General features: G+C 56.0%; 421 protein-coding genes, 11 tRNA genes, 2 other RNA genes, 2 pseudogenes, 1 riboswitch and 1 other annotated feature (2 of these 438 only partly in view). Of the genes and pseudogenes, 248 read left to right on the top strand and 188 right to left on the bottom strand.

Translation table 11 applies throughout. From position 1 onward, the window contains the following. Together ACX8ZY_RS15430 and ACX8ZY_RS15425 are read left to right on the top strand one after the other, a co-directional pair. Positions 1-149, top strand: the 3' end of a protein-coding gene (locus tag ACX8ZY_RS15430; protein WP_033766621.1) for a DUF4810 domain-containing protein. The gene continues 211 nt to the left of window position 1, outside the view; 149 of the gene's 360 nt are visible here — the last part of the coding sequence; its start codon lies beyond the left edge, outside the window; the stop codon is at positions 147-149. After that, positions 146-802: a DUF799 domain-containing protein gene (locus ACX8ZY_RS15425; RefSeq protein WP_459260260.1), complete on the top strand. Its 657-nt coding sequence runs from the start codon at positions 146-148 to the stop codon at positions 800-802. Before ACX8ZY_RS15430 ends, ACX8ZY_RS15425 begins: the two co-directional genes overlap by 4 nt. A gap of 29 nt (positions 803-831) precedes the next feature. Here ACX8ZY_RS15425 and ACX8ZY_RS15420 read toward each other — a convergent pair whose 3' ends face one another. Then, entirely contained in the window at positions 832-4,506 is a 3,675-nt protein-coding gene (locus ACX8ZY_RS15420; protein WP_459260258.1) for an AAA family ATPase, read from the bottom strand. Continuing rightward, complete coding sequence (sbcD, locus tag ACX8ZY_RS15415) at positions 4,503-5,702, bottom strand: exonuclease subunit SbcD (RefSeq protein WP_425019018.1); 1,200 nt, start codon at positions 5,700-5,702, stop codon at positions 4,503-4,505. The genes ACX8ZY_RS15420 and sbcD overlap by 4 nt, the downstream gene beginning before the upstream one ends. A 197-nt stretch (positions 5,703-5,899) precedes the next feature. On the opposite strand from sbcD, the gene phoB reads away from it, so the two are divergent. The 6 genes from phoB (at position 5,900) to proY (ending at position 13,263) form a co-directional block, all read left to right on the top strand. Further along, entirely contained in the window at positions 5,900-6,589 is a 690-nt protein-coding gene (phoB, locus tag ACX8ZY_RS15410; RefSeq protein WP_003852491.1) for a phosphate response regulator transcription factor PhoB, read from the top strand. Between the two features lie 14 nt (positions 6,590-6,603). After that, positions 6,604-7,917: a phosphate regulon sensor histidine kinase PhoR gene (gene phoR / locus ACX8ZY_RS15405; protein ID WP_010255313.1), complete on the top strand. Its 1,314-nt coding sequence runs from the start codon at positions 6,604-6,606 to the stop codon at positions 7,915-7,917. 19 nt (positions 7,918-7,936) lie between these two features. After that, positions 7,937-8,857, top strand: a complete 921-nt coding sequence (locus tag ACX8ZY_RS15400) for a PstS family phosphate ABC transporter substrate-binding protein (RefSeq protein ID WP_421665073.1) — start codon at positions 7,937-7,939, stop codon at positions 8,855-8,857. Positions 8,858-9,022: 165 nt separating this feature from the next. Next, complete coding sequence (locus tag ACX8ZY_RS15395) at positions 9,023-10,129, top strand: cobalamin-independent methionine synthase II family protein (protein ID WP_421665072.1); 1,107 nt, start codon at positions 9,023-9,025, stop codon at positions 10,127-10,129. 391 nt (positions 10,130-10,520) lie between these two features. Continuing rightward, positions 10,521-11,840, top strand: coding sequence for a branched-chain amino acid transporter carrier protein BrnQ (brnQ, locus tag ACX8ZY_RS15390; protein WP_033771063.1), 1,320 nt, complete (start codon positions 10,521-10,523; stop codon positions 11,838-11,840). 70 nt (positions 11,841-11,910) lie between these two features. After that, entirely contained in the window at positions 11,911-13,263 is a 1,353-nt protein-coding gene (proY, locus tag ACX8ZY_RS15385) for a proline-specific permease ProY (RefSeq protein WP_031593969.1), read from the top strand. A 514-nt stretch (positions 13,264-13,777) separates the two neighbouring features. On the opposite strand, the gene ACX8ZY_RS15380 is transcribed toward proY, so the two are convergent. The 3 genes from ACX8ZY_RS15380 to ACX8ZY_RS15370 form a co-directional block, all read right to left on the bottom strand. After that, complete coding sequence (locus ACX8ZY_RS15380) at positions 13,778-15,034, bottom strand: histidine-type phosphatase (RefSeq protein ID WP_421665071.1); 1,257 nt, start codon at positions 15,032-15,034, stop codon at positions 13,778-13,780. Continuing rightward, positions 15,035-15,847, bottom strand: a complete 813-nt coding sequence (locus tag ACX8ZY_RS15375) for an inositol monophosphatase family protein (protein WP_010255344.1) — start codon at positions 15,845-15,847, stop codon at positions 15,035-15,037. It lies immediately after the preceding gene. A gap of 207 nt (positions 15,848-16,054) precedes the next feature. Next, positions 16,055-16,636: an ACP phosphodiesterase gene (locus tag ACX8ZY_RS15370; RefSeq protein WP_022626127.1), complete on the bottom strand. Its 582-nt coding sequence runs from the start codon at positions 16,634-16,636 to the stop codon at positions 16,055-16,057. A gap of 103 nt (positions 16,637-16,739) precedes the next feature. Here ACX8ZY_RS15370 and queA point away from each other — a divergent pair, with 103 nt between their 5' ends. From queA to secF, 5 genes are all read left to right on the top strand, one after another. Then, the gene (gene queA / locus ACX8ZY_RS15365) at positions 16,740-17,810 is read left to right on the top strand and encodes a tRNA preQ1(34) S-adenosylmethionine ribosyltransferase-isomerase QueA (protein ID WP_010671194.1); all 1,071 of its coding nucleotides are present in this window, start codon (positions 16,740-16,742) and stop codon (positions 17,808-17,810) included. Between the two features lie 78 nt (positions 17,811-17,888). After that, positions 17,889-19,037 (top strand): tRNA guanosine(34) transglycosylase Tgt, encoded by a 1,149-nt coding sequence (tgt, locus tag ACX8ZY_RS15360; RefSeq protein WP_010255351.1) that lies wholly within the window; start codon positions 17,889-17,891, stop codon positions 19,035-19,037. Then, positions 19,037-19,369 (top strand): preprotein translocase subunit YajC, encoded by a 333-nt coding sequence (gene yajC, locus ACX8ZY_RS15355; protein WP_010255353.1) that lies wholly within the window; start codon positions 19,037-19,039, stop codon positions 19,367-19,369. The genes tgt and yajC overlap by 1 nt, the downstream gene beginning before the upstream one ends. Before the next feature lie 25 nt (positions 19,370-19,394). After that, positions 19,395-21,242, top strand: a complete 1,848-nt coding sequence (gene secD / locus ACX8ZY_RS15350) for a protein translocase subunit SecD (protein ID WP_071997994.1) — start codon at positions 19,395-19,397, stop codon at positions 21,240-21,242. Positions 21,243-21,252: 10 nt separating this feature from the next. Continuing rightward, on the top strand, positions 21,253-22,221 hold the full coding sequence (secF, locus tag ACX8ZY_RS15345; protein ID WP_010255357.1) for a protein translocase subunit SecF: 969 nt from the start codon (positions 21,253-21,255) through the stop codon (positions 22,219-22,221). Between the two features lie 66 nt (positions 22,222-22,287). On the opposite strand, the gene ACX8ZY_RS15340 is transcribed toward secF, so the two are convergent. After that, positions 22,288-22,857, bottom strand: a complete 570-nt coding sequence (locus ACX8ZY_RS15340) for a SadB/YajI family lipoprotein (protein WP_421665070.1) — start codon at positions 22,855-22,857, stop codon at positions 22,288-22,290. Positions 22,858-22,873: 16 nt separating this feature from the next. Beyond that, on the bottom strand, positions 22,874-23,311 hold the full coding sequence (lysM, locus tag ACX8ZY_RS15335) for a peptidoglycan-binding protein LysM (RefSeq protein ID WP_010255362.1): 438 nt from the start codon (positions 23,309-23,311) through the stop codon (positions 22,874-22,876). Between the two features lie 188 nt (positions 23,312-23,499). On the opposite strand from lysM, the gene nrdR reads away from it, so the two are divergent. From nrdR to pgpA, 6 genes are all read left to right on the top strand, one after another. Then, positions 23,500-23,949 carry a transcriptional regulator NrdR gene (gene nrdR / locus ACX8ZY_RS15330; protein WP_009091750.1) on the top strand — a complete coding sequence of 150 codons (450 nt, stop codon included), beginning with the start codon at positions 23,500-23,502 and terminating at the stop codon, positions 23,947-23,949. Positions 23,950-23,952: 3 nt separating this feature from the next. Continuing rightward, positions 23,953-25,053 (top strand): bifunctional diaminohydroxyphosphoribosylaminopyrimidine deaminase/5-amino-6-(5-phosphoribosylamino)uracil reductase RibD, encoded by a 1,101-nt coding sequence (gene ribD / locus ACX8ZY_RS15325; RefSeq protein ID WP_050680160.1) that lies wholly within the window; start codon positions 23,953-23,955, stop codon positions 25,051-25,053. 90 nt (positions 25,054-25,143) lie between these two features. Then, the gene (gene ribH / locus ACX8ZY_RS15320) at positions 25,144-25,614 is read left to right on the top strand and encodes a 6,7-dimethyl-8-ribityllumazine synthase (protein ID WP_010255369.1); all 471 of its coding nucleotides are present in this window, start codon (positions 25,144-25,146) and stop codon (positions 25,612-25,614) included. Between the two features lie 19 nt (positions 25,615-25,633). After that, the gene (gene nusB / locus ACX8ZY_RS15315) at positions 25,634-26,053 is read left to right on the top strand and encodes a transcription antitermination factor NusB (RefSeq protein WP_010255372.1); all 420 of its coding nucleotides are present in this window, start codon (positions 25,634-25,636) and stop codon (positions 26,051-26,053) included. 55 nt (positions 26,054-26,108) lie between these two features. Continuing rightward, positions 26,109-27,086, top strand: coding sequence for a thiamine-phosphate kinase (gene thiL, locus ACX8ZY_RS15310; protein ID WP_263054312.1), 978 nt, complete (start codon positions 26,109-26,111; stop codon positions 27,084-27,086). Next, positions 27,076-27,570, top strand: a complete 495-nt coding sequence (gene pgpA, locus ACX8ZY_RS15305) for a phosphatidylglycerophosphatase A (protein ID WP_031293112.1) — start codon at positions 27,076-27,078, stop codon at positions 27,568-27,570. The genes thiL and pgpA overlap by 11 nt, the downstream gene beginning before the upstream one ends. A gap of 66 nt (positions 27,571-27,636) precedes the next feature. On the opposite strand, the gene ACX8ZY_RS15300 is transcribed toward pgpA, so the two are convergent. The 4 genes from ACX8ZY_RS15300 to xseB all read right to left on the bottom strand — a co-directional run bounded on the left by ACX8ZY_RS15300 (position 27,637) and on the right by xseB (position 31,720). Further along, complete coding sequence (locus ACX8ZY_RS15300) at positions 27,637-28,611, bottom strand: aldo/keto reductase (RefSeq protein WP_033756762.1); 975 nt, start codon at positions 28,609-28,611, stop codon at positions 27,637-27,639. A gap of 82 nt (positions 28,612-28,693) precedes the next feature. Then, positions 28,694-30,559, bottom strand: a complete 1,866-nt coding sequence (gene dxs, locus ACX8ZY_RS15295; RefSeq protein ID WP_010671199.1) for a 1-deoxy-D-xylulose-5-phosphate synthase — start codon at positions 30,557-30,559, stop codon at positions 28,694-28,696. A gap of 19 nt (positions 30,560-30,578) precedes the next feature. Further along, complete coding sequence (gene ispA, locus ACX8ZY_RS15290) at positions 30,579-31,478, bottom strand: (2E,6E)-farnesyl diphosphate synthase (protein ID WP_033771072.1); 900 nt, start codon at positions 31,476-31,478, stop codon at positions 30,579-30,581. After that, positions 31,478-31,720: an exodeoxyribonuclease VII small subunit gene (xseB, locus tag ACX8ZY_RS15285; protein ID WP_010255382.1), complete on the bottom strand. Its 243-nt coding sequence runs from the start codon at positions 31,718-31,720 to the stop codon at positions 31,478-31,480. Before xseB ends, ispA begins: the two co-directional genes overlap by 1 nt. Before the next feature lie 235 nt (positions 31,721-31,955). Between xseB and thiI the strand changes: the two genes are divergently transcribed. Continuing rightward, positions 31,956-33,404: a tRNA uracil 4-sulfurtransferase ThiI gene (thiI, locus tag ACX8ZY_RS15280; protein ID WP_022626121.1), complete on the top strand. Its 1,449-nt coding sequence runs from the start codon at positions 31,956-31,958 to the stop codon at positions 33,402-33,404. An 80-nt stretch (positions 33,405-33,484) separates the two neighbouring features. Here thiI and yajL read toward each other — a convergent pair whose 3' ends face one another. After that, positions 33,485-34,081 (bottom strand): protein deglycase YajL, encoded by a 597-nt coding sequence (gene yajL, locus ACX8ZY_RS15275; RefSeq protein ID WP_010671202.1) that lies wholly within the window; start codon positions 34,079-34,081, stop codon positions 33,485-33,487. Further along, the gene (gene panE / locus ACX8ZY_RS15270) at positions 34,035-34,955 is read right to left on the bottom strand and encodes a 2-dehydropantoate 2-reductase (protein ID WP_022626120.1); all 921 of its coding nucleotides are present in this window, start codon (positions 34,953-34,955) and stop codon (positions 34,035-34,037) included. Before panE ends, yajL begins: the two co-directional genes overlap by 47 nt. A gap of 135 nt (positions 34,956-35,090) precedes the next feature. On the opposite strand from panE, the gene ACX8ZY_RS15265 reads away from it, so the two are divergent. Next, a complete protein-coding gene (locus ACX8ZY_RS15265) occupies positions 35,091-35,582 on the top strand; it encodes a YajQ family cyclic di-GMP-binding protein (RefSeq protein WP_003852530.1) in 492 nt (163 codons plus the stop codon). Between the two features lie 749 nt (positions 35,583-36,331). Here the strand turns inward: ACX8ZY_RS15265 and ACX8ZY_RS15260 are convergent. The 8 genes from ACX8ZY_RS15260 to ACX8ZY_RS15225 all read right to left on the bottom strand — a co-directional run bounded on the left by ACX8ZY_RS15260 (position 36,332) and on the right by ACX8ZY_RS15225 (position 45,160). Further along, entirely contained in the window at positions 36,332-37,696 is a 1,365-nt protein-coding gene (locus tag ACX8ZY_RS15260; protein ID WP_010255391.1) for an MFS transporter, read from the bottom strand. A 132-nt stretch (positions 37,697-37,828) separates the two neighbouring features. Further along, entirely contained in the window at positions 37,829-38,716 is an 888-nt protein-coding gene (cyoE, locus tag ACX8ZY_RS15255; RefSeq protein WP_010255394.1) for a heme o synthase, read from the bottom strand. Between the two features lie 13 nt (positions 38,717-38,729). Then, positions 38,730-39,059 (bottom strand): cytochrome o ubiquinol oxidase subunit IV, encoded by a 330-nt coding sequence (locus ACX8ZY_RS15250; RefSeq protein WP_008924889.1) that lies wholly within the window; start codon positions 39,057-39,059, stop codon positions 38,730-38,732. Further along, positions 39,059-39,676, bottom strand: coding sequence for a cytochrome o ubiquinol oxidase subunit III (locus ACX8ZY_RS15245; protein ID WP_009091720.1), 618 nt, complete (start codon positions 39,674-39,676; stop codon positions 39,059-39,061). Before ACX8ZY_RS15245 ends, ACX8ZY_RS15250 begins: the two co-directional genes overlap by 1 nt. Next, positions 39,676-41,658: a cytochrome o ubiquinol oxidase subunit I gene (gene cyoB, locus ACX8ZY_RS15240; RefSeq protein WP_010255400.1), complete on the bottom strand. Its 1,983-nt coding sequence runs from the start codon at positions 41,656-41,658 to the stop codon at positions 39,676-39,678. The genes ACX8ZY_RS15245 and cyoB overlap by 1 nt, the downstream gene beginning before the upstream one ends. 4 nt (positions 41,659-41,662) lie before the next feature. Continuing rightward, positions 41,663-42,589 (bottom strand): cytochrome o ubiquinol oxidase subunit II, encoded by a 927-nt coding sequence (cyoA, locus tag ACX8ZY_RS15235; protein WP_010255402.1) that lies wholly within the window; start codon positions 42,587-42,589, stop codon positions 41,663-41,665. Between the two features lie 444 nt (positions 42,590-43,033). Further along, the gene (gene ampG, locus ACX8ZY_RS15230; RefSeq protein WP_010255404.1) at positions 43,034-44,524 is read right to left on the bottom strand and encodes a muropeptide MFS transporter AmpG; all 1,491 of its coding nucleotides are present in this window, start codon (positions 44,522-44,524) and stop codon (positions 43,034-43,036) included. 57 nt (positions 44,525-44,581) lie between these two features. Continuing rightward, a complete protein-coding gene (locus ACX8ZY_RS15225) occupies positions 44,582-45,160 on the bottom strand; it encodes a lipoprotein (RefSeq protein ID WP_010255406.1) in 579 nt (192 codons plus the stop codon). A gap of 286 nt (positions 45,161-45,446) precedes the next feature. Here ACX8ZY_RS15225 and bolA point away from each other — a divergent pair, with 286 nt between their 5' ends. The 9 genes from bolA to ACX8ZY_RS15180 all read left to right on the top strand — a co-directional run bounded on the left by bolA (position 45,447) and on the right by ACX8ZY_RS15180 (position 55,862). Beyond that, a complete protein-coding gene (gene bolA, locus ACX8ZY_RS15220; RefSeq protein WP_008924895.1) occupies positions 45,447-45,761 on the top strand; it encodes a transcriptional regulator BolA in 315 nt (104 codons plus the stop codon). 293 nt (positions 45,762-46,054) lie between these two features. Further along, positions 46,055-47,359, top strand: a complete 1,305-nt coding sequence (tig, locus tag ACX8ZY_RS15215; protein ID WP_010255408.1) for a trigger factor — start codon at positions 46,055-46,057, stop codon at positions 47,357-47,359. 336 nt (positions 47,360-47,695) lie between these two features. Then, the gene (gene clpP, locus ACX8ZY_RS15210; RefSeq protein ID WP_010255410.1) at positions 47,696-48,319 is read left to right on the top strand and encodes an ATP-dependent Clp endopeptidase proteolytic subunit ClpP; all 624 of its coding nucleotides are present in this window, start codon (positions 47,696-47,698) and stop codon (positions 48,317-48,319) included. Between the two features lie 134 nt (positions 48,320-48,453). Next, positions 48,454-49,725, top strand: a complete 1,272-nt coding sequence (gene clpX / locus ACX8ZY_RS15205) for an ATP-dependent protease ATP-binding subunit ClpX (protein ID WP_010671205.1) — start codon at positions 48,454-48,456, stop codon at positions 49,723-49,725. Positions 49,726-49,911: 186 nt separating this feature from the next. After that, positions 49,912-52,266 carry an endopeptidase La gene (lon, locus tag ACX8ZY_RS15200; RefSeq protein ID WP_010671206.1) on the top strand — a complete coding sequence of 785 codons (2,355 nt, stop codon included), beginning with the start codon at positions 49,912-49,914 and terminating at the stop codon, positions 52,264-52,266. Between the two features lie 214 nt (positions 52,267-52,480). Further along, a complete protein-coding gene (gene hupB / locus ACX8ZY_RS15195; RefSeq protein WP_009091701.1) occupies positions 52,481-52,753 on the top strand; it encodes a nucleoid-associated protein HU-beta in 273 nt (90 codons plus the stop codon). A 247-nt stretch (positions 52,754-53,000) separates the two neighbouring features. Next, a complete protein-coding gene (ppiD, locus tag ACX8ZY_RS15190; protein WP_033779659.1) occupies positions 53,001-54,869 on the top strand; it encodes a peptidylprolyl isomerase in 1,869 nt (622 codons plus the stop codon). A 140-nt stretch (positions 54,870-55,009) separates the two neighbouring features. Next, entirely contained in the window at positions 55,010-55,363 is a 354-nt protein-coding gene (locus ACX8ZY_RS15185; protein ID WP_191920911.1) for a ComEA family DNA-binding protein, read from the top strand. A 100-nt stretch (positions 55,364-55,463) separates the two neighbouring features. After that, on the top strand, positions 55,464-55,862 hold the full coding sequence (locus ACX8ZY_RS15180; protein WP_010671209.1) for a YbgC/FadM family acyl-CoA thioesterase: 399 nt from the start codon (positions 55,464-55,466) through the stop codon (positions 55,860-55,862). Between the two features lie 50 nt (positions 55,863-55,912). On the opposite strand, the gene queC is transcribed toward ACX8ZY_RS15180, so the two are convergent. Then, the gene (gene queC, locus ACX8ZY_RS15175) at positions 55,913-56,608 is read right to left on the bottom strand and encodes a 7-cyano-7-deazaguanine synthase QueC (RefSeq protein ID WP_421665069.1); all 696 of its coding nucleotides are present in this window, start codon (positions 56,606-56,608) and stop codon (positions 55,913-55,915) included. Between the two features lie 41 nt (positions 56,609-56,649). Then, on the bottom strand, positions 56,650-58,368 hold the full coding sequence (locus ACX8ZY_RS15170; protein ID WP_425021086.1) for an SgrR family transcriptional regulator: 1,719 nt from the start codon (positions 58,366-58,368) through the stop codon (positions 56,650-56,652). 92 nt (positions 58,369-58,460) lie between these two features. Between ACX8ZY_RS15170 and cof the strand changes: the two genes are divergently transcribed. After that, positions 58,461-59,282 carry an HMP-PP phosphatase gene (gene cof, locus ACX8ZY_RS15165; RefSeq protein WP_122889138.1) on the top strand — a complete coding sequence of 274 codons (822 nt, stop codon included), beginning with the start codon at positions 58,461-58,463 and terminating at the stop codon, positions 59,280-59,282. 34 nt (positions 59,283-59,316) lie between these two features. Here cof and ACX8ZY_RS15160 read toward each other — a convergent pair whose 3' ends face one another. Then, on the bottom strand, positions 59,317-60,351 hold the full coding sequence (locus tag ACX8ZY_RS15160) for a PLP-dependent cysteine synthase family protein (protein ID WP_223565601.1): 1,035 nt from the start codon (positions 60,349-60,351) through the stop codon (positions 59,317-59,319). Between the two features lie 117 nt (positions 60,352-60,468). Between ACX8ZY_RS15160 and ACX8ZY_RS15155 the strand changes: the two genes are divergently transcribed. The 5 genes from ACX8ZY_RS15155 (at position 60,469) to amtB (ending at position 66,409) form a co-directional block, all read left to right on the top strand. Further along, positions 60,469-60,930, top strand: a complete 462-nt coding sequence (locus ACX8ZY_RS15155; RefSeq protein ID WP_010671213.1) for an Lrp/AsnC family transcriptional regulator — start codon at positions 60,469-60,471, stop codon at positions 60,928-60,930. A gap of 24 nt (positions 60,931-60,954) precedes the next feature. After that, entirely contained in the window at positions 60,955-62,724 is a 1,770-nt protein-coding gene (locus ACX8ZY_RS15150; RefSeq protein WP_425021087.1) for a SmdA family multidrug ABC transporter permease/ATP-binding protein, read from the top strand. Continuing rightward, a complete protein-coding gene (locus ACX8ZY_RS15145) occupies positions 62,717-64,492 on the top strand; it encodes a SmdB family multidrug efflux ABC transporter permease/ATP-binding protein (protein ID WP_421665065.1) in 1,776 nt (591 codons plus the stop codon). Before ACX8ZY_RS15150 ends, ACX8ZY_RS15145 begins: the two co-directional genes overlap by 8 nt. Positions 64,493-64,749: 257 nt before the next feature. Then, positions 64,750-65,088 carry a P-II family nitrogen regulator gene (gene glnK, locus ACX8ZY_RS15140; protein ID WP_003850469.1) on the top strand — a complete coding sequence of 113 codons (339 nt, stop codon included), beginning with the start codon at positions 64,750-64,752 and terminating at the stop codon, positions 65,086-65,088. A 34-nt stretch (positions 65,089-65,122) separates the two neighbouring features. Then, positions 65,123-66,409: an ammonium transporter AmtB gene (gene amtB, locus ACX8ZY_RS15135; protein ID WP_010255877.1), complete on the top strand. Its 1,287-nt coding sequence runs from the start codon at positions 65,123-65,125 to the stop codon at positions 66,407-66,409. A gap of 49 nt (positions 66,410-66,458) precedes the next feature. Here the strand turns inward: amtB and tesB are convergent, their stop codons facing one another. Further along, on the bottom strand, positions 66,459-67,322 hold the full coding sequence (gene tesB / locus ACX8ZY_RS15130; RefSeq protein ID WP_459260233.1) for an acyl-CoA thioesterase II: 864 nt from the start codon (positions 67,320-67,322) through the stop codon (positions 66,459-66,461). A gap of 190 nt (positions 67,323-67,512) precedes the next feature. Between tesB and ACX8ZY_RS15125 the strand changes: the two genes are divergently transcribed. After that, positions 67,513-68,070 carry a YbaY family lipoprotein gene (locus ACX8ZY_RS15125; RefSeq protein WP_010255881.1) on the top strand — a complete coding sequence of 186 codons (558 nt, stop codon included), beginning with the start codon at positions 67,513-67,515 and terminating at the stop codon, positions 68,068-68,070. A 39-nt stretch (positions 68,071-68,109) separates the two neighbouring features. On the opposite strand, the gene ACX8ZY_RS15120 is transcribed toward ACX8ZY_RS15125, so the two are convergent. Beyond that, on the bottom strand, positions 68,110-68,421 hold the full coding sequence (locus tag ACX8ZY_RS15120) for an MGMT family protein (RefSeq protein ID WP_421665064.1): 312 nt from the start codon (positions 68,419-68,421) through the stop codon (positions 68,110-68,112). 175 nt (positions 68,422-68,596) lie between these two features. Between ACX8ZY_RS15120 and ffs the strand changes: the two genes are divergently transcribed. Beyond that, positions 68,597-68,693: signal recognition particle sRNA small type (ffs, locus tag ACX8ZY_RS15115), an RNA gene on the top strand. A 134-nt stretch (positions 68,694-68,827) separates the two neighbouring features. Here ffs and ACX8ZY_RS15110 read toward each other — a convergent pair. The 3 genes from ACX8ZY_RS15110 to ACX8ZY_RS15100 form a co-directional block, all read right to left on the bottom strand. Then, positions 68,828-69,043 carry an HHA domain-containing protein gene (locus ACX8ZY_RS15110; protein WP_003850458.1) on the bottom strand — a complete coding sequence of 72 codons (216 nt, stop codon included), beginning with the start codon at positions 69,041-69,043 and terminating at the stop codon, positions 68,828-68,830. Positions 69,044-69,067: 24 nt separating this feature from the next. Continuing rightward, entirely contained in the window at positions 69,068-69,445 is a 378-nt protein-coding gene (tomB, locus tag ACX8ZY_RS15105) for an Hha toxicity modulator TomB (protein WP_003850455.1), read from the bottom strand. Between the two features lie 147 nt (positions 69,446-69,592). Further along, entirely contained in the window at positions 69,593-69,946 is a 354-nt protein-coding gene (locus ACX8ZY_RS15100; protein WP_010255885.1) for a hypothetical protein, read from the bottom strand. Between the two features lie 341 nt (positions 69,947-70,287). Here ACX8ZY_RS15100 and ACX8ZY_RS15095 point away from each other — a divergent pair, with 341 nt between their 5' ends. The 3 genes from ACX8ZY_RS15095 to ACX8ZY_RS15085 are packed head-to-tail and all read left to right on the top strand — an operon-like array spanning position 70,288 to position 72,686. Further along, entirely contained in the window at positions 70,288-70,956 is a 669-nt protein-coding gene (locus ACX8ZY_RS15095; RefSeq protein ID WP_421665063.1) for a metal ABC transporter ATP-binding protein, read from the top strand. Continuing rightward, positions 70,953-71,792: a metal ABC transporter permease gene (locus tag ACX8ZY_RS15090; RefSeq protein ID WP_159227156.1), complete on the top strand. Its 840-nt coding sequence runs from the start codon at positions 70,953-70,955 to the stop codon at positions 71,790-71,792. The genes ACX8ZY_RS15095 and ACX8ZY_RS15090 overlap by 4 nt, the downstream gene beginning before the upstream one ends. Positions 71,793-71,807: 15 nt before the next feature. After that, entirely contained in the window at positions 71,808-72,686 is an 879-nt protein-coding gene (locus ACX8ZY_RS15085) for a metal ABC transporter substrate-binding protein (protein WP_010671218.1), read from the top strand. Between the two features lie 45 nt (positions 72,687-72,731). Here the strand turns inward: ACX8ZY_RS15085 and ykgO are convergent, their stop codons facing one another. The 4 genes from ykgO to ACX8ZY_RS15065 form a co-directional block, all read right to left on the bottom strand. After that, on the bottom strand, positions 72,732-72,872 hold the full coding sequence (gene ykgO, locus ACX8ZY_RS15080; protein WP_167422916.1) for a type B 50S ribosomal protein L36: 141 nt from the start codon (positions 72,870-72,872) through the stop codon (positions 72,732-72,734). A gap of 11 nt (positions 72,873-72,883) precedes the next feature. After that, on the bottom strand, positions 72,884-73,138 hold the full coding sequence (locus tag ACX8ZY_RS15075) for a type B 50S ribosomal protein L31 (protein ID WP_010671219.1): 255 nt from the start codon (positions 73,136-73,138) through the stop codon (positions 72,884-72,886). Between the two features lie 162 nt (positions 73,139-73,300). After that, a complete protein-coding gene (locus ACX8ZY_RS15070) occupies positions 73,301-76,456 on the bottom strand; it encodes a multidrug efflux RND transporter permease subunit AcrB (protein ID WP_010255902.1) in 3,156 nt (1,051 codons plus the stop codon). 16 nt (positions 76,457-76,472) lie between these two features. Further along, positions 76,473-77,666: an efflux RND transporter periplasmic adaptor subunit gene (locus tag ACX8ZY_RS15065; protein ID WP_010255904.1), complete on the bottom strand. Its 1,194-nt coding sequence runs from the start codon at positions 77,664-77,666 to the stop codon at positions 76,473-76,475. Between the two features lie 142 nt (positions 77,667-77,808). Here ACX8ZY_RS15065 and acrR point away from each other — a divergent pair, with 142 nt between their 5' ends. Beyond that, positions 77,809-78,447 (top strand): multidrug efflux transporter transcriptional repressor AcrR, encoded by a 639-nt coding sequence (gene acrR, locus ACX8ZY_RS15060; RefSeq protein WP_010255906.1) that lies wholly within the window; start codon positions 77,809-77,811, stop codon positions 78,445-78,447. On the opposite strand, the gene rsmS is transcribed toward acrR, so the two are convergent. The 3 genes from rsmS to priC are packed head-to-tail and all read right to left on the bottom strand — an operon-like array spanning position 78,444 to position 79,429. Further along, complete coding sequence (gene rsmS, locus ACX8ZY_RS15055) at positions 78,444-78,596, bottom strand: pleiotropic regulatory protein RsmS (protein WP_010255907.1); 153 nt, start codon at positions 78,594-78,596, stop codon at positions 78,444-78,446. The genes acrR and rsmS overlap by 4 nt on opposite strands. Before the next feature lie 8 nt (positions 78,597-78,604). Continuing rightward, positions 78,605-78,850 (bottom strand): GlsB/YeaQ/YmgE family stress response membrane protein, encoded by a 246-nt coding sequence (locus tag ACX8ZY_RS15050; protein WP_033779646.1) that lies wholly within the window; start codon positions 78,848-78,850, stop codon positions 78,605-78,607. A gap of 57 nt (positions 78,851-78,907) precedes the next feature. Continuing rightward, the gene (gene priC, locus ACX8ZY_RS15045; protein WP_010671220.1) at positions 78,908-79,429 is read right to left on the bottom strand and encodes a primosomal replication protein PriC; all 522 of its coding nucleotides are present in this window, start codon (positions 79,427-79,429) and stop codon (positions 78,908-78,910) included. A 57-nt stretch (positions 79,430-79,486) separates the two neighbouring features. Here priC and ACX8ZY_RS15040 point away from each other — a divergent pair, with 57 nt between their 5' ends. The 6 genes from ACX8ZY_RS15040 to htpG all read left to right on the top strand — a co-directional run bounded on the left by ACX8ZY_RS15040 (position 79,487) and on the right by htpG (position 85,795). Next, entirely contained in the window at positions 79,487-79,876 is a 390-nt protein-coding gene (locus ACX8ZY_RS15040) for a DUF454 family protein (RefSeq protein WP_010255914.1), read from the top strand. Positions 79,877-80,020: 144 nt separating this feature from the next. Then, positions 80,021-80,572 carry an adenine phosphoribosyltransferase gene (gene apt / locus ACX8ZY_RS15035; RefSeq protein WP_010671221.1) on the top strand — a complete coding sequence of 184 codons (552 nt, stop codon included), beginning with the start codon at positions 80,021-80,023 and terminating at the stop codon, positions 80,570-80,572. Positions 80,573-80,730: 158 nt separating this feature from the next. Further along, entirely contained in the window at positions 80,731-82,830 is a 2,100-nt protein-coding gene (gene dnaX / locus ACX8ZY_RS15030) for a DNA polymerase III subunit gamma/tau (RefSeq protein ID WP_158131943.1), read from the top strand. Next, positions 82,172-82,233, top strand: a sequence feature (DnaX frameshifting element). It overlaps the preceding gene by 62 nt. A 55-nt stretch (positions 82,831-82,885) precedes the next feature. Next, positions 82,886-83,218, top strand: a complete 333-nt coding sequence (locus ACX8ZY_RS15025; RefSeq protein WP_003850423.1) for a YbaB/EbfC family nucleoid-associated protein — start codon at positions 82,886-82,888, stop codon at positions 83,216-83,218. After that, entirely contained in the window at positions 83,218-83,823 is a 606-nt protein-coding gene (gene recR, locus ACX8ZY_RS15020; protein WP_003850420.1) for a recombination mediator RecR, read from the top strand. Before ACX8ZY_RS15025 ends, recR begins: the two co-directional genes overlap by 1 nt. A 97-nt stretch (positions 83,824-83,920) precedes the next feature. After that, the gene (htpG, locus tag ACX8ZY_RS15015) at positions 83,921-85,795 is read left to right on the top strand and encodes a molecular chaperone HtpG (RefSeq protein WP_421665062.1); all 1,875 of its coding nucleotides are present in this window, start codon (positions 83,921-83,923) and stop codon (positions 85,793-85,795) included. Positions 85,796-85,877: 82 nt separating this feature from the next. On the opposite strand, the gene ACX8ZY_RS15010 is transcribed toward htpG, so the two are convergent. Next, the gene (locus tag ACX8ZY_RS15010; RefSeq protein WP_022626103.1) at positions 85,878-86,747 is read right to left on the bottom strand and encodes a LysR substrate-binding domain-containing protein; all 870 of its coding nucleotides are present in this window, start codon (positions 86,745-86,747) and stop codon (positions 85,878-85,880) included. A gap of 186 nt (positions 86,748-86,933) precedes the next feature. Here ACX8ZY_RS15010 and ACX8ZY_RS15005 point away from each other — a divergent pair, with 186 nt between their 5' ends. The 4 genes from ACX8ZY_RS15005 to ACX8ZY_RS14990 all read left to right on the top strand — a co-directional run bounded on the left by ACX8ZY_RS15005 (position 86,934) and on the right by ACX8ZY_RS14990 (position 91,001). Then, positions 86,934-87,794, top strand: a complete 861-nt coding sequence (locus tag ACX8ZY_RS15005; protein ID WP_010255933.1) for a DUF6024 family protein — start codon at positions 86,934-86,936, stop codon at positions 87,792-87,794. Positions 87,795-87,923: 129 nt separating this feature from the next. Beyond that, positions 87,924-88,568 carry an adenylate kinase gene (gene adk, locus ACX8ZY_RS15000; RefSeq protein WP_010671225.1) on the top strand — a complete coding sequence of 215 codons (645 nt, stop codon included), beginning with the start codon at positions 87,924-87,926 and terminating at the stop codon, positions 88,566-88,568. 113 nt (positions 88,569-88,681) lie between these two features. After that, complete coding sequence (hemH, locus tag ACX8ZY_RS14995) at positions 88,682-89,641, top strand: ferrochelatase (RefSeq protein ID WP_406548668.1); 960 nt, start codon at positions 88,682-88,684, stop codon at positions 89,639-89,641. A gap of 58 nt (positions 89,642-89,699) precedes the next feature. Then, positions 89,700-91,001 (top strand): inosine/guanosine kinase, encoded by a 1,302-nt coding sequence (locus ACX8ZY_RS14990; RefSeq protein WP_158131941.1) that lies wholly within the window; start codon positions 89,700-89,702, stop codon positions 90,999-91,001. A 593-nt stretch (positions 91,002-91,594) separates the two neighbouring features. On the opposite strand, the gene ybaL is transcribed toward ACX8ZY_RS14990, so the two are convergent. Then, positions 91,595-93,289 carry a YbaL family putative K(+) efflux transporter gene (ybaL, locus tag ACX8ZY_RS14985; protein ID WP_187492920.1) on the bottom strand — a complete coding sequence of 565 codons (1,695 nt, stop codon included), beginning with the start codon at positions 93,287-93,289 and terminating at the stop codon, positions 91,595-91,597. 530 nt (positions 93,290-93,819) lie between these two features. Here ybaL and ushA point away from each other — a divergent pair. Next, positions 93,820-95,586, top strand: a complete 1,767-nt coding sequence (gene ushA / locus ACX8ZY_RS14980; protein ID WP_158131940.1) for a bifunctional UDP-sugar hydrolase/5'-nucleotidase UshA — start codon at positions 93,820-93,822, stop codon at positions 95,584-95,586. 34 nt (positions 95,587-95,620) lie between these two features. Here the strand turns inward: ushA and ACX8ZY_RS14975 are convergent, their stop codons facing one another. Continuing rightward, on the bottom strand, positions 95,621-96,052 hold the full coding sequence (locus tag ACX8ZY_RS14975) for a multidrug/biocide efflux PACE transporter (protein WP_010671229.1): 432 nt from the start codon (positions 96,050-96,052) through the stop codon (positions 95,621-95,623). A gap of 89 nt (positions 96,053-96,141) precedes the next feature. On the opposite strand from ACX8ZY_RS14975, the gene ACX8ZY_RS14970 reads away from it, so the two are divergent. After that, on the top strand, positions 96,142-97,011 hold the full coding sequence (locus ACX8ZY_RS14970; protein ID WP_158131939.1) for a LysR family transcriptional regulator: 870 nt from the start codon (positions 96,142-96,144) through the stop codon (positions 97,009-97,011). Here the strand turns inward: ACX8ZY_RS14970 and ybaK are convergent. The 3 genes from ybaK to copA form a co-directional block, all read right to left on the bottom strand. Further along, positions 97,008-97,487, bottom strand: coding sequence for a Cys-tRNA(Pro)/Cys-tRNA(Cys) deacylase YbaK (gene ybaK, locus ACX8ZY_RS14965; protein ID WP_158131938.1), 480 nt, complete (start codon positions 97,485-97,487; stop codon positions 97,008-97,010). The genes ACX8ZY_RS14970 and ybaK overlap by 4 nt on opposite strands. Positions 97,488-97,660: 173 nt before the next feature. Beyond that, positions 97,661-98,464: a TraB/GumN family protein gene (locus ACX8ZY_RS14960; RefSeq protein WP_064704609.1), complete on the bottom strand. Its 804-nt coding sequence runs from the start codon at positions 98,462-98,464 to the stop codon at positions 97,661-97,663. A gap of 71 nt (positions 98,465-98,535) precedes the next feature. Beyond that, the gene (gene copA / locus ACX8ZY_RS14955; protein ID WP_158131937.1) at positions 98,536-101,049 is read right to left on the bottom strand and encodes a copper-exporting P-type ATPase CopA; all 2,514 of its coding nucleotides are present in this window, start codon (positions 101,047-101,049) and stop codon (positions 98,536-98,538) included. 97 nt (positions 101,050-101,146) lie between these two features. Here copA and cueR point away from each other — a divergent pair, with 97 nt between their 5' ends. Further along, the gene (gene cueR, locus ACX8ZY_RS14950) at positions 101,147-101,551 is read left to right on the top strand and encodes a Cu(I)-responsive transcriptional regulator (RefSeq protein ID WP_010259067.1); all 405 of its coding nucleotides are present in this window, start codon (positions 101,147-101,149) and stop codon (positions 101,549-101,551) included. On the opposite strand, the gene ACX8ZY_RS14945 is transcribed toward cueR, so the two are convergent. From ACX8ZY_RS14945 to ACX8ZY_RS14930, 4 genes are all read right to left on the bottom strand, one after another. Then, positions 101,539-101,985, bottom strand: coding sequence for an NfeD family protein (locus tag ACX8ZY_RS14945; protein WP_421665061.1), 447 nt, complete (start codon positions 101,983-101,985; stop codon positions 101,539-101,541). The two genes, cueR and ACX8ZY_RS14945, sit on opposite strands and share 13 nt — an antisense overlap. After that, positions 101,985-102,899 (bottom strand): SPFH domain-containing protein, encoded by a 915-nt coding sequence (locus ACX8ZY_RS14940; RefSeq protein ID WP_010259065.1) that lies wholly within the window; start codon positions 102,897-102,899, stop codon positions 101,985-101,987. The genes ACX8ZY_RS14945 and ACX8ZY_RS14940 overlap by 1 nt, the downstream gene beginning before the upstream one ends. A gap of 58 nt (positions 102,900-102,957) precedes the next feature. Next, positions 102,958-103,815, bottom strand: coding sequence for a thioredoxin family protein (locus tag ACX8ZY_RS14935; protein WP_022626096.1), 858 nt, complete (start codon positions 103,813-103,815; stop codon positions 102,958-102,960). Positions 103,816-103,894: 79 nt separating this feature from the next. Then, positions 103,895-104,668 carry an SDR family oxidoreductase gene (locus tag ACX8ZY_RS14930; protein WP_022626095.1) on the bottom strand — a complete coding sequence of 258 codons (774 nt, stop codon included), beginning with the start codon at positions 104,666-104,668 and terminating at the stop codon, positions 103,895-103,897. A 362-nt stretch (positions 104,669-105,030) separates the two neighbouring features. On the opposite strand from ACX8ZY_RS14930, the gene ACX8ZY_RS14925 reads away from it, so the two are divergent. After that, a complete protein-coding gene (locus ACX8ZY_RS14925; protein WP_459260215.1) occupies positions 105,031-105,675 on the top strand; it encodes a hypothetical protein in 645 nt (214 codons plus the stop codon). Positions 105,676-106,162: 487 nt separating this feature from the next. Here the strand turns inward: ACX8ZY_RS14925 and tesA are convergent, their stop codons facing one another. Continuing rightward, positions 106,163-106,789 (bottom strand): multifunctional acyl-CoA thioesterase I/protease I/lysophospholipase L1, encoded by a 627-nt coding sequence (gene tesA / locus ACX8ZY_RS14920; RefSeq protein ID WP_010671236.1) that lies wholly within the window; start codon positions 106,787-106,789, stop codon positions 106,163-106,165. Here tesA and ybbA point away from each other — a divergent pair. Beyond that, on the top strand, positions 106,757-107,443 hold the full coding sequence (gene ybbA / locus ACX8ZY_RS14915) for a putative ABC transporter ATP-binding protein YbbA (RefSeq protein ID WP_010259059.1): 687 nt from the start codon (positions 106,757-106,759) through the stop codon (positions 107,441-107,443). The two genes, tesA and ybbA, sit on opposite strands and share 33 nt — an antisense overlap. Then, positions 107,440-109,857 carry a putative ABC transporter permease subunit YbbP gene (gene ybbP / locus ACX8ZY_RS14910; protein ID WP_031592139.1) on the top strand — a complete coding sequence of 806 codons (2,418 nt, stop codon included), beginning with the start codon at positions 107,440-107,442 and terminating at the stop codon, positions 109,855-109,857. The genes ybbA and ybbP overlap by 4 nt, the downstream gene beginning before the upstream one ends. 257 nt (positions 109,858-110,114) lie before the next feature. On the opposite strand, the gene purK is transcribed toward ybbP, so the two are convergent. The 4 genes from purK to ppiB all read right to left on the bottom strand — a co-directional run bounded on the left by purK (position 110,115) and on the right by ppiB (position 113,024). Next, on the bottom strand, positions 110,115-111,179 hold the full coding sequence (gene purK, locus ACX8ZY_RS14905; protein ID WP_421665059.1) for a 5-(carboxyamino)imidazole ribonucleotide synthase: 1,065 nt from the start codon (positions 111,177-111,179) through the stop codon (positions 110,115-110,117). Then, a complete protein-coding gene (purE, locus tag ACX8ZY_RS14900) occupies positions 111,176-111,682 on the bottom strand; it encodes a 5-(carboxyamino)imidazole ribonucleotide mutase (protein ID WP_010259054.1) in 507 nt (168 codons plus the stop codon). Before purE ends, purK begins: the two co-directional genes overlap by 4 nt. 131 nt (positions 111,683-111,813) lie before the next feature. Beyond that, on the bottom strand, positions 111,814-112,530 hold the full coding sequence (gene lpxH, locus ACX8ZY_RS14895; RefSeq protein ID WP_031592136.1) for a UDP-2,3-diacylglucosamine diphosphatase: 717 nt from the start codon (positions 112,528-112,530) through the stop codon (positions 111,814-111,816). Further along, positions 112,530-113,024 (bottom strand): peptidylprolyl isomerase B, encoded by a 495-nt coding sequence (ppiB, locus tag ACX8ZY_RS14890; RefSeq protein WP_033756818.1) that lies wholly within the window; start codon positions 113,022-113,024, stop codon positions 112,530-112,532. The genes lpxH and ppiB overlap by 1 nt, the downstream gene beginning before the upstream one ends. A 212-nt stretch (positions 113,025-113,236) precedes the next feature. Between ppiB and cysS the strand changes: the two genes are divergently transcribed. Together cysS and ACX8ZY_RS14880 are read left to right on the top strand one after the other, a co-directional pair. Then, on the top strand, positions 113,237-114,622 hold the full coding sequence (gene cysS / locus ACX8ZY_RS14885) for a cysteine--tRNA ligase (RefSeq protein WP_039388349.1): 1,386 nt from the start codon (positions 113,237-113,239) through the stop codon (positions 114,620-114,622). Positions 114,623-114,655: 33 nt separating this feature from the next. After that, positions 114,656-115,762, top strand: a complete 1,107-nt coding sequence (locus ACX8ZY_RS14880; RefSeq protein ID WP_158131934.1) for an AAA family ATPase — start codon at positions 114,656-114,658, stop codon at positions 115,760-115,762. A gap of 27 nt (positions 115,763-115,789) precedes the next feature. Here the strand turns inward: ACX8ZY_RS14880 and ybcJ are convergent, their stop codons facing one another. Both ybcJ and folD read right to left on the bottom strand, forming a co-directional pair. Next, a complete protein-coding gene (gene ybcJ, locus ACX8ZY_RS14875; RefSeq protein WP_003849455.1) occupies positions 115,790-116,002 on the bottom strand; it encodes a ribosome-associated protein YbcJ in 213 nt (70 codons plus the stop codon). After that, a complete protein-coding gene (gene folD, locus ACX8ZY_RS14870) occupies positions 116,003-116,869 on the bottom strand; it encodes a bifunctional methylenetetrahydrofolate dehydrogenase/methenyltetrahydrofolate cyclohydrolase FolD (protein ID WP_010671240.1) in 867 nt (288 codons plus the stop codon). Between the two features lie 173 nt (positions 116,870-117,042). On the opposite strand from folD, the gene ACX8ZY_RS14865 reads away from it, so the two are divergent. From ACX8ZY_RS14865 to ACX8ZY_RS14850, 4 genes and pseudogenes are all read left to right on the top strand, one after another. After that, positions 117,043-117,546 carry a DUF1198 family protein gene (locus ACX8ZY_RS14865; RefSeq protein WP_029519430.1) on the top strand — a complete coding sequence of 168 codons (504 nt, stop codon included), beginning with the start codon at positions 117,043-117,045 and terminating at the stop codon, positions 117,544-117,546. A 94-nt stretch (positions 117,547-117,640) separates the two neighbouring features. Beyond that, a tRNA-Arg gene (locus tag ACX8ZY_RS14860) sits at positions 117,641-117,717 on the top strand. Positions 117,718-117,881: 164 nt separating this feature from the next. Beyond that, positions 117,882-118,034 (top strand): annotated as a pseudogene (locus ACX8ZY_RS14855) (Arm DNA-binding domain-containing protein); the annotation flags it as partial. A 319-nt stretch (positions 118,035-118,353) separates the two neighbouring features. After that, positions 118,354-118,626, top strand: a complete 273-nt coding sequence (locus ACX8ZY_RS14850; protein ID WP_158131933.1) for a hypothetical protein — start codon at positions 118,354-118,356, stop codon at positions 118,624-118,626. 202 nt (positions 118,627-118,828) lie between these two features. On the opposite strand, the gene ACX8ZY_RS14845 is transcribed toward ACX8ZY_RS14850, so the two are convergent. The 7 genes and pseudogenes from ACX8ZY_RS14845 to ACX8ZY_RS14815 form a co-directional block, all read right to left on the bottom strand. Continuing rightward, positions 118,829-119,275, bottom strand: coding sequence for a DUF943 family protein (locus tag ACX8ZY_RS14845; protein ID WP_010259042.1), 447 nt, complete (start codon positions 119,273-119,275; stop codon positions 118,829-118,831). Continuing rightward, complete coding sequence (locus ACX8ZY_RS14840) at positions 119,268-120,071, bottom strand: DUF3289 family protein (RefSeq protein ID WP_459260207.1); 804 nt, start codon at positions 120,069-120,071, stop codon at positions 119,268-119,270. The genes ACX8ZY_RS14845 and ACX8ZY_RS14840 overlap by 8 nt, the downstream gene beginning before the upstream one ends. Positions 120,072-120,306: 235 nt before the next feature. After that, positions 120,307-120,420: pseudogene (locus tag ACX8ZY_RS14835) on the bottom strand (LexA family protein); the annotation flags it as partial. Beyond that, on the bottom strand, positions 120,395-120,607 hold the full coding sequence (locus ACX8ZY_RS14830; RefSeq protein ID WP_158131932.1) for a hypothetical protein: 213 nt from the start codon (positions 120,605-120,607) through the stop codon (positions 120,395-120,397). The pseudogene ACX8ZY_RS14835 and the gene ACX8ZY_RS14830, both read right to left, overlap by 26 nt. A gap of 129 nt (positions 120,608-120,736) precedes the next feature. Beyond that, entirely contained in the window at positions 120,737-120,964 is a 228-nt protein-coding gene (locus ACX8ZY_RS14825; RefSeq protein ID WP_158132184.1) for a putative hemolysin, read from the bottom strand. A 1,393-nt stretch (positions 120,965-122,357) separates the two neighbouring features. Further along, complete coding sequence (locus ACX8ZY_RS14820; protein ID WP_010671248.1) at positions 122,358-122,690, bottom strand: SymE family type I addiction module toxin; 333 nt, start codon at positions 122,688-122,690, stop codon at positions 122,358-122,360. 302 nt (positions 122,691-122,992) lie between these two features. Then, complete coding sequence (locus ACX8ZY_RS14815) at positions 122,993-123,892, bottom strand: LysR family transcriptional regulator (protein WP_010259037.1); 900 nt, start codon at positions 123,890-123,892, stop codon at positions 122,993-122,995. Between the two features lie 141 nt (positions 123,893-124,033). On the opposite strand from ACX8ZY_RS14815, the gene ACX8ZY_RS14810 reads away from it, so the two are divergent. The 4 genes from ACX8ZY_RS14810 (at position 124,034) to ACX8ZY_RS14795 (ending at position 126,772) form a co-directional block, all read left to right on the top strand. After that, positions 124,034-124,357, top strand: a complete 324-nt coding sequence (locus ACX8ZY_RS14810; RefSeq protein ID WP_421665058.1) for a YciI family protein — start codon at positions 124,034-124,036, stop codon at positions 124,355-124,357. 219 nt (positions 124,358-124,576) lie between these two features. Further along, positions 124,577-125,140 carry an NAD(P)H-dependent oxidoreductase gene (locus ACX8ZY_RS14805; RefSeq protein WP_010259033.1) on the top strand — a complete coding sequence of 188 codons (564 nt, stop codon included), beginning with the start codon at positions 124,577-124,579 and terminating at the stop codon, positions 125,138-125,140. A gap of 80 nt (positions 125,141-125,220) precedes the next feature. Continuing rightward, positions 125,221-125,943 carry a putative quinol monooxygenase gene (locus tag ACX8ZY_RS14800; RefSeq protein ID WP_010259031.1) on the top strand — a complete coding sequence of 241 codons (723 nt, stop codon included), beginning with the start codon at positions 125,221-125,223 and terminating at the stop codon, positions 125,941-125,943. 25 nt (positions 125,944-125,968) lie between these two features. Beyond that, positions 125,969-126,772, top strand: a complete 804-nt coding sequence (locus tag ACX8ZY_RS14795; RefSeq protein WP_163640632.1) for a carboxymuconolactone decarboxylase family protein — start codon at positions 125,969-125,971, stop codon at positions 126,770-126,772. 347 nt (positions 126,773-127,119) lie between these two features. On the opposite strand, the gene ACX8ZY_RS14790 is transcribed toward ACX8ZY_RS14795, so the two are convergent. Further along, complete coding sequence (locus tag ACX8ZY_RS14790) at positions 127,120-127,356, bottom strand: DUF2171 domain-containing protein (RefSeq protein WP_003854080.1); 237 nt, start codon at positions 127,354-127,356, stop codon at positions 127,120-127,122. A gap of 355 nt (positions 127,357-127,711) precedes the next feature. On the opposite strand from ACX8ZY_RS14790, the gene ACX8ZY_RS14785 reads away from it, so the two are divergent. The 6 genes from ACX8ZY_RS14785 (at position 127,712) to ACX8ZY_RS14760 (ending at position 132,099) form a co-directional block, all read left to right on the top strand. Next, positions 127,712-128,308 (top strand): DUF1349 domain-containing protein, encoded by a 597-nt coding sequence (locus tag ACX8ZY_RS14785; RefSeq protein ID WP_050498552.1) that lies wholly within the window; start codon positions 127,712-127,714, stop codon positions 128,306-128,308. 104 nt (positions 128,309-128,412) lie between these two features. Then, positions 128,413-129,432, top strand: coding sequence for a DUF481 domain-containing protein (locus ACX8ZY_RS14780; protein WP_421665057.1), 1,020 nt, complete (start codon positions 128,413-128,415; stop codon positions 129,430-129,432). Positions 129,433-129,535: 103 nt separating this feature from the next. Next, positions 129,536-130,501 carry a magnesium and cobalt transport protein CorA gene (locus ACX8ZY_RS14775; RefSeq protein ID WP_010259025.1) on the top strand — a complete coding sequence of 322 codons (966 nt, stop codon included), beginning with the start codon at positions 129,536-129,538 and terminating at the stop codon, positions 130,499-130,501. 116 nt (positions 130,502-130,617) lie between these two features. Further along, on the top strand, positions 130,618-131,142 hold the full coding sequence (locus ACX8ZY_RS14770) for a hypothetical protein (protein ID WP_010259024.1): 525 nt from the start codon (positions 130,618-130,620) through the stop codon (positions 131,140-131,142). Between the two features lie 12 nt (positions 131,143-131,154). Beyond that, positions 131,155-131,610, top strand: a complete 456-nt coding sequence (locus ACX8ZY_RS14765) for a DUF421 domain-containing protein (protein WP_052272104.1) — start codon at positions 131,155-131,157, stop codon at positions 131,608-131,610. A 255-nt stretch (positions 131,611-131,865) separates the two neighbouring features. After that, a complete protein-coding gene (locus ACX8ZY_RS14760) occupies positions 131,866-132,099 on the top strand; it encodes a hypothetical protein (RefSeq protein WP_010259022.1) in 234 nt (77 codons plus the stop codon). A gap of 37 nt (positions 132,100-132,136) precedes the next feature. On the opposite strand, the gene ACX8ZY_RS14755 is transcribed toward ACX8ZY_RS14760, so the two are convergent. Next, positions 132,137-133,033 (bottom strand): lipid kinase, encoded by an 897-nt coding sequence (locus ACX8ZY_RS14755; protein WP_154209643.1) that lies wholly within the window; start codon positions 133,031-133,033, stop codon positions 132,137-132,139. Between the two features lie 171 nt (positions 133,034-133,204). Here ACX8ZY_RS14755 and ACX8ZY_RS14750 point away from each other — a divergent pair, with 171 nt between their 5' ends. The 3 genes from ACX8ZY_RS14750 (at position 133,205) to ACX8ZY_RS14740 (ending at position 134,371) form a co-directional block, all read left to right on the top strand. Continuing rightward, the gene (locus ACX8ZY_RS14750) at positions 133,205-133,477 is read left to right on the top strand and encodes a cupin domain-containing protein (RefSeq protein WP_010259018.1); all 273 of its coding nucleotides are present in this window, start codon (positions 133,205-133,207) and stop codon (positions 133,475-133,477) included. Between the two features lie 12 nt (positions 133,478-133,489). Further along, complete coding sequence (locus ACX8ZY_RS14745; protein ID WP_064689938.1) at positions 133,490-133,915, top strand: DUF4186 domain-containing protein; 426 nt, start codon at positions 133,490-133,492, stop codon at positions 133,913-133,915. A gap of 138 nt (positions 133,916-134,053) precedes the next feature. After that, complete coding sequence (locus ACX8ZY_RS14740; protein WP_010259015.1) at positions 134,054-134,371, top strand: hypothetical protein; 318 nt, start codon at positions 134,054-134,056, stop codon at positions 134,369-134,371. Positions 134,372-134,677: 306 nt separating this feature from the next. On the opposite strand, the gene ACX8ZY_RS14735 is transcribed toward ACX8ZY_RS14740, so the two are convergent. Further along, positions 134,678-135,901, bottom strand: coding sequence for an AI-2E family transporter (locus ACX8ZY_RS14735; RefSeq protein ID WP_010671259.1), 1,224 nt, complete (start codon positions 135,899-135,901; stop codon positions 134,678-134,680). Positions 135,902-136,252: 351 nt separating this feature from the next. Here ACX8ZY_RS14735 and ACX8ZY_RS14730 point away from each other — a divergent pair, with 351 nt between their 5' ends. Further along, positions 136,253-136,582 (top strand): hypothetical protein, encoded by a 330-nt coding sequence (locus tag ACX8ZY_RS14730; protein WP_010259013.1) that lies wholly within the window; start codon positions 136,253-136,255, stop codon positions 136,580-136,582. Between the two features lie 13 nt (positions 136,583-136,595). On the opposite strand, the gene ACX8ZY_RS14725 is transcribed toward ACX8ZY_RS14730, so the two are convergent. After that, entirely contained in the window at positions 136,596-140,357 is a 3,762-nt protein-coding gene (locus tag ACX8ZY_RS14725) for an NAD(P)-binding protein (RefSeq protein ID WP_421665056.1), read from the bottom strand. 600 nt (positions 140,358-140,957) lie between these two features. On the opposite strand from ACX8ZY_RS14725, the gene ACX8ZY_RS14720 reads away from it, so the two are divergent. After that, the gene (locus ACX8ZY_RS14720) at positions 140,958-141,650 is read left to right on the top strand and encodes a DUF421 domain-containing protein (protein WP_010259010.1); all 693 of its coding nucleotides are present in this window, start codon (positions 140,958-140,960) and stop codon (positions 141,648-141,650) included. Here the strand turns inward: ACX8ZY_RS14720 and ACX8ZY_RS14715 are convergent. Beyond that, on the bottom strand, positions 141,647-142,399 hold the full coding sequence (locus ACX8ZY_RS14715; RefSeq protein WP_033771108.1) for a GNAT family N-acetyltransferase: 753 nt from the start codon (positions 142,397-142,399) through the stop codon (positions 141,647-141,649). The two genes, ACX8ZY_RS14720 and ACX8ZY_RS14715, sit on opposite strands and share 4 nt — an antisense overlap. A 188-nt stretch (positions 142,400-142,587) precedes the next feature. Here ACX8ZY_RS14715 and ACX8ZY_RS14710 point away from each other — a divergent pair, with 188 nt between their 5' ends. Then, positions 142,588-142,794 (top strand): hypothetical protein, encoded by a 207-nt coding sequence (locus ACX8ZY_RS14710; protein WP_010259007.1) that lies wholly within the window; start codon positions 142,588-142,590, stop codon positions 142,792-142,794. Between the two features lie 64 nt (positions 142,795-142,858). Here ACX8ZY_RS14710 and ACX8ZY_RS14705 read toward each other — a convergent pair whose 3' ends face one another. Then, positions 142,859-144,052 carry a zinc-dependent alcohol dehydrogenase gene (locus ACX8ZY_RS14705; protein WP_045140685.1) on the bottom strand — a complete coding sequence of 398 codons (1,194 nt, stop codon included), beginning with the start codon at positions 144,050-144,052 and terminating at the stop codon, positions 142,859-142,861. A 150-nt stretch (positions 144,053-144,202) separates the two neighbouring features. Continuing rightward, positions 144,203-144,793, bottom strand: coding sequence for a hypothetical protein (locus ACX8ZY_RS14700; RefSeq protein ID WP_033771112.1), 591 nt, complete (start codon positions 144,791-144,793; stop codon positions 144,203-144,205). Positions 144,794-145,157: 364 nt separating this feature from the next. Here ACX8ZY_RS14700 and ACX8ZY_RS14695 point away from each other — a divergent pair, with 364 nt between their 5' ends. From ACX8ZY_RS14695 to ACX8ZY_RS14680, 4 genes are all read left to right on the top strand, one after another. After that, positions 145,158-146,444, top strand: coding sequence for an HAAAP family serine/threonine permease (locus ACX8ZY_RS14695; RefSeq protein WP_010671264.1), 1,287 nt, complete (start codon positions 145,158-145,160; stop codon positions 146,442-146,444). 241 nt (positions 146,445-146,685) lie between these two features. Then, positions 146,686-147,783, top strand: a complete 1,098-nt coding sequence (locus ACX8ZY_RS14690; RefSeq protein ID WP_033766673.1) for an ABC transporter substrate-binding protein — start codon at positions 146,686-146,688, stop codon at positions 147,781-147,783. 278 nt (positions 147,784-148,061) lie between these two features. Continuing rightward, positions 148,062-148,526: an RcnB family protein gene (locus ACX8ZY_RS14685; protein WP_158149491.1), complete on the top strand. Its 465-nt coding sequence runs from the start codon at positions 148,062-148,064 to the stop codon at positions 148,524-148,526. A 102-nt stretch (positions 148,527-148,628) separates the two neighbouring features. Next, on the top strand, positions 148,629-149,465 hold the full coding sequence (locus ACX8ZY_RS14680) for a Cof-type HAD-IIB family hydrolase (protein WP_033756869.1): 837 nt from the start codon (positions 148,629-148,631) through the stop codon (positions 149,463-149,465). Between the two features lie 165 nt (positions 149,466-149,630). Here the strand turns inward: ACX8ZY_RS14680 and ACX8ZY_RS14675 are convergent, their stop codons facing one another. Continuing rightward, positions 149,631-150,779, bottom strand: coding sequence for an iron-containing alcohol dehydrogenase (locus tag ACX8ZY_RS14675; protein ID WP_033756949.1), 1,149 nt, complete (start codon positions 150,777-150,779; stop codon positions 149,631-149,633). A 291-nt stretch (positions 150,780-151,070) separates the two neighbouring features. Here ACX8ZY_RS14675 and gntT point away from each other — a divergent pair, with 291 nt between their 5' ends. Further along, positions 151,071-152,387, top strand: coding sequence for a gluconate transporter (gene gntT / locus ACX8ZY_RS14670; protein ID WP_010258995.1), 1,317 nt, complete (start codon positions 151,071-151,073; stop codon positions 152,385-152,387). Between the two features lie 190 nt (positions 152,388-152,577). On the opposite strand, the gene ACX8ZY_RS14665 is transcribed toward gntT, so the two are convergent. After that, on the bottom strand, positions 152,578-152,823 hold the full coding sequence (locus ACX8ZY_RS14665) for a hypothetical protein (RefSeq protein WP_010258994.1): 246 nt from the start codon (positions 152,821-152,823) through the stop codon (positions 152,578-152,580). A 256-nt stretch (positions 152,824-153,079) separates the two neighbouring features. Here ACX8ZY_RS14665 and ACX8ZY_RS14660 point away from each other — a divergent pair, with 256 nt between their 5' ends. The 3 genes from ACX8ZY_RS14660 (at position 153,080) to ACX8ZY_RS14650 (ending at position 154,988) form a co-directional block, all read left to right on the top strand. Beyond that, entirely contained in the window at positions 153,080-153,163 is an 84-nt protein-coding gene (locus ACX8ZY_RS14660) for a small membrane protein YohP (protein WP_019105993.1), read from the top strand. Positions 153,164-154,120: 957 nt separating this feature from the next. Further along, the gene (gene cspE, locus ACX8ZY_RS14655; protein WP_006118399.1) at positions 154,121-154,330 is read left to right on the top strand and encodes a transcription antiterminator/RNA stability regulator CspE; all 210 of its coding nucleotides are present in this window, start codon (positions 154,121-154,123) and stop codon (positions 154,328-154,330) included. A gap of 226 nt (positions 154,331-154,556) precedes the next feature. Then, the gene (locus ACX8ZY_RS14650; protein WP_010258992.1) at positions 154,557-154,988 is read left to right on the top strand and encodes a GNAT family N-acetyltransferase; all 432 of its coding nucleotides are present in this window, start codon (positions 154,557-154,559) and stop codon (positions 154,986-154,988) included. Here ACX8ZY_RS14650 and ACX8ZY_RS14645 read toward each other — a convergent pair. Then, complete coding sequence (locus ACX8ZY_RS14645; RefSeq protein WP_033771120.1) at positions 154,966-156,321, bottom strand: aminotransferase-like domain-containing protein; 1,356 nt, start codon at positions 156,319-156,321, stop codon at positions 154,966-154,968. The two genes, ACX8ZY_RS14650 and ACX8ZY_RS14645, sit on opposite strands and share 23 nt — an antisense overlap. Before the next feature lie 120 nt (positions 156,322-156,441). Here ACX8ZY_RS14645 and ACX8ZY_RS14640 point away from each other — a divergent pair, with 120 nt between their 5' ends. The 6 genes from ACX8ZY_RS14640 (at position 156,442) to tatE (ending at position 161,112) form a co-directional block, all read left to right on the top strand. Next, complete coding sequence (locus tag ACX8ZY_RS14640; protein WP_089414487.1) at positions 156,442-157,410, top strand: ABC transporter substrate-binding protein; 969 nt, start codon at positions 156,442-156,444, stop codon at positions 157,408-157,410. Next, positions 157,410-158,198 (top strand): deaminated glutathione amidase, encoded by a 789-nt coding sequence (locus ACX8ZY_RS14635; protein ID WP_061704242.1) that lies wholly within the window; start codon positions 157,410-157,412, stop codon positions 158,196-158,198. Before ACX8ZY_RS14640 ends, ACX8ZY_RS14635 begins: the two co-directional genes overlap by 1 nt. Before the next feature lie 22 nt (positions 158,199-158,220). Beyond that, positions 158,221-159,108, top strand: a complete 888-nt coding sequence (locus ACX8ZY_RS14630; protein ID WP_010671270.1) for an ABC transporter substrate-binding protein — start codon at positions 158,221-158,223, stop codon at positions 159,106-159,108. Further along, positions 159,105-160,049, top strand: coding sequence for an amino acid ABC transporter permease (locus ACX8ZY_RS14625; protein ID WP_158149490.1), 945 nt, complete (start codon positions 159,105-159,107; stop codon positions 160,047-160,049). Before ACX8ZY_RS14630 ends, ACX8ZY_RS14625 begins: the two co-directional genes overlap by 4 nt. Continuing rightward, positions 160,046-160,816 (top strand): amino acid ABC transporter ATP-binding protein, encoded by a 771-nt coding sequence (locus ACX8ZY_RS14620; RefSeq protein ID WP_045140679.1) that lies wholly within the window; start codon positions 160,046-160,048, stop codon positions 160,814-160,816. The genes ACX8ZY_RS14625 and ACX8ZY_RS14620 overlap by 4 nt, the downstream gene beginning before the upstream one ends. A gap of 92 nt (positions 160,817-160,908) precedes the next feature. Further along, a complete protein-coding gene (tatE, locus tag ACX8ZY_RS14615; protein WP_010671272.1) occupies positions 160,909-161,112 on the top strand; it encodes a twin-arginine translocase subunit TatE in 204 nt (67 codons plus the stop codon). Between the two features lie 112 nt (positions 161,113-161,224). Here tatE and lipA read toward each other — a convergent pair whose 3' ends face one another. The 13 genes from lipA to leuS all read right to left on the bottom strand — a co-directional run bounded on the left by lipA (position 161,225) and on the right by leuS (position 174,720). Next, positions 161,225-162,190 carry a lipoyl synthase gene (gene lipA / locus ACX8ZY_RS14610; RefSeq protein WP_010258979.1) on the bottom strand — a complete coding sequence of 322 codons (966 nt, stop codon included), beginning with the start codon at positions 162,188-162,190 and terminating at the stop codon, positions 161,225-161,227. A gap of 169 nt (positions 162,191-162,359) precedes the next feature. Next, on the bottom strand, positions 162,360-163,019 hold the full coding sequence (lipB, locus tag ACX8ZY_RS14605) for a lipoyl(octanoyl) transferase LipB (RefSeq protein ID WP_029519432.1): 660 nt from the start codon (positions 163,017-163,019) through the stop codon (positions 162,360-162,362). A gap of 80 nt (positions 163,020-163,099) precedes the next feature. Continuing rightward, positions 163,100-163,363, bottom strand: coding sequence for a DUF493 family protein YbeD (ybeD, locus tag ACX8ZY_RS14600; protein WP_003854030.1), 264 nt, complete (start codon positions 163,361-163,363; stop codon positions 163,100-163,102). Between the two features lie 100 nt (positions 163,364-163,463). Continuing rightward, positions 163,464-164,675: a D-alanyl-D-alanine carboxypeptidase DacA gene (dacA, locus tag ACX8ZY_RS14595; protein ID WP_010258977.1), complete on the bottom strand. Its 1,212-nt coding sequence runs from the start codon at positions 164,673-164,675 to the stop codon at positions 163,464-163,466. A gap of 131 nt (positions 164,676-164,806) precedes the next feature. Further along, on the bottom strand, positions 164,807-165,904 hold the full coding sequence (rlpA, locus tag ACX8ZY_RS14590; protein ID WP_033756879.1) for an endolytic peptidoglycan transglycosylase RlpA: 1,098 nt from the start codon (positions 165,902-165,904) through the stop codon (positions 164,807-164,809). A gap of 10 nt (positions 165,905-165,914) precedes the next feature. Next, positions 165,915-167,027 (bottom strand): peptidoglycan glycosyltransferase MrdB, encoded by a 1,113-nt coding sequence (mrdB, locus tag ACX8ZY_RS14585; RefSeq protein ID WP_010258973.1) that lies wholly within the window; start codon positions 167,025-167,027, stop codon positions 165,915-165,917. An 8-nt stretch (positions 167,028-167,035) separates the two neighbouring features. Then, entirely contained in the window at positions 167,036-168,940 is a 1,905-nt protein-coding gene (gene mrdA / locus ACX8ZY_RS14580) for a peptidoglycan DD-transpeptidase MrdA (protein WP_010258971.1), read from the bottom strand. 34 nt (positions 168,941-168,974) lie between these two features. After that, entirely contained in the window at positions 168,975-169,445 is a 471-nt protein-coding gene (gene rlmH, locus ACX8ZY_RS14575) for a 23S rRNA (pseudouridine(1915)-N(3))-methyltransferase RlmH (RefSeq protein ID WP_010258969.1), read from the bottom strand. 3 nt (positions 169,446-169,448) lie between these two features. Continuing rightward, the gene (rsfS, locus tag ACX8ZY_RS14570) at positions 169,449-169,766 is read right to left on the bottom strand and encodes a ribosome silencing factor (RefSeq protein ID WP_010258968.1); all 318 of its coding nucleotides are present in this window, start codon (positions 169,764-169,766) and stop codon (positions 169,449-169,451) included. A gap of 92 nt (positions 169,767-169,858) precedes the next feature. After that, a complete protein-coding gene (nadD, locus tag ACX8ZY_RS14565; protein ID WP_022626055.1) occupies positions 169,859-170,503 on the bottom strand; it encodes a nicotinate-nucleotide adenylyltransferase in 645 nt (214 codons plus the stop codon). Beyond that, positions 170,496-171,527 (bottom strand): DNA polymerase III subunit delta, encoded by a 1,032-nt coding sequence (gene holA, locus ACX8ZY_RS14560; protein ID WP_010258966.1) that lies wholly within the window; start codon positions 171,525-171,527, stop codon positions 170,496-170,498. Before holA ends, nadD begins: the two co-directional genes overlap by 8 nt. Then, on the bottom strand, positions 171,524-172,123 hold the full coding sequence (gene lptE, locus ACX8ZY_RS14555) for an LPS assembly lipoprotein LptE (protein WP_010258965.1): 600 nt from the start codon (positions 172,121-172,123) through the stop codon (positions 171,524-171,526). The genes holA and lptE overlap by 4 nt, the downstream gene beginning before the upstream one ends. 14 nt (positions 172,124-172,137) lie before the next feature. Beyond that, on the bottom strand, positions 172,138-174,720 hold the full coding sequence (gene leuS / locus ACX8ZY_RS14550; protein ID WP_060679660.1) for a leucine--tRNA ligase: 2,583 nt from the start codon (positions 174,718-174,720) through the stop codon (positions 172,138-172,140). Positions 174,721-174,942: 222 nt separating this feature from the next. Between leuS and ACX8ZY_RS14545 the strand changes: the two genes are divergently transcribed. Further along, positions 174,943-175,425 carry a zinc ribbon-containing protein gene (locus ACX8ZY_RS14545; protein ID WP_010258963.1) on the top strand — a complete coding sequence of 161 codons (483 nt, stop codon included), beginning with the start codon at positions 174,943-174,945 and terminating at the stop codon, positions 175,423-175,425. Positions 175,426-175,483: 58 nt separating this feature from the next. Here ACX8ZY_RS14545 and ACX8ZY_RS14540 read toward each other — a convergent pair whose 3' ends face one another. From ACX8ZY_RS14540 to miaB, 9 genes are all read right to left on the bottom strand, one after another. Then, the gene (locus ACX8ZY_RS14540) at positions 175,484-176,209 is read right to left on the bottom strand and encodes an amino acid ABC transporter ATP-binding protein (protein ID WP_010258962.1); all 726 of its coding nucleotides are present in this window, start codon (positions 176,207-176,209) and stop codon (positions 175,484-175,486) included. Beyond that, a complete protein-coding gene (gene gltK, locus ACX8ZY_RS14535) occupies positions 176,210-176,887 on the bottom strand; it encodes a glutamate/aspartate ABC transporter permease GltK (RefSeq protein ID WP_010258961.1) in 678 nt (225 codons plus the stop codon). Beyond that, positions 176,887-177,627, bottom strand: a complete 741-nt coding sequence (locus ACX8ZY_RS14530; protein WP_010258960.1) for an amino acid ABC transporter permease — start codon at positions 177,625-177,627, stop codon at positions 176,887-176,889. The genes gltK and ACX8ZY_RS14530 overlap by 1 nt, the downstream gene beginning before the upstream one ends. Positions 177,628-177,907: 280 nt before the next feature. After that, positions 177,908-178,804 (bottom strand): amino acid ABC transporter substrate-binding protein, encoded by an 897-nt coding sequence (locus tag ACX8ZY_RS14525; protein WP_010258958.1) that lies wholly within the window; start codon positions 178,802-178,804, stop codon positions 177,908-177,910. Positions 178,805-179,244: 440 nt separating this feature from the next. After that, complete coding sequence (gene lnt, locus ACX8ZY_RS14520; protein WP_010258955.1) at positions 179,245-180,768, bottom strand: apolipoprotein N-acyltransferase; 1,524 nt, start codon at positions 180,766-180,768, stop codon at positions 179,245-179,247. A 4-nt stretch (positions 180,769-180,772) separates the two neighbouring features. Beyond that, positions 180,773-181,654 (bottom strand): CNNM family magnesium/cobalt transport protein CorC, encoded by an 882-nt coding sequence (gene corC / locus ACX8ZY_RS14515; protein ID WP_008925004.1) that lies wholly within the window; start codon positions 181,652-181,654, stop codon positions 180,773-180,775. Positions 181,655-181,736: 82 nt separating this feature from the next. Further along, on the bottom strand, positions 181,737-182,210 hold the full coding sequence (gene ybeY, locus ACX8ZY_RS14510; RefSeq protein WP_010671280.1) for an rRNA maturation RNase YbeY: 474 nt from the start codon (positions 182,208-182,210) through the stop codon (positions 181,737-181,739). Beyond that, the gene (locus ACX8ZY_RS14505; protein ID WP_010258952.1) at positions 182,207-183,268 is read right to left on the bottom strand and encodes a PhoH family protein; all 1,062 of its coding nucleotides are present in this window, start codon (positions 183,266-183,268) and stop codon (positions 182,207-182,209) included. Before ACX8ZY_RS14505 ends, ybeY begins: the two co-directional genes overlap by 4 nt. A 209-nt stretch (positions 183,269-183,477) precedes the next feature. Further along, positions 183,478-184,902, bottom strand: coding sequence for a tRNA (N6-isopentenyl adenosine(37)-C2)-methylthiotransferase MiaB (miaB, locus tag ACX8ZY_RS14500; RefSeq protein ID WP_010671281.1), 1,425 nt, complete (start codon positions 184,900-184,902; stop codon positions 183,478-183,480). A 172-nt stretch (positions 184,903-185,074) separates the two neighbouring features. On the opposite strand from miaB, the gene ubiF reads away from it, so the two are divergent. Further along, the gene (gene ubiF, locus ACX8ZY_RS14495; RefSeq protein WP_022626049.1) at positions 185,075-186,247 is read left to right on the top strand and encodes a 3-demethoxyubiquinol 3-hydroxylase; all 1,173 of its coding nucleotides are present in this window, start codon (positions 185,075-185,077) and stop codon (positions 186,245-186,247) included. 99 nt (positions 186,248-186,346) lie between these two features. Here ubiF and ACX8ZY_RS14490 read toward each other — a convergent pair. From ACX8ZY_RS14490 to nagB, 12 genes are all read right to left on the bottom strand, one after another. Beyond that, positions 186,347-186,421: transfer RNA gene (locus ACX8ZY_RS14490), tRNA-Gln, on the bottom strand. A 30-nt stretch (positions 186,422-186,451) separates the two neighbouring features. Continuing rightward, positions 186,452-186,526 (bottom strand) — tRNA-Gln (locus ACX8ZY_RS14485). Between the two features lie 6 nt (positions 186,527-186,532). Continuing rightward, positions 186,533-186,609 (bottom strand) — tRNA-Met (locus tag ACX8ZY_RS14480). A gap of 22 nt (positions 186,610-186,631) precedes the next feature. Further along, positions 186,632-186,706, bottom strand: a tRNA-Gln gene (locus ACX8ZY_RS14475). Positions 186,707-186,740: 34 nt separating this feature from the next. Next, positions 186,741-186,815, bottom strand: a tRNA-Gln gene (locus ACX8ZY_RS14470). A gap of 22 nt (positions 186,816-186,837) precedes the next feature. After that, positions 186,838-186,922, bottom strand: a tRNA-Leu gene (locus ACX8ZY_RS14465). A gap of 9 nt (positions 186,923-186,931) precedes the next feature. Then, positions 186,932-187,008: transfer RNA gene (locus ACX8ZY_RS14460), tRNA-Met, on the bottom strand. 218 nt (positions 187,009-187,226) lie between these two features. Then, positions 187,227-188,894, bottom strand: a complete 1,668-nt coding sequence (asnB, locus tag ACX8ZY_RS14455) for an asparagine synthase B (RefSeq protein ID WP_264366996.1) — start codon at positions 188,892-188,894, stop codon at positions 187,227-187,229. A 307-nt stretch (positions 188,895-189,201) separates the two neighbouring features. Next, complete coding sequence (locus tag ACX8ZY_RS14450) at positions 189,202-189,954, bottom strand: HAD-IIA family hydrolase (RefSeq protein WP_010260664.1); 753 nt, start codon at positions 189,952-189,954, stop codon at positions 189,202-189,204. A gap of 39 nt (positions 189,955-189,993) precedes the next feature. After that, complete coding sequence (gene nagC, locus ACX8ZY_RS14445) at positions 189,994-191,214, bottom strand: DNA-binding transcriptional regulator NagC (RefSeq protein ID WP_010260667.1); 1,221 nt, start codon at positions 191,212-191,214, stop codon at positions 189,994-189,996. 7 nt (positions 191,215-191,221) lie between these two features. Further along, a complete protein-coding gene (gene nagA, locus ACX8ZY_RS14440) occupies positions 191,222-192,370 on the bottom strand; it encodes an N-acetylglucosamine-6-phosphate deacetylase (RefSeq protein ID WP_010671285.1) in 1,149 nt (382 codons plus the stop codon). A gap of 62 nt (positions 192,371-192,432) precedes the next feature. After that, positions 192,433-193,233, bottom strand: a complete 801-nt coding sequence (nagB, locus tag ACX8ZY_RS14435; RefSeq protein ID WP_010260676.1) for a glucosamine-6-phosphate deaminase — start codon at positions 193,231-193,233, stop codon at positions 192,433-192,435. Positions 193,234-193,561: 328 nt separating this feature from the next. On the opposite strand from nagB, the gene nagE reads away from it, so the two are divergent. The 3 genes from nagE to ACX8ZY_RS14420 all read left to right on the top strand — a co-directional run bounded on the left by nagE (position 193,562) and on the right by ACX8ZY_RS14420 (position 198,040). Then, positions 193,562-195,589: an N-acetylglucosamine-specific PTS transporter subunit IIBC gene (gene nagE, locus ACX8ZY_RS14430; protein ID WP_031293061.1), complete on the top strand. Its 2,028-nt coding sequence runs from the start codon at positions 193,562-193,564 to the stop codon at positions 195,587-195,589. Between the two features lie 152 nt (positions 195,590-195,741). Then, the gene (gene glnS, locus ACX8ZY_RS14425) at positions 195,742-197,409 is read left to right on the top strand and encodes a glutamine--tRNA ligase (RefSeq protein ID WP_010671287.1); all 1,668 of its coding nucleotides are present in this window, start codon (positions 195,742-195,744) and stop codon (positions 197,407-197,409) included. 235 nt (positions 197,410-197,644) lie between these two features. Next, positions 197,645-198,040, top strand: a complete 396-nt coding sequence (locus tag ACX8ZY_RS14420) for a hypothetical protein (RefSeq protein WP_010260686.1) — start codon at positions 197,645-197,647, stop codon at positions 198,038-198,040. A gap of 71 nt (positions 198,041-198,111) precedes the next feature. Here the strand turns inward: ACX8ZY_RS14420 and fur are convergent, their stop codons facing one another. From fur to ybfF, 4 genes are all read right to left on the bottom strand, one after another. Further along, entirely contained in the window at positions 198,112-198,555 is a 444-nt protein-coding gene (gene fur / locus ACX8ZY_RS14415) for a ferric iron uptake transcriptional regulator (RefSeq protein WP_009091454.1), read from the bottom strand. A gap of 348 nt (positions 198,556-198,903) precedes the next feature. Further along, positions 198,904-199,434, bottom strand: coding sequence for a flavodoxin FldA (gene fldA, locus ACX8ZY_RS14410; protein WP_010671288.1), 531 nt, complete (start codon positions 199,432-199,434; stop codon positions 198,904-198,906). A gap of 132 nt (positions 199,435-199,566) precedes the next feature. Then, positions 199,567-199,842 carry a LexA regulated protein gene (gene ybfE / locus ACX8ZY_RS14405; protein WP_010260688.1) on the bottom strand — a complete coding sequence of 92 codons (276 nt, stop codon included), beginning with the start codon at positions 199,840-199,842 and terminating at the stop codon, positions 199,567-199,569. A gap of 168 nt (positions 199,843-200,010) precedes the next feature. Continuing rightward, positions 200,011-200,775, bottom strand: coding sequence for an esterase (gene ybfF / locus ACX8ZY_RS14400; RefSeq protein ID WP_033766681.1), 765 nt, complete (start codon positions 200,773-200,775; stop codon positions 200,011-200,013). Positions 200,776-201,025: 250 nt separating this feature from the next. On the opposite strand from ybfF, the gene seqA reads away from it, so the two are divergent. Both seqA and pgm read left to right on the top strand, forming a co-directional pair. Continuing rightward, entirely contained in the window at positions 201,026-201,574 is a 549-nt protein-coding gene (gene seqA / locus ACX8ZY_RS14395) for a replication initiation negative regulator SeqA (RefSeq protein WP_010260690.1), read from the top strand. 26 nt (positions 201,575-201,600) lie between these two features. Beyond that, entirely contained in the window at positions 201,601-203,241 is a 1,641-nt protein-coding gene (gene pgm, locus ACX8ZY_RS14390; protein WP_010260692.1) for a phosphoglucomutase (alpha-D-glucose-1,6-bisphosphate-dependent), read from the top strand. Between the two features lie 272 nt (positions 203,242-203,513). Here pgm and kdpE read toward each other — a convergent pair whose 3' ends face one another. Next, on the bottom strand, positions 203,514-204,188 hold the full coding sequence (gene kdpE / locus ACX8ZY_RS14385) for a two-component system response regulator KdpE (protein WP_010260694.1): 675 nt from the start codon (positions 204,186-204,188) through the stop codon (positions 203,514-203,516). A 257-nt stretch (positions 204,189-204,445) separates the two neighbouring features. On the opposite strand from kdpE, the gene ACX8ZY_RS14380 reads away from it, so the two are divergent. From ACX8ZY_RS14380 to nei, 11 genes are all read left to right on the top strand, one after another. Next, positions 204,446-204,646 carry a DUF2517 family protein gene (locus ACX8ZY_RS14380; protein WP_064689947.1) on the top strand — a complete coding sequence of 67 codons (201 nt, stop codon included), beginning with the start codon at positions 204,446-204,448 and terminating at the stop codon, positions 204,644-204,646. 154 nt (positions 204,647-204,800) lie between these two features. Beyond that, positions 204,801-205,757: a YbgA family protein gene (locus ACX8ZY_RS14375; protein ID WP_022626045.1), complete on the top strand. Its 957-nt coding sequence runs from the start codon at positions 204,801-204,803 to the stop codon at positions 205,755-205,757. Positions 205,758-205,769: 12 nt separating this feature from the next. After that, positions 205,770-207,194 carry a deoxyribodipyrimidine photo-lyase gene (gene phrB / locus ACX8ZY_RS14370; protein WP_022626044.1) on the top strand — a complete coding sequence of 475 codons (1,425 nt, stop codon included), beginning with the start codon at positions 205,770-205,772 and terminating at the stop codon, positions 207,192-207,194. 18 nt (positions 207,195-207,212) lie between these two features. Then, positions 207,213-207,956: a type 2 GTP cyclohydrolase I gene (locus ACX8ZY_RS14365; RefSeq protein WP_010260703.1), complete on the top strand. Its 744-nt coding sequence runs from the start codon at positions 207,213-207,215 to the stop codon at positions 207,954-207,956. Between the two features lie 159 nt (positions 207,957-208,115). Further along, a complete protein-coding gene (pxpB, locus tag ACX8ZY_RS14360) occupies positions 208,116-208,772 on the top strand; it encodes a 5-oxoprolinase subunit PxpB (protein ID WP_052270803.1) in 657 nt (218 codons plus the stop codon). After that, positions 208,766-209,695 (top strand): 5-oxoprolinase subunit PxpC, encoded by a 930-nt coding sequence (gene pxpC, locus ACX8ZY_RS14355; protein ID WP_010260710.1) that lies wholly within the window; start codon positions 208,766-208,768, stop codon positions 209,693-209,695. Before pxpB ends, pxpC begins: the two co-directional genes overlap by 7 nt. Next, complete coding sequence (gene pxpA, locus ACX8ZY_RS14350) at positions 209,685-210,422, top strand: 5-oxoprolinase subunit PxpA (protein WP_045140672.1); 738 nt, start codon at positions 209,685-209,687, stop codon at positions 210,420-210,422. Before pxpC ends, pxpA begins: the two co-directional genes overlap by 11 nt. 53 nt (positions 210,423-210,475) lie before the next feature. Further along, positions 210,476-211,204 (top strand): DUF969 domain-containing protein, encoded by a 729-nt coding sequence (locus tag ACX8ZY_RS14345; RefSeq protein ID WP_010671295.1) that lies wholly within the window; start codon positions 210,476-210,478, stop codon positions 211,202-211,204. Beyond that, entirely contained in the window at positions 211,204-212,220 is a 1,017-nt protein-coding gene (locus ACX8ZY_RS14340) for a DUF979 domain-containing protein (protein ID WP_031592206.1), read from the top strand. Before ACX8ZY_RS14345 ends, ACX8ZY_RS14340 begins: the two co-directional genes overlap by 1 nt. Before the next feature lie 6 nt (positions 212,221-212,226). Next, the gene (gene pcp, locus ACX8ZY_RS14335; protein ID WP_421665053.1) at positions 212,227-212,874 is read left to right on the top strand and encodes a pyroglutamyl-peptidase I; all 648 of its coding nucleotides are present in this window, start codon (positions 212,227-212,229) and stop codon (positions 212,872-212,874) included. Positions 212,875-212,885: 11 nt separating this feature from the next. Next, a complete protein-coding gene (gene nei, locus ACX8ZY_RS14330) occupies positions 212,886-213,674 on the top strand; it encodes an endonuclease VIII (protein WP_033766694.1) in 789 nt (262 codons plus the stop codon). Positions 213,675-214,012: 338 nt separating this feature from the next. Here the strand turns inward: nei and ACX8ZY_RS14325 are convergent, their stop codons facing one another. Next, complete coding sequence (locus ACX8ZY_RS14325; protein ID WP_010260725.1) at positions 214,013-215,296, bottom strand: citrate synthase; 1,284 nt, start codon at positions 215,294-215,296, stop codon at positions 214,013-214,015. A gap of 633 nt (positions 215,297-215,929) precedes the next feature. Between ACX8ZY_RS14325 and sdhC the strand changes: the two genes are divergently transcribed. The 23 genes from sdhC (at position 215,930) to ACX8ZY_RS14210 (ending at position 235,745) form a co-directional block, all read left to right on the top strand. Next, entirely contained in the window at positions 215,930-216,319 is a 390-nt protein-coding gene (gene sdhC, locus ACX8ZY_RS14320) for a succinate dehydrogenase cytochrome b556 subunit (RefSeq protein WP_029519433.1), read from the top strand. Next, the gene (sdhD, locus tag ACX8ZY_RS14315) at positions 216,313-216,660 is read left to right on the top strand and encodes a succinate dehydrogenase membrane anchor subunit (protein WP_009091417.1); all 348 of its coding nucleotides are present in this window, start codon (positions 216,313-216,315) and stop codon (positions 216,658-216,660) included. The genes sdhC and sdhD overlap by 7 nt, the downstream gene beginning before the upstream one ends. Continuing rightward, positions 216,661-218,427, top strand: coding sequence for a succinate dehydrogenase flavoprotein subunit (gene sdhA / locus ACX8ZY_RS14310; RefSeq protein WP_022626042.1), 1,767 nt, complete (start codon positions 216,661-216,663; stop codon positions 218,425-218,427). Positions 218,428-218,441: 14 nt separating this feature from the next. After that, positions 218,442-219,158 carry a succinate dehydrogenase iron-sulfur subunit gene (locus ACX8ZY_RS14305; protein WP_010260736.1) on the top strand — a complete coding sequence of 239 codons (717 nt, stop codon included), beginning with the start codon at positions 218,442-218,444 and terminating at the stop codon, positions 219,156-219,158. A gap of 200 nt (positions 219,159-219,358) precedes the next feature. Continuing rightward, positions 219,359-222,166, top strand: coding sequence for a 2-oxoglutarate dehydrogenase E1 component (gene sucA / locus ACX8ZY_RS14300; RefSeq protein ID WP_010260738.1), 2,808 nt, complete (start codon positions 219,359-219,361; stop codon positions 222,164-222,166). Between the two features lie 15 nt (positions 222,167-222,181). After that, complete coding sequence (odhB, locus tag ACX8ZY_RS14295) at positions 222,182-223,405, top strand: 2-oxoglutarate dehydrogenase complex dihydrolipoyllysine-residue succinyltransferase (protein ID WP_010260740.1); 1,224 nt, start codon at positions 222,182-222,184, stop codon at positions 223,403-223,405. Between the two features lie 70 nt (positions 223,406-223,475). Next, positions 223,476-224,642, top strand: coding sequence for an ADP-forming succinate--CoA ligase subunit beta (gene sucC, locus ACX8ZY_RS14290; RefSeq protein ID WP_003853151.1), 1,167 nt, complete (start codon positions 223,476-223,478; stop codon positions 224,640-224,642). Then, a complete protein-coding gene (gene sucD, locus ACX8ZY_RS14285) occupies positions 224,642-225,517 on the top strand; it encodes a succinate--CoA ligase subunit alpha (protein ID WP_010260744.1) in 876 nt (291 codons plus the stop codon). Before sucC ends, sucD begins: the two co-directional genes overlap by 1 nt. Positions 225,518-226,091: 574 nt before the next feature. Then, a complete protein-coding gene (cydA, locus tag ACX8ZY_RS14280; RefSeq protein ID WP_010260749.1) occupies positions 226,092-227,663 on the top strand; it encodes a cytochrome ubiquinol oxidase subunit I in 1,572 nt (523 codons plus the stop codon). An 11-nt stretch (positions 227,664-227,674) separates the two neighbouring features. Next, positions 227,675-228,814, top strand: coding sequence for a cytochrome d ubiquinol oxidase subunit II (cydB, locus tag ACX8ZY_RS14275; protein WP_158131916.1), 1,140 nt, complete (start codon positions 227,675-227,677; stop codon positions 228,812-228,814). Between the two features lie 15 nt (positions 228,815-228,829). Then, positions 228,830-228,934 carry a cytochrome bd-I oxidase subunit CydX gene (gene cydX, locus ACX8ZY_RS14270; RefSeq protein WP_010260755.1) on the top strand — a complete coding sequence of 35 codons (105 nt, stop codon included), beginning with the start codon at positions 228,830-228,832 and terminating at the stop codon, positions 228,932-228,934. After that, positions 228,934-229,227 carry a cyd operon protein YbgE gene (gene ybgE, locus ACX8ZY_RS14265; RefSeq protein WP_022626040.1) on the top strand — a complete coding sequence of 98 codons (294 nt, stop codon included), beginning with the start codon at positions 228,934-228,936 and terminating at the stop codon, positions 229,225-229,227. Before cydX ends, ybgE begins: the two co-directional genes overlap by 1 nt. Before the next feature lie 178 nt (positions 229,228-229,405). Beyond that, positions 229,406-229,810: a tol-pal system-associated acyl-CoA thioesterase gene (gene ybgC, locus ACX8ZY_RS14260; protein WP_010260759.1), complete on the top strand. Its 405-nt coding sequence runs from the start codon at positions 229,406-229,408 to the stop codon at positions 229,808-229,810. Continuing rightward, positions 229,807-230,493: a Tol-Pal system protein TolQ gene (gene tolQ / locus ACX8ZY_RS14255; protein WP_010260762.1), complete on the top strand. Its 687-nt coding sequence runs from the start codon at positions 229,807-229,809 to the stop codon at positions 230,491-230,493. The genes ybgC and tolQ overlap by 4 nt, the downstream gene beginning before the upstream one ends. A gap of 13 nt (positions 230,494-230,506) precedes the next feature. Then, a complete protein-coding gene (gene tolR / locus ACX8ZY_RS14250) occupies positions 230,507-230,935 on the top strand; it encodes a colicin uptake protein TolR (protein WP_010260764.1) in 429 nt (142 codons plus the stop codon). 27 nt (positions 230,936-230,962) lie between these two features. Next, complete coding sequence (gene tolA, locus ACX8ZY_RS14245) at positions 230,963-232,264, top strand: cell envelope integrity protein TolA (RefSeq protein ID WP_022626037.1); 1,302 nt, start codon at positions 230,963-230,965, stop codon at positions 232,262-232,264. A gap of 115 nt (positions 232,265-232,379) precedes the next feature. Further along, positions 232,380-233,675 carry a Tol-Pal system beta propeller repeat protein TolB gene (gene tolB, locus ACX8ZY_RS14240; protein ID WP_010260769.1) on the top strand — a complete coding sequence of 432 codons (1,296 nt, stop codon included), beginning with the start codon at positions 232,380-232,382 and terminating at the stop codon, positions 233,673-233,675. 50 nt (positions 233,676-233,725) lie between these two features. Then, the gene (gene pal / locus ACX8ZY_RS14235) at positions 233,726-234,256 is read left to right on the top strand and encodes a peptidoglycan-associated lipoprotein Pal (RefSeq protein WP_010260771.1); all 531 of its coding nucleotides are present in this window, start codon (positions 233,726-233,728) and stop codon (positions 234,254-234,256) included. Positions 234,257-234,265: 9 nt separating this feature from the next. Further along, complete coding sequence (gene cpoB / locus ACX8ZY_RS14230) at positions 234,266-235,060, top strand: cell division protein CpoB (protein ID WP_010260773.1); 795 nt, start codon at positions 234,266-234,268, stop codon at positions 235,058-235,060. A 164-nt stretch (positions 235,061-235,224) separates the two neighbouring features. Beyond that, positions 235,225-235,300: transfer RNA gene (locus tag ACX8ZY_RS14225), tRNA-Lys, on the top strand. 70 nt (positions 235,301-235,370) lie between these two features. Beyond that, positions 235,371-235,446, top strand: a tRNA-Lys gene (locus tag ACX8ZY_RS14220). A gap of 46 nt (positions 235,447-235,492) precedes the next feature. Then, positions 235,493-235,568: transfer RNA gene (locus tag ACX8ZY_RS14215), tRNA-Lys, on the top strand. 43 nt (positions 235,569-235,611) lie between these two features. Beyond that, a non-coding RNA gene (locus tag ACX8ZY_RS14210) (RtT sRNA) lies at positions 235,612-235,745 on the top strand. Positions 235,746-236,316: 571 nt separating this feature from the next. Here ACX8ZY_RS14210 and ACX8ZY_RS14205 read toward each other — a convergent pair. Beyond that, positions 236,317-237,792, bottom strand: a complete 1,476-nt coding sequence (locus ACX8ZY_RS14205) for an AlkA N-terminal domain-containing protein (RefSeq protein ID WP_010260146.1) — start codon at positions 237,790-237,792, stop codon at positions 236,317-236,319. 158 nt (positions 237,793-237,950) lie between these two features. Between ACX8ZY_RS14205 and ACX8ZY_RS14200 the strand changes: the two genes are divergently transcribed. From ACX8ZY_RS14200 to pnuC, 3 genes are all read left to right on the top strand, one after another. Next, on the top strand, positions 237,951-238,493 hold the full coding sequence (locus tag ACX8ZY_RS14200; protein ID WP_010260149.1) for a methylated-DNA--[protein]-cysteine S-methyltransferase: 543 nt from the start codon (positions 237,951-237,953) through the stop codon (positions 238,491-238,493). A gap of 126 nt (positions 238,494-238,619) precedes the next feature. Continuing rightward, the gene (nadA, locus tag ACX8ZY_RS14195; RefSeq protein ID WP_022626034.1) at positions 238,620-239,681 is read left to right on the top strand and encodes a quinolinate synthase NadA; all 1,062 of its coding nucleotides are present in this window, start codon (positions 238,620-238,622) and stop codon (positions 239,679-239,681) included. 24 nt (positions 239,682-239,705) lie between these two features. Next, on the top strand, positions 239,706-240,428 hold the full coding sequence (gene pnuC, locus ACX8ZY_RS14190) for a nicotinamide riboside transporter PnuC (RefSeq protein WP_010260155.1): 723 nt from the start codon (positions 239,706-239,708) through the stop codon (positions 240,426-240,428). Here the strand turns inward: pnuC and zitB are convergent. The 4 genes from zitB to ACX8ZY_RS14170 form a co-directional block, all read right to left on the bottom strand. Continuing rightward, on the bottom strand, positions 240,422-241,405 hold the full coding sequence (gene zitB / locus ACX8ZY_RS14185) for a CDF family zinc transporter ZitB (RefSeq protein WP_010260158.1): 984 nt from the start codon (positions 241,403-241,405) through the stop codon (positions 240,422-240,424). The two genes, pnuC and zitB, sit on opposite strands and share 7 nt — an antisense overlap. Then, positions 241,383-244,427, bottom strand: coding sequence for a hybrid sensor histidine kinase/response regulator (locus tag ACX8ZY_RS14180; protein ID WP_199267453.1), 3,045 nt, complete (start codon positions 244,425-244,427; stop codon positions 241,383-241,385). Before ACX8ZY_RS14180 ends, zitB begins: the two co-directional genes overlap by 23 nt. A 14-nt stretch (positions 244,428-244,441) precedes the next feature. Beyond that, a complete protein-coding gene (locus tag ACX8ZY_RS14175; RefSeq protein WP_033756983.1) occupies positions 244,442-245,023 on the bottom strand; it encodes a response regulator transcription factor in 582 nt (193 codons plus the stop codon). A 98-nt stretch (positions 245,024-245,121) separates the two neighbouring features. Continuing rightward, the gene (locus tag ACX8ZY_RS14170) at positions 245,122-245,490 is read right to left on the bottom strand and encodes a YbgS-like family protein (RefSeq protein ID WP_022626030.1); all 369 of its coding nucleotides are present in this window, start codon (positions 245,488-245,490) and stop codon (positions 245,122-245,124) included. A gap of 287 nt (positions 245,491-245,777) precedes the next feature. Between ACX8ZY_RS14170 and aroG the strand changes: the two genes are divergently transcribed. Next, the gene (gene aroG / locus ACX8ZY_RS14165) at positions 245,778-246,830 is read left to right on the top strand and encodes a 3-deoxy-7-phosphoheptulonate synthase AroG (RefSeq protein ID WP_033785477.1); all 1,053 of its coding nucleotides are present in this window, start codon (positions 245,778-245,780) and stop codon (positions 246,828-246,830) included. Between the two features lie 203 nt (positions 246,831-247,033). On the opposite strand, the gene gpmA is transcribed toward aroG, so the two are convergent. The 6 genes from gpmA to modE form a co-directional block, all read right to left on the bottom strand. Continuing rightward, positions 247,034-247,786 carry a 2,3-diphosphoglycerate-dependent phosphoglycerate mutase gene (gene gpmA / locus ACX8ZY_RS14160; RefSeq protein WP_033756988.1) on the bottom strand — a complete coding sequence of 251 codons (753 nt, stop codon included), beginning with the start codon at positions 247,784-247,786 and terminating at the stop codon, positions 247,034-247,036. A gap of 151 nt (positions 247,787-247,937) precedes the next feature. After that, positions 247,938-248,972 carry a galactose-1-epimerase gene (gene galM, locus ACX8ZY_RS14155; RefSeq protein WP_158131913.1) on the bottom strand — a complete coding sequence of 345 codons (1,035 nt, stop codon included), beginning with the start codon at positions 248,970-248,972 and terminating at the stop codon, positions 247,938-247,940. Beyond that, the gene (gene galK, locus ACX8ZY_RS14150) at positions 248,966-250,114 is read right to left on the bottom strand and encodes a galactokinase (RefSeq protein WP_010669660.1); all 1,149 of its coding nucleotides are present in this window, start codon (positions 250,112-250,114) and stop codon (positions 248,966-248,968) included. Before galK ends, galM begins: the two co-directional genes overlap by 7 nt. Then, positions 250,111-251,157, bottom strand: a complete 1,047-nt coding sequence (galT, locus tag ACX8ZY_RS14145) for a galactose-1-phosphate uridylyltransferase (RefSeq protein ID WP_022626027.1) — start codon at positions 251,155-251,157, stop codon at positions 250,111-250,113. Before galT ends, galK begins: the two co-directional genes overlap by 4 nt. 237 nt (positions 251,158-251,394) lie before the next feature. Next, positions 251,395-252,867, bottom strand: coding sequence for a molybdate ABC transporter ATP-binding protein ModF (gene modF, locus ACX8ZY_RS14140; RefSeq protein ID WP_421665052.1), 1,473 nt, complete (start codon positions 252,865-252,867; stop codon positions 251,395-251,397). Positions 252,868-252,936: 69 nt separating this feature from the next. Beyond that, positions 252,937-253,719 carry a molybdenum-dependent transcriptional regulator gene (gene modE, locus ACX8ZY_RS14135; RefSeq protein WP_033756999.1) on the bottom strand — a complete coding sequence of 261 codons (783 nt, stop codon included), beginning with the start codon at positions 253,717-253,719 and terminating at the stop codon, positions 252,937-252,939. A 137-nt stretch (positions 253,720-253,856) separates the two neighbouring features. On the opposite strand from modE, the gene ACX8ZY_RS14130 reads away from it, so the two are divergent. The 4 genes from ACX8ZY_RS14130 to modC all read left to right on the top strand — a co-directional run bounded on the left by ACX8ZY_RS14130 (position 253,857) and on the right by modC (position 256,674). Then, a complete protein-coding gene (locus ACX8ZY_RS14130; protein ID WP_010260183.1) occupies positions 253,857-254,012 on the top strand; it encodes an AcrZ family multidrug efflux pump-associated protein in 156 nt (51 codons plus the stop codon). A gap of 144 nt (positions 254,013-254,156) precedes the next feature. Next, positions 254,157-254,930 carry a molybdate ABC transporter substrate-binding protein gene (modA, locus tag ACX8ZY_RS14125; protein ID WP_158131912.1) on the top strand — a complete coding sequence of 258 codons (774 nt, stop codon included), beginning with the start codon at positions 254,157-254,159 and terminating at the stop codon, positions 254,928-254,930. Then, positions 254,927-255,616: a molybdate ABC transporter permease subunit gene (modB, locus tag ACX8ZY_RS14120; protein ID WP_010669664.1), complete on the top strand. Its 690-nt coding sequence runs from the start codon at positions 254,927-254,929 to the stop codon at positions 255,614-255,616. The genes modA and modB overlap by 4 nt, the downstream gene beginning before the upstream one ends. Beyond that, entirely contained in the window at positions 255,616-256,674 is a 1,059-nt protein-coding gene (gene modC / locus ACX8ZY_RS14115; protein WP_258992492.1) for a molybdenum ABC transporter ATP-binding protein ModC, read from the top strand. Before modB ends, modC begins: the two co-directional genes overlap by 1 nt. On the opposite strand, the gene ACX8ZY_RS14110 is transcribed toward modC, so the two are convergent. After that, positions 256,675-257,493 (bottom strand): pyridoxal phosphatase, encoded by an 819-nt coding sequence (locus tag ACX8ZY_RS14110; protein ID WP_421665051.1) that lies wholly within the window; start codon positions 257,491-257,493, stop codon positions 256,675-256,677. Positions 257,494-257,648: 155 nt separating this feature from the next. Between ACX8ZY_RS14110 and pgl the strand changes: the two genes are divergently transcribed. Continuing rightward, the gene (pgl, locus tag ACX8ZY_RS14105) at positions 257,649-258,650 is read left to right on the top strand and encodes a 6-phosphogluconolactonase (protein WP_022626021.1); all 1,002 of its coding nucleotides are present in this window, start codon (positions 257,649-257,651) and stop codon (positions 258,648-258,650) included. 264 nt (positions 258,651-258,914) lie between these two features. On the opposite strand, the gene ACX8ZY_RS14100 is transcribed toward pgl, so the two are convergent. Next, complete coding sequence (locus tag ACX8ZY_RS14100) at positions 258,915-259,391, bottom strand: kinase inhibitor (RefSeq protein WP_013357177.1); 477 nt, start codon at positions 259,389-259,391, stop codon at positions 258,915-258,917. A gap of 75 nt (positions 259,392-259,466) precedes the next feature. After that, entirely contained in the window at positions 259,467-260,771 is a 1,305-nt protein-coding gene (gene bioA, locus ACX8ZY_RS14095) for an adenosylmethionine--8-amino-7-oxononanoate transaminase (RefSeq protein ID WP_061704217.1), read from the bottom strand. 85 nt (positions 260,772-260,856) lie between these two features. On the opposite strand from bioA, the gene bioB reads away from it, so the two are divergent. From bioB to bioD, 4 genes are read left to right on the top strand one after another with little or no spacing between them, the layout of a single operon-like run. Then, a complete protein-coding gene (gene bioB, locus ACX8ZY_RS14090; RefSeq protein WP_022626019.1) occupies positions 260,857-261,888 on the top strand; it encodes a biotin synthase BioB in 1,032 nt (343 codons plus the stop codon). After that, positions 261,888-263,039: an 8-amino-7-oxononanoate synthase gene (gene bioF, locus ACX8ZY_RS14085; protein WP_064689961.1), complete on the top strand. Its 1,152-nt coding sequence runs from the start codon at positions 261,888-261,890 to the stop codon at positions 263,037-263,039. Before bioB ends, bioF begins: the two co-directional genes overlap by 1 nt. Continuing rightward, the gene (gene bioC / locus ACX8ZY_RS14080; protein WP_400368389.1) at positions 263,023-263,778 is read left to right on the top strand and encodes a malonyl-ACP O-methyltransferase BioC; all 756 of its coding nucleotides are present in this window, start codon (positions 263,023-263,025) and stop codon (positions 263,776-263,778) included. The genes bioF and bioC overlap by 17 nt, the downstream gene beginning before the upstream one ends. Beyond that, on the top strand, positions 263,775-264,446 hold the full coding sequence (gene bioD, locus ACX8ZY_RS14075; protein WP_033785485.1) for a dethiobiotin synthase: 672 nt from the start codon (positions 263,775-263,777) through the stop codon (positions 264,444-264,446). Before bioC ends, bioD begins: the two co-directional genes overlap by 4 nt. Before the next feature lie 146 nt (positions 264,447-264,592). Here the strand turns inward: bioD and ACX8ZY_RS14070 are convergent, their stop codons facing one another. Next, on the bottom strand, positions 264,593-265,315 hold the full coding sequence (locus tag ACX8ZY_RS14070) for an ABC transporter ATP-binding protein (protein ID WP_010260222.1): 723 nt from the start codon (positions 265,313-265,315) through the stop codon (positions 264,593-264,595). A gap of 893 nt (positions 265,316-266,208) precedes the next feature. On the opposite strand from ACX8ZY_RS14070, the gene uvrB reads away from it, so the two are divergent. Continuing rightward, a complete protein-coding gene (gene uvrB, locus ACX8ZY_RS14065) occupies positions 266,209-268,230 on the top strand; it encodes an excinuclease ABC subunit UvrB (RefSeq protein WP_010260230.1) in 2,022 nt (673 codons plus the stop codon). Here uvrB and ACX8ZY_RS14060 read toward each other — a convergent pair. After that, positions 268,214-269,137 (bottom strand): gluconeogenesis factor YvcK family protein, encoded by a 924-nt coding sequence (locus tag ACX8ZY_RS14060; RefSeq protein WP_010260233.1) that lies wholly within the window; start codon positions 269,135-269,137, stop codon positions 268,214-268,216. The two genes, uvrB and ACX8ZY_RS14060, sit on opposite strands and share 17 nt — an antisense overlap. A 204-nt stretch (positions 269,138-269,341) precedes the next feature. Beyond that, a riboswitch (molybdenum cofactor riboswitch) is annotated at positions 269,342-269,475 on the top strand. Between ACX8ZY_RS14060 and moaA the strand changes: the two genes are divergently transcribed. The 5 genes from moaA (at position 269,465) to moaE (ending at position 272,161) form a co-directional block, all read left to right on the top strand. Next, a complete protein-coding gene (gene moaA, locus ACX8ZY_RS14055; RefSeq protein WP_022626014.1) occupies positions 269,465-270,451 on the top strand; it encodes a GTP 3',8-cyclase MoaA in 987 nt (328 codons plus the stop codon). (Overlaps the previous riboswitch by 11 nt.) Before the next feature lie 14 nt (positions 270,452-270,465). Further along, positions 270,466-270,981 carry a molybdenum cofactor biosynthesis protein B gene (gene moaB / locus ACX8ZY_RS14050; protein ID WP_022626013.1) on the top strand — a complete coding sequence of 172 codons (516 nt, stop codon included), beginning with the start codon at positions 270,466-270,468 and terminating at the stop codon, positions 270,979-270,981. Positions 270,982-270,983: 2 nt separating this feature from the next. Next, positions 270,984-271,469 carry a cyclic pyranopterin monophosphate synthase MoaC gene (gene moaC, locus ACX8ZY_RS14045; protein ID WP_256849406.1) on the top strand — a complete coding sequence of 162 codons (486 nt, stop codon included), beginning with the start codon at positions 270,984-270,986 and terminating at the stop codon, positions 271,467-271,469. Then, the gene (moaD, locus tag ACX8ZY_RS14040; protein ID WP_033766727.1) at positions 271,462-271,707 is read left to right on the top strand and encodes a molybdopterin synthase sulfur carrier subunit; all 246 of its coding nucleotides are present in this window, start codon (positions 271,462-271,464) and stop codon (positions 271,705-271,707) included. Before moaC ends, moaD begins: the two co-directional genes overlap by 8 nt. 1 nt (position 271,708) lies before the next feature. Next, the gene (gene moaE, locus ACX8ZY_RS14035) at positions 271,709-272,161 is read left to right on the top strand and encodes a molybdopterin synthase catalytic subunit MoaE (RefSeq protein WP_010260246.1); all 453 of its coding nucleotides are present in this window, start codon (positions 271,709-271,711) and stop codon (positions 272,159-272,161) included. Positions 272,162-272,266: 105 nt separating this feature from the next. Here the strand turns inward: moaE and ACX8ZY_RS14030 are convergent, their stop codons facing one another. Next, positions 272,267-273,052: an OBAP family protein gene (locus ACX8ZY_RS14030; RefSeq protein WP_228312233.1), complete on the bottom strand. Its 786-nt coding sequence runs from the start codon at positions 273,050-273,052 to the stop codon at positions 272,267-272,269. Between the two features lie 106 nt (positions 273,053-273,158). On the opposite strand from ACX8ZY_RS14030, the gene ACX8ZY_RS14025 reads away from it, so the two are divergent. Then, entirely contained in the window at positions 273,159-274,253 is a 1,095-nt protein-coding gene (locus ACX8ZY_RS14025) for a DUF1615 domain-containing protein (RefSeq protein WP_163640591.1), read from the top strand. Between the two features lie 246 nt (positions 274,254-274,499). Then, on the top strand, positions 274,500-275,207 hold the full coding sequence (locus ACX8ZY_RS14020; RefSeq protein WP_010260256.1) for a Bax inhibitor-1/YccA family protein: 708 nt from the start codon (positions 274,500-274,502) through the stop codon (positions 275,205-275,207). 50 nt (positions 275,208-275,257) lie between these two features. Here the strand turns inward: ACX8ZY_RS14020 and ACX8ZY_RS14015 are convergent, their stop codons facing one another. From ACX8ZY_RS14015 to ACX8ZY_RS14005, 3 genes are read right to left on the bottom strand one after another with little or no spacing between them, the layout of a single operon-like run. After that, positions 275,258-276,223 carry a lysylphosphatidylglycerol synthase domain-containing protein gene (locus ACX8ZY_RS14015; protein ID WP_060679786.1) on the bottom strand — a complete coding sequence of 322 codons (966 nt, stop codon included), beginning with the start codon at positions 276,221-276,223 and terminating at the stop codon, positions 275,258-275,260. Beyond that, complete coding sequence (gene clsB, locus ACX8ZY_RS14010) at positions 276,223-277,467, bottom strand: cardiolipin synthase ClsB (RefSeq protein ID WP_010260263.1); 1,245 nt, start codon at positions 277,465-277,467, stop codon at positions 276,223-276,225. Before clsB ends, ACX8ZY_RS14015 begins: the two co-directional genes overlap by 1 nt. After that, positions 277,464-278,225 (bottom strand): endonuclease/exonuclease/phosphatase family protein, encoded by a 762-nt coding sequence (locus tag ACX8ZY_RS14005; protein ID WP_022626009.1) that lies wholly within the window; start codon positions 278,223-278,225, stop codon positions 277,464-277,466. Before ACX8ZY_RS14005 ends, clsB begins: the two co-directional genes overlap by 4 nt. Positions 278,226-278,404: 179 nt before the next feature. Here ACX8ZY_RS14005 and ACX8ZY_RS14000 point away from each other — a divergent pair, with 179 nt between their 5' ends. The 4 genes from ACX8ZY_RS14000 (at position 278,405) to ACX8ZY_RS13985 (ending at position 282,599) form a co-directional block, all read left to right on the top strand. Next, complete coding sequence (locus tag ACX8ZY_RS14000) at positions 278,405-278,797, top strand: YbhQ family protein (protein ID WP_031594396.1); 393 nt, start codon at positions 278,405-278,407, stop codon at positions 278,795-278,797. 217 nt (positions 278,798-279,014) lie between these two features. Continuing rightward, a complete protein-coding gene (gene rhlE / locus ACX8ZY_RS13995; protein WP_191913734.1) occupies positions 279,015-280,388 on the top strand; it encodes an ATP-dependent RNA helicase RhlE in 1,374 nt (457 codons plus the stop codon). 2 nt (positions 280,389-280,390) lie between these two features. Next, positions 280,391-281,341, top strand: coding sequence for a tRNA dihydrouridine(16) synthase DusC (gene dusC, locus ACX8ZY_RS13990; protein WP_033766737.1), 951 nt, complete (start codon positions 280,391-280,393; stop codon positions 281,339-281,341). 70 nt (positions 281,342-281,411) lie between these two features. Beyond that, positions 281,412-282,599 (top strand): MFS transporter, encoded by a 1,188-nt coding sequence (locus tag ACX8ZY_RS13985; protein ID WP_459260147.1) that lies wholly within the window; start codon positions 281,412-281,414, stop codon positions 282,597-282,599. Positions 282,600-282,620: 21 nt separating this feature from the next. Here the strand turns inward: ACX8ZY_RS13985 and ACX8ZY_RS13980 are convergent, their stop codons facing one another. The 4 genes from ACX8ZY_RS13980 to ACX8ZY_RS13965 all read right to left on the bottom strand — a co-directional run bounded on the left by ACX8ZY_RS13980 (position 282,621) and on the right by ACX8ZY_RS13965 (position 288,373). Beyond that, positions 282,621-284,222: an inorganic phosphate transporter gene (locus tag ACX8ZY_RS13980; RefSeq protein WP_039387694.1), complete on the bottom strand. Its 1,602-nt coding sequence runs from the start codon at positions 284,220-284,222 to the stop codon at positions 282,621-282,623. 187 nt (positions 284,223-284,409) lie between these two features. Further along, positions 284,410-285,531 (bottom strand): L,D-transpeptidase family protein, encoded by a 1,122-nt coding sequence (locus ACX8ZY_RS13975; protein ID WP_122889076.1) that lies wholly within the window; start codon positions 285,529-285,531, stop codon positions 284,410-284,412. 214 nt (positions 285,532-285,745) lie between these two features. Next, positions 285,746-287,560 (bottom strand): glycoside hydrolase family 15 protein, encoded by a 1,815-nt coding sequence (locus ACX8ZY_RS13970; protein ID WP_010260291.1) that lies wholly within the window; start codon positions 287,558-287,560, stop codon positions 285,746-285,748. Between the two features lie 231 nt (positions 287,561-287,791). After that, on the bottom strand, positions 287,792-288,373 hold the full coding sequence (locus ACX8ZY_RS13965; RefSeq protein WP_033771195.1) for a DedA family protein: 582 nt from the start codon (positions 288,371-288,373) through the stop codon (positions 287,792-287,794). Positions 288,374-288,578: 205 nt separating this feature from the next. Here ACX8ZY_RS13965 and ACX8ZY_RS13960 point away from each other — a divergent pair, with 205 nt between their 5' ends. The 3 genes from ACX8ZY_RS13960 to ACX8ZY_RS13950 all read left to right on the top strand — a co-directional run bounded on the left by ACX8ZY_RS13960 (position 288,579) and on the right by ACX8ZY_RS13950 (position 292,966). Further along, positions 288,579-289,166, top strand: coding sequence for a Yip1 family protein (locus ACX8ZY_RS13960; protein WP_010260296.1), 588 nt, complete (start codon positions 288,579-288,581; stop codon positions 289,164-289,166). Positions 289,167-289,344: 178 nt separating this feature from the next. Beyond that, entirely contained in the window at positions 289,345-290,292 is a 948-nt protein-coding gene (pbpG, locus tag ACX8ZY_RS13955) for a D-alanyl-D-alanine endopeptidase (RefSeq protein ID WP_010669685.1), read from the top strand. Positions 290,293-290,518: 226 nt separating this feature from the next. After that, positions 290,519-292,966 carry a DUF3772 domain-containing protein gene (locus ACX8ZY_RS13950; protein WP_010260302.1) on the top strand — a complete coding sequence of 816 codons (2,448 nt, stop codon included), beginning with the start codon at positions 290,519-290,521 and terminating at the stop codon, positions 292,964-292,966. A 456-nt stretch (positions 292,967-293,422) separates the two neighbouring features. Here the strand turns inward: ACX8ZY_RS13950 and ACX8ZY_RS13945 are convergent, their stop codons facing one another. The 3 genes from ACX8ZY_RS13945 to dld all read right to left on the bottom strand — a co-directional run bounded on the left by ACX8ZY_RS13945 (position 293,423) and on the right by dld (position 299,517). Beyond that, positions 293,423-296,074, bottom strand: coding sequence for a beta-N-acetylhexosaminidase (locus tag ACX8ZY_RS13945; RefSeq protein WP_421665048.1), 2,652 nt, complete (start codon positions 296,072-296,074; stop codon positions 293,423-293,425). 48 nt (positions 296,075-296,122) lie between these two features. Then, positions 296,123-297,520 (bottom strand): chitoporin ChiP, encoded by a 1,398-nt coding sequence (chiP, locus tag ACX8ZY_RS13940; RefSeq protein ID WP_459260142.1) that lies wholly within the window; start codon positions 297,518-297,520, stop codon positions 296,123-296,125. 293 nt (positions 297,521-297,813) lie between these two features. Beyond that, complete coding sequence (gene dld, locus ACX8ZY_RS13935; RefSeq protein ID WP_010260312.1) at positions 297,814-299,517, bottom strand: D-lactate dehydrogenase; 1,704 nt, start codon at positions 299,515-299,517, stop codon at positions 297,814-297,816. 155 nt (positions 299,518-299,672) lie between these two features. Here dld and bglX point away from each other — a divergent pair, with 155 nt between their 5' ends. The 3 genes from bglX (at position 299,673) to ACX8ZY_RS13920 (ending at position 303,513) form a co-directional block, all read left to right on the top strand. Further along, complete coding sequence (gene bglX, locus ACX8ZY_RS13930) at positions 299,673-301,970, top strand: beta-glucosidase BglX (RefSeq protein WP_010669690.1); 2,298 nt, start codon at positions 299,673-299,675, stop codon at positions 301,968-301,970. A gap of 96 nt (positions 301,971-302,066) precedes the next feature. Then, on the top strand, positions 302,067-302,942 hold the full coding sequence (locus tag ACX8ZY_RS13925) for an oxygenase MpaB family protein (protein ID WP_335570041.1): 876 nt from the start codon (positions 302,067-302,069) through the stop codon (positions 302,940-302,942). Positions 302,943-303,192: 250 nt separating this feature from the next. Continuing rightward, the gene (locus ACX8ZY_RS13920) at positions 303,193-303,513 is read left to right on the top strand and encodes a hypothetical protein (protein WP_031591701.1); all 321 of its coding nucleotides are present in this window, start codon (positions 303,193-303,195) and stop codon (positions 303,511-303,513) included. Here ACX8ZY_RS13920 and ACX8ZY_RS13915 read toward each other — a convergent pair. Beyond that, a complete protein-coding gene (locus ACX8ZY_RS13915; protein WP_122889071.1) occupies positions 303,505-304,317 on the bottom strand; it encodes a DUF4225 domain-containing protein in 813 nt (270 codons plus the stop codon). The two genes, ACX8ZY_RS13920 and ACX8ZY_RS13915, sit on opposite strands and share 9 nt — an antisense overlap. Positions 304,318-304,839: 522 nt before the next feature. On the opposite strand from ACX8ZY_RS13915, the gene ACX8ZY_RS13910 reads away from it, so the two are divergent. The 3 genes from ACX8ZY_RS13910 to idi all read left to right on the top strand — a co-directional run bounded on the left by ACX8ZY_RS13910 (position 304,840) and on the right by idi (position 308,725). Then, positions 304,840-305,949 carry a suppressor of fused domain protein gene (locus ACX8ZY_RS13910; RefSeq protein ID WP_033766757.1) on the top strand — a complete coding sequence of 370 codons (1,110 nt, stop codon included), beginning with the start codon at positions 304,840-304,842 and terminating at the stop codon, positions 305,947-305,949. A gap of 191 nt (positions 305,950-306,140) precedes the next feature. After that, positions 306,141-308,036, top strand: a complete 1,896-nt coding sequence (locus tag ACX8ZY_RS13905; RefSeq protein WP_022625996.1) for a methyl-accepting chemotaxis protein — start codon at positions 306,141-306,143, stop codon at positions 308,034-308,036. Positions 308,037-308,182: 146 nt separating this feature from the next. Then, complete coding sequence (idi, locus tag ACX8ZY_RS13900) at positions 308,183-308,725, top strand: isopentenyl-diphosphate Delta-isomerase (RefSeq protein ID WP_050679469.1); 543 nt, start codon at positions 308,183-308,185, stop codon at positions 308,723-308,725. 124 nt (positions 308,726-308,849) lie between these two features. Here idi and ACX8ZY_RS13895 read toward each other — a convergent pair whose 3' ends face one another. After that, complete coding sequence (locus tag ACX8ZY_RS13895) at positions 308,850-310,325, bottom strand: MFS transporter (protein WP_022625995.1); 1,476 nt, start codon at positions 310,323-310,325, stop codon at positions 308,850-308,852. A gap of 306 nt (positions 310,326-310,631) precedes the next feature. Between ACX8ZY_RS13895 and osmF the strand changes: the two genes are divergently transcribed. The 4 genes from osmF to ACX8ZY_RS13875 are packed head-to-tail and all read left to right on the top strand — an operon-like array spanning position 310,632 to position 314,381. Then, positions 310,632-311,543 carry a glycine betaine ABC transporter substrate-binding protein OsmF gene (osmF, locus tag ACX8ZY_RS13890; RefSeq protein ID WP_031591709.1) on the top strand — a complete coding sequence of 304 codons (912 nt, stop codon included), beginning with the start codon at positions 310,632-310,634 and terminating at the stop codon, positions 311,541-311,543. 3 nt (positions 311,544-311,546) lie between these two features. Continuing rightward, positions 311,547-312,722, top strand: a complete 1,176-nt coding sequence (locus ACX8ZY_RS13885) for an ABC transporter permease (RefSeq protein WP_167429917.1) — start codon at positions 311,547-311,549, stop codon at positions 312,720-312,722. After that, positions 312,715-313,662 (top strand): ABC transporter ATP-binding protein, encoded by a 948-nt coding sequence (locus ACX8ZY_RS13880; protein WP_010254263.1) that lies wholly within the window; start codon positions 312,715-312,717, stop codon positions 313,660-313,662. Before ACX8ZY_RS13885 ends, ACX8ZY_RS13880 begins: the two co-directional genes overlap by 8 nt. Beyond that, positions 313,650-314,381 carry an ABC transporter permease gene (locus tag ACX8ZY_RS13875; RefSeq protein WP_033766765.1) on the top strand — a complete coding sequence of 244 codons (732 nt, stop codon included), beginning with the start codon at positions 313,650-313,652 and terminating at the stop codon, positions 314,379-314,381. The genes ACX8ZY_RS13880 and ACX8ZY_RS13875 overlap by 13 nt, the downstream gene beginning before the upstream one ends. A 175-nt stretch (positions 314,382-314,556) precedes the next feature. Here ACX8ZY_RS13875 and ACX8ZY_RS13870 read toward each other — a convergent pair whose 3' ends face one another. Further along, positions 314,557-315,291: a MerR family transcriptional regulator gene (locus tag ACX8ZY_RS13870; protein ID WP_010254274.1), complete on the bottom strand. Its 735-nt coding sequence runs from the start codon at positions 315,289-315,291 to the stop codon at positions 314,557-314,559. A 149-nt stretch (positions 315,292-315,440) separates the two neighbouring features. On the opposite strand from ACX8ZY_RS13870, the gene ACX8ZY_RS13865 reads away from it, so the two are divergent. The 4 genes from ACX8ZY_RS13865 to ybiB all read left to right on the top strand — a co-directional run bounded on the left by ACX8ZY_RS13865 (position 315,441) and on the right by ybiB (position 319,874). Then, positions 315,441-316,004 carry a helix-turn-helix domain-containing protein gene (locus ACX8ZY_RS13865; RefSeq protein WP_010254278.1) on the top strand — a complete coding sequence of 188 codons (564 nt, stop codon included), beginning with the start codon at positions 315,441-315,443 and terminating at the stop codon, positions 316,002-316,004. Continuing rightward, entirely contained in the window at positions 316,001-316,519 is a 519-nt protein-coding gene (locus ACX8ZY_RS13860) for a GNAT family N-acetyltransferase (RefSeq protein ID WP_421665046.1), read from the top strand. The genes ACX8ZY_RS13865 and ACX8ZY_RS13860 overlap by 4 nt, the downstream gene beginning before the upstream one ends. Before the next feature lie 191 nt (positions 316,520-316,710). Beyond that, complete coding sequence (dinG, locus tag ACX8ZY_RS13855; RefSeq protein WP_182500372.1) at positions 316,711-318,879, top strand: ATP-dependent DNA helicase DinG; 2,169 nt, start codon at positions 316,711-316,713, stop codon at positions 318,877-318,879. A gap of 26 nt (positions 318,880-318,905) precedes the next feature. Next, entirely contained in the window at positions 318,906-319,874 is a 969-nt protein-coding gene (gene ybiB / locus ACX8ZY_RS13850; RefSeq protein ID WP_122458992.1) for a DNA-binding protein YbiB, read from the top strand. Between the two features lies 1 nt (position 319,875). Here the strand turns inward: ybiB and ACX8ZY_RS13845 are convergent, their stop codons facing one another. From ACX8ZY_RS13845 to hutH, 3 genes are all read right to left on the bottom strand, one after another. Next, on the bottom strand, positions 319,876-321,033 hold the full coding sequence (locus ACX8ZY_RS13845) for a M20 aminoacylase family protein (RefSeq protein ID WP_421665045.1): 1,158 nt from the start codon (positions 321,031-321,033) through the stop codon (positions 319,876-319,878). Positions 321,034-321,233: 200 nt separating this feature from the next. Further along, positions 321,234-322,919: a urocanate hydratase gene (gene hutU, locus ACX8ZY_RS13840; protein ID WP_033757077.1), complete on the bottom strand. Its 1,686-nt coding sequence runs from the start codon at positions 322,917-322,919 to the stop codon at positions 321,234-321,236. Between the two features lie 15 nt (positions 322,920-322,934). Beyond that, complete coding sequence (gene hutH, locus ACX8ZY_RS13835; protein WP_346451301.1) at positions 322,935-324,485, bottom strand: histidine ammonia-lyase; 1,551 nt, start codon at positions 324,483-324,485, stop codon at positions 322,935-322,937. A 326-nt stretch (positions 324,486-324,811) separates the two neighbouring features. On the opposite strand from hutH, the gene hutC reads away from it, so the two are divergent. Next, a complete protein-coding gene (hutC, locus tag ACX8ZY_RS13830; RefSeq protein WP_010254300.1) occupies positions 324,812-325,567 on the top strand; it encodes a histidine utilization repressor in 756 nt (251 codons plus the stop codon). Here the strand turns inward: hutC and ACX8ZY_RS13825 are convergent. Together ACX8ZY_RS13825 and ACX8ZY_RS13820 are read right to left on the bottom strand one after the other, a co-directional pair. After that, entirely contained in the window at positions 325,551-326,093 is a 543-nt protein-coding gene (locus ACX8ZY_RS13825) for a HutD/Ves family protein (RefSeq protein WP_187496013.1), read from the bottom strand. The genes hutC and ACX8ZY_RS13825 overlap by 17 nt on opposite strands. Beyond that, entirely contained in the window at positions 326,090-327,445 is a 1,356-nt protein-coding gene (locus ACX8ZY_RS13820) for a formimidoylglutamate deiminase (protein ID WP_421665044.1), read from the bottom strand. The genes ACX8ZY_RS13825 and ACX8ZY_RS13820 overlap by 4 nt, the downstream gene beginning before the upstream one ends. Before the next feature lie 81 nt (positions 327,446-327,526). Between ACX8ZY_RS13820 and hutI the strand changes: the two genes are divergently transcribed. Together hutI and hutG are read left to right on the top strand one after the other, a co-directional pair. Beyond that, the gene (gene hutI / locus ACX8ZY_RS13815) at positions 327,527-328,744 is read left to right on the top strand and encodes an imidazolonepropionase (RefSeq protein ID WP_256849422.1); all 1,218 of its coding nucleotides are present in this window, start codon (positions 327,527-327,529) and stop codon (positions 328,742-328,744) included. Further along, a complete protein-coding gene (hutG, locus tag ACX8ZY_RS13810) occupies positions 328,741-329,532 on the top strand; it encodes an N-formylglutamate deformylase (protein ID WP_182504517.1) in 792 nt (263 codons plus the stop codon). The genes hutI and hutG overlap by 4 nt, the downstream gene beginning before the upstream one ends. Here hutG and ACX8ZY_RS13805 read toward each other — a convergent pair. Further along, positions 329,519-329,677: a hypothetical protein gene (locus tag ACX8ZY_RS13805; protein ID WP_459260130.1), complete on the bottom strand. Its 159-nt coding sequence runs from the start codon at positions 329,675-329,677 to the stop codon at positions 329,519-329,521. The genes hutG and ACX8ZY_RS13805 overlap by 14 nt on opposite strands. Before the next feature lie 169 nt (positions 329,678-329,846). On the opposite strand from ACX8ZY_RS13805, the gene ACX8ZY_RS13800 reads away from it, so the two are divergent. Genes ACX8ZY_RS13800 through ACX8ZY_RS13780 form a run of 5 tightly spaced genes read left to right on the top strand, consistent with a single transcriptional unit; the run spans position 329,847 to position 334,478 of the window. After that, positions 329,847-330,695 carry a transporter substrate-binding domain-containing protein gene (locus tag ACX8ZY_RS13800; protein ID WP_307515310.1) on the top strand — a complete coding sequence of 283 codons (849 nt, stop codon included), beginning with the start codon at positions 329,847-329,849 and terminating at the stop codon, positions 330,693-330,695. A gap of 12 nt (positions 330,696-330,707) precedes the next feature. Further along, on the top strand, positions 330,708-331,427 hold the full coding sequence (locus ACX8ZY_RS13795; protein ID WP_010254310.1) for an ABC transporter permease: 720 nt from the start codon (positions 330,708-330,710) through the stop codon (positions 331,425-331,427). 8 nt (positions 331,428-331,435) lie between these two features. Continuing rightward, complete coding sequence (locus tag ACX8ZY_RS13790) at positions 331,436-332,167, top strand: ABC transporter permease (RefSeq protein ID WP_010254311.1); 732 nt, start codon at positions 331,436-331,438, stop codon at positions 332,165-332,167. Positions 332,168-332,169: 2 nt separating this feature from the next. Beyond that, positions 332,170-332,964: an ABC transporter ATP-binding protein gene (locus ACX8ZY_RS13785; protein WP_022625980.1), complete on the top strand. Its 795-nt coding sequence runs from the start codon at positions 332,170-332,172 to the stop codon at positions 332,962-332,964. Next, positions 332,961-334,478 carry an HAL/PAL/TAL family ammonia-lyase gene (locus tag ACX8ZY_RS13780; RefSeq protein ID WP_158131891.1) on the top strand — a complete coding sequence of 506 codons (1,518 nt, stop codon included), beginning with the start codon at positions 332,961-332,963 and terminating at the stop codon, positions 334,476-334,478. The genes ACX8ZY_RS13785 and ACX8ZY_RS13780 overlap by 4 nt, the downstream gene beginning before the upstream one ends. 3 nt (positions 334,479-334,481) lie before the next feature. Here the strand turns inward: ACX8ZY_RS13780 and ACX8ZY_RS13775 are convergent, their stop codons facing one another. Further along, positions 334,482-335,114 carry a flavin reductase family protein gene (locus ACX8ZY_RS13775; RefSeq protein ID WP_022625978.1) on the bottom strand — a complete coding sequence of 211 codons (633 nt, stop codon included), beginning with the start codon at positions 335,112-335,114 and terminating at the stop codon, positions 334,482-334,484. A gap of 141 nt (positions 335,115-335,255) precedes the next feature. On the opposite strand from ACX8ZY_RS13775, the gene rlmF reads away from it, so the two are divergent. Continuing rightward, positions 335,256-336,188, top strand: a complete 933-nt coding sequence (rlmF, locus tag ACX8ZY_RS13770; RefSeq protein WP_010254323.1) for a 23S rRNA (adenine(1618)-N(6))-methyltransferase RlmF — start codon at positions 335,256-335,258, stop codon at positions 336,186-336,188. Positions 336,189-336,266: 78 nt separating this feature from the next. Here the strand turns inward: rlmF and glnQ are convergent, their stop codons facing one another. The 5 genes from glnQ to rhtA all read right to left on the bottom strand — a co-directional run bounded on the left by glnQ (position 336,267) and on the right by rhtA (position 340,534). After that, entirely contained in the window at positions 336,267-336,989 is a 723-nt protein-coding gene (gene glnQ / locus ACX8ZY_RS13765; RefSeq protein ID WP_010254327.1) for a glutamine ABC transporter ATP-binding protein GlnQ, read from the bottom strand. Continuing rightward, positions 336,986-337,645: a glutamine ABC transporter permease GlnP gene (glnP, locus tag ACX8ZY_RS13760; protein ID WP_022625976.1), complete on the bottom strand. Its 660-nt coding sequence runs from the start codon at positions 337,643-337,645 to the stop codon at positions 336,986-336,988. Before glnP ends, glnQ begins: the two co-directional genes overlap by 4 nt. A gap of 78 nt (positions 337,646-337,723) precedes the next feature. Beyond that, positions 337,724-338,470, bottom strand: a complete 747-nt coding sequence (gene glnH / locus ACX8ZY_RS13755; RefSeq protein ID WP_010254333.1) for a glutamine ABC transporter substrate-binding protein GlnH — start codon at positions 338,468-338,470, stop codon at positions 337,724-337,726. Positions 338,471-338,789: 319 nt separating this feature from the next. Next, positions 338,790-339,293 (bottom strand): DNA starvation/stationary phase protection protein Dps, encoded by a 504-nt coding sequence (gene dps / locus ACX8ZY_RS13750; RefSeq protein ID WP_010254336.1) that lies wholly within the window; start codon positions 339,291-339,293, stop codon positions 338,790-338,792. Between the two features lie 326 nt (positions 339,294-339,619). Continuing rightward, a complete protein-coding gene (gene rhtA / locus ACX8ZY_RS13745) occupies positions 339,620-340,534 on the bottom strand; it encodes a threonine/homoserine exporter RhtA (protein WP_010254339.1) in 915 nt (304 codons plus the stop codon). A gap of 368 nt (positions 340,535-340,902) precedes the next feature. Here rhtA and ompX point away from each other — a divergent pair, with 368 nt between their 5' ends. Beyond that, positions 340,903-341,415 carry an outer membrane protein OmpX gene (gene ompX, locus ACX8ZY_RS13740; RefSeq protein ID WP_010254344.1) on the top strand — a complete coding sequence of 171 codons (513 nt, stop codon included), beginning with the start codon at positions 340,903-340,905 and terminating at the stop codon, positions 341,413-341,415. A gap of 240 nt (positions 341,416-341,655) precedes the next feature. Here the strand turns inward: ompX and ACX8ZY_RS13735 are convergent, their stop codons facing one another. Next, complete coding sequence (locus ACX8ZY_RS13735; RefSeq protein ID WP_122458979.1) at positions 341,656-341,847, bottom strand: hypothetical protein; 192 nt, start codon at positions 341,845-341,847, stop codon at positions 341,656-341,658. Between the two features lie 253 nt (positions 341,848-342,100). On the opposite strand from ACX8ZY_RS13735, the gene mntR reads away from it, so the two are divergent. The 7 genes from mntR to ACX8ZY_RS13700 all read left to right on the top strand — a co-directional run bounded on the left by mntR (position 342,101) and on the right by ACX8ZY_RS13700 (position 351,119). Then, complete coding sequence (gene mntR / locus ACX8ZY_RS13730; protein ID WP_010254350.1) at positions 342,101-342,559, top strand: manganese-binding transcriptional regulator MntR; 459 nt, start codon at positions 342,101-342,103, stop codon at positions 342,557-342,559. A 20-nt stretch (positions 342,560-342,579) separates the two neighbouring features. Further along, positions 342,580-343,689, top strand: a complete 1,110-nt coding sequence (locus tag ACX8ZY_RS13725; RefSeq protein WP_421665042.1) for an SLC13 family permease — start codon at positions 342,580-342,582, stop codon at positions 343,687-343,689. A 150-nt stretch (positions 343,690-343,839) separates the two neighbouring features. Continuing rightward, entirely contained in the window at positions 343,840-344,985 is a 1,146-nt protein-coding gene (locus tag ACX8ZY_RS13720; RefSeq protein ID WP_421665041.1) for an HlyD family secretion protein, read from the top strand. Next, entirely contained in the window at positions 344,982-346,550 is a 1,569-nt protein-coding gene (locus ACX8ZY_RS13715) for a DHA2 family efflux MFS transporter permease subunit (RefSeq protein ID WP_010254360.1), read from the top strand. Before ACX8ZY_RS13720 ends, ACX8ZY_RS13715 begins: the two co-directional genes overlap by 4 nt. A gap of 1 nt (position 346,551) precedes the next feature. Further along, positions 346,552-348,081 (top strand): efflux transporter outer membrane subunit, encoded by a 1,530-nt coding sequence (locus ACX8ZY_RS13710; RefSeq protein ID WP_010669731.1) that lies wholly within the window; start codon positions 346,552-346,554, stop codon positions 348,079-348,081. A gap of 865 nt (positions 348,082-348,946) precedes the next feature. Next, the gene (locus ACX8ZY_RS13705; RefSeq protein ID WP_003850507.1) at positions 348,947-349,348 is read left to right on the top strand and encodes an H-NS family histone-like protein; all 402 of its coding nucleotides are present in this window, start codon (positions 348,947-348,949) and stop codon (positions 349,346-349,348) included. 178 nt (positions 349,349-349,526) lie between these two features. Beyond that, on the top strand, positions 349,527-351,119 hold the full coding sequence (locus tag ACX8ZY_RS13700) for an ABC-F family ATPase (protein ID WP_010254366.1): 1,593 nt from the start codon (positions 349,527-349,529) through the stop codon (positions 351,117-351,119). A 244-nt stretch (positions 351,120-351,363) separates the two neighbouring features. Here ACX8ZY_RS13700 and moeB read toward each other — a convergent pair whose 3' ends face one another. Continuing rightward, on the bottom strand, positions 351,364-352,122 hold the full coding sequence (moeB, locus tag ACX8ZY_RS13695) for a molybdopterin-synthase adenylyltransferase MoeB (protein WP_089414430.1): 759 nt from the start codon (positions 352,120-352,122) through the stop codon (positions 351,364-351,366). Then, the gene (gene moeA / locus ACX8ZY_RS13690) at positions 352,123-353,358 is read right to left on the bottom strand and encodes a molybdopterin molybdotransferase MoeA (protein WP_421665040.1); all 1,236 of its coding nucleotides are present in this window, start codon (positions 353,356-353,358) and stop codon (positions 352,123-352,125) included. 256 nt (positions 353,359-353,614) lie between these two features. Between moeA and ACX8ZY_RS13685 the strand changes: the two genes are divergently transcribed. The 9 genes from ACX8ZY_RS13685 (at position 353,615) to ACX8ZY_RS13645 (ending at position 363,559) form a co-directional block, all read left to right on the top strand. Further along, positions 353,615-354,574 (top strand): isoaspartyl peptidase/L-asparaginase family protein, encoded by a 960-nt coding sequence (locus ACX8ZY_RS13685; protein WP_010254371.1) that lies wholly within the window; start codon positions 353,615-353,617, stop codon positions 354,572-354,574. Between the two features lie 9 nt (positions 354,575-354,583). Then, positions 354,584-356,440, top strand: a complete 1,857-nt coding sequence (locus tag ACX8ZY_RS13680) for a dipeptide ABC transporter ATP-binding protein (protein ID WP_010254373.1) — start codon at positions 354,584-354,586, stop codon at positions 356,438-356,440. A gap of 54 nt (positions 356,441-356,494) precedes the next feature. Next, positions 356,495-358,030, top strand: a complete 1,536-nt coding sequence (gene gsiB, locus ACX8ZY_RS13675; RefSeq protein ID WP_010669736.1) for a glutathione ABC transporter substrate-binding protein GsiB — start codon at positions 356,495-356,497, stop codon at positions 358,028-358,030. A gap of 46 nt (positions 358,031-358,076) precedes the next feature. Further along, entirely contained in the window at positions 358,077-359,006 is a 930-nt protein-coding gene (gene gsiC, locus ACX8ZY_RS13670) for a glutathione ABC transporter permease GsiC (RefSeq protein ID WP_010254376.1), read from the top strand. Further along, positions 359,003-359,908 carry a glutathione ABC transporter permease GsiD gene (gene gsiD, locus ACX8ZY_RS13665; protein WP_010254377.1) on the top strand — a complete coding sequence of 302 codons (906 nt, stop codon included), beginning with the start codon at positions 359,003-359,005 and terminating at the stop codon, positions 359,906-359,908. Before gsiC ends, gsiD begins: the two co-directional genes overlap by 4 nt. Then, a complete protein-coding gene (locus ACX8ZY_RS13660; RefSeq protein WP_111533563.1) occupies positions 359,905-360,354 on the top strand; it encodes a DUF4385 domain-containing protein in 450 nt (149 codons plus the stop codon). The genes gsiD and ACX8ZY_RS13660 overlap by 4 nt, the downstream gene beginning before the upstream one ends. Positions 360,355-360,870: 516 nt before the next feature. Next, entirely contained in the window at positions 360,871-361,506 is a 636-nt protein-coding gene (locus ACX8ZY_RS13655) for a carbonic anhydrase (protein WP_010254395.1), read from the top strand. A gap of 141 nt (positions 361,507-361,647) precedes the next feature. After that, the gene (locus ACX8ZY_RS13650; protein ID WP_050679483.1) at positions 361,648-362,307 is read left to right on the top strand and encodes a DUF3313 domain-containing protein; all 660 of its coding nucleotides are present in this window, start codon (positions 361,648-361,650) and stop codon (positions 362,305-362,307) included. A 115-nt stretch (positions 362,308-362,422) separates the two neighbouring features. Beyond that, positions 362,423-363,559, top strand: a complete 1,137-nt coding sequence (locus ACX8ZY_RS13645; protein WP_010254401.1) for a PQQ-dependent sugar dehydrogenase — start codon at positions 362,423-362,425, stop codon at positions 363,557-363,559. A gap of 208 nt (positions 363,560-363,767) precedes the next feature. On the opposite strand, the gene ACX8ZY_RS13640 is transcribed toward ACX8ZY_RS13645, so the two are convergent. Next, positions 363,768-364,424: an HAD family hydrolase gene (locus ACX8ZY_RS13640; protein ID WP_022625965.1), complete on the bottom strand. Its 657-nt coding sequence runs from the start codon at positions 364,422-364,424 to the stop codon at positions 363,768-363,770. 272 nt (positions 364,425-364,696) lie between these two features. On the opposite strand from ACX8ZY_RS13640, the gene ACX8ZY_RS13635 reads away from it, so the two are divergent. Then, positions 364,697-365,899, top strand: coding sequence for a serine hydrolase (locus tag ACX8ZY_RS13635; RefSeq protein ID WP_010254406.1), 1,203 nt, complete (start codon positions 364,697-364,699; stop codon positions 365,897-365,899). A 222-nt stretch (positions 365,900-366,121) separates the two neighbouring features. Here the strand turns inward: ACX8ZY_RS13635 and ybjG are convergent, their stop codons facing one another. Then, positions 366,122-366,727 carry an undecaprenyl-diphosphate phosphatase gene (gene ybjG, locus ACX8ZY_RS13630; RefSeq protein ID WP_010254408.1) on the bottom strand — a complete coding sequence of 202 codons (606 nt, stop codon included), beginning with the start codon at positions 366,725-366,727 and terminating at the stop codon, positions 366,122-366,124. A 403-nt stretch (positions 366,728-367,130) separates the two neighbouring features. After that, complete coding sequence (locus ACX8ZY_RS13625) at positions 367,131-368,819, bottom strand: aspartate:alanine antiporter (RefSeq protein ID WP_010254410.1); 1,689 nt, start codon at positions 368,817-368,819, stop codon at positions 367,131-367,133. A 258-nt stretch (positions 368,820-369,077) separates the two neighbouring features. Here ACX8ZY_RS13625 and ybjM point away from each other — a divergent pair, with 258 nt between their 5' ends. Further along, positions 369,078-369,443 carry an inner membrane protein YbjM gene (ybjM, locus tag ACX8ZY_RS13620; RefSeq protein ID WP_158131884.1) on the top strand — a complete coding sequence of 122 codons (366 nt, stop codon included), beginning with the start codon at positions 369,078-369,080 and terminating at the stop codon, positions 369,441-369,443. Positions 369,444-369,532: 89 nt separating this feature from the next. On the opposite strand, the gene ACX8ZY_RS13615 is transcribed toward ybjM, so the two are convergent. Next, on the bottom strand, positions 369,533-369,796 hold the full coding sequence (locus ACX8ZY_RS13615; RefSeq protein ID WP_010254413.1) for a GrxA family glutaredoxin: 264 nt from the start codon (positions 369,794-369,796) through the stop codon (positions 369,533-369,535). 255 nt (positions 369,797-370,051) lie between these two features. Between ACX8ZY_RS13615 and ACX8ZY_RS13610 the strand changes: the two genes are divergently transcribed. The 10 genes from ACX8ZY_RS13610 (at position 370,052) to rlmC (ending at position 378,874) form a co-directional block, all read left to right on the top strand. After that, a complete protein-coding gene (locus ACX8ZY_RS13610) occupies positions 370,052-370,303 on the top strand; it encodes a DUF1418 family protein (protein WP_158131883.1) in 252 nt (83 codons plus the stop codon). A gap of 16 nt (positions 370,304-370,319) precedes the next feature. Next, positions 370,320-371,042 (top strand): oxygen-insensitive NADPH nitroreductase, encoded by a 723-nt coding sequence (gene nfsA / locus ACX8ZY_RS13605; RefSeq protein WP_158131882.1) that lies wholly within the window; start codon positions 370,320-370,322, stop codon positions 371,040-371,042. A 20-nt stretch (positions 371,043-371,062) separates the two neighbouring features. Beyond that, positions 371,063-371,965, top strand: coding sequence for a 30S ribosomal protein S6--L-glutamate ligase (gene rimK, locus ACX8ZY_RS13600; RefSeq protein ID WP_010254416.1), 903 nt, complete (start codon positions 371,063-371,065; stop codon positions 371,963-371,965). 87 nt (positions 371,966-372,052) lie between these two features. After that, positions 372,053-372,532 carry a YbjN domain-containing protein gene (locus tag ACX8ZY_RS13595; protein ID WP_022625960.1) on the top strand — a complete coding sequence of 160 codons (480 nt, stop codon included), beginning with the start codon at positions 372,053-372,055 and terminating at the stop codon, positions 372,530-372,532. A 387-nt stretch (positions 372,533-372,919) separates the two neighbouring features. Continuing rightward, complete coding sequence (gene potF / locus ACX8ZY_RS13590; protein WP_010254418.1) at positions 372,920-374,029, top strand: spermidine/putrescine ABC transporter substrate-binding protein PotF; 1,110 nt, start codon at positions 372,920-372,922, stop codon at positions 374,027-374,029. Positions 374,030-374,151: 122 nt separating this feature from the next. Then, positions 374,152-375,285: a putrescine ABC transporter ATP-binding subunit PotG gene (gene potG, locus ACX8ZY_RS13585; RefSeq protein WP_010254420.1), complete on the top strand. Its 1,134-nt coding sequence runs from the start codon at positions 374,152-374,154 to the stop codon at positions 375,283-375,285. Between the two features lie 9 nt (positions 375,286-375,294). Then, entirely contained in the window at positions 375,295-376,257 is a 963-nt protein-coding gene (potH, locus tag ACX8ZY_RS13580) for a putrescine ABC transporter permease PotH (RefSeq protein WP_010254421.1), read from the top strand. Next, positions 376,254-377,099 carry a putrescine ABC transporter permease PotI gene (gene potI, locus ACX8ZY_RS13575; RefSeq protein ID WP_010254422.1) on the top strand — a complete coding sequence of 282 codons (846 nt, stop codon included), beginning with the start codon at positions 376,254-376,256 and terminating at the stop codon, positions 377,097-377,099. The genes potH and potI overlap by 4 nt, the downstream gene beginning before the upstream one ends. A 75-nt stretch (positions 377,100-377,174) precedes the next feature. Continuing rightward, a complete protein-coding gene (locus ACX8ZY_RS13570; protein WP_010254423.1) occupies positions 377,175-377,642 on the top strand; it encodes a YbjO family protein in 468 nt (155 codons plus the stop codon). A 41-nt stretch (positions 377,643-377,683) separates the two neighbouring features. Continuing rightward, positions 377,684-378,874, top strand: a complete 1,191-nt coding sequence (gene rlmC, locus ACX8ZY_RS13565) for a 23S rRNA (uracil(747)-C(5))-methyltransferase RlmC (protein WP_421665039.1) — start codon at positions 377,684-377,686, stop codon at positions 378,872-378,874. Here the strand turns inward: rlmC and ACX8ZY_RS13560 are convergent. The 6 genes from ACX8ZY_RS13560 to ACX8ZY_RS13535 all read right to left on the bottom strand — a co-directional run bounded on the left by ACX8ZY_RS13560 (position 378,853) and on the right by ACX8ZY_RS13535 (position 383,330). Further along, entirely contained in the window at positions 378,853-379,584 is a 732-nt protein-coding gene (locus ACX8ZY_RS13560) for an arginine ABC transporter substrate-binding protein (RefSeq protein ID WP_010254425.1), read from the bottom strand. The two genes, rlmC and ACX8ZY_RS13560, sit on opposite strands and share 22 nt — an antisense overlap. A 115-nt stretch (positions 379,585-379,699) precedes the next feature. Then, positions 379,700-380,368: an arginine ABC transporter permease ArtM gene (gene artM / locus ACX8ZY_RS13555; RefSeq protein WP_031593159.1), complete on the bottom strand. Its 669-nt coding sequence runs from the start codon at positions 380,366-380,368 to the stop codon at positions 379,700-379,702. Beyond that, on the bottom strand, positions 380,368-381,084 hold the full coding sequence (artQ, locus tag ACX8ZY_RS13550) for an arginine ABC transporter permease ArtQ (protein WP_010254430.1): 717 nt from the start codon (positions 381,082-381,084) through the stop codon (positions 380,368-380,370). Before artQ ends, artM begins: the two co-directional genes overlap by 1 nt. Before the next feature lie 6 nt (positions 381,085-381,090). Then, complete coding sequence (gene artJ, locus ACX8ZY_RS13545; protein WP_010254432.1) at positions 381,091-381,822, bottom strand: arginine ABC transporter substrate-binding protein; 732 nt, start codon at positions 381,820-381,822, stop codon at positions 381,091-381,093. Positions 381,823-381,837: 15 nt separating this feature from the next. Further along, positions 381,838-382,566: an arginine ABC transporter ATP-binding protein ArtP gene (gene artP, locus ACX8ZY_RS13540; protein ID WP_010254433.1), complete on the bottom strand. Its 729-nt coding sequence runs from the start codon at positions 382,564-382,566 to the stop codon at positions 381,838-381,840. A gap of 224 nt (positions 382,567-382,790) precedes the next feature. Further along, positions 382,791-383,330: a lipoprotein gene (locus tag ACX8ZY_RS13535; protein WP_010254434.1), complete on the bottom strand. Its 540-nt coding sequence runs from the start codon at positions 383,328-383,330 to the stop codon at positions 382,791-382,793. Between the two features lie 106 nt (positions 383,331-383,436). Between ACX8ZY_RS13535 and ACX8ZY_RS13530 the strand changes: the two genes are divergently transcribed. Beyond that, positions 383,437-383,757: a heavy metal-binding domain-containing protein gene (locus tag ACX8ZY_RS13530; RefSeq protein ID WP_003849304.1), complete on the top strand. Its 321-nt coding sequence runs from the start codon at positions 383,437-383,439 to the stop codon at positions 383,755-383,757. Next, positions 383,754-384,578, top strand: a complete 825-nt coding sequence (locus ACX8ZY_RS13525; RefSeq protein ID WP_421665038.1) for an N-acetylmuramoyl-L-alanine amidase — start codon at positions 383,754-383,756, stop codon at positions 384,576-384,578. Before ACX8ZY_RS13530 ends, ACX8ZY_RS13525 begins: the two co-directional genes overlap by 4 nt. A gap of 4 nt (positions 384,579-384,582) precedes the next feature. Here the strand turns inward: ACX8ZY_RS13525 and ltaE are convergent, their stop codons facing one another. From ltaE to ACX8ZY_RS13510, 3 genes are all read right to left on the bottom strand, one after another. After that, positions 384,583-385,584 (bottom strand): low-specificity L-threonine aldolase, encoded by a 1,002-nt coding sequence (gene ltaE, locus ACX8ZY_RS13520; protein WP_010254443.1) that lies wholly within the window; start codon positions 385,582-385,584, stop codon positions 384,583-384,585. Between the two features lie 68 nt (positions 385,585-385,652). Then, complete coding sequence (gene poxB, locus ACX8ZY_RS13515) at positions 385,653-387,374, bottom strand: ubiquinone-dependent pyruvate dehydrogenase (RefSeq protein WP_022625954.1); 1,722 nt, start codon at positions 387,372-387,374, stop codon at positions 385,653-385,655. 130 nt (positions 387,375-387,504) lie between these two features. After that, complete coding sequence (locus ACX8ZY_RS13510; RefSeq protein ID WP_010254448.1) at positions 387,505-388,404, bottom strand: LysO family transporter; 900 nt, start codon at positions 388,402-388,404, stop codon at positions 387,505-387,507. A 132-nt stretch (positions 388,405-388,536) separates the two neighbouring features. Between ACX8ZY_RS13510 and ACX8ZY_RS13505 the strand changes: the two genes are divergently transcribed. Then, the gene (locus ACX8ZY_RS13505) at positions 388,537-390,174 is read left to right on the top strand and encodes an ATP-dependent nuclease (RefSeq protein WP_060679855.1); all 1,638 of its coding nucleotides are present in this window, start codon (positions 388,537-388,539) and stop codon (positions 390,172-390,174) included. A 73-nt stretch (positions 390,175-390,247) separates the two neighbouring features. On the opposite strand, the gene cspD is transcribed toward ACX8ZY_RS13505, so the two are convergent. Then, the gene (gene cspD, locus ACX8ZY_RS13500; RefSeq protein ID WP_010254451.1) at positions 390,248-390,469 is read right to left on the bottom strand and encodes a cold shock-like protein CspD; all 222 of its coding nucleotides are present in this window, start codon (positions 390,467-390,469) and stop codon (positions 390,248-390,250) included. A gap of 316 nt (positions 390,470-390,785) precedes the next feature. On the opposite strand from cspD, the gene clpS reads away from it, so the two are divergent. Next, positions 390,786-391,106, top strand: coding sequence for an ATP-dependent Clp protease adapter ClpS (gene clpS, locus ACX8ZY_RS13495; protein ID WP_010254453.1), 321 nt, complete (start codon positions 390,786-390,788; stop codon positions 391,104-391,106). A 52-nt stretch (positions 391,107-391,158) separates the two neighbouring features. Next, positions 391,159-393,435: an ATP-dependent Clp protease ATP-binding subunit ClpA gene (gene clpA, locus ACX8ZY_RS13490; RefSeq protein ID WP_010254457.1), complete on the top strand. Its 2,277-nt coding sequence runs from the start codon at positions 391,159-391,161 to the stop codon at positions 393,433-393,435. Between the two features lie 86 nt (positions 393,436-393,521). Here the strand turns inward: clpA and infA are convergent, their stop codons facing one another. From infA to trxB, 5 genes are all read right to left on the bottom strand, one after another. Continuing rightward, positions 393,522-393,740, bottom strand: coding sequence for a translation initiation factor IF-1 (gene infA / locus ACX8ZY_RS13485; protein WP_002211347.1), 219 nt, complete (start codon positions 393,738-393,740; stop codon positions 393,522-393,524). A 345-nt stretch (positions 393,741-394,085) separates the two neighbouring features. Next, positions 394,086-394,778 (bottom strand): leucyl/phenylalanyl-tRNA--protein transferase, encoded by a 693-nt coding sequence (aat, locus tag ACX8ZY_RS13480; RefSeq protein WP_010254921.1) that lies wholly within the window; start codon positions 394,776-394,778, stop codon positions 394,086-394,088. A 33-nt stretch (positions 394,779-394,811) separates the two neighbouring features. Beyond that, positions 394,812-396,542, bottom strand: coding sequence for a heme ABC transporter ATP-binding protein/permease CydC (cydC, locus tag ACX8ZY_RS13475; protein ID WP_459260098.1), 1,731 nt, complete (start codon positions 396,540-396,542; stop codon positions 394,812-394,814). Beyond that, positions 396,542-398,311: a heme ABC transporter permease/ATP-binding protein CydD gene (gene cydD, locus ACX8ZY_RS13470; RefSeq protein ID WP_421665036.1), complete on the bottom strand. Its 1,770-nt coding sequence runs from the start codon at positions 398,309-398,311 to the stop codon at positions 396,542-396,544. Before cydD ends, cydC begins: the two co-directional genes overlap by 1 nt. Before the next feature lie 143 nt (positions 398,312-398,454). Then, the gene (trxB, locus tag ACX8ZY_RS13465; RefSeq protein ID WP_003849329.1) at positions 398,455-399,423 is read right to left on the bottom strand and encodes a thioredoxin-disulfide reductase; all 969 of its coding nucleotides are present in this window, start codon (positions 399,421-399,423) and stop codon (positions 398,455-398,457) included. 520 nt (positions 399,424-399,943) lie between these two features. Here trxB and lrp point away from each other — a divergent pair. The 6 genes from lrp (at position 399,944) to ACX8ZY_RS13435 (ending at position 409,097) form a co-directional block, all read left to right on the top strand. Further along, positions 399,944-400,438: a leucine-responsive transcriptional regulator Lrp gene (gene lrp, locus ACX8ZY_RS13460; RefSeq protein WP_006118610.1), complete on the top strand. Its 495-nt coding sequence runs from the start codon at positions 399,944-399,946 to the stop codon at positions 400,436-400,438. A gap of 118 nt (positions 400,439-400,556) precedes the next feature. Then, on the top strand, positions 400,557-404,102 hold the full coding sequence (locus ACX8ZY_RS13455; protein WP_158131872.1) for a DNA translocase FtsK 4TM domain-containing protein: 3,546 nt from the start codon (positions 400,557-400,559) through the stop codon (positions 404,100-404,102). A 177-nt stretch (positions 404,103-404,279) separates the two neighbouring features. Further along, on the top strand, positions 404,280-404,891 hold the full coding sequence (gene lolA / locus ACX8ZY_RS13450) for an outer membrane lipoprotein chaperone LolA (protein ID WP_003849334.1): 612 nt from the start codon (positions 404,280-404,282) through the stop codon (positions 404,889-404,891). Between the two features lie 7 nt (positions 404,892-404,898). Further along, a complete protein-coding gene (locus tag ACX8ZY_RS13445) occupies positions 404,899-406,242 on the top strand; it encodes a replication-associated recombination protein A (RefSeq protein WP_033757131.1) in 1,344 nt (447 codons plus the stop codon). A gap of 92 nt (positions 406,243-406,334) precedes the next feature. After that, positions 406,335-407,627 (top strand): serine--tRNA ligase, encoded by a 1,293-nt coding sequence (serS, locus tag ACX8ZY_RS13440; protein WP_010254930.1) that lies wholly within the window; start codon positions 406,335-406,337, stop codon positions 407,625-407,627. A gap of 318 nt (positions 407,628-407,945) precedes the next feature. Then, the gene (locus ACX8ZY_RS13435) at positions 407,946-409,097 is read left to right on the top strand and encodes an MFS transporter (RefSeq protein ID WP_158131871.1); all 1,152 of its coding nucleotides are present in this window, start codon (positions 407,946-407,948) and stop codon (positions 409,095-409,097) included. Positions 409,098-409,150: 53 nt separating this feature from the next. On the opposite strand, the gene pflA is transcribed toward ACX8ZY_RS13435, so the two are convergent. The 4 genes from pflA to ycaO form a co-directional block, all read right to left on the bottom strand. Continuing rightward, the gene (gene pflA, locus ACX8ZY_RS13430) at positions 409,151-409,891 is read right to left on the bottom strand and encodes a pyruvate formate lyase 1-activating protein (RefSeq protein WP_010669755.1); all 741 of its coding nucleotides are present in this window, start codon (positions 409,889-409,891) and stop codon (positions 409,151-409,153) included. A gap of 164 nt (positions 409,892-410,055) precedes the next feature. After that, the gene (gene pflB / locus ACX8ZY_RS13425; RefSeq protein WP_010254936.1) at positions 410,056-412,338 is read right to left on the bottom strand and encodes a formate C-acetyltransferase; all 2,283 of its coding nucleotides are present in this window, start codon (positions 412,336-412,338) and stop codon (positions 410,056-410,058) included. Positions 412,339-412,409: 71 nt separating this feature from the next. After that, a complete protein-coding gene (gene focA / locus ACX8ZY_RS13420; RefSeq protein WP_010254939.1) occupies positions 412,410-413,270 on the bottom strand; it encodes a formate transporter FocA in 861 nt (286 codons plus the stop codon). Positions 413,271-413,643: 373 nt separating this feature from the next. Further along, positions 413,644-415,407, bottom strand: coding sequence for a 30S ribosomal protein S12 methylthiotransferase accessory factor YcaO (gene ycaO, locus ACX8ZY_RS13415; RefSeq protein WP_010669756.1), 1,764 nt, complete (start codon positions 415,405-415,407; stop codon positions 413,644-413,646). 326 nt (positions 415,408-415,733) lie between these two features. On the opposite strand from ycaO, the gene serC reads away from it, so the two are divergent. From serC to ACX8ZY_RS13355, 12 genes are all read left to right on the top strand, one after another. Beyond that, positions 415,734-416,819 (top strand): 3-phosphoserine/phosphohydroxythreonine transaminase, encoded by a 1,086-nt coding sequence (gene serC / locus ACX8ZY_RS13410; RefSeq protein WP_033757140.1) that lies wholly within the window; start codon positions 415,734-415,736, stop codon positions 416,817-416,819. 82 nt (positions 416,820-416,901) lie between these two features. Continuing rightward, complete coding sequence (aroA, locus tag ACX8ZY_RS13405) at positions 416,902-418,188, top strand: 3-phosphoshikimate 1-carboxyvinyltransferase (RefSeq protein WP_459260091.1); 1,287 nt, start codon at positions 416,902-416,904, stop codon at positions 418,186-418,188. A 198-nt stretch (positions 418,189-418,386) separates the two neighbouring features. After that, positions 418,387-419,073, top strand: a complete 687-nt coding sequence (gene cmk / locus ACX8ZY_RS13400; RefSeq protein WP_010254946.1) for a (d)CMP kinase — start codon at positions 418,387-418,389, stop codon at positions 419,071-419,073. 108 nt (positions 419,074-419,181) lie between these two features. Next, the gene (gene rpsA, locus ACX8ZY_RS13395) at positions 419,182-420,855 is read left to right on the top strand and encodes a 30S ribosomal protein S1 (protein ID WP_003849352.1); all 1,674 of its coding nucleotides are present in this window, start codon (positions 419,182-419,184) and stop codon (positions 420,853-420,855) included. Between the two features lie 82 nt (positions 420,856-420,937). Next, entirely contained in the window at positions 420,938-421,222 is a 285-nt protein-coding gene (gene ihfB, locus ACX8ZY_RS13390; RefSeq protein ID WP_003849360.1) for an integration host factor subunit beta, read from the top strand. Between the two features lie 204 nt (positions 421,223-421,426). Further along, positions 421,427-423,682, top strand: coding sequence for a DNA internalization-related competence protein ComEC/Rec2 (locus ACX8ZY_RS13385; RefSeq protein WP_421665035.1), 2,256 nt, complete (start codon positions 421,427-421,429; stop codon positions 423,680-423,682). Between the two features lie 34 nt (positions 423,683-423,716). Further along, positions 423,717-425,465, top strand: coding sequence for a lipid A ABC transporter ATP-binding protein/permease MsbA (msbA, locus tag ACX8ZY_RS13380; protein ID WP_010669759.1), 1,749 nt, complete (start codon positions 423,717-423,719; stop codon positions 425,463-425,465). Then, positions 425,462-426,448 (top strand): tetraacyldisaccharide 4'-kinase, encoded by a 987-nt coding sequence (gene lpxK / locus ACX8ZY_RS13375; RefSeq protein ID WP_010669760.1) that lies wholly within the window; start codon positions 425,462-425,464, stop codon positions 426,446-426,448. The genes msbA and lpxK overlap by 4 nt, the downstream gene beginning before the upstream one ends. Before the next feature lie 39 nt (positions 426,449-426,487). Then, the gene (locus tag ACX8ZY_RS13370; RefSeq protein ID WP_158131869.1) at positions 426,488-427,702 is read left to right on the top strand and encodes a winged helix-turn-helix domain-containing protein; all 1,215 of its coding nucleotides are present in this window, start codon (positions 426,488-426,490) and stop codon (positions 427,700-427,702) included. A 105-nt stretch (positions 427,703-427,807) separates the two neighbouring features. Then, positions 427,808-427,990 carry a Trm112 family protein gene (locus tag ACX8ZY_RS13365; RefSeq protein ID WP_003849374.1) on the top strand — a complete coding sequence of 61 codons (183 nt, stop codon included), beginning with the start codon at positions 427,808-427,810 and terminating at the stop codon, positions 427,988-427,990. Further along, complete coding sequence (gene kdsB / locus ACX8ZY_RS13360; RefSeq protein ID WP_010254955.1) at positions 427,987-428,736, top strand: 3-deoxy-manno-octulosonate cytidylyltransferase; 750 nt, start codon at positions 427,987-427,989, stop codon at positions 428,734-428,736. Before ACX8ZY_RS13365 ends, kdsB begins: the two co-directional genes overlap by 4 nt. 111 nt (positions 428,737-428,847) lie before the next feature. Next, positions 428,848-429,741 (top strand): fructosamine kinase family protein, encoded by an 894-nt coding sequence (locus ACX8ZY_RS13355; RefSeq protein WP_154209702.1) that lies wholly within the window; start codon positions 428,848-428,850, stop codon positions 429,739-429,741. Here the strand turns inward: ACX8ZY_RS13355 and elyC are convergent. Beyond that, positions 429,721-430,506, bottom strand: a complete 786-nt coding sequence (gene elyC, locus ACX8ZY_RS13350) for an envelope biogenesis factor ElyC (RefSeq protein WP_154209703.1) — start codon at positions 430,504-430,506, stop codon at positions 429,721-429,723. The two genes, ACX8ZY_RS13355 and elyC, sit on opposite strands and share 21 nt — an antisense overlap. A 125-nt stretch (positions 430,507-430,631) precedes the next feature. Here elyC and cmoM point away from each other — a divergent pair, with 125 nt between their 5' ends. The 7 genes from cmoM (at position 430,632) to ACX8ZY_RS13315 (ending at position 441,288) form a co-directional block, all read left to right on the top strand. Next, a complete protein-coding gene (cmoM, locus tag ACX8ZY_RS13345) occupies positions 430,632-431,417 on the top strand; it encodes a tRNA uridine 5-oxyacetic acid(34) methyltransferase CmoM (protein WP_010669764.1) in 786 nt (261 codons plus the stop codon). Continuing rightward, positions 431,414-432,736, top strand: a complete 1,323-nt coding sequence (gene mukF, locus ACX8ZY_RS13340) for a chromosome partition protein MukF (protein WP_010254963.1) — start codon at positions 431,414-431,416, stop codon at positions 432,734-432,736. The genes cmoM and mukF overlap by 4 nt, the downstream gene beginning before the upstream one ends. Next, entirely contained in the window at positions 432,717-433,442 is a 726-nt protein-coding gene (mukE, locus tag ACX8ZY_RS13335) for a chromosome partition protein MukE (protein WP_122889044.1), read from the top strand. Before mukF ends, mukE begins: the two co-directional genes overlap by 20 nt. After that, positions 433,439-437,926, top strand: a complete 4,488-nt coding sequence (gene mukB, locus ACX8ZY_RS13330) for a chromosome partition protein MukB (RefSeq protein WP_421665034.1) — start codon at positions 433,439-433,441, stop codon at positions 437,924-437,926. Before mukE ends, mukB begins: the two co-directional genes overlap by 4 nt. A 147-nt stretch (positions 437,927-438,073) precedes the next feature. Next, on the top strand, positions 438,074-439,885 hold the full coding sequence (gene ldtD / locus ACX8ZY_RS13325) for a L,D-transpeptidase (RefSeq protein ID WP_157351809.1): 1,812 nt from the start codon (positions 438,074-438,076) through the stop codon (positions 439,883-439,885). A 185-nt stretch (positions 439,886-440,070) separates the two neighbouring features. Further along, on the top strand, positions 440,071-440,619 hold the full coding sequence (locus ACX8ZY_RS13320) for a YcbK family protein (RefSeq protein WP_010254972.1): 549 nt from the start codon (positions 440,071-440,073) through the stop codon (positions 440,617-440,619). A gap of 39 nt (positions 440,620-440,658) precedes the next feature. After that, positions 440,659-441,288, top strand: a complete 630-nt coding sequence (locus ACX8ZY_RS13315) for an MBL fold metallo-hydrolase (protein WP_158149429.1) — start codon at positions 440,659-440,661, stop codon at positions 441,286-441,288. A gap of 42 nt (positions 441,289-441,330) precedes the next feature. Here ACX8ZY_RS13315 and ACX8ZY_RS13310 read toward each other — a convergent pair whose 3' ends face one another. From ACX8ZY_RS13310 to pncB, 4 genes are all read right to left on the bottom strand, one after another. Next, positions 441,331-442,521, bottom strand: a complete 1,191-nt coding sequence (locus ACX8ZY_RS13310) for an amino acid aminotransferase (RefSeq protein WP_346448758.1) — start codon at positions 442,519-442,521, stop codon at positions 441,331-441,333. Between the two features lie 234 nt (positions 442,522-442,755). Then, positions 442,756-443,901 (bottom strand): porin OmpF, encoded by a 1,146-nt coding sequence (gene ompF / locus ACX8ZY_RS13305; RefSeq protein ID WP_033779477.1) that lies wholly within the window; start codon positions 443,899-443,901, stop codon positions 442,756-442,758. Between the two features lie 300 nt (positions 443,902-444,201). Then, on the bottom strand, positions 444,202-445,602 hold the full coding sequence (gene asnS, locus ACX8ZY_RS13300; RefSeq protein ID WP_010254981.1) for an asparagine--tRNA ligase: 1,401 nt from the start codon (positions 445,600-445,602) through the stop codon (positions 444,202-444,204). A 157-nt stretch (positions 445,603-445,759) separates the two neighbouring features. After that, positions 445,760-446,965, bottom strand: a complete 1,206-nt coding sequence (gene pncB, locus ACX8ZY_RS13295; protein WP_187505349.1) for a nicotinate phosphoribosyltransferase — start codon at positions 446,963-446,965, stop codon at positions 445,760-445,762. A gap of 243 nt (positions 446,966-447,208) precedes the next feature. Between pncB and pepN the strand changes: the two genes are divergently transcribed. Then, on the top strand, positions 447,209-449,824 hold the full coding sequence (gene pepN, locus ACX8ZY_RS13290) for an aminopeptidase N (protein WP_421665033.1): 2,616 nt from the start codon (positions 447,209-447,211) through the stop codon (positions 449,822-449,824). A 37-nt stretch (positions 449,825-449,861) separates the two neighbouring features. Here the strand turns inward: pepN and ssuB are convergent, their stop codons facing one another. From ssuB to ssuE, 5 genes are read right to left on the bottom strand one after another with little or no spacing between them, the layout of a single operon-like run. Further along, positions 449,862-450,650, bottom strand: a complete 789-nt coding sequence (ssuB, locus tag ACX8ZY_RS13285; RefSeq protein WP_010254985.1) for an aliphatic sulfonates ABC transporter ATP-binding protein — start codon at positions 450,648-450,650, stop codon at positions 449,862-449,864. Further along, entirely contained in the window at positions 450,647-451,438 is a 792-nt protein-coding gene (ssuC, locus tag ACX8ZY_RS13280) for an aliphatic sulfonate ABC transporter permease SsuC (RefSeq protein ID WP_010254987.1), read from the bottom strand. The genes ssuB and ssuC overlap by 4 nt, the downstream gene beginning before the upstream one ends. Before the next feature lie 10 nt (positions 451,439-451,448). Beyond that, positions 451,449-452,597: an FMNH2-dependent alkanesulfonate monooxygenase gene (gene ssuD, locus ACX8ZY_RS13275; RefSeq protein WP_022625932.1), complete on the bottom strand. Its 1,149-nt coding sequence runs from the start codon at positions 452,595-452,597 to the stop codon at positions 451,449-451,451. 9 nt (positions 452,598-452,606) lie between these two features. After that, the gene (locus tag ACX8ZY_RS13270) at positions 452,607-453,560 is read right to left on the bottom strand and encodes a sulfonate ABC transporter substrate-binding protein (protein ID WP_421665032.1); all 954 of its coding nucleotides are present in this window, start codon (positions 453,558-453,560) and stop codon (positions 452,607-452,609) included. Between the two features lie 11 nt (positions 453,561-453,571). Continuing rightward, on the bottom strand, positions 453,572-454,123 hold the full coding sequence (gene ssuE, locus ACX8ZY_RS13265; protein ID WP_010254991.1) for an NADPH-dependent FMN reductase: 552 nt from the start codon (positions 454,121-454,123) through the stop codon (positions 453,572-453,574). 748 nt (positions 454,124-454,871) lie between these two features. Between ssuE and ACX8ZY_RS13260 the strand changes: the two genes are divergently transcribed. Together ACX8ZY_RS13260 and ACX8ZY_RS13255 are read left to right on the top strand one after the other, a co-directional pair. After that, on the top strand, positions 454,872-455,852 hold the full coding sequence (locus ACX8ZY_RS13260; protein ID WP_052270875.1) for a glycosyltransferase family 2 protein: 981 nt from the start codon (positions 454,872-454,874) through the stop codon (positions 455,850-455,852). Positions 455,853-455,935: 83 nt separating this feature from the next. Continuing rightward, a protein-coding gene (locus ACX8ZY_RS13255) for a flippase (RefSeq protein WP_187505351.1) crosses the window boundary here: on the top strand, positions 455,936-456,932 show its 5' portion. Its footprint extends 305 nt past the window's final position; the window shows 997 of its 1,302 coding nt (coding positions 1-997); the start codon lies at positions 455,936-455,938; its stop codon lies off the right edge, out of view.

Raw genomic sequence — 456,932 nt, 5'->3', positions numbered from 1 at the left:
GCCTGCACGCCCAGCTTGGTCTGCTCTATGCCAAAACCGGCGATACCAATAAAGCCTTTGGTCAGTTTGCCACCGAGAAGCAGCTGTTTCCCGAATCGGCACCTTACATGGATTTTCTGATGAGTAAAAAACAAGGAGTGGTACGGTGAAAAAACTGATTGCCCTCGGCGGCGTGCTGATGATGCTGCTGCTGCTGACCGGTTGTGCGACGAAAAAACCGTATGACTACAGTGCGTTCCGTGCCAGCAAGCCCGCCTCGATTCTGGTGCTGCCGGCCGATAACACCTCGCCGGATATCAATGCCGCGCACAGTCTGACCTCGCTGGTGACGCGCCCGCTGGCCGAAGCCGGTTACTACGTCTTCCCGGTGGCAGTGGTTGAAGAGACCTTTCAGCAGAATGGCCTGACCAGTGCCAGTGACGCCCAGGCCGTCAGCGCGAAGCGTCTGAATGAGATTTTCCACGCCGACAGCGCGCTCTATATCTCGATCAGCGAATATGGCAGCAGCTATCGGGTCATTGACAGCGTGACGATCGTGACCGCCAAAGCACGGCTGGTGGATCTGCGCAGCGGCAAAGAGATCTGGCAGGGTAAGGCCAGTGCCAGCGACAGTGAAGATGGCAACAACAACAACGGTGGACTGGTCGGCATGCTGGTCAGTGCGGCGATCAAACAGATTGCCAGCAACGTGACTGATAAAGCGCACACCGTGGCCGGACTGACCAGCAATCGTCTACTGGCACAGAACGAGCAGGGCGGGTTACTCACCGGCCCTCGCTACAAGCTCGTCAGCGCCCGCTGATTGCACGTAAACGGGCGCTGCGGCGCCCGTTATCCCTGCGGCAGTTCCAGCTGGCTGTAACCCAGCCCATTCATCTTACGTACTTTAATCTGTACCGGAATACGCTCCTTCATCGCTTCCACGTGACTGATGACCCCAATGGTTTTGCCGCTGGCATTAAGCGCGTCCAGGGCATCCAGCGCGGTGTCCAGCGTCTGCGCATCCAGCGTGCCAAATCCCTCATCCAGAAATAGCGATTCGATGCGCGTTTTGTGGCTGACCAGATCCGACAACGCCAGCGCCAGCGCCAGACTCACCAGGAAGCTCTCACCACCCGACAGCGTGCGGGTATCGCGCGCCGCATCGGCTTGCCAGGTATCGACCACATCCAGCTCCAGCAGATCCTGCGCCCGTCGCTGCAGCAGATAGCGGCCATGCAGCCGATCGAGCTGACGGTTAGCCAGGGCCACCAGGTGATCCAGCGTTAAGCCCTGGGCGAAGCGCCGGAATTTATCGCCGCTGGCGGAGCCAATCAGATCGTTGAGCAGGCTCCACTGCGCCAGCGTCACACCATCCTGTTCAATCTGCGTCATCAGGCTTTGCTGGCGCACACGAAGGCTGGCATCGCTGTGCAGCTGCTGCTGAATCTGACCCTGCTGGCTGGCGTTGTCGCGCAGTGCCAGCCGTAACTGCTCCAGCTGCTGCGCCAGCGCCTCGGCGGATTCCGGTATCGAAGCGGGTTTCGCCTGCTGATGGAGACTGAGCCGCTGACGCAGATCCGCCAGTCGCGCCTGCTGCTGCTGGCATTGCTGATCGAGCTGCTGCAACTGCTGACGCAGTTGCACTGCGGTCTGCTCATCCAGCAGCGCCGCGCGCAGGCTGGCTTCATCCGCGAATCCGGCGCTCTCGAGTGCCTGCTGCAGTGCGCTTTCCGCCTCTGCCAGTTTGCTATTGAGCGTCTGCCGCTGATTTTCCAATCCCGAAAGCTCACCCTGCAGGCGACTGACCTCGGCCTGCGCCTGTTGCAGGGCAGTAAGCTGCTGTGCCAGTTGTTCATCAGCCTGCTGAACGCGAGCCTGTATCTGCTGACGGGCGTGGGTGACCTCGCGGTCGCCAAACAGCGCCTGACGGGCACGGCGCATCTCGCTGAGCTGCGTCTGGCGCTGGTTTTGCTGCTGCTGACGAGTGGTGAGCTGCTGCTGCTCCAGTTCTGCCTGCTGTTGCAGGGCAGTGAGCTGGGTTTCCCCCTTTAACAGCTGCGGTTGCAGGTTAGCGAGCAACCGCTCACTTTCCTGCCAGCGCTCCCAGCGCCGCTGCTGTTCTGTCAGCCATGCATCGCGATGGGCGGCGTCGGGCAGGGCAAGGTTGTGTGCACTGAACTGCTGCTCCAGACGACTCTGCAATTGCGCCATGGCCTGCTGGTCCTGCTGCTGACGCTGTTGCAGCGCATCCAGCGCCTGTTGCAGGCTGGACAGCGACTGCTGCGCCAGCTGTTCTGCCTGCAAATGCTGCTGCCAGGCCTGTGACTGCTGAAGATGGTAATCCTTTGCGGCCTGACGCGCCTGTCCGGCGGCTTCCTGCGCCTGTCGCTGTTGCTCAAGCTGGCTTTCACGTTCGCTTTGCTGCTGCTCCCACGCGGTTAAGGCATCCCGATCGGCGAGCGGGAAGGTAAGTGCCAGCTCACTGCTCAGCGCCTGCCATTGCTGCTCAAGCCGATCGAGCTGTTGCTGCATCTCCGCGATTTCATCGCGCAGGGTCTGCTGCTGCACGGCTGACTGTTTCAGCTGTTCGCTTTTTGCCGTGCCCGCTTCGCGCAATGCCTCGGTTTGTTGTTGCAGTGCAGCCCGGCGCTGCTGGTTAGCACTTACTTCCAGCGTGCTGTAGGCCTCAACGGCGGGATGCGTGCAGGAGCCGCACAGCGGACAGGGCTGATCGGCGGCGAGCCGGGCGCGGTAATCGCTGAGATCGACAATCTGCTGCTCCAGCGCGCAGATTTTTTCGACATCATCCAGTTGCTGTTTTTCGCGTTTCCACGTCTCGCGCAGGGCCTGGAGTTCCGCTTCACTCTGCTGATGCGCTTTTGCGAGCGCGATAAGCCGCTGCTGGCGCTGGCCCAGCTGCTGGTGCAGCGGCTGCCACTGGGTTGAAAGCAGCAGCAGTTGCTGACGAGCCGGACGGCTGTTCTGCAACTGGCTTAATGCCTGACGCAGTGCGGCAGGCGGATGCTGTTCCTGTAGCGAAGTTAGTACTTGCTCCGCCTGCGAGAGCGCCTGGCGGGCCTGTTGCTCCGCCTGCTGGCGCGGGAGCGCCTGTTCTGCCTGCTGCTGCTGTTCCGCCTGCTGGGCAGCGATCTGTCGCTGCTGCTGCTCGCGCTGTTGCGCCAGTCCGGCCAGGGTCGCTTCACGCTGCGCCAGCAGGGCAAAGTTCTCCTGCCACACCGGCAGCGACGCGCCCCATTGGGCGAGATCGGCAAGCTGCTGGCGTAACTGATGCTGTTCGGCAATCGCCTGCTGCCATGTCTCAACCTGGCGCTTCTGCTCTGCCAGGCTGGCCTGTGTCTGATCAGCATGCTGCTGCTGTCGGGCGTTTTCCTGCTGCTGCTCCGCAAGCTGCTGCTGCAGTGCGCTGATCCGCTGATCCAGCGGCAGCACCTGTTCTGTCAGCAGACTTTCCTGCTGCTGCTGTTCCTGCAGCGCCTGCTGGCGGGCACTCTGGGTCGCCGCGTAGTGCTGCTGATGCTGTTGCTGTTGGGTCTGCGCCTGCTGCTGCGCTGCCGTGAGTTGCTGACAGCGGCTCACGACCTGCTGCTGTTCTGTGCGTAACGCGTCGCGCTGCTGCAGTTTTACCCGCAGCTTTTCAGCCGGTTCGCTGCGTGCAAGACGCTGACGATCGGCCTCTGCCGCCTGGGATGCAGCCTGGGCCTGCTGCAGCGCGACGTCAGCCTGCGCATTTTCCTGCTGTAACTGCTGCGCCTGCTGTTGCCACTGCTGCTGTTGCTGCGACTGCTGATAGTGCGCGCTGAGCCGCTGTTCCGCATCGGTCAGATCGGTGAGCTGCTGTTGCAGCGCGGCGCGTGCGTCGCTATCCAGCAGCGCCATCGCTCCCGCCTGGCTGCGCAGCAGATCCAGCTGGGTTTTTGCCTCTTTGTGGCGCTCGTAGATGGCGGCGGAAATCAGACCGTAAATTTCGGTGCCGGTCAGCTCCTCAAGCAGTTCTGCGCGCTCACTGGCTTTGGCATTGAGAAAGGCGGCGAACTGGCCTTGTGACAGCATCATCGAGCGGGTAAACCTTTCGAAATCGAGCCCGGAGAGGGTTTCGATCAGCTTCAGCTTGTCACCGACTTTATCGGCAACAATAGTGTTGTCAGCGCAGCGTGCCAGCTCAACGCGCGGTGCCTGAAGTTTGCCGTCGGCAGTGCCGCGCGCGCGGTTCTGGCTCCAGAAGGCGCGCCAGGCTTCTCCTTTGATCTCAAACTCCACCTCGGCCAGACATTCGGCACAGTCGCGGGTCATCAGCGCATTCTGGCTCTGTGAAATCGCGCCCAGGCGCGGTGTCTGGTGATAGAGCGCCAGGCAGATGGCGTCCAGCAGGGTGGTTTTACCGGCGCCGGTGGCACCGGTAATGGCGAACAGGCCGTTGCTGGCGAAAGGTTCGGCGCGAAAATCGATGAACCATTCACCGCGCAGGGCATTGAGGTTTTTGAACCGTAGCGTAAGGATCTTCATTGGGTCTCTTCCATGGCGGCCAGCGTCTGGCGGAACAGGGTGGTCATCTCGGCGATTTGCTCTGGTTGCAGCTCCTCATCCAGCGCCAGCCGGCGGGCAAAGACCTCCTCCACCTTCAGCTCACTCAGGGTTTCGTTGTCGAGCCGCGCCAGGTTCTGTTGCCGCTGTTCACGGCTGCGGCGGAGCAACAGGACTTCGACCGGCAGCGTGGCGGTCAGGGTTTCTACCTGACGCTGCAGATCGCTGAGGTACTCCTGGGTGGTGACTTCAATGTCGAGCCAGGTCGGCTTCTCCTGCTCTGCCGTGCTGAAGGCATTTAACTGTTCTGCAATCTGCGCCAGCGATCCTTTCAGCACCTGCATCGGCTGCGCCTGTGGCACCACCAGCGGCGTGACCGATTGCAGGCCGCTGGTGGTGAGTTCCAGCAGGAAGACGCTTTTTTCTGTGCCCAGCTCGTCAAAGCTCAGCGGAATCGGTGAGCCGCTGTAGCGGATATGCTCGCTGCCCGCGACGCGCTGGGCGCGATGAATATGCCCCAGTGCGATATAGTCAGCCGCGGGAAACGCGCTGGCCGGGAAGGCATCCAGCGTCCCGATATAGATGTCGCGCACCGAATCGCTCTGGCTGACGCCGACGGTGGTGAGATGGCCGGTGGCGATAATCGGCAGTGCATGGCCCAGCGCCTGGGCGGCGGTGAATCGCTGCTGATAGTGGTGGGCGATCGCTTCCAGCAGCGAGGTCTGCTTGTCGCGTCCCGACTGACCCGCCCGGCTGCGCAGGATATCGCGCGGCCGCAGATAGGGAATCGCACACAGCAGCGCGCCCGGCTCGCCCTGGCGGGTGTTGAGCAGCAGCACATCATCCTTCTCCTGCGGGGTGGCGATCACCCGGGTATTGAGACAGGCGAGCAGCTCACGCGACTCATTCAGCGTGGCAACGGAATCGTGGTTGCCCGCCAGCACAATCAGCTGACAGCCGCTGGGCTGCAGCGCCACCACAAAGCGGTTGAACATTTCGCGGGCGTAGCTGGGCGGTGTACCGGTATCAAACAGATCGCCTGCGATGATCAACGCATCCACCTGATGCTGTTCAATCTGGATCAACAGCCAGTCGAGAAATGCCTGATGTTCGGCTGCCCGACTTTTGTTGTAGAAGAACTGCCCCAGATGCCAGTCCGCAGTATGAATGATGCGCATGATGAGTCCCTGCCGTTGTGATTCGCCCGGCGATTATACTGGCTCTGCGGCCAAAGCAAAAAATTGTCGCTGCGCTGTCATAAATGATTACCAGTGAGGTTACAGGCAGGTTATGTTTTTCATAAAAGTGTCACAAATCTGACGCATAATGGCGCCGCGAATCTCAGTGACATCCGTCATAATCAGCAGGAGTAATAATGGCTAAGCGCATTTTGGTTGTGGAGGATGAAGCCCCCATCCGTGAAATGTTGTGTTTTGTTCTGGAGCAGAACGACTATCAGCCAATCGAGGCGGAAGATTATGACAGCGCCGTTGGCAAGCTGATTGAACCCTGGCCCGATCTGATTTTGCTGGACTGGATGTTACCCGGTGGCAGCGGTATTCAGTTTATCAAACATCTGAAACGCGAGGCGATGACACGCGATATCCCGGTGATGATGCTCACCGCGCGCGGCGAAGAGGAGGATCGGGTGCGCGGCCTGGAAGTGGGTGCCGATGATTACATTACCAAACCCTTTTCACCTAAAGAGCTGATGGCGAGGATCAAAGCGGTGATGCGCCGTATTTCGCCGATGGCCGTGGAAGAGGTGATTGAGATGCAGGGGCTGAGTCTGGATCCCTCCTCACATCGCGTGATGTCCGAAACCACGCCGCTGGAGATGGGTCCGACAGAATATAAGCTGCTGCACTTCTTTATGACCCACCCGGAACGCGTTTACAGCCGCGAACAGCTGCTGAACCACGTCTGGGGCACCAATGTGTATGTGGAAGATCGTACTGTCGATGTTCACATCCGCCGTTTACGTAAAGCGCTGGAAGTGTCCGGCCACGATCGCATGGTACAAACCGTTCGCGGAACAGGGTATCGTTTCTCTGCCCGCTACTAAACGGAGCCTTTACCGTGCTGGAACGCCTCTCCTGGAAGAGATTACTGACAGAACTGCTGCTGGTCTGTCTGCCCGCAGTGCTGCTGGGCCTGCTGTTCGGCGGTCTGCCCTGGTGGCTGCTACTGAGCGTGCTGACGGTGCTGTTGTGGCATTTTCACAATCTGATGCGGCTGTCGCACTGGCTGTGGCTCGACCGCACCATGACGCCACCAGCCGGGCGTGCCAGCTGGGAACCGCTGTTTTATGGTCTTTACCAGATGCAGCTCCGCAACCGGCGGCGACGGCGTGAACTGGGCAATCTGATTAAGCGTTTCCGCAGCGGTGCCGAGTCGCTGCCGGATGCGGTGATCCTGACCACCGAAGAGGGCACCATTTTCTGGTGTAACGGCCTGGCGCAGCAGCACCTGGGTCTGCGCTGGCCGGAAGATAATGGCCAGAATATCCTCAATCTGCTCCGTTATCCGGAGTTCTCGCGCTATCTTCGCCAGCGCGATTTCGACAAGCCGCTGACGCTGGTGCTGAACAACAAACTTCATATGGAGTTCCGCGTCATGCCCTACAGCGAAGGGCAGTGGCTGCTGGTGGCGCGTGATGTCACGCAGATGCATCAGTTGGAAGGGGCGCGCCGCAACTTCTTTGCCAACGTCAGCCATGAATTGCGCACACCGCTCACGGTGCTGCAGGGCTATCTGGAGATGATGAACGACTCGGTGATGAGCGAGCCTTCGCGCAGCAAAGCGCTGCACACCATGTCGGAGCAGACGCGCCGCATGGACAGCCTGGTCAAACAGCTGCTGACGCTATCGCGCATTGAAGCCGCGCCCGCAATCGATCTGAAAGAGAAGGTCGATGTGCCGGTGATGCTGAAACTGCTGCAGCATGAGGCGGCAACGCTGAGTGGTGGCCGTCACGACATCCATTTCCATACCGATCCCCATCTGAAAGTGTTCGGCAACGATGAACAGCTGCGCAGCGCCATCTCCAATCTGGTTTACAACGCGGTAAACCACACACCGGATGGCACGCGAATTGATATCAGCTGGCTGCGCGGCAAACAGGGGGCCATTTTCCGGGTGTGCGATAACGGGCCGGGCATCGCCTCAGAACATATTCCGCGTCTTACCGAGCGTTTCTACCGGGTCGATAAAGCGCGTTCGCGTGCGACCGGCGGCAGCGGGCTGGGGCTGGCGATAGTGAAACATGCTCTGAGCCACCATAACGCCCGGCTCGATATCACCAGCGTGCCGCACAAGGAGACCTGTTTTACCTTTACGCTGCCAGCGAGGTTGATTGTCAGCAGCGTGATGCAGGAGAATGCCGTTCATTAATCGCTGCCGGATCTCCCTGATGCGCATCCTTCTTTTGTTGATCGTTACTCTGCTGCCATGCCTGGCACTGGCCCAGCCCGGCGCGCTCTCCGGCAATCTCAGCAGCGTCGGATCCGATACGCTGGGTTATCTGATGACGCTGTGGGGCGAAGATTTCAGTCGCCAGGCGCCGGGCGTCAATGTCCAGGTTCAGGCCTCCGGCTCTTCTACTGCGCCGACCGCGCTGGCGGCGGGTGCAGCACAACTCGGTCCGATGAGCCGCCCGATGCAGGCAGATGAACGCCAGGCCTTTGAGGCGCGCTACGGCTATCCGCCGCTGGCGGTTCCGGTGGCTATGGATGCGCTGGTGGTAGTGGTGAATCAGCGCAATCCGCTACAGCAGATTGAACCGCGTCAGCTCGATGCCATCTTCTCGATTACCCGTCTGTGTGGCGCACACAGCGTGCCGCTGCGCTGGGGCGATCTCGGCTTAACTGGCGCGCAGTGGAGTAAACGGCCGATTCAGCGCTATGGACGTAACTCCGCCTCCGGCACCTGGGGTTTCTTCAAGCAGCAGGCGCTGTGCAAAGGTGATTTTCGCAGCGACGTGGCGGAGTTTCCCGGCTCGGCCGCAGTGGTGCAGGCGGTGGCCGGTAATTCTCGCAGCATCGGCTACGCCAGTTTTGGCTTTCATCTCAGCGGCGTAAAAATGCTGGCGGTGATGAATGATCAGGGGCAGGCGATTACCCCGGATGCCGAGGCCATCCGCAGTGGCCGTTATCCCTGGGCGCGCCCGCTCTATCTCTATGTGAATAAAGCGCCCGGCAAACCTTTGCCGCCGCTAGTGGCCGCGTTTCTGCAGCAGGTACTTTCAGCGCAGGGACAGCGGCGGGTCAGTGAAGCGGGCTATCTGCCGCTCTCTGACAGTCAGATGACGCAGGCGCGCGCCGCGCTGCGTTAATCCCCCGAACGTGAATTTTTTTCATCATCACTGAATTTTCTTCAGTTGCAGAAGCAAGCCGCTCATGCCACTCTGTGTTCAGACATGTAGCCATCCAGATGGCTATTTATATCAGGATGCAACTATTTCCTGCCGTCATTACCGGCAGGGGAGACAGGAGTGATCATGCAAAGAGAAACCGCCCCGTTCCGTGCCGATACCGTTGGCAGCTTTCTGCGTCCCGCCGCCATTAAGCAGGCGCGCGAACAGTTTGCAGCCGGAGAGATCGATGCGGCGGCCCTGCGTCAGGTTGAAGATGAGGCGATTCGCGATGTGGTGGCGAAACAGCGGGAAAACGGTCTGAAATTGGTCACTGATGGCGAGTTTCGTCGCGGCTGGTGGCACTTCGACTTCTTCTATGGCCTGAATGGCGTAGAGCGCTATGAAGCGGAGCAGGGCATTCAGTTTAATGGCGTGCAGACCAAAGCGCATGGCGTGAAAGTGGTGAGCAAACTCGGTTTCCCGGCGGATCATCCGATGCTGGCGCATTTCCGCTTCCTGCAGAGTATTGCCGGTGATACGGTGCCGAAGATGACCATTCCCAGCCCCAGCGTGCTGCACTTCCGTGGTGGCCGCAAGGTGATCGACGCGGAAGTCTATCCCGATCTGGCGGACTACTTCGACGATCTGGCGCAGACCTACAAAGCAGCTATTCAGGCGTTTTATGACGCGGGCTGCCGCTATCTGCAACTGGATGATACCGTCTGGGCTTACCTCTGTTCTGAGGATCAGAAGCGCGATATCCGGGCGCGTGGCGACGATCCTGACCAGCTGGCACAGACTTATGCTCAGGTGTTGAATAAAGCGCTGGAAGGTAAACCTGCCGATCTGACCGTGGGTCTGCATGTCTGTCGCGGCAACTTCCGCTCAACCTGGATCTCTGAAGGCGGCTATGGGCCGGTCGCAGAAATCCTGTTCGGCAGCGTCAACGTGGATGCCTTCTTCCTGGAGTATGACAACGCCCGTTCCGGCGGCTTTGAGCCACTGCGTTACATTAAGCCAGGTCATCAGCAGGTGGTTCTGGGTCTGATTACGACCAAAGTGGGAGAACTGGAAGATCCGGAGCAGGTGAAAACCCGGCTGGAAGAGGCGGCGCAGTATGTCAGTCTGGATCAGATCTGCCTCAGTCCGCAGTGTGGTTTTGCCTCAACCGAAGAGGGCAACAGCCTGACCGAGACGCAGCAGTGGCAGAAGATTCGCTTAGTGGTCGATATCGCAAATCAGGTCTGGTAGTGCTGTAACGTTGTGCAGACAGGCGCGTAAAACGCGCCTTTTGTGTATCTTCAGGCCCGTTTATGCGGGGATTTCTCGCGCTCTGTCTATTATTTAGGCACATCATCTTGTGTGCCTGCTGCAAAAATTAACGCTATCCACTGCCTTTTGAAAAAATGGCGGCATAACCTTCTGGTTTTCCGATCCCGTATTGCCTTTCACCGCTATAAACGTTTTACTTAGCGCCGTTGTCGATCCATCCCTCTGTGAACAGAATAAAAGCAGCTTAAATCACCTGCGCTTTACCCTGCGACGAGCATAATGCGCTGACATTGTCAGCCTGGTCGTGGTTTACACGCAGCGAGGGGACAACACTAACCCAACTTCCACCGCAACATCAGTGACAGGCCGTATGACACATCGTTTAACTTCGAAGGACATTCTCGCGCTGGGCTTTATGACATTCGCCCTGTTTGTTGGCGCGGGCAACATCATTTTCCCGCCCATGGTCGGTATTCAGTCTGGCGAACACGTCTGGACTGCCGCGATTGGTTTTCTGATTACCGCAGTCGGTCTGCCCGTGATGACCGTGATCGCGCTGGCCCGCGTCGGCGGCGGCGTGGATGCACTCAGCACCCCGATTGGCAAGGTCGCTGGCATCGTGCTGGCCACCGTTTGCTATCTGGCTGTCGGGCCGCTGTTTGCCACACCGCGTACGGCCACGGTCTCGTTTGAGATGGGTATTGCCCCGCTGACCGGTGATGGCGCGCTGCCGCTGTTTATCTATAGCCTGATTTACTTCACGCTGGTGATTGGCGTATCGCTCTATCCCGGCAAGCTACTCGACACGGTAGGGCACTTCCTTGCGCCATTAAAAATTATTGCGCTGACCGTGCTGGGCGTTGCTGCCCTGGTGTGGCCTGCCGGCGGCACGGTTCCGGCTACCGCTGATTATCAGCGTGCGGCCTTCTCCAGCGGTTTCGTCAATGGCTATCTGACCATGGATACGCTGGGCGCGCTGGTATTTGGCATCGTAATTGTCAACGCCGCCCGTTCGCGTGGCGTCGATAATGCCGCGCTGCTGACCCGTTATACCGTGCTGGCAGGGTTAATCGCCGGTCTGGGCCTGACGCTGGTCTACCTCTGCCTGTTTAAGCTGGGCGCGGGCAGCGGTGCGCTGGTGGATCAAAACGCTAACGGCGCAGCGATTCTGCACGCGTATGTTCAGCACACCTTTGGCAACATGGGCAGCTTCTTCCTTGCCGCGCTGATCTTTGTCGCCTGTATGGTGACCGCCGTAGGCCTGACCTGTGCCTGTGCGGAATTTTTTGCGCAATACCTGCCGTTATCGTATAAAACGCTGGTGTTTATTCTGGGTCTGTTCTCCATGGTGGTGTCGAATCTCGGCCTGAGCCACCTGATTCAGATCTCCATCCCGGTACTGACGGCGATTTATCCGCCCTGTATCGTGCTGGTGGTGCTGAGTTTCACCCTCAACTGGTGGAATAAGAGCAGCCGGATTATCGCGCCAGCCATGCTGATTAGCCTGCTGTTCGGTATTGTTGATGCGATTAAAACCACCGGGTTTAAAGATTTGCTGCCCGCTTTCAGTCAGCATCTGCCGCTGGCCGATCAGGGTCTCGCCTGGTTGCCGCCGTCGCTGGTGATGCTGCTGATTGCCGCTGTTGTTGATCGGGTGAAAGGGCCGGAACAGGTGACCGTTCACTCGTAGCAGAGAGCACTGATTTTTCTTTAACCACGGGCCTGCCCGTGGTTTTTTCATTTCACAGGTACAGGTTGTTATGCAAGAAACCAACAAGCTCAAACGCGGACTGAGCACGCGCCACATCCGCTTTATGGCGCTGGGATCGGCGATTGGCACCGGGCTGTTCTACGGTTCCGCTGACGCGATAAAAATGGCCGGACCGAGCGTGCTGCTCGCCTATATCATCGGCGGGGCAGTGGCTTACATCATCATGCGCGCACTGGGTGAGATGTCCGTTAATAATCCTCAGGCCAGCTCCTTCTCACGTTACGCGCAGGACTATCTTGGGCCGATGGCAGGCTACATCACCGGCTGGACGTACTGTTTTGAAATCCTGATCGTGGCGATTGCGGATGTCACCGCGTTCGGCATCTATATGGGCGTCTGGTTCCCTGAGGTGCCGCACTGGATTTGGGTGCTGAGCGTGGTGCTGATCATCGGTGCCGTCAATCTGATGAGCGTGAAGGTGTTCGGCGAAGTGGAGTTCTGGTTCTCCTTCTTCAAAGTCGCCACCATTATCGTGATGATTCTGGCCGGTTTCGGCATGATCATCTGGGGGCTCGGCAACGGCGGCCAGCCGACCGGCATCCACAATCTCTGGACTAACGGCGGCTTCTTTGCGCACGGCGTAGTCGGTATGCTGCTGTCGCTGCAGATGGTGATGTTTGCCTATGGCGGTATCGAAATCATCGGTATTACCGCCGGTGAAGCGAAAGATCCGGAGAAGTCGATTCCGCGCGCCATCAACTCGGTGCCGTGGCGCATTCTGGTGTTCTACGTCGGCACGCTGTTTGTGATTATGTCGATCTACCCGTGGAATCAGGTAGGCACCTCGGGCAGCCCGTTTGTGCTGACCTTCCAGCATCTGGGCATTGCGGCGGCCGCCTCTATCCTCAATTTCGTGGTGCTGACCGCGTCACTCTCGGCGATTAACAGCGATGTGTTTGGCGTGGGCCGCATGCTGCACGGGATGGCGCAGCAGGGACATGCGCCGAAGGTCTTTATGAAGGTCTCTTCGCGCGGGATTCCGTGGGTGACGGTGGTGGTGATGATGTTCGCCATGCTGATTGCGGTTTATCTCAACTACCTGATGCCGGAAAAAGTCTTCCTGGTGATCGCCTCGCTGGCGACCTTTGCAACGGTGTGGGTCTGGATCATGATTCTGCTGTCGCAGATCGCGTTCCGTCGCAAAATTGGTAAAGAGGCCGCCAGTAAGCTGCAGTTTGCGCTGCCAGGCGGCAGCTGGACTGCTGGTGTCGGCGTAGCCTTCCTCTGCTTTATTATCGGTCTGATTGGTTATTTCCCCGATACCCGCATTTCCCTCTATGTCGGTATGGTGTGGATAGTGGTGCTGCTGCTGGGCTATAAGCTGGTTCGTAAACCCCGCTAATCTCCTGTTCTGCTCTCTCATTCGTGGGGGAGCAGAACACGCTATTTCCCGCGCTTTTATATTCCTGCTCATCTGATTATTTATGTGACCCAATCCACAATATGAAATCCTGTTATCAGGAGCAAAACGCCTGCCTGCAAAATAAGTTTATGCCCCGGCTTATTTCCATGAATGCGTATTTTAATTGGCAGTGAATGTGGCGGATAGTGATAACCGGGCAGAAAGCGATAAGGGAGATTCAGAGAAGTGAGCGTGCAGTCACACAGGCGCTGGCGGGCAGCAGTAGCGGGGCGTGTAAGAAATAAAAAACGGCGAAACCAGTCGCCGAAATACTCAAGAATTACAGGAAAATAGTTAATAAAGGGATGATTGACGGGTCTATCGTAAAACAAAACGAGTGGCGCTGATAGTCAGGCGATTTAAATAAGAAAAGGTCGGAATGGCGTTAATTAACAGCGGTTAACATTATTCAGGCCGCGTTGATGCTGCGGCCTGAATTTGATTAGCCACAGACTCAGGGCAATATAACCGAAACCGGCAGCACAGCGCTGTTATCCAGCTTTTTTCGTAGCTGAGTCAGCGTGGATTGATAAGGGCAGAGCAGGCCGACATCGGTGATTCTGCAGTCATGCTGATGCCACTCCTGACGTAATAACGGATGTTTATCATCAATCGGTTGCAGCTGACGAATCCCATCCAGACTCTGCGCCTGGAAATAGAGCCGCAAAAAACGTTCGCCGCTGTGGGTGTCGCGCCAGCGCTCCAGCACCAGACTACTGCCCGGTGGAATGTTGCCGCGTGAATAGCCTGGCAACTGCCAGCTAAAGCCCATCAGGGTGCGCACCATCGCAATATTGGTGTCATGTGCCACCAGAATCAGCCAGCGGCCCGGCGCGCTATCGGAAGCAATCGCCTCCAGCAGGGCGTTGAGCAATATTGAGCCACGGCGCTGTGCCTGATAGAGCACGTCGTTGCTGAGATCGTAGTTTGCGGTCAGCAGCGGCAGCAGCGTGGTGATCTGCGCGGCCGAGGTGATGTGTCCCCAGGCGAGCTGGTCCAACGGCAGGTTTTCGCTGTAGCCCAGTCGCAGCGTCTCCACCATGCTTGCCATCACACTCAGCCCGTAAACGTATGTGTTGCCGTTACGGGTTTGCCGGAACGACCAGGGCGCATCAAAGAGGGGGCAGTCAGTCGCGGGCGGGCAGACGGCGGCTTTCAGCTGCTGAATGGCGGGTTGCAACTGCTGTTGCAGCCGCGCCAGATCGCCCGCTTTCTGCTGCTTAGCTGCCAGCTCCTGAGCAGGATCGGTGTGGGTGACCGTCAGCTTTTCACTCTGGAACAGGGGATCGACATCGCCCGCGACGTGATGCACCGGCACGCCGCAGCCGGGAAAGGCCCCGTCAGTCAGCGCTGCGGCCGTGGCACGGGTGCGCTGCAGCGGACTGGCGCGCACGTAGACCTGTGCTGCATCAGGACAGCCCGCGCCCAGCAGGCCGAGCTGGCGATAGTGCTCGCCTTGCCAGCGTCCTTTATTGACCACCGCGCTGTAGCCATGACCGGTCAGCTCGCCATCGGCGGTGGTCCACTGCGTCCAGGGTTGCTGGCTGGCGGCTTCAATCTCTTTACGATTGCCGGGGGTGGGCGGACGGACACCGTGACGGCTCAGTTCGACCACCTTCTCCAGCTGGTAATCCGCCGCCTGTGACGCCGGACTTAACAGCCAGAGAGAACAGAGGATCAGCGCGCAGCGGTACAGGCCTGGCAGCGTCATTTACTCCTCCAGCGCGCGATTACCGGTCAGCGCTTTGATTTTTGGATAAAGAGTCGCATTGGCCAGCAACACCGGGTTGCCGTTTTTTAGCCCCTCGTTGCGCAGATAATCATTAGTGACGCCGCCCGCTTCGCGCATCAGGACGATGCCCGGCAGACTATCCCAGGGATGCATATGCGCTTCATAGTAGCCAATCAGTCGCCCGGCGGCCGCCCAGGCGCTGGTCAGCGCGCCAGAACCGATGCGAATAAACATGCCACCCTGTTCAGTTAAGCCGCTAATCAGGCGCGAGACGCTTTCGGCAGGGGTGCGACTGGAGTTGCTGATGCCGAGCAAACCCTCGTTGAGATGCGTCGCGCTATGAACCTGCAAACGGCTCTCATTAACCCACGCACCCTGACCTGCTCGTGCGTGAAACAGCTCCTGATGATTGGGATCGCAGACCACGCCGATCACTGGTTCGCCGTCACAGACCACCGCCAGCGAGACGCACCAGTTAGGCAGGCCGTTGACGAAGCAGGCGGTGCCGTCGATGGGATCGACCACCCAGATAAAGGGCGCGCCCTGAACCTCACCGCCGCTCTCTTCGCCATAGACAGCATCGTCAGGAAAGCGCTCAGCGATTAATGTCTTAATCAATGCCTCAACGTTACGATCAGCCTCGCTGACCACGTCCTGCAAATCCCTTTTGTGTTCCACCACCAGTGTCTGACGCTGCTGATACCACGAATAAGCCCGGCTGGCCGCCGCACGGGCGATGTCGCAGGCGTAACGGTAACGCGCGTCAATTTCAGAATGCGAAGCGGATGACATCTTTTCCTCTTATGTCTTTTGGTCAAAACGAACGGAAGGCACGCCTGAACAGGCGGTCTGGCTGTGATATTTACTTAACTATTGTTAAGAAAGGCTTCATTAAGCCGCAGATAGGCAGCAATGGCAAGATGATGCGGGGGTCGGGTGAGGCGCTTTCCCGGCGGACGAAAGCTGGCGTCCGCCAGCCCGGCAGCAGAGGATCGGGTTTTACAGGGTTCTGCTGGTCGCCAGCGCCATTAAACGCGGATAAAAAACAAAAAACAGCGCTTCCAGCTGATCATAGTGTTGCGTGAAATCGTGGTAAGAGTCGCGCAGGGCCGCCAGGCGTGGACGGCGGCTGGCCATGCCGTGCAGCACCCGCTCCAGCCGCGCGGGCTGGGCATAATGCTCAAACCAGCGCTCGCGCCACATCACCGCGTTGAGTTCCTGAAACTCGATGGGGGTGTCTGCCAGTTGCGGCATGATCTCGCGCTCGGCGGCGGCAGAAAAGTGCACCAGCGTCTGGCCGGGCGTGAAGTGCTGCCAGTGCCGGGCCAGAAAATGGTCCCAGATGACGTCCAGCGTAATGGGTGCCACGCGATAGGTTTCGGCACGGAACAGCTGACGGGCGCTGCGCACTTCCGGCAGCGCATCGGTCATCACATCGAGACGACGGTGCATCAGAATGCCGTCCGCGACGGGCGCAGACCAGTGCTGGTGCGGGTTGCCACGCACAAAATCGGCCATTAAATTGCCGAGTAAGGAGCTGTCGGCCAGCTTAGCCAGATGGAGATGAGCAAGAAAGTTCATGCCGCATTATAGGCTGAACTGCCTTTGCGCAGCCAGTTGTTCAGAATTGGTCGATTTTCCGCTAAACTGTGCCGCCTGTTTTTGCCTGAGAAAGAACTCTTTCATGCGTGTCGCCGATTTTGCTTTTGAACTGCCCGAATCCCTGATTGCTCACTATCCCCAGGCGCAGCGCAGCGGCTGTCGTCTGCTGTCGCTCGATGGTCCCAGCGGGACGCTGTCGCACGGTGTGTTCACCGACGTGTTGGATAAGCTGAATCCGGGCGATCTGCTGGTGTTCAACAACACCCGTGTGATTCCGGCGCGCGTCTTTGGCCGCAAAGCCAGTGGCGGCAAAATCGAGATGCTGGTGGAGCGGATGCTCGACGACAAGCGTGTGCTGGCCCATGTGCGCGCCTCGAAAGCGCCGAAGCCGGGTGCAGAACTGCTGCTGGGCGAAGACGAGAGCGTCAAAGCGACGATGGTGGCGCGTCACGATGCGCTGTTTGAGATTGTGTTTGATGATGAGCGCGCGGTGCTCGACATCCTCAACAGCGTCGGCCATATGCCTCTGCCGCCTTATATCGACCGTCCGGATGAAGAGGCGGATCGCGAGCTCTATCAGACGGTTTACAGTGCCCGGCCGGGTGCCGTTGCGGCACCGACCGCCGGTCTGCATTTTGATGAACCGCTGCTGCAGGCGCTGAAAGAGAAGGGCATTGAGATGGCGTTTGTGACGCTGCATGTCGGTGCGGGAACCTTCCAGCCGGTGCGCGTCGACACCATCGAAGAGCATCACATGCATGCTGAATATGCCGAAGTGCCGCAGGAGGTTGTTGATGCGGTGCTGGCCTGTAAAGCACGCGGCAATAAGGTGGTCGCTGTCGGCACCACCTCTGTCCGTTCGCTGGAGAGCGCCGCCAAAGCGAGCCAGGATGCCCTGATTGCGCCGTTCTTCGATGATACCCAGATTTTTATCTATCCGGGCTATGAGTATCAGGTGATCGATGCGCTGATCACCAACTTCCATCTGCCCGAATCGACTCTGATTATGCTGGTCTCGGCGTTTGCCGGTTATCAGCACACCATGGCCGCGTACCGCGCAGCCGTGGCTGAGCAATATCGTTTCTTCAGTTATGGTGACGCGATGTTTATCAGCAAAAATCCGCAGGCGCCGCTGGAAAAAGTGGGCGACTGATTTATTAACCGATAGCCGGAATCGACTGAGAGCGACTGAAGGTTATCTGCATCGGACTGTTTCTCCGATGGAGGCTTTGTGAAATTTGAACTTGATACCACAGACGGGCGCGCACGCCGTGGCCGTCTGATTTTTGATCGCGGTGTGGTGGAAACCCCTGCATTTATGCCCGTTGGCACCTATGGCACCGTTAAAGGCATGACGCCGGAAGAAGTGCAGGAGACCGGCGCGCAGATCATTCTGGGCAATACCTTCCACCTCTGGCTGCGTCCGGGCCAGGAGATCATGAAACTGCATGGCGATCTGCATGACTTTATGCAGTGGAAAGGGCCGATCCTGACCGACTCCGGCGGCTTCCAGGTCTTCAGCCTGGGCGACATCCGTAAAATCACCGAAGCGGGCGTGCATTTCCGTAACCCGATCAACGGCGACCCGATCTTCCTCGATCCGGAAAAATCGATGGAGATTCAGTATGACCTCGGTTCCGACATCGTGATGATTTTCGATGAATGTACGCCCTATCCGGCGGACTGGGACTACGCCAAACGCTCGATGGAGATGTCGCTGCGCTGGGCGCAACGCAGTCGTGACCGTTTTGACAGCCTGGGCAATAAAAATGCGCTATTTGGCATTATTCAGGGCTCGGTTTACGAAGATTTACGAGATGTCTCGGTGAAAGGTCTGGTAGAGATTGGCTTTGATGGGTACGCTGTGGGCGGCCTGGCGGTGGGTGAGCCTAAGCAGGACATGCACCGTATTCTTGAGCACGTCTGTCCGCAGCTTCCGCAGGATAAACCGCGTTATCTGATGGGTGTCGGCAAGCCAGAAGATCTGGTTGAGGGCGTCCGTCGCGGCGTCGATATGTTTGACTGCGTGATGCCGACCCGTAATGCCCGAAATGGTCATCTGTTTGTGACCGAGGGTGTGGTGAAAATCCGCAACGCCAGATACAAAGATGACACTGCGCCACTGGATGCGGAGTGTGATTGTTACACCTGTCGCAATTATAGCCGCGCCTACTTGTATCATCTCGACCGTTGTAACGAAATACTGGGCGCGCGTCTGAACACTATCCACAATTTGCGCTATTACCAGCGCCTGATGGCAGGTTTACGCCAGGCCATCGAAGAGGGTAAATTAGAGCGCTTTGTAAACGAGTTCTACCAACGGACGGGCAAAGAAGTTCCGCCTTTAACGTCTGATAATTCATCAATGAGGGAAATTTAATGAGCTTTTTCATTTCTGACGCCGTGGCCGCAGCAGGCGCACCGTCTCAGGGAAGTCCGTATTCTCTGGTGATCATGCTGGTGGTGTTTGGTCTGATTTTCTATTTCATGATCCTGCGTCCGCAGCAGAAACGTGCGAAAGAGCACAAGAAGCTGATGGATTCTATCTCTAAGGGTGATGAAGTGCTGACCAGCGGTGGCCTTGTAGGCCGCGTAACAAAAGTCTCTGACACGGGCTACGTAGCTATCGCGCTGAATGACACCAATGAAGTCGTCATTAAACGTGATTTCGTCGCCGCCGTGCTGCCTAAAGGCACTATCAAGGCGCTGTAATTCTTTCTTCCCTAAGGGAACTGCCGTGTTAAATCGTTATCCTTTGTGGAAGTACGTGATGCTGGTCGTCGTGATTCTCGTCGGCCTGCTCTATGCGCTTCCCAACCTGTATGGTGAGGATCCGGCCGTTCAAATCACTGGTGCGCGCGGAAGCGCCGCCAGTGAGCAGACGTTGGATCAAATTCAGTCCGCATTAAAACAAGATAATATCCAGAGCAAATCTGTTGCGCTGGAAAATGGTGCGATTACCGCGCGCTTCAATAATACGGATGTGCAGTTACGCGCCCGTGAAGCGATCATGAAAGCGTTGGGTGAAGACTACGTTGTTGCGCTGAACCTCGCGCCAGCCACGCCTCGCTGGCTGAGTATGCTGTCAGCAGAACCGATGAAACTCGGTCTCGATCTGCGTGGTGGTGTGCACTTCCTGATGGAAGTGGACATGGACACCGCACTCGGCAAACTGCAGGAGCAGAATGCTGACTCGCTGCGTAGCGACCTGCGCACCAAAAGTATCCCTTACACCACCGTCAACAAAATCGCGAACTACGGCGTGGAAATTCGTTTCCGTGACGCAGCCAGCCGCGATGCGGCGATCTCCTGGCTGACCTCGCGTCATCAGGATCTGGTGATCAACAGCAGCGGCAGCGATGCCCTGCGTGCCACCATGAGCGATGCTCGTCTCAGCGAAGCGCGTGAATATGCGGTTCAGCAGAACATTACTATTCTGCGTAACCGTGTGAACCAGCTGGGCGTGGCTGAACCGCTGGTACAGCGTCAGGGTTCCGATCGCATCGTAGTTGAGTTGCCGGGTATTCAAGATACGGCACGCGCTAAAGAGATTCTGGGTGCAACGGCGACGCTGGAATTCCGTCTGGTAAACACCAGCGTGGATCCAACCGTAGCGGCCAGTGGTCGTGTACCGGGTGACTCTGAAGTTAAAGACATGCGTGATGGCCAGCCGGTGGTGCTCTACAAGCGGGTGATCCTGACCGGTGACCATATCACCGACTCGACTTCCAGCATGGATGAGTACAACCAGCCACAGGTGAACATTTCACTGGATGGCGCAGGTGGTAACATCATGTCGAACTTCACTAAGGACAACATCGGCAAGCCGATGGCGACCCTGTTTGTGGAGTACAAAGACAGTGGTAAAAAAGATGCCAACGGCCGTTCAATTCTGGTGAAACAGGAAGAGGTGATTAACGTCGCTAATATCCAGTCTCGTCTGGGGAACAGCTTCCGCATTACCGGTATCAATAACCCGAACGAAGCGCGTCAGCTCTCGCTGCTGCTACGTGCCGGTGCGTTGATTGCGCCCATCCAGATTGTGGAAGAGCGTACTATCGGGCCGACCATGGGTCAGCAGAACATTACTCAGGGTCTGGAAGCCTGCCTGTGGGGTCTGCTTGCGTCGATCCTGTTTATGGTGGTGTTCTACAAGAAGTTTGGTCTGATAGCGACCAGCGCGCTGCTGGTTAACCTGGTGCTGATTGTCGGCATTATGTCGCTGTTGCCGGGTGCGACCCTGACCATGCCGGGTATTGCCGGTATCGTGTTAACGCTGGCGGTGGCGGTGGATGCCAACGTGCTGATTAACGAACGTATTAAAGAAGAGCTGCGTAACGGGCGCTCGGTTCAGCAGGCAATTCATGAGGGCTATAAAGGCGCCTTCTCCAGTATTGTCGATGCGAACGTGACCACCCTGATCAAAGTTATCATTCTTTATGCAGTCGGCACCGGTTCGATCAAAGGCTTTGCTATTACCACCGCAATTGGTATCGCAACCTCAATGTTCACCGCGATTGTCGGTACCCGTGCCATTGTTAACCTGGTTTACGGTGGCAAACGCATCAACAAGCTGTCTATCTGAGGAGTGCGTTGTGGCACAGGAATATAACATTGAGCAGTTGAACCACGGGCGTAAAGTCGTCGACTTTATGCGCTGGGATAAGCTGGCCTTCATCATTTCGGGACTGCTGATTCTCGCCGCGATTGCTATCGTGGGTGTGCGTGGTTTTAACTGGGGCCTCGATTTCACCGGTGGTACGGTGATTGAGATCGCGCTGGAAAAACCGGCCGATCTTGAAGTCCTGCGTGGCGATCTGGTGAAAGCGGGCTTTGACGAGCCGCTGGTGCAGAACTTTGGCAGCAGCCGTGACGTCATGGTGCGTATGGCACCGGTTACCGGCCCGGCGGGCACCGAGTTAGGCAATAAAGTGGTGTCGGTAATTAACCAGACCACGCAGCAAAACGCCACCGTTAAGCGCATTGAGTTCGTGGGGCCGAGTGTGGGCAGCGACCTTGCGCAGGCGGGTGCGATGGCGCTGTTGTCCGCGCTGATTGCGATTCTGATCTACATCGGTTTTCGCTTTGAGTGGCGTCTGGCGCTGGGTACCGTGCTGGCGCTGGCGCATGACGTGATCATCACCTGCGGCCTGCTGGCGCTGTTCCGCATTGAAATCGACCTGACGATTGTTGCCTCACTGATGTCGGTGATTGGCTACTCGCTTAACGATAAAATCGTGGTGTCGGACCGTATTCGTGAAAACTTCCGCAAGATCCGTCGCGGCAGCTCTTACGATATTACTAACGTGTCACTGACCCAGACGTTAAGCCGTACGCTGATTACCTCGCTGACCACGCTGGCGATGATCCTCATCCTCTTCGTGTTTGGTGGTGCGCTGCTGAAAGGCTTCTCACTGACCATGCTGATTGGTGTGACGATTGGTACGATTTCATCAATTTATGTCTCTTCGGCGCTGGCGCTGAAGCTGGGCATGAAGCGTGAACATATGCTGGTGCAGAAAGTCGAGAAAGAGGGCGCCGATCAGCCTTCTATCCTGCCTTAATCGCCGCAGAGAAATAAAAACGGGCAGCCATGTGGCTGCCCGTTTTTTTTTGCACCTGTGATCAGATCAGGGTGCAGCAGGGGAGGTCTGGGCAGGTGCGTCGCCGGTGACGTTATGCATGCGGACATAACCTGATTGATCCGGTGTGAGGCCGCTGAGTCGCAGCGGTATGCTCACCGAATGCTGGCGCAGCAGCGAGGCAGGCACCGCTATCGTCTGACTCAGACTGCCGTTACTCAGTGGTTTACCGGTCGCCGGATCGAGTTCGCCCCAGTTCACCGTAGCGTGCAGGGCGGGCAAGGGGCGATCGTCCATTGAGCGTACCGTCAGGGTTGCCCGCGAGCCGCTGGCTTCAGCAGTGACAGGCGAGAGCGCGAGTCGCAGCGTGCCGAGCTGGGTTTGCAGTGCCACCGGCGTGTTCGCCTGCGGGATCAGCCACGCGCCTTGCTGCGAATGGCTGTTTAACTGCCCCTGAATCTCCAGCGCGCTGGCCTGCGTGGTCAGGTGCTGCATCTGCTGATTAAGCTGACTCACTTCCTGATGCAGCTCTCTGACCTGCGGGTTGCTGGCGCTACTGCTGCAACCGCTCAGCATCACCAGAGAGAGCGCCACCGGAACCCAAACCATCCTGCTCATAAGTTATCCTTGTCCGTTATTTTGGAATACGTAAAACCTGGCCAGGATAGATCTTATCAGGATGAGAGAGCATTGGCTTATTCGCTTCGAAAATCTTGTTGTATTCGTTGGCATTTCCATAAACCTGTTTGGAAATTGCGCTCAGCGTGTCGCCTTTTTTCACGGTGTAAAGTTCTGACTCGGTCGCGCTGTCTGTCACGGTCACCTTATCTTCCACTTTGGTGATGCCTGCAACGTTACCGGCTGCGATCAGAATCTTCTCTTTCAGCTCCTGGGAAAGGCCATCGCCCGTCACGGTCACGGTATCGCCATTGACCTTCACATCCACTTTGTCGCTGTCGGGTAAACCGAGCTTGTTGATGTGATCCTGCAGCTTTTTATTCTGGTCATCGCCGCCATTCACGGCATCCCATAATTTCTCACCGGCTTCTTTCACAAAATTAAACAGACCCATACAACCTCCAGTGTGTTAGTGGATATACGCCGTCTTTCGGCTCTATAAGCGTAGACCCTTTTGCCGTCGCTGATATTTAACATCATTTATGCTGTGCGTGGTGACACAGGAAAGGCACGGAAGAGATTTTGTTGATTCGCAGTTCGCGTTACACTGTCTGGCCCATCTCTCTCGCGTCAGGAAACGTCATGCATTGCCCATTCTGCTCCGCTGTGGACACCAAAGTGATTGATTCTCGTCTGGTTAGTGAAGGCTCTTCGGTGCGCCGCCGCCGCCAGTGTCTGATGTGTCATGAGCGTTTTACCACCTTCGAGGTGGCGGAACTGGTGATGCCACGCGTGGTGAAAAGCAATGACGTGCGCGAACCCTTTAATGAAGACAAAATGGCCAGCGGGATGATGAAAGCGCTTGAGAAGCGTCCGGTCAGCGCCGATGCGGTTGAAAGCGCCGTAAACCATATTAAAACCCAGCTGCGTGCCACCGGTGAACGTGAAATTCCCAGTAAGCTGATTGGCAATCTGGTGATGGATGAGCTGAAGAAGCTCGATAAAGTCGCCTACATCCGCTTTGCCTCGGTTTACCGCAGCTTTGAAGACATTCGTGATTTTGGCGAAGAGATCGCCCGGTTACAGGATTAAACCATGGATGAACTTTATATGGCGCGTGCGCTGGAACTGGCGCGACGCGGCCGCTTTACGACGATGCCGAACCCCAATGTGGGCTGCGTGATTGTGCGCGATGGCGAGGTGGTCGGTGAGGGCTGGCATCAGCGCGCCGGTGAACCGCATGCTGAAGTCCACGCCCTGCGCATGGCGGGTGAGAAAGCGCGTGGCGCAACCGCCTATGTCACGCTGGAGCCCTGCAGCCATCATGGCCGTACGCCACCCTGCTGTGATGCGCTGATCGCCGCTGGCGTTACCCGTGTCGTGGCCGCCATGCAGGATCCGAATCCGCAGGTGGCGGGGCGCGGACTGCACCGTCTGCATCAGGCGGGCATTGAGGTCAGCCACGGTCTGATGATGCCGGAAGCGGAGGCGCTGAATCGCGGTTTCCTCAAACGCATGCGCACTGGCTTCCCCTGGATCCAGCTCAAGCTGGGTGCCTCACTGGATGGCAGAACGGCAATGGCCAGCGGCGAAAGTCAGTGGATAACCTCGCCGGCTGCCCGTCGTGATGTGCAGCGCCTGCGTGCGCAGAGCGCCGCCATTCTCAGCAGCAGCGCCACGGTGCTGGCGGACGATCCTTCCCTGACGGTACGCTGGTCTGAACTCAATGCAGAGAGCCAGGCACTGCTTGATGAGCAGCAACTGCGTCAGCCGGTGCGGGTGGTTATCGACAGCCAGAATCGCGTGACGCCGCAGCATCGGCTCATTTCGCAGCCGGGTGAAACCTGGCTGATGCGTCATCAGCCCGATCAGCAGAGCTGGCCCGCTGATGTGACGCAAATCGCTGTTCCGCTGCGCGAACAGCAGCTTGATCTGGTGGCGATGATGATGCTGCTGGGACAGCGACAGATTAACAGCGTCTGGGTTGAAGCGGGCGCAACGCTGGCCGGTGCCCTGTTGCAGGCCGGACTGGTCGATGAACTGATTGTTTATCTGGCGCCTAAGCTGTTAGGTCATGAAGGACGCGGGCTGTGTCAGCTGCCGGGACTGAGCCAGCTGGCTGACGCACCTGCCTTCCGTTTCAGTGATGTCCGCCAGGTCGGTGACGATTTACGCCTGACCCTGACACCACAATAACACGGTCGGAAAAGCGAGAGCACGCCGCCCAAGAGTATGATAGAATCCGCCCCCCTGCGCGGGGCCAACCAAACCCCTGAAAGGATAAGTATGAAAGTTATCGAAGCTGCTGTTGCAACGCCTGAGGCCAATGTTGCCATCGTTATCGCGCGTTTTAACAACTTCATTAATGACAGCCTGCTGGATGGCGCAGTTGATGCCCTGAAACGTATCGGCCAGGTCAAAGATGACAATATCACCGTAGTCTGGGTGCCTGGTGCATACGAACTGCCTCTGGCAGCACGCGCGCTGGCCAACACCGGCAAATATGATGCGATTATCGCACTCGGTACGGTTATTCGTGGTGGCACTGCGCACTTCGAATATGTGGCGGGTGAAGCCAGCTCCGGTATCGCCAGCGTTGCCATGAACAGCGAGATTCCTGTCGCGTTTGGCGTGCTGACCACTGAAAGCATCGAGCAGGCCATTGAGCGTGCCGGCACCAAAGCGGGTAACAAAGGTGCTGAAGCGGCTCTGACTGCGCTCGAAATGATCAACGTATTGAAAGCCATTAAAGCCTGATTTTTGTAAGGGGAATTTTGTGAAACCTGCTGCTCGTCGTCGCGCCCGTGAGTGCGCTGTTCAGGCGCTTTACTCCTGGCAGTTGTCGAATAACGACATTGCCGATGTGGAATACCAGTTTCTGGCGGAACAGGACGTCAAAGACGTCGACATTACCTACTTCCGCGAACTGCTGTCCGGTGTGGCGACCAACAGTGCGTATCTGGATGGACTGATGAAGCCCTATCTGTCGCGTCAGCTCGAAGAGCTGGGCCAGGTAGAAAAAGCTATCCTGCGCATCTCGCTGTATGAGCTGAGCAAACGTAATGATGTGCCTTATAAAGTGGCCATCAACGAAGGGATTGAGCTGGCGAAAGTCTTCGGTGCCGAAGACAGTCATAAATTTGTTAACGGCGTGCTTGATAAAGCCGGTCCACAAATTCGACCCAATCGCAAATAAACAAAAAGGCCGGCTTGCCGGCCTTTTTTCATGAAGGGTTAAGCGGAACGCAATTATGTCTTGTGGTGAATTTGAACTCATCGCACGCTACTTCAACCGCAGAACACGCAGCCGCCGTGATGTCGAACTCGGCATCGGTGACGATTGTGCGTTACTTAGCGTGCCGGAAAAACAGACGCTGGCGATCAGCACCGATACCCTGGTCGCGGGTGTGCACTTCTTACGGGATATCCATCCTGCCGATCTGGGTTACAAAGCCCTGGCTGTGAATCTCAGCGACCTTGCTGCCATGGGTGCCGACCCTGCGTGGCTGACGCTGGCCTTAACGCTGCCGCAGGTCGATGAGAGCTGGCTCTCTGCTTTCAGCGAAAGCCTGTTTGAACTGCTGGAATATTACGACATGCAGCTGGTCGGCGGCGACACCACCCGTGGCCCGCTGAGCCTGACGCTGGCGATTCACGGTCTGGTGCCGCAGGGCCGCGCCCTGAAACGTTCAGGCGCGAAGCCGGGTGACTGGATTTACGTGACCGGAACGCTGGGTGACAGCGCGGCGGGCCTGGCGCTGCTGCAGCATCACTGCCGCATCAGCGATCCGGCGGTGCATGAAGCGCTGATTAAACGTCATCTGCGTCCGATGCCGCGCATTCTGCAGGGCCAGGCACTGCGTTCGCTGGCCTCCTCAGCGGTGGATCTTTCCGACGGCCTGATTTCCGATCTCGGCCACGTGCTGAAAGCCAGCGGCTGTGGCGCACGGCTTAATCTGGATGCGTTGCCCCTTTCGGCTGCGCTGCGCGACCATTTCGAGCCTGAGCAGGTCCTTCGCTGGGCGCTGAGTGGCGGAGAAGATTACGAACTCTGCTTTACGGTGCCCGAGGTCAATCGCGGCGCGCTCGATGTAGCGCTGGGTCACCTGGGCGTGCCCTATACCTGCATCGGGCAGATGGCACCGGAGTCGGAAGGCTTAACGCTGCTGGATAATGGCAAGCCCGCCACATTCCGTCATAAAGGGTTTGATCACTTTGATGCTAAATAACGACGTGGCGAAGAGTCGCCTGCGGATGAGCAATCCCTGGCATCTGCTGGCGACCGGTTTCGGCAGCGGATTAAGCCCGGTCGTGCCTGGCACCATGGGATCGCTGGCGGCCATTCCGTTCTGGTGGCTGATGACCTATCTGCCGCAGGATCTCTATTCGCTGGTGGTGCTGGTCGGTATCTGCGTTGGCGTCTATCTCTGCCATCGCACCGCTAAAGATATGGGCGTACACGATCACGGCAGTATTGTCTGGGATGAGTTTATCGGCATGTGGATTACGCTGATGGCGATTCCGGTCAACAGCTGGCAATGGGTTCTGGGTGGCTTTGTGTTGTTCCGTATTCTTGATATGTGGAAGCCGTGGCCGATTCGCTGGTTTGACCGCAATGTGCATGGCGGCATGGGCATTATGGTGGATGACATTATTGCTGGCGTGATTTCCGCTGCCATGCTGTATGGCTTTGGGGTCTGGCTGGCGGGTTAACTGCCAGGGCTTTTCACACCGCGACAGAAGGTGACGCCCGGGCAGGGCGTCACTTTGTTGCCAGCCTTATTCGAATCCTACCGGCTGATGCGGCTGATAGACCTCTTCCAGCAGTGCAACTTCCTCGTCACTCAGCGTGACATCCACCGCCTTCACCAGATCCTCAAACTGCTCAGCACGCGACGCACCAATAATCGGCGCCGTAACGGCAGGCTTGCTCAGCAGCCAGGCCAGAGCCACCTGCGCCCGCGTTACACCTTTACCTTCCGCCACCTGCGCCAGCCGCTCTGCAATCACGGCATCATTCTCTTCGGTATTGTCGTAGAGCGACGCCATCACTTTGTCAGAAGCGGAACGCGCGGTATTTTCCCCCCACGGGCGGGTCAGCTTACCGCGCGCCAGCGGACTCCATGGCAGCACGGCAATCTGCTCTTGCAGGCAGAGCGGATGCATTTCACGCTCCTCTTCGCGCTGAATCAGGTTGTACTGATCCTGCATGCTGACAAAGCGATGCCAGCCCTGTTCCGACTGCATCTGCAACGCCTGAGCAAACTGACTGGCGTGCATCGAGGAGGCACCGATATAACGTGCTTTGCCAGACTGCACGACTTCATGCAGCGCTTCCAGCGTCTCTTCCAGCGGCGTCTCATAATCCCAGCGGTGAATCTGCAGCAGGTCGACATACTCCATGCCGAGACGCTGCAGGCTGTCATCAATGGATTGCAGAATATTCTTGCGCGACAATCCCTGTGACAGATTGGTCAGCGGGAAATAGACTTTGGTGGCGACCACGATCTCTTCACGGCGGGCAAAGTCTTTCAGCGCCCGGCCCAGGATCTCTTCGCTGCTGCCATCTGAATAGCTGTTGGCGGTATCGAAAAAGTTGATCCCCGCGTTCAGCGCCTGCTGGATCAGCGGACGGCTGCTCGCTTCCGGCAGCGTCCAGGCATGGTTGCCGCGCGTGGGTTCGCCATAAGTCATGCAGCCAAGACAGAGACGCGACACCTGCAGATCGGTGGTACCCAGTTGAATCGTTTTCATGGTGGAGGCTCCTGCGAAAGTGCAAAGGTCTTAGCATAGCAGGATGTTGCGCTCCCCGAGGGGGGAGCGCAGCGAGGGAAGGTTACTGCGCCAGCCAGCGGGCGATCTGCTGCTGAATGCCCTCCGCGTCCAGCAGATAGTCATGACGCACTTCATCCTGCGTACCCTGCGGGATGAACTCATCAGGCAGACCGATGTTCAGCACCGGAACAGCCAGACGTTTCGCCATAACAAATTCATTAACGCCACTGCCCGCACCGCCTTTGATGGCACCTTCTTCCAGCGTAATCAGCGAGTCGTGCGTGGCGGCGAGCTCGGCGATCAGCGCTTCATCCAGCGGCTTCACAAAGCGCATGTCGACCAGAGTCGCATTCAGCGCTTCCGCCGTGGCGGCCGCTTCCGGCAACAGGGTGCCGAAATTCAGAATCGCCAGCTTTTCACCCTGACGTTTCACCACGGCTTTACCCAGCGGCAGGCTCTGCAGCGGAGCCAGTGGCGTACCGACACCAGTGCCGCGCGGATAGCGCACCGCACTTGGACCATCCTGATAGTGATAGCCGGTGTAGAGCATCTGCCGACACTCATTTTCATCGCTGGGGGTCATGATCACCATATCCGGCACGCAGCGCAGATAGGCGAGATCAAACGCGCCCTGGTGAGTCTGACCATCCGCGCCAACAATACCACCGCGATCGATAGCAAACAGGACCGGCAGTTTCTGGATGGCGACGTCATGGATCAGCTGATCGTAGGCGCGCTGCAGGAAGGTGGAGTAGATAGCAACAATCGGTTTATAGCCGCCAATCGCCATACCGGCAGCGAAGGTCACGGCGTGCTGCTCGGCAATCGCCACATCGAAATATTGTTTCGGAAATTCGCGTGAGAAGGCCACCATGCCGGAGCCTTCGCGCATTGCTGGCGTAATCGCCATCAGTTTCGGATCGTCGGCGGCCATTTCGCACAGCCAGTTACCGAAGATTTTAGAGTAGCTCGGCAGGCCTTCCGCGCTTTTTGGCAGTTCGCCAATCGCAGGATCAAATTTAGGCACGGCGTGCCAGGCAATCGGATCTTCCTCTGCCGGGGCGTAGCCTTTACCTTTCTTCGTCATGATATGCAGGAACTGCGGCCCTTTCAGGCTGCGCATGTTGCTCAGCGTATTGACCAGCGTCAGCACATCGTGACCATCTACCGGGCCGATATAATTAAAGCCCAGCTCTTCAAAAAGCGTACCTGGCACGACCATGCCTTTGAGATGCTCTTCGGTGCGTCTTACCAGCTCTTTGATCGGTGGCAGGCTGGTCAGCACACGCTTGCTGCCTTCGCGCAGTCGCGCATAGGTTTTACCCGACAGGATCTGCGCCAGACGGTTATTCAGCGCGCCGACGTTTTCGGAGATCGACATCTCGTTGTCGTTGAGGATCACCAGCATGTCCGGCTTGATATCACCGGCATGGTTCATCGCTTCAAACGCCATGCCAGCGGTGATGGCGCCATCGCCAATAATACAGGCGGTGCGACGACCCTGACCTTCACGTTCTGCCGCCGCGGCCATGCCGAGACCGGCACTGATGGAGGTTGACGAGTGACCGACGCTCAATACGTCATATTCACTTTCGCCGCGCCATGGAAACGGGTGTACGCCATTTTTCTGACGAATCGTACCGATGCGATCGCGGCGACCGGTCAGAATTTTATGGGGATAAGCCTGATGACCCACATCCCATACCAGATGGTCGAAGGGGGTGTTATAGACATAATGCAGCGCGACCGTCAGTTCGACCACGCCCAGACCCGACGCAAAATGGCCGCTGGAGCGGCTTACACTGTCTAACAGATACTGACGCAGTTCATCACAGAGCGCAGGCAACTTCTCTTTCGGCAGGGCGCGCAGCTCCTGAACCGTGTTTGCCAGCGCCAGTGTCGGGTATTTAGCAATATCAAAACTCATCAGAGACTCATTATGGAAGTTATTTGTCGCGTTCAATTATGAAGCTCGCCAGCGCCTGCAGTGCTGTAGTGTTATAAGAGTGCGCAGCGAGCATTTCTAACGTATCAAGAGCTTCCTGATACAAATCCCGCGCTTTAGCTTGGGCATTTTCAAGGCCTAACAGTGAAGGATAGGTGCTTTTTCCCAGATGCTGATCGGCACCCTGGCGTTTTCCGATCACCGCTGTGTCACCGATCACATCCAGAATGTCGTCCTGCACCTGAAACGCGAGACCAATGGCCTCTGCATAGCGGTCGAGCAGCGGCAGGGCTTCCCGGCCAGCATCACCCGCCGTTAAGGCGCCTAATCGTACCGCTGAACGGATCAGCGCGCCGGTTTTATGACGATGGATCTGCTCCAGCTGGTCCAGATCCACAGATTTACCTTCCGCCGCTAAATCAAGCGCCTGTCCGCCACACATGCCGGCCACGCCGCTGGCTTTCGCCAGTTCAGAGAGCATCATCAGACGATATTCAGCGCTGACACCGGGCATTGCTTCGTCGGCCAGAATTGAAAAGGCCAGCGTCTGCAGGGCGTCGCCCGCCAGAATCGCGGTATCTTCGCCATATTTAATGTGACAGGTTGGCTGCCCGCGACGCAGTGCATCATCGTCCATTGCGGGGAGATCGTCATGAATCAGAGAGTACGCATGAATGCATTCAACCGCGGCGGCGGGGGCATCCAGACTCGCCGGGTCGGCGTGGAGCATTTCGCCGGTAGCGTAGACCAGAAAAGGACGCAGGCGTTTACCGCCTAATAATGCCCCATACTGCATGGCATTCACCAGAGGAGAACTCTGAAAAGGAAGTGGCTCTATAAAACGCGTCAGCGCGGCATTAACCTGCTGCTGATACGCGTCGAGTAATCGGGCGAAATCCATTAGCTGTTTTCCGGCGTGAAAGCAGTGAGGTCGGCATCTTTATCATCGTTCAGCAGAATACGGACCCGCTGTTCAGCCTGCTGCAGCGTCTGCTGGCCAGTCCGCGCCAGCTGCACGCCGCGCTCAAATTCGTTCAGGGCTTCTTCCAGCGGCAGTTCACCACTTTCCAGACGGCTGACAATCTGCTCCAGCTGCTGCAATGACGTTTCAAAGCTGGCTGGCTGTTCGGCTTTTTTCGGCATATTTCGTGTCGACTCACGGTTGGGACATTATCTCGCAATCGGTCATGGTAGCTGAGACCCTATGATTAGCAAAATAATCAATGCGGCGGCTGATGAAGAAGCAGTCACCTGACAAAGGTGATATACTCCCGCGCCTCGGATGCGGTTGCGCCTTGCAGCCCGCAATTTTGTGATTTTACCAGCTAAGTGCTGCCTGTTTTAGCACTTATTTGCCCAACGAAGCTGTGTCGCCGCCATGAAGTTTATCATCAAGTTATTTCCTGAAATCACCATCAAGAGTCCGTCGGTGCGTTTGCGCTTTATCAAGATTCTTGCCAGCAATATCCGCAACGTCCTGAAAACCGTTAGCGACGAAATCGCCGTTGTGCGTCACTGGGATCACATTGAAGTGCGTTCGAAAAATCCGGTGCTGCGGGACATTATTCCCGATGAGCTGACGCGCATTCCGGGGATTCATCACGTTTTAGCGGTTGAAGATCGTGAGTACACCGATATTCATCACATCTTTGAACAGACTTTAGTGCAGTATCGCGACAGCCTTGAAGGGAAGAGCTTCTGCGTGCGTGTTAAACGTCGTGGTAAGCATAGCTTCAGTTCACAGGATGTGGAGCGCTATGTTGGCGGCGGTCTGAATCAGCATATTGAAAGCGCCCGCGTACAGCTTAAAAACCCGGACGTGACGGTGAATCTTGAGGTTGAAGAGAATCGTCTGACGCTGGTGACTGCGCGCTACGAAGGTCTGGGCGGGTTCCCGATCGGCACGCAGGAAGATGTGCTGTCACTGATTTCCGGTGGCTTTGACTCCGGCGTCTCCAGCTATATGCTGCTGCGTCGCGGCAGTCGCGTACATTACTGCTTCTTTAATCTTGGCGGTGCCGCCCATGAGATTGGCGTCCGTCAGGTTGCGCACTATCTGTGGAATCGTTTTGGTCGTTCACACCGCGTGCGGTTCGTGGCGATCAATTTTGAGCCGGTAGTGGGTGAGATCCTCGAAAAAGTGGATGACGGCCAGATGGGCGTGGTGCTGAAGCGCATGATGGTGCGTGCCGCCTCGACGATTGCTGAGCGCTACGGCGTGCAGGCGCTGGTTACCGGTGAAGCGGTGGGTCAGGTGTCGAGCCAGACGCTGACCAACCTGCGCCTGATTGATAACGCCTCTGATACGCTGATTCTGCGTCCGCTGATCTCTCATGACAAAGAGCACATCATCAGGATTGCCCGTGAGATTGGCACCGAAGATTTCGCCAGCACCATGCCGGAATATTGCGGTGTGATCTCAAAAAGCCCGACCGTGAAAGCGGTGAAAGAGAAGATCGAGGCTGAAGAGCAGAATTTCGACTTCACGATTCTGGATCGGGTCATTGAAGAGGCGACCAACGTCGATATCCGTACCATCGCTGAGCAGACAGAAGAGGAGGTGGTTGAAGTTGAGACCGTCGCCCTGCTGAGCGAGAACGACGTGGTGCTGGATATCCGCTCTATTGATGAGCAGGAAGAGAAGCCTCTGGCACTGAAAGCCACGGAAGTGAAATCGCTGCCGTTCTACAAACTCAGTACGCAGTTTGGCGATCTCGATCAGAACCGGACCTGGTTGCTCTACTGCGATCGTGGTGTGATGAGCCGTCTGCAGGCACTCTATCTGCATGAGCAGGGCTTTAAAAACGTCAAAGTCTACCGCCCGTAGTGACAGTTTAGAGCCAGTCAGCGCCTGTTCAGGTCTGACTGGCTGCATTGCCTTAAACAGAGCGTTTTAACTCAGCGTGTTTACGCCTGATAGTCATAAATGCCGGGAGCCAGCACCAGCTGTGCGGCCACCTCGCGCGCCATCTCTTTTCCCACCAGCAGATCGATCAGCTTCAGCGCAAAATCCATTGCCGTGCCTGGCCCCTGGCTGGTCAGCAGATTGACGCGCGGATCCCAGACCACACGCCGCTCCATCCACTTGTCTGACGGAATGGTCTCTTTTAAGCCGGGAAAGCCGGTCATGTTACCGACCGGGAAGAGATCGTGGGGGATGAGTACCGTGCCTGCTGCTGCGCAGATAGCGGCGACGATCCTTTCATTGAGGTGAAACTGGCGTACTGTTTCGACTAACAGCGGACTGTCACGGAAGGTTTCGGCGCCTTTCAGGCCGCCGGGCAGGACGATGGCGGCGAAATCATTGTCGGCGACTTCAACCAGCGTCACGTCAGCCAGCAGACGAACACCGCGTGAGCAGACGATCTCCCGGTTGCCGTCGCTTTCGACGCTGGCGGTGACAACGTTCAGCCCGGCGCGTACCAGCAGGTCGATGGTGGTGACAGCTTCGGTTTCTTCACTGCCATGTGCCAGGCAAACCAGCACTGATGCGTTCGCGGTCATAATGGGACTCCTTGCGTTTTACAATGTCATACAGACGGGTATTCTCCGTCAGCACCAGGCCGTGCGTCCGGGCGCGGCGCAGCAGAAAACCGCTGATATAGTCGATTTCGGTGAGACGCTGGGCGCGTATGTCCTGCAGCATCGAAGAGGTGTTGGCCGCGGTGCTTTCAATCACGTCGAAGATGATGTCCTGCAGGCTTTCGCTGGCAACGTTCTGACCTTCGCGCTCCATGACCCAGCTGATCTCTTCGCACAGTTGCGCGATCTGCTCCGGATAAGCGCGCAGGGCACCGTTCTGGCACTCATACTCCACGCTTAGCGGATTGATGATGCAGTTCACTGCCAGCTTGCGCCAGCAGGCCGCCCGGATGTTGTCATGCCAGGCGACATCAGGCAGGGCATGATGCAGGATATCGGCGAGATCGCTGTAAGCGGCGCTTTTGCGGTTACCGGGGCCGATGTGGGTAATGCCACTGGCGATGTGTTTAATAACGGTGCCGTCGCGCATCGCCGCATGGGTGGTGACGCCGCGCAGCAGCGGCTGAGTCAGCCCTTTCAGCTCTTCCAGCGTCCCCATGCCGTTGTGCAGCAGGAGCACCGGGCAGTTTTCTGGCAGCACGCTTTCCAGGTTTTTCACCGCGGGCGAGACCTGCGGGGCTTTGAGCGTAACCAGCAGCAGCTGGCTTTCTGCCAGAAACAGCGGATCGTTGGCGATAAACGTGCGGTTCGAAATGTTACCCTGTGGATCAATCACATTGGCTGAACAGTAGGGCTGCGGCACCCGCAACCATCCCTGCACCTCATGTCCCTGGCGGGCAAGGGCTGTCATCCAGATCTGACCCAGAGCACCGCAACCTAACACGGTAATTTTCATGCTGCCTCCCGCTGGCGGGCTATCCATCTATTATTTACTGTCACACTGTCATTATAGCGTTGTGTGCAGCCTGATTTTATTTAGCACCTTAAGACGCGTATTATGCATGTCACTTTAGCGTCAGGAGAAGAAGAGATGCCATCTTTCGATATCGTTTCAGAGGTCGATCTGCAGGAAATTCGCAATGCGGTGGAAAATGCCAACCGTGAAGTGTCTACCCGCTTCGATTTCCGCAACGTGAGCGCCGAGTTTGAGCTCAACGAAAAGAATGAAACCATCAAAATCACCAGCGAGTCCGATTTTCAGGTTAAGCAGCTGGTGGATATTTTGCGTGAGAAGTTACTGAAGCGCGGGATTGAAGGCGGTGCTTTAGAGGTGCCGGAAGAGATTGAGCACAGCGGCAAAAGCTGGGCGGTCGATGCCAAACTGAAAAAAGGCATTGAAAGCGACGTGGCGAAGAAGCTGGTGAAGCTGATCAAAGACAGCAAGCTGAAAGTGCAGACCCAGATTCAGGGTGAAGCATTGCGTGTAACCGGCAAAGCGCGTGATGATTTGCAGGGTGCGATGGCAATCGTGCGCGGCAGTAATCTGGGGCAGCCATTCCAGTTTAAAAACTTCCGCGATTAAGCGGGGACAGGCTGGATTTCAGCATGAATGCAGTGATAAAAACCCGGCTAAGGCCGGGTTTTTTGTTGTTGAGTTTGGGTGGGCTTCTGTCGCTTTAAACAAGTCGAAATTCTGGAGAGAGTTGGGAGCTGTAGGGCGTCTGTGCGATCGCGCGCTTGCTCAGGGAGCCTGTGCCTTTCGCAAAGACGCAAAAGCGCCATCCATGGCGGCTCAGCGCGGGCGATTACGCACCTCATCCCTGAGGTGCGCCCGTAGCCGGGCCAACGCGTTGCGTTGTTCAAAAACGCTCCCGGCGTTTTTGTCCCTGGCCCGCGATGCTTTGCTACAGGCACAGGCTCCCATCGCTTTGGATTTATGAGTCGTCTGTAAGAAGGCTTGTGCCGGGTTTGGCGCGGTTGAGCCTATGCTGGCCCCCTTGCTTTGAGTTTATAAGCTGTCTGAAACCAGAATTGAGTTGGATTTGAGTCTGTTAACAGATTCAAATCCTGGGGGAACTTAGCTGCAACTCAAAAGCTCAGGGGCGCAGGGAACAAGGTCAGAGGAGGAAAGCGTCCCGCGCCAGGACGGCGCGGGCCGAGCGTGCCATGGATGGCGGCTTTTGCGACTTTCCGATCTGACCGTGTTCCCTGAGCCAGCTCGATCAAATAGCGAAATGGGCTAACGGTTATCTGAGCGAGCAAGCCGGTTTCCTCTACACGCAAGATCCCACGGCTAACCGGCCAGATTTAACCAGCACAACCCATTTTAAACTAACAACTACCCAGCAGAGCTTCCAGCTCAGGGCGGCTGGTAACCTTGCTATCAATTTTGATATAGGCGCTTTTCTCTTCGGGCACGATAAACACAGAGTTAACGCCCGGCTGCGCTTTCAGGCGCTGCTCCAGATTCGGCACGGCCAGTGCGGCATCACTCAGCACGATGCGCAGGCTGCTGACATAAGGCGGCTCCTGCATTGTCATGCTGACAAACAGCCAGGCTGCGGCCACCATCGCGCCAACCAGGAATACGGTCTGCGCATCGAAATGACCAAATACCCAGCCACCCATGCTGCCGCCAACGGCCACGCCCAGGAACTGGCTGGTGGAGTAGATCCCCATCGCCGTGCCTTTGTAGCCCGCAGGCGACTCTTTACTGATCAGCGAAGGCAGAATCGCTTCCATCAGGTTGAAAGCGAAGAAGAAGAGCTGAACACCCACCACCAGCGTCCAGAAATGTCCTTCCGCGCCCCACAATACGATCTCGGCAATGACAATCATCCCGACGCAGCCGACAAAGACACGCTTCATGCGGCGCTTCACTTCGGCATAAATGATGAAAGGTACTACGCCGGCAAAAGCGATCAGCATGGTGGAGAGATAGACTTTCCAGTGTTCGGGAGCCGGGAAGCCTGCCTGTTCAAACTGCCCCGGTAACGCGACAAAGCTCGACATCAGCAGGACGTGCAGGCAGAAAATACCGATATTGAGCTTCACCAGACGTGGGTTAGCCAGCACTTTGCGGAAGCTGCCTTTAACCATGCCTGATTCACGGTTCAGAACATGATGGGAGGCCGATGGCACCACCAGCAGAGTGATCACGATACCCAGCGACGCCAGAATCGCAATCATCCAGAACAGCGCATGCAGGCCCAGTGCGTGAGTAACAATCGGGCCGACCACCATGGCGATCGCGAAGGTAACGCCAAAACTGATGCCGATAAACGCCATCGCTTTGGTGCGGTTCTGCTCACGGGTTAAATCGGATAACAGCGCCATCACGGCAGCGGCAATCGCGCCTGAGCCCTGAAGTGCACGGCCCAGAATAATGCCCCAGATGGAGTCAGTGCAGGCAGCAATAATACTGCCCAGGACAAACAGCAACAGTCCGCCAACGATCAGCGGCTTACGCCCGATGCGATCGGAGAGCAGACCAAAAGGAATCTGAAATATCGCCTGGGCAAGGCCATAAATGCCGATTGCCAGGCCAATTAAGGTTTCACTCGCGCCCTGTAATGCCATGCCATAAGTGGTCAGTACCGGCAGGACCATAAACATTCCCAGCATGCGCAGGGAAAAGACCGTACCGAGGCCCCATGTGGCGCGCAGCTCCACCGGAGTCATTTTATTATCGTTCATTCCAACCTCTGTTAATGTGCTGCATTTATTCTAGGGGGCGGGGCAGGGCGGGTAAAACAATAGTTTTTAAGCAGTGGTAACAAAAAGAAAGGGCGCGAAAATCGCGCCCTTTTCATGCTGTATCGGTGCCGGTTACCAGACGTAAGTCAGCAGGTCCTTCGAGGCCGGAGCCATCGAATCCACCGACATCATCACGCTCAGTGCGGTGATGGTCACGATAGAGAAGACAAACAGTTTACGCGCCCAGACACGGTCATCAGCGGTTTTATAACCCGATAACGCCATGCCCAGCCACCAGACGCTGACCGCAGCAGCCACCACCAGATATTTGTAGCCCGCGTAGCCTCCCAGCGTCAGCATCAGCGTGGCAATCATAAACGCCAGGATATAGAGCGTAATATGATTTTTAGCCACGGAAATGCCTTTCACCACCGGCAGAACCGGGATGTTCGCTGCCTGGTAATCTTTAAAGCGGAAGATGGCAATCGCGTACGAATGCGGCATCTGCCACAGGCTAAAGATCGCCAGCAGGATTAATGCGCCAGCATCAAACTGGTTAGAGACCGCGCAGTAGCCGATAACCGGCGGCGCAGCACCCGACAGACTGCCAATCAGCGTACCGTAAACGGAATTACGCTTCATGTAGAGACTGTAGATGCCCACGTACACCACGAAGCCCATCACCGCCAGCCACATGGCCAGCGGATTAGCACCGAAGTAGAGCAACGCAAAGCCAGCAATACCCAGCACAGTGGCATAAACCAGGCTTACTTTCGCGGAGATGAGGCCTTTTACCAGCACCCGATTCCTGGTTCTCTCCATCTTGATGTCAATGTCGCGGTCGATCACGTTGTTAAACACACAACCCGATGCAACCACCAGTGACACGCCCACCAGGGTGATGAGAAACAGGGCGTAATCCGTGTTGCCTTTGGAAGCCAACAGAAATCCGCCGATCACAGAAATTAAATTCCCGAAAATAATTCCTGGTTTTGTAACTTGCAGGTATTGCTTAAACATTACGCGTGACTCTTTAGTGAGGCATCATGTTGTAGTTGAGGTTCCACATGATCCACAGTGAGCCTACTACGACAATCAGGATGATGATGGCCGAGAAGACAATGGCTACCATGTTCCAGCCACCCTCAGATTTGCTGTCTAAGTGCAGGAAGTAGACCAGGTGAACCAGCACCTGAATCACTGCACATACCAGAACAACACCAAGGATAGTACCGTGAGATGCACTGCCATCCATTACCATCCAGAACGGGATCGCCGTCAGGATGATAGAGAGGATGAAGCCGATCATGTAGGACTTCACGCTACCGTGTGAAGCGCCATGTTCGTTAACAGAATGACTCATTACATGGCTCCCATCAGGTAAACAACGGTGAAGACGCAAATCCAGACCACGTCCAGGAAGTGCCAGAACAGGCTCAGACACATGATACGAGTGCGGTTAGTCGCGTTCAGGCCACGTTTGGAAATCTGGAACATCAGAACCAGCATCCAGATCAGACCTGAGGTCACGTGCAGACCGTGGGTACCGACCAGCGTAAAGAAGCCAGACAGGAAGCCACTGCGATCCGGACCAAAGCCTTCAGCAATCAGGTGATGGAATTCATAGATTTCCATCCCGATGAAGCCCAGACCGAACAGGAAGGTCAGCGCCAGCCAGCCGATAACGGCACCTTTTTGCTCCTTGTTCATGGAGATAACAGCCATGCCGTAAGTGATCGAACTCAACAGCAGCAGGGCGGTTTCTACCAGAACAAACGGCAGCTCAAAGATATCTTTACCTGCCGGGCCACCGGCAGTGTTGTTGACCATGACAGCATAGGTCGCAAACAGGGTTGCGAAGATAATGCAGTCACTCATCAGGTAGATCCAGAAGCCAAAGACTTTATTGGCTCCTGCATCGTGATGCCCATGCTCCGCATGGGCGTCGTGGTGATGTTTAATCAGAGTTTCAGTTGACATTATTTCAGACCTGCTTTGCTGATTTCGTCAAAGTGCTGGTTCTCAATCTTCTGAACTTCGGCAACCGGAACGTAGTAATCCACGTCTTCGTCGAAGCTCTTCACGATCCAGGAAACGATCATGCCGAGGAATGAAACACCCGCCAGCCACCAGATATGCCAGATCAGCGCGAAACCCATTACCGTTGCAAATGCGCAGATGATAATTGCGGCACCGCTGTTTTTCGGCATATGAATCTCTTCATAAGATTCCGGCTGTTTGTACGCTTCGCCTTTCTCTTTCATTTCCCAGAAAGCGTCACGCTCATGCACATGCGGGATGACAGCAAAGTTATAGAACGGTGGTGGTGAAGAGGTTGCCCACTCCAGCGTACGACCGCCCCATGGGTCACCCGTCACATCACGGTTCTGATCGCGGTCACGTACCGAGACGTAGAACATGGTCAGCTGACACAGAATACCCAGCGCAATCAGACCGGCACCGCCCGCAGCTACCACCAGTAAGGTGTGGAACTGTGGATCGATATCCTGGCTCAGACGACGTGTCATACCCATGAAGCCCAGTGCGTACAGCGGCATAAAGGCAACGAAGAAGCCAATGATCCAGAACCAGAATGCGCGCTTACCCCAGGTTTCGTTCAGGGTGAAGCCAAATGCTTTCGGGAACCAGTAGGTCACGCCCGCCATACAACCGAACACCACACCACCGATGATAACGTTATGGAAGTGTGCAATCAGGAACAGGCTGTTGTGCAGAATAAAGTCAGCACCCGGAACGGCCAGCAGTACGCCGGTCATACCCCCTACAGAGAAGGTTACCAGGAAGCCAACGGTCCACAGCATGGCAGAGTGCATCTGAATGCGGCCCTGATACATGGTGAACAGCCAGTTAAAGATTTTAACCCCGGTCGGAATCGCGATGATCATCGTCATGATACCGAAGAAGGCGTTAACGTTGGCACCCGCACCCATGGTGAAGAAGTGGTGCAACCAGACGATAAACGACAGCACGGTAATGGCGATGGTCGCCCACACCAGTGAGGTATAACCAAACAGACGTTTTTTGGAGAAGGTCGCGGTAATTTCTGCGAACACACCAAACACCGGCAGTACCAGGATATACACTTCCGGATGGCCCCAGACCCAGATCAGGTTGACGTACATCATCATGTTCCCGCCCATTTCATTGGTGAAGAAATGGAAGCCGAGATAACGATCAAGTGTCAACAGCGCCAGGGTCACGGTCAGAACCGGGAACGCAGCGATGATCAGGACGTTGGTGCACAGCGCGGTCCAGGTAAATACCGGCATTTTAAACAGGCTCATGCCCGGTGCACGCATCTTCAGGATGGTCACGAAGAAGTTAATACCGGTTAAGGTCGTACCAATACCTGAAAGCTGAAGGCTCCAGATCCAGTAATCGACCCCGACCCCGGGACTGTACTCCGCGCCGGAGAGCGGCGGATAAGCCAGCCAGCCGGTCTGTGCGAACTCGCCCACACCCAGAGACAGGTTAACCAGGATCACACCGACCGCAGTAAACCAGAAGCTCAGGTTGTTCAGGAACGGGAACGCAACGTCACGTGCACCAATCTGCAACGGAACCGCGATGTTCATCAGGCCAACCACGAACGGCATCGCCACGAAGAAGATCATAATCACGCCATGCGCGGTAAAGATCTGGTCGTAGTGGTGCGGTGGCAGAATGCCCGCTTCACCGGCCGAAGCCATAACCTGCTGGGTACGCATCATAATGGCATCAGCGAAACCACGAATCAGCATGACGAACGCCATGATGATGTACATGATACCCAGGCGTTTGTGGTCGACTGACGTCAGCCATTCAGACCACAGATATTTCCACTTACCAAAATAGGTGAGCGCAGCAACCAGCGCTGCACCACCTATCAGGATAGCGGCAACCGTAACCATGATAATCGGCTCATGGTACGGCACTGCATCAAGTGTTAATTTTCCGAACATCGTATTATTCCTCGGCTCCCGCGGAAGCGGCGTGACTCATGTCCATACCTTCATGTTTTGGCATGTCCATTTTCCCGTGGCTCATCTTGAACTTGTCGATGACTTGCATGAACAGTTTCGGATCAGCTGAAGAGAAATATTCCACCGGGTGATTTTCGCTTGGCACAGCCACTTTCTCGAAATCATCCATGGTGTTCAGCGTGTTAGGGGCTGCTTTAACTTTAGCCACCCACTGCTGGAATTCCGCATCGTCTTTGGTTGCAATGGCTTTAAACTTCATGCCAGAGAAACCACGACCACTGAAGTTCGCAGAGATACCGTCGAAAATTCCCGGCTCATTTGCAATCAGATGCAGCTTGGTCTGCATACCAGCCATCGCATAAATCTGGCTGCCGAGCGTTGGGATGAAGAAAGAGTTCATGACGGAGTTAGACGTGATTTTGAAGTTCACCGGAGTATTTGCCGGGAAGGCAATCTGGTTCACGGTCGCAATACCCTGTTCCGGGTAAATGAACAACCATTTCCAGTCCAGTGCAACCACATCGATCTCAACCGGTTTCACATCAGATTGCAGCGGTTTGCTGGGCTCCAGTGCGTGGGTTGATTTCCAGGTCAGCACGCTGAGGAAGAGAATGATCAGGATCGGAATGGTCCAGACCACGGCTTCCACTTTGTTAGAGTGTGACCAGTTAGGGCTGTACTTCGCATTCGTGTTGGACGCCCGATATTTCCAGGCAAACACCACGGCCATCAGGACTGCGGGGATGACGACGATCAACATCAGGCCAAAGGCAGTCAGTATCAGCGAACGTTGCTCCAGTGCAATCTGTCCTTTGGGATTTAACAATGCACTATCGCAGCCACTCATTAATAAAGTGCCTGCAATTAATGACAAAATCCCCAAACTTTTATTGTATTTACTGAGTCTCATTTAACGACCTCAATGACAAAGGGCTCTATTGTCGTTTAAGTGTGCGCGCATTTTACGGGAAGGTTTATGCAGTGTAAACCAGCTTAAGGATGTGTCAGATACGTGTTGACACCTTTTGCTAAGGGTGTCACAGATGTTGCGCCAGGTGACAAATAATTAACGCAGACAAGCAGTTGGCATCAATATAACAAAAACCAATGGAAGTAACCGTAAAAAAATCAGGGAAAGGAATAACCCTTACTTTTAACTCCCAAATATTTAACAAGTCTGCATCATTTGCGCGATGAAATTTAACTAAAGTAATTGCTCACCGGTTTTTAGTATTTCCGCTACGCCTCCTCAGGTCATATTGTTATTTTTAAAAAATAACACGCGATGATAAATGGCGGCGACTTATCGGGGTGTCATAAAATAAGCCGCAGCCCGTAAACCTATCGATTTCACTTAAGCATCTGATGCAGGCAACGCAGGGGTTCTCTTCAGCGCCCGATAGTCCAGCAACACCCCCGAAAGCACCGCCAGCAGGGAGAGTGTCATACCCAGCTCAAACAGGCGGGTAAGCAGCGGTGTCAGCGCCGTCACGCCCAACGCATTCAGTGCCAGAGCCACCAGCCAGAGTGCCAGCACGCCGCATCCGGCTGCAAACAGACGATTAGTCCAGCGATAGCCATGAGGATAGTAGCTACGTGTCAGAAAATTGCCACTTTGCTCGACCTGATTCAATGTTTGTCGGCAAAAAGCCAGCAGTACCAGGCCCGGCAGACCCGCCATCACCGTGAAAGCATAAAAGGTCGGCCAGCCCCAGAGTTCCACCAGCCAGCCCGCCGCCGGGCCAACATAGACCCGACCCACCGCTGAGAGCGCCGACAACAGTGCGAACTGGGTAGCGGAGAACGACTTATTGCACAGCGTCATTAACAGCGCCACAAAGGCCGCGGTGCCCATGCCGCCACAGAGATTTTCAACAAAGACCGCGCTGGCCATGCTCCACAACTGTTTGTCGGTCACCGCCAGCAGCCAGTAACCAAAGTTCGAGACAGCCTGCAGCAGACCGAAAATCATTAGCGCCCGGAACAGGCTCAGACGCTGCATCAGTACGCCGCCATAGAGCGCGCCAATAATGGTCGCCAGCAGACCCAGCGTCTTGTTGACCAGACCGACGTCACCGGCGTTGAAGCCCACGCCGCGAATCAAAAAAGTGGTGGTCAGCGAGGCGGCAAACGCATCGCCCAGCTTGTAAAGAATAATCAGGGTAATCAGCAGCCAGGCGTTGTTGCGCTGAAAGAAATCTTTTAGTGGATCGACCACCGCCTGACGCAGTGAATGGGGTGTGGAGATACGGGTATCTGGCTCGCTCGCCACCAGCGTGGCGATAATGCCCGGCACCATCATCAGCGCCATCAGCCAGTAGGTTGCCTGCCAGCCGAGATAGCGGTCAGCCAGCCACAACGCCAGCCCGCCGGAAATCAGCATTGCCAGTCGATACCCCAGCACGGTAATCGCCGCGCCGCTGCCACGCTCTTCAGGCGGCAGGATGTCCGTTTTCCATGCGTCAAAAACGATGTCCTGTGAGGCGGAGCAGAAGGCAATCAGCACGGCCAGCGCGGCCATCAGGGTAAGATCGCGTCCCGGTTGCAGAAATCCCATCGCGATTATCCCGCCAACCAGCGCCAGCTGACTGACCAGTAACCAGCCGCGACGCCGGCCCAGAAACGGCGGCGTATAGCGGTCCATCATCGGTGACCAGAGAAACTTAAAGACATAGGCCTGGCCGACCAGCGAAAAGAAGCCGATGGTTTTCAGGTCGACATTTTCCACCGTCATCCACGCCTGCAACGTGCCCGATGTCAGTGCTAGCGGCAGTCCGGAAGCAAAACCAAGAAGCAGCAATACGGCGGCGTTTTTCTGGCTGAAGAGGCGAAGATAGTGGTTCATGCGGATCCTGCAGATAACAAAAAGCCCTGCGCAAGGCAGGGCAGAGGAGAGACTGAATTAACGGGCGTTCTGCTTGATGAAGTCGTTGACGCTGGTGTCCTGAGCCATATCCGCGATCACATCGCTCATAGTGGCGTTCACCGCGTTGGTAATCTTCTGGTTATTGGCGTTGAACGCGCCTTCTACGCTGTAAGTCTGGCGGTAGTTTTTAACCTGTTTGTTGCCGTTTTTCGCTGTTGCGATAATAGAGATGTCCGCTTTGGTGGTGATGCTGTAGCGCACATTGCCCTGAGTGACGTCGGCATAGAGGTTGTTCACCACAATCTGCAGATCGACCGCGCCATTAGGACCAATCATATAGCCGCGTGCTGTCATCTGCTTCTCCAGCACTTCCTGCAGCAGGAAGCGCAGGTCACGCGATGACGTTAAGGTCACTAACTGACCATCACGGTTTACTTTAGCCAGCGCCTGATCTTTACGCTGGTCGGCACCGTTGATGCTGACAGTCACGCCCATCAGGCCTGGGTCCTGCTGCGGTAACTGAATTTTAGGCTGGATAGTCAGGGTATTATTGCTGGTTGCACAGCCGGCTAAAATGAACGCAGCCAACAGTGGGAATAACAGTTTTTTCAACATACTTTTTCTCGTTGGTGTCAGGGGGTTGGTTTGCAAAAACTGCGGTCATCATAGCATTGCCCGGCAGTGAAAAAAGCCCTGTTGCCGGGGAAATTGTGTCTGAAACCGTTTTAAGCCTCTTCTCTGACAGGCCGGTTTGCTGTTCGTTTCAGCTGCGTTATTATGCGTGCCGGAAGCGGCCTGACATAAAATGCAATATTTAGCGTGCGCTTGCGGGTAAGCGCACTAAAAGCGACTAAGATTGAATGAGATGGGGCACTGCGCTCGCCATTGAGGAGTAATAGCCATGATCCGCGAACAAATAGAAGAAAAGCTGCGTGTGGCGTTTCAGCCAGCTCATCTGGAAGTGCACGACGAAAGTTACCGGCACAATGTTCCTGCCGGATCGGAAAGTCACTTCAAAGTGGTCATCGTGAGCGACTGCTTTGCAGGCCAGCGTTTTCTGGCGCGTCATCGCCTGATTTATGGCGAACTGGCCGCTGAGTTAGCGGGCAGCGTACACGCCTTAGCCCTGCATACTTACACCCTGAAAGAGTGGGAAGGGTTGCAGGATACCGTACTGGCTTCGCCTAACTGTCGTGGTGCCGGAACACTCGCCTGATCTCCCTTCTCTGAAACGGCCTGCGGGCCGTTTTTTCTGTTATTTAGCGAAAAACGCGATCCCTGGCTCAAAAAAGCAGCAAACCTGCTGAAAAGTGGTGAGTTAGCATCCTCGACTCATTCCAGCGATGCCGCTATAATGCTGCGTCTATTTTTCCGGAATGTCTTCGGGACGCTTCTGGTAACAGGGATCAGGTTCTCTTCACGGAAGCCGTCCCGGTTGTTGGATACGGCGCATTTCACTATGTGTGGTGTCTGAAGTTGACCGAGCACGTGATTTTTTGAGGTAACAAGATGCAAGTTTCTGTAGAAACCACTCAGGGCCTGGGCCGTCGCATTACGATTACTGTCGCTGCTGACAGCATCGAAAGCGCTGTAAAAAAAGAACTGGTTGACGTTGCCAGGAAAGTTCGCATCGATGGTTTCCGTAAAGGCAAAGTGCCGATGAACATCGTGGCACAGCGTTACGGCGCTTCTGTCCGTCAGGACGTGCTGGGCGAGCTGATGACGCGCAACTTTGTTGACGCCATCATCAAAGAAAAAATTAATCCGGCTGGCGCACCGAACTACGTGCCAGGCGAATACAAAGAAGGTCAGGATTTCACCTACGCGGTTGAATTCGAAGTCTATCCGGAAGTTGAGCTGAAAGGCCTGGAAAACATCGAAGTCGAAAAACCTGTCGTTGAAGTAACTGATGCTGACGTTGATACCATGCTGGACACCCTGCGCAAGCAGCAGGCCAACTGGATCGAAAGCGACGCTGCAGCAGGTCCGGAAGATCGTGCCACTATCGATTTCAACGGTTCTGTGGATGGTGAAGAGTTCGAAGGCGGCAAAGCCTCTGATTTCGTTCTGGCCATGGGCCAGGGCCGCATGATCCCAGGCTTTGAAGAAGGCGTTGTGGGTCACAAAGCGGGCGAAACTTTCACTATCGACGTGAAATTCCCGGACGACTACCACGCAGAAAACCTGAAAGGGAAAGATGCGAAGTTCGAGATCGTGCTGAAGAAAGTTGAAACGCGCGAACTGCCAGAGCTGACTGAAGAGTTCATCAAACGTTTCGGCGTTGAAGATGGTTCAGTTGCCGGTCTGCGTACTGAAGTGCGTAAGAACATGGATCGCGAGCTGAAAGGCGCTATCCGTAATCGCATCAAAACTCAGGCAATCGACGGTCTGGTTGAAGCGAACGAAATCGACGTGCCAGCTGCGCTGGTTGACAGCGAAATCGACGTTCTGCGTCGTCAGGCTGCACAGCGTTTCGGTGGCAACGAACAGCAGGCGCTGGAACTGCCACGCGAACTGTTCGAAGAGCAGGCTAAACGCCGTGTTGTTGTCGGTCTGCTGCTGGGCGAAGTGATTCGTACCCACGAGCTGAAAGCTGACGAAGCGCGCGTAAGCACCATGATCGAAGAGATGGCTTCTGCGTATGAAGATCCGCAGGAAGTGATCGAGTTCTACAGCAAGAATAACGAGCTGATGAACAATATGCGCAACGTTGCGCTGGAAGAGCAAGCGGTTGAAGCGGTCCTGGCGAAAGCTAAAGTGACCGAGAAAGAGACCAACTTCCAGGATCTGATGAATCAGACCGCTCAGGCCTGATCACGCATTTAACCGTCTGTGCTAAGCCCGTGACTGCAAAGTCGCGGGCTTTTTTGTGTTTTGCGTCCGGATAGCCACTCTTCGCCGCTATTTGTTTAATAAACAGGCGAATTATTCACGCATCGCTTTTTCCGGGTTAGCGAACAGGGAAAAGATTGTTATGCTTGAAACATGCGTGCAGCATCCCCAGATACAGGGAGTATGCAGAAATAAGAGTGAGGCTGGCTGATTAACCGTCCTGAAGGTGTCGGAAAAAGGCGCGGCGTGGAGTTTCCCGCGCGTCTTACGTAGAATCGGTACAGAATGTTGCCAATGAAATTTATCCAGGAGACGGTAATGTCATACAGTGGCGATCGTGAATATACAGCACCGCACAATGCGCTGGTGCCAATGGTGGTTGAACAAACTTCGCGTGGTGAGCGTTCTTACGACATCTACTCCCGTCTGCTTAAAGAGCGCGTCATTTTTCTGACTGGCCAGGTCGAAGACCACATGGCTAATCTGATTGTGGCGCAGATGCTGTTTCTGGAAGCTGAAAACCCGGAAAAAGATATCTATCTCTACATTAACTCGCCAGGCGGTGTCATCACTGCCGGTATGTCGATCTACGACACCATGAAATTTATCAAACCGGATGTCAGCACTATCTGTATGGGTCAGGCCTGTTCTATGGGCGCTTTCCTGCTGACGGCGGGGACCAAAGGCAAACGTTTCTGTCTGCCAAACTCACGTGTGATGATCCACCAGCCGCTGGGCGGTTATCAGGGTCAGGCGTCAGACATCGAGATCCATGCGCGCGAAATCCTTAAAGTTAAGCAGCGTATGAATGAGCTGATGGCTGAGCACACCGGTAAAACGCTGGAAGAAATTGAGCGTGACACCGAGCGTGACCGTTTCCTCTCTGCAAATGAAGCGGTAGAGTATGGATTAGTCGATTCAATTCTGACGCATCGCCAATAAGACCCGACTTACCGTTGTCCCTGGTCTATAGTTAACAGGACAACGGTACTATTATGGGTTGAATGAATTTCGGCCGTCTCTGCACGGCCTGAGCCGTACGCGGGTATGGCCTGAGAACAAGAAGAGGTTAACTGATGACAGATAAGCGCAAAGACGGTTCAGGAAAGTTGCTGTACTGCTCTTTTTGCGGCAAAAGCCAGCATGAAGTGCGAAAGCTGATTGCCGGGCCGTCAGTGTATATCTGCGATGAGTGTGTTGACCTGTGCAACGACATCATTCGCGAAGAGATTAAGGAAGTTGCCCCGCATCGTGAACGTAGTGCGTTGCCAACCCCACATGAAATTCGCCATCACCTCGATGATTATGTCATCGGTCAGGAAAGAGCGAAGAAAGTGCTGGCGGTTGCGGTTTACAACCACTACAAGCGTCTGCGCAACGGCGATACCAGCAATGGTATCGAGCTGGGCAAAAGCAACATTCTGCTGATTGGCCCGACCGGTAGTGGTAAAACGCTGCTGGCAGAAACGCTGGCACGCCTGCTGGATGTGCCGTTTACCATGGCTGATGCCACCACGCTGACTGAAGCCGGTTACGTGGGTGAAGATGTTGAAAACATCATCCAGAAACTGCTGCAGAAATGCGACTACGACGTACAGAAAGCACAGCGCGGCATCGTTTACATCGATGAAATCGACAAAATCTCACGTAAGTCTGATAACCCGTCGATTACCCGTGACGTGTCAGGCGAAGGCGTACAGCAGGCACTGCTTAAACTGATTGAAGGCACCGTGGCTGCCGTTCCCCCGCAGGGTGGACGTAAGCATCCGCAGCAGGAATTTTTGCAGGTTGATACCTCTAAAATTCTGTTTATCTGCGGCGGCGCATTTGCCGGCCTGGACAAAGTGATTGCCCAGCGTGTTGAAACCGGATCCGGTATCGGCTTCGGCGCGACCGTGAAAGGGAAATCGCAGAAAGCCAGCGAAGGCGAACTGCTTGCGCAGTGTGAACCAGAAGATTTGATCAAATTTGGTCTGATCCCTGAGTTCATCGGTCGTCTGCCTGTTGTTGCGACCCTGAGCGAGCTGAGCGAAGAAGCGCTGATTCAGATTCTGCGTGAGCCGAAGAACGCCCTGACCAAACAGTACCAGGCGCTGTTTAACCTGGAAGGCGTTGAGCTGGAGTTCCGTGACGAGGCGTTAACCGCCATTGCTAAGAAAGCGATGTCACGTAAAACCGGTGCACGTGGTCTGCGTTCAATTGTAGAAGGCGCGTTACTGGAAACGATGTATGACCTGCCTTCCATGGACGACGTGGAAAAAGTAGTGATTGATGAATCAGTTATTGAAGGTCAGTCTGAGCCCATGTTGATCTACGGTAAGCATGAAGCCCAGGCATCTGGCGAATAATTAAACAGATCGTCCATCTTGTTGTAATAAAAAAGGGGAAAATGTTTCCCCTTTTGCTTTTCTCGCCTCTGTGACGTTGAATGTCGGACAATCATCCCCATATACTCAGATACCTGTGGGTTTAACTGCATACCTGCCTGATGCGGTTCCCATCACCTGGCGGACATTAAACAAAGAGAGAGCTCTATGAATCCTGAGCGTTCTGAACGCATTGAAATCCCCGTGTTGCCGCTGCGCGACGTGGTGGTTTATCCGCACATGGTAATTCCGTTGTTTGTTGGCCGGGAAAAATCAATTCGGTGCCTTGAAGCCGCAATGGATCATGATAAAAAAATCATGCTGGTCGCACAGAAAGAGGCTTCAACGGATGAACCTGGCATTAACGATCTCTTCTCAGTAGGGACCGTTGCATCAGTATTACAAATGCTGAAACTGCCGGATGGCACCGTCAAAGTCCTGGTCGAAGGTTTACAGCGCGCCCACATTACGACGCTGGCCGATAACGGTGACCATTTTGTGGCACAAGCTGAATATCTGGTTTCGCCAGAGATCGAAGAGCGCGAGCAGGAAGTGCTGGTGCGCACGGCGATCAATCAGTTTGAAGGCTACATCAAACTCAACAAAAAGATCCCACCCGAGGTTTTAACCTCGCTGAACAACATTGACGATGCGGCCCGCCTTGCCGACACCGTCGCAGCACATATGCCACTGAAGCTGGCAGACAAACAGTCTGTGCTGGAGATGTCCGACGTCAACGAACGTCTGGAATATCTGATGGCGATGATGGAATCTGAAATCGATCTGCTGCAGGTTGAGAAGCGCATTCGCAACCGTGTTAAGAAGCAGATGGAGAAGAGCCAGCGCGAGTACTATCTGAATGAGCAGATGAAGGCGATTCAGAAAGAGCTGGGCGAGATGGACGACGCGCCCGACGAGTACGAAGCGTTAAAACGCAAAATCGATGCGGCAAAAATGCCGGAAGAAGCGCGCGAGAAAGCGGAAGCTGAGCTGCAGAAGCTGAAGATGATGTCCCCGATGTCCGCTGAAGCGACCGTGGTTCGCGGCTATATCGACTGGATGGTGCAGGTTCCGTGGAACGCGCGCAGCAAAGTGAAGAAAGATCTGCGTAAAGCGCAGGAGACGCTGGATACCGACCATTACGGGCTGGAGCGCGTGAAGGATCGTATTCTTGAGTATCTTGCGGTTCAGAGTCGCGTCAGCAAAATCAAAGGGCCGATTCTGTGCCTGGTGGGACCGCCAGGGGTAGGTAAAACCTCTCTCGGTCAGTCGATCGCCAAAGCGACCGGACGCAAATATGTGCGTATGGCGCTGGGTGGCGTGCGTGATGAAGCTGAAATCCGCGGTCACCGTCGTACTTACATCGGCTCTATGCCGGGTAAATTAATCCAGAAAATGGCGAAAGTCGGGGTTAAAAACCCACTGTTCCTGCTGGATGAAATCGACAAAATGTCCTCTGACATGCGCGGCGATCCGGCTTCAGCGCTGCTGGAAGTGCTTGATCCTGAGCAGAACATTGCGTTCAACGACCACTATCTGGAAGTCGACTATGACCTTTCTGATGTGATGTTCGTTGCTACATCGAACTCAATGAACATCCCGGCACCGCTGCTGGACCGTATGGAAGTGATTCGTCTGTCGGGTTACACCGAAGATGAAAAACTGAACATCGCTAAGCAGCATCTGCTGACCAAGCAGATTGAGCGCAACGCCCTGAAAGCCAATGAAATTACGGTTGAAGACAGCGCGATTGTGGGCATTATCCGTTACTACACCCGTGAAGCCGGTGTGCGTAGCCTTGAGCGTGAGCTGTCGAAATTGTGCCGTAAAGCGGTGAAATCACTGCTGATGGACAAGACGAAAAAGCACATCAACATCAATGGCGAAAACCTCAAGGATTTCCTGGGCGTTCAGCGCTTCGACTACGGTCGTGCGGACAGCGAAAACCGTGTGGGTCAGGTAACGGGTCTGGCGTGGACGGAAGTGGGTGGCGATTTGCTGACTATCGAAACCGCCTGCGTACCAGGTAAAGGCAAGCTGACTTACACCGGTTCTCTGGGTGAAGTGATGCAGGAGTCGATTCAGGCTGCGCTGACCGTGGTGCGTGCGCGTGCTGAGAAGCTGGGCATCAATGGTGACTTCTACGAAAAACGTGATATTCACGTTCACGTACCTGAAGGCGCTACGCCGAAAGATGGTCCAAGTGCCGGTATCGCCATGTGTACTGCCCTGGTCTCCTGTCTGACCGGTAACCCGGTGCGGGCGGATGTAGCGATGACCGGTGAGATCACCCTGCGTGGTCAGGTGCTGCCGATTGGCGGGCTGAAAGAGAAACTGCTGGCAGCGCACCGTGGTGGCATTAAAACCGTGCTGATCCCTGACGACAACAAGCGCGACCTGGAAGAGATTCCACAGAACGTGATTGCCGATCTGGAGATTCATCCGGTGAAACGCATTGAAGAGGTGCTGAATCTGGCACTGGAAAATGCGCCATACGGTATGCAGGTTGTAACAGCAAAATAGTGATTAACGGCAAAAACCGTTAAAAAGCGGAGCTGGCAAGGCAATTGGCGCTTGCCAGCTTTTTTTTGTGCCGTTAATTTAGGTGGCTGCCGACGCGACGTTCTCAGAGAAATTCCGTTGTTTCGGCTCCACAGGCTTGATATAACTTGCTGCGCGTTCGCACCCTGCCGGATGCAGGGTACGATGTGAAATAATAAAAGAGGGGATGAAGAGAGTGAATAAGTCACAATTGATCGACAAAATTGCTGCCGATGCTGATATTTCTAAAGCTGCAGCGGGACGTGTTTTAGATGCATTTATGGGCTCAGTTTCAGATGCGCTGAAAGACGGTGATGAAGTGGCTCTGGTAGGTTTCGGCACATTCTCTGTGCGTGACCGCGCTGCACGTACCGGCCGCAACCCGCAAACCGGTAAAGAGATCACCATCCCGGCCGGTAAAGTACCAGGCTTCCGTGCTGGTAAAGCATTGAAAGACGCTGTCAATTAATAACAACGAATAGATTCATTGACGCATTTTCTTCAGTGGATTAGAGGACGATTAACCCGTTCTCATGTAACATACGGGCACATCAATCAGATGTGCCTTTTTTGTTTTAACCGGTGAGAATCGGGCCGTAAGATGGACCTGGACCGGATTGAGACTGCCAGCTAAGCCAGCAGTTGCGTGAGTCGCCAGCCAATGGCGAATTGCGACCGAGCTTTACATTCACACTACAGCGGAGTGTTGCCATACCATGATGGACAATTTACGCGCGGCGTCGAACCATGTCGTGCTCAAGATTATTTTGGGGCTGATTATCCTCTCCTTTGTGCTGACGGGCGTTGGCAACTATCTGATTGGCGGCAATAACGACTATGCGGCCAAAGTTAACGGCCAGGAGATTAGCCGGGGACAGCTGGAGCAGGCGTTCAACAGCGAGCGCAGTCGTCAGCAGCAGATGCTGGGCGATCAGTTCTCTCAGCTGGCCAGCAACGATGGCTACATGCAGCAGATTCGCCAGCAGGCGCTGTCGCAGTTAATCGATCAGGCGCTGCTTGATAGCTACATCAAAGATCTCCACCTCAGCATCAGCGACGATCAGGTGAAGCAGGCTATCTTCAATCAGCAGGCTTTTCAGACCAACGGTAAATTCGACAATGCCAAATATCTGAGTCTGATCAGCAATATGGGCTTCAGCGCCGACCAGTATGCCGAAGCGCTGCGTAAGCAGCTCTCCAATCAACAGCTGATCAATGCCGTGGCTAACACCGACTTCACGCTGAAAGGCGAAGCCAGCAAACTGGTGGACCTGGTTTCACAGCAGCGTGAGATTCGTCAGGCGACGCTGGACGTCAATGCACTGGCGGCGAAGCAGGCCGTTACTGACGACGAAATCAGTCAGTATTATCAGCAGCATAAAACCAGCTTTATGGCACCAGAGCAGTTCCGTGTCAGCTACCTCCTGATGGATGCGGCCAGCATGCAGCAGGATGCCAGCGAGGCCGACATTCAGGCCTGGTACGACCAGCATAAAGCGGACTATTCGCAGCCACAGCGTACGCGCTACAGCGTCATTCAGACCAAAACTGAAGCCGATGCCAATGCGGTCCTGGCGCAGCTGAAAGCAGGTGCCAGCTTCGCTGACGTGGCAAAAGCCAAATCCATTGACCCGATCTCTGCGCGTAAGGGCGGCGATATGGGCTGGCTGGAACCCTCTACGACTCCGGATGAGCTGAAAAATGCCGGTCTGACTGAGAAAGGCCAGATGTCAGGCGTGATCAAATCTTCAGTGGGCTTCCTGGTGGTTCGTCTTGACGATATTCAGCCAGAGCAGGTTAAGCCACTGGATGAAGTGCGCAGCGCCATTGCAGCGAAAGTGAAGCAGGAGAAGGGCGTTGATGCCTTCTACAAAGTGCAACAGAAAGTCAGCGAAGCGGCCAGCAATGACAATGAGTCACTGGCGGGTGCAGAGCAGGCTTCTGGTCTGAAAGCGAAAGAGACTGGCTGGTTCAGTCAGGATACGCTGCCAGATGAGCTTAACTTTGATGCGGTGAAGCAGGCGATCTTTAATGGCGGACTGGTCGGGCAAAACGGCGCGCCGGGCAACAACTCCGATATCATTACTGTCGATGGCGACCGTGCCTTTGTGCTGCGTATCAGTGAGCATAAACCGGAAGCGGTAAAACCGCTTGAGCAGGTTAAGGCGCAGATCACTGACACGCTTAAGCATGATAAAGCGACGCAGCAGGCCAAAGCTCAGGCCGATAAGCTGCTGACCGATCTGAAAGCCGGTAAGCAGGATGCGCTGACTGCAGCGGGTCTGACGCTGAGCGCCAGCAAGACCGTTGATCGCAATGCGCAGGATCCGGTGGCACAGACTGCCTTTAACCTGCCTCAGCCTGCGGAAAATAAACCTTCCTGGGGTGTCAGCGAAGATATGCAGGGCAATGTGGTACTGGTGGCGGTTGATAAAGTTAAAACCGGCAGCATGCCGCAGGCGCAGATTGACGAAATGGTCAAAGGCGTCACGCAGAATAATGCGCAGCTGGCGTTTGAAGCGTTACTGCAAAACCTGCGTAAAGAGGCCAAAATTAAGTACGGCGCTGCCGCACAAATGCAGTAAGCCTCGCAGAAACTGCGCAACGACTGTAACAATCAAAGGCCGCATTCGCGGCCTTTTCCATTTCTGGAATCCCGCTTTTGAGCCTTGCGTGCAGTAGTGCCACTCTGTCGCTGCTGTTTACACACAAGGAGAAACACAGCATGGCTAAACCTAAACTCGTTGCCTTTTATCTTTCACTCGCGCTGGGCGGCGCACTCTGTCACAGCAGCGTCTCTGCGGCACCTGAACCTGTCAGCGCAGCCGTCACGCAGAGCTCAAATCCTGCATCGAAGCCGGAAGCCGCCGCGCAGCCACAGCAGGAGCAGGTCAGCATTAATGAAGCAACAGCCGAACAGCTCTCTGCCGTTATGAATGGGGTGGGGCTGAAAAAGGCGCAGGCAATTGTGAGCTATCGCGAACAGTACGGACCGTTTAGCGCAATTCAGCAACTCAGTGAAGTGCCGGGTATCGGCAATGCGTTGATAGAGCGAAATGCGGCCCGGCTGAAATTGTGAAGCAGTACACATCTGTGATGCTTAACCCACGATAGACAGGCGACTCTGCTAAAGTGAACAGGTCCAACCAGTTAATTCACAGCAGCAGGAGAGCATGATCATGCAGACCACCATAAAAGTGCGCGGCTATCATCTGGATGTCTATCAGCACGTCAATAATGCGCGCTATCTTGAGTTTCTGGAGGAGGCGCGCTGGGAGTGGCTGGAAGAGGTGGAAGCATTCCACTGGTTGCAGGAACAGAAACTGGCTTTTGTGGTGGTAAACATCAACATCAACTACCGTCGCCCGGCCGTGCTGGGCGACGTACTGACTATCGACAGTGAGATCACGCAGTTGAATGGCAAAAGCGGCATTATTGCGCAGCGGGTTTTGCTGGCAGGGCAGGAGACCGTGGTGGCGGATGCCGCACTCACTTTCGTCTGTATTGATTTGCGGACTCAGAAGGCGGTTGCGCTGGAAGGGGAGTTGCGCGAGCGACTGATGCGTCTGATGGCATGAGTCGATAAAAAGGCGGCAACCCGGATTCTCTGCCGCCACCTCAGACACTCTTAGTTAAGACCGCTTTTTGCTTTCATTGCCGCCATTACGCCAGCACGATCGTTGAGATAACCCTGCAGGCCATTGGCCCGTAAATGACAGGCTGCACACTCACCACATCCATCACCTTTCACGCCGTTATAGCAGGTCAGCGTCTGCTCGCGTACCAGCGCAAGCTGCTGCCAGTAATCCGCCAGCGCCCAGGTTTCCGCTTTATTGAGCCACATCAGCGGCGTCTCAAAACGAACATCGCGCGCCATGCCAAGCGACACCGCATGGTTCAGCGCTTTGACAAACTCATCGCGACAATCGGGATAGCCGGAGAAATCGGTCTCACAGACGCCAGTGATCACCGCTTCCGCTTCGACCTGATAAGCGTAAACCGAGGCCAGCGTCAGAAAGAGAATATTGCGTCCCGGCACAAACGTACTGGGTAATCCACTGGCCTCGGGATTATAAGCCGGCACCGGAATGTTATCCCGCGTCAGGCTGCTGACGGCGAGTTCGTTCAGCATGGTGACATCCAGCACTTTATGCGCGCGCGCGCCCAATTTAATCGCCAGGTCGCGGGCCACATCGATCTCTTCCCGATGGCGTTGTCCATAGTCGAAAGTGACGCAATGAACATCATGATATTGTTCTAAGGCCTGAATCAGGCAGGTAGTGGAGTCTTGTCCACCGCTGAAAACTACAACAGCGCGTTTCATGGTGTTTTCCTGATAATTAATTTTGCGCTTATGGTAATGCCTCAGTCCGCCGCTGAACAGCTGCATGGCAGATCAATGGGGGGCGGGATCCATGCGCGGCTGAAATCGAACCAGCCCAGCGTATTCAGTTCAATCCCTTCAACGCCCGGCGGCGCGTAGATTTGATAGCGATAATTGAACAGTGGCAGCAGGATGCCGCCCGTCATCAGCTGATGATAAAGCTGATGCAGCGTGCGGGCACGGGTTTCGTCGTCAGCAATTTGCTGGATAGCCAGCAGTTGCGCCTGAATCTCTTCGCCCTGCAGTGTGGGCCACAGCGGCTGCCATAGCGGGTCAGTCTGCAACCAGCTGGCCAGCGTAAAGACCGGCGCATCACCAATCAGTCTGTCGCCCATCACGATATCTGCCTCATCAAGCGGGTCGATGCCGTGCCAGTTTTTTACCGGATGAAAAACTACCTTCAGGGTGCAGCCGTGCTGTTTTAACAGTGCAACCAGCGCTTGTGACATCTGGTGCAGCTCAACCGGCAACTGATAATGCAGCGTCAGGGTTGCCGGTAAGGGAACCCTGACAGCATCAATCAGCGGCACACTCCAGCCAGGTAATAGCTCTTTACTGGGAGTGATGAGTCCCTCATCCAGAGGCAACCGGCTGACAATGCCGCTTTGCTGGATCAGCTGGAAAAGCGTGCGCGCCTGATCAGGGGTAAATCCGGCTCGTGGTCGGCAGACCAGATAACAGAAGCCGAGGCTGATACTGCTGCTGACCGGTTGCAGCGTCCTGAGCTCTGTGGCATCGCCTATCGCAATCTGCACCGGATGACGACAGCTGCTGCCGAGAGCGGGATCAAACAGCTGAGGGGTAATCCAGTACTCTACTGCCTGCAGCAGAGGGCGCTGCAGATGCCAGCGCGCGTGACTTTCAATCCTGACCAGCTCGGTGCTGAAGTGCCTGAGTTTCCACGGCCCGCTGCCCGTGGCGGGATCGATGGGATGGGGCAGCAGGCACAACAAGTGGGCGAGCCGATGGGGCAGCCAGAAATCAGGGCGTCGCAGTACGAAACGCACCGCAAGCGGATGGGGCGCATCCACGCTGACCACATCAGCCAGCAACACACTGACGCGCGTATCCCGCAACAGCTGGCGGAATTGCGCCACCAGTTGTGCGGCCTGCAGAGGCTCGTCGTTGTGCCACATCAGCTGAGGCCGTAACCAGAATAACCAGCCAGATGACGCCTCGTCATATTGCCAGTGATGCGCCAGATCGCCGACCGGCTCATCCTGCTCAAAGCGAGTCAGACCGGAATAGATCTGGCGAGCCAGGTGCTGCTCGGCCCGACCGGTAATCTGGCGCGGCTCTGTGCTCTCCATCGGACGATAGTAGGGGATGCGCAGAACCGGCGTATCGTTCTGCCACTGTCCACCCATTAATGGCCGCAGCATATTGATCAGCCTTTCCGGCGGCAGATCCAGCAGCTGCAAGGCCTCAGCGGCGTCTCCGGCGTCGAGCTGTTGTTGCAGCAACTGCTGCCGTAATTGTTCAGGTGAGCGCAGAAACACTATCTGTCCCTGTTTGCCACGGCCAGGCTCGCCGCGCCAGCTGAGCCAGCCTGCATGCTGCCACTGTGACAGCAACGTGCGCAGATGACGCTCGCTGCAGATACAGTGGCGGGCCATCTCCGCCACGCAGGTTTGCTGTGGGGCGCCCTGACTCTGCTGCCACAGACGCTGGAACTGATTAAGACGGTTAAGCTGGCGCATGTTAAACCCGGAACAGTTTTTTAAAAGTATTCACTATTAGTTCCGCAATTAACAGGCAATAGTGGAGTTCATCTTTCAGCAGGAGGTAAATCATGGTGCGTTTAGCCGCGTTCGATATGGATGGCACATTGTTGCTGCCGGATCATCAGCTGGGTCAGCAGACGCTGGATAGCCTGCAGGCGTTGCATCTGCGTGGCGTTAATCTGGCGCTGGCGACGGGCCGCCATCTGCTGGAGATGCAGATCTTACGGGAAAAAATGACACTGCCCGCGTGGCTGATTACCGGTAATGGTACCCGTGTACACGACAGGCAGGGCAATCTGATCTTTGCGCGTGATCTGCCCTCTGCGGTCGCCGAAGAGGTGATCCACCGCCGCTGGGATACGCCCGCCACCCTGCATGTTTTCAACGATCAGGGGTGGTTTACCGATCACCCACAGCCTGATCTGCTGGTGGCCCATCAGATCAGCGGATTTGGCTATCAGCTGTGCGATCTTAAAAGATTGCCCGCGCATCAGGTGACAAAAATCTGCTTTATCGATCAGCATCAGCGCCTCTGTCAGCTAAAAACAGAGCTGGATGCCGCACTGGGCGAGCAGGCTAACATCTGCTTCTCTGCCGTGGATTGTCTGGAGGTGTTACCCGCCAGCTGCAATAAAGGCAGCGCGCTGGCACTGTTATGTGACCATCTGTCGCTGACCATGGCGGAGTGTATGGCGTTTGGTGATGCGATGAACGATCGCGAGATGCTGGCGCAGGCCGGACAGGGTTTTATCATGGGCAATGCGATGGCGCAGCTGAAAGCCGCGCTACCGCATCTGCCGGTATTAGGGCATTGCGAGACACAGGCGGTGTCTCACTATTTAAATCACTGGCTGGCAACACCCGACCTCGCGTATTCCCCCGAATGCTGAGGATTGCCGTGAACCGGACAGGATGTCCGGTTTTTTATTCCAGCTCGCGCTGCCATGGCGTGATATCGCCAATATGTTTTGCCACCCACTCAGGCTGATAGTAGCTATCGGGATAACGTTCGCCGCTGTCGCACAGCAGTGTCACCAGCGCTCCCTGCTGATTCGCTGCCCGTAGGCGTTTTGCCACCTGCATCATGCCCCAGAAATTGGTGCCGGTAGAGGCGCCAGGCTTGCGTCCCAGAATCTTTTCCAGTTTCAGCATGGCGGCCAGCGTTGCACCATCCGGCACTTTGATCATTTCGTCGATCACGTCAGGCATAAACGACGGCTCCACTCGCGGACGGCCAATTCCTTCGATCATGCTGCCGCGCGCGCTGGTCAGGGTGGCATCACGCTTCTGCCAGTAATCAAAAAACACCGAATGCTGCGGATCAACCACCAGTAGTTTAGTTTCCAGTCCCTGATAACGGATATAGCGGCCCAGCGTGGCTGAGGTGCCGCCGGTGCCCGCACTCATGATTATCGTATGGGGAATCGGATAAGGTTCATGCTCCATCTGACGGAAAATGCTCTCTGCAATATTGTTATTGCCGCGCCAGTCGGTGGCACGTTCAGCATAGGTAAACTGATCCATAAAATGGCCATTGAGCTCCCGCGCCAGCCGTTCAGATTCAGCATAGAGCTGGCAGGGATCTTCAACAAAATGGCACTGTCCGCCATAAAAAGTGATCTGCTCGATTTTACGCTTCGCCGTGCTCGCCGGCATCACCGCAATAAAGGGCAGACCCAGCAGCCTTGCGAAGTACGCCTCAGAAACGGCAGTGCTGCCTGACGAGGCTTCGATAATCGGCGTATCCTGTTTAATCCAGCCGTTGGAGAGGCCGTAGAGGAACAGGGATCGTGCCAGCCGGTGTTTAAGACTGCCACTGGGATGGGTACTTTCATCTTTCATATAGAACCAGATACCGGGAAAGTCCGCCAGATCGAAACGGATCAAATGGGTCTCAGCCGATCGTTGAAAATCAGCGTTAATTTCGTTGATAGCGTGGCGAATCCAGCAGGTGTGCATCTCAGGTGTCCGGTAAAAAAGTGATGCGGCTATTTTATGGCACGTGCAGGAAAAAGAGATTGCACAATTACCGCTAAAATGGCGGTAATGGAGAAAATGATTCTCCCGGAGCCGCGAATGTTAGATAAAACTGACCTTAAATTGCTCTCACTGCTGCAGCATGACTGCACGCTGTCGCTGCAGGCGCTGGCGGATGCCGTCAACCTCACCACCACACCCTGCTGGAAGCGCCTGAAAAAGCTTGAAGATGATGGCATTATTCGCGCACGGGTGGCGTTGCTGGATGGAGATAAAATCGGACTGTCACTGACGGCGTTTATGTTTGTTAAAACGCAGCAGCACAGTCGCGACTGGTATCAGGCATTTGTCTCGGTGGTGAGCAGCATGCCGGAGGTAATGGCCTTTTACCGTATGGCAGGCGAGTATGATTACCTGCTGCGCATTCAGGTGGCCGACATGAAAAGCTATGATGCTTTCTACAAGCGATTAGTGAATGGGGTGCCTGGCCTGATTGATGTGACATCCAGCTTCGCCATGGAAGAGATTAAATACACCACGGCTTTACCTGTCGCCCCCTGAGGGCCTGAGATTGAGAGCAGCGTTGTGCGATTATTCAGTCAATTAAGTTGGTATTTTCTGCGGGAGTGGCGGCGCTATCTGGGCGCGGTCCTCCTGCTGATTGCTATTGCTATTCTGCAGCTGCTGCCACCGCATGTGGTCGGGGTGATTGTCGATGGCGTGACGCGTGACAACATGGGCACCAGCCGCATCATGATGTGGATTGGGATCATGCTGGCAACGGCGGTGGTGGTCTATCTGCTGCGCTATGTCTGGCGCGTGCTGCTGTTTGGTGCCTCCTACCAGCTGGCGGTTGAGCTGCGCGAAGATTTCTATCGCCAGCTGAGTCGTCAGCAACCGGCATTTTATCTGCGTCACCGCACCGGCGACCTGATTGCGCGCGCCACCAACGACGTGGATCGGGTGGTGTTTGCGGCCGGGGAAGGGGTTCTGACGCTGGTCGACTCGCTGGTCATGGGCTGCGTGGTGCTGCTGGTAATGAGCACGCAGATCAGCTGGCAGCTGACGCTGCTTGCGCTGGTGCCGATGCCCATTATGGCCATCGTGATCCATCGCTACGGTAATCAACTGCACCATCGCTTTAAGCTGGCACAGGCCGCCTTCTCCAGTCTTAACGATCAGACGCAGGAGAGCCTGACCAGCATCCGGATGATTAAATCCTTTGGCCTTGAACAGCATCAGTCGCAGCAATTTTCCGATATCGCCCGCGATACCGGTGAAAAAAACCTGCGCGTGGCGCGGGTCGATGCCCGTTTCGATCCCACTATCTATATCGCTATCGGCTTCTCAAACCTGCTGGCGATTGGTGGCGGCAGCTGGCTGGTCTGGCATGGAGAGATGACGCTGGGGCAGCTCACCAGCTTTGTGATGTATCTCGGCCTGATGATCTGGCCGATGCTGGCGCTGGCGTGGATGTTTAATATTGTTGAACGCGGCAGCGCCGCCTGGAGCCGTATCGGCGCGCTGCTGGCGGAAGCACCAGCGGTGGAAGATGGCGATAAGTCACTGCCATCTGAACCGGGCACGCTGCAGGTCGCGATTCGTGCCTTTAACTATCCGGCCAGCGTGGGTCCGGTCTTAAGCGATGTCAGCTTCCAGCTGAAACCCGGCGAGATGCTGGGGCTGTGCGGACCAACCGGCAGTGGCAAAAGTACGCTGCTTAGCCTGATTCAGCGCCACTTTGATATTCAGCAGGGCGACATCCGTTATCACCAGATCCCGCTGCCGCAATTGCGGCTGGACAGCTGGCGCAGCCGTCTGGCCGTGGTCAGCCAGACACCGTTCCTGTTCTCAGACAGCGTGGCGAACAATATTGCGCTGGGAAAACCGGGCGCAACCCAGCAGGAGATTGAGCATGCCGCCACGCTGGCCTGCGTTCATGACGATATCCTGCGTTTGCCGCAGGGCTATGAAACGGAAGTCGGGGAGCGCGGTGTGATGCTGTCGGGTGGGCAGAAGCAGCGTCTTTCGATTGCCCGGGCGCTGCTGCTGAATGCGGAAATCCTGATTCTGGACGACGCGCTTTCCGCGGTCGATGGCCGTACCGAACACGAAATCCTGCATAACCTGCGCATCTGGGGGCAGGGACGCACGCTGATTATCAGCGCGCACCGCTTATCGGCACTGACGGAAGCCAGTGAAATCCTGGTCCTGCAGCAGGGCAGAGTGGCGCAGCGGGGCGACCACGACGCCCTGACCGGCAGTGCTGGCTGGTATCGGGACATGTACCGTTACCAGCAACTGGAAGCGGCGCTGGATGATGATGAAAATGAGAAAGGAGTGCCGCATGGCTAAGTCTGCACGCTTGTGGCCTACCCTGAAGCGTCTGCTGAGCTACGGTAAGCCGTGGCGCAAATCCCTGTCGCTGGCGGTAGGGATGCTGTGGATCGCTGCCGCGGCGGAAGTGACCGGACCGGTGCTGGTCAGCTATTTTATCGACAACCTGGTGGCGAAACATCAGATGCCCTGGGGAGTGGTCGCAGGACTGGTGGTCAGTTTTATCCTGCTTCAGCTGCTGGCCGCCGGGCTGCACTACTGGCAGGCGCTGTTGTTTAACCGAGCCGCTATCGGCGTGGTACAGCGGTTACGCAGTGACGTGATGAATGCCGCACTCTGTCAGCCGCTGAGTGCCTTTGATACCCAGCCGGTCGGGCAGATTATTTCACGCGTGACTAACGACACCGAAGTCATCCGCGATCTCTACGTCACGGTGGTTTCAACCGTGTTGCGCAGTGCCGCACTGGTCGGCGCTATGATGGTGGCGATGTTCAGCCTTGACTGGCGCATGGCGCTGGTGGCGATGATGATCTTCCCGCTGGTACTGGTGGTGATGTTCATCTATCAGCGTTACAGCACGCCCATTGCCCGTCGGGTTCGCAGCTATCTGGCAGACATCAATAATGGCTTTAACGAAGTCATCAGCGGCATGAGCGTGATCCAGCAGTTTCGTCAGCAGGCGCGATTTGGTGAGCGAATGGGTGAAGCGAGCCGCTCTCACTATCTGGCGCGAATGGAAACGCTGCGTCTGGATGGTTTTCTGCTGCGTCCGCTGTTGAGTCTGTTTTCAGCGATGGTGTTGTGTGGGCTGCTGATCCTGTTTAGTTTCTCGATGCCTGGCGTGTTTGAAGTGGGGGTACTCTATGCCTTTATTACCTATCTGGGGCGTCTGAATGAGCCGCTGATTGAGCTGACCACTCAGCAATCGATGCTGCAGCAGGCGGTGGTTTCAGGTGAACGTATTTTCGAACTGATGGATGCCGCACAGCAGCAGTATGGTGCCGATCAGCAACCGCTGGCTTCAGGTCGTATCACCCTGAACAATCTGAGCTTTGCCTACCGTGAAAACCGCGATGTGCTCAGTGATATCAATCTTGAGGTTGCCCCACGCGAGTTTGTGGCGCTGGTGGGACATACCGGCAGCGGTAAAAGCACGCTGGCGAACCTGTTAATGGGTTACTATCCGGTGACGCGTGGCGAGATCCGCATTGATGATCGACCCATTAGTGACCTGAGCCATGCCGTGCTGCGGCACGGTATCGCGATGGTGCAGCAGGATCCGGTGGTGCTGGCCGATACGCTGCTGGCGAATGTGCGGCTGGGACGCGACATCAGCGAAGAGGCCGTCTGGACGGTGCTGGAACAGGTGCAGCTGGCTCCGCTGGCGCATGCGTTGCCGGAGGGAATACATACCCGGCTGGGCGAGCAGGGCAATAATCTGTCGGTCGGGCAGAAGCAGCTGCTGGCACTGGCCCGGGTGCTGGTTGATCTGCCGCAGATACTGATCCTCGACGAAGCGACGGCCAATATTGATTCCGGCACCGAGCAGGCCATTCAGCAGACGCTTGAGACGCTGCGTCAGCACAGCACGCTGGTGGTGATTGCTCACCGCCTCTCAACGATTATTGAAGCAGACAAGATTCTTGTGCTGCATCGTGGTCGTGTGGTTGAGCAGGGTACGCATCAGCAACTGCTGGCGATGCAGGGACGTTACTGGCAGATGTATCAGCTGCAGCAGGCAGGTGAAGATCTGGTATCGGGCGTCGCTGTAACAACTGAAGGCTGAGTTGCACCTTTTTTGCGCACCTTTATCAGATTAATCTGTATAAATGCACTCCTTTGACGCCTGAAGCACCAAAGGAGTGCAGCCCTCCGCTGCAATTTCCCCTGTACGGCCTCTCTGTTTCCCATCCTCTTTAAAGCATCCCTTGTCGCGTCTCGCCTGAACAACGGATTACCGTCATTTTCACACTCTGGCACAGGCTTTGCTTATATCCCTGCGTGTCCGTAAACGTTACCTATTTACTCGCTGGAGGGGATCCAATGAAGCTGGTTACCGTCGTAATTAAGCCATTCAAGCTGGAGGATGTACGTGAAGCTTTATCCTCTATCGGCATTCAGGGACTGACCGTCTCCGAAGTGAAAGGTTTTGGCCGTCAGAAGGGCCATGCAGAGCTTTATCGTGGCGCAGAGTACAGCGTGAACTTCCTGCCTAAGGTCAAAATTGATATCGCTATTGCCGACGATCAGTTAGACGAAGTGGTGGATGTCATCAGTAAAGCGGCTTACACCGGCAAAATTGGCGACGGTAAAATTTTCGTAGCTGAACTGCAGCGCGTCATCCGTATTCGTACCGGCGAGACCGACGAAGCCGCTCTGTAATAAAGACTCAGTACTGTGATGGGATGGAATAAAAATGAATAAAATTTTCGCTAAGTTGGGCCTCACCAGCCTGGCACTGTTACCCTCACTCGCAATGGCTGCGCCTGCCGTTGCGGACAAGGCTGATAACGCATTTATGATGATTTGCACCGCGCTGGTGCTGTTTATGTCAATTCCAGGTATCGCGCTGTTTTACGGTGGTTTGATTCGCGGTAAAAACGTGCTGTCGATGCTGACCCAGGTTGCCGTCACCTTCTCACTGGTCTGCGTATTATGGATGGTTTACGGCTATTCACTGGCGTTCAGTGAAGGCAACGCCTTCTTTGGCAGCTTTAACTGGGTGATGCTGAAAAACATTCAGCTGACCGCCGTCATGGGCAGCTTCTATCAATATATTCATGTCGCGTTCCAGGCCTCGTTTGCCTGTATCACGGTGGGCCTGATTGTCGGTGCTATCGCAGAACGCATCCGTTTCTCTGCCGTACTGATTTTTGTCGGCGTCTGGCTGACCCTGGCTTACCTGCCTATTGCGCACATGGTGTGGGCTGGCGGTTTCCTGGCACAGGATGGCGCGCTGGACTTTGCTGGCGGCACCGTGGTGCATATTAACGCCGCTGTCGCCGGTCTGGTGGGCGCTTATCTGGTGGGCAAACGTGCCGGCTTTGGTAAAGAGGCCTTCAAACCACACAACCTGCCCATGGTATTCACCGGCACCGCCATTCTGTATGTCGGCTGGTTCGGTTTCAACGCCGGTTCTGCTTCTGCAGCAAACGAAATCGCGGCGCTGGCCTTCCTCAACACCGTTGTCGCAACAGCGGGCGCCGTGTTGTCATGGACCTTTGGCGAGTGGGCGGTACGTGGTAAGCCTTCGCTGCTGGGTGCCTGTTCAGGCTTTATTGCCGGATTAGTAGCGATTACGCCTGCCTGTGGTTACGTCGGCGTCGGCGGTGCATTAATCATCGGTCTGGTTGGCGGACTGGCGGGACTGTGGGGCGTGACCACCCTGAAAAAATGGCTGCGCGTGGATGATCCCTGCGATGTGTTCGGCGTGCATGGCGTGTGCGGCATTGTCGGCTGTATCCTGACTGGCGTGTTTGCCTCCTCTTCACTGGGCGGCGTAGGCTATGCAGAGGGTGTCACCATGGGCCATCAGGTTTGGGTACAGCTCTTCAGCGTGGGCCTGACTATCGTCTGGTCGGGCGTTGTCGCCTTCATCGGCTTCAAGCTGGCTGATTTGATTGTCGGTCTGCGCGTTCCGGAAGAGCATGAGCGTGAAGGTCTGGATGTAAACAGCCACGGCGAGAATGCTTACAACCAGTAATGGATAGGCAGTGAAAAGATCAATCGGGGGCGAGTAATCGCCCCTTTTTTTATTCGCTGCGCTGACGCATCACCCCTTCCTGAACCGTTGAGGCCACCAGCACACCCTGCTGATTGTAGAACTCGCCCCAGACAAAACCCCGTGCGCCTGACGCCGAAGTACTGACTACGCTATAGAGCAGCCATTCACTGAAGTCGAACGGGCGGTGGAACCACATTGAGTGGTCGATAGTGGCGACCTGCATGTCCGGCTCTAAAAAGCCTTTGCCGTGCGGCTGGAGCGCGACCGGCAGGAAATTGAGATCGGAAGCATAGCCGAGCAGATACTGATGGATACGTAAGTCGTCGGGCAGTGGGCCGGTGGCACGGATCCAGACCTGGCGCTCCGGCTTATCCACATGTCCCCGGAGAGGATTGTGAATCTGTACCGGGCGGATCTCCAGCGGACGCTCAGCAATGAATTTTTCACGTAGCTTTTCTGGCAGCAGATGCGCCATTTTCTGCGCCATCGCCTGTTCAGTTAACAGATTCTCTGGCCCCGCCACCTGTGGCATCGGATTCTGATGTTCAAAGCCGCTTTCCGGTGACTGGAACGAGGCGGTCATATAAAAAATCGGCTGCCCATTCTGAATGGCACTGACTCTACGTGCGCTGAAACTTTTGCCATCACGCAACGTTTCAACATCGTAAATAATCGCTTTCTGACTATCGCCGGGCCGCAAAAAATAGCTGTGAAAAGAGTGAATAATGCGATCTTCCGCCACGGTTTGCTTTGCGGCATACAGCGCCTGACCCACCACCTGACCGCCAAACACCTGACGAAGGCCAATATCTTCGCTCTGGCCGCGATATAAACCCTCTTCCAGTTTTTCCAGATTTAATAAATTCAGCAGATTTTGCAGTGCCTGACTCATGGCGCGTTCCTCAATATAGTGACCTGCTCAGTGTGAAAGATCGGACCAGTTGACGTCAATCAGACTTTCTCCATTGTCGGTGCCAGGCAAAATTTCATTTTTGTGCCAACATTAAGGACATACGGCGAGTGAAGCGCTGTAAGCAGGATTCGCTGCCGACAATCATTTTGATCAAATGGAGACGACATCAATGAAACTCAGGCATGTGTTCAGTGGAGTAGTTATGGCGGTTGCTGTTGTAGGATGCGCCGACAAGAGTAAACCCGTGCCAACGCCAACTCTGGGTTCTGCAGTTGCAGGACAGACGGCGGCGATTGCGCAGCCCAACGTAAGTGGTTCAGTCTTTATCCGCCAGCGCATTGCGCTGCCGCCGGATGCGGTATTAACCGTGACGCTCTCTGATGCGTCCGTCGCCGATGCACCATCAAAAGTGCTGTCGCAGCGCGTGGTGCGAACCGAAGGCAAACAGGCACCGTTCCAGTTCGTGCTGCCGTTTAACCCAGCCGACATCAAGCCTGATGCACGCATTCTGTTAAGCGCAGCCATCTCAATCGACGGTAAGCTGGCCTTTATCACTGAAGGCGTGAAGCCAGTGATTAACCAGGGTGGCACCAAAGCAGAGCTGCTGCTGGTACCGGTACCGTCTATGGCGATGCCAACCCAGCCGGGCGCAGCGACCACCGTTCCTTCGACCTCACCGACTCAGGTGACGCCGTCTGCTGCGGTTCCTGCTCCAACCCGTCTGTAAACTCATTTCGGGGCGACATTGTCGCCCTTTTTACCCTGTCTAAAATCGCCAGCGATAAATTTCGAGATCGAGCTGTCCGTCGTCACTCACCTCTATACCTTCCGCCTCCAGTGCATCCCGCTGCCGCAACAGACGGTCACCCTGAAGAGAAATTGTGCCGTGTCGGTTTACGACGCGATGCCAGGGAAGGGTAGTGCCCTCGGGTAAGCGGCTCAGCACGCCACCAACCTGACGCGCCGCGCGCGGAGAACCGGCCAGTAGCGCCACGTCGCCATAGGTGGTGACGCGGCCAGCCGGAATAGCGGCAACAATTTGCCAGATGCGTTGCTGGAAAGTGTCTGGCTGATTCATGTACTTATTTCATCAGGAAAAAGGGTTTTAACTTTAGCACGGGGAAAATGCGGAGAAAGCGTAAAAGCGGTGGTTGTTCAAGAAAACAACGGTTGTCCCGACTACGCTTGCAATTGCCACCTCCTTCCCAGATAATGCCCCCGCTCTCGTAAAGAGGGCTTGTCAATGGGGGCCCTGTTGGTTCTCCCGCAATGCTAGCTTGTGAACTCGGTCAGATCCGGAAGGAAGCAGCCGTAGCAGGTGACGCGTGTGCCGGGATGTAGCTGGCAGGGCCCCCACCACTTTCTCCCTTCGATATTCTCCCCCTAAGCTGCAGACAGGCAAAACCCGCCTGGGCCGATCCTTTGCCGGCAGGCAGGATTATCCGGTACTTTATTGGGGTAAAACTGAGCCGTAAGCGATCAGATTAACGGACAAATTTCCATACTGAACCCGGGACTTTATCGTAGAGCTTGTTCATCGTCAGTTCCGCCAGGCGATGGTCAGCTGCTGAGTAAAATACCGCTAATTCATCTTCCGGTAATTCATACTTATTTTTTTCAATCACCCTTTCCAGGGTATCAAGAGAGCGGCAGCGCCGCAGTCGCATCAAATAATCGGTTTTAGTCAGGGTTTTGTTCATAAATAAACCGTTCTCATGTCTTTACTATAATGAATGGCTCGGTTGCTGGAGAAAAGCGCACTCTTCAGTGAACAGATTAAATAAGCGTTTTGCTGAACGTTGCCACCGCTGAAGATCCGGACTATTGACACCATAATTGCTGAATAGCATAAAAGTATCATCAAGATATTCATCGATTTGCGAAATCAGCGCTTCATCTTCAACGTGCTTAATTTTGTAATTCATGGTGAAAGAGGCGATATGCTCAATCAAATCGTTAAGCTGTAGATTGCTTTCAGAAGTGGGATCATTAACCCAGCCATGATGGCTGTCGGTTAATGTTGCCATGCTGTCGTCAAACAGACTCTCACAAAGGTATTTAAGCTGGGCAATATCATGCCGTTTCGGTGAGTATTCGTCCATCTTTTTCCCCTCCATAGCTAGCACAGTTGCCGCAGGGCGGCGAGAGAAGATCACGCGGCCAGGAAGCGATTATTCGGGCAGTTATTAAACGGGATACCTTAAAGATAGTGTAAAACCATTAGTTCTGCTCACCTCCATTACTAAATATTACAATTCATCGCCAGGGGAGGGTTGCTCATTGTCGATCACATCAAACTCAAGTGCACCGGGCTTAATGTGAAAGTTTACCTGTTCTGACTGCGTCACGGTTTCATTTAGATCCAGGCAGGGACTAAATAAATTCCAGTCAAAATCGTAAAGTAATTTAAAACTATTCAGATCCTGGTATTCAACCGAAATGATTTTTAAACTGCCTGGAACTAACCGGGCATTTTGTGAGTACCAGCGTAAATCCCCTACCAGCAAATCGGTTATTTTGAGAATATTCCGCTGAACAATCTCTGCTATTTTTGCGCAGTCCGATTCACCCGCGGCAATATCACATTCAATGCGTGACAGCATATCTGTTCCACTTATAACCGTTAATAAACCTATCATTGGTTTTCTGCAACTGGTTTGCAAGTCAGTTGAGCACAAAACTCTCAGTTTCTGAGATTTGCCAGACGCAGCCGCAGGCCTTACCGCCAGCGCGGGTCTGCCAGTGCGTGCAGCTGATATTTATCTTTTGATACACAATCTCACATTCAACAGAGAGCAACATCAGGTATCTTTACTGTTATGTTATAACATTATGGTGAAGTAATGCGTCAGAGTGGACTACTTATGTCACTGGGCGGGCGGCTGGGAGTAGCACTGCTATTTATCACGCTGCTTGCCGTGGCAATAAAATGGGGGATCAGCGCATGATCCTGTTTAACGCGCTTCGCGCGGGCTACCAGGGACAGGTTGTGACCCCGGCTATTACCGGCCAGCTCGCAGCCGGCTCGATGACCGCGCTGGTCGGCGCGAACGGTAGCGGCAAATCAACCCTGTTAAAAACCATTGCTGGCTTACTGCCACCGATAGCCGGGCGCTGTGAGCTGCAGGTTGCACGCCGGGATATCGGCTGGTTGCCGCAGCGCACCGAACTTGAGAACCGCTTTCCCCTGACGGTATTTGAACTGGTCTCTATTGGCTGCTGGCCACGCTGCGGCTGGTTCGGCGGCATTAACCGGATACTGCGTCGGGAGATCTGGCAGTCGCTGGAAGCGGTTCAGATGAGTGATTATGCGGATGCGCAGCCCGCGACGTTATCCGGCGGACAACTGCAGCGGGTATTGTTTGCGCGGCTGATGCTGCAGCGCAGCCAGCTCTGGCTTCTGGATGAGCCTTTTAACGGCATTGACAGCCAGACGGTGACGCTACTGATGTCGATCCTTGAGCAGCAACAGCAGGCCGGAACAACCCTGCTGGTGGTGCTGCACGATCGTCCACTGGTGGCGCGCTACTTCAGTAACGTGATGTCGATGGATGAACGTGAGGTTAACTGCACCTGCCTGCCTGCTTCCTCTCTGGGGAGTCGTGCGCCGTGACCCTGATTCAACCCTTTATTGAGTTTGGTTTTATGCGACGCGCGCTGGTGGCCTGTCTGGCGCTGGCCGTCAGCGCCACGCCGCTCGGGGTATTCCTCTCCCTGCGACGTATGAGCCTGATTGGCGATGCCTTATCACACGCGGTGCTGCCCGGTGCCGCCATTGGCTATCTGATCTCCGGATTGTCACTGGTCGCGATGGGTGTTGGCGGCCTGATCGCTGGTTTAGCCGTGGCGCTGCTCTCTGGCGCGGTCAGTCGCTACACGCCGCTGAAAGAGGATGCCAGTTTTGCCGGGTTCTATCTGGGTTCACTGGCGCTGGGCGTCACGCTGGTTTCATTACGCGGCTCAAGTGTGGATCTGCTGCACGTTCTGTTTGGCTCGCTGCTGGCGGTAGACAACGCAGCGCTGTTGCTGGTGGGCGGCATCGCTGCCTTTACGCTGATTCTGCTGGCGGTGATCTATCGTCCGCTGGTCATCGATGCATTTGACGGCGACTTCCTGCGTGCGCAGGGAAAATGGAACGCGCCGCTGGTGCATGGTCTGTTTTTAATGCTGGTGGTGCTGAATCTGGTGGCGGGTTTTCAGGTGCTGGGCACCCTGATGTCGGTGGGTTTAATGATGTTGCCCGCCGCCAGCGCCCGCTTCTGGAGTCGCCATCTCGCCGCGATGCTGGTTATCGCCATTTTCATGGCAATGATTTCGTCGCTGGCCGGGCTGATGCTCTCCTGGCACTTCTCATTGCCGGCGGGTCCCGCTGTGGTGCTGAGCGCCGCCATGCTGTTTTTTTTCTCCATTCTTACAGGGCCGTGCGGCGGAATTTTACGCCGCCATTAATCTTAAGGGGTATCTATGAAAAAATTACCGGTTAGCCTGGCCTTCGCTGCGCTGTTTGCCACGCCTCTGGCGATGGCCAAAACGGTGGATGTCGTGGCGAGCTTTACCGTGCTGGCTGACATCGTTAAGCAGGTCGGCGGCGATCATGTAAAGGTTAAAAGCCTGGTGGGGCCGAATGGCGATCCTCATACTTTTGAACCGACACCGCAGGACAGTCAGGCGCTGGCGAAGGCCGATCTGGTGTTTGTCAGCGGACTGGGACTGGAAGGGTGGATGGATCGGCTGGTCAGCGCCTCAGGGTATCGCGGTCAGCCCGTTGTCGCCTCAACCGGTGTCACCACTCGCAGCATGGAGGAGGAGGGTAAAACCGTTACCGATCCTCATGCCTGGAACAGCATGCAGAACGGCGTTATCTACGCGACCAACGTGATGAATGCGCTGGTCAAAGCCGATCCTGAAGATGCTCCGGCCATTCGTCAGCGTGGACAGAATTACATTCAGCAACTGCAGGCGCTGGATCGCTGGGCAAAAACCGCCTTTGACGCTGTGCCAGCCGATAAGCGTAAAGTGTTGACCAGTCATGATGCGTTTGGTTACTTTGGACAGCGATATGGCGTGACTTTCCTGGCGCCGGTAGGGTTCTCTACTGAGGCGGAAGCGAGTGCCAGCAACGTGGGTAATTTAATCACTCAGCTGAAGCAGCAGCACATCAACCGCTATTTCATTGAGAACCAGACCGACCCGCGTCTGGTAAAACAGATTGCCAGCGCCACCGGGGCAGAGCCGGGTGGTGAGCTCTATCCGGAAGCGTTATCCACGGCCTCTGGCCCCGCAGCCACCTATCAGGCGGCTTTTAAACACAACGTGAATGCGATGCTGAAGAGCATGCACTAAGCATAAAAAAGGCCGGGCAAGCCCGGCCAGTCATCACGACACAAACTAGCGTTTTTTCTTTCTTCCCTGTACTGCTTTAAACCGCGGCTTCGATTTACAGATCACGTAAATACGGCCTTTGCGGCGGACCACTTTACAATCCCGATGGCGATTTTTTGCTGAACGCAGCGAGCTTAATACCTGCATGATCCTCTCCTCTATTTCTTTCCAAGAAAGCGCCCGAAACGCTGGTTAAAGCGCGCGGTGCTGCCCTCTTTGGCAAAATCTTTCTGTTTGCCGGTGTAAAACACATGTGAGGCAGACGACACATCCAGGGTGACGTAGGGCAGCGTTTCGCCTTCGAACTCCACGGTGCGATCGGTTTTGATGGTTGATCCGATTTTGAACCAGACATCAGCCGATGTGTCATGGAAGACCACGTGACGATAGTGAGGATGAATATTCGCTTTCATAATGCACACCTATGTAATGTTATAATATAACAATATTATGCGATGCACAGGCCAGGATTGCAACTGTCCGTGAGACAGGAAAAGCAAGGGGACAGGAAAGGAGAAGGGCAGAATCGCAGGCATAAAAAAAGGCCGCTTGCGCGGCCTCAGATGATTTACAGCTTAGTGAGTCTGGTTATGCTCAACCGGATGACTGTTCGCTGATTCTTCTTTTTTCTTGCCAAAGCGGCGGCGTACCACCACAAAGAACACAGGAACGAAGAAGATCGCCAGTATGGTCGCGGTGACCATACCACCGATAACACCGGTACCTACGGCGTTTTGCGAACCGGAACCGGCACCGGTACTGATCGCCAGCGGCAGTACCCCGAGAATAAACGCCAGTGACGTCATCAGGATAGGACGCAGACGCATACGGCACGCTTCCAGCGCAGCTTCAATCAGCCCTTTACCCTCTTTATCCATCAAATCTTTAGCAAATTCGACGATAAGGATGGCGTTCTTGGTGGAGAGGCCGATGGTTGTCAGTAACCCCACTACGAAGTAGACGTCATTACTCAGGCCACGCAGGGTGGTAAAGATCAGTGCACCAATGACCCCGAGCGGGACAACCAGCATAACCGAGAATGGAATCGACCAGCTCTCGTACAGTGCGGCGAGACACAGGAAGACCACAATCAGCGAGATAGCATAGAGCGCAGGGGCCTGGTTGCCTGACAAGCGTTCCTGATAGGACATACCGGTCCAGTCATAGCCGATACCGGCAGGCAGTTTCGCCGCCAGCTCTTCCATCAGGTCCATTGCCGCACCCGAGCTTTTGCCTGGCGCAGCCTGTCCCAGGATTTCCATCGCAGGCAGACCGTTGTAACGCTCAAGGCGCGGTGAACCATATTGCCATTTCGCTGACGAGAAGGCAGAGAAGGGCACCATGGTTCCGCTGCTGTTGCGCACGTACCATTTACCAATGTCGTCCGGCAGCATGCGGGCGTCCGCTTTACCCATGACGTAAACTTTCTTCACGCGACCGCGGTCAATGAAGTCATTGACGTAGGAACCGCCCCAGGAAGCCGCCAGCGTGGTGTTGATATCACTCAGTGATACGCCCAGCGCCTGTGCTTTCTCCTGATCGATCGTCAGCTTGTACTGCGGCGTATCTTCCATCCCGTTAGGACGGACGCCAACCAGCGTATCAGGATGCTGCGCAATCATGCCGAACAGCTGATTACGCGCTTCCGTCAGCTTATCGTGGCCAAGGTTATTCTGGTCGATCAGCTCAAAGTCGAAGCCGGTCGCGTTACCCAGTTCAATAATGGCTGGCAGGTTGAAAGGAATGACCATTGCATCTTTGATCGCGCCCAGCGCCTGCATGGCACGGCCAGCAATCGCCGGTACTTTCATGTCGCTGCCGGTACGCTCATCCCACGGTTTGAGACTGACGAAGGCGATACCGGTGTTCTGTCCACGACCGGCAAAGCCGAAGCCGTTAACGGTAAACACCGATTTAACCGTGTCTTTCTCCTGGGTCAGGAAGTAATCCGTCACCTGATCCAGCACTTTCTGCGTACGCTCCTGGGTTGCACCAGCAGGCAGCTGCGCCTGAGCCAGCAGCAGACCCTGATCCTCTTCCGGTAAGAATGAAGAGGGCAGTCGCACAAACAGAAACGCCATACCGACCACGATCACCAGATAGATCACCATATAGCGACCCGTACTGCGAACCATGTGGCCCACACCATCCACATAGTGGTTGGTGCTTTTGTCGAACATGCGGTTGAACCAGCCGAAGAAACCGGTGGTTTTACCGTGCTCGCCTTTTTTAATCGGTTTCAGCATGGTGGCACAGAGTGCCGGCGTCAGAATAAAGGCGACCAGCACCGATAGCGCCATTGCCGAAACGATAGTGATGGAGAACTGACGGTAGATAACACCGGTCGAACCACCAAAGAACGCCATCGGAATAAATACGGCAGCCAGCACCAGCGCGATACCGACCAGTGCGCCCTGGATCTGCTCCATAGAACGCTTAGTCGCTTCTTTTGGCGGTAATCCCTCTTCCGCCATTACGCGCTCAACGTTCTCGACCACCACGATGGCGTCATCGACCAGCAAGCCGATGGCCAGCACCATCCCGAACATCGTCAGGGTGTTTATCGAATAGCCAAAAGCGCTGATAACGGCAAACGTACCCAGCAATACCACGGGGACCGCAATGGTAGGAATGAGCGTGGCGCGGAAGTTCTGCAGAAACAGATACATGACCAGGAACACCAGCACGATCGCTTCGATCAGCGTTTTCACCACTTCGAAAATCGAGATCTTAACGAAAGGCGTAGTGTCATACGGATAGACCACTTTCAAACCGGCCGGGAACGTCGGCTGCAATTTGGCCAGTTCTTCTTTCACCGCATTGGCGGTATCCAGCGCATTCGCACCGGTGGCCAGCTTGATACCGATACCGGAAGCAGGCTTGCCGTTATAACGGGCAACGATCTCGTAGTTTTCTGCACCAAGTTCAATCCTTGCCACATCACGCAGACGAACCTGAGAACCATCTTCATTCACTTTCAGCAGGATTTTGCCGAATTCATCGGTAGAGGTGAGACGGGTTTGCGCAATGATCGAGGCGTTAAGCTGCTGTCCCGGAACCGGAGGCGTACCGCCCAACTGACCGGCAGCAACCTGGGTGTTCTGCGTATTCAGGGCGCTGATAACATCAACCGGCGTCAGGTTGTAGTTGTTCAGCTTGTGCGGATCCATCCAGATACGCATCGCGTACTGCGCACCAAATACCTGGGTATCACCCACGCCTTTGGTACGGCTGATCGGGTCTTTGATGGACGATGAAATAAAGTCAGAAATATCATTCTGCGTCATATTGTCATCGTCGCTGATGAAGCCCGCTACCATCAGGAAGCTACTGGAAGATTTCTTAACCTGAATCCCCTGTTGCTGTACTTCCTGCGGTAACAGCGGCGTCGCCAGCTGCAGTTTGTTCTGCACCTGAACCTGCGCGATATCGGCATCTGTTCCTGACTCAAAGGAGATCGTCAGGGTCAGCGTACCGGATGAGTCGCTGCTTGAGGACATATACATCAGTCCATCAATGCCGTTCATATTTTGTTCGATGACCTGGGTCACCGAGTCCTGCAGCGTTTTAGCATCTGCACCAGGGTAGGTGGCCTGAATCTCAATCGCCGGCGGTGCAACATTGGGATATTGCTCAATCGGAAGTTTGAGAATCGATAGCGCACCGACCAGCATAATGATGATGGCGAGCACCCATGCAAAGATGGGCCGATCGATAAAGAACTTAGCCATGAATCAACGGCTCCTGTTATGACGATGACTTGTCAGACTGCGGCTTTGAATCGGGTGCCGCTTTCGCATCGTCTGAGACTTCTTGTGGGGTAACCTGTGCGCCCGGCTTGGCTCGCTGCAGACCCGTGCTGATCACACGTTCACCCGCTTTAACACCGTCGGTGACTAACCACTTGTCGCCAATCGCCTGAGAGGTGGTGACCTGACGAGCTTCCACTTTGTTATCTGCACCTACCACCATGACCGTTGCCTGACCCGTTGGGGTGCGGGCTACCGCCTGTTGCGGAACCAGCAACGCATTAGGATTGGTACCTTCATCCAGACGAGCGCGAACAAACATGCCCGGTAACAGCGCATGGTTCGGGTTCGGGACAATGGCGCGCAGGGTGATAGAACCCGTGGTTTCATCAACGGTAACGTCAGAGAACTCCAGCGTACCTGTCTGTGGATAGCTGTTGCCGTTCTGCATCAGCAGGGTCACGTTGGCTTTGCCATCATTCTGCTTCAGCTGACCCGACTCCAGTTCTGAACGTAAGCGCATGAAATCTTCGCTCGACTGGGTAACGTCGACATACATCGGGTCAAGTTGCTGCACAGTGGCCAGGGCGGTGGTTTGTGCGTTTTGTACCAGCGCACCTTCCGTTACTGACGATTTGCCGATGCGGCCACTGATAGGCGAGGTGACTTTGGTATAAGCCAGGTTAATGCGGGCCGTTTCTACATTGGCTTTTGCTACCTGAACCGCAGCATCGTTTTGCGCGGCCGTGGCAACGGCGGTGTCATAATCCTGCTGACTGATATATTTGGTGCCGAGTAAAGGCTTATAACGTTTGACGGTCAGCTGAGCGATGCGTGCATTGGCCTGCGCCTGAGTTAAATCACCTTTGGCGCTGTCATAGGCGGCCTGATAGGTAGCAGGATCGATCTGATAAAGAGACTGACCCGCTTTGACATCGCTGCCTTCAACAAAGTTACGCTTCAGAATGATACCGGAAACCTGCGGACGGACTTCGGCGACACGATATGCCGAGGTGCGGCCAGGTAATTCAGTCGAGATTTTCAGGGGTTCAGTTTTCAGTGTTACAACCCCCACTGCTGGCGGTTGCTGGGCGGCTTGTTCGGATTTATTGTTGTCACATCCTGTTAACAAAAAGCTGCCTGATAGCATCAGGACGGCCGCCAGAGGCGATAATCCTCTGATTTTATTCATAAATAAACCTCTAGTGTCCGATATCAATTGGTCAATGGATCACAAACTGAAAAACCCATTGCTGTGTCAAGTCGCAGGTCATGCTATGGTACATACATTCGCAAATGTATGTAAACTTACCTGTTTGTAAAAAAAGCCCCTTATGGCACGAAAAACCAAAGCGCAAGCACTTGAAACGCGACATCAAATTCTTGATGCCGCCATTGTTCTGTTTTCGCAGCAGGGCGTTTCAGCCACTTCTCTGGCGGATATTGCAACCGCTGCCAGCGTCACGCGAGGGGCCATCTACTGGCACTTCAAAAATAAAGCCGATGTATTACATGAAATATGGCTTCGTTGTGATGCTGGTCTGGACGATGTGGAACTTGAGTATCAGACAAAATACCCTGGCGATCCACTCTCTGTGTTGCGAGCGATGCTGGTCTATATCTTTGACGCGACAGCAAAGGATCCGCAGCGCCGCGCCTTGATGGAGATCATTTTCCACAAATGTGAATTTGTGGGCGAAATGTCGGCGCTGAAGAATATGCAGCAGAGCTTACTGCTGGAATGCTACGACAAAATTGAAGATGTGCTGCGCCAGTGTATCGAAGCCGGACAACTTCCGGGCAGTCTCAGCACGCGTCAGGCCGCTCTTATCCTGCGCGGTTACGTCAACGGTATGATGGAAAGCTGGCTGTTTGCGCCGGACAGTTTTGATTTAGCCGGAGACGCGCCGACGCTGGTCAATGCTTTTATCGATATGCTGCGCCTCAGTCCGACGCTGACTGCCCACCACTAAGCCGATGGGCGATCACGCTTGTTTTCGAAATCGCGCTGCACCATGGCCAGCGCTGAGAGCACGGTTTCTACCGGCAGTTGATGCTCTTCCAGTAGCTGAATCAGATCAACTGCCAGTTTGACGTCGTCAGGGGCATTTTCCAGTGACATCTCTTCTCCTAAATACGTAGTCGGGCCGCGACCAGCAGCATCACTAATGCACCGAGAATCGCCATGCCCAGTGCGCCAATATGCAGCGTTGCCAGGGTGCCCAGTTCAAAATAGGTGGCGATATAGCCGCCAATCAGTGCACCGATCATCGACAGCGTCAGGGTAGCAACCAGGCCGCCCGGTGGTCCCGGCCTCAGCAGACGCTTCAGCAACCCCAGCAGTAAACCGCTTAACAGCCACACAAGTAAAGCCATGGTTCTTCTCCGCGCCGAATCACACCCAGTATAGGAGCGCTTTTGTCACGCTGCGCTTTATTCGCTGCCGCGCAACGAAGAGGCCCATTCGACAGAGCGAATCGCCTGCCGACAGCGTGCCAGTCGCTGCTCTAACGTTTCCAGATCCTGTTTCAGCTGATGCTGTACCGCCAGCGTTTCGGCCAGCGCCAAGCGCTGCTCACGCTGATCGATCATTGCCAGTAAACGCCGTTCAAATTCACGGTACTCCTGATATTTTGCGGCGCGTGGGTTCCTGATGGGCTGTTCGCGTCGGGTACGCAGCTGTTGCGTACTCGCCTCACGTTGCAGGGCGGCAATCTGATCGACCAGGCGTTCAGCCAGCCACGCACTGCGGGCCAGATCGTGGCTGCTGTCGCACAGCCGGGCAAAATTCTGTTCCACTTCCAGCAGGTAATCAGCCAGCCGCGTGCCTTTGGTGCGAAACAGCTGAGTATCAAAACGTGGCAGACGGCAAACCCCATCTGAATGGCAGGCAAGCTCCTGCCGCAAGGCGATAAGGAGCTGTTGCAGGCGCTGTTGTATGGCGATCGCACTCATCGCGTGACGCTCAATTGTGCTAACGTACGCTGATGAGGAAAGAGTTGGGCGGCATTCATGCAACGCATTCTGTTATTAACCCTCGGCTGGCTGGCGATTGTGCTGGGGACGCTGGGCATTGTATTACCTTTATTACCTACCACGCCATTCATGCTGCTGGCGGCCTGGTGTTTTGCCCGTTCATCGCCGCGTTTTCATCACTGGCTGCTGTGGAAATCGCCATTTGGCCGCTATCTGCGTCACTGGCAGCAGCATCGCGCGATGCCGCCAGGGGCTAAAGTACGCGCTATCTGCCTGATAGTCGCAACCTTTAGTCTCTCACTCTTCCTGGTGCATCAGCTCTGGGTACGCATCATGCTGCTGATCATGCTGGCGGCGCTGCTGCTGTTTATGTGGCGTATTCCGGTGGTGGCAGAAGCAGCGGACGCACCGCCGCCGCCGCGATAAAGTTGCATTTAGCCGGTCATTTGCTTAGATTTGGGCGTCTTCGTGCGTGGCTTCCCTTTGTGAATTGACTTCCGCTGAGCCTGTTATCAGGTATTAGCGCTTTTGAAGCTGCGCGAAACAGAATTTTTTACCAGGCGTATCATTATGACCGACACTGCGCAGCAGCTTGAATTCATTAAAAACAGCATTAAAAGCATTCCCGATTATCCTAAGCCAGGCATCCTGTTCCGCGATGTCACCAGCCTGCTGGAAGATCCCAAAGCCTATGCCGCGTCGATTGCGCTGCTGGTTGAGCGTTACCGTAATAAAGGCATCACTAAGGTGGTGGGGACGGAAGCGCGCGGTTTCCTGTTTGGTGCACCGGTGGCGTTAGGCCTCGGCGTCGGTTTTGTTCCGGTGCGTAAGCCCGGCAAACTGCCCCGTGAAGTCTACAGCGAATCCTATGAGCTGGAGTACGGCACCGATAAGCTGGAATTGCACAAAGATGCCATCCAGCCAGGCGATCTGGTGCTGGTGGTTGACGACCTGCTGGCGACCGGCGGGACGATTGAAGCGACCGTTAAACTGATTCGTCGTGCAGGCGGTGAAGTTAAAGACGCGGCTTTCATTATTAATCTGTTCGATCTGACCGGAGAAACGCGTCTTAATGCCATGGGCGTTGAGAGCTACAGCCTGGTTAAATTCCCCGGCCACTAAGCCACTCTTTCGGCCTTGCCATCCGGCGAGGCCGTCACGCCTTCGGCGTCAAGATAACGAGTGCCAGCCAAAAGCGTAGCTGATAGACTACTGCAATCTTATACAGGGGTTGCAGAGCGTCTGCGCTCATCTTTCCATCCAACTTCGTCGAACTCCACATGAGCTATCAGGTACTTGCGCGAAAATGGCGTCCCCAGGCTTTTGCTGATGTTGTCGGTCAGGAACATGTTCTGACGGCGCTGGCGAATGGATTGTCTCTGGGACGCATCCATCATGCTTATCTCTTCTCCGGCACCCGCGGAGTAGGGAAAACCACTATTGCGCGTCTGCTGGCCAAAGGCCTTAACTGCGAAACCGGTATCACTGCCACCCCCTGTGGTCAGTGTGATAACTGCCGTGAAATTGAGCAGGGCCGCTTTGTCGATCTGATTGAGATCGACGCCGCATCGCGTACCAAAGTTGAAGATACCCGCGATCTGCTCGACAACGTGCAGTACGCCCCGGCGCGTGGCCGCTTCAAAGTCTATCTGATCGATGAAGTGCATATGCTGTCGCGTCACAGCTTCAATGCGCTGTTAAAGACGCTGGAAGAGCCCCCTTCACACGTTAAATTCCTGCTGGCGACCACCGATCCGCAGAAACTGCCGGTGACCATTCTCTCGCGCTGCCTGCAGTTCCACCTCAAAGCGCTGGATGTGGATCAAATCCGTCAGCAGCTTGAGCATGTTCTGAAGCAGGAACAGATTGAGAGTGAAACCCGGGCGCTGCAGCTGCTGGCGCGGGCTGCCGATGGCAGTATGCGCGATGCGCTGAGCCTTACCGACCAGGCCATTGCCATGGGGCAGGGCGCGGTGACCAGCAGTACGGTCAGCGTCATGCTCGGCACGCTGGACGATGAACAGCCGCTGGGGCTGCTGGAAGCGCTGGTCGACGGTGACGGTCAGCAGGTGATGAATCTGTTGAGCCAGGCCGCGTCACGGGGTGTGGAATGGGAAGCGCTGCTGGTAGAAATGCTGCGCCTGCTGCACCAGATTGCGATGGTGCAACTGCTGCCGACCTCGCTTAATGACGATGATGAGAGTAACGCCCTTCGCTTGCGTGAACTGGCGCGGGTGGTGCCGCCCGCCGATCTGCAACTCTATTATCAGACCCTGTTGATGGGCCGCAAGGATCTGCCGATTGCGCCCGATCGTCGCATGGGTGTGGAGATGACGCTGCTGCGTGCACTGGCGTTTCATCCTAAAGCTGCCGTAGCTGAACCCATTGCGCGTCCCGCATTAACTCAGCAGACGGCGCCTGTCGCCCCTGCGCAGACATCACCGGCAGCATCCGGCCCATCACCGCTAGCACGGCAACCGGCAGCACAGCCAGCTTCACCGTCACCTGCTGCCGCTGCGCCGCCGTCGCACACCGCGTCGCCCGTCGCACAGCAGACTCAACAGCAGATGCCGGAGCAGACGCAGCAGCAGGTTGCTGCTCAGCCGCAGATGGCCGCGCCCGATGCTGCACCGCAGCATTCGCCGTCGCCTGACGTTGCACCTGACACCGCACTCTCCAGTTCCACCAGTCAGCTCCTGCAGGCGCGCACTCAGTTGTTGCGTCAGGGAGCGAACAAGCCAAAAAAGCGTGAGCCGGCAGCGCCAGGTGCGCGGCCGGCCAACTCCGCGCTGGAGCGGCTGGCCTCGGTCACCGAGCGCAGTCAGCAGCGTATCCGCGATCGCGAGCCTGCCGCCCCGGTAAAAGAGGAAGCGTACCGCTGGAAAGCGGTTAATCAGCCGGTGGAAGTGGCGGAGCCGGTGGCGACGCCAAAGGCCTTGCGTTCTGCGCTGGAGCATGAGAAAACCCCTGAGCTGGCGGCGCGTCTGGCCGAAGAAGCGCAGCAGCGCGATCCCTGGGCCGCAGAGATTGCGATCCTGCCGCTGCCGAAACTGGTGCAGCAGCTGGCGTTAAATGCCTGGAAAGAGACCACCGAAAGTGGGGTCTGCCTGCATTTGCGTAGCAGCCAGCGTCACCTTAATTCACCGTCGGCGCAGCAGGTATTAAGCGATGCGCTGAGTCAGCATGCCGGGCAGAGAGTTGAACTCTCGGTAGTTGAAGACGATAATTCATCGGTGTTGACGCCACTTGAATGGCGTCAGGCCATTTACGAAGAGAAACTGGCGCAGGCGCGTCAGTCCATCACCTGTGATACCCACATCCAGACGCTGCAGCGCTTTTTTGATGCCGATCTGGATGAGGAGAGTATCCGACCTGTTTGAACACGCTGCTGCTATCTTAACGATAGCGTTGTAGCCTCAGCTGAGAGAGAAAACTATGTTTGGTGGTAAAGGCGGATTGGGCAACCTGATGAAACAGGCCCAGCAGATGCAGGACAAAATGGCCAAGGTTCAGGAAGAGATTGCCGCGATTGAAGTGACCGGTGAGTCTGGTGCTGGCCTGGTAAAAGTCACCATTAACGGCGCGCACAACTGCCGTCGCGTGGAAGTCGATCCCAGCCTGCTGGAAGATGACAAAGATATGCTGGAAGATCTGATTGCAGCCGCGTTCAACGATGCGGCACGTCGCATTGATGAAACCCAGAAAGAGAAGATGGCTTCTGTCTCTTCAGGCATGCAGCTGCCACCAGGCTTTAAGATGCCGTTCTGATGCAAACCAGTCCACTGCTTGAATCTTTGATGGAGTCGCTGCGCTGTCTGCCCGGCGTTGGGCCGAAGTCGGCACAGCGCATGGCGTTCCAGCTGCTGCAGCGCGATCGCAGCGGTGGCATGCGGCTGGCGCAGGCGCTGACCCGGGCGATGTCGGAGATTGGACACTGCGCCGATTGCCGGACATTCACCGAGCAGGAAATTTGCACCATCTGCGCCAATCCACGGCGTCAGCAGAATGGTCAAATCTGCGTGGTGGAAAGCCCGGCGGATATTCACGCCATTGAGCAAACCGGCCAGTTTGGCGGTCGCTACTTTGTGCTGATGGGACATCTCTCGCCGCTCGACGGCATCGGTCCGGCTGATATTGGCCTGGATCGTCTGGAGCAGCGACTGGAGAGTGAAACCCTGCAGGAAGTGATCCTCGCCACCAACCCGACGGTGGAAGGCGAGGCGACCGCGAACTACATCGCGGAACTCTGTGGTCAGTATGGCGTCGACGCCAGCCGTATCGCGCACGGCGTACCGGTGGGCGGTGAGCTGGAGATGGTTGATGGCACCACGCTGTCCCATTCACTGGCGGGCCGCCAGAAGTTTAAATTTTAATCACTTGCCGGTGTTGTGACAGACACCGGCTTGAAAATCTCCCTGTCACCCCCACATCAACCTCAACGTTTGTTCAACCTGTTTTGTTGAGGTAGCAATGACCATGAAAGGACAAGAGACCCGTGGCTTTCAGTCGGAAGTAAAACAACTTCTGCACCTGATGATCCATTCTCTCTATTCAAACAAAGAAATTTTCCTGCGTGAGCTGATCTCCAACGCCTCGGATGCGGCAGACAAACTGCGCTTCCGTGCCCTGTCAGATTCCAGCCTGTATGAAGGTGATGGCGAGCTGCACGTTCGTCTCTCTGTTGATAAGGACAACCGTACCATTACGCTCAGCGACAACGGTATCGGTATGCGTCGCGATGAGGTCATTGAGAACCTCGGGACTATCGCCAAGTCAGGCACCAAATCCTTCCTTGAGTCCCTGGGCTCCGATCAGGCGAAAGATAGCCAGCTGATTGGTCAGTTCGGTGTCGGTTTCTATTCTGCATTCATCGTGGCGGATAAAGTCACTGTGCGTACCCGTGCCGCGGGCGCGTCAGCCGAAGAAGGCGTGTTCTGGGAATCCGCAGGCGAGGGCGAATATACCCTGGCTGAGATTGAGAAAGCCGATCGCGGTACCGAGATCACCCTGCATCTGCGCGAAGGCGAGGATGAGTTCCTGGATGCATGGCGCGTGCGCAACATCATCAGCAAATATTCCGATCACATCGCGCTGCCGGTTGAGATCGAAAGCAAAGATGAAGAAGGCGAAGGGACACACTGGGAGAAGATTAACAAAGCCCAGGCGCTGTGGACCCGCAACAAATCTGAGATCAGCGACGAAGAGTACAACGAGTTCTACAAGCATATCGCCCACGATTACAGCGATCCGGTCGCCTGGAGCCACAATCGGGTGGAAGGTAAGCAGGAATATACCAGCCTGCTCTACATTCCGGCGCGTGCGCCATTTGATATGTGGAACCGCGATCAGAAACATGGCCTGAAACTCTACGTACAGCGCGTCTTTATCATGGATGACGCTGAGCAGTTTATGCCGAACTATCTGCGCTTTGTGCGTGGCCTGATTGACTCCAACGATCTGCCGCTGAACGTCTCCCGTGAGATCCTGCAGGATAGCCGCGTGACCCAGAGTCTGCGCGCCGCGCTGACGAAGCGTACCCTGCAGATGCTGGAAAAACTGGCGAAAGATGACAACGAGAAATACCAGACCTTCTGGAATGAGTTTGGTCTGGTGCTGAAAGAGGGCCCGGCGGAAGATCACGCTAACCAGGAGACGATCGCTAAGCTGCTGCGTTTCGCCACTACCCAGAGCGAAGGTTCAGCACAGACCATTTCGCTGGAAGATTACGTCAGCCGCATGGTGGAAGGTCAGGAGAAGATTTACTACATCACCGCTGACAGCTATGCCGCCGCGAAGAGCAGCCCGCATCTGGAACTGTTCCGCAAAAAAGGCATTGAGGTGCTGCTGCTCTCCGATCGCATCGACGAATGGATGATGAGCTATCTCACTGAGTTCGATGGTAAAACCTTCCAGTCAGTCAGCAAAGCGGATGAATCGCTGAGCAAGCTGGCGGATGAAGAGACTGAAGAGCAGAAAGAGGCGGAAAAAGCGCTGGAGCCTTTTGTTGAGCGGGTGAAAACTCTGCTGGGCGAACGTGTGAAAGAGGTGCGTCTGACGCATCGCCTGACCGATACTCCGGCGATTGTCACCACCGACGCCAACGAGATGACCACGCAGATGGCGAAGCTGTTTGCCGCGGCCGGACAGGAAGTGCCGGAAGTGAAGTACCTGTTCGAAATCAACCCGGATCATCCGCTGGTGAAAAGTGTTGCGGATACGCAGGATGAAGCACGCTTCGGTGAGTGGATTGAGCTGCTGCTGGATCAGGCCTTGCTGGCCGAGCGCGGCACGCTGGACGATCCTAACCAGTTTATCCGCCGCATGAACCAGTTGCTGACCGCATAATGGTAACAGGCCGGTGGTTTTCACCGGCCTCAGACGGCTGATAAAGCCACAGCATCAAGCCGGTGACCCTCACCGGCTTTTTTTATGGTTTTGCGGCATCCTGCAGCCAGTCGCGAAACAGGCTGATCTCCGTATCGTGCCGACGGCTCTGTTTTGTCATCATCCATGTGGCCCGCTCGACGCGTACAAAGCCAAGCGGCGCAAGCAGCGTGCCATCCTCCAGCTCTTTGCGTACCAGCAAACGCGGTGCCATCAGGACGCCAAGACCACTTCGTGCAGCCTGAATCCCCAGTGTCAGACTCTCAAAATGCTTTCCGCCGTTAAAGCGGCCACTGACCCCAGCTTTGTCCGCCCACTCTGACCAGGCGTGCAGCCGGGTATCCGCATGCAGCAGGGGCATCGCGGCCAGATCCTCGCCGACCCGCAGTTGCGAAGCAAAGTGAGGTGCGCAGAGCGGCCCAATCTCATCCTCGCTGACCAGCGTGGCGTCTATGTCAGATTCAGGGGGCTCGCCGTGACTGAGGATCAGCACATCCACATGTTCGCTGCGCAGTTGCGAGATCTGCGTCAGCGGCTGGAAGTGAACCTCAATCTCCGGATAGCGTTGATAAAAACTGGCGATACGGGGAATCAGCCATTGCGACAAAAAGCTGGGGGCGCAGGAGACCCGAATCTGCTGAAGCAGCCCGGTACGAATGCTTTCGCAGCTGCTGCGCAACTCACTGAACGCCTGCTGACAGCTCAGCAGCAGACGTTCACCGTGTGAGGTCAGTTTCACGCGGCCATGGCTGCGGACAAAAAGTGGTTTGCCCATCCAGCTCTCCAGCTGGCGAATCTGATGGCTGATGGCGCTGTGCGTAACATGCAGATGTTCAGCCGCCACGCTAAAACTGCTGTGTAAGGCTGCCTGGTGAAAATAGTGCAGCGCTCTCAGTGGCGGCAGTCCGTTCATCCTCTTCCCCTGTGCAAAAATCTAACAGGGATTGTCAATTTATATCATTTTAAAGTCCAGCCGCATTGACCTACTCTGTAGGGCAAATTCTGGCGGGTTGACTCAGCCTTATATCTGTGATTTTTCAGGGTATTCCGCCTCGCTTAACCAGCGTTCACGCCGCACACTCCCCGAAGCGAGACAACCATGGCACACCGCTCTTTATCCTCTGAAACTTCAGCAGAGGCGCGCCATCGGTTACGCCTGGCGCTCTCACGTTTTTACCGGCTGGAGCAGTTCGATCTCTTCTTCGCGCCCTCGCTGCATGTGGCGCAGGTCCTTCTTTCTCAGCTCTTTCTGCGGCAGGAGCAGGCGCGCAATCAGCACCGTTACGCCTCGCACTTTCCGGTAACCGAACTCAACATCCTGCCAGCAGTTCCGCTGATCGCGGGCAGCATCATGCTGGTACCGCATGTCGAATTGCCCAATGGCCGCGTGCGTCCGCTGCGGGATTGCCAGAACCAGGGTGTGACGGAGGCGAGCGAGAGTTTTGCCAGCGTGCTGCATCAGAAACTGATCGACGAAGCCCATCTGTTTGTCACCCGACTGGATCGCCACGCTGAGATCTGCAGCGATCTGGTGCTGGTGGCGTTGCGGACCCATGACTTCAGTACGCTGGTGCGCAGCGAACTGCGGCTTTTCGAACAGGGGCTGACCCTGACCGCCACGCATGAGGCACTGCGCCGCTTCGACGATCCGCACTGGCGGCCTTACAATGCCGCCACCGTCGATGCGCTCTCCCTGTCAGACCCGCTGCCGCTGAACTCCTGCCATCAGCCCGGTTTGCCGTTTGCCAGCTTTAATGTCCCGGCCTCCGTGATCACATCGCTTTCAGATGCGGAAGATGTGGTGAAATGGCCGCAGCAGGCGCGGCTGCTGCTGAATGCTAACGTGCGCGGCAGCGGCAAAAAAAGCGTGAATATGACCCATCATCTGAGCCGACGACTGCAATTCCTGCTCGGCTCAGGCGGTAAATCTGAAAAAGCGTCCGGCAGGCCAGGCGGGTAGGGGGCAGGGCCAAAAAGCAGCTCAGGTCGCCCTGCGCGATCCGCGCCCTTCCTTGTGATGAGCGGGTCATAATGGTATGTTCTTTCGCTTCTAAGATAGATCAATGCGATTCGCAAGGGGATTTACGCAATGCGTATTATTCTGCTCGGAGCTCCGGGCGCAGGTAAGGGGACTCAGGCCCAATTCATCATGGAGAAGTATGGCATTCCGCAAATCTCCACCGGCGACATGTTGCGTGCAGCAGTAAAAGCAGGCAGCGAGCTGGGCAACCAGGCGAAAGCCATTATGGATGCTGGCAAACTGGTGACCGATGAGCTGGTGATTGCGCTGGTCAAAGAGCGTATCACCCAGGAAGACTGCAAAAACGGTTTCCTGCTGGACGGTTTCCCGCGCACCATTCCTCAGGCAGATGCAATGAAAGAGGCCGGGATCACCGTTGATCACGTGCTGGAGTTCGCCGTACCGGATGAACTGATCGTTGAGCGTATCGTGGGCCGTCGCGTTCACACGCCATCAGGCCGCGTTTATCACGTCACTTTTAATCCACCGAAAGTGGAAGGCAAAGATGATGTGACCGGCGAAGAGCTGACCATGCGTAAAGACGATCAGGAAGAGACCGTGCGTAAGCGCCTGGTGGAATATCATCAGATGACCGCGCCGCTGATTGCTTACTACAGCAAAGAAGCGGAAGCGGGCAACACTGCCTATCACAAAATCGACGGCACCCGTAAGGTGACCGAAGTCAGTGCCGAGCTGGCTAAGATCCTGGGCTAAGTTCACAGGGGCCGGTATTACTGGCCCCTTTTGCAGTAATCGCTTTTACCTCCCACTAATTCCGCTACAATTTCCCCGTTTTCACGCATCCCCGTTGTTATCAAGGAACTCAAATGAGGCAAGATAAGGCCGGCGTATTATTGGTTAATTTAGGTACGCCAGACGCGCCCACCACACCTGCAGTTAAACGCTATCTGAAACAGTTTTTAAGCGATCCGCGCGTGGTCGATGCGCCGCGCTGGCTCTGGTGGCCGGTTCTCAATGCCGTTATTCTGCCGTTTCGCTCGCCGCGCGTCTCTAAGCTCTACTCATCGGTCTGGATGGAAGGCGGTTCACCGCTGCTGGTTTACAGCATGCGTCAGCGCGATGCGCTGGCGGCACGGGTCGATATGCCCGTCGAGGTGGGCATGAGCTACGGTAATCCCAGCCTGAAAAGCGCGGTTGATAAGCTAATGTCGCAGGGCGTGACCCGCCTGATTGTGCTGCCGCTCTATCCGCAATTCTCCTGCTCCACCGTGGCGGCAGTGTGGGATGGCCTGACCGCGGTATTCAAAGATTACCGCTCGCTGCCTGATGTGCAGTTTATCCGCGACTACGCCGAACATCCGGCCTATATCGCCGCGCTGAAAGCGACGGTGGAGCGATCCTTTGAGCGGCACGGTCAGCCCGATCTGCTGGTATTATCCTTCCACGGCATTCCGCAGCGTTTTGCTAACGAAGGCGATGACTACCCGCAGCGCTGTGCGGATACCACGGCGGCCCTGATCAAAGCGCTGGGCCTGCGTGATGATCAGTATATGATGACCTTCCAGTCGCGTTTTGGTCGTGAGCCGTGGCTGATGCCCTACACCGATAAAACCATGGAAAGCCTGCCCGCTAAAGGGATCAAACATGTTCAGGTGATGAGCCCGGGCTTCTCGTCAGACTGCCTGGAGACGCTGGAAGAGATCAGTGGTGAAAACTGCGAAATCTTCATGCATGCCGGGGGTGAGAAGTTTGAGTATATCCCTGCGCTGAACGCCGATGAGGCGCATATCGACATGATGGTGCAACTGGTCGACGCACGCCGTTAAAGCGCAGGCGGAGAGTGTGATATCATTCTCTGCCTGTTTTTCCAGACGGCACCTCCCGATGAAATTTCCCGGCAAACGCAAATCCAAACACTACTTTCCTGTCAGCGCACGCGATCCCCTGTTACAGCCCGCCCAGCACGATGTTGATGCAGGCAGCTGGGTGGTGGGTATCGACCAGACGCTGGTGGATATCGAAGCCAAAGTCGATGACGCTTTTCTCGCACGTTATGGCCTGAGTGCCGGGCACTCGCTGGTTATCGATAATGCCGTCGCGGAAGCGTTGTACAACGAGCTGATGCAGGAAGCGCTGATCACCCATCAGTTTGCTGGTGGCACCATCGGTAACACGCTGCATAATTTCTCGGTGCTGGCCGATGACCGCTCCGTGCTGCTGGGCGTCATGTGCAATAACATCCAGATTGGCGGCTACGCCTATCGCTATCTCTGTAACACCTCAAGCCGGGTCGATCTTAACTATCTGCAGGGCGTGGATGGCGCCATTGGACGCTGCTTTACGCTGATTGGCGAACATGGCGAGCGAACCTTTGCTATCAGCCCCGGCCAGATGAACCAGCTGCATCCGGATAACGTACCGGAAGAGGTGATCGCCGGAGCCTCTGCGCTGGTACTGACCTCCTATCTGGTGCGCTGTGCCGAAGGTGAACCGATGCCACAGGCAACGTTACGGGCGATTGAGTATGCCAAACGCCACAACGTGCCGGTGGTGCTGACGCTGGGCACCAAACATGTGATTGGCGACAACCCTCAGTTCTGGCGCGATTTCCTGCGCGAGCATGTCAGCATCGTGGCGATGAATGAAGAGGAAGCGCTGGCGCTGACCGGCGAAAGCGATCCGCTGCTCGCCGCCAATATGGCGCTGGACTGGGTCGATCTGGTGCTGTGTACTGCTGGCCCGATTGGGCTCTATATGGCGGGTTACACCGAAGAAGAGTTCAAACGCAAAACCAACCATCCGCTGCTGCCTGGCGCGATTGCTGAATTCAACCAGTATGAGTTCAGCCGGGTGATGCGGCAGCAGGATTGCCAGCAGCCGCTGCGCATTTTCTCGCACATCGCGCCTTATATGGGCGGACCGGAAAAGATCATGAACACCAACGGCGCCGGAGATGGTGCGCTGGCGGCGTTACTGCATGACATCACCGCCAACAACTATCACAGCCTGAATGTGCCGAACTCCAGCAAACATACGCGTCCTTATCTGACCTACTCATCGCTGGCGCAGGTATGTAAATATGCTAACCGCGTCAGCTACCAGGTGCTGAATCAGCATTCGCCGCGTCTGACCCGCGGTCTGCCGGAGCGGGAAGACAGTCTGGAAGAGTCTTACTGGGATCGGTAAAGCTGGCAGCTGCCGCGCATAAAAAAGCCCTTCTGAACAGAAGGGCCTTAGAAGACTGGCAACGTCTGGCTCGGTTAGCGATGAGATCGAGCCTGCTCAGGGAACACGGTCAGATCGGAAAGTCGGTTAAGCCATCCATGGCCGCTCGGCCCGCACGACTACGTACCTCATCCCTGAGGTGCGCCCGTCGCCGGGCCAACGCATTGCGTTGTTCAAAAACGCTCCCGGCGTTTTTAGTACGCACCTCATCCCTGAGGTGCACCCGTCGCCGGGCCAACGCTTCGCGTTGTTCAAAAACGCTCCCGGCGTTTTTAGTACGCACCTCATCCCTGAGGTGCGCCCATAGCCGGGCCAACGCTTCGCGTTGTTCAAAAACGCTCCCGGCGTTTTTAGTACGCACCTCATCCCTGAGGTGCGCCCGTAGCCGGGCCAACGCTTCGCGTTGTTCAAAAACGCTCCCGGCGTTTTTGTCCCGGTCGGCGGGACGCTTTCCTCTTCTGCCCGTGTTCCCTGCGTGTTGAGTTTATTCATTGCAGTAAAATTCACCCTGATTTTGATAGATCAGTAGGCTGCCAGGTTTTGCTTAACACGAATCAGCGCACGACATCGCAGGGCTGTAAATCTTCGCCCTGGGTCATCTCATCCTGCAGGATTTGCAGCATACTGCTGGCAATCTCACGTTCACCCATCACCACACGGGTGGCACCCCGTTCCATGATGTACTCGACTTCATCGTCATAGTGGGCGCGGGCGATAATCTCGATATTCTGATGTCTTTCACGCGCGGCTGTGACTACTTCACCCGCTTCATAGCCATTCGGAATAGTCAGTAACAGCCAGCGCGCGCAGTCGAGTCGGGCCAGTTCCATGGTGTCAGCGCGGGCTGCATTACCCAGCACCGCCTTAATACCGCGCTCGCGCAGCGCTTCAACACGCGCGCGGGAGTTTTCAACCACCACCAGCGGAACATTGGCTTCAAGCAGCTTCTGACCAATCAGACTGCCCACCCGGCCGTAACCCACAATCACCGCGTGATTGCAGAAATCCACCGGGATCTGCTTCTCTTCTTCAATCGCCTCTTCCAGCGTCTGCTCTTCCATCGTCTCCGTTTTCGCCAGGAAACGCTCCAGCAGGGTAAACAGGATCGGATTAAGCATAATCGACAGGATGGCGGCGGCCAGCACCAGGTTGCGGCCCTCGTCAGTCAGCAGGCCCAGCGAGATACCCAGACCGGCCAGAATAAAGGCGAATTCACCAATCTGCGCCAGACTAACCGAAATGGTCAACGCCGTACGACGTGAATGGCCGAGCAGCGACACCAGCAGCCAGGCGGCGACCGATTTACCCACCACAATAATCACCAGCGCGCCCAGCACTGCCAGCGGCTGCGTCACCAGAATCGACGGGTCAAACAGCATGCCGACCGAGACAAAGAACAGCACGGCAAAGGCATCACGCAGCGGCAGCGTATCGCGCGCGGCGCGGTGGCTCAGTTCCGACTCGTTCAGCACCATACCGGCAAAGAAAGCGCCCAGCGCAAACGAAACATCAAAGAATTCAACAGCACCAAAGGCGATGCCCAGCGCCAGCGCTAATACCGCCAGAGTAAACAGCTCACGCGAGCCGGTGGCGGCGCTGCGGGCGAGGATCCAGGGGACGGCACGCCGTCCCACCACCATCATCAGCACCATAAAGGCGGCGACTTTGCCGATGGTCCACAGCAGGTCCCAGGCCAGCAGTCCGGCACTGGCGTTGCCCTGTTCCATCATGCCGGCAATCGCAGGCAGCAGCACCAGTGTCAGCACCATCACCAGATCTTCAACAATCAGCCAGCCAATCGCAATCTGCCCGCGCTGGCTATCGATCAGTTGCCGCTCTTCAAGCGCGCGCAGTAACACCACGGTACTGGCGGTAGAAAGGCAGAGACCAAACACCAGGCCGGTCATCCACGACCATCCCATTGTCCACGATAAGCCCATTCCCAGTAACGTCGCGACCGCGATCTGTGCGATGGCACCGGGAATGGCTATCGACTTTACCGACATGAGATCTTTCATTGAGAAGTGCAGGCCGACACCAAACATCAGCAGGATAACGCCGAGTTCTGCCAGTTCAGGAGCCAGATTGGTATCGGCAACAAAGCCGGGGGTAAAAGGGCCAGCCAGCACGCCTGCCATCAGGTAGCCAACCAGGGGCGAAATACGCAGGCGGTTTGCCAGCATCCCAAGGAGAAATGCCAGAACCAGTGCTCCGACAATGGTAGTGATCAACGGTGTGGTGTGATGCATGCCTGTCTCCTTGTATACAAATGTATCCGCTTGTAACAAATGAGTTTAAAACAAAATCTATTCTTTCGCTGAGCAATTTGCGGGAATACCCTAAAAAAGCAGGAAAAAAAGTCAAATGCACAATCGAAAGGGTGTTTTTGTTCATTATCCATAATATTGGCTGATTTGACGGTTTAAAGCGGTCCGGGTAAATAAAAATTAGCATCCCTAAATGCCGTGGGTATGACACAAATAAGGGTTAAATGCGCGCACAGACAGGGTAAAGCTCGTCAGCGGCACTTTTGCAGGGGTAAACAACTGGTTAACATCAGGCCTGGCTACCCGTTCTGGTTTATCCGGAACAAACCAGTCTGACGCGGGCGCGGCCTTGCGGCTATTGTCATGCTCAGCAAAAGCGGTCCGGAGATAAAAAGAGCGGCATACAGAGACAGGCGAATGTGCGTTGGCCTTGAGTTCGCCGGGGGAATGTGCGACACAGTGGGGCAAACCGGCAGAAAATCGGGCCAGACGGCAAATTAAGGAGAATCACAGTGTTGTTATCTAAATGGACAGGGGCGGGCGTGGCACTACTGGTGGCCCTGATGCCGCTGTTTTCACAGGCCGCCCAGGCCGATCGCACCTATCGTTTCAGCCTGCTGCACACCAACGATGAGCATGGTCATTTCTGGTTTACTGAGCAGGGTGAATATGGTCTGGCGGCGCAGAAAACCTTGATGGATACGATGCGCTACGATGTGCAGTCCAGAGGCGGCGGCGCATTGATTCTCTCTGCCGGTGATGTGAACACGGGCGTACCGGAGTCCGATGAGCTGGATGCTGAACCCGATTTTCGCGCGATGAACCTGATTGGCTATGATGCCATGGCGCTGGGCAACCATGAGTTCGACAAGCCCATCGCGGTCCTGCGCAAGCAGGAGAAGTGGGCGCGATTCCCGCTGCTCGCCGCTAACGTTTATCAGAAAAGTACCGGTCAGCGCCTGTTTAAGCCCTGGGCGGTATTCAACCGTCTCGGGCTGAAAATTGCGGTGGTCGGGCTGATCACCCCGGACACGGCGAAACTGGCTAACCCGGCGGGTCTGACAGATACCGAGTTCCGCGATCCGATTGCGGAGGCGGAGAAGGCGGTGGCCGAACTGCGCGCCACAGAGAAGCCGGACGTGATTGTCGCGCTGACCCACCTTGGTCACTATGACGACGGTAAGCATGGCAGCAATGGCATTGATGACGTCACCCTGGCGCGCAGCCTGCCTGCCGGCACCATCGATCTGATTGTGGGTGGTCATTCGCATGATGCGGTCTGCATGGAAAAAGAGAACGTCAGCGTCAAAAATTATCAGCCGGGCCAGCCCTGCAAACCCGATCAGCAGAACGGGATCTGGATTATGCAGGCGGATAAATGGGGCAAATATGTCGGACGTGGTGACTTCACCTTCCGTAACGGGCAGGTGACGCTGGAGGCTTATCAGCTGGTGCCGGTCAACCTTAAACATCAGATAAAGAACGCGGATGGCAGCGAAACCTGGCTCACCTGGCAGGAAGAGATCCCGAAAAACACCGCCATGATGAAACTGCTGATGCCATTCCAGAAACGGGCTGAGGCGAAGTTAACCGTGAATGTCGGCAGCGCCGACGGCAGCTTCAGCGGTGAAAAAGAGCAGGTTCGCTTTGAGCAGACGAATCTTGGCCAGCTGATTCTGCGCGCACAGATGGCGCACACCAAAGCCGATTTTGCGGTGATGAGCGGTGGCGGTATTCGCACCTCGCTGAAATCGGGCAAGCTGAGCTGGCGTGACCTGCTGCAGGTCCAGCCGTTTGGCAATCAGGTGGTCTCGGTCAGCCTGACCGGGGCGGAGATCAAAAAATATCTGGATGTGGTCGCTAATATTCAGCCTGACTCAGGCGGCTACGCCCAGTTTGCCGGTATCAGCCTGACTGCAGACGGTAAACATGTCAGCGACGTCAGCATTAACGGTAAACCGCTGCAGGATGCGCAGCATTATCGCATGGCAACCAACAGCTTCAATGCGGCTGGCGGCGACGGTTATCCGCGTCTGGATAATCATGCGGGTTATCTCAACAGCGGGGCAGTCGATGCGCAGGTGTTGCGTGACTGGATCAAGACGCACTCGCCGGTCAAAGCCAGCGACTATCAGCCGAAGGGGCTGATTGTGCATCTGACCGATGAGCAGATCCGGGCGCGGGATGAGGCTGCGGAAAAAGCGCGGAAGCGTAACTATCCCAAAATGATCCTGGCGTGGATCTGGCCGTGGGGGAATGAAACAGCCGCCACGCATTGAACTGACCGGGAGGCGCTTGCGCCTCCCGTTTTTCTTACGCCCGGCAGGCGTGACGTCTGATCCAGCGCTCGCGCAGTTTGTCCCACACCCAGTTGTAGGCCATGGTATAGGGCAGGAAGAAGAGGAAAAAGGCCACTTCGACCAGGAAAGCCTGACCCAGAGAGATATCCAGCATCCAGGCGGCAATGGGCAGACCAATCAGGATGAATCCGCCTTCAAATCCCAGCGCATGTAATACACGCACGCCCGGGCCACGTTTCTGGCCTGGCGCATAGAGGCGATCAAATCCGCTGTTGTAAATCATGTTCCATAGCATCGCGACCGTAGAGAGCATAATCGCCAGCGATCCCATCTGAAACAGCGGTTTATTCATTGCCCATGCCGCCAGCGGCGAAACGGTCAGAATCGCCAGCGTTTCAAAGCAGACAGCATGAAGAATACGTTCTTTAAGTGAGCGGGTACGCATTGTGAGTTCTCCTTCAATAATGCGGCGCATTTTCACACGTCAGAATGCTAAGATAAAATGAACACCTATCGAAAAAAGCGATGGTTCAGATGCGTTACTCCCCGGAATCCCTTGAGGCTTTTATGCAGACTGTGGCGAGCGGTTCTTTCTCTGCCGCTGCGCGCGCGCTGGGTAAAAGTCAGTCCACCATCAGCGCGGCGGTAGCCAGTTTTGAAGACGATCTCGGCTTTGCGCTGTTTGAACGGGCAGGTCGGCAGCCGGTCCTCACCGAGCAGGGACGCCGCGTTATTCCTCAGGTTCAGCAGATCCTGGCGGCCAGCGAGCGGCTGGATGCGCTGGCGATACGGCTGTCGCAGGGCGTTGAACCCCGGCTCAGTTTTGCCATGTCAGACTTCTGGCAAACCGATCATCACGAGCATCTGCTCAGGCAATTTGATGCCCGTTATCCGGAGATTGAACTGGAGGTCATGATTGCCGAGGATGGTGATGTGCTGGATCTGCTGCAGGCCGGGCGGGTACATCTGGGCGTGGTGCGGGCACAGCCCAATCTGCCGGTGGATATTGCCGTGGCGCGACTGCAGGTGGAAGCGCAGATGGCGGTCTTTTTACATCGCGATCATCCGCTGGCCCAGCTTAAGACCCTGAGCGAGAGCGAGCTGGAAGGGGTTCGTCACCTGCGATTAAATACCTGGGTTGAGGCATCTGAACCCGCGCCAATGGGGCGCATCTGGTCGGCACCGACCTATCTGTTACTGCTGGAGATGGCGGAGCAGGGATTTGGCTGGACGATTCTGCCGCGCTGGCTGGTGAAACAGTTTGGTCATGGCGTTCTGAAAGAGTTGTCGATGCCGGGCTGGCCGCAGCATATCGCCATTGAGGTGGTCTGGTCACGCCGTACGCCGCCCGGTCCGGCGGGTCGCTGGATGATCGATCAGCTCTGCGCCCAGCCTCGGGTTTAGCCGTGGCGGGCGATATCCGCAAACGGAGCGTCCAGCAGTCGTGAAAGATCCCGGGGAGCCAGTTCGATATCCAGTCCACGCTTGCCGCCTGAGATAAACATGGCGTCAAACGCGCTGGCTGAGTGGTCGATCACCGTAGGCAGCCGTTTTTTCTGGCCCAGCGGACTGATGCCGCCCACCAGATAGCCCGTGACTCGCTGCGCCAGCTGTGGGTCGGCCATATCCGCTTTCTTCGCGCCCAGCGCTTTTGCCACCTTCTTCAGATCCAGTTGCGTCGATACCGGCGTAATCGCCACTGCCAGCTGTTTTGCCTCGCCATTCAGCGTCACCAGCAGCGTCTTATAGACCTGGCGCGCATCCAGATTGAGTTTACGTACTGCTTCGTCACCAAAATGGGTTTCGCTGCTGTCATGCTCATAGGGATGCAGGGTGAAGCTGACTTTTTGTTTTTCCAGCAATTTTACGGCGGGCGTCATACAGGTTCCTTACTAAGAATAATCTTATTACGCAGAATCGTGAAAAAAGGTGGCGAAACTTTGTTCTTTGAGTGAAAATTAGCCGCGCGCCAGCAATCTGATTGCTGAGCGATAACCAAAATCATAAACAAATTCCTCTTTGACGGGCCGATAATATTATCGGCTCTCTTTTTTCAGGGCTTCTTCAGCATCTCAGGCAGGTTATCTTCGCCGTAGAGATGCAGAGCACCGACTGCCACCACATAGTTTCCCGCTGATAATCCCTGAAGCCGGTCACGCCACTGCGCATTTCGCTGACCGATCAACGTATCATTCAGCGCCTGGCTGAAGGTGGCGGGCAGGGTGATTTCCGGCTGGCGTGGCGGCGTATCGAGCCACCAGCTCACCATCATCTGCAGCAGGCGCGCATTGGTGTGCCAGTGCAGCAGCGTATCCTGCAACAACGCCATGCCGTCATCCGGCAGCGCAGTCAGCAGGGCGATCTGCGCCTCTGCGCCTTCCAGTTCAATCACCGGTTTGTTCAGACCTTTCGCGGCCTGCAACAGCTGATAATCGATGCCGTAGTCAGGTCGCAATCCCAGCCTTTGTGCCTGCTGCGCCTGTAACATCAGCGCCACCTGCCAGGCGGGCAGATTATCAAACAGGCTCAGATTGAGGCTCATCTCCTGACAGAGTGCGGTGAGCGTTTGCATCGCGTGGCTATCCAGCCGGGTGGAAAGCGCGGGACGATCGCCGTGGTGATCAAAGGGTGAACCACCCTGCGTAATATCCGCTTCCACAATCAGTGCATCCGCCTGCTGCAACTGACGCAGCAGACGGGCGGGCAACGGCTGCATGTCGCGCGTTCCCATATGGATGCTGCCGACCAGATGCAGCTGACGATCGCCAAGCCGGACATCCATCGCAGGCCAGCGGTAACTGGCGGGAAAAAGTTGGCTGATAAAGCCGCGCAGTGAGCGCCAGATGTTGCCTGTCATTCCCGGTCCTTTGCGATTCAAAACCCCATGCTAGCGACTTCAGCGCGTGAAAAACAGCGCTGAAACGGCGATCACTCGCGTGGTGGCCGGTAACGCAGCAGGCGGTTAGCATTGCTGACCACGGTAATGGAGGAGAGCGCCATCGCTGCACCCGCCACAATCGGGCTGAGCAGGGTACCGGTCAGCGGATAGAGCACACCCGCTGCCACCGGAATGCCGATGCTGTTATAGATAAATGCCCCAAACAGATTCTGCCGGATATTGCGCAGCGTCGCGGAAGAGAGCGCTAACGCGTCCGCCACGCTGTTCAGGTCGGCACGCATCAACGTGATGCCCGCGGTTTCCACCGCCACATCGCTGCCGCCACCCATGGCAATGCCCACATCGGCCTGCGCCAGTGCGGGCGCGTCATTGATGCCATCGCCTACCATCGCGACGCGACGACCCTGCTGCTGTAAGTGTTCAATTGCAGCCGCTTTGCCTTCCGGCATCACGCCCGCAATCACTTCATCAATACCGACCTCGGCAGCAATGGCGCGCGCGGTATTTTCATGATCGCCGGTCAGCATAATCAGGCGATAACCCTGCTGATGCAGTCGCTTCAGGGCTGCGCTGCTTTCTGGCCGAAGCTGATCGCGCAGCGCGATAAGCCCGGTTAGCTGGCCCTGCTCAGCCAGTAACACCGGCGTTGCACCCTGTTGCGTCAGCCGCGCAATCTCTGCTTCCGCCGCCTGGTAATCGACGCCGTTATCCTGCATCAGCGCGGCATTACCCAGCAGCAGCGTTCTGCCATCCAGACTACCGCTGACCCCTTTGCCGCGTATTGTACGAAATTGCGCTAACAGAGGCGGCTGGGTCAGTTTCGCTTCGGCGACAATCGCTTTTGCCAGCGGATGGCCCGAGGCGAACTCCAGCGCAGCCGCGGTCGCTAACACTGATTCACGGGTGGCATCCCCCCAGACCTGCACGTCACTGACCTGCGGCCTGCCGGCAGTGAGTGTGCCGGTTTTATCAAACACCAGGGTGTCGATTTGGCTGGCGCGCTGCAAGGCATCGGCGTCGCGCACCAGCACCCCCAGCTCGGCGGCGCGGCCAACACCAGCAATAATCGACATCGGCGTCGCCAGGCCCAGCGCACAAGGACAGGCGATAATCAGCACGGTTGTCGCGATCACCAGCATGTAGGCAATTTGTGGCTGCGGCCCGAACAGATACCACACTGCGCCGCTGAGCAGTGCGATCAACACCACCACCGGGACAAAAACGGCGGAGATGCGATCCGCCAGACGGCCCACATCCGGTTTACTGCTCTGCGCCTGACGCACCAGCCGGATAATGCGCGACAGGGTGGTGTGATTACCCGTCGCCCGGGCGATAAATTCTACCGAGCCATCCTGCACCAGGGTGCCGGCAAAGATGGCTGCGCCCGGGGTCTTGCTTTGCGGCACCGCTTCGCCGGTCAGCATCGCTTCATCAAACCAGGCTTCACCCGTGGCGATTTCGCCATCGACCGGTACCCGATCACCGGTGACCAGGCGCAGCGTCATGCCGGGCTGCACTTCGCTGACCGGAATCAGCCTGTCGCCCTGTTGATCAACCTGCCGCGCCTGGGCTGGCGTCAGATCCAGCAATCTTTCCAGCGCTTTAGAAGATCGCTGACGCGCCCGCTGCTCCAGGGCATGCCCCAGATTGATCAGGCCCAGGATCATGACGCTGGCTTCGAAATAGAGATGGCGCGCCTGTGGCGGGAAAAAGTCGGGCCACAACACCACGCTAAAGGAGTAAATCCAGGCGGCGCCTGTGCCGAGTGCCACCAGCGTATCCATGGTGGCGCTGCCATTGCGTAAACTGCGCCAGGCACTGCGATAAAAATGGCTGCCGGTGACGATCATGATCAGCAGAGTCACGATGCCCAGCGTCAGCCAGACGCCGTGGTTGTGATCGGTGAGCATCATGTTGTCGCCCACCATGCCCCAGATCATCAGCGGCAGGCCAAACGCCAGGGCGACAGCAGCCTGCCAGCTGAAACGCCGCATCGCGCTGCGGGCGCTGAGCTGCTGCTTCTCCCGTCGCTCCTGCTCGTCATCCACTACCTGCGCGCCATAACCCGCGGCATCGACGGCCGCTACCAGCTGCTGCGGATCAGCGTCGCCCAGCACCAGCGCACTGCGTTCGCCGAGATTGACGCGCGCCTGGCTGACGCCTGCGACCTGCTGCAGTGCTTTTTCCACCCGGCTCACGCAACTGGCGCAGGTCATGCCCTCAATCAGCAGCATATGGGTGGGGAGGGTTGTTCCTGCCGGACGGGAAGCAGTCTCCGTTGTCAGCGCCTCCGGCGGCGGCTCTGATGCTGTCAACGGTTCAGACTTTGGGGAAGCGTCCGCGGTTTTCAGCGTCGCGTGATAACCCGCCTGCTCCACGGTGGCGATCAGCGCGGCCGCATCTGCGTGACCGGAAACCTGCGCTTCCTGTTGGGTCACGTCGGCCTGGTCAACATCATCGCGTTGTTCCAGTGCCTCTTTGACACGTTTGACACAGTGGCCGCAGGACAAGCCGTCCAGTGCCAGAGAAATAGTGTGTGACATAATCAACTCCTTCTGTAATCCCATTTGACCGATTGGTCATTTTCGATTCATGCTTAAGCATAAACCTTCCATCAAGGGGAAGGTCAAGGGGACGAAAATGAACATCAGCGATGTGGCAAAAAAGACCGGACTGACCAGCAAGGCAATACGTTTTTACGAAGAGAAGGGGGTGGTGACGCCGCCGTTGCGCAGTGAAAATGGCTACCGCAGCTACAACGGACACCATCTTGAGGAGCTGAACCTGTTACGTCAGGCGCGACAGGTTGGCTTCACGCTGGATGAGTGTCGTGAGCTGGTGGCGCTGTTTAACAATCCGTCGCGCCACAGTGCCGATGTAAAAGCCCGTACTCTGCAGAAAGCGGATGAAATTGCGGCGCATATTGAAGAGCTGCACGTCATGCGGGCTCGCCTGCTGGCGCTGGCAGAGGCCTGTCCCGGCGATGACGGCGCCGAATGTCCGATTATCAACAATCTGGCCGGGTGCTGCGGTCAGCGTGGCTGAATACGCAGCGTAATCCCCTCAATGCCGGTTACGACCACTGCTGTGCCCGCAGGCAGATCCTGCTCCGCCTCAACCCGCCAGCTGCTGTCCCCGATCCGCACATGGCCGGTGCGGTTATGCAGCGCGGTATCCAGCGTCAGCTGCAACCCGATCATCTGACTGCCGCGCTGGTTCAGGGCATTGGGTTTCTGACGCACTTCACGGTGGCGCATCCAGCGATACCATAAAAAGACGCAGACCAGCGTCATCGCAGCAAACAGAGAGCCCTGCGCCGTCCAGCTTACCGGCACAAACCACTCAATGAGGCCGACGATGACCGCCGCCAGCCCGCTCCAGAGCAGGTAACCGCTTGTGCCCAGCATCTCAGCCGCCAGCAGTAACCCACCCAGCGTCAGCCAGAACCAGTGCGGATGCGCGATAATATCGACCAGCATCAGCGTTTCGACTCAGTGCGTGATTCCTTCAGCAGTTCACCGATGCCCGCAATCGAACCCAGCAGACTGCTCGCCTCCAGCGGCATCATCACCACTTTGCTGTTGTTGGCTTCACCGATTTTTTGCAGCGCATCGGTATATTTCTGCGCCACAAAGTAGTTAATGGCCTGAATATCACCTGATGCGATCGCTTCCGAGACCATCTTAGTGGCGTTAGCTTCCGCTTCAGCCTGACGTTCGCGCGCTTCTGCCTGCAGGAACGCCGAGGTCCGTTCACCTTCTGCTTTGAGGATTTGCGACTGCTTATCCCCTTCAGCGCGCAGGATCGCCGCCTGTCGCACCCCTTCGGCTGTCAGAATATCGGCGCGTTTAGTTCGCTCCGCTTTCATCTGCGCATTCATCGCGCCAATCAACTCCTGCGGCGGACGTACATCGCGGATCTCGATGCGGGTGATCTTGACGCCCCACGGATTGGTCGCTTCATCCACGATATGCAGCAGGCGGGTGTTGATGCTGTCGCGCTGTGACAGCATTTCGTCCAGCTCCATGCTGCCAAGCACGGTACGCATATTGGTCATGGTCAGGTTAAGAATCGCCTGCTCAAGATTGCTGACTTCATACGCGGCACGCGCCGGGTCAACGACCTGAATAAAGCAGACTGCATCGATGGTGACGTTGGCATTGTCTTTGGAGATGATCTCCTGCGAGGGAATATCCAGTACCTGTTCCATCATGTTGATCTTACGACCAACACGATCCATGAACGGCACCACCAGGCTTAATCCTGGCTGCAGGGTGCGGGTATAACGGCCAAAGCGCTCAACCGTCCATTGAAAACCTTGTGGCACGATCTTGACGGTGGCCCAGACCGCCACCAGCGCCAGAATAATCAGGGCAGGAATTACAGTTATCATACAACCTCCGCGTTGTCAGATTAACGGGCCGAGTCGCTTCGGCCCGGGGTGCTGCCGCTTAGTAGAGCAGGGAATAGAGCTGACGACGATAACGCGCGGCAAGTGCATCGCCGGTACCCAGCGCCGCCAGAATCTCCTGCAGCATTTTACGCGCCTGGCCATCAGCGGCATTAAGATCGGATTTCAGGAAGCTGAACAGCAGTTCCAGTGCTTCTTCATTACGACCCACCTGATGGAGCTGTAACGAGAGTTTAGCAGCCAGCCCGGCGTTAGTCGGGTCAGCCTCCAGCTGGGATTGCAGCTGCTGAATCTCCGGCGTATCCGCTGCCTGTTTCAGCAGATCGATCTGCGCCATCAGGCTCTGATAGCGGGTATCCTGATCCTGCAATGGCACCACTTTCAGCACCGCTTCCGCTTCATCGCTGCGGTTCAGGGTAATCAGTACGTCAGCCAGCAGGAAACCGATCTCGCTGGACTGGTTGCTCAGCTGCCACGCATCTTTTAACAACGGCAGCGCCTCCAGCGGTTTACCTTCCTGCATCAGCGCCATCGCCTGCTGCGCTTTCAGCTCTTCTTCGCGCGGCAGGACTTTTTCCAGCAGGGCGCGGATCGCTTCTTCCGGCTGCGGTCCCTGGAAGCCATCAACCGGCTGACCATCCTGGAACAGATAGACGGTCGGGATTGAACGCAGACCAAACTGCGACGCCACCCTTTGCTCTTTGTCGCAATCCAGTTTTGCGAGAATAAACTGACCCGCGTACTCCTGCGCCAGGCGCTCCAGCACGGGCGTCAGCTCCTGACAGTGCTGGCTGCGCTCAGACCAGAAGTAGAACAGCACCGGCAGCTGCATCGACTGCTCAAGGGTCTGCTGCAGGTTAGATTCGTTGATGTCGATGATAGAAGCTTGTGGTGACATGGATAAGTCTCTTTGCAAAAAGTGTTCTAAGAATATGGGGCCAACTGGCCCGGCTTCAAGCGCTATTGCGCATGGCTGATTAATGGCTGCGCAAAATGCGATCCAGCATCCAGCCGGGCAGTAACCGTTTCAGCAGGCTCATTATGTGTGCGACCAGTGTCACCGGATAGCGTAAACGCGGATGTTTACTCTCGAGTGCATGACGAAGTTTAGGCAGAATGGCTTCTGGTGGCAGAGTAAAACGTGCCGCGATGCCGGGGTTACGCACCGGGTTATGCTGTTCGCCCTGCGTCACATTGTCGGTAAAACGGGTCTGAATCGGACCCGGTTCAATCAGGCTGACCCGGATGCCGCGGCTGCGCACTTCAAGCCGCAATGCATCGCTCCAGGCTTCCAGCGCATATTTACTGGCGGCATAGGCACCCCGGCCTGGTGTGGAGATCAGCCCCAGCACCGAGCTGGTATTAATAATGCGGCCATCGCCGCTGGCCTGCAACGCGGGCAACAGACGCAGTGTCAGCTGATGGACGCCGAAAAAGTTGCTGGAAAACTGCTGTTCCAGCTGCTGGCGGGAGAGGGTGTGCAGCGGGCCATAGAGACCAAATCCGGCGTTGTTAAACAGCGCCGTCAGACGGTTATCGCAGAGCGCGAGCACTGTGTCGGCGGCCTGATCCACACTTTGCGGATCGTCGAGATCCAGTTGCAGCCCGGTAAAGCCCAGTGTTTCCATGCGGGCGACATCCTCTGCTTTACGGCAGGCGGCGATCACCCGGTAGCCCCGCGCCAGTAAATCGTGAGCGGCAACCAGGCCAATACCGCTCGAACAACCTGTAATCAGAATGGTTTTTTGCACAAATTCATCCCCCTTCGAATCTCATGTTTTTTTAAATTAAGCTGTTATTTCTTCTGAATATATACCTGATTGCAATGAGTCAGCATTTCACGTTTCTCTTTTATCTTCCTCCTGATTTACCAGGAGTCTGCCGTGAAAAATGAGTGATTACGATAACATCTTAATAATGATCAGACCCAGACCGGGCATAAAGTCTCTGCCATTTTGATGTTACTGGTTTTGCTTGCATCATCTGGCGAAATGACAGATCTGGCGTGGCACAGGAGGAAATTCTGGCTGGCGGGTAAACTGAAGAAATCGTCTGGAAGCACTCATGAACTTTAGTTATTATTCGTACAGATTCAGGACCGCAGGGATGATATATGGACATTAAACAGGCTGCACTGGGAATTCTCGATGGGATATCTTCCATACCAAATACAGCTTACATGGGTATGGTCAGGAGTTGGGAGGGAAGCGGACTCGCAGGGCAGAGTGCTAAACAAAGAAATCAGGCTGAGACGGAGCGTTTTTTCTATATGCTCAAAAACCTGGGTAATGCTGAGTCACCTTTACGCAGACTAATTACTCTTGTTTTCACCTGGTTTTATCAAAAGCTTGATGATGAAGGAAAGGAGGCTGTTAACAATAAATTGGGGTACGGCGCTGGAAGCATTGCAGGACGAACAGCCGGGCAAATTACATTGGCACAGACAACAGCAAGTATGATGTTGCATCGGTTGGCTATTGACGAGGCATACAGGCATTTCATCCGATTCAGTGCTTCAGCCTCTCTAAACGTGGTGATGTTACAGGGGATAGTTGAAGAGTCAGCAAGAGCGTCAAGAAGGATGAAAAACAAATATCCGGCTACGCACGCCAGGGTATCAAAAGAGAATTTAGATATGGTTTATTTCCTCGTTGAACGACAATTAGAGCCTTACCTTGTGTTCATCGAAGGACATCCTATTAATTGTAAAAGAATACAAGATGAAATTTGTAAAATCGTTAATGTCCCACGTAATTGAAGGAACTATTACCTTTTTGTCTGTGATTTTTGCTATGGGTTCTTTTTTCTGGTTTGAAAGCACATGGCTGAAACTTACCGGGTGTATCGGAGCATTAATAGTTGGCTATGTGATTTCATACGGAGCGGCGAAAATCAGAGGTGGCTGAACCTGAATTGCTGCTGTGATTTTGCAGCTATTCATAATTTTGCAGCAACTAATAATTGAGTTGAGTAGTTCTGGCTCAATGTTTTATTTAATGGTGAGATCGTTTTGTACTAACCTGCCACCAGAACGCCACAGACGCCCGCTGCGCCACACAAAAGCGCGGTCATCACACTTGATAACCCTATATAGATCATCTTCACAGCGCGGCACATGTAAAGCCGCTGTCACCACTTTGCCGCCAATAACAAAAAAACCAATATTAAATTATTGATTTAAATGATTTATTATATGCGGCAAAGTGCTTTTGCATTTCTTTACCCTTTTTGCGCATCCCGGCGCGCTACGGCTGCTTAACTAAGGGGGCCAGGTCTTTTGCCATTAACTGGGCGATAAAAGGCTGGGCATCAGGATTAGGATGAATCCCATCCTGCTGCATCCACTCGGGTTTCAGATAAACCTGTTCCATGAAAAAGGGCACCAGAGGAATGTTATGCTGCTGCGCTAATCCGGGATAGATGCCGCTGAACGCTTCGGTGTAGCGGCGGCCATAGTTGGCAGGCAGACGAATCTGCATCAGCAGCGGCTTCGCATTGGCGGCTTTAACATCGTCGATAACTTTACTCAGATTCTGCGCGATAGCGTCGGGCGGGAAACCGCGCAAACCATCGTTACCGCCCAATTCGATTAACACCCATTGCGGCTGATGCTGTTTTAATAGTGCGGGCAGGCGCGCCAGCCCCTGTGCAGCCGTATCACCGCTGATACTGGCGTTGATCACTTTAGGTTTTTGCTGCCACTGCTTATCGAGCAGGCTGGGCCAGGCCGCAGTGGCAGACATGCGATAGCCCGCACTCAGGCTGTCGCCCAGCACCATCAGCGTATCTGCAGCAGCAAGACGCGACACCAGCAGAAGAATCAATAACAGGAAGGGATAATGCCAGCGGAAAACATTGTTGAAGTTCATCATCTTACTAAGTCCGTCGGTCAGGGAGAGCATCAGTTAACCATCCTTACCGGAGTTGAGTTGGTTGTCAAACCAGCTGAGACCATTGCGCTGATTGGCGAGTCCGGCTCCGGCAAGTCAACCCTGCTCGGAATTCTGGCCGGGCTGGACGATGGCAGCAGCGGCGAAGTCCATCTGCTGGGGCAGCCACTGCATCAGATGAACGAAGAGCAGCGTGCGGCCCTGCGTGCCCGGCAGGTCGGCTTTGTATTCCAGTCATTTATGCTGGTGCCGACCCTGAATGCCCAGGAGAATGTGCAGCTACCTTCCCTGCTGCGCGGCGACAGCGATCGCCAGAGCCGTGAACAGGCGAGAGAGCTTCTGACGCTGCTCGGACTGGGTGAACGTCTGCATCATCTGCCCGCCCAGCTTTCAGGCGGCGAGCAGCAGCGCGTGGCGCTGGCCCGCGCCTTCAGTGGCCGTCCTGGTCTGCTGTTTGCCGATGAGCCTACCGGCAATCTCGATCGTAAAACCGGTGACCGCATCGCCGATCTGCTGTTTTCCCTTAACCGCGATTTTGCCACCACGCTGATTCTGGTGACGCATGACGAGCAACTGGCGGCGCGCTGCGATCGTCGCCTGCGGCTGCGCGACGGTAAATTGTGGGAGGAGCAATGATCTGGCGCTGGTTCTGGCGCGAGTGGCGTTCGCCCTCGCTGCTGATTGTCTGGCTGGCCCTGACGCTGGCGGTGGCCTGCGTGCTGGCGCTGGGGTCGATCAGCGATCGCATGGAAAAAGGGCTGAATCAGCAGAGCCGTGATTTTATGGCCGGAGACCGTACGCTGCGCAGCAGTGATGCAGCGCCAGAAGCCTGGCTGGCAAAAGCAGCTGAAACCGGTCTGACGGTCAGCCGTCAGCTGACCTTTATGACCATGACCTTTGCCGATCAGTCACCGCAGCTTGCCTCAGTAAAAGCGGTGGACGATCGCTACCCGATGTTTGGCACGCTGCAGACGCAGCCGCCAGGGCTGAGGCCGCAGGCGGGTACCGCGCTGGCGGCACCGCGCCTGATGGCGCTGCTGAACCTGAAAGTGGGCGACACGCTGGAAGTGGGTGATACCCAGCTGCGCATCAGCGGGGAGGTGATCCAGGAGCCGGATGGCGGCTTTAACCCGTTTGAGATGGCGCCGCGTCTGCTGATCAATCTGGCGGATGCCGCCAAAACTGGTGCGATTCAGCCAGGCAGCCGCATCACCTGGCGCTATAAGTTTTCCGGTAATCCCGATCAGCTGGCCAGCTATGACCGCTGGATTGAACCGCAGCTGAAGGCGGACCAGCGCTGGATCAGCGTGGAGAACTCGGAAGATGCACTGGGCCGTTCGATGCAGCGCGCGCAGCAGTTCCTGCTGCTCTCGGCCTTGCTGACGCTGATGCTGGCGATTGCGGCCGTGGCGGTCGCCATGAGCCACTATTGCCGCAGCCGCTACGATCTGGTGGCAGTGCTGAAAACCCTGGGTGCGACGCACGGCGCGTTGCAGCGGCTGATCATCGGTCAGTGGCTGGCGGTGCTGCTGCTGGCGGCGATTGCCGGTGGTCTGGTGGGGCAGGGCGTTGAAGCGATCCTGATGGCGATGCTGAAACCCGTGCTGCCTGCCAGCTTACCGGCGGCCAGCGTCTGGCCATGGATCTGGGCGGTGGGATCGTTGTTTGTGATTTCGCTGCTGGTGGGTCTGCGTCCCTATCGTCTGCTGCTGGCGACACAGCCGCTGCGGGTGTTGCGGCGCGATGCGGTGGCGAATCTCTGGCCGCTGAAGATCTATATTCCGGTGATGATTGCTGTCGTGGTGACGCTGTTAGCGCTGCTGGTTGGCGGCAGTAAAATGCTCTGGGCGCTGCTGGCGGGTGTGGTGGTGCTGGCGGGATTGCTGGCACTACTCGGCTGGGGAACCCTGCTACTGCTGCGTCGGCTGGTAGTGCGCAATCTGGCGTTACGACTGGCGATCAACCGACTGCTGCGCCAGCCCGGCATGACGCTGAGCCAGCTTGCGGCCTTTTCGCTGTCGTTCATGCTGCTGGCGCTGCTGCTGGTAATGCGTGGCGATCTGCTGGATCGCTGGCAGCAGCAGTTACCGGCGGATAGCCCGAACTTCTTCCTGCTGAACATGACGGCAGATCAGGTGCCGCAGGTGCGTGATTTCCTGCAGTCGCATCAGATCACGCCCGGGACCTTTTACCCGATTGCGCGGGTGCGGCTCAGTGAACTCAACGGCAAACCGGCCGATCCGAAGCTGGATAATGCCCTGAACCGTGAGCTCAACCTGACGGAACTGGCCGATCGCCCGGATCATAATCCGCTGGTGGCAGGCAACTGGCCACCTAAAGCGGGTGAAGTGTCGATGGAAGTGGAACTGGCGGATCGGCTGGGGCTGAAGCTCGGCGATACCCTGACGTTCGACGGCGATACGCAGACCTTCAGCGCGCGCATTACCAGTTTGCGTAAAGTGGACTGGGAAAGCCTGAAGCCGAACTTCTTCTTCATCTTCCCGCCGGGCGCGCTCGACAGCCAGCCGCAGACCTGGCTCACCAGCTTCCGCATGGAGGCGAATCCTGTTCTGCTGGCTCAACTTAACCGTGCTTTTCCAGCGCTGAGTCTGCTGGATATCGGCAGCATTATGCGGCAGATCGGCCAGGTGCTGGCGCAGGTCAGCCAGGCGCTGGAGATCATGGTGGTGCTGGTGACCGCCTGTGGTGTGTTACTGCTGCTGGCGCAGATTCAGGTCGGTATGCGCCAGCGGCGTCAGGAGCTGGTGGTCTATCGCACGCTGGGTGCCGGTAAACGCCTGCTGCGCACGACGCTGTGGTGTGAGTTTGCGCTGCTTGGCGTGGTCTCCGGCGTGGCGGCCGCGATGGGGGCAGAAGCGGCGTTATGGGGATTACAGACAAAGATTTTCGATTTCCCGTGGCAGCCTGACTGGACCCTGTGGCTAGCGCTGCCGTTGTGTGGCGCGCTGCTGTTATCGCTGTGCGGTGGCTGGCTGGGGATCCGATTACTGAAAGGGAAGGCGCTGTTCAGGAAGTTTGATGCGGCGTAAGGGAGTGTAGGCATAAGGCTGCACTAAGCCCGCCTTTGACCTTCATCCAGATCGCACCCATCACCAGCAAGCGGGTAACGGGAAACGAAGAGCAAAGCGTCACGCGCCAGGGATGGCGCGTGCCGAGCTGGCAGGGATGCCGTTTTTGCGTCTTTGCGATCGTTTCCCGTTACCGGCGTCTCCCTCTGACTTAAAGGCGACTGCTCAATCGCTCTAAGCTGCCTGGTAAAGCCATCATCAGACTCAGGTGCGGGAAACTACAGTTTTTCAACCGCCCAGGCGATGCCGCTGGCGTACGCTTCCGGTAGCTGCGGCACCAGCGCATTAAGGGCAGCCCTGAGCCGTTCTGTATCGCTGTCGGTCAGATTCAGATGGCCCACTTTACGACCCGGACGCACCTCTTTGTCATACCAGTGCAGATGCACCAGCGGCTGCTGCAGCCAGCTCAGATTCACGTCGGTGCCAATCAGATTGACCATCGCCGACGGCGCAAACACCACCGGCTGCGGTAATGCCAGGCCAAGAATGGCGCGCAGATGCAGCTCAAACTGGCTGATCGACGCACCGTTCTGCGTCCAGTGCCCACTGTTATGGACGCGCGGCGCCAGCTCATTGATCAGCAATCCCTCTGGCGTAATGAAACACTCCATCGCCATTACGCCGACGTAATTCAGTTCCTGCATGATCGCACTCAGCATCGCTTCGGCCTGCTGCTGCTGTGCCTGATCCGCCTGCGGCAGCGCAACGCTGGTGCGCAGAATGCCATCCTGATGCAGGTTATGCGTCAGCGGATAGAACACCACCTGGCCATCGTGACCGCGCGCCCCTACCAGTGAGACTTCACCGGAAAAGTTGATGCCCTGCTCAACGATGCATTCGCCGTAGCACGCCTCCGGCAGGGTGTGAGTCTCATCAGCACGCAGACGCCACTGACCCCGGCCGTCGTAACCGCCGGTGCGGCTTTTCACAATCGCTAACTCGCCCAGCGAGTCGAACACCGCTGGCCATTCGCTTTTATCTGCCAGGAACTGCCACGGCGCGGTGGCCAGTCCCAGCTGATCCAGCAGCTGTTTCTGCGTCAGACGATCCGCCAGACGCGGAAAGATATCGCGGTTAACAAAGGCTGGATGGCTGGCCAGTTCACGCGTCAGCGCCGTCTCCGGCCAGCGTTCGATTTCGGCGGTGATCACGCTGTCGGCGATAGGGAGCGCGGTGGGATCGGCGTCTAAGCCCACCGGATACACTGCGATGCCCAGGGGTTCACCCGCCTGACGCAGCATACGACCTAACTGGCCGTTGCCCAGTACGCAAACCGGCTTCATGCATCCACCCGCGGATCGGGATGGTTCAGCACCTCATCGGTCTGGCTCTGACGCCAGGTGGTCAGGCGTAACGCCAGCGCACTGTCATGCAGCGCCAGAATCTGCGCCGCCAGCAGCGCGGCATTGGCTGCGCCCGCCTTGCCAATTGCCAGCGTACCGACCGGAATACCGCGCGGCATCTGCACAATCGAATAGAGGCTATCGACGCCGCTCAGTGCTGCGCTCTGCACCGGCACACCCAGCACCGGCACCAGCGTTTTTGCCGCCAGCATACCCGGCAGATGTGCCGCGCCACCTGCGCCAGCAATAATCACCTGAAGACCCTTGTCGGCTGCCGTTTCGGCGAAGCTGAACAGTTTATCCGGGGTGCGGTGCGCAGAGACCACTTCAACATCAAAAGGGACGTCCAGGCTGGAGAGGATTTCAGCGGCGAACTGCATGGTGGCCCAGTCACTTCTGGAACCCATAACAATGGCGATGCGGGCCGGGGCGTTGGATGACATGGGGTCAACTCCTGTGAATGAACAAACAGACCTGGCCGGGCGGACAGGTTTTGAAGGGCACCGAGAATAGCATGAGAAGCACGCAAGGAAAACGGTTGCGTCGGGCTTAAGGTCGTGGATTTAACCGCAGATTAAAAGTCGAAATGGATAAGCTGAATGCCACTGGCGTCGAGCTGGATCATGGAACCCCGGCTATGCCAGGCACCCAGCACCGCGCGTTGCGCCGGTTCACCCTGCAGGCTCAGCGTATGAATCGCCGGGCGATGAGTGTGACCGTGGATTAACAGTGGCACCTGCTGGCGCAGCATAGTGGCGACGACCGCTTCCTGATTCACATCCATGATGGTCTGGGATTTATGCTGATTGGCCTGTTTACTGTCGGCGCGCATCCGGGCGGCAATGCGTTTACGTATCCATAACGGCAACGCGAGAAACAGCCGCTGGATCCAGGGATTATGCACTTTGGCCCGAAAACGCAGGTAACCCGCATCGTCGGTACAGAGCGTATCGCCATGCATGATCAGCAACCGATGGCCGTAGAGCGTCAGCACCTGCTCTTCCGGCAGCAGCGTCATGCCGCAGGCCTGCGCAAAGCGTCGGCCAATCAGGAAGTCGCGATTGCCATGGATAAAGTAAACCGGAACCGGCAGGGCGCGCAGGGCGCGGGCAACCTGCTGATGCAGCGGATTGGGATCATCGTCGCCAATCCAGGCTTCAAACAGATCGCCGAGAATATAGAGCGCGTCGCAGTGGGGCGCTTCGCGCTGTAAAAAATGCAGAAAACCGGCGGTAATCGCCGGTTCTTCCTGACACAGATGGAGATCTGCGATAAACAGCGTGCGCGACATTACTCGCTGACGGTCACTTTCTGGATAACGACGTCGTCTTTTGGCACATCCTGGTGCATGCCGCTGCGGCCGGTAGAGACCGCTTTGATCTTCTCGACCACATCCATACCTTCAACCACTTCAGCGAATACGCAGTAGCCCCAGCCCTGAACGCTTTCGTCACGGAAGTTCAGGAAGTCGTTGTCAGCTACGTTGATGAAAAACTGTGCGGTCGCAGAGTGCGGCGCAGAGGTACGTGCCATTGCCAGCGTACCTTTGGTGTTTTTCAGGCCATTGCTGGCTTCGTTCTGAATTTCGTCTTTAGTTTCTTTCTGCTTCATGCCCGGCTCGAAGCCGCCGCCCTGAATCATAAAGCCGTTGATTACGCGGTGGAAAATGGTGTTGTCGTAAAAACCTTCACGGCAGTAATCCAGGAAGTTCTTTACGGTTGCCGGCGCTTTATCATCGAAAGTTTTGATTACGATATCGCCATGGTTCGTCTGGAAAGTTACCATTTTTGTCGTCCTGTAAAGGTTGTCATCAGTTGCTGAGGTCGCTCTGTCGATGGGCGTCCCCCTTTTTGTCGACCGTTCTTATATCATAATTTCCAATGACACGTCAGCAGCGCGGCGCAGTTGGCTTGCTTTGCGTCGCGCGAGCGATAAAAATACGGCACAATGTCTGGATACTTAAAAGTGCCAACCACACGCGAAAACGGAACCGTTCAATGCTTAAGATTTATAACACCCTGAGTCGACAGAAAGAGGAATTCAAACCCATTCATGCCGGTAAAATCGGGATGTATGTTTGCGGCATCACGGTGTATGACCTCTGTCACATTGGTCATGGGCGGACGTTCGTGGCGTTTGACGTAGTGGCGCGCTACCTGCGTTACCTCGGTTATCAGCTTAATTATGTACGTAACATCACCGACATTGATGACAAAATCATCAGGCGCGCCAACGAAAACGGCGAGAGCATCGAAACCCTGACCAACCGCATGATTGGCGAGATGCACAACGACTTCGCCGCGCTGGGGATTCTGCCGCCCGATGAGGAGCCGCGCGCTACCCGTCACATCGCTGAGATTATCGAGCTGGTGGAGACGCTGATCGCTCGCGGTCACGCTTATGTGGCGGAGAACGGCGACGTGATGTTTGATGTCCTCAGCGACACCGATTACGGCGCACTGTCGCGTCAGGATCTGGAGCAGTTGCAGGCGGGCGCGCGTGTTGAAGTCGCCGACGTGAAGCGCAACCCGATGGACTTCGTGCTGTGGAAAATGTCCAAAGCGGATGAGCCAGCCTGGTCATCGCCGTGGGGCAACGGTCGTCCTGGCTGGCACATCGAGTGCTCGGCAATGAACTGCAAACAGCTGGGCACCCATTTCGATATCCACGGCGGCGGTTCAGACCTGATGTTCCCGCACCATGAAAACGAAATCGCCCAGTCGAGCTGCGCCCATGACGGTCCTTACGTCAACTACTGGATGCACTCCGGCATGGTGATGGTTGATCGAGAGAAGATGTCCAAATCGCTCGGTAACTTCTTCACCGTGCGTGACGTGCTGCAACATTATGATGCGGAGACGGTGCGTTACTTCCTGATGTCCGGTCACTATCGCAGCCAGCTTAACTACGGCGAAGATAACCTGAATCAGGCGCGTGCGGCGCTGGAGCGTCTCTATACGGCACTGCGTCACACCGACAGCAGCGTGCCTGCCCACGGCGGCGAAGCGTTTGAAGCGCGGTTCCGCAGCGCGATGGATGATGATTTCAACACTCCGGAAGCCTATTCGGTGCTGTTCGACATGGCGCGAGAAGTGAACCGCCTGAAAAGTGAAGATGGCGCTTCAGCGCACGGGCTGGCGTCGAAGCTGCGCGAGATGGCCAACGTGCTGGGCATTCTGCAGCAGGACCCTGAGTTGTTCCTGCAAAGCGGCGCGCAGGTCAATGACGAAGAGGTTGCCGAGATTGAGCACTGGGTGAAAGCCCGTGCCGATGCGCGCGCCGCCAAAGCCTGGGCGGAAGCGGACATCGCGCGCGACAAGCTTAACGCGCTGGGTGTCATCGTCGAGGATGGGCCACAGGGCTCCAGCTGGCGTCGAAAATAAACCGGAGAGGGCGAGCAATCGCCCTTTTTTATTATGGCGATTGAACAGATTCAGATCCGCGGCTTCCGCTCGATACGTAACCTGACGCTGTCGCTGCAGCAGCTGAATGTGGTGAGCGGTCCCAACGGCTGCGGTAAATCCAACCTCTACAAAGCGGTGCGGCTGCTGCATGAGGCGGCCAGCGGTCGCCTGGCACTGGCGCTGGCTGAAGAAGGCGGTATTCAGAAAGCGATGTGGGCGGGCGGCTTACGCCGGGGCGATCGCCGACACGATCCAAAGCGCCTGGAGCTGGCCGTGGTGATGGATGACATGGATTACCAGCTGGAGATTGGCTTTCCCGAGCCGCTGGTGACTAGCCTGTTTAATCTCGATCCGCTGGTGAAGCAGGAGCGACTCTGGCTGAGCGGTCAGCAGCGCCGTCCTTCCGCCTGTATTATGCAGCGCGAAAATCAGACTGCCTTTCTGCACAACGTTGAGGGCGAGCGCGTCGCCTATCCGGCGGTGCTGCATCCCGAAGAGTCGCTGTTTGGTCAGCTTGGCGAACCGCATCGCTATCCGGAGCTTTCGCAGTTGCGCGAACGTCTGCAGCAGTGGCGCTTTTACCATGAGTTTGCGGTCTGGCCTGGCTCACCGATACGGGCACCGCAGATTGGCGTGCGTGCGCCGGTGCTGAGCCATGATGGCAGCAATCTGGCGGCGGCCTGGGCGACCATTGTTGAGCGCGGTCATTCCGAACTCCTGTCTGAGGTGATGGAACAGGCGTTTCCCGACAGCCAGTTTGATGTCGATGTGCAGAATGGCCGTTTCCAGATGCTGATGTCGCGCCAGGGCATTCTGCGTCCGCTGGAGAGCGCCGAGTTTTCTGATGGCACGCTGCGGTTTCTCTGTCTGGTTGTCGCACTGCTCAGCCCGCGTCCGCCCGCCTTTATGGCACTGAATGAGCCGGAAAACAGCCTGCATGAAGATCTGTTGCCTGCGCTGGCGCGCTTAATCGCCGAAGCCAGCGAGTTCAGTCAGCTCTGGATCACCAGCCATTCACCCCGGCTCGCGACGTTGATAGCGCAGCATACGGCGGTGAATCATATTGTACTGGAACAGCGGGAAGGGGAGACATGCGTAAAGGGGGATGAGCAGGTGTAACAGCGTCCCCGCAGGGACGCCCGGAAATCACTCGACCACAGTAATGCGGAAACCCGCGAATTCCACGGTCTGACCGGCTACGATTTTGCAGCGCTTGCGGGTTTCTACCGCACCGTTGACCTTCACTTCACCCTCGGCAATCACCACTTTCGCCTGTGCGCCGCTCTGAACCCAGCCTTCCAGTTTCAGCAGGTCACACAGATCGACGTGCGGGAATTTACCCAGTGAAAAACTTGTCATTTAAACCACCTCTTTATCATGAAACTCTTCGCACGCCTGCAGCGTGTTTTGAATCAGTGTTGCTACTGTCATTGGACCCACACCGCCCGGCACCGGGGTAATGTAGGAGGCGCGCTCGGATGCACTGTCAAAATCAACATCGCCCACCACTTTGCCGCTCTCCAGCCGGTTAATGCCCACGTCGATGACGATGGCGCCCGGTTTGATCCAGTCACCCGGAATAAACCCTGGCTTACCCACTGCAACGACCAGCAGATCGGCATGCTCAACGTGATGGCGCAGATCTTTGGTAAAGCGATGAGTGACGGTCGTGGTGCAGCCCGCCAGCAGCAGTTCCATACTCATCGGACGACCAACAATGTTGGATGCGCCAACCACCACGGCATTCAGGCCGTAGGTGTCAATGTTGTAGCGCTCCAGCAGCGTCACGATACCGCGTGGCGTGCAGGGACGCAGGGTTGGCGCACGCTGACAGAGGCGACCGACGTTATAAGGGTGGAATCCATCGACATCTTTATCAGGCGTGATGCGCTCCAGCACTTTGACATTATCAATGCCGGCTGGCAGTGGCAGTTGCACCAGGATGCCATCGATTTCGTCGTCCTGATTGAGCGCATCAATCAGCTCCAGCAGCTCAGCTTCGCGGGTCGTGGCAGGCAAATCGTAAGAGCGGGAGTGGAAACCCACTTCTTCACAGGCGCGGCGTTTGCTGGCCACGTAGATCTGTGATGCCGGGTTTTCACCCACCAGAACCACTGCCAGACCCGGCGCGCGTTTTCCGGCGGCCAGACGCTGCTTCACTTTTTCCGCAACCTCAACGCGCACCTGCTGCGCAATCGTTTTACCGTCAATAATTTTTGCTGCCATCAGAGAGGAAATCCACTGTGTTGTGTTGAATCGGGGAAGGGGGGTATTTTGTCAGAAGCGCGGCGCGCTGTCAGTTACAGTTTCAGCCGCGTATGTGCTTTCCGGCTTTTTCGTCGCGACGAGTGCCAGCCTGCATGCGTATGATATCTGCAGGACAATCCGGGGACGATGTAATGATTTGGATAATGCTTGCTACTCTGGCGGTGGTGTTTGTCGCTGGATTTCAGCTGCTCACCGCTGGCTCACGCCATGCCGCTCAGCGGCTCAGCAAACGGCTGCAGCTGCCACCGGTACAGGTGGAATCAATGATCTCTATGATGGGGAAAGAGGCGGCGAAAGAGTTTACCGACTATCTCAGCAAGGATAATGAAACGCACCTGCATAATGGCGCAGCGGTACTGCTGATCTGGCAGGTGTTCATTGTTGACGGCAGTGAGGAGAATAGCCAGCGCTGGCATGCGATTCTCAGTCGAGCCGGTTTTCCACCGCTTATTAGCCGCCAGCAGCTGCTGCTCGCGCTGGGCTTTCTGCGCCAGCTGGAGCCGGACATCCAGGCGCTGCATGCACTTCGTGAGCAATACAATGCGCGTTTCACATCACAAGGGATTGAGCTGGAAGGAGAATTTACCGACAACAGTAAACTCGTGTCGCTCAGCGAATGGCGCAGGCGTCACTGACGCCAATTGGTCATTACCGCAGCACTTCGCTGCGGAGAAACGGCAAAAACGTTGACGTACCCGCTTCCCGACGTATAATCCGTGCCATCTCCATGCGCCCTTAGCTCAGTTGGATAGAGCACCGGCCTTCTAAGCCGTAGGTCACAGGTTCGAATCCTGTAGGGCGTACCATATTTTCTTCTGTTAACATCCTTTCTGGTCTACCTTTTCCTTTAAAATCAGAATATAACAGTTCTCTGTGGTCCAGTTTGGTCCAGGGTCACCTATTGCGTTCTTGTTTCGATTGGGGGCAGGGTAGGGGGCATTGCCAGGTTCAATCAACTGGATGCCCCCAAATGAAGCTGACAGTCCGACAAATTGACTCTGCTAAGCCAAAAGAAAAGTCATACAAACTTGCCGATGGTGGTGGTATGTATCTTGAAATCTTTCCAAACGGAGCCAAAAGCTGGAGACTCAAATACCGTATAGCGGGTAAAGAGAAGCGGGTGTAGTGGCATAGTAAGCTCCGGCTCGTTCTTAGCAGATCATGAACAGTAAAATATTCAATATCACCCATAACATTGGGCGGTTGCTTCTTCAACATGGGCGGTTGCTTCTTCCTGCCAGGCTCAATACCGCAAAGCTTCGCTATGGCCCTGTTAAGAGTGTCTTTTCCCATGTGCTGGGACTTGCTTACACGGCGATTAGTGAAGACATAATTCACTCTGACAATTAGTTCTTCCAAAAATCTCCATTAGGTTTTATGTGAATTATATTGATAAAAATAAATCTGCGTTAAAGGAATTATAAATAAGAATGGAGGGTTTTATGAGTAAAGATAAAATGAAAGATGAACAAATATCATTTACTGAGGCAAAAGAGTTTGTTAACAAAGTGCATGATGATTTGGTAGATTTATTAGAAAAAAATAAAATTACTGAAAGCTATAGAATGTATCCTGCTGAATATATTGTTTATATTATGTTTAGAAAGTATTACGCCTCTCAGGATTGCTTAAAAATCGTGAGCATAGTTGAATATTTTGAATTAACCGAAATTGTTGAATGCAATAGTGTTGACTGGTGGTTTTTTCAGTCTTAGCATCTGATGTTGATACTAATAAGATTGCAAGCATAATTCAAACAAAAATGGTTGAAGAAGAGAAAAGCAAAGTAAATTCTGTTCTTGTTAAAGAAGATGATGTGGTTATTAAAAAGAAGTTAGTCAAAAATATTTTGAAATAGCCTGATTTACCTGGTCAGACTATTTAAATTTTGAAGCGATTTAGTAAAAAATATCTTTTTTATTTTAATGTTACCCTACCATCAGAACTCTGTATATATGTTTTATCGCCTATATTTATAAATGCTTTTCTATCAAGGCTCCCTCTTATAACTAATGCTATGCTGTTGTATACACATTTCTTATGCCCGCCATTAGTATCATCAAAGCAGGTATAGTCATCAATTGAACCATCTCTGGTTCCTGTTGGTAACTTTTCATAACCATCGAAGTTCATGATGATAACAGTGAAGTTATCTGGGGTATTGATAATATGATATTTATTCTGAAGCGAATCTTTGTTTTCTAACCACCATTTTAGTTTTCCTTCTGTAGTCATCGGTAAATGTTCTACAAAAACTGCACCATTATCAACTCTGACTATTTTTGCTGGTCTTACAGCAATCCATATGCAATATACTGATATTAACAAAATCAGAACTGCTCCAATCCTTTTGTATTTAAACATTGGTTTCTCCTGTCAATGTTATAGTTGCTCCGAAATTTGTGAAAAATGGCTTTTGAGCTAAATGCTTAGCCCTCTGTAGAACGAACCATATTCTAAAGAAACTAATTGAGTTGAATTTAGCTTTTAAGATATCTTCTTTATCTAAGCCAAAATGGTCTTGTGCTCTGTATTTGATAGTCGCAGTATATTTATTGCCCTGGAAGGTCAGGCTTTCTATAGAAATTTCTGTGCTGTTTATGTCATGGACGGTAATGCCCATGCCATTGACGAAATCTTTCCATCTTGTGTATTTTGGTAAACGACTTTTAGATAACACATTTGAAAAATGTTCTTTCGTCAATTGTGACTTATTAAAATCAAATTGCTCGATAGTGTTTTTAATTATGGATAATGTGCTATCGATAGAGTTGTCACTCAAAATGAGATTTCTGTAGGCATTATCCATAAACGGATGCTGAAAATCATTTCCATTACTACGTTGTATGTGATTGAAAAGATTTATGATCAAGCCCTGGTATGGTCCTCGGAAAGAAAAGGCATAGGACTGAGAGCGTAGCTCATCATATAACAACGCAATGGCTTTTTCTCTACTAACTGGCTGTATAGAATTAGTAGCAGGATGCTGATAGGAGGGACCAAAAGTAGTCCAGTCGATGAAAGTTGATACTTGCCCGAGATGATAATGCTTTTTCAGTATATCAGCATCCATGTCGCCACTTTGCATGTCATCAGCATTTCTGTCATTGAATCTTTTTTTTGTAGTGAAGATGATAAGTTTTTTGTCGATTCCTTTCATTCAAAATCAATCCCTTTCAGTCAAATGATTAAGTATTATACATTTTCTGTTTGTGAGGTAAATTAAGAATTTTTTTAATATTTACTATGTTCAGAGTCATTTACGGCCACATAATCATGCAGTGATGAACCTTGAATATCAAGGCGTTTAGCCAGGTTAATTTATTCGGATGTCTATTAGCATCTATTGAAAGTCACACTCATCTGATGTGCAATCCCGTTCTGATCTGCTCCCCTCAAACCGGCACCATAGGCCACCGCGGGTTCAGCCCCTTGAGGTACTTGTGGATACCGTCGATGAACAGCGTCTTGAATGTCGCTTCGTTATCGTTGGTTAGCTTTGCGATATAGCCAGACACCGATAAAGGCCAGCAGAGCAGAAAGCACCGCCTTAAGCGCAATCATTGTGAATTCGAAACTATCCATAGCGCCTTCACCATCACCGCTAATGTGGCCTTCTACCAGGGATCTGATGATGCTTTCAGGTATGAGAAACCAGGTTGCGGAGAAGATTATAACAAATATCAGTATTTTCATCGCACTACACACTTTGTGAAATCAGGAACATCAATGCGGCCGTATGCTGGTAATCCTCCTTTCATAAAGCCACGTCCCATTCTTACGGCTCCTTGATAGCTGCCCTGATATCCCTTCCGACCAGCGAGTCTACTGGTTATCCCTTCTGTACAGTGCCCACTCCTCGATGCGCTCCCCGCCTGGCAGAGTACAGTAACCTGATTCACCATCCGGGCCCTTAACTATGTCCAGCTTGCCGCCCATCTTTTCACAATACACAGAGGCTGGGTTAGCCATGCCCACAGCGTGTTGTCTGTCATTATGAGGTACACAGGCTGTGAGTAATAAAATGGTCGCTGCGATTGAAATTATTTTCATTTTTAACCTTATCTGAAGAGATTGATGAGGGTTAATCGTTATATCCACGCTGCTTCATCTCGCGCTGGTTTTTCTGTTTAATTAAACGCTTAATGTGATCCGAAGTAGTTATTGTAATCAGATCATAACCTGGACTCAATCCATTATGTAAGTGTGGATTTATATATGCATCGTTTCCACTTAGGATGATTGCAGAAGCCGGACCAGCCACCCTGTACACATCATTTATAAGCCAGACATCTGCTTCTTCGAACCACTTTTAAATTATGGCTAAAACATAACTTAATCATTCATGCTGATGTCGGTGTTAATGTTGAACACCCCTGTTCAGATTTGCAGAGCCCCTTAAAATCGACCTGCAAAACCACACCGCTTCGTCCTAATGTGTGCGAACACTTAGCGTGAATTTTTTCGTATCTGCCTCTTAAGCTCTTTTCACTCTGTATCATTCAGATCGACGCTAATAACCTTGCCCGTATTAGCGTTCCCGGCTTAAAATAGTAACCCCAGTTATGCGGTTAAATGAAAGGTAGGCCTATGTGTAATTGCAGACAGTTGCCAGCTTGTGTGGCTGAAATTGAATCCCTGGAGCGGGGCTTTGAGTTCTCAGGGGGCTTTATTCACAATTACTATTTCGAAACACCGGAAAGTGAACATTTCGAACCGCGGCTTGATTACTCTCAATCCATGTATCGCTGCATGGAATGCGGTCAGGAATGGTACATCGAATGTTCCCCGGAACAGACACCGTATCCAGAGTTTGCCTTAAAGCTAAATGGATTAGTGCGGCCACCTTCAGAGAACGAGCTTCAGGCGGCCAAACAGTATCTTTGCATACTTGCACATGGTGGATTTGGTTCAGAAAAATGCAGGATGGCAGGGTGCCAGAATCATAAGGTTTTGGGGCGCGAGTTATGCCATTTGCATATTCCATTTCCATAGGTAGTCGTAATGGGTTTAAATCCGTTTCATTGACGAGAAGATCAAAACGCCTTGCATATCGAAGGGTGTTTTTAGAAATTTCGGTGAGGCAGATTTATTTGGTCTGGGGGGTGTTTGAAAGTTATAATCCCAGTAAGTACGTTTGGGAGTTTATCATAGGCTTCTGTTTTTTATAGGGTGATGGTTCTTCATAATATTTATTTTAATAAGTTTAGGTGCGCCCTGTTAATAATCTGGTTAATCCCTCAAACACACTTTTCTAAAAGCTGATATTCACCTGAAAATATATATTAACTGTAAGGTGTGTTGATACTGGATGAAATCCAGGATATTTTCCGGGAAAAATGTTTTGATAATGGATTATTAACCTACAGACCTCATCATCATTCGTTAAACCACCCAACTTAAGTCTGCCGCTCCCCAGCCAGAAGCGGCATCCCTTCAGCAGAAATTAAACCTGGCCCGCAACCACACCCGACAAAGCCAGAACCTGCTTCTGTTTCCTGGCGGGCAGCTTATTCAGCTGCGCTAACGCGTTAACCAGCTGCTCATCGACCGGCTCTGGTGGTTTCACGGTCAGCACAATACGGCCCGCCGTGACTTTTACTTCTACTTCGGTGCCGGTGGTAAATCCGGCGGCAGCCAGCCACTGGCCTTTCATGATAATCGACGGAATACGCGCGTAACTGGGATACCGGCTGGCGTAACTCACCGTTAATTTGCGCTGGGAAACGGAAGGGGCTTCTGAATTTAAACCAACTGCATTACACTCTGACTCAGTCATGATCTCTATTCCTTTTCAATAGTGATTGTGATTAGCGATACAGGAGTGCTCCAACACCTCTGTATCGCGCTAAATACCTGTACATATAATCAACTATTGCAGGAAAAGTCCAGCTGAAAATCGATGTAAATCAGTGACTTTAATCATCTGATAAACAGCGAGTTTTACGATAACGATCTCAAAAAAATGTAATTAACTGAAAGCATTCATTGTTCGGAATATAAGAAAAGTCACAGGTGATATCTCGTCATAAATATCTGTCATTAGCCGCATACATTAAGTCCGCAATTAGTAACATGCGCTTAACCCGCAGTGTGCTTAAGCAGAAAGTCGATTAACGTTTTTACTCTTTTCGTTTTACCCGCGCTTTTAGGATAATAGAGATAAACTGGCGGATAAGTTTTCCAGTAACGCTCCATCACCGGAATAAATGCCTCTTTATCCGGCTGTAAATTATGAACCGGTTCAAACAGTCGCCCGATACCCAGCCCGTTGCGAATGCCATCAGCCATCACCTCAATATCATTACTCATCAACTGACCCGGCATCTCAACGGTCAGCTGTTCGCCATGATGATCCAGAATCAGCGGCAGAATACGATTATTGGTGATAAACCGGTAACCGATAAGCCGGTGCTGATGCAGGTCAGACGGAGACTCTGGAATGCCGAACGCTGCCAGATAGGCAGAAGAGGCATACAAACCTTCGCGAAACGGCTTCATCAGCGGTCGCGCCACCACGCCACCTTCCAGAATGTCGCCAAACCGGATCCCCAAATCAAAGCGTTCATCAATGATGTTCACGGTGCCATCGTATACCGAAATTTCCAGCTGAATACCGGGATATTGCTGGCAGAAAGCGGCCATCGCAGGTTTCAGCACCAGCAGATAAGCAAAGCGCGAAAGGGTGATTCTGACCAGTCCCGACGGTTCCTGATTCTGGTCACGGATGCTTTCCAGCGATTTTTCCAGCGAGGCTACCGCTGCCGAGGTTTGTTCCAGCAGCTGCTGTCCGGCATCGGTCAGCTCAATCCGGCGCGTGGTTCGTACAAATAGCGGATGACCGATGTGCGCTTCAAGTAGCTTCAGCGCCTTACTGACAGAGGGGGGAGTAATCTCCAGTTTGCGCGCTGCCGATGAAATATTCCCTTCGCGGGCAATGCTCTGGAAGATGCGTATCTGGTTATAGATGGCGTTGTTCACGGGATAATCCTGACACAATCGGGCTGCTTATTATTAGCCACAGGCTAAATATCTTTGAGTCAATAGTGGCCTAATCTTCACTAAATCGCGAGCATATACTCCTTATCAGTTCCCCCTGGCCGTGAATCTCAGGAGATTGCTATGCGAATTTTGTGTCTGGATAAACCCGCCCCCGATGCCACGCTGGAAAAGTATCACCCTCATCTGGCTGCCGAAGCTTTCCATGCCTGGAGTCTGTATAAATCCGGTGCGCTACGCGATATTTACTACCGACAGGATCGACCCGGCTTCGCGATCTTCCTTGAATGCGACTCGGTGGAACAGGCTCAAAGCCTGCTGGCTGACTTTCCGCTGGCAAAAGCCGGTCTGCTGAGTTTTGACTGCATCCCGTTAGGTGCATTCACCAACTGGGAAAGCCTGTTCGCTGCAGAGTATAAGCCTCAGCAAGAGGGCGTCACCCAATGATCAGTCGCAAACCGCTACCGTGTGTTGTCACCAGTCATCCGACAGGTGTCAGGCAGGCGGCGCAGTAAAAACGCCGCGTGAAGCGCTGGCGGCAGGAAAGGCGGATGCCGTATCGGTGGGATTTGATTAAACGGTGCCGGACGGCAAAAAGTACCCAGCGCGTGATGGCATCGCCAACGCCTGGCTATCTGTTAAAAAATAGATGATTAAAAACTGAAAATGAAAAATATATTAATTATTTCCGGTCATCCTGACCTGAGCCATTCGGTCGGTAATGCTACCATTCTTAATGAAGTCGCTTCTGCGCTGCCTGATGCTGAAATCCGTCGTCTGGATGCACTTTATCCGGACAACAATATCAATGTCAGCGCCGAACAGGATGCACTGCTGAAGGCAGATATTATCGTCTGGCAATTTCCCTTCTCATGGTATTCGCTGCCAGGCCTCATGAAGTTATGGCTGGATGACGTATTTGTTCATGGGTTTGCGCACGGATCAACGGCCAGACTCGGCGGTAAAAAACTGATCCTCTCTTTCACCACTGGCGCACCGCAGGCGTTATACGCGGCAGATGGTGTCTTTGGTCATCAGCTGGAGGATTATCTGATTCAGTTTGAAACCACCGCCCGACTCTGCAATCTGGAGATGCAGAAACCGGTTTATACCTGCGGGATAAGCTATGCCAGTCGTAATGAAACTATTATCACGCAGCAAATTGCTGCAGCAAAGCAACACGCGTCGCGACTCATTGCTCAGCTCAATGCGGAACTCACAACGGCTTAATAGCCAGATGAAACAGAAATCACGCCGGTTAATACACCGAATGAATCGCAAATCACCTCATCCGATAATTAAGGCAGACCGTGAACAATATTACCGCTCTGACTCTGACTCTGCTGATGGCCGGCCCGGCATCGGCAGCCGCTTTAACAGACCCCACAAACCGTGTCATTAATCTGCATGAAATGGAAATTAAGGCCGGGAAAAACGGACAGTACGATGAAGTTGCCAGAGATAATATTACCCGTTCGCTGGCAGAGCAACCAGGTACGCTGGCGATGTATTCACTGAAACATAAAGAAAATGCTCATCAGGCTTATATGATTGAAATTTATGCGAGTGAAGAGGCATACCAGCAACATCTCAGTTCAGAGCCGTACCGGTCTTTTATTACACGCGCACCTGATCTTATCGGCCAGAAAAAGAGCACTGTGCTGGAGCCGCAGTTTTTGGGTGATAAACCCTTCGTACAGAATAAAGAAACCATCAATAACCTGGTGATTGTTGACGTGAAACCGGCCGATCAGCAGGCATTCCGCGATATTGTGCTGCCTGAAATGGCAGAGTCACTGAAGGTGGAACCGGGCGTACTGGCGATGTATGCCGCGACCGATGCGAAAAACAGATATCGCTGGTTCTTCTATGAAATCTACGCGAGTGACGCCGCCTATCAGCAGCACCGCGAAACGCCCCATTTTCGCGACTATATCCGGCTGACAGCTGAGATGACCGACCGCAAAGAGGCGATCCCCGTGGTGCCAGCTCTGCTGAAAAACCGTGGCGCTCTTAACTCTTTTGTTAACTGACCTTTACCAGGGAGCTGATCAGAGGATGAAAAAAGTGATTGCCGCCGCCGCGATCTCCATGATGCTGGCCGACCTGGCCGCTGCTGAACCCAAAAGAGGTGAAACTATGTTGAACGTTAATCCATCCAGCCTTTCGGTTGCCGACATTGAGTCCGTCTCTCCCGCACTGGCTCGTTTCGGACGTGAAGCGATAACCGACGATCTCTGGAAACGCGACGCACTTTCGATCCGAGACCGCAGTATCGTCACGCTTGCCATTCTCATCGCCCGCAACCAGCCTGCTGAGTTACAACATTACGCCGGTGTGGCGCTCGACAGTGGCGTGACGCCTGCTGAAGTCTCCGAAATTATTACTCACCTGGCGTTCTATTCCGGCTGGCCCAATGCGATGTCCGCAATTGCGGTGACCAAAAATGTGTTTCAGGCGCGAGGTATTGGTGCCGATCAACTGGCCGAAGCCTCTCCGGCACTGCTGCCACTAAATCAGGCAGCAGAACAGCAGCGTTCTGCAACGGTGGAGAAAAATGTGGGGCCGATCTCGCCCGGGCTGGTCAGGTTTACCGCCGATCCGCTGTTTCTCAATCTGTGGCAGCGGCCAGCGCTACAACCTCGAGACAGAAGTCTGGTGACGGTCAGCGCGCTGATTGCTTCGGGACAAAGTGCGCAAATTAACTACCATCTCAACCGGGCGATGGACAACGGATTGACGGCTGAAGAAGCGGGCGAGATTATCACTCAGGCCGCGTTCTATGCTGGCTGGCCAAATGCCTTTTCAGCGGTTCCGGTGGTGGGTGAAGTGCTGCGGGATCGCGCAGCAAAACAGGAATAACCCGCAGCGGGTGAGGATCTCAGGTTTTACTTCACCCGCCGTTTCTTACGCCCGCCGGATACCGACAGAGATCCGGCAAAGTGCTGCGCCATTCTGGTGGTTTTTTCCCCTCCCGCCGCAATGCCATGATGACCGCTCCAAACCCTCCGCTTACGACAACCCGCCATTGGGCATAAAAACAGAGAGCACCGCGTCATGGAAAGTAAAAATCTGACAGATATTACTGAAGACGTTTCATACGGTGTGAAATATAAAGCAGTAATAAATGAAGGATGGGCAGGGCAGGACGCAGGAGTTATTTAACAGAATAAATGAAATAAGCCGTGGCGGGCGCCACGGCTAATGTTTTATGCAGACTGCCACTCACTTTCAACATCCGCTTTGGCTTTAGAAAGGATGACTTTATTATCATCAACTTCTTTCACCCAGCTGAATGGAATAATGTGGTGTTTGCCGCCCGCTTCAGGATCGCTTTTCGCCAGCTTAATTTTGTCGTCGCCTTCGAAGTGGTCGACAATCCCGACATGTTCGCCATTCACATCAACAACCTGCGCGTGATCTAAAATTTCTGATTTATCTACCATGGTGGCTTAATCCTTATATTTAATGAGTTCAGTTGCCCTCAGACAAAACAAGCCTGGTTGTTAAATGCTGTTTTCGCCAGGGGATTAACAAAATGAAATAGTTCAGTGAGCTGGACCTGGTCGCTGTTATTTATTGCCGGCAGGAAAATAAAGGGCATATAAGCGAAACCGCAAACAGAGCCGGAGTGTCTGCAGCCACGGGTCTGCTGACCTCACTGCCTGCCACATCGACACCATCAGATTTGCCGCAATCGTCTGCCGCCCGTTCACCAATCAACGCTATGATAATCAGGTCAATCGCCACGCCGCAGATCGGCCAGCACGCGGGCGGTTTAACTTACCCAAAGGAGTGCCTATGACAGCAGTCAGTTCCATTACCACTGAAGGTGGCGTCTGGATTAATCAGCCGCCGGTACACAGCCTGGATGGCGATACGCTGAGGTTCGAAACCGCGCTGAACAGCGATTTCTGGCAGCGTACCTGGTACGGCTTCGAACGGCACAGCGGCCACGCTTTCGGCTTCTGGGTGGAAAATGACTTTACCGTTCAGGTGCAGGTAAGGGCGGATTTCAGTCAGCTCTACGATCAGGCCGGGCTGTTTATTCAGGATAACGAAACGCACTGGGTTAAGGCGGGCATTGAGTTTAACGATGACCAGCCCGCAATTGGCAGCGTGGTGACGCGCGAGTTTTCCGACTGGTCTACCGGTGTGTTTCCCGGCGATGCGCGCCAGTTCTGGCTGCGCGCCACGCTGGAAAATGCGGCCTTAAGAATTCAGTACTCTACCGACGGCGTGAGCTGGCCGCTGTTACGGCTCTGCCCGTGGCCCGGTCAGGCGCGGCGGTTTGTCGGAGTGATGGGCTGCTCGCCTGAACGTGAAGGGCTGGCGATGAGTTTTACGGACTTCGCTATTACTCCACCGCTCGGCAAAGCACTGCACGATCTCTCCTGAGCCAGGCGGCGCATTGCATATCGTCGCAGAATCGGCTTAATTGTCAGGTCAGAATTTGCGGTGACGCGTCGCCCGTGCAAGACGACGCCTTTACAGGGAAAGCTATGCGTTGCGCCACCTCGTTTATCCCGCTGCTGGTCATCAGTTGCTGCGCCGGATGGGCACAGCAGGCCACTGCCGATACCGTCTGGCTGAATAATGGCGATCGGCTGACCGGCACGATTCGTTATCTCAGCGACGGCAAGCTGGGGATAGAGACACACTACGCCGGTACCGTCACGCTGGACTGGAGTGCGGTCAGTACGCTCGCCAGCGAGAATCCGGTGAATGTCGAAAACAAAAAGACCGGCGAACATTATCAGGTGCGGCTCTCCTCATCCGATCCCGGCTATGTCTGGGTGGAACGCAACGAGCAGGAGCAGCAGGTTTCGCTGCGGCGCATTGATGAGTTTATGAAAGCCAAAGTCCGCAGCGATCAGCTTGCCTGGACCGGCAACATCGATGCAGGCGTGAAGGTCAAAAAAGCCTCGACCAAAACTGACGACTACAGCTTCGCGCTCAACACGAAACTGAATCAGGGAAAATGGCGTCACGATATCGGTGCGACCTACAATCGCGAGCAGGAAAACGAGAACATCAATACCGATAACTACAGCCTGCGCTACGCCTTTGATTATCTGGTCAGGGAGCAGTTCTTCTGGCAGACCCGCGCCACCTACAAGCGCGACTGGGTGGAGAATCTGTCACGTCAGGCGCTAATCGGCACCGGTCCGGGTTATCAGTTGTGGGATACCGAACTGAGCGCGTTTTCACTCTCGGTGCTGGGTGGTGCCTTTGAGTATGGCTACAGCGATGACCGGGAAGAGCGGCACTTTGGCGGCTCGCTGCGCTGGAACTATCAGCGCTATCTGCTGGGCAAATCGTTCACGCTTTACAGCAATGGCGATGTCGGCCATTCGCTGGATGATGACGGCGTATTTATGCTGGATGCCGAAGTCGGGCTGCGCTACAGCCTGACTTCGTGGTCAACGCTGCACGTTGGCTATCACCGTAATCTGGTCAGCGGCATACCCGATACCCTGAACGAAGGCATTTTCTCCACCGGATTAGGGCTGAAGTGGTAAGCCGCTGATCGAACAGCGCCGCAGCAAATCCTTACGGTTTTTATCCGGTTACAGGCGCGGGATTGGCTAAGCTGCATGTATTGTCACAACGGGAAAGCAGAAGATGATCGTAAGCAGCAGGGTGTATCGTCCGGGATGCGCGGGCGAAGAGGTTGAAGTCGATGATATCAGTGAAGTGATCAAAGAGCCGGAGGCGTTTATCTGGCTCGGGTTGTGGCAGCCAGACGCTGAGTTTATGGCGAAGATTAAAGAGGAGTTCGGACTTCATGAACTGGCGGTTGAGGATGCACTCAATGCCCATCAGCGACCTAAAATTGAACATTATGGCGAATCGCTGTTTATCGTGGTGAAAACGGTGTGCGCTAAGGATGACAGCTGCGAACTGGGCGAAACGCATCTTTTTGTCGGAAAAAACTTCCTGATCAGCATCCGTCACGGCGCATCTGAAAGCTACACCCCGGTGCGGCAGCGGGCGGCTGAAAACCCGGCGCTGCTGAAGTTTGGTCCCGCTTATCCGCTCTACTGCCTGCTCGATTTTATTGTTGATCGCTATGCCGAGCTCTCTACCTCGCTGAATGAACGGGTCGGGCAGATGGAGAACGATCTCTTCACCAGTGAATTTGATCGCAAGTCGGTGCAGTCGGTCTACACCGTGCGGCGTCATCTGTTGAAACTGCGCAATGCGGCGCTGCCCGTGGAGGAGATCTGTAATCAGCTGATCCACCTGCATGAAGATCTGATTCCGCGCCCGCTGCGCGCCTATATCCGCGACGTGCAGGATCACGCCCGCCATGTCGTCACTGACGCGGAAGATATGCGCGAAATGCTGACCAGCGCCATGCAGGTCAATCTGGCGCTGGTGACGGTGCAGCAGAATGAAGTGGTGAAAAAGCTGGCAGGCTGGGGTGCGATCCTGGTGATCCCGACCGTGGTCTTCAGTATGTATGGCATGAACTTCGAGCATATGCCGGAGCTGAAGTCGCTGTATGGCTATCCGCTGGCGGTGGGGCTGACCCTGCTGGCCTGCGGCGGGCTGTGGGCCAAACTGCGTCGCTCCGGCTGGCTGTAAACGGCAGGATGCGGTGCCAGATTGTCCCGCTGAAAAGGTCACGACCCGCCAGATAGTGAACCTATACTGTCTGGCTATGCTTAACGCAGCGTGCAGTTTTTGTTCCTGAGCCAACAGTGTGTGAGGTCACGGTGAAAAAAGAGGATAGCAGCGGTCAGGCAGTACCGATTCAGGAAAACCTCCGCTGGGTACGCCGTGAATGGCTGATTCAGCGTATCGGTGAATACGTCCTGATTGCGCTGGTGATTCTGGGTGCGTGCGGACTCTTTTCCAAAGGCGTGCTGAGTAACGGCAGCGCCCGCTCGCCGGACGGGACCATCCAGGTGGAGTATGAACGGTTTGGCCGGGTTGAGAGCAATATGGATATGCGCATTCGCTACAACGCACCGGTAACCGATCGCTTTACCGTTACGATTGGCGGTGGCGCCCTGGATAACCTGCAAATCCAGACGCTGCAGCCTCAACCGCTGGAGGCGGTGACGATTGGCAGTGATCTGCGGCTGACCTTTTCGGCCCGCAACACCGGACCGGATCACGCGATCTGGCTTGGCCTGCAGCCGCGCAATGCGGGCCGCATTCACGTCACTATTCATGGTGACGGCCATGCTCCCGCCCGTTTTACCCAATGGATCTATCCCTGACAGAGGCGCTTTATGGAAACGGTATTACGTGCCGCAGCGATCTACCTGGTGCTGATGGTCGTGTTCAAAATTGCCGGCAGACGCACTCTGTTGCAGATGACCTCTTTCGATCTGATTCTGCTATTGATCATCAGTGAAGCAACTCAGCAGGCGCTGCTGGGCGACGATTTTTCTGTTACCGGCGCGGCGCTGACTATTATCACGCTGGTAGCGATTGATATTGTGCTGGGCAAACTGAAAAGTCGCTTTCCGGTGGTGGAGCAGGTGATCGATGGCGGCCCGGTGATCCTGGTCGAGAATGGTAATCTGCTGACTGACCGCATGAAGATGACCGGCATCAGTCCTGATGATGTGCTGGAAGCGGCGCGCTCCGGGCAGGGGCTGGAGCGATTTGATCAGATTAAATATGCGGTGCTGGAGGTTAACGGCCATATCTCGATTATTCCCCGAGCCGATAAACAGTCCTGAGGGGCGTTCGCCCTGGCCTGACAGGAGAGCGCCCGTGCCGGAGCCGCGCAGATTACACACGCCTGAAATATCCTCATCCCCTTGCTGCAGCAGGCCCTGAATGCATTACAGATCCTCATTGCGTCACGCTGCGCTTGTTATGCCGCTTCCCTTGTAATCCTGTCGATTTCGTTCAGACTGAGTATTCCACTCATGCTTTATCATCAGAGCTGGCCTGACTATCAATCAGCGTTATGCTTTTACAGTCAGGATTAAATGAATGAATTTACGCGATTTACCTTCTACCCGGTTACCGGCTGGCATATTGGTCCCCTGAATACCCATCAGGCACTGGTAGTGAAATTCGGTTATATCGATCCCAATGCCCCGCGTGAAAAGGGCCCGCAGGAGACCCTGTTTCTGGGTCTGACCCTCGAAATGGCGAAAAAGCTGGTCGCCAATCTTTCCGAACACATCGACTACGCTGAAAAAAAGAGCACCCAGCACTAGTTTCTCACCGCGATCGATTACCGCGCCCACCGTAGGGCTATTTTGCTGCACTGTCGCCCGGTGCATAAACCCGCAGTGCACTGGCGATCAGGCGAAAATGCGCGGGTGTCTGACCGATAATCTCACCATCTGCATTGATGTAATGGGGACGGCGCGTCTCAATCGTCAGCTCCGTGGCGCTGAATGCCCGCACGTTACGCCAGCGACCGTGAGTGCCGCGCCGCAGAAAGGGCAGCAGCGCAATGAGCTGCCAGCTATGCTGCAGCTCCAGACTGTAGACATCCAGTAACCCATCGTCCGGAGCGGCACGCTGTTCCACCGTCATGCCGCCCCCATAAAAGCGTCCATTGCCCACCGACACCTGAACCGTTTTGATCGGCGTCCGATGGCCCTGATGCACCAGCGTAGCGCTGAAGGGACGGCTCTGCCGCAGCACCCGCAAAGCCGCCAGGGCATAACCGCCCACTCCCCAGCGTTTTTTCGATTCCGCCGTGAGGTTGCGCGCCAGTTCCACCGAAAAGCCGATGCTGGAGACGTTCAGAAACAGATGCTGATTCACTTCACCCAGGTCCACTGCGCGCAGCTGCCCGTCAGCGATAATCTTTATCGCGGACTCCAGGATGGCAGGAATGCCCAGCGTGCGGGCAAAATCGTTGGCGGTGCCCAGTGGTAAAATGCCCAGCGGCAGGCCGGTCTGCATCAGTCCCGGCGCGGCCGCATTAAGCGTGCCGTCGCCACCGCCGACGATCACCGCATCAACGCGATGGGCATACGCCGCGATTAATTCGCTGTAGCTGCGGGTATCATCTCCGGCCGGTTGCAGCAGGGTGAACCCGGCCTGAGCCAGCAGCGACTGTGCGCGGCTGGCCTCGGCGCGTCCTTTGCGCGAGCGCTGATTAATCAGCAGCAGGGCAGTTTTCTCCTGTTGAGACATACTTTTGCGTTATCCCGATGTCAAAATGGCTGTAACGAGACGGCAAGTACAGCACTGGCCTGACCGGTGAACAACCCTGCTTGCGCTACTTTACGTAACCTGTTGAGTGCCATAAGCGGCGATAAAGATCGTCTACACTGCTAAGGGTCAGATCCACACTGAGGAGTTGCGATGACAGAACACGAATTCAGAAAATTGTTAGCCGAACAGGGTTTTGACGAGCCTCTGTTGATTGAGCGTGCAGCCGCCGCCCAGCTTGATAATCACGTACATCCCTTTGAAGCACTGGCACTGATTCTGAGTGGTGACATCACCATCAGTACCGAACAAGGCGATACCACCTATCATCCCGGTGAGACATTTCATCTGCAGCCCAATGAACTCCATCGTGAGGCGTTCGGGTCGCAGGGCGTACGCTATCTGGCGGGACGTAAATATGAGTGACTGGCAATCAGCATGAAGGTTTCTGACGACCTGTTTACCCGGCTGTCACGCTCGCCGTTCCGTCAGCGCTTTCGTCTGGGACGCGCGGAATATGATTATGCGAGCAGCAAAGGCGAGCCGGTATTGCGCCTGCACGCCGCTGAGTTTGTGGCACAGCGGCTGGCGCCTGCGCAGCCTGAAAATGATGGCAAGCAGACGCCGATGCGCGGCCACCCGGTGTTTATCGCTCAGCACGCCACCGCAACCTGCTGTCGTGGCTGTCTGAGTAAGTGGCACAACATCGGACAGCACCAGCCGCTGAGCGCGGAGCAGCAGACCTATATAGTGACGGTGTTGCTGCAGTGGATCACCCATCAGATGCAGCAGCCTGCACCGCCTGCTCGCGTCAGCCGAAGCCAGCCGAAACCGGACAACGATCCGCAACTCGCACTTTGGTAATGGACGAAAAAGCTACAACCGGCGGCTTTTTCTGGTGAAAACTGGCCCTTTTTCATTCCTGGTTTATTCTTAAATCTTTCCTGGGAACACTATGCCAGGATTAAAACCTACACGGCAACGATTCATACAGAGGGAATTATGAAGAAATCAATTATTGCACTGTCTGCTATTTTGCTGGCCTCGCCGGTATTTGCTGCTACCACCACAGACAACACCGTTGCGGAAGCGCATAAAGGCGCCGATACCGCGAAGGAAAAACTGCATCAGACCCAGAACGAAGGCAAAGAGCTGAAGCTGAAGTCTGAGCATGCCGCTGAAGGCAAAAGCGATACCACCGGCAGTAAAATCACCGAAGGTACGCAGAAAGGCTGGCACAAAACCAAAGAAGGCACTGAGAAAGGCTGGGATAAAACCAAGCAGGGTGCTGAAGATCTGAAAAACAAAGCGACTAACTAATTCGCGGCTGTTCTCAGGTTAAAAAAAGAACCCACCGAAAGGTGGGTTTTTTTATGGTTGGGAAATTCTGGCTTTGGATTGCTGCTGGATCGAGCCTGCTCAGGGTACTGGGTCAGATCGGAAAGACGCAAAGGCCGTCGTCCATGACATGCTCGGCCCGCGCCGTCCTGGCGCGGGACGCTTTCCTCTTCTGACCCAGAACCCTGCGCGTTGTGAGCTTATTCATTGCTGTCAGAGTAAAACTGATTCAACCAGGTAAGCTGTCTGTAACCCACTGAAAAGTAGGTTTTTTATGGTTGACTCGGATTACGCTTTCTTTTCCGCTGTTTCTTTCTCCGAGGCGGCTAACGCCGCGACTTTCCTTTCCGTCTCTGCAGCCGCATCGGCGGAGGCCGCCGCCGCTTCAGCCGCAGCCTCTGCCGCGGTATCGGACTGTTTCTTACCTTCTTCGATAAACTCTTCGTCGATGGCTTCGATGTTTTCGCGGTTATCGCGTCCGGAGAGCAGGTTCCAGCAGGCGATAAACAGGGCGGCAATCACCGGACCGATTACAAAACCGTTGATGCCGTAAATCTCCATGCCGCCCAGCGTGGCGATCAGAATCAGATAGTCAGGCATTTTGGTGTCTTTGCCGACCAGCAGCGGACGCAGGATGTTATCCACCAGTCCGACAATCACCACGAAGAAGCCCACCAGGAACAGCCCTTTCCACAGTGCACCAGTGGCGAAGAAGAAGATCGCCGCAGGCACCCAGATAATGGCGGAACCGACTGCCGGAATAAGAGAGAGGAAGGCCATCAGCGCGCCCCACAGCAGGCTGCCGTCGATGCCGGTAAACCAGAATGCCAGCCCACCGAGAATACCCTGAACAATACCGACCACCACCGTGCCTTTCACCGTCGCGCGCGCCACGGCCGCAAACTTCACCATCAGGTGATGCTTCACGTAGGTTGAGAGCGGCAGCGCTTCCAGGATCAGATGTACCAGATAGGAGCCATCTTTCAGCAGGAAGAACAGCAGATAAAGCATCACGCCAAAGCCGACGGTGAAGCTGAACGTCCCTTTACCGATGATAAAGGCGCTGCCTGCCACATACTGACCGCCCTTAAGGGCAAACGAGGAGAGCTTCTGCTGAATCTGTTCGGCGTTATCCAGGTTATTTTCAGCCAGATAATGTTTTGCCCAGCGCGGCAGATGCTGCAACAGATCGGCGAAGACCGCCGGGAACTGCGCCGAATTGGTCTGCAGTTTGTGATAGACCGCATTGGTTTCGACCACCAGCGATGAGGCGATAATGGCCAGCGGCGTGAACACAATCAGACAGATACAGAGCAGGGTAATCAACGCGGCCAGGCCATTGCGTTCGCCCATTCGGACCCGCAGATACGTTTTCAGCGGATGGAAAATCACCGCCAGAATCGCCGCCCATAAAATCGGCGAGAAATAGGGCGAAAGCACCTCGAAAAAACCGAGGGTGGCAATAGCCAGAATCAAAATGAAAAACCCGATGTTCAATCCTTTAAAACGCATGGAAAAACCTCATCTCGAACAACTCTGATAAACCCGACGCGCGAATTTTCTGTGTCTGGCTTTGCTTATGCGGCTGCCTCGTCACTGATTATCGGTCAGGCTTTGCTTTTTAAACGCTGCTGATGACAGCATCATGCTGGCTAACTCTTTGAAAGGTCTGGCAGAAGTGATGAACGGGCAATGTGCGTTCGCTGCGTGACTTCCTATAGGTAACACGCTGCAACTGACAGCAGCGCGCTGAATCCTACATTAGCGTAGCGGTTTCGACCATTATTGGTAGGTCAGAGACTCATGATCCCGGGGGATGCTGCCGATAACAGTATTAACTGGATAAAAAACAGGCAATGAAAAATGAGTAAACAGAGCGTTTTAATCGTGCTGCTGACGCTGGTATTAAGCGGCTGCGCGACCAAGCAGTATCCGCAGGCGTCCGCGGTCACCCCGGAAGAGACGGCGATGCTGAATTGCAGCGCGCTGGATCAGGAGCTGGTGAAAGCGCACAGCGTGCAGAGTGATATTGAGCAGACCGGCCAGTTCGATGCACTGACCGTGCTGGGCTTTGTCGGGGATTTCGGGCTGGGCAATGGCATTGCGAAATACAATGCCAGCCAGAAGGCGGAGCGGCGACTGACGCAGTTGCAGTCGCTGAAAGCCGCGAAGTGCAGCCAGCGGCTTTCGTAGCGACTGCGCCGGGTCAGCCGAGCGTCCGTTCGCTGACATGCTGCAGCCGGACATTTTCGGCGGCGCGTTTACCGGCAAGGAAGGCGTGATCCGAGTTGTAATATTCCCACTCGCTGTAGCGGCCTGACAGATGAATGTCCTGGGTCAGCAGCCACTGGCGGATCAGCGCCACGTTAGCGCTGCGCGCATGGTCATAGACCACGTAGGCGTAGGGCATATCGACCTCTGAGGCACAGAGCAGCGGATCGTCCGCGGTGATCATGCCAACTCTGATGCAATCCTGACGGCAGCGCTCAATCAGCGCATCCCCCGCCAGCGGCAGCGGATTGGCCGCGTTATAGGTGATTTCGCAGGTTAAGCCGAAGCCGCCCGGCGGGTTGCAGTGCGGACTCGCATTGCCCTGCACAAAGATGCGGTGAAACAGCGTATCGCCAGGATAGTAAATCCAGTGCTTTTCGGTCAGGTCAGCGCGGCCAATTCCCAGATTAACGCAGCGCACCGAGACAAACTGCAACTGCTGCGCCGCCCGTTGCACACTATCCAGCACTTCATCGCCCATCAGTTTAATCAGCTCCGGCAGCGGCATGGTGCTGATCAATTGTTCATAACGGTAGTGGCGGCCATCCGCCAGCAGCGCGACGTGCGCCTGCGGGTAGAGGCGGGTCAGGGTGGCGTCCGTTTCCAGCGTACATTTCAGGTGCGGCAAAAAGCCGGACATCAGCGCCTGGAAGCCACCGCGCAGCGGATAGCCGAAACGGGCGTTGGGGCCAACCGGTTTCGCCAGCGGTTGCAGTGCACCATCAATGATCTGCGCCAGATCGGGCAGCGGTACGCGTCCGCCCAGCCATGAAGTTTCCATATCGGTCAGCGGCACCTTCCACAGTTTCTGGTTGTAGGGCAGGGCAAAGTGACACGCGATGCCTTTGCCCCAGGTGCGCATAATGAAGTGCTGGAAATCCTCTTCGCCTTCCACCACGCCTGTGCTGCTGCCCTCATCGGGGATCGCGCCATCTGCGCAGCAGTCCCGCCGTGCCCGCGCCCGATCCAGTGGCACAGCGGCGGCGGCCGTTTCGCCATAACGCGCCTCGATAGCGCCCAGCACGCACTCTTTTACCACCTCGACCGGCAAGCCGTGCAGCGCGGACTGGAAGGGATAGCGGGTATAAACGCCGTCGCTGTAGACCCAGGCTTCACGCGCCTGCCAGTGCAGGTTGTCGCCCAGCAACATCTCATACAGCTGCAAGACGTAGGGATCCTGCGAGAACATAATGTGACCGGCATAGTCGAAGGTAAAACCCTGATCGTCAATCGAGCGGCACCAGCCGCCAGGCGTGGCATTTTTCTCCAGTAACACTGCGCCTTCGCCATAGTGATAACCGGCGCTCAGCCCGGTTGGCCCGGCTCCGATAATCAGGCAGGGCACAGCTTCACTCTCCAGCATCAATGGGGTTAACGGCGTGATATTCGCCTGCGCACTGCCCTGGCTGGCCGACCTTAGTGCGGGCTGACGCTGCGTCAGCGCCTGCTGGATCAGTCCATGAATCTGTTCAGCAGTGCGATCCCATGAGGTGGCATCGACCTTTGCCTGCATCCGTCCCGCCAGCGCCAGCCGTTCTGCGGCACCAATCGCCATTGCCTGTTCACAGGCGGCAATAAATTCAGCGGGGCTCTCTGCCACCGCCACTTCCTCTGCGTAATGCCGCGCTACGTCAATAATCGCGGTACTGACAATCGGCAGCTGCGCCGCCATATACTCCAGCACCTTGGTCGGTGAGATGAAGCGGGTCGAGGCATTGATGGCAAACGGCATCAGACAGACATCCCAGCCCGCCAGAAACTGCGGCAGCGCCTGATAGGGCTGCTGTCCGAGCCAGTGAATATTGTCGCGCTGCGGCAGGCTGGCGGGATCAATTTTTACCACCGGCCCGACCATAATGATCTGCCATTCGGGGTGGCTGTCCGCCAGCGCCGCAATCAGCGGCAGGTCTATGCGCTCATCCAGCACGCCGTAATAGCCAAGACGCTGTGCCGGAATTGCATCCTGCATCGGATGTCGATTGCTGCGATCGCGCGCCTGCTCAAAATGAATAGCATCGACGCTGCTGGGAAAGCAGTAAACCTGAGCATGTTTGTCACGCTTCGCTTCATAGAGGCTGGTGCCGCCGGTAAAGACCAGATCGGCGCGGGTCATCAGCGCGGATTCGCGCTGCTGCAGCTGGCGCGGTGCATTCTGAAAAGCGGAAAGCTCATCCATGCAGTCGTAAATCACCAGTGACGGATTAAAAGGGGTCAGCAACGGCAGCGCCATCGGCGTATAGAACCAGATCAGCGGCTGTTCATCTTCCTCCAGCAGCGGCGTCAGCAGCAGCAGCAGCGGGGCGATCTGGCTGTCGTGGAAACCAGGCGCGTCGCTGTCGGTATGCGGCTGGATCACCGTGATGTTAGCGGCAGGCGAGCTCTGATGCAGACCCTGTGGCCCCGCCTGCCAGACCGGCTCTTCGACAAACAGCACGCGATAGTGCTGTGCCAGTCGTGTCAGTAGCTGCTGCGGACGCTGAAAAACAAATCCCCAGCGTAAATGGCTGAAAACAATGAGAACAGGTGGTTTCATAGTGTGCTCCTGACAGGGGTGTTTTGAGGAGTGGATGTGCTGCAAAAAGCGCTGCGCCTGACGTAATGCGTCGGCATAAGGCTGCTGTAGCTGGCGGGCATAGGGATCGGCCCCCAGCAGATCGAGATCCCACAAACCGCTGCGGGTCCAGAAAGTCGTCTCCTCCCATAAGGGACGATCGAGGATCGGATAGAGGCAGATGCCGTGCAGCTCAACGCCTGCCAGTTGCGCCTGCGCAACCTGCGCGGCGATCTCAAGGATCCAGCTTCCGCGTCCGCTGCCGACGTGGCTGGTTTCCGCCAGCAGCAGTGGCCGCTGATAACGCTGCCAGACCTGCTGCAGCATCCGATGCAGCGGCAGGCGTCGGCTGTCGCCCAGATGCCAGTAAAGCCGCCGGTTTGATCCCTGCTCCCACTGATTGTCGTGGTAGTAATTCACGCCAATCAGATCGAGATAGCGTGGGGCGCCGCCCAGTTCCGGGTTAAGCCTGCCGCTCAGCATGTCCCACGCCTGATACTGGGTGTCACACATCTCACGTGCCAGCACGTCGCTGGCCGGATCGGCGGGATCGGGCACGATATGGATCAGTGGATCACAGTGCAGCAGACGGGCTCGCGGATCGGCCAGCCAGATGGCATCACAGGCTGCCAGCGTAGCGCGCACCAGCTGCTGCTTGGCGGCATCCGCCCGATCCGCTTCAGGGATCACCTCACAGGTGAACAGCCCTACCGAGATACCCCAGCTGACAAAGGAAATCTCATTCATCGGAGAGTAGACTGGCGCCTGCTGATACCAGGGGGCCAGGAAGCGGGCCAGTGCGCCACAGAAGGCGGCGAAACGGCTGACAAAGTCGTGGTCAAACAGGCTGACGCCAGCGGGCCAGCCGTAGTGGCAGATTGTCCAGCTCAGCTGAATGCCCTGCTGCTCTGCGGCCTGCATCCGGGCCGCGACCGTCGAGAAGTCATAGCGGCCATCGTGCTCACATAACCGCCAGCCGACGCTTTCGCGCACTGTGCGAATGGAAAAGGGGGCCAGCGCGGCATAATCTTCTGCTGCACGCGCCTGATGCTGGTTAAGATCGTTCATCGACAGCGCAAGGCCGGCAGGATTGATATGATCGGCACCTTCGTAGCCGGCCTGCCAGAAACTGGAAAAGGGCGTCATGGCATCTCCCGAAAAAAAGCAACAAGCTTCCCGCTGACGAGCCGTCGTGAAACGGGTCAGGGCGTCAGGGTATGCATTGCAGACTGATCGATCTGACCACTCTGAACGGACGGGCGATCCATGCCATAAGCCACAGACACTGAGTTGCAGGCATCAGGGCCTGTCGCGGTGTGGACGAGTGAGATAGCAGGTATAGGCCAGTGACGCTATCGGCAGAAAAAGGCTGGCTTCTCTGGATGTTGAAAGGATTTGCGGAAGCCTTACTGGAAAGTATAGGCAGTAAGGTTTGGTTCGCAATTTATTGAAGTAAAAGAAAAAAGCGCAGCGGTAAAAATTATCCAGCCAGAAACAGGAAGTTTTAGCATGCGGTTTTGCGAACGGCCCGATAAGCGCAGCGTGAATAGTGTCAGCGCCATTTTCAGCTTTGTTAACCTTTTCCTCAACATGCAGAGAGGTCAGACTCGCCCACATTCGCGTTACAGCTTCACTTGCCTTTTGGCGGGCTGGCGACAAGATTTACTTATCACTGGCCTGAATCTGCGGGTCATCAACGGGTGATGCGACGATGCGCGCCCCCTAAAACAGGATGTTTTACAGACTATGTTCTCATTCGACTGGCACCGTTTCTTACTTAACGATCAACCGGCCACCTTTTTGTTTGAGGTGGTGGTACGGGTCATGATCGCTTATCTGGTGGTGTTCACCTTTCTGAAAGTCTCAGGACGACGCGGCGTGCGCCAGCTGTCGCTGTTCGAGCTGGTGGTGATCCTGACGCTGGGTTCCGCGTCCGGTGATGTGACATTTTACGATGATGTGCCGGTGCTGCCGGTCATTATGGTGTTTGTAGTCCTGTTGGCGCTCTACCGCTTCACGACCTGGCTGACGGCGCACAGCCCGCGCTTTTCACGGCTTATTCAGGGCGACGTGATTACCCTGATTAAAGAGGGATTGTATGTGCTGGAGAGTCTGGATCGTCTGAATATTTCCGAAGATGAGTTTTATATGGAGTTACGGCAGAGTGGTGTGGAGCATCTGGGGCAGATCCGGCTGGCGCTGGTGGAGGTCGATGGTCAGCTCAGCCTCTATTTCTACGATGACGATGAGATGCGCGCCGGGTTAAGCGTACTGCCCCCTGAGCACCGGCAGGATTACAGCACTGTACCGGTCAGCGCGCTCTATGCCTGCACCCATTGCGGCCAGACGCAGATCATTGAGGCTGAGCAGCAGGCTGTCTGCCCGCGCTGTCAGCGACAGCGCTGGTCCGCGGCACTGACCGTGCGTCGGCTGCATTAATCGCCAGCATCCGCTCCGCGTTCAGGACTTGTCGCGTTTGCATCAGCCGGGTTAACGTCGGCGAAGCAGGCGCTGAGCGGGCGCTTTTGCTGTCCCCCGGCAGCGAAATTATCCGCACTCAGCCAGGCACTCAGGGCGCGCTGAACATCTGGCCATTCACGGTCAATAATTGATAGCCAGTCGGTATCACGATTACGCTGTTTACGCGTCATCACCTGACGAAAACGGCCCTCAAAGCGGAACCCCAGCCGTTCTGCTGCGCGTCGTGATGCGATATTGGTTGAATCACAGCGCCACGCCACCCGCCGATAGCCGAGCGAGAAAGCCTGTTGCAGCAGCAGATAAATCGCCTCGCTGCCAATGACACTGCGCTGCATCAGCGGCGACCAGGTGACGTGACCGATTTCAACAGTGCCGTGTCCCGGCTCAATGCTGGCGAAGCAGACCACGCCGCAGGGCTGCTGATTTGGCGAGCAGACCGTGAAGGACACCAGGGCTGCATCTGCCACTTTATCCGCAATCCAGCGCTGCATCTGCGGCAGAGAGGCGGGCCGCTCTGCGCTCAGCCAGGTCCAGTCGCGATCATCCGGTGCCAGCATAAATGCCTGCAATAGCGGTTCTGCATGATCGATACTCAGCGGCAGGAGAAGGCAGTGCTGACCCGTGAGTGGCATACAGGGTGGCCTGGTAACCGGTTGCCAGTCGGGCAGAGCCTCACCGACCGGCTGATCAAACTGATTGAGGTTCAATAGCATTCTCCTGAAAGAAAACGGACGGTTAGCTGGGGAACTTATGATGCCGGGCTGACGGACTATCCTGAACCGCGGTTAAACCCGTCGCAGTTTGTTCCCGCTTACCACATAACTTTGCCTGTTACTGACAGAAAATGAAAACCCTTCGGGCAGCATAGCGGCACCGTTACCAAAGAGGTGTGCGTATGAAAGTGAGGCTGGCCAGTGCATTACTGTTTTTGCTGTTATCGTTTGGCGCGTTTTCACAACAGGTGATCAGCGAAAGTCATCCCCATTCACGCAGTGCGCGATGGCTGGAGCAGGGCAGTCAGGTTGATACGGCGGATTCGCCGGATGAACATCTGCTGGAGAGGCGGGAGTGGCGAAGCAGCCTGCAACGCAAGCCGTTCTGAGATGAGATCCCCGGCGGAAAACAGCCGGGGAGCCAGGGTTAAGCGTTTCAGACCCGTTGTGAAATTATATTGTGGCCTGTGTCGCTGCCATGCCAGGCACCAGAATCACCTTGCGGCACTCCTCTTCGCGTTTGGCGAAAATATCGTAGCCACGCGCAGCATCTTCCAGCGGCAGATGGTGGGTCACAATCTCTTCTGGCGTCAGATGACCCTGTTCGATCAGCTTCAGCAGGTCGGGCAGATAAGCGTGTACGTGGGTCTGTCCCATCTTAAAGGTAAGCCCTTTATCAAAGGCGTCACCAAACAGGAAGCCGTGAATGAATCCGGCATAGACGCCCGGCACGCTGACGATACCGCCACGCCTTACTGCGGCAATACACTGACGCAACGCTTTACCGCTGCTGCCTTCCAGTTTGAGATTGGTGAGCACGGTTTCGGTCATGCTGCCTTTTGCCTCGAATCCTACTGCATCAATTACCGCATCCACACCGCGATTGCCGGTGCTGTGTTCGATAATCCAGCCGGCCGGGTCATCGATCTCATCGAAGTTAATCGGGATAACACCGTAGCGCTCGCGGGCAAAGTTTAAGCGGTAATTGTTGTGGTCGATCATGTAGATCTGTTCGGCACCCTGCTGTCGGGCGCAGGCGGCACTGAGCAGGCCAACCGGTCCGGCACCGAAAATCGCCAGGCTGGAGCCGGGTTTCACCTCGGCGTTTTTCACCGCCTGCCACGCGGTGGGCAGAATGTCTGACAGGAACAGCACTTTCTCATCCGACAGTACCGACGGCACTTTAAACGGGCCGGTATTGGCTTTTGGCACCCGGACATATTCCGCCTGTCCACCGGGCACACCGCCATAGAGTTTGCTGAAACCAAACAGGGCCGCGGGCGGCGTGATGTTTTTCCGGTTCAGGATGGCACCCCGTCCGCTGTTGGTATTTTCACAGGCAGCATACTGGCTCATCAGGCAGAAAAAACAGTCGCCACAGGCGATAACAAACGGGATCACCACCCGATCGCCTTTGGCCACGGCGGTCACTGCGCTGCCTGTCTCAACCACTTCGCCCATAAACTCATGACCAAAGATATCTCCGTGCCCGGTACCGGGGATTTTGCCGCGGTAAAGGTGCAGGTCTGAACCGCAAATAGCGGTGGCGGTCACACGCAGAATAATGTCATCTGCGGCTTCCAGACCGGGATCGGGCACGTTATCGACGCTGACTTTATGGGGGCCGTGATAAGTTAATGCTTTCATCTGTTCATCTCCTGATGATTAGGGGACGGCGGCCAGGCCAGAAGGCGTGGCCACGCACGGGAAAGACTCAGGAAACCTGAAATCGAAACCTGCCTGAAGTGTAGTAATCCTTTAAGGAGTAAGCAGAGCGGTGCAGCCGGCTGGTCAGTTTCAGCCGGGCTGACAGGGCGGCTGCACCTGCGTTGTGGCGACCGTCACGGCTCGGGTGTCAGGTTGCCAGAGAGCGAGGTCGGCAAACGCACGACGATAAACCGTGTCGATTTGTGCCGGAACCTGTTCGATGTAGTGCCAGGCATGCTCACGCGTTTCACCGGTGAGTTGCTGCAGATAGTGCCGCGCGTCGTCCAGCGTCGGGATCTGGCCTTCGACACCCGCCATGCGGGCAGGCAGACCGGTCCAGATCAGACCTTCTATGCCTTTGGTCTTAGCCCACTCTGCCAGTGGTCCCGCTGAGGTCGCTGTCACCGTCATCATCCCGATGCCATCGATGCGGCTGTCCGGAATGGCTTCACGGAGGCGCAATGCGCGGCAGGCGCTCTCAAGTGAGGCGGTATTCAGCCAGGCCCAGTACACCGGCACCGGGCTGGCGTTAAGGCAGATCGCGGTCGACAGCTCGCCGCCGTCAGCGATGCGCACAAACTCAATCGGTAGCTCAGGACCATCATGATGCCACTGACTGGCCACCGGCAGTGCGCCAGCTTTCCAGATTAACGATCCCCATCCGAGGCAGGCAATTTTCATTCTCTTCTCCTGTGCACCTGTCGGCGTGATCGCGACAGAATCTGTTTAAGCGTAGCCCGTTGCGCTGAACCGTTACAGGGATCACCTTTTTAGGGGCGGTAAAACTGCCACAAAGATGGCATGATCGCCGCGCAGTCACTTTGCACAACCTGACGGTTTTTTCAGCAATCCATGCGTGTTTATCTGCACGGCTTGAACTTTTATCGTCAGGTAGTGTAAAAAGTGGCGCACGCAATCGATTACCTATGCACGGGCGGGTCAGCATCACGTTGACTGATCCGGTTGCAGCTGAGGCGCAGAGTGGGGCGGACATTTGCCTGCCTGACGGCTCAGGTTACTGGCGGCTTTTAAAACGGAAGATCTGATGAAAACCACGCAAACTGGCACGCTGGGCGCGCTTGAGAGTGACGTCGATACGGGATGGCGTAAAACCGACACCATGTGGATGCTGGGTTTATACGGCACGGCGATTGGGGCGGGTGTGCTGTTCCTGCCTATCAATGCTGGCGTCGGCGGGCTGATCCCGCTGATCATCATGGCGATACTGGCGTTTCCGCTGACCTTTTTTGCGCACCGCGCCCTGACCCGATTCGTTCTCTCCGGTAAAAATCCGGCCGGGGATATCACCGAGGTGGTCGAGGAGCATTTTGGTGTTGGTGCGGGCAAGCTGATTACGCTGCTCTATTTCTTCGCTATCTACCCGATTCTGCTGATGTACAGCGTAGCGATCACCAACACGGTTGAGAGCCTGATGGTGAATCAGCTCGGCCTGGTGCCGCCACCGCGTGTGCTGCTGTCGCTGCTGTTGATTGTCGGACTGATGACCATTGTGCGTTTCGGCGAGAAGATGATTGTCAAAGCGATGAGCGTGCTGGTTTATCCCTTTGTGGCGGTGCTGATGCTGATGGCCTGCTATCTGATCCCGCACTGGCACGGCGCTGTGCTTTCGACCCTGAACGTTCAGCCCGCGGGCAGCAGCCTGTGGATGACGCTGTGGCTGGCGATTCCGGTGATGGTCTTCTCCTTTAATCACTCGCCGATTATCTCCTCATTCGCGCTGGCAAAGCGGGAAGAGTATGGCGATGCCGCAGAGAAAAAGTGTTCGCGCATTCTGGCCTGCTCGCACCTGATGATGGTGGTGACGGTGATGTTCTTTGTCTTCAGCTGCGTGCTGAGCCTGTCGCCTGAAGATTTACACGCCGCCAAGGCGCAGAACATCACCATTCTTTCCTATCTGGCGAACCATTTTAAGGTGCCGATGATCGCCTGGCTGGGACCGCTGATTGCCATTGTGGCGATCACGAAATCGTTTCTCGGTCACTATCTTGGCGCGCGCGAAGGATTTAACGGCATGGTTAATAAGGCGCTGCGCAGTCGCGGCAAAACCATCGCGCCCGCCAGACTGAATCGCCTGACCGGACTCTTTATGCTGCTGACGACCTGGCTGGTGGCAACGCTGGATCCCAATATTCTCGGCATGATTGAGACGCTTGGCGGGCCGGTCATTGCGATGATTCTGTTCCTGATGCCGATGTACGCTATCCAGAAGGTACCCGCGATGCGGAAGTACAGCGGTCACATCAGCAATCTGTTTGTCGTGCTGATCGGACTTATTGCCATCTCCGCAATCTTCTATTCGCTGGTGAAGTAACACTTAGCGCAACAGGCGCATCTCAATCCCCCTGGGATGCGCCTGCCATTCTGCCCGCCCTTCGCCATTCTCTCCGTGCACCTCCACGTATTCAGCGATATCGCTCCCTGATTTAAGCCCGCTGCCGCGTTGTTAATGCCGCCTCTCAGACGCATCTGGTTAGCAATAGTTACATTTGGTACTTATCAGCATGGTAGAGTTAACGCGAATAATTATTATTCCCTAAAAGGACAGGAGAAAAATGAAAATCGGGATAGTTGCTGCCACCACACTTTTACTGTCAACCGCCTGTGCGGCTACCACCTATCCGGTCACGGTGACCGATATGGATGGTCAGAAAATTACGCTGCAAAAAGAGCCGCAGCATGTGATTTTACAGGATGGGCGTGACGTGATGGCGCTGGCATTACTTGATCGCCAGAACCCGTTTCAGCGTGTCGTTGCCTGGAACAACCTGCCGAAAAAGCAGGATACCCAGACCTGGGACCTGCTGAAGCAGCGCTGGCCGCAGGCGGCATCGATTGTTGATATGGGCTTTAACGATCAGGGGCAGGTCAATCTGGAGAGCGTGCTGGCGAAGCAGCCCGATCTGATGATTGCGCAACTGCGCGCCAAACCGGCCCTGACGCAGTCAGGCGTGCTTGCTACCCTGAAAAATCTCCATATCCCGGTGCTGTTCCTTGATGTTGAACTTCATCCGAAAGAGAACACCCTGAAGAGCGTGAAAGTGCTGGGCACCGTTCTGAATCGCGAAGCCGAGGCGAAAGCCTACGCCGATTTTTACCAGCAGCGCTGGCAGATGCTTCAGCAGAAGATTGCGCAGGTGCCGCACAAGCCAACCGTGTTTATTGAACCGATTGCCGGTAACAGCGACAACTGCTGCTTTACACACGGTCATAACGGCTGGGGCGCGCTGGTGGAAGCGGTCGGTGGCAAGAATATCGGTTCTGCACTACTGCCCGGCAGCTCAGGATTCGTGTCGCTGGAGAAGATTATCGCCATGAAGCCGGACGTCTATATCATGACCGGCTCTAAACGCCCGAACAGTAACGTGCTGCCGTTTGGTTACGGTGCCAGTCAGACCGACGTGACCGCCACCTTTAACCGCCTGCAGAGCCGCACCGGTCTGGAGCAGATCGAACCGGTGAAACAGAAACGGGTGTATGGCGTTTATCACCATTTTTATAATCACCCTTACAACATTATCGGCATGGAAATTCTGGCAAAAGATCTCTATCCGGAAGTGTTCCGCGATCTGGACCCGACGGCTGATTACCACCACATCGTGACGCACTTTACCGGGTTACCGGATGCGGCAGTGATCCTCAGCACGCCATAACCGCAAAAATGTCAGGGTGCGTTTCAGCATCCTGACTTTTCATCGGCCATCATCCGTCAACCAGAGCGTGATTTTCAGACAGCGCAGGTTGCCCGTTTAACCTCTGGATTGCGTCAGCAACGTTGTCATCGCATGTCCTGTGTTAAGAAAGCGCTAAGCAAGCGTAATAGTGTGTAAGTTACCGGATTTTAAGACTTTTACAGATGTCTCCCGCCACAATTATTGCCATGATGCCGATCAACGGTGCCTGAACAGCCGTTATTTTCGGAGGCAGTATCATGAAAAAAACAACATTAACGCTTATCGCTTCACTTTTGACATGCAGCACACTCTTTTCTCAGGCCTCACGGGCAGACGATCGTGATGACGCGCACCGCAAGCCTGTTCCGCATCAGAACGGTGACCATCGTGCTGACAATCGCGGTTCTGACCAGAATCAGGAGCGTGGCAACAACCGTCATGACAGCGTCAATCATCGCCCGGATCAGGACAACAACGGTCGGGGCAGAGAGGCACGTAATGGCCGCGACCATTTCGCCTGGCAGGGACACGACTTCCGTCGCGGGCATCCTGTCCCGCAAGAGTACCGCGGCGACCATTACCGCGTAGCCGACTGGCATGAACGCGGTCTGCGTGAACCGCCGCGCGGTTATCACTGGGCAAACATCGACGGCAACTATGTGCTGATTGCTGCTGCAACCGGGGTAATTACCGCGCTGGTGCTGAACAGCGCCCTGAACTGATCCCCAGGGGATGGCTGCGGCCATCCCTCTTTCTTTCCGTTTTGCTGCGCCAGCGGCTATCCTGACACTCCACGCTGAAATTTCCCTGTGTAAGGAGTCATGATGACGACGGTTAAGATGGTTGCGGTAGATATGGATGGCACCTTTCTGGACGATAACAAGCAGTACAATCGATCCCGCTTTCTCGACTGCTATCAGCAACTCACCGCCCGTGACATCAAATTTGTGGTGGCCAGCGGCAATCAGTATTACCAGCTCAAATCATTTTTCCCGGAGATCGCCAGCGATATCGCCTTTGTAGCCGAAAACGGCGCATGGATTATCGATCGTGATGAGGAACTGTTTTGTGGTGCCTTTGAACGCCGCGATGTTGACGCGGTAATCGATACCCTGCAAAACGGCGACTATCCGGGTCTGCGTTACCTGCTGTGTGGCCGGGAGAGCGCCTGGTACTTCGACGGCATGGAAGAGAACTGGCTGAAGAAGATGCGCCATTACTGTCACCGGCTGAAGCCGATTCATCATCTGGATGAGGTGCAGCATGACCGGCTGTTTAAGTTCGCGCTGAATCTCTCTGATGACTATATCGAGCCACTGATGGCGGATATTGAACGTCTGCATCAGGGGCGGGTGGCAGCGACCTCAAGCGGTCACGGCTCGGTGGATTTGATCGTGCCGGGGAATCATAAAGCGCACGGTCTGGATCTGCTGGCACAACGCTGGGGGATCGCGCACGACCAGGTGCTGGCCTTTGGTGATGGCGGTAACGATCTGGAGATGCTCAGACAGTCTGGCTTCAGTTTTGCCATGGACAACGCGCCACAGCGGGTGAAACAGGCGGCACGCTATGCCGCACCTTCTAACAACGAGCAGGGCGTGCTGCAGGTGATTGAGCAGATGCTGGCAGGTGAGGGGCCTTTTAGCGCCACGCAGGCTTAGCCGTCTGGCGCTGCGATTAAGCCAGGGCGGTTAGCGCCGTGATTCAGCCAGCCGCCTGGCTCAGAGAGCGGGTGCAAGAGGATAGCGCTGAGGAGCAGCAAAGCCGGGCGAGGCTGGCAGGCCCGGTTGTGCCTGGTCAGCGAATGCGGGCAACGCGGCTCCTGATCACGCCGTGATTTCCCAGGCCTGCGCGATCATCATCTGCATCTGTTCGCGGCTGTAATTCACCAGCGAATTTTTGCTGTTGGCTCGCGCCAGAATCCACTCCACCTCGGCGCGGCTCAGTGAAGGGCCATCCTGCCAGAATGGGGTGATCGCCTGCTGCTGCAGCCACTGTTTCAGAAACTGCGCCGGTGAGTCCGTAGTTTCGCTGAAGAGCTGCGGGTGCAGTTCCGCCATCAGCTTACGCTGCAGTGGCTGTTCGCTGTCGGACAATAGATCCAGGAACGGAAACAGCAGACGTCCGCACACTTCACCGTGATGGAACGGCTTTATCGCGCCCAGTTCCCCTGCAATACCGTGGATCACCCCCAGACCCGCACTGCTGAGACTGACACCGCCCAGCCACGACGCCATCATCATCGCTTCCCGTGCCGCGTCGCCAGCAGCATCCTCACGATTAAGGGCAGGCCAGGCCTGAACAAACTGACGCAGGCCGGTCAGCGCCAGCTGTCGGGTAAAGAGGTTGCCTTTGCCGGAGAGATACGCTTCGAACAGGTGGGTAAACGCATCAATACCGCAGGTTGCCAGCACCCGGTCAGGCGCACCTTTCAGCAGATCGGCATCGAGAATTGCCACCTCCGGCACAAAGACCGGGTGGCGCAGTGACGCTTTTATCTGAATGTCACGCTGATCAGTCACCACCGCATTTTGCGTCACTTCACTGCCGGTACCGGCGGTAGTCGGGATAGCAATCAGCGGCAACGTGATGGGCTGAACCGCGGTGTCACCCACTTTTTCCAGATAGCGGGCGGTTGGCAACGGATGTTGCACCATCGCGCTAAACGCTTTCGCCGCATCCAGCACGCTCCCGCCGCCAATCGCGACGACCCGATCCACATGACCGCGCCAGCGCGCAACCCAGCCATCAATCTCGGCGGGTGAGGCTTCATGGCTGACAATTTCATAGCCAATAATATGATCGTTGAGTCCGGCTTTTAGCCGGGCATATGCGGGGCCTTGCAGAAAAGATTGTCCACAAAACAGCAGGGTAGGCTGTGACCGGGCGGCCAGCAGCGGCACCAGTTTATCCAGGCTGCCCCGGCCAAAGAGGGTTCGTTGATTACTGTACAGCTCACTCAGGTTCTCACTCACCAGCGCATCCTTTTTACATTTCGCTAAAATCTGAGTGTAACGAAAAGCAAGGCGCCGGGACTGGCAAACTTTCTGATAACGCATTGGCAAAAAGTTGATCACCTTCGCAAAACAGAAATTCACCCCCGGCGGGGTGGTGCTTTCCTGCTGATGTTACCCTTAACATGTTATCGGTAACAGCGTTTGTCGGGATGTGTAAACATCTTACAGCGCACTGTTTTGTAGCCCTCAGGGGATCATGATAATAAACCGACACTGAATGATGTTCAGTGCACAAGGTGGAGAAAAGCTATGCCATTACTCTATGTGGCGATTGGCGTCGCGTTACTGCTGCTGCTGATGATTCGCTTTAAGCTTAATGGATTTATCGCGCTGATCCTGGTGGCGCTGGCGGTCGGTGTGATGCAGGGCATGCCGGTAAACAAAGTGATTACCTCAATCAAGGCGGGCGTGGGTGGCACACTGGGCAGCCTGGCGCTGATCATGGGCTTTGGTGCCATGCTCGGTAAATTGCTGGCCGACTGCGGCGGTGCGCAGCGTATTGCCACCACCCTGATTGAAAAATTCGGCACTAAGCATATTCAATGGGCGCTGGTGCTGACCGGTTTTATCGTCGGATTTGCGCTGTTCTATGAAGTCGGCTTTGTACTGATGCTGCCACTAGTGTTCAGCGTTGCGGCGTCGGCACGTGTGCCGCTGCTCTATGTCGGGGTGCCGATGGCGGCTGCCCTGTCAGTGACGCACGGCTTTCTTCCGCCGCATCCTGGCCCGACCGCAATCGCGACGCTGTTTAACGCTGACATGGGTAAAACGCTGCTGTTTGGTACGCTGCTGGGTATTCCCACGGTGATTCTGGCGGGTCCGGTCTACGCCCGCTTCCTGAAAGGCATCGACAAACCGATTCCTGAGGGACTCTATAACCCGAAAACCTTTACCGAGGCGGAAATGCCGGGGTTTGGCGTCAGCGTCTGGACGGCACTGGTACCTGTGGTGCTGATGGCGCTGCGTGCGGTGGCGGAGATGTTGCTGCCTAAAGGCCATGTGCTGCTGCCCTATGCGGAGTTCTTTGGCGACCCGGTGATGGCGACACTGATTGCGGTGCTGATTGCAATCTTCACCTTTGGACTGAATCGCGGCCGTACGATGGAACAGGTCATGGATACCCTGACCGACTCGATCAAAATCATCGCCATGATGTTGTTGATCATCGGCGGTGGCGGTGCCTTCAAACAGGTGCTGGTGGACAGCGGCGTGGATAAATACATTGCCAGCATGATGCATTCTACTCAGCTGTCGCCAATCTTTATGGCCTGGTCGATTGCCGCGGTGCTGCGTATTGCTCTGGGTTCTGCCACGGTAGCGGCCATTACCGCCGGGGGAATTGTGGCACCGCTGATTGTTACCAGCGGCGCCAGCCCGGAACTGATGGTCATCGCCGTAGGGTCCGGCAGCGTGATCTTCTCGCACGTTAATGACCCGGGCTTCTGGCTGTTCAAAGAGTATTTCAACCTGACGATTGGCGAAACCATCCGCTCCTGGTCGGCGCTGGAAACCATTATTTCGGTCTGTGGTCTGGTGGGTTGCCTGCTGCTCTCCTGGGCGATTTAACTTCTGGCCGCTGGCAAGCCTGCCAGCGGCTCTCTGCTTTCGCGTCTCTCCCGCTGCCTCTTTGAGCTTTGAACATCCCGTCGCGCTTGCTGCCCCTGCTGCCGGTTAAACCGGGATGTGCGGGACAGACAGCATAAAAAAGGCCGCAAGGTGCGGCCTGACAGAGAAGATTCAGTCTGAATCTGCCACGTTAATGAGGCGGTTCAAAACCGGCTTTCACCATCTGTTCCCGCAGCGCGTGTGCAATGTCACGGTTGCCACCGGTAACGGGGTAGATAACGTTATTCACCACATCATCAAGGTAGTGCTCGTCAAACTCCTGCAGAGAGAGCTGCGTGCCGCCTTCATCGTTGATGGCGAAAGTCCCTTTGATGTGGTTACCGCTGTTTTTTGCCTTGAGGCTGTAGCGGCCCATGCTGGTATTAATCGTGCTCATAAGATCTCCTCGCGACTCATTTTCAATCTCATCACTCTTGAGGCCTGCCTTGCCGCCTAAATTTTAGCCAGGAGTGTTCTGTAAAACGAAGAAAGAGAGCCGTTAAAAAGTGGTGTTGCGATCGTTATCTCAGAATTTAAATAAAGCTCAGGGTTGATGAACTTATGACCAGTTGAGCCGTAAGTGAAGCGGCAGGGCGCATTTTCCTGTCTATAATGCTTACAGGAAAAGTGTTTAATTGTTGAGGGGAAAGGAAATGAAAATTATTCTGTGGATTATTGCGATCATTTTTATCGTTGGCTTACTGACCCTGACAGGGGTGTTCAAACTGATTTTCTGATATCTGTTAACGCTTCAGCAACAGCGGGCACCTAATCAGGTGCCCGCAATGTTTTCTGGCTGGCCAACAGAGCGTCTGTAATGGGATCCATCGGCGTATTGGGCAGCAGATCCTGTGAGCCCAGAGGTTTCTTACAGTATGCGCAGCAGGCACCATGAAAGTTTCGCTGGCCCTCGCGGTAATCAGTAAAAACGAATCGGGCGCTTCCACATTGACCGCAACGTATCTTCATCACCATCCTGTGTCTCACCCTCCTTTTACTCAGCATTAACGGATGCCTGTGCCTGACAGGTTAAGCAGACTTTATCTATTGCGCGGCAATATTATTTCGCACTGCGATAAGAAAAGTAGTTTCTTATGCTTTTGTTTGTTTGTTGCCAAATGCGCATTCGGCCACTAAAAAGCATTTCATTGATCCAGATCAGTGTTTATTAGTTGTTGGCTAAAATATCCGCGAATAGCCTGCCATGACTGATCATAGTGGCACAGCCGACTCATTTTTTTTGGCGAGGGAGCGGGATCTGCGCCAGTGGATTTAAGATTTATCGTACAATAAATAGCCACTGGCAGGACGGTGGCCTGAAAAAGCAGAAAAACGGGTTTAAGGTCATGGGACTTAACGTCCGGATGATAGAAAAAAATTGACCTTTTAACGGCGTAAACGTTATTAAGAACAGGAATATATCTTAATCAGATTTTTCTTTTTAACGTCAGTAACGTAACCGCTTAAAATTAAAAAGGGTTTCGTTTCCAGCAGGTTAGCGACCGATATCCGCTCTGCGCCTGATACGCGTTGAGCGATGTTTCGCAAGTCGAAAAGCAGGAAAGTGTGATGGATGTACAGAATGTCGATATTTATCACTTTTTCATCAAATCATGCTGGACAAATCCCTCAGCAATTGCTGTACTAGACCCCGACACAGTTTAGTGTCCATTTTTCATGTAAAGGTAATATAGATGTCTAAGATCAAAGGTAACGTTAAGTGGTTTAATGAATCTAAAGGATTCGGTTTCATTACTCCTGAAGATGGCAGCAAAGATGTATTCGTACATTTCTCTGCAATCCAGAGCAACGGCTTCAAAACTCTGGCTGAAGGTCAGCGCGTAGAGTTTGAAATCACCGACGGCGCTAAAGGCCCATCTGCTGCTAACGTTATCAGTCTGTAAGTTAACAGTCAGAATTCTAAAAACCCGCCTTATGGCGGGTTTTTTTATGGCTGTAATCTGCGCTTCATCCCCCCTGTCGTACTCTCACTCTCGGCGTGTTGGCGCACAAACTGCGCGGCGGTTCACACTAAATAACCGTAACATATTTATAACAACCCGAGATGCAGCTTTTTGGCTTGCGACGCTATATAACTGTGCGACAGAACCCAGTGAGTGAGGAGGCAGGATGAACATACGTCAGGCAGAGTTGAAAGACAGTTTTGCGTTGAGTGCATTACTAAGCGAGTTAGGCTACGGCGGCACTGAAAGCTTTATTGAACAGCGCCTGGCGCAGTTGTGCAGCGATCCCAGTGAAGCGCTGTTGGTGGCTGAACATGGCAGTCAGGTGCTGGGGTTTCTCTCCTTACATTTTATTCCTCAGCTGGCGCTGGCCGGTGATTTCGCCCGCATCAGCTATTTCTGCATTGCAGAAGGTGAGCGCAGTAAAGGCGTCGGCCAGCAGCTGATTCAGCATGCAGAAATGCTGGCGGCTCGTCGTGGCTGCGATCGCATGGAAGTCCATTGCCATCAGTCACGTCTCAAGGCGAACCAGTTCTACGCCCGTGAAGGCTATGTTGAATCCCCCTGTTATCTCATCAAAGATCTGCAAGCGAGTTAAATTCCCGTCCGCTGGCGATGACCAGCGCCCCGGCAATCATCTCCCGCTGTTCATCCCTGAGGCTGGCGATACTGACGCGAATAAATTGGGTTGGGCCGAGCCGACAGCGCTCGCCTGGTACGACCGCAATACCGCGGGCAGCCAGCGTGATCATGGCAAACTGCTCTGAAGTCACCGGAATATAGAGGCTTAATCCGTCGCGAAGCGGCAGATCAAGTCCACGCTGTGCCAGCGCCGCGAGCAACGCTTCACGCCGTTGCCGGTAGGTCGCGCGTGCGGTGGCGATCTGCCGTTGCGTTTCCTCATCCTCCAGCAGCCACGCCACCGCATCCTGCAGAATGCGGCTGGTCCAGCTGACGCCAAAATTTCGCCATGACTGAATGCGCCTGACCATCTCCGAGGTGGCAGAGAGCACTGCCAGCCGCAGGTCTGGTCCATAGGCTTTGGAAAACGAACGGACGTGCAGCGTGCGCTCAGGAAAGATTGAACCCAGGCTCCAGCTCGCCTCCGCGGAGAGATCGCCAATACCATCATCCTCAACGATCAGTGTGTTGCTCTGTTGCAGAACCTGCGCCATTGCCTGACGTCGCGCCGGGCTGATGCTGTTCCCGGTGGCCGAGTGGGTGCGGGGCTGATAGATCAACATTACCGGTGCCTGCTCCAGCAGAAGAGAAAGAACCTCTGGCAGCGGGCCTTGATCATCACACGCCAGCGGCAGAATCTCTGCGCCGACGTTATCCAGTATATCGAGCAGCCGGGTCGCGGTCGGATCTTCAATAATCACGCGGTCTCCCGGCGAGACCAGGGTTTGCACCAGCAGATTCATCGCGTCAAAACCGCCATCTGTCGCCAGAAACGCCTCTGCAGCATAGGGCCAGCGCGGCGCGATCGCCTGAAGCAGCGGCGCGGAAATCGCCTCACGGGTGTAGCTGTTGAGCTGCGGTGAGTGCAGGGCCGCCTGCAGCGCACGCTGCAGGTCAGGCAGCAGGGCGGGGTCGGGCGCGGCGAGGGTCAGATCGGCGCGGATGTTATCACCGTAGTTGCCGATCTTCTCAAAGCGAATCGGACGCGGCATCACCGTATTACTACTGACCCAGACACCACTGCGCCCCTTGCCCGCCAGCACTTTCTGCTTTCTGAGTTGCGCCCAGGCAGCAGAAACGGTTGCCGGGCTGACACCCAGCTGCTCCGCTATCTCCCGCACCGCAGGCATCTGCATACCTGTCGCGATCTGTCCGTCACGAATCAGCGCGGAGGCTGCCTGTGCAATGCCTTTCACTGAAGGCGATTTTATCTGGCTGCAAAACCAGTTGAGGTCGACGCTCTCTGTCATAAGAAAATACTTTGTTCAGTAACAAATTAATAATTGTTCAGGTAAGTATTCCGGATCTAGTATCAAATTCAAGCACTATTTTATGCCCCGTCCCGACGGTGCAGCGTAAACGGAGAGATCATGGCAAGGCTACTCATCAGACTGGCGGTACGCGACTGGGACTACTTCACCCCGCTGGCGCTGGGCGATATCAGACCAGAAGGTTTTGAACTGCAGATCGACCGCGTCGGCACGCTGGTGAATGATCTGGCGACCAGCCCCGACTATGACGCGGGCGAAGTCTCCTTCAGCCGCTATGCTCAGGGCCGGGCCAGAGGAGACGAAACACTGCTTGGCCTGCCACACTTCCTGATGCGCGGCTTCCGCCAGCGCTGCATTATCACCACCAGCAGCAGCCCCATCACCACGCCTGCGCAGCTGAAAGGTAAGAGAATCGGCGTCACCGGCTGGCAGGATTCGGGCAATACCTGGACACGCACGGTGCTGCGTGAAGCAGGCGTCGAAATCGATGATGTGTTCTGGTATGCCGGTCGTCTTACTGCCGATCATCCGATTGTCGATCGGCTGGCGGGATTTGGCCGCCCGGGCCGCATTGAACCCGCGCCTGACGAGCGACCGCTGATAGAGATGCTGCAGGCGGGTGAGCTGGATGCCATCTTCACGCCATTTATGCCGGAGGGCTTTTTCCTGCCGGGTTCGGGATTACGTCAGCTGCAGACCGATTTTTATCAGGCGGAGCGGGACTACTTTAATCGTGTCGGCTATGTGCCGGGCATCCACATTCTGGCGCTTAAACCGGCACTGGCGGCGGCGCATCCGTGGCTGCCTGCGGCGTTAAGTGAGGTCATCGATCGCTCTTACCGGCTGTGGATGCAGAAAAGAGAGAAATATGCCGACACCACGCCGTGGCTGCTGGACGATTTGCGACGCACTGCGCAGGAATTGCCCGCTGACTGGAATCAGAATGGTTTTAGCGTTAACAGAAAGATGATTGCGGACTTTGGCCGTGAGCTCTATGAGCAAGGGCTGACTCACCAGGTACTGACGCCGGAAGCAATGTTTCCGGCCGCTGCGGGAGAAGACAAATGATGAAAGTAGCACTGGGACAATTTGCGGTGAGCCGCGAATGGCAGGAGAACGCCAGTATCTGTCTGGACTTAATGCTGCGGGCGACAGAAGGTGGCGCCGATCTGCTGGTACTGCCGGAAGGGGTGCTGGCACGTGATATAGCCGACCCCGATTTAGTGCTGAAGGCGGCGCAGCCGCTGGATGGTCCTTTTCTGAGCCAGCTGCTGGCCGCCAGCAAGCATACTGCGCTGACCACCATGATGAGCATTCACGTTCCCACCGGGGAGCAGAAAGCGCTCAACGTACTGGTAGCGATCCGCAACGGTGAGATCATCGCCGCCTATGAAAAGCTGCATCTGTACGATGCCTTTGCGATGCAGGAGTCGCAGCGGGTCAATCCCGGCCACGTCATTCCGCCGCTGATTGAGGTCGCGGGTATGAAAGTCGGATTAATGACCTGCTATGACGTGCGCTTCCCGGAGCTGGCGCGTCGGCTGGTACTGGATGGTGCAGAGGTGCTGGTGCTGCCTGCCGCCTGGGTTAAAGGTCCGCTGAAAGAGATGCACTGGGAACTGCTGACCCGCGCCCGCGCGCTGGAAAACACCTGCTATATGGTGGCGGTGGGGGAGTGCGGCCCGCGCAATATCGGCAACAGTCTGGTGGTCGATCCGCTGGGCGTGGCGGTGGCAAATGCGGCTGAATCGCCGGCGCTGCTGTTTGCCGATCTCGATCCTGAGCGCGTCGCCTATGCCCGCCGGGTGCTACCGGTACTGGAAAACCGGCGCTTTGCCCGTCCCGAACTCAACTGATCCGCTGAACCAGGAATCCATTATGACGAAGAGAGCAACCGCCTTAATCGTGGCGCTGGGGCTGACTGCATCCCTGGCGCAGGCTGCCGACGCTATTCCGGTGCAAAAAGTTGACCAGGCCCTGCATGACAGGCTGCCGGATGAGATCAAAAAATCGGGCAAAATGATTTCAGTGAATAACGGTTCATTTCCGCCCTATGAAATTGTGAATGGCCCGCACTCAATGGAGGGCGCGTCGGCCGAATTAACGACTGCACTGGCACAACTGCTGGGTGTGAAGATCGAGCATGCGACGGTGAGTGGTTTATCAGGCGTACTCACCGGCATCAATGCGGGTCGTTATCAGCTGGCGATTGGGCCGATTGGTGATTATCCGGACCGCCAGCAGAAAGTGGATTTCATCGATTTTGTGCAGGAGTTTGTGGTGTTTGGCGTGCAGAAGGGCAATCCGGCCAGAATCAATCAGCTGGACGACACCTGCGGCAAGCGCATTGCCGTTATGGCCGCTGGCTCTGCGGAACAGGTTATCCGTAAGCAGTCAGCCCGGTGTGTGGCCGACGGGAAACCGGCCGTGACGGTGCAGGCCTTTACCGATCAGCCTTCATCAATTCTGGCGGTACGCTCTAAACGCTCCGATGCGTTCTTCTCATCACAGGCGCCGCTGACTTACTTTGTTAATCAGGCGAAAGGGCAACTTGAGCTGGCGGGCAAAGGGCAGAAAAACGGCTTTGGCGATATTTTCCAGGGCACGGTGGTGCCGAAAGGCTCGCCGCTGGGTCAGGTGGTGCTGGATGCCTACAAGGAGTTGTATCAGAACGGGACATATGCGGCCATCATGAAAAAGTGGCAGCTTGAGGGCAACATGACCACCGCACCCGGACTGAATCTGGCGAAAGAGGCCAGCAAATGAGCCCGCCGCGCCATCTGCACAGCGGCGACAGAGGCGACGCACAGCTGCGCGACGTGGCGTTCGCTCGCAGCGCCCCCACTTACGGACGCTGGATCAGCTGGATTTTAGTGCTGGTGATCGGCACCAATCTATTGTGGCTGGTGGCGACCAACCCTAATTTTGAATGGCAGGTGGTACTCAAGTGGTTTACCGAAGGATCCGTGCTCAAAGGGTTGCAAGTCACTCTGGGGCTGACAGTGGTGTCGATGGTGCTCGGCACGCTGCTCGGTCTGCTGCTGGGTGTCTGGCGGCTCTCTGAGAACCGGTTGCTGCGCGGCGTTGCCGGACTCTATATCTGGTTCTTTCGTGGCACGCCGCTGCTGGTACAGCTGATCTTCTGGTACAACCTTTCTACGCTGTTTCCGGCGCTGTCGCTGACGCTGCCGTGGACCGATATCACGCTGGCCAGCTGGAATACCAACGATCTGATTACGCCGCTGACAGCTGCTATTGCCGGGCTGGCGCTGAATGAAGCGGCCTATATGGCGGAAATTATTCGCGCCGGTCTGCTGTCGGTGGATAACGGTCAGGTAGAGACCACGCAAGCCTTTGGCATGAGTCGTTCACGGGCGCTGCGGCGCATCATCATTCCTCAGGCGATGCGATCGATTATTCCGCCCACCGGCAACCAGCTGATCAGCATGATCAAGGCGACGTCGCTGGTCAGCGTAATCGCAATGGGCGATCTGCTCTATTCGGTGCAGGCGATCTACAACCGTACCTTCGAGATCATCCCGATGCTGATGGTGGCGGTGATCTGGTATCTGCTGATCACCTCGATCCTCAATCTGGGCCAGTCCGCCATCGAGCGTTACTACGCGCGTGGTACTCGTCGGGTGGCCAGCGCCCCCAGACGCGCCGCCGTCGCCGCTAACGCGCAACCCCAGCAGGAGGAGCAATGAGTCAGCGTGAACCCCTGGTCTGCGCCCGCAACGTGCAGAAGAATTACGGCGACAATCAGGTTCTGAAAGGGATCGATCTGGATGTCTGGCCCGGTGAGGTAGTGGTGATCCTCGGGCCGTCCGGTTCCGGTAAATCCACGTTTCTGCGCTGCATCAATCATCTTGAAGAGATGAACGCCGGATCGATTCGGGTCGGTGATGAGCAGATCGGGTATGTACTTAAAGGGCATGTGCTGCACCGGTTGTCGCCACGCCAGATCGCCCGTCAGCGCCAGAAAATTGGCATGGTGTTTCAGCAGTTCAATCTCTACCCCCATATGACCGTGCTGCAGAACATCACTGAAGCGCCCATCGGCGTGCATAAATTCCCGCGTCAGGAGGCGATGGCCCATGCCCGATCGCTGCTGGCGACGGTGGGATTAAGCGATAAAGCGGACGCCTGGCCACGTCACCTCTCGGGCGGACAGCAACAGCGTGTGGCGATTGCGCGGGCGCTGGCGATTAAGCCGCAGCTGATGCTGTTTGATGAGCCGACCTCCGCGCTCGATCCGGAACTGGTGGGCGAAGTGCTGGCGACCATGCGTGCCCTGGCCGACCAGGGATTAACGATGATTGTGGTGACTCATGAGATTAGCTTTGCGCGGGAAGCCGCCGATCGCGTGGTCTTTATGGATGGGGGTGTGGTGGTGGAGCAGGGCACGCCTGAAGAGGTGATCGCGAATCCACAGCATCCGCGTACCCAGGCGTTCCTGAGTCGCTTCATCTGAGATCTTACTCTGTTACAGATTCCAGTTGTCGCCGCAGGCAAACTGCGCGTAAATATCAGTCACCGTGATTCGATAAAGTTGAAAGGTTAAATATGGAAGGTATCAGTATTGCCAAGCTGCTGATTATCGGTGCGCTTATCGTACTGCTTTTTGGTACCAACAAGTTGCGCTCACTGGGTGGCGATCTGGGCTCCGCAATCAAGGGCTTTAAAAAAGCCATGAAAGATGAAGATACCAGCGCAACCCGAACTGCGGCTGAAGACGTGCCGGCAGAACGCGTCGTTCATAAAGATTAATCGGTTATTTGCTGCAAATAACTGTTACTTTTTATTTCAGGCACAGATAAAAAAACCAGACTGTTTCCAGTCTGGTTTTTTGTTTTTCAGGCTTCCTGAAGCAAAAGCGTGCTTATTTCACTTCTTCGCCTTTGGCCTGCATATCCGCATGATAGGAAGAGCGGACAAACGGACCGCACGCGGCATGGGTAAAGCCCATCGCCATCGCTTCTTCTTTCATCTCATCGAACTCAGCCGGGCTGACGTAGCGCTGAACTGGCAGGTGGTGGCGGCTCGGCTGCAGATACTGGCCCAGCGTCAGCATGGTGACACCATGGCGACGCAGATCGCGCATCACTTCAACGATTTCGGCATTGGTTTCGCCCAGGCCCACCATCAGACCCGATTTTGTCGGGATGTGAGGATGCGCCTCTTTGAAACGTTCAAGCAGCTTCAGTGACCACTCGTAGTTCGCGCCCGGACGCACCTGGCGGTAGACTCGCGGTACGTTTTCCAGATTGTGGTTAAACACATCCGGTGGCGTCGCGGTAAGAATCTCCAGCGCGCGATCCATACGGCCACGGAAGTCCGGCACCAGCGTTTCGATTTTGATCGTCGGATTTTTTTCGCGAATCGCGCTGATGCAGTCGGCAAAGTGCTGTGCGCCACCATCACGCAAATCATCGCGGTCAACCGAGGTGATCACCACGTAGCGCAGGCCCATATCGGCAATCGTCTGCGCCAGTTTAGCGGGTTCGTTAGCGTCAGGGGCATTGGGGCGGCCATGTGCCACATCGCAGAACGGACAACGACGGGTACAGATTGCGCCAAGGATCATAAAGGTGGCGGTGCCGTGGTTGAAGCATTCGGCGAGGTTAGGGCAGGATGCCTCTTCACAGACTGAGTGCAGCCCGTTTTTGCGCATCGCGGCCTTAATGCCCTGAATACGACTGGAGTCAGCTGGCAGCTTGATTTTCATCCATTCCGGCTTACGCAACATCTCCTGCCGTTCAACAGCCACGGTTTTCACCGGGATCAGCGCCATTTTGTCTGCGTCACGATATTTGACGCCGCGTTCCATCTGAATTGGTTTACTCATAAATCAGCAGGTTCCGGTCGGATTGCGATTTGAAAGCGTTCCCACTCAAACCGGGAAGGCTGCTTTCAACTTTATTTGAAAAAAGTGCAAAAATTATATCATCACATCGCCTGCGAAGCAGCCACAGTCAGCGCGGATAAGTTACATATTTGTAAATTCGCATTCTGCGTTAAGGTTTAACCGGGAGATCCCCTGAAATCCATTCAACATTTTCATAACCTGACAGCCGCGCAAACGCGCTGACCAGCGGAGAGTGTACCTGCTCCGTCGTCACCTCTGGCTGGAAATTTTTCAACTGGGTCATGCTCATGCCGGCGTAACCACAGGGATTGATGCGCAGGAAGGGCGACAAATCCATAGCAACATTCAGCGCCAGACCGTGAAACGAGCAGCCTTTACGGATGCGTAATCCCAGTGAGCAGATCTTCTCTTCCCCAACGTAGACGCCGGGTGCATCAGCACGGGCGCGGGCGCTGACGCCAAACTCTGCCAGGGTGGCGATAACCGTCTCTTCCAGAATGGTCACCAGCTGGCGTACGCCGAGCTTACGGCGTTTCACATCGATCAGGACGTACATCACCTGCTGTCCTGGCCCGTGATAGGTGACCTGACCCCCACGGTCACTCTGCACCACCGGGATCTCGCCTGGCATCAGCAGATGCTCTGCTTTGCCCGCCTGACCCTGAGTAAAGACCGGAGGATGTTCAACCAGCCAGATTTCATCACGACTCTGGTCGTTGCGCTGGTCGGTATAGTGATGCATGGCGTCGGAGACAGATTGCCAGTCGCGCAGACCTGACTGGCGGACAAGAAGAGTTTCAACTGACAAAACGATAGCCCGCTAAAGGAAATAACGCTGAGGATAACGTCGGCAAACCGTCAGGCAGAGGCGCCTTGCCGACCCGTAAATTACAGTACCATCCGCACAATTTCGATGTTGCCCAGCTCTTCGTACAGGCGTTCTACCTGCTCGATGTGGGTGGCGGTGATAGTGATGTTGACGGAGTGATAGTTGCCTTTGCTGCTCGGCTTAACTTCAGGGCTGTAGTCGCCTGGCGCATGGCGTTGCACCACTTCAACCACTTGATCAACCAGCTCCGGTTGTGCCAGACCCATTACTTTGTAGGTAAATGGGGTAGGAAATTCGAGCAGCTCATTCAGTTTGGTTTTCATATTAACTCCGGTGCATAAAAAACAGGCTCCCGCCTGAGCGGGAGCAACATAATATCGTGTAATGGGGGCGAAGGGGTGATTTTTCAATCACCCGCCACGCTTAACCGAACCAGTGATGGAACATCAGCTTGATGTAATCAACGATACGGCCAAAGAAACCCCCTTCAGAGATCTCGTTCAGTACCACCAGCGGACGCTGTTCGATAGTCTTGCCATCCAGCTGGAAGTTGATGCTGCCGACCACCTGATTTTTCTTCAGTGGTGCATGCAGTTCCGTGTTGGTCAGCACATAGCTGGCTTTCAGATCTTTCATGCGGCCACGTGGGATGGTCAGGTAAGCATCTTTTTCCACGCCCAGCTGCACACGGTCGTTATCGCCGAACCAGACTGGCTCAGAGGCGAACTCTTTGCCCGCTTTCAGTGGCGCCACGGTTTCAAAGAAACGGAAGCCCCAGGTCAGCAGTTTCTTACTCTCAGTTTCACGGCCTTTGTAGGTATGACCGCCCATCACAGCAGAAATCAGGCGCATCTGGCCTTCAGTCGCAGACGCCACCAGGTTGTAACCGGCTGAGTTGGTATGACCGGTTTTGATGCCGTCCACATTCAGGTTGGTATCCCACAGCAGACCGTTACGGTTCATCTGACGGATATTATTGAAGGTGAACTCTTTCTCTTTATAGACAGCATACTCTTCCGGCACGTCACGGATCAGCGCCTGACCGATCAACGCCATATCGCGCGCGGAGCTGTACTGACCTTCAGCGTCCAGACCATGGACGGTCTGGAAGTGGGTATTCTGCAGGCCAATCGCTTTGACGTAATTGTTCATCAGATTAACGAACGCATCCTGGCTGCCAGCGACATAGTCAGCCATCGCAACACAGGCGTCGTTACCGGACTGCAGCACAATCCCACGGGTCAGCTGAGAAACCGGCACGCGGTCGCCTGGCTTCAGGAACATCAGCGAGGAGCCTTTGAACACCGGGTTGCCGGTCGCCCAGGCATCCGGGCCGACGGTGACCATATCGTCCTGATGAATTTTACCCGCTTTAACGGCCTGACCAATGACATAGCTGGTCATCATCTTGGTCAGACTGGCAGGATCGCGGCGTGCATCGGCATTTTTCTCTGCCAGCACTTTGCCTGAGTTGTAGTCGATAAGGACGTACGCTTCGGCATCAATGTCCGGCACGCCCGGAATCATGGTCTTGAGATTGACGTCATCAGCAATAGCAGCATGGCTGAGAGAGAAAGCGATCAGTGATCCCACTGTCAGGCGTTTCAGCAAACGAGATGATTTCAGCGTGTTCATGTGTAGGACTACAACATCCGTGAGTTTGAGGTTGAAAATGTCACTCATCATACCCAATGCCAGATTAACTGGCACCGGGCGTGATGATTGGGTTGTTAGCAGACGTAACGTGCAGCTATCTGATAAACGGTTCAGCGACGCGTGTTAGTAATAAATGAGGCGGCCTGGCCTTCACTGCTCAGACGCTGTTGCAGCGCAGCCGCTTCGGCGCGGGAGGCGTAACCGCCGAGCTGAACGCGATACACATTGTTGCCCGCGTCTTCTACCTTACCGGGCACGCCATAACGCTGGCTCAGGCTTTTCATCATCTGCTGGGCACGCGCCGGGTCATTCAGCGCACCGACCTGCACTACATATCCGTCGGCACCACCACTGCTGGCTGCAGGCGCGGCGCTGGCTGCTGCGGGAGCAGCATTGCTGACTGCCGGTGCGGAACTGGCGGGTGCGGCGGCTGGCGGTTCGTTACCTTCCAGTACGCCGGTCGCTAATGGCTGGGGTGCACCAAGAAAGCCGCTGCTCTGCACCGGCGCGCCCATATTGTCACCGCTTTGCAGCGTGCTGTTGCTGATGGCCTCAACATTTTGCGCAGGCGGCTCTGAGGGTGCTGAGCTGCCGCCGTTCATCACCGCGCCACCACTCAGGTCCGGACGGGCAGGCAGAGAGTAGCTCTGTTTTGCCACGACGGTCCCGATGGTGCCGGGGCCAGAGAGCGAACCGTCTGGGGCGACCTTGATGTAATCAACCCGCACGCGCGAATTGTTGGAGATGTTCAGGCGGTCACCGGCAGCCCGCGACAGGTCGATAATGCGTCCTGGCGTGTAAGGGCCGCGATCGTTAACGCGCACCACAATCTGACGGCCATTCGCGATATTGGTCACGCGCACATAGCTCGGCAGCGGCAGAGTAGGGTGGGCCGCGGTCAGCGCATCAGGATCGTAGGCTTCGCCGGTGGCGGTGCGGTTGCCCTGCGCCTCTTCGCCGTACCAGGTGGCGAGGCCGACTTCACTGTAGTTCGACGGATCTTTAATGACGCGATAATTTTTGCCGTTCACGCTGTAATCCTGGCTGGTGCCTGGATTGATCGGCTCATAACGTGGCTCAACGCCTGGAATCTCCACCACCGGTCCATTGTAAGCCGGTTGCGGCGGCGCCGTATTTTGGGGTTCCGGCGTGGTACAGGCCGCCAGAACCAGTGATGCCAGTGCAACGCCAAGCCATTCCTTACGCATCTGCAGCCTCTTAGACACTTTTAGATAACATTTTTCGGTGAGTGTGGATCGACATCACAATGCCAAATCCCGCCATAAGCACGATAAGCGCGGAGCCGCCATAACTGACCAGCGGCAGCGGCACGCCAACTACCGGTAAGATACCACTAACCATGCCAATGTTAACGAAAACATAAACGAATAAAATCAGCATTAAACCGCCCGCCATTACCCGGCCAAAGGTGGTCTGCGCCCGGGCTGCCACCACCAATCCCCGCATGATCAGCAGCAGATAAAGGGCCAGCAGCAGCAGCACGCCAACCAGGCCTAACTCTTCGGCCAGAACCGCAAAGATAAAGTCAGTATGACGTTCCGGCAAAAACTCCAGCTGAGACTGGGTGCCCTGCAGCCAGCCTTTACCGCGCAGACCTCCTGAGCCAATAGCAATTTTCGACTGGATAATGTGATAACCCGCTCCCAGCGGATCTGTTTCCGGGTCGAGCAGCATCATCACGCGGTCACGCTGATAATCGTGCATCAGGAAAAACCACAAAATCGGGATAAAGGCGGCGACCAGCAACACGGCTACGCCAATCAGTTTCCAGCTCATACCCGAGAGGAACAACACAAACAAGCCGGAGGCGGCAATCAGAATCGAGGTGCCGAGATCGGGCTGTGCCGCCACCAGCAGGGTGGGCAGGAAGATCAGAATCAGCGCAATGCCGGTATTTTTCAGCGTTGGCGGACAGACATCGCGGTTAATAAAGCGCGCCACCATCAAAGGCACCGCTATCTTGGCAATCTCAGAGGGCTGAAAACGCACAAAGCCGAGGTCAAGCCAGCGTTGAGCGCCTTTACTGATCTGCCCAAAGGCATCCACCGCCACCAGCAGAATGACACAGACAATATAAAGATAGGGCGCCCAGCCTTCATAGACGCGCGGCGGTACCTGCGCCAGCACAATCATGATGACCAGCCCCATCGCAATCTGACCGAGTTTACGCTCCATCATGCCGGGGTCCTGACCACTGGCGCTCCAGATCACCACAGCGCTGTAGGTCAGCAGGCCGAGAATGATCAGCATAAACAGCGGATCGATGTGGATGCGCATCCAGATCGAACGTTTCTGCGGACTATCTTGCATCGACATGTTTATTCACCTTCATAACCGGGCGGCACAGGAGCGGCGTCCGGCAGGACTGTATTGTTATCACCCAACATAATGTGATCCAGAATCTGGCGCATGACGGTGCCGACAGCCGGACCGGCGCCACCGTTTTCCAGGATAATGGTCACGGCGACCCGAGGTTTGTCATAAGGGGCAAACGCGGTCATTAATTTATGGTCGCGTAATCGTTCAGCAATTTTATGGGCGTTATAGGTTTCGTTCTCTTTCAGGCCAAAGACCTGAGCCGTACCGGACTTGGCGGCGATTTTATAGGGCGCATCGGCGAAGCTCTTGTGCGCGGTGCCGTTGGGCCGGTTCGCCACGCCATACATGCCATCTTTGGCAATTTCCCAGTAGCCGGAATGGATATCACCAATCGGGGCTTCAGGCGGCTGGCGATAGGGCACCAGGGTGCGGCCTTCGCGGGTGGCGCGCAGCATATGCGGCACTTTGACGACGCCGTCGTTGATCAGAATCATCATCGCTTTGTTCATCTGCAACGGCGTAGCGGTCCAGTAACCCTGTCCGATCCCCACCGGAATGGTATCGCCCTGATACCACGGCTTTTTAAAGCGTCTCTGTTTCCAGTCACGGGTCGGCATGTTACCGGCGCTCTCCTGCGGTAAATCGATGCCGGTACGGCTGCCGTAACCAAATTTATTCATCCACTCCGACAGCCGGTCGATGCCCATGTCATAGGCAACCTGATAGAAGAAGGTATCGGCAGACTCTTCCAGCGCTTTGGTGACGTTCAGACGCCCGTGGCCCCATTTTTTCCAGTCGCGGAAGCGTTTTTCTGAACCAGGAAGTTGCCACCAGCCGGGGTCAAACAGGCTGGTATTACGGTTAATCACGCCAGCACTCAGGGCAGAGACCGCCACATAAGGTTTAACCGTCGAAGCCGGTGGATAGGCAGCCTGAATCGCACGGTTATAGAGCGGACGGTTTTCATCTTCCAGCAGGCCGCGGTAATCCTTACTGGAAATACCGTCGACAAACATGTTGGCGTCATAGCTGGGCGTTGAGACCATGGCGAGGATTTCGCCGGTGCGCGGGTCGCTGACCACGACGGCCGCGCGACTGCCCGCCAGCAGGGTCTCGACATATTGCTGCAGTTTGAGATCGATAGTCAGATAGATATCACGGCCTGCCTGAGGGGACTCCTCATGCAGCTGGCGAATGACCCGGCCACGGTTGTTGACCTCAACCTCTTCAAAGCCGGTTTTGCCGTGCAGCAAATTTTCGTAATAGGCTTCAATGCCCAGCTTACCGATGTCGTGCGTCGCGGCGTAGTTAGGCCATATGCCCTCTTTGTCGAGGCGTGCAACGTCACGATCGTTGATTTTTGAGACGTAGCCGACCACATGCGTCAGCGTGGCACCGTAAGGGTAGTAGCGGCGCTGGTAACCTTTAACTTCCACGCCGGGGAAGCGGTACTGATTGACCGCAAAACGCGCGACCTGCACGTCATTCAGACCGGTTTTAACCGGGATAGAGGTGAAACGACGTGAGCGTTTACGCTCTTTCTGGAAGTTTTCGAGGTCGTCGTCAGTCAGCTCAAGAATCGGGCGTAAGTTTTCCAGGGTCTGTTGCAGATTATCAACTTTTTCCGGAACCAGTTCTGCCTGATAGATGGTGCGGTTCAGCGCCAGCGGCGTGCCGGTACGATCGTAAATTATGCCGCGGCTGGGGGCCACAGGCACCAGTTTGATACGGTTCTGGTTGGAGCGGGTGCTGTAATCATCAAAGCGAAGGATCTGCAGGTGGTAAAGGTTAACCACCAGTACTGAAGAGAGCAGTAAGATACCGACGAAGGCGATAAAGGCCCGACGGACAAAGAGTTTCTGTTCGGCGCTGTAATCGCGAAAGGCGTTGCTTTGTAATTTCATCCGCTACTTGTCATGTCTGATGTGGGCTGATCGGTCATTCACGATGATAAGGATGATTTGTCGTTATGCTCCAGGCCCGATACAGACTTTCGGCTACCAGCACGCGCACCAGCGGATGGGGCAACGTCAATGCTGACAGTGACCAGCTCTGCTCTGCCGCCGCTTTACAGGCGGGGGCCAGGCCTTCAGGCCCGCCAATCAGCAGGCTGACATCGCGACCATCCAGCTTCCAGCGTTCAATCTGCTGTGCCAGCTGCGGGGTTTCCCACGGATGACCAGGAATATCCAGCGTGACGATGCGATTGCCTTTGCCGACCGCCGCTAACATCGCTTCACCCTCTTTTTCAAGAATGCGTTTGATATCAGCATTTTTACCGCGTTTACCTGCGGTCACTTCGGTCAGCTCAAGCGGCATATCTTTCGGGAAGCGGCGCAGATATTCCATAAAACCGGTCTGCACCCAGTCAGGCATTTTCGTGCCGACGGCAACAAGTTGCAGTTTCACCGATTAGCCCCAGAGTTTTTCCAGCTCATACAGCTGGCGACTCTCTTCCTGCATCACATGCACGATGACATCACCCAGATCGACCACGACCCAGTCTGCCGCGCTTTTACCTTCAATGCCTAATGGCATCAGGCCTGCTAAACGCGACTCCTGCTCTACGTGTTCTGCGATCGAAGTCACATGACGCGTGGAGGTGCCGGTGCAGATGATCATGAAATCGGTGATGCTGGATTTGCCCTGAACGTCGATGGTGACAATGTCCTGGCCTTTGAGATCATCAATCTTATCAATAACGAACTCTTGGAGTGCTTTACCTTGCAAAAGGTTCCCCTTGGAATCTGGTGGTAACGAGCCGGCTGTAAGCCCGGAGAGTGCAGCCAAAAAATTAAGCGGCGTAGTATAGCATGCCCGGATCAGTCGCGATATAAGCCTTCGCGGTCGATATAATCGATAACCGCAGCGGGCAACAGATCGTCGCAGGGCTGATTCTGGTGGCGACGGCGGCGAATTTCAGTGGCCGAAATGTCATAGAGAGGGGTGTCCGCCAGCCAGATATGGCCTGCGGGCTGCTGATGCAGCTGCCGAATATCCTGAGCGAGGTGTTGCTCAAGCCAGCGCTGCATGTCAGGCGAGTCGAACCGGGTCGGATAGCCGGGGCGCTGGCACACCAGCAGATGGCAGAGTGACAGCAGATCCTGCCAGCGATGCCATTTTGATAAGCTCAGCAATGAATCCTGACCAATAATAAATCCCAGCGGCTGCTCTGCACCGCGTTCGGTGCGCCAGGCTTCCAGAGTGGTCACGGTCCAGGACGGCGTGTCGCGTTCCAGCTCGCGGGTATCGATCTCAAACAGCGGCAGGTCGCGGATAGCGCAGCGCAGCATAGCAACCCGCTGGGCAGCGCTGGCTTCCGGTTGCGGACGATGCGGCGGCACATTGTTGGGCAGCAGCGTCACACGCTGCAGGCCGGTCTGTTGCGCCAGCGCTTCGACCGGGCGCAGATGGCCAAAATGAATCGGATCAAAGGTGCCGCCAAACAGTGCGTGTAACTCAGACATGGGCAAAGCTCGTCGGAAAAGCACGACTGCTGAGCAGCAGCGTCAGGGTCTGTAACTGCGGCCACACCGGCTGTCCATAATCCTGCTTCAGGGTGATTTCAATCTGACTCAGCAGATGAATGGCGCGTTGCAGACGCGTGGCATCCAGTCGTTGCAGCGCGTCGGTAAACAGCGCACGGCGATTCTGCCAGATGCGCTGCTGATCCATCAGCGTACGCAGCGGCTGCGCTGTCTGGTGGCGTTGCAGATGCAGCAGCGTCAGCAGATCACGCTGCAGCGTACGCAGCAGTATCACCACTTCGCTCTCTTCTTTCTCCAGCTGATGCAGAATATGCAGGGCGCGGCGGCTTTTTCCCGCCAGCAGGGCATCCACCCAGTGGAAAGGAGTAAAATGCGCGGCATCACTGACCGCCTCTTCAACCCGGGGCAGTGTCAGCTTGCCGTCGGGCCACTGCAGCGAAAGCCGCTCCAGCGCCTGCGCCAGCGCCAGCAGATTGCCTTCATAGCAGTAACACAACAGCTGCACGGCCGCGTCATCCACCGATAATTTCAGCGCCTTAGCGCGATTAACGACCCAGCGTGGCAGTTGCGCCTGTTCAGGCGTCTGACAGGGCACCAGTACCGCAGAGGCGGACAACGCTTTAAACCAGGCGCTGTTTTCCTGCGCTTTGGTCAGCTTCGCCATCCGGCAGATCAGCAGAATATCGGCGTGCAGCAACTGCGACAGCTTAACCAGCTGTTCTGCCATCGCGGCGTTGGGGCCATTATCGGGGAATTGCAGCGTCATGGTCTGACGCTGAGCAAACAGACTCAGTGACTGGCAACTGACGAACAGGCTCTCCCAGTCAGTCTGTGCATCCAGCGTAAAACTAAAATGTTCTTCGAATCCCTGCGCGGTTGCGGCGACGCGAATCGCATCTGAACTTTCCTGCAGCAGCAGCGGTTCGTTACCGGCTAACAAATAACAGGCGCGCAGCCCCTCACGGAGCTGCGCGCTGAGTTGCTCAGGATAAATCCTGATCATTGCAGGCTGGTAGCAGAGGAAGTGGGCGCTTCCTGTGAACCCTGACCCGGCACCGGAATCACTGACGCCGGTAAGGTCTCTTTGCTGTTGATCTGCGCGGCGTGTACCGTCAGCAGTTTACGTACCAGCTGTTCAGCAGCACGCTGACGCATCTCCTGCGTAATCAGATCCTGCTCAGCATCTTTTGCCAGCGCAGCGTTCGGGTTATCGAAGAATGACCGATAAACCGTGGTGCTGATAGGATAGATACCTTTGCCCGGCAGCAGCACCTGTGCGGTAAGGGTCATCACCAGCTGATACTCGGCAGTGGTGCCGCTGATAAAGACCGAAGCCGTGTTACGGCCCGAGGATTCAGGCCCCAGGCGCAGCGTTGGAATATCGGTGCGATTCTGTTTGCTGTCTTCAACAATTTTGACATCGTTGATACGCAGCTGCTGACGCACAGTACGCGCCAGCGGCCCATAAGGATCGCCGGTTGAAACAATCAGGGTTTTCAGTTCGCTGGGCACCTGAGTGGTGCCGCGCGGATGAAAACCACAGCCAGCGGTGATCACCACCGCCAGCATGACAAACAGCCTGATAATCGGATGTCGCACAGTTCCTCCTGAACTTAACCTACGACCAGGTTAAGCAGTTTGCCCGGTACATAAATGACTTTACGGATAGTCACGCCGTCCAGATACTTCGCTACCAGATGCTCCTGCGCAGCGCGTGCCTGAACCTGTTCCTGTGTTGCATCGGCTGGCACGGTGATTTTACCGCGCACTTTACCGTTAACCTGAACCACTACCAGCAGCGAATCTTCAACCATAGCGGCTTCATCCGCAACCGGCCAGCTCGCTTCATCGATAGTGCCTTCGCCACCCAGCGTCTGCCACAGAACATAGCAGGCGTGCGGGGTAAACGGATAGAGCAGACGGACGATGGCCAGCAGCGCTTCCTGCATCAGGGCGCGATCCTGCTCGCTTTCCTGCGGGGCGCGTGCCAGTTTGTTCATCAGCTCCATGATCGCCGCAATGGCGGTGTTGAAAGTCTGACGACGGCCAATATCATCTGCCACTTTGGCGATGGTTTTGTGCAGATCGCGACGCAGCGATTTCTGCTCGTCATTCAGGCTCTCCACATTGAGTGCTACGGTCGCACCTTTCTGTGTATGCTCGAAGACCAGCTTCCAGACACGTTTCAGGAAGCGGTTCGCCCCTTCAACGCCCGACTCCTGCCACTCCAGCGTCATATCCGCCGGTGAAGCAAACATCATAAACAGACGCACGGTATCCGCGCCGTAACGCTCAACCATCAGCTGTGGGTCGATGCCGTTGTTTTTCGACTTCGACATTTTGCTCATGCCCGCGTAGATCACTTCGCGGCCCTGCGTGTCTGTGGCTTTAACAATGCGGCCTTTCTCATCCCGCTCAACCTCAACGTCAACCGGTGAAACCCAGTTACGCTCGCCGTTGGCACCAAGGTAGTAGAAGGCGTCAGCCAGCACCATGCCCTGGCACAGCAGACGTTTGGCTGGCTCATTGGAGTTCACCAGGCCCGCGTCACGCAGCAGCTTGTGGAAGAAGCGGAAATACATCAGGTGCATGATGGCGTGTTCAATACCGCCCACATACTGATCGACTGGCAGCCAGTAGTTTGCCGCTGCCGGATCCAGCATGCCTTCCTTGTAGCTGGCGCAGGTATAACGCGCGTAGTACCAGGAAGACTCCATGAAGGTGTCAAAGGTGTCGGTTTCACGCAGAGCAGGCTGGCCGTTTACCGTGGTTTTAGCCCACTCCGGATCCGCTTTGATTGGGCTGGTAATGCCATCCATCACCACATCTTCCGGCAGGATCACCGGCAGCTGGTCTTCTGGTGCAGGCATGACGGTGCCATCTTCCAGCGTCACCATCGGGATAGGGGCACCCCAGTAGCGCTGACGGGAGACACCCCAGTCGCGCAGGCGGTAGTTCACTTTACGCACGCCCACGCCTTTTGCCGCCAGCGAATCCGCAATGGCGTTAAAACCGGTGGCGTGATCCATGCCGTTAAACTCACCTGAGTTGAACAGCGCACCTTTGTCAGTCATCGCCGCGATGCTGACATCAGGAATGGAACCATCCAGATTCAGGATGACCGGCTTAATCGGCAGATCATATTTAGTGGCAAACTCCCAGTCGCGCTGATCGTGCGCCGGAACCGCCATCACAGCGCCGGTGCCATATTCCATCAGTACGAAGTTGGCAACCCAGACCGGGATAAGCTCGCCGGTCAGCGGATGAACAACAGACAGGCCGGTCGCCATGCCTTTCTTCTCCATGGTCGCCATATCGGCTTCGGCCACTTTGGTATTGCGGCATTCAGCGATAAAGTCAGCCAGCGCCGGATTATTGACCGACGCCTGGGTCGCCAGCGGATGGCCTGCGGCAACAGCAACATAGGTTGCGCCGATAAAGGTATCCGGGCGGGTGGTGTAGACAGTGACCTTCTCTTCGCTGTCAGCCACATCGAAGGTGATTTCGACACCTTCAGAGCGGCCAATCCAGTTACGCTGCATGGTTTTGACCTGCTCAGGCCACTCTTCCAGCGTATCCAGGTCGTTCAGCAGCTCCTCCGCATAATCGGTGATTTTGATAAACCACTGCGGGATCTCTTTACGCTCAACTTTGGTGTCGCAGCGCCAGCAGCAGCCGTCGATCACCTGCTCGTTCGCCAGCACCGTCTGATCGTTCGGGCACCAGTTCACGGCAGAGGTCTTTTTATAGACCAGGCCTTTTTCATACAGTTTGGTAAAGAACCACTGTTCCCAGCGATAGTACTCTGGCTGGCAGGTTGCCAGTTCACGACTCCAGTCATAGCCAAAGCCCAGCAGTTTGAGCTGGTTTTTCATGTAGGCGATGTTGTCGTAAGTCCACGGGGCCGGAGCGGTGTTGTTTTTCACCGCAGCGCCTTCCGCAGGCAGGCCGAAAGCATCCCAGCCAATCGGCTGTAGTACGTTTTTGCCGAGCATACGCTGATAACGCGCGATTACGTCGCCGATGGTGTAGTTACGAACGTGGCCCATGTGCAGGCGGCCAGAAGGATAGGGCAACATGGAGAGGCAATAGTATTTCTCTTTACCTTCCTGCTCAGTCACTTTAAACGTTTCGTTTTCATCCCAGTGCTGCTGCACACGGGATTCAATTTCTTCCGGGCGGTATTGCTCTTGCATGGCTGCCTGTGGTCCTTTATGAAAAACATTTTTCTGGCTCTAAGATCCGCATAGCATACCCATAAGGCCGCGTATCAACAACACTTCCCACTTTTGCCGGCACGATTTCTGCCGAAAGCGTCAGAGCCTTCACCCTTTTGTAATTCACTGTACAGACGACACGGCAAAAGCAACATTACGACTAAACTTAGTTCAGCGAGGGTCTGCATAAAGGAGAACAAAATGAATAAAGTGGCTCAGGAATATCGCGAGTCGTTAGCCGTATTGACTGAACGTCTCCGTCAGGGCGATCGTAACCTTGATGAGCTGATTGCCGGGCGACGAAGCCAGTTGCTGGTGCGTGATGATATGACGGAACAGGAGATTGACCAGGCGCTCAGCTCAGTGCGCCGTGATCTGGGCGAGTTTGCACGCAGCTACACCGATGTGGAAGAACCGCTGGCGGACTCACTGTTTATGCGCATCATCCGCGAGAGCGTCTGGAAAGAGCTGGCGGATATCACCGATAAAAGTCAGCTGGAGTGGCGAGAGGTCTTCCAGGATCTGCATCATCACGGGGTTTATCAGAGCGGGGAAGTGGTGGGGCTGGGCAATCTGGTCTGTGAGAAATGCCAGTTCACCCGGGCAATCTACACGCCTGAAACGCTGTCACGTTGTCCGGAATGCGGCAACGATCAGTTCCAGCGTCAGCCGTTTGAACCCTGATAGTGCGGCGTAGCTAAATGAAGCGGGCCACCCTGGGTGACCCGCCTGTTCGTCAGGTTTAGTGCAGGATTTTTGCGAGGAAATCTTTAGCGCGCTCAGACTGTGGGTTATTAAAGAAGTCATCTTTGTTGGTGTCTTCGATAATTTTCCCTTCATCCATAAAGATCACGCGATTGGCAACCTTACGGGCGAAGCCCATCTCATGGGTCACCACCATCATCGTCATCCCTTCCTGTGCCAGTTCAACCATCACATCCAGCACTTCGTTGATCATTTCCGGATCCAGCGCGGAGGTGGGTTCATCAAACAGCATCGCGATAGGGTCCATGCAGAGCGCTCGCGCAATCGCCACACGCTGCTGCTGACCGCCTGAGAGCTGGCCGGGAAACTTCTCAGCATGGGCGGAAAGACCCACACGCTTCAGCAGCTTCAGCCCTTTATCGCGGGCTGCCGCTTTGTCGCGCTTCAGCACTTTTACCTGCGCCAGAACCAGGTTGTTGATAATGCTCAGATGCGGAAACAGCTCGAAGTGCTGGAACACCATCCCGACCTGGCTGCGAAGCTGCGCAAGATTAGTCTTTTTGTTATTCACCTCGGTGCCGTTCACCGCAATCACGCCCTGCTGAATCGGCTCAAGGCCGTTCACCGTTTTGATCAGCGTTGATTTACCGGAGCCGGACGGGCCGCACACCACCACCACTTCACCGGTTTTGACGTCGGTTGAGCAGTCGGTCAGCACCTGAAAGTGACCATACCACTTAGAAACATTTTTCAGGCTAATCATTTAAACCGTCCTTTTTCTTTTTAGATAGCTGACCAACAGCGATGCGCTCAGGCTGATAACGAAGTAGACCAGACCTGCAAACAGAACCATTTCAACCTGGGTGCCATCACGCTCACCAATGGTGGACGCGGTACGGAAGAAGTCCGCCAGGCTTAAGACATAAACCAGCGAGGTATCCTGGAACAGCACGATACCCTGCGTCAGTAACAGCGGAACCATGGCGCGAAACGCCTGTGGCAGGATGATCAGTCGCATTGCCTGCCACTGCGTCATGCCCAGCGCCAGAGCCGCACTGCCCTGTCCACGCGAGATACTGATGATGCCGGCGCGAATAATTTCAGAGTAGTACGCCGCTTCGAATAGCGAAAAGGCGACCATGGCTGAAATCAGTCGGATATCCGTTTTGGGCGACAGCCCCAGCACCTGCTGCAGAAAACTCGGCACGACCAGATAGAACCACAGCAGCACCATAACCAGCGGCACCGAGCGGAACAGGTTGACGTAAATTTTAGCGAACCAGCTGATAGGCTTAAACGTCGACAGGCGCATCACCGCCAGCAGAGTGCCCCACAGAATGCCGAAGACCACGGCGGTAATCGTGATCTTAAAGGTGATCACTAAGCCATTAAGCAGATAGGGCAGGCTGGGTGTAATCGAACTCCAGTCAAACTCGTACATTACTTGCCTCCCGCATTGCCTGGCAGCCGGACTTTGCGCTCGACCAGACTCATCAACAACATAATCACCAGGTTAATCGCAACGTAGGCCAGCGTAATGGCGGTAAAGGATTCATAGGCGTGGGCAGAATAGTCGAGCAGTTTGCCCGCCTGCGCCGCCATATCGACCAGACCAATGGTGGAGGCGATAGCGGAGTTCTTCACCAGGTTCAGCATTTCCGAGGTCATCGGCGGCACAATCACGCGATACGCATTCGGCAGCAGCACATAGCGATAGGTCTGCGGCAGGGTTAAGCCCATCGCCAGACCGGCATTCTTCTGTCCACTCGGCAGTGACTGAATCGCTGCGCGCACCTGCTCGCAGACGCGGGCGGCGGTAAACAGGCCAAGACAGATCATCGAGGAGAGGAAGAACTGAATGTTGGGATCCAGCTCAGACTTAAACCACATGCCAAGCTTTTCGCCCACCAGCTCGGGCGCCACCAGATACCAGAAGAAGAACTGGACGATCAGTGGGATGTTACGAAACAGTTCGACATAGCAGGTGCCAATGGTCGACAGCAGGCGATTAGGCACGGTGCGCAGAATGCCGAAAAATGAACCCACGCAGAAGGCGATAATCCAGGCGCAGCAGGAGACGGCAATCGTCACCTGAAAACCGGACCACAGCCAGCCGAGGTAGGTCGTGTTACCGAACGGGGCCTGTTCGAGGAATATGCCCCAGTTCCAATCGATACCCATAACGAGCTCCGGAAAAAAAGGGTAGCTAAGCTACCCTGAAGATTGATGAACGGCGTTTTATTTCCTGACTCAGGGGAACGACCCGTGTCAGTCTGTCTGTCCATGCCGCGGTTTCAGCAATCGAGAGGGCAGCCAGGCCGCCCTTGTTATACCCGTCGTCTTTCAGGCTGCATTTTTGTTGGCTACATTCACTCACCCGAATCACTTACCGGAGCAGGCTCATCGGGAGTCATTTTTCTGCTGCCTCAATGCAATCTGAAATCCATTGGGTATTTTGTTGTTAATTCAGTGCTTTATCATTTGGTGTTTTGAACAGCGCTTTCATGTCATCAGAGAGCTCAAAGTTCATGTTCAGGTTCTTTGGTGGAATCGGCTGTTTGAACCAGGTGTCGAACCATTTTTCTGCCTGGCCAGAGGTCTGGGCTTTAGCAATGGTTTCATCCACCAGCGCTTTGAACTGCGGATCATCTTTACGCAGCATGCAGCCATAGGCTTCTTTTGACTGTGGCGTGCCCAGAATTTCCCAGTTGTCCGGCTTTTTGGCTTTGGCGCGTTCGCCTGCCAGCAGGGCATCATCCATCATAAAGGCCACGGCACGACCGGTTTCCAGCGTACGGAAGGAGTCACCGTGATCTTTTGCGCTGATGATGCGCAGATCCAGTTTCTGTTCGTCGTTGAGTTTGTGCAGCAGCACTTCAGAGGTGGTACCTGAGGTCACCACTACGGTTTTGCCTTTCAGGTCAGCGAAATCTTTGATCGGGCCATCTTTCTTCACCAGCAGACGGGTGCCGATAACAAAAATAGTGTCTGAGAAGGCGGCCTGTTTCTGGCGCTCAAGGTTGTTGGTGGTCGAGCCACACTCATAATCGTAGGTGCCGTTTTGCAGCAGCGGAATACGGTTTTGTGAGGTGATCGGGATCATTTTGACCTGCAGATCAGGCTTGTTCAGCTTTGCTTTAATCGCTTCAACGATGGCGTTTGAGTAAGCCTGTGAGTAGCCGACGACTTTTTGCTGGTTGTCATAATAAGAAAAGGGAACTGATGATTCGCGATGCCCGACCACAATGACGCCATTGTCATTGATCTTCTTCAGGGTGCCGCTGAGATCTTCCGCCTGGGCCGCTCCCGCCGCTGCGCTGATCAGCAGAAGAGATAATGCCACTTTGCGTAGTTGCATGTTCCAACTCCTTCGTATGAAAAAGGCACAGGATATAACCTGCGCTGATTATGATGTTGTGTCTGTTTTCTGCTGCGTTTCTGCTCATTCTGCGGTTTAAACGGGCGCAGAAGAGTCATTAACATAGCGGATTGTTAACGCAATGAAACAAAAAAGTTTCTTTTTTGCGAGGTGATACGCACCAAAAAAAGGCAATTTTTTCACCCTGCGCGTTAATGGTGCAGCAGCGTCAATTGTTTTGGTGCAACCCGCCCGGCATCAGCGCCTGCAATCAGCCTGTTTGCGAAAAGCAGTGAAACATTTTGCAATCATCGTGCCAGAAAGAGGTTATGGGTTAGAAAGACAGCAGAGTGTGCGGCGTGGGGAGTGAAAAAAACCGGAGAGTCACCATGAAAAAGGCGAAGCACGTGCTTCGCCTTCAGTGAGCACAGGAGGGGAGGTTATCGACGACGGCGCAGGAGTGCTATCACCGCCGCCAGCAGCGTCAGTGACCACACTGGCCAGATGCCAGCCCGCGCATACGGGGTTTCTCCCTGTGTTGGCGTAACCTTGCTGGTCAGCACATCGCGGGTAAACTGCGGCAGCATGGCTTCCACATCACCACTGGCATTGACCACCGCCGTCACACCATTATTGGTGCTGCGCAACAGCGGACGTCCCAGTTCCAGCGCACGCATCCTCGCCATCTGGAAGTGCTGCCATGGGCCGATAGAGTGACCAAACCAGGCATCGTTCGAAACGGTGAGCAGGAAGTTGGTGTCAGGATGGAAGTTGGCCCGCACCTGTTCACCCAGCACGATCTCATAACAGATGGCGCTGGTCAGGTTATAGCCCGCCACGCTGAGTTGCGGCTGGAGGTAGTTGCCACGACTGAATGCCGACATCGGCAGATCGAAGAACGGGGCCAGCGGACGCAGCAGATCGGCCAGCGGCACAAATTCGCCAAACGGCACCAGGTGATTCTTCTGGTAACGATTGCCGCTGAAGTAGTTGTACGGCGCTTTGCCGCCCAGCACGATCACGGTGTTGTAATCGTGATATCGGTTCTGCTCCAGCCGGGAGTCCACAATGCCGGTGATCAGCGAGCTGCCGCGCTCACGCAGTTCGTCATCCAGCGAACGCAGGAACGGCTGCTGATTACTCTCCAGATCGGTAATTGCCGATTCAGGCCAGATAATAATCGGCGCTTTGCCCATCAGCGGCTGACTCAGACCGTTGTAAATGCGCAGGGTAGTGAGCAGCTGCTGCGGATCCCACTTCATCGATTGCGGGATGTTTCCCTGCACCAGCGCCACCTCGACGGCCCGCTCGGGCATCGGCTGAACCCACTGGATGTAGCGCAACGGCCATGGCAATGCCAGCAGCAGCAGCGCTGCTACCAGACTTCTGACGTTGCGCTGTTGCAGGGCATAAGCCAGCAGGCCAGCCACCACCATCAGCAGGAAGGTCAGCGTCTCTACGCCCGCCAGTGGGGCCAGGCCTTTTAACGGGCCATCGATCTGGCTGTAACCAAACTGCAGCCACGGAAAGCCGGTCAGCACCCAGCCGCGCAGGAACTCGGTGATCTGCCACAATGCCGGTGCCGCCAGCGCCAGGCGCCACAGCGTCGTTCGCGGCCAGATGCGATTCAGTACGCCGGCAAACAGCGCCGGGTAGATCGCCAGATAAGCCGCCAGCAGCGCTACGATAAAGACATTGACCGGGCCAGGCATGCCGCCAAAAGTGGCGACACTGACATAAACCCAGTTGATGCCACTGCCGAACAGACCTAAACCCCAGACAAACCCAATGGCGCTGGCCTGCGGGCTGGAGCGGTTAAGAGTCAGCAGCTGTAAGCCGCACAGCGAGAGCAGTGCAGCGGGCCAGAAATCGTAGGGAGAAAAGGCGAGGGTGCCAAGTGCACCCGTTATTAAAGCCAGCAGCAGGCGAACCCGCTGACGCGGGTAGAGTGAGGCTAAAGCCATAGACTTATTCGTCTTCCAGTTGAGGTTGTGGCGAATTTTCCGGAATAGTCACGTGAACCTGGATGATGCGGCGGCTGTCAGCCATCGCCACCTTGAACTGGTAACCCTCAATCTCGATGCTTTCACCGCGAGCGGGCAGATGACCGAAGCCCTGCATCACCAGACCACCGATGGTGTCGACTTCATCGTCACTGAACTGGGTGCCAAACACCTCGTTGAAATCTTCAATGGCGGTCAGTGCACGCACGGTAAAGGTGTGACGGTTGAGCTGACGGATATCACGATCTTCTTCGTCGTCATACTCATCTTCAATTTCACCGACGATCAGCTCCAGGATGTCTTCAATGGTCACCAGACCGGAGACACCGCCAAACTCATCAATGACGATCGCCATGTGGTAACGCTGGGAGCGGAACTCTTTCAGCATCCGGTCAACACGCTTACTTTCAGGCACAACCACCGCAGGACGCAGCACTTTCTCAATGCTGAAAGGCTCAGATTCGCTGCTCATAAACGGCAGCAGATCTTTCGCCATCAGAATCCCTTCCACATGATCTTTATCTTCGCTGATCACCGGGAAACGAGAATGGGCGGATTCGATGATGACATCCAGACACTCTTCGAGGCTCTGATTACGTTTCAGGGTGATCATTTGCGAGCGCGGGATCATGATGTCACGCACGCGCTGCTCCGCAATATCCAGTACCCCTTCGAGCATGTCGCGGGTGTCCTGGTCAATCAGCTCTTTGTTATTCGAGTCGCGGATCAGCTCCAGTAGCTCATCACGGCTTTTTGGTTCACCGTGAAAGAGTTGGTTGATCAACAGGGAGAAAAATCCCTTTTTACTACTGGGTGCATCGCTGTTTTGAGAATGGTCGTCGCTCATGGCGGTTTTTATAGATCTCTCTGGTGAGGAATAGGTGCTGTCAGTAGCCTGTACTGACAGCAGGATTGACTGAATTCAGGATTCAGGCGTCTTCTTTCTCCGAAATGTACGGATCAGGATACCCAAGAGCAAGCATTATCTCGGTCTCCAGCCCTTCCATCTCGTCCGCTTCGTCGTCTTCAATATGGTCGTAACCCAGCAGATGCAGCGTGCCGTGTACCACCATATGTGCCCAATGGGCTTCAGCGCTTTTACCCTGTTCAGCGGCTTCCTGCTCAACGACCTGGCGGCAGATGATCAGATCGCCCAGCAGCGGCAGCTCAATGCCCGGCGGTGCTTCAAACGGGAAAGAGAGGACGTTGGTCGGCTTGTCTTTGCCGCGATAAGTCAGATTAAGCTCATGACTCTCTGCTTCATCAACCAGACGCACCGTAACTTCGCTTTCCGGCTGAAAAGGGGTGACAGCCGCTGACAGCCAGCGATGAAACTGGCTTTCATCAGGCAGGTCAGCGGTGCTGTCACAGGCGACCTGCAGGTCGAGAATCACCTCGCTCATTTGCTCTCCTGCGTGGCGCTCTGTGCAGCCAGTGCTTCACGTTTACGCTCTTCGGCCTGCTGGTCACGACGGGTCTGATCGGCCGCTTCCCAGGCTTCATAGGCGGTAACAATGCGGGCAACTACCGGATGGCGCACCACATCTTCGCTGTGGAAGAAGTTGAAGCTGATCTCTTCAACGTCCGCCAGCACCTCAATGGCATGACGCAGGCCTGACTTGACGTGACGCGGCAGGTCAATCTGGGTAACGTCGCCGGTAATCACCGCTTTAGAGTTAAAGCCGATACGCGTCAGGAACATTTTCATCTGCTCGATGGTGGTGTTCTGGCTCTCATCAAGAATGATAAACGCATCGTTCAGGGTACGACCACGCATGTAGGCCAGCGGGGCGACTTCAATGACGTTGCGCTCCATCAGCTTTTCCACCCGCTCGAAGCCGAGCATTTCGAACAGCGCATCGTAGAGCGGACGCAGATAAGGGTCGACTTTCTGGCTCAGATCGCCTGGCAGAAAGCCCAGCTTTTCACCCGCTTCGACGGCAGGGCGGGTCAGCATGATGCGGCGAATCTCCTGACGCTCCAGCGCATCCACTGCCGCGGCTACCGCCAGATAGGTTTTACCGGTACCCGCCGGGCCGACACCAAAGGTGATATCGTGGTCGAGCACATTAGCGATGTACTGGGCCTGGTTTGGAGTGCGCGGCTTGATCACACCGCGTTTGGTCTTGATATTGACCGCTTTACCATACTCCGGCACGCTCTCAGCGGTTTGCTCCAGTACCCGGCTCTCTTTGATCGCCAGGTGAATCTGATCAGGCTCGATATCCGGGATGTCGCCACGCACAGGCGCGGTATCGACATAGAGGGTTTTCAGAATATCTGCTGCGGCATTCACGCAAAGTGGACGTCCTGACAGCTTAAAAACGTTGTCGCGACGATTGATCTCAATGCCCAGACGACGTTCAAGCTGTTTTACATTATCGTCGAAAGGCCCACACAGGCTCATCAGACGACGGTTATCAGCCGGTTCAAGGGCGATTTCACGAGTTTCGATATTCAAACGAATCCTTTGGGTCACTCAGGGCCAGTTATGGGATGTGTCTGACGCACCGTTAAACTTAACCGGATGCACCATAACGAAATTATTTATGCCGTAACGCCTGGGCGCAAGCTTATGGAGAGATATTTGGGCGACACTTTCAGAAAGCAAGTGGTGCAAAGTGAAATTGGCGGCAACGCGATGCGCGCTGCCGCACAGTAAAGCAGGCATCACGGCTGGAACAGACTCACGCCGATTTCATTTTCTTTACGGGTACGGGCGATCACGGACGCCGGGCTTTCCGCCATGCGCAGCCCCATCTCTTCTTCAGTACGCACCAGTTTGCCGCGCAGCGAGTTGGTGTAGACATCGACAATCTCAACATCCACAAAGCGGCCGATCATTTCAGGCGAGCCTTCGAAATTTACTACGCGGTTATTTTCGGTGCGGCCAGAGACTTCCATCACGTTCTTGCGGGAGATGCCTTCCACCAGAATACGCTGCACTGTGCCCACCATGCGGCGACTGATCGCCTGCGCCTGCTGGTTAATGCGGTCCTGCAGGATCCACAGACGCTGCTTTTTCTCCTCTTCGCTGACATCATCCGGCAGGTCAGCGGCGGGCGTGCCGGGACGGGCAGAGTAGATAAAGCTGAAGCTGACGTCGAAATTGATCTCGGCGATAAGCTTCATGGTCTGCTCGAAATCCTGCTGAGTTTCGCCGGGGAAACCAATGATGAAGTCAGAGCTGATCTCAATATCCGGGCGCGCCGCGCGCAGCTTGCGGATAATCGCCTTATACTCCAGCGCGGTATGAGCACGCTTCATCAGTGTAAGAATACGGTCTGATCCACTCTGAACCGGCAGGTGCAGGAAGCTCACCAGTTCCGGCGTATCGCGGTAGACCTCGATGATGTCATCGGTGAACTCAATCGGGTGGCTGGTGGTGAAGCGAATGCGGTCGATACCGTCGATGGCGGCGACCAGGCGCAGCAGCTCAGCGAAGGTACAGATTTCACCATCAAAGGTGGCACCACGATAGGCGTTAACGTTCTGGCCAAGCAGGTTAACTTCACGCACGCCCTGCGCTGCCAGCTGAGCGATCTCCAGCAGAATGTCATCGCTCGGACGGCTCACTTCCTCGCCACGGGTGTAAGGCACCACGCAGAAAGTACAATATTTGTTGCAGCCTTCCATGATGGAGACAAAGGCAGTCGGGCCGTCTGCGCGCGGTTCCGGCAGGCGATCAAATTTCTCGATTTCCGGGAAGCTGATGTCGACCACCGGGCTTTTGGTGCCGCGCACGGTGTTGATCATCTCCGGCAGGCGGTGCAGTGTCTGCGGACCAAAAACGATATCCACGCAGGGCGCACGCTGGCGGATATGATCCCCTTCCTGCGACGCCACGCAGCCGCCCACGCCGATAATCACATCCGGGTTGCGCTCTTTGAGTTTTCTCCAGCGTCCCAGCAGGTGGAATACCTTCTCCTGCGCTTTCTCACGAATAGAACAGGTGTTAAGCAGCAGAATATCCGCCTCTTCAGGAACCTCGGTCAGCGTATAGCCGTGCGTACTGTTCAGCAGATCAGACATCTTGGATGAATCATACTCATTCATCTGACATCCCCAGGTTTTGATATGCAGTTTTTTTGTCATCGCGCTAACCATTGATTCAGTGCAGTGAAGTGCGGGGCGCGTATTGTAATGCTTTGATGCTGTTGTGACCAGCCTCAGGGCTTTTCTGCCAGCAATCCGGTTTTCCGGTACACTTTGCTTTATTCAGACCCGTGTTGCGCAGGCTGGCGGGAATAAGAGAGGGACATAAGCAATGCAGGATAATCAGTTTGATGTAGTGATTGTTGGCGGTGGCATGGTCGGTGCGGCGCTGGCCTGTGGACTGACGCAGCAACATTTTCGCGTTGCGGTCATTGAGCGTGCCGAACCCGCGCCTTTTGATGCCGACAGCGATCCCGATCTGCGAATTTCGGCGATTGGGTCATCCTCGGTGGGGTTGCTGAAGCAGCTCAACGTCTGGCCACGGGTAGAGGCGATGCGCAGCGCGCCCTATCGCAGGCTGGAAACCTGGGAGTGGCAGACGGCGCAGGTGAGTTTTGATGCGGCCTCGCTGGGGCTGCCCGAGCTGGGCTTTATGGTCGAGAACAGCGTGCTTCAGCGGGCGCTATGGGAGGAGATGCAGTCGCTGGGCGTGACCTGCTATTGCCCGGCCACACTGGAGAACCTGCAGCCAGAAAATGGCGGCTGGCGCATCGACCTCAACGACGGCGTTGCCTTACACGCCCGCCTGGTGGTTGGGGCTGATGGCGCGAACTCTCAGGTGCGACAGATGGCCGGGATCGGTATTCATGGCTGGAGCTATGCGCAATCCTGTTTACTGATCAGCGTGACCTGCGAACATCCGGCAGGCGATGCGACCTGGCAGCACTTTACGCCTCAGGGACCGCGCGCCTTCTTGCCGCTGTATGGCAACCGGGCCTCGCTGGTCTGGTATGACGCGCCTGCAAGAGTCCGCCAGCTACAGGCGATGCCGATGGCCCAGCTGGAAAAAGAGATAGCCAGCCATTTCCCGGCGCGGCTGGGACGTTTTAAAGCCCACGCGGCGGGCGGCTTCCCGCTGGTACGGCGTCACGCTTCACGGTATGTCCTGCCAGGACTGGCGCTGGTCGGTGATGCCGCGCATACCATTAATCCGCTGGCCGGGCAGGGCGTGAATCTGGGCTATCGCGATATTGATGCGTTGATTAATGTGCTGGTCAGCGCACGCGGTGCGGCGGAGGATTGGGCATCCGAGCGCGTATTGCAGCGCTATCACCGGCAACGTCGTAAAGACAATATGCTGATGCAGGGCGGCATGGATCTGTTCTATTTTGCCTTCAGCAATCAGCTGGCACCGCTGCGGTTTGCACGTAATCTCGGATTGATTGCCGCCGAACATTCCGGGGTACTGAAGCGGCAGGTATTGCGCTACGCGCTGGGGTTATAGCAGATTGCGCATGTTGGCTCGCCGCACGGCGGGCCTGCAATCAGGAAGGGGAACGACAAAAACAACAAAGCCCGCAAAAGCGGGCCAGGTTGTGCAATTTGGCTGGGGTGCAGGGATTCGAACCCCGGAATGCTGGTATCAGAAACCAGTGCCTTACCGCTTGGCGACACCCCAATAATGGTGTTTTTCAAATTGTCTTTTGTATGGCTGGGGTGCAGGGATTCGAACCCCGGAATGCTGGTATCAGAAACCAGTGCCTTACCGCTTGGCGACACCCCAATTATATGGTGGCTACGACGGGAATCGAACCTGTGACCCCAGCATTATGAGTGCTGTGCTCTAACCAGCTGAGCTACGTAGCCAAATTGTACTGCATTTCAATGATGGCTGGGATACCTGGATTCGAACCAGGGAATGCCGGTATCAAAAACCGGTGCCTTACCGCTTGGCGATATCCCATTCGTCCGTTCTCAGCCTCGAGAATCATCGAAATTGGCTGGGATACCTGGATTCGAACCAGGGAATGCCGGTATCAAAAACCGGTGCCTTACCGCTTGGCGATATCCCATCCACGCTGCCGAATAATGAAATGGTGCGGGAGGCGAGACTTGAACTCGCACACCTTGCGGCGCCAGAACCTAAATCTGGTGCGTCTACCAATTTCGCCACTCCCGCAAAAAAAGATGGTGGCTACGACGGGAATCGAACCTGTGACCCCAGCATTATGAGTGCTGTGCTCTAACCAGCTGAGCTACGTAGCCATCTTTTTTTCGCGTTACCTTCATCGGCGTTGCGGGGCGCATTATGCGGAGTTGACCAGACAGCGTCAACAATTTTTTTACCGTTTTTTGCCAGATAATCGCTGTTTGACTGGCTTATAACCAGCCTGGGTGTTTATTCGGCAATTTTTCAGTGAATACAACGCTAATCGTAAAAAAAATGGGCCGCAGCGGGCCCATTCTGGTTGCTTTCAGCCGGCTTATTTATAGGCTGACTGATGCACACCCACGGCACGACCAGAGGGATCGTCCATGTTTTTAAACGCTTCATCCCATTCAATCGCTTTGGCAGAAGAACAGGCGACCGATGGACCGCCAGGCACACACTCTGCCGCGCTCGCCAACGGGAACAGCTCTTCAAAGATCTCACGATAGAGATAGGCTTCTTTCGAACCCGGCGTGTTGAACGGGAAGCGGAAGTGAGCGGTAGCCAGCTGCTGATCGCTGATTTGCTTCGCAGCCACTTCTTTCAGTGAGTCGATCCAGCTGTAACCCACGCCATCCGAGAACTGCTCTTTCTGACGCCACGCCACGCTCTCCGGCAGGTAAGAGGAGAAACATTCACGCAGAATGTGCTTCTCCATTTTACCGTTGCTGCCACACATTTTATCGGCCGGGTTAATACGCATCGCCACATCCAGGAATTTTTTATCCAGGAACGGTACGCGGGCTTCAACGCCCCAGGCGGACATCGCTTTGTTGGCACGGGCGCAGTCGAACATATGCAGCGCCTGCAGTTTACGTACGTTTTCTTCGTGGAACTCTTTGGCGTTTGGCGCTTTATGGAAATAGAGATAGCCGCCGAAGACTTCATCTGCGCCTTCGCCCGACAGCACCATCTTAATGCCCATCGCTTTAATTTTACGCGACATTAAGTACATTGGCGTAGAGGCACGAATGGTGGTGACGTCATAGGTTTCAATGTGATAAATCACATCGCGAATGGCATCCAGACCTTCCTGCACGGTGAAATGAATTTCATGGTGTACGGTGCCCAGATGCTCCGCCACCGATTTCGCCGCTTTTAAGTCGGGTGAACCTTCCAGCCCTACCGCGAAGGAGTGCAGCTGTGGCCACCACGCATCACTTTTATCCTGATCTTCAACCCGTTTCGCCGCGTAACGTTTGGTCACGGCTGAAATGATGGAAGAGTCCAGACCGCCTGACAGCAGCACGCCGTAAGGCACATCTGACATCAGGTGGCTTTTCACGGACTCTTCCAGCGCATGTTTCAGGCCAGCGGCGTCGGTGGTGTTGTGCTCAACGTTTTTATATTCCATCCAGTCACGCTGATAGTAACGACGGATCTCGCCATCGGTGCTGGAGAGATAGCTTCCCGGCGGGAACTCTTTGATTGAACGGCAGGCAGGCACCAGCGCTTTCATTTCTGAAGCAACAAACAGGTTGCCATGCTCATCGTTACCCATATAGAGCGGGATGATGCCGATGTGGTCGCGACCAATCAGGTACGTTTTTTTAACGGTGTCATAGAGGATAAAGGCGAACATGCCTTCCAGCTCATCGAGGAAATCGACACCTTTCTCCTGATAGAGCGCCAGAATCACTTCACAGTCAGAACCGGTCTGAAACGCGTAGCGATCGCTGAGTTCAGCGCGCAGTGCCTGATGGTTATAAATTTCGCCGTTAACTGCCAGTACGTGGGTGTGATCGGCGTTGTACAGCGGCTGTGCGCCATTGTTAACGTCAACAATTGAGAGACGTTCATGCGCCAGAATAGCATGGTCATCGGCATAGACGCCTGACCAGTCCGGGCCGCGATGACGCATTAAGCGTGAACATTCCAGCGCTTTTTTGCGCAGCTCAACAGGATCGGTTTTCAGATCCAGCACACCAAAAATTGAACACATAACTGACTCCTGAGCTCACCTTACGGCGATGTTATCTTTTGCGTTTGTCCGGCAGCCTGATGCTGCGTGATACATAAGAAAATGCGCTATTTGGTGCATTCAATGCAAGAGGAATCGTGATTTACTGATAAAAAGATTGCTTGCATGGCAATAAAATTGAATAAACGATAATTTTAAAGCCGTTTCGTTGATGGATCAGCAATAAAATAGCTTTTTCGAGCAGAAATCAGGCAGTAAAAGTGAGAGATATAGCGCAAAAAGGGGGGACGCATCACAGATTAGCCGGATGCGTCATAAGAGAAATGAATCAGAACAGGTCGATATCGGCCACAGAAGGGTAGATCCAGTCCGGACGGAACGGCATGGCATCGATATCACTCAGCGTCGAGACGCCGGAGAGCACCAGCACCGTCTCCAGACCCGCCTGAAAACCGGCCAGAATATCGGTTCGCAGATTGTCACCGACAATCACGGTCTCTTCCGAGTGGGCCTGCATTTTGTTCAGCGCGGCGCGCATAATGTAGGGGCTGGGCTTGCCGACAACAAATGGGCGACGGCCTGATATCTTCTCAATACCCGCACAGAGTGCGCCACAGGCAGGAATAAAACCGCGCGCATGGGTATCCGGGTTGGTGGCAATAAAGCGAGCGCCATTAGCCACAAAGAAGGCCGCTTTATGCATCATGTCCCAGTTAAACGAGCGCGTCTCTCCGACAATGACAAAATCGGGATTCACATCGGTAATGGTAAAGCCCGCTTTGTAGAGTTCATGAATCAGTGCGCCCTCACCAATTACATACGCCTTTTTGCCCTCCTGACGGCGCAGGAAGTCGGCGGTTGCCATTGCGGAGGTATAGAAAACGGAGTCGGGCACCTCGACACCGGCCGAGGCAAAGCGGTTAGCCAGATCCTGCTCGGTTTGCGAGGGATAGTTCGTCAGCACCACCAGCGGCATCTCTTTGGCCAGAATGCGCTGTAAAAACTCCTGTGCGCCGGGAACGGCCGTGTTGTCGTGCATCAGCACGCCATCGATATCACAAATTACGCTTTTAATGGTCATAGTCAGATCCGATATGGCCCGCCACAGCAGCGGGTTAGCTTAGTCTTCCAGAAGATGTTGCAGCAGAATGCCGTTAAGCATGGCACGTTTAGCGAGCGCAAAGGCACCAATAGCGGAACGATGATCCAGGGTGGAACGCACGACCGGCAGATTTTTACGGAAGGCCTCTAATGCCTGAGTATTAATGCAGCCCTCAATCGCGGGCAGCAGCACTTTTTCTGCTTCAGTGATCTCACCCGCCAGCACCACTTTTTGCGGATTAAACAGGTTGATCGCAATCGCGATAGCTTTGCCAAGATAACGGCCAACGTGCTCAACCACTTCGCAGGCCAGTGCATCACCCTGATTGGCCGCTTTGCAGATGTGGGATATCTGGCACGCCTCCAGCGTCAGTACGCTGGGATAGCCCTGATTCAGCAGATGGCGTACCCGATTTTCAATGGCGCCGTTGGCGGCAATGGTTTCAAGGCAGCCAAAGTTGCCGCAGTGGCAGCGCTCGCCAAGCGGGTCGACCTGAATATGGCCGATTTCGCCAACGTTGCCGTTGCTGCCGAGAAAAATATGGCCGTTGGCAATAATGCCGGCGCCCGTGCCCCGGTGTAAACGCACCAGAATCGAGTCAGCACAGTCGCGGCTTGCACCGAAATAGTGCTCGGCCAGCGCCAGGCTGCGAATATCATGACCCACAAAACTGGTAACGTTAAAACGTTTTTTCAGACTGGCGACCAGCGGCCAGCGGCTGACAGAGATGTGGGGCATATAACGGATCACGCCGTTAATCGGATCGACCAGCCCCGGCAGGATCACTGAAATCGCGATCAGCTCGCGAATTTTACGCTGGTGCTGCTCAATGAAGCTGCTGATGGCGTTAAACAGCGCATGTTCCAGCGTCTCCTGAGTGCGTTCCGGCAGCGCATAATCTTCCTGCGCCAGCGATTTACCGCTGAGGTCAAACAGAGTCAGGGTGGCGTCGTTGCGTCCGAGGCGGACGCCGATGGTATGGAAATGGCGGGTTTCAGTGATAATGGAGATGGCGCGGCGACCACCGGTAGACGCCTGCTGGTCTACCTCTTTGATCAGGCCGCGCTCAATCAACTGACGGGTAATTTTGGTGACGCTGGCGGGCGCGAGCTGGCTAAGTTCGGCAATCTGAATGCGCGATATCGGCCCCTGTTGATCAATCAGCCGGTAAACCGCTGCGCTATTGAGTTGCTTAACAAGATCGACATTTCCTATTTGTGACTGGCCGCCAGTGGTCATTCAGTGCTTACTCGCTCAGGACGTCGTCTCCGTTGACAAACGTCTTTATGATTTTAAAGTCGCGCGTAAACACAGTCAGGTTCGCGATTTTTCCTGCTTCGATCGAGCCTGACTGCCTTTCCACGCCCATCGCCCGTGCCGGGTAGAGTGTTGCCATGCGCAACGCTTCGTCCAGTGCGATCCCTGCATGTTCAACGCTGTTTTGTACCGCTTCAATCATCGTCAGGGCAGAACCACTTAATGTACCGTTTTCGTCGACACAGAGCCCATCGCGATAATAGATTGTTTTGCCTGCAAAAATAAACTCGCTTATGTCTGCGCCAGCCGGTGCAGTGGCATCCGTGACCAGCACCAGTTTGTCGCCTTTGATGCGTTTTGCATTGCGCACGTTAGCGTAATGTACATGTAAACCGTCCGCAATAATGCCGCAGTATACATCAGGCGAATCAAACAGCGCACCGATAAGCCCGGGTTCACGTCCGGCAAAGGTGGGCATGGCGTTGTAGAGGTGCGTCGCGAAACTCACACCAGCAGAAAAGCCCGCTTTAGCCTCTTCATAGGTCGCATTCGAGTGACCGGCTGAGACAATAATCCCGGCATCAGTCAATTGACGAATCACATCGCTACCCGCATTTTCAGGGGCAAGCGTGACTTTGGTGATGACGTCCGCGTTGTCACACAGGTACTGCACCATCGCCGCATCCGGCAGGCGAATCAGCGCCGGATCGTGGGTGCCTTTTTTCGCTTTGCTCAGCCAGGGCCCTTCCAGATGCAGACCCAGCGCCTGATTCTGATGTTTCTGCAGGTAGGCGCGCATGGTTTCAATCGCCCGCTTCATCAGGGCGTCGCTGCTGGTTATCAGCGTCGGTAAAAAGCTGGTGCAGCCAGACTTTTCATTGGCGCGCTGCATCGTTTCCAGCGTTTCAATGCTGAGCGCCTCAAGGCTGTCATTGAACTGCACGCCACCGCAGCCATTGAGCTGGAGATCGATAAAGCCTGGCGCAATATTTGCCCCTGCCATATCCCGCTGCTCAATATCCGCCGGGAGCGCTTCACGCGGACAGACGCGCGCAATACGCCCATCGGCAACCACCACCGCGTGATTATCCAGAACCTCATGGCCACTGTAGATTCGACCGTTAACTAATGCGTACATCTTTCTTCTCCCGTCCTGGCCTGCTGTCACTCAGCGTAACAGCAGGGCATGACAATGTTCTGTTACACGCCTTTCATATTTTCCGCTTCCATTTCGCGGAAATATTTCACGGTTTTCACTTTCAGTTCCATGGTGGCCGGCTCATCGCACACTACCACCGATTTCGCGTGCAGCTGCAGGCAGCTGATGGTCCACATATGATTAACGTTGCCTTCAACCGCCGCCTGTAATGCCTGCGCTTTAACATGGCCGGTAACCAGAATCATCACTTCCTCTGCATCCAGCAGCGTACCGACGCCGACCGTCAGCGCATATTTAGGCACCTGATCAACGTCACCGTTAAAGAAGCGGGAGTTCGCCACGCGGGTGTCATGGGTCAGGGTTTTAATGCGGGTACGGGAAGCGAGAGAGGAAGCCGGTTCGTTAAAGGCGATATGACCGTCGTTGCCAACGCCGCCCATGAACAGGTGAATTTTACCCAGCGCGCGAATTTTCTCTTCGTACTGACGACATTCTGCGTCAATATCGGGGGCATTACCATTCAGCAGGTTGATATTTTCCGGTTGAATATCAACGTGATCGAAGAAATTGCGATACATGAAGCTGTGATAGCTCTCAGGATGCTCTTTTGGCAGGCCAACATATTCATCCATATTGAATGTCACGACGTTTTTAAAACTGACCTGGCCCGCTTTGTGCATATCAATCAGGTGTTTGTACGCTTCCAGTGGCGTACCGCCGGTTGGCAGACCCAGGACAAAAGGTTTATCCGCCGTCGGGTTAAACGCATTGATACGATTAACAATATGTCGGGCGGCCCATTTTCCCACCTGGGTTGGTGTCGCTAAAGGAATCAGTCTCATGTTTCACCTCAATTGAAAATAGAAAGGGGATGGCTAAGCCGTTGCGTGAGTCACCAATCTGAACAGATGATTCATTGTCGCCATGGCCAGCGCATAATTCAATATTTCGGATCATAAAATAAGTTTACGGTCATAGCCAGATGTTGCCGTATGAAACGATGTTTTTTAGTGATAAAAATCACATTTACCAGGCTTTTAATTTGCGAGGCGAATTAATTTATCATTACACTTCGCTGCGTGATATGAAGTGTATTAACGATCTTTGCAGCTGACATAACAACATTAAGCAGCGCAAAGCGACAAGTCAGGCTCATAGGGGGAAGGGGATATGTTAGGTTACTTACAAAAGGTGGGGCGCGCACTGATGGTGCCGGTAGCAACCCTGCCAGCAGCAGCGATATTAATGGGCGTGGGCTACTGGATCGATCCAGACAGCTGGGGCGCAGGTAATGCGCTGGCGGCGTTACTGATCAAATCTGGTGCTGCCATCATCGAAAACATGTCAGTGCTGTTTGCGATTGGTGTCGCGTATGGCATGTCGAAAGATAAAGATGGTGCGGCAGCCCTGACCGGCTTTGTCGGATTCCTGGTAGTCACCACGCTCTGCTCACCGGCCGCGGTGGCGATGATACAGAAGATGCCGGTTGACCAGGTACCTGTGGCGTTTGGCAAAATTAATAACCAGTTTGTCGGTATTCTGGTCGGTATCCTGTCGGCGGAGGTCTATAACCGCTTCAGCCACGTCGAGCTGCCGAAAGCACTCTCCTTCTTCAGCGGACGGCGACTGGTGCCGATACTGGTCTCGTTCCTGATGATCCTGGTCGCCTTTATCCTGATGTATATCTGGCCGGTTATCTTTAACGGTCTGGTGGGCTTTGGTGAACATATCCAGAAGCTCGGCTCTGCCGGTGCCGGTATCTACGCCTTCTTTAACCGCCTGCTGATTCCGGTCGGTCTGCATCACGCCCTGAACTCGGTGTTCTGGTTCGATGTTGCGGGCATTAATGACATTCCTAAATTCCTTGGCGGTGCACAGTCACTGGCTGACGGATCGGCAACTGTCGGCATCACCGGTCGTTATCAGGCGGGCTTCTTCCCGATCATGATGTTTGGTCTGCCGGGTGCTGCGCTGGCTATCTACCACTGTGCGCGCCCTGAGAACCGCGTCAAAGTGGGTAGTATCATGCTGGCCGCGGCGTTTGCTGCCTTCTTTACGGGTATTACCGAACCGCTGGAGTTCTCCTTCATGTTCGTGGCACCCGTGCTTTATCTGATCCACGCCGTCCTGACCGGTATTTCTGTCTTCATCGCTGCCAGCATGCACTGGATTGCCGGATTTGGTTTCAGCGCCGGGCTGGTGGATATGGTGCTGTCGACCCGTAATCCGCTGGCGACACACTGGTACATGCTGATCCCGCAGGGTCTGGTCTTCTTCGTTATCTATTATGTTGTGTTCCGCTTTACCATCAAAAAATTCAACCTGATGACGCCGGGCCGCGAGCTGGCGGTTGATGGTGATGAAACTGATGGTTATGACGTTAATGTTGATAAAACGGATAGCGGTGAAAGTGCCACAGAGTCACTGGCGCGCCGCTACATTGGGGCGATTGGTGGTTCAGCTAACTTAACCAGCATCGATGCCTGTATCACCCGTTTGCGTCTTAACGTGAATGACTCGGCGCAGGTGAATGAGGCGGTTGCTAAGCGTCTTGGCGCGTCCGGCGTAATCCGTCTTAACAAACAGAGCGTGCAGATCATCGTGGGTACCCAGGCAGAAAGCATCGCCTCGGCCATGAAAAAAGTGCTGACCAAAGGTCCGGTCGCTGCAGCGGCTACCAGCAGTGCGCCGGCCGAGCCGGACGTTAAACCGCAGGCGGTGCTGAACAGTGAGAAGCAGGTCATCGCCACGCTGCTGGCGCCGGTCAGCGGTGAAGTCGTGGCGCTGGATGATGTGCCGGATGAAGCCTTTGCGAGCAAAGCGGTGGGTGACGGTCTGGCGATCAAGCCCAGCGACAAATGGGTAGTGGCACCGATTGCCGGTACGCTGGTGAAAATCTTTAACACCAATCATGCCTTCTGTCTGGAAACCGACAATGGCGTGGAGATTGTGGTGCACATGGGGCTGGATACCGTGGCGCTGGAAGGTAAAGGCTTTACCCGTCTGGTTGAAGAGGGGGCCAGCGTGGTCGCCGGTCAGCGAGTACTGGAGATGGACCTTGAATTCCTTAACGCCAATGCCCGCTCAATGGTGAGTCCGGTCGTGGTCAGCAACAGCGACGATTTCGCCGGTCTGACTTTACTGGCACAGGGTCAGGTAATAGCAGGGGAAACCCCGCTGTATGAAGTGAAAGGCTAATCCCCGCAACAGAACCCCACAGGCAGGAAGCGATTCCTGCCTTTTTTGTTTTAAAGGCTTAACAAACGGTTGTTTCCCTCAGACGCTTTGTGGATCATACTCCGTTACTTCGTGGTACAAATCACCCGTTATTCGTATTGAGGATTTTTGAGATGAGTGAGGCTGAAGCCCGCCCAACTAACTTTATTCGTCAGATCATTGACGAAGATTTGGCGAGCGGTAAGCACAGCAGCGTGCATACCCGTTTTCCGCCGGAGCCCAATGGCTATCTGCATATTGGTCATGCGAAATCGATCTGTCTGAATTTTGGCATCGCCCAGGATTATCAGGGGCAATGCAACCTGCGTTTCGACGATACCAATCCGGTTAAAGAGGATATGGAATTCGTTGAATCCATCAAGCGTGACGTTCAGTGGCTGGGTTTTGAGTGGAGCGGTGAGGTCTGTTACTCATCAAACTATTTCGATCAGCTCTACAACTATGCCATCGAGCTGATTTCCAAAGGACTGGCCTACGTTGATGAACTGAGTCCGGATGAGATTCGTGAATATCGCGGCACCCTGAAAGAGCCGGGTAAAAACAGCCCTTATCGCGATCGCAGCGTGGAAGAGAATCTGGCGCTGTTTGAGAAGATGCGAAACGGTGAGTTTGCCGAAGGCACCGCCTGTCTGCGCGCCAAAATCGACATGGCCTCTAATTTCATCGTGATGCGCGATCCGGTGCTTTACCGCATCAAGTTCGCGGAACACCACCAGACCGGCAATAAGTGGTGCATCTACCCGATGTATGACTTTACCCACTGCATCTCCGATGCGCTGGAAGGCATTACGCACTCGCTCTGTACGCTGGAGTTCCAGGACAACCGCCGTCTCTATGACTGGGTGCTGGACAACATCACTATTCCGGTTCATCCGCGTCAGTATGAATTCTCGCGCCTGAATCTGGAGTATGCGGTGATGTCGAAACGTAAACTCACTCAGCTGGTGACCGAGAAGCACGTAGAAGGGTGGGACGATCCGCGCATGCTGACCGTTTCAGGTCTGCGTCGTCGTGGTTACACCGCCGCTTCTATCCGTGAGTTCTGTCGTCGTATTGGCGTGACCAAGCAGGATAACATCGTGGAGATGGCTTCGCTGGAGTCCTGTATCCGCGATGATCTCAACGAGAATGCGCCCCGCGCCATGGCGGTTTTAGATCCGCTTAAAGTGGTGATCGAAAACCTGCCAGCAGGCCATAGCGAAATCGTCACCATGCCAAATCATCCGGGTAAACCGGAGATGGGCACGCGTGAAGTGCCGTTCAGCCGCGAGATCTGGATCGATCGCGCGGATTTCCGTGAAGAGGCGAACAAACAATATAAGCGTCTGGTGCTGGGCAAAGAAGTCCGCCTGCGTAACGCCTATGTGATTCGTGCTGAGCGGGTCGCCAAAGATGAAGCGGGCAACATTACCTGCATCTACTGCACCAGCGATGTTGATACGCTGAGCAAAGATCCAGCCGATGGCCGCAAAGTCAAAGGCGTGATTCACTGGGTTTCTGCGGATCACGCGCAGCCAGCTGAGTTCCGTCTGTATGATCGTCTGTTCAGTGTGCCAAACCCGGCTGCTGCAGAGGATTTCCTGGCGGTCATTAATCCTGAGTCACTGACCATCAAAAACGGCTTTGTTGAACCCAGCCTGCGCGATGTGGAACCGACAACACCGTTTCAGTTTGAACGTGAAGGTTATTTCTGCGCCGACAGCGTTTACTCGAAACCGACGCAACTGGTGTTTAACCGCACCGTCGGTCTTCGTGATACCTGGACCAAAACGGGCGAATAAATTTTTTGGGGCTGACCTCATAAAATGACAAAAGGGCGATTTATCGCCCTTTTTTATTGCCCCGATTTTTACCATCGCCGACGTTTATTCTGCACTAACCACAACCGGTTCAATACCGACTTGTGGGAGTAATCTGAGTTTAAAAAAATTAATCAATTTCAGGATGTGAATTGTCAGCTTTCAGGTAGGCTATCCGCTCTCAGAGGTTGCAAAGCGGGTTACAGAAGGAAAAAAAATGACAGTTCTCGCCCAGGAAGCCAAACACAGTGTCGTCGTTTTACATCAGCTCATTGAACGTATTTTTAATCAGCCAGCCGGATCTGATGACAGTTTCCAGCTGCTGATGTCCTATTTTCATCCTGAATTTCGCATGGTGACCCCAAAGGGCAAAGAGTACAATCTGAACGAGGTCGAGGATCTTTTCCAGCAGTTACAAGGGCAGCGGGAAGGGATGCGCATTGCCACCTGTGAACATGTCATTCTCTCTCATCATGAAAAAGAGATCGTCGTACAGTATCGCGAAATGCAGATGATGAACGGCAATAACCAGAGCCGCATTTCGCTGGCCATTCTGGATTGCAGCAGCTCCATTCCACGCTGGCGCTATCTGCAGGAGACGCTGGTCGCCTGAGGTGAGGGCAGAAAACAGACGAAAAAAAACCGGTGAATTCACCGGTTTTTTTATTTCAGGCCGCGCCAGCGTTACTGGTCGTGCAGCGTTTCGTCTTCACGGCAATCGCCCAGCGTACAGTGTCCATAGAGATAGAGGCTGTGGTTGGTCAGCTTGATGCCATGGCGGGTCGCGATTTCACGCTGACGCGTTTCAATCGATTCGTCGCTGAACTCGATAACCTTGCCGCAATCCAGGCAGATCAGGTGATCGTGGTGATGCTGCTGCGTCAGTTCGAAGACAGACTTGCCGCCTTCAAAGTTGTGACGAGTCACAATACCGGCATCATCAAACTGGTTCAGAACACGGTAAACGGTCGCCAGGCCAATCTCTTCGCCAATGTCGATCAGGCGTTTATACAAATCTTCCGCACTGACGTGATGGCACTCAGGTTCCTGAAGCACTTCCAGAATTTTCAGTCTGGGCAGCGTTACTTTCAGGCCAGCCTTCTTTAATGCGGTGTTGTTGTCAGTCATGCGGATTTTGTCCTGTTACTAATATTCACTTTTGTGGCTTATCGCCTTGAATGTCGATCTGTGCTCATTCTCATTTGCGTCTCATTATAGAACTGAAGCGATGAAATGAAAACCAGAGGGCGTGTCTGAATCATCATGGGCTATTGGGGATTCGTCACCGGGCCGGGGAAGATTCTGACAGAGGTCTGTTAGCACATCACTTAGTCTTGCCGCCTGAGAAAATAAGCGGAAGATCGATGCGGGTATTCTACAGATTAAACGGAGAAAGTTAAAAAAATGTGGCTATTATTTCTATAGGCATTTTCATTGCCTCAATGTGAGCTGGCGCTCACATTGAGTCGGGCAGGATCAGGCTTCGATGATCTCTTTCAGCTGCAGTTCATCAAAAATCTGCTTAACCCACTGCTCCACACGCTGGCTGGTCAGCTCAGGCTGGCGATCTTCGTCAATGGCCAGGCCCAGGAAGTGGGTATCATCGGCCAGGCCTTTCGAGGCTTCGAAGTGATAGCCTTCAGTTGGCCAGTGTCCGACAATCACGGCACCGTGCGGTTCGATAATGTCGCGAATCGTGCCCATGGCATCACAGAAATACTCTGCGTAATCTTCCTGGTCGCCACAGCCAAACAGCGCAACCAGCTTGCCGTTAAAATCGATCTCTTCCAGCGTCGGGAAAAAGTCATCCCAGTCGCACTGCGCTTCGCCGTAGTACCAGGTCGGAATACCCAGCAGCAGGATATCAAACGCTTCCAGATCTTCTTTTGTGCTTTTTGCGATGTCATGGACTTCTGCAACATCTGTACCCAGCTGTTTCTGGATCATTTTTGCAATGTTTTCGGTATTGCCGGTATCGCTGCCGAAGAAGATGCCTACGAGTGCCATGAGTAAAATAACCTCTTAAATCCTGATGATGAGATGTGTGCCGCAGCACATTTCAGCGAATAATAGCAGACGAGAGAAAACCGGTGAACGGTTAAAGCCCCGACATTTGCCTCTGCGTGCGATTTGCCCGCATTAATCCAGTTTGAGCTGTGCCAGTAGCATCTGTTCAATCAGTTCGCTACGGCTGAGATTGCGCTGTTCTGCCAGCGTATTGAGTGCATCGACGGCGTCACTGTTCATTTTCAGTTCGACACGACGAAGCCCGCGTCCTTTGTCACGTTTCAGTTGATTGCGCTTGTTAATGCGCAGCTGTTCATCACGCGAAAGCGGACTGGTTTTGGGTCGACCGGGGCGGCGCTCATCAGCAAAGAGATCGAGCGTCGTGCGGTCAGTCTGTTCTTTTGCCATGGCTTAGTAAAACTGAATGGGGGCGGGCGCCAGACACTCACCGCGCAGATTATAAATTATTGGCCATTGCCGCAGCAAAACTGACCCGCGGCAAAATTTTAGCGCGCCATCATACTTCACGCTTACGCCGGACGCCAATCCTAAACCTTTGCCGCCATCTATTTGCTTTTAAAGCGCAAAAAAGCGACGGACACTGCGCAAAACGGCATCGGGTTTCTCTGCATGAACCCAGTGTCCTGCGCCACCGATCACATGCGCCTGAGCGGCCGGGAACTGCTGCAGCAACGCATCGCGATAGCTGTTATCCAGGTAGCTGGAGTCGCCGCCGCGAATAAACAGCGCCGGGTGATTCCAGGCGGGAACCGGCTGCCAGCCAGAGATCGTGGTGTAGTTATCCCACAGCACCGGAACGTTGAAGCGCCACTCCCCCTCCTGGAAGGATTTCAGCAGGAACTGGATCACCCCTTCTTCCTCGATCAGCGTTCGCATGACCTTCGCCGCCTCGCTGCGGGATGAGACGCCCGCATCGGTGACGGCACGAATGCCGGCAAATATCTGGTCATGACGGCGCGTCTGGTAATCCACCGGGGCGATATCGATCATCACCAGGCGCTCAATGCGTTCCGGCACCAGCGCGCTCATGGTCATGGCGATTTTACCGCCCATCGAGTGTCCGATCACCGCGACGCGATCAATGCCATGTGCATCCAGTGTTTCGACCATATCCTGCGCCATTACAGCGTAGTTCATCTCGTCAGATCGTGGTGAAAGTCCGTGGTTGCGGACATCTACCTGCAGCAACGGACCGGCATCTTTCAGCCCGCGCGCCAGCACGCCAAGGTTATCGAGACTGCCAAACAGACCGTGAATAAGCAGGATGGGCAGAGAATCAGCAGGGGATTGTTCAGTTTGCAGACGGGCGTTCAAAATCATAGCAAAGTTCTTAAGTTTGAGACCTGAGCTTAGGTTATCATGGTTTCACCTTTTCAGGCGCGCCGGTTCCGGCGGCATTAGGACATATTCTGACTTTTGCCCGTAAACCGTTTGATTGCTAACAACCCGCCTGACTTTAACTTTATAATCCTGATGTTAGAACCCACACACCCTTTGAATTGCCTGACTATACTCAGAGCTTTTCAGGAAACAGGTGGTTCTGTCATGAGAAAGAACCGTACGGAATAAGATGAAAACGATCGAAGTTGACGAAGAGCTCTACCGTTATATTGCCAGCCACACGCAACACATTGGTGAAAGCGCATCCGACATTCTGCGTCGTATGCTGAAGTTCACGGCCGGTCAGACTGCACCCGCTTCGCCTGCACAGCCAGCCTCAAAAGATGCAGCGAAAGAGTCCCAGCCTGCGTCTGTGGGTTCGCGCCCGCAGGATCGTGTCCGCGCGGTGCGCGAGCTGCTGCTTTCCGATGAATATGCGGAGCAGAAGCGGGCGGTGAATCGCTTTATGCTTATCTTGTCAACGCTCTATCGTCTTGATACCGCAGCCTTTGCTGAAGCTACTGCATCTCTGCAGGGCCGCACCCGCGTCTATTTTGCAGGTGATGAGCATACGCTGTTGCAGAATGGCACCCATACTAAGCCGAAGCATGTGCCCGGCACGCCGTACTGGGTGATCACCAACACCAATACTGGTCGTAAATGCAGCATGATCGAACACATCATGCTCTCGATGCAGTTCCCTGCGGAACTGACCGAGAAAGTTTGCGGCACCATTTAAAACTTAAGCGTCAGGGAGCAGCGCCAATGGCCAATCACCCACGTGCCGGGCAACCCGCCCAGCAGAGCGATTTGATTAACGTTGCACAATTAACGTCACAATATTATGTCCTGCAGCCCGATGTGGCGAACCCGGAACATGCGGTGAAATTTGGCACTTCCGGCCATCGCGGCAGTGCAGGGCGTCAAAGCTTCAACGAGATGCACATTCTGGCGATCGCGCAGGCGATTGCCGAAGAGCGTAAAAAGAATGGTATCACCGGGCCTTGCTACGTCGGTAAAGACACCCATGCGCTGTCTGAACCCGCCATCCTGTCTGTTCTGGAAGTGCTGGCGGCAAACGGCGTTGATGTGATCGTGCAGCAGGATAATGGCTATACGCCGACCCCTGCGATCTCGAATGCGATTCTTGAGCACAACAAAGCGGGTGGCGCGCTGGCTGACGGCATCGTGATTACGCCGTCGCATAACCCACCGGAAGATGGCGGCATCAAGTACAACCCACCTAACGGCGGACCTGCTGATACCAACGTCACCAAAGTGGTTGAAGATCGTGCCAATCAGCTGATCAAAGATGGCCTGAAAGAGGTGAAACGTCTGCCGCTGGAGCAGGCGATGGCCAGCGGTCATGTGGTCGAGAAAGATCTGATCCAGCCTTATGTTGAAGGTCTGGCAGAGATTATCGACTTCCCGGCGATTCAGAAAGCAGGCCTGAAGCTGGGTGTGGATCCACTGGGTGGTTCCGGTATTGCTTACTGGCAGCGTATTGCTGAGCACTACAAGCTGGATCTGACGCTGGTGAATGACGCGGTCGATCAGACCTTCCGCTTTATGCATCTGGATAAAGATGGCGTGGTCCGCATGGACTGCTCGTCTGAAAGCGCAATGGCAGGCCTGCTGGCTTACCGTGACAAGTTCGATCTGGCGTTCGGCAACGATCCCGATTATGACCGTCACGGCATTGTGACCCCGGCGGGTCTGATGAATCCAAACCACTATCTGGCGGTGGCGATCAACTATCTGTTCCAGCACCGCCCACAGTGGGGTCAGGATGTTGCCGTGGGTAAAACCCTGGTCTCCAGCGCCATGATTGACCGTGTGGTCAACGACATTGGTCGCAAGCTGGTGGAAGTGCCGGTGGGTTTCAAATGGTTTGTTGATGGTCTGTATGACGGCAGCCTCGGTTTCGGTGGCGAAGAGAGCGCAGGCGCTTCATTCCTGCGTTTCGACGGTACGCCGTGGTCTACGGACAAAGATGGCATCATCATGTGTCTGCTGGCCGCTGAAATTACTGCCGTAACCGGTAAAAATCCGCAGCAGCACTATGACGAACTGGCAGCGCGCTTTGGCGCACCAAGCTACAACCGTCTGCAGGCATCAGCCACCTCAGCGCAGAAAGCCGCGCTGTCGAAGCTGTCACCGGAGATGGTCAGCGCTGATACGCTGGCGGGTGATCCTATCACCGCTCGTCTGACTGCCGCGCCAGGTAATGGTGCATCTATCGGCGGTCTGAAAGTGATGACGGAGAATGGCTGGTTTGCTGCCCGTCCTTCAGGCACCGAAGACGCTTACAAAATCTACTGTGAAAGCTTCCTGGGCGCTGAACACCGCGCGCAGATTGAGAAAGAAGCCGTTGAGATTGTCAGCGAAGTGCTGAAAAACGCCTGATTAGTCGGGCAGATAAAGAGGCGCATCGCGCGCCTCAGAGCTGCTGACAAACTCACATCAGGGTAAATCTGACCGCAACGGATTTATTTAACGCGCAGGGAACAGGGTCAGAAGAGGAAAGCGTCCCACGCCATGGATGGCGTGGGCCGAGCGTGTCATGGATGACGGCTTTTGCGTCTTTCCGATCTGACCCTGTTTCCTGAGCAAGCTCGGTCTCACAGCGAACCGGGCCAGAATTTGTTGACAGTCTCAGGCGCCTCTGGCGCCTTTTTTTATGGCATAAAGCGATAGCCGATCCCGGTTTCCGTCAGCAGATGAGCCGGTTGTGTCGGATTGGCTTCCAGCTTCTGGCGCAGATGTCCCATATAGATGCGCAGATAGTGGCTGTGCTCAACCGCATTGGGTCCCCAGACCTGGCTCAGCAACTGCCGCTGTGTCAGCACCTTACCGGCATTGTTAAGCAGAATACTCAACAGACGAAATTCAATCGGGGTAAGGTGAATCTCACTGCTGCCGCGCTGTACCCGTCGTGCGGCGAAATCGACGCTGACGTCGGCAAACGTCACTCTGGCATCCGGCTGCTGGCCACTATGACGACGCAGCGCAACCCGGACGCGCGCCAGCAGTTCGCCAATGCCAAAGGGTTTGGTCAGATAGTCATCTGCTCCCGCATCCAGTGCGGCGATCTTATCCTGCTCATCGCTGCGCGCTGACAGCACAATCACCGGTATGGCGCTCCACTGGCGCAGGTCACGAATGAAATCGGTGCCATCTCCATCCGGCAGACCCAGATCCAGGATCACTAAGTCCGGCTTGCGGGTCGCCGCTTCAATCAGTCCGCGTTGCAGTGTATCGGCATCAAACACCTTAAGGGCTTCATTTTCCAGCGCCAGCCGGACAAAGCGCCGGATCTCTTTTTCATCTTCAACGATCAAAACCGTGGTCACGCAATACCTGCCTTAAGTGGGGACCGAAGCGCTACTTTATCAACATTTTATGCTGGCGTCCGCGACCATAATCTGTCGGCCCTTTCAACGCTAACGCAACCAGGCGGTAACCTTTTTGTAACTTAATTACAGGTTAATTCTTAAACAGCAAAAATAGCGGTAAATAAGTGGTCAGATGAGTAGTAAAATTACACAACCTGGCGTAAAGTTGAACACAGATCACATTCACACTATTTCACTTACCGGGAGGAGAAACCATGTATCGGGCTTATCCACGTTATAAAATTATTGCGCGACGTACGCTGGTGGTTCTTCTCGGCGTACTGGCGCTTCCTGTTATGCTGTTTCGACAGGATCGGGCACGTTTCTACAGCTATCTGCACCGCGTCTGGTGTAAGACCAGCGCCAAGCCGGTCTGGCTGGCGCAGGCTGAAGCGAGTGGTAGCGCGTTCTGGTGATTTCCCCTGCCGCAAAACAGGCCTGGTCAACTGACCGGGCTTTTTTTTGCATTTTTTCTGAGAATAAGCGATCCGGAATCCCGTTTTAACCCTTTATTCCTGACCATTTTACGCTACACTTAAACCTCTACAAGATTTCGGAGGTTGTACAAGTATGAGCAAAAAAATCCCCGTTGGAATCAGTGCATGCCTGCTCGGCGACCGCGTCAGATTTGATGGTGGGCATAAGCGTCTTACTTTTGCGACCGACGATCTCACCCCATTTGTCCGTTTTGAGCCCATCTGCCCTGAGATGGCGATTGGTCTGCCAACGCCGCGCCCGGCATTGCGTCTGGTGAAGCAGGGCGATGATGAGCTGCATCTCTGCTTCAGCAAAGATGGCGGAGAAGAGGTTACGACGCAGATGCGTGACTGGTCTGCTGAGCGGGTAAAATCGCTGCATCACCTCTGTGGCTATATCCTCTGCGCCAAATCACCCAGTTGTGGCATGGAGCGGGTGCGGGTCTATGAGCCCGATAACAACAATAACCGCAAAGCAGGCACCGGTATTTTTACTGAATTCCTGCAGCGCGAGATGCCCTGGCTGCCGCTGGAAGAAGATGGTCGTCTGCACGATCCCGCCCTGCGTGAGAACTTTATCGGTCGTGTCTGCGCGCTGCATGAATTTAATCAGATGTGGGAAAACGGCCTGACCCGGCAGGGGCTGATCGCCTTCCACAGCCGCTATAAACTGATGATGCTGGCGCATTCGCAGGAGAAATACCGCGAGCTGGGACCCTTTGTCGCCTCCATGAGCCAGTGGGAGTCGCTGGACGCCTTTGCCTTTGAGTACCGCAATCGCATGATGGAACTGATGTCACGTCCCGCCTCACGTCGCAATCACACCAATGTGCTGATGCATGTGCAGGGCTACTTCCGCACGCACCTGAGTTCACCGCAGCGCCAGGAACTGGCAACGCTGATTGACCGCTATCGTCAGGGCACACAACCGCTGCTGGTGCCGATTACCATTCTCAAACACTACATGGCGGAGTACCCGCACCCGTGGCTGGCCCAGCAACGCTATTTCGATCCCTATCCCGAAGCCTTGTGCTTACGCTACGGACAGTAATACAGGAGGAGTATGACCACCCATCTGGTCTGGCTGCGTAACGATTTACGCGTCAATGACAATCTGGCGCTGCACGCCGCCTGCCGCGACAGCGATGCAAAAGTGATTGCGCTCTACCTTGCCACGCCAGCACAGTGGCAGCAGCATGACATGTCACCGAAGCAGGCGGCGTTTATCCACGCCAGTCTGTTGCAGGTGCAGCGTGCGCTGGCGGAGCGGGGCATTGAACTGCACTACCAGGCGTGTCACGCCTTCAGCGACAGTATTGATGCGCTGCTGCAGTTCTGCGCTAAGCAGCAGGTCGATCAGCTCTTCTACAATTACCAGTATGAAGTTAATGAACGCCAGCGCGATGCGGAGGCTGAAAAGCGTCTCGACGACGCGGGCGTGATTTGCCAGGGCTTTGATGACAGCCTGTTGCTGCCGCCCGGCAGTGTGCAGAGCGGCGATCGCTCGATGTATAAGGTGTTTACCCCGTTCAGCAAAGCCTTTGTCCGCCGCTTGCAGCAGGGGCTGCCTGAGTGCGTGCCTGCGCCGAAAGCGCGCGAAGGCGCACCCCTAAAAGCCTCCCCGATTCCCGCCTTTGACTATCCAACCGAAGACTTTGATCAGGATCTGTTTCCGCCAGGCGAAGCGGCGGCATTGAAGCGGTTGCGCCATTTCGCCACGCAACCGGTTATCGACTATCCCGCTAAGCGCGACCTTCCGGCGCTGGACGCCACCAGCCGTCTGTCGGTTTATCTGGCGACCGGCGTACTGTCGCCACGTCAGTGCCTGCATCGCGTGCTGCATGAACATCCCGATGCGCTGGACAACAGCCGCGCGTTCACCTGGCTGAACGAGCTGATCTGGCGTGAATTCTACCGTCATCTGCTGGTTGCCTGGCCGGCGCTGTGCCGACACAAGCCGTTTATCGACTGGACGCGTAATGTTGAATGGCAGCGTAACGATGCACATTTCGACGCGTGGAAAGCGGGTAAAACCGGCTATCCGATTGTCGATGCCGCAATGCGTCAGATGAAGGCGCTGGGCTGGATGCACAACCGCTTACGGATGATCACCGCCAGTTTCCTGGTCAAAGATCTGCTGATCGACTGGCGTGAAGGTGAACGCTATTTCATGCAGCAGCTGATTGATGGTGACCTGGCTGCGAACAACGGCGGCTGGCAGTGGGCGGCCTCGACCGGCACGGACGCGGCGCCTTATTTCCGCATCTTTAACCCGACCACGCAGGGCGAGCGCTTCGATGAGAAGGGGGATTTTATCCGTCACTATCTGCCTGAACTGGCCGGGGTCCCTGACAGTGATATTCACCAGCCCCATGTCTGGGCGGAGAAGCATCATAAGAAACTCGATTATCCGGCACCAATCGTGGATCATAAGGTGGCACGTAAAAAGACATTAGACGCCTTTGAGCGCGCCAAGAGCGCAGCCTGAGGCCTCGAAGGAGCCTGAATGAACCATTACGAATTAGAGACGCTGATCAATCAGCAACTTGATAGCCACAGTTTCAGCGATTACGCCCCCAACGGTTTGCAGGTTGAGGGACGCAGCGAGATCAAAACGATTATCACCGGCGTCACTGCCTGTCAGGCGCTGCTGGATGAGGCGGTGGCGCGTCAGGCCGATGCGATTATTGTCCATCATGGCTATTTCTGGAAAAGTGAACCGGCCGCGATTAAAGGTATGAAGCGCCGTCGTCTGCGGACCCTGCTGGCCAACGATATCAATCTCTATGGCTGGCACCTGCCGCTCGACGCGCATCCTGAATTAGGCAACAACGCCCAACTGGCGAAACTGCTGGATATCGAAGTGCGCGGCGAAGTGATGCCGCTGGTGTTCTGGGGTGAGCTGGCTGAGCCCCTGTCCGGCGAACAGCTGGCCCGCCGAATCGGTGAGAGGCTGGGACGTGAACCCCTGCATTGTGGTGACAACGCGCCAGCGCTGATCCGTCGTATTGCCTGGTGCAGCGGGGGCGGGCAGGGCTTTATCGACCAGGCCGCGGCGGCGGGCGTCGATGCCTTTATCACCGGTGAAGTCTCTGAGCAGACTATTCACAGCGCGCGTGAGCAGGGGCTGCATTTCTTTGCCGCAGGCCATCACGCCACCGAGCGCGGCGGCGTAAAAGCGCTGGGCGACTGGCTGGCGCAACACCACGATCTTGATGTGACCTTCATCGATATCCCTAATCCTGCCTGACACTCTCCCTTGTCCTGCGCGCCTGCGCAGGACCTAAATCTGTTGACACATCCCTGTCACTTTCGCATAACTGTTTGCTTTACGTAGATAAGCAATGGGCTGCACCGGGCATCCGGTCAGGTCGGCCAGGCGCGATCTCAACTGAGCGGGAGGTAGCTGTTGCAACGAGCACGGTGTTATTTATTGGGTGAACGCGCTGTCGTGCTGGAGCTGGAACCGCCGGTCTCACTGGAGAGCCAGCAACGAATCTGGGGACTGAATCAGCGACTGCACGACTATGCCAGCGTGCTGGAGGTGATCCCCGGCATGAACAACATCACCCTGATCCTGCGTGATCCCCAGCAGAGCGCGCTGGACGCAATAGAGCGGCTTCAGCGCTGGTGGGAAGAGAGTGAAGCGCAGTTGCCGGAGTCGCGTCAGGTGGAGATCCCGGTGATCTATGGCGGCGAGTCTGGCCCCGATCTGACGGTGGTGGCGGAACACGCCGCGCTGACGCCCCGTCAGGTGGTTGAGCTGCACAGCAGCAGCGACTATGTGGTCTTTTTTATCGGCTTTCAGCCCGGTTTTCCCTATCTGGGCGGACTGGATCAGCGCCTGCACATCCCGCGGCGTGCTGAGCCCAGGGTTGCAGTGCCCGCCGGCTCGGTGGGCATCGGCGGCAGCCAGACCGGCGTCTATCCGCTGGCTTCGCCCGGCGGCTGGCAGTTGATTGGCCAGACGCGCACCGCGCTGTTTGATCCCCTGCAGCAACCGCCCACGCTGCTCCGTCCCGGTGACAGGGTTCGCTTTGTGCCGCAACAGGAGGGCGTATGTTAAACATTCTGCGAGCCGGCCTGGCCGCGACTATTCAGGATGCGGGCCGTTACGGCTGGCGTCAGTATGGCATCAGCCCTGGCGGTGTGCTGGATCATCCCGCGATGTTCACCGCCAATGTGCTGGTGGGCAATGATCCCGACAGCGCGGTGCTGGAGATGGTGCTCGGCCAGTTCAAAGCGGAGTTTACCCGCGATGGCTGGTTTGCGCTGACCGGCGCAGGCTGCCATGCGGAGCTTGACGGCCAGCCGGTCTGGACGGGCTGGCGCACGCCGGTGAAACGGGGGCAGCTCCTGTCACTGGCGATGCCGCAGCGCGGCATGCGCAGCTATCTGGCAGTGCAGGGCGGTTTTGATATCCCCGCGATGCTCGGCTCTGCCAGCACCGATCTAAAAGCAAAATTTGGCGGCTTTCAGGGGCGAACCTTGCAGGATGGCGATCAGCTCCCGCTGGGTAAACCGACCCGCACGTTTGACCGTAAAGTCGGGGTGCGGCAACTGCTATGGGGCAACCGCATCCGCGCACTACCTGGCCCGGAGTATCACGAGTTCAGCCGCGAAGCGCAGCAGGCGTTCTGGCGTACCGCATGGAAACTCAGCCCGCAAAGTAACCGGATGGGATACCGGCTTGAGGGACGCAAGCTTGAGCGCGAAAGTCCGCGCGAGTTGCTGTCACACGGCGTGATGCCGGGTGTGATTCAGGTGCCGCCGAACGGACAGCCTATCGTGCTGATGGCGGATGCCCAGACCACCGGCGGCTATCCGCGCATCGCCTCGGTTATCGAAGCCGATCTCTATCACCTGGCGCAAATCCGGCTGGGTGAGCCGATTCACTTTATTCACTGCACCCTGCCAGAAGCGATGCTGGCACGTCAGCATCAGCAACGCGCCCTGGACCAGATGAAGTGGGGACTCAATGAAAATTGATTTAAACGCCGACCTGGGCGAGGGCTGCGCCAGCGATCAGGCGCTGCTGAAGCTGGTGAGTTCCGCCAACATCGCCTGTGGCTTTCACGCAGGTGATGCGCAGACCATGCTGCAGTCGGTGCGCTGGGCACAGGCATCCGGCGTCGCAATTGGTGCACATCCCGCTTTTCCCGATCGGGAGAACTTTGGCCGCAGCGCCATGCAGCTGCCGCCGGAAACGGTCTACGCCCAGATGATCTACCAGATTGGTGCGCTGAAAAGTCTGGCGGAAAGCGAAGGTGCGCGGCTGCTTCATGTTAAACCGCACGGCATGCTCTACAACCAGGCTGCGGCCGATCCGGTGCTGGCGGACGCCATTGCCCGCGCCATCAGGGCTGTCGACAGCCAGCTGATTGTGGTGGGACTGGCTAACAGCGAATCGATTCGCGCGGCGGCGCACTACGGCCTACGTACGCGGGAAGAGGTGTTCGCCGACCGTGGCTATCTCAGTAGCGGTGCGCTGGTGCCGCGCAGCGAGCCGGGCGCGCTGATTGAAGATGAACAGCTGGCTATCAGTCAGACGCTGACGATGGTGCAGCAGGGCAAAGTCAAAAGTATCACCGGAGAATGGGTAGCGGTGAATGCACAGACCGTCTGCTTACATGGCGACGGCGCGCACGCCCTGCAATTTGCACAGCGGTTGCGTGATGCGTTTGCCGATCAGCAGATTCGTGTCACCAGCAACTGAACAACCACACTTAGCCCGGCGTATGCCGGGTTTTTCAACTCTGAGGGAAATCCATGGATAGTGCAGTAAATCTCTGGCCATTACTGGGCATCGCCGCCATCGTCGTCGGCTTCCTGTTACGGTTCAATCCGGTGCTGGTGGTGATTGTCGCCGGGTTTGTGACCGGTCTGGCCGCGATGATGCCGCTGGCGGACATTCTGGAAAAGCTCGGGGCAGGTTTTCTCAACACCCGCAACCTGCCGCTGATCCTGCTGCTGCCGCTGGCGGTCATTGGCCTGCTGGAGCGTCACGGACTGAAAGAGCGGGCGCAGGCGTGGATTGCACAGATCAAAACGGCAACCGCCGGACGGCTGCTGATCGTCTACCTGTTTGTGCGCGAAATCACCGCCGCGCTGGGGTTAACCAGTCTCGGCGGACATCCGCAGATGGTGCGTCCGTTGCTGGCACCGATGGCGGAAGGCGCAACTGAAAGCCGCTATGGCGAGATCTCACCTGAGCTGCGCCATCGGCTGCGCGCGATGTCAGCGGCGACCGATAATGTCGGCCTCTTCTTTGGTGAGGATATCTTCGTGGCGTTTGGCGCGATTATCTTTATGCACAACTTTATGCAGGAGTCAGCCGGGATTCAGACCGAACCGCTGCACATCGCCTTATGGGGCATTCCGACTGCCGTCGCCGCGTTCCTGATCCACTCGGCACGTCTGGTGCGGCTGGATCGGCAACTGGCGCGAGAGCTGCAGCAGCTGAACCGTCAGGCGCTGAAAGCCAAAGGAGGTGAGTAATGTTCCAGCAACAATATCTGATGTGGCTGGCGGGCATTATCCTGCTGGTGGTGGCGGTGCTTTCCTGGCGTGACAGCGCGAATCCGCGTCGTTTTACCACCGGACTGTTCTGGGCTTTGTATGGCCTGGTTTTTCTGGTCGGTGACTGGACGACACAACTGATGAGCGCCTGGATGGGGTCAGATGCGGCGGGCACCCGTATGCTGCACATCGGCATCGGTGTCATTGTGGTGGTGATGGCGCTGATTGCCGGGTTTGGCGGTGTCAGGCTGGGTCGCTATCATCAGCGCAGCGATGAAGAGAAACAGGCCAGTGCGCTGCGTCTGCGCAATAAACTGTTTCTGCCTGCACTGTCGATTCCGGTCGTGACCGTGGTCGGTGTGCTGGCGTTTAACCATATTCCCGGTTTGCAGGATGCGGTGTTCGGCCCCGGTAACCACGCCACGCTGGTGACGCTGTTTTCAATGATGGTCGGCTGTGTGATTGGCTGGCTGGTGGCGTTAAAACTGACCCACGAGAAACCGGTGCAGTCGATGCAGGAGACCCGTCGCCTGCTGGATTCGATTGGCTGGGCCTTTATCCTGCCGCAGATCCTTGCCACCCTGGGGCTGCTGTTTACCAGCGCAGGCGTGGGCAGTGCGATTTCGCATCTGACAGAAACCTGGCTGGCGGTAGATAATCGCTTTGTCGCGGTCACCGTCTATGCCGTCGGGATGGCGCTGTTAACCATGATCATGGGTAATGCTTTTGCGGCGTTTCCGATAATCACCGCAGGCGTCGGCATCCCGATTCTGGTGTTGCAGCACGGCGGAAACCCGGCAGTGATGGCGGCAATTGGTATGTTCTCCGGCTACTGCGGTACGCTGATGACGCCGATGGCGGCCAACTTCAATATCGTCCCGGCAGCGCTGCTGGAACTGCCCGATCGTAACGCGGTGATCAAGGCTCAGATTCCGACCGGTGTGCTACTGTTAATCGTTAATATTTTCCTGCTCTATTTCCTGATGTTCCTGTGAGGTTGCATGAAAACTGTCCTGATGACCGCCTTTGAACCTTTTGGCGGTGAAACGATTAACCCTTCATGGGAAGCGGTGCGCGCGCTGGAAGGCAAACAGATTAGCGGGGCGACGATAGTGATCCGCCAGTTGCCGGTGGTATTCAGCGACGTACTCAGGGTGCTGAATCAGGCGCTGGAAGAGGTGAAACCGGATGCGATTCTGTCGGTGGGGCAGGCGGGCGGGCGAAGCGACATTACCGTTGAACGTATTGGTATTAATGTCGATGACGCCCGTATCCCGGACAACGCTGGTCATCAGCCGGTAGATGAGCCCGTTGTAGCAGGTGGCCCGGCAGCCTATTTTTCCCGTCTGCCCATCAAAGCGATTGTGGCGGCGGTGCGGGAAGCGGGGATCCCCGCTTCAGTGTCGCAAACGGCGGGCACCTTTACCTGTAACCGCGTAATGTACGGCCTGCTGCACTGGCTTGAGCAGCATGACAGTCCGGTGCGGGGAGGCTTTATCCATATTCCTTATCTGCCTGAACAGGCGGCGCAGCATCCGGGCGCACCGAGCATGGCGCTGGCGTCCATTATTCAGTCGCTGGAAATTGCGGTAAAGGTCACGCTGGAGACCGGCGAGGATATCAGACAGGCTGGCGGCGCCACCCATTAAGAGGATGAACGATGCCTGAAGGACCGGAAATTCGTCGCGTGGCGGATAAACTTGAAGACGCCATTGTGGGTCAGCCGTTAACGGAAGCGTGGTTCGCGTTTCCTCAGCTCAAAACCTATGAACCGGCATTGATTGGTGAGCAGGTTCAGGCGATTGAGACGCGGGGCAAAGCGCTGCTGACTCATTTCAGCAATGGCCTGACGCTCTACAGTCATAACCAGCTGTATGGTGTCTGGCGCATTGTAAAACCCGATACCGAACTGAATTCCACCCGTCAGTTGCGGGTGCGACTGGCGACGGCGGGCAAAGCGATTCTGCTCTACAGCGCCTCTGATATTGAGCTGCTCAACGCAGATACGCTGGCGGCGCATCCGTTTCTTAATCGTATCGGGCCGGATGTGCTGAACAGTGCGCTGACAGTGGAAGAGGTGAAAGAGCGGCTGCTGTCACCCCGTTTCCGGCGGCGGCAGTTCAGTGGTCTGTTGCTGGATCAGGCTTTTCTGGCCGGGCTGGGAAACTATCTGCGCGCCGAAATTCTGTGGCTGGCGCAGCTGCTGCCAAATCATCGGGCGCAGGATCTCAGTAACGATCAGCTGACTGCTTTCAGCGAAGCGCTGCTTTCAGTGCCGCGCCATGCCTATCGGATGCGTGGAACCATGAAGAAATATCATGAGGAAGCGGCGTTTCAGTTTGAGGTTTTTCATCGGCAGGGCAAAAAATGCCGACGCTGCGGCACGGTGATTGAGAAGGGCACGCTCTCATCACGGCCTTTTTACTGGTGTCCGGGTTGTCAGAGATAGGCACTTGAAGAAAGCAAAAGCGGGGTAGTGTAGTTCTGGTCTGCGGTGAGATCGAGCCTGCTCAGGAAACACGGTCAGATCGGAAAGACGCAAAAGCCGTCATCCCTGACCTGCTCGGCCCGCGCGATTACGCACCTCATCCTTGAGGTGCGCCCGTAAACGGGCCAACGCTTTGCGTTGTTCAAAAGCGCTCCCGGCGCTTTTGTCCCTGGCGCGGGACGCTTTCCTCTTCTGACCGTGTTCCCTGCGCGTTAAACTTCTTCATTGCTGCCAGATGCGCCCTTATGTGGGCTTCTCAACTGGCTGAGCGGAGATCCCTCTCCGCTATCCACTGAACCTTACTTTTTCAACTGTGAGCTGAATTCGCGCTCGGTATAACCGGTGTAGAGCTGACGTGGACGGGCAATCTTCATGCCTTCGTCGTGCATCTCTTTCCAGTGTGCAATCCAGCCAACAGTACGGGCCATCGCGAAGATCACCGTAAACATGGAGGATGGAATACCCATCGCTTTCAGAATGATACCGGAGTAGAAGTCCACGTTTGGATAGAGTTTACGCTCGATGAAGTACGGGTCGTTCAGCGCAATGTGTTCCAGCTCCATCGCCACTTCCAGCAGGTCATCCTTCATACCCAGCTCATTCAGGACTTCATGGCAGGTATCGCGCATCACGGTCGCGCGTGGATCGTAGTTTTTGTAAACGCGGTGACCAAAGCCCATCAGACGGAAGGAGTCATTTTTGTCTTTGGCGCGTTTAACAAATTCCGGAATATGCTCAACGGTGCTGATCTCTTCCAGCATACGCAGGGTCGCTTCGTTGGCACCACCGTGCGCCGGTCCCCACAGGGAGGCGATCCCGGCGGCGATACAGGCAAACGGATTCGCGCCGCTTGAACCAGCGGTACGAACGGTAGAGGTTGAGGCGTTCTGCTCATGGTCAGCATGCAGGATCAGGATGCGGTCCATGGCGCGTTCCAGCACCGGATTCACTTTGTACTCTTCGCACGGCGTGGCAAACATCATGTGCAGGAAGTTACCCGCATAGGAGAGATCGTTGCGCGGATAGACAAACGGCTGGCCGATAGAATATTTGTAACACATCGCTGCCATGGTCGGCATTTTAGAAAGCAGACGGAATGCTGCGATTTCGCGGTGGCGCTCAATGTTTACATCCAGCGAATCGTGGTAAAACGCAGCCAGTGCACCAGTGACACCGCACATTACCGCCATCGGATGCGAATCGCGACGGAAGCCGTGGAACAGGCGGGTAATCTGCTCATGAATCATGGTGTGGCGGGTAACCGTGGTACGGAACTCATCAAACTGTTTCTGGTTTGGTGCTTCGCCGTTCAGCAGGATGTAGCAGACTTCCAGATAGTTAGAGTGGGTCGCCAGCTCAGAAATAGGGAAACCACGGTGCAGCAGGATACCTTCATCCCCATCGATAAAGGTGATTGCAGATTCGCAGGACGCGGTAGACGTAAAACCGGGATCGAAGGTGAACAGGCCACTTGAACCCAGAGTGCGGACATCAACGACATCCTGGCCCAGCGTACCTTTCAGCACGTCCAGTTCAATAGATGTTCCATCTTGCAGGGTTAGCGTTACTTTTTTATCTGTCATTTTCGTCTCCATAGCGCCTTATGTGGGTAAGGATCTTTAGACACCTGAAACGCGTTCATGTTGCGGTTGGCAAAACTACACAGTATCACTCTGCGGGGATAAAACGGGTGCAGGGTACAGAGTGAGCGGCGCGTTCCCAGCGGGAACCGGTGAGCCATGGACATGCTGCATATCGCGGTTGTTAAAGATCCGGTCAGGACATAACTTCTTGGTAACCAATAACCTGATGCTTTTTAATGCTCATTATCGCAATGTTACATAACTTGCGCTTAGGGGAAAGTGTATCCCCATAACTTTTGCGCATCATAGGAATTTACAGGCTTAGTTTGTAACTGAATTGTTGAACTATTGTCAAATCAGATAATTAAAATTGTATCAATTGTGAAAATCGTGAGTAGGATCACTGTTCCACCTAAAATATACCAAAGAGTTTGTAGGGGAATTGTAATCAGAATGTGATCCTCCTATACTCCAGGCAGGTCTCCGGAACACCCTGACACCAGGAGCCACCCAGCGTTTACTACCGCGTCAATTAACACTGGATGTTGCTTTTTTGGTGACGGTTAAAGTCTGCCACGCGTTGTGATTAGACTCCGCCTCAGGTCCGGAGGAAGCAAAATAAAAAAGAGCTGTGTGGGCAAAACCGTGAAAAAACAAAGACCTGTCAACTTGGATCTCTCGACGATCCGGTTTCCCGTTACTGCAATATCGTCCATTCTTCACCGCGTCTCCGGCGTAATCACATTGGTTGCCATTGGCATCCTGCTGTGGCTGCTCGGTCTCTCTCTCTCCTCTCCTGAAGGTTTCCAGCACGCTGCGTCCATCATGGATGGCTTCTTCGCGAAGTTCATTATGTGGGGCATCTTAACGGCGCTGGCCTATCACGCGGTGAGCGGGATTCGTCATATGTTGATGGATTTTGGTTATCTGGCCGAAACGCTGCAGGTTGGTAAGCGTTCCGCTCATATGACTTTTGTGATCACTGTCGTGCTGGCAATTCTGGCGGGAGTCCTCGTATGGTAAGCAATGCATCCGCATTGGGTCGCAACGGCATTCAGGACTGGCTGCTGCTGCGGGCAACTGCAATTCTCATAACGCTCTACATCGTCTATATCCTCGGTTTCGTGGTGATGACAGACACGCTGACTTATGACCTGTGGCGTGGCTTCTTCGCTTCCGCATTCACCAAAGTGTTCACGCTGCTGACGCTGTTCTCCATTCTGATCCACGGCTGGATTGGCATGTGGCAGGTGTTAACAGACTACGTTAAATCACTGCCAACCCGCTTGTTGTTGCAGTTTGTGATTGTCGTGGCGCTGTTGTGGTATGCGATTTATGGATTTGTTGTGGTGTGGGGTGTGTAAATGAGTTTGCCAATCAGAGAGTTCGATGCCGTGGTAATCGGCGCAGGTGGCGCAGGAATGCGAGCCGCACTGCAAATCTCCCAGGGCGGCCAGAGCTGTGCCCTGTTATCTAAAGTTTTCCCGACCCGTTCCCACACCGTATCTGCGCAGGGCGGTATTACCGTTGCGCTGGGTAATACCCATGAAGATAACTGGGAATGGCACATGTACGACACCGTCAAAGGTTCCGACTACATCGGTGACCAGGACGCGATTGAATATATGTGTAAAACCGGCCCGGAAGCGATTCTGGAACTGGAACACATGGGTTTACCTTTCTCGCGTCTGGAAGATGGTCGTGTCTATCAGCGTCCGTTTGGTGGCCAGTCAAAGAATTTCGGTGGCGAGCAGGCGGCGCGTACGGCGGCTGCGGCTGACCGTACCGGTCACGCATTGCTGCACACCCTTTATCAGCAGAACCTGAAAAACAAAACCACTATCTTCTCTGAGTGGTATGCACTGGATCTGGTGAAAAACGCCGATGGCGCAGTCGTGGGTTGTACCGCTATCTGCATCGAAACCGGCGAAACCGTTTATTTCAAAGCGAAAGCGACCATTCTGGCCACCGGCGGCGCGGGCCGTATCTATCAGTCCACCACCAATGCACACATCAACACCGGTGACGGCGTAGGTATGGCACTGCGTGCGGGCGTACCGGTGCAGGATATGGAGATGTGGCAGTTCCACCCAACCGGTATCGCCGGTGCGGGCGTGCTGGTCACCGAGGGCTGCCGTGGTGAAGGCGGCTATCTGCTGAACAAACATGGCGAACGCTTCATGGAGCGTTATGCGCCGAACGCCAAAGATCTGGCGGGCCGCGACGTGGTGGCGCGCTCAATGATGATTGAAATCCGTGAAGGTCGCGGCTGTGATGGCCCGTGGGGTCCACATCTCAAACTGAAACTGGATCATCTGGGTAAAGAGGTGCTTGAGTCACGTCTGCCTGGCATCCTTGAGCTGTCACGCACCTTTGCGCACGCCGATCCGATTAAAGAGCCGATTCCGGTCATTCCGACCTGCCACTACATGATGGGCGGTATTCCGACCAAAGTGACCGGCCAGGCACTGCGCGTCAATGAGCAGGGCGAAGATGTAGTGATTCCAGGCCTGTTCGCCGTCGGTGAAATCGCCTGCGTATCGGTGCATGGTGCCAACCGTCTGGGCGGTAACTCACTGCTCGACCTGGTTGTCTTTGGCCGTGCAGCGGGTCTGCATCTGCTGGCGAGTATTCAGGAGCAGGGCGACCTGCGTGATGCCACAGAAGATGAGATCGCCGGGGCGATGGCGCGTTTCAACCGCTGGGAAAATAACACCACGGGTGAAGATCCGGTTGAGATTCGTAAAGCGCTGCAACGCTGCATGCAGAATAACTTCTCGGTATTCCGTGAAGGCGAAGCGATGGCACAGGGTCTGGAAGAGCTGAAAGAGATTCGCCAGCGCCTGAAGTCAGCGCGTCTGGATGACCGCTCACCGGATTTCAACACCCAGCGTATTGAGTGTCTGGAGCTGGATAACCTGATGGAGACGGCCTTTGCCACGGCGGTAGCGGCTAACTATCGCACCGAAAGCCGCGGTGCGCACAGTCGCTTCGACTTCCCGGATCGTGATGATGAAAACTGGCTGTGCCACAGTCTTTATGTCCCGGAAACCGAAAGCATGACGCGCCGTGAGGTGAACATGCAGCCGAAACTGCGCGCGGCCTTCCCGCCGAAAGTGCGTACCTACTAATTTCGGAGACGATCATGAGACTCGAGTTTTCAATTTATCGCTACAATCCGGACGTCGATGACAAACCGCGCATGCAGGATTACACCCTGGAAGCGGAAGATGGTCGCGACATGATGCTGCTGGACGCGCTGATTCGCCTGAAAGAGAAAGATCCGACCCTGGCGTTTCGTCGCTCCTGTCGTGAAGGCGTCTGCGGTTCCGATGGCCTGAACATGAACGGTAAAAACGGACTGGCCTGCATTACGCCCGTCTCGGCGCTGGGCAACGGCAAACAGAAAATTGTTATCCGTCCGCTGCCAGGTTTACCGGTGGTGCGTGACCTGGTTGTAGACATGAGCCAGTTTTATGCACAGTATGAGAAAATTAAGCCTTTCCTGTTGAATAATGGGGAAAATCCGCCAGCTCGTGAACATCTGCAGTCGCCGGATGAGCGTGAACACCTGGATGGCCTGTACGAATGTATACTCTGTGCCTGCTGCTCAACCTCATGCCCATCATTCTGGTGGAATCCTGAGAAGTTCATCGGTCCTGCTGGCCTGCTGGCCGCGTACCGCTTCCTGATTGACAGCCGCGACACCGAAACCGAGGCGCGTCTCGACAATCTGAATGATGCTTTCAGCGTATTCCGCTGCCATAGCATCATGAACTGTGTGAGCGTATGTCCGAAAGGGCTGAACCCGACGCGCGCCATCGGCCATATCAAGTCGATGCTGCTGCAGCGCGGCGCATAAGCAGTTTCTGCCGGGAACCTCAGGTTCCCGGTGTTTTACGGAAGCCTCTGTAAGCGCGGTGATTACCACGTTTACAAAGGTTCCCTTACGGGCCACGCGCGCTGCGCAAAGTGCTCGTATCGCTGAACTCACTACGGCAAACCGCGAAAGCGGCAACAAATGAAACCTCAAAAAAGCATAGCAATGCTTAAGGGATCACAATGCAGAACAGCGCGATGAAGCCCTGGCTGGACTCTTCCTGGCTGGCCGGCGCGAATCAGTCTTACATAGAGCAGCTCTATGAGGATTTCCTGACCGATCCTGACTCTGTCGATGCAGTGTGGCGCTCGATGTTCCAGCAGTTACCGGGCACCGGAATGAAACCTGAGCAGTTTCACTCCACCACACGTGAGTACTTCCGTCGCCTGGCGAAAGACGCATCTCGTTACACCTCATCTGTCTCCGATCCTGAAACCAACTCCAAGCAAGTAAAAGTGCTGCAGCTGATTAACGCGTTTCGTTTCCGCGGTCATCAGCACGCCAATCTTGACCCGCTTGGTCTGTGGAAACAGGACCGGGTAGCCGATCTCGATCCCGCTTTTCACGATCTGACCGAGGCCGATTTTCAGGAAAGCTTTAACGTCGGCTCTTTTGCCATTGGCAAAGAGACCATGAAGCTGGCCGAACTGTTCGAGGCGCTGACTCAGACTTACTGCGGCTCGATCGGTGCAGAATATATGCACATCAACAACACTGATGAGAAACGCTGGATTCAGCAGCGTCTTGAGTCAGTCGCGGGCCGTGCAGCCTTCAGCAATGAAGAGAAAAAAGGTTTCCTGAAAGAGCTGACCGCGGCCGAAGGGCTGGAAAAATATCTCGGAGCGAAATTCCCGGGTGCCAAACGCTTCTCGCTGGAAGGCGGCGATGCACTGGTTCCGATGCTGCGCGAAATGATCCGTCATGCCGGTAAGAGCGGAACCCGTGAAGTCGTACTGGGTATGGCGCACCGTGGCCGTCTCAACGTGCTGATCAACGTGCTGGGTAAAAAGCCACAGGATCTGTTCGACGAGTTCGCCGGTAAGCACAAAGAGCATCTGGGCACCGGTGACGTGAAGTACCACATGGGCTTCTCGTCTGACGTGGAAACCGAAGGCGGCCTGGTTCACCTGGCGCTGGCGTTTAACCCGTCGCACCTGGAGATCGTCAGCCCGGTGGTCATGGGTTCAGTGCGTGCCCGTCTGGATCGTCTGGATGAGCCAGCCAGCAATAAAGTCTTACCGATCACCATTCATGGTGATGCGGCCGTGATTGGCCAGGGCGTGGTTCAGGAAACCCTGAACATGTCACAGGCGCGCGGTTATGAAGTGGGCGGTACCGTTCGCATCGTCATCAACAACCAGGTTGGCTTCACCACCTCCAACCCGAAAGATGCGCGTTCGACCCCTTACTGCACCGATATCGGCAAAATGGTGCTGGCACCGATTTTCCACGTCAATGCTGACGATCCGGAAGCGGTCGCGTTTGTGACCCGTCTGGCGCTCGACTATCGCAACACCTTTAAGCGTGATGTGTTTATCGATCTGGTCTGCTATCGCCGTCATGGTCACAACGAGGCGGATGAGCCAAGTGCGACCCAGCCGCTGATGTACCAGAAAATCAAAAAACACCCGACGCCGCGTAAAATCTATGCCGACCGTCTGGAAGGTGAGGCCATTGCCACGCAGGAAGATGCGACCGAAATGGTCAATCTCTACCGTGACGCGCTGGATGCGGGTGAGTGTGTGGTGCCGGAATGGCGTCCAATGAGCCTGCACTCCTTTACCTGGTCACCTTACCTGAATCATGAGTGGGATGAACCTTACCCGGCTCAGGTCGACATGAAACGTCTGAAGGAGCTGGCGCTGCGTATCAGCCAGGTGCCTGAAGAGGTGGAAGTGCAGTCACGTGTTGCCAAGATTTACAACGACCGTCGTCTGATGGCTGAAGGCGAGAAAGCCTTTGACTGGGGCGGCGCGGAAAACCTGGCATACGCCACGCTGGTTGATGAAGGCATTCCGGTACGTCTGTCGGGTGAAGATACCGGTCGCGGTACCTTCTTCCATCGTCACGCGGTAGTCCATAACCAGGCGAACGGCTCAACCTATACCCCTCTGCACCACGTGCACAGCGGTCAGGGTCAGTTCAAAGTGTGGGACTCCGTGCTGTCAGAAGAGGCGGTGCTGGCCTTTGAATATGGTTATGCCACCGCAGAGCCGCGCATCCTGACCATCTGGGAAGCGCAGTTTGGTGACTTCGCCAACGGCGCACAGGTTGTTATCGACCAGTTCATCAGCTCCGGTGAGCAGAAATGGGGCCGGATGTGTGGCCTGGTGATGCTGCTGCCGCACGGTTATGAAGGTCAGGGGCCAGAGCACTCCTCTGCGCGCCTGGAACGTTATCTGCAACTCTGCGCTGAGCAGAACATGCAGGTCTGCGTGCCGTCTACCCCTGCGCAGGTTTACCATATGCTGCGTCGTCAGGCGCTGCGCGGTATGCGCCGTCCGCTGATTGTGATGTCGCCGAAATCACTGCTGCGTCATCCGCTGGCGATCTCCACGCTGGATGAACTGGCTAACGGCAGCTTCCAGCCTGCGATTGGCGAAGTCGATGATCTGGATCCGCAGGGCGTGAAACGCGTCGTGCTGTGCTCCGGTAAAGTCTATTACGACCTGCTGGAGCAGCGTCGTAAAAATGAGCAGACCGATGTGGCTATCGTGCGCATCGAGCAGCTCTATCCGTTCCCGCATCACGCGGTACAGGAAGCATTAAAAGCGTATGCTCACGTGCAGGATTTTGTCTGGTGTCAGGAAGAGCCACTGAATCAGGGCGCCTGGTATTGCAGTCAGCATCATTTCCGTGAAGTTGTGCCGTTTGGTGCCACTTTACGTTATGCAGGCCGCCCGGCATCCGCCTCACCGGCCGTGGGATACATGTCCGTACACCAACAACAGCAGCAAGACCTGGTTAATGACGCGCTGAACGTTAATTAATTAAAAGGAAAGATAATGAGTAGCGTAGATATTCTCGTTCCCGACCTGCCTGAATCGGTTGCCGATGCCTCTGTGGCAACCTGGCATAAAAAACCAGGCGATGCAGTCACTCGCGATGAAGTGCTGGTCGAAATCGAAACTGACAAAGTTGTACTGGAAGTGCCAGCCTCTGCGGACGGTATCCTGGAAGCCGTTCTGGAAGAAGAGGGCGCCACCGTCACTTCCCGCCAGATCCTGGGTCGTCTGAAAGAGGGCAACAGCGCCGGTAAAGAGAGCAGCGCGAAGTCTGAAAGCAAAGAGTCTACCCCGGCTCAGCGTCAGACTGCGTCACTGGAAGAAGAGAGCAACGATGCGCTCAGCCCGGCTATCCGCCGTCTGATTGCAGAGCACAATCTTGATGCCTCACAGATCAAAGGCAGCGGTGTCGGCGGTCGTCTGACCCGTGAAGATGTTGAAAAACATCTGGCCAACAAACCGCAGGCTGCCAAAGCCGCTGCGCCAGCTGCTGATGCGGCCGCCGCGCAGCAGCCAGTGGCTAACCGCAGCGAAAAACGCGTGCCGATGACCCGTCTGCGTAAGCGTGTTGCCGAGCGTCTGCTGGAAGCGAAGAACAGCACCGCGATGCTGACCACCTTCAACGAAATCAACATGAAGCCCATCATGGATCTGCGTAAGCAGTATGGTGAGGCCTTCGAGAAGCGTCACGGTGTACGTCTGGGCTTTATGTCCTTCTACATCAAAGCGGTTGTTGAAGCGCTGAAACGCTATCCGGAAGTGAATGCTTCTATCGATGGTGAAGATGTGGTTTACCACAACTACTTCGACGTCAGCATTGCGGTCTCTACGCCACGTGGTCTGGTTACACCAGTCCTGCGTGACGTGGATGCGCTGAGCATGGCGGACATCGAGAAGAAAATCAAAGAGCTGGCAGTGAAAGGCCGTGACGGCAAGCTGACAGTTGAGGATCTGACCGGCGGTAACTTTACCATTACCAACGGCGGCGTCTTTGGTTCACTGATGTCCACCCCGATCATCAACCCACCGCAGAGCGCCATCCTGGGCATGCACGCCATCAAAGATCGCCCGATGGCGGTCAATGGTCAGGTTGTGGTGCTGCCGATGATGTATCTGGCGCTCTCCTACGACCACCGTCTGATCGATGGCCGTGAATCAGTTGGTTATCTGGTTGCAGTGAAAGAGATGCTGGAAGATCCGGCGCGCCTGCTGCTGGATGTCTGATTTTCACCGGGCGCGCCTTGCCGCGCGCCCAACCTCATTACTCTTTTCAGACCTGAATGGATAGAACATCATGAACTTACACGAATACCAGGCGAAACAACTGTTTGCACGGTATGGCATGCCGGCACCAACGGGTTACGCCTGCACTACACCACGTGAAGCGGAAGAAGCAGCCTCTAAAATTGGCGCAGGCCCGTGGGTAGTTAAATGTCAGGTTCATGCCGGTGGCCGCGGTAAAGCGGGCGGTGTGAAAGTGGTTAACAGCAAAGAAGAGATTCGCGCTTTTGCTGAAAACTGGCTGGGCAAACGCCTGGTTACCTATCAGACAGACGCAAACGGCCAGCCGGTAAACCAGATTCTGGTTGAAGCAGCGACCGATATCGATCAGGAACTCTATCTGGGCGCTGTGGTCGATCGCGCAACGCGTCGCGTAATTTTCATGGCCTCCACTGAAGGCGGCGTGGAAATTGAAAAAGTGGCGGAAGAGACCCCGCACCTGATCCACAAAATGGCGCTGGATCCACTGACTGGCCCGCAGCCTTATCAGGGCCGTGAACTGGCGTTCAAACTTGGCCTGACCGGCAAGCTGGTTGGCCAGTTCACCAAGATCTTCATGGGTCTGGCGACACTGTTCCTGGAGCGCGATCTGGCGATGGTTGAGATCAACCCGCTGGTGATCACCAAACAGGGCGACCTGATCTGCCTGGATGGCAAACTGGGTGCCGATGGCAATGCCCTGTTCCGTCAGCCAGAGCTGCGCGAAATGCGCGATCCAAGCCAGGAAGATCCACGTGAAGCCCATGCGACACAGTGGGAACTGAACTATGTTGCGCTGGAAGGCAACATCGGTTGTATGGTTAACGGCGCAGGTCTGGCGATGGGCACCATGGACATCGTTAAACACCACGGCGGTCAACCGGCCAACTTCCTTGATGTCGGCGGCGGCGCAACCAAAGAGCGCGTGACCGAAGCCTTCAAAATCATCCTGTCTGACGATGCGGTTAAAGCCGTATTCGTTAACATCTTCGGCGGCATCGTACGCTGCGACCTGATTGCCGACGGCATCATCGGCGCAGTCGCTGAAGTGGGTGTGAACGTGCCAGTTGTGGTACGTCTGGAAGGTAACAACGCCGAGCTGGGCGCCCAGAAACTGGCGGACAGCGGTCTGAACATCATTGCAGCAACCAGCCTGACAGACGCCGCACAGCGTGTTGTTGCTGCCGCGGAGGGTAAATAATGTCCATTCTGATCGACAAAAACACCAAAGTCATTTGCCAGGGTTTCACCGGTGGCCAGGGGACTTTCCATTCTGAGCAGGCGCTGGCATACGGCACCCAACTGGTTGGCGGCGTGACGCCAGGCAAAGGTGGCACGACCCATCTCGGCCTGCCGGTGTTCAACACCGTTCGCGAAGCGGTAGAAGCAACCGGCGCGACCGCCACTGTGATCTACGTTCCGGCTCCTTTCTGTAAAGATGGCATCCTGGAAGCGATCGACGCGGGCATCAAACTGATCATCACCATCACCGAAGGCATCCCGACCCTGGATATGCTGACCGTGAAAGTGAAGCTGGATGAAGCAGGCGTGCGGATGATCGGTCCAAACTGCCCAGGCGTTATCACCCCAGGCGAATGTAAAATCGGCATCATGCCGGGCCACATTCACCAGCCGGGCCGCGTCGGTATCGTGTCACGTTCAGGCACCCTGACCTATGAAGCGGTTAAGCAGACCACGGACATCGGCTACGGCCAGTCAACCTGCGTTGGCATCGGTGGTGACCCAATCCCAGGCTCTAACTTCATCGACATCCTGAAAATGTTCCAGGATGATCCACAGACTGAAGTTATCGTGATGATCGGTGAGATCGGCGGTAGCGCAGAAGAAGAAGCTGCAGCCTTCATTAAAGAGCACGTGACCAAGCCGGTTGTAGGCTACATTGCTGGCGTCACCGCGCCAAAAGGCAAGCGTATGGGCCATGCTGGCGCCATCATTGCCGGTGGTAAAGGTACAGCAGATGAGAAATTTGCTGCGCTGGAAGCGGCAGGCGTGAAAACCGTCCGCAGCCTGGCGGATATCGGTGACGCAGTAAAAGCCGTATTACCTGCTAAATAAGTCAGCGTCATCTGAGACTAAGCCACCTTCGGGTGGCTTTTTTTATGCCTGTAAATGAGAGCTATAACGCAGGAAGCTAAAGAGAAGAGTGCGCGGTTAAATAACCGGTCTGCGGCTCATCACGTTAAGGAAAAGTGTCAAAGGTAAATTATTTCTTCGCGCTTTATTTCATTACTGACATCTCATTAACAAGAAACCTACCTGACCCTATCTGGAAACTTATTGCGTTAATCCAGATCAATTAATCGCGACTTATATCCAACTATATCTCTGGCAAAGCGCAACGCTAAGGGCGTAAATTGCGCTGCATCAATCCAGCCTTTTACACAAATTTTCAAACGTCTGCTCAACCCGGGATAACACCCGCTTTCCTCCTGTTAAAGCACGCGTTAACGAAAGCGCTGATTGACAATTTTCTGAGCTGCTTCATTCGCTACTCGCCTGTTCGGGCAGCTCACAGACCTGTTCTGCGGGTAATAAAAAACTGGAATCAATAAACAGTCGTTGCTGACTCTGATTGCGTTCGATCTGTTCGCGCGCGTGACGGAGACAAAGCGAGGAGCAAGGAGTCCTTATGTTAGATATCGTCGAGCTGTCGCGGTTACAGTTTGCCTTAACGGCGATGTACCATTTTCTGTTCGTCCCTTTAACGCTGGGTATGGCGTTCTTGCTGGCGATCATGGAAACGGTATATGTCCTGAGCGGCAAACAAATCTATAAAGATATGACGAAGTTCTGGGGCAAGTTATTTGGTATTAACTTTGCGCTGGGTGTCGCCACCGGCCTGACCATGGAATTTCAGTTCGGGACTAACTGGTCATATTACTCTCACTACGTCGGCGATATCTTCGGCGCGCCGCTCGCCATCGAAGGTCTGATGGCGTTCTTCCTGGAATCCACCTTTGTTGGCCTGTTCTTTTTTGGCTGGGATCGCCTGGGCAAAGTGCAGCACCTCGCCGTCACCTGGCTGGTGGCGCTGGGCTCAAACATGTCGGCGCTGTGGATTCTGGTGGCTAACGGCTGGATGCAGAATCCGATCGCCTCTGAGTTCAACTTCGAAACCATGCGCATGGAGATGGTCAGCTTCTCAGAGCTGGTGCTGAACCCGGTCGCGCAGGTGAAATTCGTTCACACCGTGGCAGCCGGTTACACCACCGGTGCGATGTTTATTATGGGCATCAGCGCCTGGTACATGCTGAAAGGCCGTGATTTCGCCTTTGCTAAACGCTCGTTCGCTATCGCAGCCAGCTTTGGCATGGCGGCGGTACTGTCAGTCATCGTTCTGGGCGATGAGTCAGGATACGAAATGGGTGACGTGCAGAAAACCAAACTGGCCGCTATCGAAGCGGAGTGGGAAACCCAGCCGGCACCGGCGTCGTTTACCCTGTTTGGCCTGCCCGATCAGGCCACTCAGGAGAACCGATACGCAGTACAGATCCCCTGGCTGCTGGGCCTGATCGCCACCCGATCAACCGATACGCCGGTCACCGGCCTGAAAGATCTGATGGCACAGCATGAAGTGCGCATCCGCAACGGCATGAAAGCCTATGCCCTGCTGAATGAGCTACGCGGTGGCAGCCAGGATCCGGCGGTGCGTGACGCGTTCAACAGTCACAAACAGGATCTCGGCTACGGTCTGCTGCTGAAGCGTTATACCGACAACGTGGCTGATGCAACCGAAGCGCAGATTAAACAGGCGACGCAGGACTCTATCCCGCGTGTCGCTCCGCTCTATTTTGCCTTCCGCATCATGGTGCTGTGTGGCGTATTGCTGCTGGGCATTATCGCGCTGGCGTTCTGGAGCGTACTGCGTAACCGCATCGGTAAAAATCGCTGGTTACTGAAAGCGGCGCTGTTTGGTATTCCGCTGCCGTGGATCGCTATCGAATCAGGCTGGTTTGTGGCGGAGTATGGTCGTCAGCCCTGGGCTATCGGTGAAGTTCTGCCGACTGCGGTAGCCAACTCCTCCCTGACCGTTGGCGATCTGCTGTTCTCCATGATCCTGATCTGCGGACTCTACACAATGTTCCTGGTGGCTGAGATGTACCTGATGTTCAAATTCGCCCGCCTTGGGCCGAGCAGCCTGAAAACCGGGCGTTATCATCATGAGCAGATCACGGCAATCACCCAGCCGGTACAGGGATAAGGAGAGCGACTATGTTTGATTATGAAGTTCTGCGCTTTGTCTGGTGGCTGTTGATTGGCGTACTGCTAATTGGTTTTGCCGTCGCAGATGGTTTTGATATGGGTGTCGGGATGCTGACACGCATTCTGGGCCGGAATGATACTGAACGTCGCATCATGATTAACAGTATCGCTCCACACTGGGACGGTAACCAGGTCTGGCTGATCACCGCAGGTGGCGCGCTGTTTGCCGCCTGGCCGATGGTTTACGCGGCAGCCTTCTCTGGCTTCTACGTGGCCATGATTCTGGTGCTCGCGTCGCTGTTCTTCCGTCCGGTTGGCTTCGATTACCGTTCGAAGATTGAAGACAATCGCTGGCGCGGTGCATGGGACTGGGGGATTTTCATTGGCAGCTTCGTGCCGCCGCTGGTGATTGGCGTGGCGTTTGGCAACCTGTTACAGGGCGTGCCGTTCCATGCCGATGAGTATCTGCGCCTGTTCTATACCGGTAACTTCTTCCAGCTGCTGAATCCGTTTGGGCTGCTGGCGGGTGTGGTCAGTGTGGCGATGATTCTGGCGCAGGGTGCAACCTATCTGCAGATGCGCACTACCGGCGAACTGCATCTGCGTTCGCGCACCGCAGCACAACTTGCCGCCCTGGTGATGATGGTCTGCTTTATCCTGGCGGGCGTCTGGGTGAAATATAGTATCGATGGTTATGTGGTGACCAGCACTATGGATCACTTCGCCGCCTCTAACCCACTGGGCAAAACCGTGGTGCGCGAAGCGGGTGCCTGGATGGTCAACTTCCAGAACCACCCTGTGCTGTGGCTGTTCCCGCTGCTGGGCGCTGTGCTGCCGCTGCTGACCATACTCTGCTCGCGGGTTGAGAAGGGCGCCTGGGCGTTCCTGTTCTCCTCACTGACGCTGGCCTGCGTCATCATGACCGCCGGTATTGCAATGTTCCCGTTCATCATGCCATCCAGCACGGTGCCGGGTGTGAGCCTGACCATGTGGGACGCAACGTCCAGCCTGCTGACGCTGCAAACCATGACCGTTGCCGCCGCTATCTTTGTGCCGATCATTCTGGCCTACACCACCTGGTGCTACTGGAAGATGTTTGGTCGTATCACCAAAGAGCATATTGAAAGCAACAGTCACTCACTCTATTAATTAAGGAGACGTCGCATGTGGTATTTTGCCTGGATTCTCGGCACGTTGCTGGCCTGTGCCTTTGGTATCGTGACCGCGCTGGCGATTGAGCACATTGAAGCGCAGGATGAGCCTCACTGATGCGAACGCTAATTCGGATGCTGTATGATCTGATGGATAAGGGCCCGTTACGGGCCCTTTCACTGCTGCTGGCGCTGCTGACCGCAGGCGGCGTGATGTGGGATCCGACACGCTTTGCCAATCAGGCAGGCCAGTTACCGGCTCTGCAGGGGCTGGTGCTGATCTGGGCGGTCTGCAGTGGGGTAATCCACGGTGTGGGCTTCCGGCCAAAGCAAACCCGATGGCAGGCGCTGTTTGCCCCGTTACCCGCCATGCTGGTGCTATTTATTGCGCTTTACCGTTTTTATCTTTAAGACCCCGCCTCATCGGCGCTGTCAGTGAATTTTTGTCAGCGTCTGGTCAATTAATCTCCCTGAAATCGTTCCGTTTGTTACGGAGCGATAATTATTTTCGCCTGGCTCTGACGAGCCATTCCCAACCCCAATTCTCTTGCGTATAGTAACAACGTTTAAAACGAGGCCGGGATGTAGAGTGAGTACAACGCTGTTTCGCTGGCCGGTTCGGGTCTACTACGAAGATACTGATGCCGGTGGTGTGGTTTATCACGCCAGCTATATCGCTTTTTATGAACGAGCACGTACTGAAATGTTGCGACAGCACCATTTCAATCAGCAGACGCTGTTAGAACAGCAGATCGCTTTTGTGGTACGGCGTATATCGGTGGACTATCTGGCGGCGGCGCGTCTTGATGACCTTCTGGAGATCCAGAGCGAGGTCACATCAATGACACGGGCTACCATGACGTTCACTCAGCGTATCGTGAATACTGAAGGCAAAGTGCTCAATGAGGCAGAAGTCCTGATTGCCTGCATTAACCCACATCTAATGAAGCCGATTGCGCTTCCCAAGTCTATTGTCGCGGAGTTCAAGCAGTGACTGACATGAACATTCTTGATTTGTTCCTGAAGGCGAGCCTTCTGGTCAAACTTATCATGTTGATTTTGATCGGCTTTTCTATTGCCTCCTGGGCCATCATTATTCAGCGCACACGTATTCTGAATGCGGCGGGAAGAGAAGCGGAGGCGTTTGAAGACAAATTCTGGTCCGGCATCGAACTCTCGCGCCTCTATCAGGAGAGCCAGGAGCGCCGGGAAGAACTGGGTGGTTCGGAGCAGATTTTCTATTCCGGCTTTAAAGAGTTCGCCCGCCTGCATCGCGCCAACAGCCATGCGCCGGAAGCGGTCATTGATGGTGCGAGCCGTGCGATGCGTATCTCAATGAACCGTGAGCTTGAAGCGCTGGAAAACCACATTCCATTCCTCGGCACCGTCGGTTCTATCAGCCCTTATATCGGACTGTTCGGCACCGTCTGGGGGATCATGCACGCCTTTATCGCACTGGGTGCCGTGAAGCAGGCAACCCTGCAGATGGTTGCACCGGGTATCGCTGAAGCGTTGATTGCGACCGCTATCGGTCTGTTTGCCGCGATTCCGGCGGTGATGGCGTACAACCGTCTGAACCAGCGCGTGAACAAACTGGAGCAGGGCTACGACAACTTCATGGAAGAGTTCACTGCCATTCTGCATCGCCAGGCTTTCTCCAGCGATAGCGCTAAGTAAATAGAGGTTAATGATGGCCAGAGTACGTGGTCGCAAACGCCGCGACCTGAAGTCGGAAATCAACATCGTTCCGCTACTGGACGTCCTGTTGGTGCTGTTGCTGATCTTCATGGCAACGGCGCCCATTATTACCCAGAGCGTGGAAGTGGATCTGCCTGATGCGACCGATTCGAAAACCGTTGCCAGCGATGATAATCCGCCGGTGATTGTCGAAGTGGCGGGCGTGGGTCAGTACAGCCTGGTCGTGGATCACGATCGTATGGATCAACTTCCGCCAGAGCAGGTAATCAGCGAAGCGCAGCGTCGACTGGAAGCGAATCCTAAGACGGTCTTTTTGATCGGGGGCGCGAAAGAGGTGCCTTACGATGAAATTATTAAAGCGCTCAACCTGCTGCACCAGGCGGGTGTTAAATCTGTCGGTTTGATGACGCAGCCGATTTAAAATCGAACCGTTTTTTGGGAACCGAGTGTGTCGAAGGCAACCGAGCAAAACGAGAAGTTAAAGCGCGCGATAATCATTTCGGTGATTCTGCATATCGTGCTGATCGCGCTGCTGATTTGGAGCTCGTTTAATGAGCACATTGACGCCAGCAGTGCGGGTGGCGGAGGCAGTGATATTGATGCAGTGATGGTCGATCCCGGTGCCGTCGTGAGTCAATACAATCGTCAGCAGAACCAGCAAAGTGACAGCCAGCGGGCTGAGCAGCAGCGTAAAAAGCAGGCGCAGCAGCAGGCTGAAGAGCTGCAACAGAAACAGGCTGCTGAACAGCAGCGTCTGAAAGCGCTGGAAAAAGAGCGTTTAGCCGCGCAGGAAACCGCGAAAGAAGAGGCGAAACAGCAGGCTGAGCAGCAGAAGGCTGCCGAAGACGCTGCTAAGCAGGCGCAGGAGCAGCAAAAAACGGCGGAAGCGGCGGCTGCCAAAGCCAAAGCGGATGCAAAAGCTCAGGCAGATGCGCAGGCAAAAGCCGCGGCTGAGCAGGCGAAACAGGCCGCAGCCGAAGCAAAGAAGCAGGCTGATCAGCAGGCGAAAGCCGCCGCTGCCGCTGCTGCAAAAGAGAAAGCCGTTGCGGAAGCGAAGGCGAAATCTGAAGCAGATGCGAAAGCCGCAGCTGAAGCCAAAGTGAAAGCGGCGGCGGATGCCAAAGCCAAAGCGGCTGAAGAGGCTAAACAAAAAGCTGCTGAAGCCAAAGAAAAAGCCGCAGAGGCGGCGAAAGAGAAAGCCGCAGAAGCCGCAAAAGAGAAAGCGGAAGCGGCTAAAGAGGCCGCCAAAGAGAAAGCGGAAGCTGCCGCGAAAGCGAAAGCCGATGCCGCGGCGAAAGCCAAAGCCGATGCTGCCGCTAAGGCCAAAGCGGATGCTAAAGCGAAAGCCGCCGCCGATGCTGCCAACGACAGCGATGTCGATGATTTGCTGGGTGGACTCGCTTCCGGTAAAAATGCACCGAAAAGCGGCACCTCTGGCGGCGCAGCAGGGCAGGGAAACCAGAAGAAAGCGGGTGCATCAGGCGCGGAAATCAACTCCTACATGGGTCAGGTTGTGAGTGCGATTCAGAGCCGATTCTATGATGCGGATCTGTATCGCGGAAAAACCTGTGATTTGCGGATTAAACTTGCGCCTGATGGCTTGTTGATTGATGTTAAGTCAGAGGGTGGCGATCCCGCGCTCTGTCAGGCCGCGATTGCTGCCGCAAAACAGGCACGTATTCCGAAGCCGCCTTCGCAGGCGGTCTACGAAGTGTTTAAAAACGCCCCAATGCGTTTTAAACCGCAATAATGCAGTAACGGGCGGCAAGTTGATCTATGTTTAGCGTGCCGTACTTAAGTTGTACTCGTGGTTTCCAGGAACAGTGCCAATTATCGTGGACTGAGGTTCAGATAAGGGAGATAAAATGAAGCAAGCTCTTCGCGTTACGTTAGGCTTTTTTATCCTGCTGTGGGCAGCCATGCTGCATGCAGAAGTTCGAATTGAGATCACCCAGGGTGTCAACACTGCGCGCCCGATTGGCGTGGTGCCGTTTAAATGGGCCGGTGCTGGCGCAGCGCCGGAAGATATCGGCGGCATCGTTGCAGCTGACCTGCGCAACAGTGGCAAATTTAATCCACTGGATCGCTCGCGTCTGCCACAGCAGCCTGCCAGCGCGCAGGAAGTTCAGCCTGCCGCGTGGAGTGCACTCGGCATTGATGCCGTGGTCGTCGGTCAGGTCGCGTCTAACCCGGATGGCAGCTATCAGGTTTCGTACCAGCTGGTCGACACTGGCGGTGCTCCCGGTACCGTGCTGGCACAAAACAGTTATAAAGTGACGAAGCAGTGGCTGCGTTATGCCGCTCACACGGCCAGTGACGAAACGTTCCTGAAGCTGACCGGCATCAAGGGCGCTTTCCGTACCCGTATCGCCTATGTGGTGCAGACCAACGGCGGCCAGTTCCCGTATGAGCTGCGCGTTGCTGACTACGATGGTTACAACCAGTTTGTCGTGCATCGTTCACCACAGCCGCTGATGTCGCCAGCCTGGTCTCCGGATGGCAGCAAAGTTGCTTACGTGACCTTTGAAAGCGGCAAATCTGCGCTGGTGGTACAGACGCTGTCGAACGGTGCTATCCGTCAGATCGCCTCCTATCCACGTCACAACGGTGCCCCAGCGTTCTCGCCGGATGGCTCTAAACTGGCGTTCGCGCTCTCTAAAACCGGCAGCCTGAACCTCTATGTGATGGATCTGGCCTCAGGTCAGACGCGTCAGATTACCGATGGTCGCTATAACAGCACCGAACCAACCTGGTTCCCGGACAGCCAGACGCTGGCTTACACCTCCGATCAGGCTGGTGCTCCACAAATCTACAAAGTCGGACTTAACGGTGGCGCGCCACAACGTATTACCTGGGAAGGCGGTCAGAACCAGGATGCGGATGTCGCAACAGATGGTAAGTCAATGGTGATGATTAGCACCAACGGTGGTGCTCAACACGTCGCCAAACAGGATCTGGAAACGGGAGCCGTTCAAACGTTAACGGACACGTTCCTGGATGAAACGCCGAGCCTGGCACCCAATGGCACAATGGTAATCTACAGCTCTACTCAGGGTATGGGTTCCGTGTTGCAGTTGGTTTCTACCGACGGCCGTTTCAAAGCGCGTCTTCCGGCAACTGATGGACAGGTAAAATTTCCTGCCTGGTCGCCGTATCTGTAATGTCTGACAGTTCAGACATCACAAACAATAAACAATAATGGGATTTTGAAATGCAACTGAACAAAGTGCTGAAGGGTTTGATGCTGGCTCTGCCGGTTCTGGCAGTAGCGGCTTGTAGCTCACACAAGAACAACAACAATGACCAGACTGGCATGGGCGCTGATGGCGGCGCTTACGGTGCAAATTCTGGCATGAACGGCAACGGCGGCAACATGTCTTCTGACGAGCAGGCTCGTCTGCAGATGCAGCAGCTGCAGCAGAACAACATCGTGTACTTCGGCCTGGACAAGTATGACGTTCAGTCTGATTACGCACAGATGCTGGATCAGCATGCAACCTTCCTGCGCAGCAACCCGTCATACAAAGTGACCATCGAAGGTCATGCGGATGAGCGCGGTACGCCGGAATACAACATCGCCCTGGGCGAACGTCGTGCTAACGCGGTTAAAATGTACCTGCAGGGCAAAGGCGTGTCGGCTGATCAGATGTCTATCGTATCTTACGGTAAAGAGAAGCCAGCTGTTCTGGGTCATGACGAAGCAGCGTATTCTAAAAACCGTCGTGCCGTTCTGGTCTACTAAGAGAATCACATGGTTAGTAACTTCAGACATCACCTGTTGAGTCTGTCGTTACTGATTGGCGTAGCGGCCCCCTGGGCCGCTAATGCCCAAGCGTCAATCAGTAGCGTTGGCTCCGGCTCGGTCGAAGACCGTGTCACCACTCTTGAACGAATTTCTAATGCCCAGGCACAGCTGATGCAGCAATTGCAGCAGCAGATGAGTGATAACCAGCGTGATATCGACGCGCTGCGTGGGCAAATCCAGCAAAACACGTATCAGTTGAATCAGGTGGTTGAGCGGCAGAAGCAGCTTTACCAGCAGATTGACAGCCTGAGCAGTGCCAGCACCAGCGGCGGTCAGCAGGCAGCGGGCAGTAATGCCGCAGCGGATACCGGCGCAGCAGCAACCGCAGGCGCGGCAGCATCAACGGATAGCGCACCTGCGCAGACCGGTGACGCTAACAGCGATTACAATGCGGCTGTGGCGCTGATTCTGGAGAAGAAACAGTATGATCAGGCGATCAGCGCGCTCCAGGCGTGGGTAAAACGTTACCCGGATTCGACCTATCAGCCGAACGCCAATTACTGGCTGGGACAGCTGAACTATAACAAAGGCAAAAAGGACGACGCCGCTTACTATTACGCCACGGTAGTGAAAAACTATCCGAAGTCGCCAAAAGCTGCAGAAGCGTTGTTGAAAGTGGGCGTCATCATGCAGGAGAAAAAAGACACAGCGAAAGCTAAAGCGGTCTTCCAGCAGGTGATCAAACTTTATCCAGACACCGAATCTGCTAAGCAGGCGCAAAAACGTCTGACAAGTCTGTAATCTGTACGGTTCAGGCCAGATATCGTGTGATTTCTGGTCTTGCCGTATGAAAGGTAAGCAACTGAAGCATTTAGCAGAAATAAGAGTTGCGCTACCCCGCTAAATCAGTAATATATGCCGCCGTTGCCGGGACACATTGCAAAGTGTCTGGTAAGCCTGAAGATGGGTCGTTAGCTCAGTTGGTAGAGCAGTTGACTTTTAATCAATTGGTCGCAGGTTCGAATCCTGCACGACCCACCATCTTCCTCAGACGCGCTTTTACCGCGCAGTTTTAAGAAGAACACTTCAGCATTGCTTCACAACCTAAGATGGGTCGTTAGCTCAGTTGGTAGAGCAGTTGACTTTTAATCAATTGGTCGCAGGTTCGAATCCTGCACGACCCACCATCTTATCTCAGCCGCCTGGCGTGTTGAACGGTTGTAAGCCCCCAGCGGGTCGTTAGCTCAGTTGGTAGAGCAGTTGACTTTTAATCAATTGGTCGCAGGTTCGAATCCTGCACGACCCACCAATTAAGAAAAAAGCGCCCTCAGGGCGCTTTTTTTGTTTCTGCGGCACGGCGTTCCCCGTGCAGGGTGAGAACCTGCAGCAGGTTCGACTGAATCGCCAGGCGATTCAGGCTGATGCGACAGCATCACCCGAAGGGCGAGGCCCCGGATGGGCCGAGGCAATCCTGCACGACCCACCAATTAAGAAAAAAGCGCCCTCAGGGCGCTTTTTTTGTTTCTGCGGTATCTGATTACTTTTTCAAAGCAAAACGTGATTGGTTTTTAAAGTTGTCGATGAAGTTTGCCGCAAGCCGCTTTGAGATTGAGCCTGCGCAGAGAACAGGGTCAGATCGGAAAGACGCCAAAGCCAATCCCTGACCTGCTCGACCCGCGCGATTACGCACCTCATCCCTGAGGTGCGCCCGTAGCCGGGCCAACGCGTTGCGTTGTTCAAAAACGCTCCCGGCGTTTTTGTCCCAGGCGCGGGACGCTTACCTCTTCTGACCCTGTTCCCTGCGCGTTGAGCTTTTTCGTTGCGGCCAAATCCAGTCGGGTGCGAGTTTGTAAGCAGTCTGGAAAAGCCTCTGGCGATGGCTGTCGGCCCGCGCCATTCTCTTCTGACCCTGTTCCCTGCGCGTTGAGCTTTTTCGTTGCGGTCAGATTAAGTCGGGTGCGAGTTTGTAAGCAGTCTGGAAGAGGCTCTGCATTTTTAGTTTCTGCGATACCGACTATGCAGATCAGGGCAGACTATCTGCATCCTTACATCAACCGTCACGGCTTTTTCTTTGCCTTTGCCACTGCCAGGCTCTCCCAGATATGCATCACTGCATAGCTGCGCCAGGGACGCCATGACTGCGATCGCGCCTCCGCTTCTTTCGATGACATGCCGCCCAGGTTATTCCGGATGGCAATATCTTCTTTGGGAAAGGCATCCGGCCAGCGCAGGGCGCGCATCGCGATATAGTGCGCGGTCCAGGGACCAATACCCGGCAGGCTGACCAGTTTTTTGATGACCTCGTCTGGCGCCTGAGCGGCGCTGAGACGCAAATCTCCGCTGGCGCAGGCATTTGCAAAGGCGATGATGGCGCGGGAGCGGGCGGCACTGACAATCCCCATCGGCGCGACATCGTCTACCGTCAGTCCGGCGATGCGTTCAGGATGGGCGGTGTAGCGGGTCAGATCGGCGAACGGCGTCTCACAGGGTTCGCCAAAGGCGGCGGCAAAACGGCTGCTGACCGTGGTGGCCGCTTTGACCGTCACCTGCTGGCCGATAATGGCGCGCACGCCCAGCTCAAAGGCGTCGAATGCGCCAGGCACTCGCAGACCCGGATGCGAGATCAGGCTGGGTGCCAGCAGTGGGTCCTGCGCCAGACAGGCGGCGATACGCTGCGGCTGTGCGTCGAGATCGAACAGATCGCGCAGACGGCGCAGCAGCAGAGGCAGAACCGGCGTCAGCGAGGTGGAGAGCGTCACCTGCAGCGCGTTCTTTTGCGGCAGATGCGAAACAGAAACCCAGCCCCGGCAGCGGCCGAGCACCACGGTGCGTCGCCAGCAGCCATCTTCCACCGCCTCGACCTCTTTCATCAGATGCGTCTGCAAAAACCAGAGCATCGCCGCCCAGTCGTAGGGAGGACGATAGGCCAGCCGCAGCGTCACGCGGTCGCCGGGCTGCGCACATTGAGTGCCCGTATCGTCCCTGCGCAGCGCGCCTGGCGTCATGCGGTAACGCGCCTGGAAGACATCATTAAAGCGCCGCAGGCTGCCAAAGCCGCTGGCATAGGCAACGTCAATAATCGGCAGCCGGGTTTCGGTCAGCAGCTGTTTAGCCAGCAGCATGCGCCGCGTCTGCTTCAGTTCCAGCGGCGAGACACCCAGCTCCTGCTGCACGATACGGCGCAGTTGACGCAGGCTGATACCGAATTCAGCGGCAATCGCCTCCAGTCCTTCACGTTCCTCCAGCATGCCTTCCTCGATACGCTGAACCAGCCGCTCTGCCACACGGTGCGGCTGATCAACCGGCGCATTACCGGGTGCCAGTTCAGGCCGACAGCGCAGGCAGGGGCGAAAGCGGGCTTTCTCCGCCGCTTCGGCGCTGCTGAAGAAAAGGCAGTTCTTCTGCATCGGCGCTTTGACCGGGCAGACCGGACGACAATAGATACCGGTTGAGGTCACGCCAACAAAGAAAACGCCGTCAAAGCGGGTATCACGAGAGGTCAGCGCCTGATAGGCAATGTCGGGATCGAGCATGGCAGTTCTCCGGTAAATAAGCGCAGCCTACACCGGTGAATCCCGGCAGACTGGCTGTTTTCGGACAGCACAACAGTTTATCGCCATGACCGAAAACAGCCAGTCAGGCTGATGAAAAGTGCGATAATAGGCGACAGAACCGTGACGGGAGAATCACCATGTACTACTTCAAACCGATAGTCACCCCGGTGGGTGAACTGAAACTGGTCGCCAGCGATAGCGGCCTGGCGGGTATTTTGTGGGAAAACGACGATCCCAAACGCACCCGGTTTTTGCCGCAAACGCGCGATGACGATCATCCCATTCTGATCGAAACTGAGCGTCAGCTCAGCGAATACTTCACCGGTGCTCGTCGCTGCTTTGAGCTGCCGCTCGATTTTGTCGGCACTGAGTTTCAGAAAAAAGTCTGGCAGGCGCTGGTGGCTATCCCGTTTGGTGAGACGCGCAGCTACAGCCAGATTGCGCGGGAGATCGGCCATCCGCTGGCGGTGCGTGCCGTCGGGGCGGCCAATGGGCGTAATCCGCTCTCAATTGTCGCACCGTGCCACCGCGTGATTGGAGCCAACGGCAAGCTGACCGGCTTTGCGGGCGGACTGGATATCAAAGCCTTTCTGCTGGCACTGGAAGCGCCGCAAAAACCGCTGGTACTGGCAGATGAAACGCAGCCCGGCAGGGTCGGCGCTGTGATGCAGACAGAATAAATATCGCACGACACAGCCAGGCTTTTCCGCTATCTTGTTTAGCATATAAAACACGATGGCGGATTCTACGCCATAAGTCGCCGGAACAGGCGATTTTCGTTAATTAGACAAAACGAGAGCTGTGTCATGAGTGTGATGTTCGATCCAGAAAGCGCCGTTTATCCCTTTCCGCCCAAACCCGCTCGCCTGAGTGACGACGAGAAGGCGTTCTACCGTGAGAAAATTAAAGCGCTGCTGAAGGCGCGAAACGCGGTGATGGTGGCGCACTACTACACCGATCCGGAAATTCAGGCGCTGGCAGAAGAGACAGGCGGCTGCGTTTCCGACTCGCTGGAGATGGCACGCTTTGGCAGCAACCATTCGGCAACGACACTGCTGGTGGCGGGCGTGCGCTTTATGGGGGAAACCGCCAAAATCCTCAGCCCGGAGAAAACCGTACTGATGCCGACGCTGCAGGCGGAGTGCTCACTGGATCTCGGCTGCCCGATTGAAGAGTTTAACGCCTTTTGCGACGCCCATCCCGATCGAACTGTGGTGGTCTACGCCAATACCTCGGCGGCGGTAAAAGCGCGGGCCGACTGGGTGGTGACCTCAAGCATTGCGGTCGAGTTGATTGAGCACCTCGACAGTCTGGGCGAAAAAATTATCTGGGCGCCGGATCGCCATCTTGGCCGCTACGTCACCCAAAAATCGGGCGCGGACGTGCTCTGCTGGCAGGGTGCCTGCATTGTGCACGACGAGTTCAAAACCCAGGCGCTGCAGCGTATGAAAGCGCTCTATCCCGACGCGGCAGTGCTGGTGCATCCTGAGTCACCGCAGGCGATTGTCGATCTGGCCGATGCGGTCGGCTCGACCAGCCAGCTGATTCAGGCCGCCAAATCCCTGCCGCATCCGCAGATGATTGTGGCGACCGATCGCGGCATCTTCTACAAAATGCAGCAGGCGGTGCCGGATAAAGAGCTGCTTGAAGCGCCGACCGCCGGTGAAGGTGCCACCTGCCGCAGCTGTGCTCACTGTCCCTGGATGGCGATGAACGGCCTTAAAGCCATCGCAGAGGCGCTGGAGTCGGGTGGGGTGGAACATGAGATTCAGGTGGATGAGACGCTGCGTGAGGCGGCGTTACTGCCGCTTAATCGCATGCTATCCTTTGCAGCGGAACTTAAACTCAACGTGAAGGGAAACGCGTAAGCGTTTTCCGGACAGGTGCTCAGCATGGACTTCTTCAGCACACACAATATTCTGGTTCACATTCCTCTGGGTGCCGGAGGCTACGATCTCTCATGGATTGAGGCTATCGGCACGCTGGCAGGCTTACTCTGCATCTGGTTTGCCAGCCTGGAAAAAATCATCAACTATCCCTTTGGCCTGATTAACGTCACGCTGTTTGCGGTGATTTTCTTTCAGATCCAGCTCTACGCCAGCCTGCTGCTGCAGCTCTTCTTTTTTGCCGCCAATATCTACGGCTGGTACGCCTGGAGTCGGCAAACCTCCGATCATCAGGCGGCGCTGAAAATCCGCTGGCTGCCGCTGCCTAAGGCGCTGGCCTGGACGGCGGGCTGTGTGATTGCGATTGCGCTGATGACCCTCTATATCGATCCGGTGTTTGCGCTGTTAACCCGTGCGGCCGTCACGCTGATGAACGGCCTTGGCCTGTCGGTGGCGATGCCCGCGCTGCAGCCGGATGCGTTCCCGTTCTGGGACTCCTGCATGATGGTGTTGTCGATTGCGGCGATGGTGCTGATGACGCGCAAATATGTTGAGAACTGGCTGCTGTGGGTCATCATCAACGTGATTAGCGTGATGATTTTTGCCCGACAGGGCGTCTATGCGATGTCGCTGGAGTATGTGATTCTGACGCTGATTGCGCTGAACGGCTCGCGCATGTGGATCCGCAGCGCGCGGCAACAGGGTTCCCGCGCGCTGTCGGCTCAGTGAGTGTGCGCTTCGCCTTTAGCATGAGCATGCTCATGGTCGTGTGAATGGCTGTGGTCATGGCCGGTGGCGGCAGCGCCGCTTAAACCGAGTTCACACTCGGCACCGGCACAGGGCTGATACTCCATCTGCACGGTTGCGTGCGCAATCTGATAGTGCTGGCGCAGATAGTCGTGGATACGATGCAGCAGCGCATCGTGATCGTAAGGCGGGATCACCTGCGCATGCAGCGTCAGCATCGGCTTTTCGCCCACCTGCCACAGATGCACATGGTGAACATTGCGCACCTCTGCGATGTTCAGTGTGAGATCCCGTATCAGCCGGTTCACATCCAGCGAACGCGGCGCCCCTTCCAGTAACTCCTGCAGACTCTCACGCAGCAGCGCCCAGGCGCTGCGCAGCACCAGCAGTGACACCAGCAACGACAGAATCGGGTCGATTGGGGTCCAGCCGGTCAGCATAATAATCACCGCCGCGACAATCGCACCCACCGAGCCAAGCAGGTCGCCCATCACATGCAGCGCCGCGGCCCGCACGTTGAGATTCTTCTCTTCGCTGCCGTGATGCAGCAGCCAGAACGACAGAATATTGGCCAGCAGGCCGCCAATAGCAATCCCCAGCATCAGGCCGCCGGTCACCGGTTGCGGGTCGGCAAAGCGGCGCACCGCCTCCCAGACGATCAGTGCGGTAATGCCCAGCAGCGCAATGGCGTTAACAAATGCGGCCAGCGTGGTCAGACGCAGCAGGCCAAAGGTGTGGCGTGCATTGGGTTTACGGCGCGAGAACTGCACCGCCAGCAGGGCCATCAGCAGCGCGGCGGCATCGGTCAGCATATGCCCGGCGTCCGCCAGCAACGCCAGTGAACCCGAGAGCCAGCCGCCAATCACTTCAGCCACCATAAAGACAACGGTCACCCCGAAGGCGGCCGCCAGACGCGTGCGATTACTATCCTGCCCGCTATGAGTGTGGGTATGTGCCATAAGATTCCAGTTTTTTCAGTAACCTGTTTGCTAATAATATCAGTAATTGCCACGTCTCAGACGTGTCCTGATGCTGTTTTGCCTGCTCCGCCAGTTGCTGGCTGAGCTGTGCGCCGTGATCCAGTCCCACCAGTAACCAGCTTCCTTTCATCCGGTGTGCCGCTTCGGCGAACGGCATCCACGCCTCGCGCTCGCGTGCTTCGCGCATCACGGCCAGATCCTGCGTCACCGTGTTGTGCAGCGTCTGGCTCAGACGGCGGAGGAATTTCTCATTCTGCTGCGCCAGTTGCCACAGATTATCATCCAGCGCCGCCAGCGGATCTTCCTGCCACTCTGCCAGCAGCGCGCTGAGATCGGCTAACTGCACCGGTTTTATCATTACCCGCTCCCGCGCCTCCAGCGGTCGTGACAGCAGCTGGGCATCCGCGGAGCAGAGCACCCGCATCGCCTGACGCTTCCGCTGACGGTCACGCCGCCGCAATATCCGCAGCAGCAGCGTGCCGTCAGGCCGCGGCATCATCTGGTCGATAAACAGCAGGTCATAAGGCTGTTGCGCATCGGCCTGCAGTAGTGCGCGTCCCTGCTCAAAGATGTCAGCCTGAATCGCAAAACGCGACAGCTGCTGCTGCATCACCAGCAGATTGGTCGGATGGTCATCGACAATCGCCACCCGCAGCGGTGGAAGGTCGGGAAGGGCGGTTTCATCCACGTGGTTTGCTGGTGCGCAGACCGCCAGTGGCAGCGTCACGGTGACCTGGGTGCCGTGACCGGGTTCAGAGGCGAGCCGGATGTCGCCGCCCATCCGCTGCACCATTTCCCGGCAGATAAACAGCCCCAGGCCGCTGCCCTGCACCGAAACCGATTTACCGGACGGCGCCTGATACCAGGGATCGAACAGCTTCTGCTGCTCCTCTGGCGGAATACCGCTGCCGCTGTCGCTCACCGTCAGAATCAACTGTTGCTGCTGCGCGGCCAGCGTCAGGCGAATCGCGCCGTGGCGGGTAAATTTCAGCGCATTGGTCATCAGGTTGTTGACCACCTGCTGCAGGCGATCGGCATCGATCATCACGGCATCAGGCAGCGGCGTCAGCGCCTCGACGATCAGATGCGGGCCGTCTTCGCGCATTAACGGGTGATAAAAGTGCTGCTGCTGATTGAGCCACTGCGCCAGCGCCAGCGGACGGGGCGCCAGGGTAAAACTGTTGCTCTCGATGCGCGCATGATCCTGCAGATCATTCAGCAACGTCAGCAGCGATTGCGCACTGCTGTGCAGCAGCGTCAGGTTCTGGCTGCTGTGCTGCTGCTTCTCCAGCTCCAGCAGTCCGAGGATCGCCTGCATCGGCGTGCGCAGCTCATGGCTGACGGTCGCCAGGAACTGGCTCTTCATCGCATTGGCGTGCTCAGCCTGTTCACGCTGCTGACGCTCCCGGCGCTGTTGCCAGTAGCGGCGCGCCAGCAGCAGCAGCAGCAGCGCAATGGCCGCACCTGCCACCGCCAGCACCATCATCGGCAGCGAACGCATCACCATCACGCTGCCGGGCTGTGGCGGGGTTGACCAGCTGTCGCGCATCTGACTCTGTGTGTCAGCCGGGATCTGCTGCAGCGCGCGATCCAGCAGGGTGCGCAGCACCGGCTGGTCAGCCGTCACGCCCAGCGCGATCGGCCAGGCGATGTCGCTGGCGGCAAAGGCGAGGTGGATGCGCGCATCATCGCGGCTGGCGATACGCCAGCGGGCGGAGAGCACGTTATCGACCAGCGCATCGATCTGCCCTTTTGCCAGCGCGTCATAGAGGCTATTACGATCGGCAAACTGCTGCGGCTGCAGATCCGCAGGCAGCAGACGCAGCGCCAGGTCATCCTGTAACACGCCGACCCGCTTGCCGCGCAGGTCGCGCCAGTGCGCCAGCGTATCGGGCTGCAGGCTGTAGATGCCCCACAGCGCGCGCCACACCGGCAGCGAGGTGCTCTGCATCGCATCGCCGTTCAGCGGCTGCATCAGCTGCAGCATCGCCTGCTGCTGACCGATCAGCGTGTTCGCCTGACGCGGATTGCTGACCCACACCGGTTCAAACTGCAGGCCGGTGCTCTGAGCTATCGCTTTCAGCAAATCCACGCCATAGCCTCTGGCGGTCCCGCTGGCATCGCGATAACTCCAGGGATAGTTGTCCGGTTCGGCGGTGTAAGTAATACGCGGATGATCGGCAATCCAGGCGCGTTCAGTGGGGCTGAGCATCAGGGTCTGCGTATCCTGATAGCGCGGCAGGGTACTGCTCCAGCGCGCCTGCAGCGTGTTCATCAGTTCTGCTGGCAACTGACGCAGGCTCTGATTAATCCAGCTGATAAGCTCTGGATCGCGGGAGACCGCGCGCAGGTTGAGCTGTCCGGCCTCGATGTGTGAGGCGATCTGATAAATCTGGCCCTGTTGCAGCTGGCTCAGCAGAAATCCGGCGCTGGTCTCATCCGCCACCACATAATCATTCTGCTGATTCAGCAGGGTATAGAGCGCCTGCAGATCACTGCTGTAGTGTCGCCAGCTGTGGCGGGCCGCCAGCGCAGGCGGCAGTTGTGCCAGCGTGCTTTCGCTGATCGCCAGTTGGGCATTCTGGCTGTTAAACATCACGGCACGCTGGTTTTGCTGATTGCGGTAGACCCGAAGCGGGCTGCTGTACCAGTTATCGCTGCTCAGCGCGCCGGCTGGCAGGGGAGAAATCCACATGCCAAGCGCAAAATCGATCTGGCCGCTGTTCAGCGCCTGCATCAGATGCGGCTGATCGCTGTAGAGGTTGAGGCTGAACTGCGCGCCAGTCAGCTGGCGCAGGGCGGAAAGATAGTCAGCATTGATGCCATACAGGTCGTTGCCGATGCGCATCGCCCAGGGGGCGTGGTTCTCTTCCAGCAGGCCAACACGCAGAATTTTGCCCTGCATGGTTTCCGCGTGTGTCACCGGCAGCATCATCGGCAGATTGATGCTGCTCACCGGACGCACCTCAGCCAGAACGGAGCCGCACAGCAACAGCAGCATCAGCAGGAGAGTTCTCACTGCTGCGCCTTCCACAGGTCAGCCAGTTCCACCACCGAACGGGCGCCGGTTTTTTCCAGAATGTTCTTTTTATGGGTGCTGACCGTTTTGTTACTGATGTGCAACTGGGCAGCGATTTGCAGATTGGACAGTCCGCTGGCCAGCAGCGCCAGAATCTGACGCTCTTTCTGGGTCAGCGGGAGTTCCGGTTCATCATCCATCACCGGAAACGCCGTCTGACCGCCCAGCACCGCCAGGATAGCGCTAAGCAGTTGCGCCATGCGCTGGCTCTTCACCACATAACCGGCGGCACCCAGCGCCTGGGCACGACGCACATAGTGGCGGGTCTGTTGAGCAGAGTAGATCAATACCGGACAGTCGGGCCGATGGATCTTCAGGCGACGCAGGAACTCCAGCCCATCGCTGTCCGGCAGGCCAATATCCAGCACGATGATGTCCAGTGGCTGCTGAAGCAGGGGACGGGCGGCTTTTTCACTGCTGGCAGAGAGGAGCTGAACCGGAATAGGCGACTGGCTCAGAGCGGCTTCAAGTGCCACTTCAACCAGCGGATGATCGTCAATCAGAAGCAAAACGGCCATGAAGGATTTCCTGTAAAATTCACAGGATTAGCATAGCGGAAGAGTGGGACAGAGGGGAGAAAAACCAGGAGAGCGTCAGCTCTCCTGGCTAAACAGAATTACTGGGTGGTGCCGTCGGTTTTGGTATCTACGTCACCGCCGCCCACTTTAGTCTGAACTTTTTTATTGATGTTCGGACATTTACCATCTTTACACTGGGCGTTCTGGTCCATTTCGTTAGCAGACATATTACCATGGCTGGTGGTGCTGCCAGACGTTGCAGGATTGGTATCGTTGCCAGTGTTATTAATTTTGCTGTTATCGACATTATTTGGCGGCAGATTCTCTTTCGCTCCGCCCGCTGCTGCACCTGCACTGGCTGCCTGATTCGATGTACCGTTATTGCTGCTGCTGTCTGCAGCCAGTACCGCACCGCTGCTCAGTGTCATCGCTGCTGTCAAAAAGAGTAAGGCAAACTTTTTCATCATTATGCTCCCGTTAATAAATGAAGATGCTTTAAGCCCAGAGGTGCAATTTCGGGTAAGAAAATCCCTGACGAAATATAATTCGCCGGTTGGCTTAAACAGGGTGATTTAATTTGGTAAGCGGGACGTTCCTCAGTGCTTACCATTAAAAAGTCTAGTCGCTAACCTGATTAATGCAAATATCACCCGCACATTTAACCCGCAGCGGGAATTTACACCCCAGGCGCTTCGGGCTACATTGGGCAGGTTGTGTCCGGCGGGCGCCGGGCCAGAAATAATATGGAATCAGTATGAATTACCAGAACGATGACTTACGCATCAAAGAGATTAAAGAGCTGTTACCTCCGGTTGCGCTGCTCGAAAAATTCCCGGCGACCGATCGTGCTGCACAGACCGTTTCACAGGCCCGTCAGGCGATTCATCAGATCCTGCAGGGCAAGGACGATCGCCTGCTGGTGGTGATTGGACCCTGCTCAATTCATGACACTGAAGCGGCAAAAGAGTATGCCGACCGCCTGCTGGCGCTGCGTGATGAGCTGAAAGGTGAGCTGGAAGTGGTGATGCGGGTCTATTTTGAAAAGCCGCGCACCACGGTGGGCTGGAAAGGGCTGATCAACGATCCCTACATGGATAACAGCTACCAGCTCAACGACGGTCTGCGTCTGGCGCGTAAACTGCTGCTGGATATTAACGACAGCGGCTTACCGGCGGCGGGCGAGTTTCTGGATATGATTACCCCGCAATATGTGGCTGACCTGATGAGCTGGGGCGCGATTGGCGCGCGCACCACGGAATCCCAGGTTCACCGTGAGCTGGCGTCCGGTCTCTCCTGTCCGGTCGGCTTCAAAAACGGCACCGATGGCACCATTAAGGTGGCGATCGATGCCATCAACGCGGCGGGATCGCCGCACTGTTTCCTGTCTGTGACGAAGTATGGTCACTCCGCCATTGTGGAAACCAGCGGCAACGGTGACTGCCATATCATTCTGCGCGGCGGCAAAGAGCCGAACTATAGTGCGCAGCATGTTGCAGAGGTCAAAGAGGGCCTGGCAAAAGCGGGTCTGCCACAGCAGGTGATGATCGATTTCAGCCACGCCAACAGCAGCAAGCAGTTCCAGCGTCAGATGATCGTGGCAGACGATGTCTCACAGCAGCTGATTAACGGTGAGCAGGCGATTGTCGGTGTGATGATTGAGAGTCATCTGGTGGAGGGCAACCAGAGCCTGGAGAGCGGCGAGCCGCTGGTCTATGGCAAAAGCGTCACCGACGCCTGTATCGGCTGGGAAGATACCGACAAGGTGCTGCGTCAGCTGGCAGCAGCGGTTAAACAGCGCCGCGGTTGAGTGGGATAACTGACAAGGTCTGACCCGGTTCGCGTTGAGGATTGTGCCTCTGACCGTATTCCCTGCGCTTTGAGCCAATCAGTTGTTGCCTGGCTCATTGATCTCTTTATTCTGACAACGAACATAGTGCGCAGCGTTCGTGCGCGCAGCCCAATAAAAAAAGGCCAGACTTTCGTCTGGCCTTTTTGCATTTCAGCGAGAAATTACTTCGCTTTACCCTGATTCGCAACGGCTGCGGCTTTCGCGGCAATCTCGTCCTGGTCGCCCAGGTAGTAGCGTTTCAACGGTTTGAAGTTTTCATCGAACTCATAAACCAGCGGTACGCCGGTAGGGATGTTCAGTTCGAGGATTTCATCTTCGCTCAGGTTATCCAGATATTTCACCAGCGCACGCAGTGAGTTGCCGTGTGCGGCAATGATCACTTTCTCACCGCTTTTGATGCGCGGCAGAATGGTTTCGTTCCAGTAAGGGATAACGCGGTCAATAGTCAGCGCCAGGCTTTCGGTGGTTGGCAGCTGCTCTGGGGTCAGTTTCGCGTAACGCGGATCATGGCCCGGGAAGCGCTCATCTGAACGATCCAGCTCTGGCGGAGTAACGGCAAAGCCGCGACGCCACTGCTTAACCTGCTCATCACCATATTTGGCAGCGGTTTCCGCTTTATCCAGACCCTGCAGCGCACCGTAGTGACGCTCGTTCAGACGCCAGGTTTTCTCAACCGGCAGCCAGGCCTGATCCAGCTCATCCAGCACATTCCACAGCGTGTGAATGGCACGCTTCAGTACTGAGGTGTAAGCGAAATCGAAAACAAAGCCCTCTTTTTTCAGCAGCTGACCTGCTGATTTGGCTTCGCCACGACCTTTCTCAGAAAGGTCAACATCATACCAACCGGTAAAGCGGTTTTCGTTGTTCCACTGGCTTTCGCCGTGTCGCACCAGAACCAGCTTAGTTACAGCCATAGCTTAACTCCTTAATACTGTGATGTTTCTGTGAGATTGGAAACCTGCTGCTGCCCGCCTGACACGCGAGCTGATTGCGCCATACCATAACGGAAAAGCGGGCAGCGCGTAAGCCTGTGTGTGACGCACTGCGCGTTTTTCAGCCGGAGGCTCAGCGTGGCGTGAAGCGATAACGCGTCACGGATTCCCAGCGATCTCCCGGCTGCAGCCAGCAATCAGGCTGAGGCCATTCATCATGATTAGGCGAATCCGGTAAAAATTCGCTCTCCAGCGCAATACCCTGAAATGCAGTATAGCTCGCCTGCTCACGGGCACGGGTGCCCGCCAGGTAGTTGCCGGAGTAGAACTGCAACGCCGGCGCCGAAGTGGTCACGCTGAGTTGCAGTCTGCCATCTTCCGACCAGAGTTCTGCCGCAGGCTGAGTGTCGTCGCCTGCGCTGTTGAGCAGAAACGCATGGTCATAGCCCTTCACCGCTCGCTGGTCGTCGTCTGCCAGAAACTCCTGTGCCACGACTTTGGCCTCGCGGAAATCAAAACTGGTTCCGGCAACCTCTTTCAGCGGCGCATTCGGGATGCCTTCGCTGTCGACCGGCAGATAATGGTCGGCGTGCAGTTGTAAGCGATGCTGGCGGGCGTCGCCATGATGCGCATCAAGGTTAAAGTAGGCGTGGTTAGTCAGATTGACCGGGCAGGGCTGATCGCAGCGCGCTTCATAGCTAATGCTCAGGCAGTTCTGGTCATCCAGCTGATAGCGCACATCGGCAATCAGATTGCCGGGATAGCCCTGATCGCCATCGGGCGAATCAATGCGGTAGTGCACCTCGCTGTCAGACTGGCTGACAATCTGCCAGCGGCGCTTATCAAAGCCTTCCGGTCCGCCATGCAGCTGATGTGCGCCCTGGTTCGGCACCAGCTGGCGGTTCAGTTTATTCAGTTTTGCCCCGGCGATGCGGTTCGCGTAGCGGCCGACCGTCGCGCCCAGATAGGCATCCTGATGGAGATAGTCAGAGGGCGTGGCGCAGCCGAGCAGCGCTTCACGCACCGTGCCATCCTGCATCGGCACGCGGGCAGAGAGCCAGGTCGCGCCCCAGTCCATAAAGGTTGCCAGCATGCCGTTGGCATTGCGCAGCACCGTTATGCGCCACGGCTGACCGTCGGGCGCGTGGGAGTTGACGTCGTTCAGCATTGGCCGGCTCCTTCAGAGGCTTTGCAGACGTAGAAGGTCTCTTTGATGCCGGTCGCAGCTTCATACTGCTCCGCTACGGCGGCTTTGACCTGATCGACCAGATCCAGTGGCATCAGCGCGACGATACAGCCACCAAAGCCGCCGCCGGTCATACGCACGCCGCCGCGCTCACCGATCTGCGCTTTCACGATCTCTACAAGGGTATCGATCGGTGGCACGGTGATCTCGAAGTCGTCACGCATCGAGGCGTGAGATTCGGCCATCAGCTGGCCCATACGGGTCAGGTCGCCCTGCGTCAGCGCATCGGCTGCTTCCAGGGTGCGGGCGTTCTCGGTCAGAACGTGACGCACGCGTTTTGCCACCTGCGGGTCGAGCTGCGCCTGTGCCGCTTCAAACTCGGCCAGTTCAACGTCACGCAGTGCCTTCTTATTGAAGAAACGCGCGCCCGCTTCACACTGCTCACGACGCGTGTTGTATTCGCTGCCAACCAGGGTACGACGGAAGTTGGAGTTGATGATCACCACCGCGATATCTTCCGGCATCGACACCGGACGCGTGCCCAGCGTGCGGCAGTCGAGCAGCATGGCGTGATCTTTCCGGCCCAGCGCGGAGATCAACTGGTCCATGATGCCGCAGTTACAGCCGACGAACTGGTTTTCCGCTTCCTGACCATTCACGGCAATGGCGGCGCCATCCAGCGGCAGATTATAGAGCTGCTGCACCACGGTGCCGACCGCCACTTCCAGCGACGCAGATGAGCTGAGGCCCGCGCCCTGAGGCACGTTGCCGCTGATCACCATATCGATACCGCCGAAATCGGCATGACGCTGCTGCAGATGCTTCACCACGCCGCGCACATAGTTGGCCCACATCGGTTCCTGCAGGCTGACGATCTCTTCATCCAGCGAGAATGTGTCCTGCGCATTTTCATAATCCGCAGCGACCACCCGAATCTGACGATCGTCACGGCGGGCACAGGCAATCACCGTCTGGTAATCGATGGCGCACGGCAGCACGAAGCCGTCGTTATAGTCGGTATGCTCGCCAATCAGGTTAACGCGGCCCGGTGCCTGAATGGTATGCGTAGCGGCGTAACCGAAGGTGTCAGAGAAAAGCTGCTGCGTGATGGTTTTTAAGCTCATTGTTGTGCCTCACGGAAGTGAACGTCGCTGACAGAACGCAGACGTTCCGCCGCCTGTTCCGCCGTTAAATCGCGTTGGGTTTCGGCCAGCATTTCATAGCCAACCATAAATTTACGCACCGTTGCTGAGCGCAGCAGCGGCGGATAGAAGTGAGCATGCAACTGCCAGTGATCGTTGGCTTCGCCGTTAAACGGCGCGCCATGCCAGCCCATGGAGTAGGGGAATGAGCACTGGAACAGGTTGTCGTAGCGGCTGGTCAGCAGCTTAAGCGCCAGCGCCAGGTCGGTACGCTGCGCCTCATTGAGGTCGGTAATTCGTTTGACGTGCGCTTTCGGCAGCAGCAGGGTTTCAAACGGCCAGGCGGCCCACCACGGCACCACCGCCAGCCAGTGATCGGTTTCCACCACGGTGCGGCTGCCATCCTGCTGTTCACGTGCCAGATAGTCGACCAGCATCGGCGAGCCATGTTTAGCGAAATAGTCGCGCTGATGATCATCTTCACGCTGCGCTTCATTCGGCAGGAAGCTGTTGGCCCAGATCTGACCATGGGGATGCGGGTTGGAGCAGCCCATCGCCGCGCCTTTGTTCTCAAACACCTGCACCCACGGATAGTGCTGACCCAGATCGGCGGTCTCTGCCTGCCAGGTACGCACCACCTCTTCCAGTGCGTTCAGCGACATCTCCGGCAGGGTTTTGCTGTGATCGGGCGAGAAGCAGATGACCCGACTGGTGCCGCGTGCGCTTTCACAACGCATCAGGATATCATCGCTCTCGGGCGCGTCTGGCGTGTCGGTCATCAGCGCAGCAAAGTCATTGGTAAAGACGTAGGTGCCCGAATAGTCCGGGTTTTTGTCGCCGGTGATGCGGGTGTTTCCGGCACACAGGAAGCAGTCCGGATCGTGCGCCGGTAACGTATTGACCGCCGGGGTTTCCTGCGCGCCTTGCCACGGACGTTTGGCCCGATGAGGTGAAACTAAAATCCATTGATCAATCAGTGGATTGTAACGGCGATGCGGGTGATCGACCGGGTTGAATTTTTCCATGTTGGATCCTGGTAAGCGTCAAAAGCCAAAGAGGCATCGGTAAAAAGTAGCACATCAGCGCGCCCGAAAGCGTGATCAAGTCTGGATAAATGGTATCGTTTACACAAGCTGAATATTCTTATTTCGTGGCAATGTGCGCGGATATATAGCGTGAAAGGTGATGTGGAATGGTAGCGCTTACACAAGAGCGCTTTAAAACGCCGCAGCAGCGGCGTGGGGTGAAGCGTTACATGAGCCCTAGTGCAGGGTTTCCTGCTGAAAGTGATAGCCGCCGTCATGGGCGATAAAGCTCAGGCGATGTGTAATGCAGGCGGGCGCATCTTCCGCGTGATGCGAAACAAACAGCAGCTGAGTCCGTCCCTCGCCAATCAGCACATCGACAAAGCGCCGCACGAGCTGGCGGTTAATCGGGTCGAGCCCCTGTAGTGGCTCATCCAGTATCAGCAGCGTCGGATGCTTAACCAGCGCGCGGGCAATCAGCACCAGCCGCTGCTGTCCCCATGAGAGCGAGTGGAACGGCGCATCGGCCTGTCCGTTATCCATCCCCAGCAGTGCCAGCCACTGCTGCGCCAGCGATTTTTGCCGGTCAGAAGCCGCCTGATAGAGACCAATGGAGTCGAAGAAGCCCGACAGGATCACCGTGCGCACATTGGTGCTGACGCGGTAATCGAGATGCAGGCTGCTGCTGACATAGCCAATATGCTGCTTGATATCCCAGATGGTTTCACCACTGCCGCGACGGCGGCCAAACAGGGTTAAATCATTGCTGTAGCCCTGAGGATGATCGCCGGTCACCAGGCTGAGCAGGGTCGATTTCCCTGCGCCGTTCGGGCCGGTAATCTGCCAGTGCTCGCCGGCGTTGACCTGCCAGTTCAGCCCCTGAATTACTGGCTTGTCGTTATACGAGACGGTGCCGTTGCGCAGGATAACGCGCGGCGCATCATCCGCCAGCGATGGCAGCTGATCCGGCGCATCCGCCTCAGGTAACGCCATTCCCATCAGCTGTTCACTGTGTGCCAGCTGCGCCACCAGCGCTTCCGTTAAAATGGCCTGGCGTGGCCCGCTGTGGGTGAGGGTGCACTCCGCCAGCACGCCAACCTGCTGAATGAAATCGGGAATATCGTCAAAGCGATTGAGCACTAGCACCAGGGTAAATGTCGGTTGCTGCAGGCCGCGCAGCGTGTCGGTCAGGCTGGCGCGCGACGCCACATCCAGCCCGTCAAACGGCTCATCCAGAATCAGCAAATCTGGCTGGTTCATCAATGCCTGACAGAGCAGGGTTTTGCGGGTTTCGCCGGTAGAGAGATATTTGAAGCGGCGTGAAAGCAGCGCTTCGATGCCGAACTGCCGTGCCAGCTGCTCGCAGCGCTCGGGCTGCTGCACCTCCGCCTGAATCACCTCTGCCACGGTCAGCCCGGTATCCTCTTCACCTTCGCTGAGCATATCGGTGTTGTTGCGCTGCCACTCCTGCGCCACCAGGGTTTGTAGCTGCTCCAGCGACAGCCGGACCGGCCGTCTGAAATCGCTGCTGACTGAACCGGCCAGCGGCGGAAGTTCACCAGAGAGTGCACGCGCCAGTGATGATTTGCCGCTGCCGTTGGCTCCGACAAACGCCCAGCTTTCGCCGCGCTGCAGTTCCACCTGATTCAGACTCAGTATCCGGGTATCGCTAAGACGAAATGTGCCTTGCGAAATGTGCAATGAAGCCATGATCTGTTCCATTTTTTGCATCGTGTCACTGAGTTGTAACCATTGCCCTTAATGAAGTCAAATCAACCGCTAGAGCAGGGTGGCGACGATGGCGTGTTCGGCATTGAAACTGGCGATCACTGCGTCGCCGGGCTGCAGCGTCAGTTGCTGCAGCTGATCGTTGCTCAGGGTCGCGCACAGGGTTTCGCCGCTGGCGAGCTTCATCAGCACTTCACTCATCTGCTCGCCGGGTTCGATGGCACTGACCGTCGCTGCCAGCTGATTGTCATCCTGTGCGGCGTCACGACTGATGCGGATCCACGGCGCCTTGATCAGCACCAGCACCTCTTTACCCGCGGCCAGTTGCAGGCGATCGGCGCTGCGCTGGGTCAGCGCCACATTAAGCTGCGTGACGCCATCGGCCAGTTGAATCAGCAGATGCTGGACCACCTGCTGCGCATCGTTACTTACGACAGTGCCAAACAGCTGGTTACGGGCGCTGGTCTGCAGAGAGAAACGGGCGATGGCCGCCAGCAGACTGTCGAGCGGTAATGTATCCTGCTGCAGCGCATCAAAGGCTTTCTGCTGGATCTGCTCCATCAGCTGGAACAGCTGAATCAGGCGTTCACCGTAGCGGGTCAGCGTTGCGCCACCGCCGCCTTTACCGCCGGTGGCCCGCTCCACCAGCGTTTCATCCGCCATCTGGTTCATCTCATTAATCGCATCCCAGGCACTTTTGTAGCTTATACCGGCCAGCTTCGCCCCCTGACTGATCGACCCGGTCTGCTGTACGCGTTTCAGCAGCTCAATACGTCGCGGATCGGCAAACAGTTTCTGTTGTAAACGGATATGAAGGGACAGTTCGGCTTCCATGACAGCTCCGGCAAAGGGTTAAGGCGAAGGCCGATGATAGCGGCGTTTTGTGACCAAAGTAAAAGCACGAAAAGGGCTGCGCAAAATTTTGCTGACCCGTTACAATCTCTTTTTTTGTTAGCAGAGTGAGATTCTCCATGCTGGAATTACTTAAAAGCCTCGCCGTCGCCATACTGATGGTGCCTGTCGTGATGGCGCTGATGCTGGGCATGATTTATGGCCTGGGTGAAGTGTTTAACGTCATCTCTAAAATTGGTCATCGCGAAAAATCCTCAGCCCGTTCGCACAATTAATTGCTGCTACGCCCGCCATCTGCGCGGGCGTGGTCGTTTTTATCTCTCCTGATTTAACCTTTTGTTCCCCCTGCCGATAATTTACTGAACCTCACTGACATTGCGCTATATTATCCGCTACACAACGAATAGCCGGAGAAAATCATGTCATTTAAACACTATCGCTGGGGCGTCGCGGCCCTGATCACCGTTTCGCTGGCCGGGCAGGCTGTGGCCGCCGACAGCATCACTGTGTTTGCCGCGGCTTCTCTGACCAACGCGATGCAGGATATTGCCAGCCGTTACAAGCAGGAAAAGGGGGTGACGGTGGTCTCTTCATTTGCCTCCTCTTCAACGCTGGCGCGCCAGATTGAACAGGGTGCTCCTGCCGATCTCTTTATCTCTGCCGATCAGCAGTGGATGGATGATGCGGTGGCGAAAAAAAGTGTGATTACCAGTAGCCGCTATACCCTGCTGGGCAACGATCTGGTATTGATTGCGCCACGCAGTGCCGCCGCGAAAGCGGTGACGCTGGACCCGCAGACTGACTGGAAAACCTTGCTGCACGGTGAGCGTCTGGCAGTCGGCGATCCGGACCACGTTCCTGCGGGCATCTACGCCAAAGAGGCGCTGCAAAAGCTGGGTGCCTGGGAAGGCGTTGCGCCTTCGTTAGCGCCAGCCAATAATGTGCGGGCAGCGCTGGCGCTGGTCGAGCGTAATGAAACGCCCTATGGCATTGTCTACGGGTCCGACGCGGTCGCCAGCGACAAAGTGCAGGTCGTCGGGCATTTTCCGGCAACCAGCCATAAACCCGTAGAATATCCGATGGCGATCGTGAACGATCACGACAACGCTGCCGTTAAAGCGTTTTATGATTATCTGAAAGGGCCTCAGGCCGCGGCTATCTTTAAACATTACGGATTCACACCGACGAAATGATACTCAGCGATCCCGAATGGCAGGCGGTACTGCTTAGCCTTAAAGTCTCTGGCATAGCCGTGATAGGCAGTCTGCCGTTTGGCATCCTGATGGCCTGGATTCTGGTGCGCTGCCGTTTTCCCGGTAAAGCGCTGCTCGACAGCCTGATCCACCTGCCGCTGGTGCTGCCGCCGGTGGTGGTGGGTTATCTGCTGCTGATTAGCCTTGGGCGGCGCGGCATCATAGGCGAAAAGCTTTATGACTGGTTCGGCTTCAGCTTTGCTTTCAGCTGGCGGGGTGCCGCACTGGCCTCTGCCGTGATCGCCTTTCCGTTGATGGTGCGTGCCATCCGGCTGGCGCTGGAGGCGGTGGATTGCCGGCTGGAGCAGGCGGCGCGCACGCTGGGCGCCGGACGCTGGCGGGTCTTTTTCACCATTACGCTCCCGCTGACGTTGCCGGGCGTGATCGTTGGCACGGTGCTGGCGTTTGCCCGATCGCTGGGCGAGTTCGGCGCCACCATCACCTTTGTTTCCAATATTCCCGGCGAGACGCGCACGCTGCCGCTGGCGATGTTTACCCTGATAGAGACACCGGGTGCGGAAGGGGCGGCGGCACGGCTCTGCGTCATCGCGATCGTGCTGGCGCTGGCGTCACTGCTGGCGTCGGAATGGCTGGCACGCGCAGGCCGTAAGCGGATGGGAAACTGATGCTATCACTCAACATTATGCAGCAGCAGGGCGATCACGTGCTGGAGGTCGACCTGCAGATCCCGGCCAAAGGGATCACCGCTATTTTCGGCGTGTCAGGCGCCGGAAAAACCTCCCTGATCAACGCGATCAGCGGGCTGACTCAGCCGCAGAGAGGACGGATCCAGCTGCACGATCGTCTGCTGTTTGATGCGGAGCAGAAGATTGCGCTGCCGCCGGAAAAACGGCGTATCGGTTATGTGTTCCAGGATGCGCGGCTGTTCCCGCACTATCGGGTCCGTGGCAACCTGCAATATGGTATGGCACCTAAGATGAAAGCGCAGTTCGACAGTCTGGTCTCTCTGCTGGGTCTGGAGGCGCTGCTGCCGCGCTTTCCGCTGTCGCTGTCGGGCGGGGAAAAGCAGCGGGTCGCGATTGGCCGTGCGCTGCTGACCGCACCGAATATGCTGCTGCTGGATGAGCCGCTGGCGTCACTGGATCTGCCACGCAAACGTGAACTGATGCCCTATCTGCAAAAGCTGGCGAAGCAGGTCGATATTCCGATGCTCTACGTTTCGCACAGTCTGGAGGAGATCCTGCAGCTGGCTGATAACGTGCTGGTGCTGGATGCGGGCAAGGTCAAAGCCTTTGGTCCGCTGGAGCGGGTCTGGAGCAGCAGCGCGATGCGGCCCTGGCTGCCGGTGAGTGAACTGACCAGCGTGCTGCGGGTGCAGGTGCTGGAGCAGCATCCCGACTATCCGATGACCGCGCTGTCGCTGGGCGATCAGCACATCTGGGTCAGCCGGGTGAATCAGCCGGTTAAAACTCCGCTGCGTATTCGCATTGCCTCGGCCGATGTCTCGCTGGCGCTGCAACCGCCGCAACACAGCTCCATCCGCAACATTTTACCGGCACAGGTGGTGGAATTGCTGGAGGTCGGGGACCAGGTTGAGGTAAAGCTGCGCATCGGCATCAGCGAACTCTGGGCGCGCATCACGCCGTGGGCGCGGGATGAGCTGGGCATCCGGCCGGATCAGTGGCTTTATGCCCAGATCAAAAGCGTCTCGGTGACGCCCTGATTACAACACGTACTGATAGAGGGTATCGGCAATACCGGTTTCAAGGTTGGTGCCGATCACCATTTTCGCCCGCGCTTTGATCGCCTCATCGGCATTACCCATCGCCACGCCCAGTCCGGCCGTTTCCAGCATGCTGAGATCGTTATAGTTATCACCGAACGCGATCACATCGGACATACTTAGCCCCAGTGATTCAACCCACTGCGCCAGTCGTTTGCCTTTGCTGTTGCCGCCTTTGGCGATATCCACCTGATCGTGCCACGACCATTCGCAGGCCAGTCCCAGTTCCGCTTCCACCCTGGTGGCGAACTGCTGCAGTTCCGGGATGTTGTTGTGCGACAGGGCAAACTTCCAGATCGAACCGGCGTCGCGTGCCGCCTGGGCCAGGTCGGGCACCTGGCGGAACAGTGGACGCTGGTGGGCGGGCAGCGATTCGGCCCACTTCAGGGTGCGCATCACGTGGCCGGTCGGGGTCTGATAGAGCATCGCATCATCCACGTAGAGCAACCCGTGAATCTGCTGCTGATTCAGCATCTCAATCACCTGCAACGCCAGCTGCGTGTCGAGGGGATCGGACGCCAGCACCTTTTTCGCCTGGTAATCATACAAATAGGTGCCATTACAGCAGATTGCGGGTGTATCCAGCTGTAACGCCTGATAAAAAGGGTGGATAGCGCAGTGATGGCGTCCGGTCACGATAGCGACATGAACGCCCGCCTGGCGTGCCTGATTTAGCGCTTCGATTGACTGCGGCAGAATCGTTTTGGCTGGGGTCAGCAGCGTGCCGTCGAGGTCGAGGGCAATTACACGGTAGTTCATTAATCCTCTCGTTTTTCCTGGTTTGCAGGTGCTGAAGTCTACACCTCACCACGGCCTGGAGACAAAAAACAGGGCACAAATGATCCCAGCGCAGGGCAATAAAACAGGCTACAGTGATTCACAGATCATGATCAGGCAGTAAAAAAGGAGAATGCATGAAACAAGTTGTCTACACCGCCAGTCCCGAGAGCCAGCAGATCCACGTCTGGCAGATGAATGATGAGGGCGGGCTGACGTTGCTTCAGGTGACCGATGTCGCCGGCCAGGTTCAGCCGATGGTGGTGAGTCCGAACCGCGATTTTCTCTATGTCGGTGTGCGTCCCAATTTCCGCGTGCTGGCGTTTCGCATTGCCGCCGATGGCACGCTGACCGAAGCGGGTCAGGCGCCGTTGCCCGGCAGTCCGACTCACATTTCCACCGATCGCCAGGGCAGGTTCCTGTTCTGCGGCTCCTACAATGATGCCTGCGTCAGCGTCAGCCCGATTGGCGATGACGGCATTCCGCAGGCCCCGCTGCAGGTGATCAGCGGACTGGATGGCTGTCACTCGGCCAACATCGATAATGACAACAAGACGCTCTACGTGCCGGCTCTGAAGCAGGACCGTATCTGTCTGTTTAAGCTGGGCGAAGACGGTCAGCTGACGCCGCGTAAACAGGCTCAGGTCACGACGGTAGAAGGCGCTGGCCCGCGTCATATGCAGTTCCATCCGGGCGGCCAGTACGCTTACTGCGTGAACGAGCTCGACAGCACGGTTGAGGTGTGGGCATTAAATACGGGCGAAGGCGAAGCAGAAAGCGTGCAGACGCTGGATATGATGCCGCCTGATTTCAGCGGTACGCGCTGGGCAGCCGATATTCATCTGACGCCGGATGGCCGTTTCCTCTATGCCTGCGATCGCACCAGCAGCACGCTGGCGGTCTTCAGCGTCAGCGACCTGGGCGATGAGCTGACCCTGGAAGGGTTCCAGCCGACGGAAACGCAGCCGCGCGGATTTAATATCGATCACAGCGGACGCTATCTGGTGGCGGCGGGACAGAAATCTCATCACATCGAAGTTTATGCGATTACCGAACCGAAAGGGCTGTTAAAGCCGCTGGGACGTTATGCGGTGGGGCAGGGCCCGATGTGGGTTGTGATTCATCAGTTACAGGCGTAACCCGCTACGAAAAACGCCTCTCCTGTCAGGGAGAGGTATGAGATAGTTGACGAAGTCTGCCACAGCCCAGCTGTAAGATCGAGCAGACACAGGGAACGGCGTCAGATCGAAAAGACGCAAAAACCGCCATCCATGGCACGCTCTGCCCCCGCCATCCATGGCGTGGGACGCTTTCCTCTTCTGACGCCGTTCCCTGCGTTTTGAGCTAATACGTTGCTGCCAGGTCACCCAGCCTTGGGTTTGCCAGTAGTCTGGCGTGATGAATTACTGATAATTCACGGTCAGCGAGGCGCTCGCCAGTGCGTGGAAATGCACATTAAAGCCGACCATTGCGCCACTGGCGCCTTCATCTACTTCAATTGTCTCCACATCCAGCGCATGTACGGTGAAAATGTAGCGATGGGTTTCGCCCTGTGGCGGCGCCGCGCCACCGTAACCCGCCTGACCGAAATCGGTACGGGTCTGGATTGCGCCTGCTGGCAGTGACGCTTTGCCGGAACCGGCACCCTGCGGCAGTGACGTCGTGCTGGCCGGAATATTCGCTACCACCCAGTGCCACCAGCCGGAACCGGTCGGGGCATCAGGATCGTAGCAGGTCACCACAAAACTTTTGGTGCCTTCCGGCGCCGCTTCCCAGGCAAGGTGGGGAGAGATGTTCTCGCCCTGATAACCCATGCCGTTGAAAACATGCTTTTCAGGCATCTTCTCGCCGTCATTAAAATCCTGACTAAAAACGCGCATCACATCTCCTTAATTGTCGATGAATAGCCTGTCATCATAACTAAAAGTGTCGCCAGTGCCAGCGGTCAGCCCGCTTCAGGCGGCAAAATGTTGAGAATGCTCCAGCGCGCCGCCAATCGCCTGCACCAGCCTGCTCAGCGCCTGCGGCGTGATGATGTAGGGTGGCATCAGGTAGATCAGCCGGCCAAAAGGCCGGATCCAGACGCCCTGTTCAACAAAGAACTGCTGCAGCGCCGCCATATTTACCGCCTGATGGGTTTCCACTACGCCAATCGCGCCCAGCACGCGCACATCGGCCACCTGCGGTGAACTGCGCAGTGGCAGCAGCTCAGCCCGTAACTGCTGTTCGATCGCCGCCACCTGGCGCTGCCAGTGACCTTCCGCCAGCATGGTCAGGCTCTCCGCCGCGACCGCGCAGGCCAGCGGATTGCCCATAAAGGTCGGGCCATGCATAAAGCAGCCCGCCGCGCTGCGGCTGATGGTGTCCGCGACCTCGCGGGTAGTCAGGGTCGCCGCCAGCGTCATCATGCCACCGGTCAGCGCTTTGCCGACGCAGAGAATATCCGGGGTAATGCCCGCATGCTCGCAGGCAAAGAGTTTGCCGGTACGGCCAAAGCCGGTGGCGATCTCATCCGCAATCAACAGCACGCCATAGCGATCACAGGCTTCCCGTACCTGCTGCAGATAGCGCGGATGGTAGAAACGCATGCCGCCCGCACCCTGAACAATCGGCTCCAGAATGACGGCTGCCAGTTGCCGGTGATGCTGTTCTATCAGCCTGGCAAAATCATCGAAATCAGGCTGGTGCCATTCATCATCAAAGCCGCAGGCCGGGGCCGCCGCAAAGTGATGCTCGGGCAGATAGCCGCGCCACAGGCTGTGCATCGAGTTCTCGGGGTCGCACACCGACATCGCTGCAAAGGTATCGCCGTGATAGCCGCGTTTCAGCGTCAGGAACTGCTGACGCGTCTCGCCACGCCCCAGCCAGTACTGCAGCGCCATCTTCATCGACACTTCCACCGCCACCGAGCCAGAATCGGCCAGGAAGACGCACTCCAGCGCCTCAGGCGTCATCGCCACCAGCTGACGGCAGAGCGCCACCGCCGCCGGATGGGTAATGCCGCCAAACATCACGTGCGACATCTGGGTGACCTGCTCTGTCAGCGCCCGATTCAGGCGCGGATGGTTGTAACCGTGGATCGCCGCCCACCACGAGGACATCCCATCCACCAGCTCACGGCCATCGGCCAGTTGCAGCTGAAAACCCTGTGCGGCGACCACCGGGTAGCAGGGCAGCGGATCCTGCATCGAGGTGTAGGGATGCCAGATATGCTGGCGGTCAAAGCGGGCATCGTCTGAGGAGAAAACGGGGATAGTCATCGGAGTTGTAAACCAAAATAAAAAAATATAGTTTACAAGTATAACCCTGCTTTTCGTCGGGATGACACCCTTTTTGGAGTAAGTAATGGCTCAACGCTGGACAATTGCACAGGCGCAAGCGCTGTTTGATCAACCTTTTCTTGAACTGATGTTTAAAGCGCAGCAGGTGCATCGGCAGCACTTCGATCCACGCCAGGTGCAGGTCAGTACCCTGCTGTCGATTAAAACCGGCGCCTGTCCGGAAGATTGTAAATACTGCCCGCAGAGCGCGCGCTACAAGACCGGCCTGGAGTCGGAGCGGCTGATGGAAGTGGAAGAGGTGCTGACCTCAGCGCGTCAGGCCAAAGCCGCCGGTTCAACCCGTTTCTGCATGGGTGCCGCGTGGAAAAATCCGCACGAGCGCGATATGCCCTATCTGGAGAAGATGGTGGAAGGCGTGAAGGCGATGGGAATGGAAACCTGCATGACGCTGGGCACGCTCAGCGACCACCAGGCGCAGCGACTGGCGGGCGCAGGTCTCGATTTCTACAACCATAACCTCGACACCTCACCGGAATTCTACGGCTCCATCATCACCACCCGCAGCTATCAGGAACGTCTGGATACGCTGGGCAAAGTGCGCGACGCCGGCATCAAAGTCTGTTCGGGTGGCATTGTCGGCCTGGGCGAAACCGTTAACGACCGCGCCGGTCTGCTGGTGCAGTTAGCCAATCTGCCAACGCCGCCGGAGAGCGTACCGATCAATATGCTGGTGAAGGTCAAAGGCACGCCGCTGGCAGATAACGATGATGTGGAACCGTTCGATTTTATCCGCACCATCGCGGTGGCGCGCATCATGATGCCGACCTCGCATGTGCGCCTCTCAGCGGGCCGTGAGCAGATGAGTGAGCAGACCCAGGCGATGTGTTTTATGGCCGGGGCGAACTCGATTTTCTACGGCTGCAAACTGCTGACCACGCCGAATCCGGAAGAGGATAAAGACCGCGTGCTGTTCCGCAAACTGGGTCTTAACCCGGAGCATACTCACACGCAGCACGGCGATCAGCAGCAGGAGCAGCAACTCAGCGAGCAGCTATTCCATGCCGACACTGAACAGTTCTACAACGCGGCGCTGTAATGGGCTGGCAGCAACGTATCCGTCAGGCGCTGACGCAGCGCCGGGCGGCCGATGGCTGGCGGCAGCGACGGGTGATCGATCAGCAATCCACCCGCACGCTGCACAGCGGCGGCCGCAGCTATCTCCACTTCTCCAGCAATGATTATCTCGGCTTAACCCAGCATCCGGCGGTGATTGCGGGCTGGCAACAGGGCGCGGCGCAGGCGGGCGCAGGTGCGGGTGCCTCGGGGCATGTCACCGGTTATCACCGTCAGCACGCCGATCTTGAGGCGCAGCTGGCCGACTGGCTCGGCTACGACCGTGCGCTGCTGTTTATCTCTGGCTTTGCGGCCAATCAGGCGGTCATTCATCTGCTGGGCGAGAAAAACGATCGCATCCTGGCCGATAAACTCAGCCACGCCTCGCTGCTCGACGCCGCCAGCCATAGTCCGGCACAGCTACGACGTTTCCATCACAACGCGCCGGAGAGCCTGGCAGCCCGGCTCGCCTCTCCCTGCGAGGGCGAAACGCTGGTGGTGACGGAAGGTATTTTCAGCATGGATGGCGACAGTGCGCCGCTGGCCGCCCTGGCGCAACAGACGCGACAGGCAGAGGGCTGGCTGCTGGTGGATGATGCACACGGCATCGGCGTGGTGGGTGAGCAGGGGCGCGGCAGCTGCTGGCAGCAGGGCGTTAAACCGGAACTGCTGGTGGTCACCTTTGGCAAAGCCTTTGGCGTCAGCGGTGCCGCGCTGCTGTGTGACGCAGCCACCGCCGACTATTTCCTGCAGTTCAGCCGACATCTGATCTACTCCACCGCGATGCCCGCGGCGCAGGCGAGCGCGCTGCAGGCGTCGCTGCGTGAAGTTCAGCAGGGCGATGCCCTGCGCCAGCAACTGCAGCAGAACATCGGGCATTTCCGGCGCGGTGCGGCCTCGCTGCCGTGGCAACTGATGGACTCCGGCAGCGCGATTCAGCCGCTGCTGGTGGGTGAAAATGGTGATGCGATGGCGCTCTCTCAGCGGCTGGCTGAAGCGGGCTGCTGGGTCAGCGCGATCCGGCCACCGACCGTGCCGCAGGGGACGGCCCGGCTGCGCATCACTCTGACCGCGGCTCATCATCCTGAGGATATTGACCGGTTACTGGAGGCGCTGCATGACGCTGCGGGTTGACAAGCAGGCGGTGGCACGCGCCTTTGGCCGGGCGGCCAGCCATTACGATGCCCATGCGGCGCTGCAACGCCTCAGCGGCGATGCCCTGCTGGCACAGGCGCCCGCACAGAGCGGTCTGCAACTGCTGGATGCCGGTTGTGGCACCGGCTGGTACAGCAGGCTGTGGCGCGAACGTGGCAAACAGGTAACGGCTCTGGATCTCTCTCCGCAGATGCTGCAACAGGCGCGGGACAATGACGCGGCGCAGCACTATCTGGCCGGTGATATCGACGCGCTGCCGCTGGCGGATAACACGATTGATCTGGTGTGGAGCAACCTGGCGGTGCAGTGGAGCGAGGATCTGCCCGGCGCGCTGAGCCAGTTCCGGCGGGTGCTGCGGCCCGATGGCACGCTGCTGTTTTCCACTCTGGGCGACGGTTCGCTGCAGGAGATTCATGAAGCCTGGTCCCATCTGGATGCGCTGCCTCACGCCAACCGCTTTCTCAGCGAGCCGCAGATTGCGGCGGCCTGCCACGCAGAGCAGCTGCGCTGTACCTCAGAGGTGGTGACCCTGCATTTTCCCGATGCGCTCAGCGCCATGCGCTCCCTGAAGGGGATTGGCGCGACCCATCTGCATCAGGGGCGTGACGGGCAGGTATTAACCCGACAACGGCTCAACCAGTTAGAGGCGCACTGGCCGCGCGATCGGCACGGCTATCGCCTGAGTTACCATTTAATCTATGGAGTAAGTGCATCATGAAACGCCTGTTTATCACTGGCACCGACACCGAGGTCGGTAAAACCGTGGCCAGCGGCGGGCTGCTGCAGGCGGCAGCCGCAGCGGGCTATCGCTGTGCGGGCTATAAGCCGGTTGCCTCAGGCTGTGAGATGACGCCAGAGGGCATCCGTAACAGCGATGCGCTGGCGCTGCAGCGCTACAGCAGCGTGCCGTTAACCTATCAGCAGGTCAATCCGCTGGCGTTTCTTGAGCCGACTTCGCCGCACATCGTCAGCGCCGAAGAGGGCAGGCCGATCACCCATCTGGCGCTGTCGGCGGGTCTGGCGGCGCTGCAACCGCTGGCAGACTGGATTCTGGTAGAGGGCGCGGGCGGCTGGTATACCCCATTGTCGGAGACGCACACTTATGCGGACTGGGTGGTCAGCGAAAAGCTGCCCGTGATTCTGGTGGTAGGGATTAAGCTCGGCTGCATCAATCACGCCATGCTCACCGCTGACGCGGTCCGGGCAAGCGGCCTGCCGCTGGTGGGCTGGATCGCCAACACCGTCGAACCCCCGGGTAAACGCTATCAGGAGTATCTCACCAGCCTGAAAAATCGACTGCCTGCGCCCTGTCTGGGCACCATCCCGTTTCTCACCGATGCGGCGCAGCAGGCATCCTGTGGTCAATACCTGACGCTGCCGGAGTAACCGCCTGGCCTGGCTATTTTATTTGTCGTGCTGAATCCGGGCAGTGCTCACCATCCTCACGCGCTGTGCACACGCTCCGGTGGTTCCGCGCGCTCCGTCTCCAGCCTGCCTGCAACACTTACGCCTAGTGGGGCAGGCGCTGAATATCAGGCTACCGTCAGCCATTTATCGACGGTGTGGTCATCGAGCTGTTCCATGCTGCCCTGCGCCACATTGCGGCCGCGGTGCAGCAGCAGGAAATAGTCCGCCACGCGACGGATCAGCGACAGGCGCTGCTCCAGCAGCAGGATGGTCAGTCCGTAGTCGAGGTTAAGCCGACGGATCAGATTGCCCATCTCCTCTTCCAGCCACGGCGACATCCCGTCGGTCGGCTCATCCAGAATCAGCAGTTTGGGCTGCAGCACCAGCGCGCGCGCCAGGGCCAGCTGTTGCTGCTGATCGATCGGCAGATCGCCGCTGCGCTGCTGGCGCAGTGAGTAGAGCGCCGGGAAGAGGTCGAACACCATTTCAGGAATGGCGCGATGGCGGTCGCGCTGGCTGGCACCCGCCAGCAGGGCAATCAGCAGATTATCTTCCACGCTCATCTGGGTAAAAATATGGCGGCCCTGCGGCACATAGCCAATCCCCATCTGCGCCCGCTGTTCAGCCGGTTGCAGCAGCAGATCTTCCGGCGGCGAGCCATCCTCTTTCCAGGAGATAGAGCCGCTGTTAATCGGCAATCTGCCCATGATGCAGTTCACCAGGGTGGTTTTACCCATGCCAGGACGGCCCAGAATGCCGGTGCAGGTGCCAGGCGACAGATCCAGGTCCACATCCCACAGAATATGGTTTTGACCGTAAAATTGATTTACCGAACGTAAACTCAGCATCTGACACTCTCCTTCCCGATCGTTAGCCTGATTGCTTCCGCGCTCTGTCGTCTGGCAAACAAGTCATCAGCAACGGCAGCCTCGCCATTGCAGCACAGTGCGCGTTTCGCGCGGTGACGCCACTGACTCCTGCAATTCCCAGGCCAGATCTAAAAACGGCCCTGTTTCCTGCTGCAGCGCCACGTATCAGGGATGAAAGGTGAGAAAAACTTATCAATTCCCCACGGTGACCACGCGCATGCACTTTTGCAGTGCCCTGGAGCGCTGTTTCTGGTGCAGACGTACTGTAACGTGGCAGGAAGTCCGATTAAGAATCTTAGTATGAGGCGTGCAAATTTGCGTACGACACCCGGTGACAGATTAAAATTGCAGAATAATCCGTCAGCAGGCGACGCGAAATTTAACGCAAAAAAAATTATTTTCACGGTAGTGAGAAGGCAGGGAAAAATTATACACAGCTGATGGCGTCGGGGCTGCCATCACTTATCCACCATTCCTGTGGATAACCTTGTGCATTAGGTAATGAAAACCAGTTGGAAGCGAGGAAATACGCGGCCTGGTAACATAATGACGAGAATCTGGCCTCATAGCCTTATATCAGTAAAATCAGTTGTTTATCAAAAAACAAGCCTGAGAATTATCTGTCAGGTAACCGTACTGTAATTTTGTGACACTCTATTGACAAATGTTAAATCAGATCCCTGCCTGGGGATAACATTGCGCAACATGCTGAGCGATAACGCTGCCAGCCTGCGGGGACATCAGGTGCCATCCTGCTGGCGTTAACATTGCATCAATACTGTTTTTATATCCAGTATTATTTTCTGGCAAAATCACCATAGCAGAGTAAAATAAGTGCCTGCCCGCCGACTTCTCCAGCAGGAACTGCATTCATGAGCAAAGCCTTTAAATTGAACTCCGCCTTTAAACCTTCGGGCGACCAGCCTGAGGCGATACGTCGCCTGGAAGAGGGGCTGGAGGATGGACTGGCCCATCAGACCTTATTAGGCGTAACCGGCTCTGGTAAAACGTTTACCGTCGCCAACGTGATTGCCGACCTCAACCGTCCGACCATGGTGCTGGCGCCCAACAAGACGCTGGCCGCCCAGCTCTATGGCGAGATGAAAGAGTTTTTCCCGGATAACGCCGTCGAGTTTTTCGTCTCTTACTACGACTACTACCAGCCTGAAGCCTATGTGCCGAGCTCCGACACCTTTATCGAAAAGGATGCGTCGGTGAACGAACATATCGAACAGATGCGTCTGTCGGCCACCAAGGCGCTGCTGGAACGGCGCGATGTCATTGTGGTGGCATCGGTTTCGGCTATCTACGGTCTGGGCGATCCCGATCTCTATCTGAAAATGATGCTCCACCTGACCCGCGGCATGATTATCGATCAGCGCAGTATTCTGCGCCGTCTGTCAGAGCTGCAGTACACCCGCAACGACCAGGCGTTCCAGCGCGGCACCTTCCGGGTGCGCGGCGAAGTGATCGATATCTTCCCGGCGGAGTCGGACGATATTGCGCTGCGCGTCGAGCTGTTTGATGAAGAGGTTGAGCGTCTGTCGCTGTTTGACCCGCTGACCGGCCAGATCGATTCGGTCGTGCCGCGCTTTACCATCTACCCCAAGACGCACTACGTCACGCCGCGTGAGCGTATTCTGCAGGCGATGGAAGATATCAAAGTTGAGCTGGCGGACCGCCGCCGGGTGCTGCTGGAGAACAATAAGCTGCTGGAAGAGCAGCGCATTACCCAGCGTACCCAGTTTGACCTGGAGATGATGAGTGAGCTGGGTTACTGCTCTGGCATTGAGAACTACTCACGCTACCTCTCCGCACGCGGACCGGGCGAAGCGCCGCCGACGCTGTTTGACTATCTGCCCGCCGATGGCCTGCTGGTGGTGGATGAGTCGCACGTGACCATTCCGCAGATTGGCGGCATGTACAAAGGCGACCGGGCGCGTAAAGAGACGCTGGTGGAGTACGGCTTCCGCCTGCCGTCGGCGCTGGATAACCGTCCGATGAAGTTTGAAGAGTTTGAGGCGCTGGCCCCGCAGACCATCTATGTTTCGGCGACGCCGGGCAAATATGAGCTGGAAAAGTCGGGCGACGAAGTGATCGATCAGGTGGTGCGTCCTACCGGTCTGCTGGATCCGATCATCGAAGTGCGTCCGGTCGGTACCCAGGTCGACGATCTGCTGTCAGAAATCCGTCAGCGCGTGGCGATCAACGAACGTGTACTGGTGACGGTGCTGACCAAACGCATGGCGGAAGACCTCACCGAATATCTGTCTGAGCATGGTGAGAAGGTGCGTTATCTGCACTCCGATATCGACACGGTAGAGCGTATGGAGATTATCCGCGACTTACGTCTGGGCGAGTTTGATGTGCTGGTGGGCATTAACTTACTGCGTGAGGGGCTGGATATGCCGGAAGTGTCGCTGGTGGCGATTCTCGATGCGGATAAAGAGGGCTTCCTGCGCTCCGAACGCTCGCTGATTCAGACCATTGGCCGTGCGGCGCGTAACATCAACGGTAAGGCGATTCTCTATGGCGATAAAATCACGCCGTCGATGGCGCGCGCCATTGAAGAGACCGAGCGCCGCCGTGAGAAACAGCAGCTGCACAACGAAGAGAATGGCATCGTGCCGCAGGGCCTGAATAAGAAGATCACCGATATTCTGGAACTGGGCAAAAATGTGGTGAAAACCCGCGGCAAAGCGAAACCCGCCCGTCCTGGCGAAGCCCAGGCGCTGGCCGATTTCCAGCTGTTAACGCCGCAGGCTCTTCAGAAGAAGATCCACGAACTGGAAGGGCAGATGCAGCAGCATGCTCAGAACCTGGAGTTCGAACAGGCGGCCAACGTACGCGATCAGCTGCATGAACTGCGAACGCTGTTTATTGCGGCCTCGTAGCGCCGTTAAAGCCCTGAATGGCATGTTCCAGTGCCACCCGTAACAGCTGGCGGTCGTGACGATATTGGATATCGGCGGCCTCCAGCGGTTCACGGACAATCAGCCGGTTTTCAATGCCACGGGTGTCCACCGCCGGGCTGACGACCAGCGCATCAATCACCCGCTTGCCGATATAACGCTCCATCATCTGCAGCTTATCAGCCACTGAGAGACTGGCGGCGGCAGGACTCAGCTCGCGGCCCAGATTGCCGATAAACACCATAGTGGCAGGCGTGCGACGCAAGGCCTGCGCCATCTCTTCCATCAGCAGAATCGGCATCAGACTGGTGTAAAAGCTGCCGGGTCCAATCAGGATCAGATCCGCTTCACCAACCGCCTGCAGCGCTTCCCGCGTTGGCTGGACGTTGGGATGCAGCATCAGCTCCTGCGGCGGCTGCTTCATCTCGTCAATTGCGGTTTCGCCATAAACCATGTTGCCTTCAACATCCATCGCCACCAGATCCACCGGCTGCTCCGACATCGGGATTAAAAAGGCGTCGACCTTCAGCAGGTTACGGATAATGTTGATCGCTTCCAGCGGACGAACGCTGAGATGATCCAGCGCCCGCAGCATCAGATTACCCAGGTTGTGTCCGGCCAGTTCGCCATTACCGGCAAAACGGTACTCAAACATCGCCGAGGCGACGCTGGGTTCTGCAATCAGCTGGTTAAGGCAGTTACGCATATCGCCCCAGGCGATGCCGCCTTCTGAGCGACGAATACGGCCGGTTGATCCGCCGTTGTCGGTGGTGGTGACGATGCCGGTGAGACGCGAGCCCAGCGGGGAAAGGGCAGACATGACGCGGCCTAAACCGTGTCCGCCTCCCAGTGCCACAACGCGATCAAGATCGGCCAGTGTGCGATTCATACTTCTCCTTAATATCCGTTCGCGTGGCGAGGCTCTAATCGCTAAGCCCGCGCGGATGACTTACGTCAAAATCTGGATCGCATTTTAACGTATCCTGTCGCGAAAATGCGGTGAAAATTCGATATGTATAAGAATATATAGCGAAAACAGCAAATGGAAGAGTGACGAAAATCACGCTACCATCATGCTTACCGCGCTGATCAACGGGTCAGCGTACACTCAAGCCTGAATGCCTACGTCTGCGGATAGGGGGTTCAGGCCGTAGCCATCGAGCTGCCAGGGTGCAGGAAGAAATGACTGCATCTCCCAATCTGGAAAGGTGTTCTGGTGTCACAATTTACTGATGCATACGCGCGTAAGTTCTATTACCTGCGCCTGTCGGTCACGGATGTCTGTAATTTCCGCTGTACCTACTGTCTTCCTGACGGCTACAAACCGCAGGGAATTCGTAACAAAAGCTTTCTCTCGCTGGATGAAATCCGCCGCGTCACGCGGGCCTTTGCCGCTGCCGGAACAGAAAAAGTGCGGCTGACCGGCGGTGAGCCGTCGCTGCGCCGCGATTTTACCGACATCATCGCGGCAGTGCGCGAAAACGCCTCCATTCGCCAGATCGCGGTAACCACCAATGGCTACCGGCTGGCGCGTGACGTGAAACAGTGGCGTGACGCGGGGTTAACCGCACTCAACGTCAGCGTCGACAGCCTGGATGCCCGTCAGTTTCACGCCATTACCGGTCAGGATAAATTCCATCAGGTCATGAGCGGTATTGATGCTGCCCTCGACGCCGGTTTTCGCCAGGTCAAAGTCAACAGCGTGCTGATGCGCGATCTCAACAGCCGTAATCTGGCCACGTTCCTCGACTGGATCCGTACCCGTCCGATTCAGCTGCGCTTTATCGAACTGATGGAGACCGGCGACGGCGGCACGCTGTTCCGCGATCAGCATGTTTCCGGCATGGTCATCCGCGATCAGCTGATCGCCCAGGGCTGGCAGCGTCGTGAGAGCGGACGCAGCGACGGCCCGGCGCAGGTCTTTTACCATCCCGATTATGTCGGCGAGATTGGTCTGATCATGCCCTACGCCAAAGATTTCTGTGCCAGCTGCAACCGTCTGCGCGTTTCGGCGCACGGTAATCTGCACCTTTGCCTGTTTGGTGACGGCGGTGTGCCGCTGCGCGATCTGCTGGCGTCAGACGACCAGCAGGCCGAACTGCAGGCGCGTATTGCCAGCAGTCTGGGGCAGAAAAAGCAGACGCACTTTCTGCATCAGGGCAACACCGGCATCACACAGAATCTCTCTTACATTGGCGGCTAATTTCAGGAGGCAGTATGGGTAAACCAGCCAGCGAATTTCAGGCAGTGCAGATTGCGGTGATGACAGTGTCAGATCGTCGCGATGCCAGTGACGATACCTCCGGCGACTATCTGCGCGAAGCCGCAGCCGAAGCGGGGCATGAGGTGGTCGATCACGCCATCGTGCCGGATAATCTTTATCGTATTCGCGCCACCGTGTCGCGCTGGATCGCCAGTGAAGATGTTCAGGTCGTGATTATTAATGGCGGAACCGGCTTTAACCTGAAAAACAGCACGCCGGAAGCACTCCTGCCGCTGTTCGACCGCGAGATTGATGGATTTGGCGAACTGTTCCGGATGATCTCCTATGAAGAGATTGGCGGTTCGACATTGCAGTCTCGCGCGATTGCCGGTCTGGCTAATCAGACGCTGATCCTGGCCGTGCCGGGTTCCACCAGCGCCTGCCGCACCGCCTGGGAACGCATTATCGCTGACCAGCTTGATGCGCGAACCGCGCCCTGTAATTTTGTCTCACATCTCAAGAAACGGTAAGTATGTCTCAACTCACACACATAAACGCCGCGGGCGAAGCGCACATGGTGGATGTCTCCGCCAAGGCGGAAACCGTGCGCGAAGCGCGGGCAGAAGTGCTGGTGCTGATGCAGCCGGAAACGCTGCAGATGATTATTGAAGGCAGCCACCACAAAGGGGATGTCTTTGCCACCGCGCGCATCGCCGGTATTCAGGCGGCGAAACGCACCTGGGAACTGATTCCGCTCTGTCATCCGCTGATGCTGAGCAAAGTGGAAGTGAACCTGGAGGCTGAACCGGACCACTGCCGGGTCCGCATCACCACGCTCTGTCGCCTGACCGGCAAAACCGGCGTGGAGATGGAAGCGCTGACGGCCGCATCGGTTGCCGCGCTCACCATCTATGACATGTGCAAAGCGGTACAGAAAGATATCGTTATCGATCAGCTGCGCTTAATCAGCAAGAGCGGTGGCAAAAGCGGCGATTTCCAGGCGGTCGCGCATGATTAAGGTGCTGTTTTTCGCCCAGGTCCGTGAGCTGACCGGCACCTCATCGCTTGAGGTCGGTGCTGATTATCCGGATGTGGCCGCGCTGCGCAGTGCGCTGGCAGATCGCGATGACCGCTGGGCGCTGGCGCTCGAGTCGGGCAAGCTGCTGGCGGCGGTGAATCAGACGCTGGTGCCGATGAGTCATCCGCTGCACGCCGGTGATGAAGTGGCCTTTTTCCCGCCCGTGACCGGAGGCTAAGATGGAAACGCAGATTCGCGTCGGTCCCGCGCCCTTTGATATGGCGGAAGCGTATCGCTGGCTGGCGGCCTGTGATGAAGATGGTGCGGTAGTGACCTTTACCGGCAAAGTCCGTAACCACAATCTGGGCAACGACGTCGCGGCACTGACGCTGGAGCACTATCCCGGCATGACCGAAAAAGCGCTACAGGAGATTGTTGATGCGGCGCGCGAACGCTGGCCGCTGCAGCGCGTCACGGTGATCCATCGCGTGGGCGAACTGTTTCCCGGCGATGAAATCGTGCTGGTGGGCGTGACCAGTGCCCATCGTGGCAGCGCCTTTTCCGCTGCAGAGTTCATTATGGATTACCTGAAAACCCGCGCGCCGTTCTGGAAGCGAGAAGCGACAGAGCAGGGCGATCGCTGGGTGGATGCCCGCGACAGCGACCACCAGGCGGCTCAGCGCTGGGACTAAGCTGCATTAACGGCTTAGCGGGCAAAGGCGTCTACGTCCGCTGAGCCGTTAACCGCAGACACGCCGCTGCCCGCATCCCCGGACATCACGACGCTTAGTGCGGGATTAAGGCTGCTTTAGCTGCTCAGCCGGACCAAAACCGGTCTGACCGTGGCTGTGTTCGCCGCCGCCGGCGGTGCGCTTCAGCTGAATGACCTGGCTCTGTTGCCAGGCGTTGGCACCTGCCGCGGCAGGATGCGCCACGATATCCGCACGCTGGGCGCGGATCTTTTTGCTGTCGACGTCAAAACGACGATCGCGGTCCGCCAGCAGTCGCGAGTCCATCTGACCATCCTCCGTAAAGCCCATCATCAGCGCCGGAATGCCGATCGGCAGCGTTTTGTCGCGATCGGTGTGCCAGGTGTGCCAGGTTTTCCCGTAAGTGTTCACAATGCGCTTCATCAGGGCGTGGTCGGCGGCTTCCGGTAAGCCTGGGGCTATCAGCGTGCCCGATTTCACCTCATACTGATGGCTGTGCCAGAGCTTCTTCTCTTCGGGCGGCAGGGTGTTAAACAGCCGTTCGCTGATAATGTACTCCACGCCCATCAGCCGTGCATCACGCGTATTGCCGTCGTAAATCACCGCCTGCATCACATCGTCGTTCAGCACGGTGACATAGTGGTGCGCCTCCATCTGACCGTTCTTATCGCCGTTATAAAAATGGAATCCGTCGAGATAGGTGTTGATGGCGTCGATGGGTGGACGTGACTGCATCACGCTGGCGCCGGTCTCCAGCACCTTAAGCGAGGAGGAGGTGGGGGCGCCCGGAGATTTTACCTGGGCAGGCGTATTATTAGCGCCGCAGCCGGTTAATAACAGGCTGAACGCCGCAACAGGCCAGAGTTTAAACATCGTAAGTTCCTTTAACGGTAAAAAAGATAACCTTAGTTCAGTTCTCGCCTGCCTGTGAAACTCTGGCGATGGTAGAGTAGAGCTTTGGTTCATTCTGAGGACAGGCATGTCATCCACCCCGATTCTGCAACGTCTGACACTGGTCGCCGCCCTGGTGCTGGCAGGTTGTAGCAGCAAGAAAACCCCTGAGGCGCCGGTGCGGCAGCCTGAAGATGTCAAAGCGCAGATCCAGCGGCTGTTGCCGTCGCACGTCAGCAATAAAGCGGCGTGGAGCGACGATATCTACACCACCTTCCGCACTCAGCAGATCGATCCCAGCGCCAGCAACCTCTGCGCGGTGATCGCCGTGGCGGATCAGGAGAGCAACTTCAGCGCCGAGGCCGCCGTGCCGGGTCTGCCAAAAATCGCCTGGGGCGAGATCAACCGCCGTGCGGCGCAGGTGCACGTCCCGGCATTCCTGGTGCGTACCGCGCTGCAGATCAAATCGCCCACCGGTGAAAGCTACGCCGCCCGGCTGGACAAAGTGCGCAGTGAGAAAGAGCTGAGCGCTATTTTCGATGACCTGATCGATATGGTGCCGATGGGCCAGACGCTGTTTGGTAATCTCAATCCAATCCACACCGGCGGGCCGATGCAGGTCAGCATTGCGTTTGCCGAAGCGCATGCCAAAGGCTACCCGTGGCCGATCGATGGCACCATCCGGCGTGAAGTCTTCACCCGTCATGGCGGGATCTACTTCGGGACGATGCACCTGCTCGGCTATCCGGCTGACTACAGCCAGCCGCTCTACCGCTTTGCCGACTACAATGCGGGCTGGTATGCCAGCCGCAATGCGGCCTTCCAGGCGGCGGTGTCGCGCGCCACCGGCATGAAGCTGGCACTGGATGGCGATCTGATTCTTTATGGATCGGATGCGGCGGGCGGCACCGAACTGGCGGTGCGCACGCTGTCGAAGCAGATCGATATGAGCAACAGCGACATTCGCCGCGATCTGGAGAAAGGGGAGAAAGCGTCGTTCAGCGACAGCGAACTCTGGAAACAGGTCTTTACCCTGGCGGATAAAATGGCGGGTCGAAAGGTACCGCGTGAAATGCTGCCGGGCATCAAGCTGGAAAGCCCGAAAATTACCCGTAATCTCACCACGGCGTGGTTTGCGCAGCGTGTCGACAGCCGTTATCAGCAGTGCCTGTCGCGACGTTAAGCAGCATGTTGTGGCGCAGTTGAGCTGAGCTGTGCCACACTTAGAGCCAGTTCCGGGCGACTTTTATTGTTATTCTGGCCCTGAACTGTGCGCATCCTCATAAGGCCGTATGGGCCCGTGGCGGTTGTGTCGCGCTGTCGCTGGCCCAACGGGCTGAAACAGAAACAACGTATGCCTGCCAGACCAGGTTATTCATCCGGTTCCCTGTGTGGGGCCGGTCCTAATCCGTTTAACAAGAGGTGCATCATGGACCGATATCCACGAAATGATTCCATCGTTCAATCCGCATCTCGCGGTTTACAAGCTTATATGGCGCAGGTTTATGGCTGGATGACCTGCGGTCTGTTACTGACGGCGTTTGTCTCCTGGTACGCTGCGCGCACGCCAGCGATCATGGAGCTGGTGTTTGCTAACCGCATCACCTTCTTCGGACTGATTATCGTGCAGCTGGGGCTGGTCTTCTTCCTGTCAGGCATGGTGCATCGCCTGAGCGGGGCCGTGGCAACCGGGCTGTTTATGCTCTATTCGGCGCTGACCGGCCTGACCATGGCGAGTATCTTCCTGGTTTACACTAACTCCTCGATCGCCAGCACCTTCTTTATCACGGCGGGGATGTTTGGCGCGATGAGCTTCTACGGCTATACCACCAAACGCGATCTCAGCCGTTTTGGCAGTCTGCTGTTTATGGCGCTGATTGGCATCGTGCTGGCGTCGCTGGTGAACTTCTGGCTGAAAAGCCCGGCGCTGATGTGGGCGATTACCTACATCGGGGTGGTGGTATTTGTGGGGTTAACGGCCTATGACACGCAGAAGCTGAAAAATATCGGTGAGCAGATCGATGCCCGCGATACGGAAAACCTGCGTCGCTACTCGATTATGGGCGCACTGACGCTGTATCTCGACTTTATCAACCTGTTCCTGATGCTGCTGCGGATTTTCGGCAACCGCCGTTAAGCCTGAGGGAGTAGCGGGGGAGGCGCACTGTCTGCGCCTCCCCTTTTTTATTACGACTTCTGCAACTTCTGCTCGTTCTTCTGACGCAGATGCTTCGCCCGACTCTCCAGCCCCAGATAGAGCACCAGCGCTAACAGCAGCGGCAGGATAAAGTAGAGCACGCGATAAGCCAGCAGCGCCGCAATGATAGTGCCATGCGAGGCGTGCTGACCGCTGAGTAACGCCAGGAAGACCGCTTCCAGTACGCCAATGCCCGCCGGAATATGAATGATTACCCCGGCAATACTGCTGATCAGCAGCACGCCCAGCACCATCGGATAACCGACGTCTCGTCCCAGCAGCAGCCAGATAATCGCCCCCATCACCATCCAGTTGGCACAGGAAACCGCAAACTGCAGCAGCGCCATGCGCAGCGAGGGCAGCTGCAGCGTCTGGCCTTTTACCGTCCAGCGACGCTGCTTTGAGAAGGCACAGGCCCAGAGGTAGGCCGCCACCAGCACCAGCAGAGCGCCACCAATCAGCCGCAGGGTGGTTTCACCAATAAACCAGCCGCTGGGAATCGACACCATGCCCGCACTGAATACCACGCCCGCCAGCAGGATATAGCCCAGCCAGTTAGTGGCGATGCTCAGAGAGAAGATGCGGGTGATGGTGCCGCTATCCAGCCCTAACCGTGAATAGAGCCGGTAGCGCATCGCGACGCCACCCACCCAGGTGCTCAGCGTCAGGTTGAAGGCGTAACAGATAAACGACACCAGCATCACCTGCCGCTTCGCCAGCTTATGGCCGCAGTAGGCGCGTCCAATCAGGTCATAGCAGCCATACACCAGGTAACTCAGCACCACCAGTCCGGCGGCGGTCAGTACCACAAAGCGGTTGTAGTTAACGATGACGTCATAAACATCTTCCCAGTTCACTTTGCGGGCATAGACCACCAGCAGAACCACCACCGCGATGAAAAAGAGCACGGTGAGGATTTTTTTCGCCAGTTGCCAGCGTGGATGTTTTTTTGCCATCAGGATTTTGCTCCCGGGTTATCAGTTTCAACGCGATCCTGCGTCTCCATTTCAGGCTGTACCGGCTCACCCACCTGGGCCAGCAGCGGCGTATGCGCCGGCAGCCAGCCAGCGATGGCCGGGAAATGGCGCAGGAAGTGGAATACCACCACGCTTTTACTCAGTTGCCACCAGTTGCGCGGCGGTAAGCGATCTTCCTGCACGCGCTGGCAATCGTTGGCCAGCAGCGCTTCCAGGTTATCACGCAGCGTCTGGTTAAACGGTCTGTCGTGGATGATCAGATTGGCTTCAAGGTTAAGTGACAGGCTGAGCGGATCGAGATTGCTGGAGCCGACGGTGGCCCAGTAGTCGTCTTTTACCGCGATCTTGCCGTGCAGCGGGCGACGGATATATTCGTAGACTTCAACGCCGCCATCGACCAGATAGTTGTAGAGCAGCTCCGCGCCCACTTTCACAATTGGCATATCCGGTTCGCCCTGCACAATCAGTCGCACCCGAACGCCACGCTGCGCGGCGTTGCGCATCTCACGCAGCAGCCGGTAACCCGGGAAGAAGTAGGCATTGGCGATAATCACATCCCGCTTCGCCTCGCGCAGCATCTCCAGGTAGTGGACTTCGATGTCGTCGCGATGCTCGTCGTTATCGCGATAAACATAGAGCACCTGAGCATCGCCGGGCGTGGCGTTGACCGCCGGACGATGAGAGCGCGATCCCCACCAGCGGCGGGTATTCTGTTCGCTGCCAATCGCCTGTTGCAGATAGCGGGCGATGTCACCCACCACCGGGCCTTTGACCTGTACCGCATAATCCTGTTTCGCTTCCGGGCCATAATCGGTGTTGTGCTCGGCCGAGAAGTTAATGCCGCCCACAAAGGCTACCACGTCATCCACCACCACGGTTTTGCGGTGCAGACGGCGGAAAACGTTGGTGCGCATCCCCATCACCAGCGGACGCGGATCGTAATAGATGAAACGCACGCCAGCGCTGGTCAGGCTGTTAACAAATTTGTCGGAGAGTTCGGCAGAGCCATAACCATCGACCATCACTTCGACCCGCACGCCGCGCTGGGCTGCCGCCAGCAGTTCGCGGTGCAGGGCGTTGCCCACGTCATCCTCAAACAGAATAAAGGTTTCGATTAATACCGTACGTTCCGCCCGCTGGATCGCGCCAAAGACCCGCGGGAAAAACGCTTCGCCATTTTCCAGCAACAGCAGCCGGTTGCCTTCCTGCCAGCTAAAATTCATAGGTGAATCTCCACCGCCAGCGGCGCATGGTCGGAAAGATGGGACCAGGGCTTGCGCGGCAGCGCCCACGGATGACTGACGGTGGCGTTGCGGACATAGATGCGGTCAAGCCGCAGGATCGGGAAGCGCGCCGGGAAGGTGCGCGCCGGGCGTCCGGTTTTCATGCTGAATACCTCTTTCAGGCCTGCGCCATGTTTCAGAATGGAATTGGCGCGTCGCTGCCAGTCGTTGAAATCGCCCGCCACCACCACCGGCGCGTCGGGCGGCAGTGAGTTAACCATTTCACATATTTTCTTCATCTGCGCGTGACGATGGGCCACTTTCAGACCCAGATGAACGCAGATGACATGCAGCGTGCCGTGCGGCTCGGGCAGGGCGATCTGGCAGTGCAGCATACCGCGGTTTTCACTGCCCGCCACCGAGATATCCCGGTTCTCATAGTCGGCGATCGGGAAACGAGACAGCACCGCATTGCCGTGATGCCCCTCCGGATAGACCGCATTACGCCCATAGGCGAAATCGTTCCATATGGTGTCGGCCAGAAACTCATAATGAGGAGAATCGGGCCACTCCTCATGGTTAAGGGAGTGGATGGCATGCGTGCCCATCACCTCCTGCAGAAAGACCACATCCGCCTCCGTTGCGCGAACGGCGTCGCGTAATTCGGGCAGGATGAAGCGGCGATTGAAAGGGGCGAAACCCTTATGTGTATTGATCGTCAGGACTTTTATTGAAAATCCTTGCTTGTTTTGTGGCATACTCGCGACGCACTCCTTTTCATCATCAATAGAATCAAAGTGTAGTCTTTGTCACAAATGGGTGGTGAAAGAGGGCGAAAATTAGGGCGTTATCCGAAAATTGTTTTACATTGAGGAAATCGTTTCCGGCTTGTGCCGGTAGCACTTGGGCGACCTGTTGGGTCTGCCAGGAGAACTGAATGAAATGGTCTAATCGTATTCAAATTATCACGGGTCAAACGTTGTTGCATATTGCTATGCATCTGCTGGTGATCGCTGCACTGATCTGGGGCTGGAAGCACAAAGCGCTGGTTGATGTCTGCAGTACGCTGGTGGCGATGTACGCACTGGTTTTTGTTGCCATGCTGGTGACACAGCGCATTGCCCGTTTACGTACTCTCGGCGATTATCTTGAAGAAGCGACCACCACTTACTACTTTGGCGCCGCCATGATGACACTGTTCCTGGTGTCGCGGATTTACCACAACAACCTGCTGCTGGCGTGTCTCGGCGTAGTGATGTTGCTGGGTCCGGCGCTGGTCTCGCTGCTGGCGAAAGAGCCACCGCGACGAATCGAAAACAAACGTAGTTAAGTTGAAGGCCACCGGAAGGTGGCCTTCCTGTTTTCAGGCGGTTAAGTTGTGTCAGGAAATGTGAGCTATCTCGCACACTTCTCTTAAAGCTGTTACACTCGCCCGCTTACGCATCGTAGTTTGCGCCCTTTTCACGCGTCAGCCCTGGCTGGCGTCACTATCCCTCTGAAAACTACACCGTGAATCACGGTCAGAGCGGACCGGAGTAAATCACTTAATGTCTTTTGACTCTCTCGGCCTGAGTGCCGATATTTTGCGCGCGGTCGCCGAACAAGGCTACAGCGAACCCACACCTATCCAGCGCCAGGCGATTCCTGTTGTGCTGGCAGGCCGCGATCTGCTGGCGAGCGCCCAGACCGGCACCGGCAAAACAGCCGGCTTTACCTTACCGATGTTACAAAAACTCTCTGCTACTGCCACGCCCATCCGCGGTCGTCGCCCGGTGCGCGCCCTGATCCTGACCCCAACCCGTGAGCTCGCGGCGCAGGTTGGCGAAAACGTCAGCGACTACAGCAAATATCTCTCGCTGCGTTCCATGGTGGTGTTTGGTGGCGTCAGCATCAATCCACAGATGGTAAAACTGCGTGGCGGCGTCGATATCCTGGTGGCAACGCCTGGACGCCTGCTGGATCTGGCACAACAGAATGCGGTTGACCTGTCACAGGTCGAAATTCTGGTGCTGGATGAAGCGGACCGTATGCTGGATATGGGCTTTATCCACGACATCCGTCGCGTACTGGCGCGTCTGCCGGCTAAACGTCAGAACCTGCTGTTCTCTGCCACCTTCTCTGATGAGATCAAAGGCCTGGCTGAGAAACTGCTGACCAACCCGGAAATGATTGAAGTGGCTCGCCGCAACACCGCCTCCGAGCAGGTCGCGCAGCAGGTGGCTTTCGTTGATAAGAAGCGTAAGCGTGAATTGTTGTCGCAGCTGATTGGCGAAGGCAACTGGCAGCAGGTGCTGGTCTTTACCCGTACCAAACACGGCGCGAACCACCTTGCCGAGCAGCTGGGCAAAGATGGTATCTCCGCTGCCGCGATCCACGGCAACAAGAGCCAGGGTGCACGTACCCGCGCGCTGGCCGACTTTAAGTCAGGCGGAATTCGCGTCCTGGTTGCCACCGATATCGCGGCCCGTGGCCTGGATATCGAAGAGCTGCCACACGTCGTGAACTATGAGCTGCCTAACGTCGCCGAAGATTACGTTCACCGCATTGGTCGTACCGGCCGTGCGGCGGCGACCGGTGTCGCACTGTCACTGGTCTGCGTCGATGAGCATAAACTGCTGCGTGATATCGAACGTCTGCTGAAGCGTGAAATCCCGCGTCTGGCCGTTGAAGGTTATGAACCCGATCCGAGCATCAAAGCGGAGCCGATCATCAACGGTCGTCAGCAGCAGTCTCGCGGCGGTGGCGGCGGCGGCGGCCGTGGTCGCAGCCAGGGCGGACAGGGTGCAGGCGCATCGCGCTCATCTTCATCCGGCGAAAAGCGTCCTCAGGCGCGTCGTCAGAGCCAGGCCGCTCCTCAGGGCGATAGGCCCGCAGCCCGTCCGCGTCGTCCGGCAGCAGCGAAGCGTACCGGAAACGTCTGAGTATGAGGGTTTTACTGGCACCGATGGAGGGCGTGCTGGATTCACTGGTGCGCCAGCTGTTATCGGAAGTAAACGACTACGATCTCTGCATCACTGAGTTTTTGCGCGTGGTCGATCAACTGCTGCCGGTAAAATCTTTCTACCGTCTCTGCCCCGAACTGCATAACGCCAGCCGCACGCCTTCCGGCACGCGGGTGCGTATGCAGCTGCTGGGGCAGCATCCCGAATGGTTAGCCGAAAACGCCGCACGTGCGGTGGAACTGGGCTCATGGGGTGTGGATCTCAACTGTGGTTGTCCTTCTAAACTGGTCAACGGCAGCGGAGGCGGCGCAACTCTTCTTAAAGATCCCGATCTGATCTATCGCGGCGCGAAAGCGATGCGTGAAGCGGTGCCTGAAGATTTGCCGGTAACGGTGAAAGTGCGGCTCGGCTGGGACTCCAGCGCCCGCAGTCTGGAGATTGCCGATGCGGTGCAACAGGCCGGTGCCAGCGAGCTGGTGGTGCATGGGCGGACCAAAGAAGAGGGCTATCGCGCAGAGGCGATCAACTGGCAGGCGATTGGCGATATTCGTCAGCGGCTGCGCATTCCGGTGATTGCCAATGGCGAAATCTGGGACTGGCAAAGCGCGCAACACTGTATGGCGGTAACCGGCTGCGATGCGGTGATGATTGGCCGTGGCGCACTGAACATCCCCAACCTGAGCCGGGTAGTGAAATATAACGAGCCGCCGATGGCCTGGCCTGATGTGGTGCGGTTATTACAGAAATACAGCCGGCTGGAAAAGCAGGGCGATACCGGCCTCTATCACGTGGCGCGTATCAAACAGTGGCTCGGTTATCTGCGCAAAGCCTATGGCGAAGCCGATGGCTTATTCAGCGAAATCCGTGCGTTAAAATCGTCGGGCGACATTGCACAGGCGATTGATCGTCACGCACATGTTCATGGTTTGTGATAAAAAATCAGGCGACCCCTTAGCGGCCTGACGGTATAGTGGGAAAAATTTCCTGGACCCCTTGCCTGCTATGTCTGACTCCGCTGTGTTGAGCAACAGCCAGCTCAACAAACGAATCCTCTCTGTTATTATCTTCACCTTCTTCTGCTATCTCTCTGTCGGACTGCCGCTGGCCGTGCTGCCAGGCTTCGTCAAAAATCATCTTGGCTTCAGCTCCTTTATCGCCGGACTGATTATCAGCATTCAATATTTTGCGACGCTGCTCAGCCGTCCGCAGTCGGGCCGTCTGGCCGATCGCCTTGGGCCAAAGCGGGTGGTGATGCTGGGACTGCTCTGCTGCGGCATGAGCGGGGTGCTGACTATCGTGGCCGCACTGCTGAGCGGCTGGCCGTGGCTGAGTCTGGCGCTGCTGGCCATCGGGCGGCTGTTTCTCGGCGTAGGTGAAAGCTTCAGCAGCACCGGCTCTACCCTGTGGGGTATGAACATCGTCGGGCCAATGCAGACCGCGCGCGTGATCTCCTGGAACGGTGTTGCGACCTATCTGGCAATGGCCGTCGGTGCACCGCTGGGTGTGCTGCTGAACAGTGAATTTGGTATGAGTGGATTTGCCGGGCTGATTGCGCTGATGGGCGTGGCGGGCTATCTGATGGCCAGCCGCAAAGCGGCGGTGACGGTCAGTGTGGGCGAGCGCATTCCGTTTCACCGCGTCTTCTCCCGCGTCTGGCTTTATGGCCTGGCGCTGGGCTTCGGCACCATCGGTTTTGGCGTTATCGCCACCTTTATCACCCTCTATTTTGCCAGCCGCGACTGGCAGGGCGCGGCCTATGCGCTGACGCTGTTCAGCCTGGGGTTTGTGCTGGTGCGTCTGGGATTTGGTCGCTTTATTACCCGTTTCGGCGGGCTGCGCGTGTCGCTCTTCTCTTTCCTGCTGGAGTGCCTGGGACTGCTGATTATCTGGCAGGCGGACAGCGCCTGGCTGGTAGGGGCGGGCGCATTCCTCACCGGCAGCGGATTTTCGCTGGTCTTTCCGGCGCTGGGCGTTGAGGCGGTTAAACGGGTTGAGCGCCAGGATCAGGGCTCTGCGCTGGGCACCTATTCCGCTTTTCTCGATCTGGGCCTGGGCTTAACCGGCCCGGTGGCGGGATTGCTTATCGGACACTGGGGGATGCATTCAGTCTATCTGGCGGCGGCGTTGATGGTGCTGGGGGCGCTGCTGATTACCCTGCGGCTTTACTGGCAGCAGCGGCTTATCGCCTGAATGACGATAAGCCGCAGACCGTTAAAAATGGCTGAACACCCAGTAAAGCAGGGCAGAGAGCAGAATAGATACCGGCAGCGTTAAAATCCAGGCGACGGCCAGGTTACGCAGCGTCGAGAGCTGCAAGCCGGAACGGTTCGCCGCCATGGTGCCCGCCACGCCGGATGAGAGCACGTGGGTGGTAGAAACCGGTAAACCGAAACCGTCTGCCGCGCCAATGGTCATCATCGCCACCAGTTCGGCGCTGGCGCCCTGGGCATAGCTCAGATGGGTTTTACCGATCCGTTCTCCCACGGTGACCACAATCCGGCGCCAGCCGACCATGGTGCCCAGTCCCAGCGCAATCGCCACCACCACTTTCACCCACATCGGAATAAAGCGGGTGGCGCTGTCGAGTTCCGTTTTCACTGCCTTAAGGTTGCGTTCCGTCTCCTGCGGCAGTCTGACCTCAGCGCTCTGCAGATGCTTGATCGATTCTGACGCCAGATACATCTGGTTGCGGGTATTGGTCACCGCCTGAGCTGGAATGTTTTCCATTGAACCGTAACGACGAATCTCATCGCCGACTTCGCGCAGCGTCATCGCCAGCGCGGGCAGCACGTCGGGATTCATGCTGTTGCTGCCAACAAAGCCGGTCAGTACCTCACGGGCCGGTGGAGGATTGGCTGAGGCGGGTTGCAGTTGCAGCAGCTGATGGGCGGTCACTTCGTTCAGCGCCGCGACGCGCGGGATCTGATCGGGTGGCAGCGATCGGTTCAGGGCGTAGGCGATCGGCATGGTGCCCACCAGGATCAGCATAATCAGCCCCATTCCTTTCTGACCATCGTTGGAGCCGTGCGCAAACGACACGCCGGTACAGGTCAGGATCAGCAGGCCGCGGATCCAGACCGGTGGCGGCTGATTGCTTTCCGGCGCCTGATAAAGCTGGCGATTGCGGATAAACAGTTTCATCACCCACAGCAGCAGCCCGGCGCAGACAAAGCCGACCACCGGCGACAGCAGCAGTGCATAGCCGACCTTCAATGCCTGATCCCAGTCAACTCCGCTCAGACCGCTGCGTCCGTGCAGCATCGCATTGGCAACGCCGACGCCGATGATCGAGCCGATCAGCGTATGGGACGACGACGACGGCAGCCCTAAATACCAGGTGCCCAGGTTCCAGATAATCGCTGAGAAGAGCAGCGCATAGACCATGGCAAACCCGCTGCCGCTGCTGGCCTGCAGGATCAACTCCACCGGCAGCAGTGAGATAATGCCAAACGCCACCACGCCGCTGGAGAGCAGCACACCCAGAAAGTTACAGAAACCGGACCAGACCACCGCGACGCCGGGCGTCAGCGAATGGGTGTAGATCACGGTCGCTACGGCATTGGCGGTATCGTGAAAGCCATTCACGAACTCAAAGCCGAGCGCAATCAGCAGTGCCAGCCCCAGCAGAAAGAACGGCAGATAGCTGGTGACCGGCATATTGGTCTCTTCAACATCGCTGACCAGATTGAGACCGGCGAACGCCAGTCCGGCAACCAGCAGAATGAAGAACAGTGGTTTACTGAAACGGCTATTTTTGCCGTTGAAATCGGGGCGACCTCGGGCTGATGAGGAGGAGAGACTGTTTTCGCTCATGGTGTACCTCTGGTGGCTGATGCCGGATGCTGATTTGCACCGGGTCAACGCAGTGTGATACGCGCTTTATATGACAGATTAATGATCGTCGGACGGGGCATTCTGAGCGGAGTGCGGGGAAAAACGCGGAAACGCAGGCAATAAAAAAGCCAGCGACAGGCGCTGGCTTCTGAAAGCAGGGCGGCAATTACGAGCTGGTATTGGCCGCGGCTGCAGGGGCTGCTGGTGTTACCGGAGCGGCCGGTGCGGCTGGCTCAGTGGCCGGCTGCTGTGGCTGCGCGGCATCACTGTTTGCACCCTGAGAGGTGACTGGCGTCATTGGCTCTTCCTGTGGCACAGCCTGCGGGTTTTCCGGCATCGGAACTGGCGCAGTCTGGATGTTGTTCTCCACGCCGTTCACTTTTACTGGCATACCGGTACGGCCCTGAATAGCGCCATTAACCTGATCCTGATTGACGCTGGCATCAACCAGAACTTTGCTCACCGCCTGATTCAGCGTAATCGGCACCAGCTCACGCGAGTTGAACTGCTCTTCGGTGGTCGACAGCGGGTTATGCACTTCTACATACCGTGAACCGTCTGGCTCCACGGTCGCTTTTACCGGCTGATCAACAAACTGTACGCGCGTACCGACCGGCACGTTCTGATACAGCCATTTAATATCTTCAGCGCGCAGACGCACACAACCATGGCTCACGCGCAGGCCGATACCGAAGTTGGCGTTGGTGCCGTGAATCGCATAGAGACGACCGATATAGAGCGCATACAGGCCCATCGGGTTATCCGGGCCTGGCGGGAAGACCGCTGGCAGGGTTTCACCGCGCGCCGCGTAATCCGCATGCATGCCTTTGGTTGGCGTCCAGGTCGGGCCATCTTTTTTACGTTCTACCGCTGTGGTCCAGTTAATCGGGGTATCTTTACCCAGCTCACCGATACCAATAGGCAACACCACCACGGTTTTGCTGCCTTTCGGATAGTAGTAAAGACGCATCTCCGCGCTGTTAATCACAATGCCTTCACGCGGTGCATCCGGCAGGATCAGCTGCTGTGGGATGATCATTTTGCTGCCAGCCTTAGGCAGATAAACGTCAACGCCCGGATTGGCTTCCAGCATATTGCTAAGGCCCATCTGGTACTGCGCCGCAAAAGCTTCCAGCGGCAGTTTGCTGTCTTCAGGGACAGTAATTTCGATATTTTCACCGATCAGACGGCTGTTGGCCGGCGGTAACGGGTAAACCACAGCAAAGGCTGACTGGCTGAAGGCCGCCAGAGCCAGTGCGATTGAAGCGAAAGCGCGAATGATTTTCATATTTTACAATTCTTTATCGCCATATTTCAGGCTGGTCAGTGTGTCGAATTCATGCTGGCCAATGTGACCTGCTGCGCATTATATGTTCATTAATCTGACGTTGTGAATCGGGATTTTAACCTGCCTGCAATACTTTACGTAAATTCACCGCGGATGTTAGCGCATTTACCGGAAGCAGGGCGCTAAAAATGGGGCTTTCCGGGCTTATCGCTGACTAAGGTTGCCACTGTGTTTGTTCGCCGCTGAGTTTGCGGTTCAGGAAAAAGGCGGCACTGATTAACGCCAGATGGGTCAGCGCCTGCGGCGTGTTGCCCAGCGCATGGCCGTGGCTGTCAAACTCCTCCGCGTAGAGGCCCAGTGGATTGGCGTAGCTCAGTAACTTTTCAAATTCAAAATGCGCTTCCTGAATCCGGCCCGCGCGCGCCAGACACTCGACATACCAGAAGGAGCAGGCTCCAAAGGACCCTTCTGAGCCTTTCAGGCCATCAGCGGGCGTCTCATGCGTATTGTAACGGCGCACCATACCGTCGCTGACCAGATTGGTTTTGATCGCATCCAGCGTGGCAATCCAGTCCGGGTCGGTGGCTCCCACAAAACGCACCAGCGGCATCAGCAGCATTGAGGCGTCGAGATGTTCGCCATGACGGGTCGAAGAGAAGTGTCCCCGCTCACTGTTCCAGAAGTTAGCCCAGATATCTTCGCGGATCTCCCGGCGCGCCCGATCCCAGCGTTCATAAGGCATCGGCAGCGATCGCTTCATGCCCAGACGCAGTGCGCGATCCATCGCCACCCAGCACATCAGACGCGAGTGCAGGAAATGTTCCGGTTCACCGCGCATCTCCCAGATACCGGCATCGGGCTGATCCCAGTTATCACACAGCCAGTCGATCATTTTGACGACATGTTCCCAGCCGCGCTGGGAGATCGCCTCACCATATTTATTGGCCAGATAGACCGCATCCATCAGCTCGCCATAGATGTCGAGCTGTGTCTGCTGCCAGGCGTCATTGCCGATGCGCACCGGACGGGAGTCGGCATAGCCGGAGAGATTCAGCAGCTCCATCTCGTGCAGTTCGGTGCCGCTGTCCAGCCGGTACATGACCTGCAGGCGCATCTCATCGTGATGGCTGTTTTCAACGCAGCGACCAACCCAGTGGGTAAAGTGTTTGGCTTCATCGATATAGCCCAGCCGCATCAGGGCATACATGCTGAACGAGGCGTCACGGATCCAGGAGGCGCGATAGTCCCAGTTGCGTTCACCGCCCAGCTCTTCGGGCAGGCCAAAGGTTGCCGCCGCCGCAATAGAGCCGTGCTGATGTGAGGTCAGCAGTTTGAGAACCAGCGCCGAACGCTGCACCATTTCGCGCCAGCGTCCCTGATAGTTACTGTGGGCGCTCCAGCGTCGCCAGTAGTTCAGCGTCTCTTCAAAGCAGTGTTCGGTGGTCAGCGCTTCGATATGCGCATCATCCACGCTGCCAAATTCAAACTGCGCATGTTCACCGGGTTGTAACGTGAAGAGGGCGGTAGCACTTTCATCTTCCAGCGTCATCGCCACGCTGGCGGCGAGGCGCAGCGACGGCTGGCCCTCGGCATGAAAATCGATACAGCCGTTGTGCGCCTCTGCGCGGGTCTGCGCCCGGGCGTAGTCGTGGCGCGGTGAACAGCGCAGGCTAAAGGTCGCGCTGCCGCGTACCATTTTGACCCGCCGGATCAGACGCGGCAGCTTGTCCTTGTCATCACAAATCGGCATGTAGTCGGTGATTTCCGCTACGCCTTCATCATCCAGCCAGCGGGTCTGCAGGATGTTGGTATCGGGCAGGTAGAGCTGCTGACGTCGCGCATTGGGCCAGTCAGGGGCCAGGGAGAAAAGCCCGGCATCATCGCTGTCGAGCAGGGCGGCAAAGACCGACGGGCTGTCGAGTTCCGGCCAGCAGAGATAATCAATGGTGCCATCATTCGCGACCAGCGCGCAGGTGCGCAAATCTCCGATGACGCCATGGTCTTCAATCTTACGTTTTACCTTACTCATCCTCATCTCCCTGTCAGTGTCCATCCTAACTATAGCTGAGCCATCTGATGCGGCTTCGTTTGGGCACAGATGGTTAACGTATGGTTGAATGAGGCAGGGAAGGGGTGAGGGCGGGTGAGACATGGAAAATCTCCAGCAGGGTCGCCTGGCGCTGCTCAGCGTCGGCGACCCTTACCACCGGTCAGCTCTCTCTTATAGCCGGTGGCGTCTGCTGGCGAATCCGTGGTTCATTTATTCCTGGTCGGCACGACGGTTGTGCCAGCGGCGGATCACCCAGCGCAGCGCAAAGGCGAATACCACTGCGCCGACCAGCCATAGCAGATGCTTCAGATGCTGGTCGAGTTTATGCAGCCACGGCGCGATGATACCGCCCGCGAAATAGCCCAGGGTGACGAAGATCAGCGCCCAGATGACCGCCCCGATGACGTTAAGAATAAAAAATTTCATCGGATTGAGGCGGCTGGCCCCGATGATGATTGGGCCAATCAGTCGAAAGCCATACATAAAGCGCACGCCAATCACAAAGAGGCTGGGACGGCGTTTAATCAGGCGGTTCGCCTTGACCACTTTATCCTGATGCTTTTTAAAGCGGCGCAGGATCTGTGTGCCCCAGCGGCGACCGACCCAGTAGAGCAGTTGATCGCCGACAATACCGCCACCCATTGCGGCCAGCACCACTCCCACGTAATGCAGCAGCCCCTCATGCGCGGCGACGCCGCCCAGCAACGTAAATGTTTCCCCCTCGGCGATACAGCCAATAAAAAGTGCCAGATAACCGTACTGCGTAATTAATGCGTTGATATCCAGATGCAAAATGACCCTCCCTGTTCAGTGACTGTTTCTTCCAGTCTATACGCGATTTGGCTTCGCTTCCGCCCGTGCCTCATGGGTCCGTTTATTTATGCTGTTTTTTTGTCCGATCACCCCGAAAGTTTCGCTGCCGTTTATACTTGAGAGGACGCTGCCCCCAAAGACGGATGCATCATCGGGCGGCCCACTGCATCAGAGGAGTGAATCTATGAATCATGTCTGGGGTCTGCTGGCGCATCCGAATCAGGAAATGCGTCATATCAAGCAAGAGAATGAGAGCGTATCGCACCATTACACCCATCATGTTCTGCTGATGGCGGCGATTCCGGTGATCTGCGCCTTTATCGGTACAACTCAGCTGGGCTGGAATCTGGGCGAGGGGCAATATGTGCAACTCAACCTGTTGACCGGGATTGGGCTTGGCATTCTGTTCTATCTGATTATTCTGGGTGGCGTCGCGGTAATGGGACGCGTGATTCACTGGATGGCACGTGATTATCCGCAGCGCCCCGGCGTACAGCGCTGTACGGTGTTTGCGGGCTATGTGGCCACGCCGCTGTTTCTCAGCGGGCTGGTGGCACTCTATCCGCTGGTCTGGCTCTGCGTGCTGGCGGGCGCGCTGGCGCTGCTCTACACCGGCTATCTGCTCTATATCGGTATTCCACTGTTTCTTAATATCGACCGCGAAGAGAGTCTGCGCTTTTCCGGTTCAACGCTGGCCATCGGCGTGCTGGTATTTGAAGTATTACTGGCATTAACCGTGGTGCTGTGGGGATATGGACCGCATCTGTTCTGACAGCTCGCTGCCGCCGCTCTGGCGGCAGTTCTCTTTTTACGCCCGGAAACACTCTCACCAGGAAATTTCTTAACCTTACGGGTATGATATCGCCGCCAGCCCGCGCTCCGACCTCACTGAAGCGGGCGGCCTGTGTCGGTCTGACACAGTACATATTCATAACCGGGTTTTTTCTACGATGCCTGCAAAAATTCGTTCTACCCTGCTTTCGCTGGCGCTGCTCGTTTCAGGGCAGATTGTTTCACTTCCGGCGCAGGCGACGACGTCGCTGTCGCAACTGGCGCCGATTGCTCAGCCGCAGATCGCCTCTGGCAGTGCGATGATTGTCGATCTCACGACCAATAAAGTGCTGTTTTCCAGCCACCCTGATCGGGTCAGGCCCATTGCCTCCATCACCAAGCTGATGACTGCTATGGTGGTGCTGGATGCGCATCTGCCGATGAACGAGATGATAACCGTCGATGTCAGCCAGACGCCGGAAATGCGGGGTGTCTTCTCACGCGTTAAGCTCAACAGCCAGATCAGCCGCCGTAATATGCTGCTGCTGGCGCTGATGTCCTCGGAAAACCGCGCCGCCGCCAGCCTGGCTCATGCTTATCCGGGCGGCTATAACGCCTTTATCCGGGCGATGAACGCGAAAGCGCGGTCACTGGGCATGAAACAGACCCGCTACGTGGAGCCAACCGGCCTGTCGACGCAAAACGTCTCCAGCGCGCAGGATCTGGTTAAATTACTCAAAGCAACGCGGGAATATCCGCTGCTTGGCGCGCTCAGCACTACTAAAGAGGAGACGGCGGTGTTTGCCCATCCGAGCTATGCGCTGCCGTTCCGCAACACCAACCATCTGGTCTATAAAGATGACTGGCATATTCAGCTGACCAAAACCGGTTACACCGATGAGGCGGGCCACTGCCTGGTGATGCGCACCATGATTAATAATCGTCCGGTGGCGCTGGTGGTGCTGGATGCCTTTGGCAAATATACCCACTTCGCCGACGCTAACCGTCTGCGCAGCTGGATTGAGACCGGTAAAGCGGCGCCGGTGCCGGCTGCCGCACTGGCCTATAAAAAACAGAAGTCGGGCCAGGTTGCCAGTAATGGGGCCAGCAGCGCCGACGTTGAGTAGAATATAGCCGGTGTTGCGCGCTGCGGACACTGGCATTACCTGCAGGCTGAGCGGGTATCCGGGATGATGCAGGCAGAGGCGTACAGCGATTTTCACGCTTCTGTCTGCACCGAATTAGCCCGAAAAATGCCCGTTATTCCTATATTGCCATCCCTTGCAAAGCCCTACACTACGCGCGACTGGCGAGGGAAGATCGCCTGATTTAAGCTGCCGGAATCTTACTCATATGTTTAAGCTACGATCCTTTTTTGCATTGTTAATGCTGGCGCTGGTGGCGTTTGCCCCGGCGCTGACGCTGGCCGCGGATGATAAGGCCACTGCTGCTCAGGAACAGGATGCGCCGCCGAAGCTGAATGCTGCGGTTGAACTGCCGAAAATGCAGAAGATCCTCGATAAAATTAAAAGTCAGGTTTCCGTTGATGCTGGCGAAAACAAGCTGACTCAGCTGAATGAAATGGCGCTTGAGCTCTCAGGCAGTGCCGACACGCTGGGCCAGGCGCTGCTCCCCGATCGCCAGCAACTGGAAGCCCAGTTGCAGGTTCTGGGGCCGGCACCTAAAGCCGACAGCGGCGTAAAAGAGACGTCGGAAGTGACGCGCAAGCGTAACGCGCTGGAGAGTCAGAAAAGCAAACTCGACGACCAGATCAAACAGGCCGAAGGCATTAAAAATGGCGCGCTGATGCTCTCCTCGCAGATTGTTAACCTGCGCCGCGATCAGCTGAAAAGCCAACTGGCGCTGAACTCCGGCACCATTCTGGGGCCGCGCTTCTGGTCACCGCTGCTCAATAGTCAGGATCTGGATGGCGAGAAAATCGGTGAATTCCTGCAGGAGTTGCAGGACACTGCGGCACTCTCATGGGAGCCGGGCTGGCGCGTGGGCAGTGTTTTCTGGCTGCTGGCTGCCATGCTGGTAATGACGGCTGGCCGTCGTTACAGCGAAGAGTTTCTGGCCTGGATTAGCATTCACAAACTGCCGGAAGGGAAGCTGCGCCGCAGTTTCCTGGCGGCAGCGATAGCCCTGACCACCCTGGTGGCTGTCGTCCTCACCTTTAACTTTATCGCCCTGGCTTTTACCCGCCGTGATGAGGTTTCTGAAAACGTTCAGGACTTTGTGGATCAACTGGTTCGGCTCAGTGTCTTTTGTGGCCTGATTGCCGGACTGGGACGCGCTTTCCTCTCTACCCGTCGCCCCAGCTGGCGGTTACCGACCATCTCCAATGAAGTGGCGATGGCGTTAAAACCGTTTCCACCGATTACCGCCGTGCTGGTCTTTATCTTCCAGACGGTCGAAGCGTTTAACTACAGCGTCGGCACCAGCCTGAATACCACCATTTTTGCCAACGGGCTGACGGCACTGCTGATTGGTACTACCGCGCTGGCGATTAGCATGCGCACCAACCGGGTTCGTCGCCGTATGACCCAGGCGGGCACACCACCAGAGGCTCGCTCTACGCTGGTCGGACTGATCCAGATGGGCCTGACGCTGACCGGCATCGCCATTCTGGTGTCGCTGCTCATCGGTTACGTCACGCTGGCGCGGTTCCTGAGTTATGAAGTGATCTGGTGCGGCCTGCTGTTTGGTTCGTTCTACTTCCTCAGTCATCTGCTCAACGATGGCTGTGAGAGCCTGTTCTCGACCAGTAACGCAACCGGTCGCCGTATTCAGAGTTCGCTTAACATCAATGAGCGTCATCTGCAGCAAACGGCTACGTTGCTGACGGCAATTGGCAAAACCTTCCTGGTGCTGGTTGTGGCGCTGGCGCTGGTCAACGGGACTTTTGCCTCTTCAACGCCGATTGAACTGCTGCAAAAAGTGATTGAGTTCTGGGGCGGTAAAGGGCTTGAATCCCTGAATATCGTCCCGGCGCATATGGTGAATGCGATTATCTGCCTGATCGTCGGCATCTATGTGCTGCGAACGGTGCGCCGCTGGCTCGACACTGATTTTCTGCCGAAAACCACCATGGATGTGGGCATGCGGGTGTCGCTGGTGACGCTGTTCAGCAACATCGGTTATGTACTGGTCATCCTGCTGACGTTGTCGATCATGGGTCTGCAGTGGAATAAGCTGGCCTGGATCGTCAGTGCCTTGTCGGTAGGTATCGGTTTTGGCTTACAGGAGATTGTGAAGAATTTTATCTCGGGGCTGATTCTGTTGACCGAGCGGCCAGTGAAGGTTGGTGATCTGGTGAGCATCAGCGGTATCGAAGGGGATATCCGCCGGATTAACGTGCGCGCTACCGAGATCCAGCTGGGCGATAAATCCACGGTGATTGTGCCGAACTCGCAGTTTATCTCGCAGAACGTGCGAAATGCCACCATGGGTAATGCGCAGGGGGTGGTCACGATTACGCTGACGTTCCCGCTCGACATCGATCCGGCGAAAGTGCGCGATATCCTGCTGGAAGTCTACAACGAAAATGAACGCATTCTGGAGACGCCAGAGCCATCCGTTTCGTTTAAAGATCTGACTCAGCAGGGAATTATACTGAGCGTCACCGGTAACGTGGCGGGTCAGCGCCAGATCGCAGGGGCGAAGAGCGACCTGCTGTTCGATATTCTGACGCGTCTGCGTAAAGAGGGCATTCTGCTCTCCACACCGCAAACCATGATTATCGAGCGCCGTCAGCAGATGGCGGGTGCGGAGCCGGTACCCGAAGAGAAGCTGGTTTAGGTGTGAAAGGGTCGACTGCTGTCTAATGCTGATCAGTTAAGATCTGATTTGTAAAGGCTGCCACGGTCAAACGTGGCAGCTTTTTTTCTGGGCGAGCGAGCAACAGCGGCGCTCAGGCCTTCACTATCGTGCCCTTTTTAAGAATACACACTGAAGTTTCAGAGCAGGCTGGGGCCGGGCAGGGGCAGGTAATCCGCAGCGCTGAACAGAATGAGTCTGCCAGGAGAGCCCGCAGGACGCGGGCGAAAGGCGGGGCGGCACAGGATGTGCCATCCCCGTCGGTCCGTCAGGCAGGCGAATGAAGTGAAGGAACCGCGCAGCGGCGCGAGGACCGCCAGCCCCTGCCCGGCACCAGACTGCGTTATCCCCTGTCGCTTAACTGACTGCCATTAGACTTCTGTCGGCCTTTTTTTTATGTTCAAACGTTGGCTTCTCAGCCCGTTCTCACTCCGCTTTTTACAGAGATTCAACGCGGCTGGTGTGCTGCCCGTCGCGGCTCACCGAGCGAATTGCCACCGCACCGCTGACCTGCGGCGGTCTGGTGGCATCGTAGCGCTGCCAGTTTGTGCCCTTGTCCAGGCTGTACTCCAGCGTAACGCCCGGTAGGGCCACATTCATCGACAGGATGCCATCAACGATCCTGGCTCCCGGCACCGGCAGGCGATAATCGATACCCGCCTTATCCAGCTTCGCCAGTTCCCGCTGTCCCAGCAGATTGGCAAATCTCTGCCAGTCATTCAGACGCGCCTGCTGATCGACCAGATGGGTTTTACCCCCCACATACTCCTGACCTGCCTTGTAATCCTGCTCCCAGCTGGCGCGGTGCCAGCTTCGTTCCGCTACTGCAAACAGGCGAGGATAGATCATGTGCTCCATTTGAGCGTCAGTGCGTACCGTTTCGCTCCACAGCTGGGCCGAAATGCCGTAAGCACCGCTCCAGGGTTTTTCTGATTTGGCGCTGAAAAAGTTGCCATCGCGATCCACCGAGGTTTCAGCATTCTGCGGCAGGTTGTCCGGCGCGAAGCCAAAGATTTTGCGCTCGTCGTTGAAGCGCGTGCCCCAGTAATAGCCGCGTTCCAGCGGGTTAACTTCATACGGAAAATCCAGATAGAGATAATCGGGGCTGGAGATCACCACGTCGTAACCTTTCTGTGACCAGTCGCTGGCTGTGTCAAAACCGCCCCAGTAGAGGGTGTCCCAGAAGTTGACCGCGACGCGCGGTGTGGCAAAGGATGCTGAATCTTTGGCATGTTTTAAACCATCCTGCCAGGCCTGCATTTTGCCAATACCGTGTCGGTTAACGATGTCACTGACGGTCAGGGCAAAGTAGCTAGGCAGGTGCGCCAGATCGTCCACTTTACCGCTCTTCACCAGTGCCTGACAAACCTGCGATTTCGCCCACGGCAGATCTTCTTTACTCCAATCGCGCAGACCGGTGCCCGGTTTAGGGTCGCGTTTATCCGAGTAGCCAGCACCCAGCCGGATATTCTTCGCTTCGTCACCGCCAAAATGCCAGACGCCGAGCGGCTGTCCCGCTTCCCGGTGCATCGCCTGAACTTCACCGATCACTTTATCGACAAACCGCTGCGAACCCGCAATGCAGGGATTAAGATAGCTCGTGCGGTCATAGAGCTGCACCGAGGTGGTATTAGAGTCGTCGGTGGGATCGATCAGGCGATAAGCACTGGCCTGTTCAGATTGTCCCTCCTTCATCAGCCGCTTATAGCGTGCTTCCATGGCGATGACGGCGGCACGGGCATGGGCGGGCATATCGATTTCCGGGATCACCTGGATGTGACGGGCCTGGGCATACTTCACAATCTCGATGTAGTCGGCACGGCTGAAATAGCCGCTGCCGTTGTTATCGCTGAACGGACCGGAACCGAGCTGCGGCAGCAGGCAGCGCTGTTCGCTCAGGTCATGGCAGCGCTTAGCCCCCACGTCAGTCAGTTCCGGTAAGCCGGGAATTTCAATCCGCCAGCCCTCATCGTCAGTGAGGTGAAGGTGGAAGCGGTTCATCTTCCAGGCCGCCATCTGATCAAGCAGCCGCATGACCGCCTGTTTAGTGTGAAAGTTGCGGGCAACGTCAAGAAACGCGCCGCGATAGGCAAAGCGTGGCGCATCATGGGCTTCCAGCGTGGCAATACGCGGCGCGCCTTCGGTGGGTATCAGCGAGAGAATCGACATCAGACCGTAGAACGCACCGGCAGCATCGTAGCCCACCACAATGGCGCGGCGGGGAGTGATATCCAGATCGTATGCACCCGGTTTAGCCTGTTTGCCGCTGAAGTGATCGGGTTTGATCTGCGTCCTGATAGCAAATCCATCAGGCGATTCTTTCAGGCCGAGCAGGGCCAGACGCTGCTTTACCGCCTCACCGGTTTCACGGGTCAGCCCGGTCAGAGACAGACTGACGCCACGGCTGAGATCGGCATCCTGCGGACGCAGTTTCACCTCAAGCGGCGTGGGTGTGATTTGACCGCGCAGCGCGGAAGCGGGCAGGGTGGCAACGTCGCTGTTTTTATCAAACCGGCTGGCGGGTTGCATCAGGATATTCCGGTCATCGGCACTGCGTCGCCAGTTATCCCCCAACGGCAACACAAACTGGCTGGGATCTTCATGATCGGTGCTGGCAATAATTTTGGGGGTGGCCTGCCCGGACGTCACATACCAGCGCGGCATCACATCCGTGGCAAACAGCTGCCAGTATTCGTTAACGATCGGAATCTGCACCGATTCGCCCGCGCCAATACCGGTGAACCTCTCAGTCGGCTCCAGTCGGGTCAGGTCGCCGACCAGATGGGTCATTTTGAACTGTTCGTTATCGACCCGCAGCGTCTGGTGGACGTTGCTCATGTAGATTGCCCAGTGTTTATCGGTCAGGGCAGGGCCGTTATTGGTCAGGGTAATGGTGGCGCGATTGCAGGCGGCATAGTCGGCACCCAGCGCGGCGCAGTCGGTGCCATGAAGGGCGGCCTGATTATCGTTCACCTGATAAGTGACGCCAAACTGGCTGATCTGATTCACCACCTGCTGCGCTGACGAGCTGGCGTGACCTGTGGCTGCAACGCCCAGCAGAGTGAGCGCGATAAGGCTTAACTTAAACATATTGATTCATCCTTGCTGCTGAAGAGATATCCGGGAATCTGCAGGGCCTCAGAACAGTGTAAACGGCACGATAACCATAAATTTGATGTCCTTCTCGTCCTGAAAAATGTTGCCGTAACCGCCGCTGTAACTGGGCAGATTGCTGTGATTGTCGTAGCGGGTGTAATGCAGTTTAAACAGGGTATCTTTGGCGCGGCCCTGCTGGATTTGATAGCTCAGATCAAGGTTCCAGGCGGACTCTTTCAGCCGCTGGCTCTGGTCAACGGTGGGCAGCGTGGCGGGTCTGGCATCCCAGCCCCAGACGTACGATGCGCCCACTTTCCATCCCGCCAGTTGCCACGGCGTTAAGTCGAGCATCGCCCCGGCAAAGATCGCTTTTTCGCCATTGGCGTTCCAGTCGGAACGGGCATCCCACCAGATATCCAGTCGTCCATTGGAACTGGCGTAGCCTGGCGTCATGCGCTGCAGGAAGAAGCCCTGATTCCCCTCTGCTTTGACCCAGCTGCCTTCGAGTCGCAGATCAACCGGGCCGACGGTATAGCCGACCGTGATTGCCTGTAACCAGGCCAGGCCGTCATAGACATCACGCGGATTAGCGGCACCGCCCGCTACTTTGTCGTGTGCCCCGTAAAACTGATAGCTGGTGTAAAGTGCATTGCCACCGGGCGTAGCTGACCACGAGGCTTTGGCAAAATATTGATCCATATATTCCGCCGCCTGGCCAAATGCGCCCTCAAGCACCAGATTATTTTTGAAGTCATATTTCATACCGAACGAATGCAGGTAGCTGACAGAAGTTTTGCCATCAGCCTGGCGAAAATTATATAAATCACGATACCAGGGTGCTTTATATTTGTCGCTCCACATCCAGGAGAGCGATAATGTACCAGCCTGCTGGAAATCATACAGCGCACCGACTTCGACACCGCGATAGGTTCCGGGTAAGAAACTCCAGTGTGGCGCAATAATTGTCTGGCCGGTTGGCTGAATATAACCGGCACGCAACCAGTAATCGTTATATTTTAATTTCAGTGCGGCTTTATAAACAGAAGCACCGCCGCTGTCGCCATTCCACTTTTCATCCCAGCGGGTACGCGCCTTACTGAAGCCAATTTCATTGGGTGCGGCGGGGCCGCTGTTGGAAAGCTCAGCAGCACCGAAAATGGCGAGGTCCAGACCAATCCACTCTCCGGCATAGCCTGATTGATAGTCGAGATTACTGTTGAGCGAGGCATGATGTAAATTAGCCCGATACTGCCCCTGATATTCACTGGCGGGATCGGTGTCTCTGCGATCTCGCTGACGCTGCCAGTAAAAAACATTACCTTTAAGCGATGAGTCCTCAATAAATCCGCTGGCGTAAGCCGGTGATGAACTTATTGCAGTTAACGCTATTAATACGGTGGCTATTTCAACTAACGCTAACGCGTAATTAATTTTTCGCATGATCATTCCTCCCTGAATGCAATCCGGATAATTAAGCAGAATATTATTATTGTGGCGGTACTCTATTTTTCGCGACGCGAATTATCAATTAGCAGCATGGTGATTTGTGAACTATTGCGCAGAACCCGATGAGATAAAATAAAGCAGGTGCAATATGGGAGGGGAGATTAATTTTCTGATGAAGATGTTAGCTATTGGCAGGACTGCTGCAACGGGAAGCTGGCGGTGCGAACGGGCCTCCCGGTTGTATGACAATCAGCCTGCTCAGATAAGCAGGCTGATCGATAAGGCGATTAAACCTGCTTCACCGCCCATCCCTTTTGCTTGCTGGTTTTGCCAATCCCAGGATTGAAGCTGTTGGTGGGATCGAGCTGGCGATAGAACGCCGCCAGCTGCGGTTTGGCCTGATAGAGATGTCCGACATTATGTTCAGCGGGATATTCAGCACCCCGCGCCTGAAGAATCTCCAGCATCTGCGCTTTGAGCGCATGCACATCGACCCCTTTTCTGACGATGTAATCCTGATGAAACACATGACAGAAGAAGTGGCCATAGTAGAGACGATGGCTCAGCGAGGCGCGGATCTCATCGGGCAGGGTTTCGAACCAGTCCGCATCGTTACGACGCAGGGCGATATCCAGCGCCAGAATATCTTCGACCTCATCAGAATGCACCGCGTGGTAGCGCACCGCCGCACCCGCCGCTGCGAAGCGATGCAGAAAGGCGTGCGCACCTTCTTTGCCTTCACACTCGAAGAATTCGCCACCGCCTTCACGGAAGTAGTCGCGCAGATAGTTACGCGCTTCCGCCACGCCGTCGCCAGACATCTTCAGCATCAGATGGTGTTCATATTTATCGCGATACTGCTTCATGCGTTTCGGCAGATGCGCCGGAAACAGTTTACTCAGGCGCTGCAACAGGCGATCGCTGAAGTGTGGTTTAACAAAAGAGAGTTTGCTCAGCCAGGCATCAACCCGTCCCTTCAGCGTGAAAAACAGCGGCATCTTGTCGGTGCCCAGCTTGTCGATCATCAGGAAGGTATCTTTGCCGTAGACTTCCGCAATGTCATAGATGTCGCGGTGCATATATTCGCCCGCCACCGGCAGATGGGTGAAATGCGCCAGCATGTGACGGCGGATATCGCTGAGAACGCCGGGTTCGTTGGTGCCGATGTAAAACACCTGCTGCTGCGGTTCGCTGGCAAAGGTATCGAGTCGCACCGCGAAGACCGCCAGTTTCCCGGCACAACCGGAGGCTTCAAACAGGCGACGCGCATCGGCGTTATAGCGGGCGGGCGTATCCGCATCTACTTCACGAACCCGGTCGGCATATTCATGATCGGAGGCGTGACGGCCATCGTGCTGCACATCCTTGGGCTGCCAGCGGTCGTCATCCAGCCGCCCCAGAATCTCTTCCGGTGACGTCCCAAGATCGATACCGAGATGGTTCACCAGCTTCAGTTTTCCCTGCGCATCAATCTGGGCAAACAGCGCCATTTCACTGTAGGCCGGTCCGCGCTTTATCAACGATCCGCCGGAGTTATTACAGATGCCGCCCAGCACCGAGGCACCAATACAGGAGGAGCCAATAACCGAGTGGGGTTCACGCCCCAGCGGCTTCAGCGCTTTTTCCAGCTGATAGAGTGTGCTGCCGGGGAACGCCAGCACCTGCTGGCCTTCGTCAATCAGCTGAAGCTTGTCCAGCCGCAGGGTGCTGACAATCACCAGCGGACGATCGTAATCGTCGCCATGCGGCGTCGAGCCTTCGGTCAGGCCGGTATTCGCCGCCTGCATCAGGATAATGACATCGGCATTCACCAGCGTTTGCAGTACCCGCCAGAGCTCCAGCAGCGTACCGGGAAACGCCACCGCCAGCGCCTCGCCTTCGCCGGAGCGAAAGCCTTTGCGATAGCGCGCGGTCTGTTCAGGTTCAGTCAGCAGATGGGTAGGGCCGACCAGGCGGCGCAGGTCAGAAAGCAGGGCAGAGGTTTGTATCATGAGCAATTCCCTTGTCTTATCAGTGCGTCCTAACTGTAGCACGTCAACTCACCTCAACGCAGTGTGACAGCGGCAGCTACCTGCTATTCTCATCTTGTGGCACACTGCCGCCTGTTTATTCGATATTGCGCAGTTACTTAAGAGAACCCAACCTGATGAAATGGATTTACTCTGTTAGTCTCGCTGTCTCACTCGCGATGCAACCGGCATTGGCTGAGACAGTGCCAGGTAACCACCCGATGACCGAACAGGCGCGGGATGCCTTCGTCAACCAACTGCTTAAAAAAATGACGCTGGACGAGAAGATCGGCCAGCTGCGTTTAATCAGCGTCGGACCTGATAATCCGAAAGAAGTGATTCGCGACATGATTCAGAAGAGTCAGGTTGGCGCGATTTTTAATACCGTAACCCGTCAGGATATCCGCGCGATGCAGGATCAGGCGATGCAGCTCAGCCGCCTGAAGATCCCGCTGTTTTTCGCCTACGACGTTATTCATGGTCAGCGCACCATTTTCCCGATTCCTTTGGCGCTGGCGTCGAGCTGGGATCTGGATGCGGTGAAAGAGGTGGGGCGCGTCTCTGCCTATGAAGCGGCCGACGATGGCCTGAACATGACCTGGGCGCCGATGGTGGATGTCAGCCGTGAACCGCGCTGGGGCCGTGGCTCCGAAGGTTTCGGTGAGGATACGTATCTCACCAGCGAAATGGGTCGCAGCATGGTGCAGTCGATGCAGGGCAAAAGTGCTGCCGATCGCTACAGCGTGATGACCAGCGTGAAGCACTTCGCACTTTATGGCGCAGTGGAAGGCGGACGCGATTACAACACCGTGGACATGAGCCCGCAGCGCATGTTCCAGGACTATCTGCCGCCTTATAAAGCCTCACTGGATGCAGGCAGCGGCGGCGTGATGGTGGCGCTGAACTCGATCAATGGCGTACCCGCCACGGCGGACAGCTGGCTGCTGAAAGATCTGCTGCGCGATAAGTGGAAGTTCAAAGGCATCACCATCAGCGACCACGGCGCAATCAAAGAGCTGATCAAGCATGGCGTCGCCAGCGATCCGCAGGAAGCGGTGCGCATCGCCCTGAAGTCGGGCGTCGATATGAGCATGAGCGACGAATATTACAGCAAGTATCTGCCCGCTCTGGTGAAGAGCGGCGACGTCACCATGGCGGAGATTGACGATGCGGCGCGCCATGTGCTCAACGTCAAATATGACATGGGCCTGTTTAACGATCCCTACAGCCATTTAGGTCCGAAAGAGAGCGATCCGCAGGACACCAATGCGGAAAGCCGTCTGCACCGGGCTGAAGCGCGCGACGTCGCGCGTAAAAGCATCGTGTTGCTGAAAAACCGCCTGGAAACGCTGCCGCTGAAAAAATCGGGCACCATTGCCCTGATTGGTCCGCTGGCAGACAGTCAGCGCGACATTATGGGCAGCTGGTCCGCCGCTGGCGTGGCGAAGCAATCCGTTTCGCTGCTGCAGGGCATGCGCAATGCCACCGAAGGCAAGGCTACGCTGCTCTATGAGAAGGGCGCCAACGTTACCGATAACAAAGGGATTCAGGACTTCCTGAACCTCTATGAGCAGGCGGTTTCCGTGGATACGCGTTCACCGCAGCAGTTGATTGATGACGCGGTCGCCAAAGCGAAGCAGGCCGATGTGGTAGTTGCCGCCGTGGGCGAAGCGCAGGGTATGGCGCACGAAGCCTCCAGCCGCAGCGACCTGGTGATCCCGCCGAGCCAGCAGAAGCTGTTAGCAGCACTGAAAGCCACCGGTAAGCCGCTGGTGATTGTGCTGATGAACGGACGCCCGCTGTCAGTGGTGAATGAAGATCGGATGGCCGATGCGATGCTGGAAACCTGGTTCAGCGGCACCGAAGGCGGCAACGCCATCGCCGATGTGCTGTTCGGCGACTACAACCCGTCGGGCAAGCTGCCGGTTTCCTTCCCGCGTTCAGTGGGTCAGATTCCAATCTACTACAACCATCTGCCCACTGGCCGCCCTTACAACTTTGCTAAGCCGAACAAATACACGTCGCACTACTACGACGCGGCTAATGGCCCGCTCTATCCGTTTGGTTACGGCCTGAGCTACACCACTTTCACCGTGTCGCCGGTAAAAATGTCCTCGCCGACTATGCCGCGTAACGGCAGCATTGAAGCCAGCGTGACCGTGACCAACAGCGGTAAACGCGATGGCGCGACGGTGGTGCAGATGTACCTCAACGATCCGGTCGCTTCCATCAGCCGTCCGGTGCAGGAGCTGCGTGGCTTTAAGCGCATCATGCTAAAAGCGGGCGAGTCGCAAACCGTGACCTTTAAAATCGACGTGGATGCGCTGAAGTTCTGGAACCAGCAGATGCAGCATGTTGCAGAGCCCGGCAAATTCAACGTGATGATTGGACTCGATTCCGTTCGTACCGAGGATGGGCAGTTCAACTATTTATAACCGTCAGCCTTTCCCCTGACGTCAGGGGAAGGTGACGCGGCGCGTCGTTAGCGTCCTGCTACGGCGCGCCGCGTCATATCCACTATCAGAGCCATCATGATTAATCTGCGTGACCGCATTCAGCAGCAGGTATTTCGCCTTAACGGCCTGTCGATGAATGAATTTGACCTCTCTCAACCGCCTGGCGATCCCGGCCTGTTTGGCCCGGACAGCGTGATCTGGCGCGTCCACGGTGACTTCACCTCCATGATGTGCGGCGGGATCAGCGCGCTGCTGTTGCAGATGCTGCATCCGGCGGCGCTGGCGGGCGTCTGGGATCACTCCAATTTCCGCGAAGATATGATGGGCCGCCTGCGGCGCACCAGTCAGTTTATCGCCGTGACCACCTACGGTAATTCGCAGGATGCACAGACGCTGATTGACCGGGTGAAACGCATTCACCTGAAAGTCAGCGGCGTTGATAGCGAAGGCAAACCCTATGCCGCCAGCGATCCGCATCTGCTGACCTGGGTGCATGTGGCGGAGACCAGCCGTTTCCTGGCCGCCCATCTGCGCTACAAAAATCCACACCTCAGCCGCGCCGAGCAGGATCAGTACTATCAGGAGGCGGCGCAGGTTGCCGAAGCGCTGGGGGCGGAGAAGGTACCGAAAAGCGTTGTTGATGTTGCGGATTATCTGCAACAGATGCGTTCAGAGCTGCGCTTTGATCATCGCACTGCCGAAGTGACGCGATTGCTGATGAATGCTCCCGCACCCAGCTGGCAGGCAAAACCGGTGATGAAAATCATGCTGAAGTCGGGATTCGGGCTGATGCCAGCCTGGGCGCAGGCAATGTCCGGTACTGAGATCGGCCGCTTTCAGCAGGCGATCATTGACCGGAAGATTAATGCGATTGCGGTGGGGTTAAGGTGGTCGATTCAGCGCGGTGCCTGGTATCGGGCGATGGTGCGGATGGGAAGGGTGGTGGGGTGAGGGGTTCACTGGTAAAAGGGTGGATTGCTTTAGCGCATAAAGGATTACTCAACCGCAGTGTTAGATATCGGGGCCTGGGCAGGTGCTTTTGTGCAGACGTTAACTTATTGGGGGTTAGTTACAACAGGCTGATTGGGGCAGATACTAACATCCGTTTTGTGCCAGCGACGGAAGTTGCCGCATGAGAGACATACGCGTATATAATTGCGGTAGAATGAATGCACATTTTATGGATGAAAGGTGAAGCACCATGAAAGTTAGTGAGGCAGATTTGCTAAAGTCGGGTTTTACTGATGCTGATTTGAAAAAAATTAAAAATAACCTTGAAAGCTATGGCGGTACTCTGGGGGAAGCCGTAGCGGATTTAAAAAACAGATTCAGGGTGCTGTTATGGATTATTTCTGGCTGCACGTTAGTCTTTATATTTCTTCTGTGTTTCTCCACTAAAACATATATTTTAGGCGGAGGCCTGTCTCTGCTAATCGGGGTAGTCATAGTGACGTTTATTCAACCGCCAATGCTGGCCTGGAAGTCATGGCGTTACTGCCGGTTGAATAAAGAGTTAGCGTGATTGCTCGTTTAGGCTGAGTAAATCAAATATCACTTTAGCTTTAACACCCCAGCCAACGATTTTCATGGTCAGCTTCGGACGGCTCATAGTGTCAACTTTACGGAAGTAATCACGGGGCATCCATCTGAACAGCCGCCATGCGCCAGGCTTTCTCGCCAGCCCCCTAATGCTGTAAATATCGGCAGTAAGCGTTACCGTATTATAAAAAGCCAGTCCTGACTCTGGCTTAAAACCCATAAATTCAGCAGCTTGCATTGCACCATCGGCAAACATGCCTTCTGTGTTCTCGCCAGAGAGGCGCGGAATGAGTTCTTTAGACAGCCCATTAAGCCCGTCCATAACGAGAACGGCACCGGCCAGTGCGCCGAGTGGCGTCATTGTCGATATCATCAAAGCACCGCCGACAACAGCAAAACCTGAAATTACAACACGAACAGCGGAAATCATGTAACCCACAATTTTGTTGTTTTCACGCACAAACTCCACTTTGGCGTAGAGTTCTGCTGTCTTTGAACGCAGCAATTGTCCCTGCTCTTCAAGATTTTCTGTCTCTGACCTAAGGTGCTTAACGCACTTCATGCATTCTTCATCAGATTTCGCCTGCCGGGCGGCGGCGAACTGCCGGTCAATAACCGATTTTATTTCCTGGACGAACTGCAACCGGGTTAGCCCATCCCTGAGATAGAAAGCTGACAACCTGTTAGCTGTATCGATAAGTTTCCTGGCTTCAAGGTTGACCATTGTTTCAGCCCAGGCTTTATTCCTCCCGCCTGAGCGCATTATTTCAAGCAATGCTGCGTCCATTTTTTATCTCCCTATACATTACATCATCGATAATACTCTCTGATTATCAGCTGTAAACAACCAAAGGCCGCTCCATCGGTAATCAGCGATGCCATAATAATAAGTAGCAGGCGACTACTCAAGCGATCGCCAGAATAAGCTGATCAATTGCGTCTGCAGCAAATGACTATGAATGGGTTAAAGATTTATACAGTCGGCCAGAAATTTAATTAATGGTTAAGGTAAAAAGGATATTTAATAAACACCGTTGTGCTGAATTAAACATACGATTCTGGAATGGCTTGCCCACGTCTCCTGAGTATCCTCAATATGAGTATTTATTCCGAACTTACGCTCCTCGCTCATAGTGGTCTCTGATACTAACAACGGCCACACTTCCAAAGCGCAGCACTTCACCAAAAACCCTCACCACACCTCCAACTCCCACACTTTGAGACTATTACCCTTGTCTCAGATAGCCGCAGCCAGGATCCTGCTCTATTCTCGGGGAAAATGGATTCCTCCAGGCTTTGTCGAGGCACTATGACGTACAAATCCCTGATTGCTGAAGTCCACAATCAGCAGCGCACCCTGACCGCCATTGTCGAACAGGATGAGCGCACTGCCTATTTTTACATCTGGCCAACCGACCTGTTCCGCAGCCAGTATGCGGTACGCGGCTGCTGGCTACGAAACCTGCTGCCGGCACCGGCGCAGGAAGATCGCGAGGCAATGGAGCAGGGCATAGCGCCGCTGCTCAGCGCCGAGTATTGCCGTAATCTGGAAGCAGAACCCGCGCTGGATCCAGCCGGTCTGCAGGTGCTATGGGAGCCGAGCGATGATGGCGCGGCGCTGTGGTACTACGGCCAACTGCTGGCGGTGATCCCTGGCTGGAGCCTCTATCAGGAGAAGCAGGTGAGCTTCTCTGCAGGTTGCATCAAAAAGAACCGGCTGACGGCACCGCTGGGTTCGGCATCAACCAATGACTACTACGCCCGTGCGGAGCATCAGCGTCAGTTCTGGCGCGAATGGCACGACGGCAGCGAGTGGGATAAGGTGCAGAACGATCTGATGGCCTGCTATCAGGCGCGCTTTGGCGAGTCAGTAAAGTATTACGCTATCGATCAGGGCAGCTGGCCGCCGATGGCGATCTCCCAGCACTGGCATCAGGGCGTCTGGTATTTCCTGACCATCGGCATGAGCATCCGGCCGATGCCGCAGGTCGATTATCTGTTTGATGAACTGGCACCGCAGTATCGCCGCATTGAACTCGGCATGGCGGTTGACGGTGAAGTCATGACCGAAGGCAACGCGGTGCAGATGGCCAGCGCGCTGGCGGAGTTCGTGCATCTGCCGTGGGCGCGGCTGACCTGGCTGGGCGAGGGCCATACGCTGGCGTCGGAAGTGGCCCCCGTCGGCTTTGAAAGCTTCCTGCTCGCCAATGAGCTGGCAACCGAACAGGCGCAGTTCTCGCTGCCAAAACGCGACGGCGATCGCCCGACTCTGCTCTGGACTACGCCGATTACTGAAACGGAACGGCAGTTCGCGCAGGCGGATGAACATGGTGGTCAGAAGTTACGTGAATTGTTAACGGCGGATGGCAATAATCACATCTTCCGCCCGCGCCAGCAGGTCGTCAGTTCAGAAGAGTAGGCCAGCAATAATGCGCCTGTTCGCCCATTCCCCGGCGCCCGCCGGGGATGTGATAGTTTCTATGTGAAATTAAATTTTTACAAAAATCAAACATTTCTCAAATATGTGATCCTGCTCATCTCAAGTTCCCGCTTGCCGCGCCGTTAAACCCGATCAGGCAATCGCGCCGCACCAGGTTCAGGGGAACGAAGATGTTTAAAACAACACAATCCCGCTTCACCGCAACAATGATCGCGTTCTTTGTTGCGCTTTTACTCGTTACAGTCTGGGTTATTAATCAGTTTGTCGCGCCACAGCTGGTCGATAGCGAAAGCCGTCTGGTTCGCTATCAGGTGGATTCGCTGGCTTCCGGTATCGTTGAACAGATGAACCGCGTTCAGGCCCAGCAGCGCGCCATTACCGAAGCCGCATCCGTCATGGACAGCGCCACTATCGACACCCTTTTACCGACGCTGGTTAACCAGTATCAGGACAGCAATGTGTTTGGTGGCGGGATCTGGCCACTGCCAAATCGTCGTGACCCGGCCAAAGAGAAGGACAGCAGCTTCTTTGCCCGTAATGCCAGCAATGAACTGCAGGTGAACACCTACTGGAACTCCGACGCGGCTGACAAATACTGGGAGCAACCCTGGTACAAAGATGGCATGGCCGCTCCGAAAGGCCAGTGTGCCTGGGCAAAAGCCTATCAGGATGCCGCCAGCCCGCAGCCGCGCACCAACTGTGCTATGGCCATCTACAAAAACGGCACGGCCTGGGGTGTCGCCACCATCGACGTGACGCTGGGGTTCTTTAACCAGCTGGCGAAGCAGATGGGTGAAACCATTCAGGGCAACGTCCTGATCGTCGAAGCCGATGGTAAAGTCGTGGGCAATGGTGCACTGGTGAATGCCGCACCGAAGCTGGAGAACCTGGCTGACGTGCAGATGCCGATGGCAGCACCGCTGAAAACGCTGCTTAACGGTGTTGGCAATCAGCCGCTGGAAACCACCTATGACAGCAGTGAAGGCGAGCAGACGCTGTTCGTGCAGGCCATTCCAGGCAGCCCGTGGTATCTCGCCAGCAGCCTGCCAACCAGCCTGCTGAAAGCGCAGTCTCACAACATGCTGACCCGTCTGGGTCTGGTGCAGATCCCCCTGGCGGTGATCCTGCTGCTGGTGTCGCTGGGCTTTGTCCGCGCCATGATGAAACGCCTCAACGTGCTGAACAGCAACATTGAAGCGCTGTCGACCGGTGGTGCGGATCTGACTCAGCGTCTGCCAGCCAGCAACAGCCCGGAGTTCAACGCCGTCGCGCAGAGCTTTAACCAGTTCATCAGCTATCTGCAGGGGCTGCTCCAGCAGGTGGGCGACAGCGCGCTGGCGATCACCGCCGCGTCGCGGGAAATTGCCAGCGGCAACGCTAATCTCTCTTCCCGTACCGAAGATCAGGCCAGCTCGATTGTGGAAACGGCCGCGTCGATGGAGCAACTGACCGGCACCGTGCGTCAGAACGCCGACAACGCCACCCACGCTAACCAGCTGGCGGGCGATGCCTCGCAGGTGGCCGCACGTGGCACCGAAGTGGTCCGTCAGGTGGTGACCACCATGGGCGAGATTCATCACTCATCCCGTAAAGTGGTCGATATCATCAGCGTGATCGACAGCATCGCATTCCAGACCAATATCCTGGCGCTGAACGCCGCGGTAGAAGCTGCACGCGCCGGTGAACAGGGCCGCGGTTTTGCGGTGGTGGCATCGGAAGTGCGCAACCTGGCACAGCGTTCAGCCAACTCGGCGCGTGAGATTAAAAAGTTAATCGAAGAGTCGGTGGCGAACATCGATACCGGCAGCGCGCTGGTCGAGCAGGCGGGTCAGACCATGGATGAGCTGATGAAGGGCGTGAGCAGTGTGACAACGCTGATGAGTGAAATCATGTCAGCCAGCCGCGAACAGAGCCTGGGCATCGAACAGGTTAACGTTGCGATTACCCAGCTGGATGGCACCACGCAGCAGAACGCCGTGCTGGTGGAGCAGGTTTCTGCTGCCGCGCAGGCGATGGAATCGCAGAGCACCCAGCTTGAGCGGGTGGTTCAGAGCTTCCGACTGTAATCCCTCTCCAGGCCAGCCTTGCTGGCCTGATTTTCTCTCTGCTTCATCCGCTTATCTCCGCCTGACCCGGGTAAAAAATCCTCGATGATCCGCCCAAACCGATAATTCTGTGCCAGAATAGTTGGGAATAATCTCAAGGAAACGCCATGTCTGCTATTGAAGTTATCCTCGTTGACCACCTCGATCGTCCCACCGGCAAGATGGAAAAGCTGGAAGTGCATGAAAAAGGATTGCTGCACCGCGCGGTGACGGTCTACGTCTTCAATTCCCGGCAGGAGCTGTTGCTACAACGGCGTGCCAGCGATAAATATCATTGTGGTGGCTTGTGGAGTAATACCTGCTGTGGTCATCCTTATCCCCATGAATCAACCCGCGACGCCGCCGAGCGCCGCTTGCGTGAAGAGATGGGGATGGTGGTGACGCTGACGCCGGTGTTTGAGCTGAGCTACAACCTGAAACTGAGCAATGGCCTGACTGAACATGAGTATGGTCACGTCTTCTTTGCCGTCTGCGACAGCCTGCCGCAGCTGAATCCGCAGGAAGCGGATGCCTGGGATTATCGCCCGATGGCGCTCATTGAGCAGCAGATGCAGCAGCAGCCACAGCAGTTCACACCGTGGTTTTTGCACACCTTCCCGCGCATCCCGGACTATCTGGAGCAGTTTCCTTTCCCGGAAGTCACCGCATAAAAAAACCGCACTAAGGTGCGGTTTCAATGCTGGCCGGAGAAGTCGGGCCGGGGTAAACAGTGCGCCAGGGTTATGAGCCCGTTTGCTCCCTGAGCCGGCGCGCTATCCACGCCCTGACCATTGATTATCGCTGCAGCTCGAAATCTTCCGCATCCACATCATAACCCGACGGTTCCCAGCGGATCGCCAGCAGCGCCAGCAGGCCCGCCAGTGGTGCAAGGAAGATCACCCAGAACACGCCGGTGCCCAGCGCCGCGACCAGCACCGGAAACAGAAACAGCGAAACGGTAGAGCTGCCGCGCATCAGCGTCTGGTTAAAGCCGACACCCACGCCGCGCAGCGACGTCGGATAGCTCAGCGACGCAAAAGTCATGGTATGCGAACCCGGCCCGAATCCCTGTCCAAACAGGAACAGCGCCAGCATGCCGATTGCCAGCGCGGCTTCCTGACCGCCTTCCGGACGACCAATCAGCGCCAGCCCGAGCAGCGCCACGCACTGACAGGCATAACCCGCCACCGACATCTTCCACGCCCCGAGGCGCGGCACCAGCCGCACCGCCAGTATCCCGCCGACAAAGGCGAACAGCAGATTCAGCGCCAGCGACACCAGAATGGTGGTAAGCATTGACTGGGCAAAGAAGCTGGAGATGATCACCGGCAAGCCAAACGCCACCGCGTTATAAGCAAAAGATGAGGCAATGGAAGTGATGGTCGCCAGCAATGTACGGCGGCGATAAACGCCCTGTAACAACGCACCATAGTTACGCCAGCTCGCCTTGCGCACCGGCATGGCAGGCGTCAGCGCTGCGTCGGGTGCCACCTGGGCATTAATACTCCACGCACTGCGTAAAATCGCCGCGGCACCTTTCAGGTCGCCCTGATTCGCCGCCCAAACCGGGGATTCGCTCATGTAACGGCTACGGATGGCGATGATGATAATCGCCGGAACGGCACCAAAACCAAGGATTAGACGCCAGAGCCAGTCGGTGTGGCTTTCGGGTAACACGGCATAGAGCAAGAGCACCAGCAGATAAGAGATGCTGATTGCCGCATACCAGGTTGGGCACCACATCGCCACGCTGGCCGCTTTATTTCCCTTGCCACGCAGTCGGGAAAACTCCGCCAGAAACGCCATCGCCACCGGCAGATCGATTCCGACCCCCAGGCCCATCACAAAACGCGCGCCGGCCAGCACGTACTCATTGGGGGCAAACGCACAGGCGATAGCCGCCACCACGAAAAAGAACATATCGGCCATAAACACCCGATAACGGCCAATTTTATCCGTGAGATAGCCGCCGATCAGCGCGCCGATAATGGCTCCGAAGGTGATTGCCGAGGCGACCATGCCGGTGCCGGTCGGGGTGAGATTAAATTCACGCGTGATGTCTTTGATGCCAAAGGCCAGTGCACCCAGGTCGTAGGCGTCAAGGAAGACGCCCCCCAGCGCAATCGCCACCACAATGCGGGCATTATTACGGGCGCTGTCGCCACTGTTCACTAATCGGGAGACGTCAGCTGCGCTGCGGATCCACTGTGTTTCGCCACCGGGCGAACTCCCTGTTGTTGCCACGTGGGCGGAAGAGGTCAGGTCGGACATGATGTTGTGCGTCTTTTATTATAAAAACAGATTTCCGAGAATAGCCGTTTAGACGCCCAGACGTAAATTCATTTCGGTTATATGAGATGAATTTATAATCTCAAATCGTTATCAATTTGCGATAAAGTCAGCTACATCGCCGCTGCGCCAGGCTACGCTTTTAAGGCAGATAATTTCCGCTGCACGCCTTGCCAGCCTCCCGCAGAGTGGCAGGAGGGCAGCCTGAACGCGCAGGCGCACAACGCCTTGTGAATCATCACGCACGAACAAAACGTAAAAACAACACACTGCGATAAGGAAAAAGCCATGGTCAGAATTCGGGGTTGGATGGGCGTCAGCGCTTTGCTGCTCAGCATGGGGATAGCACAGGCGGCAGACCCGGTGCGGGTCGGCTCGAAAATTGATACCGAAGGTTCACTGCTGGGCAATGTGATTCTTCAGGTGCTGGAAAAGCACGGGGTAAAAACCGTCAATAAAATTCAGCTCGGCACCACGCAGGTGGTGCGCGGTGCCATCACGGCGGGCGAACTTGATATCTATCCGGAATATACCGGCAACGGTGCATTTTTCTTCAATGATGAGAAAGACAGCGCCTGGAAAAATGCCACCGAAGGCTACGAGAAAGTGAAGAAGCTGGATGCGGAGAAAAACCATCTGGTCTGGCTGACGCCCGCTCCGGCTAATAACACCTGGACCATCGCTGTGCGAAAAGATCTGGCTGAAAAAAATCAGCTAAACTCTCTGGCGGATCTCAGCGCCTGGCTGAAAAAAGGCGGCACTTTCAAACTGGCGGCCTCAGCAGAATTTATTGAACGCAGCGATGCCTTACCCGCCTTTGAAAAAGCCTATGGCTTTGACCTCAAGCAGGACCAGCTGCTGTCGCTGGCTGGCGGCGATACCGCTGTCACCATCAGCGCAGCGGCACAGCAGACTTCCGGCGTAAACGCGGCGATGGCGTACGGCACCGACGGTCCGGTAGCGGCATTAGGTCTGCAGACGCTCAGCGATCCTAAAGGGGTTCAGCCGATTTATGCGCCGACGCCGGTGATCCGTGAATCGGTACTTAAAGCTTATCCAGAGATTGCAGAGTGGCTGAAGCCGGTGTTCAGCGCACTTGACGAGAAGACGCTGCAACAGCTCAACGCCAGAATCGCGGTCGACGGTCAGGATGCCAGCAGCGTAGCGACCGAATGGCTGCAGCAGAAAAAGCTGCTGTAACCGATGCAGATATCGCGGGAAGCGATACGCCGTCCGGTTGAGCAGCCGGTGGCACTGCTGCTGCTGACGCTGCTGACTCTGGCGCTGGTGGCATTGCCGTTTCTGAACTTCGCCCCGAACCGCCTGGTGGCGGGTGAACCGCTGATGGGCTGGCAGATTAGCCGCTTCGGGCTGTTGCTGCTGCCGCTGTTGACGCTGTGGCTGCTGCTGTGGCGGCAGCCGACCCGCATCACGCTGATGCTGGCGCTGCTGGCGGCAGAACTGATGCTGGCGGCGATTATCTGGCTCAGCGGTCATCAGGCCACTTTACTCAGCCAGCAGGGCAGCCGTCTGGCGCGCACCAGCTTTGCCAGCGGCCTGTGGTGCAGCGGCGCGCTGCTCCTGCTGCTGATCACCGATCAGGTGCGGCAACTGACCCGCCATCGGCTGGCACAGCTGCTGCTCAATCTGCAGGTCTGGCTGTTGCCGCTGCTGCTGCTGTTCAGTGGCCAGCTCAGCGATCTCTCCCTGCTGAAAGAGTATGCCAACCGCCACGCGGTGTTTGATGCCGCGCTGAGCCGTCATCTCACCCTGCTGGCGGGCACGGTGGTGCCTGCGCTGATGATTGCGCTGCCGCTGGGCGTCACGCTGTTCCGGCGGCCTGGCTGGCAGGGCGGGGTGTTCGGTGTGCTGAATGTGATTCAGACTGTGCCCTCGGTGGCGCTGTTTGGTCTGCTGATTGCGCCGCTGGCCGGACTGGCTCAGCAGTTTCCGTGGCTCGGCGACTGGGGCATCAGCGGCATTGGGATGGCTCCGGCGCTGATCGCGCTGGTGCTTTACGCCCTGCTGCCGCTGGTGCGCAGCGTGGTGGTGGGGCTGCAACAGGTGCCGCACGAGGTGCGTGAGAGTGCACGTGGCGTCGGCATGAGTGGCTGGCAGCAGTTTATTGCGGTGGATGTGCCGCTGGCGCTGCCGGTCTGGCTGGCGGGCCTGCGGGTAGTGGTGGTGCAGACGCTGGGCATGGCGGTGGTTGCGGCGCTGATTGGCGCGGGCGGCTTTGGCGCGATTATTTTCCAGGGACTGCTAAGCAGTGCGCTTGATTTGGTGTTGCTGGGGGTGATCCCGGTGATTGCGCTGGCGGTGGTCATCGATGCGCTGTTCCGCCTGCTGATCTCACTGCTGGAGAGAAAAGATGATTGAGTTTGACGGCGTTTCCCGCGCGTTTAACGGTAAAGCGGCGGTGAAAGATCTGTCGTTACAGGTGGCGAAAGGGGAATTTTGCGTGCTGCTTGGCACCTCCGGTTCGGGCAAATCGACCACCCTGAAGATGATCAACCGGCTGGTGGAGTTTGACAGTGGTGAAATCCGCTTTGCCGGAGAGTCGATTCGCCAGCTCGATGCCCGCACGCTGCGGCGGCGCATGGGCTACGCGATCCAGTCGATTGGTCTGTTTCCGCACTGGACGGTGCGGAAGAATATCGCCACGGTGCCAGTGCTGCTGGGCTGGCCCCGGGCACAGGTCAATGAACGTATCACGGCGCTGCTGGCGCTGCTGAATCTCGATGCGCAGCTGCTGGACCGCTATCCGCATCAGCTCTCGGGTGGGCAGCAGCAGCGCATCGGCGTGGCGCGGGCGCTGGCGGCGGATCCGGAAGTGTTACTGATGGATGAGCCGTTTGGTGCACTCGACCCGGTGACGCGCGGGGTGCTGCAACAGGAGATGTTGCGCATTCATCAACTGTCGGGCCGCACCATCGTGCTGGTGACGCACGACATCGACGAAGCGCTGACGCTGGCAGACCGTATTGTGCTGATGGATAACGGCGAGATTGTTCAGCAGGGCAGGCCAGTCGAGCTGCTGACCCAGCCGAAAAATGATTTTGTGCGCGACTTCTTTGGTCGCAGCGAAATGGGGGTACGGCTGTTGTCGCTGGAGCAGGTCGGTAATGCCGTGCGGCGCGGCGAGTGGCTGCCGGGCGAACCGATCGCTGCGGCACTGACGCTGCGCGATGCCCTGTCGCAGTTTATCGCCCGGCGTACCGATAAACTGCCGGTCATTGACGATCAGCAGCGGCCGCTGGGCGTGCTCCACTTTGGCGATCTGCTGCAACTGCGCGAGGATTTAACATGCGCAGGCTAAGGGATCCGCTGCTGTGGCTGGTGCTGTTCTACGGCGCGCTGCTGACCCTGATGCCTTACAGCGGGCCGCTGTTTCACCGCTGGTTTCCCGAACTGGCGCGGCCACTCTTTCAGCAGGAGAGCTTCTGGCAGCTGACGCTGGCGCATCTGTTTCTGGTGATCACCGCCAGCCTGCTGGCGATTGTGATTGGCATTGGCAGTGGTGTGCTGGTGACGCGGCGGGCGGGGCGGGCCTTCCGGCCGCTGATGGAAACCATTGTGGCGGCAGGGCAGACGATTCCGCCGGTGGCGGTGCTGGCAATTGCGGTGCCGGTGATGGGATTTGGCGCCTGGCCCGCAGTCGTGGCGCTGCTGCTCTATGGATTGCTGCCGATTTTACAGGGGACGCTGGCGGGTATTGATAGCGTACCGGCCAGCAGTCGGGAGATCGCCATCGGGGTCGGCATGAGTAGCTGGCAGCGACTGTGGCAGATTGAGCTGGCGCTGGCTGCGCCGGTCATCATCGCCGGGATACGCACCTCGGTGATCATCAACATCGGCACTGCTGCCATCGCCTCGACGGTCGGCGCGAAAAGTCTGGGATCGCCGGTGATTATCGGCTTAAGCGGCTTTAATACAGCCTATGTCATTCAGGGGGCATTACTGGTGGCGCTGCTGGCGATAGTCAGCGATCGCCTGTTTGAACGCCTGCAGCGCTGGCTTAGCGTGAGTGAACGATGAGAGAGTATCCCACCAGCATCAGACCGCCGGTGCCACCTGCCGCCATAATAAAAAACAGCGTGGCGAAGAAAGCTTTTTTACAGTTCATGGGTAAAACCTGAGCTCGTTAACAGTGAGGCGGGGATAATAGCGCGCGCAAGGCAGCAGGCAAAGTGCCCGGCGTGCGTTTTTGTTATCAGGCGGGATCGTGCAACCGCACGGCATAGCCCTGTTCCTGCCAGTGTGACAGCTGTTCCTGCTGGCGGCGGGTCAGTTTTTTACCGGTAAAGACAAACATATTCATGCCGGGAAAGAGTTCAGGACGCGGTAAATCCAGCGGTTCTGCCAGCACATCAATCCGCCAGCCATGCTGCGACAGACGCCAGCCTTCCAGCCAGATTCGGGTACGATCGTCGATACCCCAGCCAATAATCAGCGCATCTTTACCCGATTTTTTGCGGCTGCCGGTCAGGCAGAACGCGACATAATCGATCAGCAAACCATCCAGCAGACTGCACATGGTGCGGGCGGTGTTCTGATCCAGACTCAGCTTCTGGCGCACCGGCATAAAAACATGATCGATCAGCGCATCAATCGGATGTTCGCGACCAATCGCGGCAATTTTATTACGAAGTTTAGCGGGTCTGACGTGACGCAGGACGCTGATCAGCTCATCCTGGAGTGTGGTCCAGCCGTCATGGGCATCAACATCGCCACCTTCCAGCAGTGCCTTAACTTTACCGACCGGCACGCCGCTTTCAATCCAGCGCATGATCTCTTCGATGCGATGAACATCCTCTTCGTCAAACTGACGATGTCCGCCTTCGGTACGTTGCGGCTTCAGTAAGCCATAACGACGCTGCCAGGCGCGCAGGGTGACTGGGTTTATGCCACAGCGCTCGGCGACGTCACCGATACTGTATAAGGTCATAAATTCCTCTTTCGATTGGTCTGAGTGCAATTACCATAACGAAGCCGACTAAGTTGTACAATACATTTCTCGATGTACAACTTGACTGATACGCCGTTTATCCGTTATATCTCATAAAAGAGAATTTTTCCCAAATATGAGAAATCACCATGTCAGAGCTGAATACGGAGCAACGACTGGCGGTGAGGCTGGCAGAATTACGCCTGCAACGCGGCTGGTCGCTGGATGAACTTGCTGTCGCAACGGGCATCAGTCGTGCGTCATTATCGCGCATTGAGCGAAGCGAGACCAGCCCTACTGCTGCGCTGCTTAACCGTCTGTGTGTTGCCTACGGATTAACGATGTCGCGCCTGCTCAGTGAAGTGGAGGAGGAGTCCAGTTTGCTGATCAGAGATGACCAGCAGCCCGTGTGGCAGGATGAATCCAGCGGATTTATTCGCCGGAATGTCTCACCCCCTGCGCTTCATTTCCGATGCGAACTGATTGAGGGCAAATTACGGCCTGGTGCACGTATAGATTACGATGCGCCACCCATTCAGGGTCTGGAGCAGCATATCTGGCTACGCGAGGGCGGCCTCATCGTCACGATGGGGGCGCAGCAGTGGGCGCTGAAGCCCGGTGATTGCTTACGTTTTCATCTGGTCGGGAAATCGGCTTTTGAGGCGCACCTGACTGACGGCGCGCGCTATTTACTGGTGGTGGCGAAACCATGATCGATTACACAATACTTCGCGCCGACGAAGCGCAACCGCAATTGGATGAACTCACGGCGGTGCTGCAGGCCTGTGTGGCAGACGGCGCCAGCGTCGGTTTTATTGATGCTGAAGACGAAGAGGTGATAACGCGATTCTGGCAGCAGCGGATCGCCGGTCTGGCAGAGGGCGACAGCGAATTATTCGTTGCGCGGCAGCACGGTCGCATCGTGGGCACGGTCATTCTCAGTGGCAGCGCGATGCCTAATGGCCGACACCGGGCGGAGATCAGCAAACTGCTGGTGCATCCGCAGGCGCGCCGTCAGGGCATCGCGCGTGAGCTGATGCAGCGCGCTGAGCAGCAGGCCCGTGCGCAGGGCAAAACGCTGCTGGTGCTGGATACGCGCAGCGGCGATGTCGCCAGCGAGCTCTATCGCTCGCTGGGCTGGCAGGTGGCGGGGTCGATCCCGTTTTATGCCGAATCCACCGCGGGCGTGCTGGATGCCACCACCTATATGTACAAAGTGCTGGCGTAGCCAGCCGCTAGCTCATGCGGCTGGCCTTTCTTCGTGCCGGACCGGCCTGGGTTGACGGGCTGCCCGCACGACCCTGAAACGGGCAACTGCTGAAATTTACGACGTCGCACGAAAAATTCGGCGCGAAAGCTGACGCCAACAGGATACTGTGTAAAAATACAGGCCATATTTTCGGTGTGGTAACGCAAATCATGGCCCTGACAGCCGCAGTAAAAAGCCAGATAGCGCAATGGTATAAAGCGCTTCAGGAGCAGGTGCCTGACTTCATCCCACGTGCGCCGCAGCGCCAGATGATCGCCGAAGTGGCGAAGTGCCTGGCGGGCGACGATTCGCGCCATCTGGCGGTTGAAGCGCCAACCGGCGTGGGCAAAACCCTCTCTTATCTGATCCCGGGCATCGCGGCCAGCCGCGCCCAGGAGAAGCGGCTGGTGATCAGCACCGCCAACGTGGCGCTGCAGGATCAAATCTTCACCAAAGATCTGCCGCTGCTGAAAAAAATCATTCCCGATCTCACCTTTACTGCCGCCTTTGGCCGCGGGCGCTATGTCTGTCCGCGTAATCTGGCGGCGATGGCGGCCGATGACGATGAGCAGGGCGATCTGCTGCTTTATCTGGACGATGACGCCGTCAGCAGCACTAAAGAGGAGCAGACGCAGTGTGGCCGGTTGCAGAAATCGCTGGATCGCTATCAGTGGGACGGCCTGCGCGATCACAGCGACGAGAACATCAGCGACAGCCTGTGGCAGCGGCTCTCCACCGACAAAGCGAGCTGCCTTGGCGCACACTGTCGCTGGTATCGTGAATGCCCGTTCTTTGTGGCGCGGCGCGAAATCGAGCAGGTCGATGTAGTGGTGGCGAACCATGCGCTGGTCATGGCCGCAATGGAGAATGAGTCGGTGCTGCCACCGGCAAAAAACCTGATGCTGGTGCTGGATGAAGGGCATCACCTGCCGGAAGTGGCCCGCGATGCGCTGGAGATGAGCGCCGACATCACGCCGGGCTGGAGCAGCCTGCAGCTCGACCTCTTTATCAAGCTGGTGGAGAGCATTATGACGCAGATGCGGCCAAAATCGCCGCCGCCGCTGGCTAACCCGGAGCGGCTGAAAGCGCACTGCGATGAGCTGCGTGAACTGCTGACGATTACCGCTCAGGCGCTGAATCCGCTGCTGCCACCGCATAATCAGCCGGGCGAATTCCGCTTTGTGCTGGGGGCGTTGCCCCAGGAGTTGCTGGATCTCTGCGCCCGGCTCTTTAAGCTCAGCGATGCGCTGCGCGGCCTGAGTGAAGGTTTGATTAATGCGCTGAGCGAGCAGACAGGTAAAGTGGATGTGGTGCGACTGCATCGCAATCTGCTGCAGCTCAATCGCCAGTTTGGCTGGTTCGAATCGGTCAGCAAACTGTGGCGGCTGGCGGCGATGGAAAAAGCCTCTGGCGCGCCGGTGTCGAAGTGGATCACCCGCGAGCTGCGCGAAGGTCAGGCGCACCTGCTGTTTCACTGCGCCGGCATCCGCGTCAGCGACCAGCTGGAGAAGATGCTGTGGCGTAAAATTCCACACGTGGTCGTGACCTCCGCCACGCTGCGATCGCTTAACAGTTTCAACCGCCTGCAGGAGATGTCGGGACTCAGCGAGAAGGCGGGCGACCGCTTTGTGGCGCTGGACTCCCCGTTTAACCACGTGGAGCAGGGCAAGCTGGTGATCCCGCAGATGCGCTATGAGCCTCTGATGACGCACGAAGCGGAGCACATCGCGGAGATGGCCGGTTTCTTCCGGCAGCAGATGGCGGAGAAAAAGCACAAAGGCGTGCTGGTGCTGTTTGCCAGCAACCGGGCGATGCAGCAGTTTGTCGCCTGTCTGCCCGACCTGCGCCTCTCAATGCTGGTTCAGGGCGATCAGCCGCGCAGCCGCCTGGTCGATCTGCATCGTCAGCGCGTCGCCAAAGGGGAAACCAGCATCCTGATTGGCCTGCAGTCGTTTGCCGAAGGGCTGGATCTTAAAGGCGATCTGCTGAGTCAGGTGCATATTCACAAAATCGCTTTTCCCCCGGTAGACAGTCCGGTAATTTTGACCGAAGGCGAGTGGCTGAAAAGCCTGAAACGCTATCCGTTTGAGGTGCAGAGCTTACCCAGCGCCTCTTTTACCCTGATTCAACAGGTCGGACGCCTGATTCGCAGCCATCAATGTTATGGCGAAATCGTTATTTACGACCGCCGCCTGCTGAGCAAATCTTACGGCAGCCGGCTGTTAGCGGCGCTGCCGATCTTCCCGATTGAGCAGCCGGAAACGCCAGAGCCGGCAGCGATACCGGCCACCGTGGTGCCAAAAAACACGGTGCGTAAACGACGTCCCACGCGGCGCTGAGCCGCGCACTTAACCGGAAGCGAGTGATGGAACTGAATAAAATCATTAAAGAGATTGGTCGCGGTAAAAATCATGCCCGCGATATCGACTTTGATACTGCCGTGGCGCTCTATGGCGCGATGCTGGCGGGCGAGGTGCCGGACCTGGAGCTGGGCGGCATTCTGATTGCGCTGCGTATTAAAGGCGAAGGCGAAGCGGAAATGCGCGGCTTTTATCAGGCGATGCAGGCGCAGATGATGCAACTGCAGGCGCCGGAAAACCGCCCGATGCCGATTGTGATCCCCAGCTACAACGGTGCGCGTCGGCAGGGCAATCTCACGCCGTTGCTGGCGCTGCTGCTGGTGAAACTCGGCTTCCCGGTGCTGGTGCATGGCGTCAGCGACGACGCGACGCGCATCACCAGTGAAGCGGTGTTTGCCGCGCTAGGTATTACCCCCGTCACCACCGCAGAGGCGGCGCAGGCAAAACTCGATCAGGGCGAACTCGCCTTTATCACCATCGATCATCTCTGCCCGCCAATGGCGAAACAGCTGTCGCTGCGCTGGCGAATGGGCGTGCGTAACAGCGCGCATACGCTGGCAAAACTGGCGACCCCGTTTGCCGAACGTGCGGCGCTGCGTCTGTCGAGCGTGTCGCATCCGGAGTATGTGCCGCGTGTGGCGAAATTCTTCAGTGACATCGATGCGCCTGCGATACTGCTCAATGGCACCGAAGGGGAAGTCTATGCCAATCCACAGCGCTGCCCGGCGATCAGCATGATTCAGGGCGCAGGCGCGGAAGCGGAAGTGTGGGTTGAGCGTCAGCCCGAAGTGGCCGTTGAACTGCCGGCCGATAAGACGGCAGAGGTAACCGCGCGCTGGATTGAGCAGGTGCTGAATCAGCAGCGGCCGGTGCCCGCATCACTGCGACTGCAGCTCGCCTGCTGCCTGCGCGCCAGCGGCCAGTGCGACTCGCTGGCGGCGGCAGAGCAGCAGATCCTCGCCGCCGGTTACTGACTCAGGCTGCTGGCAGCGCCTGTTCAACCAGGTTCTGCCAGAAAGTAATGCCAATTGGCAGCAGCGCGTCGTTGAAGTCATAGCGGGCGTTGTGCAGTGGGGCGGAAGGCGTGTCGCCATCCGCGCCCAGCCAGAAGTAAGCACCCGGACAGGCCTCCATCATGCAGGCAAAATCTTCAGACGCCATTGACGGATTGACCTGCCACTGAACCTGTTCGGCCCCCAGCGTCGCCAGCGCCACCTCGCGCACCTGCTCAGCCGGGGCCGCATGGTTGGCGGTCACCGGATAGCCCGGTAACCACTCAATCTCACCGCTGACGCCAAACGGACGTGGCAGGGTAGCGACAAACTCATCAATCAGCCCGCGTACTTTTTCGCGCACGCTGGTCTGCAGGCAGCGCACCGTGCCGCGCAGTACAATCTGTTCCGGGATCACGTTGATCGCTTCGCCACCGTGGATCTGCGTCACGCTGACCACCGCCGAGGCGAGCGGCGAGAGGCGACGTGACGGAATCGTCTGCAGCGCCAGAATCAGCTCAGCCGCTACCACCATTGGATCGGCACCGCTTTCCGGCATCGCCGCGTGGCAGCTTTTGCCGTGCAGGGTAATCTCAAACGAATCCAGCGACGCCATCATGGCGCCAGGGTTAACCGCCAGTGACCCCAGCGGCAGGCCCGGCCAGTTGTGCATCGCATAGATCGCATCCATCGGGAAGCGCTGGAACAGTCCCTCTTCCACCATTTTGCGCGCACCGCCCAGGTTCTCTTCGGCAGGCTGAAAAATGAAATGTACCGTGCCGCTGAACTGGCGTGTGGCGGCCAGCTGTCGGGCGGCGGCCAGCAGAATGGCGCTGTGACCGTCGTGCCCGCAGGCGTGCATCACGCCGGGAGTGGCGGAACGCCATTCAGTGTCGCCTTTTTCCGTAATCGGCAGCGCATCCATATCCGCACGCAGCCCGATAACCGGGCCGGGACCGTTTTCCAGCGTGCCGATCACGCCGGTGCCCGCCAGACCACGAAACACCTGCAATCCCGCCCGCTCTAACTTATCAGCGATAAACTGGCTGGTTTGCTGTTCCTGGTAACCTAATTCGGGGTGGCGATGAAACTCACGGCGCCAGCGCAGGGCATCTTCAAGCAGGGCAGGGGAAAGGGTCATGCAGAGTCGCGCTCCATACAGAATGAGAAGATTTCACTTTAGAGGTCGGGTGGCGCTGCGTCTATCGCCGGCAGGACGAAATCTGGCTATAGGCTAAATCAAAATGGAATAAGTAATAAGGAAGTGATGTCCGGGCAGGGCTTCAGAAGGGAAAAACGCGAAGAAAACGGGGCAAGTCGCTGCCCGCCCCATTCAGCGTATTACTTCTGCATCGGCAGGTTCAGTTCATGCTCTGCCGCGCAACTTTGTGCCAGCTCATAACCCGCGTCGGCATGACGCATCACGCCGGTGGCCGGGTCATTCCACAATACCCGACCCAGACGCGCATCCGCCTCTTTGCTACCATCACAGACAATCACCATACCGGCGTGCTGCGAGAAGCCCATGCCGACACCACCGCCATGATGCAGGCTGACCCAGGTCGCACCGCCTGCGGTATTCAGCAGCGCGTTGAGCAGCGGCCAGTCTGAGATCGCATCTGAGCCATCCTTCATCGCTTCGGTTTCACGGTTAGGTGAGGCAACCGAGCCGCAGTCGAGATGGTCGCGGCCAATCACAACCGGCGCTTTCAGCTCGCCGTTGCGCACCATTTCATTGAACGCCAGACCGGCAAGATGCCGTTCGCCCAGTCCCAGCCAGCAGATACGCGCTGGCAATCCCTGGAAGGCGATGCGCTCCTGCGCCATATCCAGCCAGCGATGCAGCGTTTTGTGGTGCGGGAACAGTTCCTTGAGTTTCGCGTCGGTCTTGTAGATATCTTCCGGATCGCCGGACAGCGCCACCCAGCGGAACGGGCCTTTTCCTTCGCAGAACAGCGGACGGATGTAGGCCGGTACAAAGCCAGGGAAGTCGAAGGCGTTGCTGACACCCTCATCCAGCGCTACCTGACGGATATTGTTGCCGTAATCCACGGTCGGGATGCCCATATGACAGAAGTCGAGCATCGCCTGCACGTGGACCGCCATTGACGCACGCGCCGCTTTCTCTACTGCCTTCGGCTGTGAGACGCGCTCCTGCTGCCAGCGCGCCAGATCCCAGCCAGCCGGCAGGTAGCCATTAATCGGATCGTGCGCCGAGGTCTGATCGGTGACGATGTCCGGTTTTGGCCCGCCCGCCCGGGCGCGTTTCACCAGCTCCGGCAGGATCTCGGCGGCATTGCCCAGCAGCCCGACCGAAATCGCTTTTTTCGCCGCGGTCGCTTCGCTGATTAACGCCAGCGCTTCATCCAGCGTAGTGGCTTTATAATCTACATAGCGGGTACGCAGGCGGAAATCGATGCGCGACTCCTGACACTCAATCGCCAGCACACAGGCCCCGGCCAGAACGCCCGCCAGCGGTTGCGCGCCGCCCATGCCGCCCAGCCCGGCGGTGAGGATCCAGCGTCCGCTGAGGTCGTTGTTGTAGTGCTGACGTCCCGCTTCCACGAAGGTTTCGTAGGTGCCCTGCACGATGCCCTGCGCGCCGATATAGATCCAGGAACCGGCGGTCATCTGGCCGTACATCATCAGACCCGCTTTATCCAGCTCATGGAAATGATCCCAGGTTGCCCAGTGCGGCACCAGATTGGAGTTCGCCAGCAGCACGCGGGGTGCATCCGCGTGGGTGCGGAAGATGCCGACCGGCTTGCCGCTCTGGATCAGCAGGGTTTCATCCGGCTGCAGTGCCCGCAGCGAACGCAGGATCTGCTCGAAGCACTCCCAGTTACGCGCCGCCTTACCGATGCCGCCGTAAACCACCAGATCTTCCGGCCGCTCGGCAACATCGGGATCGAGGTTGTTCTGAATCATGCGGTAAGCGGCTTCAATCAGCCAGTTGGCGCAGTGCAGCGTGGTACCGTGAGGCGCGCGAATTTCACGTGCCACAGCCTGAGAAAGAGTTTCGCTCATGAAAGATTCCTTAATTCAAGAAGTTGGGCGCATGCTCGGCAGCAGCGCGGTCAATGCCTGAGGCCAGTCAGTGCGACTTGCCCACTGACGCATTGCCTCGATATCGGGAGCCAGCAGGCGATCCTCCTCAAGGAAGGCGACCTGCTCGCGAATGGTGTCGATGGCCTGCTCAATCAGCGCAGAGCTTTTCAGCGGCCGGTTGAATTCAATGCCCTGTGCGGCGGCCATCGCCTCAATGCCCACGACTGCGGCGCTGTTAAAGCACATGCTGCCGAGACGGCGGGCGGCGTAGGTCGCCATCGAGACGTGATCTTCCTGATTAGCGGAGGTCGGCAGGCTGTCGACGCTGCCCGGATGGGCCAGCGATTTGTTCTCAGAGGCCAGGGCTGCGGCGGTCACCTGGGCGATCATAAAGCCGGAGTTTACGCCGCCGTCGCGCACCAGGAAGGGCGGCAGGCCCGACAAGCCGCTGTCCAGCAGCAGCGCCAGCCGTCGCTCGGAGATGGCCCCGACTTCGGCAATCGCCAGCGCCAGGATGTCCGCAGCAAAGGCCACCGGTTCTGCGTGGAAGTTGCCGCCGGAGATCACATCGCCGCTGTCACTGAACACCAGCGGGTTGTCAGAGGCCGCGTTCGCTTCGATTTCCAGAATCCGCGCGGCGTGGCTGAAGTTGTCCAGGCAGGCACCCATCACCTGTGGCACGCAGCGGATGGAGTAGGGATCCTGAACGCGGCCGCAATGCTTATGCGACAGCACTATTTCACTGCCCTCAATCAGGGTGCTGACGGCAGCGGCGACGGCAATCTGACCATGCTGGCCGCGCGCCTGATGGATACGGGCGTCGAACGGTTTTAGCGAGCCTTTAATCGCCTCCAGCGACAGCGCACCGGCCATCAGACCAGCGGCAAACAGGTTTTCACCCTCAAACAGGCCGCGCAGCGCCAGTGCAGTTGAGACCTGGGTGCCGTTAAGCAGCGCCAGTCCCTCTTTCGGGCCGAGTACAAACGGCGACAGACCTACACTTGCCAGGCCTTCGGTTGCCGGGATCAACTCACCCCTGAGCCGGACCTGACCTTCGCCCAGCAGCATCAGGGACATGTGCGCCAGCGGCGCCAGATCGCCGGAGGCACCGACCGAGCCTTTTTCCGGGATGCAGGGCATGACACCCGCATTGAACAGCGCCAGCAGCGCCTCAACCAGTTCGATTCGCACGCCAGAGTGACCGCGTGCCAGGCTGATGATTTTGGTGGCGACCACCAGGCGGGTAACATTGTCGGGCAGCAGATCGCCCAGCCCGACGCTGTGTGACAGCACCAGATTACGCTGCAGATCCGCCAGCCGACTGGCCGGGATTTGCGTCTGCGCCAGCTTGCCGAAGCCGGTATTAATGCCATATACCACGTTGCCAGAGGCGACAATCGCATCCACGGTCTGCTGCGCCGCCGCAATTGCCTGACGCGCGGGCTCATCAAGCGTCAGCGTGACGTTGCCCTGATAGATAGCGCGTAATGTGGCGAGGTCCACCTCGCCTGGCACCAGGCGCAAAACCTGAAACGAACCTGACATAGTCTACTCCTGTCTATACAAGTGTGCTGGTGTGGCTAAACTGCTCTCCTTGCCCTGATCCAGCGGAATAATACGAGTGAAACATAAGCGTTAATTCTTGTCTATGCTTGTCTATACAATCAAAGGGAGCAAGCAAGTGCCGTGCCAGGCCGATCACAAAAATCGATTGCCCGTCCGCTGCGGGTTGACTATTTAGCGCTACTCAGAGGCTGCACCATCAGGATGCGCAGGCTGCACCATTGGGGCACCGCGCAGCGTACTGGATGTATATACATTCACACGGTGAGACAGTAAACTTAGGGGACTTTCAGCATAAGGAACAGCAAATGGTTGAGCATACGGCACTGGCACAACTGGCGGCGGCAATGAGCGATGAGCCTGCCCCGATTTATCAGCGGGTGAAGCAGGCCATCGTCAGCCAGATCCGTGAAGGGTTGTGGAAAGCGAATCAGCGTGTGCCATCAGAAAGTGAACTGGTGAATGAACTGGGCGTCAGCCGCATGACCATTAACCGGGCGCTGCGTGAACTCACCAGCGAAGGCTTTCTGGTGCGGATGCAGGGCGTCGGAACCTTCGTGGCGGAGATGAAAGGCTACACCGCCATGCTGGAGGTGCATAACATCGCCGATGAGATCGCTCAGCGCGGCCATCAGCACAGCTGCAAAATCCTCGCCATCGGTCAGGACAAAGCCGATCCAGAGCAGGCGGCGGTGCTGGGACTGACTACCGGGCAGACGCTCTATCATTCGCTGATTGTGCATTACGAAAATGATCTGCCGGTGCAGCTGGAGGACCGTCTGGTCAATCCGCTGGTCGCACCCGATTACCTGACGCAGGATTATCAGCAGATGACGCCTTACACCTATCTGATGCGCGTCGCGCCGCTGACGGCGGGCGAGCACATTGTTGAAGCGGTGTTGCCCGATGCGCGTCAGCGTAAACATCTGTCGGTGGATGAGCACGAACCCTGCCTGCTGATTCGCCGTCAGACCTGGAGCGACACTAAAATCGTGACCTATGCGCGGCTGCTCTATCCCGGCTCACGTTACAAATTACTGGGCCGCTTCAGAGGACACGGTTAAGACGGGTAAACAGCAGCCGGGCATCGGTATCGCACGGGCTGAGTGCTGTTTCTTCATCGACCCACCACGCGCCCTGCTGCGCAGTCAGCCGTTCCCCGTCAGCCATCTGCCAGGCGCCAGCCAGCACCCAGGCAACGCCATGCAGAGTGCTGACCGGCGTGGTCACCATCTCCACCGCTGCCTGCCATTCCCCGCGCCGCGTCATAATATTAAAATCTTCGCTGACGCTGCCCTGCAGCTTTGCCGTTAAGGCGAGTTCGCCGGCAAACGCCCAGGGCTGCTGAGGCGTCAGTAAGTGCTGCACGCCCGGCGCGGTCAGCAACACCGGATCGCCATGCAGCAGGGTAATCACCCGATCAATGTCAGAAAAGGCTGAGAAGGGACCATCCTGCGCCAGCGTCGCAATGCTGGCGCGCCAGCCGAAGCGCTCCGCGCCGGGTGGAAAGCTGATGATTTCGCGGGTTTCGCCGCCGCCGTTGCGCCAGCGGCTGACCGCCAGCTCCGCGTATGTGAACCGGGCGATCATCGCAGCGTCTCCATCGCCTGAGCAAAGCGGGCGGCACACGCCGTCTGGTGCGGATGCACCCCATCTTCTACCACGGCTTTACCCGCCACATAAACGTCCCGAATCTGATCGCGCTGCCCGGCAAAGAGCCAGCGGTTGAGGACGGCGTGCGACCCGACGCTGCCGAGCCACGCCTCATCCCGCAGCACCAGCCAGTCGGCACGTTGTCCCACCGCCAGCGTGCCCTGCTGAATGCCACACGCCTGCGCACCGCCTGCTGCTGCCTGTTGCCACAGCAGATCGCCTACCGACGGCTGGCCGGGCAGGGTAATCCGGTTGCGGCGCTGGTCGCGCAGTCGCTGAGCATACTCCAGCCAGCGCAGCTCCTCCTGGGCGCTCAGCGAAACGTGACTGTCAGAGCCGATGCCCCAGCGTCCGCCCTGCGCGATGTACTCCACTGCCGGAAAGATGCCGTCACCGAGGTTGGCTTCGGTGGTCGGGCAGAGACCCGCCACTGCGCCGCTGCGGGCGAGACGCGCCAGCTCACTCTCATCCAGATGGGTGGCGTGGATCAGGCACCAGCGCGCATCCACCTCAAAGCGGTTCAGCAGCCAGGCCACCGGACGCTCGCCGCTCCACGCCAGCGAGTCATTCACCTCTTTCTGCTGTTCAGCCACATGGATATGTACCGGCAGCGTCGTATCACTGGCCGCCAGCACGTCCTGCATCTGGCTTTCACTCACCGCCCGCAGTGAATGGAAACAGAGGCCACGGTTCAGCAGTGGCCTTTGCTGCTGCCACGTATCAAGCCGCGCCTGCTGTTGCAGATAGCGGTCGGTCTGCTGGATAAAACGCTTCTGACCCGCCGACGCTGGCTGGCTGCCGAAGCCGCTGTAGCTGTAGAGCACCGGCAGCAGCGTCTGGCCGATACCGGCGATCTCCGCCGCTTCAATCAGCTGTTGCAGCATCGCATCATCACTGTAGGGCGCACCCTGTGTGTCGTGGTGCAGGTAGTGAAACTCTGCCACCTGGGTGTAGCCGCCTTTCAGCATCTCGATGTAGAGCAGGGCGGCAATATCGCCCACCTGTTGCGGCGTCAGGCGCTGCACCATGCGGTACATCAGATCCCGCCACGTCCAGAAACTGTCCTGAGGATCGCCCGCCACTTCAGCCAGACCCGCCATGGCACGCTGGAAGGCGTGCGAGTGCAGGTTGGCGATTGCCGGGATCACCTCGCCGTTGAGCCGGATAGCCTGATCAGCGTGGCTATCCGGAGTAATAGAGTCGATAAAACCGGCCTGATTGACCGTGATACGCACCTGCTGCTGCCAGCCCTCCGCCAGCAGGGCACGCGAGGCAAAAAAAGTCGCCATGGTTGATCCTCATCGGATGTGGTTGTATATACATATACATACTTTGAGGCACAGTGTAAACGGCGGAGGCATGAGGCAGCGATGGCAGAAGAGATGCGCGTAGAGACGGTGTGGACCGGGGCTGACCTGGTCACCATGCGTGACGGAAAGTACCATCTTATCCCGCAGGGGGCGCTGGTGGTGCGGGCGGGCAGGCTGGTGTGGGTCGGGCCGCAGGCGGAGATGCCCGCGTTCATCGCCGATCAGCATCATCATCTGCCGGGCGGCATCGTGACCCCGGGGCTGGTGGATTGTCATACCCATCTGGTGTTTGGCGGCGACCGCAGCCAGGAGTTTGAACAGCGCCTGAATGGCGTCAGCTATGCAGAGATTGCCGCGCAGGGCGGTGGCATTCTCTCAACCGTGCGCGCTACCCGCGCCGCCACTGAAGAGGAACTGGTGGCATCGGCTCGCTGGCGGCTTAACCGCCTGCTGGCCGAGGGCGTCACCACCGTGGAAATCAAGTCCGGCTATGGCCTGGATGAAGAGAGCGAACTGCGGATGCTGCGGGCGATTCGCCAGCTGGGAGAGAGCGTAGCCGCTGACGTGCGCGCCACCTGTCTGGCGGCACATGCTTTTCCGCCGGAGTTTAAGCACGACCCGGATGGCTGGGTCGATATCATCTGCGAACGGCTGCTGCCGCAGGTGCAGGCACTGGGACTTGCGGATGCGGTGGATGCGTTCTGCGAGCATCTCGCCTTTTCACCGCAGCAGGTGGCGCGGGTGTTTGACCGTGCAGTGGCGCTTGGCATGCCGGTGAAACTGCATGCGGAGCAGCTCTCGGCGTCAGGTGGCGCAGCACTGGCGGCGCGCTATGGGGCGCTCTCTGCCGACCACCTTGAATATGCCACCGAGGAGGATGCCAGAGCGATGGCACAACATGGCACCGTGGCGGTGCTGCTGCCTGGTGCATTTTATCTGCTGCGGGAGACGCAGCGTCCGCCGGTGGATCTCTTCCGGCGCTATGGCGTGCCGATGGCGCTGGCCAGCGATGCCAATCCCGGCACCTCGCCTGCGCTGTCGCTGCGTCTGATGCTTAATATGGGCTGTACCCTGTTTGGCATGACGCCGGAAGAGGCGCTGGCGGGCGTCACGCTGTGGGGGGCAAAAGCGCTGGGGCTGGCTGACAGTCACGGCTCGCTGGAGGCGGGAAAAGTGGCGAACTTCGTTCACTGGCCGCTGGCCCGTCCGGCAGAACTGGTTTACTGGCTGGGTGGTGAACTGCCCTGTACCGTTATCTATCGTGGAGAACCGCAATGAACCCTTTCCATTTTACCCAGGGCAGTCTGCCGCTGCTGGTCAGCATTCCCCACGCCGGTACCGAGCTGACGCCCGACGTGGAAGCCGGACTGAGTGAGGCCGCGCGCGGCTTACCCGACACCGACTGGCATATTCCCATGCTGTATGATTTTGTGCGTGATCTCGGGGCCAGCGTGTTAATCGGCCGCTACTCCCGCTTTGTGGTCGATCTCAATCGCCCGCCCGATAACCAGCCGCTCTACACCAGCGCCACCACCGGCCTGTTCCCGGAAACCCTGTTCAACGGTACACCGACCTTTGCACCAGGCAAAACACCCGACGACACGGCGCGTCAGGGCTACATCGATCAGATCTGGCAGCCCTATCATCAGCAGATTCAACAGGAGCTGGCGCGGCTCAAAGCGCAGCATGGCTATGCGCTGCTGTTTGACGCCCACTCTATCGCCAGTGAAATTCCCCGCCTGTTTGACGGACGTCTGCCCGATATCAACATAGGCACCAACGACGGCGCAAGCTGCACGCCTGCAATGAGTGCGGCGCTGGAGGCCGTGTGCGCGGCGCAGAACGACTACAGCTGGGTGATTAACGGGCGCTTTAAAGGCGGTTACATCACCCGTGCCTACGGTCAGCCGCAGCAGCAGATTGAGGCGGTCCAGCTGGAGCTGGCGCAGCTCAACTACATGGATGAAACCCCACCTTACGCCTGGCAGCAGGCGCGTGCCGCCCGGTTGCAGAACGTGCTGAAGGCACTGATCCACGCCATGCTGGCGCAGACTAAATCGCAATAAAATCCACCAGAGCGATGCGCCACTCCGGTGCATCGCTGCCCTGATTAAGTGCAGCGGCGGGCAGGTCGCCTGCCCGCTCCCAGACTCCCGCCGCTTTTTCCACCTCTGCAGAGCTGGCATAACCTTTGCTTGGTTGTATGTACAAGTGCAGCAGCACCGCCATCTGAGCAATAAATTCTGTCTGGCTCACAAAACGATAAAGCCGGCAATGAACTGCGCTGCATTAACTTGTATATACATGACATATCATCCTGTGAAATTTATGTTAAATCTCGTCAGGGCGATCACCAGGCCGCTACTTTCAGGAGAACCGTATGACGCACCCTCTGACTCTTCGTCGTTTATGTTTCACTACGCTGGTTTCCAGCCTGCTGCTCTGTGGCGTCAGCGCCCAGGCCAAAGAGTGGAAGTCTATTACCATTGCCACCGAAGGCAGTTATGAACCCTGGAACCTCACCCTGCCAGGCGGCAAGCTGGGCGGTTTTGAACCGGAGCTGATGGCCGATCTCTGCCAGCGTATGGCAATACAGTGCAAGCTGGTGGTGCAGAACTGGGATGGAATGATCGCCGGTCTGAATGCCGGAAAATATGACGTGATCATGGATGCAATTGTGATCACCCCCGAGCGCAAGAAAGTGATCAATTTCACCGTGCCCTATGCCTCTACGCCCGCCACCTTCATCACGGTGAAAGGGTCGTTGCTGCCTGCCGACAGTAAGATCATCAAACTCACCGACGATGAGAAAACCGTGGAGCCTGCCATCGCACCCCTGAAAGCGGCGCTGAAGGGCAAAACCATTGGTATCGCCTCCGGCACCGTCTACACGCCGTTTATCGACAAGTACTTCAAAGAGGTGGCGGATGTCCGGGAATACACCAGCTCAGCTGATGCGATCCTCGATTTGCAGGCGGGACGTATTGACGCGGTGTTTGACGATGTGACCTTTGCGCAGTCGATGCTGGCGCGACCGGATAACCGTAACCTCAGCTTTAGCGGTCCGCAACTGGGCGGCCCAATCTGGGGTGAGGGCGAGGCGATGGGCGTGCGCATGGCAGACAACGATCTGAAAGCCCGGCTGGATCAGGCGATCAAAGCCGCGCTGGCCGATGGCACAGTGAAAAAGCTGAGCGAGAAGTGGTTCAAAACTGACGTCACACCCTGAGTGAGGTAACTGATGATAAGCCTGCTGAGTTTTGGCCCGGAGGGCTGGGGACGGTTGATTCTGAGTGCCACGCTGACGACGTTGCTCCTGTCATTTGCCGCGCTGCTGGTCGGTGCGGTAGTGGGATCGGGCGTTGCCGCTGCAAAGTTATCCCCGCACCGCGCGGTGCGCTGGGCAGGGGAAGGCTACTCGGTGATCTTTCGTGGCATTCCTGAGCTGCTGGTGATCTACCTGTTCTACTTCGGCGGATCGGGATTGATCACGCAGATCGGACAACTTTTTGGCGCGGACGGGTTTATCGAAGCGCCGCCGTTTCTGATCGGGGCGCTGGCCATCGGGCTTATCTCCGGCTCTTACCAGGCGGAAGTCTATCGTGCCGCACGGCTGGCCCTGGCGAAAGGGGAGATCGAAGCCGCTGTCGCTATTGGTATGCCGCGCTGGCGCATCCGGCAACGCATCCTGCTGCCGCAGGTGGCGCGCTATGCGCTGCCCGGACTGTCAAACGTCTGGCAGATGAGCCTGAAAGACTCGGCGCTGGTGTCAGTGACCGGCATTGTCGAGCTGATGCGGGCCAGCCAGATTGCGGCCGGTTCCACCCGTGATTACTTCTCCTTTTATCTGGTGGGCGGTGCCTGTTATCTGCTGCTGACGCTGCTGTCGAACCGCGCCTTTCTGCGGGCTGAATCCCGTCTTGGTCGCGCCTGGCAAAGCCGCACCGCTGCACAGCATTAAGGAGACTTATGATCGATTTCGCGTTCCTCACTGACACCTTCCTGAAACTCAGCGCCGCGTTGCCGGTTACGCTGGGCCTGTTTATCAGCGCCTTTCTGTGCGGTGGCGTGCTGGCGGTGGGTATTCTGGCGCTGCGCATGAGCCGCTGGCGTCTGCTGAGTGCTTTTGCCCGTGGCTACATTCTGGTGTTTCGCGGCTCGCCGCTGATGATCCAGCTGTTCCTGATCTACTACGGCCTCGGGCAGTTTGGTGTGATCCGGCACAGTCTCTTCTGGCCGTTTCTGCGTGAGCCCTTTACCTGTGCGGTGCTGGCGCTGTCGCTCTGCACCGCCGCCTACACCGCGGAGATCCTGCGCGGCGCGCTGCTGGCTGTGCCGCCCGGTCAGGTGGAGGCGGGGATGGCGTGCGGCATGTCACGCGGGCTGCTGCTGCGGCGCATTATCGCGCCGGTGATGCTGCGTTATGCGCTGCCCGCTTACTCCACCGAGGCGATTCTGCTGGTGAAGTCGACCGCGCTGGCCAGTCTGGTCACGGTCTGGGATGTCACCGGGGTGGCGCAGCAGATTATCCAGCGTACTTACCGCACCATGGAGGTGTTTCTCTGTGCGGCGGCAATCTACCTGATCCTCAACTTCATCATTGTGCAACTCTATGCCCTGCTGGAGCGGCGTCTGACGCCGGTTCATAAACCGGAAAAAAAGCCGTTACCGGCCGCTAAGCCGATTCCTGGAGGAAAATAAACATGTCTGAACTGCCACCCGTCACGCTGTCGGCCAGCGATATCCATAAATCCTTTGGCGCCATGGAGGTGCTGAAAGGCATCTCGCTGCAGGCGCACCAGGGCGATGTTATCTCAATACTCGGTGCCAGCGGCTCGGGCAAAAGTACGCTGCTGCGCTGCATTAATCTGCTTGAGACGCCTGACGCGGGCGTGGTCAGCGTGGGCGGTGAAACCATTGAGATGAAGCGCCATGCCCGGGGACACCAGCTGGCGGCTAATCCGCGTCAGATTGAGCGGCTGCGCTCCCGGCTCGGCATGGTGTTTCAGAGCTTTAACCTCTGGTCGCACCTGACGGTGCTGCAAAATGTCATTGAAGGGCCGCACTACGTCCTCAAGCGCGATAAAAAAGCCTGTATTGCCCAGGCGGAACAGCTGCTTGATCGGGTCGGTCTGCTGAATCGCAAAGATTTCTATCCCGCCCAGCTTTCAGGCGGTCAGCAGCAGCGGGTGGCGATCGCCCGTGCGCTGGCAATGGACCCGGAGGTGATGCTGTTTGATGAGCCAACTTCGGCACTCGATCCGGAACTGGTAGGCGAGGTGCTGAAGGTCATGCGCAGCCTGGCGGAAGAGGGCCGCACCATGCTGGTGGTGACCCATGAGATGGGTTTTGCCCGCAACGTCTCTAACCGGGTGGTGTTTATGCATCAGGGCACTATTGATTGTCAGGGCACGCCAGAGGCGATGTTCGGCGAGGCGGGATCGGCGCGCTTTAAGCAGTTTATCTCCAGTCATCATCAGGTGGAGCCGGTGGTATGAGCGACGTAATACTTCAGACGCTGGTCTGGGGCGATGGCCCGCTGAAATGGCAGGCGCTGGTGCAGGTCGCCCGGCACGGCGCCAACCTGACGCTGAGCGACAGTGCCTGGCAGCGCATTGCGCAGAGCCGTGAAATCGTCGGTAATATCGTGGCGGCGGGGCAGGTGGCTTACGGCATCAATACCGGGCTGGGGGCGTTGTGCAACATCACCCTGTCTGAAGATGAGCTGAGCCAGCTATCGCGCAATACACTGCTGAGCCATGCCTGTGGCGTCGGGCCGGTGCTGGCAAAATCCGAGGTCCGCGCCATTCTGTGCGCTGCGATTGCGAACTACAGCCACGGCAAATCAGGTGTTTCAGTGGCGCTGGTGCAGCATCTCCTGGCGCTGCTAAACCTGCAGATTACGCCACAGGTACCGTCGCAGGGATCGGTGGGATATCTGACCCACATGGCGCATATCGGCCTGGCGCTGATTGGCATCGGCGAGGTGGAGTGGCAGGGCGAAATCGTGCCGGCGCAGCAGGCGCTGGCACAGGCGGGATTAGCCCCTTACCGGCCTGGCGCCAAAGAGGGGCTGAGCCTGGTCAACGGCACGCCCTGCATGACCGGCTTAGCCTGTCTGGCGCTGGACGATGCCGAACGGTTGCTGGACTGGGCAGACGTCACCGGTGCGATGAGCTTTGAAGCGCTGCGCGGTCAGCTGGTGGCGTTTGACCCTGAGGTGCTGGCGCTGAAGGCCAGCCCGGGGATTCAGCGCAGCGGCGAACGACTGCGCCAGTTGCTGAGTGACAGCCCGCTGCTGAAAGCCAGCGTTGGCATCCGGACTCAGGATGCACTCAGTCTGCGCTCGATGCCGCAGGTGCACGGCGCCTGCCGCGATCAGTTTAGTCATGCTGTCCGTCAGGTGGAGACCGAACTCAACGCCTGTACCGACAATCCGCTGGTGCTGGGGACGCCGCAGGCCTGGCGCGTGGTGTCACAGTCCAATCCGCATGGCGAGTCGGTGGCAATGGCCTGCGACCTGCTGGCGATTGCGATGGCGGAGCTGGGCAGCATCGCCGAGCGACGGCTTGATCGGCTGGTGAATCCGCTGGTCAGCGGCCTGCCGCCATTTCTGGTCGCCGAGCCGGGCGTCAATTCCGGCATGATGATTGCGCAGTACGTGGCGGCATCACTCTGCGCGGAGAACCGTCAGCTGGCGCAGCCTGCGGTGCTTGATAACTATGTCACTTCAGGATTACAGGAGGATCATCTGAGCCTCGGCACCGGCTCGGCGCTGAAGCTGCTGAAACTGGTCAGCAATGTTGATCACATTATCGCGATTGAGTATCTGCTGGCGGCGCAGGCGCTGGAGTTTCACGGTGAGTCACAGCTGGCAGCAGGCACGCGGCGCGCCTGGCAGCATTTGCGGCAGGTTGTTGATCGCTGGCAGCAGGATCGCTGGCTGGCACCCGACATCGCCCGCGCGGTGGCTCAGATTAAAGCGCACCGGGCCAATGCGCTTGTGGGGTAAGGATTATCTGCGGCGCGCGTCCGGACGGACTAAATCAAAACGTTGCGCTTCGCTGATGCCGTAATAGGCGCTGGGGCCGCCCGCGCGCAGAATCGGCTCGGCTTTAGCGGTCTGATAAATGCCCTCTTCCAGCAGCGATTCATCGATGTGAATCGCCACCGCTTCCCCCAGCACCAGCCAGCTGTCGATCAGATTGCCGCTGGCATCCTGCAGCTGAATCAGTTGCGTCAGGCGGCACTCGAAGTTGACCGGGCTCTCTGCCACCAGACTGGCGCTGACCTGTGAAGCCGCCAGCGGCGTTAAACCGGCAAAGGCGAACTCATCCTGATCGGCAGGCAGCGAGGCGGAACTTTCGTTCATCGCTTCCGCCAGCGGACGGGTCGCCAGGTTCCAGACAAACTCTTTGGTCTCAGCAATATTTCTCACGCTATCTTTCCAGCCGCTGCTGGCGAAACCGATAATCGGCGGATGATAGTTGAAGCAGTTAAAGAAGCTGTAAGGTGCCAGATTGTGCTGGCCGCTGCTGCTCACTGAGCTAATCCAGCCGATCGGGCGCGGCCCGATAATGGCGTTCAGCGGATCGTGCGGCAGACCGTGACCAGCACGGGGTTGATAGGAATAGCGTTTCCGGGTCATAACTTCTCCAGCAGGGAATTTTATTTATCTTAGCCCGACAGCATCGCCCGACGGAATCGGAAAGAGGTAAGCGGATGGTGCGGGTTTATTTTCCGCCGCCTACAGCGTATTGTACGCGCGCCTGAATAATTGAGAGAACGTATGAAAAAGTCAGCCAGCACGTCGCCCTTCCACGCCCGCAATCGCCATCAGGGCGAATACGATTTTGCCGCGTTAACCGCTGCCCATCCGCCGCTGAAAGCCAAAGTCCGGCCCAATGGGTATGGCGTGCAGTCCGTGGATTTCGCGGACCCGGAGGCGGTGATGCTGCTGAACCAGGCGCTGATCAAACTATTTTACGACATCGACTGGCAGCTGGCTCCCGGCTCACTCTGCCCGCCCGTGCCGGGACGCGCCGATTATCTGCACTACCTTGCCGATCTGCTGGCGCTGGATAACAACGGCGTGATCCCAACGGCGGACGTTCTGGATGTCGGCTGCGGTGCAAACTGCATCTATCCGCTGATTGGCGCGGCAGAATATGGCTGGCGCTTTACCGGCACCGAGGTCGATGAAGCCGCCATCAAAGCTGCTAACCGTATTGTTGCGGCCAATCCGCGCCTGACGCGCCAGATCCGTCTGCGTCGTCAGAAAAACAGCGATGCAGTGCTGGCTGGTGTGGTCAGTAAAACTGAATTTTTCAGTGCAGTGATGTGTAACCCGCCATTCCACGCCTCGGCGGAAGAAGCGGTATCGGGATCGCAGCGTAAGGTCCGCAATCTCGGACTGGATAAGAGTGCGCCGCTCAACTTTGGCGGCCAGCACAATGAGCTGTGGTATCCCGGTGGCGAAAAGGGCTTTATCGGCAAGATGATCGCCGAGAGCGTGGCGTTTAGTCGTCAGATCGGCTGGTTTACCTCGCTGGTGTCGCGCAAAGAGAACTTACCGGCGCTGGAAAAACAGCTGCAGGCGCTCGACGTGGCGGAGATGCGCGTGGTTAATATGGCGCAGGGTCAGAAGCAGAGTCGCTTCCTGGCGTGGAGTTTTATGCCTGCCGCTCAGCGCACTAAACTGCTGAGTCGCCTGGGGAACTGAGGTGTCGCTTTACATGGTAACAGGTGTATCTGTGGGCGAAGAGTAAAATAGAACGGGCCGCTTAGCGGCCCATTTTGATCAGGAGACGTGCTGCAGGAATTCGCGCAGACGCTCGCTCGGTGGGTTGCTGATCAGGCTGTCGGGATCGCCATCTTCCGCAATCCGGCCTTTATCGATAAAGATCAGCCGTGAGGCCACCTTCTGTGCGAAGCCTACTTCGTGCGTCACAATCACCATCGTCATGCCTTCTTCCGCCAGATCCTGCATCACCTTCAGCACTTCGTGACGCAGTTCCGGGTCGAGCGCTGAGGTTGGCTCATCAAACAGCATCATTTTCGGCTTAACTGCCAGTGCACGGGCAATCGCCACGCGCTGCTGCTGGCCGCCGGAAAGCTCAGACGGGAAGTGATGCGCGCGTTCGGCGAGGCCCACTTTGCCCAGCAGCTCACGCGCCAGCTGGCGTGCCGCCTCTTTGCTGGCACCGCGCACACGGATAGGACCAAAGGCGACGTTATCCAGCGCACTCATCTGTGGGAACAGATGAAACTGCTGAAACACCATGCCCGCTTCCTGACGAATCAGGCGGTCATCAACTTTCGGGTCATTGACGCGCAGACCATCGACAATCAGTTCGCCACTGGTGATCTCTTCCAGCTTGTTAATGCAGCGCAACAGGGTTGATTTACCGGAACCGGATGGGCCGATAATCACCACCACTTCGCCCTGGTTAATCTTCAGGTCGATATTGTGCAGCACCTGGGTCTGGCCAAAATGCTTGGAGACATCTTTAAATTCAATCACAGGATTTTCACCCTTTTCTCAATGCGGCGCAGCACAAAGCTCAACACCAGCGTAATAACCAGATAGATAATCGCGACGGCGCTCCAGATTTCCAGCGCGCGGAAGTTACCGGCAATAATCTCCTGACCCTGACGGGTCAGTTCAGCCACACCAATAACGATAAACAGCGAAGTATCTTTGATGCTGACAATCCACTGGTTGCCCAGCGGCGGCAGCATGCGGCGCAGCGCCAGCGGCATAATCACGTAGCGCAGCGTCTCGCGGCTCGACAGGCCAAGCGCCAGTCCGGCTTCGCGGAAGCCCTTGTTGATCGACAGCACGGCACCACGGGTAATCTCGGCAATGTAAGCGCCGGAGTTAATCATGATGGTCACCACCGCCGCGCTGAAGGGATCAATGCGCAGGTCGGGGAACGCCATCGGCAAAGCAAAATAGATAAACATCACCTGCACCACGATAGGGGTGCCGCGAATGATTTCGATAAACACCAGTGCGATGTTATTGGTGATCCAGCCACCGTAAGCGCGGGCAAAGCCCGCTACCAGGCCGATGAAGAGGCCGCCAACCAGTCCAATAATTGAGATAATTAAGGTCAGTTTAGCGCCTTCAAGCAGCGCTGGCATGGCGGGCCAGATGACGCTCCAGTCAAACTCCATGGTGTCACTCCAGATATGTTGCGATGGAAAAAAGCAGGGAAAAAGTTTCCCTGCTGAAATCAGATAACGGGCAAATTATTATTTAGGTTCGGTGCCGAACCATTTTTTATAGAGCGTGTTGTAGGTGCCGTTCTCTTTCAGGGTTTTGAGTGCGCCGTTTACTTTTTCACGTAAATCGTCGCTGCCTTTCGGGAAGGCGATACCATACTGCTGCGCTTCAATTGAATCGCCTACCGCTTTAAAGCGGCCTTTACCGGCGGTATGGATGAAGTAAAGGATGTTTGGCGTGTCATGCAGCACGGCGTCCGCACGGTTAGTGCCCAGCTCCATATAGGCGCTGTCGATATTCGGGAACTGACGCAGATCTTTGGATTTGATGTTGGCTTTCGCGTATTCCACGGAGCCGGTGCCGCTTTTCACTGCGACCACTTTACCGTTCAGATCGCTGATGCCTTTGATGTCGTTTTCATTGTTACGCACCATCACCTGCAGACCGCTTTTGTAATAGCCGTCAGAGAACTCAATCGCTTTTTTACGTTCTTCGGTAATGGTGATACCCGCCAGTGCCAGATCGACATTGCGCGTTTGCAGTGCAGGGATAATGCCGCTGAAGTCCATTGGCTTCAGGGTGTAATCGAGCTTCAGCTCTTTCGCAATGGCATCCCACAGATCCACATCGAAGCCGACATATTTATCACCCTGTTTAAATTCAAACGGAACAAAGGCGGTATCCGTGGCGACGACCAGCTTTTTGTCTGCTGCAGTGGAAGAGAGGGAGAAGGCCAGCGCCAGCGCGGCCACAGAAACTTTTAACAGTGACTTCATCATTTTTCCTTTTTTTACTACCAGGCGGCAGGGCCTGCGTTTGCGGCTTGTCATATGAAAGAATTATGCCAACTTTGCAAAATCCGCGAAATCAGAGAGTTAAATAACATAGCTGACACGATTTTGCAGTTAATTCTGCCATTGCACTATTTTGGTGCTCAGTTTTGGTGCAGGTGGCTGTTTTGGTGCAAGCGGTAGTGTGCCTCAGATGTTAAGGCTGTGAAGCGGAGGAGGGAAGAACTGTTAACAGGGTCATAAAAATGCGGTAACACAGACGTAAAAAAGGCGGGTTTCCCCGCCTGACAGATTGCATTGAGTCTTATTCGATGTTCGCTTCGATAAACCACAGGAATTTATCAAGGTCACGTGATGCCGCAGTAAAGATATCAGCGGTATCTTCGTCTTTTACTTCAGTGATCGCTTTACGGGTGTCATTCGCGACAACGCTGTAACGATCTGCCAGCGCTTTCAGATGATCCTGAACGCTGTGAATATTCAGCGGATAGCTCTTCAGCGGAGTCGTATCGTTAACGACCTGCGTGGTGCCCAGCGCCACGCCACCCAGCTGAACCACACGCTCGGCAATAGTATCCTGATGATCGGTAATCGCGGTGCGGAAGCCGTCCAGCATCTCATGCACACCGATAAAATTAGCACCGCGCATGTTCCAGTGCGCCTGCTTAGTGATCAATGACAGGTCAATAAACTCGACTACCAGACGGTTTAACACCGCGATGGTGGCTTTTTTATCGTCTTCGGCCACATCATTGCGGGTATAAATCAGGTCAGAAGATTTAGTTTTAACCAATTTAGCGGTACTCATCGTTTCAGTCCTCTCTTTGATGGTTGTCCTAATCAAGTACCGGATAAGTATAGCAGCGCTTTTCAGCTTTGCAGAAACGACTTTGTCGATGGATGAAATAGCGTGCGTCTTTAGTCAGAGCAGAGCTGGGCTAAGAAGGTTAATGCCATGTTAAAATATAAAATAAAATAAATAGCTATTTAAATCATGTTGTTATTCTATTATGTAAATAACTGGTAAGTGTCTGTTTCAAAATAGGCAACTCAGGAAGGAGCGAAGATTAGGAATAATTCTCATGATGAGCATGATTATTATTTAGCCCCGCCAGCAGGCGGGGCGGATAGCGTTTATTTTTGGATATCGTCTGATAATTCAACGCTGTTTAACTGACTCTTTTTCGGCCGCATGGTCAGCGTTGAACCTGCCGAGGCGATGATGATCGCCAGCAGCGCCAGCCACTGAAGCCCGGTCAGGGTTTCCCCCAGAAACAGCATGCCTGAAAAGGCAGCCATGGCGGGTTCCAGACTCATCAGCGTGCCGAAGATGCGCGCCGGTAAGCGGGTGAGGGCGATCATCTCCAGCGAATAGGGGATGGCGCTGGAGAGCAGGGCAACCAGCAACGCGATCGGCATAACGGCCCATGTCCAGATGCCACTTTCTGCGAACGTCAGCCCCAGCGGTACAAAAATCACTGAGGCAATCAGCGACCCGATAGCCACTGTCGCCGGGCCATGTTCTGCGCCTGCCCGCTGTCCCGCCAGGATATAGATCGCCCAGCAGGCGCCTGCACTCACTGCCAGCGCAGCGCCCAGCGGATCAATCGCAGTCATGCCTGTGCCAAAAGGCAGCAGGAACCATAGACCAATCACGGCCAGCAGCACCCAGACAAAATCCAGTGGCCGTCGCGATCCGAATAGCGCCAGCGCCAGTGGGCCGGTAAATTCCAGTCCCACCGCCACACCCAGCGGCACGGTACGAATCGCCAGATAGAACGTGAAATTCATTGTGCCCAGCGCCAGTCCATACATCAGGAGTGGCAGACGTTGCTCCCGGCTAAAGCGTAAACGCCAGGGTTTGAAGATAATACAGAGTATCAGGGTGCCAAATCCCAGACGCAGCGCGGTGATGCCAGTGGCACCGACGGCAGGAAACAGGCTTTTCGCCAGCGAAGCACCGCCCTGAAGCGACAGCATCGCAATCAGCAGTACGGCAATCGGCATCACTATCGGGGCAAGGTTTTTAGAAGCGGGAGAGGCAGACATCCTGTGTACTTTTCCTGGTCATCAACGTAATGAGTCAGCCAGTGTAAAGGAAATAGCAGGCAAAAAATCACGGAATGGGGTTTTAAATTTCTCTCAAGTGAGCGATTTTTGGCCAGAATCAGGGCCAATTAGGTAAAGAAATGTCAGGTTTTTTTAGGATTTAACTTAAAGAACGAAATGAGCACGAAATGATTATTGCAGAAAGATGACGGATTTTATAAGAAAAATGAATGACATAGGTTGTCGCATTAACTTCCTGTTACACCAAACATTCTGTTAGACAACAAAATCCGGGCAGAGTTTCTCGCTATTTTTTGTTATATTTTCAGCGTTGTCAGGAGAGAAGTATTTTCACATTTGAGGTGGTTATGAAAAAAATTGCATGTCTTTCAGCATTAGCCTGTGTACTGGCAGTATCTGCAGGTTCAGCAATGGCACAGAGCACCGTAACTGGTGGCTATGCTCAGAGCGACTATCAGGGCGTAGCTAACAAAGCTAACGGCTTCAACCTGAAATACCGCTACGAAGACGGTTCTAACCCACTGGGTTGGATCGGTTCATTCACCTACACAGAAAAAGATAACACCGATTCTGGCATTTATAACAAAGGCCAGTACTACGGTGTGACCGGTGGTCCTGCTTTCCGTCTGAACGACTGGGCAAGCATCTACGGTGTTGTGGGTATCGGCTACGGTAAATTCCAGCAGAACGATACTTCATCACGCGATAAAACTGATTCAAGCGACGTAGGTTTCTCTTACGGCGCAGGTCTGCAGTTTAACCCAGTTCAGGACTTCGCAGTTGACGTTGGTTACGAGCAGAGCCGTATCCGTAACGTTGACGTTGGCACCTGGATTGCTGGCGTAGGTTACAGCTTCTAAGTTTAGCTTAGCTGACCTGTAAAAAAGCGGCCCCTTGTGGGCCGTTTTTTATTGTGCTGATTTACTCACCATTCTCTCGTATCTGCACGTTTCCCGACTTTTCCGGATCGCTGTAGCCGATCAGCAGCCATGCTGGTTGAAGCCGCAGGTCATATTGATTCGATGGGGAAACAGGAAAAAAAGAGAGCAGAAAGGGAGAGTGCGCCTCTCAGCCAGCGGCTGAAAGGCATAGAATCAGGATTAGCCGCGCCAGATGAGATTCTCACAGCGACGATCGTCAGACTTATGGCCCAGCAGTTTTTCCAGCAACATCAGACGCAGTGTGAACGGTGAACGCGTCAGCAGGCACAGCCAGGATTTCATCTCCGTGGTTGTTTTCTTCTCAGCCTGGAAGCATTTACTGCAATCTAAGCAACATTTCAGGGTGCTCATAGAATCACCTCCCAATCATTGTCGACGCGGTAGTCAGTAGCCTGCGGTGAGAGGCATCATCATCACCGGAGCAACAGAGGATCAACTGGGATCGCTCTTTTGCTGCTTACATTATCGTCAAATATAGCACTGGCTATATCCTTTAGCCAAGGCTAATGACGAAAAATTTGAGCTTCTTTGCGGCTGGTTTACAATGAGCGCAGCTAAATCCGTACAGCAGTGACAGTACGGGAAAAAATAATGAGGAAGCTGAATGAGTCGTCGTGCTAAAAGCGTGGTTTCTGCGCCAAAAGGACCACTGAAAGATATTGAAGAGCATGTCGAAGGTTTTCGGCAGGTGCGTGAAGCGCATCGTCGGGAATTAATTGATGACTACGTTGAGTTAATCTCTGATTTGATTGGTGAATTTGGCGAAGCGCGTCAGGTTGATATGGCGGCCCGCCTGGGCGTTTCACAACCTACCGTAGCGAAAATGCTGAAGCGGCTTGGCAGTGCCGGGCTGGTTGAACAAGTGCCTTACCGCGGTGTCTTTCTGACTGGTGAAGGAGAGAAACTGGCAGAGGAGAGTCGCGCCCGTCATCACATTGTTGAAAGTTTTCTGCTGGCGTTAGGCATCAGTCCCGAAACTGCCCGACGTGATTCAGAAGGTATTGAGCATCACGTCAGTGATGAAACGCTGGCCGTATTTAAGAAATTCTCCGAAACCCGCTAACGCTAAGGCGTACCTTCATCATGCCTCAACTGCTTCGATCTTTTTTGCATGACTCTGTTTTGCATTTATTAATCGTGATTGGTGTAGTTCTGGCATTTCTGGCGGATTTTCGCTGGGCCGATCTGCCCGGTGCCGTAGACTGGCATACCATTATTACGCTCACCGGGTTGTTGATCCTGACCAAAGGGCTGGAAACCAGTGGCTACTTTGACGTGCTGGGGGGACGACTGATTGCGCGTTTCCGGCACGAACGTGCGCTGGCGCTGTTTATGGTGCTGGCTGCCGCGTTGCTCTCTACGTTTCTGACCAATGATGTGGCGCTGTTTATTCTGGTGCCGCTGACGCTGACGCTGCGAAAGTTCTCTCACTTACCCATCTCGCGACTGATCATCTTCGAAGCGCTGGCGGTCAACGCCGGATCCCTGCTGACGCCGGTCGGCAACCCGCAAAACATTCTGCTGTGGAGCCACGGCAAACTAAGCGTTGTCGCGTTTATTGTGCAGATGCTGCCGCTGGCCGCCTGGCTGCTGGTTAGCCTGATGGTATTAACCTGGTTCAGCTTTTCAAAGCGGTCGATTGATAAGCATGACAACCCTGAACAGCCGCAGTGGCAGAAGCCGCTGTTTATTGTCAGCGTGGTGCTATACCTGCTGTTTATCGCCGGCCTGGAGCTGGAAATCACCGGTTGGGTCCTGCTGCTGATTCTTGCCACGTTCCTGGTGATGGCGCGTCCGGTGCTGCTGCGCATCGACTGGAGCCTGCTGGCGGTGTTTATCGCCATGTTTATTGACGTCTTCCTGATGACGCGTCTGCCGGTGATGCAGGCTCACTTTGATGCGGTTTCTCATTTCAGTCAGGGGCAGCTCTACCTGCTGGCGATTGGTCTGTCACAGGTGATCAGCAACGTTCCGGCGACGATTCTGCTGCTGCAAAAAGTCCCGCCTGGCGATGTGCTGGCCTGGGCGGTCAATATTGGCGGATTCGGTCTGCTGCCGGGTTCGCTCGCTAACCTTATTGCCCTGCGTATGGCGAAAGATCGGGCCGTCTGGTGGCATTTCCATCTCTTTTCTCTCCCTCTGCTTGCCTGGTCGATGGCCAGCGGCTGGCTGCTGTTGCGGCTGCTCAATTAGGCCCGACGCATCCTGCTACCCGCCACAGGTGGCAGGATGTGCGCCATTTCTCAAGTTTCGTAAAGTTGCGCTGGATTTTGTCAGTTTCCGATATAAGGTTAACAGGACCTTTATGCCCGGGAATTAGGGCCTTAGCCAGTGATGGGAACTATGAGCGAGAATAAGCAACGCGATCCACACCAGCAGGACGCAGAAAATGCGACGGATAAAAACCGTCAGTCAGAGGAAAATCAGGACAACGACAAGCAGCCTGAGCGTAAACGCCCCGGTAAAAAGCCGCTGATTATTCTGGCGGTAGTGGTGGTGATTATGCTGATTGTCGGCTTCTGGTTCTGGTTCACTACCCGCAATATTGAAACCACCGACGACGCCTTTACCGAAGGCGATGCCGTTACCATTGCGCCTAAAGCCTCCGGCTATGTCGTGAAGCTGCTGGTGAAAGATAACCAGCGGGTGAAGAAGGGCGATCTGCTGGTGGAGATCGATCCCAGCGACAATCGTGCCCAGCGTGAACAGGCTAATGCGCAGCTCGGTTTAGCTGTCGCACAGCTGCATCAGGCGCAGGCTCAACTGGCGCTGTCAAAGGTACAGTATCCGGCACAGCGCGATCAGGCGCTGGCGGATCAGGCGAAAGCCGAAGCGAATCTGCTTAATGCGCAGGCGGATTATCGTCGCCAGCGCGGCGTCGATCCGCGTGCGACCAGTCAGCGTAATATCGACAGCGCGTCCGCGCAGTTACGTTCGGCGCAGGCGCAGTTACAAAGCGCGAAAGCACAGGTTGAAGTGGCGTCACAGGTTGCTCTGCAGATTCGCCAGCAGGAGACCAATGTTGAAGCGCGTCAGCAACAGGTTGAGCAGGCTAAGGCGCAGTTAAGCACGGCCGATCTTAATCTCTCCTATACCCAGGTTCGCGCGCCCTATGACGGGTTTGTCACCAAGCGTAACGTTCAGCTGGGCACACTGGTGCAGGCGGGATCGTCGCTGTTTTCGCTGGTCTCGCCTGAGATCTGGGTCACCGCTAACTTCAAAGAGTCTCAGCTGCAACACATGAATCCTGGCGACAAAGTTGAAATCAGCGTCGATGCCTGGCCGGATATGAAGCTGGAAGGGCATGTCGATAGTATTCAGATGGGCTCTGGTTCACGCTTCTCGACTTTCCCGTCAGAAAACGCCACCGGTAACTATGTGAAAATCGTTCAGCGCGTGCCGGTGAAAATCGTCATCGACAAGGGCCTTGATCCGAACCATCCTCTGCCGCTGGGTCTCTCTGTTGAACCGAAGGTAACGGTGGAATGAGTACGGCGCAGAGCTGGAAACCCGCCAGTAATCCGTGGTTAGTGGCGATCACGGTCACGCTGGCGGTGTTTATGGAGATCCTCGACACCACCATTGTTAACGTGGCGCTGCCGCATATCGCCGGTTCGCTCTCCTCCAGTTACGATGAGTCAACCTGGGTGCTGACCTCTTATCTGGTGGCGAACGGCATTGTGCTGCCTATCTCTGCGTTCTTCAGCCGACTGTTTGGCCGTAAACAGTTTTTCCTGATCTGCATCGTGATGTTTACCATCTGCTCCTTCCTGTGCGGCATCGCTACCGAACTTTGGCAAATCATTCTGTTCCGCGTGCTGCAGGGCTTTTTTGGTGGCGGATTGCAGCCGGTTCAGCAGTCTGTGCTGCTGGACTACTTCAAGGCGGAAGATCGCGGCAAGGCGTTTGGGCTCTCCTCCATTGCCATTATTGTCGCGCCGGTGATTGGCCCGACATTAGGTGGCTGGATTACCGACAACTACAGCTGGCGCTGGGTGTTCTTTATCAACATTCCGGTCGGCGTGCTTACCGTACTGGCGATCTATCAGCTGCTGGAAGATCCACCGTGGGAGCGTAAATGGGCCAAAGGTAAGCTGAAGATCGACTATATCGGCATCAGCCTGATTACCTTAGGACTGGGTTGTCTGCAAGTGATGCTGGATCGCGGAGAGGATGAGGACTGGTTTGCCTCGCACTTTATCGTGCTGTTCGCCATTCTGGCCTTGATTGGCATCGTCGGCGCCATCTACTGGCTGATGTATGCCCGTAAGCCAGTGGTCGATATTCTGGTGATGAAAGACCGCAACTTCTGGGTCGCCGGGCTGTTGATGGCGGGGATGGCGATGATTCTGTATGGCAGCTCCGTAGTGCTGCCACAGCTGGCGCAGCAGGATCTGGGGTACACCGCCACCTGGTCAGGTCTGGTGTTGTCGCCTGGCGCGGTGCTGATTGTGCTGACCATACCGCTGGTGCTGAAACTGATGCCAATCGTTCAGACGCGCTACATCATTGCCTTTGGCTTTAGCTGTCTGGCCGTGGCGTTTCTCTACTCCGCCACCTTAACGCCCAACGTCGATTTCACCACTTTGGTGTTGATGCGCAGCGCACAGTCAATCGGGCTGGGTTTCCTGTTTGTCCCGCTGACGACTATCGCCTTTGTCACCATTCCGCAGCGGCTTAATGCTGACGCCTCGGCGCTGTTTACCATGTTCCGTAACGTGGCCGGATCGATTGGGATTTCACTCTCGACCGCTGCCATTACCGAGCGCGAACAGGTGCGGTCAGCGCACATGGTGCATAACATGACGCCGCTGAATGAGCCGTTCAACATTACGCTTCAGCACTGGGCGCAGGCGATACGCGACTTTACCTCGGCGGTGGGCGATCCCGTCACGCTGGCAACCGGTCAGCTCTATCAGGAGATGATTGCGCAGTCGCGTATCCTCGCTTACATCGATGTCTTCTCAGGCCTGAGTATTGTCGCCCTGATTTTGATTCCATTTTGTTGGCTGCTGTCGCCGATTAAGAGCGAAGGCAGTGCAGGAGCACACTAACATGAAGGTTTTTTACTCTCATCGCCTGAAACCCCTGAGTTTACTGCTGGCCCTCGGGCTGGCGGGCTGCGCCGTCGGACCTGACTATCAGGCGCCGAAACCTGCCGTGCCGGGTGGCTACAACACCCTGGATTCGCAGGAGGCGTCAAAGCCACAAAATGCCGCGATTAATTCGCGCTGGTGGCGCAGCTTCAATGATCCGCAGCTCGACAGCCTGATTGAGCGGGCGATTGCGGGCAACCTGAGCCTGCAGCAGACGGTGCTGCGCATTGCCGGGGCACGTGAACAGCTGACGCAGGCGCAGGGCAGCCTGTTCCCCACCCTGGGCGGTTCAGCCAAAGTGACGCGTCAGCAGCTCGGGCTGGAAGGCTTGCTGAAATCCAATGGCGCAACCGATCAGCTCGACAGCAACGTGGCCAGCCAGCTCAATGGATTGACCCAGCCGGTTACCCTCTATCAGGGCAGCTTCGATGCCAGCTGGGAGCTGGACCTGTGGGGCAAAGTGCGCCGTCAGGTTGAGGCAGCCAATGCCCAGCAGCAGGCAGCGATAGAACAGCGCAACGATGCGCTGGTCTCACTGGAGGCCGAAGTGGCGCGTGCCTGGCTGCAACTGCGCGGCGCGCAGAGCACGATTCAGACGCTGCAACAGCAGATTGAGGTGGCGCAGCAGACGACCGAGCTGACCCAAAGCCAGCAGCGTAATGGCCTGGCCCCGCTGACCGATGTGGAAAATGCGCGTGCCCAGCTCAGCACGCTGCAGGCGCAGCTGCCGCAGTATCAGTCGCAGGCACGGCAGGCGATGAATGGGTTAGCGGTGCTGCTCGGCAAGACACCGGGGGCGCTGGATGCTGAACTCAGTACGCCTAAAGCGTTACCCCCGCTGCCACAGTTTGTCCCGGTAGGCATTCCTTCTACGCTGGCACGTCGTCGTCCTGATATTCGTCAGGCTGAAGCGACGCTGCATGCACAAACCGCTGAGATTGGGGTTTCTGTCGCGCAGCTTTTCCCGAGCCTGTCCCTAACCGGCCAGCTGGGCGTGCGCAACACCGATGTCAGCTATCTGGATAACTGGAGCAGCCATTTCTACAGTTATGGCCCGTCGTTATCGATTCCGATTTTCCAGGGCGGACAGCTGGTGTCGAGCGTGAAGTTAGCGCGGGCGCAGCAGGCCAGTGCCGCGCTGGATTATCGCCAGACGGTGCTGACGGCGTTGCAGGATGTGGAGAATGCGCTGGTCAGCTATCGCGCCGATCAGCAGCGGGTCACCGCGCTGGATGAGACAACCGGTGCGCTTCAGCGCGCGTTTGATCTCGCCAGCGACAGTTATCGCCAGGGGCTCTCGACCTTCCTGGAGGTGCTGGATGCGCAGCGTCAGCTGGCTCAGGCAGAGGAGCAGGCGACACAGGCGCGGATGCAGAGTGCACTCGATTTAGTGGCGCTCTATAAAGCACTGGGCGGCGGCTGGGAGACTTACCAGAACGTGGATATGCCGCAATATCCGGTATTTGGCCCGGCCACGCAGGCGAATTAGTCATCCGGCGGTAGCTGCCTCTGCGCAGTTACCGCTTTATCTCTCCTCCGGCAGCGTTAAACCGATGCTGCCTGTCTCTCCATGTTGTTCATCATGATCTAACCCGTTGATAAAGAGAGCTTCTCAGCATCACTGGAACGGGTGCAGCCAGCAGAAAATAAAACAGTGATAATCGCAGGGTTATTATCAGCGCCTCCGGCGAGCGATTATTTTCATGTTGCTGGCACTTTCCGCATTCAGGTTTTTGAGCTCTGTCACCTTTCTCAGTTTATTTCTTTGACGTTTTTTTAAGGCAACTTACGACTGAACGAGTGGGGGCGCGTGAGGCTATTCAATCAGCCTGAGCCGGGCGGAACTGTTATTGCGCAGCTAAGCGATCTGCGAATAATCCGACTCTGCTATAAATCGCAGCGGCAAAAATGGTTAACAGGTGGCAAAGTGCATAATTAAAAAAGCCACCAGAGCGTTAATTCTTTTGCGCTATTTAACGGTGCCGGGGGTGGCTTTTTAAGCATAATCTGTAAGCTGGTGTGACTGGGGTCACGGGCAGGCACATTTTTAATCTGTTATCTCCGGCCCGTAAGCGTAAATAATGAGGCTGCATGGCCCGCATTTAGTTGATAGCGTTAACTGCCTTCTGCCGGGATAATCTGCCTGAAATCGTTTTCAAGTCCTGAGTAAAAGTGCCATTTGTTGTTAATTCAGCGTTAATAAAAGGTCAGGCACGCCCGATTTTAATAGCTCTGTTTCGGCCGAATTAATACTTAGGAATTATCTGTAGCGTAAAAATAATTTATTTTTTTATTTGAATTAGGTAGTCTTGGCGCTACAGTTTTATTAACCCCCCTTAATCAAGGACATTGTGATGAGTGACGCATTTAAGGTACTGAACAATATTCGCACATTACGTGCCCAGGCTCGTGAACTGCCACTGACCGATCTTGAAGAGATCCTGGAAAAATTAACGGTTGTTGTTACTGAGCGCCGTGAAGAAGCAGAAGCGGAAGAGACGCAGAATCGCGAAAAAGAAGAAAAGCTTTCTAAATATCGCGAAATGCTGCTGGCTGACGGCATCGATCCTAATGAATTATTAGGTGCACTGGAAAGCGGAAAAAAACGTACCAAGCGTGCGCCGCGTCCGGCTAAATATTCTTACACCGACGAAAATGGTGAGCAGAAATCCTGGACTGGCCAGGGCCGTACCCCGGCAGCGATTAAAAAAGCGCTGGATTCCGGTAAAAGCCTGGACAGTTTCCTGATCGATTGATCGACACAATCCTTGTAAGTGGGAGCCGGGGGGCCATCATGGCCTTCCGGCTTTTTTATTTCTGCCGGGATATCAATCACCCCGCAAGGAATCCACGGCTGACGCTGGCGTGCGCTGCGTCACATCTGGCATAATAGCCGCCGTTTTTTCATCCATTCTCTTCACAAAGGTCAATGCCGTGTTAGTTAGCAGCAATATCACCATGCAGTTTGGCAGCAAGCCACTGTTCGAAAATATCTCCGTTAAATTTGGCGGCGGTAATCGTTACGGTTTAATCGGTGCGAACGGCAGCGGAAAATCCACCTTCATGAAGATTTTGGGTGGCGATCTGGTGCCTTCAGGCGGCAATGTTTCTTACGATCCCAACGAGCGCATCGGTAAGTTGCGTCAGGATCAGTTCGCCTTTGAACAATTTAGCGTACTGGACACCGTTATCATGGGTCACCATGAGTTATGGGAAGTGAAGCAGGAGCGCGACCGTATTTATTCTTTGCCAGAAATGAGCGAAGAAGAGGGGTATAAAGTCGGCGATCTTGAGGCACTTTACGGTGAGATGGACGGCTATAGCGCGGAGTCTCGTGCCGGTGAGTTATTACTCGGCGTCGGCATTCCGGTTGAGCAGCATTATGGCCCGATGAGCGAAATTGCGCCGGGCTTTAAATTACGTGTGCTGCTGGCGCAGGCGCTGTTTTCTAATCCTGATATTCTGTTACTCGATGAACCGACGAACAACCTGGACATCGATACTATTCGCTGGCTGGAGCAGGTGCTGAACGAGCGTGACAGCACCATGATTATCATTTCGCATGACCGTCACTTCCTTAATATGGTCTGTACGCACATGGCTGATTTGGATTATGGCGAGCTGCGGGTTTATTCCGGTAATTATGACGAATATATGACCGCGGCGACCCAGGCGCGTGAACGTCTGTTATCCGATAACGCCAAGAAAAAAGCGCAGATTGCTGACTTACAATCGTTCGTCAGTCGTTTTAGCGCCAACGCCTCTAAATCGCGTCAGGCGACATCACGCGCTAAGCAGATGGATAAAATTAAACTGGATGAAGTGAAAGCCTCCAGCCGTCAGAACCCGTTTATCCGCTTTGAGCAGGACAAGAAGTTGTTCCGTAATGCGCTGGAAGTGGAAGGTTTGACCAAAGGATTTGATAACGGTCCGCTGTTTAAGAATTTAAATCTGCTGCTGGAAGTGGGTGAGAAGCTGGCGGTGATCGGTGCCAACGGTATCGGTAAATCAACACTGTTAAAATCGCTGGTGGGTCAGCTGACGCCAGATAACGGCAGCGTTAAATGGTCAGAGAATGCGCGTATTGGTTATTATGCTCAGGATCACGCCGATGATTTTGCCAATGACCTGACGGTATTTGACTGGATGAGTCAGTGGAAACAGCCTGGCGATGATGAGCAGACCATTCGCGGTATTCTGGGTCGCCTGCTGTTTTCGCAGGATGATATTAAGAAGCCGGCCAAAGTGCTTTCCGGTGGAGAGAAGGGTCGTATGCTGTTCGGTAAGCTGATGATGGAAAAACCGAACATTCTGATTATGGATGAGCCGACCAACCACCTCGATATGGAGTCGATTGAATCGCTCAATATGGCGCTGGAGATGTATGAAGGCACGCTGGTGTTTGTTTCACACGACCGTGAATTTGTCAGCTCGCTGGCAACCCGCGTGATAGAGCTGAAAGCAGATCGCGTGGTGGACTTCACCGGTAATTACGAAGATTACCTGCGGAGTCAGGGTATCGTCTGATTGAAACGGGGTGGCGCAGGTCACCCCTTTTTTTTTGTGCTGATGATTGGTTTTGTTATTTTTGATGCTGTTGGGTCTGTTGGTTGAGCACGGGCTTCAGGGAGCATACGCCTTTCGCAAAGACGCAAAAGCGCCATCCATGGCGGCTCAGCGCGGGCCATCCGTGGCCCGCGATGCTTTGCTACAGGCGTATGCTCCCTTCGCTTTAAGTTTTGAGCTGTCTGTGAACGTATACCCGCTGACGTTAAGCCCCGTCTCCACACACTTCACAATGCGCATCCTGCGCCACCTTCATGCTGCGGAACTCCGCGCTCATCGCATCGTACATCAGCAACCGGCTGGTGGCGGGCGTGCCAAATGCCGTCAGCACTTTAATCGCTTCCATCGCCTGCATCGCACCAATCACGCCAACCAGCGGAGCCATGACGCCCGCTTCCACGCAACTCAGGGTTTGTTCCCCAAACAGGCGGCTGATGCAACGATAGCAGGGTGTGCCGGGCTGCCAGTTGAATACGCTGATCTGGCCTTCCATCCGAATCGCGGCGCCGGAGACCAGTGGCACCCGCTGCTGACGACAGAGCCGGTTAAGCTGCTCACGCACTGCAACGTTGTCGGTGCAGTCAAGCACCACCTGCTGCCGGGCGATCAGCGCCAGCAGCGCTGCATCGTCCAGCTGTCCATTGACCGGATGCAGCTGGCAGTGCGGATTGATGGCGGCCAGGCTTTGTGCGGCGGAGTCCACTTTGGCGCGGCCAATGTCAGCATCGTGATGCAGGATCTGCCGTTGCAGGTTGGAGTGCGACACGGTATCGAAGTCGAGCAGCGTCAGGCTGCCGACACCGGCAGCCGCCAGGTAGGGCGCAGCGGCGCAGCCGAGTCCGCCCAGCCCGACGACCAGCGCATGACTCGCTTTCAGCCGCTCCTGACCGTCGAAATCAAAGCCGCGCAATACAATCTGCCGGTTATAGCGCAGCATCTCCTCATCGCTTAATTCAGGCAGCATTTACGCCTCCAGCAGGGCGTTGAACGGTTCCACCTCGACCCATTCGCCCGGTTCAACATTGCCGCGATCCCGTTCCAGCACAATAAAACAGTTTGCCTGGGCGAAGGAGCTGAAGACGTGTGAACCCTGCATCCCCGTGGTTTCCACCTCCAGTTCGCCCTGTGCGTTCTGTCGCAGGATGCCGCGCTGGAAATCGAGCCGGCCTGGTGACTTTTTCAGCCGCGAGGCGCAGCGCACTTTCTGACGTGGCGGCAATGCTGATTTTTGCTGGCCGGTGAGGGTGGCAAGCAGCGGCTGAACGAGCTGATAAAAGGTCACTGCGGCGGAGACCGGATTACCTGGCAGGCCGCAGAACCAGCTGCTGTTGAGGCGGCCAAAGGCAAATGGCTTGCCAGGCTTGATCGCCAGCTTCCAGAAGCTGATGGCACCAAGCTCTTCCAGCATCGTTTTGGTGAAGTCCGCTTCGCCCACCGAGACGCCGCCGGTAGTAATCACGACATCCGCCTGCCGATCGGCCTCGGTGAAAGCAGCACGCAGTGCGGCCGGGTCATCTTTGATGATGCCAAGGTCGATGACTTCGCAACCCAGCTTATGCAGCATCAGTGATACCGCAAAGCGGTTGGTGTCGTAGATCTGGCCTTCGGCCAGCGGCTCGCCTACCGGCTGGAGTTCATCACCGGTGGAGAAGATAGCGACCCGCAGTTTTCGCAGCACGCTGACCTGTGCGATACCCAGTGAGGCGAGCAGTGGCAGCTCCGCCGCGCCCAGACGCGCTCCCGCTTCCAGCACCACGGTGCCTGGCTGAATGTCATCGCCGATGAGACGAATGTTCTGTCCGGGACGGACCGGCGCGGTGATCATAATCGCATCACCCTGTGTTTCGGTCTGCTCCTGCATCACTACTGCTTCACAGCCTGCAGGCACCGGCGCACCGGTCATGATGCGAATCACGCTGCCCTGCGGCCACTCACCGCTAAACGGTGCGCCGGCAAAGGCTTTACCCGCCACTGGCAGCGGCTGACCGCTGCTGGCGTCTGCCAGCCTGACGGCGTAGCCATCCATTGCAGAGTTATCAAATGGCGGGACGGCAATCGGTGAGGTCACCGCTTTGGCGGTGATACGCCCGACCGCTTCGGCCAGCGGCACGCTAAGAGAGTCGGTGACGGGCGTCAGCTGTGACAGCATTTTTTGTTGTGCCTCCTCAAGGGAGATCAAGCCTGCAGTAAAACTTTCCATGGATATTCCAGCCTGGTTATCTCAGATGCTGCCTATTATGGTGGGAATTAGCCGCTGAGTCACATCGGTGTCGGCCTGACTTGCCTGTTGTTGTGGCCAAAGTGAAATATGGCGGTAAGAAAAGGTTATAACCACAGGAACAGTTTCCGCTTTACAACACTTAGCAGGCTTTCTATAGTCAAAAATCACCAAAAATGGGTGAAAACCATTTTAAATCAGTGTTTTTCGTCCTGATGCAACCACAGGGTAGATCGTTATGGTCAATGCAGTGATCGCCATTCATGGAGGCGCCGGTGCCATTACGCGCTCAGCAATGAGCGCCGAAAAAGAGCAACTCTATCGTCAGGCGCTACACGATATTGTCACTCAGGGCCAGCAGATACTGGCTCAGGGCGGCAGCGCACTCGATGCGGTGACCGAAGCGGTGCGGCTGCTGGAAGAGTGCCCGCTGTTCAACGCCGGTAAAGGCGCGGTCTTCACCCATCAGGGCACTCATGAACTCGATGCCTGCATCATGGATGGCCGCACCCTGGGTGCAGGGGCGGTCGCGGGCGTAACGCGGGTACGGAATCCGGTGCTGGCGGCACGTGCCGTGCTGGAACATAGCGAGCATGTCCTGTTTATCGGCGAGGGCGCAGAGCAGTTTGCTGAAGCGCACGGGCTGGAAACGGTCACGCCTGATTACTTCTCGACTCCGGAACGCTGGGAGCAGTTGCAGCGCGCGCTGAACAGCGATACGGCAGTGCTGGACCATGATGGTGCCGCGCACAGCGATGACCCGCTCGACCCGGACCGTAAGTTTGGTACGGTGGGGGCCGTCGCGCTGGATCTTGAGGGCAACCTCGCGGCCGCCACGTCAACGGGCGGTATGACCAACAAGCAGGCCGGGCGGGTCGGCGACTCGCCGCTGCCGGGCGCAGGCTGCTACGCCAGCAACGACAGCGTGGCGGTCTCCTGTACCGGCACCGGGGAAGTCTTTATGCGGACGCTGGCGGCCTACGATGTGGCAGCGCAGATGCGCTACGCCGGGCGCTCACTGCAGCAGGCCACGGTTAATGTTATTCATGACAGTGTGCTGGAGCTGGGCGGCAGCGGGGGGCTGATTGCCGTCGACCGCGCAGGCAACGTAGCGCTGCCTTTCAACAGCGAAGGGATGTATCGCGGTGTGGCGCGGGTTGGCGAAGTGGCAGACGTCGCTATCTATCGCGAAAGTTAAGGAGCAGAGATGAGCGACAGGCAAACGTTACCGCCGCTGGCCCCTGAGCAGGTCCTGGCGGTGCGCGATCTCAATGTGCGTTTTCAGCACGAAACCACCGTCACTGACGCGGTGCGTCATTTGTCACTCGATCTGTTTCGCGGCGAAACGCTGGCGCTGGTGGGGGAGTCAGGCTCAGGGAAATCAGTGACCTCGCTGGCGCTGATGCGGCTGATTGAGCAGGCTGGCGGGAGGGTCAGCGGCGAGGTGCTGTTGCGGCGTCGCAATGGCGACGTGCTGGATCTGATGCGCGCCTCAAAAGGTCAGATGCGGCGGGTGCGCGGTGCAGATATGGCGATGATCTTTCAGGAGCCGATGACCTCGCTGAATCCGGTCTTCTCCGTGGGCGAGCAGATTGCGGAATCCATCCGTCTGCATCAGGGCCTGAGCCACGCCGGCGCGCTGGCCGAGGCGCGCCGGATGCTGGATCTGGTACGAATCCCGGATGCGCAAAATGTATTATCCCGCTTCCCGCATCAGCTGTCGGGCGGGATGCGCCAGCGCGTGATGATCGCCATGGCGCTCTGCTGCAAACCGGCCCTGCTGATTGCCGATGAGCCGACCACCGCGCTCGACGTCACCATTCAGGCGCAGATTCTGCAACTCATCCGCGTGCTGCAAAAAGAGATGCAGATGGGGGTGATTTTTATCACTCACGATATGGGCGTGGTCGCCGAAATGGCCGATCGGGTTCAGGTGATGTATCGCGGCGAAGTAGTAGAAAATGCCCCGGTAGCCAGGCTGTTCAGCGCACCGCAGCAGCCCTATACCCAGGCGCTGCTGGCGGCGGTGCCAAAGCTCGGTTCGATGCAGGGCCAGCCCCTGCCGGCCAAATTTCCGTTGCTGCACAGCGATGCCGTTGATGACGTGCCGCAGGATACGGTTCGCCGCCTGCAGCCACCCATTTTGCAGGTGCGCGATCTGGTCACCCGCTTTGATATTCGCGGCGGCCTGCTGAACCGCGTCAAAAGCCGGGTGCATGCCGTCGAAAAAGTCAGTTTTGATCTCTATGCCGGTGAGACACTGGCGCTGGTGGGCGAGTCTGGCTGTGGTAAATCGACCACCGGACGATCGCTGCTGAAGCTGGTTGCCAGTCAGGGTGGCACCCTGACCTTTGACGGACAGCGGATAGACCATTTGTCGGGTGCCGCGCTGGCCCATCTGCGACGCGACATTCAGTTTATCTTCCAGGATCCCTACGCCTCGCTCGATCCCCGGCTGACGGTCGGCTTCTCCATTATGGAGCCGCTGCTGGTCCACAAGGCGATGCCGCGTCGCGAGGCGGAGCAGCGCGTTGCCTGGCTGCTGGATAAAGTGGGTCTGCTGCCGGAACATGCTCAGCGCTATCCCCATGAATTTTCCGGCGGCCAGCGTCAGCGCATCTGTATAGCCCGCGCGCTGGCGCTGAATCCCAAAGTGGTGATCGCTGATGAGTCCGTCTCGGCGCTGGATGTGTCAATTCAGGCGCAGATTATTAATCTGATGCTCGACCTGCAGCGCGAGTTTGGCATCGCCTTCCTGTTTATTTCTCACGATATGGCGGTGGTGGAGCGTATCAGCCACCGCGTGGCGGTGATGTATCTCGGTCAGATTGTCGAGATGGGGCCGCGTCAGGCGGTGTTTGAGCAGCCTCAGCACCCTTACACCCGAAAACTCATGGCAGCGGTGCCGGTAGCCGATCCGGCTCACCGGCGTCGCGAACGAGCCTTACTGGTCGATGAGATCCCCAGCCCGATTCATGCGTTAGGGGATGAACCTGAAGTGGCGCCGCTGATGGAGGTGGCTCCGGGCCATTTCGTCGCCCGCCACGTTATCAGTGCGACCTGAACAGTGACGATGTCGCCCCGGCGACCAACCCGACAGGGATTACAGGAGAACAAGATGCAGATTACGATGCGTAAAGGGTTACTGGCGGCTGGCGTGTTAAGCAGCGCAATGGCATTGCCCGCCTGGGCAGCACAGGATGCGGTGATTGCCGTCGCGTCCAACTTCACCACTCTCGATCCCTATGACGCCAACGACACGCTGTCGCAGGCTGTCGCGAAATCCTTCTATCAGGGCCTGTTTGGCTTTGATAAAGAGATGAAGCTCACCAACGTGCTGGCTGAGAGCTATCAGGCCAGCGCCGACGGCCTGACCTATACCATTAAGCTGCGTTCCGGAGTTAAATTCCAGGATGGCACTGACTTCAATGCGGAAGCGGTAAAGGTCAACCTCGATCGCGCCAGCAATCCGGATAACCATCTCAAGCGCTACAACCTGTTTAAACATATCGCCAGCACCGAAGTGGTGGATCCAACTACGGTAAAAGTAACGCTGAAAGAGCCGTTCTCCGCCTTTATCAACATCCTGGCCCATCCGGCGGCGGCGATGATTTCGCCCACCGCGCTGAAAAAATATGGCAAAGAGATCGGTTTCCATCCGGTAGGAACCGGCCCGTTTGTGTTCGAAACCTGGAACCAGACCGATTTTGTCAAGGTGAAGAAGTGGGACGGCTACTGGAAGCCGGGCTATCCGAAGCTGGACAGCATTACCTGGCGACCGGTGGTGGATAACAACACCCGCGCGGCGATGCTGCAGACCGGCGAAGCGAACTTTGCTTTCCCGGTGCCCTATGAGCAGGCAAAACTGCTGGAGAAGAACAGCAAGCTTGCTGTGGTAACCACGCCATCGATTATGCAGCGTTACATCAGCCTTAACGTCACTCAGAAGCCGTTCGATAATCCGAAGGTGCGTGAAGCGCTGGAATATGCCATCAACCGTCAGGCGCTGGCGAAAGTGGCGTTCTCCGGTTACGCCACGCCTGCTACCGGCATCGTGCCGCCCACCATCGACTTCGCTCAGACCTATCCGGCCATCAGCTACGATCCGGCCAAAGCGAAAGCCCTGCTGAAAGAGGCGGGTTACCCGAACGGGTTTGAAACCACGCTCTGGTCGTCACACAACCACAGCACCGCGCAGAAAGTGTTGCAGTTCACCCAGCAGCAGCTGGCGCAGGTTGGCGTGAAAGTTAAAGTTACGGCGATGGATGCGGGTCAGCGTGCCGCTGAAGTAGAAGGCAAGGGCCAGAAAGAGAGCGGCGTGCGCATGTTCTACACCGGCTGGTCCGCCTCCACCGGCGAAGCGGACTGGGCACTGACGCCACTGTTTGCTACTACGGCCTGGCCACCGGCGATCTTCAATACCGCGTTTTACAGCAATCCTAAGGTCGATAAAGATCTGGCAGATGCGCTGAAAACCACCGATCGTGCTGAGAAAGCGCGTCTCTACAAAGATGCGCAGGATACCATCTGGCAGGATCACCCATGGATCCCACTGGTGGTTGAGCAGCTGGTTTCTGCCAACAGCAAAAACCTCAGCGGTTTTTATGTAATGCCCGATACCTCATTCAATTTTGATGAGGCAACTCTGAAGTAACGGAGCCGGCCAGCCCGTGAGGCTGGCCGCAGCTGCAGGATGTTGCATGTTTAACTATTTTCTCAAACGACTCTTTGGGCTGATCCCCACGCTGCTGATTGTGGCGGTGCTGGTGTTCCTGTTTGTTCACCTGCTGCCGGGCGACCCGGCGCGTCTGATCGCCGGGCCGGAAGCCGATGCTTCGGTGGTGGCGCTGGTGCGTCAGGAGCTGGGACTCGACCTGCCGCTGCCGCAGCAGTTCTGGCACTTTATGCTGAATGCGCTACAGGGCGATTTCGGCCAGTCGATGGTCTCGAAGCGGCCGGTCGCGGAGGAGATCGCCTCACGCTTTATGCCAACTTTGTGGCTGACGCTGGTCAGCATGATCTGGGCAGTGATTTTTGGCATGGCAATCGGCATCGTTTCCGCTGTCTGGCGCAATCGCTGGCCCGATCGACTGGGGATGACGCTGGCGGTGTCGGGCATTTCGTTTCCCGCCTTTGCGCTGGGCATGCTGCTGATGCAGGTCTTCTCAGTGGAGCTGGGATGGCTGCCAACCGTCGGTGCAGAGAGCTGGAAACATTACATTCTGCCCTCCATCACCCTGGGTGCGGCGGTAGCGGCGGTGATGGCGCGCTTTACCCGTGCCTCGTTCGTGGAGGTGATGCAGGAAGATTATATGCGGACCGCCCGGGCCAAAGGGGTGCGCGAGTCGCTGGTGGTGGTGAAGCATGGCCTGCGCAACGCCATGATCCCGGTGGTGACGATGATGGGGCTGCAGTTTGGTTTCCTGCTGGGGGGATCGATCGTGGTCGAGGTGGTGTTTAACTGGCCGGGCCTGGGGCGATTGCTGGTCGATTCCGTGGCGATGCGTGACTACCCGGTTATTCAGGCGGAAGTTTTGCTGTTTTCACTGGAGTTTATTCTGATCAACCTGTTTGTCGACATGCTCTATGCGGTGATTAATCCCGCTATTCGCTTTAAGGAGTCGCGATGAAAAACTGGCGACGCGAAGCGGCACTGAAAACGATGCCGCTGATTGCGGAGAATCGGGTGCGAACGCCGTGGCGTGAATTCTGGCGGCGTTTCAGAGGGCAGCCGGTGGCGCTGCTGGCCGGGCTGTTTGTGCTGGTACTGATTGTGCTGGCGGTTATCGCCCCGTGGATTGCGCCGTTCGACGCAGAGAATTACTTCGATTATGACCGGCTCAATGACGGCCCCTCGCTGATGCATCTGTTTGGCGTCGATTCGCTGGGGCGCGACATCTTCAGCCGGGTGCTGGTCGGCACGCGGATTTCCCTGATTGCGGGCTTCTTTTCGGTGGTGATCGGCGCGCTGATCGGCACATTCTTTGGTCTGTTAGCCGGCTATTACGAAGGCTGGTGGGACCGCATCACCATGCGTATCTGCGATGTGCTGTTTGCCTTTCCCGGCATTCTGCTGGCGATTGCGGTGGTGGCGATTATGGGCAGCGGCATGAGTAATGTGATTGTGGCGGTCGCTATCTTCAGTATCCCGGCTTTTGCCCGGCTGGTTCGCGGCAATACGCTGGTGCTGAAGCATCAGACCTATATTGAGTCGGCACGCAGCATCGGCGCTTCTGACTGGACTATCCTGATGCGGCATATCCTGCCCGGCACGGTATCGCCGATTGTGGTCTATTTCACTATGCGGGTCGGTACCTCAATCATTACCGCGGCCAGCCTGTCATTTCTGGGGCTGGGCGCACAACCGCCTACGCCGGAGTGGGGTGCAATGCTGAATGAGGCGCGGGCCGACATGGTTATCGCGCCTCACGTGGCAATTTTCCCCAGCCTGGCCATCTTCCTCACCGTTCTGGCATTTAATTTACTCGGAGACGGGCTGCGCGACGCACTTGATCCTAAACTAAAGAGATGAAACCTTTCGATTATGATCAGGACTTCAGCACTATCGACTTCCGCCAGCACCCCGAGCTTTATCAGGTCGGGCGTGGTGAGCAGGGTGTGCTGATGGTCGAGCCTTATAAAGGCGAAATACTGCCACACTGGCGTTTTCGTACCGTTCCCATTGCTGAAGAGTCGGCTGAGAAAATCATGGCGCTGTTTGAGGAGTATCGGCGCAAAGATGATTTTGTCGGCATGGATATGGCGCGTAAATTTATTCAGATGGGGTATACCCGTGCGCGCCGTTACAGCAACCATAAGGGCGGACGTAAATATGACGCAGATGGCAAGGAGCTGCCGCGCGGCATCAACGAGGAAAAAGCCGCGGCGGCGGCTGTTTTCAAAGGCTACTGGGACAAACTTCGTGCAGATGAAGACTATCTGCGACGTAAAAAAGCGCATCAGCAGCAGTATGGCTAAGCGTTAATCCTGCTCTCCCGGCAGCCGCTACCCCCTGCTGCCGGGGTTGTTTTAATGAACCCGTCCTGCTCAATCTTATCCCTCATTCCTTGCCTGCAAAGGTTCTGCTGCAGCGCCCGTGCTGCCAGATGCGCAGCCGTTTCGCCACGCCCCAAAACACCATAGCCCGCCACGCTTGCCAGATAAGGTCAGACAGCAGCAGAAGAGAAACCTTTTCTGCTGGCGAGCCGGGGGCGTAAAGTAGTGAAAAAACGCGTAAAAGCCGATCCACAACACAGGCAAAAAAACGGGCGGTTCAAACCGTGCTTTTTCCAATAACTTCCCGTGCTATAAAAAGAAATTGGCTGCGGAGCCTCTGACTGGTGAACAAGCGAAACGCTGACAGTGGCCGCTGTTTAGAGCATCCGGTAAAAGGCGGGTTGATATTCACTTGTTTTCATTAATAATAAACGGGCAAACCCCACTGAGGGGGCTATGCCCCTCAGGTAATGAAATGGATAATGTGAGAGCTAAATAATGAAAGAGATCATCAACGGATTTCTGAATTTCCAGCAGAATGTGTTTCCTGAAAGGAAGGATCTTTTCAAAAGCCTGGCATCAAATCAAAATCCGAAAGCGCTGTTCATCTCCTGTTCAGATAGCCGTCTGGTGCCTGAACTGGTGACGCAGCAGGAGCCAGGAGAGCTGTTCGTTATCCGCAATGCGGGCAACATCGTTCCCTCATTCGGCCCGGAGCCAGGCGGTGTCTCCGCCACTATCGAATATGCGGTGGTCGCGCTGGGCGTCTCCGACATCATCATCTGTGGTCACTCTAACTGTGGTGCCATGAACGCCATCGCCTCCTGCGCCTGCATGGATACCATGCCTGCGGTTGAGCACTGGCTGCGCTATGCGGATGCGGCAAAAGCGGTGGTTGAGCAGCGTGAGTATGACTCACCAGAGAAGAAGCTGAACGAGATGGTCAAAGAGAACGTTATTGCCCAGCTGAACAATATGAAAACCCATCCTTCCGTCTCCGTCGCGCTGCGTAACGGTAAGCTGCGTCTGCACGGCTGGGTTTATGATATCGAAAGCGGCACCATTATGGCGCTGACCCAGGGTGGCAAACAGTTCATCACCCTGTCTGAGAATCCTGATACCTGCTTTGAGTAATCTTTTTCGCCCGCTGTGCTCTGCAGCGGGTTTTCCTGCTATTTATTCTGCATAACAGCGTTAAATCGCCTCTGTTATTCTGCATTTCCCCTCTGGCTTATCTATGCTTGCTTAAACCTTCCTGATACAAGCGAGTTGATGATGCGTAAAACTTCCGTTGCTGCTCTTCTGGCGGTCTCTGCCGTGCTGCTCAGTGGTTGTACTTCTCATGTTGCTGATAAGCAGCAATATTCAGGTTTTTTAAGCGATTACAGCCAGTTGCAACCGACGTCGTCAGCCAGTGGTGAACCGACTCTGCGCTGGATATCACCCGACTATCAAAGCAGCCATTATAAAGATGTGCTTTATACATCGCTGGTCTACTACCCGGCGGCGCACCCCACGCCACGCGTCACTCAGCAAACGCTGGATCAGGTGCTCAGTTACACCGAGATCCAGCTAAAAGGCGCGATAGCCACCCGCCTGCCGCTGGTGAATCAGGCTACGCCGCATACCCTGAAGGTAAGGGCCGCCATTACCGCCGTGTCAGCAGAAAATCAGGGCGTGCAGTTTTATGAAGTGGTACCGGTTGCCGCGGTCGTTGCCAGCACCATGGCGGCGTCAGGGCATCGTACTCAGAACAGCGAACTGTTTCTGGAGATAGAAGCCAGCGATGCGGTGACGGGCAAACCGATGATCCGGGTGGTTCGCAAAGCCTTTGGCAAAACGGTCAGTAACAGCAATACGCCGATCACCTTTGACGAGCTGAAGCCTGGTATCGATACGATGGTGCGTGACACGGTAAGTTTTAACGCGCCCTGACTCTGACGGGCGACAGCAGAGCGCTGTCGCCCTGATTAATCTTTTGTAAATCCTCAACATCATTGCAGAGGGGCTGACTACGCTTAAGGGCATTCTATCCCGTCAGGAGATCGTTATGGCCCGTTTCTCAACTGCCTTGTTGCTAAGTGGCTCCCTGTTCTGTACCGCCCCCCTGTTTGCCGCCGACGTAAAGGTCGAGGTATTACAGGATAAGTTACAACATCCATGGTCCGTCGCCTTCCTGCCCGACAACAAAACGCTGCTGATTACCGAACGTAGCGGACAACTGCGCAGCTGGAGCCCGGAGAGCGGCCTGTCGCAGCCGATCCAGGGCGTGCCAAAGGTCTGGGCAGAACGGCAGAGTGGCCTGCTGGACGTGGTGCTGGCACCCGATTTTGCCACCAGTCGTCGCGTCTGGCTTAGCTATACCGAAGCGAACAGCAGTGGCAAAGCGGGCGCGGTGGTAGGCGTGGGCACGCTGAGCAAGGATAACCGGCAACTCAGCGATTTCCGCGAGGTGATTCGGCAGACGCCGATGCTCTCCAGCGGCAACAACATCGGTACCCGGCTGGCGTTTGATACCCAGGGCTATCTCTGGATCGCCTTCGGCGATAACTTTGCCAGCAGCGCTGCGCAGGATCTCGATAAGCTGCAGGGCAAACTGCTGCGGCTCAACGCCGATGGCAGCGTGCCGGACGATAACCCGTTTGCGAAACAGCGCGGCGCACGGCCAGAGATCTGGGCCTATGGTTTGCGTAATCCGCAGGGGCTGGCGCTTAACCCCTGGACCGGCAAGATATGGGAAAATGAACATGGCCCGCGCGGCGGCGATGAAGTGAATATCATGGAGCGGGGCAAGAATTACGGCTGGCCGCTGGCAACCTACGGCATCGACTATAGCGGTGACAAAGTGCCGGAGTCACAAGGCACACAGGTTGCGGGTACCGAACCGCCGCTTTATCACTGGAAGGATTCTCCGGCCATCAGCGGCATGGCGTTCTACAATAGCGCCCGTTTTCCGCAGTGGAAAAACTCGCTGTTTATCGGCGCTCTGAAAGAGAAAAACCTGATTCGTCTGAGTATCAACGGCGAGAAAGTGGTGGAAGAGCAGCGTCTGCTGGACGATCAGAAGGCGCGCATTCGCGATGTTCGCCAGGGGCCGGATGGCTGGCTCTATGTGCTGACCGATGAGGCCAATGGCAAGCTGCTGAAAGTGGGATTAGCGCAGGACGCTGGCGCGTCCCGCGGCTAAGAGCCTGTCCCCAGGCTATTTTATTGGTCAGTCTGGGCCAGGGCAGTGCTCACACAGGCTGCTTTAGCAACCTGAACGCCCGTCAGGGCGGCCCTGAAGGGGCGAGCGCAGCGAGTAATCCTCACGGACTACGTGTACTACGGATTGTTCCGCGCTGTCCGTGTCCAGGCTGCCAGCAACAGTTACGCCTTATGGAATAAGCTCGGAGTCAGCGCGCCCAGTGATAAACCTGCCAGCCGCGGTTTAACGCTTCCTTGTGTAACTGTTCGTCAGGGTTGATGACATGGGCATGATCGGCCTGTTCCAGTAGCGGCAGGTCGTTCATCGAATCGCTGTAGGCCCAGGTGCGGTCAAAGGCCTCGTCCTGCTGCAGCGCTTTCCAGTCACCCAGTCGCGTGACTTTGCCCTCTTTATAGGTCATGGTGCCGTAAGTGTTGCCGCTGTAGCGCTCGTCCACGATTTCAACGCCAATCGCCAGCGCGCCGCAGGCACCCAGCTTTTCTGCAATCGGCACCACCAGATGCTCGCCGCTGGCGGAGATGATCATGACCTTGTCGCCACGCGCCCGGTGCCACTCAATCCGCTCGCGGGCTGCAGGATAAACGCGTGGCATGATGTCGCGGTGAATGAAGCGGCGCACCCAGCCTTCAACGGTAAGCGTGGCCATGCCCGCCAGGGGAGAGAGTGTTTTATTCATATACTCTTCAATCGACAGCGTACCGGCATAGTACTGGCTCATTAATGCCTGTTCCTGATCAATCAGTTCACTGGGGGCGAATCCCTGTGATACCAGCCAGCGCAGCCACAGGCTGGTGCTGTCTTCACAAATGAGTGTTTCATCCAGATCAAAAAGGGCTAAGTCCATGGTCGGTCTCCTCGGCTGACTGGCGTTCAGGTTAACTGATATTTGTGACGGGCTTAACTCTTCTGCGAAAAATCGGAATTTCACGCAGTTTTGATAGCGACAGAATCGGGGAAAAGCGGCACGCGCGCGGCACTTATGCCAGGGTTACTCTACTAAACTCTAAAAAACTTTACGATTCGACGGTTTTTTTCGCTGCCGTCAAGGGTTAGCGTTTGAGTGAGAATTTTCTGCCCCTGGAATTTCGATTTAACAAGGACAATCCGGCCAAGCCCATGACAAACACTCGCTTCACATCTCGCCTGCGGCACCTTGCTGCCACTTCATTACTGATTCTTGCCCCCGTCAGCGTTTTTGCTGAGCAGGCTCCCGCCGCGCCAGGCATTGATGCTAAAGCGTGGATTCTGATCGACTACGCCAGCGGTAAGGTGTTAACCGAATCCAGTGCCGATCAGCGCCTCGATCCCGCCAGTCTGACTAAAATGATGACCAGCTATGTTGTGGGTCAGGCGATTAAAGCGGGAAAAATCAAGCCGGATGACCTGGTTACCGTCGGACAGGATGCCTGGGCCACCGGCAACCCTAAGCTGCGCGGCTCGTCGCTGATGTTCCTCAAGCCGGGCGATCGTATTCCGGTGCATGAGCTGAATAAGGGAATCGTGATCCAGTCCGGCAATGACGCCTGTATTGCGCTGGCGGATTATGTGGCGGGCAGTCAGGATTCGTTTATCGGCCTGATGAACAACTACGTGAAGGCGCTGGGACTGCAGAATACCCACTTTATGACGGTACACGGTCTGGATGCAGAAGGGCAGTACAGCACCGCGCGTGATATGGCGCTGATTGCTCAGGCGCTGATCCGCGATGTGCCCGAAGAGTACGCGCTGAATAAAGAGAAAGAGTTTACCTTCAATAATATTCGCCAGATCAACCGCAACCGCCTGTTGTGGAGCACCAATCTCAAGGTTGATGGCGTCAAAACCGGCCACACCTCAGGCGCGGGGAATAATCTGGTCGCTTCAGCAACCGAAGGGGATATGCGTCTGATCTCGGTGGTGCTGGGCACCGCCAGCGATGCGATTCGTTTTCGCGAAAGTGAAAAGCTGCTGACATGGGGCTTCCGTTTCTTTGAAACGGTCACGCCGATTAAAGCGGATGCGCCGTTTGCGCAGCAGCGGGTCTGGTTCGGTGATCGCAGCCAGGTCAACCTGGGCGTAGCGAAAGATGCTGCGCTGACCATCCCTAAAGGGCAGATGAAGAATCTGAAGGCGAGTTTCAGACTCACTACGCCGCAGCTGGAAGCCCCGCTGAAGAAGAATCAGGTGGTCGGCACCATCGATTTCCAGCTGGACGGAAAAACGATTGAGCAGCGGCCGCTGGTGGTGATGCAGGATGTGCCGGAAGGCGGGTTCTTCAGCCGGATGATTGATTTCGTGATGATGAAATTCAATGGCTGGTTCGGGAAGTGGTTTTCATAAGTAAGCAGGGACGCAGGCTCGTACTGCGTTGAGCCCGAGCCTGCACAGGGAACAGGGTCAGATCGGAAAGACGCAAAATCCGTCATCCATGACACGCTCGGCCCGCGCCGTCCCTGGCGCGGGACGCTTTCCTCCTCTGACCCTGTTCCCTGCGCTTTAAGCTTATTCGCTGCGGTAAATCCGGGTTTGCCACAGTGCTGGGGACGCTAACGCGTCCCTTTCTTAATCCTGCGTCCAGCCTTTGCGAATCGGCACGGCAAACAGCGACCGATAGAGTGGATTGATTACCGCCAGCATCCGCTCGCCATAGAACTGCCACGCCAGATGCGAAGCCAGACAGCTCAGCAGCCCCACCAGGAACCCGCCCAGCATATCCATTGGCCAGTGAACGCCAAGGTAGACCCGCGACCAGGCAATAGCGCAACCGGCCACCATCAGAACCACACCTGACCAGAGGCGATGCCAGAAGATAAAGGCCAGTGCAAAGGTGAATATTGTGGTGCCGTGATCGCTGGGATAGGAGTCATCGGCGGCGTGATGCAGGAACTGATAACCAAAACCGATAGCGAAAGGGCGGGGATGCGGCAACAGCTGGCCCACAGACCAGGAGATCGCCAGCGCATAGATCAGCGCCATACCGGTTTTCAGTACCAGCACCCGCTGCGAAGAAACCTGATCGCGCGGTCCCCAGAGCCACATCGCTACGATTAACAGCGGCACGATGGCGATCAGATCTTTGGCAAAAAACGTCGCCAGCTGCAGTAACCAGGCGGGTGAAGCCGGTGTGGCATTAATGGCAGTAAACAGTGAATGGTTCAGCTCTTCCATTTCGGGATAAATTCCTCAGCAGACAGTCCGGTTAACGGCAGCTGGCAGCATCCCGCCAGCCCGGTCCGATAACAGCGGCAAAAAAAACGGTCAGCGACAGCACGCTCACCCAATCAGTCAGCACAAATTGCTAACTGAACAGCGGTCTATCCTGCTTTTTACCGTTTTGTTCGTCTATAGAAAGGCTCTTAATCTGCCGTTGAGTTGTGTAACGGTTTAAGTTTTATGACACTTGCAGTTGCGAATCAGGCGGGGAATGACGGGGAGGGATGAAAAAAGGCATAAAAAAACCCGCCGGGAAAAAGACCAGCGGGCTCCACAATTTGGGGATTTCAAAGAAAAGCAGTGGCACTTATTATGACTATCCCTTAACAATAAAGTTCTGGACGCAGGCAAAAAAATTTTATAAGGGCAATATCGGCCAGATAATCACAATCAGCGTTCCCGCCAGCGTCAGCAACACGTTGGCGATGGCATAGGTCCCGGCATAGCCCAGCGCCGGGATATTGCTGCGTGCCGTATCACTGATGATCTCCATGGCCGGTGCGCAGGTACGTGCGCCCATGATGGCGCCAAACAGCAGGGCGCGGTTCATCCGCAACACATAAGCACCAAACAGATAGCAGATGATCACCGGAATCAGGCTGACCAGCAGGCCGCACAGCAGCATCAGCGCACCATCGCTGCTCAGGCCATGATTAATGCCGCTACCGGCACTCAATCCCACTCCCGCCATAAACACCATCAGACCGAACTCTTTCACCATAGTGAGCGCGCCCTGCGGAATATAACCAAAGGTTGGATGGTTGGCGCGCAGGAAGCCGAGCATGATACCGGCGAACAGGAGGCCCGCGGCGTTACCAATACCAAAACTGAAATTGCTGAACTGGAAGGTGATCAGACCAATCATCAGACCCACGATAAAGAAGGCGCAGAAGGCTAAAAGATCGGTCATCTGACTGTGAATCGCGATAAAGCCAATGCGATCCGCCACGCTTTTCACTCGTCGTGCCTCGCCGCTGACCTGCAGCACATCACCTTTGTTCAGCATGATACTGTCGTCGATCGGCATCTCAATCTGACTGCGTATCACCCGGTTCAGGAAGCAGCCGTGATCGGTGAGGTTTAACTTGCTGAGGCGTTTGTTTACCGCATTGTGGTTTTTCACCACGATCTCTTCAGTGACGATACGCATATCCAGCAGGTCGCGGTCAAAAACCTCTTTGCCGTTGCGGAAGCTGGGGTCGAGCCGGGCGTGAGCATCGGGATAGCCCACCAGCGAGATATCATCGCCGAGCTGTAACACCGCATCACCATCGGGACTGGCGAGAATACCGTTGCGGCGGATGCGCTCAATGTAGCAACCGGTCTGACGATAGATACCCAGTTCGCGCAGGTTTTTGCCGCCGCTCCATGCCACCAGTTCCGGACCGACGCGATAGGCGCGGATCACCGGCAGGAAAACTTTGCGCTGGCTGTCCGCATCCAGACCGCGCTCCCGGGCGATCTGCTGGGCGCAGGTGGGCAGATCCTGATGTTGCAGACGGGGCAGATAACGTGCGCCGAAAATCAGACTGACCAGGCCTATCAGATAGGTCACGGCATAACCGAGGCTCAGCTGATCCTGCATCAGTCCAAGCTGCTTTGGATCGCTGATGCTTTGCCGCAGGGTATCGCCCGCTCCGACCAGCACCGGCGTTGAGGTCATCGACCCGGCCAGCATGCCGGCGGTGAGACCGATATCCCAGCCAAAGAGTTTGCCCAGTCCCAGCGCCAGCAACAGTGCGCTGACCACCATGACGATAGCGAGCATGAAATAGTTTTTGCCGTCGCGAAAGAAAATGGAAAAAAAGTTGGGACCCGCTTCGACGCCGACACAAAAAATAAACAGCATAAAGCCCAGACTCAATGCATCGGTATTGATCGTAAAGTGCTGCTGGCCTAATAAGAGCGAAACCACTAATACGCCAATCGAATTTCCCAGCTGAACCGAGCCCAGACGCAACTTACCCAGACAGAGGCCGAGCGCTAAAACGACAAACAATAACAAAATGTCATTTCCGCTTAACAATCCTGCGACGTTAATATTCACTGTTTAACTTCTTGTTTACATGTAACCTATTGAAGAGTAGCCTGTTTTTCGCTATCGTGAGCAGGCCGTTGAGGTGCTGTTGCATCAGTACTGCAAATGGAACCTTTACCGCGGCGCTATTCTAATCACAAATATCTTTCACAGCCATTGGCTGTTTTCATTCGTTGCCACAGCGAACTGTTTCTTTTTATTTCCATCTGAACGCATCAGGGTTATCAGCAGGTTATTGTCGGGGTTACTTTTAATCAGTGGGGTGGTATGCCGCAGCGTTCTTATCTCTGGACTACCCGCCTGTGCGGCGTGGTATTGTATAGTCTGGTGTTTGTCTTTACCTGTCATTTCTGGCAGGTCGGTCCCGGCCCGCTTCGTGGTCAGCCCGAATTACTGCTCTTTATGTTGCCCGGTATTGTGATGGCATTGGTGCAGGTGGAGAGCCCGCTAAAAAGCACCCTGATGATGGGGCTATGGGGAACGTTACTGGCAGCACTGCTGTTAAACAGCAGCCTGTTTATCCACAGCAATGCACTTTTTGTGGTCGCATGGAGCCTCAGCGCGCTGTTCTGGGCAGGCTGCGGGGCTTTGCTGGTGCGGTTGATGCAGATAGTGATGGCCTCACTCAATTAAACAGTGTTGGGCGATGGATGACCGGCAGAGCGCAAAAAAGGCGAGACAGGAAAATCCTGGCTCGCCTTTTTCATTCCGGCTATCAGCGCTTACGCGGCAAATCCCAGATTCTCTTTGGTCCAGGCCGCAAACTCGGTGTAGCCACCGATATGTTTTTCGTCGACGAAAATCTGTGGCACGGTGCTGACCGGTTTACCGGCGCTCGCTTCCAGGTCGGCTTTAGTAATGCCTTCTGCGTTAATATCGACATACTGGTAGCTAAAATCATCACGTTCAGCGGTTAGTTTGTCGGCCAGTTCATGGGCACGCACACAGTAGGGACAGCCCGGACGACCAAAAATAACAGCAATCATTGAGAACTCCTTGCAGCGACTATTATGTGATGTGTATCACACAATGAAACAGAGAATGGCAACCATGATGCCCGCTCGTATCGCTTAAGGAAAGCAGGATTTGCCTGTTAGTCTGATGCCCGCACGCTATCGCTGCCCGGTCAGGAAGCCTCTGAATCAGAGGCTTTTTCGCGCCGTCAGCCCGTGTATCTCGCGCAATTTTTGGGTTGTTGACCATAATTGACGCTCAGTCAGCCGCTAAGGCAGGAGGATATCATGCAGAGTGTAGCCAGATTACCCCGGTTTGTGGTGGTGCTGGAGGCGGCTGGCGGCCTGTTAATCGTGGCCGCGCTGCTGCTGATCAACCACTGGCTTCCGCTGCCAGACAAGGCGGATGTAAAAATGCTGGCCACTGTGCTGTTTATTGCTGGCGTGGTTCTGATGCTGCCTGCTGCCTGGCTGTTAATGTGGCGCACCGCGAAAGCGATAGCACCACAGCTGTTTAATCAAACTGACAAAAAAAGATAATATTGCTGGAGACTTTATGACACCGACCATTGATTTACTGTGCAGCCATCGTTCAATCCGCGCCTTTACTGACCAGCCGGTCAGCGAAGCACAGCGTGAAGCGATTATTACTGCGGCGCAATCGGCGTCCACATCCAGTTTTTTACAGTGTTCTTCCATTATCCGTATCACCGACAAAGCCCTGCGCGACAAGCTGGTGACGCTGACGGGCGGACAGTCCTGGGTCGCGGATGCGCCTGAGTTCTGGATCTTCTGCGCTGACTTTAATCGCCATCTGCAGATTTGCCCTGATGCGCAGCTGGGTCGTGCCGAGCAGTTGCTGCTGGGCTGCGTCGATACCGCGCTGATGGGTCAGAATGCCATGGTCGCGGCGGAATCGCTGGATCTGGGCGGCGTCTTTATCGGCGGAATCCGTAACAGCATCGCGGAAGTAACCGAACTGCTGGGCCTGCCGAAATTTGTCCTGCCGCTGTTTGGTTTTTGCCTGGGTCATCCGGAGTCAAAGCCGGACGTCAAACCGCGTATGCCGCATGCGATGCTGGTGCATGAGAACCGCTATCAGCCGCTGGATCCGGCGGTGCTGGCCGAATACGATAGCCGCACAGAACTCTATTATCAGCAGCGCGGCAGCAACCAGCGCAGCGAAACCTGGAGTGAGCTGATCCAGCGCCTGATCATTAAAGAGACGCGTCCGTTTATGCTCGATTATCTGCATCAGCAGGGCTGGGCCACGCGTTAAGCCAGTAAGGGAGAGCAGCGATGAAGATAGCTATCCTGTCGCGTGATGAGACGCTCTACTCCAGTCGGCGACTGCGTGAGGAGGCCGCCGCACGCGGCCACCAGGTTCAGATCATCGATCCGCTCTCCTGCTATATGAATATTAATCCCGCCTCACCGGCGGTTCACTACTGTGGTGAACCGCTGGGCCATTTTGATGCGGTTATCCCGCGCATCGGCAACCCTATTACCTTTTATGGCACGGCCGTGCTGCGACAGTTTGAGATGTGCGGCAGCTATCCGCTGAATGAGTCCGCCGCCATTACCCGCACCCGTGACAAATTGCGCTCGCTGCAGCTGCTGGCACGGGAAGGCATCGACATGCCGGTCACCGGCTTTGCCTCCTCACCCGATGACACCGCTGATCTGATCGCCCTTGTCGGCGGTGCGCCGCTGGTGGTCAAGCTGGTGGAAGGTACCCAGGGCATTGGCGTGGTGCTGGCGGAGACACGGCAGGCGGCAGAAAGCGTTATCGATGCCTTTCGCGGCCTGAATGCCCATATTCTGGTGCAGGAGTTTATTAAAGAAGCGCAGGGTCGTGATGTTCGCTGTCTGGTGATTGGCAATCAGGTGGTGGCAGCGATTGAGCGGGTGGCGAAAGAGGGCGACTTCCGCTCTAATCTGCATCGCGGCGGCAAAGCTTATCCGGTCGTCATTACGCAACAGGAGCGCCAGATCGCCGTGAAAGCGGCGGCTACGCTCGGGCTGGAAGTGGCGGGCGTCGATATTCTGCGCGCCCATCGCGGCCCGCTGGTGATGGAAGTTAACGCCTCGCCCGGTCTTGAAGGCATTGAAACCAGCAGTGACCTTAACATCGCCGCCCTGATGATCGAGCGGATTGAGCAGCAGGCCATCCCCGGGCTCCGTCCTAAAACCGCTGGCTGACACGCGCTTTTCAGCGGTTTTCATGGCATCGTCGCGCATTTTTCCGTAAGCTAAGTCGCCTGTTTATCACCCCACTGGGATTTTACGATGGATTCTCTTGTCGTTCCGGATATCGACCTGCTGCGTCGCTGGCTGGATCAGCAAAATATCACCTGGTTCGAATGCGATGCCTGTCAGGCACTTCATCTGCCGCACATGCAAAACTTCGATGGGGTGTTTGACGCCAAAATCGATCTGGTCGACAACGTCATTCTGTTTTCGGCGCTGGCTGAAGTGAAGCCGACGGCGCTGATTCCACTGGTTGGCGATTTGTCGCAGATCAATGCCAGTTCGCTGACGGTGAAAGCATTTATCGACATTCAGGATGATAATCTGCCGAAACTCATTGTCTGTCAGTCAATGATTACCACCGCCGGGTTAACCTTTGGTCAGTTCTCGCACTTTATGAAACAGAGTGAAGAGCAGATCTCCATGGTGATCCTGGAAGCCTTTGCCAACAATCTGTTGATCGTGGGCGAAGAAGAAGAGCACGTTCCGGTGACCAGCGTTCATTCTGTGCTGCACTAAGCCCGACATGGTCACACACTAAGCCGTCCCTGAGACGGCTTTTTTATGCCCGCCATCCGCTGCCGCGATAATTTTTTATTCTGCATTTTGCCCTTTAACGCCAGATATTAGTCGTGGTTTATGCCATCAAAGCCGAACCTCATAGCTCAAACATGCATAAAATATCGCTTTCAGGCGTTTTTTACGCTGGGGTCTGGTGAAGCCTGACCGGGGGGGCTATGCTTGCGGGGCTGTAACAGGCGCGTAACTGCGCCTCAGCTATAGGTTTTTGCTATTAAACTCCCGCTGAATAATGATTCATTGTGTCACTGACGTCTTGTACAGAACGCAATGCAGGGATCTCTGGTTTGCAGCGTTGTAATGACCCGCTCAGGAGGATGGAAAAATATGTTCAACTCACGTCAGAAATGGCTGTCAGCTGTGGTAGCTGCTGCGCTGATGGCCGCATCGGCCAGCAGCATGGCGGAAGATAAAACGCTGCACGTCTACAACTGGTCCGATTATATTTCGCCAGATACCGTGCCGAACTTTGAAAAGCAGTCCGGCATCAAAGTGGTCTACGATGTGTTTGACTCCAACGAAGTCCTGGAAGGAAAACTGATGGCGGGCAGCACCGGCTATGATGTGGTGGTGCCATCCTCCAGCTTCCTGGCGCGTCAGCTGCAGTCCGGGGTATTCCAGCCGCTGGATAAGAGCAAACTGCCTAACTACAAAAACCTCGATCCGGCGCTGATGGAAAAAGTGGCGCAGCACGATCCGGGTAACAAATATGCCATTCCTTATCTGTGGGGCACCACCGGTATCGGCTACAACGTCGACAAGGTCAAGGCCGCACTGGGCGCCGATGCGCCGGTCAACAGCTGGGATCTGGTGCTGAAGCCGGAAAACCTGGAGAAGCTGAAAAGCTGCGGCGTCTCCTTCCTGGATGCGCCAGAAGAGATTTTCGCCACGGTGCTCAACTACCTGGGCAAAGATCCTAACACCTCTGATGCCAAAGAGTATTCCGGCGCGGCCACTGACCTGCTGCTGAAACTGCGTCCGAATATCCGCTACTTCCATTCATCGCAGTACATCAACGATCTGGCCAACGGTAATATCTGCGTCGCCATTGGCTGGTCGGGCGATATTCTGCAGGCGAAAAACCGTGCTGATGCGGCGAAAAATGGCGTGCATCTGGGCTACAGCGTACCGAAAGAGGGCGCACTGGCCTTCTTCGATATGATGGCGATCCCGAAAGATGCGAAAAACCTCGATGGTGCTTACGCCTGGCTGAACTACATCATGGATCCGAAAGTGATCGCCGATGTCTCCAACAAAATGAACTACGCCAACGGCAACAAAGCGTCGCTGCCGTTGATCAATGCCGACGTCCGCAACAACCCGGGTATCTTCCCGACGCCAGAAGCGATGTCGAAATTGTTTGTGCTGAAAGTCCAGGATCCTAAACTGGATCGTGTGCGTACGCGCGCATGGACTAAAGTAAAAAGTGGTAAGTAATTCGTCCTTAACGGATTGACCTGTCATGAATCAGCAACAGAGGCGCGGTGTCGGCCTCTGTTGTGCCATTTTTAGCGGCAAATTTTGTCGCCATGTTCCGCCTGGCTCCGGAGAGAACCTTTGTGAACGATGCCATTCCCCGTCCTCAAAATAAAACCGCAAAGGCGTTAACGCCACTGCTGGAAATTCGCAATCTGACCAAATCCTTTGACGGGCAACACGCCGTGGATGATGTCAGCCTGACTATTTATAAAGGTGAGATCTTTGCCCTGCTGGGCGCATCGGGCTGTGGTAAATCAACGCTGCTGCGCATGCTGGCCGGTTTTGAGCCGCCAACCAGCGGGCAGATTGTGCTGGATGGCCAGGATCTGTCCCACGTTGCTCCCTATCAGCGCCCGATCAACATGATGTTCCAGTCCTACGCGCTGTTTCCCCACATGACGGTGGAGCAGAATATCGCCTTTGGTCTGAAACAGGATCGGCTGCCGAAAGGGGAGATCACCAGCCGGGTAGCAGAGATGCTGGCGCTGGTGCATATGCAGGAGTTTGCTAAACGCAAACCGCACCAGCTCTCCGGTGGTCAGCGTCAGCGTGTGGCGCTGGCCCGCAGCCTGGCGAAACGGCCAAAACTGCTGCTGCTGGATGAGCCGATGGGGGCACTGGACAAGAAGCTGCGCGACAGGATGCAGCTGGAAGTGGTCGATATTCTGGAGCGTGTTGGCGCCACCTGTGTGATGGTGACGCACGATCAGGAAGAGGCGATGACCATGGCGGGCCGTATCGCGATTATGAATCGCGGCAAGTTCGTGCAGATTGGCGAGCCGGAGGAGATCTACGAGCATCCTACCAGCCGCTACAGCGCGGAATTTATCGGTTCGGTTAACGTCTTCGAAGGCTTACTGCGTGAACGTCAGGCGGATGGCCTGGTGATCGACAGTCCCGGCCTGATGCATCCGCTGAAAGTCGACTCCGATGTCTCGGTGGTGGATAACGTTCCGGTCCATGTCGCACTGCGCCCGGAAAAAGTGATGTTGTGCGATGAGGTGCCTGCCGATGGCTGTAACTTTGCGGTGGGTGAAGTGGTCCACATCGCCTATCTCGGCGACCTCTCTATCTTCCATGTCCGTCTGCACAGCGGACAGATGATCAGCGCACAGTTGCAAAACGCACATCGCTACCGCAAAGGGTTGCCGACCTGGGGTGATGAAGTCCGCCTCTGCTGGGAATGCGACAGCTGCGTGGTGTTGACGGTTTAAGGAGCGGCTATGAGCCAGATTTTCCAACGCGCTAAAGCGCCTGCCCGACTGGTCGGCACGCCGCTGCAACGCTGGGCCACGCGGATAAAAATGCAGCATGGCCGCAAGCTGGTGATCGCCTTGCCTTATGTCTGGCTGGTGCTGTTATTTCTGCTGCCGTTTCTGACGGTGCTGAAGATCAGCTTCGCGGACATTGCGCGTGCGATTCCCCCCTACACCGAGCTGGTGAGCTGGGCTGATGACCAGTTCAGCATTGTGCTCAATTTCGGCAACTACCTGACGCTGACCGACGATCCGCTCTACGTTGATGCCTATCTGCAGTCGCTGAAAGTGGCGGCGATCTCCACGGTGATCTGTCTGCTGATTGGCTACCCGCTCGCGTGGGCCGTGGCGCACAGCAAGCCATCCATGCGCACCATTCTGCTGCTGCTGGTGATCCTGCCATCGTGGACCTCATTTCTGGTGCGCGTCTACGCCTGGATGGGGCTGCTTAACAACAATGGTATCCTGAACCGGTTCCTGCTGTGGCTGGGTGTGATCGATCATCCGCTGGTGATCCTCTACACCAATACAGCGGTCTATATCGGTATCGTCTACTGCTATCTGCCGTTTATGGTGCTGCCAATCTACACCGCGCTGACCCGCATTGATTACTCGCTGGTGGAAGCCTCACTGGATCTGGGTGCGCGTCCGCTGAAGACCTTTTTCAGCGTGATTGTCCCGCTGACAAAAGGGGGCATTATCGCCGGATCGATGCTGGTGTTTATCCCGGCGGTGGGGGAGTACGTGATCCCTGAACTGCTGGGTGGCCCGGACAGCATCATGATTGGCCGTATCCTGTGGCAGGAGTTCTTTAACAACCGTGACTGGCCGGTGGCCTCCGCGCTGGCGGTTATCATTCTGTTGATCCTGATTCTGCCGATCATCTGGTTCCACAAGCATCAAAACCGTGAAATGGGAGAGAAGGCATGAATAATTTGCCAACCATTCGCTCACCCTGGCGTACCGGTATTCTGGTCTGCTGCTTCCTGTTCCTCTATGCGCCGATGCTGTTGCTGGTGGTTTACTCCTTCAACAGCTCACCGCTGGTGACGGTGTGGGAGAGCTTCTCGTTCCACTGGTACAGGGTGCTCTTCCAGGACAGCGCGATGATTGACGCCGTTCTGCTGAGTCTGAGCATTGCCGGTCTCTCCGCCACCATGGCGGTGGTGCTGGGCACGCTGGCGGCGGTGATTATCGTGCGCTTTGGTCGCTTCCGCGGCCACAACGGTTTTGCCTTTATGCTGACCGCGCCGCTGGTGATGCCCGACGTCATCACCGGTCTGTCGCTGCTGCTGCTGTTTGTGGCAATGGGCAACGCCTTTGGCTGGCCGAGCGAACGCGGCATGCTGACCATCTGGCTGGCCCACGTCACCTTCTGTACCGCCTATGTGGCCGTGGTGATTAACTCGCGTCTGCGTGAGCTGGACCGCTCCATCGAAGAGGCGGCGATGGATTTAGGCGCAACGCCGCTGAAGGTCTTTTTTGTGATTACCGTGCCCATGATTGCACCGGCTATTGTGACCGGCTGGCTGCTGGCGTTTACCCTGTCACTCGACGATCTGGTGATTGCCAGCTTTGTGACCGGGCCGGGTGCCACCACATTGCCGATGGCGATCTTCGCCACCGTGCGACGCGGCGTTAACCCGGAAATCAATGCGCTGGCTTCATTGATCCTGTTTGTGGTCGGTTTAGTGGGTTTTATCGCCTGGCGGGTGATGGCACACGAAGAAAAACAACGTTTAAGCGATATTCAGAAAGCTAAACGTGGCTGAAATCCGTAACCTTTGCCACTATATGAACGGGCCGGTCTGACCGGCCCGTTTTTCGATCAGGTGGAGTCACGGACTATGTCAGAAATCTTCAAAAGCAGTGCCACGCTTTCAATCGCGCCGGTTCCGGTGACGGTTGCGGGCATTGCTATTATTGCGACCCGCTGCCTGAGCGTCCTGATGCTGGCAAACGAGCTGGGTTACAGTGAACTCGCCAATTTTGTTCACCGCAGCGCCCAGTCCTGGGACGCGACACTCATCTTTGTCGCCAGCCAGCTGATCTTCCTGTTCGAACTGCGCTGCGCCTTTACCCTGATGCGCGGCAGTAACCGTGGACGCTGGGGCTATGTGGCGACGCAGGTGATTGTGCTCAGCTATATGCTGGTCGCCTCGCTGGGCTGGATCTACCCCGAGATTTTCAGCATTGATGGCGACAATAACGTCCAGATTATCCACCATACCCTGTCGCAGAAAATCCCCGATCTGCTGGTGCTCCTGCTGCTGTTTCTGCCTGCCAGCAGCCGCGCTTTTTTCAGGAAGCGATGATACAATCGCGCTCCGCCCGACCCGATCGTTAAGGCTTTACCATGCACTGCGCGCTTTATGACGCTAACCGTTGCCGCTCCTGTCAGTGGCTGGAAAAACCCTATCCCACTCAGCTGAACGACAAACAGTCGCTGCTGGAACAGTTACTGGCTGAGCAGCCGGTCGCTGCCTGGTTGCCGCCGGTCGCATCACCGCAGCAGGCATTTCGTAATAAAGCCAAAATGGTGGTGAGTGGCAGCGTCGAGCGTCCGGTGCTGGGATTAATCCATCGTGATGGTGAAGCTGTGGATCTGTGCGATTGTCCGCTCTATCCCGCCAGCTTCCAGCCGGTTTTTGCTGCACTTAAGCCCTTTATCGCCCGTGCCGGACTGACGCCCTATAACGTGGCGCGCAAACGCGGCGAACTCAAATTCCTGCTGATAACCGAAAGCCAGCAGGGCGGCGTGATGCTGCGCTTTGTCCTGCGTTCAACCGCGAAACTGGAACAGCTGCGCGCCGCATTGCCGTGGCTGCAACAGCAATTGCCGCAGCTGGCGGTGATCTCTGCCAATATTCAGCCGGTGCATATGGCGATTCTGGAGGGGGAAGAGGAGATTGCGCTGACGCCCGCGCAGTCGCTGGCAGAGAACTTCAACGGCGTGCCGCTGTGGATCCGCCCGCAAAGCTTCTTCCAGACCAACCCGCAGGTTGCCAGCGCACTCTATGCCACCGCGCGCGACTGGGTCAGGGCGCTGCCGGTCAACAGCATGTGGGATCTCTTCTGCGGCGTAGGCGGTTTTGGTTTGCACTGCGCGACAGCGGAGATGGAACTGACGGGCATTGAGATCAGCGCCGAGGCGATAAAATGCGCCCAGCGTTCCGCTGAGATGCTGGGACTGGAAAAAGTGCAGTTTGCGGCGCTGGATTCTACGGCGTTTGCGACCGGACGCGATGCGGTGCCGCAGCTGGTGCTGGTTAATCCGCCGCGTCGTGGGATTGGTGAGGCGCTGTGTGACTATCTCAGCCAGATGGCTCCGGATTATCTGCTCTATTCAAGCTGCAATCCGCAGACCATGGCGCAGGATATTGCCCGACTGAGCGCCTATGAGGTGACGAAGGTGCAGCTGTTCGATATGTTTCCCCACACCGCCCATTTTGAAGTGCTGACGCTGTTAACCCGCCGTCAGCACGCGTCCGGGAAAGCATCGGCAGAGGCTGCCTCAGCCGGTAATTACTCCGGGAACCACTTCTGATTAAGCTGCTGCCAGCTTCCGTTGGCTTTCAGTTCGTTCAGCGCCTGATTGAACTGATCGCGAAGCGCCGTATTGCCTTTGCGTACGGCAATGCCGAGACCGGTGCCAAAGTAGTCCGCATCCGTAACATGTTCACCGACAGTGGCGAGATCCGCATTGGTCTTCAGCCACTGATTCACCACCGCGCTATCGCCAAACACGCCATCCAGCCGGCCACTCTTCATATCCAGAATCGCATTCTGATAGCTGTCATAGGCTACCACTTTCACTTCCGGATGCTTATCCTGCAGGTACTTCTGGTGAGTGGTGCCGTTTTCCACGCCGATGCGTTTGCCCTTAAGCTCAGCAAAGCTGCTGAACTGGCCTTTACGGGCAATTACGATGGCGGAATTAGCGTAATAAGGCTGGGTAAAATCGACCTGCTTGCTGCGCTCAGTGGTGATATCCATGCCGGAAATCACTGCGTCATAGCGGCGGAACTTCAGTGACGGGATCAGGCTGTCGAAGGCATTGTTGGTAAAGGTACACTCCGCTTTCATCTGCTGGCACAGCGCTTTGGCCAGATCGATATCGAATCCCACCAGGTTATTTTCCCGATCCAGGGATTCAAACGGCGGATAAGTCGCTGAGGCGGCGAAGCGAATCTTTTCCGCTGCCTGGGCGGTAAGTGCCAGTGAAGCCAGCGCAGCGGCAACAATCCATTTTTTCATTTTATGATTCCTGTGATGTGGTCAGCCAGAGAAGGCGATACCCTGCCATAAAATGCATTTTTATGCAATTAGTGTGATTTTTCAGGCGAAAAGGGCGAGGAGCCTCGCCCGGATATCAGTTACGTCGTTCGAAGGCCAGAGCGCGCTTTTCGATCAGCCGCATCATCAGCGTCAGCAAACCGTTAACGCAGAGATAAACCAGACCCGCCGCGGCATAGACCGTGATGTCGTAGGTGCGGCCATAGAGTAACTGGCCGTGGCCCATGACTTCCATCAGGGTGATGGTGTAGGCCAGCGAGGTGCCTTTGAACACCAGCACCACTTCATTGGAGTAGGAGGAGAGGGCGCGTTTAAATGCATACGGCAGCAGAATGCGCAGGGTATCTTTGCGGCTCATGCCGAGCGCGGCACACGATTGCCACTGTCCGGAAGGAATCGCACGCACCGCACCGTAAAATAGCTGCGTGGTGTAAGCCGCGCTGTTCAGCGACAGCGCCAGCATCGCGCACAGCCAGGGCTGCGACAGTAAATGCCACAGCCAGGGGATCTGCTGGATCGAGGGAAACTGTCCCGGACCGTAATAGATCAGGAAGATCTGCACCAGCAGCGGTGTGCCGGTAAACAGTGTAATAAAGCCTTTGACCAGCGGGTTGAACACCGGCGTTTTCAGCGACAGCACCACGGTGAAGAGCAGCGCCAGCAGCAGGGCCACGACCAGCGATGCTGCCGTCAGCGTCAGGCTGGTATGCAACCCTTTCAGGAGTTCAGGCAGATAGGCCAGCATTAGCTGTTCCCCCGTTCAAAGCGGGTGGTGCGCAGTTCGATGCGGCGTAACACCGCCTGGCTGAACAGCGTGATCACTAAGTAGATAGCGGCCGCCACCAGGAACCAGGTAAACGGCTCCTGCGTGCGGGTGGCAATACTTTTGGTTTGCAGCATCAGATCGTTGACGCTAATCAGCGAGACCAGCGCGGTATCTTTCAGCAGCACCAGCCACTGATTGCCCAGACCGGGCAGGGCGTGACGCCACATCTGCGGCATAATCAGCCGGAGAAAGATGGCCGATTTTTTCATGCCCAGCGCCTGACCCGACTCCCACTGACCCATCGGCACCGCTTTCAGCGCGCCGCGCAGCGTCTGCGAGGCGTAGGCGGCATAGAGCATCGCCAGCGCTATCACACCGCACAGGAACGGACTGACGTCGAAGTTTTCAATTTCTACCTGTATCGGTAACTGAAACAGGCCGAAATTCAGGGTGAAGCCGTCAGAGAGGGTGAGCAGCAGCTGTGAAGCGCCAAAATAGATAAACAGCACCACCAGAATTTCCGGCAGGCCACGGATCAGCGTTACCAGGCCGGTGCCAATCCACGCCAGCGGTTTCAGGCGCAGTGACTCCCAGCCAGCGAAAATCATCGCCAGCACCAGGCCAGCGATGAGAGCACAAACAGCAAGGCCGACGGTCATGCCGGCGGCGCTTGCGAGGGTCATCATTTCATTCATCAGAGATTACTGCTGGAACCATTTGCTGTAGATGGTTTTGTACGTGCCGTCTGCTTTGATCTTATCCAGCGCGCCATTGAATCTGGTCTGCAGCTCGGTGTTACCGGTACGTACCGCAATGCCCAGGCCGGTACCAAAGTAGGCTTTGTCCGTGACTTTCTCACCAACGGCAGCCAGCGCGGCATTCTGCTTCAGCCATTCGTTGACGACTGCGGTGTCACCGAACACAGCATCAATACGGCCATTTTTCAGATCCAGCACCGCATTCTGATAGCTGTCGTAAGGAACGGTGGTGATCTCGCTGTGTTTCTCAGTCAGGTATTTCTGATGCGTGGTGCCGTTCTGGACGCCAACCCGCTTGCCTTTCAGCGCTTCCACGCTGGCAACTTTGCCTTTCTGGGCAACAAACAGCGCGGAGTTGTCGTAGTAAGGCTTGGTGAACAGGACCTGTTTTTCACGATCTGGTGTGATATCCATGCCCGCCATCACCGCATCAAAACGACGGAATTTCAGGCTCGGGATCAGGCTGTCGAACGCCTGATTGGTGAAGGTGCAGGTCGCATCAATCTCTTTACACAGCGCATTGGCCAGATCGACATCAAAGCCCTGAATCTTGTTGTCCGCATCCACAAACTCAAAAGGAGGATAAGAGGCTTCGGTCGCAAAACGAATCGTCTGAGCCGCCGTAGCGCTCAGGCTAAAACCAGCAAGCAGTGCAGCAAGTACCATTTTTTTCATTTTTAGCATCCTGACTTAGTGCGAAAGATAGTGAGCAAACGCCTCGGTTTGCGGCTGTGTAAAGCGGCTGGCATCGCCCTGTTCCACAATGTGACCGTTCTCCATATAGACGACGCGGCTGGCCGTTTTACGTGCCACCTCCACTTCATGGGTCACAATCACCTGGGTAATGCGGGTCTGGGCCAGTTCGCGAATGATACTGACAATCTGTGCGGTAATTTCAGGGTCCAGCGCGGCAGTCGGCTCATCGAACAGCAGCACCTGCGGCTCCATCATCAGCGCGCGGGCAATCGCCACACGCTGCTGCTGACCACCGGAGAGATGCAGCGGAAAGCGATCGCTGTAGGGCGTCAGGCGCAGCCGGTCAAGCAGCTTGTCGGCGCGGGCGCGGGCGTCACTTTTGCTGAGGCCCAGTACCCGGCAGGGCGCTTCAATCAGATTCTGCAGCACGGTAAGATGCGGCCAGAGATTGTACTGCTGAAACACCATACCGACGTTCTGACGCAGTTCGCGAATCGCAGCATCGGAGGGTTTCTGACTGAAGTCGAACTGATTACCGGCAATCTGCAACTGACCTGAACGCGGTTGCTCCAGCAGGTTAAGCACCCGCAGCAGCGAACTCTTACCCGCACCGCTGGGACCCAGCAGCACCAGGGTCTCGCCTTGCGGACACTCAAGGTTAATGTCGAACAGCGCCTGATGAGCACCGTAGAAGCAGTTTATTGCGTTTAGTTGAATACTCATGCGCCAGATTTGAATAGCTATTAGTGTCGCGGATTTTAACGTCACCAGAATAGTTATGCAAATAAGGTGGGTTAAAATTTGTAAAACAGCAGGCTAACCGCAAAAGCTTAGCACAATATCATGCACTGCCTGGGAGCAGCGCGCTGCAGCGGGACGGGCGGCGGAAATAAAAAAAGCGCAGCGCCCGGGGGCGACTGCGCTTCTCTGAACGGTTAAGCCTGAGGTTATTTTTTCGATTTCTCAAGCATCTGGCTCAGGCTGCCACCCTCTGCATGCGCAGGGTTGGCCATGTAGCGCACATCATCCACCACCCAGCAACTGCCCTGATGGATCATCAGCACTTCATCCTGCCACTGCTTGCCGTCGCGGCTCAGGTCGACCCGCAGCGGGATGTTGCGTGCATCGCGGTTCGGAATGGTGGAAGCATCAGCGACGCTGGCGGCGGTCGGACCCTGTGACAGGCTGGAGAAGAGATCGCCATTGCGCCACTGTGCGCCTGCATTGCTGCCGCTGGCCGCCTGCAATGAGTGGTACAACGCATCACTCAGGTAAGGGCGATATTTTGCCAGGGTGTTGCTGTCGGGCAGACCCTGCGTAGGCTGTTCGATACGCAGGTCGTAAAACTGCTGGGCCACCTGGTCAGGACCGCCTTCAATGCACGGTGCGGTACGTGGGCCATTATCCTTAATCACTGGCTCAACGGTGGTACAGGCGCTGAGCAGCAGGGCCGCCGGGATCATTAGCGCAAACGCGTTGTTTCTCATCTCGATTTCCTTATGGTTCTCTGGCAAGGTGCCCTTTTTAGCATAGAGTATAGCCGTGCTTTTTAGTCGAAAGAGCCTTAGCCCGGTTTTCAACAAGGAGAATGCGATGAAATTTTCAACAACCCCCACGCTGGAAGGTCACAGCATCAGCGAATATTGTGGCGTCGTCACCGGTGAAGCGATTCTGGGTGCCAACATCTTCCGTGACTTTTTCGCTGGCATCCGTGATGTGGTCGGTGGCCGCTCCGGTGCTTACGAGAAAGAGCTGCGTAAAGCGCGAGAGATCGCGTTTGAAGAGCTGGAGGAGCAGGCAAAAGCGCTGGGCGCCAACGCAGTGGTCGGTATCGATATTGACTACGAAACAGTCGGCAAAGATGGCAGCATGCTGATGGTGAGCGTCAGCGGCACGGCGGTGATCATTCGTTGAAACGGGGGCTGTGGCTGATACTGGCGCTGCTGCTGGCGGGCTGCCAGTCCGGGATAGAATCCCGTGACGGCTACTGGGCCGATGTGCGGCATCCGGCGCAGGGCGCGCGACCGCGGGTGAAGGTGATTGTGATCCACTACACCGCCGAAGATTTTTCTTCGTCGCTGGCGACCCTGACCGATCGGGAAGTCAGCGCCCACTATCTGATTCCCCGCCAGCCGCCACAGCGCGCCGGGAAAGGCGTTATCTGGCAACTGGTGCCGGAGCAGCAGCTCGCCTGGCATGCCGGTCCAAGCTTCTGGCGCGGAGCCAGCCGCATCAATGACACATCGATTGGTATCGAACTGGTGAACCAGGGTTATCGCCGGACCCTGACCGGTCTTGAATGGCAGCCGTTTACCGCCGAGCAGATCACCACGCTGGAGGCGCTGCTGCGCGATATTGCACAGCGCTACGGCATCGCACCGGAAAATATTGTCGGTCACAGTGATATCGCGCCGCAGCGTAAGCAGGATCCCGGCCCACTCTTTCCGTGGCATCAGCTGGCCCAGCGCGGAATGGGTGCCTGGCCCGATGCCGGACGGGTGCAGTTTTATTTAGCGGGTCAGGATCCGCACGCGGTGGTACCCGTGGAGCCACTACTGGAACGTTTACAGCGCTATGGCTATCCCGTAACGGCAGGGATGAGCGCGCGTGAACAGCAGAGGGTGATCGCCGCGTTTCAGATGCATTTCCGGCCTGCGGATTATCGCGGGCAGCCCGATGCAGAAACCGCCGCGATAGCTGCCGCGCTACTGGATAAATATGGCGCGGCGCAATAGCGGATTATTGGTGTAAAAACGCCTTCCAGTGGGCGACGACCTGCGCCAGTGCCGCACGATCAGCATCCAGATGGGTGACCAGACGAGTGCGGGTTCCTGCGCTGATTAACACCCCACGCGCCTTCATCCACTCACCTAATGGTTTGACCTGGGCTTCCGGCACCGCCACAAACAGCATGTTGGTCTGCTGATCGATGACCTGAACGCCCAGCTCATGCAACTGCTGTCCCAGCCAGGCGGCATTGTCATGATCCTCCTGCAGCCGCGCCACGTTGTGTTCTAACGCATAGAGACCCGCCGCCGCCAGAATACCGGCCTGGCGCATGCCGCCGCCGGTCATTTTACGCCAGCGACGTGCGCGCTCAATCAGCGCCGTGTCGCCACACAGCAGAGAACCGACAGGCGTGCCCAGGCCTTTAGAGAGACAGATGGTCAGGGTGTCGCAGTAGCGGGCAATCGCCGCCAGCGTGGTCTGCTGCGCGACTACCGCATTGAAAATGCGTGCGCCATCAATGTGCAGCGCCAGCTGGTGCTCGCGGGTAAAAGTCCACGCCTGTTCCAGATACGCCAGCGGCAGGACTTTACCGTGATGCGTGTTCTCCAGACTCAGCAGACGGGTGCGGGCAAAGTGAATATCGTCCGGCTTGATGGCTGCCGCTACTACGTCGAGCGGCAGGGTGCCATCGTCGGCGGCCAGAATCGGCTGTGGCTGAATACTGCCCAGCACCGCCGCGCCGCCCGCCTCATATTTGTAGTTGTGCGCCTGCTGACCGACGATATATTCATCGCCGCGTTCGCAATGGCTGAGTAGCGCTACCAGATTCGCCTGGGTGCCGGTCGGGAAAAACAGCGCCGCTGCTTTGCCGCTCAGCCGTGCGGCTTCCGCCTCCAGCGCATTTACGGTGGGGTCGTCACGGTAGACGTCATCACCGGTTTCGGCAGACATCATCGCGCTTAACATGGCGGCGCTGGGCCGGGTTACGGTATCACTGCGTAAATCGATCACCCTATGCTCCTGAACGTGGCGGAAGAAAAAAAGGCGGGCATCGCGCCCGCCTGGATGGAGTCTCTGTTTTACCGCAGCCAGTTGGTTTTCGCCAGTTCTACCACCTCATCACCGCGACCATTCATAATGGCGCGCAGCATGTAGAGACTGAAGCCTTTAGCCTGCTCCATTTTGATCTCCGGCGGCATCGCCAGTTCCTCTTTGGCGGTAATGACATCCACCAGCACCGGGCCATCGTGGGCAAACGCCTGCTCCAGCGCGCCATTGAGATCAGATGCCTTTTCCACCCGGATACCCCGGATACCGCAGGCCTCGGCGATAGCGGCAAAGTCAGGATTCTCCAGCTCGGTGCCATCGGTGAGATAGCCACCCGCTTTCATCTCCATCGCCACAAAGCCCAGCACGCTGTTGTTGAAAATCACCAGTTTGACCGGCATTTTCAGTTGCGCCAGCGAGATAAAATCCCCCATCAGCATGCTGAAGCCGCCGTCGCCACACAGTGCTACCACCTGACGATTGCGATCAATCGACTGCGCGCCCAGCGCCTGTGGCATCGCGTTCGCCATTGAGCCGTGGTTAAACGAACCCAGCAGGCGACGTCTGCCGTTCATCTTCAGATAGCGCGCCGCCCAGACGGTCGGTGTCCCGACATCGCAGGTAAAGATGGCGTCATCACTGGCGTAGTGGCTGATCTGCTGTGCCAGATATTGCGGATGGATCGGCTGCTTGTCGTTGGGCTGCGCCAGTTCGTCCAGACTTTTACGTGCCTCGCCATAGTGCTTAACCGCGCTGTCGAGATGGCTGCGATCGCTTTTGTGTGTCAGTTGCGGCAGCAGCGCCTGCAGTGTGCTTTTCACATCGCCGACATAGGCCTGATCGACGTGACAATGTGACCCAAGGCTGCCCGGATTGATATCAATCTGGATGATTTTAGCCTTTTCCGGATAGAAGGCGCGATAGGGGAACTGCGTGCCCAGCAACACCAGCGTCCCGGCATTCATCATGGCGTGGAAACCGGATGAGAAACCGATCAGTCCGGTCATGCCGACATCATAAGGGTTGTCATATTCGATGTGTTCTTTGCCGCGCAGCGCATGGACGATAGGGGCTTTCAGCGCTTCTGCCAGCGCTACCACCTCCTGATGCGCTCCGGCGCAGCCACTGCCGCACAGCAGCGTAATATCGCTGGCTTCGTTCAGCGTCTGCGCCAGCTGCGCCAGTTCGGCGGGCTGTGGCAGGACCTGCGGCAACTGTGGCGGATACCATTCCGCGCTGGCGCTCTCTGGCGCCAGTTTAAGCGCGACATCTCCAGGCAGCACCACCACCGAGACGCCACGATTCAGAATCGCTTTACGCATCGCGATGCCCAGCACCTGCGGGAGCTGCTCAGGGTTCGAAACCAGTTCGCAGTAGTGGCTGCATTCGCGGAACAGCTCCTGCGGATGGGTTTCCTGAAAATAGCCGCTGCCGATTTCGCTGGAGGGAATATGTGCCGCAATCGCCAGAACAGGAACGCGGTTACGATGGCAATCGAATAGACCGTTGATCAGATGTAAGTTGCCTGGCCCACAGGAGCCGGCGCAGACCGCCAGTTCACCGCTGATGTGCGCTTCCGCGCCCGCTGCGAATGCGGCGACTTCTTCATGGCGTGTCGGCATCCATTCAATGGTGCCCATGCGATTAAGACTGTCGCTCAGGCCGTTAAGGGAATCCCCGGTGACGCCCCAGATGCGTTTTACGCCCGCGCTTTCCAGCGTTTTGGCGACCAGCGCCGCGACGGTTTGTTTCATGCTCTTCTCCTTTGTCGGCCCGCCCTGAAGAGTGACGTGACCAGAACCGAAAAAAGAAGCGTAGACGACACGGCAGAAAAGCAGGCGTGAAAAAATGCGCTGGCAGAGCTCAGCGCATATCAGACAGGATTCAGGCGGAGAAGAGGGCGATAAGAATCGGGGCCAGCAGGCTCATCACAAAGCCGTGCACAATGGCGGCCGGGACGATCTCATTGCCGCCCGCCCGCTGCAGCACCGGCAGGGTAAAGTCCATTGAAGTGGCGCCACACAGGCCCAGTGCGCTGGAGCGATGACGGCCAATCAACGCCGGAATGAGCATGATTGCCACCAGTTCACGTATCAGGTCGTTGAAGAAGGCGGCGCTGCCGATGACCGGACCAAAAGCTTCGGTCATCAGAATGCCGGAGAGAGAGTACCAGCCAAAACCGCTGGCTAACGCCAGACCGGTTTTCAGCGGCACACCCAGCAGCAACGCCGCAATCATGCCGCCGATAAGCGCGCTGACCAGCACTACGCTGGCAACCAGCAGGCCACGACGGTTCAGGATAATCTGACGCAGCGTCATGCCGCTGCCGCGCAGCTGAATGCCCACCAGAAACAGCAGGAAGATCAGCGCATATTCGCTGGCCGTCGAGGCGTGTTGCAGCAGTGGCCACTGGGTCAGACCAAGCAGAAAACCGATGACAACCACGCCGCACAGCTTCAGAGAGTCCAGTGCCATATGCAGCCGCGAGGGCAGTTTCTCCTGCCGGTGCGCATGCTGCCATGGGGCATATTTTTCCAGCCCGCGCAGCGCCAGCAGGTTGCACAGCAGAATGCAGAAGGCCGCTACCAGCGCGGTGTGAAATACCGCCAGCAGATTGCTGCTCAGGTTGTCGAGAAAGGCCAGGCTGATGCCCATAAAGAACAGAATGACGTAAACCATCCAGCCCAGCAGCTGATTGACCCGGCGCAGGGTTGAAGTTTGACGGAACGGTAGCAGCCAGCCGGCGATCAGCGGCAGAAGAATAATCAGGAGTCCGGAGTACATAGCGATAAGGGCCATCCATGGTGGAAGAGGCCACACGCTAGCGAAAAAGCGTAACGGAGTAAACCCTGAGAAAGCGGCTTGACCGGCTCGCTGGCGGCAACCATGCTGTTTATAAACTGAGGATGGACGCCTATGATTCTGGAACATATCGACATTCGCGGTTTCCGCGGCATCAATAAGCTCTCACTGCCTTTAACCCAGACCAATCTGCTGATTGGTGAGAACGCCTGGGGCAAATCCAGTCTGCTGGATGCCCTGAGCCTGTTACTTTCGCCCCATGAACCGGCCTATGTTTTTACCGAGGCTGATTTCCATTTCACCCCAGGCGATGTGACCGATGCGATGCGCCGTCTGTCGGTGGTGTTCCACTTTCGCGATGACGGCAACGACCCGGATGCGGTGCTCTCAACCTTCTGGCAGCGTGATGCTCAGGGCCAGCGTCAGCTCTGTTATAGCGTCAGCGCCACCTGGCGTGACAGCGGTATCGAAACCCGCCGCCGTTTTGTTGACCTGAACTATCAGCTGTTGCCTGAGCAGAACTGCGCGGCGGCCATCGATCTTTTGCTGAAACGGTATCCGGTTTTGCGATTGCGCGATGCGCGTTTCAGTAAGCGGACGCGGAGTAGTGCACCGCTCCCCACCGCACATCCTGAGCTACTGGCGGGTATGGAGACGCTGGCGCGCGATCTGGAGCACCATCCGCAACAGCTCAGCGATGAGGTGCTGCGGCAGGGGCTGAAGACGATGCAGCAACTGATGCAGCACTACTTTCTGGTGCAGCCGCCCGATGCGGGCAACGAGGTCAGGCTACGGGACCCGCAGACGCGCGAGGGGGGACAGGGATGGCGGGCGCTGGATCACCTGAATCAGCTGATTGCCGGAACCGACTCCCGCAGCCGTCAGCTGATACTGCTGCAGATGTTTACCCTGCTGATTGAGGCACGAGGAGACGTCCCGCTGGCCGCCGGTGCCCGCCCGCTGCTTTTGATTGAAGATCCGGAAACCCGGCTGCATCCGATTATGCTGTCGGTAGCATGGAATCTGCTGAGGCTGCTGCCGCTGCAAAAAATCGCCACCACTAATTCGCCGGAGCTGCTGTCGCAGGTGCCGGTGGAAAACGTCTGTCGTCTGGTGCGTGGACCCTCGCGCGTAGCGGCCTGGCGCATCGGTCCGGAGGGACTGAGTGCCGAAGAGAGCCGGCGCATCGGCTTCCATATTCGGGTCAACCGGCCTGCTGCGCTGTTTGCCCGTTGCTGGCTGCTGGTGGAGGGAGAAACCGAAGTCTGGATCATGAATGAGCTGGCGCAGCAGTGCGGTTACAACTTTGCCGCTGAAGGTGTGAAGGTGATTGAGTTTGCGCAGTCGGGGTTAAAGCCGCTACTGAAGTTTGCCCGGCGCATGGGTATCGCCTGGCATGTCCTGACTGACGGTGATCAGGCCGGGAATAAATATGCCAGTACGGCACGCACTCAGTTACAGCCGGGTGAACCGGAGCCGCGTTTTCTGACGCAGTTACCGGCGCTGGATATGGAAAATTTTCTCTATCAGCACGGCTTTCAGGATGTCTATCATCAGATGGCGCACCTGCCGTTAAACGTTCCGATGAGTTCCAGGCGTATTATTACTAAAGCGATTCACCAGAGCTCCAAGCCGGAACTGGCGATCGCAGTGGCTACGTCGGCGGCGGAACGCGGGCCAGAGGCCATCCCGCCATTGATGCGGCAGATGTTTGCCCGGGTGATTGGACTGGCGCAGGGCCAGGCAGATTAGGTGACATCGAACAGGAAAATGCCAGCGGCACTGGCTGGCATTTTTGGGTCTTTGTTCAGAAAGGCGATATGTGTCAGGCCACAGCCTGCACCTCGACCGGCACGATCAGGCTGGCGTGATTGCCTTTCGGGCCTTCGTGGACATCGAACTGAACCTGCTGGCCTGCCTTAAGCGTGCGGTAGCCTTCCATCTGAATGGTGGAGTAGTGCGCAAAAATATCTTCGCCACCGCCAATCGGACAGATAAAGCCAAAGCCTTTGGAATTGTTGAACCATTTAACTGTGCCCGTCTCCATGCTTTTACTTCCCTCGCAAGACATTTTATAAGTAGGTGAGGTCATCGAAGCTGTGAGTCGGATTTGATTAAAACTCAATCAGCCTGTGCAGCTAGAATGTAGAGAAAGCGCGGCTGACGTCAAGCAAACCACCGGGCCAGGTGGGGAAAAAATCATCAAAATTTGAGGCAGTTAACGCTATTGCAAATTTTGTGATGCAGGTCGCGCAGGGGAATTTCTGAATAAATTTTCAGCAGCGGCATGCGGCTTGACAGGCATGTTAAACTCTCAATATGTAGCTACTTAAAGGCTAAAAGCAAAATCTCAACGGAACACTATGGCAAATGCAAACGACTGGCTTAACTTTGAACATCTGGCCGACGATAAAGTACGTGAAGGGTTAAAGCCGCCTTCTATGTATAAAGTCATTCTGAATAATGACGATTATACACCTATGGAATTTGTTATTGACGTTGTACAAAAGTTCTTTTCTTATGATGTTGAACGTGCAACGCAGCTGATGTTGAAAGTTCACTATCACGGCAAGGCGATCTGTGGTGTATTTACTGCAGAAGTCGCCGAAACAAAAGCGGCCCAGGTGAACAACTATGCACGGGAAAATCATCATCCGTTGCTGTGTACGCTGGAAAAGGCCTGAACCCGTCTCCATATAGGAAACAGGTAAGGGCGATAATTGGGGGAGGTGCCTAATGCTCAATCAAGAACTGGAACTCAGTTTAAATATGGCTTTCGCCAGAGCGCGTGAGCACCGTCATGAGTTTATGACCGTCGAGCATCTGTTACTGGCGTTGCTCAGTAACCCGTCGGCCAGAGAGGCACTGGAAGCCTGTACGGTGGACATTGTGGCTCTGCGGCAGGAACTCGAAGCCTTCATCGAACAAACCACGCCCGTGCTGCCTGCCAGCGAAGAGGAGCGTGATACACAACCCACGCTCAGCTTCCAGCGCGTCCTGCAGCGTGCGGTTTTCCATGTCCAGTCATCCGGTCGCAGCGAAGTCTCCGGTGCGAATGTGCTGGTCGCCATTTTCAGCGAGCAGGAGTCGCAAGCGGCTTATCTGCTACGCAAACATGAAGTGAGCCGCCTTGATGTGGTGAACTTCATCTCTCACGGTACGCGTAAAGATGAGTCCGGCCAGGCGCCAGGCGCAGAAAATCCGGTTAACGAAGAGCAAGCAGGCGGGGAGGAGCGTATGGAAAACTTCACCACCAATCTTAATCAGCTTGCTCGCGTCGGTGGTATTGATCCACTGATTGGTCGCGATAAAGAGCTGGAACGTACCGTTCAGGTGCTATGCCGTCGCCGTAAAAATAACCCGCTGCTGGTGGGTGAGTCGGGTGTGGGTAAAACCGCCATTGCTGAAGGTCTCGCCTGGCGCATAGAGCAGGGCGATGTACCGGAAGTGATGAAAGACTGCACGATCTACTCGCTGGATATCGGTTCGTTATTAGCCGGCACCAAGTACCGTGGTGACTTTGAAAAACGTTTCAAAGCGCTGCTGAAGCAGCTGGAGCAGGACGAACACAGCATTCTGTTTATCGATGAGATCCATACCATCATCGGTGCGGGTGCTGCATCCGGCGGCCAGGTCGATGCTGCGAACCTGATCAAACCTCTTCTTTCCTCTGGCAAGATTCGGGTGATGGGTTCCACCACCTATCAGGAATTCAGCAACATCTTTGAAAAAGATCGCGCCCTGGCGCGTCGCTTCCAGAAGATCGATATCACGGAGCCTTCACCAGAAGAGACCGTGCAGATCCTGAATGGCCTGAAGACCAAGTACGAAGCGCATCACGATGTGCGCTATACCGCGAAAGCGGTGCGCGCAGCCGTGGAACTGGCGGTGAAATATATCAACGACCGTCATCTGCCTGACAAGGCGATTGATGTGATTGATGAAGCGGGCGCGCGAGCGCGCCTGATGCCAGCCAGTAAGCGCAAGAAAACCATCAACGTCTCTGACATTGAAACGGTGGTGGCCCGTATTGCACGTATTCCTGAGCAAAGCGTGTCAGCAAGCGACCGCGATACGCTGAAAAATCTGGGCGATCGTCTGAAGATGCTGGTGTTTGGTCAGGACAACGCCATTGAGGCGCTGACGGAAGCGATCAAAATGAGCCGTGCAGGTCTGGGTCAGGATCGTAAGCCGGTCGGTTCCTTCCTGTTTGCCGGGCCTACCGGTGTCGGTAAAACGGAAGTCACCGTGCAGCTGGCGAAAGCGCTGGGCATTGAGTTGCTGCGCTTTGATATGTCCGAGTATATGGAGCGTCACACCGTCAGCCGTTTGATTGGTGCGCCTCCGGGTTACGTCGGCTTTGATCAGGGCGGCCTGCTGACGGATGCGGTGATTAAGCATCCTCATGCGGTGGTGTTGCTGGATGAGATTGAGAAAGCACACCCGGATGTCTTCAACCTGCTGCTGCAGGTGATGGATAACGGTATGCTGACCGACAACAACGGTCGCAAAGCGGACTTCCGCAATGTGGTGCTGGTCATGACCACTAACGCCGGTGTCCGCGAGACTGAACGTAAGTCGATTGGCCTGATTCATCAGGACAACAGCACCGATGCCATGGAAGAGATCAAAAAGATGTTTTCTCCAGAGTTTCGTAACCGTCTCGACAACATTATCTGGTTCAGTCACCTGTCACCAGAGGTGATCCATCAGGTGGTCGACAAGTTCATTGTCGAGTTGCAGGCGCAGCTGGATGCCAAAGGCGTGTCGCTGGAAGTCAGCGATGAAGCACGCGACTGGCTTGCTGAGAAAGGCTATGACAAAGCGATGGGCGCTCGTCCGATGGCGCGCACCGTGCAGGACAGCCTGAAGAAACCGTTAGCCAATGAACTGCTGTTTGGTTCGCTGGTGGATGGCGGCTCGGTGTCAGTGGCGCTGGATCGTGAGAAAGGTGAACTGACCTATCACTTCCTGAGTGCTGAAAAACGCAAAACCGAAGGCACGGTGCATTAATCACCTGCTGCAGATATGAAAAAGGCCGGATTAAAATCCGGCCTTTTTTTTCGCTGCAAATTGCAGAGCGATGAGATTACTGCAAATTAGCGACTACGGAAGACAATGCGGCCTTTGCTCAGGTCGTACGGGGTCAGCTCAACGGTCACTTTATCACCCGTCAGGATGCGGATGTAGTTTTTGCGCATTTTACCGGAGATATGAGCAGTAACCACGTGTCCGTTCTCAAGTTCTACGCGGAACATGGTGTTAGGTAACGTATCCAGTACGGTACCTTGCATTTCAATATTGTCTTCTTTGGCCATCGAATCCTCTGGGTGTACTACCTTTCAGTTGAACCGGCAAGATAATGCCCAATTCAACGATTTATGTAAAGAACCGTCGGCGATTTTGCCAACGCTTTGCCGGGGTGCACGTCAGTCGCGCGCATCCGGTAAAATTAGGGTGTTTATGTGACGTCTGCGGGGGATTAGCGGGCTAAGAATCTGTATCAACCGGTTACACGCGCACGATTGAAAACAGTTCCGAGAGTGCGTTGAGATTCCCAGCCTGGCAATTCCGGCTCGTTATTGCGAAGCGCGGACGACATACCAAACTCGACCATTATACCACTTAATACGCCTTTATGTGTGCAAAACATCTCTGTGCGACTAAAAAAGGGTTTGAGTCTGCCAGCAGCCATCGCTGACCGGCTGGCACGCAAGGCTTTGTACATATTGCAGATAGTCGGCGCGCGGGATCTCCTGCGCGCCCAAAGAGGCCGTATGAGGGTTAAGTACCTGACAATCCACCAGACGGCCCTGATGTCTGAGAAAATGCTGACAAAATACCCAAAGTGCGGTTTTTGACGCATTCTGCTGACGGCTGAACATTGATTCGCCGCAGAAGATTTGCCCCATCGCCAGCCCATACATGCCACCTGCCAGCTGATGTTCGTCCCATACTTCAATGGAGTGGGCGTGGCCCAGTTCATACAATCGCAACCAGGCGCGCTTCATTTCAAAGGTGATCCAGGTGCCTTCCTCACGACCGGTGGCACAGCCCTCGATCACCTCGGCAAATGACTCATTCATCGTCACCCGATAGGGCGAACGGCTGTGGAAACGCTTCATGCTCCGGCTGAGATGAAACTGCTCAGGCAACAGCACTGCACGGGGATCGGGCGACCACCAGAGAATCGGGTCGCCAGAAGAAAACCACGGAAAGATGCCGCGCTGATAAGCGTTAAGTAGCCGGGCAGGGGAGAGATCACCCCCCATGGCCAGCAGGCCGTTTGGCTCACGCAGCGCCATCTCCGGTGGGGGAAATTGCAAAGATTCCCGTGACAGTTGTACCAGTCTCATCGCGTTATGTTACCTATCAGCATTTCGCTAAGACTATAGCGCAATCCGCTGTCGGAAACGCCAGTACCGACCCGCTTTTGAGATTAATTCGGCATGACTTCCCTGTTCCACAATCACGCCATTATCCATCACGCAGATGCGATCCATCTGCTCCAGGCCGCTGAGCCGGTGGGTGACCATTATTACGGTCTTGCCAGCGGTCAGCCGCTGCAGCAGGGTGAGGATATACTGCTCGGTTGTGGCATCCAGTCCTTCGGTGGGTTCATCCAGCAGCCAGAGATCGCCGTTATGCAGTAACGCACGCGCCAGCGCCAGCCGACGCAGTTCGCCGCCTGACAGCGGGCGACCGCCTTCTCCCATCCAGGCGTTTAATCCTTCCGGGTTCTCAAGCAGGCGCTGCAGGCCGACGTCATTCAGCACGCGGCGTAACTGCTCATCAGTAGCATCGGGACAGGCCAGCAGTAGGTTATCACGCAGGCTCTGACTGAAGAGATGAACCCGCTGAGTCACCACGCTGATGCGCTGACGCAGCGCTGGCTCTGACCATGCGGTGATCGGCAGGTCATTCAGGCTGATAACACCGTGCTGGCTATCCCAGCCACGGGTTAACAGCGCCAGCAGAGTGGATTTGCCGCAGCCGGTCGGCCCCAGCAGTGCAATGTGTTCACGGGCTGCCACCTTAAGGGTAAAGCGGTTCAGCACCTTATCCGGGCGGTCGGGATAGCTGAAGTCGAGCTGATCGATAGCAACCGCGAGTCGTCCTGGCCGGGCATCTGAATCTGCCGGAAAGGTGATAGCGGGTGACTGATCGATAATGTCATTGACCCGCTGAGCGGCATTTATCACCTGCGACATGGGCAGAAAGGCCCCTGCAACCGGTGCCAGCGCCTCGAAAGCAGCCAGCGCGCAAAACACCACCAGGGCAATCAGCGAGCCGGGCAACTGCTGCTGGCTGATTGTCGCCGCACTGAGCCAGAGCAACAGTGTGACGGTTACGCCGCTGATCAGCAGCAGCAGGCTCTGTGCCGCAGCCTGCAAGCGCTGTTGCTGGCTCTGAGCCTGCTGCCAGCGCTGTTCATCTTCATCAAGTTGCTGACGCCAGTCCCGCGAGGCACCGTACAGGGTGAGTTCAGCCTGAGCCGCCAGCCACTGCATCAGCTGTAAGCGCCAGCGGGCGCGCCCACGGGCAATCGCGCCGCCTGCGGGCGATCCCAGACGGTAAAACAGCGCTGGCATCACCACCAGGGTACTCAGCATGATGCCGCCCAGCGTCAGTGCCAGCTGAAGATCGATAAAGCTCATTCCGAGGGTAACCACGACAATCACCACCAGTGCGCCGATCAGCGGCGAGATGACGCGCAGATAGAGATGATCCAGCGTATCGACATCGGCCACGAAGCGGTTGAGCAGGTCCGCCTGCCGGAACCGCGAAAGCTGGCCCGGCGAAAGGGCCATCAGGCGACTGAAGGTGTGGACACGCAGATGCTGAAGAACCCTGAATGTTGCATCGTGGCTGACCAGCCGTTCAGCATAGCGTGCGGCAGTGCGAATGATGGCGGCGCCACGTACGCCTGCCGCAGGCAGCATATAGTTGAAGGTATAGAGACCGGCTACGCCTGCCACTGACGAGGCGGCCAGAAACCAGCCTGAAAGCGTCAGCAGGCCGATGCTGGCCAGCAGGGTAACAATCGCCAGCACGATGCCCAGCGCCAGGCGATAAGGGTGGCGCAGCCAGAGACGAAGAAAAGGACGCAAGGCGGACATCAGCGAATCTCCTGTTGACGATGCTTCAGCATCTCACTGAACGCACCCGGCTGTTGCGACAGCTGCTGCCAGTTACCCTGTTGCACCAGCTTACCGGCTTCCATTACCCAGAGGGTCTGCCAGTGACTTAGCGTATCAATCTGATGGGTTATCATCAGCGTGGTCTGGCGGGCTGCCGCCTGGTTCAGCGCCAGCATCACATGACGTTCACTGAGCGCATCCAGGCTGGCTGCGGGTTCATCGAGCAGCAAAAAATGCGAGGATTTATAGAGTGCGCGCGCGACCGCGATCCGCTGCGCCTGACCCACCGACAGCTGATTACCGCCATCGCCGGGCTGGGTGTCAATGCCCTGGGGCAGCCGAGGCAGGAACTCATTAATGCCGCACGACTCCAGCAGCGCCGCAAAACGCTCGTCATCCCAGGCCGCATTCATCACGATATTGTCGCGCAAGGTGGCGGCCGGTAACTGAGGATTCTGTCCTACCCAACTGAGCTGCTGATGCCAGTCACTCCGTCGTATATCGCGAAGTTCAACGCCATTCGCTTTCAGCGAACCCTGATAAGGCAGAAAACCGAGCAGGGCGTTCATCAGAGCCGTTTTACCGGCCCCGCTTTGACCGACCAGCGCAATCTGTTCGCCAGGGACGACAGTAAAAGAGAGCGGGCCGCACAACACCTGACCATCAGGCGCACAGACACGCAGATCTTCGGCGGTAAGTGCGATTGAGCGATCGGCAGTGAAGGGCAACTGGCCTTCCTGCGGCGCGGTGGCAGGCGTCGCCTGCATAAAGGCTTCAAGGGCATCGGCACCGCCTACAGCCTGGGCTTTGGCGTGATAGAAAGCGCCGAGATCGCGCAGCGGCTGGAAAAACTCCGGGGCGAGGATCAGCACCAGAAAGCCGGCAAACAGCGTCACGCCCTGGCCGTAATCACCAAAATGCAATTCGCCCAGATAGGAGAAGCCAAAGTAGACGGCCACCACGGCAATCGCCAGCGAGGCAAAAAACTCCAGCACGGCAGAGGAGAGAAAGGCTAAGCGCAATACTTCCATGGTGCGCTGGCGAAAATCGGTGGTGGCGGCGGCAACCGCCTGCTGCTCCGCTGCGCCACGATGAAACAGCCGCAGCGTCTCTCTGCCGCGCAGGCGGTCGAGAAAGTTACCGCTCAGGCGGGCCAGCACCAGGAAGTTCCGGCGGTTGGCCTCGGCCGCACCCATCCCGACCAGTGCCATAAACAGCGGAATCAGTGGCGCGGTGGCAAACAGGATCAGACCCGCCGTCCAGTTGAGCGGAAAAATAGTCAGCAGAATGCAGCAGGGGATCAGCACCGCTAGGGTCATCTGCGGCAGATAGCGCGCGTAATACTCCTGCATCTCTTCGATCTGCTCCAGCAGCAGCGTCGCCCAGCTGCCGGCTGGCTTTCCCTGAATCCACGCTGGCCCCAGATCAGATAACCGGTCTAATACCTGCTGACGTAAAGCCTGACGGATAGCCTGTCCGGCACGATAACCGGTCAGTTCACGGGCATAGTTAATCAGGGCGCGAAGCACAAAGCAGAGCAGTAATAGCAGGATGCTGACTGTCAGGGCTTCGCGCGGCTGCTGGTCAACAATCAGAGCCTGCAGCAGCGAGGCCAGTAAACCCGCCTGAGCAATGATCAGAAGTGCACTTGCCATGCCCAGCAGGGTGTTGAGTCGCAACCAGCGACCGGCGAAATGACGTTGCTGACGAAGCCAGCGGGTAAGATGCTGCTGCCGCGATTTGTCCATGCGAGACCATGATGAATGTCGATGACGGGTGAAAATGGAAAGACATTTCCATCTCTTCAGGCGCAAGAATCTAGCATGAGAGCAATAAAAAAGGCGACGGAAAAACCGTCGCCTGGAACATTTGAGATCAGAGGGTTAACAACTTACTGATCGTTTTTAACCAGTCCGTCAAGAAAGCGCTCAGCGTCTAACGCGGCCATACAGCCGGTGCCCGCAGAGGTGATCGCCTGACGATAGATATGGTCCATCACATCGCCTGCCGCAAAGACGCCAGGGATGCTGGTCTGAGTGGCGTTGCCGTGCAGACCTGACTGAACTTTGATGTAACCGTTCTCCAGCGCCAGCTGACCCTCAAAAATGGCCGTATTCGGGCTGTGTCCGATAGCAACAAAAAGACCCGCCACCTCCAGCGCTTCTGTCTCATCACTGTTCTGGGTAGAACGCAGCGTCAGACCGGTGACACCCATCTGATCGCCCACCACTTCTTCCAGCGTGCGATGGGTGTGCAGCACGATATTGCCATTGCGCACTTTTTCCATCAGACGGTCGATCAGGATCTTCTCTGCGCGGAAGCTATCACGACGGTGAATAAGGTGCACTTCAGCCGCAATATTAGCCAGGTAGAGCGCCTCTTCCACAGCCGTGTTGCCACCGCCAATCACCGCGACTTTCTGGTTGCGATAGAAGAAGCCGTCACAGGTTGCACAGGCAGAGACGCCTTTGCCTTTGAAGGCCTCTTCGGAAGGCAGACCGAGGTAGCGCGCTGACGCACCGGTGGCGATGATCAGGGCATCTGCCGTGTATTCGCCGCTGTCACCCGTGAGGCGGAACGGACGGTTCTGCAAATCGACGGTGTGAATGTGATCGAAAATGATCTCAGTATTAAATTTTTCGGCATGCTCATGCATCCGCTCCATCAGCGATGGACCTGTCAGATCGTGCGGGTCGCCCGGCCAGTTCTCTACCTCGGTGGTAGTGGTCAGCTGTCCGCCTTTTTCCAGACCCGTGATCAGTACCGGGTTCAGGTTGGCGCGTGCAGCATAAACGGCTGCGGTATAACCCGCTGGGCCGGAGCCCAGAATGAGTAACTTACTGTGTTTGGCCGTACTCATGCGTTCCTCAGTTTCATTCGGCTGACATAGCCTGCGATTGTAGGGAATATCCGGCGACAATGACAAGGCTTAGGCAATTTTGTTAACGATAGCTGCAAACGGCGTAGACGATGAGCGACGGTTTTGCCTGGCCAATGCGCCAAAAGGGGGCAAAACTCGGGTTAGCAGGGTGCAATAGTGGAAAAATAGTCATTTAAAAACAGATACCCAGCGGACTGTCTGGCATCTTGTCCTGAATTTGGTGATTTTACTTTGACAATCGCCTGCGCTTTTGCGAAAACATTATCAGAAGCGAATAACATTTATCGGAACAAAACAGGTTTTCATCGCCCGTTTTGCACGTAATGCCGAATAAAAGCAGCCTGATATGGATAATGACGCATGATGTGGACAGACAACATGCGTCATATCGATAGGTGTCAGAACACAGGCTCTGTTAGCTCACTTCAGAAATGCCCCGAACAATGAGCGTTTTCAGGGCGTGGCAGGTAAAGGGAAGGAATTAAGAGAGACAATAATAATGGTAGACAATAAGAAACGCCCCGGGAAAGACCTCGACAGAATTGACAGGAACATTCTGAATGAACTTCAGAAAGATGGTCGCATTTCAAACGTAGAGCTTTCCAAACGCGTAGGCTTATCGCCTACGCCATGTCTTGAACGCGTGCGTCGTCTCGAACGTCAGGGATTTATTCTTGGCTACACCGCGCAGTTGAACCCGCACTATCTGGATGCGTCGCTGCTGGTGTTCGTTGAGATTACTCTGAATCGTGGTGCACCGGATGTGTTTGAGCAATTTAACGCCGCTGTGCAAAAACTTGAGGAAACTCAAGAGTGTCACCTCGTTTCCGGCGATTTCGACTACCTGCTGAAAACGCGCGTACCTGATATGTCAGCCTACCGTAAGCTGCTGGGTGAAACCCTGTTGCGCCTGCCGGGCGTAAACGACACGCGTACGTATGTGGTGATGGAAGAGGTTAAACAGAGCAATCGGCTGGTGATCAAAACTCGCTGATGCGGGGCAGGTGCAAAACCTGTGAGATTTCGGTACACTCCTGTGCATTCATACAGGATCAGCGTCGGGCTCGCCCGGCGCTGTTGCTTCTTACTTTACAGGCACCTGGAGAGTCCTCTTGAGCCAGGAATATACAGAAGATAAAGACGTTTCGTTACAATCGATGAGCAGTGGACGTCGTCTGCTGGAAGCGATGCTCATTCTGGTGGCGCTGTTTGCCATCTACCTGATGGTTTCTCTGGTCAGTTTTAACCCTTCCGACCCGAGCTGGTCGCAAACGGCCTGGCATGAACCTATCCATAATATCGGCGGCAGCGTCGGTGCCTGGCTGGCTGACACCTTACTCTTCATCTTTGGTGTGATGGCGTATGCCATTCCGCCCGTCATCCTGGGTCTGTGCTGGATTGCTTTCCGTCAGCGCGACAGCCAGGACTACTTTGACTACTTTGCCGTCGGGCTGCGCTTAATTGGCGTCCTCGCGCTGGTGGTGACGACCTGTGGTATGGCGGCGCTGAACGCCGATGATATCTGGTACTTTGCTTCGGGCGGCGTGATCGGCAGCCTGGTCAGTAATGCTATTGCACCCTGGTTCAGTCCGGCTGGCGGCACGCTGATGCTGCTCTGCGTCTGGGCGGCGGGCATTACCCTTTACACCGGCTGGTCATGGCTCACCATTGCAGAAAGAATTGGTGGCGTAGTCATGGGCGTACTGACGTTTGCCAGCAACCGCTCACGTCACGACGAACCCTGGCAGGAAGAGGATGACGAGCGGGACGCGCGTGAATACGCGGATGTGCCTGAGCTTCATGCCGCCGATCAGGATGATGATGTGCTGCTTTCTGCCCCACGTGCAGCTGCTGAGCCTGCGGCGTCACAACAGGATCCGCTGCTGGCTAAAGCTGCAGCAGCCACCAGTGCGGCAGTCGCGGCTACCGCTGAAGCCGCCGAGGTGACCCTCGCCCCGGCAGCCACGGTGACGCCTGCACCTGTCGCCGCATCTGCTGCTGCTGTGGTTTCAGCTTCGGCGCCTGCCGCGTCAGCGACATCCATTCCTGCATCGCCGTCTGCACAACCTGCGCCTGCGTACGCACAGAGCGCGCCAGCTCCGCAGAGTGTGGCGAATTCCCCGGCGCAGAGTGCTTCTGCACCCGCAGACTCACCACCGCTTTATCACTTTGAAATGCCAGACGACGCTCCGGCTACGCCGTCGTTCAGTGCTTACGACGATGATGAACCTAAAATGGGTAACTGGCGGGATACGTCAGCCATCCCTGCGGCATCGGCGGCAGCGGCAGCCGCTGCAACGGCAGCCCAGGCAACAACGCGTACTGCGCCTGTTTTTGATTTAGCCCCTGAAACCAATCTCAATCCGCAGGTTAAACAAGGTATCGGCCCGGCACTGCCGCGTCCTAACCCGGTAAAACTGCCAACCCGTCGTGAGCTGGCCTCTTATGGCATTAAGCTGCCTTCTCAGCGCATGGCAGAAGAGAAAGCGAAAACGGAAGAGACCGAACCGGTTAGTGCTGGCTCCGTTTCCTCTGCTCCGGATGCTGAAGAGGCGCTGCAGCAGGCTGAACTGCGACAGGCTTTCCAGTCTGAACAGCAGCAGCGTTACGGCACCAGCTGGCAGCAGGACGAGGAAGATGAACAGGATGCACAGCAGCAGGATGCACTGGCCCGTCAGTTCGCCGAGCAGCAACAGCAGCGCTATGAGCCAGAAGTGAAAAAAGAGCCGGTATTCAATATTGATACCGCCTCAGCGTTTGATTTTTCACCGATGAAAGATCTGGTGAATGACGGTCCTTCTGAACCGCTGTTTACCATTGCGGCGACGCCAGAACCTGAAGCTCCAGCGGTTTCACACGAACCCTGGCAGCAGGTGAGTGAGGTTTCAAGACCTCAGGCTCCGGCTCATGTTCCTGCACCAGCCAGCTTTGCCCCGGCAGAACCTGCCTATAGCGCCCCGACAGCACCGTCTGAACCTGACTATGCTTCGCCTGCGGCAACCTCTGCGCCCGCTTATGGTGCCCCTGCGGCTCCTCAGGCTCCGGCTTACGCTGCGCCTGCCTTTGGCACGCCAGCGGCAGCGCCGGTTCAGCCGGTGGAAGAGGCGAAACCTTCACTGCATGACAGCCTGATTCATCCATTCCTGATGCGTCACGAGCAGCCGCTGGAGAAACCTTCCACGCCACTGCCTTCGCTGGATCTGCTGACCGCACCGCCTGAAGAGGAAGAACCGGTTGATATGTTCTCGCTGGAGCAGACTGCCCGTCTGGTGGAGTCGCGCTTAGGCGATTATCGCGTCAAAGCGGAGGTGGTCGGTATCTCGCCTGGCCCGGTTATTACCCGTTTCGAACTTGACCTGGCACCGGGCGTTAAAGCGGCGCGTATCTCCAATCTGTCCCGCGATCTGGCGCGTTCGCTGTCGACGGTAGCGGTTCGTGTGGTGGAAGTGATCCCAGGCAAACCCTACGTAGGTCTGGAACTGCCAAACAAGCATCGTCAGACCGTCTATCTGCGTGAAGTGCTGGATTGTCCTAAATTCCGCGACAACCCTTCACCGCTGGCCGTCGTACTGGGTAAAGATATTGCCGGTCAGCCGGTGGTGGCCGATCTGGCGAAAATGCCACACTTACTGGTCGCCGGTACCACCGGTTCCGGTAAATCTGTGGGCGTGAACGCCATGATTATCAGCATGCTGTATAAGGCGACGCCGGAAGAAGTTCGCTTCATCATGATCGACCCGAAAATGCTTGAGCTGTCGGTCTATGAAGGTATTCCGCATCTGCTGACCGAAGTGGTCACAGACATGAAGGATGCTGCCAATGCGCTGCGCTGGAGCGTCGGTGAAATGGAGCGTCGCTACAAGCTGATGTCGGCGCTGGGCGTGCGTAATCTGGCGGGCTACAACGAAAAAGTGGAACAGGCCGAAGCGATGGGTCGTCCGATTCCCGATCCGTTCTGGAAGCCGGGCGACAGCATGGATATGACGCCGCCGGTTCTGGAGAAGCTGCCTTATATCGTTGTGATGGTCGATGAGTTTGCTGACCTGATCATGGCAGTCGGTAAAAAGGTGGAAGAGCTGATTGCCCGCCTGGCACAGAAAGCCCGTGCTGCCGGCATCCATCTGGTACTGGCGACACAGCGTCCATCTGTGGATGTCATTACCGGCCTGATCAAAGCGAACATTCCGACGCGTATCGCCTTTACCGTTTCCAGCAAAATTGATTCACGTACCATTCTCGATCAGGGCGGCGCGGAGTCATTGCTGGGTATGGGTGACATGCTCTACATGCCGCCGAACTCCTCGCTGCCGATTCGTGTTCACGGTGCGTTTGTTCGTGACCAGGAAGTGCATGCAGTGGTTCAGGACTGGAAAGCGCGTGGTCGTCCGCAATATATCGACAGCATTACGGCGGGCGAAGAGAGCGAAAATGCCGGTGGCATCGACAGTGATGAAGAGCTCGATCCGCTGTTCGATCAGGCGGTCGGTTTTGTGGTCGATAAGCGCCGTGCGTCGATTTCAGGCGTTCAGCGTCAGTTCCGCATCGGCTATAACCGCGCGGCACGTATCATTGAACAGATGGAAGCGCAGGGCATCGTTTCTGCACCAGGACACAATGGTAACCGTGAAGTGCTATCGCCACCGCCACACGATATGTAGTGGCTAAATGTTTTGAAACACAACGCAATGAGCCAGTTCCGACTGGCTCATTGTTTTTATGCGGTTAAACCCCATATCTGAATCAGCTTTCGGTTTTTTCCTCTGTTCTGATGGCGGAACGGCGGCCAGGCTTAATGCAGTTATCGATGGGAACGTTTAAATAAGGAATTGAAGCAGATGAAATTACGCGTAATCGCTCTGGGCCTGTTGGCCACCTTTTCTTCAGCCAGCGTTCTGGCTGATGCTTCCAGTGATCTGCAACAGCGCCTGAACAAGGTCAGCAGCTTCCACGCCAGCTTCACCCAAAAAGTGACCGACAGCAGCGGCGCGAATGTGCAGGACGGCGAAGGCGAATTGTGGGTAAAACGTCCCAGCCTGTTTAACTGGCACATGACCGCGCCGGACGAAAGCATCATCATCTCCGACGGTAAATCGCTGTGGTTCTACAACCCGTTTGTTGAGCAGGCGACAGTCAGCCTGTTGCAGAATGCGACCAGCAACACGCCCTTTATGCTGATTGCCCGCAACCAGTCAAATGACTGGAAGCAGTACAATATCAAACAGCAGGGTGACAATTTTGAACTGACACCTAAGAACAGCGACGGCAACCTGAAACAGTTCACCATCCAGGTGACGTCCAGCGGGACCATCAACCGCTTCAGTGCTATCGAGCAGGATGGCCAGCGCAGCGATTACCAGCTGAAAAGCCAGCAGAATGGCGCTATCAGCCCGGATAAATTCACGTTCACACCGCCAAAAGGCGTGACGGTGGACGACCAACGTCAGTGAGGTCACGGTGAGTAACCTGTCCCTGGATTTTTCCACCGAAAATTTCAAACCTCTGGCCGCGCGTATGCGGCCAGAAACATTGAAACAGTACATTGGTCAGCAACATCTGCTGGGCGCAGGCAAACCTCTGCCGCGCGCGATTGAAGCAGGGCACCTGCATTCAATGATCCTGTGGGGACCTCCCGGGACCGGCAAGACCACGCTGGCTGAGATCATTGCCCATTACGGTAACGCCGATGTGGAACGTATTTCGGCCGTCACCTCCGGCGTAAAAGAGATCCGTGAGGCGATTGAGCGGGCCCGTCAGAATAAACATGCCGGGCGGCGCACGATCCTGTTTGTGGACGAGGTCCATCGGTTCAACAAGAGCCAGCAGGATGCCTTTCTGCCCCATATCGAAGATGGCACCATTACCTTTATTGGTGCGACCACCGAAAACCCCTCTTTTGAACTTAACTCTGCGTTGTTGTCACGCGCCCGCGTTTACCTGCTGAAATCACTAACCCTGGAAGATATTGAGCAGGTGCTGGATCAGGCGATGCAGGATAAAGCGCGAGGTTATGGGGACAGTGACATCGTGCTGCCGGACAACACACGCAGGATGATCGCTGAACTGGTTAATGGTGATGCACGTCGGGCGCTGAACACGCTGGAGATGATGGCTGATATGGCCGAAATCACCGCATCAGGTCAGCGAGAACTGACGCCGCAGCTGCTTAACGAAGTCTCTGGTGAGCGATCCGCGCGGTTTGATAATAAAGGCGATCGTTTTTACGATCTGATTTCCGCACTGCACAAATCGGTACGCGGCTCCGCACCGGATGCGGCGCTCTACTGGTATGCGCGCATTATCACTGCGGGCGGCGATCCGCTCTATGTGGCTCGTCGGTTGCTGGCTATTGCCTCCGAAGATGTGGGCAATGCCGATCCGCGCGGTATGCAGGTGGCGATTGCGGCCTGGGATTGCTTTACGCGCGTCGGTCCGGCAGAAGGGGAGCGTGCGATTGCCCAGGCCATTGTTTATCTGGCTTGCGCGCCTAAAAGTAATGCGGTCTACAACGCGTTTAAAGCCGCAATGCGTGATGCGCGCGACCATCCCGATTACGATGTGCCGGAACATCTGCGCAATGCCCCGACTAAGCTGATGAAAGAGATGGGCCTGGGTAAAGAATACCGTTATGCCCATGATGAAACCAACGCCTATGCTGCGGGTGAAGTCTATTTTCCGCAGGAACTGGCCAGCGCGCGCTATTACACCCCAACCCAGCGCGGGCTTGAAGGCAAGATTGGTGAAAAGCTAAGCTGGCTGGCTGAGCAGGATCAAAATAGCCCGACAAAACGCTACCGCTGAAACAGACGTTACGGTAATGTGGGCAATGTTTTCAACGCATTCCGCTGGAATGCGTCCCTTCTTTCAACCAACTTTTTATACACAGGATAAGCATGCTCGATCCCAATCTGCTGCGTAACGAGCCAGACGCAGTCGCAGAAAAACTGGCACGCCGGGGATACAAACTGGATGTGGAAACGCTGCGTTCGCTTGAAGAGCGTCGCAAAGTGCTGCAGGTGGAAACAGAAAATCTGCAGGCAGAGCGTAACTCCCGATCCAAATCCATCGGTCAGGCCAAAGCACGTGGGGAAGACATCGAGCCGCTGCGTCAGGAAGTGAACGCGCTGGGCGAACGCCTGGATGCCGCAAAAGCAGAACTGGATGAACTGCAGAATCAAATCCGTGACTTCTCACTGGCACTGCCGAACATTCCGGCCGATGAAGTGCCGCTGGGCAAAGATGACAGCGAAAACCAGGAAGTGAGCCGCTGGGGTACCCCGCGCGAGTTCAGCTTCCCGGTTAAAGATCACGTTGAGCTGGGTGAAGCGGCTAAAGGCCTGGATTTTGCGTCTGCCGTGAAACTGACCGGTTCACGCTTTGTGGTCATGCAGGGGCAGATTGCCCGCCTGCACCGTGCACTGAGTCAGTTTATGATTGACCTGCACACCGAGCAGCATGGCTACCTTGAAACCTACGTGCCATATCTGGTTAACCACGAAACGCTTTACGGTACCGGACAGCTGCCTAAGTTTGGCGAAGACCTGTTCCACACCCGTCCGCTGGAAGAGGAGTCAGACAGCAGCAACTATGCGTTGATTCCTACTGCGGAAGTGCCGCTGACTAACCTGGTGCGTGATGAGATCCTCGAAGAGGATAGCCTGCCGGTTAAACTGACTGCGCATACGCCGTGCTTCCGTTCTGAAGCGGGTTCTTACGGTCGTGACACGCGTGGCCTGATCCGTATGCACCAGTTCGACAAAGTTGAGATGGTGCAGATCGTCACGCCGGAGCAGTCAATGGATGCCCTGGAAGAGCTGACCGGTCACGCTGAGAAAGTGCTGCAGCTGCTGAACCTGCCATATCGTAAAGTTTTACTCTGCACCGGCGATATGGGCTTTGGATCGACTAAAACTTACGATCTGGAAGTCTGGCTACCGGCGCAGAATACCTATCGTGAAATTTCATCCTGTTCCAACATGGGTGATTTCCAGGCGCGTCGTATGCAGGCGCGTTGCCGCAACAAACAGGATAAGAAACCGCGTCTGGTTCATACCCTGAATGGCTCAGGGCTGGCCGTAGGCCGTACCCTGGTGGCGGTGCTGGAAAATTATCAGCAGGAAGATGGCCGCATCACTGTGCCTGAGGTTTTACGCCCCTATATGAATGGCGTCGAAATTATCGGCTAAGCAACAGTAACTCTCTGAACCCGGCCATGGCCGGGTTTTTTTATGTTATTGCTCCGGAAAAACTGTTCTGTCAGGCCTCATTTTAATCACAAATAAACGTTATCGATATCAGCCAGGCCGGAATGGCTAAAAACCTAGTTTTTCATAGAGATAGCATTTAGCGACCTGCCGCTTCTTACGATTGTAACCCACTGAAGATTAGTAAATTAAATTGTCGCACAGCAAAATGTGCTGCCGTTAAAGTTCGCCCATTGACTTTAAAAAAGCCAATGGCAAACTGCGCGCAATTTCCTTCATTTGCTCTGGTTTCTATCCCCTATGTCAACCTGGTCACGCCCCGTGATATTGCTGCTTTGCGGCCTGATGTTAATGACGGTCGCAATTGCCGTGCTGAATACGCTCGTTCCACTGTGGCTGACGCATGACTTACTGACAACCTGGCAGGTGGGCATCGTAAGCTCCTCCTATTACACCGGTAACCTCGCAGGGACTCTGCTGGCTGGCTGGTTAATCAGGCATTACGGCTTCAACCGCAGCTACTACCTGGCTACCTTGATGTTTGCCGTCGCAACCCTGTGCCTGGCGATGATGTCGGGTTTCTGGGCATGGAGTTCAATGCGTTTCATCGCCGGTGTCGGCTGTGCGCTGATGTGGGTGGTGGTCGAGAGCGCACTTCTGTGCAGCGGAACGGTACGTAATCGGGGACAGCTGCTGGCGGCCTATATGGTTGTCTATTACATAGGCACCGTGACAGGCCAGTTGCTGGTCAGCAAACTGTCTACGGAATTACTCAGCGTGATCCCGTGGGTGACGTCGCTGGTCTTCTGCGCTGTGCTGCCGCTGGTCTTTACTCGCGTCTCTGCCAGCGCTGAAGCGACAGAAGCCGCTCCGGCCCGCATCTGGCCGATGCTGCGTCGCCGTAGCTCACGCCTGGGCATCAATGGCTGCATTATCTCTGGCATCCTTCTGGGCTCGCTTTATGGCCTGATGCCGCTTTACCTGTCACATCAGGGAATGAGTGATGCCAATGTGGGTTACTGGATGGCGTTGCTGGTCAGCGCAGGCATTGTGGGCCAGTGGCCCATTGGCCGTCTGGCCGATCGTTTTGGTCGCATGCTGGTGCTGCGAGTTCAGGTCTTTGTGGTTATCCTGGGTGCGATGGCCATGTTAACCAATGCCGCGATGGCACCAGCGCTATTTGTTCTGGGGCTGGCAGGCTTCACACTCTATCCGGTGGCGATGTCCTGGGCTTGCGAGACGGTCGCACATCATGAACTGGTAGCGATGAATCAGGCACTGCTGATGAGTTATACCGTGGGCAGTCTGGCTGGACCGGCAATGACCTCTGTTCTGATGCAGAATTATTCTGACCAGCTGCTGTTCGTGATGATCGCTGCTGTGGCGCTGATTTATCTGGTGATGCTGCTGCGCAAAGCGAATCATCAGGCTACGCCAGTGGCACATGCCTGATCGCTGAACAGCAAAAAGGGAGCGTTAAGCTCCCTTTTTTTGTGGCAGATTCTTCAGTACATCACTTCGTGGCCATAGCTGGCGAGAATGTTTTTCACGCGATCCATTGTCTCTTTGCTCGGTGGCTTCACCCCGTCCAGCTTGTACTCTTCACCCATCGCAATCCATTTATGCTTACCCAGCTCGTGATAGGGCAGCAATTCAATCTTCTCAACGTTCTCCATGTCACGCGTGAATTCACCCAAGCGATGCGCGGTGTCATCATCGTCGGAATAGCCGGGCACCACGACAAAACGGATCCATGTCCGTTTGCCTTTTTTCTGCAGGTAACGGGCAAAGTCCAGCGTACGGTGATTGGAGACACCCACCAGAATCTGATGGACGTCATCATTCATCTGTTTCAGGTCGAGCATCACTAAGTCGGTAACGTCGAGCAGTTCATCGATCACCGGATCATAGCGGCGTACGAAGCCGTTGGTGTCGAGACAGGTATGAATACCTTCGGCCTTGCAGGCACGGAACCAGTCGCGCACAAATTCAGCCTGGAGAATGGCTTCACCGCCTGAGGCCGTGACGCCGCCACCAGAGGCGTTCATAAAATGGCGATAGGAGAGTACATCCGCCATCAGCGCTTCGACGCTGATCTCTTTGCCACCGTGAGTATCCCAGGTGTCGCGGTTGTGACAGTAGAGGCAGCGCATCAGGCAGCCCTGGAAGAAGGTGATAAAACGGATACCGGGACCATCGACGGTGCCGCAGGATTCAAATGAGTGGATACGACCGTTAACTGACATTGCGATGTTTTCTCCAGTAAGTCTGCCAGGACAGACGGCGCAATCTCTGTTGCGCTCAGGGCAGGAAATCGATTCTGGTGGGAACCTTGATGGAGATGACCACCAGAACAGACTTTTAATTAAAAGGCTCCGCGAGGAGCCTTTTTTATCAGGTAGAGCAGTAATTACAGTGACTTAGTGAAGGTTCGGGTAATCACATCCTGCTGCTGCTCTTTAGTCAGTGAGTTAAAGCGCACAGCGTAACCGGAAACGCGAATGGTCAGTTGCGGATATTTCTCTGGATGTTCCATCGCATCCAGCAGCATTTCACGGTTCATAACGTTAACGTTGAGGTGCTGACCGCCTTCGATGCTGGCTTCGTGATGGAAGTAACCATCCATCAGACCGGCAAGGTTGGTTTTCCGCACGTTATCATCTTTACCCAGCGCGTTTGGTACGATTGAGAAGGTATAGGAGATACCATCTTTTGCGTAGGCAAACGGCAGTTTCGCGACGGAAGTCAGCGAGGCAACTGCACCTTTCTGGTCACGACCATGCATCGGGTTAGCACCTGGTCCAAACGGCGCGCCAGCGCGACGTCCATCTGGTGTGTTACCGGTTTTCTTACCATATACCACGTTCGAAGTAATGGTCAGAACAGACTGCGTCGGCACGGCATTACGATAGGTGTTCAGCTGCTGAATTTTCTTCATGAAGCGTTCAACCAGATCGCAGGCCAGGTCATCTACCCGTGAGTCGTTGTTACCGAACTGCGGATATTCGCCTTCAATATCGAAGTCGATGGCCAGACCATCTTCGTCACGAATTGGTTTCACTTTGGCATATTTAATGGCAGAAAGTGAATCCGCAGCGACGGAGAGACCCGCGATACCACAGGCCATGGTGCGGTAGACATCCCGATCATGTAAGGCCATCAGCGCCGCTTCGTAGCTGTATTTATCATGCATGTAGTGAATGATGTTCAGCGAAGTCACATACTGTTTTGCCAGCCAGTCCATGAAGTGATCCATACGCTCCATGACGGTGTCGAAATCCAGTACGTCGTCGCTGATTTTGTCGCCTTTCGGTCCAACCTGCATTTTCAGCTTTTCATCCACGCCGCCGTTGATTGCGTAGAGCAGCGTTTTCGCCAGGTTGGCACGTGCGCCAAAGAACTGCATTTGTTTGCCGACAATCATCGGGCTCACGCAGCAGGCGATTGCGTAGTCATCATTGTCGAAATCAGCACGCATCAGGTCATCGTTCTCATACTGCAAAGATGAGGTATCGATAGAGACTTTAGCGGCATATTTTTTGAAATTAATCGGCAGTTTTTCTGACCACAGGATGGTCATGTTCGGCTCAGGTGAAGGACCCATGGTGTAGAGGGTATTCAGGAAGCGGAACGTACTTTTTGAGACCAGGGTTCGGCCATCAACGCCCATACCTGCCAGGGATTCTGTTGCCCAGATTGGGTCACCTGAGAACAGCTCATCATATTCAGGTGTGCGCAGGAAGCGAACCATGCGCAGTTTCATCACCAGATGGTCAATCAGTTCCTGTGCCTGTTCTTCAGTCAGTTTGCCGGCTTTAAGGTCACGTTCGATGTAAACATCAAGGAAGGTTGAGACGCGGCCAAATGACATGGCAGCACCGTTTTGTGATTTAACTGCAGCCAGGTAGCCATAGTAAGTCCACTGTACTGCTTCAACCGCATTGGTAGCCGGACCGGAGATGTCATGGCCATATTTTGCTGCCATCTCTTTGATCTGGGCCAGCGCATGATGCTGGTCAGAAATCTCTTCACGCAGACGAATAGTCGCTTCCAGATTAACGCCATTCTCTAAATCTTCCTGCAGTGAGGCAAACTGAGCGAATTTATCCGCCATCAGGAAATCGATGCCGTACAGCGCCACACGACGATAGTCACCGATAATACGGCCACGGCCATAAGCATCAGGAAGGCCGGTCAGGATACCTGATTTACGGCAGCGCAAAATGTCCGGTGTATAAACATCGAACACGCCCTGGTTGTGCGTTTTGCGGTATTCGGTGAAGATTTTTTTCAGTGAAGGGTCGAGTTCACGGCCATACACTTTGCATGATCCTTCGACCATTTTGATGCCGCCATAAGGAATGATGGCGCGTTTTAATGGCGCTTCAGTCTGCAGACCAACAATTTTTTCCAGTGGCTTAATGATGTAACCCGCGTCGTGCGAGGTAATGGTTGAGGCGAGATCGGTGTCGAAGTCGACTGGCGCGTGGGTGCGGTTCTCAATTTTGATGCCTTCCAGCACGCTTTCCCACAGTTTGGTGGTCGCTTCGGTGGCACCCGCCAGGAATGACTCGTCACCTTCATATGGGGTGTAGTTTTTCTGAATGAAGTCGCGCACATTGACGCTATTCTGCCATTCGCCTTCAGCAAATCCTTCCCATGCTGAAGCCAGTTTTGCATTAAGTTCGGTCATAATATACCTGCCTTATATGAGGAGACTTTACGGTCGGGCACAGCCAACTTCCTGTGCCGTCAAAAATGCGTTTAATGAACCTGGTCACCTTTACGGAGATAGATAACCCAGTAGGTCAACCCAACCAGAACGCCGCCGCCGATAATGTTTCCGATGGTCACGGGAATCAGGTTGTCGATAATAAAGTTACTGAGGGTCAGTGAGTGAAACTGTGCCGCCGTGGTGCCAGCTGCCTGCCAGAATTCAGGTGTCGCGAAGTCACGAATAGCAATGGCATAGGGTATAAGAAACATGTTGGCGATACTGTGTTCGAAACCGCTTGCGACAAACATCGCAACAGGCAGAATCATCACGACCAGCTTATCGGTCAGGGTGCGGCCTGAGTAACTCATCCAGACGGCGAGACAGACCAGCAGATTGGCCAATGTACCCAGACAAACCGCTTCTATGAAGGTGTGATGCATCTTGTGATCGGCGGTTTGCAGGACATTCAATCCCCAGGCGCCATTCGCGACCATGTGCTGTCCGGCAAACCACATCAGAGCGACAAAGAAGAGTGCACCTGCAAGGTTACCGGCGTAGACGTTAATCCAGTTGCGGGCCAGCTGTCCCCAGCTGATGCGGCCACTGGCTTTGGCGACAACGATTAATACAGTAGAGGTAAAAAGGTCGGCACCACATACCACGACCAGCATTAAGCCGAGTGAAAAGCAGATACCTCCAATCAGTTTGGCTATGCCATAGGGCATCGCGCCGCTACCGGTGGTCGCTGTAATATAAAAAACGAATGCGATTGAGATAAATACGCCGGCGTTTATTGCCAGAAAGAAGGTCGTAAAAGGATGTTTGGTTGCTTTATAGATACCCGCGTCTTCGGCCACTTTCGCCATCGCGGCGGGTAATAAAAGATTAAAAGGGTTGTCAGTTTTCACACTAACTTACTCCTGAAGTTGTCTGAAAAAATACTAACAAAGGAGTATAGGTCAGTAATTGATATGGATCATGTTTGCCAGGGTGGTAACCCACTGGTCGCAAATTAATGAGAAAATAATGAGTTAACTAGCTGAATATAGACAAATAAATTTATTTTAAAAATACAAAAATATTTTAATATAAAGTGATGCGCCACTTTTTTAGTTCAGCCTGTGTTATTAATTAATGGCTTATATGTTAATTAAAATGATGTGATGTAATGGGAAGGAATTTTAAAGTAGCTAATGTTTCATAGAGAAAGTGGAGAATGATGGCACCAGTTAAATCCAGTGCCATGGTTAGCCGTCTGCTTTCAGTCTGACGCGTCAGGGCTTACGCGTTTTTCCAGTAGTGACGTTTGGCGTTTTGCAGTTTTTCGTAGGCGGCAAGCAGAGACTGATGGGCCGGGAAGGCCTGCAGTTCATCATCAACAGCCTGAAGGCCATTAAACGGATTCTCACCACTGATCGCGGCTGAAGCTGCTTCCATTGCGCTCTCACCATACATCCGCAGGAAAGCGTGATGATACTGCAACGGATCACGCTCATCTTCCATAGCCAGTAACAGCAGGGTCTGCAGGCAACGATAGTAGTTAGCGCGCTCTGGCGTAAAGATTGAGCTGTTAAACTCCATCGTCCATTCTGTCCAGATCAATGCCTGATCCAGATCGCCGCCCGCCAGCGCCAGCATCGCTTTTAATTCGCCAACACGCAGCGTGTACCAGCCATTGTCTTTACCGGTCGCCAGACCCAGCAGCTCACGAACGCGGGTGAAGTCATCAAAGCCTTCATCATCAAGCTGTCCAATCAGATCCAGATACTCTTCCGGATTCCAGTTGCTGTCAGGCAGGGCCAGCAGGGTTTCACGCATGCCCGCTCCCATGCTGTTGTTCGCCAGGAACAGGTCTTCTGCCGGGTAGATATCAGACATGCCTGGCACGATGATGCGGCAGGCATAGACACCCAGATGCTCGTAGTCTGCAATATAGACTTCCTGATCTTCCGAGGTGAAGATTGCCATCAGCGTGGCGAATTCCTGTTCGGTGCTGCCCGCGAATGACCAGTCGACAAAAGGATAATCCGCAGTTTCTTTAAACAGATCCCAGGAGATCAGGCCGCTTGAATCGATGAAGTGTGTTTCAAGGTTGGCATGCTCAGCCACTTCTTCGTCATCAAAGGTCGGTGGAGTAAACACATCCAGATCTTTGAGGCTTCGGCCCTGCAGCAACTCGGTAACGGTACGCTCCAGCGCCACACCGAAATCAGGGTGAGCACCAAATGAGGCAAAACAGGTTCCGTTGGTTGGGTTAAACAGCACCACGCAGATAACCGGATATTTACCGCCGAGAGAGGCGTCATAAGCGAAAATCGGGAAGCCTTCCGCTTCAAGACGTGCAATGGCTTCGATCACCTCAGGATAACGCTGCATCACGTCATCAGGAATCGCAGGCAGGCTGATCGCTTCAGCAATAATGCGGTTTTTAATATAGCGCTCAAACACTTCAGACAGCCCCTGAACACGCGCTTCGTTCGCGGTATTACCTGCCGACATGCCGTTTGAGACATAGAGGTTGCCGATAATATTCATCGGGATATAGACAGTCTGCTGGTCGGACTGACGGGTAAAGGGCAGGGCGCAGATACCACGTTCAGTATTCCCGGACTGCAGATCAATCAGGCCGGAAGCCGTTAGGGCATTATCGGGATCGTAAAATGCGCGCAGGCGTGGATCCAGAATACCTTCAGGTAAGGACTCATCATCAGGTAACGCAAACCATTTTTCATTGGGATAGTGAACAAAATCGCCGTTAGCGATCTTTTTTCCCAGCCAGAAGTCAGCAAAAAAATAGTTAGTTGAGAGACGCTCGAAATACTCGCCAAGCGCGGAGGCCAGCGCCGCTTTTTTACTGGCGCCCTTGCCGTTGGTAAAACAGAGCGGGCAATCGCGGTCGCGGATATGCACTGACCAGACATGGGGGACAGGATTCAGCCAGGATGCTTCTTCAATGTTAAAGCCAAGATCCTGCAGCTTGTTCTGGAAACGCGCAATGGAGTCTTCCAGTGCGGCATCTTTGCCCGGGATAAATGTTTGCGTCATAGTGCCGCTCTCTCAGTTGTCATAGGGTGCGTAAAGCGCGCAATGATACGGATTTTGCTAACAGACCGCTATCAGGGCGGGACATTTTTACCGGCTTACTTTACCGGCTTAGTTTTCATCACTTCTGCTCTCAGGCCAAACGCGAATTAATGGCGCTGGATAAAGCCTCACAAAATTCCGCGCAGATTTGCATTGGTAACATAACCTCCGGCGAGCCAGATTCAGAAAATGTGACCGCTCCCTGATTTATGATTGCAGCTATCAGAATGCAGTGATAAAACCGGATGGTTATTCATAACCGTTCGATATGACAGTGGTGAGGGGAAATGACGCAAGTTTATAATTTTAGCTCTGGCCCGGCGATGCTACCGGTTGAAGTGCTTCGTCGTGCAGAACAGGAACTGACGAACTGGCGCGGTTTGGGTACCTCTGTAATGGAGATCAGTCACCGCAGTAAAGAGTTTATTCAGGTGGCTGAAGAAGCGGAGCAGGACTTCCGTGATCTGCTAAAAATACCGTCGAATTACAAAGTTTTATTCTGTCATGGTGGGGCGCGTGCGCAGTTCGCTGCCGTACCGGGAAATCTGCTGGGTAAAGCGACCAGTGCCGACTATGTTGATGGCGGTTACTGGGCGCATAGCGCAATAAAAGAAGCGGAAAAGTTTTGTTCCCCACGCACGCTGGATGTCAAAACAACGCGCGACGGTAAACGAGCCATCCTGCCGATGAGCGAATGGGAGGTGAGTGAGACGTCCGCTTACCTGCATTTCTGCCCGAATGAAACCATTGATGGCATCGCGATTGACGAACAGCCCGACTTTGGCAGTAAAACCGTTGTTGCTGATTTCTCATCCACCATTCTGTCACGCCCTATCGATGTGAGTCGTTACGGTGTGATTTATGCGGGTGCGCAGAAAAATGTGGGCCCGGCCGGATTAACGCTGGTTGTCGTTCGCGAAGATCTGCTGGGTCAGGCGCACGCCTCTGTGCCCTCAATCCTCGATTACAAAGTGCTGGCCGATAACGATTCGATGTTTAACACCCCGCCGACTTTTGCGTGGTATCTCTCAGGGCTGGTGTTTAAATGGCTGAAAGAGAAGGGCGGTGTGGCTGAAATTGATCGTATCAATCAGGCAAAATCTGACCTGCTTTATGGCGTAATCGATCACAGTGGCTTCTATCGTAATGATGTGGCAACAGAAAACCGCTCACGCATGAACATCCCTTTCCAGCTGGCCGATGCTTCACTCGATGCGCTGTTCCTGGAAGAGTCGTTTAAGGCGGGATTACACGCGCTTAAAGGCCATCGTGTAGTAGGCGGTATGCGCGCCTCTATTTATAATGCGATGCCGCTGGAAGGTGTGAAGGCCCTGACCGATTTCATGGTCGATTTTGAACGCCGTCACGGCTGATTATTAAGATATCAGCATTGATGCTGATGCCAGACCTCGTCACACGGCGAGGTCTCTGTATTTTTTGAGGATTTCGTTTCACATGCAGGACTCCCTGACTCTCCAACCGATTGCGCGCGTCAACGGCACGGTAAATCTGCCCGGCTCAAAGAGCGTTTCCAATCGTGCATTGCTGCTGGCTGCTCTGGCTAAAGGTACAACCCGTCTTACCAACCTGCTCGACAGCGACGACGTTAAGCACATGCTGAACGCGCTGACCGCGCTTGGTGTAAGCTATACGCTTTCCAGCGATCGCACCCTGTGTGAAGTGACGGGAAATGCCGGGCCACTGCACGCATCTCAACCGCTGTCACTGTTTCTGGGCAATGCCGGAACCGCAATGCGTCCGCTGGCCGCGGCGCTTTGTCTGGGCCAGCACGATATCGAACTGACCGGCGAACCCCGCATGAAAGAGCGTCCAATCGGGCATCTGGTTGACGCACTTCGTCAGGGCGGAGCAACCATTGAGTACCTGGAAAACGAAAACTACCCGCCGCTGCGTTTACGCGGTGGTTTTACCGGGGGTGAAGTCAGTGTGGATGGCAGCGTTTCCAGCCAGTTCCTGACAGCGCTGCTGATGACCGCGCCGCTGGCACAGCAGGATACCTGCATCACCATCAAAGGTGATTTGGTGTCGAAACCTTACATCGATATTACCCTCAATCTGATGCAGTGCTTTGGCGTCGAGGTTGAGAATCAGAACTATCAGCGCTTCCTGATCAAGGGACAGCAACAGTATCAGTCGCCGGGTGATTACCTGGTTGAAGGCGATGCCTCTTCCGCGTCCTATTTCCTGGCCGCTGCCGCTATAAAAGGCGGAAAGGTTCGCGTCACCGGGATTGGACGCCAGAGTGTGCAGGGTGACATCCGGTTTGCTGACGTGCTGGAAAAGATGGGCGCGACGATTGAGTGGGGCGATGATTACATTGCCTGTACGGCCGGCAAACTGCAGGCCATCGATATGGACATGAACCATATTCCGGATGCTGCAATGACCATCGCGACTACGGCGCTATTTGCAGAGGGCACCACCCGGTTACGCAATATTTATAACTGGCGGGTAAAAGAGACCGATCGACTGAGCGCAATGGCCACAGAGCTGCGTAAAGTCGGGGCAGAAGTCGAAGAGGGTCATGACTACATCCGCATTACGCCGCCAGCGACGCTGATTCATGCGGATATTGGCACCTACAATGACCACCGCATGGCGATGTGTTTCTCTCTGGTTGCACTTTCTGATACCCCAGTGACCATTCTCGATCCTGGCTGTACTGCAAAAACCTTCCCGGACTATTTCGTTCAACTGGCTAAAATCAGCCAGAGCGCCTGATATCTCCCTTTCCGGTGCGGTTCGCACCGGAACTCCCCTGATTTTATCTGGCTGTAACAGGCCAGAGATCCTCTGAATTGACTAAGATTACGAACCTGATCAGTGCGAAAGGGTAACCAAGCCGTGCTATGCAGCGTATAATGCTAGTCATTAATGGTGACCGAAAGGTCAGGAAGCACGCAGCAACAGGAGGGAATAATGACAGTAACTGCCCCGGTCATAACTATTGATGGGCCAAGTGGAGCGGGAAAGGGAACCCTGTGCAAAGCGATGGCGGAATCGCTGCAGTGGCATCTGCTGGACTCCGGTGCTATTTATCGCGTGCTGGCGTTGGCCGCATTGCATCATCAGGTGGAGATTGAATCTGAAGAAGCGCTGGTGCCGATTGCTGCTCACCTGGATGTGCGCTTTGTGTCACAAAATGGTGAAATGCAGGTCATACTTGAAGGTGAAGATGTCACCGGTGAAATCCGTACTCAGGAGGTCAGCAACACCGCTTCTCGTGTTGCCGCTTTTCCCCGGGTACGCGAAGCATTATTGCGCCGCCAGCGCGGTTTCCGCGAGATGCCGGGCCTGATTGCTGATGGCCGTGATATGGGCACCGTGGTTTTTCCGGATGCGCCAGTGAAAATTTTCCTTGATGCCAGCCCGGAAGAGCGTGCTCAGCGCCGTATGCTACAGTTGCAGGATAATGGCTTTAATGTTAACTTTGACCGCCTTTTAGCCGAGATAAAAGAACGCGACGACCGCGATCGTAATCGCGCAATTGCGCCTTTAGTAGCCGCTGGCGATGCACTGGTTCTGGACTCTACCGAGATGTCTATCGATCAAGTCATTGAAAAAGCGCTACAATATGCCCGCGAGAAGCTGGGTATTACGGCTTAACTGAATCTACCACCCTGTACCATGGATCCGGTGCCGGGCATGTGAAACAACCCCATCCGACATGAAGTCAGATGGACGTTAAATTGAAGAATCCTGAAGATTATCAATATGACTGAATCTTTTGCTCAACTATTTGAAGAATCCTTAAAAACAATCGAAACCCGCCCGGGTTCTATCGTTCGTGGCATCGTCGTTTCTATCGACAAAGATGTCGTTCTGGTTGATGCGGGTCTGAAATCTGAATCTGCAATTCCTGCAGAGCAGTTCAAGAACGCAGCCGGCGAACTGGAAATCCAGGTAGGCGACGAAGTTGATGTTGCTCTGGATGCAGTGGAAGACGGCTTCGGTGAAACCCTGCTGTCCCGTGAGAAAGCTAAGCGCCATGAAGCATGGATCACGCTGGAGAAAGCTTACGAAGACGCTGAAACTGTTACCGGTGTTATCAACGGCAAAGTTAAAGGCGGCTTCACAGTTGAGCTCAACGGTATCCGTGCGTTCCTGCCAGGTTCACTGGTAGATGTGCGTCCGGTGCGCGATACGCTGCACCTGGAAGGCAAAGAGCTTGAATTCAAAGTGATCAAGCTGGATCAGAAACGCAACAACGTCGTGGTTTCACGTCGTGCGGTTATCGAATCCGAAAACAGCGCAGAGCGCGATCAGCTGCTGGAAAACCTGCAGGAAGGCATGGAAGTCAAAGGTATCGTTAAGAACCTGACTGACTACGGTGCATTCGTTGATCTGGGCGGCGTTGATGGCCTGCTGCACATCACTGACATGGCATGGAAACGCGTTAAGCATCCAAGCGAAATCGTCAACGTGGGCGACGAAATCACCGTTAAGGTGCTGAAGTTCGACCGCGAGCGTACCCGTGTTTCTCTGGGTCTGAAGCAGCTGGGCGAAGATCCATGGGTTGCTATCGCTAAACGCTATCCGGAAGGCACCCGCCTGACCGGTCGTGTTACCAACCTGACTGATTACGGCTGCTTCGTGGAAATCGAAGAAGGCGTTGAAGGTCTGGTACACGTGTCTGAAATGGACTGGACCAACAAAAACATCCATCCGTCTAAAGTTGTTAATGTAGGCGACGTGGTTGAAGTTATGGTTCTGGACATTGACGAAGAGCGTCGTCGTATCTCCCTGGGTCTGAAGCAGTGTAAATCTAACCCATGGCAGCTGTTCGCTGAGACGCACAACAAAGGCGATCGTGTTGAAGGTAAAATTAAGTCAATCACTGACTTCGGTATCTTCATCGGCCTGGATGGCGGCATCGACGGTCTGGTTCACCTGTCTGACATCTCCTGGAATGCGACTGGCGAAGAAGCCGTTCGTGAGTACAAAAAAGGCGACGAAATCGCTGCCGTTGTACTGCAGGTTGATGCAGAGCGCGAGCGTATCTCTCTGGGCGTTAAACAGCTGGCAGAAGATCCGTTCAACAACTACATCACTTTGAACAAGAAAGGTGCCATCGTCACCGGTAAAGTGACTGCAGTTGATGCTAAAGGTGCTACAGTTGAATTAGCAGACGGCGTTGAGGGTTACCTGCGCGCTTCTGAAGCTTCACTGGACCGCATTGAAGATGCAACTCTGGTTCTGAACGTTGGCGACGACGTTGAAGCTAAGTTCACCGGCGTTGATCGTAAAAACCGTGTCGTAAGCCTGTCTGTCCGTGCGAAAGACCAGGCTGATGAGAAAGAAGCTATCAATACTGTTAACACCAAACAGGAAGAAGGCAATTTCTCTAGCGCTATGGCTGAAGCGTTCAAAGCGGCTAAAGGCGAGTAATCGGCCTGAAGCACCGGGTGGGCAACCACCCGGTTTCGGTAAAAGCTGTCATACATTCCCATAGGGATAAACCGGAGGTTACATGACCAAGTCAGAACTGATCGAAAGACTGGCGGGACAGCATACTCATATACCGGCGAAAGTCGTTGAGGATGCAGTAAAAGAGATGCTTGAGCACATGGCCACTACGCTGGCACAGGGCGAACGCATCGAAATCCGGGGATTCGGCAGCTTTTCTTTGCACTATCGCGCTCCGCGTACTGGACGTAACCCGAAAACGGGTGACAAAGTGGATCTGGAAGGTAAATACGTTCCCCACTTTAAGCCGGGCAAAGAGCTGCGCGATCGCGCAAATATCTACGGCTAAGCCGATACCGAACCAGATAAACGACATCTCCGGATGTCGTTTTTTTTTGCCTGCGATTCAGGCTCAGATCTGACATCCGGATTGCTGTCATCAACACTGCAACGCCGCACTCTCTTTGTGAGAGCGCTCCAGCCTGCCTGATCATCCGCTGTTACTTTTACCTCCTTTGCCCAGAATAATCGAACTGAATCAATGGATACGATTATGCTGACATGGACCTTTCTGGCACGACTGGCGATCGTTGCAACGTTACCGCTACTGCTGATGGCCCGGCTGCCTTCCGGTGAGGTGATGTGGGGCTTCCTCCTCACAGGACTGGCTCTGCTGCATTGCCCTTACCAACCCGTCCGTCTGTCCGGTATTACTCTGCTGTTACTGGCATGGGCCTGTAACGACGCCCGTCTGATGGTGCGGGATATCGAAAAGTTCTCGGCGCGTCCTGCCACCTACACCCTTCAGATCAGTGAACTGCGGAAAGAGCGGAAGCAAATCCGGGTTCGTCTGCTGAAAGAGGAGGGCAGGATGATTTTTCCGCCTCGCTTTGCCTGGATCTGGTTTGATGCTGATCCGGAGGTCTACTGTCCAGGACAACGCTGGACGATGAAACTGCGTCTGCGACCGGTACATGCCCGCCTTAATGAGGGCGATTTTGATGCGCAGCGTTTTGCACTGGCTAATAATACGCCGCTTCAGGGACGAATTCTTAAGCAGACTGCGGTAAGCGATCGCTGTGATAGCCGCTGGCGATTTATTTTATGGCATCGTGACAGGACCCGTGCAATGCCTGCACGTGCAACGCTGGAGGCACTGGCTTTTGGCATTCGGGATGAGATGAGCCAGCAGACGCGTCAGCTACTGCGGGATACCGGTACCGCGCATCTGATGGCGATATCGGGCATGCATATCGCCCTGGCCGCCAGCACCGGCTGGATGATTGCGCGTGGGGTGCAATTTATCTTGCCAGCCCGTTATATCAGCTATCTTTTCCCCCTCATCGTGAGCTGGCTGTTTGCTGCAATCTATACCTGGCTCTCTGGTGCACAGCCTCCCGCAGAGCGTTCGCTGCTTGCCCTGACGCTATGGGCGATAACACGGTTTGCGGGTGTTCAGCTGAATAGCTGGCAGGTCTGGACGTTCTGTATTGCGTTGCTGCTGGTAACCGACCCGCTGACCGTGCTCTCTGACAGCTTCTGGCTCTCGGTACTGGCTGTGGGCATGCTGCTGGTCTGGTATCACTGGTTCCCGCTGCCTGCGGCGTTCCGTCAGCAACGGCGCTGGATTCCGGTACAGCTGCTGCATTTACAGGCGGGCATGATGATTTTAATGGTGCCGTTGCAGGTGGCGATTTTCAACGGCATCAGCCTGACTGCGCTGGTGGCAAATGTTGTCGCGATTCCGGTCGTCTCGTTTATTACCATGCCTCTGGTGACGCTCGCCCTGCTGCTGCCGGTGGCGCATTTATCTGGCTTCTTCTGGGGAGCGGCCGATCTCTCATTACGTGCACTGTTTCATGGCCTGACGTTGCTGCCACCAGGCTGGTGGCCGCTGAATGGCACAACCTGGTTTACGGTCATGGTATGGGGCGGTCTGATTCTCTGGCGTGCGCAACTCTTTTTCTCTCTGCCGTTAAGCAGCGGCGCCTTAGCGCTGGCAATGATACTGAGTCGCCAGCCAGAACAGGAGCAGGGCTGGCGAATCGATATGCTGGATATCGGGCACGGTCTGAGTCTGGTGATCAGCCAGGGCGACGAGGCAGTGATGTATGATACCGGCCCGCGCTGGCAGAACGATAATGCGGGGAGTCGGGTGATCATTCCGTGGCTGGAGCGCCGGCAGCTACGGTTAAAACAGGTCATCCTGAGTCATAAACATCTGGATCATACTGGCGGGCTGGCGGCGATTACTCAACGCTGGCCAGCGGTTGAAGTCAGAAGTGCGCTGGCTGATGAGGCACACTTACCCTGCGTACGGGGCACGCAGTGGCGCTGGCGGCAGCTCCACTTTCGGGTGGTCTGGCCGCTGACGGCACCCCTGCCGGGTGGGAATAATGACTCCTGTGTGGTGATCGTCGATGATGGCCAGGTTCGTCTGATGTTAACCGGTGACATTGAAGCGAAAGCGGAACGCCAGCTGGTGGCGCTGGAGAAGCAGGGGCTGAAGGTCGATATTCTGCAGGTCCCGCACCACGGCAGCCGGACGTCGTCGACCTCATTGCTGCTGCGTAAAGCCGCAGGCCACACCGCTATCGCCTCGCTGGCACGCTACAATGCATGGCGTATGCCCGCGAAAAATGTGCTGGAAAACTATCGAACGGCCGGTTTTCACTGGCTGGATACGGGCCAGTCAGGACAAATCAGTATCAGGATAGAGCAGGGCAGAGCGCAGGTTTCCACCCTGCGGGAACAATTAATGCCCCGTTGGTATCATCAGTGGTTTGGCGTCAAACGCGAATCCAGGTAGAATGGCCGGCTATTTCCAACAGCGTGAATAAATAATGCATCAAGATAAAGATCTCTCTACGTGGCAGACGTTTCGCCGACTCTGGCCGATGATCGCGCCTAATAAAGCGGGATTAATTGCGGCCTCAGTCGCCCTGATTATTAATGCTGCGGGCGACGCCTTAATGCTCTCACTGTTGAAACCGTTACTGGATGATGGTTTTGGTAAAGCTGACAGATCGGTGATGCTGTGGCTGCCGTTAGTGGTTATTGGCCTGATGCTGGTACGCGGAGTCACCAGTTATATCTCCAGCTACTGCATCTCCTGGGTCTCTGGCAACGTCGTGATGAATATCCGCCGTCGTCTGTTCAGCCATATGATGGGCATGCCGGTTTCGTTTTTCGACCAGCAGTCAACCGGCACCCTGTTGTCACGCATTACTTACGATTCTGAGCAGGTCGCCTCCTCTTCTTCGGGCGCGCTGGTCACCGTAGTGCGTGAAGGGGCTTCCATTATTGGCCTGTTTATCATGATGTTCTACTACAGCTGGCAGCTGTCGCTGATCCTGATTGTACTGGCACCTATCGTCTCCTTTGCTATCCGCACCGTCTCTAAGCGCTTCCGCACCATCAGCAAAAGTATGCAGAACACTATGGGGCAGGTGACAACCAGCGCCGAACAGATGCTGAAAGGGCACAAAGAAGTGCTGATTTTTGGCGGACAGGACATTGAATCGGAGCGCTTTTCCCGCGTCAGTAACCGGATGCGTCAGCAGGGAATGAAACTCGTTTCAGCCTCCTCCATTTCCGATCCGATTATTCAGCTGATCGCGTCGCTGGCACTGGCTTTTGTGCTCTATGCCGCCAGCTTCCCCAGCGTCATGGATACCCTGACAGCCGGTACCATCACCGTGGTCTTCTCCTCGATGATTGCCCTGATGCGCCCGCTTAAGTCTCTGACCAACGTCAACGCCCAGTTCCAGCGTGGGATGGCGGCCTGTCAGACACTGTTCTCTATTCTGGATAGTGAGCAGGAAGTAGATAACGGTACGCGCGAAATCACCCGTGCTAAAGGGGATATTGAATTCCGTGATGTCACCTTTACCTACCCAGGCCGTGAAATTCCGGCACTGCGTAATATCAATCTGTCGCTGCCAGCAGGAAAAACGGTGGCGCTGGTGGGCCGTTCCGGTTCCGGTAAGTCTACGATGGCGAGCCTGCTGACCCGCTTTTATGATATCCAGCAGGGCGAAATCCTGCTGGACGGTCATGATCTGCGTGAGTACAGCCTGCGCTCATTGCGTAATCAGGTGGCGCTGGTGTCACAGAATGTGCACCTCTTCAACGACACGATTGCCAATAACATCGCGTATGCCCGCAGTGAGCAATACAGTCGTGAAGAGATCGAGCAGGCGGCCACCATGGCGCATGCCATGGACTTTATCAATAAAATGGATAAGGGCCTGGATACGATGATTGGCGAGAATGGCGTGCTGTTATCTGGCGGTCAGCGTCAGCGTATTGCCATTGCCCGTGCGTTATTACGTGATTGCCCGATCCTGATCCTCGATGAAGCCACCTCGGCGCTGGATACCGAGTCTGAACGCGCGATTCAGTCTGCACTGGATGAGTTGCAGAAGAACCGTACCTCGCTGGTGATTGCGCACCGACTCTCTACCATAGAGAAAGCGGATGAAATCGTGGTAATTGAAGATGGCCAGATTGTTGAACGCGGTACGCATCAGGTGCTGTTAGCAGAACGCGGTGCCTATGCACAGCTGCACAAGATGCAATTCGGCCAATGATTGAACGTATCTGGAGTGGTCGCTCACCGCTATGGCTGCTGCTATGGCCATTCAGCCTGCTGTATGGTGCGATCACGGCCCTGATACGCTTCAGTTACAGGCGCGGCTGGCGTAAAAGCTGGCGTGCGCCCCTGCCGGTCGTGGTGGTGGGTAACCTGACTGCCGGCGGGAATGGAAAGACGCCGGTGGTCATCTGGCTGGTCGAGGCATTACAGCAGCGCGGCCTGCGCGCTGGCGTGGTCTCCCGAGGATATGGCGGCAAGACGGACCACTATCCCTTGCTGGTCACGGCGCAGACCCCCACCGAACAGGCTGGGGATGAGCCGGTATTGATCGCCCAGCGCACCGGGGCGCCGGTCGCGGTCGCGCCTCAACGGCGCCGGGCGATTGAGGCGTTACTGAAACAGGGTTCGCTGGATGTGATCATCACGGATGATGGCCTGCAGCATTACGCCCTGCAGCGCGATCGCGAGATCGTGGTGGTTGATGGGGTCCGTCGTTTTGGTAATGGCTGGTGGTTGCCTGCCGGTCCGATGCGTGAACGTGCCGATCGTCTGCAGCAGGTCGATGCCGTGATCATTAACGGCGGCGAAGCACAGCCCGACGAGATTGCCATGCAACTTCAGCCTGGGCTGGCCACCAATCTGCTGACCGGTGAAACCTGCCCGCCGGAGCAACTAGGTGCGGTAGTCGCCATGGCCGGTATTGGTCATCCCCCGCGTTTTTTCACCACGCTGAAACAGCAGGGTATAACGCCGGTCGCAGAGATCGCCTTTGCCGATCATCACGCCTACAGCAAAGATGAACTGACCCGATTACTCCAGGCGGGGCAGCAACTGCTGATGACCGAAAAAGACGCGGTGAAATGCCGTCATTTTGCCCAGCCTGACTGGTGGTATTTGCCGGTCGATGCCCATTTAACTGGTAATGCCGTGACGCCGTTACTGGATGACATTGAACAACTCTGCCGCCATATTTCCTGATACCCGCCCCCGTTCAGGTGAAGCCTGATAAGGAAGAGGATGAACAGTACGCATTCACTTTCGTTACAGCAAGCACGCCACCTTCATCTCGCCGCGCAGGGCCTGCTGCGAACTCCGGCAAAACGTGCTGTTTATCAGGATCTGATTGACTGCATTTCCCGCATGTCGCTGCTGCAAATCGATACCATTCATGTGGTGGCCCGTAGTCCGTATCTGGTGCTGTTCAGTCGCCTGGGGAACTATCCTCAGGCATGGCTGGAACAGGCTCTGGCACAGGGCGAACTCTTTGAGTACTGGGCGCACGAAGCCTGCTTTATTCCCCGTGCCGATTACCGACTTCTTCGTCATCGCATGCTGTCGCCGGAACGTCTGGGCTGGAAATACAATGCGCAATGGGTCGCTGAGCACCAGCAGGCCATTGCCGAATTACTGCAGCAGATCAGAGACAACGGCCCGGTACGCGCCGCCGATTTTACCCATGCCGATAACCCGAAGTCAGGCTGGTGGGCATGGAAACCGCACAAACGTCATCTGGAAAATCTGTTCAGTGCCGGTGAGCTGATGGTCACCGAACGCCGTAATTTTCAGCGCGTCTACGATCTGCGCAGCCGCGTGATGCCCGACTGGCAGGATGCGATACATGGCATCAGTGAAGCGGAGGCGACCCGTCAGATGCTGATGAACAGCGCCCGCAGCTTAGGGGTTTTCCGCGCGGCCTGGCTGGCGGATTACTATCGCCTGAAGCGGGCACCCGTGAACAACTTTATCGCTGACGCCCAGGCTGCGGGCGATCTGGTCGCCGTCAATACAGAGGGACTGGGTGAGATGTGGCTGCATCGTGACTACGTGCCGTTGCTGGATACGCCGCTGCAGGCGACGCACAGCGCGCTGCTGTCGCCGTTTGATCCGGTAGTCTGGGATCGCAAGCGTGCGCGGGAGCTGTTCAATTTTGACTACCGTATTGAGTGCTATACCCCGGAGGAAAAACGTAAATTTGGCTATTTTGTTTTGCCCATCCTCCATCGCGGCCAGATAAAAGGGCGGCTGGATGCCCGCATGCTGCGTCAGGCAAAACAGCTGGAGATTAAAAATATCTGGCTGGAGGAGAAGACCCGCGTTACGGCGCGATTTTTAGTGGATATCCGGCGTGCTATCGAACGCTTCGCGACGTGGCAGGGTGCTGAAAGCGTCGCTATCCTGCAGGCACCCGACGCGCTTAACGATCAGTGGCCAGCCCTGTGGACGCTGGATTAATCAATTTTGCGGCAGCCGCTGCGGGATGGCGTTTTACCCCATCCCGCACGCGCCGCGCTATGGTATGCTTGAATCCTTAAGCATTCGGTCCCTGATGGAGGACATATGGATCATCGTTTACTCGAAATCGTTGCCTGCCCGGTTTGCAATGGCAAACTCTACTTCAACAATGCTCAACAGGAGCTGATCTGCAAACCTGATGGCCTGGCCTTCCCGGTCCGGGACGGCATTCCGGTGCTGCTGGAAACCGAAGCCCGCACGCTGTCAGTTGAAGAGATTCATCCATGAGTTTCACCGCTATCATTCCTGCGCGTTATGCGTCAACCCGCTTACCCGGCAAGCCGCTGCTCGATATCCACGGTAAACCGATGGTCGTGCATGTAATGGAGCGGGCCCGTGAATCGGGTGCCAGCCGGGTCATTGTTGCCACCGATCATCCCGACGTGGCGCAGGCAGTGGAAGCGGCAGGCGGCGAAGTCTGCATGACGCGCGCCGATCACCAGTCTGGCACTGAGCGACTGGCGGAAGTGATCGAAAAATATCAGTTTGCCGATGATGAAATCATCGTAAACGTGCAGGGCGACGAGCCAATGATTCCGGCCGAGATTGTGCGTCAGGTGGCGACCAATCTGGCGGGGTCGGCGGCCGGGATGGCGACGCTGGCGGTGCCGATCACCGATGTGGAAGAAGCTTTTAATCCGAATGCGGTGAAAGTCGTCATGGATGTGAATGGCTACGCGCTCTATTTTTCACGGGCGACTATCCCCTGGGATCGTGAACGGTACGCCGCATCGCGCGAGCAGATCGGTGATACGCTGCTGCGCCACATTGGCATCTACGCCTACCGTGCTGGTTTTATACGCCGCTATGTCGCCTGGGCGCCTTGCCCTCTGGAACAGATTGAGCTGCTCGAGCAACTGCGTGTTTTATGGTACGGCGAAAAAATTCATGTCGCCGTCGCGAAAACCATTCCCAGTGTGGGTGTGGATACGCCAGACGATTTGCAACGCGTTCGTGATGCCATGCAGGCCTGACAAGCGGGGAGCCTGTCTCCCCGTTTCAGCGCAACGTTCTTGATCCGCCGCTAAACTTATCTCCAACACTTCCTTCAGGATATTGTGATACTCATCTGAGGAGGATGCCGCATGGAACAGCTTAAATCGGAACTCACGCTGGCGCTGGGTGAAACCATCAGCCGCCTCGAAATGATCAGTGAACATCCACCCACCCGGCTTTATGCGTTATACGATCGGGACGGGCGCCCCATGCCGGTGGTGGCGAAATATTTTCGTCATCAGGGCCGGGCGGCGATGGAAGCCAGAAAGCTGGCGCTGCTGGGCCAGGCCGGACTGATCGCCGTGCCAGCGGTCTATGGTCTGGTGATGAGCCAGCAGCCGCCGGTGCATGAAATGCTCCTGCTGGCGCGACTGAATGGCGTGACGGCGGAAGCGCCTGCGCGGGATGCTCAGCGCTGGCAACAGTTTTGCGAACAGGTGGTCGAGGGAGTGCTGGCCTGGCACCGGCTCGACAGCCATGGCCTGGTCGGTACGGTGGACAGCACGCAGCAGAACGGCTGGCCCGCCTGGTATGCACAACGGGTTGAAGTGCTGTGGGCGACCCTGAGCTATCTGCGTCCGCCAGCCTTTACGCTGGAAGATCGCCAGATTCTGTTTCGCTGCCGGGCGCGACTGGCGCATCTGTTTCGCGGCTTCGACGATCCCTGTGTGATGGTTCACGGCAACGTTCAGCTGCAGAGCATGCTGAAAGATAGCCGCAGTGACCAGTTAATCGCGATGACACAACCGGGCACTATCCTCTGGGCACCCCGTGAATACGATCTTATCCATCTGGATACCTCGCCTGCCGAAACGGCGCTGCTGCACAATTACCTGCAACGGGCGCCGGTTTCAGAGGGTTTTGTCTGGCGTCGGTGGGTTTATCAACTGTGGGACTGCATTGATCATCTGGTACAGACCGGCACGTTTAATCGTCCGCGTTTTGACCATGCACGCGCGCAATTACTTCCCTGGCTCGGCTGAGTCCGATTCCTCGCCTTTCAGCCGTTGCAATAGTGTGCCAAGCGTTTCGTAGACCGCACGTTCGCTGTGACTCAGCCAGATCGATGAGGGTATCGCCCGTTCCCATCCATTCAGCGGTGACGTAATCGCCAGCTGATTAGCGGGAGCGGCCATTGGCTTCAACCCAATCGCGTGGAAAAAGCGTATTGCCCGCGGCATATGATTCGCGGATGTGACCAGCAGAAACGGGCGATCGCCCACCACGGTTTTAACCGCCTGCGCTTCATCCGCGGTGTCGCGGGGCTGGTCGAGAATCTGAATATGTTCGCGGGGAATGCCCAGACTTTCCGCCACCTGTGCCGCTACCCAGGCGCTACTCTTTGGATTGGTGCCGCCCGCTGCGCCGGTAAAAATCAGCGTCGACTGCGGATTCCGCTGCCACTGACGAACGCCTTCTGCCACGCGCGGCAGACTGTTATTCAGCAGGTTCGAGCTGGGCGCCCATGCCGGGTTAAAGGTATAGCCTCCACCCAGCACCACAATGAACTCCACCTTCTCTGATCCGTTCCAGGTCGGATAGCGGCTATCCAGCGGCAAAAGCAGACGATCGGCCAGCGGTTGCAGGCTCAGCAGCAGCAGTAACAGCCAGCTGACGGAGATCACGGTTTTGCCGCTTTTCTGCCAGCCAGTAAACCAAAGCAGTAAAATGCCAACCGCCATCAGCAAAAGCAGAAACGGCAAGGGTAAAAGCAGCCCGCCGATAACTTTTTTAAGGGTAAATAACATCAAAAAAGAGTCCTGTTGTCCGAAAATAGAGCACCCGGAAGGGAAGATGGGGATGAAAGGTTCATTCTTCTGGTGCCTGTGACAAAATAGCACAAGTCTCACCGCAGCATACCGGAGCGCATGCCATGCAGGATCGTAACTTTGACGATCTCGCGGATAAATTTTCGCAAAATATTTACGGCACCACTAAAGGGAAGATACGCCAGGCCATCCTCTGGGATGAGCTGGAGAAGATACTGCCCGGTCTGTCACCGCACCCGCTGTCGGTGCTGGATGCTGGCGGCGGTGTCGGCCAGGTCTCCAGCGGGCTTGCTGCGCAGGGCCATCAGGTTCTGCTGTGCGACCTTTCCAGCGAGATGCTGCGCCGGGCCGCGGAAAATGCGGCGGCACAGGGTGTGAGCCACAACATGCAATTCAGACAAATTAGCGCTCAGCAGGTGGGTGAACATTTGGATAAGCCGGTGGATCTGGTATTGTTCCACGCTGTGCTTGAGTGGGTCGCTGAACCGGAGAAGGTGCTGAAAGCGCTATTCGATCTGCTGCGTCCGGGGGGCGTCATGTCGCTGATGTTTTACAATCTGCACGGCCTGACATTGCGCACCTTAACGCTGGGTAACTTTGGCTATCTGCGCACCAACCTGACCAAACGCAAAAAGCGAACGCTGTCGCCTGACTATCCGCGCGACCCCGAGCAGGTCTATCGCTGGCTTGAGGCGTGTGGCTTTGTGATTGAACAGCGTGCCGGGATCCGGGTGTTCAGTGACTACATGAAGCCGCCGAAGGGCGAGCCAAAAAGCGACGACGAAATTATTGAGATGGAGCGGCGTTACTGCCGTCAGGAACCCTTTTTGAGCTTAGGGCGCTACATCCACGTGACCGCGCGTAAACCCGGGCAGAAGGACGAATTATGAGTGAATTTTCCCAGACGGTACCTGAACTGGTCTCCTGGGCGCGCAAAAATGACTTTTCCCTTGCGCTGCCAGTGGAACGTCTGGCCTTTTTGCTGGCAATCGCCACCCTCAACGGTGAGCGGATGGATGGCGAAATGAGCGAAGGCGATCTGATTGATGCTTTCCGTCACGTCAGCAAAGCTTTCGAACAAACCCATGAAACCGTGTTGGTTCGTGCCAACAACGCCATCAACGACATGGTGCGACAGCGCCTGCTCAACCGTTTTACCAGCGAAATCACGGAAGGCAATGCCATCTATCGCCTGACGCCGCTGGCGATCGGCATCACCGACTATTACATCCGTCAGCGTGAGTTCTCGACCCTGCGCCTGTCGATGCAGCTGTCGATTGTGGCCAATGAGCTTAAGCGGGCAGCCGATGCTGCGCAGGAAAATGGCGATGAGTTTCACTGGCACCGCAATGTTTTCGCGCCGCTGAAATATTCCGTGGCGGAGATCTTCGACAGCATCGATATGACCCAGCGTCTGATGGATGAACAGCAGCAGGCGGTTAAAAATGATATCGCCGAACTGCTGAACAAAGACTGGCGCGCGGCCATCTCCAGCTGTGAAATGCTGCTTTCTGAAACCTCAGGAACGCTGCGTGAACTGCAGGATACGCTTGAAGCCGCGGGCGACAAACTTCAGGAAAATCTGCTGCGCATTCAGGATGCCACGCTGGACAGTCCCGATCTGGGCTTTGTCGATAAGCTGGTGTTTGATCTGCAAAGCAAACTCGACCGTATTACCAGCTGGGGCCAGCAGGCGATTGACCTCTGGATCGGCTATGACCGCCACGTCCATAAATTTATTCGTACCGCCATCGACATGGATAAAAACCGCGTCTTTGCGCAGCGCCTGCGGGTATCGGTGCAGAATTACTTCGACGCGCCCTGGGCGCTGACCTATGCCAACGCCGACCGCCTGTATGACATGCGTGATGAGGCGCTGACGCTGCGTAACGACGAAGTGATGGGCGAACTGCCGCCGGAGATGGAGTACGAAGAGATCAACGAAATCCGCGAACAGCTGGCAGCGATGATTGAAGAAGCGCTGCAGGTCTACAAATCGCAACAAAAACCGCTCAACCTCGCGTCAGTGATGCGCGACTACCTGGCCCAGTATCCCCGAGCCCGCCATTTCGATCTGGCGCGTATTGTGGTGGATCAGGCGGTGCGCCTTGGCGTAGCGGAAGCTGATTTAGCCGGTTTGCCTGTGGAATGGCAAGCCATCAATGATTACGGAGCCAAGGTGCAGGCACATGTCATCGACAAATATTGAACAAGTGATGCCGGTTAAGCTGGCACAGGCACTGGCCAACCCGATTTTTCCCGCGCTGGACAGCCAGTTACGCGCCGGACGCCATATCGGTATCGAAGAGCTGGATAATCACGCTTTTCTGATGGACTACCAGTCGTTTCTCGAAGAGTTTTACAGCCGCTATAACGTTGAGTTAATCCGTGCGCCGGAAGGCTTTTTCTATCTGCGTCCGCGTTCAACCACGCTGATTCCGCGTTCCGTGCTCTCTGAACTGGACATGATGGTCGGGAAGATTCTCTGCTATCTCTATCTCAGCCCGGAACGACTGGCCAATGAAGGTATCTTCACCCAGCAGGAGTTGTACGACGAACTGCTCTCTCTGGCCGATGAGAACCGCCTGCTGAAGCTGGTCAACCAGCGTTCAACCGGTTCGGATCTGGATCGCACCAAACTGCAGGAGAAAGTGCGCGCCTCTCTGAGCCGCCTGCGTCGCCTTGGCATGGTGTGGTTTTTCGGCAACGACAGCAGCAAGTTCCGCATCACGGAATCGGTGTTCCGCTTTGGTGCCGACGTGCGCGGCGGTGATGACGCCCGTGAAGCGCAGCTTCGTCTGATTCGTGATGGCGAAGCCATGCTACTGGAAAACGCGACAGCACCGGTCGACACCGATGAAAATGAAGGACAGGAAGGCGACGCGAGTGAGAACGCAGAGGAAGAACAGGCATGATTGAGCGCGGAAAGTTTCGTTCGCTTACGCTGATCAACTGGAACGGCTTTTTTGCCCGTACCTTTGATCTCGATGAATTAGTGACCACGCTGTCAGGCGGTAACGGTGCGGGTAAGTCCACCACGATGGCGGCATTTGTCACCGCGCTGATCCCCGATTTAACGCTGCTGCACTTCCGTAATACCACCGAAGCGGGCGCGACATCAGGATCCCGTGACAAGGGTCTGCACGGTAAACTGCGGGCTGGCGTCTGCTACTCCATGCTGGATGTGGTGAACTCACGCCATCAGCGTGTCGTGGTCGGTGTCCGTCTGCAACAGGTCGCCGGACGCGATAAAAAGGTCGATATCAAGCCATTCAGTATTCATGGCCTGCCCACCGACACCAACCCAACCGATATGCTGACGGAAGTGCTCAACAGCCGTCAGGCTCGCGTATTGCCGCTGAACGAAGTCAAAGATCGGGTTGAGGCGCAGGAAGGCGTGCAGTTCCGCGCCTATAACTCAGTCACCGATTATCACGCCATGCTGTTTGATCTTGGTGTGGTGCCGCGTCGTCTGCGCTCTGCCAGCGATCGCAGCAAGTTTTATCGTCTGATTGAAGCCTCGCTGTATGGCGGTATCTCCAGCGCCATCACCCGATCGCTGCGTGATTACCTGCTGCCAGAAAACAGTGGCGTGCGCAAAGCATTCCAGGATATGGAGGCCGCGCTGCGCGAGAACCGCATGACGCTGGAGGCGATCCGCGTTACCCAGTCTGACCGCGATCTCTTCAAGCATCTGATCTCCGAGGCGACCAGCTACGTTTCGGCTGACTATATGCGCCACGCCAACGAGCGTCGGGGACACCTCGACAGCGCGTTACAGCTGCGCAGCGAACTGTTCAGCAGCCGTAAGCAGCTCGCCACCGAGCAGTATCGTCATGTTGAGATGGCGCGCGAACTGGCCGAGCACAGTGGTGCAGAAAACGATCTAGAAGTCGATTATCAGGCCGCCAGCGATCACCTGAACCTGGTACAGACGGCGATGCGTCAGCAGGAGAAGATTGAGCGCTACGATGCGGATATCGAAGATCTGACGCTGCGGCTGGAAGAGCAGACCGAAGTGGTCGCCGAAGCGCGTGAAATTCAGGAAGAGAATGAAGCGCGGGCCGAAGCGGCTGAGCTGGAAGTGGATGAGCTGAAAAGCCAGCTGGCCGATTTCCAGCAGGCGCTCGACGTGCAGCAAACCCGCGCTATCCAGTATCAGCAGGCATTGCAGGCGCTGGAACGCGCCCGCGCGCTCTGCCAGTTACCCGATCTGAGCATTGAAAATGCGGCTGAATGGCAGGAAAGCTTCCAGGCAAAAGAGGAAGAGGCGACAGAACGGTTGCTGCGCCTGGAGCAGAAGCTGAGCGTAGCGGAAGCGGCGCACAGTCAGTTTGAACAGGCGCTGGCGCTGGTGACCAGCATTGCCGGTGACGTGACCCGTCAGGACGCCTGGCAAACCGGCCGCGAACTGCTGCGTGATGCCAGCAACCAGCGTCATCACGCCGAACAGCTCTCTTCGCTGCGTCTGCGTCTCAATGAGCTGGAGCAGCGTCTGCGCGAACAGCATGAGGCGGAACGTCTGCTGGCGGAATTCTGCAAGCGTCAGGGGCAGCATTATGAAGCGGATGCGCTGGCAGGCCTGCAGCAGGAGCTTGAAGCACAGATTGAACAGCTGAACAGCAGCGTCTCCGACGCCGGTGAGCAGCGCATGATGATGCGCCAGGAGCTGGAGCAGCTGCGTGAACGCATCACCAGCCTGACCGCCCGTGCGCCACACTGGCTGGCGGCGCAAGAGATCCTGACTCAGCTCAGCGAACAGACCGGCCAGGCGCTGAACAGCAGCCAGGACGTCACCGAATATATGCAGCAGCTGCTGGAGCGTGAGCGTGAAACCACCGTCGAGCGCGACGAAGTGGCCGCTCAAAAACGTGATATCGAGCGGCAGATTGAACGTCTTAGCCAGCCAGGCGGTGCGGAAGATGCGCGCCTGACCCAGCTGGCAGAACGGTTTGGCGGCGTGTTGCTGTCAGAGATTTACGATGATGTGACGCTGGATGATGCGCCTTACTTCTCGGCGCTCTACGGTCCGTCGCGTCATGCGATTGTGGTGCCGGATCTCTCCCGCGTTCGTGAGTTGCTGGATGGTCTGGAAGAGTGTCCGGAAGATCTCTACCTGATCGAGGGTGATCCGCAGTCGTTCGATGACAGCGTCTTCAGCGTCGATGAACTGCAGAATGCGGTGGTGGTGAAGGTGGCAGAGCGTCAGTGGCGCTACTCCCGCTTCCCGAAAATACCGCTGTTTGGCCGCGCGGCGCGTGAGAATCAGCTGGAGCTGCTGCACCTTGAGCGCGATAAGCTGGCCGAACGCTACGCCACGCTGTCTTTCGACGTGCAGAAAACGCAGCGTCTGCATCAGTCATTCAGCCGCTTTATCGGCAGTCATCTGGCCGTCGCCTTTGACGCCGATCCGGAAGCGCAGATCCGTCAGCTGGGCGCGCGCCGGGGTGAGCTGGAGCGCGCGCTGAATCAGCATGAGAGCAACAATCAGCAGCAGCGTCAGCAGTATGAGCTGGCCAAAGAGGGCGTATCACAGTTAAACCGACTGCTGCCACGCGTCAATCTGCTGCTGGACGACACGCTGGGCGATCGCTGCGAAGAGATCCGCGAGCAGGTCGATGCGGCACAGGAAGCGGCGCGCTTCCTGCATCAGCATGGCGCTAAGCTGGCGAAACTGGAACCGATCATCGCCGTGCTGCAGAGCGATCCGGAACAGCATGAGCAGTTACAGGCGGATTATCAGCAGGCGCAGCAGCAGCAGCGCAACGCCCGTCAGCAGGCCTTTGCCCTGACAGAAGTGGTGCAGCGTCGCGCCCACTTCAGCTACGACGACTCGGCCAGCATGCTCAACGGCAACAACGACCTCAGCGATAAGCTGCGTCAGCGTCTGGAGCAGGCTGAGGGCGAACGCAGCCGCAGTCGTGATCGCCTGCGTGAACATCAGGCGCAGCTGACGCAATACTCCCAGGTGCTGGCCTCGCTGAAAAGCGCCTATGACGCCAAGCGTGACATGCTCAAAGAGCTGCAGCAGGAGATGCAGGACATTGGCGTCCAGGCTGACAGCAGCGCGGAAGAACGCGCGCGTGTTCGCCGTGACGAGCTCTACACGGCACTGAGTCACAACCGCGCACGCCGCAATCAGCTGGAGAAACAGCTTACCTTCTGCGAAGCGGAGATGGATAACCTGCAGAAGCGACTGCGTCAGCTGGAGCGTCAGTATCATCAGGTGCGTGAACAGGTGGTCAGCGCCAAAGCGGGCTGGTGTACCGTACTGCGTCTGGTGAAAGAGAATGGCGTTGAGCGTCGTCTGCATCGCCGTGAACTGGCCTACCTGAGCGGCGATGAGCTGCGCTCTATGTCGGATAAAGCGCTGGGTGCGCTGCGTCTGGCTGTAGCGGACAACGAACATCTGCGCGACGTGCTGCGACTATCGGAAGATCCAAAACGTCCGGAACGTAAAATTCAGTTCTTTATTGCGGTTTATCAGCATCTGCGCGAGCGTATTCGTCAGGATATTATTCGGACTGACGATCCGGTCGAAGCAATTGAGCAGATGGAAATCGAACTGAACCGTCTGACGGAAGAGCTGACGGCGCGTGAGCAGATGCTGGCAATCAGTTCGCGCAGTGCGGCCAACATCATCCGTAAAACGATCCAGCGTGAACAGAACCGTATCCGCCAGCTCAACCAGGGCCTGCAGACCGTCAGCTTTGGTCAGGTACGCAGCGTGCGGCTCAACGTGAACGTGCGTGAAACCCACGCCATGCTGCTGGATACGCTGTCGGAAGAGCACGAGCAGCATCAGGATCTCTTTAACAGCAATCGCCTGACCTTCTCGGAGGCGCTGGCGAAACTCTATCAGCGTCTTAATCCGCATATCGACATGGGGCAGCGTACGCCGCAGACCATCGGTGAGGAGCTGCTGGACTACCGCAACTATCTGGAGATGGAAGTGGAAGTCAACCGAGGTTCCGATGGCTGGCTGCGCGCAGAGAGCGGGGCGCTCTCAACCGGTGAAGCGATCGGTACCGGTATGTCCATTCTGGTGATGGTAGTGCAGAGCTGGGAAGAGGAGTCCCGTCGTCTGCGCGGCAAAGATATTTCGCCATGCCGACTGCTGTTCCTTGATGAAGCGGCCCGTCTTGATGCCCGTTCCATCGCCACGCTGTTTGAACTCTGTGAGCGACTGGAGATGCAGCTGGTGATTGCAGCACCGGAGAATATCAGTCCGGAAAAAGGCACGACCTACAAACTGGTGCGTAAGGTGTTTAATAACACCGAGCATGTGCATGTAGTCGGTCTGCGTGGTTTTGCTGCCGATCCTTCGCCGGTGCGGGCGGGAAGCGACGCAGATGCGCTGCCCGATTTAACCGCTGAAAATTCGCAGGCGGAAACGTAGTCAAAAACTGAACCATTCGTTAATCTGGTTACGGCATTTGTCACATGAGGCAAATGCCGTTTTTGTTTGTATACTCACATGATGAGTCACAGCGCGGTCGCAGTGGATACAGGGAACACTGCGAAGTTGAAAAACAAGGGGGCAGGGATGTTGCTGGTAAAAAAATTAAATCATCATCGCGTTCTATCATTGTTAGCGCTGGCGCTAACCGTTGTTCCATTTACGCTACCGCAGGCCGCTGTTATCGCCGCTTTGCCCGGGACAACGCAGGCGGTCACCTCCGTCTCCGAAAGTCAGCAACGCATCCGGCAGGCGTTTTCCAGCGCCGATCAGCCGTTTTATCTGGCACCGCTGGCGACGCTCTATGCATCCCGCCATATGCAACCGCTCTGGCAGGATCCCCAGGCGATACAAAAATTTCAGCAGCAGCTGGCTGAAGTGGCACTTTCTGGTGTTCAGCCACAGTTCACGCGCTGGATTGAGCGTCTGACTAACCCGGCGATCACCGGCTTTGCCCGGGATGTCGCGCTGTCCGATGCGATGCTGGGCTATCTGCAATTTGTTTCTAATGTGCCGACGCAGGGTGAAACCTGGCTTTACAGCAATGTTCCCTACCGGCTGACACAGCCGTCGGTGGCGGTCGTGAATCAGTGGCAGAACGCGGTCAATGCAGGATCGGGCAACACGTTTATTGCGTCACTGCAGCCGCAGCACCCGCAGTATCAGCCGATGCACGCCGCGCTGAAAACCCTGCTAGGTGATAAGCAGCCCTGGCCGCAGCTGAAGAGCAGTGAAACGCTGCGCCCGGGACAGGTCAGTGACGATGTGCCGGCGCTGCGTGAAATCCTGCAGCGCAGCGGCATGTTAACGGCGCAGGTTAATGCACCTGCACCGGATGACGATGCGGTGCCGGTGGCCGCCTCACCAGTGACCCACAGCGACCAGCCGGTTGCGGTCAGCCCTTCCGCCGCGCCAGTCACCGATCTGTCCGCGCCTTCACTGCATTCGCCGGGTAACGTTCAGAGTCAGACGCTGGAAGGGAACACCGCCAATGTCTATGACGAGACGCTGGTGGCGGGTGTGAAGCGTTTCCAGCAGTGGCAGGGACTGGATGGCGACGGTGCTATCGGTGCCAGAACGCGGCAGTGGCTTAACGTCTCTCCGCAGATGCGTGCTTCGTTGCTGGCGCTGAACATTCAGCGACTGCGCCTGCTGCCGGACGATATGCACAACGGCATTATGGTGAACATCGCCAACTACTCGCTGATTTATTACAACAACGGCAACAAGATCCTCTCATCACGGGTCATTGTCGGGCGTCCCGATCGCAAAACGCCGTTGATGCGCAGCGCACTCAATAATGTGGTGCTGAACCCGCCATGGAATGTGCCGACGACGCTGGTGCGTAAAGATATCATTCCTAAAGTGAAGCAGGATCCGACCTATCTCTATAAGCATGGCTATACCCTGCTGTCGGGCTGGAGCGCTGACGCTGAAGTGATCGATCCCAGCATGATCGACTGGCGCATGGTCACCGCTTCATCGTTCCCCTATCGGTTGATTCAGGCACCGGGTGTGGCGAATGCGCTGGGCCGCTATAAATTTAATATGCCCAGCTCAGATGCGATCTATCTGCACGACACGCCGAACCACAACCTGTTCCAGCGGGATATCCGCGCGCTCAGCTCAGGCTGCGTCCGGGTAAATAAAGCGTCCGAACTGGCGGGCTTATTACTGCAGGACGCGGGCTGGAACGATGCCCGCATATCCAGTACGTTAAAAGAGGGTGACACCCGCTACGTGCCCATTCGCCATCGTATTCCGGTCAATCTCTATTATCTGACGGCGTGGGTCGCTGATGATGGCAAACCACAGTTTCGCACAGATATTTACAATTATGATGACACCGCGCGTTCGGGCAGCCAGGCTTTGAGTCGGGCTGAGCAATTGCTGCTCTAGTGATTGATTTTAAATCGTTAGCGGCGGGCCGGTTATTCAGAAAAATGTTATCAAATGGCGATTCCTGCAGGGATCGCCACGCAAACAGATTGCAGATGGGTTGACGCTCTACTGAGAGAAAGTTATGGTTCGGGCTGTGCGCTTTTTGCACATTTCTATGGCTTCACTCTCAGGTAAATCGTTACATGTCTACTATTGATTCTTTTCGTCGCAAACTACTGCTGTGCGGTAGCGCCGCCGCCGGTCTGGCATTATTACCCGCTTCTGCAAGGGCCTCGCTTTCTACCTCTCGCCCGCGTGTATTGATGCTTAATAATCTTCATACCGGTGAAACCCTTAAAACTGAGTTTTTTAATGGTAAGAGTTACGACAAGGATGAGTTGTCACGATTAAATCACTTTTTCCGTGACTATCGCGCCAATAAAGTGAAAAGCATCGATCCGCACCTGTTTGATCAAATCTTCCGCCTGCAGGCGCTGCTGGGAATGCGTAAACCGATACAGCTGGTTTCGGGCTACCGTTCACTGGCAACCAACAACATGTTACGTGAGAGCGGTCCTGGGGTGGCAAAGCACAGCTATCACACCAAAGGCCAGGCAATGGATTTTCATATCGAAGGGGTTTCTCTGGCCAATGTACGCAAAGCGGCGTTATCTCTGCGTGCGGGTGGTGTAGGATATTATCCCCGCAGTAACTTTGTACATATTGATACCGGGCCGATCAGGCACTGGTAATGACACCGGCAACGCTGCGTGAGCCGGTCATGGAGCGTTATGAATTACCACATTATTCCTGTTACCGCGTTTGCCCAGAACTGTTCAGTTATCTGGTGCGAGTCTACTCGTGAAGCCGCGCTGGTCGATCCAGGCGGCGATGCCGATCTGATCAAAGAGACGCTGGAACAACGCAAACTTAAACCTTCCCGGATTCTGCTGACTCATGGACACCTTGATCACGTCGGGGCCGCCGTCGAGCTGGCTGCCTTCTGGCAGATTCCGATTGTCGGACCGCAAAAGCGTGATGCATTCTGGCTGGAGGCGCTGCCTACCCAGAGCCGGATGTTCGGACTTGATGAATGCGCGCCTTTTACCCCCGATCGCTGGCTGGAAGAGGGGGAGAGCGTACAGGTAGGGCTGACCACGCTGGAAGTCCTGCACTGTCCGGGCCATTCGCCTGGCCACGTGGTGTTCTTCGATCGTCCAGGAAGGTTACTGATTTCAGGTGACGTGATTTTTAATGGTGGTGTGGGACGCACAGACTTCCCGCAGGGCGATCATCAGCAGTTAATCGATGCTATCCGCACGAAACTGCTGCCGCTGGGCGATGATGTCACTTTTCTGCCCGGTCACGGCCCGATTTCTACGCTGGGGCATGAACGCATCAGCAATCCTTTCCTGCAATAAAAAATGGGCCAGCAGGCCCATTTTTCAATTCGGTCATCCTGCTTACAGCACGGCGACAATCGCTTCGCACAGCGCCGACATATTGTCTGGCGTCATGCCCGCCACATTCACCCGCCCTGAGTTCACCGCGTAGACGCCAAACTCTTCACGCAGGCGAATGACCTGGTCTTTGGTTAAGCCACTGAACGAGAACATGCCGTTCTGCTTAATAATAAAGCTGAAGTCGCGCTGTGCGCCTTTCTCCGCCAGCGTGTTTACGAAGAGCTGGCGCATGCGCTGAATGCGCTGACGCATGTCCGACAGCTCCTGCTCCCAGATGGTACGCAGGGTATCGTTGCCCAGAATGGTGGCGACGATGGCGGCGCCATGTGCCGGCGGATTGGAGTAGTTCGCGCGAATGGTGTACTTCACCTGACTGAACGCGGTATCAGCCACGCTCGCATCGGCGGCAACCAGCGTGATGGCACCGACACGCTCGTTATACAGGCCGAAATTCTTGGAGTAAGAGCTGGCGACGATCAGTTCCTGATGCGAGGCGGCAAAAATACGCAGGCCTTCTGCATCTTCCTCCAGACCACGGGCAAAACCCTGGTAAGCGAAGTCAAACAACGGCAGCCAGCCGTTGGCCTGTGACAGCTCCGCCAGCTGTTGCCACTGCTCAGCGGTCGGGTCGATACCGGTCGGGTTATGGCAGCAGCCGTGGAACAGCACCACATCGCCTGGCTGAACCTGTTTCAGTGACGCGACCATGCCATCGAAATCCAGCGTATGGTTTGCCGGGTCGTAATAGTGGTATTCACAGACCTCAAGACCGGCAGCGTTAAACACGTTGTTGTGATTCGGCCAGCTCGGATTGCTGATCCAGACCCGCTTCACCGATGTTTGCGTGGCGAGGAAATCGGCTGCAACGCGTAGCGCACCGGTACCACCCGGTGTCTGAGCCGTGCGAGCGCGGCCAGCGGTGATTAGCGGGCTCTGGTTGCCGAACAGCAGGGCCTGTGTGCAACGGGCAAAATCAGCCAGACCATCAATACTGAGATAGTTTTTGGTGGTTTCATTTTCCAGCAGATATTGCTCAGCTTTTTTAACACTGGTCAGCACCGGGGTCTTGCCGGTTTCGTCTTTATAGACGCCAATGCCCAGATTGATTTTTTCCGGGCGGTCGTCAGCACGAAACAGATCGGCCAGCCCAAGAATAGGATCGGCGGGTGCAGCAGAGATCGATTCAAACATGTGTCAGGTCCATTAGCGTGAACTTTAGCGAAAAGAGCTCTCAGGTTAGCGTCCGGCCAGACAAATGCCAACCGTTTGCGAGACAAATTCATACATTTTGCGGTGCGGATTGCGCGACGGGGAAGTAAAGACGTTTTAGCGGAGTAGAAGGGCGTGAGGAAACAGAGTTCTGGTGAATAACAGCCATAAAAAAACGGGACCGTAGCCCCGTTTTTCAACATGTTCGAAGCAGGATTAGAACTGGTAAACCAGGCCTACACCAACCACGTCGTCTGAGTTCATACCCAGTGCGTTGTCGTCATCCAGCTGGTTGATTTTGTAATCAACATAGGTAGACATGTTTTTGTTGAAGTAGTAAGTCGCGCCAACATCGATGTATTTGTACAGGTCAGCATCGCCCACGCCTTCAATATCTTTGCCTTTCTGCTGCACGTATGCGATGGATGGACGCAGACCGAAGTCAAACTGATACTGAGCAACTAACTCAATAGTCTGGCTTTTGTTAACATAGGCAGTGCCATTAGTGGTTGAGCCAGGGAGAGCGCCAGCGGCGGTGTTAGGTACGGTAGCGTCATAAAATGAAGAGTTACGGCCTTCGCCATACATTGCCGCCAGGTAAACGTTGTTCGCATCATATTTCAGCGCAGTTGCCCAGTTCTCTGCACGTTTGCCCTGACCGATTACGTTACCGTTCGCGTCAGTAGTACCCGCTGCCTGTGCATTAGTTCGGTCGCTGCTGCTGTATGCACCAACGATGCCTACACCGATTGGTGAGGTGTAAGAAGTTGAGAACGCGTAGCCGTCGCCGTTAGAACGACGCACACCGTCGCTGTTACCGTCACGATCGTTTTTACCCTGATACTGAGCAGCAAAGTCCCAGCCATCAACCAGACCGAAGAAGTTGGTGTTGCGGTAGGTCAGCAGGCCGCCGCTACGACCGTTCATGAAGTTATCTGAGTTACCCCAGTCACCACCAAATACTGGCAGCATATCGGTCCAGCCGATTGCATCGTAAACCAGACCGTAGTTACGGCCGTAGTCGATTGAACCTGCATCGCCGAATTTCAGACCGGCAAAGCCCAGACGGGTTTTGTTGCCGTCTTGTGCGTCAGAACCTTCAGAGTTGTTCGCCTGAACGTTGTATTCCCACTGGCCGTAACCGGTCAGCTGGTCATTAATTTGGGTTTCGCCTTTGAAGCCGAAGCGCACATAAGACTCATCGCCATCATCACCAGCGCTATCAGAGAATTGGTGACGCGCATCCACTTTACCGTACAGGTCCAGTTTGTTGCCGTCTTTGTTATAGATTTCTGCAGCGTTTGCTGCGCCAGCTACTAACAGAGCAGGGATAACCACTGCAAGAATATTGCGCTTCATCATTATTCATTACCCTCATTGGAGTTATTTGTACACCTGCCACTGCCGTCAGGAAATCTTTACAGAACCCTGAACGAAGTTTGGTGTCTTCCTGTGTCTGCACGCATCTTTCCATCCCACCCGCCGTAATTCTAGCGCTTAAATGCTACTAAACTCGTAATCTTGTTTCAGTAAGAAAATATGTATTACAAAATGTAAAAAACACGGAACTTTGTGAGAGAACTCAAAATTTACAAAAATAAAAAAAGGCCGGCAGTGCCGACCTCGTTATATATATGAATTTCTTATATTTAATGCCGAATATCAGAAACTCGCGTTGCGTGGGGTGCGCGGGAAGGGGATTACGTCCCTGACATTTTGTACGCCGGTGACATAGGCGATCAGACGTTCAAAGCCTAATCCAAAGCCAGAATGTGGCACGGTACCGTAGCGACGCAGGTCACGATACCACCAGTAATCTTCTTTATTCAGACCCATCTCTTCCAGACGCGCATCCAGGACATCCAGACGTTCTTCACGCTGTGAACCGCCAATGATCTCACCAATGCCTGGCGCCAGAACATCCATCGCCGCCACGGTTTTGCCATCGTCATTCAGGCGCATATAGAACGCTTTAATGTCTTTCGGATAGTTTTTCACCACCACCGGCGCTTTAAAGTGTTTCTCGGCCAGGTAACGCTCATGTTCAGAGGAGAGGTCAATACCCCATGAGACCGGGTTTTCGAAGGTCTGACCGCAGTTCATCAGGATCTCAACCGCATCGGTGTAATCCACCTGCGCGAAATCGGTGGTGATGAAACGCTGCAGACGCTCAACCGCCTCTTTATCTACCCGCTCAGCAAAGAAGGCCATGTCATCGGCACGCTCTTCCAGCACCGCGTTGAAGACATACTTCAGCATTGATTCGGCCAGTGCAGCGGCATCATCCAGTGAGGCAAAGGCGATTTCCGGCTCCAGCATCCAGAATTCCGCCAGATGGCGGCTGGTGTTGGAGTTCTCTGCGCGGAACGTCGGACCGAAGGTGTAGATCTTCGACAGGGCGCTGGCATAGGTTTCGCCATTCAGCTGACCTGAAACGGTCAGGAACGCCTCTTTACCAAAGAAATCTTCGCTGAAGTCAACTTTGCCCTGATCGTTACGCGGCAGGTTTTCCATATCCAGCGTAGAGACACGGAACATTTCGCCGGCACCTTCGGTATCGGAGGCGGTAATCAGCGGCGTCGAGACCCAGAAATAGCCATTCTCATGGAAGAAGCGATGCAGCGCCTGCGCCAGGGTGTGGCGAACGCGGGCGACCGCGCCAATCAGGTTGGTGCGCGGACGCAGGTGAGCTACTTCGCGCAGGTACTCGATACTGTGGCGTTTCGCCGCCATCGGATAGCTGTCGGGATCTTCCACCCAGCCCACGACTTCCAGGCTGGTCGCCTGAATCTCAAACGCCTGGCCCTGACCCGGTGAGGCCACCACTTTACCGGTGACGATAACGGAACAGCCCGTGGTCAGACGCAGCACTTCATCCTGATAATTATTCAGAGAATTATTGACGACAGCCTGAACGGGATTAAAGCAGGAGCCGTCATAGACAGCGATGAAGGAAAGACCGGCTTTGGAATCTCTTCGGGTACGCACCCAACCACGTACGGTGACTTCACTGTCAACCGCGACGCGACCGTGCAGTACGTCCGCTACAGGCACTACGCTCATAAATATCTCTCTATATAGAAGAAGTGAGTAAAAAAGTTGCCCCATCCGGGGTTTTGCTATGTTACTTGCGAGTCTTCAGGAAACAAGCAAAATTCAGGGGGAAAGCAGATTTATTACAGCAGAGGCGGGGCGTATCAACGCCCCGATAAGAAGAGGATTAACTCGCTTTTTTCACCAGCGGCAGATCAAAAGCTTTACGCAGGGCCCTGACAAAGGCTTTATCCTGGCAGATGGTTTTGCCCGGGCTGTCTGAGAGTTTCGCCACCGGCTTGCCATTGCACTGCACCAGTTTGATAACGATGTTCAGTGGCGTCACGCCCGGAATATCGCAGGTGAGGCGGGTACCGATGCCGAACACCACGTTCGTCCGCTGGCCAAAGTGGCGGTAAAGCGCCAGCGCTTTGTCGAGATTCAGGTTGTCAGAAAAGACCAGGTGTTTGCTTTGCGGATCGATACCCAGCTTCTGGTAGTGTGCGAGGGCTTTCTCGCCCCATTCGACCGGATCGCCGGAGTCGTGGCGCAGTCCCTGGTAGCGGCGGGCAAACACCGGGCCGAAATCGCGCAGAAAGGCGTCCATAGCGATGCAATCGGTCAGGGCGATGCCCAGCTTATCGTCATACTCATCCAGCCACGCCTGTAACGCCGCGCGCTGGCTGTTGGCCAGTACCGGACTGATCTGCTGGAAGGCCTGGAACCACTCATGCGCCTGTGTTCCCACCGGCGTCAGTGACAGACGGCGCGCCAGATCATAGTTACTGGTGCCAATCAGCCACGGAAATTCCTGTTTCAGCGTTGAAACGATCGACTGCTGCACATCCTGCGAATAGCGACGACGGGTGCCGAAATCCATCAGGCGGAAGCGTGACATATCGAGGTCAGCCACCTGGGCTTTAAAGCCGCCGAGTTTCTGATGTAAGTGGTCAAGTGCCTGCTGAGTGGTGACCTGTGGCGTGCGATGACGATGCACAATCTCACTGATCAGCGCCAGCAGCGGCACCTCCCACATGATCACTTCTCGCCACGGCCCCTGAATACGGAGTTCCAGCTTGCCATGATGATTGCGCACCTCAACCTGATCCGGGTTATAGCGGAACTGGCGTAACCAGCTGAGGTAATCCTGCCGGAAGAAGGGAAGGTGAGACAACCAGGTCGCTTCATCATCAGTCAGCGCCAGGTGTTGCATTGCGGTTATCGCGTCACGAATTTCGTCAGCGTAGAGACCCAGCAGTTCGTCGCCGCGGCAGCGAAACTCCGCCGCCACCGTTATGTCATGATAGCGGTGGAAAACGGCCTGCTGCATATGGAGCTTATAGGCGTCCGTATCCAGCAGCGAGGTCAGTATCGGGGAAGCATGTCCTGTCATGGCGCGTTTCAGCATCCTGTTCGGTGGCGCAGAGCCCGGTGTTGTACACAGTCATAAAGACGCAAAAGTATAATTCACTATCTGAAGCCGATCACAGCATATTTCAGACGGGCGGGTCGAGGCCAATCTGTGCCATTGTTAACAAAGTGTAGCCATTTCACCCTTTAGGTGCATTGTGCGTGGCAAGCTTGTAGTAACAAGCTTAGACTTTGCCGGTAAACTTATAACAACGCGAGACGCAATATGACGCAACAGCCCCAAATCAAGTATCGCCACGACTACCGTGCGCCTGAGTACACCATCACCGATATCGATTTAACTTTTGAACTGGATGCGTCCACCACCCGCGTAACGGCCATCAGCCAGGTTAAACGACTGGGCGACAGCCAGGCTGAGCTGCGACTGGACGGCGAAGCGTTAACGCTGATTGCACTGGAGGTCGACGGGCAAGCCTGGACGGCCTTCCGTGAAGAAGAGGGCGCATTGGTCATCAGCCAGCTGCCGGAAAGCTTCACCCTGAAAATTATTAACGATATTCATCCGGATCAGAACACCGCGCTGGAAGGGCTGTATAAATCGGGCGAGGCGCTCTGCACCCAATGTGAGGCTGAAGGCTTCCGTCATATTACCTGGTATCTCGATCGCCCCGACGTGCTGGCGCGCTTTACGACCACCATCTATGCCGACGGTGAGCGCTATCCATTCCTGCTCTCCAACGGTAACCGCATTGACAGCGGCCGGGATGAGCAGGGTCGCAGCTGGGTGAAGTGGCAGGATCCGTTCCCGAAACCCTGCTACCTGTTTGCGCTGGTGGCGGGCGATTTCGACGTGCTGCGCGACAGCTTCACTACCCGTTCAGGACGTGATGTGGCGCTGGAGATCTTCGTCGATCGCGGTAACCTCGACCGTGCCGACTGGGCGATGACGTCGCTGAAAAACAGCATGAAGTGGGATGAAGAGCGTTTCGGTCTGGAGTATGACCTCGACATCTTTATGATCGTGGCGGTGGACTTCTTCAACATGGGCGCCATGGAGAACAAAGGCCTTAACGTCTTCAATGCCAAATATGTGCTGGCTAAAGCGGAAACGGCGACGGACAAAGATTACCTGGGCATTGAAGCGGTTATCGGTCACGAATATTTCCATAACTGGACCGGTAACCGCGTGACCTGCCGCGACTGGTTCCAGCTCAGCCTGAAAGAGGGACTGACAGTGTTCCGCGATCAGGAGTTCAGCTCTGATCTGGGCTCACGCGCGGTGAACCGCATTGATAACGTGCGTATCGTACGCGGTGCGCAGTTCGCCGAAGATGCCAGCCCGATGGCACACCCGATCCGTCCGGATCAGGTCATCGAGATGAACAACTTCTATACCCTGACGGTGTATGAAAAAGGGTCAGAAGTGATCCGTATGATGCACACCCTGCTGGGTGAAGAGAATTTCCAGAAGGGCATGAAGCTCTATTTTGATCGTCACGACGGCAGCGCCGCCACCTGTGATGATTTTGTTCAGGCGATGGAAGATGCCTCGAATGTTGACCTGTCGCAGTTCCGCCGCTGGTACAGCCAGTCCGGTACGCCAGTGCTGACGGTGCGCGACGATTACAACCCGGAGCTGGAACAATATACGCTGCACGTCACGCAGCACACGCCTGCGACTGCCGATCAGAAAGAGAAGCTGCCGCTGCATATCCCGCTGGATATTGAACTCTACGATGGCGAAGGCAAGGTGATCCCGCTGCAGAATAATGGTCATCCGGTACATCATGTGCTGAATGTTACCGAGGAGTTCCAGACCTTTATTTTCGATAATGTCTACTTCCAGCCAGTGCCGTCGCTGCTGCGCGAATTCTCTGCTCCGGTGAAGCTTGATTACAAATGGAGTGATGCTCAGCTCACCTTCCTGATGCGTCATGCACGCAACGACTTCTCCCGCTGGGATGCGGCTCAGAGCCTGCTGGCGACCTATATCCGTCTGAATGTCGCCCGCTATCAGCAGGGCCAGCATCTGTCACTGCCGCTGCATGTCGCCGACGCCTTCCGCGCGGTGCTGCTGGATACCGACTGCGACCCGGCACTGACCGCGCTGATTCTGACGCTGCCGTCGGAAAATGAGATTGCCGAGTTGTTTGATACTATCGATCCGCAGGCGATTGCGCTGGTGCGTGACGCACTGCAACGCACGCTGGCACGCGAACTGGCCGATGAGTTTTTTGCGATCTACAACGCCAATCAGCAGCCTGAATACCGCGTGGAGCATGACGCGATAGGTCAGCGCAGCCTGAAAAATATCTGCCTGACCTATCTCGCCTTCAGCGATGCGCAGCTGGCGGATAAACTGGTGCAGACGCAGTATCACCAGGCGACCAACATGACCGATGCGCTGGCGGCGCTTTCTGCTGCGGTTGCGGCACAGTTACCGTGCCGTGATGCGCTGCTGGCAGCTTACGATGAGCGCTGGCATCAGGATGGTCTGGTGATGGATAAATGGTTTGTGCTGCAGGCGACCAGTCCGGCCGCTAACGTGATGCGCAATGTGCGTCAGCTTCTGAATCATCGCTCCTTCACCATGAGTAATCCGAACCGTGTTCGCTCGCTGGTGGGTGCCTTTGCCTCGGCTAACCCGGCCGCCTTCCATGCTAAAGATGGCAGCGGTTATAAGTTCCTGGTGGAGATGCTTACCGACCTTAACACCCGCAATCCGCAGGTTGCGGCACGGATGGTGGAGCCGCTGATTCGCCTGAAACGTTATGACGAAGGCCGTCAGGCGATGATGCGCCAGGCGCTGGAGCAGCTGCTGGAGCTGGATAAACTCTCTGGCGACCTCTACGAGAAAGTTACCCGGGCACTGAACGCCTGATAATTAAAAAGGGGAGCGTCTGAGACACTCCCCTTTTTCAGCGCTGCTGCGCGTAACGAACCGGCTGCGGTCGTTCCGTACGCTGCATGACCCGATCCAGTACCTCCGCTTCCAGCTCGGCCAGCCGCGCCGATCCGCGGCGGCGGGGACGGGGCAGATCCACCAGCAGATCCAGCCCGATTTGACCCTCTTCGATCAACAGCACGCGATCTGCCATCACCACCGCTTCACTGACATCATGCGTAACCAGCAGCACGGTAAAGTGATGCTGCTGCCACAGTGACTCAATCAATCCCTGCATTTCAATGCGTGTCAGGGCATCCAGCGCCCCCAGCGGTTCATCCAGCAGCAGTAAACCGGGCCGGTGGATCAGCGCCCTGGCCAGTGCGACGCGCTGTTTCTGGCCGCCGGAGAGGGCGGCTGGCCACTCATCAGCCCGATCGGCGAGGCCTACCGCCGCCAGCGCATCCAGCGCTGCGCTGCGCCATTCGCGTCCGCGCAGACCCAGTCCGACGTTATCGATCACTTTTTTCCACGGCAGCAGTCGCGCATCCTGAAACATCAGGCGGGTATCTTCACGAGCCGACTGCAGCGGCGCATTGCCTGCCAGCAGTTCACCGCTGGAGCTCTGTTCGAGACCGGCCAGCAGGCGCAGCAGCGTGCTTTTGCCACAGCCGCTGCGACCCACCACCGCCACAAACTGACCGGAGGGAATATGCAGGTCAATCTTATTGAGAATGGTGCGGCTGCCATACTGTTTGCTGACGCCGTTAACGCCAACCGGGGTACCGGTGTTGAGGCGCGCCGGTGAGAGAGTCTGGCTCATGCGTTCTCCTCCTTCAGTTGATAAGCGGGATGCCAGCGCAGCCAGACACGTTCAAGCAACAACGCGGCGACATCCGCCAGTTTGCCGAGCAGGGCGTAAAGAATAATGGCGACCACCACCACATCGGTCTGCAGGAATTCACGCGCGTTCATGGCCAGATAGCCGATACCCGCGTTGGCAGAGATGGTCTCTGCGACAATCAGCGTCAGCCACATCAGGCCCAGCGCGAAACGCACGCCGACCATGATATTGGGCAGCGCGCCTGGCAGGATCACCTGGATAAACAGGCTCCAGCCGGAAAGGCCATAGCTGCGCGCCATCTCAACCAGCCCGCGATCGATGTTGCGGATGCCGTGATAGGTATTCAGGTAGATCGGGAACAGCGTCCCCAGCGCCACCAGAAAGATCTTGGCGGACTCATCAATACCGAACCAGAGGATTACCAGCGGGATCAGCGCCAGATGCGGCACATTGCGCAGCATCTGTACCGAGGTATCCAGCAGTCGTTCACCGGTTCTGGAGGTGCCGGTAATCAGCCCGAGCAGCAGGCCGATAGAACCGCCGATACTGAAGCCGATCAGCGCCCGCCAGCTACTGATCGCCAGATGCTGCCAGAGTTCACCACTGGCGGTCAGCTGCCAGAAGGTGGTCACAATTTTCTCCGGTGCGGGCAGAATACGGGTCGACAACCAGCCGGTTTGCGAGGCAATCTGCCACACCACGACCAGCAGCGTCGGCAGCAGCCAGGGCACCAGCGTATCAGCAAGGCGTTTTCGGGTTCTGGTCATCATGCTCTCCTCAGCCCCGGGCGACTTTTTTCTCAGGGGTAAAATCGTTGGCTACCGCTTCACCGTGTGCCTGAACCACGCGCGGCTGGGGCACCAGTGGAACCTGCAGGTCAAGATGCGGGAACAGCAGTTCGCCGACGCGATAAGCCTCTTCCAGGTGCGGATAACCCGACAGGATGAAGGTCTCAATGCCCAGCGCTTCATACTCTTTGATGCGTGCGGCCACGGTCGGGCCATCGCCGACCAGCGCGGTCCCGGCTCCGCTGCGCACCAGGCCGACGCCTGCCCACAGGTTAGGGCTGATTTCGAGCTTGTCGCGGCGACCGCCATGCAGTGCGGCCATCCGGCGCTGTCCCACAGAATCTGCCCGCTGGAACGCCGCCTGCGCTTTCGCGATGGTGGCGTCATCCACATTGGCAATCAGTTTGTCTGCGGCCTGCCAGGCCTCTTCATTGGTTTCACGCACGATCACATGCAGACGGATGCCGAACCGGACGGTGCGTCCCTGGGCAGCCGCTTTCGCACGCACCTGATCAATCTTCTCTTTAACCTGCGCAGGGGGTTCGCCCCAGGTGAGGTAAACATCGACCTGTTCGGCCGCCAGCTCCTGGGCGGGTTCAGAAGAGCCGCCAAACCACAGCGGGGGACGAGGCTGCTGCACCGGTTTAAACATCAGACGCGCACCGCGAACCTTCACGTGCTTGCCTTCATAATCGACGGTTTCGCCTTCCAGCACCCGGCGCCAGACGCGGGTAAACTCGGCGGATTCCGCGTAACGCTCGCGGTGATCGAGAAACACGCCGTCGCCCGCCAGCTCTTCCGGATCGCCGCCGGTCACCAGATTAAACAGCGCACGTCCGTTAGAAAGACGGTCCAGCGTGGCGGCCTGACGCGCTGCCTGGGTTGGTGAAATCACCCCAGGACGCAACGCCACCAGGAATCGCAGGCGCTGCGTCACCGGAATCAGCGAGGCGGCAACCAGCCAGGCATCTTCACAGGAGCGGCCGGTCGGGATCAGTACGCCGCCAAAGCCAAGGCGGTCAGCGGCCTGCGCCACCTGTTGCAGGTAGGCGTGATCAACCGGTCGCGCCCCTTCGGCAGTACCAAGATAGTGGCCGTCGCCATGCGTCGGCAGGAACCAGAAAATGGATACGCTCATTGTTGCTCCTTATTGCGTCACGGTATGCGGATGCCAGATGCGATCCTGAATCGTCACTTTTACTGGCAAGAGATGATTGGCATAGAACAGGTCAGCGGTGCGCTGCTGGGCGGCCGCGGTTTCGGCACTGACCGGCGAAATGCGGGTTGGCGGCCGATGGCTGAGGTAGCTGGCGATAACCGGTTCGGGCAAGCCCATCGCCTGCGCCAGTAATGTGGTGCTCTGCTGACGCTGGCTGATTGTCAGCGCGTCAGCAGTGCTGAAGGTGTCGAGCACCTGCTGAATAAACGCGCCATGGGCTTCGGCGTAGCTGCGGGTCGCTAAATAAAAGGAGCCGGTCAGGTTAGGGGAGCTGCCATCAATCAGCAGGCGCGAATTCCCCTGCAGCATCACCGATGAATAGTAGGGGTCCCAGATTGCCCAGGCATCAACGTCACCCTGCTGGAAGGCGGCGCGCGCATCGGCGGGGGTGAGATAGACCGGCGTGATGTCTTTAAAGGTCAGACCCGCCTGCTGTAAGGCGCGCAGCAGTAAGTTGTGAGAGCTGGAGCCTTTCTGGAAAGCCACTTTCTTGCCTTTCAGATCCGCAACCTGTTTCAGCGGGCTGCTTTTTGGCACCAGAATCACTTCCGCTTTGGGTTTTGGCGGCTCCGCGCCGACATAGAGCAGATCCGCGCCCGCGGCCTGGGCAAACAGCGGGGGAAGATCACCGGTACTGCCCAGGTCGATACTGTTGATATTCAGCGCTTCCAGCATTTGTGGGCCTGCAGGAAACTCGATCCACTTAATCCGGGTATGGGGAAAACGCTTCTCCAGTAACTGATGTGACTTCGCCAGCACCATGCTGACCGAACCTTTTTGATAGCCGATGCGAATCTCAGACGGATCGGATTCGGCGGCCTGTACCTGAAGGCCGGCCAGCAGAAGTCCGGCCACCAGCCACTTTCCTAATCTCAGCTTCATCGATCGCTTCCTTATACCGCTTGCGCAACGGGATGGTGGTGACGGGTCAGTGCCAGCCAGAAGGCGGAGACGGCCTCATCCAGGCGCTGTGACAGTGAATCCTGCAGTTCGGGCTGACGGTCGTAATGACTGATCTGATGATCCTCGGCATAAACACCATGCAGGATCTCCTGCGCCTTTAAGGCGTTGAGCACCGGCTTCAGGGCGTAGTCCAGCGCCAGCATATGACCGGCACTGCCGCCGCTGGCCAGCGGTAAAACGACTTTGTGTTCCAGTGCGCGTTCAGGCAGCAGATCGAGCAGCGTCTTCAGCGCACCCGAAAACGACGCTTTATAGATAGGTGTCGCAATAATCAGTCCATCAGCCGAAGCCAGATCGTCACGCAGGGCGAGAAGCGCAGGTGCATCAAAACGCGCATTGATTAAATCGTCAGGCTGAAAGTTGTGAATATTCCACGGAATGACTTCAATACCACGCGCCTCCAGCTTGTGCTGACACAGCGTCAGCAGTGAGGTTGAGCGGGAGGGGAATCGTGGGCTGCCTGCCAGCGTAATAACTCGCATCATCACTCCTTATAACTAAAAGTTATTGATTATCAAATGTTGAGAACTTATGCCTTCATACTGTCAGAGCAGGGGAGTGGGCTTAAATGATTTATCCGGCAAAGTAAGGGTGAAATCTGCAAATAGAAGGCGTTGCGACAGATGTCAGCATCGCCGCTTCCGATAATTCTTAAATTAAGCGCTGACAGCGGAACAATTCATTAAGGGGCATGATACGAGATCGTCAAAATGTGTCGGTTGAGCAGAAAAAATATCTTTCGTCTGATTGCTTAATCATTTTTTCTGAGAGTGGCGCGACCATAAAGCGCAACGGCTGACAAAATAGCGCTGCGAAGCAGCACAGAATCAGCTTATCTGCGGCAGCCTCTGCCAAAGATTAAGATTTATCGCAGAAAGCAAACTGTAATAATAATGAAGGAATGCTGAACTTATTCATCGTTTCAGATGTTCGCTTACAGATTTCTGAATCTGGTTACGTCTGCTTTGCAGGGCTAATTTAAATCGATCCTCAACGGTTTTAACATTACTGCGGGCTATAGATGCACTTTCGTTAAGAGTGATGCTCACATGAAACATTAAGATGATTTTTACGGCTGGTCTTTTTTCGCATTACAGGTTTAAGATAATCGGGCTCAATGAAAGCAATCATAATAATCGCGCCTTACTCTTTTCGACGTTTCGCCTCTGGTCAGAACCTGCATCAGGCAGGTGAATCGTATTGTCATTTTCTAACAGCAGAGAATTGCATATGTCTGACATCCTGTTATCCGTTATTATTCCAACCTACAATGTTGAGAAATATATTGTAGAGTGCGTCGATTCGTTATTACGCCAGGTTAAAGCGCCCAATGAAATAATCATTGTGAATGATGGATCTACTGATGGAACATTAGCCTTAATTGAACAGAATTATGCGCATCTTTCCCAGGTGAAAGTGATCACCATTGAAAATGGCGGCCTCGGCAATGCACGGGACACCGGCATTGCACTGGCAAAGGGTCAGTTTCTCTTTTTCTGTGACCCGGATGATGTCGTGGTTGATGGCCTCGTCACTGAGCTGGCAATGGTGGCGGAGAAGCATCCTGAAACGGATCTTTTCTGTTTTAACTCCTGCGTCTATGAAGATGGCCACATTGATATCACCTCGCCAAAAGTGAAGCATGACCAGTTTGGCCAGCAGAAACCACAGGAGGTCTTTCTGCGCCTGCTGCGTAATGGCAGATATACCTCTGCCGTCTGGAATTACGCCTTAAGAAAAAGCGTCATTGAACAGCATAAGTTGCGCTTTGTACGTCGGGTTCATGAAGACCACAACTTTACGCTCTCCGTGTTTATGAAATGCCAGCACGCATGGGTCAGCCGTCAGGTCTATTATAAGCAGCGCATCCGCAGTGGTTCACTGACCAACAGTACCAAAGGCAATGAGTTTTTCTATCAGCGCTATGACGCTTTTATGCATGCTTATAATACGTTAACCAGTTCGCTCCCTAAATCAGCCTGGCGTAGTTCGCTGGAAAAATCTTATTTACTTCACTCGTTCCGTCTGATGATCTATTTGTCTCTCTATAATAAAACGCCGGTGCCGGAATATGTCTGTAATGCCATTCGCTTTATGGGTCGTAATGTAAAATCAGAAAATCTTAAAGAGTGGTTGTTGTTTAATCGCCCGGAGCTCTTTATTGCGTTGCAGCATTACAAGGTTAAAAAAGAGCTCAAGCGCGCAGCCTGATTCTGAAAAATGTGAAGCGATATTGTTTATGCCTTAGCGAAATGAGAAGGTGAGACATGCAATGTGTATAAGGTTGTTGCGACATGGCAAAAGTACTCGATAAAAGTCTGGTTATTAATATTTTCTCGCTGCTGGCTTACCGTGGCGCGTCGTTTCTGTTTCCGCTGGCCACGCTGCCCTATCTTGCCCGCGTTCTGGGCGTAGAGCAGATGGGTACGCTGGCGCTGGCGATCGCCTGCGTCCTCTATTGCAGCACCATCTCCGACTGGGGATTCAATGTCTTTACCACCAAAGATATTGCTCACCATCGTGATGACAAAGAACGCGTCAGCCAGCTCTTCTGGTCAACATTCAACGCCAAGCTGATGCTGCTGGTGGTCACCAGCGGCACGCTGCTGACCGCGACCTGGTTCAATCCCTCCTGGCACCCTCTGTTCTTCATCATTCTGGCGAACTGCACCACGCTGGTCGGCTCGCTGTTTTCATTCGGCTGGCTGATGCAGGGCTTTGAGAAGCTGGGTAAGACGGCGATGATCGCCACCTTCGGTAACTTCTGTGCGATTCCGCTGACCTTTTTGCTGGTGAAATCTCCGCAGGATACCTGGCTGGCTGCCCTGATCCCTGGCGCGGTCTCCATTATCAGCGCGGCGATTACGCTGAAGTTTGTGCTGGAGATGAAAGTCATAGGCCGCTACCGCTTTGAACCGCGCGAAATCAAACAGCGCATCACCGACAGCATGGATGTGTTTATCGCCATCGCCGGCGCTAACCTTTTCAACAGCGTCAACGTGGTGATTCTCGCCACCTTTGCTTCTACTTACATGGTCGGGATCTACAACGGCGCCGATCGCCTGCGTAAAGCGGCTAACTCTGTGCCGGAGCAGATCGGCAGCGCCTTCTTCCCGCGCGTCAGCCACCTGTTCGGCCGGGATAAACGGGCCGCGATTGCGGCGACACGCAAAAGCCTGCTGCTGTCGTTTTCCCTGAGTCTGTCGATTTTAATCTTCACCTGGTTTTTTGCTGACCTGGTGGTCTCAATATTGCTGGGTAAAGACTTTATCCAGTCAGCAGATGTGCTGC

This window comes from Pantoea sp. XAF26B01_ASV70 (assembly GCF_054512635.1).
This window is presented reverse-complemented; position numbering and strand designations above follow the sequence as displayed.

What these genes read in the sequence shown, in the direction of transcription:
- potH (WP_010254421.1), top strand. Translation starts at nt 375,295, where the DNA reads ATGAGCCAGATTTTCCAACGCGCTAAAGCGCCTGCCCGACTGGTCGGC.
- ACX8ZY_RS15340 (WP_421665070.1), bottom strand. Translation starts at nt 22,857, where the DNA reads ATGAGCAGGATGGTTTGGGTTCCGGTGGCGCTCTCTCTGGTGATGCTG.
- ACX8ZY_RS13505 (WP_060679855.1), top strand. Translation starts at nt 388,537, where the DNA reads ATGATTCTGGAACATATCGACATTCGCGGTTTCCGCGGCATCAATAAG.
- ybgE (WP_022626040.1), top strand. Translation starts at nt 228,934, where the DNA reads ATGCGAACGCTAATTCGGATGCTGTATGATCTGATGGATAAGGGCCCG.
- ACX8ZY_RS15375 (WP_010255344.1), bottom strand. Translation starts at nt 15,847, where the DNA reads ATGTCATCCGCTTCGCATTCTGAAATTGACGCGCGTTACCGTTACGCC.
- gsiC (WP_010254376.1), top strand. Translation starts at nt 358,077, where the DNA reads ATGTTTAACTATTTTCTCAAACGACTCTTTGGGCTGATCCCCACGCTG.
- gsiB (WP_010669736.1), top strand. Translation starts at nt 356,495, where the DNA reads ATGCAGATTACGATGCGTAAAGGGTTACTGGCGGCTGGCGTGTTAAGC.
- ACX8ZY_RS14680 (WP_033756869.1), top strand. Translation starts at nt 148,629, where the DNA reads ATGACGACGGTTAAGATGGTTGCGGTAGATATGGATGGCACCTTTCTG.
- ACX8ZY_RS15095 (WP_421665063.1), top strand. Translation starts at nt 70,288, where the DNA reads ATGATCCTGTTTAACGCGCTTCGCGCGGGCTACCAGGGACAGGTTGTG.
- tig (WP_010255408.1), top strand. Translation starts at nt 46,055, where the DNA reads ATGCAAGTTTCTGTAGAAACCACTCAGGGCCTGGGCCGTCGCATTACG.
- ACX8ZY_RS13510 (WP_010254448.1), bottom strand. Translation starts at nt 388,404, where the DNA reads ATGTACTCCGGACTCCTGATTATTCTTCTGCCGCTGATCGCCGGCTGG.
- ACX8ZY_RS13310 (WP_346448758.1), bottom strand. Translation starts at nt 442,521, where the DNA reads ATGTTTGAATCGATCTCTGCTGCACCCGCCGATCCTATTCTTGGGCTG.
- ybaL (WP_187492920.1), bottom strand. Translation starts at nt 93,289, where the DNA reads ATGCATCACACCACACCGTTGATCACTACCATTGTCGGAGCACTGGTT.
- ACX8ZY_RS15070 (WP_010255902.1), bottom strand. Translation starts at nt 76,456, where the DNA reads ATGGCTAAGTTCTTTATCGATCGGCCCATCTTTGCATGGGTGCTCGCC.
- ACX8ZY_RS13915 (WP_122889071.1), bottom strand. Translation starts at nt 304,317, where the DNA reads ATGGACGCAGCATTGCTTGAAATAATGCGCTCAGGCGGGAGGAATAAA.
- ACX8ZY_RS14625 (WP_158149490.1), top strand. Translation starts at nt 159,105, where the DNA reads ATGAGCCCGCCGCGCCATCTGCACAGCGGCGACAGAGGCGACGCACAG.
- lolA (WP_003849334.1), top strand. Translation starts at nt 404,280, where the DNA reads ATGAAATTACGCGTAATCGCTCTGGGCCTGTTGGCCACCTTTTCTTCA.
- chiP (WP_459260142.1), bottom strand. Translation starts at nt 297,520, where the DNA reads ATGCGAAAAATTAATTACGCGTTAGCGTTAGTTGAAATAGCCACCGTA.
- hutG (WP_182504517.1), top strand. Translation starts at nt 328,741, where the DNA reads ATGAACCCTTTCCATTTTACCCAGGGCAGTCTGCCGCTGCTGGTCAGC.
- ACX8ZY_RS15395 (WP_421665072.1), top strand. Translation starts at nt 9,023, where the DNA reads ATGCAAAGAGAAACCGCCCCGTTCCGTGCCGATACCGTTGGCAGCTTT.
- ACX8ZY_RS15125 (WP_010255881.1), top strand. Translation starts at nt 67,513, where the DNA reads ATGAAACTCAGGCATGTGTTCAGTGGAGTAGTTATGGCGGTTGCTGTT.
- ssuE (WP_010254991.1), bottom strand. Translation starts at nt 454,123, where the DNA reads ATGCGAGTTATTACGCTGGCAGGCAGCCCACGATTCCCCTCCCGCTCA.
- ACX8ZY_RS13370 (WP_158131869.1), top strand. Translation starts at nt 426,488, where the DNA reads ATGAACAGTACGCATTCACTTTCGTTACAGCAAGCACGCCACCTTCAT.
- sdhD (WP_009091417.1), top strand. Translation starts at nt 216,313, where the DNA reads ATGGTAAGCAATGCATCCGCATTGGGTCGCAACGGCATTCAGGACTGG.
- sbcD (WP_425019018.1), bottom strand. Translation starts at nt 5,702, where the DNA reads ATGCGCATCATTCATACTGCGGACTGGCATCTGGGGCAGTTCTTCTAC.
- ihfB (WP_003849360.1), top strand. Translation starts at nt 420,938, where the DNA reads ATGACCAAGTCAGAACTGATCGAAAGACTGGCGGGACAGCATACTCAT.
- purE (WP_010259054.1), bottom strand. Translation starts at nt 111,682, where the DNA reads ATGTCATCCAACGCCCCGGCCCGCATCGCCATTGTTATGGGTTCCAGA.
- cof (WP_122889138.1), top strand. Translation starts at nt 58,461, where the DNA reads ATGGTGCGTTTAGCCGCGTTCGATATGGATGGCACATTGTTGCTGCCG.
- potF (WP_010254418.1), top strand. Translation starts at nt 372,920, where the DNA reads ATGTTCAACTCACGTCAGAAATGGCTGTCAGCTGTGGTAGCTGCTGCG.
- ACX8ZY_RS13875 (WP_033766765.1), top strand. Translation starts at nt 313,650, where the DNA reads ATGCGCAGGCTAAGGGATCCGCTGCTGTGGCTGGTGCTGTTCTACGGC.
- ACX8ZY_RS13435 (WP_158131871.1), top strand. Translation starts at nt 407,946, where the DNA reads ATGTCAACCTGGTCACGCCCCGTGATATTGCTGCTTTGCGGCCTGATG.
- ACX8ZY_RS14925 (WP_459260215.1), top strand. Translation starts at nt 105,031, where the DNA reads ATGGACATTAAACAGGCTGCACTGGGAATTCTCGATGGGATATCTTCC.
- moaE (WP_010260246.1), top strand. Translation starts at nt 271,709, where the DNA reads ATGGAAACGCAGATTCGCGTCGGTCCCGCGCCCTTTGATATGGCGGAA.
- ykgO (WP_167422916.1), bottom strand. Translation starts at nt 72,872, where the DNA reads ATGCAGGTATTAAGCTCGCTGCGTTCAGCAAAAAATCGCCATCGGGAT.
- sucD (WP_010260744.1), top strand. Translation starts at nt 224,642, where the DNA reads ATGTCCATTCTGATCGACAAAAACACCAAAGTCATTTGCCAGGGTTTC.
- ACX8ZY_RS14990 (WP_158131941.1), top strand. Translation starts at nt 89,700, where the DNA reads ATGAAATTTCCCGGCAAACGCAAATCCAAACACTACTTTCCTGTCAGC.
- queC (WP_421665069.1), bottom strand. Translation starts at nt 56,608, where the DNA reads ATGAAACGCGCTGTTGTAGTTTTCAGCGGTGGACAAGACTCCACTACC.
- ssuD (WP_022625932.1), bottom strand. Translation starts at nt 452,597, where the DNA reads ATGAGCGTATCCATTTTCTGGTTCCTGCCGACGCATGGCGACGGCCAC.
- cysS (WP_039388349.1), top strand. Translation starts at nt 113,237, where the DNA reads ATGCTTAAGATTTATAACACCCTGAGTCGACAGAAAGAGGAATTCAAA.
- pal (WP_010260771.1), top strand. Translation starts at nt 233,726, where the DNA reads ATGCAACTGAACAAAGTGCTGAAGGGTTTGATGCTGGCTCTGCCGGTT.
- ribD (WP_050680160.1), top strand. Translation starts at nt 23,953, where the DNA reads ATGGATGAACTTTATATGGCGCGTGCGCTGGAACTGGCGCGACGCGGC.
- ACX8ZY_RS15170 (WP_425021086.1), bottom strand. Translation starts at nt 58,368, where the DNA reads ATGCGCCAGCTTAACCGTCTTAATCAGTTCCAGCGTCTGTGGCAGCAG.
- ybbA (WP_010259059.1), top strand. Translation starts at nt 106,757, where the DNA reads ATGCCAGCGGAAAACATTGTTGAAGTTCATCATCTTACTAAGTCCGTC.
- mrdA (WP_010258971.1), bottom strand. Translation starts at nt 168,940, where the DNA reads ATGAAATTACAAAGCAACGCCTTTCGCGATTACAGCGCCGAACAGAAA.
- rhtA (WP_010254339.1), bottom strand. Translation starts at nt 340,534, where the DNA reads ATGTCTGCCTCTCCCGCTTCTAAAAACCTTGCCCCGATAGTGATGCCG.
- clpP (WP_010255410.1), top strand. Translation starts at nt 47,696, where the DNA reads ATGTCATACAGTGGCGATCGTGAATATACAGCACCGCACAATGCGCTG.
- ompF (WP_033779477.1), bottom strand. Translation starts at nt 443,901, where the DNA reads ATGATGAAGCGCAATATTCTTGCAGTGGTTATCCCTGCTCTGTTAGTA.
- moaC (WP_256849406.1), top strand. Translation starts at nt 270,984, where the DNA reads ATGTCTCAACTCACACACATAAACGCCGCGGGCGAAGCGCACATGGTG.
- rlmC (WP_421665039.1), top strand. Translation starts at nt 377,684, where the DNA reads ATGCACTGCGCGCTTTATGACGCTAACCGTTGCCGCTCCTGTCAGTGG.
- ACX8ZY_RS14880 (WP_158131934.1), top strand. Translation starts at nt 114,656, where the DNA reads ATGGCGATTGAACAGATTCAGATCCGCGGCTTCCGCTCGATACGTAAC.
- pgpA (WP_031293112.1), top strand. Translation starts at nt 27,076, where the DNA reads ATGCTAAATAACGACGTGGCGAAGAGTCGCCTGCGGATGAGCAATCCC.
- cspD (WP_010254451.1), bottom strand. Translation starts at nt 390,469, where the DNA reads ATGGAGACGGGCACAGTTAAATGGTTCAACAATTCCAAAGGCTTTGGC.
- ACX8ZY_RS14700 (WP_033771112.1), bottom strand. Translation starts at nt 144,793, where the DNA reads ATGAAAATTGCCTGCCTCGGATGGGGATCGTTAATCTGGAAAGCTGGC.
- ACX8ZY_RS14640 (WP_089414487.1), top strand. Translation starts at nt 156,442, where the DNA reads ATGGCAAGGCTACTCATCAGACTGGCGGTACGCGACTGGGACTACTTC.
- mukF (WP_010254963.1), top strand. Translation starts at nt 431,414, where the DNA reads ATGAGTGAATTTTCCCAGACGGTACCTGAACTGGTCTCCTGGGCGCGC.
- ACX8ZY_RS15025 (WP_003850423.1), top strand. Translation starts at nt 82,886, where the DNA reads ATGTTTGGTGGTAAAGGCGGATTGGGCAACCTGATGAAACAGGCCCAG.
- purK (WP_421665059.1), bottom strand. Translation starts at nt 111,179, where the DNA reads ATGAAGCCGGTTTGCGTACTGGGCAACGGCCAGTTAGGTCGTATGCTG.
- ACX8ZY_RS14525 (WP_010258958.1), bottom strand. Translation starts at nt 178,804, where the DNA reads ATGCAACTACGCAAAGTGGCATTATCTCTTCTGCTGATCAGCGCAGCG.
- nagA (WP_010671285.1), bottom strand. Translation starts at nt 192,370, where the DNA reads ATGTACGCATTAGTTAACGGTCGAATCTACAGTGGCCATGAGGTTCTG.
- ACX8ZY_RS13355 (WP_154209702.1), top strand. Translation starts at nt 428,848, where the DNA reads ATGGAACAGCTTAAATCGGAACTCACGCTGGCGCTGGGTGAAACCATC.
- cpoB (WP_010260773.1), top strand. Translation starts at nt 234,266, where the DNA reads ATGGTTAGTAACTTCAGACATCACCTGTTGAGTCTGTCGTTACTGATT.
- ACX8ZY_RS14740 (WP_010259015.1), top strand. Translation starts at nt 134,054, where the DNA reads ATGAAGAAATCAATTATTGCACTGTCTGCTATTTTGCTGGCCTCGCCG.
- bioA (WP_061704217.1), bottom strand. Translation starts at nt 260,771, where the DNA reads ATGACTATCCCCGTTTTCTCCTCAGACGATGCCCGCTTTGACCGCCAG.
- ACX8ZY_RS14745 (WP_064689938.1), top strand. Translation starts at nt 133,490, where the DNA reads ATGAAGGTTTCTGACGACCTGTTTACCCGGCTGTCACGCTCGCCGTTC.
- fur (WP_009091454.1), bottom strand. Translation starts at nt 198,555, where the DNA reads ATGACTGACAACAACACCGCATTAAAGAAGGCTGGCCTGAAAGTAACG.
- ACX8ZY_RS14100 (WP_013357177.1), bottom strand. Translation starts at nt 259,391, where the DNA reads ATGCGCGTTTTTAGTCAGGATTTTAATGACGGCGAGAAGATGCCTGAA.
- ACX8ZY_RS13735 (WP_122458979.1), bottom strand. Translation starts at nt 341,847, where the DNA reads ATGAGCACCCTGAAATGTTGCTTAGATTGCAGTAAATGCTTCCAGGCT.
- ACX8ZY_RS13970 (WP_010260291.1), bottom strand. Translation starts at nt 287,560, where the DNA reads ATGAGTAAGGTAAAACGTAAGATTGAAGACCATGGCGTCATCGGAGAT.
- ACX8ZY_RS13980 (WP_039387694.1), bottom strand. Translation starts at nt 284,222, where the DNA reads ATGAGCGAAAACAGTCTCTCCTCCTCATCAGCCCGAGGTCGCCCCGAT.
- ACX8ZY_RS13570 (WP_010254423.1), top strand. Translation starts at nt 377,175, where the DNA reads ATGTCAGAAATCTTCAAAAGCAGTGCCACGCTTTCAATCGCGCCGGTT.
- mrdB (WP_010258973.1), bottom strand. Translation starts at nt 167,027, where the DNA reads ATGCAAGATAGTCCGCAGAAACGTTCGATCTGGATGCGCATCCACATC.
- ACX8ZY_RS14175 (WP_033756983.1), bottom strand. Translation starts at nt 245,023, where the DNA reads ATGGCCGTTTTGCTTCTGATTGACGATCATCCGCTGGTTGAAGTGGCA.
- aroA (WP_459260091.1), top strand. Translation starts at nt 416,902, where the DNA reads ATGCAGGACTCCCTGACTCTCCAACCGATTGCGCGCGTCAACGGCACG.
- nagE (WP_031293061.1), top strand. Translation starts at nt 193,562, where the DNA reads ATGTTAGGTTACTTACAAAAGGTGGGGCGCGCACTGATGGTGCCGGTA.
- ACX8ZY_RS13895 (WP_022625995.1), bottom strand. Translation starts at nt 310,325, where the DNA reads ATGTCCGACCTGACCTCTTCCGCCCACGTGGCAACAACAGGGAGTTCG.
- infA (WP_002211347.1), bottom strand. Translation starts at nt 393,740, where the DNA reads ATGGCCAAAGAAGACAATATTGAAATGCAAGGTACCGTACTGGATACG.
- leuS (WP_060679660.1), bottom strand. Translation starts at nt 174,720, where the DNA reads ATGCAAGAGCAATACCGCCCGGAAGAAATTGAATCCCGTGTGCAGCAG.
- mntR (WP_010254350.1), top strand. Translation starts at nt 342,101, where the DNA reads ATGAGTCGTCGTGCTAAAAGCGTGGTTTCTGCGCCAAAAGGACCACTG.
- holA (WP_010258966.1), bottom strand. Translation starts at nt 171,527, where the DNA reads ATGATCAGGATTTATCCTGAGCAACTCAGCGCGCAGCTCCGTGAGGGG.
- galM (WP_158131913.1), bottom strand. Translation starts at nt 248,972, where the DNA reads ATGCTGAACGACGTCAACTCCCACGCGCCCGACGGTCAGCCGTGGCGC.
- pxpA (WP_045140672.1), top strand. Translation starts at nt 209,685, where the DNA reads ATGAAAATTGATTTAAACGCCGACCTGGGCGAGGGCTGCGCCAGCGAT.
- ACX8ZY_RS14365 (WP_010260703.1), top strand. Translation starts at nt 207,213, where the DNA reads ATGAACCATTACGAATTAGAGACGCTGATCAATCAGCAACTTGATAGC.
- ACX8ZY_RS13865 (WP_010254278.1), top strand. Translation starts at nt 315,441, where the DNA reads ATGTCAGAGCTGAATACGGAGCAACGACTGGCGGTGAGGCTGGCAGAA.
- ACX8ZY_RS15380 (WP_421665071.1), bottom strand. Translation starts at nt 15,034, where the DNA reads ATGACGCTGCCAGGCCTGTACCGCTGCGCGCTGATCCTCTGTTCTCTC.
- nadD (WP_022626055.1), bottom strand. Translation starts at nt 170,503, where the DNA reads ATGTCTGAGTTACACGCACTGTTTGGCGGCACCTTTGATCCGATTCAT.
- ACX8ZY_RS13645 (WP_010254401.1), top strand. Translation starts at nt 362,423, where the DNA reads ATGGCCCGTTTCTCAACTGCCTTGTTGCTAAGTGGCTCCCTGTTCTGT.
- modB (WP_010669664.1), top strand. Translation starts at nt 254,927, where the DNA reads ATGATACTCAGCGATCCCGAATGGCAGGCGGTACTGCTTAGCCTTAAA.
- ACX8ZY_RS14935 (WP_022626096.1), bottom strand. Translation starts at nt 103,815, where the DNA reads ATGTCACCACAAGCTTCTATCATCGACATCAACGAATCTAACCTGCAG.
- ybcJ (WP_003849455.1), bottom strand. Translation starts at nt 116,002, where the DNA reads ATGACAAGTTTTTCACTGGGTAAATTCCCGCACGTCGATCTGTGTGAC.
- lon (WP_010671206.1), top strand. Translation starts at nt 49,912, where the DNA reads ATGAATCCTGAGCGTTCTGAACGCATTGAAATCCCCGTGTTGCCGCTG.
- ACX8ZY_RS14810 (WP_421665058.1), top strand. Translation starts at nt 124,034, where the DNA reads ATGCGAATTTTGTGTCTGGATAAACCCGCCCCCGATGCCACGCTGGAA.
- ACX8ZY_RS15400 (WP_421665073.1), top strand. Translation starts at nt 7,937, where the DNA reads ATGCGCATCCTTCTTTTGTTGATCGTTACTCTGCTGCCATGCCTGGCA.
- ACX8ZY_RS14695 (WP_010671264.1), top strand. Translation starts at nt 145,158, where the DNA reads ATGAAAACCACGCAAACTGGCACGCTGGGCGCGCTTGAGAGTGACGTC.
- rhlE (WP_191913734.1), top strand. Translation starts at nt 279,015, where the DNA reads ATGTCTTTTGACTCTCTCGGCCTGAGTGCCGATATTTTGCGCGCGGTC.
- ACX8ZY_RS13560 (WP_010254425.1), bottom strand. Translation starts at nt 379,584, where the DNA reads ATGAAAAAATGGATTGTTGCCGCTGCGCTGGCTTCACTGGCACTTACC.
- ACX8ZY_RS14630 (WP_010671270.1), top strand. Translation starts at nt 158,221, where the DNA reads ATGACGAAGAGAGCAACCGCCTTAATCGTGGCGCTGGGGCTGACTGCA.
- ACX8ZY_RS14765 (WP_052272104.1), top strand. Translation starts at nt 131,155, where the DNA reads ATGGAAACGGTATTACGTGCCGCAGCGATCTACCTGGTGCTGATGGTC.
- ACX8ZY_RS14130 (WP_010260183.1), top strand. Translation starts at nt 253,857, where the DNA reads ATGCTGGAATTACTTAAAAGCCTCGCCGTCGCCATACTGATGGTGCCT.
- ldtD (WP_157351809.1), top strand. Translation starts at nt 438,074, where the DNA reads ATGTTGCTGGTAAAAAAATTAAATCATCATCGCGTTCTATCATTGTTA.
- amtB (WP_010255877.1), top strand. Translation starts at nt 65,123, where the DNA reads ATGAATAAAATTTTCGCTAAGTTGGGCCTCACCAGCCTGGCACTGTTA.
- folD (WP_010671240.1), bottom strand. Translation starts at nt 116,869, where the DNA reads ATGGCAGCAAAAATTATTGACGGTAAAACGATTGCGCAGCAGGTGCGC.
- ACX8ZY_RS14865 (WP_029519430.1), top strand. Translation starts at nt 117,043, where the DNA reads ATGATTTGGATAATGCTTGCTACTCTGGCGGTGGTGTTTGTCGCTGGA.
- ACX8ZY_RS14975 (WP_010671229.1), bottom strand. Translation starts at nt 96,052, where the DNA reads ATGCGTACCCGCTCACTTAAAGAACGTATTCTTCATGCTGTCTGCTTT.
- ACX8ZY_RS14795 (WP_163640632.1), top strand. Translation starts at nt 125,969, where the DNA reads ATGAAAAAAGTGATTGCCGCCGCCGCGATCTCCATGATGCTGGCCGAC.
- cspE (WP_006118399.1), top strand. Translation starts at nt 154,121, where the DNA reads ATGTCTAAGATCAAAGGTAACGTTAAGTGGTTTAATGAATCTAAAGGA.
- lpxK (WP_010669760.1), top strand. Translation starts at nt 425,462, where the DNA reads ATGATTGAACGTATCTGGAGTGGTCGCTCACCGCTATGGCTGCTGCTA.
- ACX8ZY_RS13795 (WP_010254310.1), top strand. Translation starts at nt 330,708, where the DNA reads ATGATAAGCCTGCTGAGTTTTGGCCCGGAGGGCTGGGGACGGTTGATT.
- ACX8ZY_RS13650 (WP_050679483.1), top strand. Translation starts at nt 361,648, where the DNA reads ATGCGTAAAACTTCCGTTGCTGCTCTTCTGGCGGTCTCTGCCGTGCTG.
- hutU (WP_033757077.1), bottom strand. Translation starts at nt 322,919, where the DNA reads ATGAGCGAAACTCTTTCTCAGGCTGTGGCACGTGAAATTCGCGCGCCT.
- ompX (WP_010254344.1), top strand. Translation starts at nt 340,903, where the DNA reads ATGAAAAAAATTGCATGTCTTTCAGCATTAGCCTGTGTACTGGCAGTA.
- lpxH (WP_031592136.1), bottom strand. Translation starts at nt 112,530, where the DNA reads ATGTCGCGCACGCTGTTTATCGCAGATCTCCATCTGTGTCAGGAAGAA.
- panE (WP_022626120.1), bottom strand. Translation starts at nt 34,955, where the DNA reads ATGAAAATTACCGTGTTAGGTTGCGGTGCTCTGGGTCAGATCTGGATG.
- ACX8ZY_RS13790 (WP_010254311.1), top strand. Translation starts at nt 331,436, where the DNA reads ATGATCGATTTCGCGTTCCTCACTGACACCTTCCTGAAACTCAGCGCC.
- ACX8ZY_RS13660 (WP_111533563.1), top strand. Translation starts at nt 359,905, where the DNA reads ATGAAACCTTTCGATTATGATCAGGACTTCAGCACTATCGACTTCCGC.
- ACX8ZY_RS15005 (WP_010255933.1), top strand. Translation starts at nt 86,934, where the DNA reads ATGGCACACCGCTCTTTATCCTCTGAAACTTCAGCAGAGGCGCGCCAT.
- ACX8ZY_RS15110 (WP_003850458.1), bottom strand. Translation starts at nt 69,043, where the DNA reads ATGAACAAAACCCTGACTAAAACCGATTATTTGATGCGACTGCGGCGC.
- ACX8ZY_RS14665 (WP_010258994.1), bottom strand. Translation starts at nt 152,823, where the DNA reads ATGAGCACGATTAATACCAGCATGGGCCGCTACAGCCTCAAGGCAAAA.
- ACX8ZY_RS14110 (WP_421665051.1), bottom strand. Translation starts at nt 257,493, where the DNA reads ATGAACTACCGTGTAATTGCCCTCGACCTCGACGGCACGCTGCTGACC.
- ACX8ZY_RS13780 (WP_158131891.1), top strand. Translation starts at nt 332,961, where the DNA reads ATGAGCGACGTAATACTTCAGACGCTGGTCTGGGGCGATGGCCCGCTG.
- ACX8ZY_RS14785 (WP_050498552.1), top strand. Translation starts at nt 127,712, where the DNA reads ATGACAGCAGTCAGTTCCATTACCACTGAAGGTGGCGTCTGGATTAAT.
- ACX8ZY_RS14420 (WP_010260686.1), top strand. Translation starts at nt 197,645, where the DNA reads ATGACAGTTCTCGCCCAGGAAGCCAAACACAGTGTCGTCGTTTTACAT.
- dxs (WP_010671199.1), bottom strand. Translation starts at nt 30,559, where the DNA reads ATGAGTTTTGATATTGCTAAATACCCGACACTGGCGCTGGCAAACACG.
- ssuC (WP_010254987.1), bottom strand. Translation starts at nt 451,438, where the DNA reads ATGACCAGAACCCGAAAACGCCTTGCTGATACGCTGGTGCCCTGGCTG.
- ACX8ZY_RS13320 (WP_010254972.1), top strand. Translation starts at nt 440,071, where the DNA reads ATGTCTACTATTGATTCTTTTCGTCGCAAACTACTGCTGTGCGGTAGC.
- nei (WP_033766694.1), top strand. Translation starts at nt 212,886, where the DNA reads ATGCCTGAAGGACCGGAAATTCGTCGCGTGGCGGATAAACTTGAAGAC.
- ACX8ZY_RS13720 (WP_421665041.1), top strand. Translation starts at nt 343,840, where the DNA reads ATGAGCGAGAATAAGCAACGCGATCCACACCAGCAGGACGCAGAAAAT.
- pncB (WP_187505349.1), bottom strand. Translation starts at nt 446,965, where the DNA reads ATGACAGGACATGCTTCCCCGATACTGACCTCGCTGCTGGATACGGAC.
- ACX8ZY_RS13270 (WP_421665032.1), bottom strand. Translation starts at nt 453,560, where the DNA reads ATGAAGCTGAGATTAGGAAAGTGGCTGGTGGCCGGACTTCTGCTGGCC.
- poxB (WP_022625954.1), bottom strand. Translation starts at nt 387,374, where the DNA reads ATGAAACAAACCGTCGCGGCGCTGGTCGCCAAAACGCTGGAAAGCGCG.
- pcp (WP_421665053.1), top strand. Translation starts at nt 212,227, where the DNA reads ATGAAAACTGTCCTGATGACCGCCTTTGAACCTTTTGGCGGTGAAACG.
- ACX8ZY_RS13655 (WP_010254395.1), top strand. Translation starts at nt 360,871, where the DNA reads ATGAAAGAGATCATCAACGGATTTCTGAATTTCCAGCAGAATGTGTTT.
- ACX8ZY_RS14840 (WP_459260207.1), bottom strand. Translation starts at nt 120,071, where the DNA reads ATGAAAGGAATCGACAAAAAACTTATCATCTTCACTACAAAAAAAAGA.
- ACX8ZY_RS15100 (WP_010255885.1), bottom strand. Translation starts at nt 69,946, where the DNA reads ATGCTGTCACGCATTGAATGTGATATTGCCGCGGGTGAATCGGACTGC.
- pgl (WP_022626021.1), top strand. Translation starts at nt 257,649, where the DNA reads ATGAAACAAGTTGTCTACACCGCCAGTCCCGAGAGCCAGCAGATCCAC.
- tesB (WP_459260233.1), bottom strand. Translation starts at nt 67,322, where the DNA reads ATGAGTCAGGCACTGCAAAATCTGCTGAATTTATTAAATCTGGAAAAA.
- thiI (WP_022626121.1), top strand. Translation starts at nt 31,956, where the DNA reads ATGAAGTTTATCATCAAGTTATTTCCTGAAATCACCATCAAGAGTCCG.
- ACX8ZY_RS14545 (WP_010258963.1), top strand. Translation starts at nt 174,943, where the DNA reads ATGAATAAAGTGGCTCAGGAATATCGCGAGTCGTTAGCCGTATTGACT.
- ACX8ZY_RS13535 (WP_010254434.1), bottom strand. Translation starts at nt 383,330, where the DNA reads ATGAGAAACAACGCGTTTGCGCTAATGATCCCGGCGGCCCTGCTGCTC.
- glnS (WP_010671287.1), top strand. Translation starts at nt 195,742, where the DNA reads ATGAGTGAGGCTGAAGCCCGCCCAACTAACTTTATTCGTCAGATCATT.
- ACX8ZY_RS14375 (WP_022626045.1), top strand. Translation starts at nt 204,801, where the DNA reads ATGAGCAAAAAAATCCCCGTTGGAATCAGTGCATGCCTGCTCGGCGAC.
- dacA (WP_010258977.1), bottom strand. Translation starts at nt 164,675, where the DNA reads ATGAACACGCTGAAATCATCTCGTTTGCTGAAACGCCTGACAGTGGGA.
- osmF (WP_031591709.1), top strand. Translation starts at nt 310,632, where the DNA reads ATGGTCAGAATTCGGGGTTGGATGGGCGTCAGCGCTTTGCTGCTCAGC.
- ACX8ZY_RS14325 (WP_010260725.1), bottom strand. Translation starts at nt 215,296, where the DNA reads ATGACAGATAAAAAAGTAACGCTAACCCTGCAAGATGGAACATCTATT.
- gntT (WP_010258995.1), top strand. Translation starts at nt 151,071, where the DNA reads ATGCCATTACTCTATGTGGCGATTGGCGTCGCGTTACTGCTGCTGCTG.
- ybbP (WP_031592139.1), top strand. Translation starts at nt 107,440, where the DNA reads ATGATCTGGCGCTGGTTCTGGCGCGAGTGGCGTTCGCCCTCGCTGCTG.
- dnaX (WP_158131943.1), top strand. Translation starts at nt 80,731, where the DNA reads ATGAGCTATCAGGTACTTGCGCGAAAATGGCGTCCCCAGGCTTTTGCT.
- clpX (WP_010671205.1), top strand. Translation starts at nt 48,454, where the DNA reads ATGACAGATAAGCGCAAAGACGGTTCAGGAAAGTTGCTGTACTGCTCT.
- xseB (WP_010255382.1), bottom strand. Translation starts at nt 31,720, where the DNA reads ATGCCGAAAAAAGCCGAACAGCCAGCCAGCTTTGAAACGTCATTGCAG.
- ACX8ZY_RS14170 (WP_022626030.1), bottom strand. Translation starts at nt 245,490, where the DNA reads ATGATGAAAAAGTTTGCCTTACTCTTTTTGACAGCAGCGATGACACTG.
- ACX8ZY_RS14850 (WP_158131933.1), top strand. Translation starts at nt 118,354, where the DNA reads ATGAGTAAAGATAAAATGAAAGATGAACAAATATCATTTACTGAGGCA.
- ACX8ZY_RS14805 (WP_010259033.1), top strand. Translation starts at nt 124,577, where the DNA reads ATGAAAAATATATTAATTATTTCCGGTCATCCTGACCTGAGCCATTCG.
- gpmA (WP_033756988.1), bottom strand. Translation starts at nt 247,786, where the DNA reads ATGGCTGTAACTAAGCTGGTTCTGGTGCGACACGGCGAAAGCCAGTGG.
- lysM (WP_010255362.1), bottom strand. Translation starts at nt 23,311, where the DNA reads ATGGGTCTGTTTAATTTTGTGAAAGAAGCCGGTGAGAAATTATGGGAT.
- glnP (WP_022625976.1), bottom strand. Translation starts at nt 337,645, where the DNA reads ATGGAGTTTGACTGGAGCGTCATCTGGCCCGCCATGCCAGCGCTGCTT.
- pflB (WP_010254936.1), bottom strand. Translation starts at nt 412,338, where the DNA reads ATGACCGAACTTAATGCAAAACTGGCTTCAGCATGGGAAGGATTTGCT.
- ribH (WP_010255369.1), top strand. Translation starts at nt 25,144, where the DNA reads ATGAAAGTTATCGAAGCTGCTGTTGCAACGCCTGAGGCCAATGTTGCC.
- ACX8ZY_RS13705 (WP_003850507.1), top strand. Translation starts at nt 348,947, where the DNA reads ATGAGTGACGCATTTAAGGTACTGAACAATATTCGCACATTACGTGCC.
- ybeD (WP_003854030.1), bottom strand. Translation starts at nt 163,363, where the DNA reads ATGAAAACCAAACTGAATGAGCTGCTCGAATTTCCTACCCCATTTACC.
- pnuC (WP_010260155.1), top strand. Translation starts at nt 239,706, where the DNA reads ATGGACTTCTTCAGCACACACAATATTCTGGTTCACATTCCTCTGGGT.
- ACX8ZY_RS15260 (WP_010255391.1), bottom strand. Translation starts at nt 37,696, where the DNA reads ATGAACGATAATAAAATGACTCCGGTGGAGCTGCGCGCCACATGGGGC.
- ACX8ZY_RS14945 (WP_421665061.1), bottom strand. Translation starts at nt 101,985, where the DNA reads ATGCTGGTCGATATTATCGCGCATCCGCACTGGTTCTGGCTGACGCTG.
- ACX8ZY_RS13860 (WP_421665046.1), top strand. Translation starts at nt 316,001, where the DNA reads ATGATCGATTACACAATACTTCGCGCCGACGAAGCGCAACCGCAATTG.
- phrB (WP_022626044.1), top strand. Translation starts at nt 205,770, where the DNA reads ATGACCACCCATCTGGTCTGGCTGCGTAACGATTTACGCGTCAATGAC.
- hutI (WP_256849422.1), top strand. Translation starts at nt 327,527, where the DNA reads ATGGCAGAAGAGATGCGCGTAGAGACGGTGTGGACCGGGGCTGACCTG.
- thiL (WP_263054312.1), top strand. Translation starts at nt 26,109, where the DNA reads ATGTCTTGTGGTGAATTTGAACTCATCGCACGCTACTTCAACCGCAGA.
- ubiF (WP_022626049.1), top strand. Translation starts at nt 185,075, where the DNA reads ATGCAGGATAATCAGTTTGATGTAGTGATTGTTGGCGGTGGCATGGTC.
- ACX8ZY_RS13685 (WP_010254371.1), top strand. Translation starts at nt 353,615, where the DNA reads ATGGTCAATGCAGTGATCGCCATTCATGGAGGCGCCGGTGCCATTACG.
- ACX8ZY_RS14340 (WP_031592206.1), top strand. Translation starts at nt 211,204, where the DNA reads ATGTTCCAGCAACAATATCTGATGTGGCTGGCGGGCATTATCCTGCTG.
- ACX8ZY_RS15250 (WP_008924889.1), bottom strand. Translation starts at nt 39,059, where the DNA reads ATGAGTCATTCTGTTAACGAACATGGCGCTTCACACGGTAGCGTGAAG.
- ybjG (WP_010254408.1), bottom strand. Translation starts at nt 366,727, where the DNA reads ATGGAAGAGCTGAACCATTCACTGTTTACTGCCATTAATGCCACACCG.
- bioF (WP_064689961.1), top strand. Translation starts at nt 261,888, where the DNA reads ATGGGCTGGCAGCAACGTATCCGTCAGGCGCTGACGCAGCGCCGGGCG.
- artJ (WP_010254432.1), bottom strand. Translation starts at nt 381,822, where the DNA reads ATGAAAAAAATGGTACTTGCTGCACTGCTTGCTGGTTTTAGCCTGAGC.
- ACX8ZY_RS13870 (WP_010254274.1), bottom strand. Translation starts at nt 315,291, where the DNA reads ATGACCTTATACAGTATCGGTGACGTCGCCGAGCGCTGTGGCATAAAC.
- cyoA (WP_010255402.1), bottom strand. Translation starts at nt 42,589, where the DNA reads ATGAGACTCAGTAAATACAATAAAAGTTTGGGGATTTTGTCATTAATT.
- bioB (WP_022626019.1), top strand. Translation starts at nt 260,857, where the DNA reads ATGGCTCAACGCTGGACAATTGCACAGGCGCAAGCGCTGTTTGATCAA.
- ACX8ZY_RS14820 (WP_010671248.1), bottom strand. Translation starts at nt 122,690, where the DNA reads ATGACTGAGTCAGAGTGTAATGCAGTTGGTTTAAATTCAGAAGCCCCT.
- ACX8ZY_RS14020 (WP_010260256.1), top strand. Translation starts at nt 274,500, where the DNA reads ATGGACCGATATCCACGAAATGATTCCATCGTTCAATCCGCATCTCGC.
- moaB (WP_022626013.1), top strand. Translation starts at nt 270,466, where the DNA reads ATGGGTAAACCAGCCAGCGAATTTCAGGCAGTGCAGATTGCGGTGATG.
- sucA (WP_010260738.1), top strand. Translation starts at nt 219,359, where the DNA reads ATGCAGAACAGCGCGATGAAGCCCTGGCTGGACTCTTCCTGGCTGGCC.
- ACX8ZY_RS15225 (WP_010255406.1), bottom strand. Translation starts at nt 45,160, where the DNA reads ATGTTGAAAAAACTGTTATTCCCACTGTTGGCTGCGTTCATTTTAGCC.
- ACX8ZY_RS14710 (WP_010259007.1), top strand. Translation starts at nt 142,588, where the DNA reads ATGAAAGTGAGGCTGGCCAGTGCATTACTGTTTTTGCTGTTATCGTTT.
- ACX8ZY_RS15420 (WP_459260258.1), bottom strand. Translation starts at nt 4,506, where the DNA reads ATGAAGATCCTTACGCTACGGTTCAAAAACCTCAATGCCCTGCGCGGT.
- ACX8ZY_RS14775 (WP_010259025.1), top strand. Translation starts at nt 129,536, where the DNA reads ATGATCGTAAGCAGCAGGGTGTATCGTCCGGGATGCGCGGGCGAAGAG.
- nrdR (WP_009091750.1), top strand. Translation starts at nt 23,500, where the DNA reads ATGCATTGCCCATTCTGCTCCGCTGTGGACACCAAAGTGATTGATTCT.
- sdhA (WP_022626042.1), top strand. Translation starts at nt 216,661, where the DNA reads ATGAGTTTGCCAATCAGAGAGTTCGATGCCGTGGTAATCGGCGCAGGT.
- serC (WP_033757140.1), top strand. Translation starts at nt 415,734, where the DNA reads ATGACGCAAGTTTATAATTTTAGCTCTGGCCCGGCGATGCTACCGGTT.
- galT (WP_022626027.1), bottom strand. Translation starts at nt 251,157, where the DNA reads ATGGAAAAATTCAACCCGGTCGATCACCCGCATCGCCGTTACAATCCA.
- ACX8ZY_RS14000 (WP_031594396.1), top strand. Translation starts at nt 278,405, where the DNA reads ATGAAATGGTCTAATCGTATTCAAATTATCACGGGTCAAACGTTGTTG.
- rimK (WP_010254416.1), top strand. Translation starts at nt 371,063, where the DNA reads ATGAAGATAGCTATCCTGTCGCGTGATGAGACGCTCTACTCCAGTCGG.
- nagB (WP_010260676.1), bottom strand. Translation starts at nt 193,233, where the DNA reads ATGAGACTGATTCCTTTAGCGACACCAACCCAGGTGGGAAAATGGGCC.
- ACX8ZY_RS15050 (WP_033779646.1), bottom strand. Translation starts at nt 78,850, where the DNA reads ATGGCTTTACTTGTGTGGCTGTTAAGCGGTTTACTGCTGGGGTTGCTG.
- ybfE (WP_010260688.1), bottom strand. Translation starts at nt 199,842, where the DNA reads ATGGCAAAAGAACAGACTGACCGCACGACGCTCGATCTCTTTGCTGAT.
- ybiB (WP_122458992.1), top strand. Translation starts at nt 318,906, where the DNA reads ATGGAACTGAATAAAATCATTAAAGAGATTGGTCGCGGTAAAAATCAT.
- apt (WP_010671221.1), top strand. Translation starts at nt 80,021, where the DNA reads ATGACCGACACTGCGCAGCAGCTTGAATTCATTAAAAACAGCATTAAA.
- rsmS (WP_010255907.1), bottom strand. Translation starts at nt 78,596, where the DNA reads ATGTCACTGGAAAATGCCCCTGACGACGTCAAACTGGCAGTTGATCTG.
- ACX8ZY_RS13885 (WP_167429917.1), top strand. Translation starts at nt 311,547, where the DNA reads ATGCAGATATCGCGGGAAGCGATACGCCGTCCGGTTGAGCAGCCGGTG.
- ACX8ZY_RS14005 (WP_022626009.1), bottom strand. Translation starts at nt 278,225, where the DNA reads ATGCCACAAAACAAGCAAGGATTTTCAATAAAAGTCCTGACGATCAAT.
- cmk (WP_010254946.1), top strand. Translation starts at nt 418,387, where the DNA reads ATGACAGTAACTGCCCCGGTCATAACTATTGATGGGCCAAGTGGAGCG.
- ACX8ZY_RS13710 (WP_010669731.1), top strand. Translation starts at nt 346,552, where the DNA reads ATGAAGGTTTTTTACTCTCATCGCCTGAAACCCCTGAGTTTACTGCTG.
- tesA (WP_010671236.1), bottom strand. Translation starts at nt 106,789, where the DNA reads ATGATGAACTTCAACAATGTTTTCCGCTGGCATTATCCCTTCCTGTTA.
- ACX8ZY_RS15040 (WP_010255914.1), top strand. Translation starts at nt 79,487, where the DNA reads ATGCAACGCATTCTGTTATTAACCCTCGGCTGGCTGGCGATTGTGCTG.
- cydA (WP_010260749.1), top strand. Translation starts at nt 226,092, where the DNA reads ATGTTAGATATCGTCGAGCTGTCGCGGTTACAGTTTGCCTTAACGGCG.
- ACX8ZY_RS14530 (WP_010258960.1), bottom strand. Translation starts at nt 177,627, where the DNA reads ATGGGTATCGATTGGAACTGGGGCATATTCCTCGAACAGGCCCCGTTC.
- priC (WP_010671220.1), bottom strand. Translation starts at nt 79,429, where the DNA reads ATGAGTGCGATCGCCATACAACAGCGCCTGCAACAGCTCCTTATCGCC.
- mukB (WP_421665034.1), top strand. Translation starts at nt 433,439, where the DNA reads ATGATTGAGCGCGGAAAGTTTCGTTCGCTTACGCTGATCAACTGGAAC.
- clpS (WP_010254453.1), top strand. Translation starts at nt 390,786, where the DNA reads ATGGCAAATGCAAACGACTGGCTTAACTTTGAACATCTGGCCGACGAT.
- elyC (WP_154209703.1), bottom strand. Translation starts at nt 430,506, where the DNA reads ATGTTATTTACCCTTAAAAAAGTTATCGGCGGGCTGCTTTTACCCTTG.
- seqA (WP_010260690.1), top strand. Translation starts at nt 201,026, where the DNA reads ATGAAAACGATCGAAGTTGACGAAGAGCTCTACCGTTATATTGCCAGC.
- hutC (WP_010254300.1), top strand. Translation starts at nt 324,812, where the DNA reads ATGGTTGAGCATACGGCACTGGCACAACTGGCGGCGGCAATGAGCGAT.
- modF (WP_421665052.1), bottom strand. Translation starts at nt 252,867, where the DNA reads ATGGCTTCATTGCACATTTCGCAAGGCACATTTCGTCTTAGCGATACC.
- tomB (WP_003850455.1), bottom strand. Translation starts at nt 69,445, where the DNA reads ATGGACGAATACTCACCGAAACGGCATGATATTGCCCAGCTTAAATAC.
- glnH (WP_010254333.1), bottom strand. Translation starts at nt 338,470, where the DNA reads ATGAAGTCACTGTTAAAAGTTTCTGTGGCCGCGCTGGCGCTGGCCTTC.
- lrp (WP_006118610.1), top strand. Translation starts at nt 399,944, where the DNA reads ATGGTAGACAATAAGAAACGCCCCGGGAAAGACCTCGACAGAATTGAC.
- ACX8ZY_RS13950 (WP_010260302.1), top strand. Translation starts at nt 290,519, where the DNA reads ATGTTTAAGCTACGATCCTTTTTTGCATTGTTAATGCTGGCGCTGGTG.
- ACX8ZY_RS13530 (WP_003849304.1), top strand. Translation starts at nt 383,437, where the DNA reads ATGAAATTTTCAACAACCCCCACGCTGGAAGGTCACAGCATCAGCGAA.
- queA (WP_010671194.1), top strand. Translation starts at nt 16,740, where the DNA reads ATGCGTGTCGCCGATTTTGCTTTTGAACTGCCCGAATCCCTGATTGCT.
- ACX8ZY_RS13385 (WP_421665035.1), top strand. Translation starts at nt 421,427, where the DNA reads ATGCTGACATGGACCTTTCTGGCACGACTGGCGATCGTTGCAACGTTA.
- ACX8ZY_RS14755 (WP_154209643.1), bottom strand. Translation starts at nt 133,033, where the DNA reads ATGTCTCAACAGGAGAAAACTGCCCTGCTGCTGATTAATCAGCGCTCG.
- artP (WP_010254433.1), bottom strand. Translation starts at nt 382,566, where the DNA reads ATGAGTATTCAACTAAACGCAATAAACTGCTTCTACGGTGCTCATCAG.
- asnS (WP_010254981.1), bottom strand. Translation starts at nt 445,602, where the DNA reads ATGAGCGTAGTGCCTGTAGCGGACGTACTGCACGGTCGCGTCGCGGTT.
- ybeY (WP_010671280.1), bottom strand. Translation starts at nt 182,210, where the DNA reads ATGAGCGAGGTGATTCTCGACCTGCAGGTCGCCTGTGACAGCACCGCT.
- cydB (WP_158131916.1), top strand. Translation starts at nt 227,675, where the DNA reads ATGTTTGATTATGAAGTTCTGCGCTTTGTCTGGTGGCTGTTGATTGGC.
- cmoM (WP_010669764.1), top strand. Translation starts at nt 430,632, where the DNA reads ATGCAGGATCGTAACTTTGACGATCTCGCGGATAAATTTTCGCAAAAT.
- tolR (WP_010260764.1), top strand. Translation starts at nt 230,507, where the DNA reads ATGGCCAGAGTACGTGGTCGCAAACGCCGCGACCTGAAGTCGGAAATC.
- ACX8ZY_RS13365 (WP_003849374.1), top strand. Translation starts at nt 427,808, where the DNA reads ATGGATCATCGTTTACTCGAAATCGTTGCCTGCCCGGTTTGCAATGGC.
- ampG (WP_010255404.1), bottom strand. Translation starts at nt 44,524, where the DNA reads ATGAACCACTATCTTCGCCTCTTCAGCCAGAAAAACGCCGCCGTATTG.
- ACX8ZY_RS15245 (WP_009091720.1), bottom strand. Translation starts at nt 39,676, where the DNA reads ATGTCAACTGAAACTCTGATTAAACATCACCACGACGCCCATGCGGAG.
- lnt (WP_010258955.1), bottom strand. Translation starts at nt 180,768, where the DNA reads ATGGCTTTAGCCTCACTCTACCCGCGTCAGCGGGTTCGCCTGCTGCTG.
- htpG (WP_421665062.1), top strand. Translation starts at nt 83,921, where the DNA reads ATGACCATGAAAGGACAAGAGACCCGTGGCTTTCAGTCGGAAGTAAAA.
- dusC (WP_033766737.1), top strand. Translation starts at nt 280,391, where the DNA reads ATGAGGGTTTTACTGGCACCGATGGAGGGCGTGCTGGATTCACTGGTG.
- ACX8ZY_RS15160 (WP_223565601.1), bottom strand. Translation starts at nt 60,351, where the DNA reads ATGCACACCTGCTGGATTCGCCACGCTATCAACGAAATTAACGCTGAT.
- ACX8ZY_RS14705 (WP_045140685.1), bottom strand. Translation starts at nt 144,052, where the DNA reads ATGAAAGCATTAACTTATCACGGCCCCCATAAAGTCAGCGTCGATAAC.
- ACX8ZY_RS13925 (WP_335570041.1), top strand. Translation starts at nt 302,067, where the DNA reads ATGATTAATCTGCGTGACCGCATTCAGCAGCAGGTATTTCGCCTTAAC.
- bioC (WP_400368389.1), top strand. Translation starts at nt 263,023, where the DNA reads ATGACGCTGCGGGTTGACAAGCAGGCGGTGGCACGCGCCTTTGGCCGG.
- moeB (WP_089414430.1), bottom strand. Translation starts at nt 352,122, where the DNA reads ATGCTGCCTGAATTAAGCGATGAGGAGATGCTGCGCTATAACCGGCAG.
- artQ (WP_010254430.1), bottom strand. Translation starts at nt 381,084, where the DNA reads ATGAATGAAATGATGACCCTCGCAAGCGCCGCCGGCATGACCGTCGGC.
- kdsB (WP_010254955.1), top strand. Translation starts at nt 427,987, where the DNA reads ATGAGTTTCACCGCTATCATTCCTGCGCGTTATGCGTCAACCCGCTTA.
- ACX8ZY_RS13315 (WP_158149429.1), top strand. Translation starts at nt 440,659, where the DNA reads ATGAATTACCACATTATTCCTGTTACCGCGTTTGCCCAGAACTGTTCA.
- ACX8ZY_RS14790 (WP_003854080.1), bottom strand. Translation starts at nt 127,356, where the DNA reads ATGGTAGATAAATCAGAAATTTTAGATCACGCGCAGGTTGTTGATGTG.
- uvrB (WP_010260230.1), top strand. Translation starts at nt 266,209, where the DNA reads ATGAGCAAAGCCTTTAAATTGAACTCCGCCTTTAAACCTTCGGGCGAC.
- ACX8ZY_RS14015 (WP_060679786.1), bottom strand. Translation starts at nt 276,223, where the DNA reads ATGGCAAAAAAACATCCACGCTGGCAACTGGCGAAAAAAATCCTCACC.
- adk (WP_010671225.1), top strand. Translation starts at nt 87,924, where the DNA reads ATGCGTATTATTCTGCTCGGAGCTCCGGGCGCAGGTAAGGGGACTCAG.
- odhB (WP_010260740.1), top strand. Translation starts at nt 222,182, where the DNA reads ATGAGTAGCGTAGATATTCTCGTTCCCGACCTGCCTGAATCGGTTGCC.
- ACX8ZY_RS13905 (WP_022625996.1), top strand. Translation starts at nt 306,141, where the DNA reads ATGTTTAAAACAACACAATCCCGCTTCACCGCAACAATGATCGCGTTC.
- ACX8ZY_RS14380 (WP_064689947.1), top strand. Translation starts at nt 204,446, where the DNA reads ATGTATCGGGCTTATCCACGTTATAAAATTATTGCGCGACGTACGCTG.
- miaB (WP_010671281.1), bottom strand. Translation starts at nt 184,902, where the DNA reads ATGACAAAAAAACTGCATATCAAAACCTGGGGATGTCAGATGAATGAG.
- ACX8ZY_RS14305 (WP_010260736.1), top strand. Translation starts at nt 218,442, where the DNA reads ATGAGACTCGAGTTTTCAATTTATCGCTACAATCCGGACGTCGATGAC.
- ACX8ZY_RS13945 (WP_421665048.1), bottom strand. Translation starts at nt 296,074, where the DNA reads ATGTTTAAGTTAAGCCTTATCGCGCTCACTCTGCTGGGCGTTGCAGCC.
- pflA (WP_010669755.1), bottom strand. Translation starts at nt 409,891, where the DNA reads ATGTCAGTTAACGGTCGTATCCACTCATTTGAATCCTGCGGCACCGTC.
- ACX8ZY_RS14970 (WP_158131939.1), top strand. Translation starts at nt 96,142, where the DNA reads ATGCGTTACTCCCCGGAATCCCTTGAGGCTTTTATGCAGACTGTGGCG.
- brnQ (WP_033771063.1), top strand. Translation starts at nt 10,521, where the DNA reads ATGACACATCGTTTAACTTCGAAGGACATTCTCGCGCTGGGCTTTATG.
- dld (WP_010260312.1), bottom strand. Translation starts at nt 299,517, where the DNA reads ATGATACAAACCTCTGCCCTGCTTTCTGACCTGCGCCGCCTGGTCGGC.
- ACX8ZY_RS15265 (WP_003852530.1), top strand. Translation starts at nt 35,091, where the DNA reads ATGCCATCTTTCGATATCGTTTCAGAGGTCGATCTGCAGGAAATTCGC.
- tatE (WP_010671272.1), top strand. Translation starts at nt 160,909, where the DNA reads ATGGAAGGTATCAGTATTGCCAAGCTGCTGATTATCGGTGCGCTTATC.
- ACX8ZY_RS13615 (WP_010254413.1), bottom strand. Translation starts at nt 369,796, where the DNA reads ATGATTGCTGTTATTTTTGGTCGTCCGGGCTGTCCCTACTGTGTGCGT.
- gsiD (WP_010254377.1), top strand. Translation starts at nt 359,003, where the DNA reads ATGAAAAACTGGCGACGCGAAGCGGCACTGAAAACGATGCCGCTGATT.
- ACX8ZY_RS14960 (WP_064704609.1), bottom strand. Translation starts at nt 98,464, where the DNA reads ATGACAGGCAACATCTGGCGCTCACTGCGCGGCTTTATCAGCCAACTT.
- ACX8ZY_RS14060 (WP_010260233.1), bottom strand. Translation starts at nt 269,137, where the DNA reads ATGAATCGCACACTGGCCGATCTTGATCGCGTTGTGGCACTGGGAGGC.
- cueR (WP_010259067.1), top strand. Translation starts at nt 101,147, where the DNA reads ATGAACATCAGCGATGTGGCAAAAAAGACCGGACTGACCAGCAAGGCA.
- pbpG (WP_010669685.1), top strand. Translation starts at nt 289,345, where the DNA reads ATGCCTGCAAAAATTCGTTCTACCCTGCTTTCGCTGGCGCTGCTCGTT.
- ACX8ZY_RS15155 (WP_010671213.1), top strand. Translation starts at nt 60,469, where the DNA reads ATGTTAGATAAAACTGACCTTAAATTGCTCTCACTGCTGCAGCATGAC.
- modE (WP_033756999.1), bottom strand. Translation starts at nt 253,719, where the DNA reads ATGGAAGCCGAACTGTCCCTTCATATCCGTTTACAACAGAAACTGTTT.
- yajC (WP_010255353.1), top strand. Translation starts at nt 19,037, where the DNA reads ATGAGCTTTTTCATTTCTGACGCCGTGGCCGCAGCAGGCGCACCGTCT.
- ispA (WP_033771072.1), bottom strand. Translation starts at nt 31,478, where the DNA reads ATGGATTTCGCCCGATTACTCGACGCGTATCAGCAGCAGGTTAATGCC.
- ACX8ZY_RS14200 (WP_010260149.1), top strand. Translation starts at nt 237,951, where the DNA reads ATGTACTACTTCAAACCGATAGTCACCCCGGTGGGTGAACTGAAACTG.
- ACX8ZY_RS14070 (WP_010260222.1), bottom strand. Translation starts at nt 265,315, where the DNA reads ATGCTGAGTTTACGTTCGGTAAATCAATTTTACGGTCAAAACCATATT.
- ACX8ZY_RS14720 (WP_010259010.1), top strand. Translation starts at nt 140,958, where the DNA reads ATGTTCTCATTCGACTGGCACCGTTTCTTACTTAACGATCAACCGGCC.
- mukE (WP_122889044.1), top strand. Translation starts at nt 432,717, where the DNA reads ATGTCATCGACAAATATTGAACAAGTGATGCCGGTTAAGCTGGCACAG.
- cyoB (WP_010255400.1), bottom strand. Translation starts at nt 41,658, where the DNA reads ATGTTCGGAAAATTAACACTTGATGCAGTGCCGTACCATGAGCCGATT.
- yajL (WP_010671202.1), bottom strand. Translation starts at nt 34,081, where the DNA reads ATGACCGCGAACGCATCAGTGCTGGTTTGCCTGGCACATGGCAGTGAA.
- acrR (WP_010255906.1), top strand. Translation starts at nt 77,809, where the DNA reads ATGGCACGAAAAACCAAAGCGCAAGCACTTGAAACGCGACATCAAATT.
- fldA (WP_010671288.1), bottom strand. Translation starts at nt 199,434, where the DNA reads ATGGCACTCGTAGGCATCTTCTTCGGCAGCGATACCGGCAATACCGAA.
- ACX8ZY_RS14750 (WP_010259018.1), top strand. Translation starts at nt 133,205, where the DNA reads ATGACAGAACACGAATTCAGAAAATTGTTAGCCGAACAGGGTTTTGAC.
- ACX8ZY_RS14685 (WP_158149491.1), top strand. Translation starts at nt 148,062, where the DNA reads ATGAAAAAAACAACATTAACGCTTATCGCTTCACTTTTGACATGCAGC.
- ACX8ZY_RS14825 (WP_158132184.1), bottom strand. Translation starts at nt 120,964, where the DNA reads ATGAAAATAATTTCAATCGCAGCGACCATTTTATTACTCACAGCCTGT.
- aroG (WP_033785477.1), top strand. Translation starts at nt 245,778, where the DNA reads ATGAATTACCAGAACGATGACTTACGCATCAAAGAGATTAAAGAGCTG.
- hutH (WP_346451301.1), bottom strand. Translation starts at nt 324,485, where the DNA reads ATGTCAGGTTCGTTTCAGGTTTTGCGCCTGGTGCCAGGCGAGGTGGAC.
- dinG (WP_182500372.1), top strand. Translation starts at nt 316,711, where the DNA reads ATGGCCCTGACAGCCGCAGTAAAAAGCCAGATAGCGCAATGGTATAAA.
- ACX8ZY_RS14450 (WP_010260664.1), bottom strand. Translation starts at nt 189,954, where the DNA reads ATGACCATTAAAAGCGTAATTTGTGATATCGATGGCGTGCTGATGCAC.
- moaD (WP_033766727.1), top strand. Translation starts at nt 271,462, where the DNA reads ATGATTAAGGTGCTGTTTTTCGCCCAGGTCCGTGAGCTGACCGGCACC.
- ACX8ZY_RS14205 (WP_010260146.1), bottom strand. Translation starts at nt 237,792, where the DNA reads ATGCTCGATCCCGACATTGCCTATCAGGCGCTGACCTCTCGTGATACC.
- glnK (WP_003850469.1), top strand. Translation starts at nt 64,750, where the DNA reads ATGAAGCTGGTTACCGTCGTAATTAAGCCATTCAAGCTGGAGGATGTA.
- bioD (WP_033785485.1), top strand. Translation starts at nt 263,775, where the DNA reads ATGAAACGCCTGTTTATCACTGGCACCGACACCGAGGTCGGTAAAACC.
- ACX8ZY_RS13845 (WP_421665045.1), bottom strand. Translation starts at nt 321,033, where the DNA reads ATGACCCTTTCCCCTGCCCTGCTTGAAGATGCCCTGCGCTGGCGCCGT.
- ACX8ZY_RS14650 (WP_010258992.1), top strand. Translation starts at nt 154,557, where the DNA reads ATGAACATACGTCAGGCAGAGTTGAAAGACAGTTTTGCGTTGAGTGCA.
- galK (WP_010669660.1), bottom strand. Translation starts at nt 250,114, where the DNA reads ATGAGCTTAAAAACCATCACGCAGCAGCTTTTCTCTGACACCTTCGGT.
- msbA (WP_010669759.1), top strand. Translation starts at nt 423,717, where the DNA reads ATGCATCAAGATAAAGATCTCTCTACGTGGCAGACGTTTCGCCGACTC.
- ACX8ZY_RS13880 (WP_010254263.1), top strand. Translation starts at nt 312,715, where the DNA reads ATGATTGAGTTTGACGGCGTTTCCCGCGCGTTTAACGGTAAAGCGGCG.
- ACX8ZY_RS14940 (WP_010259065.1), bottom strand. Translation starts at nt 102,899, where the DNA reads ATGATAACTGTAATTCCTGCCCTGATTATTCTGGCGCTGGTGGCGGTC.
- ybfF (WP_033766681.1), bottom strand. Translation starts at nt 200,775, where the DNA reads ATGATTTTGAACGCCCGTCTGCAAACTGAACAATCCCCTGCTGATTCT.
- lipA (WP_010258979.1), bottom strand. Translation starts at nt 162,190, where the DNA reads ATGAGTAAACCAATTCAGATGGAACGCGGCGTCAAATATCGTGACGCA.
- ACX8ZY_RS15145 (WP_421665065.1), top strand. Translation starts at nt 62,717, where the DNA reads ATGGCTAAGTCTGCACGCTTGTGGCCTACCCTGAAGCGTCTGCTGAGC.
- ACX8ZY_RS13595 (WP_022625960.1), top strand. Translation starts at nt 372,053, where the DNA reads ATGGATTCTCTTGTCGTTCCGGATATCGACCTGCTGCGTCGCTGGCTG.
- bolA (WP_008924895.1), top strand. Translation starts at nt 45,447, where the DNA reads ATGATCCGCGAACAAATAGAAGAAAAGCTGCGTGTGGCGTTTCAGCCA.
- ACX8ZY_RS14845 (WP_010259042.1), bottom strand. Translation starts at nt 119,275, where the DNA reads ATGTTTAAATACAAAAGGATTGGAGCAGTTCTGATTTTGTTAATATCA.
- ACX8ZY_RS14730 (WP_010259013.1), top strand. Translation starts at nt 136,253, where the DNA reads ATGAGTAAACAGAGCGTTTTAATCGTGCTGCTGACGCTGGTATTAAGC.
- ACX8ZY_RS14620 (WP_045140679.1), top strand. Translation starts at nt 160,046, where the DNA reads ATGAGTCAGCGTGAACCCCTGGTCTGCGCCCGCAACGTGCAGAAGAAT.
- nagC (WP_010260667.1), bottom strand. Translation starts at nt 191,214, where the DNA reads ATGACCACTGGCGGCCAGTCACAAATAGGAAATGTCGATCTTGTTAAG.
- ppiD (WP_033779659.1), top strand. Translation starts at nt 53,001, where the DNA reads ATGATGGACAATTTACGCGCGGCGTCGAACCATGTCGTGCTCAAGATT.
- dps (WP_010254336.1), bottom strand. Translation starts at nt 339,293, where the DNA reads ATGAGTACCGCTAAATTGGTTAAAACTAAATCTTCTGACCTGATTTAT.
- clpA (WP_010254457.1), top strand. Translation starts at nt 391,159, where the DNA reads ATGCTCAATCAAGAACTGGAACTCAGTTTAAATATGGCTTTCGCCAGA.
- potI (WP_010254422.1), top strand. Translation starts at nt 376,254, where the DNA reads ATGAATAATTTGCCAACCATTCGCTCACCCTGGCGTACCGGTATTCTG.
- modA (WP_158131912.1), top strand. Translation starts at nt 254,157, where the DNA reads ATGTCATTTAAACACTATCGCTGGGGCGTCGCGGCCCTGATCACCGTT.
- moeA (WP_421665040.1), bottom strand. Translation starts at nt 353,358, where the DNA reads ATGGAAAGTTTTACTGCAGGCTTGATCTCCCTTGAGGAGGCACAACAA.
- idi (WP_050679469.1), top strand. Translation starts at nt 308,183, where the DNA reads ATGTCTGCTATTGAAGTTATCCTCGTTGACCACCTCGATCGTCCCACC.
- ACX8ZY_RS14030 (WP_228312233.1), bottom strand. Translation starts at nt 273,052, where the DNA reads ATGTTTAAACTCTGGCCTGTTGCGGCGTTCAGCCTGTTATTAACCGGC.
- ACX8ZY_RS14660 (WP_019105993.1), top strand. Translation starts at nt 153,080, where the DNA reads ATGAAAATTATTCTGTGGATTATTGCGATCATTTTTATCGTTGGCTTA.
- serS (WP_010254930.1), top strand. Translation starts at nt 406,335, where the DNA reads ATGCTCGATCCCAATCTGCTGCGTAACGAGCCAGACGCAGTCGCAGAA.
- ACX8ZY_RS13715 (WP_010254360.1), top strand. Translation starts at nt 344,982, where the DNA reads ATGAGTACGGCGCAGAGCTGGAAACCCGCCAGTAATCCGTGGTTAGTG.
- ssuB (WP_010254985.1), bottom strand. Translation starts at nt 450,650, where the DNA reads ATGAGCCAGACTCTCTCACCGGCGCGCCTCAACACCGGTACCCCGGTT.
- ACX8ZY_RS13775 (WP_022625978.1), bottom strand. Translation starts at nt 335,114, where the DNA reads ATGACCCGGAAACGCTATTCCTATCAACCCCGTGCTGGTCACGGTCTG.
- cydX (WP_010260755.1), top strand. Translation starts at nt 228,830, where the DNA reads ATGTGGTATTTTGCCTGGATTCTCGGCACGTTGCTGGCCTGTGCCTTT.
- rlmF (WP_010254323.1), top strand. Translation starts at nt 335,256, where the DNA reads ATGAAAAAGTCAGCCAGCACGTCGCCCTTCCACGCCCGCAATCGCCAT.
- recR (WP_003850420.1), top strand. Translation starts at nt 83,218, where the DNA reads ATGCAAACCAGTCCACTGCTTGAATCTTTGATGGAGTCGCTGCGCTGT.
- ACX8ZY_RS13975 (WP_122889076.1), bottom strand. Translation starts at nt 285,531, where the DNA reads ATGAAAATCATTCGCGCTTTCGCTTCAATCGCACTGGCTCTGGCGGCC.
- proY (WP_031593969.1), top strand. Translation starts at nt 11,911, where the DNA reads ATGCAAGAAACCAACAAGCTCAAACGCGGACTGAGCACGCGCCACATC.
- artM (WP_031593159.1), bottom strand. Translation starts at nt 380,368, where the DNA reads ATGCTGGCCTATCTGCCTGAACTCCTGAAAGGGTTGCATACCAGCCTG.
- trxB (WP_003849329.1), bottom strand. Translation starts at nt 399,423, where the DNA reads ATGAGTACGGCCAAACACAGTAAGTTACTCATTCTGGGCTCCGGCCCA.
- ACX8ZY_RS15085 (WP_010671218.1), top strand. Translation starts at nt 71,808, where the DNA reads ATGAAAAAATTACCGGTTAGCCTGGCCTTCGCTGCGCTGTTTGCCACG.
- ACX8ZY_RS13985 (WP_459260147.1), top strand. Translation starts at nt 281,412, where the DNA reads ATGTCTGACTCCGCTGTGTTGAGCAACAGCCAGCTCAACAAACGAATC.
- asnB (WP_264366996.1), bottom strand. Translation starts at nt 188,894, where the DNA reads ATGTGTTCAATTTTTGGTGTGCTGGATCTGAAAACCGATCCTGTTGAG.
- ACX8ZY_RS13680 (WP_010254373.1), top strand. Translation starts at nt 354,584, where the DNA reads ATGAGCGACAGGCAAACGTTACCGCCGCTGGCCCCTGAGCAGGTCCTG.
- cyoE (WP_010255394.1), bottom strand. Translation starts at nt 38,716, where the DNA reads ATGTTTAAGCAATACCTGCAAGTTACAAAACCAGGAATTATTTTCGGG.
- ACX8ZY_RS14635 (WP_061704242.1), top strand. Translation starts at nt 157,410, where the DNA reads ATGAAAGTAGCACTGGGACAATTTGCGGTGAGCCGCGAATGGCAGGAG.
- rlpA (WP_033756879.1), bottom strand. Translation starts at nt 165,904, where the DNA reads ATGCGTAAGGAATGGCTTGGCGTTGCACTGGCATCACTGGTTCTGGCG.
- ycaO (WP_010669756.1), bottom strand. Translation starts at nt 415,407, where the DNA reads ATGACGCAAACATTTATCCCGGGCAAAGATGCCGCACTGGAAGACTCC.
- cydC (WP_459260098.1), bottom strand. Translation starts at nt 396,542, where the DNA reads ATGTCCGCCTTGCGTCCTTTTCTTCGTCTCTGGCTGCGCCACCCTTAT.
- ACX8ZY_RS15075 (WP_010671219.1), bottom strand. Translation starts at nt 73,138, where the DNA reads ATGAAAGCGAATATTCATCCTCACTATCGTCACGTGGTCTTCCATGAC.
- ppiB (WP_033756818.1), bottom strand. Translation starts at nt 113,024, where the DNA reads ATGGTAACTTTCCAGACGAACCATGGCGATATCGTAATCAAAACTTTC.
- phoB (WP_003852491.1), top strand. Translation starts at nt 5,900, where the DNA reads ATGGCTAAGCGCATTTTGGTTGTGGAGGATGAAGCCCCCATCCGTGAA.
- ACX8ZY_RS13825 (WP_187496013.1), bottom strand. Translation starts at nt 326,093, where the DNA reads ATGATCGCCCGGTTCACATACGCGGAGCTGGCGGTCAGCCGCTGGCGC.
- ACX8ZY_RS14760 (WP_010259022.1), top strand. Translation starts at nt 131,866, where the DNA reads ATGAATGAATTTACGCGATTTACCTTCTACCCGGTTACCGGCTGGCAT.
- corC (WP_008925004.1), bottom strand. Translation starts at nt 181,654, where the DNA reads ATGAGCGACGACCATTCTCAAAACAGCGATGCACCCAGTAGTAAAAAG.
- ACX8ZY_RS15120 (WP_421665064.1), bottom strand. Translation starts at nt 68,421, where the DNA reads ATGAATCAGCCAGACACTTTCCAGCAACGCATCTGGCAAATTGTTGCC.
- ACX8ZY_RS13785 (WP_022625980.1), top strand. Translation starts at nt 332,170, where the DNA reads ATGTCTGAACTGCCACCCGTCACGCTGTCGGCCAGCGATATCCATAAA.
- ACX8ZY_RS13820 (WP_421665044.1), bottom strand. Translation starts at nt 327,445, where the DNA reads ATGGCGACTTTTTTTGCCTCGCGTGCCCTGCTGGCGGAGGGCTGGCAG.
- tolB (WP_010260769.1), top strand. Translation starts at nt 232,380, where the DNA reads ATGAAGCAAGCTCTTCGCGTTACGTTAGGCTTTTTTATCCTGCTGTGG.
- gltK (WP_010258961.1), bottom strand. Translation starts at nt 176,887, where the DNA reads ATGTACGAGTTTGACTGGAGTTCGATTACACCCAGCCTGCCCTATCTG.
- pxpC (WP_010260710.1), top strand. Translation starts at nt 208,766, where the DNA reads ATGTTAAACATTCTGCGAGCCGGCCTGGCCGCGACTATTCAGGATGCG.
- ACX8ZY_RS14690 (WP_033766673.1), top strand. Translation starts at nt 146,686, where the DNA reads ATGAAAATCGGGATAGTTGCTGCCACCACACTTTTACTGTCAACCGCC.
- ACX8ZY_RS13725 (WP_421665042.1), top strand. Translation starts at nt 342,580, where the DNA reads ATGCCTCAACTGCTTCGATCTTTTTTGCATGACTCTGTTTTGCATTTA.
- ybjM (WP_158131884.1), top strand. Translation starts at nt 369,078, where the DNA reads ATGCCGCAGCGTTCTTATCTCTGGACTACCCGCCTGTGCGGCGTGGTA.
- ACX8ZY_RS13260 (WP_052270875.1), top strand. Translation starts at nt 454,872, where the DNA reads ATGTCTGACATCCTGTTATCCGTTATTATTCCAACCTACAATGTTGAG.
- ACX8ZY_RS14780 (WP_421665057.1), top strand. Translation starts at nt 128,413, where the DNA reads ATGCGTTGCGCCACCTCGTTTATCCCGCTGCTGGTCATCAGTTGCTGC.
- pgm (WP_010260692.1), top strand. Translation starts at nt 201,601, where the DNA reads ATGGCCAATCACCCACGTGCCGGGCAACCCGCCCAGCAGAGCGATTTG.
- ACX8ZY_RS15065 (WP_010255904.1), bottom strand. Translation starts at nt 77,666, where the DNA reads ATGAATAAAATCAGAGGATTATCGCCTCTGGCGGCCGTCCTGATGCTA.
- zitB (WP_010260158.1), bottom strand. Translation starts at nt 241,405, where the DNA reads ATGGCACATACCCACACTCATAGCGGGCAGGATAGTAATCGCACGCGT.
- ACX8ZY_RS13610 (WP_158131883.1), top strand. Translation starts at nt 370,052, where the DNA reads ATGCAGAGTGTAGCCAGATTACCCCGGTTTGTGGTGGTGCTGGAGGCG.
- ACX8ZY_RS14345 (WP_010671295.1), top strand. Translation starts at nt 210,476, where the DNA reads ATGGATAGTGCAGTAAATCTCTGGCCATTACTGGGCATCGCCGCCATC.
- ACX8ZY_RS15370 (WP_022626127.1), bottom strand. Translation starts at nt 16,636, where the DNA reads ATGAACTTTCTTGCTCATCTCCATCTGGCTAAGCTGGCCGACAGCTCC.
- clsB (WP_010260263.1), bottom strand. Translation starts at nt 277,467, where the DNA reads ATGAATTTTAGCTGGCAGGAAGGCAACCGGCTGCTGTTGCTGGAAAAT.
- ACX8ZY_RS15010 (WP_022626103.1), bottom strand. Translation starts at nt 86,747, where the DNA reads ATGAACGGACTGCCGCCACTGAGAGCGCTGCACTATTTTCACCAGGCA.
- ACX8ZY_RS14725 (WP_421665056.1), bottom strand. Translation starts at nt 140,357, where the DNA reads ATGACGCCCTTTTCCAGTTTCTGGCAGGCCGGCTACGAAGGTGCCGAT.
- cydD (WP_421665036.1), bottom strand. Translation starts at nt 398,311, where the DNA reads ATGGACAAATCGCGGCAGCAGCATCTTACCCGCTGGCTTCGTCAGCAA.
- ACX8ZY_RS14180 (WP_199267453.1), bottom strand. Translation starts at nt 244,427, where the DNA reads ATGCTGCTGTTGCTGTGCGGCTCCGTTCTGGCTGAGGTGCGTCCGGTG.
- nfsA (WP_158131882.1), top strand. Translation starts at nt 370,320, where the DNA reads ATGACACCGACCATTGATTTACTGTGCAGCCATCGTTCAATCCGCGCC.
- ACX8ZY_RS15300 (WP_033756762.1), bottom strand. Translation starts at nt 28,611, where the DNA reads ATGAAAACGATTCAACTGGGTACCACCGATCTGCAGGTGTCGCGTCTC.
- ACX8ZY_RS14830 (WP_158131932.1), bottom strand. Translation starts at nt 120,607, where the DNA reads ATGAAAATACTGATATTTGTTATAATCTTCTCCGCAACCTGGTTTCTC.
- copA (WP_158131937.1), bottom strand. Translation starts at nt 101,049, where the DNA reads ATGTCACACACTATTTCTCTGGCACTGGACGGCTTGTCCTGCGGCCAC.
- ACX8ZY_RS13640 (WP_022625965.1), bottom strand. Translation starts at nt 364,424, where the DNA reads ATGGACTTAGCCCTTTTTGATCTGGATGAAACACTCATTTGTGAAGAC.
- modC (WP_258992492.1), top strand. Translation starts at nt 255,616, where the DNA reads ATGCTATCACTCAACATTATGCAGCAGCAGGGCGATCACGTGCTGGAG.
- ACX8ZY_RS13800 (WP_307515310.1), top strand. Translation starts at nt 329,847, where the DNA reads ATGACGCACCCTCTGACTCTTCGTCGTTTATGTTTCACTACGCTGGTT.
- ACX8ZY_RS13960 (WP_010260296.1), top strand. Translation starts at nt 288,579, where the DNA reads ATGAATCATGTCTGGGGTCTGCTGGCGCATCCGAATCAGGAAATGCGT.
- rpsA (WP_003849352.1), top strand. Translation starts at nt 419,182, where the DNA reads ATGACTGAATCTTTTGCTCAACTATTTGAAGAATCCTTAAAAACAATC.
- ACX8ZY_RS13920 (WP_031591701.1), top strand. Translation starts at nt 303,193, where the DNA reads ATGAAAGTTAGTGAGGCAGATTTGCTAAAGTCGGGTTTTACTGATGCT.
- ACX8ZY_RS13910 (WP_033766757.1), top strand. Translation starts at nt 304,840, where the DNA reads ATGACGTACAAATCCCTGATTGCTGAAGTCCACAATCAGCAGCGCACC.
- hemH (WP_406548668.1), top strand. Translation starts at nt 88,682, where the DNA reads ATGAGGCAAGATAAGGCCGGCGTATTATTGGTTAATTTAGGTACGCCA.
- ACX8ZY_RS14735 (WP_010671259.1), bottom strand. Translation starts at nt 135,901, where the DNA reads ATGCGTTTTAAAGGATTGAACATCGGGTTTTTCATTTTGATTCTGGCT.
- ACX8ZY_RS14645 (WP_033771120.1), bottom strand. Translation starts at nt 156,321, where the DNA reads ATGACAGAGAGCGTCGACCTCAACTGGTTTTGCAGCCAGATAAAATCG.
- sucC (WP_003853151.1), top strand. Translation starts at nt 223,476, where the DNA reads ATGAACTTACACGAATACCAGGCGAAACAACTGTTTGCACGGTATGGC.
- ACX8ZY_RS15180 (WP_010671209.1), top strand. Translation starts at nt 55,464, where the DNA reads ATGCAGACCACCATAAAAGTGCGCGGCTATCATCTGGATGTCTATCAG.
- bglX (WP_010669690.1), top strand. Translation starts at nt 299,673, where the DNA reads ATGAAATGGATTTACTCTGTTAGTCTCGCTGTCTCACTCGCGATGCAA.
- ACX8ZY_RS15185 (WP_191920911.1), top strand. Translation starts at nt 55,010, where the DNA reads ATGGCTAAACCTAAACTCGTTGCCTTTTATCTTTCACTCGCGCTGGGC.
- ybaK (WP_158131938.1), bottom strand. Translation starts at nt 97,487, where the DNA reads ATGACGCCCGCCGTAAAATTGCTGGAAAAACAAAAAGTCAGCTTCACC.
- aat (WP_010254921.1), bottom strand. Translation starts at nt 394,778, where the DNA reads ATGAGACTGGTACAACTGTCACGGGAATCTTTGCAATTTCCCCCACCG.
- ACX8ZY_RS14025 (WP_163640591.1), top strand. Translation starts at nt 273,159, where the DNA reads ATGTCATCCACCCCGATTCTGCAACGTCTGACACTGGTCGCCGCCCTG.
- ACX8ZY_RS13635 (WP_010254406.1), top strand. Translation starts at nt 364,697, where the DNA reads ATGACAAACACTCGCTTCACATCTCGCCTGCGGCACCTTGCTGCCACT.
- ACX8ZY_RS14540 (WP_010258962.1), bottom strand. Translation starts at nt 176,209, where the DNA reads ATGATTAGCCTGAAAAATGTTTCTAAGTGGTATGGTCACTTTCAGGTG.
- pepN (WP_421665033.1), top strand. Translation starts at nt 447,209, where the DNA reads ATGACGCAACAGCCCCAAATCAAGTATCGCCACGACTACCGTGCGCCT.
- nadA (WP_022626034.1), top strand. Translation starts at nt 238,620, where the DNA reads ATGAGTGTGATGTTCGATCCAGAAAGCGCCGTTTATCCCTTTCCGCCC.